Origin of the sequence: Methanosarcina mangrovi, from assembly GCF_052057765.1 — an archaeon.
GTDB lineage: Archaea > Halobacteriota > Methanosarcinia > Methanosarcinales > Methanosarcinaceae > Methanosarcina.
The window spans coordinates 57,672-516,784 of the sequence record NZ_CP195120.1 but is presented as its reverse complement, the minus strand read 5'-3'; the positions used below and the strand labels follow the sequence as shown (position 1 = coordinate 516,784).

The 459,113-nt window shown below is 43.1% G+C and carries 449 protein-coding genes, 5 tRNA genes, 1 other RNA gene and 1 riboswitch (2 of these 456 cut by a window edge); of the genes, 234 read left to right on the top strand and 221 right to left on the bottom strand.

The features are described from left to right. The 4 genes from pyk to ACSAZL_RS02480 all read left to right on the top strand — a co-directional run. On the top strand, positions 1-538 hold the 3' portion of the coding sequence (gene pyk, locus ACSAZL_RS02495; protein ID WP_440948763.1) for a pyruvate kinase. 896 nt of this gene lie to the left of the window's left edge; 538 of the gene's 1,434 nt are visible here — the last part of the coding sequence; its start codon lies beyond the left edge, outside the window; the stop codon is at positions 536-538. Between the two features lie 178 nt (positions 539-716). After that, positions 717-1,631: a hypothetical protein gene (locus ACSAZL_RS02490; protein WP_440947177.1), complete on the top strand. Its 915-nt coding sequence runs from the start codon at positions 717-719 to the stop codon at positions 1,629-1,631. Positions 1,632-1,997: 366 nt separating this feature from the next. After that, positions 1,998-2,321, top strand: a complete 324-nt coding sequence (locus ACSAZL_RS02485; RefSeq protein WP_440947176.1) for a tetratricopeptide repeat protein — start codon at positions 1,998-2,000, stop codon at positions 2,319-2,321. A 381-nt stretch (positions 2,322-2,702) separates the two neighbouring features. Further along, positions 2,703-3,101 (top strand): tetratricopeptide repeat protein, encoded by a 399-nt coding sequence (locus tag ACSAZL_RS02480; RefSeq protein WP_440947175.1) that lies wholly within the window; start codon positions 2,703-2,705, stop codon positions 3,099-3,101. A 100-nt stretch (positions 3,102-3,201) separates the two neighbouring features. On the opposite strand, the gene ACSAZL_RS02475 is transcribed toward ACSAZL_RS02480, so the two are convergent. Next, positions 3,202-4,392, bottom strand: a complete 1,191-nt coding sequence (locus ACSAZL_RS02475; RefSeq protein ID WP_440947174.1) for a geranylgeranyl reductase family protein — start codon at positions 4,390-4,392, stop codon at positions 3,202-3,204. 488 nt (positions 4,393-4,880) lie between these two features. Between ACSAZL_RS02475 and nifH the strand changes: the two genes are divergently transcribed. The 17 genes from nifH (at position 4,881) to ACSAZL_RS02390 (ending at position 22,833) form a co-directional block, all read left to right on the top strand. Beyond that, complete coding sequence (nifH, locus tag ACSAZL_RS02470) at positions 4,881-5,702, top strand: nitrogenase iron protein (RefSeq protein ID WP_440947173.1); 822 nt, start codon at positions 4,881-4,883, stop codon at positions 5,700-5,702. A gap of 28 nt (positions 5,703-5,730) precedes the next feature. Next, positions 5,731-6,048 (top strand): P-II family nitrogen regulator, encoded by a 318-nt coding sequence (locus ACSAZL_RS02465; protein ID WP_440947172.1) that lies wholly within the window; start codon positions 5,731-5,733, stop codon positions 6,046-6,048. Positions 6,049-6,074: 26 nt separating this feature from the next. After that, positions 6,075-6,452 (top strand): P-II family nitrogen regulator, encoded by a 378-nt coding sequence (locus ACSAZL_RS02460; protein WP_440947171.1) that lies wholly within the window; start codon positions 6,075-6,077, stop codon positions 6,450-6,452. Positions 6,453-6,454: 2 nt separating this feature from the next. Next, a complete protein-coding gene (gene nifD / locus ACSAZL_RS02455; protein WP_440947170.1) occupies positions 6,455-8,041 on the top strand; it encodes a nitrogenase molybdenum-iron protein alpha chain in 1,587 nt (528 codons plus the stop codon). A 27-nt stretch (positions 8,042-8,068) separates the two neighbouring features. Beyond that, positions 8,069-9,439: a nitrogenase molybdenum-iron protein subunit beta gene (nifK, locus tag ACSAZL_RS02450; RefSeq protein WP_440947169.1), complete on the top strand. Its 1,371-nt coding sequence runs from the start codon at positions 8,069-8,071 to the stop codon at positions 9,437-9,439. A 133-nt stretch (positions 9,440-9,572) separates the two neighbouring features. Further along, a complete protein-coding gene (nifE, locus tag ACSAZL_RS02445; protein WP_440947168.1) occupies positions 9,573-11,123 on the top strand; it encodes a nitrogenase iron-molybdenum cofactor biosynthesis protein NifE in 1,551 nt (516 codons plus the stop codon). A 12-nt stretch (positions 11,124-11,135) separates the two neighbouring features. Beyond that, complete coding sequence (locus ACSAZL_RS02440; RefSeq protein WP_440947167.1) at positions 11,136-12,563, top strand: nitrogenase component 1; 1,428 nt, start codon at positions 11,136-11,138, stop codon at positions 12,561-12,563. Between the two features lie 171 nt (positions 12,564-12,734). Beyond that, positions 12,735-13,400, top strand: a complete 666-nt coding sequence (gene modB / locus ACSAZL_RS02435) for a molybdate ABC transporter permease subunit (RefSeq protein ID WP_440947166.1) — start codon at positions 12,735-12,737, stop codon at positions 13,398-13,400. A gap of 19 nt (positions 13,401-13,419) precedes the next feature. Next, positions 13,420-14,550, top strand: a complete 1,131-nt coding sequence (locus ACSAZL_RS02430) for an ABC transporter ATP-binding protein (protein WP_440947165.1) — start codon at positions 13,420-13,422, stop codon at positions 14,548-14,550. Between the two features lie 812 nt (positions 14,551-15,362). Continuing rightward, the gene (locus tag ACSAZL_RS02425) at positions 15,363-15,584 is read left to right on the top strand and encodes a hypothetical protein (RefSeq protein WP_440947164.1); all 222 of its coding nucleotides are present in this window, start codon (positions 15,363-15,365) and stop codon (positions 15,582-15,584) included. 91 nt (positions 15,585-15,675) lie between these two features. After that, positions 15,676-16,431 carry a class I SAM-dependent methyltransferase gene (locus ACSAZL_RS02420; protein ID WP_011023800.1) on the top strand — a complete coding sequence of 252 codons (756 nt, stop codon included), beginning with the start codon at positions 15,676-15,678 and terminating at the stop codon, positions 16,429-16,431. A 2-nt stretch (positions 16,432-16,433) separates the two neighbouring features. After that, complete coding sequence (locus tag ACSAZL_RS02415; protein ID WP_440947163.1) at positions 16,434-18,020, top strand: ABC transporter substrate-binding protein; 1,587 nt, start codon at positions 16,434-16,436, stop codon at positions 18,018-18,020. An 11-nt stretch (positions 18,021-18,031) separates the two neighbouring features. Further along, positions 18,032-18,991 carry an ABC transporter permease gene (locus ACSAZL_RS02410; protein ID WP_440947162.1) on the top strand — a complete coding sequence of 320 codons (960 nt, stop codon included), beginning with the start codon at positions 18,032-18,034 and terminating at the stop codon, positions 18,989-18,991. 100 nt (positions 18,992-19,091) lie between these two features. Beyond that, complete coding sequence (gene nikC / locus ACSAZL_RS02405) at positions 19,092-19,883, top strand: nickel transporter permease (RefSeq protein WP_440947161.1); 792 nt, start codon at positions 19,092-19,094, stop codon at positions 19,881-19,883. 15 nt (positions 19,884-19,898) lie between these two features. Continuing rightward, the gene (locus tag ACSAZL_RS02400; protein WP_440947160.1) at positions 19,899-20,864 is read left to right on the top strand and encodes an ABC transporter ATP-binding protein; all 966 of its coding nucleotides are present in this window, start codon (positions 19,899-19,901) and stop codon (positions 20,862-20,864) included. Continuing rightward, positions 20,851-21,774 carry an oligopeptide/dipeptide ABC transporter ATP-binding protein gene (locus ACSAZL_RS02395; RefSeq protein WP_440947159.1) on the top strand — a complete coding sequence of 308 codons (924 nt, stop codon included), beginning with the start codon at positions 20,851-20,853 and terminating at the stop codon, positions 21,772-21,774. The genes ACSAZL_RS02400 and ACSAZL_RS02395 overlap by 14 nt, the downstream gene beginning before the upstream one ends. A 78-nt stretch (positions 21,775-21,852) precedes the next feature. Continuing rightward, complete coding sequence (locus tag ACSAZL_RS02390; protein WP_440947158.1) at positions 21,853-22,833, top strand: hypothetical protein; 981 nt, start codon at positions 21,853-21,855, stop codon at positions 22,831-22,833. Positions 22,834-23,278: 445 nt separating this feature from the next. Here the strand turns inward: ACSAZL_RS02390 and ACSAZL_RS02385 are convergent, their stop codons facing one another. The 3 genes from ACSAZL_RS02385 to ACSAZL_RS02375 form a co-directional block, all read right to left on the bottom strand. After that, positions 23,279-23,458 carry a cache domain-containing protein gene (locus tag ACSAZL_RS02385; RefSeq protein WP_440947157.1) on the bottom strand — a complete coding sequence of 60 codons (180 nt, stop codon included), beginning with the start codon at positions 23,456-23,458 and terminating at the stop codon, positions 23,279-23,281. 38 nt (positions 23,459-23,496) lie between these two features. Continuing rightward, the gene (locus ACSAZL_RS02380; protein WP_440947156.1) at positions 23,497-23,796 is read right to left on the bottom strand and encodes a hypothetical protein; all 300 of its coding nucleotides are present in this window, start codon (positions 23,794-23,796) and stop codon (positions 23,497-23,499) included. A gap of 1,097 nt (positions 23,797-24,893) precedes the next feature. Beyond that, the gene (locus tag ACSAZL_RS02375) at positions 24,894-25,775 is read right to left on the bottom strand and encodes a class I SAM-dependent methyltransferase (protein ID WP_440947155.1); all 882 of its coding nucleotides are present in this window, start codon (positions 25,773-25,775) and stop codon (positions 24,894-24,896) included. Positions 25,776-25,981: 206 nt separating this feature from the next. Here ACSAZL_RS02375 and ACSAZL_RS02370 point away from each other — a divergent pair, with 206 nt between their 5' ends. From ACSAZL_RS02370 to ACSAZL_RS02360, 3 genes are all read left to right on the top strand, one after another. Then, complete coding sequence (locus tag ACSAZL_RS02370; RefSeq protein ID WP_440948762.1) at positions 25,982-26,335, top strand: P-II family nitrogen regulator; 354 nt, start codon at positions 25,982-25,984, stop codon at positions 26,333-26,335. Positions 26,336-26,346: 11 nt separating this feature from the next. Next, positions 26,347-27,540, top strand: coding sequence for an ammonium transporter (locus ACSAZL_RS02365; protein WP_440947154.1), 1,194 nt, complete (start codon positions 26,347-26,349; stop codon positions 27,538-27,540). Between the two features lie 438 nt (positions 27,541-27,978). Beyond that, complete coding sequence (locus ACSAZL_RS02360; protein WP_440947153.1) at positions 27,979-29,193, top strand: ammonium transporter; 1,215 nt, start codon at positions 27,979-27,981, stop codon at positions 29,191-29,193. A gap of 223 nt (positions 29,194-29,416) precedes the next feature. Here the strand turns inward: ACSAZL_RS02360 and ACSAZL_RS02355 are convergent, their stop codons facing one another. From ACSAZL_RS02355 to ACSAZL_RS02340, 4 genes are all read right to left on the bottom strand, one after another. Then, a complete protein-coding gene (locus ACSAZL_RS02355; protein ID WP_440947152.1) occupies positions 29,417-30,181 on the bottom strand; it encodes an ABC transporter ATP-binding protein in 765 nt (254 codons plus the stop codon). 19 nt (positions 30,182-30,200) lie between these two features. After that, positions 30,201-31,178 (bottom strand): alpha/beta hydrolase family protein, encoded by a 978-nt coding sequence (locus ACSAZL_RS02350; protein WP_440947151.1) that lies wholly within the window; start codon positions 31,176-31,178, stop codon positions 30,201-30,203. Beyond that, complete coding sequence (locus ACSAZL_RS02345; protein ID WP_440947150.1) at positions 31,175-32,251, bottom strand: FecCD family ABC transporter permease; 1,077 nt, start codon at positions 32,249-32,251, stop codon at positions 31,175-31,177. Before ACSAZL_RS02345 ends, ACSAZL_RS02350 begins: the two co-directional genes overlap by 4 nt. Positions 32,252-32,334: 83 nt before the next feature. Continuing rightward, complete coding sequence (locus ACSAZL_RS02340) at positions 32,335-33,414, bottom strand: iron ABC transporter substrate-binding protein (protein WP_440947149.1); 1,080 nt, start codon at positions 33,412-33,414, stop codon at positions 32,335-32,337. A gap of 237 nt (positions 33,415-33,651) precedes the next feature. Here ACSAZL_RS02340 and ACSAZL_RS02335 point away from each other — a divergent pair, with 237 nt between their 5' ends. The 8 genes from ACSAZL_RS02335 to ACSAZL_RS02300 all read left to right on the top strand — a co-directional run bounded on the left by ACSAZL_RS02335 (position 33,652) and on the right by ACSAZL_RS02300 (position 38,029). Beyond that, on the top strand, positions 33,652-34,128 hold the full coding sequence (locus ACSAZL_RS02335; protein ID WP_440947148.1) for an AraC family ligand binding domain-containing protein: 477 nt from the start codon (positions 33,652-33,654) through the stop codon (positions 34,126-34,128). Between the two features lie 380 nt (positions 34,129-34,508). Then, positions 34,509-35,306: a (Fe-S)-binding protein gene (locus tag ACSAZL_RS02330; RefSeq protein ID WP_440947147.1), complete on the top strand. Its 798-nt coding sequence runs from the start codon at positions 34,509-34,511 to the stop codon at positions 35,304-35,306. Between the two features lie 57 nt (positions 35,307-35,363). Beyond that, complete coding sequence (locus ACSAZL_RS02325; protein WP_440947146.1) at positions 35,364-35,546, top strand: hypothetical protein; 183 nt, start codon at positions 35,364-35,366, stop codon at positions 35,544-35,546. Positions 35,547-35,606: 60 nt separating this feature from the next. Further along, positions 35,607-36,413 carry a (Fe-S)-binding protein gene (locus ACSAZL_RS02320; RefSeq protein ID WP_440947145.1) on the top strand — a complete coding sequence of 269 codons (807 nt, stop codon included), beginning with the start codon at positions 35,607-35,609 and terminating at the stop codon, positions 36,411-36,413. Between the two features lie 37 nt (positions 36,414-36,450). Next, on the top strand, positions 36,451-36,831 hold the full coding sequence (locus ACSAZL_RS02315) for a DsrE/DsrF/TusD sulfur relay family protein (RefSeq protein ID WP_440947144.1): 381 nt from the start codon (positions 36,451-36,453) through the stop codon (positions 36,829-36,831). A 39-nt stretch (positions 36,832-36,870) separates the two neighbouring features. Further along, positions 36,871-37,215, top strand: coding sequence for a DsrE family protein (locus tag ACSAZL_RS02310; protein ID WP_440947143.1), 345 nt, complete (start codon positions 36,871-36,873; stop codon positions 37,213-37,215). Between the two features lie 77 nt (positions 37,216-37,292). Then, complete coding sequence (gene tusB, locus ACSAZL_RS02305; RefSeq protein WP_440947142.1) at positions 37,293-37,592, top strand: sulfurtransferase complex subunit TusB; 300 nt, start codon at positions 37,293-37,295, stop codon at positions 37,590-37,592. Positions 37,593-37,744: 152 nt separating this feature from the next. After that, positions 37,745-38,029, top strand: coding sequence for a hypothetical protein (locus ACSAZL_RS02300; RefSeq protein ID WP_440947141.1), 285 nt, complete (start codon positions 37,745-37,747; stop codon positions 38,027-38,029). Between the two features lie 292 nt (positions 38,030-38,321). On the opposite strand, the gene ACSAZL_RS02295 is transcribed toward ACSAZL_RS02300, so the two are convergent. From ACSAZL_RS02295 to ACSAZL_RS02285, 3 genes are all read right to left on the bottom strand, one after another. After that, a complete protein-coding gene (locus tag ACSAZL_RS02295) occupies positions 38,322-38,477 on the bottom strand; it encodes a hypothetical protein (protein ID WP_440947140.1) in 156 nt (51 codons plus the stop codon). Between the two features lie 24 nt (positions 38,478-38,501). Beyond that, positions 38,502-38,732 (bottom strand): hypothetical protein, encoded by a 231-nt coding sequence (locus ACSAZL_RS02290; RefSeq protein ID WP_440947139.1) that lies wholly within the window; start codon positions 38,730-38,732, stop codon positions 38,502-38,504. Positions 38,733-38,992: 260 nt separating this feature from the next. After that, positions 38,993-39,274 carry a hypothetical protein gene (locus ACSAZL_RS02285; protein ID WP_440947138.1) on the bottom strand — a complete coding sequence of 94 codons (282 nt, stop codon included), beginning with the start codon at positions 39,272-39,274 and terminating at the stop codon, positions 38,993-38,995. Between the two features lie 40 nt (positions 39,275-39,314). On the opposite strand from ACSAZL_RS02285, the gene ACSAZL_RS02280 reads away from it, so the two are divergent. Then, on the top strand, positions 39,315-39,461 hold the full coding sequence (locus tag ACSAZL_RS02280) for a hypothetical protein (RefSeq protein ID WP_440947137.1): 147 nt from the start codon (positions 39,315-39,317) through the stop codon (positions 39,459-39,461). Positions 39,462-39,560: 99 nt separating this feature from the next. Here the strand turns inward: ACSAZL_RS02280 and ACSAZL_RS02275 are convergent, their stop codons facing one another. The 3 genes from ACSAZL_RS02275 to ACSAZL_RS02265 form a co-directional block, all read right to left on the bottom strand. After that, positions 39,561-40,403, bottom strand: coding sequence for a class I SAM-dependent methyltransferase (locus ACSAZL_RS02275; protein ID WP_440947136.1), 843 nt, complete (start codon positions 40,401-40,403; stop codon positions 39,561-39,563). A gap of 83 nt (positions 40,404-40,486) precedes the next feature. After that, complete coding sequence (locus tag ACSAZL_RS02270) at positions 40,487-40,660, bottom strand: hypothetical protein (RefSeq protein ID WP_440947135.1); 174 nt, start codon at positions 40,658-40,660, stop codon at positions 40,487-40,489. Next, positions 40,635-40,940 (bottom strand): hypothetical protein, encoded by a 306-nt coding sequence (locus ACSAZL_RS02265; RefSeq protein ID WP_440947134.1) that lies wholly within the window; start codon positions 40,938-40,940, stop codon positions 40,635-40,637. The genes ACSAZL_RS02270 and ACSAZL_RS02265 overlap by 26 nt, the downstream gene beginning before the upstream one ends. 470 nt (positions 40,941-41,410) lie before the next feature. After that, a riboswitch (Fluoride riboswitch) is annotated at positions 41,411-41,480 on the top strand. A 14-nt stretch (positions 41,481-41,494) separates the two neighbouring features. On the opposite strand from ACSAZL_RS02265, the gene crcB (ACSAZL_RS02260) reads away from it, so the two are divergent. Together crcB (ACSAZL_RS02260) and ACSAZL_RS02255 are read left to right on the top strand one after the other, a co-directional pair. Then, positions 41,495-41,890 carry a fluoride efflux transporter CrcB gene (crcB, locus tag ACSAZL_RS02260; protein WP_440947133.1) on the top strand — a complete coding sequence of 132 codons (396 nt, stop codon included), beginning with the start codon at positions 41,495-41,497 and terminating at the stop codon, positions 41,888-41,890. Continuing rightward, positions 41,887-42,216 (top strand): DUF190 domain-containing protein, encoded by a 330-nt coding sequence (locus ACSAZL_RS02255; RefSeq protein ID WP_440947132.1) that lies wholly within the window; start codon positions 41,887-41,889, stop codon positions 42,214-42,216. Before crcB (ACSAZL_RS02260) ends, ACSAZL_RS02255 begins: the two co-directional genes overlap by 4 nt. Before the next feature lie 58 nt (positions 42,217-42,274). Here ACSAZL_RS02255 and ACSAZL_RS02250 read toward each other — a convergent pair whose 3' ends face one another. Further along, a complete protein-coding gene (locus tag ACSAZL_RS02250) occupies positions 42,275-42,538 on the bottom strand; it encodes a YnfA family protein (RefSeq protein WP_440947131.1) in 264 nt (87 codons plus the stop codon). A gap of 483 nt (positions 42,539-43,021) precedes the next feature. Between ACSAZL_RS02250 and ACSAZL_RS02245 the strand changes: the two genes are divergently transcribed. From ACSAZL_RS02245 to ACSAZL_RS02230, 4 genes are all read left to right on the top strand, one after another. After that, positions 43,022-44,074 carry a permease gene (locus ACSAZL_RS02245; RefSeq protein WP_440947130.1) on the top strand — a complete coding sequence of 351 codons (1,053 nt, stop codon included), beginning with the start codon at positions 43,022-43,024 and terminating at the stop codon, positions 44,072-44,074. 374 nt (positions 44,075-44,448) lie between these two features. After that, positions 44,449-44,682, top strand: a complete 234-nt coding sequence (locus tag ACSAZL_RS02240; protein ID WP_440947129.1) for a thioredoxin family protein — start codon at positions 44,449-44,451, stop codon at positions 44,680-44,682. Positions 44,683-44,777: 95 nt separating this feature from the next. After that, positions 44,778-45,161, top strand: a complete 384-nt coding sequence (locus ACSAZL_RS02235; RefSeq protein WP_440948761.1) for a putative zinc-binding protein — start codon at positions 44,778-44,780, stop codon at positions 45,159-45,161. A 166-nt stretch (positions 45,162-45,327) separates the two neighbouring features. Further along, positions 45,328-45,588 (top strand): ArsR/SmtB family transcription factor, encoded by a 261-nt coding sequence (locus ACSAZL_RS02230; RefSeq protein WP_440947128.1) that lies wholly within the window; start codon positions 45,328-45,330, stop codon positions 45,586-45,588. Positions 45,589-45,827: 239 nt separating this feature from the next. Here ACSAZL_RS02230 and ACSAZL_RS02225 read toward each other — a convergent pair whose 3' ends face one another. Next, a complete protein-coding gene (locus ACSAZL_RS02225; protein WP_440947127.1) occupies positions 45,828-45,992 on the bottom strand; it encodes a hypothetical protein in 165 nt (54 codons plus the stop codon). Between the two features lie 268 nt (positions 45,993-46,260). Here ACSAZL_RS02225 and ACSAZL_RS02220 point away from each other — a divergent pair, with 268 nt between their 5' ends. The 6 genes from ACSAZL_RS02220 to arsB all read left to right on the top strand — a co-directional run bounded on the left by ACSAZL_RS02220 (position 46,261) and on the right by arsB (position 50,329). Continuing rightward, positions 46,261-47,232, top strand: coding sequence for a permease (locus ACSAZL_RS02220; protein ID WP_440947126.1), 972 nt, complete (start codon positions 46,261-46,263; stop codon positions 47,230-47,232). A 181-nt stretch (positions 47,233-47,413) separates the two neighbouring features. Beyond that, positions 47,414-47,644, top strand: coding sequence for a thioredoxin family protein (locus ACSAZL_RS02215; RefSeq protein ID WP_440947125.1), 231 nt, complete (start codon positions 47,414-47,416; stop codon positions 47,642-47,644). A gap of 126 nt (positions 47,645-47,770) precedes the next feature. Continuing rightward, the gene (locus tag ACSAZL_RS02210; protein ID WP_440947124.1) at positions 47,771-48,091 is read left to right on the top strand and encodes a DUF6951 family protein; all 321 of its coding nucleotides are present in this window, start codon (positions 47,771-47,773) and stop codon (positions 48,089-48,091) included. Further along, on the top strand, positions 48,081-48,347 hold the full coding sequence (locus ACSAZL_RS02205; protein ID WP_440947123.1) for a hypothetical protein: 267 nt from the start codon (positions 48,081-48,083) through the stop codon (positions 48,345-48,347). Before ACSAZL_RS02210 ends, ACSAZL_RS02205 begins: the two co-directional genes overlap by 11 nt. Before the next feature lie 49 nt (positions 48,348-48,396). Further along, the gene (locus tag ACSAZL_RS02200) at positions 48,397-49,284 is read left to right on the top strand and encodes a universal stress protein (protein WP_440947122.1); all 888 of its coding nucleotides are present in this window, start codon (positions 48,397-48,399) and stop codon (positions 49,282-49,284) included. Continuing rightward, positions 49,262-50,329: an ACR3 family arsenite efflux transporter gene (arsB, locus tag ACSAZL_RS02195; RefSeq protein WP_440947121.1), complete on the top strand. Its 1,068-nt coding sequence runs from the start codon at positions 49,262-49,264 to the stop codon at positions 50,327-50,329. The genes ACSAZL_RS02200 and arsB overlap by 23 nt, the downstream gene beginning before the upstream one ends. A 159-nt stretch (positions 50,330-50,488) precedes the next feature. On the opposite strand, the gene ACSAZL_RS02190 is transcribed toward arsB, so the two are convergent. Next, positions 50,489-50,854, bottom strand: a complete 366-nt coding sequence (locus ACSAZL_RS02190) for a carboxymuconolactone decarboxylase family protein (protein WP_440947120.1) — start codon at positions 50,852-50,854, stop codon at positions 50,489-50,491. A 371-nt stretch (positions 50,855-51,225) separates the two neighbouring features. On the opposite strand from ACSAZL_RS02190, the gene ACSAZL_RS02185 reads away from it, so the two are divergent. Together ACSAZL_RS02185 and ACSAZL_RS02180 are read left to right on the top strand one after the other, a co-directional pair. Then, on the top strand, positions 51,226-51,606 hold the full coding sequence (locus ACSAZL_RS02185; RefSeq protein ID WP_440947119.1) for a DUF302 domain-containing protein: 381 nt from the start codon (positions 51,226-51,228) through the stop codon (positions 51,604-51,606). Positions 51,607-52,275: 669 nt separating this feature from the next. Beyond that, positions 52,276-52,596, top strand: coding sequence for a DUF6951 family protein (locus tag ACSAZL_RS02180; protein ID WP_440947118.1), 321 nt, complete (start codon positions 52,276-52,278; stop codon positions 52,594-52,596). Positions 52,597-52,671: 75 nt separating this feature from the next. Here the strand turns inward: ACSAZL_RS02180 and ACSAZL_RS02175 are convergent, their stop codons facing one another. Both ACSAZL_RS02175 and ACSAZL_RS02170 read right to left on the bottom strand, forming a co-directional pair. Further along, on the bottom strand, positions 52,672-54,105 hold the full coding sequence (locus tag ACSAZL_RS02175) for a hypothetical protein (RefSeq protein WP_440947117.1): 1,434 nt from the start codon (positions 54,103-54,105) through the stop codon (positions 52,672-52,674). A gap of 421 nt (positions 54,106-54,526) precedes the next feature. Further along, a complete protein-coding gene (locus ACSAZL_RS02170; protein ID WP_440947116.1) occupies positions 54,527-55,231 on the bottom strand; it encodes a class I SAM-dependent methyltransferase in 705 nt (234 codons plus the stop codon). Positions 55,232-55,939: 708 nt separating this feature from the next. Here ACSAZL_RS02170 and ACSAZL_RS02165 point away from each other — a divergent pair. From ACSAZL_RS02165 to ACSAZL_RS02155, 3 genes are all read left to right on the top strand, one after another. Continuing rightward, the gene (locus ACSAZL_RS02165) at positions 55,940-56,245 is read left to right on the top strand and encodes a hypothetical protein (protein WP_440947115.1); all 306 of its coding nucleotides are present in this window, start codon (positions 55,940-55,942) and stop codon (positions 56,243-56,245) included. Positions 56,246-56,513: 268 nt separating this feature from the next. Then, entirely contained in the window at positions 56,514-56,903 is a 390-nt protein-coding gene (locus tag ACSAZL_RS02160; RefSeq protein WP_440947114.1) for an ArsR/SmtB family transcription factor, read from the top strand. A 169-nt stretch (positions 56,904-57,072) separates the two neighbouring features. Continuing rightward, a complete protein-coding gene (locus ACSAZL_RS02155; protein ID WP_440947113.1) occupies positions 57,073-57,972 on the top strand; it encodes a permease in 900 nt (299 codons plus the stop codon). Positions 57,973-58,087: 115 nt separating this feature from the next. Here the strand turns inward: ACSAZL_RS02155 and ACSAZL_RS02150 are convergent, their stop codons facing one another. Both ACSAZL_RS02150 and ACSAZL_RS02145 read right to left on the bottom strand, forming a co-directional pair. After that, the gene (locus ACSAZL_RS02150) at positions 58,088-58,732 is read right to left on the bottom strand and encodes a cytochrome c biogenesis CcdA family protein (RefSeq protein WP_440947112.1); all 645 of its coding nucleotides are present in this window, start codon (positions 58,730-58,732) and stop codon (positions 58,088-58,090) included. Between the two features lie 2 nt (positions 58,733-58,734). After that, complete coding sequence (locus ACSAZL_RS02145; protein ID WP_440947111.1) at positions 58,735-59,319, bottom strand: thioredoxin family protein; 585 nt, start codon at positions 59,317-59,319, stop codon at positions 58,735-58,737. Positions 59,320-59,733: 414 nt separating this feature from the next. Here ACSAZL_RS02145 and ACSAZL_RS02140 point away from each other — a divergent pair, with 414 nt between their 5' ends. Continuing rightward, positions 59,734-60,093 carry an ArsR/SmtB family transcription factor gene (locus ACSAZL_RS02140; protein ID WP_440947110.1) on the top strand — a complete coding sequence of 120 codons (360 nt, stop codon included), beginning with the start codon at positions 59,734-59,736 and terminating at the stop codon, positions 60,091-60,093. 135 nt (positions 60,094-60,228) lie between these two features. Here ACSAZL_RS02140 and ACSAZL_RS02135 read toward each other — a convergent pair whose 3' ends face one another. The 3 genes from ACSAZL_RS02135 to ACSAZL_RS02125 form a co-directional block, all read right to left on the bottom strand. Then, the gene (locus tag ACSAZL_RS02135) at positions 60,229-60,570 is read right to left on the bottom strand and encodes a carboxymuconolactone decarboxylase family protein (protein ID WP_440947109.1); all 342 of its coding nucleotides are present in this window, start codon (positions 60,568-60,570) and stop codon (positions 60,229-60,231) included. A gap of 180 nt (positions 60,571-60,750) precedes the next feature. Further along, the gene (locus tag ACSAZL_RS02130; RefSeq protein WP_440947108.1) at positions 60,751-60,924 is read right to left on the bottom strand and encodes a hypothetical protein; all 174 of its coding nucleotides are present in this window, start codon (positions 60,922-60,924) and stop codon (positions 60,751-60,753) included. Between the two features lie 180 nt (positions 60,925-61,104). Further along, positions 61,105-61,644, bottom strand: coding sequence for an N-acetyltransferase family protein (locus tag ACSAZL_RS02125; protein ID WP_440947107.1), 540 nt, complete (start codon positions 61,642-61,644; stop codon positions 61,105-61,107). A 167-nt stretch (positions 61,645-61,811) separates the two neighbouring features. Between ACSAZL_RS02125 and ACSAZL_RS02120 the strand changes: the two genes are divergently transcribed. Continuing rightward, positions 61,812-62,237 (top strand): hypothetical protein, encoded by a 426-nt coding sequence (locus tag ACSAZL_RS02120; RefSeq protein ID WP_440947106.1) that lies wholly within the window; start codon positions 61,812-61,814, stop codon positions 62,235-62,237. A gap of 504 nt (positions 62,238-62,741) precedes the next feature. Further along, positions 62,742-64,409 (top strand): DEAD/DEAH box helicase, encoded by a 1,668-nt coding sequence (locus ACSAZL_RS02115; RefSeq protein WP_440947105.1) that lies wholly within the window; start codon positions 62,742-62,744, stop codon positions 64,407-64,409. A gap of 1,567 nt (positions 64,410-65,976) precedes the next feature. Here the strand turns inward: ACSAZL_RS02115 and ACSAZL_RS02110 are convergent. After that, positions 65,977-66,165: a hypothetical protein gene (locus ACSAZL_RS02110; RefSeq protein WP_440947104.1), complete on the bottom strand. Its 189-nt coding sequence runs from the start codon at positions 66,163-66,165 to the stop codon at positions 65,977-65,979. Positions 66,166-67,623: 1,458 nt separating this feature from the next. On the opposite strand from ACSAZL_RS02110, the gene ACSAZL_RS02105 reads away from it, so the two are divergent. The 5 genes from ACSAZL_RS02105 to ACSAZL_RS02085 all read left to right on the top strand — a co-directional run bounded on the left by ACSAZL_RS02105 (position 67,624) and on the right by ACSAZL_RS02085 (position 73,587). Beyond that, positions 67,624-68,265, top strand: a complete 642-nt coding sequence (locus tag ACSAZL_RS02105; RefSeq protein WP_440947103.1) for an ABC transporter ATP-binding protein — start codon at positions 67,624-67,626, stop codon at positions 68,263-68,265. A gap of 12 nt (positions 68,266-68,277) precedes the next feature. Continuing rightward, positions 68,278-69,519 (top strand): COG1361 S-layer family protein, encoded by a 1,242-nt coding sequence (locus ACSAZL_RS02100; protein ID WP_440947102.1) that lies wholly within the window; start codon positions 68,278-68,280, stop codon positions 69,517-69,519. A gap of 43 nt (positions 69,520-69,562) precedes the next feature. Beyond that, complete coding sequence (locus ACSAZL_RS02095; protein WP_440947101.1) at positions 69,563-70,777, top strand: ABC transporter permease; 1,215 nt, start codon at positions 69,563-69,565, stop codon at positions 70,775-70,777. A 767-nt stretch (positions 70,778-71,544) separates the two neighbouring features. Then, complete coding sequence (locus ACSAZL_RS02090; RefSeq protein WP_440948760.1) at positions 71,545-72,171, top strand: ABC transporter ATP-binding protein; 627 nt, start codon at positions 71,545-71,547, stop codon at positions 72,169-72,171. Positions 72,172-72,330: 159 nt separating this feature from the next. After that, on the top strand, positions 72,331-73,587 hold the full coding sequence (locus ACSAZL_RS02085) for a COG1361 S-layer family protein (protein ID WP_440947100.1): 1,257 nt from the start codon (positions 72,331-72,333) through the stop codon (positions 73,585-73,587). 285 nt (positions 73,588-73,872) lie between these two features. Here the strand turns inward: ACSAZL_RS02085 and ACSAZL_RS02080 are convergent, their stop codons facing one another. Continuing rightward, the gene (locus ACSAZL_RS02080) at positions 73,873-75,249 is read right to left on the bottom strand and encodes an ATP-binding protein (protein ID WP_440947099.1); all 1,377 of its coding nucleotides are present in this window, start codon (positions 75,247-75,249) and stop codon (positions 73,873-73,875) included. A gap of 527 nt (positions 75,250-75,776) precedes the next feature. On the opposite strand from ACSAZL_RS02080, the gene ACSAZL_RS02075 reads away from it, so the two are divergent. From ACSAZL_RS02075 to ACSAZL_RS02065, 3 genes are all read left to right on the top strand, one after another. Continuing rightward, positions 75,777-76,991, top strand: coding sequence for an ABC transporter permease (locus ACSAZL_RS02075; protein ID WP_440947098.1), 1,215 nt, complete (start codon positions 75,777-75,779; stop codon positions 76,989-76,991). Between the two features lie 358 nt (positions 76,992-77,349). Further along, positions 77,350-77,955 (top strand): flavin reductase family protein, encoded by a 606-nt coding sequence (locus ACSAZL_RS02070; RefSeq protein WP_440947097.1) that lies wholly within the window; start codon positions 77,350-77,352, stop codon positions 77,953-77,955. Between the two features lie 118 nt (positions 77,956-78,073). Then, positions 78,074-78,811 (top strand): flavodoxin family protein, encoded by a 738-nt coding sequence (locus ACSAZL_RS02065; protein WP_440947096.1) that lies wholly within the window; start codon positions 78,074-78,076, stop codon positions 78,809-78,811. A gap of 60 nt (positions 78,812-78,871) precedes the next feature. Here the strand turns inward: ACSAZL_RS02065 and ACSAZL_RS02060 are convergent, their stop codons facing one another. The 4 genes from ACSAZL_RS02060 to ACSAZL_RS02045 form a co-directional block, all read right to left on the bottom strand. Beyond that, positions 78,872-80,608, bottom strand: a complete 1,737-nt coding sequence (locus ACSAZL_RS02060; protein ID WP_440947095.1) for an ATP-binding cassette domain-containing protein — start codon at positions 80,606-80,608, stop codon at positions 78,872-78,874. 468 nt (positions 80,609-81,076) lie between these two features. Beyond that, positions 81,077-81,316 carry an MTH865 family protein gene (locus ACSAZL_RS02055; RefSeq protein ID WP_440947094.1) on the bottom strand — a complete coding sequence of 80 codons (240 nt, stop codon included), beginning with the start codon at positions 81,314-81,316 and terminating at the stop codon, positions 81,077-81,079. A gap of 317 nt (positions 81,317-81,633) precedes the next feature. After that, complete coding sequence (locus ACSAZL_RS02050) at positions 81,634-82,377, bottom strand: geranylgeranylglyceryl/heptaprenylglyceryl phosphate synthase (RefSeq protein WP_440947093.1); 744 nt, start codon at positions 82,375-82,377, stop codon at positions 81,634-81,636. Between the two features lie 6 nt (positions 82,378-82,383). Further along, complete coding sequence (locus tag ACSAZL_RS02045) at positions 82,384-82,533, bottom strand: 50S ribosomal protein L40e (protein ID WP_048065861.1); 150 nt, start codon at positions 82,531-82,533, stop codon at positions 82,384-82,386. 559 nt (positions 82,534-83,092) lie between these two features. On the opposite strand from ACSAZL_RS02045, the gene purB reads away from it, so the two are divergent. After that, entirely contained in the window at positions 83,093-84,439 is a 1,347-nt protein-coding gene (purB, locus tag ACSAZL_RS02040) for an adenylosuccinate lyase (protein WP_440947092.1), read from the top strand. Positions 84,440-86,063: 1,624 nt separating this feature from the next. Here the strand turns inward: purB and ACSAZL_RS02035 are convergent. Then, entirely contained in the window at positions 86,064-87,689 is a 1,626-nt protein-coding gene (locus tag ACSAZL_RS02035; RefSeq protein ID WP_440947091.1) for a methylamine methyltransferase corrinoid protein reductive activase, read from the bottom strand. Positions 87,690-88,089: 400 nt separating this feature from the next. Between ACSAZL_RS02035 and ffs the strand changes: the two genes are divergently transcribed. The 6 genes from ffs (at position 88,090) to ACSAZL_RS02005 (ending at position 95,663) form a co-directional block, all read left to right on the top strand. Beyond that, positions 88,090-88,404, top strand: an RNA gene (ffs, locus tag ACSAZL_RS02030) — signal recognition particle sRNA. A gap of 150 nt (positions 88,405-88,554) precedes the next feature. Continuing rightward, positions 88,555-88,639: transfer RNA gene (locus ACSAZL_RS02025), tRNA-Ser, on the top strand. Between the two features lie 197 nt (positions 88,640-88,836). Next, positions 88,837-89,535 (top strand): ATPase domain-containing protein, encoded by a 699-nt coding sequence (locus ACSAZL_RS02020; protein WP_440947090.1) that lies wholly within the window; start codon positions 88,837-88,839, stop codon positions 89,533-89,535. 585 nt (positions 89,536-90,120) lie between these two features. Further along, positions 90,121-92,754 carry an ATPase, T2SS/T4P/T4SS family gene (locus ACSAZL_RS02015; protein WP_440947089.1) on the top strand — a complete coding sequence of 878 codons (2,634 nt, stop codon included), beginning with the start codon at positions 90,121-90,123 and terminating at the stop codon, positions 92,752-92,754. 11 nt (positions 92,755-92,765) lie between these two features. Beyond that, on the top strand, positions 92,766-94,715 hold the full coding sequence (locus ACSAZL_RS02010) for a type II secretion system F family protein (RefSeq protein ID WP_440947088.1): 1,950 nt from the start codon (positions 92,766-92,768) through the stop codon (positions 94,713-94,715). A 333-nt stretch (positions 94,716-95,048) separates the two neighbouring features. Continuing rightward, positions 95,049-95,663 (top strand): hypothetical protein, encoded by a 615-nt coding sequence (locus ACSAZL_RS02005; protein WP_440947087.1) that lies wholly within the window; start codon positions 95,049-95,051, stop codon positions 95,661-95,663. A 31-nt stretch (positions 95,664-95,694) separates the two neighbouring features. Here ACSAZL_RS02005 and ablB read toward each other — a convergent pair whose 3' ends face one another. The 3 genes from ablB to ACSAZL_RS01990 form a co-directional block, all read right to left on the bottom strand. Continuing rightward, entirely contained in the window at positions 95,695-96,684 is a 990-nt protein-coding gene (gene ablB, locus ACSAZL_RS02000; RefSeq protein WP_440947086.1) for a putative beta-lysine N-acetyltransferase, read from the bottom strand. A gap of 40 nt (positions 96,685-96,724) precedes the next feature. Then, on the bottom strand, positions 96,725-97,984 hold the full coding sequence (ablA, locus tag ACSAZL_RS01995; RefSeq protein WP_440947085.1) for a lysine 2,3-aminomutase: 1,260 nt from the start codon (positions 97,982-97,984) through the stop codon (positions 96,725-96,727). 250 nt (positions 97,985-98,234) lie between these two features. Beyond that, the gene (locus ACSAZL_RS01990) at positions 98,235-98,387 is read right to left on the bottom strand and encodes a hypothetical protein (protein ID WP_440947084.1); all 153 of its coding nucleotides are present in this window, start codon (positions 98,385-98,387) and stop codon (positions 98,235-98,237) included. A gap of 243 nt (positions 98,388-98,630) precedes the next feature. Between ACSAZL_RS01990 and ACSAZL_RS01985 the strand changes: the two genes are divergently transcribed. The 3 genes from ACSAZL_RS01985 to ACSAZL_RS01975 all read left to right on the top strand — a co-directional run bounded on the left by ACSAZL_RS01985 (position 98,631) and on the right by ACSAZL_RS01975 (position 103,485). Then, positions 98,631-100,610: a cation:proton antiporter domain-containing protein gene (locus ACSAZL_RS01985; RefSeq protein ID WP_440947083.1), complete on the top strand. Its 1,980-nt coding sequence runs from the start codon at positions 98,631-98,633 to the stop codon at positions 100,608-100,610. Positions 100,611-101,585: 975 nt separating this feature from the next. Beyond that, positions 101,586-102,383 (top strand): DUF7139 domain-containing protein, encoded by a 798-nt coding sequence (locus ACSAZL_RS01980; protein ID WP_440947082.1) that lies wholly within the window; start codon positions 101,586-101,588, stop codon positions 102,381-102,383. 1 nt (position 102,384) lies between these two features. Beyond that, entirely contained in the window at positions 102,385-103,485 is a 1,101-nt protein-coding gene (locus ACSAZL_RS01975; protein WP_440947081.1) for a hypothetical protein, read from the top strand. Positions 103,486-103,548: 63 nt separating this feature from the next. Here ACSAZL_RS01975 and ACSAZL_RS01970 read toward each other — a convergent pair whose 3' ends face one another. After that, positions 103,549-103,725: a hypothetical protein gene (locus ACSAZL_RS01970; RefSeq protein WP_440947080.1), complete on the bottom strand. Its 177-nt coding sequence runs from the start codon at positions 103,723-103,725 to the stop codon at positions 103,549-103,551. Between the two features lie 208 nt (positions 103,726-103,933). Between ACSAZL_RS01970 and ACSAZL_RS01965 the strand changes: the two genes are divergently transcribed. From ACSAZL_RS01965 to ACSAZL_RS01950, 4 genes are all read left to right on the top strand, one after another. Then, positions 103,934-104,317 (top strand): DUF2178 domain-containing protein, encoded by a 384-nt coding sequence (locus ACSAZL_RS01965; protein ID WP_440947079.1) that lies wholly within the window; start codon positions 103,934-103,936, stop codon positions 104,315-104,317. A gap of 1 nt (position 104,318) precedes the next feature. After that, the gene (locus ACSAZL_RS01960) at positions 104,319-104,522 is read left to right on the top strand and encodes a helix-turn-helix transcriptional regulator (RefSeq protein ID WP_440947078.1); all 204 of its coding nucleotides are present in this window, start codon (positions 104,319-104,321) and stop codon (positions 104,520-104,522) included. A 583-nt stretch (positions 104,523-105,105) separates the two neighbouring features. After that, on the top strand, positions 105,106-105,285 hold the full coding sequence (locus ACSAZL_RS01955; RefSeq protein WP_440947077.1) for an MM0924 family protein: 180 nt from the start codon (positions 105,106-105,108) through the stop codon (positions 105,283-105,285). Positions 105,286-105,549: 264 nt separating this feature from the next. Continuing rightward, entirely contained in the window at positions 105,550-105,756 is a 207-nt protein-coding gene (locus ACSAZL_RS01950; RefSeq protein WP_440947076.1) for an MM0924 family protein, read from the top strand. Between the two features lie 445 nt (positions 105,757-106,201). On the opposite strand, the gene speB is transcribed toward ACSAZL_RS01950, so the two are convergent. The 3 genes from speB to ACSAZL_RS01935 all read right to left on the bottom strand — a co-directional run bounded on the left by speB (position 106,202) and on the right by ACSAZL_RS01935 (position 109,778). Then, complete coding sequence (gene speB, locus ACSAZL_RS01945; protein WP_440947075.1) at positions 106,202-107,077, bottom strand: agmatinase; 876 nt, start codon at positions 107,075-107,077, stop codon at positions 106,202-106,204. A 79-nt stretch (positions 107,078-107,156) separates the two neighbouring features. Beyond that, complete coding sequence (locus tag ACSAZL_RS01940; protein ID WP_440947074.1) at positions 107,157-107,543, bottom strand: translation initiation factor IF-5A; 387 nt, start codon at positions 107,541-107,543, stop codon at positions 107,157-107,159. Between the two features lie 510 nt (positions 107,544-108,053). Further along, positions 108,054-109,778 (bottom strand): aldehyde ferredoxin oxidoreductase family protein, encoded by a 1,725-nt coding sequence (locus ACSAZL_RS01935; protein ID WP_440947073.1) that lies wholly within the window; start codon positions 109,776-109,778, stop codon positions 108,054-108,056. Between the two features lie 742 nt (positions 109,779-110,520). Between ACSAZL_RS01935 and ACSAZL_RS01930 the strand changes: the two genes are divergently transcribed. After that, positions 110,521-110,955 carry an NUDIX hydrolase gene (locus ACSAZL_RS01930; protein WP_440947072.1) on the top strand — a complete coding sequence of 145 codons (435 nt, stop codon included), beginning with the start codon at positions 110,521-110,523 and terminating at the stop codon, positions 110,953-110,955. 21 nt (positions 110,956-110,976) lie between these two features. Here the strand turns inward: ACSAZL_RS01930 and ACSAZL_RS01925 are convergent, their stop codons facing one another. The 11 genes from ACSAZL_RS01925 to ACSAZL_RS01875 form a co-directional block, all read right to left on the bottom strand. Further along, positions 110,977-111,624: a matrixin family metalloprotease gene (locus ACSAZL_RS01925; protein WP_440947071.1), complete on the bottom strand. Its 648-nt coding sequence runs from the start codon at positions 111,622-111,624 to the stop codon at positions 110,977-110,979. Positions 111,625-112,349: 725 nt separating this feature from the next. Then, a complete protein-coding gene (locus ACSAZL_RS01920; protein ID WP_440947070.1) occupies positions 112,350-112,826 on the bottom strand; it encodes a carboxymuconolactone decarboxylase family protein in 477 nt (158 codons plus the stop codon). A 139-nt stretch (positions 112,827-112,965) separates the two neighbouring features. Beyond that, positions 112,966-113,901 (bottom strand): methanogenesis marker 7 protein, encoded by a 936-nt coding sequence (locus ACSAZL_RS01915; RefSeq protein WP_440947069.1) that lies wholly within the window; start codon positions 113,899-113,901, stop codon positions 112,966-112,968. 1 nt (position 113,902) lies between these two features. Further along, entirely contained in the window at positions 113,903-114,502 is a 600-nt protein-coding gene (locus tag ACSAZL_RS01910) for a methanogenesis marker 17 protein (protein ID WP_440947068.1), read from the bottom strand. A gap of 6 nt (positions 114,503-114,508) precedes the next feature. Beyond that, positions 114,509-115,756 (bottom strand): methanogenesis marker 15 protein, encoded by a 1,248-nt coding sequence (locus tag ACSAZL_RS01905; RefSeq protein ID WP_440947067.1) that lies wholly within the window; start codon positions 115,754-115,756, stop codon positions 114,509-114,511. After that, complete coding sequence (locus tag ACSAZL_RS01900; RefSeq protein WP_440947066.1) at positions 115,753-116,256, bottom strand: methanogenesis marker 5 protein; 504 nt, start codon at positions 116,254-116,256, stop codon at positions 115,753-115,755. The genes ACSAZL_RS01905 and ACSAZL_RS01900 overlap by 4 nt, the downstream gene beginning before the upstream one ends. A gap of 5 nt (positions 116,257-116,261) precedes the next feature. After that, positions 116,262-116,705, bottom strand: coding sequence for a methanogenesis marker 6 protein (locus tag ACSAZL_RS01895; protein WP_440947065.1), 444 nt, complete (start codon positions 116,703-116,705; stop codon positions 116,262-116,264). 169 nt (positions 116,706-116,874) lie between these two features. Further along, positions 116,875-118,452 carry a methyl-coenzyme M reductase-associated protein Mmp3 gene (gene mmp3, locus ACSAZL_RS01890; protein WP_440947064.1) on the bottom strand — a complete coding sequence of 526 codons (1,578 nt, stop codon included), beginning with the start codon at positions 118,450-118,452 and terminating at the stop codon, positions 116,875-116,877. A gap of 40 nt (positions 118,453-118,492) precedes the next feature. Beyond that, a complete protein-coding gene (atwA, locus tag ACSAZL_RS01885) occupies positions 118,493-120,106 on the bottom strand; it encodes a methyl coenzyme M reductase system, component A2 (RefSeq protein WP_440947063.1) in 1,614 nt (537 codons plus the stop codon). 246 nt (positions 120,107-120,352) lie between these two features. Beyond that, a complete protein-coding gene (locus ACSAZL_RS01880; RefSeq protein ID WP_440947062.1) occupies positions 120,353-121,156 on the bottom strand; it encodes an HAD family hydrolase in 804 nt (267 codons plus the stop codon). Positions 121,157-121,276: 120 nt separating this feature from the next. Beyond that, positions 121,277-122,170 (bottom strand): presenilin family intramembrane aspartyl protease PSH, encoded by an 894-nt coding sequence (locus ACSAZL_RS01875; RefSeq protein ID WP_440947061.1) that lies wholly within the window; start codon positions 122,168-122,170, stop codon positions 121,277-121,279. A 577-nt stretch (positions 122,171-122,747) separates the two neighbouring features. On the opposite strand from ACSAZL_RS01875, the gene ACSAZL_RS01870 reads away from it, so the two are divergent. From ACSAZL_RS01870 to ACSAZL_RS01850, 5 genes are all read left to right on the top strand, one after another. Next, on the top strand, positions 122,748-123,083 hold the full coding sequence (locus ACSAZL_RS01870; RefSeq protein ID WP_440947060.1) for a hypothetical protein: 336 nt from the start codon (positions 122,748-122,750) through the stop codon (positions 123,081-123,083). Between the two features lie 1,082 nt (positions 123,084-124,165). Beyond that, positions 124,166-124,468 carry a hypothetical protein gene (locus ACSAZL_RS01865; protein ID WP_011032857.1) on the top strand — a complete coding sequence of 101 codons (303 nt, stop codon included), beginning with the start codon at positions 124,166-124,168 and terminating at the stop codon, positions 124,466-124,468. Between the two features lie 99 nt (positions 124,469-124,567). Further along, positions 124,568-126,493 carry a clostripain-related cysteine peptidase gene (locus ACSAZL_RS01860; RefSeq protein WP_440947059.1) on the top strand — a complete coding sequence of 642 codons (1,926 nt, stop codon included), beginning with the start codon at positions 124,568-124,570 and terminating at the stop codon, positions 126,491-126,493. A gap of 331 nt (positions 126,494-126,824) precedes the next feature. Continuing rightward, complete coding sequence (fen, locus tag ACSAZL_RS01855; RefSeq protein ID WP_440947058.1) at positions 126,825-127,841, top strand: flap endonuclease-1; 1,017 nt, start codon at positions 126,825-126,827, stop codon at positions 127,839-127,841. 24 nt (positions 127,842-127,865) lie between these two features. Continuing rightward, positions 127,866-128,873, top strand: a complete 1,008-nt coding sequence (locus ACSAZL_RS01850; RefSeq protein WP_440947057.1) for a cation diffusion facilitator family transporter — start codon at positions 127,866-127,868, stop codon at positions 128,871-128,873. Between the two features lie 112 nt (positions 128,874-128,985). Here the strand turns inward: ACSAZL_RS01850 and ACSAZL_RS01845 are convergent, their stop codons facing one another. Beyond that, positions 128,986-129,942, bottom strand: coding sequence for a beta-ribofuranosylaminobenzene 5'-phosphate synthase (locus ACSAZL_RS01845; RefSeq protein ID WP_440947056.1), 957 nt, complete (start codon positions 129,940-129,942; stop codon positions 128,986-128,988). A 386-nt stretch (positions 129,943-130,328) separates the two neighbouring features. Next, the gene (gpmI, locus tag ACSAZL_RS01840) at positions 130,329-131,876 is read right to left on the bottom strand and encodes a 2,3-bisphosphoglycerate-independent phosphoglycerate mutase (protein ID WP_440947055.1); all 1,548 of its coding nucleotides are present in this window, start codon (positions 131,874-131,876) and stop codon (positions 130,329-130,331) included. A gap of 270 nt (positions 131,877-132,146) precedes the next feature. Here gpmI and ACSAZL_RS01835 point away from each other — a divergent pair, with 270 nt between their 5' ends. From ACSAZL_RS01835 to ACSAZL_RS01825, 3 genes are all read left to right on the top strand, one after another. After that, positions 132,147-132,749 carry an acetate uptake transporter gene (locus ACSAZL_RS01835; RefSeq protein WP_440947054.1) on the top strand — a complete coding sequence of 201 codons (603 nt, stop codon included), beginning with the start codon at positions 132,147-132,149 and terminating at the stop codon, positions 132,747-132,749. Positions 132,750-133,142: 393 nt separating this feature from the next. After that, entirely contained in the window at positions 133,143-133,982 is an 840-nt protein-coding gene (locus ACSAZL_RS01830; protein WP_440947053.1) for a class I SAM-dependent methyltransferase, read from the top strand. A 724-nt stretch (positions 133,983-134,706) separates the two neighbouring features. Next, positions 134,707-135,630: a UbiA family prenyltransferase gene (locus ACSAZL_RS01825; protein ID WP_440947052.1), complete on the top strand. Its 924-nt coding sequence runs from the start codon at positions 134,707-134,709 to the stop codon at positions 135,628-135,630. Positions 135,631-135,872: 242 nt separating this feature from the next. Here ACSAZL_RS01825 and ACSAZL_RS01820 read toward each other — a convergent pair whose 3' ends face one another. Further along, a complete protein-coding gene (locus tag ACSAZL_RS01820; protein WP_440947051.1) occupies positions 135,873-136,658 on the bottom strand; it encodes a helix-turn-helix transcriptional regulator in 786 nt (261 codons plus the stop codon). A 723-nt stretch (positions 136,659-137,381) separates the two neighbouring features. Then, positions 137,382-138,998, bottom strand: coding sequence for a bifunctional phosphoribosylaminoimidazolecarboxamide formyltransferase/IMP cyclohydrolase (gene purH, locus ACSAZL_RS01815; RefSeq protein ID WP_440947050.1), 1,617 nt, complete (start codon positions 138,996-138,998; stop codon positions 137,382-137,384). A 396-nt stretch (positions 138,999-139,394) separates the two neighbouring features. Here purH and ACSAZL_RS01810 point away from each other — a divergent pair, with 396 nt between their 5' ends. Both ACSAZL_RS01810 and nth read left to right on the top strand, forming a co-directional pair. After that, positions 139,395-140,747, top strand: a complete 1,353-nt coding sequence (locus tag ACSAZL_RS01810) for a dihydrolipoyl dehydrogenase family protein (RefSeq protein ID WP_440947049.1) — start codon at positions 139,395-139,397, stop codon at positions 140,745-140,747. 169 nt (positions 140,748-140,916) lie between these two features. Beyond that, positions 140,917-141,621: an endonuclease III gene (gene nth / locus ACSAZL_RS01805; protein WP_440947048.1), complete on the top strand. Its 705-nt coding sequence runs from the start codon at positions 140,917-140,919 to the stop codon at positions 141,619-141,621. 207 nt (positions 141,622-141,828) lie between these two features. On the opposite strand, the gene ACSAZL_RS01800 is transcribed toward nth, so the two are convergent. Both ACSAZL_RS01800 and cbiM (ACSAZL_RS01795) read right to left on the bottom strand, forming a co-directional pair. Next, on the bottom strand, positions 141,829-142,137 hold the full coding sequence (locus ACSAZL_RS01800; RefSeq protein ID WP_440947047.1) for a PDGLE domain-containing protein: 309 nt from the start codon (positions 142,135-142,137) through the stop codon (positions 141,829-141,831). Next, complete coding sequence (gene cbiM, locus ACSAZL_RS01795; RefSeq protein WP_440947046.1) at positions 142,134-142,799, bottom strand: cobalt transporter CbiM; 666 nt, start codon at positions 142,797-142,799, stop codon at positions 142,134-142,136. Before cbiM (ACSAZL_RS01795) ends, ACSAZL_RS01800 begins: the two co-directional genes overlap by 4 nt. 748 nt (positions 142,800-143,547) lie before the next feature. Here cbiM (ACSAZL_RS01795) and ACSAZL_RS01790 point away from each other — a divergent pair. The 3 genes from ACSAZL_RS01790 (at position 143,548) to ACSAZL_RS01780 (ending at position 146,125) form a co-directional block, all read left to right on the top strand. Further along, the gene (locus ACSAZL_RS01790; protein ID WP_440947045.1) at positions 143,548-144,111 is read left to right on the top strand and encodes a class I SAM-dependent methyltransferase; all 564 of its coding nucleotides are present in this window, start codon (positions 143,548-143,550) and stop codon (positions 144,109-144,111) included. A 327-nt stretch (positions 144,112-144,438) separates the two neighbouring features. Next, entirely contained in the window at positions 144,439-145,311 is an 873-nt protein-coding gene (locus tag ACSAZL_RS01785; RefSeq protein ID WP_440947044.1) for a nicotianamine synthase family protein, read from the top strand. Positions 145,312-145,366: 55 nt separating this feature from the next. Beyond that, positions 145,367-146,125, top strand: a complete 759-nt coding sequence (locus ACSAZL_RS01780) for a nicotianamine synthase family protein (protein WP_440947043.1) — start codon at positions 145,367-145,369, stop codon at positions 146,123-146,125. Positions 146,126-146,259: 134 nt separating this feature from the next. On the opposite strand, the gene cbiQ (ACSAZL_RS01775) is transcribed toward ACSAZL_RS01780, so the two are convergent. Beyond that, a complete protein-coding gene (cbiQ, locus tag ACSAZL_RS01775) occupies positions 146,260-147,066 on the bottom strand; it encodes a cobalt ECF transporter T component CbiQ (protein ID WP_440947042.1) in 807 nt (268 codons plus the stop codon). 36 nt (positions 147,067-147,102) lie between these two features. After that, a complete protein-coding gene (locus tag ACSAZL_RS01770) occupies positions 147,103-148,086 on the bottom strand; it encodes an energy-coupling factor ABC transporter ATP-binding protein (RefSeq protein ID WP_440947041.1) in 984 nt (327 codons plus the stop codon). A 528-nt stretch (positions 148,087-148,614) separates the two neighbouring features. Between ACSAZL_RS01770 and ACSAZL_RS01765 the strand changes: the two genes are divergently transcribed. Both ACSAZL_RS01765 and ACSAZL_RS01760 read left to right on the top strand, forming a co-directional pair. Beyond that, positions 148,615-148,800 (top strand): nicotianamine synthase family protein, encoded by a 186-nt coding sequence (locus ACSAZL_RS01765; protein WP_440947040.1) that lies wholly within the window; start codon positions 148,615-148,617, stop codon positions 148,798-148,800. Positions 148,801-148,865: 65 nt separating this feature from the next. Next, a complete protein-coding gene (locus ACSAZL_RS01760) occupies positions 148,866-149,171 on the top strand; it encodes a hypothetical protein (RefSeq protein ID WP_440947039.1) in 306 nt (101 codons plus the stop codon). Between the two features lie 128 nt (positions 149,172-149,299). Here the strand turns inward: ACSAZL_RS01760 and ACSAZL_RS01755 are convergent, their stop codons facing one another. Genes ACSAZL_RS01755 through cbiM (ACSAZL_RS01745) form a run of 3 tightly spaced genes read right to left on the bottom strand, consistent with a single transcriptional unit; the run spans position 149,300 to position 152,099 of the window. After that, positions 149,300-150,130, bottom strand: a complete 831-nt coding sequence (locus tag ACSAZL_RS01755; protein ID WP_440947038.1) for an energy-coupling factor ABC transporter ATP-binding protein — start codon at positions 150,128-150,130, stop codon at positions 149,300-149,302. A 7-nt stretch (positions 150,131-150,137) separates the two neighbouring features. Further along, positions 150,138-151,073 (bottom strand): cobalt ECF transporter T component CbiQ, encoded by a 936-nt coding sequence (cbiQ, locus tag ACSAZL_RS01750; RefSeq protein WP_440947037.1) that lies wholly within the window; start codon positions 151,071-151,073, stop codon positions 150,138-150,140. Between the two features lie 36 nt (positions 151,074-151,109). After that, the gene (gene cbiM, locus ACSAZL_RS01745) at positions 151,110-152,099 is read right to left on the bottom strand and encodes a cobalt transporter CbiM (protein WP_440947036.1); all 990 of its coding nucleotides are present in this window, start codon (positions 152,097-152,099) and stop codon (positions 151,110-151,112) included. 1,501 nt (positions 152,100-153,600) lie between these two features. Here cbiM (ACSAZL_RS01745) and ACSAZL_RS01740 point away from each other — a divergent pair. The 3 genes from ACSAZL_RS01740 to ACSAZL_RS01730 all read left to right on the top strand — a co-directional run bounded on the left by ACSAZL_RS01740 (position 153,601) and on the right by ACSAZL_RS01730 (position 158,115). Then, the gene (locus tag ACSAZL_RS01740; protein ID WP_440947035.1) at positions 153,601-155,763 is read left to right on the top strand and encodes an MEDS domain-containing protein; all 2,163 of its coding nucleotides are present in this window, start codon (positions 153,601-153,603) and stop codon (positions 155,761-155,763) included. A gap of 489 nt (positions 155,764-156,252) precedes the next feature. Beyond that, positions 156,253-157,353, top strand: a complete 1,101-nt coding sequence (dinB, locus tag ACSAZL_RS01735; protein ID WP_440947034.1) for a DNA polymerase IV — start codon at positions 156,253-156,255, stop codon at positions 157,351-157,353. Between the two features lie 507 nt (positions 157,354-157,860). Then, a complete protein-coding gene (locus ACSAZL_RS01730) occupies positions 157,861-158,115 on the top strand; it encodes a protease inhibitor I42 family protein (RefSeq protein ID WP_440947033.1) in 255 nt (84 codons plus the stop codon). A 419-nt stretch (positions 158,116-158,534) separates the two neighbouring features. Here the strand turns inward: ACSAZL_RS01730 and ACSAZL_RS01725 are convergent, their stop codons facing one another. From ACSAZL_RS01725 to ACSAZL_RS01680, 10 genes are all read right to left on the bottom strand, one after another. Beyond that, the gene (locus ACSAZL_RS01725) at positions 158,535-160,439 is read right to left on the bottom strand and encodes a phosphoadenosine phosphosulfate reductase domain-containing protein (RefSeq protein ID WP_440947032.1); all 1,905 of its coding nucleotides are present in this window, start codon (positions 160,437-160,439) and stop codon (positions 158,535-158,537) included. Positions 160,440-161,101: 662 nt separating this feature from the next. After that, on the bottom strand, positions 161,102-161,293 hold the full coding sequence (locus ACSAZL_RS01720; protein WP_440947031.1) for a hypothetical protein: 192 nt from the start codon (positions 161,291-161,293) through the stop codon (positions 161,102-161,104). Positions 161,294-161,411: 118 nt separating this feature from the next. Then, positions 161,412-162,008 carry a UPF0228 family protein gene (locus ACSAZL_RS01715; protein ID WP_440947030.1) on the bottom strand — a complete coding sequence of 199 codons (597 nt, stop codon included), beginning with the start codon at positions 162,006-162,008 and terminating at the stop codon, positions 161,412-161,414. Between the two features lie 156 nt (positions 162,009-162,164). Then, a complete protein-coding gene (locus ACSAZL_RS01710; protein ID WP_440947029.1) occupies positions 162,165-163,592 on the bottom strand; it encodes a YncE family protein in 1,428 nt (475 codons plus the stop codon). Between the two features lie 198 nt (positions 163,593-163,790). After that, positions 163,791-166,073 (bottom strand): PKD domain-containing protein, encoded by a 2,283-nt coding sequence (locus ACSAZL_RS01705; RefSeq protein WP_440947028.1) that lies wholly within the window; start codon positions 166,071-166,073, stop codon positions 163,791-163,793. A gap of 1,090 nt (positions 166,074-167,163) precedes the next feature. Beyond that, complete coding sequence (locus tag ACSAZL_RS01700; protein WP_440947027.1) at positions 167,164-167,979, bottom strand: hypothetical protein; 816 nt, start codon at positions 167,977-167,979, stop codon at positions 167,164-167,166. A gap of 358 nt (positions 167,980-168,337) precedes the next feature. Beyond that, positions 168,338-169,165 carry an ABC transporter ATP-binding protein gene (locus ACSAZL_RS01695; protein WP_440947026.1) on the bottom strand — a complete coding sequence of 276 codons (828 nt, stop codon included), beginning with the start codon at positions 169,163-169,165 and terminating at the stop codon, positions 168,338-168,340. 104 nt (positions 169,166-169,269) lie between these two features. Beyond that, positions 169,270-169,782 carry an ABC transporter permease subunit gene (locus ACSAZL_RS01690; RefSeq protein ID WP_440948954.1) on the bottom strand — a complete coding sequence of 171 codons (513 nt, stop codon included), beginning with the start codon at positions 169,780-169,782 and terminating at the stop codon, positions 169,270-169,272. Positions 169,783-170,018: 236 nt separating this feature from the next. After that, entirely contained in the window at positions 170,019-170,396 is a 378-nt protein-coding gene (locus tag ACSAZL_RS01685) for a hypothetical protein (protein WP_440947025.1), read from the bottom strand. A gap of 469 nt (positions 170,397-170,865) precedes the next feature. Further along, positions 170,866-171,684, bottom strand: coding sequence for a CRISPR-associated protein Cas4 (locus ACSAZL_RS01680; RefSeq protein ID WP_440947024.1), 819 nt, complete (start codon positions 171,682-171,684; stop codon positions 170,866-170,868). A gap of 140 nt (positions 171,685-171,824) precedes the next feature. Between ACSAZL_RS01680 and ACSAZL_RS01675 the strand changes: the two genes are divergently transcribed. From ACSAZL_RS01675 to ACSAZL_RS01650, 6 genes are all read left to right on the top strand, one after another. Then, positions 171,825-172,565, top strand: a complete 741-nt coding sequence (locus ACSAZL_RS01675; protein ID WP_440947023.1) for a helix-turn-helix domain-containing protein — start codon at positions 171,825-171,827, stop codon at positions 172,563-172,565. A gap of 44 nt (positions 172,566-172,609) precedes the next feature. Beyond that, entirely contained in the window at positions 172,610-173,659 is a 1,050-nt protein-coding gene (locus tag ACSAZL_RS01670; RefSeq protein WP_440947022.1) for a hydroxymethylglutaryl-CoA synthase, read from the top strand. Between the two features lie 16 nt (positions 173,660-173,675). Then, positions 173,676-174,848: a thiolase domain-containing protein gene (locus ACSAZL_RS01665; protein ID WP_440947021.1), complete on the top strand. Its 1,173-nt coding sequence runs from the start codon at positions 173,676-173,678 to the stop codon at positions 174,846-174,848. Between the two features lie 6 nt (positions 174,849-174,854). Further along, a complete protein-coding gene (locus ACSAZL_RS01660) occupies positions 174,855-175,253 on the top strand; it encodes a Zn-ribbon domain-containing OB-fold protein (RefSeq protein ID WP_440947020.1) in 399 nt (132 codons plus the stop codon). An 86-nt stretch (positions 175,254-175,339) separates the two neighbouring features. Then, entirely contained in the window at positions 175,340-175,870 is a 531-nt protein-coding gene (gene cyaB, locus ACSAZL_RS01655) for a class IV adenylate cyclase (protein ID WP_440947019.1), read from the top strand. A 187-nt stretch (positions 175,871-176,057) separates the two neighbouring features. Continuing rightward, a complete protein-coding gene (locus ACSAZL_RS01650; RefSeq protein WP_440947018.1) occupies positions 176,058-176,522 on the top strand; it encodes a type IV pilin N-terminal domain-containing protein in 465 nt (154 codons plus the stop codon). 202 nt (positions 176,523-176,724) lie between these two features. On the opposite strand, the gene ACSAZL_RS01645 is transcribed toward ACSAZL_RS01650, so the two are convergent. Together ACSAZL_RS01645 and metG are read right to left on the bottom strand one after the other, a co-directional pair. Next, positions 176,725-177,510, bottom strand: coding sequence for a YoaP domain-containing protein (locus ACSAZL_RS01645; RefSeq protein ID WP_440947017.1), 786 nt, complete (start codon positions 177,508-177,510; stop codon positions 176,725-176,727). A gap of 276 nt (positions 177,511-177,786) precedes the next feature. Then, complete coding sequence (gene metG, locus ACSAZL_RS01640; RefSeq protein ID WP_440947016.1) at positions 177,787-179,922, bottom strand: methionine--tRNA ligase; 2,136 nt, start codon at positions 179,920-179,922, stop codon at positions 177,787-177,789. A 326-nt stretch (positions 179,923-180,248) separates the two neighbouring features. Here metG and sppA point away from each other — a divergent pair, with 326 nt between their 5' ends. Together sppA and serS are read left to right on the top strand one after the other, a co-directional pair. After that, positions 180,249-181,478 carry a signal peptide peptidase SppA gene (sppA, locus tag ACSAZL_RS01635; RefSeq protein ID WP_440947015.1) on the top strand — a complete coding sequence of 410 codons (1,230 nt, stop codon included), beginning with the start codon at positions 180,249-180,251 and terminating at the stop codon, positions 181,476-181,478. 134 nt (positions 181,479-181,612) lie between these two features. Next, complete coding sequence (gene serS, locus ACSAZL_RS01630) at positions 181,613-182,878, top strand: serine--tRNA ligase (protein WP_440947014.1); 1,266 nt, start codon at positions 181,613-181,615, stop codon at positions 182,876-182,878. A gap of 248 nt (positions 182,879-183,126) precedes the next feature. Here serS and ACSAZL_RS01625 read toward each other — a convergent pair whose 3' ends face one another. The 4 genes from ACSAZL_RS01625 to ACSAZL_RS01610 are packed head-to-tail and all read right to left on the bottom strand — an operon-like array spanning position 183,127 to position 188,274. After that, positions 183,127-185,103: a glycoside hydrolase family 15 protein gene (locus ACSAZL_RS01625; RefSeq protein ID WP_440947013.1), complete on the bottom strand. Its 1,977-nt coding sequence runs from the start codon at positions 185,101-185,103 to the stop codon at positions 183,127-183,129. Beyond that, on the bottom strand, positions 185,100-185,906 hold the full coding sequence (locus ACSAZL_RS01620) for a V4R domain-containing protein (RefSeq protein WP_440947012.1): 807 nt from the start codon (positions 185,904-185,906) through the stop codon (positions 185,100-185,102). Before ACSAZL_RS01620 ends, ACSAZL_RS01625 begins: the two co-directional genes overlap by 4 nt. A gap of 44 nt (positions 185,907-185,950) precedes the next feature. Next, a complete protein-coding gene (locus ACSAZL_RS01615) occupies positions 185,951-187,141 on the bottom strand; it encodes a glycoside hydrolase family 57 protein (RefSeq protein WP_440947011.1) in 1,191 nt (396 codons plus the stop codon). Beyond that, entirely contained in the window at positions 187,138-188,274 is a 1,137-nt protein-coding gene (locus ACSAZL_RS01610) for a glycoside hydrolase family 57 protein (RefSeq protein WP_440947010.1), read from the bottom strand. The genes ACSAZL_RS01615 and ACSAZL_RS01610 overlap by 4 nt, the downstream gene beginning before the upstream one ends. A 54-nt stretch (positions 188,275-188,328) precedes the next feature. Here ACSAZL_RS01610 and ACSAZL_RS01605 point away from each other — a divergent pair, with 54 nt between their 5' ends. Beyond that, positions 188,329-188,493, top strand: coding sequence for a hypothetical protein (locus tag ACSAZL_RS01605; RefSeq protein WP_440947009.1), 165 nt, complete (start codon positions 188,329-188,331; stop codon positions 188,491-188,493). A 237-nt stretch (positions 188,494-188,730) separates the two neighbouring features. On the opposite strand, the gene purL is transcribed toward ACSAZL_RS01605, so the two are convergent. Continuing rightward, positions 188,731-190,878: a phosphoribosylformylglycinamidine synthase subunit PurL gene (gene purL, locus ACSAZL_RS01600; RefSeq protein WP_440947008.1), complete on the bottom strand. Its 2,148-nt coding sequence runs from the start codon at positions 190,876-190,878 to the stop codon at positions 188,731-188,733. A 326-nt stretch (positions 190,879-191,204) separates the two neighbouring features. Here purL and ACSAZL_RS01595 point away from each other — a divergent pair, with 326 nt between their 5' ends. Next, entirely contained in the window at positions 191,205-191,399 is a 195-nt protein-coding gene (locus ACSAZL_RS01595; RefSeq protein ID WP_440947007.1) for a hypothetical protein, read from the top strand. Between the two features lie 87 nt (positions 191,400-191,486). On the opposite strand, the gene ACSAZL_RS01590 is transcribed toward ACSAZL_RS01595, so the two are convergent. Next, positions 191,487-191,726, bottom strand: a complete 240-nt coding sequence (locus ACSAZL_RS01590) for a winged helix-turn-helix domain-containing protein (protein WP_440947006.1) — start codon at positions 191,724-191,726, stop codon at positions 191,487-191,489. Positions 191,727-192,277: 551 nt separating this feature from the next. Here ACSAZL_RS01590 and yciH point away from each other — a divergent pair. The 3 genes from yciH to ACSAZL_RS01575 all read left to right on the top strand — a co-directional run bounded on the left by yciH (position 192,278) and on the right by ACSAZL_RS01575 (position 194,370). Then, complete coding sequence (yciH, locus tag ACSAZL_RS01585) at positions 192,278-192,586, top strand: stress response translation initiation inhibitor YciH (RefSeq protein WP_011032808.1); 309 nt, start codon at positions 192,278-192,280, stop codon at positions 192,584-192,586. Between the two features lie 195 nt (positions 192,587-192,781). After that, a complete protein-coding gene (locus ACSAZL_RS01580) occupies positions 192,782-193,141 on the top strand; it encodes a transcriptional regulator (protein ID WP_440947005.1) in 360 nt (119 codons plus the stop codon). Positions 193,142-193,143: 2 nt separating this feature from the next. Then, positions 193,144-194,370, top strand: a complete 1,227-nt coding sequence (locus tag ACSAZL_RS01575) for an Nre family DNA repair protein (protein ID WP_440947004.1) — start codon at positions 193,144-193,146, stop codon at positions 194,368-194,370. A 188-nt stretch (positions 194,371-194,558) separates the two neighbouring features. Here ACSAZL_RS01575 and purC read toward each other — a convergent pair whose 3' ends face one another. Then, positions 194,559-195,272 carry a phosphoribosylaminoimidazolesuccinocarboxamide synthase gene (gene purC, locus ACSAZL_RS01570; RefSeq protein ID WP_440947003.1) on the bottom strand — a complete coding sequence of 238 codons (714 nt, stop codon included), beginning with the start codon at positions 195,270-195,272 and terminating at the stop codon, positions 194,559-194,561. 492 nt (positions 195,273-195,764) lie between these two features. On the opposite strand from purC, the gene ACSAZL_RS01565 reads away from it, so the two are divergent. From ACSAZL_RS01565 to ACSAZL_RS01550, 4 genes are all read left to right on the top strand, one after another. After that, positions 195,765-197,051 carry an ATP-binding protein gene (locus ACSAZL_RS01565; protein ID WP_440947002.1) on the top strand — a complete coding sequence of 429 codons (1,287 nt, stop codon included), beginning with the start codon at positions 195,765-195,767 and terminating at the stop codon, positions 197,049-197,051. Then, positions 197,048-197,788 (top strand): MBL fold metallo-hydrolase, encoded by a 741-nt coding sequence (locus tag ACSAZL_RS01560; RefSeq protein WP_440947001.1) that lies wholly within the window; start codon positions 197,048-197,050, stop codon positions 197,786-197,788. The genes ACSAZL_RS01565 and ACSAZL_RS01560 overlap by 4 nt, the downstream gene beginning before the upstream one ends. A 212-nt stretch (positions 197,789-198,000) precedes the next feature. Continuing rightward, on the top strand, positions 198,001-199,389 hold the full coding sequence (gene phrB, locus ACSAZL_RS01555; RefSeq protein ID WP_440947000.1) for a deoxyribodipyrimidine photo-lyase: 1,389 nt from the start codon (positions 198,001-198,003) through the stop codon (positions 199,387-199,389). 968 nt (positions 199,390-200,357) lie between these two features. Next, positions 200,358-200,591 (top strand): DUF378 domain-containing protein, encoded by a 234-nt coding sequence (locus ACSAZL_RS01550; protein WP_440946999.1) that lies wholly within the window; start codon positions 200,358-200,360, stop codon positions 200,589-200,591. A 254-nt stretch (positions 200,592-200,845) separates the two neighbouring features. Here the strand turns inward: ACSAZL_RS01550 and ACSAZL_RS01545 are convergent, their stop codons facing one another. Together ACSAZL_RS01545 and ACSAZL_RS01540 are read right to left on the bottom strand one after the other, a co-directional pair. Next, the gene (locus tag ACSAZL_RS01545) at positions 200,846-201,328 is read right to left on the bottom strand and encodes a peroxiredoxin (protein ID WP_440946998.1); all 483 of its coding nucleotides are present in this window, start codon (positions 201,326-201,328) and stop codon (positions 200,846-200,848) included. A gap of 194 nt (positions 201,329-201,522) precedes the next feature. Further along, positions 201,523-202,494: a hypothetical protein gene (locus ACSAZL_RS01540; RefSeq protein WP_440946997.1), complete on the bottom strand. Its 972-nt coding sequence runs from the start codon at positions 202,492-202,494 to the stop codon at positions 201,523-201,525. Between the two features lie 196 nt (positions 202,495-202,690). On the opposite strand from ACSAZL_RS01540, the gene ACSAZL_RS01535 reads away from it, so the two are divergent. The 5 genes from ACSAZL_RS01535 (at position 202,691) to nikR (ending at position 207,069) form a co-directional block, all read left to right on the top strand. After that, on the top strand, positions 202,691-203,020 hold the full coding sequence (locus ACSAZL_RS01535) for a pyrimidine dimer DNA glycosylase/endonuclease V (protein ID WP_440946996.1): 330 nt from the start codon (positions 202,691-202,693) through the stop codon (positions 203,018-203,020). Between the two features lie 327 nt (positions 203,021-203,347). Then, positions 203,348-203,944, top strand: coding sequence for a hypothetical protein (locus tag ACSAZL_RS01530; protein ID WP_440948953.1), 597 nt, complete (start codon positions 203,348-203,350; stop codon positions 203,942-203,944). 49 nt (positions 203,945-203,993) lie between these two features. Next, positions 203,994-204,323: a carboxymuconolactone decarboxylase family protein gene (locus ACSAZL_RS01525; RefSeq protein ID WP_440946995.1), complete on the top strand. Its 330-nt coding sequence runs from the start codon at positions 203,994-203,996 to the stop codon at positions 204,321-204,323. A 663-nt stretch (positions 204,324-204,986) separates the two neighbouring features. Beyond that, positions 204,987-206,303 carry a coenzyme F390 synthetase gene (gene ftsA / locus ACSAZL_RS01520; RefSeq protein WP_440948952.1) on the top strand — a complete coding sequence of 439 codons (1,317 nt, stop codon included), beginning with the start codon at positions 204,987-204,989 and terminating at the stop codon, positions 206,301-206,303. A 343-nt stretch (positions 206,304-206,646) separates the two neighbouring features. Next, positions 206,647-207,069 carry a nickel-responsive transcriptional regulator NikR gene (nikR, locus tag ACSAZL_RS01515; RefSeq protein ID WP_440946994.1) on the top strand — a complete coding sequence of 141 codons (423 nt, stop codon included), beginning with the start codon at positions 206,647-206,649 and terminating at the stop codon, positions 207,067-207,069. Between the two features lie 94 nt (positions 207,070-207,163). Here the strand turns inward: nikR and ACSAZL_RS01510 are convergent, their stop codons facing one another. The 3 genes from ACSAZL_RS01510 to ACSAZL_RS01500 form a co-directional block, all read right to left on the bottom strand. Next, positions 207,164-207,520 carry an ArsR/SmtB family transcription factor gene (locus ACSAZL_RS01510; RefSeq protein ID WP_440946993.1) on the bottom strand — a complete coding sequence of 119 codons (357 nt, stop codon included), beginning with the start codon at positions 207,518-207,520 and terminating at the stop codon, positions 207,164-207,166. A gap of 257 nt (positions 207,521-207,777) precedes the next feature. Then, entirely contained in the window at positions 207,778-209,463 is a 1,686-nt protein-coding gene (locus ACSAZL_RS01505; protein WP_440948951.1) for a flippase-like domain-containing protein, read from the bottom strand. Positions 209,464-209,811: 348 nt separating this feature from the next. Next, on the bottom strand, positions 209,812-211,923 hold the full coding sequence (locus tag ACSAZL_RS01500) for a DUF2298 domain-containing protein (RefSeq protein WP_440946992.1): 2,112 nt from the start codon (positions 211,921-211,923) through the stop codon (positions 209,812-209,814). A 732-nt stretch (positions 211,924-212,655) separates the two neighbouring features. Between ACSAZL_RS01500 and ACSAZL_RS01495 the strand changes: the two genes are divergently transcribed. Beyond that, positions 212,656-214,086, top strand: a complete 1,431-nt coding sequence (locus ACSAZL_RS01495; RefSeq protein WP_440948950.1) for an aldehyde dehydrogenase family protein — start codon at positions 212,656-212,658, stop codon at positions 214,084-214,086. Between the two features lie 236 nt (positions 214,087-214,322). On the opposite strand, the gene ACSAZL_RS01490 is transcribed toward ACSAZL_RS01495, so the two are convergent. Continuing rightward, entirely contained in the window at positions 214,323-214,592 is a 270-nt protein-coding gene (locus tag ACSAZL_RS01490; protein WP_440946991.1) for a DUF3303 domain-containing protein, read from the bottom strand. A 613-nt stretch (positions 214,593-215,205) separates the two neighbouring features. Beyond that, the gene (locus ACSAZL_RS01485; protein ID WP_440946990.1) at positions 215,206-216,519 is read right to left on the bottom strand and encodes an NAD(P)/FAD-dependent oxidoreductase; all 1,314 of its coding nucleotides are present in this window, start codon (positions 216,517-216,519) and stop codon (positions 215,206-215,208) included. Between the two features lie 259 nt (positions 216,520-216,778). On the opposite strand from ACSAZL_RS01485, the gene ACSAZL_RS01480 reads away from it, so the two are divergent. Further along, positions 216,779-219,508 (top strand): cation-translocating P-type ATPase, encoded by a 2,730-nt coding sequence (locus ACSAZL_RS01480; RefSeq protein ID WP_440946989.1) that lies wholly within the window; start codon positions 216,779-216,781, stop codon positions 219,506-219,508. A 155-nt stretch (positions 219,509-219,663) separates the two neighbouring features. Here the strand turns inward: ACSAZL_RS01480 and ACSAZL_RS01475 are convergent, their stop codons facing one another. The 3 genes from ACSAZL_RS01475 to ACSAZL_RS01465 form a co-directional block, all read right to left on the bottom strand. Beyond that, a complete protein-coding gene (locus ACSAZL_RS01475; protein WP_440946988.1) occupies positions 219,664-220,848 on the bottom strand; it encodes a cation:proton antiporter in 1,185 nt (394 codons plus the stop codon). A gap of 129 nt (positions 220,849-220,977) precedes the next feature. Next, positions 220,978-221,646 (bottom strand): CBS domain-containing protein, encoded by a 669-nt coding sequence (locus ACSAZL_RS01470; RefSeq protein WP_440946987.1) that lies wholly within the window; start codon positions 221,644-221,646, stop codon positions 220,978-220,980. Positions 221,647-221,843: 197 nt separating this feature from the next. Further along, positions 221,844-223,484 carry a flippase activity-associated protein Agl23 gene (locus ACSAZL_RS01465; RefSeq protein ID WP_440946986.1) on the bottom strand — a complete coding sequence of 547 codons (1,641 nt, stop codon included), beginning with the start codon at positions 223,482-223,484 and terminating at the stop codon, positions 221,844-221,846. A gap of 82 nt (positions 223,485-223,566) precedes the next feature. Here ACSAZL_RS01465 and ACSAZL_RS01460 point away from each other — a divergent pair, with 82 nt between their 5' ends. From ACSAZL_RS01460 to crcB (ACSAZL_RS01445), 4 genes are all read left to right on the top strand, one after another. Then, a complete protein-coding gene (locus ACSAZL_RS01460) occupies positions 223,567-223,860 on the top strand; it encodes a ubiquitin-like small modifier protein 1 (RefSeq protein ID WP_440946985.1) in 294 nt (97 codons plus the stop codon). Between the two features lie 20 nt (positions 223,861-223,880). Next, positions 223,881-225,074 carry a molybdopterin molybdotransferase MoeA gene (locus ACSAZL_RS01455; protein ID WP_440946984.1) on the top strand — a complete coding sequence of 398 codons (1,194 nt, stop codon included), beginning with the start codon at positions 223,881-223,883 and terminating at the stop codon, positions 225,072-225,074. A gap of 151 nt (positions 225,075-225,225) precedes the next feature. Continuing rightward, complete coding sequence (gene crcB, locus ACSAZL_RS01450) at positions 225,226-225,606, top strand: fluoride efflux transporter CrcB (protein ID WP_440948949.1); 381 nt, start codon at positions 225,226-225,228, stop codon at positions 225,604-225,606. Positions 225,607-225,609: 3 nt separating this feature from the next. After that, positions 225,610-225,978, top strand: coding sequence for a fluoride efflux transporter CrcB (gene crcB / locus ACSAZL_RS01445; protein ID WP_440946983.1), 369 nt, complete (start codon positions 225,610-225,612; stop codon positions 225,976-225,978). A gap of 458 nt (positions 225,979-226,436) precedes the next feature. Here crcB (ACSAZL_RS01445) and ACSAZL_RS01440 read toward each other — a convergent pair whose 3' ends face one another. Next, on the bottom strand, positions 226,437-226,610 hold the full coding sequence (locus ACSAZL_RS01440; RefSeq protein WP_158024026.1) for a DUF5350 domain-containing protein: 174 nt from the start codon (positions 226,608-226,610) through the stop codon (positions 226,437-226,439). Positions 226,611-227,204: 594 nt separating this feature from the next. Between ACSAZL_RS01440 and ACSAZL_RS01435 the strand changes: the two genes are divergently transcribed. Then, positions 227,205-227,909 (top strand): YkgJ family cysteine cluster protein, encoded by a 705-nt coding sequence (locus ACSAZL_RS01435; RefSeq protein WP_440946982.1) that lies wholly within the window; start codon positions 227,205-227,207, stop codon positions 227,907-227,909. Positions 227,910-227,929: 20 nt separating this feature from the next. On the opposite strand, the gene ACSAZL_RS01430 is transcribed toward ACSAZL_RS01435, so the two are convergent. From ACSAZL_RS01430 to ACSAZL_RS01415, 4 genes are all read right to left on the bottom strand, one after another. Next, positions 227,930-228,616: a 2,5-diamino-6-(ribosylamino)-4(3H)-pyrimidinone 5'-phosphate reductase gene (locus ACSAZL_RS01430; protein WP_440946981.1), complete on the bottom strand. Its 687-nt coding sequence runs from the start codon at positions 228,614-228,616 to the stop codon at positions 227,930-227,932. 228 nt (positions 228,617-228,844) lie between these two features. Next, the gene (locus tag ACSAZL_RS01425) at positions 228,845-229,699 is read right to left on the bottom strand and encodes a CBS domain-containing protein (RefSeq protein WP_440946980.1); all 855 of its coding nucleotides are present in this window, start codon (positions 229,697-229,699) and stop codon (positions 228,845-228,847) included. An 86-nt stretch (positions 229,700-229,785) separates the two neighbouring features. Beyond that, positions 229,786-230,247, bottom strand: a complete 462-nt coding sequence (locus tag ACSAZL_RS01420; RefSeq protein WP_440946979.1) for a universal stress protein — start codon at positions 230,245-230,247, stop codon at positions 229,786-229,788. A 19-nt stretch (positions 230,248-230,266) separates the two neighbouring features. Beyond that, positions 230,267-231,376 (bottom strand): amidohydrolase family protein, encoded by a 1,110-nt coding sequence (locus tag ACSAZL_RS01415; protein WP_440948948.1) that lies wholly within the window; start codon positions 231,374-231,376, stop codon positions 230,267-230,269. A 663-nt stretch (positions 231,377-232,039) separates the two neighbouring features. Here ACSAZL_RS01415 and ACSAZL_RS01410 point away from each other — a divergent pair. Together ACSAZL_RS01410 and ACSAZL_RS01405 are read left to right on the top strand one after the other, a co-directional pair. After that, positions 232,040-232,357: a DUF167 domain-containing protein gene (locus ACSAZL_RS01410; RefSeq protein WP_440948947.1), complete on the top strand. Its 318-nt coding sequence runs from the start codon at positions 232,040-232,042 to the stop codon at positions 232,355-232,357. Between the two features lie 160 nt (positions 232,358-232,517). After that, positions 232,518-232,949 (top strand): toprim domain-containing protein, encoded by a 432-nt coding sequence (locus tag ACSAZL_RS01405; protein ID WP_440946978.1) that lies wholly within the window; start codon positions 232,518-232,520, stop codon positions 232,947-232,949. A gap of 289 nt (positions 232,950-233,238) precedes the next feature. Here the strand turns inward: ACSAZL_RS01405 and ACSAZL_RS01400 are convergent, their stop codons facing one another. Next, entirely contained in the window at positions 233,239-233,655 is a 417-nt protein-coding gene (locus ACSAZL_RS01400; RefSeq protein WP_011023991.1) for a DUF356 domain-containing protein, read from the bottom strand. 834 nt (positions 233,656-234,489) lie between these two features. Between ACSAZL_RS01400 and ACSAZL_RS01395 the strand changes: the two genes are divergently transcribed. From ACSAZL_RS01395 to proC, 3 genes are all read left to right on the top strand, one after another. Further along, positions 234,490-235,833 carry a glutamate-5-semialdehyde dehydrogenase gene (locus ACSAZL_RS01395; protein WP_440946977.1) on the top strand — a complete coding sequence of 448 codons (1,344 nt, stop codon included), beginning with the start codon at positions 234,490-234,492 and terminating at the stop codon, positions 235,831-235,833. A 138-nt stretch (positions 235,834-235,971) separates the two neighbouring features. Next, positions 235,972-237,129, top strand: a complete 1,158-nt coding sequence (gene proB, locus ACSAZL_RS01390) for a glutamate 5-kinase (protein WP_440946976.1) — start codon at positions 235,972-235,974, stop codon at positions 237,127-237,129. Between the two features lie 274 nt (positions 237,130-237,403). After that, complete coding sequence (proC, locus tag ACSAZL_RS01385; RefSeq protein WP_440946975.1) at positions 237,404-238,216, top strand: pyrroline-5-carboxylate reductase; 813 nt, start codon at positions 237,404-237,406, stop codon at positions 238,214-238,216. A 621-nt stretch (positions 238,217-238,837) separates the two neighbouring features. Here proC and ACSAZL_RS01380 read toward each other — a convergent pair. Beyond that, the gene (locus tag ACSAZL_RS01380) at positions 238,838-239,497 is read right to left on the bottom strand and encodes a peroxiredoxin (RefSeq protein ID WP_440946974.1); all 660 of its coding nucleotides are present in this window, start codon (positions 239,495-239,497) and stop codon (positions 238,838-238,840) included. Positions 239,498-239,824: 327 nt separating this feature from the next. Between ACSAZL_RS01380 and ACSAZL_RS01375 the strand changes: the two genes are divergently transcribed. From ACSAZL_RS01375 to ACSAZL_RS01365, 3 genes are all read left to right on the top strand, one after another. Further along, on the top strand, positions 239,825-240,805 hold the full coding sequence (locus ACSAZL_RS01375; RefSeq protein ID WP_440946973.1) for a YbgA family protein: 981 nt from the start codon (positions 239,825-239,827) through the stop codon (positions 240,803-240,805). A 33-nt stretch (positions 240,806-240,838) separates the two neighbouring features. Then, positions 240,839-241,930, top strand: a complete 1,092-nt coding sequence (locus ACSAZL_RS01370) for a hypothetical protein (protein WP_440946972.1) — start codon at positions 240,839-240,841, stop codon at positions 241,928-241,930. Positions 241,931-242,186: 256 nt separating this feature from the next. After that, positions 242,187-242,366, top strand: a complete 180-nt coding sequence (locus ACSAZL_RS01365) for a PspC domain-containing protein (protein ID WP_048173966.1) — start codon at positions 242,187-242,189, stop codon at positions 242,364-242,366. Positions 242,367-242,507: 141 nt separating this feature from the next. Here ACSAZL_RS01365 and ftsY read toward each other — a convergent pair whose 3' ends face one another. The 12 genes from ftsY to ACSAZL_RS01305 all read right to left on the bottom strand — a co-directional run bounded on the left by ftsY (position 242,508) and on the right by ACSAZL_RS01305 (position 250,103). Continuing rightward, positions 242,508-243,761: a signal recognition particle-docking protein FtsY gene (gene ftsY / locus ACSAZL_RS01360; RefSeq protein WP_440946971.1), complete on the bottom strand. Its 1,254-nt coding sequence runs from the start codon at positions 243,759-243,761 to the stop codon at positions 242,508-242,510. Positions 243,762-243,993: 232 nt separating this feature from the next. Continuing rightward, positions 243,994-244,422 (bottom strand): prefoldin subunit alpha, encoded by a 429-nt coding sequence (gene pfdA, locus ACSAZL_RS01355; RefSeq protein WP_440946970.1) that lies wholly within the window; start codon positions 244,420-244,422, stop codon positions 243,994-243,996. Positions 244,423-244,427: 5 nt separating this feature from the next. Then, positions 244,428-244,604 (bottom strand): 50S ribosomal protein L18Ae, encoded by a 177-nt coding sequence (gene rpl18a / locus ACSAZL_RS01350; RefSeq protein ID WP_440948946.1) that lies wholly within the window; start codon positions 244,602-244,604, stop codon positions 244,428-244,430. Between the two features lie 54 nt (positions 244,605-244,658). Then, positions 244,659-245,318: a translation initiation factor IF-6 gene (locus tag ACSAZL_RS01345; protein ID WP_440946969.1), complete on the bottom strand. Its 660-nt coding sequence runs from the start codon at positions 245,316-245,318 to the stop codon at positions 244,659-244,661. Between the two features lie 32 nt (positions 245,319-245,350). Then, positions 245,351-245,620 (bottom strand): 50S ribosomal protein L31e, encoded by a 270-nt coding sequence (locus ACSAZL_RS01340; RefSeq protein ID WP_440946968.1) that lies wholly within the window; start codon positions 245,618-245,620, stop codon positions 245,351-245,353. A gap of 19 nt (positions 245,621-245,639) precedes the next feature. After that, a complete protein-coding gene (locus tag ACSAZL_RS01335; protein ID WP_011024005.1) occupies positions 245,640-245,795 on the bottom strand; it encodes a 50S ribosomal protein L39e in 156 nt (51 codons plus the stop codon). A gap of 282 nt (positions 245,796-246,077) precedes the next feature. Further along, positions 246,078-246,680: a DUF7411 family protein gene (locus tag ACSAZL_RS01330; protein ID WP_440946967.1), complete on the bottom strand. Its 603-nt coding sequence runs from the start codon at positions 246,678-246,680 to the stop codon at positions 246,078-246,080. A 5-nt stretch (positions 246,681-246,685) separates the two neighbouring features. After that, entirely contained in the window at positions 246,686-247,054 is a 369-nt protein-coding gene (locus tag ACSAZL_RS01325) for a DNA-binding protein (RefSeq protein ID WP_440946966.1), read from the bottom strand. 86 nt (positions 247,055-247,140) lie between these two features. After that, a complete protein-coding gene (locus ACSAZL_RS01320; RefSeq protein ID WP_440946965.1) occupies positions 247,141-247,590 on the bottom strand; it encodes a 30S ribosomal protein S19e in 450 nt (149 codons plus the stop codon). Between the two features lie 294 nt (positions 247,591-247,884). Further along, positions 247,885-249,159 carry an adenylosuccinate synthase gene (locus ACSAZL_RS01315; RefSeq protein ID WP_440946964.1) on the bottom strand — a complete coding sequence of 425 codons (1,275 nt, stop codon included), beginning with the start codon at positions 249,157-249,159 and terminating at the stop codon, positions 247,885-247,887. A gap of 339 nt (positions 249,160-249,498) precedes the next feature. After that, positions 249,499-249,804, bottom strand: a complete 306-nt coding sequence (locus ACSAZL_RS01310) for a TIGR00304 family membrane protein (RefSeq protein ID WP_440946963.1) — start codon at positions 249,802-249,804, stop codon at positions 249,499-249,501. A 53-nt stretch (positions 249,805-249,857) separates the two neighbouring features. Beyond that, the gene (locus tag ACSAZL_RS01305; protein WP_440946962.1) at positions 249,858-250,103 is read right to left on the bottom strand and encodes a TIGR00304 family membrane protein; all 246 of its coding nucleotides are present in this window, start codon (positions 250,101-250,103) and stop codon (positions 249,858-249,860) included. Positions 250,104-251,089: 986 nt separating this feature from the next. Between ACSAZL_RS01305 and ACSAZL_RS01300 the strand changes: the two genes are divergently transcribed. Then, entirely contained in the window at positions 251,090-252,331 is a 1,242-nt protein-coding gene (locus ACSAZL_RS01300) for a proteasome-activating nucleotidase (RefSeq protein WP_440946961.1), read from the top strand. Between the two features lie 182 nt (positions 252,332-252,513). Next, positions 252,514-252,588, top strand: a tRNA-Glu gene (locus ACSAZL_RS01295). A 117-nt stretch (positions 252,589-252,705) separates the two neighbouring features. Here the strand turns inward: ACSAZL_RS01295 and ACSAZL_RS01290 are convergent. From ACSAZL_RS01290 to ACSAZL_RS01245, 10 genes are all read right to left on the bottom strand, one after another. Then, a complete protein-coding gene (locus tag ACSAZL_RS01290; protein ID WP_440946960.1) occupies positions 252,706-253,605 on the bottom strand; it encodes a tyrosine-type recombinase/integrase in 900 nt (299 codons plus the stop codon). Positions 253,606-253,777: 172 nt separating this feature from the next. Next, positions 253,778-254,005, bottom strand: a complete 228-nt coding sequence (locus ACSAZL_RS01285; protein ID WP_440946959.1) for a hypothetical protein — start codon at positions 254,003-254,005, stop codon at positions 253,778-253,780. A gap of 164 nt (positions 254,006-254,169) precedes the next feature. Continuing rightward, positions 254,170-254,550 (bottom strand): hypothetical protein, encoded by a 381-nt coding sequence (locus ACSAZL_RS01280; RefSeq protein WP_440946958.1) that lies wholly within the window; start codon positions 254,548-254,550, stop codon positions 254,170-254,172. Positions 254,551-254,560: 10 nt separating this feature from the next. After that, on the bottom strand, positions 254,561-257,761 hold the full coding sequence (locus ACSAZL_RS01275; protein ID WP_440946957.1) for a hypothetical protein: 3,201 nt from the start codon (positions 257,759-257,761) through the stop codon (positions 254,561-254,563). 16 nt (positions 257,762-257,777) lie between these two features. Next, positions 257,778-258,218 (bottom strand): hypothetical protein, encoded by a 441-nt coding sequence (locus ACSAZL_RS01270; RefSeq protein WP_440946956.1) that lies wholly within the window; start codon positions 258,216-258,218, stop codon positions 257,778-257,780. A gap of 101 nt (positions 258,219-258,319) precedes the next feature. After that, positions 258,320-260,539 carry a PKD domain-containing protein gene (locus ACSAZL_RS01265; protein WP_440946955.1) on the bottom strand — a complete coding sequence of 740 codons (2,220 nt, stop codon included), beginning with the start codon at positions 260,537-260,539 and terminating at the stop codon, positions 258,320-258,322. A 245-nt stretch (positions 260,540-260,784) separates the two neighbouring features. Further along, complete coding sequence (locus ACSAZL_RS01260; protein ID WP_440946954.1) at positions 260,785-261,075, bottom strand: hypothetical protein; 291 nt, start codon at positions 261,073-261,075, stop codon at positions 260,785-260,787. 9 nt (positions 261,076-261,084) lie between these two features. Further along, positions 261,085-261,939, bottom strand: a complete 855-nt coding sequence (locus ACSAZL_RS01255; RefSeq protein WP_440946953.1) for a hypothetical protein — start codon at positions 261,937-261,939, stop codon at positions 261,085-261,087. 1 nt (position 261,940) lies between these two features. Further along, the gene (locus tag ACSAZL_RS01250; protein ID WP_440946952.1) at positions 261,941-262,408 is read right to left on the bottom strand and encodes a hypothetical protein; all 468 of its coding nucleotides are present in this window, start codon (positions 262,406-262,408) and stop codon (positions 261,941-261,943) included. A 382-nt stretch (positions 262,409-262,790) separates the two neighbouring features. After that, positions 262,791-263,099, bottom strand: coding sequence for a hypothetical protein (locus ACSAZL_RS01245; protein WP_440946951.1), 309 nt, complete (start codon positions 263,097-263,099; stop codon positions 262,791-262,793). Positions 263,100-263,385: 286 nt separating this feature from the next. Here ACSAZL_RS01245 and ACSAZL_RS01240 point away from each other — a divergent pair, with 286 nt between their 5' ends. The 4 genes from ACSAZL_RS01240 (at position 263,386) to ACSAZL_RS01225 (ending at position 265,759) form a co-directional block, all read left to right on the top strand. Further along, positions 263,386-263,889 carry a hypothetical protein gene (locus ACSAZL_RS01240; protein ID WP_440946950.1) on the top strand — a complete coding sequence of 168 codons (504 nt, stop codon included), beginning with the start codon at positions 263,386-263,388 and terminating at the stop codon, positions 263,887-263,889. Next, positions 263,890-264,966, top strand: coding sequence for a hypothetical protein (locus tag ACSAZL_RS01235; protein ID WP_440946949.1), 1,077 nt, complete (start codon positions 263,890-263,892; stop codon positions 264,964-264,966). It abuts the gene before it with no gap. Between the two features lie 204 nt (positions 264,967-265,170). Then, on the top strand, positions 265,171-265,614 hold the full coding sequence (locus ACSAZL_RS01230) for a hypothetical protein (protein ID WP_440946948.1): 444 nt from the start codon (positions 265,171-265,173) through the stop codon (positions 265,612-265,614). Between the two features lie 13 nt (positions 265,615-265,627). Further along, on the top strand, positions 265,628-265,759 hold the full coding sequence (locus ACSAZL_RS01225) for a hypothetical protein (RefSeq protein WP_440946947.1): 132 nt from the start codon (positions 265,628-265,630) through the stop codon (positions 265,757-265,759). A gap of 444 nt (positions 265,760-266,203) precedes the next feature. Here ACSAZL_RS01225 and ACSAZL_RS01220 read toward each other — a convergent pair whose 3' ends face one another. The 8 genes from ACSAZL_RS01220 to ACSAZL_RS01185 form a co-directional block, all read right to left on the bottom strand. Further along, complete coding sequence (locus ACSAZL_RS01220) at positions 266,204-269,569, bottom strand: tetratricopeptide repeat protein (protein ID WP_440946946.1); 3,366 nt, start codon at positions 269,567-269,569, stop codon at positions 266,204-266,206. A 996-nt stretch (positions 269,570-270,565) separates the two neighbouring features. Next, the gene (locus ACSAZL_RS01215) at positions 270,566-271,024 is read right to left on the bottom strand and encodes a hypothetical protein (RefSeq protein ID WP_440946945.1); all 459 of its coding nucleotides are present in this window, start codon (positions 271,022-271,024) and stop codon (positions 270,566-270,568) included. Then, positions 271,021-271,239 carry a hypothetical protein gene (locus ACSAZL_RS01210; protein WP_440946944.1) on the bottom strand — a complete coding sequence of 73 codons (219 nt, stop codon included), beginning with the start codon at positions 271,237-271,239 and terminating at the stop codon, positions 271,021-271,023. Before ACSAZL_RS01210 ends, ACSAZL_RS01215 begins: the two co-directional genes overlap by 4 nt. Beyond that, a complete protein-coding gene (locus ACSAZL_RS01205; protein ID WP_440946943.1) occupies positions 271,236-275,432 on the bottom strand; it encodes a tetratricopeptide repeat protein in 4,197 nt (1,398 codons plus the stop codon). Before ACSAZL_RS01205 ends, ACSAZL_RS01210 begins: the two co-directional genes overlap by 4 nt. A 341-nt stretch (positions 275,433-275,773) precedes the next feature. After that, positions 275,774-276,778, bottom strand: a complete 1,005-nt coding sequence (locus ACSAZL_RS01200) for a hypothetical protein (protein WP_440946942.1) — start codon at positions 276,776-276,778, stop codon at positions 275,774-275,776. Beyond that, positions 276,775-277,008: a hypothetical protein gene (locus ACSAZL_RS01195; RefSeq protein WP_440946941.1), complete on the bottom strand. Its 234-nt coding sequence runs from the start codon at positions 277,006-277,008 to the stop codon at positions 276,775-276,777. Before ACSAZL_RS01195 ends, ACSAZL_RS01200 begins: the two co-directional genes overlap by 4 nt. Beyond that, positions 277,001-277,903: a TIGR04255 family protein gene (locus tag ACSAZL_RS01190; RefSeq protein ID WP_440946940.1), complete on the bottom strand. Its 903-nt coding sequence runs from the start codon at positions 277,901-277,903 to the stop codon at positions 277,001-277,003. The genes ACSAZL_RS01195 and ACSAZL_RS01190 overlap by 8 nt, the downstream gene beginning before the upstream one ends. Before the next feature lie 693 nt (positions 277,904-278,596). Next, positions 278,597-278,794 carry a hypothetical protein gene (locus tag ACSAZL_RS01185; protein WP_440946939.1) on the bottom strand — a complete coding sequence of 66 codons (198 nt, stop codon included), beginning with the start codon at positions 278,792-278,794 and terminating at the stop codon, positions 278,597-278,599. A 162-nt stretch (positions 278,795-278,956) separates the two neighbouring features. Between ACSAZL_RS01185 and ACSAZL_RS01180 the strand changes: the two genes are divergently transcribed. From ACSAZL_RS01180 to ACSAZL_RS01170, 3 genes are all read left to right on the top strand, one after another. Then, entirely contained in the window at positions 278,957-279,259 is a 303-nt protein-coding gene (locus tag ACSAZL_RS01180; RefSeq protein ID WP_440946938.1) for a hypothetical protein, read from the top strand. Next, positions 279,256-279,459: a hypothetical protein gene (locus ACSAZL_RS01175; protein WP_440946937.1), complete on the top strand. Its 204-nt coding sequence runs from the start codon at positions 279,256-279,258 to the stop codon at positions 279,457-279,459. The genes ACSAZL_RS01180 and ACSAZL_RS01175 overlap by 4 nt, the downstream gene beginning before the upstream one ends. 78 nt (positions 279,460-279,537) lie before the next feature. Continuing rightward, positions 279,538-280,212 (top strand): hypothetical protein, encoded by a 675-nt coding sequence (locus ACSAZL_RS01170; protein WP_440946936.1) that lies wholly within the window; start codon positions 279,538-279,540, stop codon positions 280,210-280,212. Here the strand turns inward: ACSAZL_RS01170 and ACSAZL_RS01165 are convergent. The 15 genes from ACSAZL_RS01165 to ACSAZL_RS01095 form a co-directional block, all read right to left on the bottom strand. Further along, positions 280,184-280,975 carry a hypothetical protein gene (locus tag ACSAZL_RS01165; RefSeq protein WP_440946935.1) on the bottom strand — a complete coding sequence of 264 codons (792 nt, stop codon included), beginning with the start codon at positions 280,973-280,975 and terminating at the stop codon, positions 280,184-280,186. The genes ACSAZL_RS01170 and ACSAZL_RS01165 overlap by 29 nt on opposite strands. A gap of 506 nt (positions 280,976-281,481) precedes the next feature. Next, entirely contained in the window at positions 281,482-282,234 is a 753-nt protein-coding gene (locus ACSAZL_RS01160) for a hypothetical protein (RefSeq protein ID WP_440946934.1), read from the bottom strand. Continuing rightward, positions 282,231-282,644, bottom strand: coding sequence for a hypothetical protein (locus ACSAZL_RS01155; RefSeq protein ID WP_440946933.1), 414 nt, complete (start codon positions 282,642-282,644; stop codon positions 282,231-282,233). The genes ACSAZL_RS01160 and ACSAZL_RS01155 overlap by 4 nt, the downstream gene beginning before the upstream one ends. Positions 282,645-282,756: 112 nt before the next feature. Next, positions 282,757-282,936, bottom strand: a complete 180-nt coding sequence (locus ACSAZL_RS01150; protein WP_440946932.1) for a hypothetical protein — start codon at positions 282,934-282,936, stop codon at positions 282,757-282,759. Further along, positions 282,933-284,585: a ParB/RepB/Spo0J family partition protein gene (locus tag ACSAZL_RS01145; protein ID WP_440946931.1), complete on the bottom strand. Its 1,653-nt coding sequence runs from the start codon at positions 284,583-284,585 to the stop codon at positions 282,933-282,935. Before ACSAZL_RS01145 ends, ACSAZL_RS01150 begins: the two co-directional genes overlap by 4 nt. After that, the gene (locus tag ACSAZL_RS01140; protein ID WP_440946930.1) at positions 284,585-284,821 is read right to left on the bottom strand and encodes a hypothetical protein; all 237 of its coding nucleotides are present in this window, start codon (positions 284,819-284,821) and stop codon (positions 284,585-284,587) included. The genes ACSAZL_RS01145 and ACSAZL_RS01140 overlap by 1 nt, the downstream gene beginning before the upstream one ends. After that, complete coding sequence (locus ACSAZL_RS01135) at positions 284,818-285,273, bottom strand: hypothetical protein (protein WP_440946929.1); 456 nt, start codon at positions 285,271-285,273, stop codon at positions 284,818-284,820. The genes ACSAZL_RS01140 and ACSAZL_RS01135 overlap by 4 nt, the downstream gene beginning before the upstream one ends. Next, entirely contained in the window at positions 285,273-285,419 is a 147-nt protein-coding gene (locus ACSAZL_RS01130; RefSeq protein WP_440946928.1) for a hypothetical protein, read from the bottom strand. The genes ACSAZL_RS01135 and ACSAZL_RS01130 overlap by 1 nt, the downstream gene beginning before the upstream one ends. Then, complete coding sequence (locus ACSAZL_RS01125) at positions 285,419-285,586, bottom strand: hypothetical protein (protein WP_440946927.1); 168 nt, start codon at positions 285,584-285,586, stop codon at positions 285,419-285,421. Before ACSAZL_RS01125 ends, ACSAZL_RS01130 begins: the two co-directional genes overlap by 1 nt. Then, entirely contained in the window at positions 285,583-285,726 is a 144-nt protein-coding gene (locus ACSAZL_RS01120; RefSeq protein ID WP_440946926.1) for a hypothetical protein, read from the bottom strand. The genes ACSAZL_RS01125 and ACSAZL_RS01120 overlap by 4 nt, the downstream gene beginning before the upstream one ends. Further along, entirely contained in the window at positions 285,723-286,211 is a 489-nt protein-coding gene (locus ACSAZL_RS01115; RefSeq protein ID WP_440946925.1) for a hypothetical protein, read from the bottom strand. The genes ACSAZL_RS01120 and ACSAZL_RS01115 overlap by 4 nt, the downstream gene beginning before the upstream one ends. A gap of 410 nt (positions 286,212-286,621) precedes the next feature. Beyond that, on the bottom strand, positions 286,622-286,747 hold the full coding sequence (locus ACSAZL_RS01110; protein ID WP_440946924.1) for a hypothetical protein: 126 nt from the start codon (positions 286,745-286,747) through the stop codon (positions 286,622-286,624). Continuing rightward, positions 286,744-286,938, bottom strand: coding sequence for a hypothetical protein (locus ACSAZL_RS01105; RefSeq protein ID WP_440946923.1), 195 nt, complete (start codon positions 286,936-286,938; stop codon positions 286,744-286,746). The genes ACSAZL_RS01110 and ACSAZL_RS01105 overlap by 4 nt, the downstream gene beginning before the upstream one ends. A 106-nt stretch (positions 286,939-287,044) precedes the next feature. Further along, positions 287,045-287,413, bottom strand: a complete 369-nt coding sequence (locus ACSAZL_RS01100) for a hypothetical protein (protein ID WP_440946922.1) — start codon at positions 287,411-287,413, stop codon at positions 287,045-287,047. After that, positions 287,410-287,658, bottom strand: coding sequence for a hypothetical protein (locus tag ACSAZL_RS01095; RefSeq protein ID WP_440946921.1), 249 nt, complete (start codon positions 287,656-287,658; stop codon positions 287,410-287,412). The genes ACSAZL_RS01100 and ACSAZL_RS01095 overlap by 4 nt, the downstream gene beginning before the upstream one ends. Here ACSAZL_RS01095 and ACSAZL_RS01090 point away from each other — a divergent pair. Then, complete coding sequence (locus tag ACSAZL_RS01090) at positions 287,657-287,785, top strand: hypothetical protein (RefSeq protein ID WP_440946920.1); 129 nt, start codon at positions 287,657-287,659, stop codon at positions 287,783-287,785. The two genes, ACSAZL_RS01095 and ACSAZL_RS01090, sit on opposite strands and share 2 nt — an antisense overlap. A 33-nt stretch (positions 287,786-287,818) precedes the next feature. On the opposite strand, the gene ACSAZL_RS01085 is transcribed toward ACSAZL_RS01090, so the two are convergent. The 5 genes from ACSAZL_RS01085 to ACSAZL_RS01065 all read right to left on the bottom strand — a co-directional run bounded on the left by ACSAZL_RS01085 (position 287,819) and on the right by ACSAZL_RS01065 (position 291,822). Further along, positions 287,819-287,968 carry a hypothetical protein gene (locus tag ACSAZL_RS01085; protein ID WP_440946919.1) on the bottom strand — a complete coding sequence of 50 codons (150 nt, stop codon included), beginning with the start codon at positions 287,966-287,968 and terminating at the stop codon, positions 287,819-287,821. Positions 287,969-288,406: 438 nt separating this feature from the next. Continuing rightward, positions 288,407-289,231 carry a winged helix-turn-helix transcriptional regulator gene (locus ACSAZL_RS01080; RefSeq protein ID WP_440946918.1) on the bottom strand — a complete coding sequence of 275 codons (825 nt, stop codon included), beginning with the start codon at positions 289,229-289,231 and terminating at the stop codon, positions 288,407-288,409. Positions 289,232-289,350: 119 nt separating this feature from the next. Further along, positions 289,351-289,494: a hypothetical protein gene (locus ACSAZL_RS01075; RefSeq protein ID WP_440946917.1), complete on the bottom strand. Its 144-nt coding sequence runs from the start codon at positions 289,492-289,494 to the stop codon at positions 289,351-289,353. Then, a complete protein-coding gene (locus ACSAZL_RS01070) occupies positions 289,491-289,646 on the bottom strand; it encodes a hypothetical protein (RefSeq protein WP_440946916.1) in 156 nt (51 codons plus the stop codon). Before ACSAZL_RS01070 ends, ACSAZL_RS01075 begins: the two co-directional genes overlap by 4 nt. Before the next feature lie 1,609 nt (positions 289,647-291,255). Then, on the bottom strand, positions 291,256-291,822 hold the full coding sequence (locus tag ACSAZL_RS01065; RefSeq protein WP_440946915.1) for a hypothetical protein: 567 nt from the start codon (positions 291,820-291,822) through the stop codon (positions 291,256-291,258). A 322-nt stretch (positions 291,823-292,144) separates the two neighbouring features. Between ACSAZL_RS01065 and ACSAZL_RS01060 the strand changes: the two genes are divergently transcribed. From ACSAZL_RS01060 to ACSAZL_RS01025, 8 genes are all read left to right on the top strand, one after another. Then, positions 292,145-294,289, top strand: coding sequence for a PatA/PatG family cyanobactin maturation protease (locus tag ACSAZL_RS01060; RefSeq protein ID WP_440946914.1), 2,145 nt, complete (start codon positions 292,145-292,147; stop codon positions 294,287-294,289). Between the two features lie 611 nt (positions 294,290-294,900). Continuing rightward, complete coding sequence (locus ACSAZL_RS01055) at positions 294,901-295,071, top strand: hypothetical protein (protein WP_440946913.1); 171 nt, start codon at positions 294,901-294,903, stop codon at positions 295,069-295,071. 773 nt (positions 295,072-295,844) lie between these two features. Then, positions 295,845-296,387, top strand: coding sequence for a hypothetical protein (locus ACSAZL_RS01050; RefSeq protein WP_440946912.1), 543 nt, complete (start codon positions 295,845-295,847; stop codon positions 296,385-296,387). A 441-nt stretch (positions 296,388-296,828) separates the two neighbouring features. Next, positions 296,829-298,013, top strand: a complete 1,185-nt coding sequence (locus ACSAZL_RS01045) for a DUF6765 family protein (protein ID WP_440946911.1) — start codon at positions 296,829-296,831, stop codon at positions 298,011-298,013. Between the two features lie 165 nt (positions 298,014-298,178). After that, positions 298,179-299,153 (top strand): ADP-ribosylglycohydrolase family protein, encoded by a 975-nt coding sequence (locus ACSAZL_RS01040; protein ID WP_440946910.1) that lies wholly within the window; start codon positions 298,179-298,181, stop codon positions 299,151-299,153. 26 nt (positions 299,154-299,179) lie between these two features. Continuing rightward, on the top strand, positions 299,180-299,632 hold the full coding sequence (locus ACSAZL_RS01035) for a GIY-YIG nuclease family protein (RefSeq protein ID WP_440946909.1): 453 nt from the start codon (positions 299,180-299,182) through the stop codon (positions 299,630-299,632). Positions 299,633-299,818: 186 nt separating this feature from the next. Continuing rightward, positions 299,819-301,372 (top strand): MBL fold metallo-hydrolase, encoded by a 1,554-nt coding sequence (locus ACSAZL_RS01030; RefSeq protein ID WP_440946908.1) that lies wholly within the window; start codon positions 299,819-299,821, stop codon positions 301,370-301,372. A 172-nt stretch (positions 301,373-301,544) separates the two neighbouring features. Beyond that, complete coding sequence (locus ACSAZL_RS01025) at positions 301,545-302,006, top strand: phosphatase PAP2 family protein (protein WP_440946907.1); 462 nt, start codon at positions 301,545-301,547, stop codon at positions 302,004-302,006. 266 nt (positions 302,007-302,272) lie between these two features. Here ACSAZL_RS01025 and ACSAZL_RS01020 read toward each other — a convergent pair. Then, positions 302,273-302,357, bottom strand: a tRNA-Leu gene (locus tag ACSAZL_RS01020). A 69-nt stretch (positions 302,358-302,426) separates the two neighbouring features. After that, a tRNA-Gly gene (locus ACSAZL_RS01015) sits at positions 302,427-302,498 on the bottom strand. Between the two features lie 1,057 nt (positions 302,499-303,555). Between ACSAZL_RS01015 and ACSAZL_RS01010 the strand changes: the two genes are divergently transcribed. From ACSAZL_RS01010 to ACSAZL_RS00935, 16 genes are all read left to right on the top strand, one after another. Then, entirely contained in the window at positions 303,556-303,660 is a 105-nt protein-coding gene (locus ACSAZL_RS01010) for a CcmD family protein (RefSeq protein ID WP_083755967.1), read from the top strand. Between the two features lie 25 nt (positions 303,661-303,685). After that, entirely contained in the window at positions 303,686-304,066 is a 381-nt protein-coding gene (locus ACSAZL_RS01005; RefSeq protein WP_440946906.1) for a cytochrome c maturation protein CcmE domain-containing protein, read from the top strand. Further along, positions 304,042-304,929: a geranylfarnesyl diphosphate synthase gene (locus ACSAZL_RS01000; RefSeq protein ID WP_440946905.1), complete on the top strand. Its 888-nt coding sequence runs from the start codon at positions 304,042-304,044 to the stop codon at positions 304,927-304,929. The genes ACSAZL_RS01005 and ACSAZL_RS01000 overlap by 25 nt, the downstream gene beginning before the upstream one ends. A 138-nt stretch (positions 304,930-305,067) precedes the next feature. Then, positions 305,068-306,249 (top strand): radical SAM protein, encoded by a 1,182-nt coding sequence (locus ACSAZL_RS00995; protein WP_440946904.1) that lies wholly within the window; start codon positions 305,068-305,070, stop codon positions 306,247-306,249. Between the two features lie 1,047 nt (positions 306,250-307,296). Beyond that, complete coding sequence (gene ahaH / locus ACSAZL_RS00990; RefSeq protein WP_440946903.1) at positions 307,297-307,626, top strand: ATP synthase archaeal subunit H; 330 nt, start codon at positions 307,297-307,299, stop codon at positions 307,624-307,626. Then, on the top strand, positions 307,619-309,565 hold the full coding sequence (locus tag ACSAZL_RS00985; RefSeq protein WP_440946902.1) for a V-type ATP synthase subunit I: 1,947 nt from the start codon (positions 307,619-307,621) through the stop codon (positions 309,563-309,565). Before ahaH ends, ACSAZL_RS00985 begins: the two co-directional genes overlap by 8 nt. 4 nt (positions 309,566-309,569) lie before the next feature. Continuing rightward, a complete protein-coding gene (locus ACSAZL_RS00980; protein ID WP_440946901.1) occupies positions 309,570-309,815 on the top strand; it encodes a V-type ATP synthase subunit K in 246 nt (81 codons plus the stop codon). A 200-nt stretch (positions 309,816-310,015) separates the two neighbouring features. Beyond that, positions 310,016-310,567 (top strand): V-type ATP synthase subunit E, encoded by a 552-nt coding sequence (locus ACSAZL_RS00975; protein ID WP_440946900.1) that lies wholly within the window; start codon positions 310,016-310,018, stop codon positions 310,565-310,567. A 6-nt stretch (positions 310,568-310,573) separates the two neighbouring features. Then, positions 310,574-311,656, top strand: a complete 1,083-nt coding sequence (locus ACSAZL_RS00970) for a V-type ATP synthase subunit C (RefSeq protein ID WP_440946899.1) — start codon at positions 310,574-310,576, stop codon at positions 311,654-311,656. Further along, positions 311,656-311,961 (top strand): V-type ATP synthase subunit F, encoded by a 306-nt coding sequence (locus ACSAZL_RS00965; protein ID WP_440946898.1) that lies wholly within the window; start codon positions 311,656-311,658, stop codon positions 311,959-311,961. The genes ACSAZL_RS00970 and ACSAZL_RS00965 overlap by 1 nt, the downstream gene beginning before the upstream one ends. Next, positions 311,952-313,688 carry an ATP synthase subunit A gene (locus ACSAZL_RS00960; RefSeq protein WP_440946897.1) on the top strand — a complete coding sequence of 579 codons (1,737 nt, stop codon included), beginning with the start codon at positions 311,952-311,954 and terminating at the stop codon, positions 313,686-313,688. Before ACSAZL_RS00965 ends, ACSAZL_RS00960 begins: the two co-directional genes overlap by 10 nt. Positions 313,689-313,690: 2 nt before the next feature. Beyond that, positions 313,691-315,073: an ATP synthase subunit B gene (locus ACSAZL_RS00955; RefSeq protein ID WP_440946896.1), complete on the top strand. Its 1,383-nt coding sequence runs from the start codon at positions 313,691-313,693 to the stop codon at positions 315,071-315,073. A gap of 5 nt (positions 315,074-315,078) precedes the next feature. After that, the gene (locus ACSAZL_RS00950) at positions 315,079-315,705 is read left to right on the top strand and encodes a V-type ATP synthase subunit D (protein ID WP_440948945.1); all 627 of its coding nucleotides are present in this window, start codon (positions 315,079-315,081) and stop codon (positions 315,703-315,705) included. Between the two features lie 19 nt (positions 315,706-315,724). Further along, positions 315,725-315,898, top strand: coding sequence for a hypothetical protein (locus ACSAZL_RS00945; RefSeq protein ID WP_440946895.1), 174 nt, complete (start codon positions 315,725-315,727; stop codon positions 315,896-315,898). Between the two features lie 268 nt (positions 315,899-316,166). Next, the gene (gene hypF, locus ACSAZL_RS00940) at positions 316,167-318,473 is read left to right on the top strand and encodes a carbamoyltransferase HypF (protein ID WP_440946894.1); all 2,307 of its coding nucleotides are present in this window, start codon (positions 316,167-316,169) and stop codon (positions 318,471-318,473) included. A gap of 157 nt (positions 318,474-318,630) precedes the next feature. Further along, positions 318,631-319,086: a DUF1699 family protein gene (locus ACSAZL_RS00935; RefSeq protein ID WP_440946893.1), complete on the top strand. Its 456-nt coding sequence runs from the start codon at positions 318,631-318,633 to the stop codon at positions 319,084-319,086. 42 nt (positions 319,087-319,128) lie between these two features. Here the strand turns inward: ACSAZL_RS00935 and ACSAZL_RS00930 are convergent, their stop codons facing one another. Further along, the gene (locus tag ACSAZL_RS00930; RefSeq protein ID WP_440946892.1) at positions 319,129-320,820 is read right to left on the bottom strand and encodes a chromosome segregation ATPase; all 1,692 of its coding nucleotides are present in this window, start codon (positions 320,818-320,820) and stop codon (positions 319,129-319,131) included. Positions 320,821-320,829: 9 nt separating this feature from the next. Beyond that, the gene (locus ACSAZL_RS00925; RefSeq protein ID WP_440946891.1) at positions 320,830-321,123 is read right to left on the bottom strand and encodes a hypothetical protein; all 294 of its coding nucleotides are present in this window, start codon (positions 321,121-321,123) and stop codon (positions 320,830-320,832) included. A gap of 768 nt (positions 321,124-321,891) precedes the next feature. Here ACSAZL_RS00925 and ACSAZL_RS00920 point away from each other — a divergent pair. From ACSAZL_RS00920 to ACSAZL_RS00900, 5 genes are all read left to right on the top strand, one after another. Then, the gene (locus ACSAZL_RS00920) at positions 321,892-322,686 is read left to right on the top strand and encodes a corrinoid protein (RefSeq protein ID WP_440946890.1); all 795 of its coding nucleotides are present in this window, start codon (positions 321,892-321,894) and stop codon (positions 322,684-322,686) included. A 70-nt stretch (positions 322,687-322,756) separates the two neighbouring features. Continuing rightward, complete coding sequence (locus tag ACSAZL_RS00915) at positions 322,757-323,791, top strand: uroporphyrinogen decarboxylase family protein (protein ID WP_440946889.1); 1,035 nt, start codon at positions 322,757-322,759, stop codon at positions 323,789-323,791. Positions 323,792-324,066: 275 nt separating this feature from the next. Further along, entirely contained in the window at positions 324,067-325,434 is a 1,368-nt protein-coding gene (locus ACSAZL_RS00910) for an MFS transporter (RefSeq protein ID WP_440946888.1), read from the top strand. 957 nt (positions 325,435-326,391) lie between these two features. Then, complete coding sequence (locus tag ACSAZL_RS00905) at positions 326,392-327,246, top strand: helix-turn-helix transcriptional regulator (protein ID WP_440946887.1); 855 nt, start codon at positions 326,392-326,394, stop codon at positions 327,244-327,246. 684 nt (positions 327,247-327,930) lie between these two features. Next, positions 327,931-328,119 (top strand): hypothetical protein, encoded by a 189-nt coding sequence (locus ACSAZL_RS00900; RefSeq protein WP_440946886.1) that lies wholly within the window; start codon positions 327,931-327,933, stop codon positions 328,117-328,119. A gap of 187 nt (positions 328,120-328,306) precedes the next feature. On the opposite strand, the gene ACSAZL_RS00895 is transcribed toward ACSAZL_RS00900, so the two are convergent. After that, positions 328,307-328,441 carry a hypothetical protein gene (locus ACSAZL_RS00895; protein ID WP_440946885.1) on the bottom strand — a complete coding sequence of 45 codons (135 nt, stop codon included), beginning with the start codon at positions 328,439-328,441 and terminating at the stop codon, positions 328,307-328,309. A gap of 1,080 nt (positions 328,442-329,521) precedes the next feature. On the opposite strand from ACSAZL_RS00895, the gene ACSAZL_RS00890 reads away from it, so the two are divergent. Continuing rightward, positions 329,522-329,929 (top strand): DUF1699 family protein, encoded by a 408-nt coding sequence (locus tag ACSAZL_RS00890; protein ID WP_440946884.1) that lies wholly within the window; start codon positions 329,522-329,524, stop codon positions 329,927-329,929. 582 nt (positions 329,930-330,511) lie between these two features. Further along, positions 330,512-330,784: a hypothetical protein gene (locus tag ACSAZL_RS00885; protein ID WP_440946883.1), complete on the top strand. Its 273-nt coding sequence runs from the start codon at positions 330,512-330,514 to the stop codon at positions 330,782-330,784. 231 nt (positions 330,785-331,015) lie between these two features. Here ACSAZL_RS00885 and ACSAZL_RS00880 read toward each other — a convergent pair whose 3' ends face one another. Together ACSAZL_RS00880 and ACSAZL_RS00875 are read right to left on the bottom strand one after the other, a co-directional pair. Continuing rightward, complete coding sequence (locus tag ACSAZL_RS00880) at positions 331,016-331,246, bottom strand: ChaB family protein (protein ID WP_440946882.1); 231 nt, start codon at positions 331,244-331,246, stop codon at positions 331,016-331,018. Positions 331,247-331,535: 289 nt separating this feature from the next. After that, positions 331,536-333,515 (bottom strand): PAS domain S-box protein, encoded by a 1,980-nt coding sequence (locus tag ACSAZL_RS00875; protein WP_440946881.1) that lies wholly within the window; start codon positions 333,513-333,515, stop codon positions 331,536-331,538. 199 nt (positions 333,516-333,714) lie between these two features. Here ACSAZL_RS00875 and ACSAZL_RS00870 point away from each other — a divergent pair, with 199 nt between their 5' ends. Then, on the top strand, positions 333,715-333,918 hold the full coding sequence (locus ACSAZL_RS00870; protein WP_440946880.1) for a hypothetical protein: 204 nt from the start codon (positions 333,715-333,717) through the stop codon (positions 333,916-333,918). A 28-nt stretch (positions 333,919-333,946) separates the two neighbouring features. On the opposite strand, the gene ACSAZL_RS00865 is transcribed toward ACSAZL_RS00870, so the two are convergent. The 3 genes from ACSAZL_RS00865 to ACSAZL_RS00855 form a co-directional block, all read right to left on the bottom strand. Next, positions 333,947-334,540 (bottom strand): pentapeptide repeat-containing protein, encoded by a 594-nt coding sequence (locus ACSAZL_RS00865; RefSeq protein ID WP_440946879.1) that lies wholly within the window; start codon positions 334,538-334,540, stop codon positions 333,947-333,949. Between the two features lie 458 nt (positions 334,541-334,998). Beyond that, a complete protein-coding gene (locus ACSAZL_RS00860) occupies positions 334,999-335,406 on the bottom strand; it encodes a DUF1699 family protein (protein ID WP_440946878.1) in 408 nt (135 codons plus the stop codon). A 403-nt stretch (positions 335,407-335,809) separates the two neighbouring features. Next, a complete protein-coding gene (locus tag ACSAZL_RS00855; RefSeq protein WP_440946877.1) occupies positions 335,810-336,709 on the bottom strand; it encodes a DHH family phosphoesterase in 900 nt (299 codons plus the stop codon). 310 nt (positions 336,710-337,019) lie between these two features. On the opposite strand from ACSAZL_RS00855, the gene ACSAZL_RS00850 reads away from it, so the two are divergent. Beyond that, positions 337,020-337,385: a hypothetical protein gene (locus tag ACSAZL_RS00850; RefSeq protein WP_440946876.1), complete on the top strand. Its 366-nt coding sequence runs from the start codon at positions 337,020-337,022 to the stop codon at positions 337,383-337,385. 1,227 nt (positions 337,386-338,612) lie between these two features. Next, the gene (locus ACSAZL_RS00845; protein ID WP_440946875.1) at positions 338,613-338,813 is read left to right on the top strand and encodes a hypothetical protein; all 201 of its coding nucleotides are present in this window, start codon (positions 338,613-338,615) and stop codon (positions 338,811-338,813) included. A gap of 268 nt (positions 338,814-339,081) precedes the next feature. Here ACSAZL_RS00845 and ACSAZL_RS00840 read toward each other — a convergent pair whose 3' ends face one another. From ACSAZL_RS00840 to ACSAZL_RS00830, 3 genes are all read right to left on the bottom strand, one after another. Continuing rightward, positions 339,082-339,342 carry a hypothetical protein gene (locus ACSAZL_RS00840; RefSeq protein ID WP_440946874.1) on the bottom strand — a complete coding sequence of 87 codons (261 nt, stop codon included), beginning with the start codon at positions 339,340-339,342 and terminating at the stop codon, positions 339,082-339,084. A gap of 118 nt (positions 339,343-339,460) precedes the next feature. Then, positions 339,461-339,931, bottom strand: coding sequence for a hypothetical protein (locus ACSAZL_RS00835; protein WP_440946873.1), 471 nt, complete (start codon positions 339,929-339,931; stop codon positions 339,461-339,463). 606 nt (positions 339,932-340,537) lie between these two features. Then, complete coding sequence (locus tag ACSAZL_RS00830; RefSeq protein ID WP_440946872.1) at positions 340,538-340,801, bottom strand: hypothetical protein; 264 nt, start codon at positions 340,799-340,801, stop codon at positions 340,538-340,540. A 1,089-nt stretch (positions 340,802-341,890) separates the two neighbouring features. Between ACSAZL_RS00830 and ACSAZL_RS00825 the strand changes: the two genes are divergently transcribed. From ACSAZL_RS00825 to ACSAZL_RS00805, 5 genes are read left to right on the top strand one after another with little or no spacing between them, the layout of a single operon-like run. Beyond that, positions 341,891-342,931 carry a 4Fe-4S binding protein gene (locus ACSAZL_RS00825; RefSeq protein ID WP_440946871.1) on the top strand — a complete coding sequence of 347 codons (1,041 nt, stop codon included), beginning with the start codon at positions 341,891-341,893 and terminating at the stop codon, positions 342,929-342,931. Continuing rightward, the gene (locus ACSAZL_RS00820) at positions 342,932-344,686 is read left to right on the top strand and encodes a formylmethanofuran dehydrogenase subunit A (RefSeq protein WP_440946870.1); all 1,755 of its coding nucleotides are present in this window, start codon (positions 342,932-342,934) and stop codon (positions 344,684-344,686) included. It abuts the gene before it with no gap. A gap of 4 nt (positions 344,687-344,690) precedes the next feature. Further along, positions 344,691-345,596, top strand: a complete 906-nt coding sequence (locus ACSAZL_RS00815; RefSeq protein ID WP_440946869.1) for a formylmethanofuran dehydrogenase subunit C — start codon at positions 344,691-344,693, stop codon at positions 345,594-345,596. A gap of 10 nt (positions 345,597-345,606) precedes the next feature. After that, the gene (locus tag ACSAZL_RS00810) at positions 345,607-345,993 is read left to right on the top strand and encodes a molybdopterin dinucleotide binding domain-containing protein (protein WP_440946868.1); all 387 of its coding nucleotides are present in this window, start codon (positions 345,607-345,609) and stop codon (positions 345,991-345,993) included. 5 nt (positions 345,994-345,998) lie between these two features. Further along, the gene (locus ACSAZL_RS00805; RefSeq protein ID WP_440946867.1) at positions 345,999-347,300 is read left to right on the top strand and encodes a formylmethanofuran dehydrogenase subunit B; all 1,302 of its coding nucleotides are present in this window, start codon (positions 345,999-346,001) and stop codon (positions 347,298-347,300) included. 1,020 nt (positions 347,301-348,320) lie between these two features. Here ACSAZL_RS00805 and ACSAZL_RS00800 read toward each other — a convergent pair. After that, positions 348,321-349,046 (bottom strand): class I SAM-dependent methyltransferase, encoded by a 726-nt coding sequence (locus ACSAZL_RS00800; RefSeq protein WP_440946866.1) that lies wholly within the window; start codon positions 349,044-349,046, stop codon positions 348,321-348,323. A gap of 911 nt (positions 349,047-349,957) precedes the next feature. On the opposite strand from ACSAZL_RS00800, the gene ACSAZL_RS00795 reads away from it, so the two are divergent. Then, a complete protein-coding gene (locus ACSAZL_RS00795) occupies positions 349,958-350,710 on the top strand; it encodes a class I SAM-dependent methyltransferase (protein ID WP_440946865.1) in 753 nt (250 codons plus the stop codon). A 614-nt stretch (positions 350,711-351,324) separates the two neighbouring features. Here ACSAZL_RS00795 and ACSAZL_RS00790 read toward each other — a convergent pair. From ACSAZL_RS00790 to ACSAZL_RS00765, 6 genes are all read right to left on the bottom strand, one after another. Continuing rightward, positions 351,325-351,942 carry a UPF0228 family protein gene (locus ACSAZL_RS00790; protein WP_440946864.1) on the bottom strand — a complete coding sequence of 206 codons (618 nt, stop codon included), beginning with the start codon at positions 351,940-351,942 and terminating at the stop codon, positions 351,325-351,327. 29 nt (positions 351,943-351,971) lie between these two features. Beyond that, positions 351,972-352,805: a C39 family peptidase gene (locus tag ACSAZL_RS00785; RefSeq protein ID WP_440946863.1), complete on the bottom strand. Its 834-nt coding sequence runs from the start codon at positions 352,803-352,805 to the stop codon at positions 351,972-351,974. A 60-nt stretch (positions 352,806-352,865) separates the two neighbouring features. Continuing rightward, positions 352,866-353,039, bottom strand: coding sequence for a hypothetical protein (locus tag ACSAZL_RS00780; protein WP_440946862.1), 174 nt, complete (start codon positions 353,037-353,039; stop codon positions 352,866-352,868). Further along, positions 353,036-353,179, bottom strand: coding sequence for a hypothetical protein (locus ACSAZL_RS00775; RefSeq protein WP_440946861.1), 144 nt, complete (start codon positions 353,177-353,179; stop codon positions 353,036-353,038). The genes ACSAZL_RS00780 and ACSAZL_RS00775 overlap by 4 nt, the downstream gene beginning before the upstream one ends. 566 nt (positions 353,180-353,745) lie before the next feature. Then, on the bottom strand, positions 353,746-356,124 hold the full coding sequence (locus ACSAZL_RS00770; protein ID WP_440946860.1) for a PGF-pre-PGF domain-containing protein: 2,379 nt from the start codon (positions 356,122-356,124) through the stop codon (positions 353,746-353,748). A gap of 15 nt (positions 356,125-356,139) precedes the next feature. After that, positions 356,140-356,490, bottom strand: a complete 351-nt coding sequence (locus ACSAZL_RS00765) for a hypothetical protein (protein WP_440946859.1) — start codon at positions 356,488-356,490, stop codon at positions 356,140-356,142. A gap of 1,328 nt (positions 356,491-357,818) precedes the next feature. On the opposite strand from ACSAZL_RS00765, the gene ACSAZL_RS00760 reads away from it, so the two are divergent. From ACSAZL_RS00760 to ACSAZL_RS00745, 4 genes are all read left to right on the top strand, one after another. Further along, positions 357,819-359,006 carry a tyrosine-type recombinase/integrase gene (locus ACSAZL_RS00760; RefSeq protein ID WP_440946858.1) on the top strand — a complete coding sequence of 396 codons (1,188 nt, stop codon included), beginning with the start codon at positions 357,819-357,821 and terminating at the stop codon, positions 359,004-359,006. Positions 359,007-359,158: 152 nt separating this feature from the next. Further along, entirely contained in the window at positions 359,159-359,317 is a 159-nt protein-coding gene (locus tag ACSAZL_RS00755) for a hypothetical protein (RefSeq protein WP_440946857.1), read from the top strand. Positions 359,318-359,455: 138 nt separating this feature from the next. Next, positions 359,456-359,776, top strand: a complete 321-nt coding sequence (locus ACSAZL_RS00750; RefSeq protein WP_440946856.1) for a hypothetical protein — start codon at positions 359,456-359,458, stop codon at positions 359,774-359,776. Position 359,777: 1 nt separating this feature from the next. Continuing rightward, entirely contained in the window at positions 359,778-362,024 is a 2,247-nt protein-coding gene (locus tag ACSAZL_RS00745) for a DUF927 domain-containing protein (RefSeq protein WP_440946855.1), read from the top strand. A gap of 578 nt (positions 362,025-362,602) precedes the next feature. On the opposite strand, the gene ACSAZL_RS00740 is transcribed toward ACSAZL_RS00745, so the two are convergent. Together ACSAZL_RS00740 and ACSAZL_RS00735 are read right to left on the bottom strand one after the other, a co-directional pair. Then, positions 362,603-363,160 carry a hypothetical protein gene (locus tag ACSAZL_RS00740; RefSeq protein ID WP_440946854.1) on the bottom strand — a complete coding sequence of 186 codons (558 nt, stop codon included), beginning with the start codon at positions 363,158-363,160 and terminating at the stop codon, positions 362,603-362,605. A 689-nt stretch (positions 363,161-363,849) separates the two neighbouring features. After that, complete coding sequence (locus ACSAZL_RS00735) at positions 363,850-364,038, bottom strand: hypothetical protein (RefSeq protein WP_440946853.1); 189 nt, start codon at positions 364,036-364,038, stop codon at positions 363,850-363,852. 939 nt (positions 364,039-364,977) lie between these two features. On the opposite strand from ACSAZL_RS00735, the gene ACSAZL_RS00730 reads away from it, so the two are divergent. Further along, a complete protein-coding gene (locus tag ACSAZL_RS00730; protein ID WP_440946852.1) occupies positions 364,978-367,122 on the top strand; it encodes a KAP family P-loop NTPase fold protein in 2,145 nt (714 codons plus the stop codon). 116 nt (positions 367,123-367,238) lie between these two features. Here ACSAZL_RS00730 and ACSAZL_RS00725 read toward each other — a convergent pair whose 3' ends face one another. Continuing rightward, positions 367,239-367,478, bottom strand: a complete 240-nt coding sequence (locus ACSAZL_RS00725; RefSeq protein ID WP_440946851.1) for a hypothetical protein — start codon at positions 367,476-367,478, stop codon at positions 367,239-367,241. A 296-nt stretch (positions 367,479-367,774) separates the two neighbouring features. Here ACSAZL_RS00725 and ACSAZL_RS00720 point away from each other — a divergent pair, with 296 nt between their 5' ends. Continuing rightward, a complete protein-coding gene (locus ACSAZL_RS00720; protein ID WP_440946850.1) occupies positions 367,775-368,083 on the top strand; it encodes a hypothetical protein in 309 nt (102 codons plus the stop codon). Between the two features lie 91 nt (positions 368,084-368,174). Here the strand turns inward: ACSAZL_RS00720 and ACSAZL_RS00715 are convergent. From ACSAZL_RS00715 to ACSAZL_RS00705, 3 genes are all read right to left on the bottom strand, one after another. Beyond that, positions 368,175-368,246, bottom strand: a tRNA-Thr gene (locus ACSAZL_RS00715). 187 nt (positions 368,247-368,433) lie between these two features. After that, positions 368,434-368,946: a chorismate--pyruvate lyase family protein gene (locus ACSAZL_RS00710; protein WP_440948944.1), complete on the bottom strand. Its 513-nt coding sequence runs from the start codon at positions 368,944-368,946 to the stop codon at positions 368,434-368,436. Positions 368,947-369,015: 69 nt separating this feature from the next. Beyond that, a complete protein-coding gene (locus tag ACSAZL_RS00705) occupies positions 369,016-369,330 on the bottom strand; it encodes a DUF5611 family protein (protein ID WP_440946849.1) in 315 nt (104 codons plus the stop codon). Between the two features lie 596 nt (positions 369,331-369,926). On the opposite strand from ACSAZL_RS00705, the gene ACSAZL_RS00700 reads away from it, so the two are divergent. Next, on the top strand, positions 369,927-370,328 hold the full coding sequence (locus tag ACSAZL_RS00700) for a pyridoxamine 5'-phosphate oxidase family protein (protein ID WP_440946848.1): 402 nt from the start codon (positions 369,927-369,929) through the stop codon (positions 370,326-370,328). 661 nt (positions 370,329-370,989) lie between these two features. After that, positions 370,990-371,292, top strand: a complete 303-nt coding sequence (locus ACSAZL_RS00695) for a hypothetical protein (RefSeq protein WP_440946847.1) — start codon at positions 370,990-370,992, stop codon at positions 371,290-371,292. Positions 371,293-371,412: 120 nt separating this feature from the next. Here the strand turns inward: ACSAZL_RS00695 and ACSAZL_RS00690 are convergent, their stop codons facing one another. Continuing rightward, on the bottom strand, positions 371,413-372,411 hold the full coding sequence (locus tag ACSAZL_RS00690; protein WP_440946846.1) for a methanogenesis marker 2 protein: 999 nt from the start codon (positions 372,409-372,411) through the stop codon (positions 371,413-371,415). Positions 372,412-372,887: 476 nt separating this feature from the next. Here ACSAZL_RS00690 and ACSAZL_RS00685 point away from each other — a divergent pair, with 476 nt between their 5' ends. Next, entirely contained in the window at positions 372,888-373,064 is a 177-nt protein-coding gene (locus ACSAZL_RS00685) for a 4Fe-4S binding protein (protein ID WP_011024079.1), read from the top strand. 98 nt (positions 373,065-373,162) lie between these two features. Here the strand turns inward: ACSAZL_RS00685 and nifB are convergent, their stop codons facing one another. The 5 genes from nifB to queC all read right to left on the bottom strand — a co-directional run bounded on the left by nifB (position 373,163) and on the right by queC (position 377,008). Next, complete coding sequence (nifB, locus tag ACSAZL_RS00680; protein ID WP_440946845.1) at positions 373,163-374,134, bottom strand: nitrogenase cofactor biosynthesis protein NifB; 972 nt, start codon at positions 374,132-374,134, stop codon at positions 373,163-373,165. A gap of 222 nt (positions 374,135-374,356) precedes the next feature. Next, a complete protein-coding gene (queD, locus tag ACSAZL_RS00675) occupies positions 374,357-374,710 on the bottom strand; it encodes a 6-carboxytetrahydropterin synthase QueD (protein ID WP_440946844.1) in 354 nt (117 codons plus the stop codon). Positions 374,711-374,863: 153 nt separating this feature from the next. After that, complete coding sequence (locus ACSAZL_RS00670) at positions 374,864-375,631, bottom strand: 7-carboxy-7-deazaguanine synthase QueE (protein WP_440946843.1); 768 nt, start codon at positions 375,629-375,631, stop codon at positions 374,864-374,866. Continuing rightward, positions 375,632-376,192, bottom strand: coding sequence for a DUF366 family protein (locus tag ACSAZL_RS00665; protein WP_440946842.1), 561 nt, complete (start codon positions 376,190-376,192; stop codon positions 375,632-375,634). Between the two features lie 120 nt (positions 376,193-376,312). Then, entirely contained in the window at positions 376,313-377,008 is a 696-nt protein-coding gene (queC, locus tag ACSAZL_RS00660) for a 7-cyano-7-deazaguanine synthase QueC (protein ID WP_440946841.1), read from the bottom strand. 210 nt (positions 377,009-377,218) lie between these two features. Here queC and ACSAZL_RS00655 point away from each other — a divergent pair, with 210 nt between their 5' ends. Together ACSAZL_RS00655 and ACSAZL_RS00650 are read left to right on the top strand one after the other, a co-directional pair. Beyond that, a complete protein-coding gene (locus ACSAZL_RS00655; RefSeq protein WP_440946840.1) occupies positions 377,219-377,719 on the top strand; it encodes a metallophosphoesterase in 501 nt (166 codons plus the stop codon). Between the two features lie 134 nt (positions 377,720-377,853). Then, positions 377,854-378,273, top strand: coding sequence for a putative zinc-binding protein (locus ACSAZL_RS00650; RefSeq protein WP_440946839.1), 420 nt, complete (start codon positions 377,854-377,856; stop codon positions 378,271-378,273). Positions 378,274-378,284: 11 nt separating this feature from the next. On the opposite strand, the gene ACSAZL_RS00645 is transcribed toward ACSAZL_RS00650, so the two are convergent. After that, entirely contained in the window at positions 378,285-378,986 is a 702-nt protein-coding gene (locus tag ACSAZL_RS00645; RefSeq protein WP_440946838.1) for a metallophosphoesterase family protein, read from the bottom strand. A gap of 217 nt (positions 378,987-379,203) precedes the next feature. After that, a complete protein-coding gene (locus ACSAZL_RS00640; protein ID WP_440946837.1) occupies positions 379,204-381,132 on the bottom strand; it encodes a hydantoinase/oxoprolinase family protein in 1,929 nt (642 codons plus the stop codon). A gap of 361 nt (positions 381,133-381,493) precedes the next feature. Here ACSAZL_RS00640 and ACSAZL_RS00635 point away from each other — a divergent pair, with 361 nt between their 5' ends. Continuing rightward, positions 381,494-382,195, top strand: a complete 702-nt coding sequence (locus ACSAZL_RS00635; protein WP_440946836.1) for a class I SAM-dependent methyltransferase — start codon at positions 381,494-381,496, stop codon at positions 382,193-382,195. Positions 382,196-382,471: 276 nt separating this feature from the next. On the opposite strand, the gene ACSAZL_RS00630 is transcribed toward ACSAZL_RS00635, so the two are convergent. Both ACSAZL_RS00630 and ACSAZL_RS00625 read right to left on the bottom strand, forming a co-directional pair. After that, entirely contained in the window at positions 382,472-383,305 is an 834-nt protein-coding gene (locus ACSAZL_RS00630) for an ABC transporter permease (protein WP_440946835.1), read from the bottom strand. Further along, positions 383,302-384,291: an ATP-binding cassette domain-containing protein gene (locus ACSAZL_RS00625; RefSeq protein WP_440946834.1), complete on the bottom strand. Its 990-nt coding sequence runs from the start codon at positions 384,289-384,291 to the stop codon at positions 383,302-383,304. The genes ACSAZL_RS00630 and ACSAZL_RS00625 overlap by 4 nt, the downstream gene beginning before the upstream one ends. Before the next feature lie 941 nt (positions 384,292-385,232). On the opposite strand from ACSAZL_RS00625, the gene ACSAZL_RS00620 reads away from it, so the two are divergent. From ACSAZL_RS00620 to ACSAZL_RS00595, 6 genes are all read left to right on the top strand, one after another. Continuing rightward, the gene (locus ACSAZL_RS00620) at positions 385,233-386,642 is read left to right on the top strand and encodes an ammonium transporter (protein ID WP_440946833.1); all 1,410 of its coding nucleotides are present in this window, start codon (positions 385,233-385,235) and stop codon (positions 386,640-386,642) included. Position 386,643: 1 nt separating this feature from the next. Beyond that, positions 386,644-386,991, top strand: a complete 348-nt coding sequence (locus ACSAZL_RS00615; protein ID WP_440946832.1) for a P-II family nitrogen regulator — start codon at positions 386,644-386,646, stop codon at positions 386,989-386,991. A gap of 81 nt (positions 386,992-387,072) precedes the next feature. Then, positions 387,073-387,501: a hypothetical protein gene (locus ACSAZL_RS00610; RefSeq protein ID WP_440946831.1), complete on the top strand. Its 429-nt coding sequence runs from the start codon at positions 387,073-387,075 to the stop codon at positions 387,499-387,501. Between the two features lie 383 nt (positions 387,502-387,884). Continuing rightward, positions 387,885-388,184: an Hsp20/alpha crystallin family protein gene (locus ACSAZL_RS00605; protein WP_440946830.1), complete on the top strand. Its 300-nt coding sequence runs from the start codon at positions 387,885-387,887 to the stop codon at positions 388,182-388,184. Positions 388,185-388,238: 54 nt separating this feature from the next. Then, a complete protein-coding gene (locus ACSAZL_RS00600; protein ID WP_440946829.1) occupies positions 388,239-388,547 on the top strand; it encodes an Hsp20/alpha crystallin family protein in 309 nt (102 codons plus the stop codon). 139 nt (positions 388,548-388,686) lie between these two features. Next, positions 388,687-388,911 (top strand): DUF1059 domain-containing protein, encoded by a 225-nt coding sequence (locus tag ACSAZL_RS00595; protein WP_440946828.1) that lies wholly within the window; start codon positions 388,687-388,689, stop codon positions 388,909-388,911. Here the strand turns inward: ACSAZL_RS00595 and ACSAZL_RS00590 are convergent. Both ACSAZL_RS00590 and ACSAZL_RS00585 read right to left on the bottom strand, forming a co-directional pair. Continuing rightward, entirely contained in the window at positions 388,908-389,015 is a 108-nt protein-coding gene (locus ACSAZL_RS00590; protein ID WP_440948943.1) for a hypothetical protein, read from the bottom strand. The two genes, ACSAZL_RS00595 and ACSAZL_RS00590, sit on opposite strands and share 4 nt — an antisense overlap. A gap of 233 nt (positions 389,016-389,248) precedes the next feature. Further along, a complete protein-coding gene (locus ACSAZL_RS00585) occupies positions 389,249-389,731 on the bottom strand; it encodes a TspO/MBR family protein (RefSeq protein WP_440946827.1) in 483 nt (160 codons plus the stop codon). A 346-nt stretch (positions 389,732-390,077) separates the two neighbouring features. Here ACSAZL_RS00585 and glnA point away from each other — a divergent pair, with 346 nt between their 5' ends. The 5 genes from glnA to ACSAZL_RS00560 all read left to right on the top strand — a co-directional run bounded on the left by glnA (position 390,078) and on the right by ACSAZL_RS00560 (position 396,581). Further along, positions 390,078-391,421 carry a type I glutamate--ammonia ligase gene (gene glnA / locus ACSAZL_RS00580; RefSeq protein ID WP_440946826.1) on the top strand — a complete coding sequence of 448 codons (1,344 nt, stop codon included), beginning with the start codon at positions 390,078-390,080 and terminating at the stop codon, positions 391,419-391,421. An 809-nt stretch (positions 391,422-392,230) separates the two neighbouring features. After that, positions 392,231-393,283: a class II glutamine amidotransferase gene (locus tag ACSAZL_RS00575; protein WP_440946825.1), complete on the top strand. Its 1,053-nt coding sequence runs from the start codon at positions 392,231-392,233 to the stop codon at positions 393,281-393,283. Next, positions 393,280-394,791, top strand: coding sequence for a glutamate synthase-related protein (locus tag ACSAZL_RS00570; RefSeq protein WP_440946824.1), 1,512 nt, complete (start codon positions 393,280-393,282; stop codon positions 394,789-394,791). Before ACSAZL_RS00575 ends, ACSAZL_RS00570 begins: the two co-directional genes overlap by 4 nt. A 2-nt stretch (positions 394,792-394,793) precedes the next feature. Next, on the top strand, positions 394,794-395,537 hold the full coding sequence (locus ACSAZL_RS00565) for a hypothetical protein (RefSeq protein WP_440946823.1): 744 nt from the start codon (positions 394,794-394,796) through the stop codon (positions 395,535-395,537). Between the two features lie 6 nt (positions 395,538-395,543). Beyond that, the gene (locus tag ACSAZL_RS00560) at positions 395,544-396,581 is read left to right on the top strand and encodes a Coenzyme F420 hydrogenase/dehydrogenase, beta subunit C-terminal domain (protein ID WP_440946822.1); all 1,038 of its coding nucleotides are present in this window, start codon (positions 395,544-395,546) and stop codon (positions 396,579-396,581) included. A gap of 82 nt (positions 396,582-396,663) precedes the next feature. Here the strand turns inward: ACSAZL_RS00560 and ACSAZL_RS00555 are convergent, their stop codons facing one another. Genes ACSAZL_RS00555 through ACSAZL_RS00540 form a run of 4 tightly spaced genes read right to left on the bottom strand, consistent with a single transcriptional unit; the run spans position 396,664 to position 398,307 of the window. Then, positions 396,664-396,867, bottom strand: a complete 204-nt coding sequence (locus ACSAZL_RS00555; protein ID WP_440946821.1) for a hypothetical protein — start codon at positions 396,865-396,867, stop codon at positions 396,664-396,666. Next, on the bottom strand, positions 396,864-397,136 hold the full coding sequence (locus tag ACSAZL_RS00550; RefSeq protein ID WP_440946820.1) for a hypothetical protein: 273 nt from the start codon (positions 397,134-397,136) through the stop codon (positions 396,864-396,866). Before ACSAZL_RS00550 ends, ACSAZL_RS00555 begins: the two co-directional genes overlap by 4 nt. Positions 397,137-397,190: 54 nt before the next feature. Next, positions 397,191-397,829, bottom strand: coding sequence for a NosD domain-containing protein (locus ACSAZL_RS00545; RefSeq protein ID WP_440946819.1), 639 nt, complete (start codon positions 397,827-397,829; stop codon positions 397,191-397,193). Positions 397,830-397,836: 7 nt separating this feature from the next. Beyond that, positions 397,837-398,307, bottom strand: a complete 471-nt coding sequence (locus tag ACSAZL_RS00540; RefSeq protein WP_440946818.1) for a right-handed parallel beta-helix repeat-containing protein — start codon at positions 398,305-398,307, stop codon at positions 397,837-397,839. Between the two features lie 381 nt (positions 398,308-398,688). Between ACSAZL_RS00540 and ACSAZL_RS00535 the strand changes: the two genes are divergently transcribed. The 3 genes from ACSAZL_RS00535 (at position 398,689) to ACSAZL_RS00525 (ending at position 401,396) form a co-directional block, all read left to right on the top strand. Next, a complete protein-coding gene (locus tag ACSAZL_RS00535; protein ID WP_440948942.1) occupies positions 398,689-399,225 on the top strand; it encodes a UPF0228 family protein in 537 nt (178 codons plus the stop codon). A gap of 278 nt (positions 399,226-399,503) precedes the next feature. Then, positions 399,504-400,577 carry a hypothetical protein gene (locus ACSAZL_RS00530; RefSeq protein WP_440946817.1) on the top strand — a complete coding sequence of 358 codons (1,074 nt, stop codon included), beginning with the start codon at positions 399,504-399,506 and terminating at the stop codon, positions 400,575-400,577. Positions 400,578-401,042: 465 nt separating this feature from the next. Then, complete coding sequence (locus tag ACSAZL_RS00525; RefSeq protein WP_440948941.1) at positions 401,043-401,396, top strand: winged helix-turn-helix transcriptional regulator; 354 nt, start codon at positions 401,043-401,045, stop codon at positions 401,394-401,396. 78 nt (positions 401,397-401,474) lie between these two features. On the opposite strand, the gene ACSAZL_RS00520 is transcribed toward ACSAZL_RS00525, so the two are convergent. After that, positions 401,475-402,677 carry a M24 family metallopeptidase gene (locus ACSAZL_RS00520; protein WP_440946816.1) on the bottom strand — a complete coding sequence of 401 codons (1,203 nt, stop codon included), beginning with the start codon at positions 402,675-402,677 and terminating at the stop codon, positions 401,475-401,477. Between the two features lie 277 nt (positions 402,678-402,954). Between ACSAZL_RS00520 and ACSAZL_RS00515 the strand changes: the two genes are divergently transcribed. Continuing rightward, a complete protein-coding gene (locus tag ACSAZL_RS00515) occupies positions 402,955-403,494 on the top strand; it encodes a DUF2284 domain-containing protein (RefSeq protein WP_440946815.1) in 540 nt (179 codons plus the stop codon). A gap of 154 nt (positions 403,495-403,648) precedes the next feature. Here ACSAZL_RS00515 and ACSAZL_RS00510 read toward each other — a convergent pair whose 3' ends face one another. Then, positions 403,649-405,457, bottom strand: a complete 1,809-nt coding sequence (locus tag ACSAZL_RS00510) for a S8 family peptidase (RefSeq protein WP_440946814.1) — start codon at positions 405,455-405,457, stop codon at positions 403,649-403,651. 371 nt (positions 405,458-405,828) lie between these two features. On the opposite strand from ACSAZL_RS00510, the gene npdG reads away from it, so the two are divergent. The 3 genes from npdG to hdrB all read left to right on the top strand — a co-directional run bounded on the left by npdG (position 405,829) and on the right by hdrB (position 408,763). Next, entirely contained in the window at positions 405,829-406,536 is a 708-nt protein-coding gene (gene npdG, locus ACSAZL_RS00505; RefSeq protein ID WP_440946813.1) for an NADPH-dependent F420 reductase, read from the top strand. An 823-nt stretch (positions 406,537-407,359) separates the two neighbouring features. Beyond that, positions 407,360-407,845: a CoB--CoM heterodisulfide reductase subunit C gene (gene hdrC, locus ACSAZL_RS00500; protein WP_440946812.1), complete on the top strand. Its 486-nt coding sequence runs from the start codon at positions 407,360-407,362 to the stop codon at positions 407,843-407,845. Positions 407,846-407,860: 15 nt separating this feature from the next. After that, positions 407,861-408,763, top strand: coding sequence for a CoB--CoM heterodisulfide reductase subunit B (gene hdrB / locus ACSAZL_RS00495; protein WP_440946811.1), 903 nt, complete (start codon positions 407,861-407,863; stop codon positions 408,761-408,763). 172 nt (positions 408,764-408,935) lie between these two features. On the opposite strand, the gene ACSAZL_RS00490 is transcribed toward hdrB, so the two are convergent. The 7 genes from ACSAZL_RS00490 to ACSAZL_RS00460 form a co-directional block, all read right to left on the bottom strand. Continuing rightward, positions 408,936-409,403, bottom strand: a complete 468-nt coding sequence (locus ACSAZL_RS00490) for a DUF1284 domain-containing protein (RefSeq protein WP_440946810.1) — start codon at positions 409,401-409,403, stop codon at positions 408,936-408,938. 48 nt (positions 409,404-409,451) lie between these two features. After that, positions 409,452-409,985, bottom strand: a complete 534-nt coding sequence (locus tag ACSAZL_RS00485) for a DUF1847 domain-containing protein (RefSeq protein WP_440946809.1) — start codon at positions 409,983-409,985, stop codon at positions 409,452-409,454. 248 nt (positions 409,986-410,233) lie between these two features. Next, positions 410,234-410,932: a DUF169 domain-containing protein gene (locus ACSAZL_RS00480; protein WP_440946808.1), complete on the bottom strand. Its 699-nt coding sequence runs from the start codon at positions 410,930-410,932 to the stop codon at positions 410,234-410,236. 157 nt (positions 410,933-411,089) lie between these two features. Beyond that, on the bottom strand, positions 411,090-412,022 hold the full coding sequence (locus tag ACSAZL_RS00475) for an ATP-binding protein (protein ID WP_440946807.1): 933 nt from the start codon (positions 412,020-412,022) through the stop codon (positions 411,090-411,092). Beyond that, on the bottom strand, positions 412,019-412,873 hold the full coding sequence (locus tag ACSAZL_RS00470) for an ATP-binding protein (protein WP_440946806.1): 855 nt from the start codon (positions 412,871-412,873) through the stop codon (positions 412,019-412,021). Before ACSAZL_RS00470 ends, ACSAZL_RS00475 begins: the two co-directional genes overlap by 4 nt. Positions 412,874-412,915: 42 nt before the next feature. Beyond that, on the bottom strand, positions 412,916-413,290 hold the full coding sequence (locus ACSAZL_RS00465) for a NifB/NifX family molybdenum-iron cluster-binding protein (protein ID WP_440946805.1): 375 nt from the start codon (positions 413,288-413,290) through the stop codon (positions 412,916-412,918). A gap of 95 nt (positions 413,291-413,385) precedes the next feature. Next, positions 413,386-413,757, bottom strand: a complete 372-nt coding sequence (locus tag ACSAZL_RS00460) for a NifB/NifX family molybdenum-iron cluster-binding protein (protein WP_440946804.1) — start codon at positions 413,755-413,757, stop codon at positions 413,386-413,388. A gap of 215 nt (positions 413,758-413,972) precedes the next feature. Here ACSAZL_RS00460 and ACSAZL_RS00455 point away from each other — a divergent pair, with 215 nt between their 5' ends. From ACSAZL_RS00455 to ACSAZL_RS00440, 4 genes are all read left to right on the top strand, one after another. Continuing rightward, complete coding sequence (locus tag ACSAZL_RS00455; protein ID WP_440946803.1) at positions 413,973-414,311, top strand: DUF134 domain-containing protein; 339 nt, start codon at positions 413,973-413,975, stop codon at positions 414,309-414,311. Between the two features lie 51 nt (positions 414,312-414,362). After that, positions 414,363-415,205: a P-loop NTPase gene (locus ACSAZL_RS00450; RefSeq protein WP_440946802.1), complete on the top strand. Its 843-nt coding sequence runs from the start codon at positions 414,363-414,365 to the stop codon at positions 415,203-415,205. Between the two features lie 377 nt (positions 415,206-415,582). Beyond that, the gene (locus tag ACSAZL_RS00445; protein ID WP_440946801.1) at positions 415,583-416,080 is read left to right on the top strand and encodes a thioredoxin family protein; all 498 of its coding nucleotides are present in this window, start codon (positions 415,583-415,585) and stop codon (positions 416,078-416,080) included. Positions 416,081-416,217: 137 nt separating this feature from the next. Next, positions 416,218-416,868, top strand: a complete 651-nt coding sequence (locus ACSAZL_RS00440) for a cytochrome c biogenesis CcdA family protein (protein ID WP_440946800.1) — start codon at positions 416,218-416,220, stop codon at positions 416,866-416,868. Positions 416,869-416,949: 81 nt separating this feature from the next. On the opposite strand, the gene ACSAZL_RS00435 is transcribed toward ACSAZL_RS00440, so the two are convergent. The 9 genes from ACSAZL_RS00435 to cbiT all read right to left on the bottom strand — a co-directional run bounded on the left by ACSAZL_RS00435 (position 416,950) and on the right by cbiT (position 423,501). After that, the gene (locus ACSAZL_RS00435) at positions 416,950-417,231 is read right to left on the bottom strand and encodes a hypothetical protein (protein WP_440946799.1); all 282 of its coding nucleotides are present in this window, start codon (positions 417,229-417,231) and stop codon (positions 416,950-416,952) included. 713 nt (positions 417,232-417,944) lie between these two features. Continuing rightward, positions 417,945-418,547, bottom strand: a complete 603-nt coding sequence (locus tag ACSAZL_RS00430; RefSeq protein ID WP_440946798.1) for a hypothetical protein — start codon at positions 418,545-418,547, stop codon at positions 417,945-417,947. Positions 418,548-419,044: 497 nt separating this feature from the next. Further along, complete coding sequence (locus ACSAZL_RS00425) at positions 419,045-419,776, bottom strand: precorrin-8X methylmutase (protein ID WP_440946797.1); 732 nt, start codon at positions 419,774-419,776, stop codon at positions 419,045-419,047. Further along, on the bottom strand, positions 419,766-420,566 hold the full coding sequence (cobJ, locus tag ACSAZL_RS00420; RefSeq protein ID WP_440946796.1) for a precorrin-3B C(17)-methyltransferase: 801 nt from the start codon (positions 420,564-420,566) through the stop codon (positions 419,766-419,768). The genes ACSAZL_RS00425 and cobJ overlap by 11 nt, the downstream gene beginning before the upstream one ends. Continuing rightward, positions 420,535-420,888, bottom strand: coding sequence for a cobalamin biosynthesis protein (locus tag ACSAZL_RS00415; protein WP_440946795.1), 354 nt, complete (start codon positions 420,886-420,888; stop codon positions 420,535-420,537). The genes cobJ and ACSAZL_RS00415 overlap by 32 nt, the downstream gene beginning before the upstream one ends. 74 nt (positions 420,889-420,962) lie before the next feature. Then, positions 420,963-421,421, bottom strand: coding sequence for a cobalamin biosynthesis protein CbiG (locus ACSAZL_RS00410; protein WP_440946794.1), 459 nt, complete (start codon positions 421,419-421,421; stop codon positions 420,963-420,965). 80 nt (positions 421,422-421,501) lie between these two features. Continuing rightward, a complete protein-coding gene (locus ACSAZL_RS00405; RefSeq protein ID WP_440946793.1) occupies positions 421,502-422,230 on the bottom strand; it encodes a cobalt-precorrin-4/precorrin-4 C(11)-methyltransferase in 729 nt (242 codons plus the stop codon). 17 nt (positions 422,231-422,247) lie between these two features. Continuing rightward, positions 422,248-422,856 carry a cobalt-factor II C(20)-methyltransferase gene (locus ACSAZL_RS00400; RefSeq protein WP_440946792.1) on the bottom strand — a complete coding sequence of 203 codons (609 nt, stop codon included), beginning with the start codon at positions 422,854-422,856 and terminating at the stop codon, positions 422,248-422,250. A gap of 90 nt (positions 422,857-422,946) precedes the next feature. Next, positions 422,947-423,501: a precorrin-6Y C5,15-methyltransferase (decarboxylating) subunit CbiT gene (gene cbiT / locus ACSAZL_RS00395; protein WP_440946791.1), complete on the bottom strand. Its 555-nt coding sequence runs from the start codon at positions 423,499-423,501 to the stop codon at positions 422,947-422,949. A gap of 781 nt (positions 423,502-424,282) precedes the next feature. On the opposite strand from cbiT, the gene ACSAZL_RS00390 reads away from it, so the two are divergent. Beyond that, complete coding sequence (locus ACSAZL_RS00390; RefSeq protein ID WP_440946790.1) at positions 424,283-425,614, top strand: homocitrate synthase/isopropylmalate synthase family protein; 1,332 nt, start codon at positions 424,283-424,285, stop codon at positions 425,612-425,614. A 227-nt stretch (positions 425,615-425,841) separates the two neighbouring features. On the opposite strand, the gene ACSAZL_RS00385 is transcribed toward ACSAZL_RS00390, so the two are convergent. Next, entirely contained in the window at positions 425,842-426,870 is a 1,029-nt protein-coding gene (locus ACSAZL_RS00385) for an isocitrate/isopropylmalate dehydrogenase family protein (RefSeq protein ID WP_440946789.1), read from the bottom strand. Positions 426,871-427,197: 327 nt separating this feature from the next. On the opposite strand from ACSAZL_RS00385, the gene ACSAZL_RS00380 reads away from it, so the two are divergent. Then, entirely contained in the window at positions 427,198-428,040 is an 843-nt protein-coding gene (locus tag ACSAZL_RS00380; RefSeq protein WP_440946788.1) for a TatD family hydrolase, read from the top strand. Between the two features lie 316 nt (positions 428,041-428,356). On the opposite strand, the gene ACSAZL_RS00375 is transcribed toward ACSAZL_RS00380, so the two are convergent. Beyond that, positions 428,357-428,842, bottom strand: a complete 486-nt coding sequence (locus ACSAZL_RS00375; RefSeq protein WP_440946787.1) for a multiprotein bridging factor aMBF1 — start codon at positions 428,840-428,842, stop codon at positions 428,357-428,359. A 30-nt stretch (positions 428,843-428,872) separates the two neighbouring features. On the opposite strand from ACSAZL_RS00375, the gene ACSAZL_RS00370 reads away from it, so the two are divergent. From ACSAZL_RS00370 to ACSAZL_RS00320, 11 genes are all read left to right on the top strand, one after another. Next, positions 428,873-430,198 (top strand): proteasome-activating nucleotidase, encoded by a 1,326-nt coding sequence (locus ACSAZL_RS00370; protein WP_440946786.1) that lies wholly within the window; start codon positions 428,873-428,875, stop codon positions 430,196-430,198. Positions 430,199-430,341: 143 nt separating this feature from the next. Further along, positions 430,342-430,932: an endonuclease dU gene (locus tag ACSAZL_RS00365; RefSeq protein WP_440946785.1), complete on the top strand. Its 591-nt coding sequence runs from the start codon at positions 430,342-430,344 to the stop codon at positions 430,930-430,932. A 492-nt stretch (positions 430,933-431,424) separates the two neighbouring features. Beyond that, entirely contained in the window at positions 431,425-432,549 is a 1,125-nt protein-coding gene (gene ftsZ, locus ACSAZL_RS00360) for a cell division protein FtsZ (RefSeq protein ID WP_440946784.1), read from the top strand. A 430-nt stretch (positions 432,550-432,979) separates the two neighbouring features. Further along, positions 432,980-433,195: a protein translocase SEC61 complex subunit gamma gene (locus ACSAZL_RS00355; RefSeq protein ID WP_048129861.1), complete on the top strand. Its 216-nt coding sequence runs from the start codon at positions 432,980-432,982 to the stop codon at positions 433,193-433,195. Further along, a complete protein-coding gene (locus ACSAZL_RS00350) occupies positions 433,192-433,650 on the top strand; it encodes a transcription elongation factor Spt5 (RefSeq protein ID WP_048065945.1) in 459 nt (152 codons plus the stop codon). The genes ACSAZL_RS00355 and ACSAZL_RS00350 overlap by 4 nt, the downstream gene beginning before the upstream one ends. 113 nt (positions 433,651-433,763) lie before the next feature. Beyond that, positions 433,764-434,249 carry a 50S ribosomal protein L11 gene (locus ACSAZL_RS00345; protein WP_440946783.1) on the top strand — a complete coding sequence of 162 codons (486 nt, stop codon included), beginning with the start codon at positions 433,764-433,766 and terminating at the stop codon, positions 434,247-434,249. Between the two features lie 232 nt (positions 434,250-434,481). Next, positions 434,482-435,123 carry a 50S ribosomal protein L1 gene (locus ACSAZL_RS00340; RefSeq protein WP_440946782.1) on the top strand — a complete coding sequence of 214 codons (642 nt, stop codon included), beginning with the start codon at positions 434,482-434,484 and terminating at the stop codon, positions 435,121-435,123. Then, positions 435,124-436,170 carry a 50S ribosomal protein L10 gene (locus ACSAZL_RS00335; protein WP_440946781.1) on the top strand — a complete coding sequence of 349 codons (1,047 nt, stop codon included), beginning with the start codon at positions 435,124-435,126 and terminating at the stop codon, positions 436,168-436,170. 43 nt (positions 436,171-436,213) lie between these two features. Beyond that, on the top strand, positions 436,214-436,528 hold the full coding sequence (gene rpl12p, locus ACSAZL_RS00330) for a 50S ribosomal protein P1 (protein ID WP_440946780.1): 315 nt from the start codon (positions 436,214-436,216) through the stop codon (positions 436,526-436,528). 324 nt (positions 436,529-436,852) lie between these two features. Beyond that, positions 436,853-437,845 (top strand): radical SAM/SPASM domain-containing protein, encoded by a 993-nt coding sequence (locus tag ACSAZL_RS00325; RefSeq protein WP_440946779.1) that lies wholly within the window; start codon positions 436,853-436,855, stop codon positions 437,843-437,845. Between the two features lie 574 nt (positions 437,846-438,419). Beyond that, the gene (locus ACSAZL_RS00320; protein WP_440946778.1) at positions 438,420-438,611 is read left to right on the top strand and encodes a YHS domain-containing protein; all 192 of its coding nucleotides are present in this window, start codon (positions 438,420-438,422) and stop codon (positions 438,609-438,611) included. A 360-nt stretch (positions 438,612-438,971) separates the two neighbouring features. Here the strand turns inward: ACSAZL_RS00320 and ACSAZL_RS00315 are convergent, their stop codons facing one another. Together ACSAZL_RS00315 and ACSAZL_RS00310 are read right to left on the bottom strand one after the other, a co-directional pair. Beyond that, on the bottom strand, positions 438,972-440,486 hold the full coding sequence (locus tag ACSAZL_RS00315) for a HEAT repeat domain-containing protein (protein WP_440946777.1): 1,515 nt from the start codon (positions 440,484-440,486) through the stop codon (positions 438,972-438,974). Positions 440,487-440,667: 181 nt separating this feature from the next. After that, positions 440,668-441,456, bottom strand: coding sequence for an SAM hydrolase/SAM-dependent halogenase family protein (locus ACSAZL_RS00310; RefSeq protein WP_440946776.1), 789 nt, complete (start codon positions 441,454-441,456; stop codon positions 440,668-440,670). A 112-nt stretch (positions 441,457-441,568) separates the two neighbouring features. Here ACSAZL_RS00310 and ACSAZL_RS00305 point away from each other — a divergent pair, with 112 nt between their 5' ends. After that, positions 441,569-442,090: a DUF1616 domain-containing protein gene (locus tag ACSAZL_RS00305; protein WP_440946775.1), complete on the top strand. Its 522-nt coding sequence runs from the start codon at positions 441,569-441,571 to the stop codon at positions 442,088-442,090. A 104-nt stretch (positions 442,091-442,194) separates the two neighbouring features. Here ACSAZL_RS00305 and ACSAZL_RS00300 read toward each other — a convergent pair whose 3' ends face one another. Next, positions 442,195-442,938: an epoxyqueuosine reductase gene (locus ACSAZL_RS00300; RefSeq protein ID WP_440946774.1), complete on the bottom strand. Its 744-nt coding sequence runs from the start codon at positions 442,936-442,938 to the stop codon at positions 442,195-442,197. 78 nt (positions 442,939-443,016) lie between these two features. Between ACSAZL_RS00300 and ACSAZL_RS00295 the strand changes: the two genes are divergently transcribed. After that, on the top strand, positions 443,017-443,202 hold the full coding sequence (locus ACSAZL_RS00295; protein WP_440946773.1) for a hypothetical protein: 186 nt from the start codon (positions 443,017-443,019) through the stop codon (positions 443,200-443,202). A 156-nt stretch (positions 443,203-443,358) separates the two neighbouring features. Here the strand turns inward: ACSAZL_RS00295 and ACSAZL_RS00290 are convergent, their stop codons facing one another. From ACSAZL_RS00290 to ACSAZL_RS00275, 4 genes are all read right to left on the bottom strand, one after another. After that, positions 443,359-444,402, bottom strand: coding sequence for an ABC transporter permease (locus tag ACSAZL_RS00290; protein ID WP_440946772.1), 1,044 nt, complete (start codon positions 444,400-444,402; stop codon positions 443,359-443,361). After that, entirely contained in the window at positions 444,392-445,192 is an 801-nt protein-coding gene (locus ACSAZL_RS00285) for an ABC transporter ATP-binding protein (protein ID WP_440946771.1), read from the bottom strand. Before ACSAZL_RS00285 ends, ACSAZL_RS00290 begins: the two co-directional genes overlap by 11 nt. A gap of 259 nt (positions 445,193-445,451) precedes the next feature. After that, a complete protein-coding gene (locus ACSAZL_RS00280; protein WP_440946770.1) occupies positions 445,452-445,922 on the bottom strand; it encodes a methylated-DNA--[protein]-cysteine S-methyltransferase in 471 nt (156 codons plus the stop codon). Between the two features lie 241 nt (positions 445,923-446,163). Continuing rightward, positions 446,164-448,212 (bottom strand): M3 family oligoendopeptidase, encoded by a 2,049-nt coding sequence (locus ACSAZL_RS00275; RefSeq protein WP_440946769.1) that lies wholly within the window; start codon positions 448,210-448,212, stop codon positions 446,164-446,166. A gap of 137 nt (positions 448,213-448,349) precedes the next feature. On the opposite strand from ACSAZL_RS00275, the gene ACSAZL_RS00270 reads away from it, so the two are divergent. From ACSAZL_RS00270 to ACSAZL_RS00255, 4 genes are all read left to right on the top strand, one after another. After that, a complete protein-coding gene (locus ACSAZL_RS00270; RefSeq protein WP_440946768.1) occupies positions 448,350-448,619 on the top strand; it encodes a hypothetical protein in 270 nt (89 codons plus the stop codon). Positions 448,620-449,174: 555 nt separating this feature from the next. Further along, the gene (locus tag ACSAZL_RS00265) at positions 449,175-450,281 is read left to right on the top strand and encodes an outer membrane lipoprotein-sorting protein (RefSeq protein ID WP_440946767.1); all 1,107 of its coding nucleotides are present in this window, start codon (positions 449,175-449,177) and stop codon (positions 450,279-450,281) included. Between the two features lie 44 nt (positions 450,282-450,325). Then, positions 450,326-451,420, top strand: coding sequence for a DUF4367 domain-containing protein (locus ACSAZL_RS00260; RefSeq protein ID WP_440946766.1), 1,095 nt, complete (start codon positions 450,326-450,328; stop codon positions 451,418-451,420). Between the two features lie 60 nt (positions 451,421-451,480). Beyond that, entirely contained in the window at positions 451,481-452,656 is a 1,176-nt protein-coding gene (locus ACSAZL_RS00255) for a DUF4367 domain-containing protein (protein ID WP_440946765.1), read from the top strand. Between the two features lie 200 nt (positions 452,657-452,856). Here ACSAZL_RS00255 and thiC read toward each other — a convergent pair whose 3' ends face one another. The 6 genes from thiC to smc all read right to left on the bottom strand — a co-directional run. Continuing rightward, positions 452,857-454,143, bottom strand: coding sequence for a phosphomethylpyrimidine synthase ThiC (gene thiC, locus ACSAZL_RS00250; RefSeq protein WP_440946764.1), 1,287 nt, complete (start codon positions 454,141-454,143; stop codon positions 452,857-452,859). Between the two features lie 653 nt (positions 454,144-454,796). Continuing rightward, complete coding sequence (gene aglJ / locus ACSAZL_RS00245; protein WP_440946763.1) at positions 454,797-455,714, bottom strand: S-layer glycoprotein N-glycosyltransferase AglJ; 918 nt, start codon at positions 455,712-455,714, stop codon at positions 454,797-454,799. A gap of 130 nt (positions 455,715-455,844) precedes the next feature. Further along, positions 455,845-456,396 carry a TATA-box-binding protein gene (locus ACSAZL_RS00240; protein WP_011024211.1) on the bottom strand — a complete coding sequence of 184 codons (552 nt, stop codon included), beginning with the start codon at positions 456,394-456,396 and terminating at the stop codon, positions 455,845-455,847. Between the two features lie 194 nt (positions 456,397-456,590). Beyond that, the gene (scpB, locus tag ACSAZL_RS00235; protein ID WP_440946762.1) at positions 456,591-457,706 is read right to left on the bottom strand and encodes an SMC-Scp complex subunit ScpB; all 1,116 of its coding nucleotides are present in this window, start codon (positions 457,704-457,706) and stop codon (positions 456,591-456,593) included. A 45-nt stretch (positions 457,707-457,751) separates the two neighbouring features. Next, a complete protein-coding gene (locus ACSAZL_RS00230; protein WP_440946761.1) occupies positions 457,752-458,825 on the bottom strand; it encodes a segregation/condensation protein A in 1,074 nt (357 codons plus the stop codon). Beyond that, positions 458,818-459,113, bottom strand: partial view of a chromosome segregation protein SMC gene (smc, locus tag ACSAZL_RS00225; RefSeq protein WP_440946760.1) — the end only. It continues 3,232 nt past the right edge of the window; the window shows 296 of its 3,528 coding nt (coding positions 3,233-3,528); the start codon falls outside the window, past its right edge; it ends in the stop codon at positions 458,818-458,820. The genes ACSAZL_RS00230 and smc overlap by 8 nt, the downstream gene beginning before the upstream one ends.

Below are 459,113 nucleotides of genomic sequence, written 5' to 3'. Positions count from 1 at the left end.
TGCCAATGCCATCCTTGACGGGACGGACGCAGTCATGCTCTCGGAAGAAACCGCAGTTGGAAACTATCCTGTGGAAACTGTGGAAATGATGGCAAAAATTGCAAAAACCACCGAAAACTGGCGCTCCCGGACGAAATGGGGGCTTGACACAATGCTCAAGGGAATTACGGCGCAGGAAATGTCAGTGGATGAGGTAATCGCCCTCCAGGTGCATGAAGCCTTGCAAAAGCTTCCTGTAACCGCTGTGCTCACCCCAACCCGGAGTGGAGCAACCCCGCGCAGGCTTTCCCGCTTTAAGCCTGAACCCTGGATCCTGGCGTTCACCCGTTTTCCGAAAACCTGTAGCTCTCTTGCCCTATCCTACGGGGTTTATCCGATAATAGTAAAAGAAGCCTTTGAAAACTGGGAAACGGAGACCACGGAAAAGGCAAAGGAACTGGGATTTGCAAAAAGCGGAGAGCTTGTAGTTTTCACCCAGGGCCCTGCTTCCGGAAAACCCGGAGGTACAAACATGCTCAAAATCCTGACTCTCGACTGAACTGAGATAGGCAGAAGCCATCAAAAAGAAGTTAAAACCTAAAAATTCCCAATTTTCCCCATAAATTTTTTCTTTTTTTAGAAACCGGATGCGAAAACTTTTTTATGACAATAGATTTAGATACCATGTGTGTTTTTTACATTCAGAATAATTTACCTTATGTTATGAGGTTTCATTTATGAAACGAAAGGATCCTGCAACAAAAAACCAGAAGTATCTGGCTATCTTCCTGGCCTTAACAATGTTTCTCTCAGCTTTTATGATATATTTCACGGCCATAGGTAATAATAATGATAATGATGTCCCTGCTTCGGAGACCGGAGAAAATTTTGTGACAGTCCCGTTTTCTCAGATCCAGGGCAAACATGTCCAGCATGATTTTAACTCCATTATCGACGGATTGGAAATGTCACCCGCAGGGGTAACGAATGCGAAGTATGTCGATCTTCAAAGAACCGAAGGAACCCCTCTGGAATCTGTCTTCGGAAACGGTCAAACCATGAATGTTTCCTTCTCTTACGGGGCTGACGTTACGAAGAGATACGGTGCAAGTTATGCCGATGAAAGCGGTTTTGAGCTGCATCAGATTCCTGAGCAGAAGATTAACATTCCCCTGGGCACACAGGCAATGCCATATGAAGGGTACAGTATCCTCGACCGGACAAACGGCACTTACAACATCTGGAACGTTGTCGGAAGCCCCTCAATCATAGGCCCCATCCAGAATGTGGCAAACGTCATCGGCGTCCTTGAAGGAAATTCAACTTCAAGTTCGGAATACGACCAGATATTGAGCCGGGCGGATCCGGAAGGAAGCATCTACCAGGAAGTGGTCACGAAAACAAATTCCACGGATATTCCTGCAGAACAGTATTACAAGGACCTCAAAAAGCTGGATGACGGAAGTTACGTGCAGACGACCATTTACCTTAACCCTGAACCCGAAGTAAATGAAAAGATCGCAGTTTACCAGGCAAACTCAAGCGAACGTGGAGTGGCATACAACGTAACTACCCTGGGTAACATCACAAAACTGGAAATAAGCTCAGACTTTGAAAGCCTTTACAATGAAAGTACCCTGCTTTCAATATAAGCAGGTACACTTTCATTTAAAACTTTTTTTGATTTCAATTTTTTACTTTCTTTCTCTGGAAGATATTCCTGAAAGCTATTCTCTGAAAGCCATTCTCTGAAAGTCATTCTCTGAAAGCCATTCTCTGAAAGCTATTTCAGGAATCTGTCCTTTGATAGCTTTTTTTGGGAATCTTTTCTCTGACAGCTTCTTTGGGAATCTTTCCGGAATCTACAGGTTTTTATTCTGCAGAGAGCTTAAAAAATCAGGAGAATCCGGTTTGAAAAAATATAAGAAGCCTTATACAGGAAGAATAAAAAACCAGATAGGTTGAATAAATATAGAAAGAGAACTAATTAAATAATAGTGAAAAAATGAGGTGAGGCTTTGGTACTTTCCAGTTCATTCGAAAGGATTTTCCTGAAAAAGATAGACGGTAAGAACTCCCATGACTGGTTTGAACTCGGGACAATGGAAAAAGACCCTGAGAAAAAGGTAGAGTATTTCAGAAACACAGTAGAGTTAAAACCGAGTTTCGTAGGTGGCTGGACCGTACTCGGAAATGCCTATGCCGAGAAGGGAGATTATGAGAAAGCCATGGAATGCTACAACAAGGCTCTTTCAATCTGCCCAAAGTATAAGGAAGCAAAGTATAACAGGAGAAATCTGGAGAAAAAGATGAAAGAAGCCAAATTAAGACCAGAAACATAAAAAAGCCTGAAATCCAGAACTTTGAAGAAAGAAACGAAACCCAGAAAAAATCAACCTCCGTGCGGAAGCGGTACAGGATGACCCAAAAAAATCACCTCCCTCCAAACTCACTCGCGGAGGAAATAAACATTTATCCGTAAACCCTGCCAGACAGCACCGATCTTACTCATACCTTTCCTGTCCCGGAGACGGCGGCAGGGCCGGATTAGCGTAAAAACGGATAGTGACAGGAAATCAAGCCCTGGCCTGCCCGGATTTTCCACAACGAATAGAAAGGGAAAACTCCCTTTTCAGCAGGATTGAATCTGTTTTTTAAAAAAAGGGAAAAAATAAGCATCACCAGTTATTTCTACCGACCCCGCATATATTCAATGGGAAGTGATGCTATTGGGATTTCTGGACAAACTGTTCAAAAAGAAACTCGAAGGAAAGACCGTGGAAGAATGGTACGGACTTGCTGTTGGTGAAACTGACCCTGAAAAGAAGATTGAATACTTCGATAAGGTTCTGGCCTTGAAGCCTGATTTTGCAGGAGCCTGGAACCTCAGAGGGCTTGAATTTGTGGTTCTTAAGCAGTATGAAGAAGCCATTGCCTCTTTTGACAAAGCACTTGAAATAAGACCTGGCTATCCTGAGGCAAGGTACAATAAAGAAGATGCTGAAACTGAATTAAGAAAGATCAGGGCAGCAGAAAGCCCGGCTGAAGAGGAGAAAGAAGGCCCATCGCAGACATATGAGGAGAAAGAAGAAAAAACGAAAGTTGAAGGGATAGAAAGTTAAAAATGAGATTGGCACGGGCAGGTATTGCCCGGCTCCCGATGCCGCAATTAGAAACCATAATTTGACATTATGATTTGAAATCACAAATTGAAACCATAATTTATTTTTTTCCGCGGCTCAGAGCCTGAAGCCCGAGTTTTACGGGTCCGGGAAGTTTCCCGCACTGCATGACTTTCATCTGTTCGGGAGAAATAAACTTGAAAGCTGCGTTTATGAGAGCATCAGATTTCATGATCCCGTCCATTATCTGTCTCGCCTGTACGGAGGTTTCGAGAGCTGAACCGAACTGAGCTCTCCAGCGCAGGTCATAAGTTTCGAGTTTGCATTTCCCTGCGGCAAATTCTGCTGCAGTTTCTCCCGCAATTTTTCCTGCAATCATTGCGGGAGGAATACCCCCTCCATTCGTTGCGATAATATGTCCGGCGGCGTCCCCTACGATAAGAGAGTCTGCTGTTGCAGTATTTGCAGGGGCTCCGTTTACGGGAATAATGCCTGCTACGACATTCATTATGACAGCATTTTTCAGCTTCGGGGCGGCAAGAGGGTGATCTCTCATAAAACGGTGAAGGTACTCTTTTGCAGAAACCCCTTTTTCAGCCATTTCGCTTCGGATTCCTATTCCTACATTTGCCCTTCCTTTACCTTCCGGGAAAATCCACGCATAACCACCAGGGACATAATCTTTTCCGAAATACATCTCAAGGGCTTCCGGGTCGATATCAACATTCCTGACCTGGTACTCGATGGCAACAGAGGTTTCCTTTGATTCGGATTTCATGGCAAGACATTTTGATTTTGCGACCAGAGAATTAGGACCGTCAGCTCCAATAATCGCTTTTGCTTTCAGGGTGTGTTTCCCGAAAACCCCTGAAGTTTTGACAGTTGTCCCCTCCACCTTTGTCACACGGGTCTTTACCATCAGTTCAGCCCCTGCCGCAGCAGCCTGCTCAGCCAGGAACTGGTCATAGCGGCGGCGATCGAGGACCGTACCCCGGACTGCAAACTCTTTTACACTGCCGTTTGGGGGGATGATCCGCTGGGTTTTGATATGCTGCAGAACACAGGAGTCAGGATAGTTTTTCAGCGTCTCCGGCAGGCTGGCCTCGGGCAGCAGAGCCCGGACTTCCGAGGCATCCGGAAGAAAACCGGCACACTGGATGGGGTTTCCAATTTCTCTTTTCTTATCAAGAAGCAGGACAGAGGCCCCATTCCTTGAGGCATGCAGGGCAGCGGTGGAACCTGCAGGGCCCGCGCCCACAACGATGACATCGTAAGAGGCTTTTGAAATCATGAAAAGGTCTCACTGTTGTTTATTTTTAGCCTCTGCAGTTTACTTAGGAATTGTTTATTAATCCTTTCCTGAAGCCAAAAAACGAATAGAGATGCTCGGGTAGTTTGGCTCCCACAACAAGGGATTGGAGCCCTCAAAATGAAGATTCAAAATTCTGTTTGCCAGGATATCAGGAATAAGAAAAAGATCGAGATGGTAGAAATGTTTATATATAACCACATAGTACAACGGTTACCGGCTTCCTATGAAGACAAAAAGAAGAAACAGGGAAGTAAAAACAGGGGATTTTTGGAAGTTCAAAAGAACTCCCGGATCCAGATTTAACGCGGCAATTCAGAAGAATTGTAAACTAATTATTTTTGAAAGGCAAGCAAAAAGTCAACAAATAAGTATCTTAAGTCAACAATAAACTATAAATAGAATAAGATAGTACAACGGTTACCGGCTTCCGGTAGCCGATACAAAGCAAATAAAGGAGCAAGGAAAAAATGAGACAAATAGCAATCTATGGAAAGGGCGGCATTGGAAAATCCACTACTACGCAGAATCTTACTGCAGCCCTTTCGACTATGGGAAACAATATTCTTCTTGTAGGGTGCGACCCGAAAGCAGACTCCACCAGAATGCTGCTCGGCGGCCTGAACCAGAAGACCGTACTTGACACTCTTAGAAGCGAAGGTGACGAAGGAATCGACCTTGATACTGTTCTACAGCCAGGCTTTGGCGGTATCAAATGTGTGGAATCCGGAGGTCCCGAACCTGGTGTAGGATGTGCAGGCCGAGGCATCATTACCTCCATTGGACTGCTCGAGAACCTGGGAGCTTACACTGACGATCTTGACTATGTATTCTACGACGTGCTTGGTGACGTCGTATGCGGTGGTTTTGCCATGCCTATCCGCGAAGGAAAAGCCAAGGAAATCTACATCGTGGCCAGTGGAGAACTGATGGCCATATACGCAGCAAACAACATCTGCAAAGGTCTTGCCAAATTCGCCAAAGGTGGAGCCCGTCTCGGAGGCATCATCTGTAACAGTAGAAAAGTAGATGGAGAACGTGAACTCCTTGAAGCATTCGCAAAGAAACTGGGAAGCCAGTTAATCCACTTCGTGCCCAGAGACAACATCGTCCAGAGGGCAGAAATCAACAGAAAGACCGTAATCGACTTTGACCCCGAATCCGACCAGGCAAAGGAATACCTCACCCTTGCAGAAAATGTCCAGAACAACAACAACCTCGTAGTTCCAACCCCACTCCCGATGGAAGAGTTAGAAGCCATGATGGTAGAATTCGGAATTGTTGAACTGTAACTGTTGAGACCCAGAGGAGATGAAAACGATGCAAATGATAAGAGCAGTCATAAGACCGGGAATGGAATCAAGGGTTGTCGAGAGCCTGGAAAAAGAAGGCTGTATTTCCCTTACAAAAATGGAAGTCTTCGGAAGAGGTAAGCAAAAAGGGATTCACATTGCAGATATCCACTATGACGAATTGCAGAAAACCATGCTTCTGATGGTAGTCGAAGACGAACACAAGGAAAAAGTTATTAAGACCATAATGGAAGCTGCAAGGACCGGGAAGTATGGGGACGGAAGGATCTTCGTAAACCCCGTGGAAGAAGCATACACCATAAGGACGGGAAAAGCCGGGCTTTAAAACCGGCTTTTCGGAGGGAAATCCCCATGAAAGAAATCACGGCAATAATCAGGATGAACAAGGTCCAGAAAACCAAGGATGCCCTGCTTGGATGTGGCTTTCCTTCTTTTACCGTAAGAAGGGTCATGGGCCGCGGGAAACAAAAAGGGCTCTGCTTTGAATTTAACCCGCCTCTTCCGGACCCGGAAAAGGAGGCAGAGACCTGCATTCGCTTCATTCCAAAACGCATGCTCACCGTCGTTGTGGATGATGAAAACGTAAGCGAAGTGGTTCAGAAAATCATAGAAGTTAACCAGACCGGAAATCCGGGTGATGGAAAGATTTTCGTGTCAAACATTACTGAAGCAATCCGCATAAGGACCGGAGAACGCGGAGAAGCTACCGTTAATAAGGAGTTGATGTAAGAATGGGAGCAGAAATTGAAGACAAACAGCTGATTGTTGACAACATTTTGAAAGTGCTCCCGGAAAAAGCTGCCAGGGACAGAAGAAAACACATAGTTGTCAGGGACTGTTCCGCCGAACAGCACATTGAAGCCGACGATAAAGTAATTCCCGGAATCCTCACAAACCGCGGCTGTGCCTTTGCAGGTACCAAGGGTGTGGTCTTCGGGCCTATAAAGGATATGGTCCACCTGGTCCACGGCCCCATAGGCTGTGCTTATTTCACCTGGGGCACCAGGCGAAACCTTGCCAGGGCAGAAGAAGGCGAAGACAACTATATGAATTACTCCGTATGCACGGATATGAAAGAAACCGATATCGTCTTTGGAGGAGAGAAAAAGCTCAAAAAAGCCATTGATGAGGTTGTAAAAATTTTCAATCCGGGAGCTATTACCATCTGTGCAACCTGCCCTGTGGGGCTTATCGGAGATGATATCGAATCTGTTGCAAGAGAAGCTGAAGAAGAGCACGGGATCAAGGTAATCCCCGCCCGCTGCGAAGGGTACAGGGGAGTCAGCCAGTCGGCAGGCCACCACATTGCAAGCAACTCCCTGATGGAACACCTGATAGGGACCGAGGATATCAAGGACCCCACTCCCTTTGACATAAACATCTTCGGAGAGTACAATATAGGAGGGGACCTCTGGGAAATCAAACCAATCCTCGAAAAAATAGGATACAGAATTATCTCAAGTTTAACCGGAGACGGATCATTCCACAAGATCTCACAAGCCCATCAGGCAAAACTCAGTATCCTGCTCTGCCATCGTTCTATCAACTACACTAACCGGATGATGGAAGAAAAATACGGAGTCCCCTGGCTGAAGGTAAATTACATCGGCACGAAAGGAACTGAAAAATCCCTGCGGAAAATGGCAGAGTTCTTTAACGACCCGGAACTTACCCGGAAAACCGAGGAAACCATTGCTGAAGAAAAAGCAAAATATGCGGATGAAATCGAAAGATACAGGAAAAAACTCCAGGGAAAAACCGCTTTTATCTATGCCGGAGGCTCCAGAAGTCACCACTATATAAACCTCTTTGAAGAGCTCGGCATGAAGGTTGTTGTTGCAGGCTACCAGTTCGCCCACAGAGACGACTATGAAGGTAGACAGATCATTCCACAAATAAAGGAAAAAGCCCTTGGGTCCATTCTTGAGGACGTACACTACGAAAGAGAAGAAAACGTCAAATCTTCCATTAGCGCTGAACGAATTGCAGAACTGAAAGAGAAAATCGGGCTCATGGACTACGAGGGACTTTTCCCCGAAATGAAGGATGGGACCATTGTCGTTGACGACCTTAACCATCACGAGACCGAATTCCTCGTAAAAACCCTCAAACCCGATGTCTTCTGTTCCGGGATTAAGGACAAGTACTGGGCTCAGAAATTAGGAGTCCCCTCAAGGCAGATACACTCCTATGATTACAGCGGACGTTACACCGGCTTTTCCGGAGTCCTGAATTTCGCACGGGATATTGACATGGCTATTCACAGCCCCACCTGGAGGTTCATAAACCCACCGTGGAAGGGCGAAGAAACGGAGTAAAAAACAAAAAATAAAGAGGTGTAAAAAATGCTTGATTATACCCCATGTGAAGAAGTGGAACGTTCAGCCGTTACCATCAACCCTGCAAAAATCTGTCAACCAATAGGAGCCGTTTATGCGGCTCTCGGCGTGCACAACTGCATGCCCCACAGCCACGGGTCCCAGGGCTGCCTTTCCTACCTGCGTATGTGCCTGAGCAGGCATTACAGGGAGGCTGCACTGGCAACTACCAGCAGTTTTTCCGAAGGGACAGCCGTTTTCGGAGGAGCTGCAAACCTGAAGGAAGCTCTGGTCAACCTTACAACTGTATACCAGCCTGAAGTAATCGCCATTCACACCACCTGTGTAGCAGAAACCATTGGAGACGATGTTGGAGTCATCTTAGAAGATGTGAGTGCTGAAGAGCTTATTGACCCGTCCATCAAAATCTGTGCAGCTTCCACTCCAAGTTATGTCGGTACCCACATAACCGGCTATGACAACATGGTAAAGTCTTTCGTAACCACCTTTGCCAGCAAAAGCAAGCCAAACGGGAAACTTAACATCATCCCCGGCTTTGTAGAACCTGCAGATATCAGGGAAATAAAACGCATACTCTCGATAATGGGAATTTCCAGTATTGTCTTCCCGGACACCACGGACGTCTTTGATGCACCCCTGACAAAAGAACATGCCTTCTACCCCAAGGGTGGTACCCCCATAGGAGACATCGAAGACTCAGCAAACTCCCTCGGGACGATTGCTCTCTGCAGGATGGCAGGAGGCTCTGCAGCAAAAATCCTGGAAAGCAAGTTTAAGGTTCCGGCAAAAATAGGGCCCACCCCCATAGGGATCAGAAACACTGACCGTTTCATCATGAATGCAGCAAAATTAGCCAACGTGGCTATTCCCCCCGAACTTGAAGACGAGAGGGGAAGGCTTGTTGACATGATGACTGACGCCCACCCTCACTACCACGGAAAGAAGGTAGCCATTTACGGTGACCCTGACATACTTTCAGGCCTCACGAGCCTTGTGCTGGAAATGGGCATGGAACCGAGTGTGGTGCTCACCGGCACGCAGAACTCTGAATTTGAAAAAGAAATCGAAGGACTCATAGGTTCCGAGTACCCGGACGCCGATATCATTTCGGGAGGGGACCTCTTCATGCTCCACCAGATCATAAAGCGAAAGCCCGTGGACCTCCTAATCGGCAACACATATGGGAAATTCATATCAAGGGCAGAGGATGTGCCCCTGGTCAGAGTAGGCTTCCCGATCATGGACCGGGCAAACCTGCACTACTTCCCAATCATGGGGTACGCCGGAGCTGCACGACTGGTGGAGCGCATAGGAAACACCCTGCTCGACAGGAAAGACAGAGATGCACCAGACTGGCTGCTTGAGACCATTCAGTAAAGAGTCGCCAGGATATAAAGATATTGATACGAACTTATCTCAGAGATGATAGCAGACTGATAAGTTAAAAATGGAAAAAAATGGAAAACCGCCGCTGCAATTCTGAAAACAGAAGCAGAGGGGAGTGAAAGAGATGAAAGAATTAACCGGGATAGTGGATACTCTCGAAGAAAGGCAGCCATACATCACCAAAAAGCAGGAAAAGGGGCAGATAGTTCCCCTTGCCTGCGACAACAACTCTCTTGCAGGAGCCATCAGCCAGCGGGCATGTGTATATTCGGGAGCAAGGGTTGTTTTAAACCCCGTAACCGACGCAGTCCACCTGGTCCACGGCCCTATAGGCTGTGCAGGCTATACCTGGGACATAAGAGGGGCAAAGTCCAGCGGGGTCGAAACGAACCGCAGCAGTTTCAGTACGGACATGAAGGAGATCGATGTTGTCTTCGGAGGAGAGAAAAAACTCTCAAATGCGATCGATGAGCTGGTAGGCATCTACCGTCCTCCTATCGTTTTCGTATATTCCACATGCATTGTGGGAATCATAGGAGACGACCTGGAATCGGTATGCAAGACAGCAAGCCAGAAGCATAATATCCCGGTAATCCCTGTGAAATCCGAAGGCTTCAAAGGCAACAAGTCTGACGGATACAAGGCTGCTTGCGATGCCTTAAAGCAGCTTATTAAAAGACCGGAAGTAAAGAAGCCCGAGAAAGGCCCTGAAGTCAACAGGCCGAAGATTAACATCCTGGGAGACTTCAATGTAGCCGGGGACGTCTGGCTCGTCAAACCCCTCTTTGAACGAATGGGAATCGAAGTCATAGTCTCCATGACCGGAGATTCGACTGCCGAATCCATCTCAAGGGCAGCGGAAGCAGACCTCAACCTTGTCCAGTGCAGCGGGTCAATGACCTACCTTGCAAAATGGATGCAGAAAGAGTACGGGATTCCATATCAAACCATAAGTTTCTTCGGAATCGAAGATATTTCCATTGCGCTTCGAAAGACTGCGGAATACTTTGGCTCAGAAGAAATGAAAAAGATAGCAGAAGAAATCCTGGAGACCGAAACGAACCGGATAATGCCTGAAATATCCCGGGTCAGAGAGAGAGTCAAAGGGAAAAAAGCCGCCATCTACATGGGCGGACCTGCAAAAGCCCTCACGCTTATCAAAGGTTTTGCGGAACTTGGCATGGAAGTAGTCATCATCGGGACCCAGACCGGGAAAAAGGAAGACTACGAGCAGATCAGTTATTCGGTCCGGGACGGGACAGTCATTGTAGACGATGCAAACCCCCTGGAACTTGCAGACCTGCTCGTGAAACAGAAAGCCGACCTGATGGTTGCAGGTGTTAAAGAAAGGTTTATCGCATACAAGCTGGGTGTTGCCTTCTGTGATTTCAACCACGACAGAGTGGTGGAGTTCGAAGGCTTTGACGGTTTTGTAAACTTCGCAAAGGAAGTAGATGCCTCAATCAACAGCCCTGTCTGGAAAGCTATCCGGCAGAGGACCCTTAAACCCGAATCCCTGGAGCCGGAAAAAGCCACGATAGAATCGGGACAGGAAAAAGCCGCAATAGAAGAAAAGATCCCCGCAAAACCGTGCACAAAGAAATGTAAAGGTGTAGCCCTGAAAAGGGAGTTTTTACACTCCAGGTCGGATGCTGCAGTTGAGAGCCAGGTATGAGGAGGCAATAAAATGACTAAAAGAAACTATGCAACTGTGAATCCCTGTGTTATGTGCCAGCCCATGGGAAGTGCCCTTGCCTTTAAAGGGATTGAAAATACCATGGTCCTCTACCACGGCTCCCAGGGCTGCAGCACCTATATGCGCCTGCACCTTGCCCATCACTTCAGAGAACCTGTAGATATTGCCTCAAGCTCTCTCAGTGAAAAAGGAGCGGTCTACGGGGGCAGGGAAAACCTGAAAAAGGGGCTCAGAAACGTCATCAACAGATATAAGCCGAAAGTAATAGGCGTTGCAACCACCTGCCTTGCCGAAACAATTGGCGATGATGTCCCTGCGATTATCAGGGAATTTAAAGAGGAAGAAGGGATCGGAGACGATCTCGAAAAAGATATCATAATCATTCCCGTCTCCACCCCCAGCTATGGGGAAAGCCACGTCAGCGGGTACATAAAAGCCCTTGATGCCGTTGTCAGGAAATTTGCGGAAACCCCGGGGGAGGAGAACGCTGCAAAAATCCCTAATGGGAAATTGAACCTCATCCCGACTGAAAGCCTCTCCCCCGCTGATGTGCGGGAACTCAAAGAGATTCTTGAGGTTATGGCCGGAGATTACATTTTCCTGCCGGACATCTGCGAAACCTTTGATGCCCCCCTGAGAGATGACCTCCCGAAAATTGCTTCCGGAGGCACTCCGCTTTCCGAGATTGCAGATATGCCTAACAGCCGGGCAAGCCTGGGTCTTGGCATAGTCAGCAAGAACCTGGCACTGAGGTACCTTGAAGAAGCCCACGAAGTGCCCGGGTTCGATGTCCCGATTCCTATAGGGCTTTCGAACACGGACAGTTTCTTTACGGAACTGGTCAACATCATCGGTTGCCCCATCCCCGAGAAATACCAGAAAGAAAGGGGAAGGCTCCTCGATGCCATGGTGGACGTGCATAAATACCTCTATGGGGTAAAGGCAGCAGTCTACGGAGACCCGGACACCGTATTTAGCCTGACGACTTTTATGCTGGAACTCGGGATGAACCCCGTGCTGGTAGCAACCGGAAGCAAAAGTCGGGACTTTGAAAAGAGAATAAAACAAATTTTCAAAGAGATCAGACCGGAACTGGAACCTGTGGTTCTGGACGGAATTGACTTTGACAGCCTCAATGACGCAGTCAGCGAATGCAGCCCCGAAATCCTGATAGGGAACTCAAACGGGAGATACATTGCCAAAGCACGCGACATTCCCCTTGTAAGGGTTGGCTTGCCAATCCACGACAGAGTAGGTGCACAGCGCATCCTCACTGTAGGATACAAGGGAGCAATGGAACTTCTGGACAGGATCACCAACACCATCCTTGAAGCAACCGATACTTTCACCGCACCGGTGCAGATAGAATCATATGCGGACCAGGGTGAAAAAGATGATTGCGTAGAGGGAGCGCAGTAAGCTGAACAAAAAGCTACTTCCAATCATGGCAAATACCGGCTTCAGCGCATAATACCTCCCGGAATTCAGAAACTCCTGATAGAGAATGAAAAACAGAAAATGTGAATGAGAAAAACGAAAGCGGTCTAAGGTTCTCAGAGCCGGGAAAACAATAAAAAAGGGAGGGATTTGATGGAAATCTTTCAAATAATCGCGACCCCACTTCTGTTAACCCTCAAGATTTCCGTCATTGCAACCCTCTTTGTAACGGTGCTTGGAATTTTAATTGCTTATATACTGGCAAAAAGGGAGTTTTCGGGGAAAAGGTTAGTTGACGTTATGGTTACCATGCCAATGGTGCTTCCCCCTACTGTAACCGGGTACATCCTTGTTATCCTGCTGGGAAAAAACGGAGTTATAGGAAGTATCTTCACCAAACTTACGGGGAGCGGAATCCTCTTTACCTGGCAGGCCGCAGCCATTGCAGCTTTTGTAGTCTCTTTGCCCTTGATGGTAAAGACCACCACCGCAGCCATCGGGGCAGTAGATAGGAATGTTGAGGAAGCATCTCGTATTCTCGGAAGGAATGAATTCGAAACTGCGCTCTTCATAACTCTGCCTCTTGCAAAGAAAGGCATTATTGCAGGGTGTGTCCTGAGTTTTGCAAGGGCTGTCGGAGAGTTCGGGGCAACCCTTATGGTTGCAGGAAATATCCCGGGAAAGACCAGCACCATGCCTCTTTCCATTTACGGAGCATACCAGACAGGAAATAATGAACTTGCGAACCTGCTTGTGCTTATCCTTGTTGTCATGTCATTCATAACGATTGCAGCCACCAGCAAACTGGGAGAACGATGAAAAAAGGTGAGAGTAGGTAATGACTGTTGAAGTTGACATTGAAAAGGAATTCTACGGAAGGAAAAACAGGAAAAAGAAAGGGGAAAACCCCAGCTTTTCAATGAACTGCAGCTTTGATGCCGATTCCGATTTTGTGGTCCTGTTCGGGTGTTCCGGTTCAGGTAAAACCACGGCTCTCCGCTGCATTGCGGGGCTTGAAAACCCGGATGCAGGGACTATAAAGATAAACGGTACCGTGTACTTTGACGGCAGGAAAAAAGTAAATCTTCCTCCCCAGAAGAGGAAAATCGGGTACATGTTCCAGGAAAATGCCCTCTTCCCGCATATGAACGTGCGTCAGAACATCGAGTTCGGATTAAAAGGCCTGAGCTCCATGGAAAAAACGGACAGGGTAAACGAGATGCTGGATCTTGTGGGGATAGAGGAACTTGAGTTTGCCTATCCGGACGAACTTTCAGGCGGCCAGAAACAGAAAGTTGCGCTTGCCAGAGCCCTTGCCCCAAGCCCCGAAGTCCTGCTCCTGGATGAACCCTTTTCAGCCCTGGACACCGTAGTCCGCCTGAAATTGAGAAAAGAATTGAGAGATATCCAGAAAAGACTCGGAATTCCCGTAATTTTCATCACCCATGACCCTGTCGAAGCTTTTACCATGGCAGACCGGATGGCAGTCTTTGAAGACGGCAGGGTACAGCAGATAGGTACCCCTGAGGATATATTCTATCATCCGAAAACTCGCTATGTGGCCGAACTTGTGGGCTTCTCAAACCTCTTTGATAATGCCGTGGTAGAAGGACACGGAAACGGAGCCGAGTGCACCTTCCTGTGGTCCCTCGGAACGGAAATTACCGCTCCCTATATCGAACGCAAAGCCGGAGACAGAGTCAGCTGGGGTATCAGGCCTGAGAATATAGAGCTTGTGGACAGGAAGAATATGCACGTTATCCGCCAGGGAGACAGGAAAAACCTCTTCGACGGAGTGATAATGAACGTTGTGAACAAAGGCACCAGCCGGATCATGTCCCTCATACTCAAAGATAGTGAGGACGTCCTGAAGGTAGAGGTCGCAAACCATGTTTTTGACTCATTAAAAATAGGGACTGGCGACGAATGCATGGTCAGGCTCAGAGCATCGGATATGATTGTTTTCTGACTCTCGAATTGCGACTCGCCCGGAATGGCGACTCGGGAGGTCGCAGTCCTTTTCGCTACGCTACGCTTCGCTCAAGAGGACAAATTTAGAATGGGAGAATAGAGTAGAGTTCTTCTTTGAATTTTGATTTGGGATCAAGGAAATCGAAATTTTCCGGCAGTTAGATATATTCACAAGAATCCACATCAATTTCGAGATTTGCGGCTCTGAAGTATGAGGTTCTTTTCGCTGAGCTCAAGAGAAATAATATAGGAGAGAAACCAGTAAGTTTCGCTCAAGAAGATTGATTCATAAGTTATAACAGTGAGTTACTCTGGAACAAAATTACAATTTCATAACCTGTACAAACCTATTCTGTATACATAGGTAGTTCTTGTTACTCCCGAAAAAGGAGAGCACCCTTTCCCGCAGAAAGATTGCCGATTCCTTTGCTTCTTTTGCATAGACGATATTGCAAAGCGTGTAAAACGTACTTTTGTGCCAAACAAAAGTTGGCACTTTAAGTCAATGTTTTTTTCGATATGAAATCTTTTTTTAGAGGATTATACATGAAATTGTCAACTTAGATTATTGATATCAAAATCTGACTAAATAAGCTTAATTAATAAATATAGATGCAAAAATAGTATTTAGTAACACAAAATCAATAGTAACTTATACTAAGAATACAATTAAGTCACTAACTTAGCAAATAGTAACATGAAAAGAACAATACATCGTACAATAAATGTGATGAAAATTAAAGACAGCTATATCGATCTGTAGCCTTAGATGAGAACATTATAAACTGATAGGCCGGGGAAGAAGCGAAGATGGAGTATATATGCCATCCGGAGATCGATTATAGAGACCGATATAACAACAGAAACCTGGAAGATGTCTGGATTGAGGTTCTTATCCTGGTAAGCCATTTTTCTCAGGGAAGACTCAGGGTAATCCACGTTTCTAATGCTCATCATGAGAGCATCACAACAGTCGAACCGGATGAACAAAAGAGAGGTTTAGCACAGGTTCCCAGAGCCCACGGATATTGAGTCATGGAGACTCTGAAAGGAGAATTAATGGGTATTATGGCCGGGGCCAGCTTGCAACTATAGCTACTTTTAACCTTCTGGAGGGTGACAGATGAACGAAGACAAAGAGATAATCAGAGATTTCTGGAATTATCGTTCTCAAACATTCGATAAATCTCCTGGCCATTATACCGCCAGCAAAGAGGAGGAAGAAGCATGGAAGGGGCTCCTCAGGTCAAAGCTGGATGATGCCGAAAAAATCCTTGATATTGGTTCAGGAACAGGTTTTCTCTCACTAATGCTTGCCGATATGGGGTATGAGGTTGTGGGAATCGATCTCTCCGAGGAGATGATTGCTCGTGCGTCTGCCAAGGCAAAAGAGAGAGGATTATCAATCGATTTTCATCAAGATGATGCCGAACAACTTGGTTTTGAAAACAACTCCTTCGATGCCATCGTCAACAGGGCGGTCCTCTGGACACTTCCGCATCCGGATATTGCAGTACGTGAATGGATGCGGGTATTGAGGCCCGGAGGAAAGCTCTGCTTTTTCCTTCACGTGCCTCGCAACGAGCGAGAAGATGCGCTCCAGAAACAGGTTTTGAACCTCTGGATACTCCTCTCAGAGAGAAGGAATCCGTGGCGCACTCTTGGAAGTAAGGGACAGGCTGTAAACCTTCCATATAACGGGGGTGTAAAACCCGGAGTCATTTTAGACCTTCTGAAATCTGTCGGATACTCTCATGTCTTCGCCGAGCCCATGCACGAGATTGAAACCCTGAAAAGCCGACGTATGCCCTACCCATATAGAATTTCACACGGGCACGGTCAGTTCTGCTACACAGCTGAGAAACCAAAAGAGGATTGAAGATGAAGAGAATAAGTTTTACACCCCTGAGATTCCTGGCATTCTGCTGCTTTGTCGGAGCGATGATTATCACTGCGGGATGTTTAGGACAGATTGCTCAGACAGAAGACAACGTTCAAGAGGACAACATTCAGACGCTCATCGTTGCCGGACCCGCTGATTTTGATTCAAGAGTAGAGATGAAGATGAATGTGTATGATGTCTTCCTCGACATCAATGCCAATGGAAAACCTATTCCCGGCCATCTTGTCAGTTCATGGAACGAGTCTGATGACGGATTAACCTATACTTTCCAACTCAATAAGGGAATAGAGTTCCACGATGGGACGCAATGGAACGCGAGTTCTGCTGCATGGTTCCTGACATGGTGCAGTCAGGGGCCAAGGAAGAACGATATCGCATTCTCAAAGATATCCGATGTGAGTGAGGTCGATGAACATACAATACAGGTTACTCTGAAAGAGCCATATGGAGCTTTCATCAAATCGCTCTCATCGGAGTCGACCAGCCATGTCATCGCACCAACATCGGTCGAACCTGCCTGGAGTAACGATGGAGAGATCGTATCCTTTATCGGGACAGGGAAGTTCGAGGTTGAGAACTATGTAAAGGCACAGAGTGCAGAATTTGTGAGGCATGATCCGGCCTCAGGTGAAGGAATGTTAATTGACCGGATATCTTATCGGGTAATTCCTGATAGCTATGCCAGTGTATCGGCGTTGCGTGCAGGTGATGTGGATATCATTGGAGTGGCGGACCACCATTCAACGGTCCCGTATGAGCAGATCCCCCAGATGATGAACGATCCGGATATCATCGTCGAAAAGCAGTCCTACGGAAGATATCAGGTTGTGGAACTGAACTGTAAAGAGGGGTCGCTTAGTGATATTCGTCTCCGGGAGGCGATCAACCTCGGGCTTGACCGGGATAAGATGGTTAAAGAACTCCTCGCCAGCGCTGCAGAACCTGCGTATTCGGTTGTATCCCCTGCGTACCCATGGGCCAGCAGCCTTGCAGGGACGGAATATACCTATGACCCGGAGAAAGCAAAGAACCTCCTTGACCAGGCAGGATGGGTAGTTGCCGGAGCCGATGGAATTAGGGAAAAAGACGGACAGAAACTGACACTTACCTATATCGTTCCGCAGGGTGAAGCAAACTCCGACTCGATTGCCGTCTATATCCAGAGTGAGCTGAAGAAGATCGGGGTCGAAGTGGATATCCTTGTGCTTGAAAGCGGTGCCGCAGGAGGAGAACGTCAAAAGGGCAACTATGACATGTATCTGCACCACAGCTGGGGAGTCCCCGGGCTGCCCGAAGGACCGCTTACCGGAAAGTATCACTCTGCCTGGGGGTCATGGCCGGTATCTTATCATGATGCTGAGCTCGACCAGCTGATCGAAACAGCCATCGCTACCGGTGCAGATGAAGATTATAGCGCCGCATACCTGTATATTCAGGAGAAGTATGCCTGTATGCCATTGTATGACATTGAGAAAATCGCTGCGTATAGAAAGTCTGTGAAAGGCTTCACGTTCTCTGCTTCGATCTACGGGCTCGACCTGAGTACGGTTAGTATCGAACCTTAAGAAGGTGTATTATGGCCGGAGATGTACCTATCCTATTAGCAAGAAGGATACCATGGGCCCTTCTAACTATCTTTCTTGCATCAATTCTCGCATTTTCGATAATGTACTTTGCACCGGGAAATCCGGCCGAGATCATTTTAACACAGGAGACCGGAAATGAGCCGACAAGAGAGGCTGTTTTACTTTTCATGAACGGCCACGGGCTTGAACAGCCTTTTCTAAAACAGTACGCTGCCTGGATGACAAACCTGTTTTCCGGAAGCCTTGGTATATCCCTCCGAACAGGTGATCCGGTTCTGGAAGAATTTACTACCCGTTTTCCGGCAACATTCATCCTCGCGGTGACGGCGATGGCACTTGCACTGGTAACGGGCACCAGCATTGGTGTGTTGTCAGCCATGAGGCCACATTCCCCGGTTGATCTATTTGGCAACTTCATCGCATCGATGGGAACCTCAATACCATCTTTCTGGCTTGCACTGCTGCTCATCCTCATATTCTCGATCCGTCTTGATATCCTCCCTTCATTCGGATATGGAGGGATACAACACCTTATCCTTCCAACAATGGCCCTCGGTTTTCTCCAGATATCAAGAATTCTGAGGATAACAAGAGAGAGCATGCTCGACGCCCTCTCCGAAGACTATGTCTTCGAAGCCTATGCAAAAGGCCTGAGGGAAAGAGAGGTTGTGGTGAAACATGCGTTTCGAAACGCTTCCGTCCCTGTTGTTACCCAGGCAGGACTCGACATCGGAACACTCCTTGGCGGCACTGTGATCATCGAACAAATTTTCGGGTGGCCAGGAATAGGGAACTTTCTTCTGACATCGGTAATGAGCAGAGACTATCCTGTCATTGCGGGATTTGTGCTCCTTATAGCTCTGATATTTGTGATCGTCAATATTCTCGTTGATATTCTGTATGTGTGCATCGATCCAAGGATGAAACCGGGAGGAAATATTCGTGGGTAACAGCTTGTATGGAAGAGGAGAGAGCAGTCACCGGGAACAGATCTGTCATTACCTACAGACCAAGTCCTCACGTATGAGTATAAAGGTGGTCATCAGCTGTATGGCTCTCCTTGCCTTTGCGGTAATGATTATCTTTCCAGGTGCATTAGCCCCCCATGACCCAAATGCTGTAGATCTTGACAACCGGCTTGCAAAACCAGGAGTGTCACACCCATTTGGAACAGACCATCACGGTCGGGATATTCTTAGCCGGGTGATCTATGGGGCACAGACCTCACTGGTAACTGCCCTCTCCGTAGTTGCCATCGGTGTCGTACTCGGTACCTTCATAGGCTTGGTTGCCGGATTTTTTGGAGGTGTTATTGATCAAACCATCATGCGTATTGTAGACCTCTTCCTGGCATTTCCAGGGACGATCCTTTCTATAGCTCTGGTCGGATTATTTGGGGCTTCACTCTTCAACATAGTAATCGCACTCTCGGTGATGTGGTGGGTGAGTTATGCACGAATTATACGGGGATCTGTCCTCCAGGTAAAAGAGAAGGATTTTATCAAAGGAGCTCGGCTCATGGGGGGAAATTCATACTACATCATCAGGCAACATGTGCTCCCGAATGTACTTTCCCCTGTATTTGCCCTCGCCACACTTGATGTGGGATCCGCAATTCTTCATATCACAGGCCTGAGCTTCCTCGGCCTCGGGGCCCAGCCCCCAACCCCGGAGTGGGGGGCGATGATTCAGGGAAGTATCGCTTTTATGGAGACCGCACCGCAGACGATGATCTTCCCGGGACTGTGCATCATTATTACAGTCCTCTCATTCAACTGCCTGGGTAACTGGCTGAAAGAGAGAATTGATCCGATGAGGGCGGAGAAAACTGATTTTCAATGAACGGGAACAGAGAACATGGATACCTTATCGTCTGAATTTACCAGTGAAACAGGCAAAGAGCCCATTCTACGTGTCAGAGATCTGAATACAATATTTCTCACGGCAAATGGTCCGGTACAGGCAGTTAACGGCCTTGATTTTGACCTGAAGGAAAGGGAAAGAATGGCCATTATAGGAGAATCCGGATGCGGCAAGTCTGTGCTTGCCCAGACCATACTAAAGCTCCTCCCATATAATGCAAGGGTATCCGGGGAGATAATCTTTCACAATCAAGATCTGCTAGGTGCAGGGCAGGACCAGATGGTTAAGATCAGAGGTGGAGATATCGGTTTGATCCCGCAACAGCTCTCTTCCCTTGACCCTCTTATGAAAATTAAGGGCCAGATTCGGAAAGCAATACGACCAAATGGAGGTTCCCGGGATAAAAAACAACTCTACCGGAAAGCTTTCGATCTCCTTAGCTCGGTTGGACTTGATCCGCAGGTATCGAACAGATACCCGCATCAACTCTCTGGAGGGATGAACAGGCGAGTTTTGGTCTCGATGGGCATTGCACAAAATCCAGACCTCCTCATCGCAGACGAGCCAACGACCGGGTTGGACACGATTCTCAGGAACAAAACCGTGAAGCTGATAGATCGCATTACTGCAGGGCGTTCTCTCCTGCTGATCACCCATGACATCGGCGCGGCACAGATCTGTGAAAATCTTGCGGTGATGTATGCAGGTGAAATAATTGAGAGAGGACCTGCACAGGACATACTCGATGACCCCAGGCATCCATATACACAGGGGTTGATGTCCTCGATGCCATCAAGGGGCATGTCCCCGATACCGGGTATGAGCCCGAGTTTAATACAACTCCCGGCAGGATGCCGTTTCCATTCCCGGTGTCCGTATGCAAAAGAGAAGTGTGCAACACATCATCCGGATATATGTGAAGAGAATAGGGGGGTTAGGTGTCACTATGCTCGTAGTTGAAAACCTTTCCAAAACCTACACCAGCGGTTTTTTAATACACAGGGCAGAAGTGCATGCTGTACGGGACGTGAGCTTTTCAATTAAGGGCGACGAAATTTTCGGGATTGTGGGAGAGAGCGGATGCGGAAAGACTACCCTGGGAAAGATGCTTGTACGCCTTCTGGATCCAACAGGAGGAAGAGTGACAATTGGCGATCTCGATATCACACGCCTCAGGGGATCAGAGTTGCAGAGATACTGGCCAAATCTCCAGATGATCTTTCAGGACCCGAGGTCCTCGCTTAACCCAAGGATGCAGATTGGAGATTCCCTTGTGGAAGGTTTGAAGCTCTCCGGGGAGAGAGATTTGATCGAAGATACCGTACAGGAAATCATTCAGAATATGAACATACGTGAAGAAATCCTGAATCGCTACCCTCATGAAGTAAGTGGTGGTGAAATTCAGAGGATAGTCATTGCCCGTGCAATCAGTCTCAACCCAAAACTGATCGTTGCAGACGAACCCACATCAAACCTTGATCTCTCTGTACAGGCACAAATTCTCATATTGATAAAGAAAGTACAGAAAGAACGTTCAATACCCTGTGTGCTCATCTCCCATGATATTGAAGTTGTAAAATGGATGTGTAACCGGATTGCGGTGATGCTCCGGGGCAGGATTGTAGAGGAGGGGCTGACAGATGACGTGATCCGGAACCCTCTGCACCCCTACACACAGGAACTCATTAATGCCTCATCTTTTTGTAGTGAAACAACAGAATATCAAAACCCTGAGGCATCTCAGCCCACGGATGAAGGGTGTCCGTATGCGGGGAGGTGCGCAGCAGCCAGACAGGAATGCCGGATTGGCGAGGTCCGGTTAAGAGGCGGTATCCATAAGGTTGCCTGCAGGTCGGTCAGTGAGGATTGAAACTTCCAGATTTCCATACATTCATTAAATTAAAACTGATTAAATTAAGAGTGCAATGCCCCGCTGGAGGAGCCTGATATGGATTATTCACTAGTTTTTTCCGAAGCTATGAAGTTATTCTCGATAATGCTCCCGATGATATTTATCGGCTTTTTTTTATCAAATCTCCTGAGGGCAACCCGGTATCTAGAATACACCAGCATCCCCATGGCGTCTATCACGGAAATGGCCCGCCTTCCAAAAACGTGCTCTTCTGTGCTCACTTTCTTTTTTTTAAACTCCTGGTCGGGAATGGGCATGCTCTCTTCCTTCTTTCATAAGCGGATTCTCGGAGAGCGGGATGTCATTGTTACAGTCCTGATCGCTCAGCTACCAAAAGGGCTTCATAGTGCAATATTTTTTCAAGCACCCGTTGCACTCGCAGTACTTGGCTATGAGATCGGATTGCCACTCCTCTTTTTAGAACTTCTGGTTTTCGCTGGCATTGCAGTTGCCGGAATATTCATAGGTAGAAAAATTCTTTTTAAAAATCCTTCGGAGCATGGAGATAATACCGAACTGTCCATTTCAGAGGAAAAGGAAAAAGAAACCGGGTGCATAGCCAGAGCAGGAGCTGTACTTCAAAAAAGTTTTCATGAGTTCGGAAAGGTTGCCCTTGTCCTGGTTCCAACGACATTTTTATTCATTATCATCCTTAACCTGGGCCTGGCAGAGTACTCGGCAGAGGCGCTTAAACCCCTTATGAACTCCCTTCGACTGCCGGATGCTGCAGTTATTGTGTTTGCAGCAAGCTTTTTGAGTCAGATTGCCGTTCTTTCGGCAGCTGGCACAATAGTCGTAATGGAACAAATAACCGTTCTTCAGTGTCTTGAGATGCTCTTCATTGCCCGGGTACTACACCTTGGAATTGGTTATGTTAAGACGTCTCTTCCGACAAATATCGCCCTATTCGGGAGAAAACTCGGTCTTCGAGTAACCTGCGTGGAGGGCTTCATGGTTGAAACAGGGCTGACATGTATCGTTTTACTCCTCATAATACTGCAAACATACCCTGGATAAAAAAACATCAAGAGAGATATCAGCTGGAAACAAGACAAATTCCAACAACACTAACAATGAAGATTGCTCAGGGTAAACAGAAGAATCTTCGGCCAGAAACGAAACTAATGATGAAAGTACTGATCGCAAAGGTTGTAAAGAGGAAACAGAGAAATCTCCAGCTGAAAACGACAATAATTGCAAAATACAAACAAAGAAGATTATGATTCCAACTGTTACAGTAAGGTATAAGTATGATGTTTATTTTCCAACGCAAGAAGAATAAAACTCTAAAAATTAGTTGAAAGATAGTGAAGCATGGAGTCATGTGCCGGACAGTCTTTCAATCCATTTTGGAGATTAACCCCTCAATCAAATTCTTTTTTTCTTTGATTGTATTCATATGCAAAGCATTATACACAAACGCGGCCGCTACACCCATTGTCATTTCCTGCTGGTTAACCAGTCAGGCGGCCTGGTTCAGATCCTCAATGTAAGTCTCGGCTCCAAGCCACCAGGTATCGTCAGCTTTCTGGACGTAGCTCATTTTTGGTTCAAGAGTCATATTGCGGGCAGGGTAGTAGTGGTAAAAGAGGAAACCTCCTCCCTGCCGTGCCAGGAAGATCTCGACCTTCGTATAATTCACCCCGTAAGGGTCCTGGAGTTCGGATAGATCCGTTCCGATCAGCTGGGCCTGATAGGGGAGGGGAGCGCCAGGGTCGTTCCGTTATAATCGAAGGCATAGTAGAGATCCTGAGTTTCTAATTGATACACGACCGTATAGGAATAATAGTTCCCGGTTAGCTCTTCGGTAAAGTACCTGCCTGTGCCCTCAGGACATGCCCATAAGTCGATGTCCCCGTTCTCAAGTCCGTCAATGATTGCAGATACGTTGTTTTCGGGCACGATCTGGCTCTGGTTTACTCCGATATCGAGCAGCTGCTGGGTCGCGATATCGTCGGCGATCACCCCGATCCTGTACACCCTTAGATCTTCAGGGCTCTTTATTGTGGTCCCCCGGTCTCGCTTGGCAAATAGAACGTATCTGTCAGAATAGATGGGCCCGGCCCATTTGAAGGATTGTTCCCGCTCGGGGGCTTACCATGCTGAAGAGAACAGTATTATTCCCGGTAAGAGCAGCCTGGTATCCCTTAGTCCAGGGGACCAAGTGTACCTCCTCCCGTGTTACCTTGTTCCCCATCTTCTCTGTAATCGCTTCAAGGAGATCAACGGAGAGACCTTGCAGCGTACCGTTCTCCATGTAGTTATGGGAGGTAGCTGTCTGTGTAGTACGTCAGGTTGACAGACATCGTGGTACCGCTCAGGCCTGCAGATGCAACTTCATGTTCCCCAAAGCATCCGGTGGCTGGAAGCAACGCCACAAGCAAAACTGCAACAAGGATGAAATTCGTGTACCTTAGGGATAGCGACATGAAAAAAGTCTGCTATCAACGTATAAACGTCGATGCTAAATACTGATATCTATCACCACTTACTAAAGGATGTCTGTTTTGAGAGATAGATGGCGAAGATCGGAGTGTACAATATCTAGATGTTCCTGCTCACATTTAGGGCAACCTTTTAGGGCTCGTGTCCCGCCTTCCCTGAAGAAAGTCTTATATAATGGACTATGGAGGGATACATAGGGAAGTGTATAAATATATTGTGAGTGTATAACTACATATGGGTTTTCTTAACACTGTATTAGGGAAAATTGATCTATTTGATGCCAAATGTGAATACATATCGGTATGCGCTATGTATAAAAAGGATTCATACATATGCACAGAAGAAGTGGATAAGTCTTACTGTGGAATATATAAACAGTTCTTACAAAATAACCTAAAATATTGTACACAGACATCTGAATAAAAATACAACATATCTACAGTAAAAAATGTAACTGATTCAAGAAGTCGCAAAACTTTAAATTCGGCCCTTCGCAGAGGAGCAGATACGTGTGAGGGGTCGGAGAAGTGTGAAAATGGATTGAAAGATCACAAGATCCAGATTCGTATACCGGAAAGCCTTCAGATCCATTTTTGAAATGGTTTTCTCCTAACCTATATTATTTTTCCTGATTATCCTCTTTTTACGGCTTTCAGAACAACTGCACCTTCCAGATTTTCACTTTCCGCGTTGAAACCCACATCCTCAAAAAGCTCTATCCATGCAGTTTCCGAGAGTTGGGGGCCGTGGTGGTGTTGATGTGCAAGCGGCTCGACCGCAGTTAACGACCCACCCTTTTTCAGCACGCGCTTAATTTCGAAAAGAGCGAATTTAATGTCATCAAGGTGGTGAAGCATGAAAAAGCAGGTAGCAGCATCTGCCGAGTCCCCTTCGAAAGGAAGGGCATAGGCACTTCCGGTTTTGAACTGCACATTGGGTATCCCGAGGACTTCCGCATTCATCCGGGCCTGTCCGGTGAGGGAATCGTGAATGTCGATCCCGTAAACCTGTGAATCGGAGTTGTTTTTTGCAAGCTCCATTGTGAGGCTTCCGAAACCACTGCCGATATCAAGGATGATTTCTCCTTTTATTCCGGGAAGCACGGCAGGAAGCACCTGTGCCCTCACACGGGCCATGCGGTCTTCAGGAAACTTCGCATTTTTTGCTTTGTCCGCATCTATCGATGTAAAAGGAAGGATAGCAAAGACCTTTGACCCGTTAACTGCCATCAGGCCCCTTACGTAAGCACTCCCTGTTTCGGCTACGACAAGCTCCACAACCGAAACTCCGACATCCTTACAAAAACGTAAATTCCACTCTTCTCTTTTTTCAGGGAACCGGAAATTCAGGGGAGTATGCACCACAATATAATGGGAATAGTCCTTGCTAAAATATGCTGATACGGATTCAGGCTCTTTAAGGCGGATTTCACTTATGCTTTCCCTGAAAAGGGAGAGAATTTGCAGGGAAGTTTCATCTGCCTCGTTTCTTACAATTCCAATTTCTCCGAACATACTTCTGGATTTGATTTAAGGGAATAAAAGTTCTCTGATGGAAGGGACTGAGAAAAGCGTTATCCAGGACACATAAAAACTGATGTCCGCTTGAAATGCGAAAAATTTCGTATGTTTAGAGAGTATAACACTCCAGACTATATAAATATCTAACACCAATTACGACATACTTAAATAGTATAGAATAGGATAGAGGATACCTGTTGGTGGTCGCGATGAAGTACATAATTGCAATGATAAGACCTGAAAGGCTTGATGCGGTCAAACGAGAACTTCAGAAGATTGAAGTTAACAGACTGACCGTATCTTCGGTTTCGGGTTATGGTGCGCAAAAAGGGCACCTGGAAATATATAGGGCAATGGAGTTTGAAGCTGACCTTCTTGAAAAAATCAAGATTGAAATTGCAGTAAACGATGAATTCCTGCACCCAACGATTGAAGCAATAAAGCAGGGAGCAAAGGGCAGTGAAGGGCATATCGGAAGCGGCAAGATATTCGTGCTCCCGCTTGAAGATGTTATAAGAATCCGCACGGACGAAAGCGGACCTGTTGCTATTTGAGGTGTATGAGAATGGCAATCGTAGCAGCAGATACCGTATGGGTGTTGATTTCATCTGCCCTCGTATTATTAATGCTTCCGGGGCTCGCACTATTTTACGGCGGACTGGTTCAGCGTAAGAATGTCCTGAGCAGCATGATGCATTCGTTTGTTGCAATGGGCGTCATGGCTCTCGAATGGGTGATAATAGGTTACTCGCTTGCTTTTGGGACCGGAAACGGATTCATAGGCAGCCTGGAACACATCTTCCTGCAAGGAATTGACCCCTACTCCGTAACGGGCACAATTCCCACATATGCATTTGTTGCATTTCAGGGAATGTTTGCAATAATCACGCCTGCCCTGATCTCAGGAGCCATTGTCGGACGTGTCAAGTTCAAATCATACATCGCATTCATCGCCCTCTGGGGGCTTATTGTCTATGCGCCGGTCTGCCACTGGGTATGGGGCGGCGGGTTCCTCACAGGAGAAGCCCTTGACTTTGCAGGCGGAACCGTAGTCCATGTAACCTCAGGCATATCCTCACTTGCAATTCTGATCTTCCTTGGCAAGAGGAGAGGATACGGCATAGATTCAATAAAACCGCATAACGTTACCCTCACCCTCCTGGGGACCGGGCTCCTCTGGTTCGGATGGTTCGGGTTCAATGCCGGTTCCTCTCTTGCTGCAAATGAAATTGCGGCCCTTGCATTCATTACAACCCTCGTAGCCCCCGCAGCCGCAGGTTTTGTCTGGATGACCCTGGAATGGGTCCACCTGGGTCGTCCTACTGCCCTCGGGTTTGCAACAGGAGTCCTGGCAGGGCTCGTTGCCATAACCCCGGCTGCAGGTTTTGTCACCCCCATGGCAGCAATTCCGATAGGTGCAATTACAAGCTTTATCTGCTACCAGGCCGTAATGCTCAAAGGAAGGTTCGGGTATGACGACTCCCTTGATGCTTTCGGAGTCCACGGCGTAGGTGGAATTACGGGAGCAATTCTGACGGGCGTATTTGCTAGCGTAGGATCTACAGGACTCCTGCTCGGCAACTCCGATCAGTTGATGCTTCAGGTAGAAGGAGTTGTTGTTACACTTATCTACGCAAGTGTTTGCACCCTCATTATCGGGTTTGTGCTCCACAAGACGATAGGGCTCAAGGTAAGCGAGAGCGAGGAAAATATCGGGCTTGACCGGACGCAGCACGGAGAAGCAGCATATAACATTTGAGTACAGGCAAACCCACCTGTACCTTTCTGATTTTTAATTCGGTTTCATGAATAGAAAAGAATCAACTTCATGAAACCAAAACATCTTCCCTGAAACTAATACGTTTTTATGGTCAATTTAATGCGTTTTCCTATAGTCAATTTATTTTTCATAGTCAATTTGATTTTTGCTAGTCAAGTTAACTTTCATATAGTCAAATTGGATTTCATAAAGTCAATTTGATGCGTTTTCCTAGAGTCAATTATCCCAGGCTTTTCCTGATCTTTTTCTGCCTTTTCGGCATTATTAGCATTTTTTGAACCACTTATAAGTTGAGAATTATTTTAATACTTTTATTTTTATCTGGAAAAGTAGAAAAAATTAAGTAGAATAAAGTAGGAAGGAGGTAAGGGATTTGAGGCTTCCTAGTTATCATATAAAAAAAGATGGGATGAAAAGATGTTAAATACTGGTTCAACAGGCTTTATGCTACTTGCGACAAGTCTTGTGATGCTCATGACCCCTGGTCTGGCATTCTTTTACGGAGGGCTTGCCTGTAAGAGAAACATTTTAGGAATAATGATGCAGAGTTTTGTTTCTCTCGGGCTGACGACTATTTTATGGTTTTTCGTAGGATATTCTCTGTGTTTCAGCGGAGGAGAAGGGGCAATCTTAGGAAACCTGGACAAAATGTTCTTGAATGGGATTGCCCCGACTGATATGTTTGGAGATGCCGGGTTCCCCGAACTCGTCTTCGTAGCTTACCAGATGATGTTTGCAATCATTACCCCGGCCCTGATTACGGGAGCATTTGCAAACAGGATTACTTTTAAGGCTTACATTATTTTCCTTGTCGTCTGGCAGCTCTTTGTTTACTATCCTTTTGTACACATGGTATGGGGAGGCGGCCTGCTCGCCGAAATGGGGGTCATCGACTTTGCCGGTGGAATCGTGGTTCATGCGACAGCCGGATTTGCAGCCCTTGCCTCAGTGTTTTATGTAGGCTCGAGGAAATATAAGGATTCAAAGCCAAATAATATCCCCTTAATGGCTATCGGAACTGCACTTCTCTGGTTTGGCTGGTACGGGTTTAACGCTGGCAGTGAACTCAATGTGGACGGGATTACAGCCCTTGCATTCCTGAACAGCGACATCGCAGCTTCTTTTGCAGCTATTACCTGGATGATAATAGAATGGTTAAGGGAAACAAAACCAAAATTCGTAGGGCTTATGACAGGAGCTGTTGCAGGGCTTGCAACCATTACTCCTGCAGCAGGCCTTGTCTCCATGCATGTGGCTGCATTAATGGGCATCCTCGGAGCTATTGCCTGCTACTTTGCGGTACATATTAAAAACAGGATGCAATGGGATGATGCCCTGGATGTATGGGGCGTTCACGGAATAGGGGGAGTGACAGGGACGATTCTCCTTGGAGTCTTTGCTTCGACTGTCATAAATCCGGTGGGAGCTGACGGATTACTTTACGGTGGCACTACGTTCTTTATTAAAGAACTCTCAGTTGTTTTAGGTGCTTCAATCTATGCATTTATATTTACCTACATTATGCTGATGCTCATAAATGTAATAACTCCGGTCAAAGTTTCGGATGAAGAAGAGCTGGCAGGGCTGGATATCTCAATGCATGGCGAATGTGCCTACGATGCGATTCACTGATAAAATCCCTTATAAACCTGCTTAAAATAAGGCTATCTCCATACATAATGAATGATGCCTGATAGGGAAATTCCTGAAGAAAAAGCCGTTTATAGCAGGTTTATTTCAGTTTAATACTCCCCACAGCTTATTGCGGGGATGAAAGCTTCTCACAGGCAGTGTATGGAGATTAGACTATTTTTTTATGTTTGCTCACTTATTGTGAGATTTCACAAAAATTAAATCATGAAATCGGAAGGACTGTAATTGACCCTGTTTTTTTGCTATAATTGATCTCGGCATCTACATTATAAACCGTTTTTATATTGGAGTATATAAGAATCTCTTCAGGTGTTCCCGTTGCGAAAACCTGTCCCGAATTGAGCAGAACGAGTCTGTCGCAGTATCTGCTTGCAAGATTAAGATCATGCAAAACAATCACAACTGCAAGGGATTTCTCTCGGGATAGATGTCGAATGACATCCATTATTTCAAGCTGATGTTTCACATCCAGATTACTTGTAGGCTCATCAAGTAGAAGGACTTTGGGTTCCTGAGCCAGAGCCCTTGCCAGGAGGATTTTTTGCTTTTCCCCACCACTCAACTCATTGAAGTTTCTCATGCTCAGATTGTCCAGATTTAATAAAGAAAAGATCTCTGAAACAAAATCAAGATCTCTATCCCTAACGTTCCATCTAATATACGGTCTTCTTCCAAGCAAAACGACATCAAAAACTTTTATCGGGAAGGAGGAAACTTGAATGCTCTGGGTCACATAACCTATTATCTTACTAATTTCTTTGAGGTTAAGGGTTTGAAGTTCTGCCCCTTCCAGAAGGATATGTCCTTTGGGCTTCAGGATAAGGTTCATGCACTTGAGAAGCGTGCTTTTTCCGCTTCCGTTAGGTCCTATGATGCCAACAACTTCCCCCGAGTTAACATACATATTGATGTTCTTCAGGGTTTTTTTCTCCTTATACCCAAAGGAAAGATTTTTCAGCTCCAGCATTGAAGTTCACACCCGGGCATTAAAGATACCTGCTAAGAAAACTCACAAGCGCCCTGAAATATTCCTCATCGTAAGGTCTCTTAAAACATTCAAGAGACATCCTTTCTTTGAGCCTTTCCTCTTTGTCTTCCGGTACTTTCTGAAAGCTATGATCAGCACCCGGAATTATAACAAGCTCAACAGGGGCACACCTGCCTCTAAGTTCACTTTCAATCATATATGCATCTTCAAGAGGGACATTAAGGTCGTGTTCTCCGTGAATCACAAGTGCAGGTTTTCTTATGTAATGAAATTGTTTCCGAGGAGCAAAATCAGGGTTCAAAAACAGTGTGTCTAGCGGTATTATCCATTTTTTCCCTTTGTATGCTACCGTATATTCTTTTTTTCCTGCTTTCATGGCTTCTTTCCTCAACGATAAATTCAGACCGAGAACCAGACCAAAAAGATCATTTTCTTCGACCCATTTCAGGTGTTCGGGACTTTTTCTGGCATATTCCGCAGGCCTTAGATAATTGAAGGCGATCATTTCACTACAGTCTCTGTAAAGTCCTCCGGATAGGATGTAGGCTTTTGGCCGAGTGTCATCTTTTGCAAGAAGACAGGTTGTATAAACTCCTGCACTCTGCCCAAAAACCGCAATTCGGTTTGCATCGATTAAATCCTGAGCACACAATACATCGAGAGCCGTTCTTGAATCTTTTACGAGAGATAAGCTATCCTTTGCTCCGTTCTCACTTTCCCCCACTCCCCTTTTATCCCATGAAAACGTTGCAATGCCCTCCCTGCAGAGGTGCCTGGACATTTCAAGGAAAAAATTTTTTCTGTGAACTTTCCTTCCATCCGGATGTGTGAGAGTATTGCCGTCCCGGTCCTGTTCCAGTGTACCGTGATTCAGCAATACAGCAGGAAAACATTCTCCCTCAAGCCCGGTCTCAGGATACCTTAAAACTCCCGCAAGCTTGACTTCGCCGTAAAATGAGATATTTTTTTCCTTCATTTCCAGAACTCCTCTTTTTCAGTTATCAGAAGGTATACGAACATAGGGACGCCTACAAAAGAAATCACAACTCCCAGTGGAAAGACTATCGGAGGAATAAGGCATCTTCCGGTAATGTCAGCCATAATCACCAGAATCGAACCTGCAATGCAGGTGCCGGGCAAAAGAAACCTGTGATCTCCTCCGAGAATAAAACGAGTTACATGGGGAGCCACAAGGCCTACAAAACCGATAATCCCGGTAAAAGATATTATCGTAGCCGTAATCAATGATGATATTATGAGAAGGGTTGTCCTGACCCGTGAAGCGTGAATTCCAAGACTTTTTGCAGTTCCGTCATCAACAAGCATTATGGTATTTAAGTCCCAGGAATACCTCATAAGAACCGGAAAAGTAAAAAGCATTGTGCATGAGATGATTGCAATCGAATCCCAATCTGAATTTGTGAGAGAACCAAAGCTCCAGTGAACCATTGCCATCAGTTTTTCTTCAGATGCAAAGAACTGAAGGACAGCTGCCAGAGCGCTGAACAGGTATGAAATTGCAATGCCTGCAAGTACCAGGGTTTCAGGCGAAGAACCTCTCAGATTTGCAAGCCCAAAAACCGAGAAAGCACAAACAAGAGCAAAAACAAAAGCATTTGCCACTACGAAAAGCTGCCCTCCGCTGGCAAGCCCGGACCCCAAAAATATCGCTAACGAGGCCCCAAAAGCTGCTGCTGAGGATATTCCGATTGTAAAAGGACTCACAAGAGGATTTCTTGTAATCCCCTGCATAACACAGCCTGACACTGCAAGTCCGGCTCCTGCAACAACTCCCAGGAGAAGGCGAGGGAGCCGCAGATGCCATACTACTCCATAAGTAAAGTCGCTGACATTCAGGGAAGTGAAACGGGCGATTATTGCAAAAAAAACATCCTTCATGCCGAGTTCAGCAGCCCCAACTGTAACTGCAAACGTAACTAATATCAAAAGAAACATGAAACTGGCAAGAAGGTATGAAGTTTTCCGTGCAATAAAGCCCGAATATTCTTCTTTTAGAGACGAGCTCTTATATTCTTCCTTCAGAGACATGGGTAGATGTGAAAATTTTAGAGACATGGTCAGATGTGAAAATCTTTGATGATCAGACACCAGGTTTAACTTTCGGAAACATTTTAAAGAACCGTATTTTCAGTTTCGTTCAGGCTGGCGTTCAGGCTGGGATAGAGATAAATCCCCTGATAATTTATCCCCTGATAATCTTCAAAATATTTTTGAGTGATAAGATCGGGGTCGTAATCTTCAAACATTTCAGGGTATAGGGCTTTTGCAAGATACATCGGGCCAAACTTTTTTCTTGAACCTGCTGCAACTTCCCAGCTTATAACAAATACATTACTGTTTTTTACAGCATTCGTATTCGCAAGTTCCGGCCTGCCTGCCACGTCCTGCTGAATTTCCGAAAACTCAGACGTGTTACTCAAATATCCAGAAGTAGTACCTTTCAGGATCACATCCGGGTTTCTCAGGGAAATTTCTTCCGGATCAACTTCAAAAGAATAAGCTGAAATTTCAGGGAAGAGGTCTATTCCTCCGGCAGCTCGGACCATTCCGGGAATCCCGCACCCGTAATCTGCACCACCGTAGGTCAAATACGGATCAAGCCCTTCAAAGTAAACTTTCTTTTTTTCTTCATCAGGGATGTCTTTTGTCCGCTCTTTTATCATTGCCCATTCGTCAGTGAAAAAACTTATGTATTCATCGGCTTTTTCATCTTCACCAAGCATGAATCCAAGGGTCCTGACCTCTCTTTCCCAGCTATCCACCATATAAAAATCCAGTCCGACTACAGCAATCCCAAAAGGCTCCAGTTTCTTCTGAACGTCATCTGGCAAAGGAGGATAACTCGATAGCATGATGACAACATCCGGATTGAGTTCCGCTATCTTCTCGTAGTCGGGTTCGTCCCAGGTTCCAACAACCGGCACATCTGCAAGTTCAGGGAAAAAACCACTGTCAACTTTTTTCTTTGTTTCCGCATCAATCCCCACTATCCTGTCAATTGCATCCAGAGAGCGTAGTTCTTCAGGCGGGTTATCCCATAAGACCACAATTTTCTCTACGGGATATGGGACTTCAACGTATCTTCCGGCAGAATCCTGAACCGTTACGGTATTTTTTTCCTCGCTAATTGAGGTTTCTTCAGGAGAGCTTTGAGAAATGCACCCACTGAAAACGACAGTTAATGCAAGCATAATTAGAAGAGTTAAACGGAAAGAGAACTTAACGTTCATAGTAGCAATTTCCTTTATTTTTTAACTAATAGTGCTATTAGTTAATTTAAAAAGATTACTATTTAATACCATTTCTAAAAATTTAACCACCAAAAAGAATGAAAAAGTAAAAATAAGTAATCTTTTTATCTAAATTTGTAATACTCTAAGCAGAAAAAATTAGAAAGGGATCCTAATTTTCAAAGAGGAGTGAAGAACATGAAAAAATTGACAGTTCTGGACTCGATAGAAAACTCTCCTGGTGTCGAGACGCTGGAGGGCAAAATTGGCCCTTTGATCTCCGGAAACAAAGGTTCGGCACATTACATTGTTATGTACCCGGATCAGTACTGTGAGCCTCATACACACCCCACTGAAAGCATTATATATACAGCAAAAGGAGAATGGGTACTTAATAGTGGAGGAAAACGTTACCATATGAAGGAAGGCTCTCTATTTTTCATGCCCCCTAACATAGAAACCGGCTATGAAGTGCCGTTTGCTAACCCGGCCACTCTTTTGATAATCAAATTTGAAGGAGAAAGCTACCCTGAAGAGTTCCTGAAATACCTTGAAGGTTTGAAATGTAGACTGAGTGAAAATGAACAAAAAGGTGAGATATTTAAAATATCAGCCCTGCCCATGAATCACCCGGCAAGGTTGTTTCCGGAAAAGGTAAAACTGATAGAAAAGTAGTTACTGAGTGGTTTAACAACCTTTCCAGGATTCTTTTGGGAAGGCTCATGCAACCAGATAGGATAAGCTGCATATAGACTTACATGAAAAGGAAAAAATAAAGGACAGGTAAATAAGCTGATCTCAACTTTCATATCAATTTTTTTTGATATCCGGCTTTCGGGTTTTTAAGAAGTGGATCCAATAATTAAATAGAAGAATTAGAGGACCTCAGAATCAATCGGAAGAATTTGAAGCTTCCATAATTGATTGGAAAAAATTGAGGGCTCCATACTGATTAGAAGAATTTGACTTTATTTTTGAGATTCACGATACCTGATAGCGCTGAGCATCAGGAAAAAATGCGGGAAAATTTTTCAGGATTCTTGCAGGTGGTAAAGATGCCGGGAAATCCGAACGAGATAAAGCTGGTAAATAATGCAATGTCCAACGCCACCCGAAGGAAGATAATGAACTTCCTGGAGGCTGGTGAGAAGAGTACGGAGGAAATCGGAGAGGAGATCGGGAAGACAATGCTCGATTTTCATCTCAAGGTTCTGCAGCAGGCGAGCCTGATAGAGATCAAAGAAGGAACCGTAAAGCTAAGTGAGTATGGCAGAAATTTCCTTAAAGGGAAGGAAGACAAAGGCGCGGAGAAAAATGCAGACCTCTCACAGGCAAAACCGGTCGAGATTGCTGAGGTCAGACAGCTTTTGCCCTGCATAGCTGACTCTTCAAAGTTCAGGGTAATCGCAAATATGGCTCCTCCTCTGGGAGGAAACCTGAAGGTTCTTGAGCCCCTCTTTCCCAGAGCCAGATATTCGGACAGAATAAGTGCTCTGATAACGCAAAAAGGAGAAATTATTACTACTATTTACGGCACCGGAAAAGTCACCATGACGATGATTAAAAACGAGAATGAAGCCAGAGAAGCCCTTGAGAACCTTAGGGGTATTATCAATGAAGCAATAGCAAAAGGTGTAGCCCCGGTTCCCAGAGAAAAAGTCAGGGTCGAACCCATGGAGATCTACAAATACCTGCCCCAGACCAACTGCGGGAAGTGCAGCGAACAGAGCTGTTACACCTTTGCCATAAAACTCATGAGCGGAGAAACAAACCTGGAGAAGTGCACGCCTCTCAAAGAACCAGGCTATGCAACCAACTTCGAACACCTGCAGGTTCTGAGTGCATATATTTGAGTTACAGGTACCTGAACTGCAGTTATTTGAAAAATACCACTTTAACCGGAGGAACCTTTGAAGACGCTGACCATAATACTCACTGATGGCCCTTATATTCCAAATACACTAAAATTGCCTGAAAATTTATTCTGTTTTATCGGGCAGGCAAATTTTATTCAGGGATTGTTATTCAGAGATTGTTATTCAGGAATTGTGGAGGCAGGGACTGTAACGAAGCTTGTGAATAGTATGCCATAATAAGAGGTTGCTAGCAGAAATAGCTTCATAAGAGGTTGCTGGCAGAAATAGCTTCAGCAGGTGTTAAAGGTGTCGGAAAACCCGAATGAGACAAAACTCGTAAATTTTGCTATGGCCAACGGTACCAGGAGGAAGATAATTAACTTCCTGGCGGACGGTTGTAGAAGTACCGGGGAAATAGGAGAGATAATCGGGAAGGAAACACTTGATTTTCACCTCAGGATTTTGCAACAGGCAGGCCTGATTGAATTAGAAGAAGAAACTGTGAAGCTAAGCGAATATGGCAAGAGTTTCCTTAAGAATAAAACAGAAAATGTTGAGGAGAAAACTGTAGACTTCTCTCAGGCAAAACCAATAGAGATTGCAAGGATCAGACAGCTTTCGCCCTGTATAGCCGATTCCTCAAGACTCAGAGTGAGTGCGAATATGACTCCACCGCTGGGTGGAATCTTGAAACTCTTTGAGCCCCTCTTTCCCAGAAGTAATTATTCGGATAGAAAAGATAGCCTGATAATTCAAAAGGGAGAAATTATCATAACTATTTACGGCAGTGGAAAGGTTTCTATCAGGATGATTAAAAAAGAGGATGAAGCTAAAGAAGAACTTGAAAGTCTGAAGAGCATTATCAATGAAGCTATTGCAAAAGGTGTAGCTCCAGCCCCCAGGGAAAAGATAAAGGTCGATCTCACTGAGGTGTACAAATACCTGCCCCAGACCAACTGTTGCAAATGCGGCGAACAGGGGTGTTACAGCTTTGCCATCAAGCTTATGGCCAGACAGGTAGCTCTGGACAGGTGTACACTCCTTAAAGAGCCGGAATACGCAGGAAATCAGGAGCGTCTACAGGTTTTGGCCGATTACATCTAAACCCTAATAATAAAATATTATTTATTTGGAGGGAATTTTGAAGACACTGACCATAGTGCTTACTGATGGCCCTTATATATCCGAATACGCTGAAATTGCCTTCAAACTTGCTGAAGAAGCGCTTAAACAATATCAGGTGAACATATTCCTATACCTGGACTCGGTGCACATCCCCAAAAAAGGCCAGAAGCCTTCCTTTTTTACTAATGCAAGCGAACTTTTCATCGGACTCGCAGAGAAAGGGGCTGTAATCAGAGCATGTGCCCGATGTGCCGCTGCAAGAAGCTATATTGCAGAAGAAGGTCTTGAGAACGAAAGTAACTGCAGAGACTACATTCCCGGAATAAAAATCTCCAGTCTTTATGAACTCTCTGAAATGCTGAGCAAGAGTGATAGAGTAATCTCACTGTCAAGATAAACTCACTGAAACGAGGTTTGAACAAACGAGGTTTAAACGATGGAATCAGTTTTCTATCTGCTGGATGCCGCCCCATACGGCAGTGAAAAAGCCTTTGGAGCATTGAATGCGGCTGCTGTGAGCCTTGACAGGATGGATGTGACTCTTGGCCTTTACGGAGACGGGGTTTATCTTGTAGCTGCTGGGCAGGATAGCACAAAACTTGGTTTGCCGAACCTTTCGGATATTCTCTATTCGTATGGAGAGTTAAAAGTACTTGTGCACGAACCCTCACTGGTTGAGAGGGGACTTTTTGAGGAAACCCTGATAGAGACCATCGAACTTGCCGATGAAGAGGACTTTCTCGAAGCAATGGAAAACTCGGACTGTGTGATCTTATTTTAAAGAAGTGACTCATTAAAAATCTACATCTATTGACAGGGAAAACAGGGGTTTGCTTAAGTATAGACGGGAGCAATAATATGAAACGAGAAGAACATGATGTATTCCTGCTGACAAAACCTCCTTTCAGTACACGATCGGAGCTGTGCCTCAAACTGGCTGCTCGCTCAGGAAATGCCAGGCTCTACCTTGCAGGAGACGGAGTATATCACCTTCTTTCAGGAATACAGGAGTTGCCAGGGTGCACAGTTTACGCCTGTCAGGAAGACCTCGAAGCCAGAGCAATAAAAGGGAGAAAAAAGGTTACAGTTCCGGATGACTTTTATGCGGCTTTTATCGAGGATCTGATGGAACACTGCAGGCAGGCATATACTTTTTAAATAATTGACACCATACATTTTAATATGTGCTGACTGGCACTACAATTTTTGAAATATTTAATGGGCTTTACAGTTTCTAACGTGTATTTTTACCTTAGCCCGGAAAATAAAAAGCTTCAATAATATAAGTTCACCGTACAGGACTGTTTTATATGGCTGAAAAACTCCCACGTGAGGTTATCGAGGAGTTGGAACGGGTGAGCCGTCTGCACGAGCAGGCAGTCTGCGACCACGAAAAATGCAGGGAATTTAGCGAAAACCTGTCCGACGTTCTGGTCAGGCTCGAAGATATGAAATTTTATAAGACCGCGGACAAACTGATGAGCGTCCTCATAAACTGCAAACCAAAAGAAGCGTCTCACTGCGAAAAAGCAACGATGGTCGGGGAAATGATTAAAAACGTGGCAAAAGAGGCTAAAAAAGATGCGGGGAAATAAAAAACACACTCATACACGGATGCCTTTATTGATATGAACAGCAGCGTCGAAGCAGGCAAGGTGCTGACCCCTGAAGAAATAAGAAAATGGGTAACGGAATAAAGTAGAGAAAAATGAAGTATTCTTTTCTCTATTTTCCTCCTCTACTTCCCATTCCTTAACTGCAGGCTAAATTTCCCAAAATTATTACCAGCCCGGAGTTCCCAACCTTGCTTTTCGAATCAATTTTCTGAACCTGATGATCCAGGTTTGATTTTCCGGACATTATTACCATCGTAATTCGGAAGCTGGGTCAGACAATCTCCAGATATTCAAGCATCAGAGCGTCCATGAGTTCATCCGTTTTGGTTTCGTTGGTGCCGTAAAGCTCAACGAAATAGTCCCTGATCCAGGGTTCGAGTTCCACGTCGGAAAAACGCTCGGGATAAACGGCTTTTGCCTCGATCATCAGGTTGATCGGAAATTCTAGCCTTTAGGATTTGCAGGGCGTGGCTGCGAGAGAGTAACCTTCCCCCTTCCCGGAGTGCCCGAAGTTCCTGGATGGTGCTGTACTGGGAATCTTCATAGAGCTGGCGCGGGGAGTGGTATCCGCTCCGGGTGCACAAAATGATCTTGTCCGGGTCAGGGAAAGTATCTGCTCAGCGGAAACCATGTTCATGCCGGGCTCGGTATACGCGCTGGGGGAATTGATAATTTCTTCCATCATAGCCACCTCGGTTGATCCTGAGCCGAAAGCGTAACCTGCCCCACTTTTGTCTTTGGCCTCTGTAGGACGAAGTACAGCACCCTTTTTTGCTCCTCCTCAGGGGATATCCGGCCGTCCAGCTGCGAATGAACTCCACACGCGAACTGACAGTCTCCACGATCTATTCTGCTTCGTCCTCTTTTCCAAAAACATCGTCCAGTAGCCTTATTTCTTCGTACATGGTTTCCACACTGGGTTCTTCGTAACAGGAAGGTACTTCAGCACCACAACAGAGATACCCATCGCCTCTCCATCGCCTCTATCTGGGAGATAAACTTCTCCGTGTTCTCGTCCTGATCCTCAAAGTACCGGAGAATGAGGAGATCAGGGTTGAGGGATGCAATTGTCTCCACGTTAGGAGGATCATAGGAACCGCCGAAACCTCCCACATTCGTAACGTTGTCAAGCCCCGGGTTGAGGATTTTACCTATCCGGGTGTTCACCGTATAATCGGTTCCGTTCCACATGTACTGGCCCATCTGAAGCGGTTTATCGTACACTCCCCTCCTCGATCCGGTTTTCTACCCGAAGATATACATTGTGGTATCAATTAACGACCTGCTAATGGCAACAACCCTTTACGGTTCTGAGGGGATAACGGTCCCCTTTCCCCGCATGCCGGTAACCGTGCGGTACTGCACCAGAGTGGATAACTCGGAGCCAGAGGAAGCGGAACTGGAGAGTTAGGAATCAGAGAGATCGGAACTTGAAGAAGTTTCCGCAGTGTCGACACATCCTGAAGCAAGAAGAGCTGCAAGGAGTACACCGACGAGGACAAAAAGGGCATTAAGCGCATTGGTCCACCTCCCACCAGAGTTTTACGCGCATTGAATTTTCGGAAAGAACGAATTCACCTCCTTCTTCCTTCAGGACGGAAGAGAGATATTCCCTGAGTATTTTTTCCTGGGCATCTGTCTCAACATTGTATTCCCGTTTGAAGTTCTCGACAGCCGCATCAAAGTCGGGGAATTTGCGGCTGTACAGCAACTGTAACGTCTCCATATTCGGGTAGATTCCCATGTCATAGAGGACATGGAAAAGCACGTCGGCCTTTGGCCCGGAACGGTATTCCTGACCGTGCAGGGCTGGCCAGAGGTCAATCATCCACTGTTCCCAGGGGGAACTTCCCAAAAACCAGTAGAGACAAACGCGCTTTGTTGCCAGTTTGCACATCTTTTCCACGGCTGCACGGATGTCCGGCATTCCCAGGGAGTATGAGGCAAATACGACGTCATAAGGGCCCGAAAGTTCTTCAGGGTCAACGTCTTCCCACCGCTTTGAAACGATCTCCAGGTTCTCAACCCCTTCTTTTTGGGCGAACTCCTTCATGACCTCAACCATGCCTGCAGCAGGTTCCACGGCAGTCACGTGGGCACAGCGGGAGGCAAGGGGCACTGCAAGGGTTCCAGGCCCGGCTCCGACATCAAGCACCCTGGAAGCAGGTCCTGCTCCCAGATCGGAAAAGATCTTGGCAACTCTTTGAGGGTTTTTGCTTGAACGCTCGAGAAATTCAAGGGCACTCTCCCGGGATTCCCATATTGATGCGCACTCTCCTTTCCCTCTTCTGGAAAGGTTCTGCTCATGGAGGTCTTTCCAGACCTCGTTCCAGTCAATCTCGTGAATATCCATTTCTTTTTTCTCCTTCCAGACTCTATATAACTTGGCTGCTGACCTTGAATTCGTGAGCAGCATATTGGATCATTGTCATTTTATCAGATCGTCGTCATTTTTTCCGAAGCACTGCAATCTCCGGCAGCAATGCAGAGGGGAATAACCATCTGAGTGTCAGCCATTGATCGGACAGTACAGGTATTTTCGTAAATTCTGCCCAGCCCCTCTTCTGTAATGACCTCCTTTGGCTTACCATTTGAGATGGACAGTGCCATCAGCCATGACCACTACACGGTCACAGAACCACGCGACATGGTTGGGATCGTGGCTGCAGGCTAGGATTGCTTTTCCCTCTTCTGCGATCTCACACATGATTTCCCAGATATGCATCTGGTTCTGAAAATCAAGGGCGGCGGGGGGTTCATCAAGAAACATCAGCGGTGTGTCCTGTGCAAGTGCCGCAATAATGAAGATTTTATGCAGCTCAGAAAAACCCTCAACTTCTTCCCACCCTTTCCTTTTGAAAATATTATTCAGTTTCGTATATTCAGTCATCTAACATACTGCTCCGGAAAATATGATACGCATCGGGGTCGCGGGCTAAGTTAGTACATAAGGCAAAAATATTCACATAAAATACCTTACTTTTCTAATTTAATTAATTGTAATACATATATATTTCGTTTTTATTAGCAAATAATCACAAGAATATGAAATTAAAAATTACCAGATGTGGAGAAGAAAGGGAGAGAAAAGGAAAGAAAGAAGAAATAATCCATGCTCCATTTTCGACCTGATTCAGAGTTATCATTCCGAAATCTATTGATTTGAATAGCTGAAGCATGTTTGATTCTTTCCGTCTTATTCGGTTTTTATGAAATAAATATCTCTACTCTATAAAAATGGAAAGCTACAAGCCTTAAGCACGACATAGTTAGAGGTAAATTTGCATAAGCAAAGAGAAAGAGTAAAGTTTTGTACAGACCATTATTTTTGCGCAAACTATTTCACCATCATTAAACCTCTGTAACAATGGTGATGAGGTCCACCCTGATAATTGTCAAAACCGCTTATGCTGATGACTTCTACACAACTATCATGGTGTTGACATGTATACAATTCTATTAATAGGCATAGGTGGTTTTATAGGCGCCGTCCTGAGATATTCCTTAAGTGGGTGGGTGCAGAACAGTTTTGTTAATTTTCCGTTAGGTACTTTGGTTGTAAACATCGTGGGGAGTTTCTTTTTAGGTTTGGTCATGTATCTTTCTGAATACCAAGGACTGTTTAGCGAAGAAACAAGAATATTCCTGACAATCGGTTTGCTAGGTGCCTTTACAACATTATCAACATTTAGTTATGAATCTTTCAGATTATTAGAAAGTTCAAAATTAATGCAATTAACAATGAATATAGTGGCAACGGTATTATTTTCCATATTTGCAGTATATTTAGGAAAGGTTTCAGCCTTGAATTTAGCCGCATACCTGAGGTGGATTAAATGAAAAGGGAGTCGTCAGCAATACTATTGAGGATATTCATAGGAGAGTCTGATAAACACAAAGGCAAGCCGCTATATATGCATATAGTTGAGATGCTTAAAGAGGAAGGGATAGCAGGAGCAACTGTTTTTAGAGGAATTACAGGTTTTGGGAAACAGAGCTACATTCATACAACCTCTATACTTCGCTTATCAACCGACCTGCCAATACTCATTGAAGTTGCTGATACAGAAGAAAACATTGCTAAGATCAGGCCGAAGTTAGACGAGATAATTACCCAGGGTTTGGTTACAGAAGAAAAGGTAAAAATTGTGTTTTATGGATCTTGACAAAAAGAAATCAGATATTCTTTGCCGGGGAGTTTAAAAATTACAGAAGCTGATGACACTATATCGACCTATAACGAGAGACATAAAACATAATGAAAACATCCACAAACGCTATCATTACCCCTATAATTTCATAAATGTCAGGTATCTTCTTATCGACAAAAAAGCCCCAGATCAGAGAGAAAACAATGAAAATCCCTCCGTGTGCAGCATAAATTCTGCCGAAATGTGCTGGCTGAGAGGTTGGAATGATTCCGCAGACAGCTAACATCAGCCCACCCAGGAGCCCGAATACTGCTCTCATATTACCCCTTAACCACAACCAGATCAGGTATCCGCCTCTTATTTCAAACAGGACGGCCAGGAAAAAAGGACAAAGGGAAATTCCCAGCTCAATAATGCAGCATCCTCCTTTCTTGGCCAGTAATAGATAATTGAGACTTCGGGAAGAATTATCAGGATGCCTATCAGATCATAAGCGTCAAGGGGACCGTTTTACAGAGAATCCAGTTCTGAAGAGAATAAACAACAACAGCCCTAAAAAGAATAAACAGCAGTTCTGAAGAGAATAAACAACAACAGCCCTAAAAAGAATAAACAGCAGTTCTGAAGAGAATAAACAGCAACATTAGCTCTTAAGCTCCAGAAGAATGTAAACTGGGTTTAAAGAGTTGAAAACCCGAGAGCAAATATAGACTGGACGGGAAGTTGTTTCAAATAAATTTGAAATAGGAAATTTTATATAGGTTCTTTCAAATAGATTTGAAATGACAGGATAAAACTGGAAAATCCCCCCGGTGGAAAAATGACTCTTGATTATCTCACTTATCTCATATCAGTAGGGCTTCAGTCCGTGCAGGAGTACCTGGCACTCCATGTGCTGATGTGCCTTGTGCCTGCCTTTTTCCTGGCTGGCGCTATTGCCTCCCTCTTTTCCAAGGAATCGGTGCTGAAGTTTTTCGGAGCAGACGCCCCAAAATATGTCTCTTATACGGTAGCTGCGGTTTCAGGCTGCCTGCTTGCGGTCTGCAGCTGCACGGTCCTTCCCCTTTTTGCAGGAATTTACAAGCGAGGAGCAGGCATAGGCCCTGCAACTACTTTTTTGTTTTCAGCCCCTGCAATCAACATCCTTGCAATTGTCTACACTGCAAAGATCCTGGGATATGACCTGGGAGCAGCCCGGGCTTTTGCAGCAGTGACCCTTTCCGTACTTGTGGGCATAATAATGTCTCTTGCCTATGAAAGGAAAGACACGGAAAGAAAGCCCATAAAAACCTTCGGAGAAGCAGAGCACAAACACAGCGTTCAACTTTTCGTCCTGCTCATAGTCGTCCTCGTAGCCCCCGAATTAATGTCCTCCTGGGGCTGGGAGTACACGCTTCAGATACTTGCCTGGGCTCCCCTGATCGGACTTACTGCATATCTCTCATACAGGTGGTTTTCAAAAGAGGAAATCAACAACTGGATGGGAGAAACCTGGTTCCTGGTAAAGCAGATTACTCCCCTGCTCCTACTGGGGGTCTTCTTTGCAGGGATTGCGGTTGTGGTGCTCCCAAAAGAGTATGTAGCAGCCTTTGTGGGCGGAAACTCCCTGACTTCAAATTTCATCTCTTCCGTAGCCGGAGCCCTGATGTATTTCTCAACCCTTACGGAAGTGCCAATCATCAAAGCCCTGACCCTGCTTGGAATGGGGGCAGGCCCTTCCCTTGCCATGCTCCTTGCAGGTCCTGCTCTCAGCCTTCCTAACATGATAGTAATCAACAGGATCATGGGCGTAAAAAAAGGCATGACCTACATCTGCCTTGTAGTTTTGATTGCAACCTTTTCAGGCTACGTTTTCGGGAGCATGTTCGCATAAAAGTTCGATTGAGTGAAATAAAATAGAGTCCTGAATGAGTCCTAGATGAGTCCTAAATGAGTCCTAAATGAGTCCTAAATGAGTCCTAAATGAGTCCTAAATGAGTCCTAAATGAGTCCTAAATGAGTCCTAAATGAGTCCTAAATGAGTCTCCTAAATGAGTCTCCTAAATGAGTCTCCTAAATGAGTCTCCTAAATGAGTCTCCTAAATGAGTCTCCTAAATGAGTCCTAAATGAGTCTCCTAAATGAGTCTCCTAAATGAGTCTCCTAAATGAGTCTCCTAAATGAGTCTCCTAAATGAGTCTCCTAAATGGGCCCTAAATAATTACATAAAGCTATCAAATTAACAGAATCAAGTAACAAGGTGAAACACATGAGAATAGAAGTACTGGGTTCAGGTTGTGCAAAGTGTAACAAGACCAAAGAACTGGCAGAAAAAGCCGTCAAGGAAGCAGGCGTGGATGCGGAAATTGTCAAGGTAGAAGATTTTGACAAAATCCTGGAATACGGGGTCATGGTCACCCCTGCCCTTGTGATTGACGGCGATGTTAAAGTCGCAGGTAAGGTCCCGAGTGTAGAAGATATCAAGAAATGGATTACAAAATAACGGGCATACAACGACCTGAAAAACCAATAGAAACCAAAATTGAAATCGAAAATTAAAATCGATAATTAAAACCAGATTAAGGAAGTGTGAAAAAAATGGCAGAAGAAACAAAATGTGCGTGTGGTTCGGCAAACGTGGCGATTTTCCCCTGTGTGGGAGCGGCAAATGTCGGCCAACTCTCAAATAAAATTGCAATCGAACTCGAAAAACAGGGAATAGGAAACCTGATGTGTACAGTAGGAATAGGAGCCCGAGCCCCCGGACTCATGAAGTCCGCCGAATCTTCCGACAGGATTATGACCATCGACGGCTGTCCGGTAAACTGCGCAACCAAAACCATGGAACTGGCAGGCTTCAAGGTTGACCGCCAGATAGTAATTTCCGACCTCGGAATTAAGAAAACAAAAGACAGAGACCTGAAGGACGAAGAAGTTGCTGAAGTCCTTGGGAAAGTTATGGAGATCCTGCAGTCCGAGTGATCTCAACCTTTTTTCTTTTTTCATCTTATTTTCTTTTTTCATCTTATTTTCGTTTTCATCTTGTTTTCATTTTCATCTTCATTTTCATCTTCTGCTAAAACTCACTAATTTTCCAGCAATCAAAATTCAGAAAACTATATATCCAAATATATCATCATTCATTGATATGAACGAAAAAGAAAACATACAGCTCTTCAAAGCCTTAAGTGAAGAAACGAGATACAAAATCATCAAGGTCCTGCTGGAAGGAGAGCGTTGCGCCTGTGAGATCCCTGACCTAATAGGAAAGACCCAGTCCAATACCTCGATGCACCTGGCAAAATTGCAGGACTGGGGCATCATCAAGGTGAGAAAAGACGGGAAGATGAGGCTTTATTCCATAGATAACGAAAAAATCCGGGAAATTTTGAAAATAGTGGAAGAATAAATTCTATTTCAGTTCATTAATCCTTTTTAGCTTTTTTAGTAATTTGGCCCTTTTTGTACTTCAGCCCTTTTCTATTTCTTTGACCCTTTTATGGTTCCTAACCATTTTTTAGTCTTTATTTCAGTTACGTTCCAATAATAAGGAAACTCCCATATCAAATCCCATCCCACATATCAAATCCCATCCCACATATTAAATCCCATACGAGCTCGCATGTGCCGGAAAAATCAAGATAGAGATTAATAACGGCAACCGTCACAGTCGCCACTGCACGAAGGAAGAAGGTTCTGGTTGCCCCTCTCCACTTCCCAGCATTCAAAGCAGAGCTTTATTGTGCCAAGTTCCCTATGCTTTACTTTCAGCAGCGAATACTCATCCTTCCCACAGATGGAATGTATAACCATTTTAGAACCTCAGTTAGAATTTTTATCCCGGCTTAATGTGAATATCTCTTTTCGTGCTCAGAAATTCCGGAATAAAATATAGAACTCAGCTTATTTTGAGATTTTGCTGTGATCGGAGATTCGGGTTCTGACTCAAGTATTTCTGTAAAAAGTTTCATCGAAGCGACAGGTTTATATCAAAGTAACAGCATATCAATGTATATTGATATAATAAGATGAAAATGAGTGTCCAAAATAAGCAAAAATAAACAGAAAGAAGGAACTCAAAATGGCTGATATCTTTTATCCCCTGCAATGGGTCGCAGACAAACTGACATACGAGGTTTTCGGGATTGAACCCGCTACACACTTTGCAGCCAGTGTAAACTTCATTATCTATGACGTGCTAAAAATCTTCGTCCTGCTTTCCGTGATGATTTTTGTGATCTCCTACTTCAGGACCTATATCACCCCGGAAAAAACCAGGAAGGTACTCGGAGGCAAGAAAGGGCTTCGCTACCACCTGATAGCTTCCCTTATAGGGACGGTCTCTCCGTTCTGTTCGTGCTCCTCAGTGCCCCTCTTTATCGGATTTGTAGAAGCCGGGGTTCCTCTTGGAGTAACTTTTTCCTTCCTGATTACCTCCCCTCTGGTAAACGAAGCTGCCGTGGCAGTTCTCTGGGCAACTCTTGGCTTAAAAGCAACTGCAATTTATGTATTCTCGGGGATTGTACTCGGCGTATTTGGTGGCTATATGATTGGCCTCCTGAAGCTGGAAAGGTACGTTGAAGAATTCGTCTACAAAATAAAAGTCGGAAAACAGGCATCCGAACAAGAGAAAATGACTGTGAAAGAGAGAGCCAAAACTGCTTTCGAAGGTGTTAAAGACATCGTAGGAAGGGTCTGGATCTACGTGATCATAGGAGTCAGCATAGGAGGCATCTTCCACGGGTATGCTCCTGAAGGTATCCTCGAAAAATACGCAGGGAAGGACAATTTGCTTGCAGTTCCGATAGCGGTTCTTGTGGGCGTACCCCTCTACTCAAATGTGATGGGTATGATACCCATTATGGAAAGCCTGATCGGGAAAGGACTTCCTATAGGGACCTCGCTGGCATTCCTCATGTCGGTAACAGCCGTATCTTTGCCCGAAATGGTCATCCTCAAGAAGGTGCTGAAAAAGGAGTTGATTGCAATCTTTGTTTCAATTGTGGCGCTTTCGATCATCTTCACGGGATACCTGTTTAACATACTACTGTAACACCAATGTTGGGTAAAGCTAACGTTGTTATGCCAGAAATACTGGATTTCATAATACTGGAATCAAAATTCTGAATTCTGACAATTAAAAACACTCAAAATGTTGGTTAAGAAAAAGAAATATTATCCGAAAAATTGAAAAAATCAGAAAGAAGAAAAGAAGATAGAAAAAGGTGAAAAATATGAAGATTGAGATCCTGGGTACAGGCTGTGCAAAATGTAAGAAAACAAAGGAAGCTATCGAGAAAGTCCTTGCTGAAACCGGAAAGAAAGCTGAAGTCGTAAAAGTTGAGGATATAGAAACGATCCTGAACTACGGCGTGATGGTAACTCCTGCGGTCGTGGTTGATGGAGAAGTTAAACTTGCAGGCAAAGTTCCTGATGAAAAAGAAATCCGGAAATGGATTGAATGAAGGTCCTGAGCCGGACAGACCCGAACTGGGGTTATTTTACCAGGAAGACTGGACTCTGGGGAAATATTGATCAATAGCTTTCCAGATATCTGAAAGTTGAATTCAAAAATGAGTTGAGGTACTTATATGGCTGAAATTACTGTCAACTCCGCAATATGCGACTTTACCCACAAGCTCCGTGGGAGCATGAAAGGAGGAAATATTGTTGTGGATATCGAAACTCCCTGTGAAAAAATAAAGAAAATCTCGCATCTTGAAGTTCCCATGATGGAAACCATGGACGTCAAAGACAACTATGTGATGGACAGGGCCAAAGAGGCGAAATGCTGTTCAAACTGCCTGGTTCCCTGCGGGGTGCTTAACCTCTGCAAGCTGGAAAGCGGTTTTCTGGCGAAGTCCCTGGCAAAAAAAGCAGGAAGCCTCAGTATCGATTTTGATGAAGTCTGAAGTTTTTCCGAGGATTAAGGGTCCGGCCCCGAACCCTTCAGATCTTGAAATTTTGGGCAGAACCTTATTCCCAGACATTTCTTCGCTTAAAAAAGTTCTTTATTTTACAGATGGTTCTCCTTTTAAACATCATTCTCCTTTTGGAAATGCCACCTCATTTAAAAACACCTCTTCTTTTTTCACTTCAGTGCATCAAGCTATTAGTGATAAAGACATAATTATAAACTGGAGTCAGCAGAAAGTTACAGGGTACTGAAAAGTAAGCCCTGAGAAGCGACCGAAACGGAAGGGGGCTTTGTCAGTAGATGATAAGCACAGTACTTGTTCCTGTGGATTTTACCATCGAAACGGAAGATTTGCTCGGCTGCATAGGGGAACTTAAAAACGCCGGCTTGAAGAAAGTTATCCTGCTGCATGTAGTGGACATACATAAAAGCCAGGGGCTTGCCCCTATGTTTGAACGGAATGCAGAAGACAGGATTGAGGATTATGCAAATTTTGCTAGGGAGCTCGGACTGGAAACCGAACCTCTGGTAGTGATTGGAGATGTGAAAAGTACAATTACGGAGATCGCAGACCGGGAAGAAGTTGATGCGATAATAATGGGAGCTACCACCGAAGGCTTCATAAAGGGGAAGCTTCTCGGGAGAACTACGGAATACATAGCCCGCAGTTCAAAGAAAATGCTGCTGGTTGAAAAGTATGGGGCTCTGAAAGAAGGAAAGGAAGTTTATGAGAAGGCTTGCAGGGCAACTTTCTCCAGGATTCTTGTACCTCTCGACTTTTCAAAAGAGGCTATGAAGGCAATAGAACAGCTTCAGGAATTAAAAGGGATCGTAAAGGAAGTTCTGTTCCTTCATGTAATAGATGACATAAAAGATATGGACCTGCTGGACGAACAGAGAGAAGAGGTAAAAGAAAGGCTCCGAAAAATAAAGGAGCGGCTTGAAGGCATAAGAAGCCAGTACCTTGTCGTTGAAGGCATCCCGTCCGATGAAATCGTCAAGTTTGCCGACATAGAAGATATTACCCTGATCATGCTGACTGCTCGCGGAAAAGGAGCTTTATTGGACCTCCTGCTCGGAAGCACGGCAGAAAACGTACTCCGGAAAACCACAAAGCCCGTGCTGATCGTCCCCGCAAGCAAAGAATTCGAGGAAGAAGGGTGGGATGAAGGAGAAGCTTATGCCTGAAGAGGAGGAAGAAAGGGAGCTTGATTTCTTCAGCAAATATCTCTCGGTCTGGGTTGCAGTCTGTATCATAGTCGGAACTGCAATCGGTTACCTGTTTCCGGGTTTTGCGGACGCCCTTGGCGGCATTGAGATTGCAAATGTCTCAATTCCGGTAGCTTTCGTACTTCTGGTTATGATGTATCCTATCATGCTTAAGATTAATTTTGAAGAAATCCTGAATGTTGAAGCAAATTTAAAGCCTCTCCTTCTAACCCTTATCGTAAACTGGGCAATCAAGCCTTTTACAATGGCTTTTGTGGCATGGCTCTTTATGCGCGTGATCTTTGAAGCCCTGATTCCTGCGGACCTTCAGGCGCAGTATATCGCAGGCATGATCCTTCTCGGGCTTGCTCCCTGCACTGCTATGGTCCTGGTCTGGACGTACCTTGCAAGAGCCAATATTAACTATGCTTTGATTCAGGTTTCGGTAAACGACCTTATTATTCTGGTCCTGTTCGCTCCGCTGGGAAAGTTTCTCCTCGGGGTCACAACCGATTTTCCGGTCCCTCTAATGACGATCTTCGTCTCGGTCCTGTTTTATGTGGCAATTCCTCTCGGCCTTGCCGTGCTGACAAGGCAGGTATTGATAAGGAAAAAAGGCATTACCTGGTTTGAGGACCGGCTGATCCGAAAAATCCAGTGGGTTACTCCTGCCGGCCTTTTAATAACTCTGGTCCTTATTTTCATATTCCAGGGAGATAACATTATAAATTACCCTCTGCACATTCTCCTGATCGCGATCCCTCTGGTACTGCAGACTTATCTGATCTTCGGGATCGGGTATGCAGGAGCAAAATACCTGAAAATTCCCTACAGGGAAGCCGCGCCTTCGACCTTCATCGGCGCCAGTAATTTCTTTGAACTGGCAGTGGCCGTGGCCTTAATCCTGTTCGGAATGGAATCGGGGGCAGCTCTTGCAACCGTTGTGGGAGTCCTTGTGGAAGTGCCTGTTATGCTTTCTCTTGTGAAAATCATGAACAGGAACAGGGAAAAATTCAGCTTCTGAAGAGGTTCTTATCAGAAAAAGAAGAAGAAAGGAAAAAACAAATGAAAAAACAGAAAGGAAAAAGCAGAAAAGGTAATAAAATAAATTGATAAGTCGTTAACTGAAGAATCCAAACTCAAAGTTTAAACTATTTTTCTCAGTCCTTTTTCAGTCCTTTCTTCAGTTCCCGCAGCAACACCCTTTCCCTTTTTCCAATTTCTCTTTTTCCGACTTATCAGGCTTTTTCTCTCCGAACACAAGGTCATAAACGCTTTCACCGTAAACGTTTGTCCAGCCGAGTTGAGAGCCTCCGGCTATAAACATGGCAACAGCAATGGCTTCGGCGATCTCCTTCTTGCTTGCCCCATGAGCAACAGCCCTCTGGGAATGTACATCAACACAGTACTGGCAGCGCATCAGGACCGAAGAGGCGATGGCTATAAGCTCCTTGGTCTTGCGGTCAAGTTCCCCACCTTCAAAGATAGAATCTCTCAGTTTTGCGAATGCTTCGGCAGTATCAGGCAGTATTTCGTTCATGAATGGCATTTTATTCCTCCACCTAACGTTACAATTTCAGGCTATAAAACACAGAAAGCCACATATCAATTTTCATTGATATTCAAAGTAAGAATCGAAAAAGGAAAAATAATAAAAGAGAAATAGAAAAGCCCTCTGTAAAGGTAATCCGGAAAAACTTAAAGGAAATCCCAAATTCCGGGAAAACTTCGAAAAAATCCTGGATACCCATATTTTAATGAAAACAGTCGTCAAAACACTTCAGTTAGTTATAGAGCCGATTTTAAAATCTATATACTACCTTATCCAATGACGTATGGGGCAAAATAAAGTTGATCCATTGCGAATCAAAATAAGTATGAGTAGCACGTCTCTGAATATATCTATGGGGAACGACCAGTATGTACGACATAACAACACGAACAAATTTGAGATACGATGAAGCGATTGCAAAGGTAAAGAAAGAGCTTGCAAAAGAGGGCTTTGGTGTTCTCACCGAAATCGATGTAAAAGAAACCTTGAAGAAAAAACTGGATTACGATTTCACTGATTATATAATCCTTGGTGCCTGTAACCCGCAATTTGCAAAAAATGCCCTTGAAGGTGAAATGAACATAGGTCTATTACTACCCTGTAATGTTATCGTGTATGCAGACGGTGATGAAACCGTTGTCTCAGCAATCAGGCCGAAGGAAATGTTCAGGCTTGTTGAAAATAAGGAATTAATTGGAATCGCAGATGAAATAGAAGAAAGTCTAGGGCGGGTCATAGCAAATATATGAGCAGATACATACCGAGAAATTTCATAGAATAGCAGTCGATTAAAGAGTTCAGGCTCTGCAAAAATCCGATTACCGGTTAATAACATAAAAGATGCTGAAATTATGATAAAACAGATTCATAGAATAACGGATCTCAAATGAGAATTTTGACTTAAAAACCGATTCTGTTTTGTCACTGACTCTGGGCTGCACCTATTTTTTTTCGATAGCCGCAACTTGAAATAATTAGGTATTTGTCGCTCTTAAGTCGTTTCTTCTTTAACAGGAGGAAGAAACCATCTGGCTATCCCTGGCATGAAAGTACTGTGATTTGAAAAAGTGCTTCTATTCCTTTGCGCCTGTTATTTGAAGAATTTCATGTTTTTTGATGAAAACGGCAGGATACAACTTCCTCCGGGTAGAAACTTTCATCATTTTATGAAGAAACCAGAACATATTCAGGGGATGTTTTTAAAGAAGCAATTATCAAATTAGATGGGAGATTTTTAAATTTAATTTGAGTCCTCTTCAACTTACTTACACTAGAAAAAACAGAGAAAAATAATAAAAAGTAAATAGAAAAACAAGAACATTAGAGAACAAAACAAGAACATAATAGAGAACATAAAAGCAACACCAAGAAAATTGCTTAGAAAAAACTCATAGAAAAAAACATCAGGAGATAAGCACTTGACAGAAATTACAGTAAACTCTACCATCTGCGGCTTTACCCACAAAATTATGGGGAGTATGAAAGGCGATAAGATTATTGTAGATATCGAAACCCCCTGTGAAAAAATAAAAAAGTTTTCGCATATGGAGATTCCCATGATGGAAACCCTGGACATCAAGAACAACTACGTGATCGATAGGGCACAGGAAGCGCAGTGTTCCTCAAACTGCCTGGTCCCATGCGCCGTGCTTAACCTCTGCAAGCTTGAAAGCGGGTTTATGGCAAGATCTCTTGCAAAAAAAGCTGGAAGTATTTGTATCGAATTCGATAAAATCTGAACTTGTAAGTGAGGGGATCAGGCAACAAAAAGCTGCCTGCAGACCCGACCTACAAAAAATATCGTGAAATCGCCATTAGTCTACAGGATAGTCTACAGAATAATCACACTCTTTATCATCGCTATCCAGATATACACTGTAAGTATGATTGTTTTTAACCCGGAAAGTAATCGATTTATCCTGCTCGAGCTTGTAACTGAAAAACTGTCCTAAGGTATTATCGCAGACCCTGGTGTTTTCTCCAGCATTTATATTTATATTTACCAGAGCATCAAAGCCTTTTGTATGGGCATTAAACACAAAAAAATTTTCTGTATATTTCAAAATGTCAAAATTGGCATCATACGTATTACGGCTTATCCGGTTGTATTCGTAAAACGATACTATAGTCATTTTATTTGAATTGTAATTATCCACCCAATTATGGAATTTTGAGCGGCTGATTGAGTATTTTATAGCGGGCTCCAGGTCGAGTTCGTGGGTGAAAGCCGGATAAACAATGCCTGCCTCAGATGCCGGCTCCCACCATGCCCAGGTATCATCATCCAGATTTCCAATATCTTTTTCCGCATGAATTCCCGAGTCTCCGTTTCTCCAGAACATCCCCAGATTTTCATATGCATAAATTGCGTGTGTAACATTGTCCCTGTTTCTCATGGAGCACCAGCTTGTCGGCTTCTTTCCTACTTTTTCATAAACATATGAGTATCCTTCATCCATCACTTTACAGGCCTGCTCATGAGAAAGGCTGTTTAATTCTTCAGAGTAGTGTACTCCTGTATCCCACGAATTATTAACAACCAGATTACGCAGGTATTCAAGGTCTGATTCACTGCACTGCTCAAGAAGCTCTATATCAAACCAGATTGTGCCTCTGTTATTTTTGCTGTTTAGGTAGCGTATACCCTTCTCGGTAGTATTTCTTACATGAGGCCCGTCAAGCCCGAAAGGAACAAGAGTGCTATCCCCTACTGCGGTTATGAATTTTCGATCTGCCCTCTGGCTTATGTGATATATATTGACATCGAGGTATCTTCCTTTTCCAGCGAGAAAAGATGTGAACTTGAGATACCCGTTAGAGAAATCAATATATGGAAGCCTTTGCTTCTCAAAATTATAAAAAGGAGTCGTGATATATTTTCCATCTTTTGCGAATATGGTGTTTGTCTTGCTGCATCCGTCAAACGTAATTTCGAAATCCAGCTTCTCGGCAGCATCTCCCAGAAATATGGTTTCAGACCCGATATCGTCGGAAGAGCTTTCAAAATAACTTTTTAAAATAATTCCGTTATTTGTCTCCTGAATTACCAGCTTCGAACCCGGGCTGTTAAGTTCAACAAAACTGTGAGGATTGTCCGTCTTGATATCCATCGAGATGTGATAGGTACATTTAACCATTGGTGTAAGCCTGCAGATGTAGAGCGACCCTGTTTGCCTTGGCTGTCCCTGGTAGTGAAGAGGCGAAAAAGAAGCGGCTTCACAGAACCTGTGGATATCTGGAGATTTCATTAAGTTTCCCGTGCACCTATTTATTCCAGAACCGAAAACAATATCTGCATCCGGAAGCAAACCGCAGGGAGATAAACCGGGGTTTTTCGTAGTTTTATACTTTAACCCTTTTGAAAAGCCGTTAAAAAGAACCTGCGCTTTCAGTATCCCGTAAATTGCTGAATATAGCCGGTCATAGGGCTTATTCACTTGAAGTCTGGCCATGAAAACGTTATTCGGAACACCTCCATTTTTAGAGTAATCCTGTGAAAACAGGGTGATACTACCTTGACTAATATTTTCAGGATTCTCAGGATCAACTGTGCCAGGGGAAATACCAGTTCCTCCAATACAGGACAGGTAATGAATAGGCTGGGAAGAAATCATTTTAACCAATCGAAATAACTATACTCGATAAATATTATTGAATAATAGCTTCTTATTACTCAAGCGACATTATTGCATGGTACTTGTACTCATAATACATGGACTGCACATACTCCATCTTAAACCCGTGTTTATTTGCAATACTTTCCATTGTACAGGGTTTATGAGTATATCCGAGAATATCTCTCGGACGATTTTTCAAGCTCGCGGATACAACGGTGAGAGCTTCAAAGCCTATTTTGTAAAAGATTTTCCGGCACCCAAAATTTCGTGAGAAGAAACCTATTTTCCATAATGGATATAGGCGAGGGTCCAGCAAATCAAAAAATATTATTTTACCCCCTTTCTTAAGATGCCCTGATGCATGGGAAATAAAAGTATCAACTTCTTCATCTGTGAGGTACTGGATCACCCCGGCTGCAGTTATCCGGTCAAAGGAGGAGTCAAGTTTCTCCCAGACTGTTTTATCGTCAGCAAGGATTAAAGCTATATTTTCACACCTTCTGGCCCTGATTCTCTTGCTTGCCTCATCAAGCATTGATGAGGAAAAATCGGCACCTACAAGCCTTTCGTATTCCTGTGCATAATAGACCAGAAGTTCCCCGGCTCCGCAACCAAAGTCAAGAAGTGTTTTACCCCCATCCAGATGGAAGAGTTTTTCCCTGGCTTCTCTGGAAATAAACTCCTCAGCCGAAGACCTGTGACCTCCGCTTCTCTTGCCTTCAAAGAACTCTTCCCAGACAGATTTTGGTTTTGACATTTTTTTTATACCCCCAAGTCCTGCTTTAATTATACCTTTTCTCCATACAATAAGAGCTTTGCATCGGATAATTTTTCATTTTTTAAGCTCAATGATTTGTGATTTCAAGAGGAGAAGAAACCTAATTTCACCCATATGTGCGCAAATACTTATACCTTTCGAATTGAAGGTTCTTTTTTTTAGATTGTTCGATTTCGGAGCCGTATTGCCTTTTTCTCAGGATTTCCGAAGAGATGAAAGTTATCTTAATTTAAGTATGTTTGAATCCATGTCTTTGGCCCTTGATCCAAAAAAACAGTTTTTAGGCCGCGAATTTTAATTCCATTACGAGAATTAATGTTATTGATTTTACAGAAAAAATACAAAACAATCCCGGCATTGCAACAGCTGAAGCCCGATTGATATGAGACTGATGAAACTGGAGAGAAGCACATGAAATATTCAATCATGTGGAGAAAACATGCAGAAGATACCGAATTCTTAAGGATTTATTCAGGATGAGGAAAATTTTTGATTATAAGTGACAGCACAAGAACGTGTTTCCGGGGATATATGCGAATCGACAAAATCCCGGAATTTGATCAACTATTTTTCTTACAATAAAGGTATTTGTAAAGAAACCCCTGTTTTAAACCAGGAATGTTTATATCTCATATCGACGTATCTAGATATGACCATATATAATAGGCGCAAATGAGGTGTACTCCATTGGGCAAGTTAGGAAAAAGTTTGCTTGGAAAACTGATTGGAACCGATAAAATCTGCTGTTGCTGCGGGCCTTCTATCGTAAGTGTCAAAAAGATAAAAATTGACGATAAAGATATGGAAATTGCTGGATTGGATGAGGAATTTGAGAAATTTCTTGCTGCAGGTAAGGCTCCGGAGAATGTAAACTACGAAGAACTTATACAAAACCTTGTAAAAATAAATGAAATTCCTGAAGAAGAACTGGAAAAACTCAAAATCGCAGTATTTAAAGAATACGGAATATATTGGCAGGAGAAAAGAACATAATTTAGATTGATGAATATAGATATGAAATAATGAAACATTTCCACATCCTGATGTGAATTTTGTCGCGAGGTCTCGAGGATGAACTTTAAATGCTAAATCTGCGGAAAAGAAGAAAACTCGTTACTCTGGGCTAATCACAAGAACCTGGGAGCCATAAAGCTGTGTGTGGGATGCTGGTCGAAAGAACAAGGCAAGAACAAGTTGCTTCCTTTAGAAGGCTAGGGAAACTGTTGCAGATAAACTCATGGAAACTGAAAGGAGATCAGGTGTGGATAAAAGAAGTAGTGAAGTGGAAATCGAGAGACTGAAGCGTTTTATTTTAGATAGGGATCAGTTAGAGGTAAGAACAGAGAGGCTCAGTTCTCTGGTAAGTGGGCTGGACGAAAAAAACTTAGATCTGGAAGCCAGGATTTTTAAAGCTCTTGCAGATGTTAATCGCCTCAAGATTTTAAAGTTATTGAAAGAAGGAGAACTCTGTGCCTGTGAAATAACGGTTGCCCTTTCCAATTCTCAATCGACTGTTTCTCACCATCTCTCGATGTTGAAAAATGCAGGTCTGATTAAAGAAAGGAAAGAAGGAAAATGGTCTTACTTTCGCCTTTCGGAGGGGGCAGTTATAGAAATACTTAACCAGGCAAAACTGCTTACTGAAAAGTGAACTTCCAGTAAAATACTCTATTTAAAAGTATACTAGGGGACAAAGCCGAACCCTTCAAAAACGGTTTGCCCTTCGAAAAAGTAAGAGATGAGAATTATGGTAATTTCAGGTTTCCAATAGCTGTAGCTTTCGTTATTTGAAGAGGAATGGGTTTTGAAGGAAGATAAAGATGTTCGGGAATAATTTATTTGTGGCGGCCAATTTCTTCATTGAAATCGCTGTAGAACTTACTGTTTTATTCATAGGAGTAACCTTTCTCGTAGGGTTAATTCAAGAGTATTTACCGGATGAAACCATAAAAAAGGCTATGGGTGGGCGGCACAAGGCAAGAGGAAGTATTCTTGGAGCGGGATTTGGGGCCCTCACCCCTTTCTGCTCTTGCTCAACCATACCGCTTCTACTGGGAATGCTCAAGGCTGGTGTGCCCTTTGCCGCAGCAATGACATTCCTGTTCTCATCGCCTTTGCTAAACCCGGTGGTAATATCCCTGTTCATCATTCTGATGGGATGGAGAACAGCTGCTCTCTACTTTGCTATCACCTTTGTGGCTACAATTGTTATTGGCCTCTTGCTTGATGGGCTAGGCTTCGCCAGCCAGGTTAAGCCGGCGGCTGTTATACAAAAGGGCTGTTGCTGTCAGCAGGCAACGGACACCAGATCGAGGATACAGAGGTCTGCAAAATTCTCACTCGACCTATTTCGTCAGCTGATGCCTTATCTCCTTCTCGGAGCAGGAATTGGAGCATTCATTCACGGATTCGTGCCCACGGAGATCATCACCCGCCTTGCCGGGCCAAAAAACTCTCTGGCAGTTCCTGTGGCTGCAATTATTGGTATTCCTATCTACATTCGGGCGGAGACCATGATCCCCATCGGGCTGGCACTTATTGAAAAGGGAATGAGCGTGGGAGCTGTCCTGGCATTAATAATCGGAGGCGCAGGAGCCAGCATACCCGAGTTGACGCTTCTTTCAGCTATATTCAAGAAGAAACTGCTGGCATCCTTCGTGCTGACCGTCTTCACCATAGCTGTGGTTGCAGGATATCTGGCCAATCTACTGACATTGTGAACGCCCTCAAAGAGGAATACATCCCCTGTTTTCGGAAAAAATCGGGATTTTCTGAATCGAGTTATAATTCAAAAAATGATCATGGCTTACTTTGATAAGCCAAACAGTTCAGGTCTCAGAAGCTACCAAAATGGTTCCGGTAAACCATAAAAAAGCCGACTCCCAGAATTATGAGGCCTGCAATTTTTTTTAACGGAAAACCGTATTTTGAAACTTTCTGGAGCCTTGCGGAAGAAAAACGTGCAGAGTAAGCAACAAGAAGCATTGGAATGGAAAAGCCGATGGAATAGATGAAGAGCATCAGCGCCCCGTAAGTAATTTCGCCTGAGACTGCGACCATTGTAAGAATAGAACCGAGTACGGAGCCCACACACGGAAGCCAGACAATCCCAAGAGAGAGACCAAGCAAAATGCCTCCGAAAAGACCCTCCTTCCTGGAATTTGCAAGTGAAGAAAAATTTCCAAAAACATTGAAAATATTGAGGTCTAAAAGCAGTGAAATACCCATCGTGATCAAAAGGGCTTCGGCAAAAATATAAAGGAGATCGAGATAAGCAGTCAGTGTTGCTCCGAATAGGGAAGTAACTATCCCCATGCTTGTAAAGGAAAGAGATAGCCCTGATACGATCGCAAGGGGTCTGAACTTTCCTTTTTCAGTTGAGTAAGCAAAAACTGCCGGAATTACGGGAAGAATGCACGGTGAGAGCACGCTGACGACTCCTGCAAAGAAAGCGGCAACCGGAAAAAAGCCGGAAAACATATTTATCCTCCTATATTTCGGGATGCAATAGCTTTCTCAAGAGTCTCTGAAAGGGTTTCTTTATCGGCAACACCAAGGAATCTTGCATTCGCTCTTTCCGAACTTTTGCTCCCGTCCTGCCGCATGTACGTATATTTGCCACCCTCGATGCCTGTAATAACACAGGTGTCCGGAATAACTCTTACCCCGAACGTTGTTGCAAACTCAGGGTACTCTTTAACATCAATAAGCATAATTGAAGCAGACCCCTTATACAGAGGAAGGAGCTCTGAAAGCACCTGTTCCTGCTCTTGACAGGGAATGCAGCTTTTAGACCCAAATTTCAGCACAACGGGGCCTTTTGTAAGGGCTTCGTCAATCTGGTTCAGATTCGTAACCTCGACCAGCCCCGCTTCATTACCGGAATTATTCACTTCCTCCGTAACTTCAACAAGCTTTGCTTCATTGCCGGAATAATCAACATCCGTGCAACCTGAGCTGAAGAGAAGAAAACAAAAAATCGCCAAAATAAAAAGCGGTTTTTTCAAAAAGAACGGAAGCGAAGAAGAAACTCGTTCTTTTCCCTGTATTTTATGCAGTCGTTTCATTATAATTCTCCAAAAGATGCAGGCCTTTTTATAAGAAACAATAAACGGCACATACTAGATCAAAATATTAATACAGTTAATGTTAACAGTGTTATAAATATATTCCCCGAATCACACTGATGCCAAATAATCGAAAAAGTATCACACTAATAAAACGACGTTGTGTTTAAAAGGTTATGCAAACATCAGGGAAATTCCGGCGGCATCATTTGTTCAAATCTATTCTGGTTCTACCGGTTGAGTTCAAGATTCACATTTATAAAAAACTGTAATGCAGATATCAAGAAATCTTGATATGAAATCAAACCGGGCCTCAAAATTCTGGAAAAAAATCAAATATAAATAATAACACGTTTGATATCAAACAAAATTGATATGAAAATCCTTATTTAGAAAGCTTAACTTCTTTTATTTATGAGCTATTGTTGCCCTGCAGACCCCGAGAAAAAGAAGGAATGGGAAGAGAAAATGCTCCAGGAAATTGATTTTCTGGATAATGACATTAAAAAAGCCAGCGAGGTATTCAACGCTCTCGGACATCCGATAAGACTGAAAATTGCTTATTTTCTGTCTCAGCGAGACCACTGTGTTTGCGAACTGATATTTAAATTAAACGAGAGGCAGAACCTGGTTTCCCATCACCTGGCAATTATGAAAAACTGCGGGATCGTCGAAGCTTACAACAGTTCAAAATGGCGGTTTTACAGGTTGAACCCTGAATTTGCAAGCATTTTGAAGCTTGTAAAACAAATTGAAGCTTGTAAAACAGATTGAACCTTGCAAAACAAATTGAACTTTGCAAAATGACTGCAGGAAAAAAAGGAATGCAGGAAAAAAGGAATGAAAAACATTCAAGAAATGGATCAAGCAAGAACTGCAAAAAAAATGCAGTTCGGGGAACAAAAGATTTCAATCCTCACAGCAACAGCAGCAGTCCTCTTCTTCTCCGTCTTTTTCAAAAATCTTATCGTATATGTTTTCACCGTATACGTTCGTCCATCCAATCTGCGAGCCTGCAGCAACAAACATGGCAACTGATATGGCTTCGGCGATCTCTTCTTTTGCAGCTCCCGCAGCAACAGCCCTCTGGGAATGTACATCGACACAGAACTGGCAGCGCATGAGCACCGAAGAGGCAATGGCGATCAGCTCCTTTGTTTTGAGGTCAAGGAAACCGTCTTTGAAGATGGAATTTCTCATCTGCCCGAAAGCTTCAGCAGTCTCAGGCAACATTTCATTTAAAAATGACAATTTAATTCCTCCGGGTTGAAGTGAAAATAGGATAAATAGGTTCGAAACAAATATCTTGGTGGTATATAAACAAAAGTTATACAACAGGCGTTAAGTACAGATATTACACAACAGAAGTTGCACGACAGTTGGGCCCGGACTCTTAGACTCAAAAATGGGTTAAGGCGACCCGTTGGGGGATCAACGTCCAGGTTTTCTGCACAAAGTAGTGTTCCAGCGCATTTCATTGCCGCGAGATTCGGGTTTATGCGTGTATAGAAGATCTTCATCATCTTCCTGTTTATCCTTTTCAGAACTTTCCTTCTCTTTTTTAGAAGGTCCCTTCTCTGGCAGAGTGTTCTTTTCGTCTTCCATAGTCCTGCCTCCTTAGCTCGATAAATTCTTAATTCGCAATTAATTCCTGCATATAAATATTGGATATCATGCCTTAAAACCCGTGGACGGGTATCAAAAATAATTGATGCAAAGAAATATCAGGAAAAGTGCAGGAGTAAAAATAGAGACAGCAGATTTATCTCATGTTTCCATATTCTTTCAAACCTGCTGCCTGCATGCAGGAAGGATCCAGCCCATCGGGATATCTGCCTCCAGTTTTCCGGTTTTGTTGCAAATCCTGTTTTCAAGCCGGCCTTCAACATTAAAACCGAGTTGCGTATAGAATTCAATAGCCCTTTTATTGCTTTCTCTTACGAGAAGTTCGACCCTCATTACCTCGGAGTGCTTTGATATCGTTTCCTGCAAAAGGGTTCCTAAGAGAAGTTTGCCTATCCCTTTTCCCTGATAATCAGGATGCACAGCAATTGTCAGGTCGCTGAAGATATGGGCAAAAACCTTTATTCCGGGCTTATAAGTATGGACCTCTGCAATGAGAGTTTCGGGATTTTTGGGGTCTTCAATTGTCAGGATAATACCTGATTCGAGACTTTTTTCAATGAAGCTTCTGACATAGGCTTCTGTAACTTCATCGGCTTCCCTTGCGATTCCACCGGAGCGGGATGCAACAGTCCTGTAAAGAGCTACAATTTTGTGCAGATCCGAAGTTTCGCCTTCCCTGACAACGTATTTTAGTTCCATTTTTTCCGCAACCTGTTCTAAGAAAAAAATCCATGTGCGAGTATTAAAATATATCCTTATTCCTGAGACATCGAAGAAGTAAGAGGTAGAACCCAGTTAGGCAAAGTAGAAAGGTTATTATTATCGGAGGCTGAAAATAAAGACATAATAGGAGATGAACCTGGCAGATGAATTCATTCTCTTTTAACTCCGGACCCGAAACGAACTATGACAAGCAGTGGGCTTTTGAGGTTGCGTATTTTATCCGGCAAACAGGCACAACTCTGCAGAACTTGGGAAATCTTCTGAACGCCAGGGACTATGTTGAAGCCCGAGTACTGGCTGCTGAAATGAAGCAGAGAGCGGAATACGAAAAAACCCTCCAGCCGGATTTCAGGACTTCGAATTATTTTGTACAGGCTCGCAGGCTGTTCAACAGCTTTCTGGACGAGTGCGTAAATTTTGCCGAACTCCTGAGAATTACGACCATTCAGGAAGAAACCGGATGTGAGGAACTGCTGGACAAGCCGGAACAGATCCGGAACTCAATTGACAGGCTGAACCTTTTGAAGGAAATGCTGACAGACGAGCTTCACCTTAAAGGCTGGTACTGAGAAAGCCCTGAGCTTTGGGAATTAATACATTCAAAAAGCAAGGTGTTTTCGGTTCTGGAATGAAAATCTCCAATTTCGAATTTTTCCCGGATTCTACGCTTATTCCGGGAGATCCTGCCTGAAAGGTAGCAAAGTGTTATATACAGGGAATGGGTGTAGTGAGTATCCACTGGAGTAAAAGACCATGGTCTGACTACTCATTTGCCTGTATCACGGGGAAAAATTCAAAATTGTCCGGAACTTATCCAAGAAAGCCATTTTTTGCTGTATAAGTTTATGCATATTAATTCGAAATTTCCCTGGTTTTTTAGGCAACTTGCGCATCCCGGGGAGATTAACCATTTGTACGGCGTGTTTACCTGTTTTTGACGGTATCATGTACCGGTTTTGATAAGTGGACTTTTCCATAAAGGAACTGCCGGGTATGCGGCAGATAGCATGTAGATAACAGGTTTGCAATCTGCAAAACCTGTAAAAAATAATTGTAAATTCTAGAGTGAGTACATGGAAAAATTAGCAAAATTTAAGGCGCTTGGGCTCTCGGACAGTACATTGAAAGCCCTCAAAAAGAAAGGTTTCGAAGAACCAACCCCGATTCAGGAAAAAGTCATCCCTCTTTTTTTGAAAGGAGAATCTGACATCATAGGGCAGGCTCAGACAGGGACAGGAAAAACAACAGCATTCGGAGCCCCCATTATAGAGAAAATCCCTGAAAAATCAGGACATGTTCAGGCAATAATCCTGGCCCCTACAAGGGAACTTGCAATCCAGGTTTCAGAAGAGCTCAACTCCATAAAAGGAGACAAAAAACTTCACATTGTGCCTATATACGGCGGACAGTCCATGACCCAGCAGCTCCGCGTACTGAAGAGCGGAGTGGACATTGTCGTAGGAACCCCCGGAAGGATCATCGACCACCTTGAAAGAAAGAGCCTCGACCTAGGAAATATCGCGTATTTCGTGCTCGACGAAGCTGACGAAATGCTGAACATGGGTTTCATTGACGATATTAAGGAGATCTTAAAGGCAACCGGCCCCGATAAAAGGATGCTTTTCTTTTCAGCCACAATGCCAAAGCCAATCCTCGGAATTGTCAAGAAGTATATGCGGACCTACGAGCATGTTACAATTGAGAAAGAGGAGCTTGCAGCAAACCTGACCGAACAGATCTATTTCGAGGTTCAGGAAAACGACAAGTTTGAAGCTCTCAGCAGAATCATCGATATCGAGGACGAATTCTACGGGCTCGTATTCTGCCGGACAAAGACCGACACCAGCCAGCTTGCCCAGAAACTCGGCGACAGAGGCTATGCAGCCGATGCCCTGCACGGAGACCTCTCCCAGCAGGAAAGGGAAAAAATCCTGAACAAGTTCAGGAAGCAGAAGATAAACATTCTTGTCGCAACCGATGTTGCAGCAAGAGGCATCGATATCATGGACCTGACCCATGTCATCAACTATTCCCTGCCCCAGGACCCTGAGTCCTATGTGCACAGGATAGGAAGGACTGGAAGGGCAGGCAAGCAGGGAACTGCTATCACCTTTGTTACATCCACCGAGTTCAGACGGCTCACTTACATAAAAAAGACCTCAAAGTCCGAAATGAAGAAGGGCCGCATCCCCGAGATAAAAGATGTAATTAAGGCCAAAAGGGCAAGAGTAAAAGCCGAACTCGAAGAGACCATAAAGACAGAAGAATACGGGGACTGCCTTGAAATGAGCGAAAGGCTCCTTGAGGAGTACCCCGCAGAGAAAATCCTGGCTGCCCTTTTGAAGTACACCTTCAAAGAAAAGTTCGATGAAAGCATGTATACGGAGATTTCCAGCGCCAGCTCCTATGTCGACAGGAAAGGAAAAACAAGACTCTTCATAGCCATGGGAAAAGCCGACGATATGACCCCGGAAAAACTGTCATATTTTATCCAGGAGGAACTTGGAGACAGCGAACTGAAAGTAAGGGATGCAGAGATTTTCCCGCACTTTTCCTTCGTAACCCTGCCCTTTGCCCAGGCTGAAGCCCTGCTCGAAATCTTCAAAAATAAAAGGAGAGGCAGAAAACCCTTTGTGGAACTTGCTCAGAAATCAAAGGGAAGGAGTATAAAAGGCTCGAATAATGTGAATAGAAACGGCAACTCCAGAAGTTCCAGCAGACCAAGAAATGTGAAAAAATAAATTTCCATTTCTAAACTTATTCTTTTTATTTGATATGAAAGGACTGATTTTGGGAAGCACTCGCATTCCTTTGTGCCTATTATTTGAAGAATAATGTACCTTATTTTGGAATTACCAATATTTTGGATAATATCAGCCTATTGTACCAGGAACAACATAAAGAAGCTTCCAAGAAAAACTATCTATTTTTCAGAAAAGTTATTTCACAAAAATTTAAAATAGACATCAATTTTTCTTTCTTCATAATTCAGAATTGATTTGTCAAAAACCTCAAAATTTTGACCCTTCAACCGGAATAGATCTCCAAGTTAAGTAAAATAAGCTCAGGAGGAAATTGCCCTTGAAGGATCTTTATTCCGGCTGAAGTTCTATGTTTATTCACTTCTTCTTCCGAACCATTAGTTTCATACGATCATTCCGGACAACCTTTTCCAATGGGACATCAGGAATATGCCTGCCCTTTTCATTAAGCAAACACTTTGAACCCATACTGCTCCATTATTCAAAGGCCGACCAGTAAACATCTAAACATGCAGCTTACCTGTCGAGGATTCCGTAGCCACTGAGATATATTATTCTTAACCTTTCTATCTCTAGATAGAAAGTAATCTTTAGATAGTTTAAATAGAAAAACATTATAATTCCCTCCACACCTGGAATGCTGTTCTTTCTTGTTTAAAGCCATTTCCCAAAGAGCTGATCTCAAACCTGTATTTTATTCTAATTATAAGGTTTTTCAGGGTTATTTTTCATCATCCGAAACTTGACTGGTTCTCCAAACTCCAAGATTTAAAGAGCAAATCGTGAGTTTTGAGATGAGCTCTTAAATTAACACTGACCCCAATTTTCAGTGATGTATCGGTTCTCTTCTCCAACCCCCCATTCCACTTTATACTCCCAAACACCTATTCCTGAACTATAGCAGACATCAAACAATTGCAGAGATATCTAGCTAGAAAGCTTAAGGGCTTTATGGAATTTATATTCCATAGCTAGAAACTTTGCATTTGACGCATGACTATATTTTCGATACTCTATTCTTTATTAAGCCTGGAAGCTATAATTTAAATTCCCAGGCGAGTATCAATATACAGGTAGATTAGGAATTTATATAAAATGTAAAGAACAACTACTTCTTACAAAAAGTAGTGTTTGAGTATTTAGAGACAGAGTGTATTAAGGCCGAACACAACTATACAGTCAATAGATTTGATTTTTCACATAAAATTACTTTGATTTTTTCCCACAAAATCCTCCAATAATTTACAATGTCCAAAAAGTATTACACAAATCCCTAAAATTGATGCTTTTTGATGCAATTCCAAATTTTGTGCAGGTCATATTTCATATATTTAATAAAGTAAATTAAAAACAGTAGAAGCCATTAGAGAAGGAAAAACGGCAGTTGAATATAGGAAATATTTAGGAAATATAGAAACAGTAAAAAAGAAATAGTTATAGAATTCTTTTGAAAAGATAAAGTTGCCTGAAAGGCAGGCAACTTCATACGATTTGTTTTTGGTTATTTTCATCAGTACTATTGCTAATTAGAAGCAGTAAATGAGTTTCAAGCAAGTTGCTTCGTAGCAGTATTTGACATTTGAATATATAAGACTGAAGAACATTTCAGTTCCCTCCACTCTTTTCCAGTATTTTGTTCATCCCCCGCTATACATGGTCTTCTGCAATCGGAATATAGGGAAATTGCTAATAACAATTTTCCAGATACTCCCGATAGCTCAGCAGGGCCGTCCAAGCAGGGCCCTCCTAATAGCCCGGCAGAGTCCTCTTTACAGCTCAGTTAGCACCAGCTGTAACAGATTTTCAGGAAAGTTGCCTCGTAGCAATATACGACATTTGAATATATAAGTTCGAAGAACATTTCAGTTCCCTCCACTCTTTTCCAGTATTTTGTTCATCCCCCGTTATACATGGCCTTCTGCAATCGGAATATAGGGAAATTGCTAATAAACAATTTTCCAGATACTCTCAATAGCCCGCCAGAGTCCTCCTTACAGCTCAGTTAGCACCAGCTGTAACAGAGTTTTAAGAAGGTTGCCTCGTAGCAATATACGACATTTGAATATACAAGACTGAGGAACATTTTCATTACCTCTTTTGTTTCTGTAATTATCCAGATTTCATCATCCGTACGATAGATTGAACTGAGAATTCAGTCTAGCAACTGCGATTAGAAGCAGAAGAGCAGACCGAGATCAAAGCCGAAAGCAAACGTAAAAAACGTGCCGAGATCAAATCCAAAAATCATGTTTATTCCCTCCGAATTTCATATTTTTACCAAACCGATACATGTGTACTTGCCTTTGAGCACACTTCCTTGAAACATTTGTTTATAATTCTTTTTATCAAGCCTCCAAAGCTTGATACGCTGTCAGCCACTTAGAGAGATTATTAAGGAGAATTTCCTTTCTCCTTGGGATCTACAGTTTCAATTTTCATCTTGCAGTGGCTATATTTAGCTATATATAACAAATTATATAAGTTGGATAGAATTACATATCCTTACGAATAATAGTTCTAAAAGATTTAGAGGGAAGTATATTCATAACATAGAATATATTTTTGGTACTGTTATGTGTTTGAATTTTTCGCTATAGTTTTGGCTCTGATCTAAATATTTGGATGTCTATCCGGATTCAAAGAGGAACTTTTTTGGAACTGATTGGTTCCGCGACTGTGGTTTTTCTACCAAATATATACAATCGGTGTATGAGAGAGCAGTTTAAAATAACAGAGATAGGTCTCAGGATGAGAACACAAATTTTCTGCAAATGCCTTATGCTTTCAGAAAAAAATCTCAAACTTCGATATTTAACCTTCAAAAACATGCTTATGTTTATACCACGAATTATAGCAAAAATCATATCTGAAATTCGATAGTCAACTCAAGAGTTCAAAAACAGTATATACAGTGCATATTATCAAACTTTACTTTTAAAAGCCCTAGTTGGCAACCAGAAATAGATAGCAATTGGACCTTAAGGAGTTTCTTTTGAAAAAAATTTGGAGAGCATAAGTTAAAATGGACTTTCTTACATAAGAATAGAAACAATTGAGATAATTCAAAGTGATTTTTCCTGATCATATCTCAGTAAAATTGGGGGGGGATGTGAAAATTAACAAAAATAGTTTATCTGAGGATAGGTTACCTGAGAGTAGGTTACCATTACCTATTGTCGAGGTTTCCAATGTCATGAAAAGTTATGTGCTTGGAGACCAGGAGGTTCCGGTACTCTCAGGCATTAACCTGAAAATCGGAAAGGGAGAATTCCTGGCCATTATGGGCCCTTCAGGTTCAGGAAAAAGTACCCTTATGAACCTGATAGGCTGCCTTGACCGACCTACAGAAGGGCAGATCCTTATAAGGGGAAGGGATCTGCACAGAATGTCAGATGAAGAACTCGCCCGAATCCGGGGGCTTGAGATAGGTTTCGTTTTTCAGACTTTCAACCTTGTTCCTCGCCTGACTGCTTTTGAGAATGTTTTGCTCCCAACTTTTGCCAATTCCAAGAGCATCGATCCACGAAAGCGTGCAAAGGAACTATTGCAACTTATGGGGTTACAGGACCGCATGCACCACAGGCCTGGAGAGCTTTCCGGGGGCCAATCTCAGAGAGTCTCAATTGCAAGGGCACTCATCAATAATCCTTCCATTCTCCTTGCGGATGAACCGACTGGAAATCTTGACTCGAAAACAGGTTCTGAGATCCTCCAAATATTCGTGGATTTGAACAATGAGGGAAGGACAGTAGTAATAGTCACACACGATCCTGAGATTGCAAAATATGCTGACAGGGTTGTCCTTGTAAAAGATGGGGAAATTCGATATAATTAAGGTGGGGAGTACATGAAATTGATTAAAGAGCGTATTATTGCAGCTTTTTTTTCTTTACTTGTAATAGCCTCCGTTTTTGCGGCTCCAGCTTCTGCAGCTGTAGGGAGTGCTAACCTGAAAGTAACGATCGTTGAAACAAATCCTTATCCTGCAAAGATAGGAGAATACCTGACCCTGACCGTGCAGGTAGAAAACGTCGGAGGGGACAAAGCCGACGACGTTGACATAGAAATAGTCCCTGAGTATCCTTTCACCCTGGATTCCACGGCAAACGCCATACAGAACATTGGAGCTCTCAATCCTGGCAGAACTGCCACAAAAGAGTTCTATCTTTATGTAGATAAAAACGCCCAGAAAGGAATTCGTTCAATTGATATTCGCGCCAGAACCGGAAAGGACAAACCCTGGAGTGAGAAAACCGTTGACATAAGAATAGGGACTGAGACCTTTAGAAGCAAAGGGACCGTTGAACTTGCAGAATTCGTTACTTCTCCCGAAGTCCTTATGCCGGGGGATAGGGGTACCGTTACAGTGACCCTTAAGAATACAGCCACCGCAACCACAGTTACTATCGATGACGAAGACTATGATACCAATGCAAGAATACAGGCTGCGACTTTGAAACCTTTATCTGACGGAATAACGATTCTGGAAGCTCCGTATTATGAAATGGGCCTTGTGGGCCCGGGAGACAGTATCCAATTGACCTTCAATGTTAGGGTTGAAGAGGATGCCGGTGAAGGAACTCACAACCTTGAACTTGCAATCGAGGGCAACTCTTATGACTACAGTAGTCGGAAGAACATTCCGCTTAAAGTTGACTCCTCAAATATAAAGGTCATTCCTTCAAAGCCACTCCAGATGGTGAACGGGAAAGCTACCGTAGAATTTGACGTAGCAAATACCCATCCCAATGAACTTAACTCTGTCAGCATAAAGCCTGAAGCTGAAGGTGTAAAGTTTTATCCTGCCGAATATTTCATCGGGCCCATGGATTCTGACGAGCTTTTCACAATAGAGTTTGACGCAACGATAGACGATTCCTCGGATGTCGATACTTCAGAACCCATAAACATGAATGTAACTGCAACCTATAACAATGGGGTTAACAGGCACGAAAATGTCGCAGGCAACCTGAAACTTGGATCTGATTCCATGCCTGCTGAAACAAACTCTACAGTTGCAATTGCAGGCGGAGTTATTGCAATCTTTATCCCTGCAGCCTTTCTACTATATAAAAAGAAAAAACAATAAGCGGATGAAGATTTGTTAAATATCATATTTGTGGGGGAAAAATATGATACAATTTGTACAGGCTGCTCGCATTGCTTCAGGGAGTATAAGCAGCTCCAAGCTTCGGTCTGCACTCACAACACTCGGAATTGTGATAGGGATTGCAGCAGTAATCATAAATGCATCCCTTGGAGCCAGCTTTAACCAATTTTTCACCGATGAAGTCACCTCTGTTGGCTCAAATTTTATAATTGCATATAGCGACCAGCCTAACATATTTTATGAAAGTGAGCTTGAAATGGTTAAAAATACTCCAGGAATTTCCGGAGTATCTCCCAGGAAAACAGTATCTGGAGAAATTAGCTATCTTTCGGATACTAAAAGCGTGAGTATCGTGGGAGTAAATGGGGACTTTCAGGAAATCCAGGGAATTAAGATGGAAGAAGGAAGTTTCCTGAATGATAAGGACATTTACTCTGCTGTTCTTGGGTATGACCTCGCAAAGGAAGAATTTGGCAGGAGTATCTCGCATCGAAGCACCGTTGATATTGCATTCCGACAGGAGGACGGCACTCTTATAAAACAAAGCTTCAAAGTTAAAGGGGTTCTGGAAAATTCAAAAGAAACTATTCTTAGTGGAGACGGCAGTACAGACATGATAGTCTATATTCCTATTTCAGTCATGAATGAAATGACCGGGGAAGAGGACTACGGGTCACTCTTTGCAATGGCCGAAAGCTCGGAAAACATCGGCAACGTCTCGGATGAAGTGGATAAAAGGCTTGCCCGGAACTTCGGAATCCCTCAAAGGGATATCGGAAATGACGACGCAAAGCCCTATGTCATAATCGACCAGGTAGATGTCCTTGAAGAGACCGGAGCATTAGGAGATGCCTTAAGTTCCTTCCTGCTTGTCCTTGCTTTAGTCTCACTGTTCGTGGGTTCAATAGGGATCATGAATATCATGCTCGTAACAGTAACCGAACGTACAAGAGAAATAGGGATTATGAAGTCCGTAGGTTACAGCAGTTCAAATATCCAATCCCTTTTTTTGCTTGAATCCGTGATGGTCAGCGTCTTCGGAGGAATGATGGGAACTGCAATAGGAGGGTTGGGAGCCTACATCCTTGAAGAAGCCCTCAAACTTCCGCCTGTGTTTCCTTTCAAGCTGATTGAAATTGGGATCCTGGTTTCGGTTCTTGTAGGTGTAAGTGCGGGGCTGTATCCCGCAAGGAAAGCTGCAAACATGAATCCTGTGGATGCTTTAAGGTATGAGTAAGGGTCTTCTAAGTTTGAAGAAATGACCCTTATATTTTCATATTTTCTTTTTTCAGCATCCTCGAATTTTTTCCTTATTCCAGTTCCTTTTCGGTGTTTCTATCCACTTCTGCTTTGTTATCCATAACTTCAAAATTGAGAGGCAATGGTAACTATTAAGTAACCTGTATTTCCATGTGTTTCGGAGTGTTCTTTAAATCAATCATTTTCCTAAATGATCGAAAACCCTGAAAATCGAATATGGAGAATTAATTGGATATGAAGAATTAATTGGATGTGGAGAATTAATTAGATAAGAAGAATCAATTGGATGTGGGGAATTAATTGGATGTGGAGAATTAATTAGATAAGAAGAATCAATTCTTTTGCAGACCTTAGATTATAAAAGTAGATGGATAACAAACATTTTAAAGTTTAAAACCAAAAGATATTGATATTGTGTAGCACTCAGTAAAATAATATATTTAAAGTTTGAACAACGGCGAAGTGGACATGAAAACTGAAATACTCGATCATGAAGTTCCTCCTTCCGGCGATTCGAACCCGGAAACAGACAGAAGTAGTGGAACTGGAGATAAGATGCCTCAGGAAGAAAGCCTGCTTACCTCTGATGAAACTCCAGATGGGAGGACTTCAGATGAAGAGCACTCTAAGTGTGAACCACCCCGCTCCAGTCGCCCGGACAGAGGTACCGGGGAGGGAAATCTCCATAAGGGAGCCCCGGTAATAGAGGTTATCAACGTAAAAAAGAGTTATACCCTGGGAGATATGGAAGTCCCTATTCTCCACGACATCAACCTGACAGTACGGGAAGGAGAGTTTCTTGCCATAATGGGCCCTTCGGGCTCAGGAAAAAGTACACTTATGAACCTGATAGGTTTTCTTGACAGACCTACGGAAGGGAAGATCATAATTAAAGGTCTTGACATCAATACATTATCTGATAAGGAGGTTGCCAGGCTCAGAGGACTTGAGATAGGCTTTGTATTCCAGACATTCAACCTGATCCCGAGGCTTACCGCTCTTGAAAATGTTGAGCTGCCTACATACGCTAACACAAAGGAGGGGGTGGATGCGCGTAAAAGGGCAAAAGACCTTCTTAAAATGGTCGGGCTTGAGGACCGAATGCACCACAAGCCGGGAGAACTTTCCGGAGGACAATCGCAAAGAGTAGCTATTGCCAGAGCCCTTATTAATAACCCGGCAATCCTCCTTGCGGATGAACCTACAGGAAACCTGGACTCAAAAACAGGCTGCGAAATCCTCAGCATGTTTACCAGACTTAATGAAGATGGCAGGACTGTTGTGATGATTACGCACGACCCTGAGATTGCAAAGTATGCTGATAGAATAGTCCTCGTAAAAGATGGAATAGTCCAGAATAATCCGGAATAAGCCAAAATGATTCAAAAAAACAGGAAATTATTCGAAGATAAGCTAAAATAACTTATAATTGTACATAATGCTCCGACAGGATACCCTGAATATTCCAGAGTAATCCAGAACACCCTGAACAATTAAGTTTCGAAATTTAGTCGATCAGGATGAATTAAAATGACCGGACGGAAAAATCCAATTACTTTTGTTGTTATATTTCTGCTTTTAATTTCATTTATTTTTGCAGCTCCAGCTTCTGCGGCGACTGCAAGTGCAAACCTGAAAGTTACAATAGTTGAAACAAACCCTTACCCCGCTAAAATAGGGGAGTACCTGGACCTGACAGTTCAGGTAGAAAACATAGGTAGAGACAGGGCAGATGATGTTGATATTGAAATAGTCCCTGAATATCCCTTTTCCCTTGATTCCCAGGCAAACGCAGTGCAGAATATCGGAGCTCTTGCTCCCGACAAATTTGCATCCAAAGAGTTTCACCTTTTCGTGGACAAAAATGCTCAGAAGGGGGTCAGGACAATTGACATCCGGACAAGGATCGATAAAACCAGCCCCTGGAGTGAGAAAACTTTTGATATAAGGATAGGGACTGAGACTTTTGACAGCAAAGGGACCGTTGAGCTTGCGGAAATCGTTTCGTCTCCCGAAGTCTTTATGCCTGGAGATAAGGGTACTGTCACAGTAACTCTTAAAAATACAGCCACCACGCCCACAGTTACTATCGATGGAAGCGACTACGACACCAATGCAAGAATCCAGGCTGCAGTTTTGAGGCCGCTGTCCGAAGAAGTAACTGTTCTTGATGCCCCCTACGGAGAGATGGGGATTCTTGGCCCTGGGGACAGCATCAAACTGACATTTAATGTTATGGCTTCCGAGGACGCAGGTGAGGGGACTCACAACCTTGAACTTGCAATCGAAGGAAACTCTTTTGACTACAACAGCCGGAAGAACATTCCACTTGAAGTTGACTCTTCGAATGTAAAAGTGATCCCTTCAAAACCTCTTAAACTGGTAAACGGCGAAGCCACCCTCGAGTTTGATGTGGCAAATACCCACCCCAATGAATTTAACTCTGTCAGCATAAAGCCCGAAGCTGAAGGCGTAAAGTTTTATCCTGTCGAATATTTCATCGGGCCCATGGATTCTGACGAGCTTTTCACAATAGAATTTAATGCCATAACAGACCCATCTTCTGAAAACATAGGGAAGACTTCCGAACCGATAAACCTTAGTCTTTCTGCAAGTTATAGTAACGGCATAAACAAACACGAAAATCTGGTAAGCAATCTTCGCATTCAGCAGGTTGAGGAAAACCAGGGGGGTAACTCAGGTCTGATTGTAACTGGTATCCTGCTTGTCGCCCTTGCGGCTACCGGCGTATTCATTTACAGAAGAAGGCAACAGAAAAGCAAATAAGCACGCTGGAAGGAGAGTCTGGAAGTACAGGCAGCGCCAAGACCGCACGCTGCCTTTACAACTATGGTTTGTTAGGGGTATTTTTTAATTTCAGTTTGTTCTTAAGTAGCCTGGATTCCAATTTTCAATTTGGTGCTCTAATTTTAATTTTGCTTCCCAATTTTCAACTTGATTTCCTAATATTCAATTCCCGGGTTCCGGGGATCGAGTCAGTTTTTTTCGATCCTTTCCCTTAGGAGAAGAGTTAGTCTTTTTCTTTTTACTCTCGGGAAGAAGAGCATTTTCCTATTCCATCGGGAGGGTGAAGGTAAACGTGCTTCCTTTCCCGACTTCTGAGTCAACCCAGACCTTCCCGCCGTGAAGATCTACAAAGTTCCGGACAATGTATAATCCCAGACCGGCACCACCGTACCCGCGGGCTGCAGAAGAATCGGCCTGTGTAAAGGGCATAAATATCTTTTCGTGGCTCTCCTTTGAAAGCCCTATTCCGGTATCCGAAACCTTGACTTCAAGAACCCCTTCTTTTTTGCAGGCACTGATGACAACCTTTCCTCTTGCTGGAGTGAACTTTATGGCGTTGCTGACCAGGTTGTACAGGATTTGTCTGAGCTTTGTAATATCAGCCCGAACATTTCCCACGGCAGGGTCTATCTTCAGTTCAACAGTTATCCTCTTGACCGAAGCAGGCGAGAGGAGGCTCATTCTCACTTCTCCTATGAGGCTTGCAATGTCCACTTCCTCATACTTGAGTGTCTTTTCCCCGGCTTCAAGCCTTGAGATATCAAGCAGGTTGTTAATAATTTCCAGCAGGTTTTTCCCGCTAATCAGGATATTGTTGACATACTTTGACTGCTTTGTATTCAGGGGCCCGAAAGCTCCTTCCAGCAGCAAGTCAGAAAAGCCTATCACCGAATTTAGAGGAGTCCGAAGCTCATGGCTCATATTCATTATGAAACTGTTTTTTGCCCTGTTTGTGGCTTCAGCATCTTTTTTTGCCTTGAGGAGAGTGATTTCCAGCTCTTTTTGCCCGTTTACATCGCATGTATTCACCAGATATTCCCATTTGCCTTTTCTATTAACGAGAACACCCTTTTCCTCCACCAGCTCAAGAAGTGAGCTGCCGGATAATCCTTCAAGCGGGAAAGTACAAAGAAACGTGAGATTTTCTCTATTACCCTGGCCGATATCTCCAAGAATATTACCTAACCCTTCGAGACAGGTTTTGAAGGAGCTCCCGACCCCCTTAACATCGAGATTTGTTCTGAATCCGGAAAAATCTTCAGAAAGAGATTTTCCACTCCCCTCCTCCATGTATTTTTTTACTACAGATTCGAGCAGGAGAGTACTTTCAGAAAGTGTACCGGCTGGAATAATCTCTAGATGAGACGAAGTAATGTATTTCTCTACATCCACTACTCCTGCCTTCTCAAGTTCATTTTTTGAACTTTCAACTGTCAACGAATCCGGGATTATCCAGAGGCAACGCTCTCCCCTTTCAATCCCTTGTTTGAAATAGGCAACAAGCAGTTCTGTCAGTTCGTCGATATCACTATATACGGCTGAGAGCTGAGCGCTCTGTGGAATGCTTGAAAAAAGTTCGGGGTATTTGTCAGTATTTTTTATCAGAATCTTTCCCCCTCCATGTGTTGTACAATAGTGCACATTTCAGTACACAGTCCTGATTTGAATGGGGCATCAAGCAGAGGCTTTAGAGTATAAATGCCAACTTTCAGCACTCTAAATCCGGTTTAAAGTGCTGGAAAATGTATCTAAAATTTTTAAAGTGAGATTTCATTTTGATCTTTGATTTCGTCTTAACTTTTAATATTTCATACATATGCTTATATTTTCTATCATATAACATTAGCATATATAAGAAATGTTCTAATTTTCAATGTTAGAAAGTTTACCAGGTTTTTAAACCCTCTGTTACATCAAAGTACCCTGGAGTAAAGTACCCCATTGGGACCTTCCTTTTTTCTAGCAATGAACTATTATATTTGTACATTGATATTTACTAGGGTATATTGGGGATTAATATCTTTCAGGATATATTTGTACACTAATCTCTACGGAATTTTTTGGAAATTAAGCCTCAATGGGAGATTGCCCAGAGGCTGGAGATCCTTGATCTCCGTCCTTCATGAAGTTTCATCCGGAAATTAAGTCAAATCTAAAATGGGGGGCTTATGCTGAAGGTGAGACAAGCTATAGGTATCTCCCTCGGGAGCATAGCAAGCGCAAAACTTCGCTCAGGTCTGACAACCCTTGGCATCGTTATAGGTATTGCAGCAGTAGTTGCAAACGTATCTCTTGGGGAAAGCTTCAATGTTTATTTTGAAGATGAGGTAAATGCCCAGGGTTCTAATTTTATTATTATTTACAGCCAGGAACCGAACCTTTTTTACAACAATGAACTTCAAATAATCAAAAAAACCCCCGGAATCAGCGGGGTATCCCCCATAAAACAGCAATCAGGAGCAGCAACTTATTTCTCCCAGAAGAAAAATATCGACATCGTAGGGGTTACCGGAGATTATGAGGACACCGCCAACATCATTATGGAAAATGGCAGTTTCATAAGAGACCAGGATGCTTTTTCCGCAGCTATCGGCTCCAAGGTTGCAAATGAAAAGTTTGACAGGAATATCTCTGCCCGCAGCTCAATAGACATTACCCTGCGTCTTGAAGGAGGAAAGACTGTGACCCGAAAGTTCAAGGTGAAAGGCATCATTAAAAGCCTGAACGCCTCGTTTGCCGGAGGGGGAATCGATCGGGACACGAGCATCTTCATTCCCGTTTCAACTATTAACCAGATGCTCGGAGAAGATGATTTCTCGTCCTTCTTTGCCATGTCCGACAGCCTTGGGGATGTGGATGTTGTCTCGGACGAGGTGAATAAGCGGCTTGCAAGGAACTTCGGGGTCTCTTCGCGGGATCTTGATGACGAGGATGCAAAACCCTACCGTATTTTTAATAAGGCAGATGTCCTTAAACAAACAAACCAGCTCGCTGATACCCTGAGAAATTTCCTTGTTTCAGTAGCTCTTATCTCTCTGCTTGTAGGCTCGATAGGGATAATGAACATAATGCTTGTTACGGTTACTGAACGTACAAGAGAAATAGGGATCATGAAAGCCCTTGGCTTTTCAAGTACGGACATCCTTATGCTCTTTCTTATCGAGTCGGTTATTCTCAGCCTTTTCGGAGGAATTCTGGGATTGGCGGTCGGAATTGGGGGAGCCTATATAATCACAACTGCCCTTAAACTGCCTTTCATGTATCCGGGATATGTCTTTGAGATAGGGGTTTTGGTTGCAATCGTAGTAGGAGTTGCTGCTGGAGTTTATCCGGCAAACAAAGCGGCAAAACTGGCTCCTGTGGATGCGCTGAGGCATGAGTGAAACCTGACCCTGAAAAGTTATTTTTTAGAAAGAATTAAAATTAAAGTCAGAATTCAGGGTTTACAGTTCAGGAGTTCCCTTTTTCAGCGTATTTAATTTCTCCTTCAATTTTGTTTTTTTCGAGGAATATATTGTTTTTACTCAAACGTTTTTATGACTTTGTCCGTAAAGGCATTTATATCCCGAATAATTATATCTTAATCAATATACTAGCATAAACCGGAATACTAATTACAGATCGGGAAAATACATATAGAAGAATACATTTCTTAATGTGGCCTTCCGCAGCTTCGTGAAAGAGCCAGGCTATGAAGCGGATTCAAATTTTTGTTTATGCAGCTTTGTGGAGGACGAAAGGGTGGAAACCGGAAAAAAAAAAGCCATTGGAGCCAGGAATTTCCTTTATCCTATGCCTACTACCCTCGTGGGGGCCGATGTGAACGGAAAACCAAACTACCTGACGGTTGCTTTTTGCGGGATTGTTCAGGCAAGTCCTCCAATGATCGCAGTTACCCTGGGAAAAATGCACTATACAAATGAAGGAATCAGGGAAAACAATTGCTTCAGCGTAAATATTCCTTCCAGATACATGGTTGAGGCTACGGATTACTGCGGCATAGTTTCCGGGAAAAAGGTGGACAAATCCGGTATCTTCAAAACTTTCTACGGAAAGCTTGAAAAAGCTCCAATGATTCTGGAATGTCCTGTAAACCTTGAATGCCGGCTCGTGGACACCCTGGACTTCGGCGGGACAAACGAGGTTTTCATCGGCGAGATTGTGGAGAGTTATGCAGAAGATCGGTATCTCTGTAACGGAATTCCTGACATAGAGAGAATTGAACCCATTGTTTTTTCCATGTACGACAACAATTACTGGGGAATTGGAGAGCACCTTGGCAGAGCATGGTGTGTGGGAAAAAAATTCGATGAAAACAATGAGGACAGAAACGAAAACGATCGTTAGAAAGAAGGCTCTCTTTGCAGGTGCTGACAAAGGTATTTGAGGATAATTTCGAATTCTGAGCCGGAGAAAAGACGGCTCACATGGTTTAGTTTTCCGGGGGTAACAGGGGGGTTGTTATATGAAAGTAACAGTGTTCAGCGGGAGCCATAAGGGCAGGGAAGGTAATACTCTCATTATGGTAGAGGAGTTTTTGAAAGGAGCAGAAGAAGCCGGGGCAGAAACGGAGAATATTATCCTTACCGAAAAGGATATCAAATACTGCAGGGGAAAATTTGAGTGCTGGCTCAAAACGCCCGGGAGGTGTACCATTCGAGATGACATGGACGATCTGCTTCCCAGATTTATGGCTTCGGACATCGTAGTCTTTGCATGCCCTGTGTATTTTGATAACGTTCCTTCCATAATGAAAAATTTCATCGATAGGCTTTCACCTGTTCTTCTGCCTCACTTTGAGGAAGATGAAAAGGGAGAATACAGGCATGCCAAACGTTATGAGCAGTATCCGAAATTCGTTGCGATTTCAAATGCAGGGCTGCCCGGGCAGACAAATTTCGAGGTCGAACGCCTCTTTTTCAGGCGGCTGGCAAGAGCTTTTCATACCGAACTGATTGCAGAAATCTACAGAGGAGAGGGGGAAATTTTCAGAGGCCAAAAAAACATTATGCTGAAACCTCTGCTAGGCAAATATAAAAAGCTGCTCAGATACGCCGGAAAAGAGATTGTCGAAACCCAGGCGCTTTCGGAACAAACAATTAAAGACCTTGAGAAACCAATCGTACCTCCGAGCCTGTACATAACATTCGGAAACGAGGAGTGGGAGCGACTTAGAAGTGAATATCAAAAGGAAGAAAAATAAACGAAATGAAAACAAAAAATGAAAATAAGAAATGAAAAGAGCCTGAGGCAGGCTCTCAAGTTACCGGATTTCCAGTTTGCCTTCAACAAGGTCTTCAAGGCTGTGTTCCATGTAAGGGGCATTGCTCCTGTTGATTAGCTCCTGGCAGACTTCAATCGGCTTTCCGTCCATCACAAGAGCCCCGTTTTCGATCAGTACCGCTCTGTGGGCAACTTCCCGGACAAAGTCCATGTGATGGCTAACGAGTACAATGGTCGTGCCGAAGAGTTCATTAATCCTTTTTAAGGAATTTGTTACATCCCTGAGAGTGACAGGATCGAGGTCCCCGAAAGGTTCGTCAAGCATAAGGTATTCGGGAGCTGTTGAAAGGCTCAGGGCAATAAAAGCCCTGACATGCTCTCCCCCGCTTATCTGGTAAGGAGTTTTATCAAGAACTTCCATTGGCAGATCAAGGGCTTCAAAGACCGGTCTCGCATAAGTATCGACATCTGTTACCGGAATAGCCGGGAAAAGTTCGAAGTAAACCGTGTCATTGAGATTCAGCTCTCTGAGTGCGGTAGTCTTTTCCTCTTCAGGCATGTCGGGCAGACGGTAGATAGTATCCAGGGTCTCATCCGAGAGCCCCATTTCCCGGGCTTTATTTCTCGCATATTCAATTGCACCCTGCTTTTTCATGCTCAGCCTGAAGCGGATCTGTTCCCGGACAGTGGAATTTACGGACATTGAGAATTCCTGGTTCATAACGCTCATAATCCGCCTGAGTTCCATGCGTTTCTTGCTGTACTCGGTAACATCCACCCAGTCCCCGTTGCATAAATACTCGACAGACCCGCTTTTTGGCTTCACCAGCCCTTCCATCAACTTCATAACGGTAGTCTTTCCGGCTCCGGAAGGACCGATAAATGCCAGAATCTCTCCCCTGCAAACATCCAGAGAGAAGTTTTTGATGTTGAGGACTTCCCCCATCCGGATAATGGAATAGCGTTTGGAGATATCCCTTACTTTAATGCAGGCTTCCTTATTTCCGGGTTCAGAAAGCTCTTTCTTTGGTTTCATGTCACGAAGGAAGTTTTTAAGAACCCAGGAAGGTTCTCCGTCGGCTGCGATTTTCCCGTTTTCGAGGAAGATAAGCCGGTCTGCGAGATAGGCATGGATTTCAGGGAGGTGGGAGACCACTATAATCGGAATATTCAGTTTTTCTTTCAGGCTCTTTATGACGTCAAGGACTTCCTGCTTGGTATCCGGTCCCGTCATTGTTACGGGCTCGTCCAGAAGAAGGACTTTCGGCTTTGCGGCAAGCTGTCTTGCCATTACAACTCTCTGCTTTTCTCCTCCGCTGAGAAGATTGGTCGAGTGGAGGGCTTTGTGTTCCAGGCCCACAAGCTTCATGTACTCCATCGCCTCGACAAAGAGATCGTCATACTCCTGATTCTCATTGTGAGGGAGGGCTTCGTGCCCTTTTCGGAGGTAATTCAGTTTCCTTATGATGTTTTCTATCGCAGGCCCGTTCCATAGCCCAAAATTTCGCTGGAGGTGTATTGCAGTTACGCTTTTCAGGAGGAGTTCTCCTTCCAGCCCCGATTCGGGGGTCACAATTTCTCCATCGATTTCTACAGTTCCTTTATCAAAGGGCTCAACCCCCCGGATAATACGGAGCAGGGTTGATTTCCCGCTTCCGCTTCGACCTGTGATTCCGAGAATCTCTCCGTCCTCCACCATGAGGTCGATATGGTCCAAAACCCTTCTTTTTTCGGAACGCACCTCATAATCTTTTACCAGATTGGAAATCCTGAGCATGATCATACCTCTTAGCGTTGCTTGCAAGTTGACGCCGGACCAGCGATAGGCTCTACAGGCCTCGATAGTCTTTTTTCCATTGAAAATTTGCCTTTCCCGAACCTTTGCATTTTTCAGATCCCTTCGCGTCAGTAGAATATGTTTGCGTTAGTAAAACATGATACTAAAATAGGAGCAAGTATTTCCTTTAAAACTATTTATTACAATCGGCTGCCTGTAAATTACCGATCGGACAGGTATTAAATCTTAAGTATAAAGATAGTTTCCAAAATAAAAAGTTTGGGAAAAAGAAAAGCCTATCGAAAAAAAGGCTGTTTGAGAGAAAAGCGTGATCTGGAGTAGGGAGGAGAAACGGAGTAGGACAAGGAACAGAATATCAGCCATTTAGTAGTAAACAATAGTAGACAACCATCTCTGGAGCCATAGAAAACTAGGAAAGAAAACAGGATAGAAAATAAAGATAGGGGTTTACAGCCCTGCTCTTTCAACCATTAAGTCTGCCACCTGTTTTGCATCTTTGAAAGGGAAGTCTTTGTCAGTAATCAGACTTTTCGCCTCGGCGGCAGTAACTTCAACATCTCCTATCATGCATGTGGTGTCCAGCCCCTCGGGTAAAGCGGCAATTAATTCCTCCAGCGTGTTGATTGGAAATTTTGCACCTTTGAGGATTTCAAGAATCTGTTCATGGACTTCTTCTCTGACTTCCATATTTTTCCTCCTATTTTGACCTGTTTCCTTTTTTCGATTATATGCTCTAAGGAATCATTATTCCATATATCTCTTATTGGCAGGCAATTATTAGATTCTTACCAGCAATGAAATGTCTTCTCAGACATTCTCTCAGGCATGAAATATCCTCTATTTTTTGTCCCGGATTCATGGAATAAGGTTCAGAACGGAGAGAGGGATTACGCTCTCAAAGACGGAATTTAAAAATAAATAGAAATTTAAAAAAGAACAGTTGAATTTAAGGAATTTCTCTTCATATCTCAGAAACGCAGGCAGCACACCTTGATTACAGGAGTTTAGCTTTTTATGGCTGATACGATCTCAGCCACTTTTGCCGTTACATCCTTTACTTCTTCAACAACCGTGCCGGTGACGATCATGTCCGCACCTGCAGAAGCACAGAGCTTTGCGGTTTTTGCATCTCTGATCCCGCCGCCAACAATCAGTTTGTTTTCTCCGAGTACGTGTTTGACAGCCCCTATCATTTCAGGGGGGATAGGCGCGTCGGCTCCGGATCCTGCTTCCAGGTAGGTATAGTGCATGCCGAGGTATTTGCCTGCAAGAGCGTAGACCGCAGCAATATCAGGTTTCTTCCGGGGGATCAATTTTGCGTCCCCTACCCACCCGACAGTACCTCCTGGCTCGACTACAAGGTATGCCATGGAAATCGGCTCTATCTGGCTTCTGTATACGAGCGGAGCTCCAAGCACCTGGTTTGTGATCACATACCCGAGATCTCTGGAATTCAGGAGGCTCATGAAAAATACGGCATCTGCATAACTGCTGAGCCCGGCTGAACTTCCAGGGAAAAGGATGGTAGGGACATTTACCTTTTCTTTAATCTTTATTACAGTCTCATCTAATAGGGTTCCCGACGCTCCGGTTGAGCCCCCTATCATAATGGCATCAGTGCCCCCTTCAACTGCTGCAAGAGCGATTTCGGCAGCTCTTTCAGGAGTCTGGGAGGCTGGGTCGATAAGGGTAAGATGAACTTTTCCGTCCTGCTCAATAATCTTCTGGAGGTGTGCTTCCACCTGCAAAAAAGATCATGCTCCCTTGGATTCCTTGGATTTCACGCGAAGAGTACCGTAGCCGCATTTTCTGCAGCGGGTTGCCCTTATAGCATTTCTGGCATTACACTTCATGCAGATTTTTTTGTTTAATAACCTTTCTTCAGCTTCTGGAAAACGAGCCATTTTTGTCACCTGCTATTATTTTTCATTATTGATACGGTATATAGCCCGCTTAAAGGATGTTAAGACATATAATGTTTTTCATCAAAAAATTGCGCCACCCGCTGAGTTTGCACCCTTTTCTGTTCTTCTTGTTCACACGTCCGGATTTTTTCATTCCTGCAGACTCAAAGTTTATTTATTGGTTCTGTTGTTTATTCCGTACCCTGAAGACTGAAAACTACGGCTGTGGAACAGTAGGCTGTGGGACAGTAATGAAACTGTACTTATTTACAGCAGTAATATTATAGTACTGGCAGTTCCGGAAGTGAACGAAATATCAGGCTACAATTATGGATTTTAGGCTTCTATTACAGGTTCGGAGGAGATTTGAGAACTTAAATTGAAACTCCATACTGCCAGGAATCATTTAAGGCTAAGGATAATTTAACCTAAAGGATAATTTAGGTTGAGGGTATTCAGGAAAAAACCTGAATTCAAACTATTAAAAAACTAAGGACAATTAAGGTTTAAGGTATACCCGGGATAAAATTTAACTCCCGATTCCAGTCAGGTGATTTATGTGGCTATTCATCCAATAGAATACCGGTACGGCACAGCAGAAATGAAATACGTATGGAGTCAGGAAAACAGACTTGCTAAGATCTTACAGACCGAGGCAGCCCTTGCCCGGGCAGAAGCGGATATGGGACTTATCCCGGCGGAAGCGGCTGAGATTATCTCCGAATGCGTTCCCTCCGTAAAGGCGGAAAGAGTTGACGAAATCGAAGCCGAGATCCACCACGACATGATGGCTGTTGTTGTTGCGATTTCTGAGAAATGCAGGGAAGATGCGGGCAAGTGGGTACATTTCGGCGCTACTTCAAACGACATCCTTGACACGGCGACCGCGCTCCAGATAAAGGACGCAATCGACCTCCTGGAAGATAAACTAAAAATCCTGCTCAGGGTGCTGGTAAACCAGGCAGAAGCCCATAAAAACACAGTTTGCTGCGGGAGGACACACGGGCAGATAGGCGTCCCCACAACATACGGGCTCCGCTTTGCAATCTGGGCTTCCGAGATTTCAAGGCACCTTGACCGCCTGTATGAGCTGACTCCGAGAGCTACTGTGGGGCAGATGACCGGGGCTGTCGGGACTCAGGCAGCTTTTGGGAAGTCCGGAATCCTGATCCAGAAACTTACGATGCAGCACCTCGGAATCGGGGCCGTGGATGTCTCAAACCAGATAATCCAGAGAGACAGGCATGCCGAATTTGTTATGTGGATGGCAAATACTGTCACGACTCTGGACAAGATCGGCATAGAAATCAGGACTCTTCAGCGCAGTGAAATCGCCGAGATTGAAGAAAGCTTCGGGAAAAAACAGGTAGGTTCATCTACCATGCCCCACAAGCGGAACCCGATTAGGTCCGAGCAGATCTGCGGGCTTGCAAGGATCGTCAGGGCAATGGTTGAGCCTGAACTTCTTAACAACACCCTCTGGGACGAGCGGGACCTTACAAATTCTTCCTGCGAGCGGGTTGTCTTCCCGGAAGCCTGCGTACTTACGGACCATATCCTTAAACTTGGGATCAGTGTGCTTGAGAATCTCAGGTTCTATCCCGAAAATATCCGCAGGAACCTGGATCTTCTACGAGGCCTGAACATGGGCGAAGCTGTAATGATCGAACTTGCAAAAAGAGGCGTAGGTAGACAAGAAGCCCATGAGCTTGTCAGGACTTCGGCAATGGAAGCCCATGATACGGGGAAGCACTTCAAACAGGTACTTCTGGATACTCCCTCTGTTTCAAGGTACCTGAGCGCAGGAGATATTGAGAACCTCGTAAACCCTGATAAGTATATAGGAACAGCTGTGGAACAGGTCGAAGTGCTCGTTGTAAAACTTCGTGAAGCTTATTCCCTCTGACCTCTTCCTCTCTTTTTCCTTTTCTTTCAAAGCAGAAGGAAGCGAAATTTGGAAGCATAGAAATGTAAATGATTTTGTAAAAGCCAGAAAAACTATTAATTACCCTGTATATTTATAATCAAGATAAAATATAAATATTTATATCTGAGGAATTCAATCTTTATTGGAAAACTTCATCAAAAGTTTCATCCAAATTGGGTGATTGAGGCATCTAAAAACAGGCGTTGCGTAACTAAAATCTATTTGGGCTAGATGTGGTAGATGATTTACGGTGTGAAAGTGGATTAGATGCCTCATTAACTCCTACGTAGAGGTTATTTATAAAATTTGTGCTAGTTTAGTTCCAGGTTCTTCAGAAAGAATTCATTCTCCCACCCCTTCTTTTTAGGATCTTCCTCATAGTTTTTATCCAGAGTGCCTGTAACTTAAAATCTCGACCTTTACAGCGTCATTCAAAGTACAGGTCAAACGTGAATTTTCCGCTTACTTCAGGACCATTCGTGGAGATTCTTTCCAGCAGGCTACTTCAGATTCATCCCTGGAGATTCTTTCCAGCAGGCTTACTTCACAGATTCATTTCCGGTCAGAATCTCCAGATTTCTGGATTTAGCAGACAGATGTACGGTAAGATCCTGCGGGCAATGTGCGGAGTCTTATCTTATGGGCAACGCTCATGTCTTATGGGCAATAATCCTATCTTATAAGTGATGCTCATATCTTATTGGCAACGCTCGTATCCTTGGACAATGCCCCTTGATGATAATCCTGATCACCACATATTCCTGATATATCCTATAACTCCTGATGCCCTGACCTGAATGTAACGGAATAGAGAGAGGAGAATTTTAGAAAAGGTATTAAAGTTTTTGAGTTTACAGGAGCTTTAATGCTTAACTAAGTGCAAAATTCACTTCTTCTGCGGAATGAGCTCACAAACTGGATTTTTATTTTAGAAAAGGAATGTAAAAATTTATATACAATGATTTTCTATGCCAGACAGTGTTGCTTTATGTGGTATTGAGGCATCTAAAAAACGGCGTTGCGTAACATAAAAATCTATTTGGGCTAGATGTGGTAGATGATTTTCGGTGTGAAAGTGGATTAGATGCCTCAATAATTCCATAGGATTAGGTTATTTATATAATTTGTGTTTATTCTGTGCACAACCGTCCAAAACTTCTTTTTTATTAAGAAGTTGTGGCTCACTTCTGCGTTAAATTTACAAACTGAGAATCCTTTCTCGTGTTTTTCCAGTTCTTTTTTTCGGTCCTGTTTGATTAGAATAGAGGTTATTCCGAGTTATTTACTGATTTGTTTATTGATTATCCCTTTATTTTTGTGTCGATCCGAAAATAAATCCTTATATACACTTTCACGGTCAGCCCTTCTCCCCTTCCCGAGCATCTTAAAGTTTTTTAATTTTTGCCGGCTATGAACGAATCTCGCTCAAGACAGTTTTTCCAATGTTTACAAATAACCAGAGTAATGCCGGATGTCACTTTTAAATACCAGCACATAAGTTCGCACATCGGCATTACTTTTTATAATGATGTTCCGGGAATTACAGAAGAACGTTTTTACATCATAAATTACCTGAAGGCAGGTTCATTGACATTCAGGTTACTTACTCCTGCTGCTCGGGTTTGAAGACCACCAGATTCGCCCAGTCAAATTTGTCAGGCGGACAGGCCCGGATACATTTCTGGCAGTGCGCACCTTCGCAGAGGTCGGTGCTTATCATAACCCTGCCTTCCTCGTCAATTGTAATTGCGTCATTAGGGCAGACTTTTATGCACTTCTCGCACTCAGGGCAATCAACAACCATGGTCATATAGGTCCCTACCCTTTCGAGCACATGCAGACCTTCTTCCCCAAGGACAGGAATATCCCTTTCCACACGCTTATCCACCACAGGGTTATCTATGGGATCTCCAAGCGACGGAAGCTCCTTCTTTTTGAGGTATTTTTTAAACATCTTAAAGGGCATTCCCTCTTCCCAGTACGCAAGTTCAAGGACATAAGCGTCCCGGAATTCCGGAGCAGTCGCAAACATTATGTGAGTGCCTATTATCTGGCTTGCAATATCCTGAAGTTCCCACAGCCTTCCTTCCGAAAGCAGGATTTCCCTTGCAACAGCAAGAGAGGTGTTCCCGAGCTGAGCAATGTTCCCTGTAGAGTAGGGGATCAGGCCGATTTTCTGGGCTTTTTTCGCATCCATATATGTGCCGGCAGCACCTGCCATATACGCTGTATCAATATCTGTCAGTTCTATGCCTGCAGTCGCACAGAGTGTAATATGCCCGGCCCGGATTGCACCAATGGCTTTCCCGGCTTCTTTCAGATCCCTTTCCGAGAAAGTTATTTTGTTCTGCAGGTGAATTAGTTCATCCGGAGTTTTGATTTTTGGAAGCACAACCAGACCGTGCTCCAGAGTTTTTTCGATCAGGGCAATAACTCCCGTACCTGTAATTCCTTTTGCTTTGATCTGCCCTGCTTCAAGAATTTCTCCGGTTTTAGGGTCTACGAGATCTCCGAGGTCGGGTCTCATCTCTTCGTTCAATACGTAATTTCTCAAAGCTCCGTCCTCGAATTCAAAATCCGAAATTGCAAAAGGGGAAGCAAGAGTCCCATGCCTTATCTGCTGCCCTTCAAGAGCAGGCCCTGCAGCTGCTGAACCGGTATATATAATGTCTTTTACCTTGAGCGCCATCTCGGCGTTTGTCCCGTAATCAGTTGCAATCGAGATCTTATCGCTGTCAAGCATACCCGATTTAATTATAAGAGCAAGGGCATCGGCTCCGACTTCATGTTTTATTGCAGGCGGGATTACAACTTCACAGTTAAATTCCTCAAGCCCGAAAATTTCGCTGCTGGGTACTATTCTCGCATTCCTTTTTTGTTCCTCTATATTGTACTTCTTTTTTTTCCGCTCCCCTGCATAAGCCAGGTCTTCAATGCTTATCCCCTGAAAAATGGACAACTGGATAGGGTTTCCGCATATTGAAAGCCTGTCAAGTTCTCCGCTTTGAACATCAAGAGTCTGGAGCAGGTTCTTTACCGCATTTACGGAAAGTTCGTGCGCAAGGCCCTGCCCGTAGTGAATTGCGAAGTCCATGTGATCCATCACATTCGCTCCGGGAAGGGGATTTCTCAATGTTATTACTGTCCGTTTAATTTCCTGGGTATTAAGGTCAACCTTCTGAGCCCTATACCCGCTTGTTCCCAGGTCAATTGCAACTCCATATCTCATACAAACTCCCCTCGCTAATTTATTCTACAGGGTGGTTTAACATACTGGAAGCCATTTGGAATTTTATGTACTTATTACTTTGAAAAACGACGTATAAATAAATAAGGTGTTTTATTCATTACCAGATATAAATTAAAGTCAGGCAGGCACTCCCACTAACTTTTGCTTATTTTTAAGAACTGTATTTAAAATGGTGTTTGAAAATAGTTTTTAAGATTCGATTTTAAAAACAAATCCCGTAAAAAACTTCAGTCCACTGTTTTTTCCCCCGAAGCAATTTTCCCAGTAAATGTGATATGATTTCTTCGTTTTTCAGGGGGTCACCGTGTGTTTATTACAGAGGATTTAAAATGCACATCGGGAGGGATAGTTTTATAAGTGAATAATCTCTTTGTATAGCTGATGAGCTAGTCCGGGTAGCCCGGCGTTACCTGTAACCCGAAATCGCCGATATGCGGGGGACGAAGCCAAAGGAAGATGCGTCAAAGGGATTCCAGCCTGTGGTCTCAACTGAGAAGCCCCGTCCTGCTTGGATGATGCAGGTATGCGGACTTGCTGGAAAACAGGTTCTCATACCCTAACCGCAGAAACCGGTCGAGGCCCGGAAGGGAGCAGACTCACTGTGGGCAACCGTCGCTTGCGGGGTCGCGGGGTGGAGAAGAGATTCCAGTCTACTGAAGTCTCCAAGATACAACGACCTGCGGTGTGCTCATCACTAAGCACATAAACTAATATTTTTCAAGAGCCTGGTTTTATAATAAAACTGTAATTTCTCTGAGAAAACAATTTATTTGGAAAACTTACCCCCGGAAAAGGTTAAATATATGAAATGCGTTTTAGGGGGCGCGTTTCTAAAGAGTGATATGACGAGATAGCCAAGCCCGGTATGGCGTGGGATTGCTAATCCCATGATGCCCTGCATCGCGGGGGTTCGAGTCCCCCTCTCGTCGCTTTCTTTTTTCAAAATTTCTATACTCTGCACATCATCTTCTGTTGTGGCCTGTATTTTTCTCATTAATCTGTATGTAAATTTTATATAAGACTTCACCTTATACCCTGTAAATAAAAGTTATTTTACACCCCCATCTCATCCCCTCATAATTCAGTGCTTTTAGTTTACTTTACAGAAATGGATTGAGTCAAAACAATGAAACGGATATCATCAGGAATACCTGAACTTGACGAAAGGATCGGCGGAGGATACCTGGAAGGCAGGGTTCTTCTTATCACCGGAGACACAGGGACTGGCAAGACTACTTTTACCATTCATTTTCTACACAGATCATGCCTTGATGGGAAGAAATGCGTCCTGGTTGCAACAGAAGAACTTCCGGAAGATATTCTTGATCTATCTGAAATGTTGGGACTCGGGCTTACTAAATATTATGAAAAAGGTCAGCTTACAATTGAGAGGTCCTTTCAGAGCCGTTCCGAAAAGGTCCAGACCTCCAAATTCGGGTTTACTCCCGAAGGTCTGGAAATAGAGCTACCCACGCTTTCGGATTATGTGCCCGAAGGAACTGATGTTGTGGTGATTGACAATATAGGTGTTTTTACCCTGAGGCTTTCTATTCAGGACTTCAGGGACCAGTTTGATGCCCTGAACTTCATTCTCAGTACCCGAGGAGACTGCACGGCAATGTTTGTCATGGACGATACAGCGTGCAAGATGACCCATAACCTTGCTGAGTACTCAGTAAGCGGTTCCCTCCGGCTCATGGTAGACGAAAATCCCTATACAGGGAATATTGAGCGCTACATAAGGATTCCTAAAATGCGAAGGACATGCCTCAGTCTGAATCCGATCAGGTTTGAAATAACCTCGTCAGGAATTAAACTCCTTTGAAGAGCTGCATTCCTATCAGTCTTCGGTTTTTCCTCCTCCCTTCTTCACCTATCACTTTCATTTCTTCGCCTCCCTACTTATCTACTTCTTCACTCAACAATTTCACTTCTTCACTTCCTAACTTACCAACCTCTTCACCTGAAGTTTTTCATTCCTACTTCCCACTAATCCACTTATCCGTTTCCGATTCTCGTTTTTTCCCGGATTCTTTTGATTTCCTTTTTAAACATCCATTTTTTGTGTTTTTCAAATCGCAACAGACACTATATTTATTTTTTTACATATATATCGAAAAACAGTAAAAAAATAATATAAAATACATAGAATTTTTTAATGAAAAGGTTAATACCATTGAAATACAGTTCTTATTTGATGGAGAAAATAAATTTTCAATAATCGATCTACAGATACCAAAAAAAGACAAAAAACACTTTTACAGATATATACAAAAAAATTAAATAATATAATTAATAATATTAAAAAAGCATCAATTCTTATTTAATAAATTTAGAATATAATTATTACATTATTTTGTACTGAGAAAAGAATTTTGTGAGGGGACGAGCCTTGGCGGGGCAAACTTCTATGGTTTCCAAAAATGAGAAATCTCCGGATGACTCAGAAAAACCAGACAATGATATGCATAAAGGGGGGGAAGAAGAGGTTCTGGCAGGAAAATCCAGTTTTCTACAGGTACCTGTCGAAAGGACTTCTTATGAAGATACTCCAAATGTAACTGACACTGATAACCTTCAGACTGAGAGCGACAAAAGGGATATGGGGGGTTTTCTTCAGGAAGTTTCCGGGACTCAGAGAACCCCACAGAAAAAGAACTATCCATATTGGATGAAGGATAGTGCAGGGAGCGAAGATACAGAAAAAGAAAATACTGACCTTCCTGACATGAAAATCAAGATTGAAACCCGAAAAACCAAACCTATACTCGAAACTGTTCAATTTACGAGTTATTCTCCGCAAACTGAGACTGAGGAAGAACCGACAAATAAATTCGTATTGGAAACTCCTTTGTTCGGAGAAGTGCCGGGAACTCAAAAAACCAAAGCTCTGGAGGAAAGTTCTGAGCCTGAAATAAAATCTTCCGGCTCTTCCGAAGTTGCCCTTGGAACGAAACCTTCCGATTCTTCTGAAGTTGCCCTTGAAACGAAACCTTCCGATTCTCCTGAAGTTACCCTTGAAACGAAACCTTCCGATTCTCCTGAAGTTACCCTTGAAACGAAACCTTCCGATTCTCCTGAAGTTGCCCTTGAGCCAAAACCTCCGGTTTCTCCAGAAACTGTTTCTGAAAAGAAAGTAGAACTTATTCCCGAAACCGAAAAGAAAGGGATTTTCCCTCCTGACATCGGGCCTCAAGACCAGAAAGGTACAGATCATGAAGGTGGAGTTGAGGAGTTAAAGGATACCCAGGATACAAAGGAAGAAAGAAAAGCCCGAAGCTCAGGTAAAATTAAAAAAGCTCCCCAGAAAGCGAAAATTAAGAAAAAGTCCGGATTCCTGGAGAATATGAAGGATCTTAGCCGTGACATGGCCGGGATCAAAGAAGGCGAAAAATTAAGTGACAAGCTTAAAGAGTTCTTTAATGAAGTAAAGACCCCTGAAGGAGCAAAAAAGAAGTTTGCAGAAATCATCAGGAGCCTGAAGGATGAGGATCTCAGGGTTCTTCCCCCATATGATCCTGAAACCTGCGGCCCGCTCCTTGAGTATGAAATTCCTGCAGGGCTTACCGAAATCGAACGCTACTGGGTAGAGGAGCCCTACGCCTTTATCAGCATAATTGAAAACCTGGAAATGAAATACTATTATGTTGTTGAACCCACTCTCAGCACCTATGAAAAAGCCGTTCTTGAGAGAGTCCGGGACAACCTGGAAGATGTGCTTACTCAGGACGATATGATATCCGGACAGGAGAAGGACGTCATTCTCATTAACAGAGGCATGAGGCTTCTGGACCAGTATTACAGCACCCTGGAAGTTTCCTCGATCCACAAGATAATGTATTTCCTCAGGAGAAATTTCATCGGGTACGAAAGGATAAATGCACTCATTAAGGACCCGAATATTGAAGATATTTCCTGTTCGGGGATTGAAATCCCTATCTATCTCTACCACAGAAAGCATAACAACATCGTGACCAATATCCTTTTTGGGGAAAAGGAACTTGATTCCTTAGTTGTCAAGCTTTGCCAGAGGAGTGGCAAGCATATCTCCATAGGAGAACCGATTGTAGATGCAACTCTTCCGGACGGTTCAAGGATCCAGGCAACCCTTGGAAAAGAAGTTACAACAAGGGGCAGTTCCTTCACTATCCGTAAATTCAAAGGAGACCCCATAACCCCGATAGACCTTATCAGGTATGGGACATGTAGCGTCGAGATGATGGCTTACTACTGGATCGCCATTGAAAACAACATCAGTGTACTTTTTGCAGGAGGTACCGCCTCGGGCAAGACCTCCCTTATGAATGCGATTTCTCTGTTTATCCCGAGGCTTTCAAAGGTAGTGTCCATTGAAGATACCAGGGAGATCATGCTCCATCATGAAAACTGGATCGCAGGCGCAACCAGAAAATCGTTTACGGTAGGCGGGACCGGAGAAGTTTCCATGTACGAACTCCTGAAAGCTGCCCTCAGGCAGCGCCCGGAATATATCCTTGTGGGCGAGGTCCGAGGTAAAGAGGCTCTGACCCTTTTCCAGGCAATGTCAACAGGGCACACCACCTATTCGACAATGCATGCAAGCGACGTACAGACCGTGGTTAACAGGCTTGAAAACGAACCCATCAATGTCCCGCACGTGATGATGCAGGCCCTTGGAGTCATCTGTATTCAGATGCAGACCTATGTCAATGAGACCAGGGTAAGGAGAACCAAAACAATTGTGGAGATCACAGGCCTTGATGCAAGGTCAGGAAGTCTCAGGATCAATGAACTTTACCGCTGGGAGCCGGTGCATGATAACTTCAAACGGGCCGGGGATTCCTATGTGCTCAATGAGATCATGAAAGCAAGGGGCTGGAACCCTGATAAGCTCTTCATTGAGTTTAAAAACAGAGAACAGATACTTGCCTACCTGACAGCAAAACAGATCCGTGATTACGTGAGCGTTTCCCTGATAGTGCATATGTATGCCACAAACCCGCAGCTTGTAATGGAAGCGGTCGGAAGCGATTCCTTGCGGGATATGGTACTGCACCACAGTTAATGGGGGCATCCATGAACGCTATAAATACCCTGGCATTCAGGATCTTCGGAGAAAAAATCCTTGAAAAAGAGGACAGGTATGCCCTATTCAGGATAAAGCTTCGCCAATCCCATATTCCTCTGCCTGTGGAACAGTATGTCTCAACCGCAATTTTATATTCCCTGTTTGCAGGAATATTCGGCGGGCTTACAGGTTTACTGATCGGAAAGCAGCTCTTCAGAGGCATCACCCCGGAAAGTATTGTTTCAACGTTTGGCATCTCAAACCGCGTAACAAGGGCAGTTGAAACTCCTGAATTTATTGAAGCTCATCTCCCCTTAATCCTTACAGTCGTAGGCGGACTCGTTTTCTTCTCGATGATTGCCGCCTTTACCTACGGGCTTATTATGGCATACCCCCCTATGAAAGCCGACAGCAGAAAGCGGGCTATCAATGCGACAATGCCCCATGCAACAGCTTTCCTCTATGTACTGCAGAGGGGCGGAGGTATGACTATCTTTGATATCATGAAGTCACTTTCGAAGCATTCTCACCTCTACGGGACTGCCTCGCACGAGTTCGGGAATATCATAAGAGATATCGAGTATTTCGGAAAAGATCTTCAGGACGCCCTCTGGGATTCAGCCGACAGGACGCCTTCCGAACAGTTCAAAGACCTTGTAGACGGCCTGATTTCAATAGTTTCCAGCGGAGGAGACATTACCCTTTACCTGAAAAATAAGACTGACCTTTACAAATCCAATGCCAATAAGGAACACAAGCGTTTCCTTGATACCCTCGGGCTCCTGGCAGAGGTTTATATTACGGTATTCGTTGTAGGTCCCCTGTTCCTTATGGTCATTCTCGTGGTCATGAACATGATTGACAACGGAGGAGCGACCAACCTCTATATCCTCGTATACGGAGCAATTCCCTTCGGGACAACGATCTTCCTGGTCTTCCTGGACATGCTTACAGGGGACGTGGAAAAGATGCCTGAGGAGAAAGTCTCCAGAATTAAGCCTGATTCTTTCAGCGATGTCAGAGTAAAGCCATGGACGGAAGAGGATGAGGAACTGCTCCAGAAGATGGCGTTTTATGAAAAGGTGAACAGGGTCAAAAATGTGATCTTGCACCCGATAAGGGCTATGCTTGACAGGCCGGTATACGCCTTTGTAATAAGCGCTCCAATCGCCCTCGGATACTTTGCTTCGGCGTTCCTGGAACACATGCCGTACGAGGGAGGGTTTGTTGAAACCACATCTACCCTTGATGACTATATCTTTGTGACCCTGCTTGTCCTTTTCATTCCTTACATCATCTTCCACGAATTCGAAGTTCGGAAAATCAGGCAGATTGAGGACCAGGTTCCTGAGTTCCTTAAAAGGCTTGCAAGTATCAACGGGACAGGAATTCTGCTTGCCGATGCCATTGCCATTACAGCCCAGTCAAATATGGGCAGGTTGAAATCCGAAATCAAATGCACGGTTGCGGATATCCGCTGGAACTCAAACCTCGTAGAAGCCCTGAAACGTTTTGAAGCCAGGATCCGGACCAACATGACCCGGCGCAGCCTGACCCTTATAGCCAAGGCAAGCGAATCAACAGGAGACATCCACCAGGTCATCAGCACGGTTGCGGATGACGCAGACATTGAGAAAAACCTCAAAAAGGAACGTTCTGCCGAGATGTTCATCTACGTCTTCATCATCTTTGTGACTTTCTGCGTCTTCCTGGTCATAGTATACGTGCTTGCAGCCTTCTTCCTGCCCGCCCTTGACGGTTCCAGCAACCCGGCAATGTCCATGGGAGGCTTTGACCTGACAGAGTATACCCTCCTCTTCTTCCACGCAGCTCTTCTCCAGGGTTTCGGTTCCGGGTTGGTTGCAGGAAAAATGGGCTCGGGAAGTATATCTTCCGGGCTCAAGCACTCCCTTGCAATGATGACAGTATCCTATGTGCTGTTCATCGTGTTTATCTGAATTCGGGATTTTGGGCACCCTTCAGGAGCTTCTGTCCTCCGGGTTTTTTAAACCCGGAATTCCCATTTTTCCATTGGAATGAAAGTACTTTGCCGTTCATTTTTTGTGCCTGCCATTCAGAGAATTTCAGTGTTTTTTAACAGTACTTTTCGCCTTAGCAGATTTCCCGAATTAACACAATTTCCCGAATTAACATAATTTTCTGCTTTTTATTTTCAGGGCCTTTTTTCCGATTTTCCGCATCCGATTTTGAAAATCCTGTTTCCCTGTTTAAACCAGGAATTTCCTTTGATCCACTTTCTTTTTAAAGATAAACACCCAATTTTGAGGAAGATGGAAAAAAACACAGCAACTAAGAAAATGCTCCTTTCCGGGCTCATCCTTGCAGTTATCCTTTCTTCCTTTTATGTTCTGGACTTCAAGGCGGCGCAGAGTGAGACACAGACAAATTCAAGGGTAAGTGCCTATTCCTCGGGAGACCCCGGGATTGATTTTCCGGACAGGATCTATCTCTATGTCGAAGGAGACAATTCTATCTCAAAATCCCTCAGGGAAAGCCTCGAAGCGGAATTGGAAAAAACAGGCATGGAGGTATCAGTAACCGATGCAGTCGAGGAAAAGTATGAATCTCAAGCTCTCCTTGTGAATGTAAGTAAAGACGGACTTTACACTCCTGTTTACGCCTCTTCGGACCTGAATATCCTGTTCTTCTATACCTCTACGGGAGAAGGCACAAAATATTTTGAACAATTCAAAGAAGGAAATGTAACGGTGGTCTTTGAAAACACAGGTTCCGGGGAAGGGGAAAAACTGATACGCGGGGATATGGAACTGCAGGATTTCACAAAAGGGATTGTATCTTTAAAAGCTTACAGGAAACACCTGGCTGAAGAAGCTGCAAGGAAAACAATAGAGCAGTTCCAACAGCAAATAAGCATTTCTCCTTAAGCCCTTTTTTTCAGGCAAGCTATAGATAATATCAGGGCGTTTGTTTCAGCAGTTTGCTCCAGATGTTCATATCCTCAAATCCCTTTCCAATCCTGCAGTTGTTCACAAGCCGGCCTGTGCAGGTATAGCCAAGAGAAGCAAAGGCGGAGTTTATGCCGGGAGAAGAAGCCCTGCAAAGGGTATAGGAGCTCAGGAAGTTTCTTTCTGAAAGTTCTTCTTCCAGAGCTTTGATAAGCTCTTTCATCAATCCCTTTCCCCTTTCGGAAGGAACCGTCAGGCAGTCAGTCATTTCGGCACTCGCGTTTTCGGGGTTCATTTCTGCCGAGGCAAGACTCACGATTTCCCCGCGCTTTTCCACAAGGAGGTAAAAGACATTGGAATCCATGGTTTCGAGCAGGTAGTTTTCCATGTGCAGGGGAGCCGGATATAATTGAAATCCCTGCCTGTAAAGGGCTGCCATTGCAGAAGCATCCGCCTGGACTGCGGGCCTGAGTATATACCCTTCCGGAAGGCAGATTTTTTCTTTCTGTTGCCTCCAGATTTCTATTTTTCGAGAACTTCCCTTTTTTTGCCGCTTTTTCCCGGTTTCTCGTTTCTTCCTCAGGCAATTTTTGAGGATCTGGTCTTCTTTTTCTTTCTGAAGGGAAATACCTCTGGAATTTTCCGGGTAATTTGAGAAAATATGGCAGTCCTTTCCGGAGTGATATCCCCTGATGATCCCTTCCTCTACATATCCGCAGGTACGGACCTCATTTCCTTTTTTCGGGGAGGTGTATACGATTATTTTTCCCATTTCCTCGGCTTCGGCAAGAACTTCAAGGTTTCCGGAGAGCGCTTCAAAAATCCCGGTAAACTCCACGACTTTTATTCTTTTATTATAGTAATCAATTACAAGTTCAGCCCCTGCCCCTGGAACCTTAAGCTCTGCTTTTTCCCAGTAACCCGGAAGTTCTTCATGAATCTCGAGCGTTAAGGGAACGTTTTTTTTCGTAGCGGTCCCCTCCTTAGTTTTTAAACACATTTTTTGCTTCCAGTACCTATTTTTCCGAAATCATTTCCTTTCAGAAACGCTGTTTTCTTTCAAGGCCTTCCGGTTCAAGGGCGATTATATCATTTTCTTCGTTGTAGAGTTTTGCAAGACCGGTATCACTTTTAAGCCCGGGGTACTTATCGCAAATGGAACATTTTTGCTGGCACGCTGCGGAGTACTCTGCAGGTTCAGGGTATACGCAGATAACCCCTTCGTAATTCCGGAGGGTGACTCCGGTGTCCGAACTTGAAATCAGGTAATTGGGCCCGACAGGGATTTTTCCTCCCCCACCGGGAGCGTCGACCACAAAAGTAGGGACAGCAAGCCCTGAGGTATGCCCCCTGAGCATCTCCATGATCTCTATGCCCCTTGCAACCGAGGTCCTGAAATGTTCCAGCCCGAAGGAAAGGTCGCATTGATAAAGATAGTAAGGCCTGGTCTTTATCCTCAGGAGTTCGTGACAGAGTTTTTTGATTATCACCGGGCAGTCGTTTACCCCCCTGAGGAGTACGGACTGATTGCCAAGGGGGATCCCTGCACGAGCAAGCATACCCATTGCCTTTTTAGCTTCGGGGGTAATCTCTTTTGGGTGGTTGAAGTGGGTGTTGAGCCAGACCGAAGGGTATTTTCCAAGGATTTCGCACAGTTCGGGAGTTATGCGCTGGGGCAAGGTGACAGGCGCCCTCGAGCCTATCCTTACGATTTCCACATGCGGGATATCAAAAAGTTCCCCCAGGAGCCAGTCCAGCCTCTCGTCGGAAACAAGCAGGGCATCTCCCCCCGAAAGCAGGACGTCCCTTATTTCAGGGTGTTCCCTGATGTACTCGATTCCCTCCCGGATTGTTTTTTCCGAATAATCATATTCCCTGTTGCCGACCCTGCGCTTGCGAGTGCAGTGTCTGCAGTACATCCCGCATCGGTTTGAAATAAGGAAAAGCACCCTGTCCGGATACCTGTGAGTTATGCAGCTCTCTTCCGATGGTGAATCAAGGTCTTCACAGAGAGGGTCTTCAAGTTCCCAAGGAGATTTTTGAAGTTCGGCTGAGAGAGGCACGGCCTGCATCCGGATGGGACAGTTCGGGTCTTCCGGATCAATAAGGGAAGCATAGTAAGGAGATATTGCCATTGGAAAAACCTCAAGCGCTTTCTTAATATCCGCCTTTTCTGCATCCGAAAGCGGGATCAGTTTTTCGAGTTCTTCAACAGTGGTGATTCTGTTTCTATACTGCCATTTCCAGTCTGAAAATTCTATTTCGCCTGCGTTAAAGCAGGTTTTAATCTTGGATTTCACGGTTAAACCTCAGTGAAAGCTGGAAGAAAAATCAAGGGACAGACGCCCGGAATAATTAAGGGACGGATGTCCAGAATATAGTACATGGAATCCTGTTCAGGAAATTAAATCCAGTCTTTTCCAGCTTATTTAAAGAAAATGCGTCTTTAATTGGTAAATGTTAAGATTTAATTAATCTATTAAATACTTTTTTGCCAAAAGAAGCTTCAATGGTTCTTATTTTCTGAAAATAATTCTTAAAAATCTCCCCTTATTCAAGAGAATTTTTAATTTTGTCCTTTCCTATCCTTTTATCTTCGGTTAAAACTGCAATTTTTCTGGCATTTCCTATTCTGCCCCCTCTGAAGGAGATAGGAACCTTTAAAAAGGAAGAAAAGCAATTGCTTCTTTTTTTAGCATTCATATGGAAATAAAAATGCTTTCTAAAGGAAATAAAGACGAGAATCCCATTTTAATTCCAAAATATGGAGTTTTTAAAGTTCCAGAAGATAAAAAAGGATTTTGATGCCCAAAAAATCCTTTTTTACCCTTATTTTTTGAATATGTCTCGAATGAATTCTGCCATTGCCGGGGATACCCCATTGCCGGAGTGCTTCCACTTTGCGCCAATGAAATTTATATTAATTGAGAAGTCAATCTACAATTGATGGAATCACTGCTTTTGAGGGAACTCCTGATTATTTTCGGGCTTTCTATCCCTGTGGTCTTTGCATTTTCCAGATTGAGGATTGCCCCGCTGGTGGGCTTTTTACTTGCGGGCATCCTTGCCGGACCTTTTGGTTTCGGGCTGATTCAGGAGAGCGGGGAGATCGAACTGCTGGCTGAGATAGGGGTCGTACTCCTGCTTTTTACCATAGGGATAGAGTTTTCCCTGCGCGACCTCCTGCAGCTCAGGCGAATCGTGCTACTTGGGGGCGGGCTTCAGCTTTCAATTACCACTCTTGCGGTTGCTTTTGTTTTCGTCCTGCTGGGGAGTTCCAGGGAAACTTCTATTTTCCTGGGAACGCTGGTGGCACTGAGCAGCACGGCAATTGTCCTCAAGATCCTGCAGGAAAAGGGAGAAATCTACAGTGCCCACGGGAGAACTTCACTGGGAATCCTGATCTTCCAGGACGTGGCTGCAGTGGTAATTATCCTCCTTACTCCAGTCCTGGCAGGCGTTTCAGGAGAAGAAAATGGCTTTTTCGAGCTTATCCTTCAGGCCCTGGGACTTGTCCTGCTCACCCTGCTCAGCGCCAGGTATGTTGTTCCTTTTATTATGTACCATGTGGCACGGACCCGCAACAGCGAACTTTTTCTCCTGAGCGTGGTGGTTATAGGACTCTCTGTTGCCTGGCTGACCTCAATGGCAGGGCTCTCCCTCGCTCTCGGAGCTTTCCTGGCAGGGCTGATTATTTCCGAGTCAGAGTATTCTACCCAGGCCCTTGGAAACGTGATCCCCTTCAGGGATATGTTCATGAGCATTTTTTTTATCTCCATAGGGATGCTGCTTGACCTGGACATCCTGAGGCAGCATCTATTCCTGATCCTGACCGCCACCGCTGCAGTGCTGCTTTTCAAGGCTTTTGTAAATGCCCTGAGCACTTTCCTTATCGGTTTCCCCCTTAATACGATGATCCTGGTGGGCTTCTCCCTTTCCCAGGTAGGAGAGTTCTCCCTGATCCTTGCCGGTGTCGGTTTTGCAAACGGACTCCTTTCCACAGAAATCTATCAGGAATTCCTGGACGTAGCGGTGCTTTCCATGGTACTTACCCCTTTCATCATGGGCATGGCCCCCCGAGCTGCGGCTTTCGCTCAGGAGCTTCCCTTCCCCCAGGTGCTGAAATCCGGCTGGTACAAAGGGTTTTTAGAGCACAAAAGGGAAGAAGAGCTTGAAAATCACCTGATCATAATAGGTTATGGAGTCAACGGGAGAAACGTTGCGACTGCTGCCCGGGAAGCTTTGATCCCCTACCACATAATCGACATCAATCCGGACACCGTAAGGAAGGAAAAATCAAAAGGAGAGCCTATTATGTACGGAGACGCAGCCCAGAAAGCCGTACTGGAACATGCAGGCATAAGGGCTGCAAAATCGGTTGTTATAACTGCGGGCGATCCTGTAAGCGCACAGAGGATTATTGATGCGGCAAGGAGGTTGAACCCGGAAATCCATATTATTGCAAGAACCCACTTCCTGAGCGAACTCGATAGATTCTACTCCCTCGGCGCGGATGAGGTCATCTCGGATGAGTTTGAAAGCTCCATAGAACTCTTTTCCAGGGTGCTCCACAGATACATGGTCCCTTTCAGCGAAATTGAAACTATGGGGGAGCAGCTTCGGGCAGACCACTACAGGATACTTCGCAGCCCTGAAATGCGCCGGAAAAGTCTCTGCGAACTTTCCCTTGACTTTTCCGAAGTAGACATCCGAAGTATAAGGGTAGGAAAACACTCAGGCGCTGCCGGCCAAACCCTCGGGAACCTTAATATCCGCAAGATGTATGGAGTTTCTATCCTTGCAATTTCCAGGAACCATAAGCTAATCTATGACCTGGGAGCCGAAACCGAACTTAAATCCGACGACATCCTGCTCGTAATAAGCCCTCCGGAAAGGCTTGAGAAACTTAGGGAACTTTTTGAGTAGGAGGAGTGAGAAGGTTCTTTTTCTTACAAATACGCTTTTTCGGGACCATATCCAGTAATCCGGTATAGATCCTGTACTCCTGAATAACAGAGCAAAAAATCAGGCTCTGTAGAAAAATCAATTGTTTTTTATAAAACTGAAGGAGTAAATCCGGAGATGTAAATCTATTTACTGTAACCTGTATGGGAATTTGTTTTAAACAGGCGTACCACTGCAGAAAATCAGAACAAGTACAATGACAGTAATACAAAATGCAATTTCAGTATATCTTAAAAATTTATCCTCCATAGTTTTAATAAGGAGCCAATCTTATATAAGTTATTTCCACAGTACCATTGGAATGAGAGTAACATTTTGAAACAGTATGCGGTCTACCAGGAACGGTGAAAAATCAAAAAAATAAGAGCTGATTTTGATCGGAAATACCCGGGAAAAATAGAAAATATATTGATGGACTGCTGAATGATTCAAATCTTCAAGTTCTTACCATTCGAACTTTAAATTTTTTTCAATATGACATCTCTCGCTCCAGAATCATGCTATATGCGAAACAAATTTTAAAATTTTTACATAATGTAAATATAACTATTCAGAACCAGGAGAAATATGCCGAAGTACAGAATAAGTTAAATTACCCAGTTTTCACTGTTTTTCGTGGTTACTTATTAAATATATTATCCAAAAAATTGAACATTGAGTCTCTAATTTCTTTTCAGGATACTGAATGCCCCAATTAATCATATATTACTTTTTCTATATATCCCCCTGAAAAAGTGCCAGATTTCGAGAGTATTAGAGTGTTTATACATGCAGAATCTGAGATTAAAATTGAAGAAAAATCTTTTCCCGGTGTTCACATCCAGACACCAATGATAGGTAAATCATAAAAATAGGGACCGTAACTATTTTTAAAATAATTAATAGTATCTTTGTAAAAAAAACAAAACATTTTTATATATCCCGGCTATCTTATTAATGGTGTCAATGAAATCCAAAATAAGCCACTATTTTGCATCGATGGCGCTGTTGTCCGGTTTTCTTTTGGCGCTAACAGGTATTGTTTATGCTCTTTCTGTACACCTTACAAGAAAATCTGATCCCGGAGAAATTGCCATCACATACGGTTTCATCGGTTTCGGTTTATCCCTGATTCTTACCGGCATCAATCTGATGATAAAGCAACCGAAAGAATATCATCTTCATATTGTGGGAACAGGGCTCATCCTAAACTGTATAGGGGTTATGGCTTTTCTTGCACTTTACCCTCAGGGTTATCCCGTTTGGGGATACCCGAATGTTACCTATGTGGCAGCCATATATGCCGCAGGCGTGTGTCTGCTCGCAGGAAATGCCTTTGCAAATACGGTTTTGAATCAGATTGAGGAGAGAGCAAGACAACTTTCTGAAGTAGAGTCTGAAAAGATAAAGAGCCACAGTGAAGAAGAAATCGAAAAAGAAGTCCAGAAAACACTCGAAAGGTCTCTTACACAGAAGGATGGCTTTTCGAGATTCAACATGGAATTGAGAGACTCTGAATATGATTTTATTCTCGGAAAAGGGCTTACGGAGTCACAGGAGAAAAAGGTCACAATTCAGGATGAAATTTTGGAAGTTGAGAACCTGAAGTTCACAAGTACCGGAAAGCTTGAAGTTCTCGATGATGGACTCGATTCGGCATCACTGCTACTTGCCCGGGCTACCAGCACAGCCTCTGGGGGCAAAGAACCCAAAGGGATATTCAACCGTAAAGCGAAACTTTTCAGGAGACATTGAAATGGCTAAAGGCCTTGACGTAGGAACCATGAATATTATATGCGCGACCAAAGGAAATGGTTCAATTTCCTTTTCCCAGCAGAGAAACGCATTCCTTGAAATGGAGTCAAACGACCTGACAAAACAGATGCTTGACAATGGAAAAGTACTGTACACGCATAAAGACAGCAACCTGAATGTGCTCGGAGAAGATGCCTTCAAATTTTCAAACGTGTTTAACAAGCACATCCGAAGACCCATGAAGCAGGGGATCATAAGCCCCGACGAAAAAGATTCCATTCCGATGATTAAAGTCATCATTGAGAGGGTACTCGGAGCCCCTGATAAGAAAGACGAAATCCTCTACGTTTCAGTTCCTGCAAATCCTATCGATAACCAGCTCAATGTACTCTATCACGGAAAAACCGTAGAAGCCCTTGCCAATAAACTCGGATATGTCACCCACCCGATCGATGAAGGGCTTGCAGTCGTATATTCCGAACTCAGCGACTCCAATTTTACAGGTATCGGGATCAGTGTAGGGGCTGGAATGACAAACGTAACTGTGGCATACATGGCAACTCCCATTGTTTCTTTCAGCATTGCCCGTGGAGGAGACTGGATTGATGAGCAGGTCGCAATTGCCACAGGCATGGCAAAGGAAAGAATCACCTCAATCAAAGAAACAGACTTCGCACTGGGTTCAGAGTACGAAATCGGAAGTGTCCAGGGCGCCCTTGCTGTTTACTACGATGCCCTCCTTACATATGTCCTGCAACACCTCAAGCGCAAGCTCTCGGAAACTGCCCCTCCTGATGCCGAATTCCAGGTAGCAATTGCCGGCGGAAGCACCAGAGCCAGAGGTTTTGTGGAAATGTTTGAGAAAAGATTAAAGGAAGCAAATCTGCCTATCAGAATTTCGAGCGTCAAGAAGAACAGGTTTGCAGGCCCCTCGGGAACGGACTCAAGAGACCCGATCTACGCAATTGCCAGGGGATGCCTGATTGCAGCTCTCTCCAAGGAGGCAAGCCTTGCCCCTGCTCCCTCGCCTTCCCCCGAAAGCCCGGTCTCTAAATTCTCAACTCAGAGGCCAGAACCTATCGTAGTCACTAACAAAAACTGAACCTGACCGAAACATCTGCAGGTACTCTTGAAGAAGGGTAAAACTGAGAGCAAAAACCCTTCTTCAAAGTTTTTTCAAATCTCTTTTATTCGAATCCTTTTCTTCATTCCTTTTTGTCAAACCATTTTTCAAACCATTTTTCAAACCATTTTTCAAACCATTTTTCAAACCATTTTTCAAACCATTTTTCAAACCATTTTTCAAACCATTTTTCAAACCATTTTTCAAACCATTTTTCAAACCATTTTTCGAACTATATTTTTGAGATGAGAATTTTTTTGTTTTTCTGGTATTCCGATACATATAAATAATGTATCAGTTATTCTACATAATGTAAAACAAACATTACATATTGTAGGGATAGATTTACACTATGTCGTTAAAATTTTACTTTGAGATCAGCAGAATCGAGAGATTATCACTGAAAAATGTATGAGGAGTTATTCGGATGAAACGAAAACAGTTTAGAATAATTTCTTTCCTGATCACGATGATCATGGGGGCTGTTGTAGGTTTTTCGGTTTCCATAGGAAATCCGGCGCTTGCAGTAGGTGTCGTACTTGCGGGTATGGCGGCTATGTACAATCTGAAAAGCAGGCTTGAAGGCGTGGTTGAAGATGAGAGAATCCACCAGATAAGCCAGAAGGCTTCGCGCATTACTCTCCAGATAGTGGCGCTGGGGCTTGCTCTTGGGGGCGCAGTCCTGATAGCTATGAGGAACACTTACCCCGGATACACGGACCTCGGTTTCTTCATGGCATACGCCAGTTGCGGGGTTCTTGTGCTTTACTCCCTGTTTTACAGATACTACAACAGGGAATACGGGGGCTGAGATGAAGAACAATATTAAAGTTTACAGGGCAATTCATGACCTTACCCAGGAAAGCCTTGCGGAAAAGGTGGGAGTGACAAGACAGACAATAAACGCTATAGAGAAAGGAAAGTATGATCCCTCGCTTGACCTTGCGTTCAAGCTTTCCAGACTTTTTAAAGCAAGCATTGAAGATATCTTCCTCTATGAGGGAAGCAAGAATTGAAAATTGCCCTGAAAAGGGTTTATTCCCGTATTCTTTTACCGCATAAAAGAATTCCATAATTCGGGGGAGAGCTTTACCTGAAGGAAAAGAGCTCTCGAGAGGAAAATGCGAGAATAAAGGCATATAAACCTTTTTTCGGGCATAGGAACGCAGGCTTCCGAGAGAAAGCAGTAAAAAGTATTTTCACAGGTATTGCTCGCATTTTCATCCTGTTTTTCTCAAAAGCAGACATTCAAATATTTTTTCCAGCTAAACTTAGCTTTCCCGGGTTCTTCCACGCAAATAAATCTGAAGTAAAAGACCATATAATCAGGATTTTATTTTTTGTAAAACCGCTTTCCGGCAAAGAACTGAGATTTCAGTGCGTAAGTTAATTTTCTTAACCGGGGTTTAAAGCCTACGCATCTGGAAAATCAAAATTAGTTTTTAAATAAATTTATAAGGAATGAACAGATAGTTAAATACAGATATCTGTTTCCAAGATCCCGGTTTGACAACCGATATATCTAAAGCAATGGCAGACAGATAATAGACAAGTAAAAACAGATACCAGAAATAAGAATATCAGCAGGAGTCAACAAATATGATGCAATCTTTTATAGTAGAGCACTACCTCGAAAGTGCCGTAGATGTTTACTGTGGTGGGCCGGATATTTTCAGGGGAACCGTAAAAGCCTGTGCAGACAATGTACTCACTCTCGAAAATGAAGGAAAACTGACACATATAGCCATTGACAAGATTATTGCCTTGTGGGCTCAGTAAGTTCAAAACCTTAAATTTCAAGAGCATACAAACTGGAGCAACCAGGGGAAGAGAAAGGACATTAATGGTCTTTTTCTGAACCCCGTTAAAGCTGAATGACTCTCGGGACCGATGAGTTAGCTTGGGCTTTTGCTCAGGTCAGGCTTTTGCTCAGGTCAGGCTTTTGCTCAGGTCAGGTATTTTCAGAATTCGTACCCTGGATGGGAACTGATCTGGATTCGGCAGAACCGAAATTTGATACATGAAATACATGAGGTACAAGGAATGCAGTCTTTTATAGTGGAACATCTTCTCGACGAAGTTGTGGATGTATACTGTGGGGAACCCGACATTTTTAACGGGAAGGTGAAAGCCTGCGCAGACAATGTGCTCACCCTTGAAAATAACGGAAAAGACACGCACATAGCAATTGATAAGGTCATAGCTATCTGGCGTGTATCTGACATTCCTCAGATACTCCCTGGAGAATAATATTTCTCGCCACCGTTTTTGGAGAATAACTCCAGAATCTGCAATTATTTTCTCAACCGAACCTCCATGAAATGGAAGCTGGAAGCTTTCTATGAAGGCACGAAATCGGAATGTGTGGAACATTTCAAAAATGCACGTTTGAATAATCAGGGCAGTTTTTAGAAAAAACGCTGTCGAATAAAATGCTGTCGAATAAAACGTATTGAATTGGAGGAGTCCCGAAGCGGGAAACTTCATCCATTTCCACCACATTTTTACAAAAAGCTGAGACTGTTTACCAACGGCAACCGTTTTACCAACAGTAGCTACTTTACCAACAGTAGCTACTTTACCAACAGTAGCCGCTTTACTAACAGCAGTCATTTTACTAACAACAGCCACTATAGAGTTTTGCAAAGCCAGATAATTTTCCAGGCTTATGCTTTAAACTCACATTCTACGCAGCTTATATTTTAGTGCAGCTTTTTGCATGGGAGGCGATGAACTCCCTCATGAGTTTTGCTCCGAGCATGGCTGTCTGTCCCGAATCGTATTCAGGAGCGATTTCAACAATGTCAAGAGCCATTGAGAAAGGAGCAAGAGTCCTTATTGCAGTCCTGACATCTCTGGCGCTGAGACCGAAAGGTTCAGGAGTCCCGAGCCCCGGGGCATAAGCTGGATCTATTGCATCCATATCAAGGGAAAGGTAGAGCTGGCTGCAGTCCAGCCATTCAATGGCTTCTTTAAGGACTTCGACCATGCCTATGGACTCAACATCGTCTGCCGTGTAGTATTTCAGGTTATTTTCCCTGGCAAAAACCCATTCTTCTTCCGGGCCGCTCCTTATGCCTATGGAAACAAGGTTCTTTGTGACCTGTTCGAGAATGTTCCGGGACACACATGCGTGGTTATGTTTGAATCCCCTGTACTCCTGCCTGAGGTCGAAGTGGGCATCAAGAATAAGGACTCCGAAATCATCTCCTGCGAACTCGGCACACGCCTTGACCGTAGAGTAGGTAAGGGAATGTTCGCCTCCGAGCATGATTGGAAGTTTCCCGTCGTTCAACAGGCTTTTTACATCTTCGTAAAGATCCCTTAAGGTCTCGTCGACCGAAGCTGAGGTTTCCAGGTTTCCGGCATCATAAATCGGAAGGTCCACAAGGTCGATGTCGAAAGTCGGGTTGTAACTTTCAAAATTTGCAGAAACCTGCCTCATCGCATCCGGAGCCCAGCGGCTGCCTGCGCGGTATGAGGAGGTATTATCAAAAGGTACGCCGAAAATAACATAGCGTGCAGAGTCATAGTCTGCGAGAGCATCTATAAAGGAATTGGGTAAAAACATACTCTGACCTGATGTAAATTATTTACTTAAAAAAAGAACTCAGGTTATTGACCTGAGTTTTTCACTGCTGTTAAAAGGCTTATGTCCTTATGTCGAGTTTGATCTTTCCGAGGGCTGTGATATATGAAACTTCTTCACCCTCTTTTACCTTGTCCTTGTATTCATCAGGGATTACGATTTCAAAGGTTGAGAAGTCTCCCATGTCCATAAGCTGGGCGATGTCTCCGGTAATTGAGATGATCTGCGCACTCTTTCTTTCCACAATCGGGACATAGATTTTGTTTGCAACGGATCCTATGTAGGAACGCTTCTGCCCGTCAAAGAGACCTATGGCTTCAACCCTTGCCTTTGCAGCGCCGTGCTTCCCGGGCTTGGACTTGGAGATGCTCTTTATAACACATGCTTCGTCGTCAATAATTACATATTTCCCTTCTTTAAGGTCCTTTACTTCTACCTGCTGTTTCATAGTGATTCTCCCATAGTTGAGATGTCTATATAAGCTGTAAACGTCATACCGGATTTGCTGAATTTTCAGGGTCAATTCCGGAGAAGTGGTATAAGAAGGCTGTTCTAATTTTTAAGCCTGTCTACCCGTTCATCCATACTTTGCTTAAATGCGCTGTATAGAAAAGCTCGAAAGTAGTTACTACCTGAATGCCTGTACAACCTCACAGGTCGAAAACTAATACGATTAATTATCCTAGAGTATATAACGCTTATGCGAGATTTTGATTTTCCGGGAGTAATTTCAGAGAGAATTTGCCGAAATAATGGAATATTCCCCTTAATTTGAGGAAAATTTTAGTTATTAAATATTTAGTCTGACGATTCAAATGAACCTTAAAGGAATCTTAAAGGAATCCTAAAGGAATCCTAAAGGAATCTTAAAGGAACTACAGAGGAACCTAATAAACCTTAAGGAAACCTCATTCCTGAGAGGTTTGCAGTACATTCAAAGTCCGAAACCTGCTTTTGGTTATTTTCGACAGCTGAGTCCAAGTTTCTTCAATTTTTCCGGAGAAGGCACCCCCTCCCTATCCCAGCCGCGATAACGGTTATACTCCTGAAGAGCAGCATCAAACTCCTGCACGGAAATTCCGTCATCTCTTTCTTCGCTGCCGGATTCAAACAGCCTTTCCGGAAGAGTATCATCTTTCCGTGTAAAACCTGCTTTCAAGTTATAAACTCGCTCAAGGTTCCAGATTCTTTCTCCTGCTTTAAGGAGTTCCGCTGGAGAGATTTCCAGGCCGGCCCCCGCCTGCAGGAGAGCTGAACAGAGCTCTTCATTGATGGCAAAAATCGAAAACGAGCAGAACACAAGGGAATCCAGCACGGCCGTCAGGTTTTCAAAAACCTGCAGAATTCCGGCTTTTCCCCGGAGACTGAAGCGGTCAAGGAGCAAAGGCTTTCCAAGCACTTCGGGGCCGACCATAAAGGCTGTGAGATAATCCCCTCCGTGACAGGAAGTTGCATAAGCAAGGGCCTGTCCTCTGATCCCCCTTGGGTCAAAACCCCCCAGTTCGAGCCCCTTTACATCCATACTGAGGTCTTCCCTCTTCCTGGACGATAGGTAGTTCCTGGCCCCTTTTCCCGGTTCACTTCCTTCCCCGAGTCCCGTAAGCAGGGTTTCAAGTTCCCCGGGTTCTATTTTCCCGAATTGAAGTTCTGCACAGGCACCGAGAACGGACCCGGCGGATACAGGGTCAAGCCCGTAATCCTTACAGATCCTGTCTGCCCGGAGCACCGAATCAAAGTCTGAGTTTTCAAGGTTAAACCCGAAAGCCCAGAGGGAATCATAGTCAGGAAGAAGCTGCCCGGTTTTCTTAATCCTCCGCTTACAGCCCAGGGGACAGGCAGGGCAACTTTCTTTTTCAAGCTCGAAACTGGCTTTGAGGTACTCTCCTGAGAACAGGTCCGCAAAAGGAGCGCCCTTTCCGGAAAAGTTTCTGCAGGGGATAAGCCCCATATAATCCAGAAGCTTCACAAGTACAGGCGTGCCATAGTTTGCAAGCCCTTTGGAGAGCACGGGATTTGCTTCAAAAAGTTTCACCATCTTTGTTTCAAGCTCTTTGAACTTTTCAGGCCTGGCTGGCAAAAGCTCTTTTTCTCCTTCTACAACCACGGCTTTCAGCAGCTTTGAGCCTGCAACCGCCCCCAGTCCCCCTCTTCCGCTGTGAACGGCATCAATAACAAAAGAAGAGATAAGAACTTCTTTTTCTCCTGCCCTGCCTATGCAGGCTACACTTCCTTTGCTTTTCAGGATTTCTGTGCATTCTTCAGTGTTTTTTTCCCAGAGCCGGTCTGCCTGCACAATTTTAATCTCATCTCCACTTAGCTCCACATAAGAAGGAATCTTTGCTTTTCCGGTAATTGCCAGGGCATCGATTCCGGCTTTTTTCAGTTCTCGCCCAAAGCCCCCGCCAGTGTTCCAGCTGAATACGGTGCCTGTGAGAGGGGATTTTGAAGTAAGGACTGCACCTGAAGCCATTGGGGCAAGACCTGTAAGCGGACCGGCAGTAAAAATAAGAGGGTTTTCAGGACTTAGAGGGTCAATCTCAGGATCCGTAAGTTTGGAAAGCAACTTTACTCCAAGTCCCCTGCCCCCCAGGTACATGCGGATTAATTTTTCATCGGTACCGGTGACGGTAACTGTTTCGGAGCTAAGGTCTATATATACTGTTTTTCCTGTCCAGCCAGCCATGTTGAGTCCTCTATTTTTTTCTCTGATCGGTCTTAAAATCCTTTTTTGTAGCGTTTTTTATTTCCATCTTATTAAATTGAATTCATTCTCTTCGGTACAGGAATGCTCCAAACAGACCAACAACATAATAAATAATTTCAAAACAAGGCACACCTGCGTTTCCTTCCCCGGCAAAATTTGTATTTTTTCCTTCGAAAGCCGTCGTTTAACATCTGTTGCCGTACTTTCATTTTCTTGTCCAGGCCCCCCGAATATCGAATTCCGGTTCAATTTCAGTGCCGGATGTGTTATTTTATTTTTATCGCTTTCCCCGACCAGGACCAGGGAATTGAACTTTGGCTCAAAATAATTTATCTATTCTTCGCTTTATCCCGACCTTCCATTTTAAGAGTTTCCACGATTTTCAACCTGTTGATATTATTAAAGAGCATTAATTCCAATTTTTATAGGACTCAGTTAAACTAATAATTGCGGATTTTGGAATGGTTCTCCAAAACCGACAACAATAGAAATACAATTTTTTTGAGAATATCCGCAGAAAGGCAGATGTTTTAAGTTAGATGTCTTAAGTCAGATATCTTTTTTCAAGCCGTCTTTCTAATTATCTCGGCCTATTTAATTTTTGAGACATACTATTTCCCCCTAAAAAGCGGGTTGAAAGAAGGGGACCACTTATTAAATATAATTCATAAGACCTTAAAAAAGCCAGACTTTAAGGCAGAGAAATCTTAGATAATATTACATGAATCTGGAGAAACCTTACATCATTTCTGTATACGCCCTTGTCCAGAATGAGAAAGGGGAGTTCCTGTTGCTCAGGCGTTCGGAAAACTCCCGCACCAATCCAGGGAAGTGGGACCTCCCGGGCGGAAAAGTAAACCTGAAGGAGACTCTTAAAGAAGCAGTCGTGCGCGAGGTAAGAGAGGAAACCGGAATTTCAATATTTCCAGGGGAAATTGCAGGAGAGGTAAACTTTGAACTTCCAAAAAAAAGGGTTATTGCTATCGTTTTTAATGGGGGGTATGTTATGTCCGAAGTTAAAATAAGTTCTGAGCATATCGAATACGCCTGGACTTCCCTGGAAAGTATTCTCGAGATGGAGGTCCTTCCTGCTTATTTCAGGGACTTTTTCAGAAGGTTTGCCCTCGAAAACAAAAAATCTTCCGATCCCGTTTGATCCACTATCCGGTTTCCGTTCTTATTTGAAGTACTTATCTTCAAGTTTTTTTCGTTTTCTCCGGCTGTACTGCCAGCTTACGCCAAGGAAGAGGAGAACTACAAGAGCTACGATACCTGCTACCCGCAGAAGGGGTCCATATTTGCTCAGCAGAATGGGGTTCACATTATCCCTGAGTTCGTATTCGGGATACATGATATCTCCCCGGCCACTGCTGTGTCCGAGGCCCAGGGCATGCCCGAGCTCGTGCTTTGCAATGGTGAACATGGTCGCGTCACTATACTGCCGCCAGCCCCTGCCCTGGTAGTTTCCAACCTCAAGGACTATATCCACTTCTTCAAAATGATCGCCGGAGATACTGGGTTTTGCATAGCCCGCCACACCCGAAGGGGCTCCTTCGACATTTTCCAGGTTTTCCACCCACCTTATTCTTATATCGGCGTCTTCGGAATCGATAACCTCAAAAACAGGGCTGTACTCGAGATTTCCGTTTCCCCCGTTTTCCCAGTATTCAAGAGCCTTTTCTATTTGTTCATAGTAGGTGGTGCTGTAATGAAGAGGGGTATTATTATCGTCGATATACACCGTAATAGGAGAATGATCCCATGGTCTGTCAAGAATCTTCTCCGGATCTGCCCCGGCTGCTAGCGAGGGCAAAAATAATGTCATCAGCAATAAGACAACGGAAAAAGTGATTACAGGAATATTTTTTCGATTAATGCAAAAGAACCTCCATTATAGGCAATTAATTTATTTTCAGTTATGATTTATTATTTTCAGCTATGATTTTTTATTTCCAGTTATGATTTATACCAGGTAAAACTGCTGTACGTGCATATTTTGGGAGTTATAAGCGAACCTCAATAAAAGCTTACAAATCTCCATAAAGGCTTATGAACCTCGATAAGACTTGCTAATCACGTTAAAGGCTTATGAATCACGTTTTTAAAGCTCGAAAAAATATCTGTCAAAAAATAAGCTTTAAGATTATAAGTACCTTAACTAAATTAATTTTAGTAAAAAGTTAAACCGGAGTTTGGCTGTAAACTGATTCTTAATTTAAAGCGAACTTTAAAAAATATATTTAAAAATTAAATTTAAAATTAAATATTAAGAAATGAGCCAAGACGTTGAAGCTCTGGCTTTTTGCTGCTGTTTACTTGAAGCTGTTTACTTGAAGCTGTTTACTTGAAGCTGTTTACTTGAAGCTGTTTACTTGAAGCTGTTTACTTGAAGCTGTTTACTTGAAGCTGTTTACCTGAAGCTGTTTACTTGAAGCTGTTTACTTGAAGCTGTTTACTTGAAGCTGTTTACCTGAAGCTGTTTACTTGAAGCTGTTTACTTGAAGCTGTTTACTTGAAGCTGTTTACCTGAAGCTGTTTACTTGAAGCTGTTTACTTGATGTTTGCTCCGGCGATATTGCATACTTCGCAATCAGGATCACAGCAATGGTCGTTTTCTTCACTTTCCTTTTCATCCCCGGGGAATTCGGATGCAAGAGCCCTTGTACTTTCCGCAAGTACTGCTGCATTGGACAGGGATGCTCCTATCATTATTGCAGAAAATATTTTTTCTTTCGGGATGCCTTTTCTTTTTGCGATTCTTATGTGCATTTTCAGGCAATGCTCGCAGCGGAGGGCAGAAGCTACACCTATGGAAATAAGTTCCACGGTTTCCTGATCAAGATTTTTGAACTCTCGCATGATGGAGTTATCATAAAGAGTTTTTGGAATGAAGATCTCAGGGAGATCTTTCATAAAGTTCATAATATAAGGGACTTCCCCATACTGTTTCCGGACATCCTCGAGGAGCGCCGGGATGACTTTTTCGGGGTCATTTTTTAAAACTTCCACAATATCCTCAAGTTCCATAAGAAACCACCACACATTAAAGTAGAAACCGAGTCAGACGCCGTTTTCCTGAAAGAGCTTTACAGTTTAAAGGATGAGTGAAAAGGCACAAACCCAGTAAAAATGTAAAGTGGCTGGATTTCAACTCAAAGAATCCGGGTCAAATTGCAAAACCAACGTCAGACTTAGATTTGATTTTTATCAATATATAATTTTTCATTTTTGATCTGGTAATATTTGCAAGCTCGGAAAGAACGACTCCTTCATCAAACTCCAGCTTTTCAATTTTTTCGTGAAACTCATCATATGGCAGTTTGACCCTGAGCCCGTTAAGCTGGAGGGTGAGAGGGGCAGGAGAGAGGACTCTGCGGATTTCAGGGACCTGGTTTTCAATCTCCTTCATAACCCGTGCGGGAAGCACCGCAAGAGGATCTTTTGCTTGCTGCTTGCGAATATCCGAAGCGATCTGTGAAACCCCTTCGTTGAGTTTCTCAAGGGCTTCAATCTCCTCAGTCCGCCTTAACCTGTGAGAGACCCTACCAATATTTCCAACGTAGAGATCTGCCCCCGGGACATCTTCGGTCTTCAATTCAGAGGGCCCTCCGGTAACCACTATAGGGATTTCGATGCCTTCAAAGAGTTTCGGCTTCTTTTTCGTAATGCAGTCACTGAAAGACCCGAAGGAGAAAACCGCAATGTCGTGTTCGTTGATGAGCTTTCTTTCGTAGTCCATGGACAGGGAAACCCTTCGTCCCATTCCCCTGGCAAGCCCTATCATATTGGTATTGGCTCCGGGGTGGCGGAGGTATTCTGCCACATCACAGGCCGAATGCGGGAGGTGGTGGGAAGCAAGAGTGGGAGATACAACTGCAATCTCCACTCCTGTAAGAGGGGCTTCTATCAGGACTCCAAGCAATTCGTTAGCGAGTTTTTTTACAACATCAAGGTCTTTTTCAGGAATAAGCATTATAAGATTGACTTCGGTCCCGGTAACTACTTTCTGAATTATGTAGCCTCCGAGGTCTTCCATCAGTTCCATCAAAAGCCCGTGCTTATGGACCCCGCCGGTATAAAGATAAGGTAGGAGTACAACCATCTTACTTTTTCCCTCCTTCCGTCAGTTCCTCGAGCATTGCTCCTGCTTCTTCGATCCATTCATGTTTCAAAGCTTCCTCGGATGCCACAAAAACAAACCTGTTGCCTTTATACAGATGATAGCGAACCCTGAAACCCTCGGGAGTGGCCCGGATCGCAAATTCCACAAGGTTTTCATGAAGCCTGTGCCTTGGGTCTGCAACCATCATCTCTTTAAGAAAAGCCGCCTCTTCTGCAGGTTTATCCGTGGTTACGGCTACGGTCCAGCGGTCCGGCTGGCTGATGTTCGCTTTTCCGTAGCGCTCCCAGAGTTTTACGAGGAGTTCGGGGATGTACTGTTCTTTTTTGATCGAAATGATTACTTCCCCGGCTACAGGTTTTGCTTCTACGTCAGCAATATCGATTGTCGTAACTCTGGTACCAACATCCCTGAGGATGATTGCCATCTGGAAGAGAGAATCTTCAGGTCTCAGCACTACCTTGATCCGGCCTATTGCAGGGGCAAGCTTGAGACTTGCAAGGTTGTCTTCGATAATCTTCCTGTAAAACTCCTGCTCCGACTCAATTGCTGAATCGACAACAAAGGTCTCAAGCGAATCCATTTTTCCTCACTCCTCCACGTAGCCGGATGCAAGAAGTGCTGCCCCTACTGCCCCTATCAGGTGGGAGTTTTTCGGCACGAGGACATCAATCTTGAGAAGATCTCCGAGGGCTTTTGGGACTCCTTCGATAAGAGAAGACCCGCCTACAAGGATCAGCGGCTCTTTTACGTCCACTTCCTGTAACTGCTGCTCGTAAATCTGTTCTACCACACTGTAGCAGGCTGCAGCTGCGACATCTTCAGGGGTAGCCCCCCGGGCAAGGGAGTTTACAAGAGATTGGATACCGAAGACTATGCAGTAACTGTTCATGCTTACATTTTCCTGCATACCCTTGATTGCAAGAGCCCCGAGTTCCGTAATATCCACGCCGAGCCGCTTTGAGATCATTTCAAAGAAACGCCCCGAAGCTCCGGCACAGATTCCTCCCATTGTGAACATGCCGGGGATTCCGTCTTCTACCGAGATTGCCTTGTTGTCCATACCTCCGATATCAATGACCGTTGCAGAGCCTTTTTGCTTGTCTGCGAGGTAGACAGCTCCTTTTGAGTTGACGGTAATTTCTTCCTGGACAAGCTGGGCATTGAAATGGTTTCCTATAAGGAAACGCCCGTAGCCTGTGGTACCCAGAGCCTGGATCTCTTCTCTGGAAACCCCGGCTTCTTCAAGGGCCATGGAATAGGCTTCTTCAGCACTTTCGAGGACTTTTGTTGTGGGTACCCAGCCTTTTCCTATGATCTTATTGTCTTTCATAACCACAGCTTTTGTGGTGGTCGACCCCGAATCAATTCCGGCAGTCAGCCCGGTCTGGACCTCCCTGGCAAGGAGATGCCTGCGCCTGGCAATTGTGGTAAGGGCTTCAAGCCGGGTGAGCAGGGTGCCTGCGCTTGTTCGTTCGGTAAAGGAATAGCTGATTACGGGGATATCGGAGTGTTTATGGATGTACCTTCGAACCTCGTTTCGAACAATAGCTCCCTCTGCACAGCGGAAACAGGTAGTAATAAAGACCCCGTCTACTTTTGTCAGGCCTTCGACAACGGCCTTTGCCCTTGCCATCATGAGCCTGAGGTCTCCGCTTGCAACTTCAAGCCCGAAATCCTTGCCGATGGTATCTACGGATGCAATGTCGATTTCAGGATAGACGAATTTTGCATTTACTCTGGCTGCGGCGGCTTCAAACTCGGGCTGAACCCCCGAATACTCAGATCCGCAGGATACCAGGGCAATCTTGACAATTCCGGTTTCGTCGGTACTCATTTTTCGCCCTCCCTTTCCGCCGGTTCTTTTTCTTCCACCTTTGTATCTTTTCCGGTATTTTCTGTGGGCAGGGACTTCAGAAACGCTGCGATTTTGTTTACGAAATCCCGGGCTTCTTCATCTGATTCCGGATACCTTACCTCCAAGATAGGGACCCCTTTCGAACGAACCAGATATTTCATCAGTTCGTTTGTGCGGTTACAGCCCACGCAGCCAAAGTTTGCAGGCGGGTTTTCAACTATGATTGCAGCTTCGGTTTCCTCTATAAGGGGACCCATGAGGGCCATCCTGCCTCTTACTCCGGGAGGGACTTCAACTGCAGCGTAGCGAAGCCCTATTTTGGGGTCTTCCGGAGTGATATTAATAGGGGGAGAATCAAGGCTGATGTTTGTAACTTTTTCTCGTACCTGGTTCATTATGGTAAGGGGTTTGTGCCCGAAACGCTCGACCAGGTCGGCAAGGATAAGACTGTTTACAGGATAAATGAAAACCTTTGTCAAAAAATTCACCTCGAAAGTTCCGCTTCGATAATTTTTTCCAGTTCCGAGACTTTAAGCCTGTGTTTCTCCCCATGCTTTTCTTTTAGGCACTCCTCGGCTTCCAGTTCATCAAGCGCAGCCCCTATGGCAGGGAGCATCCCCACTTCTTCTCTCAGGAAATGGAACCCGGGTCTCGGGCCTCCGCCCCGGCTTGCCCGGCAGCGTCTATCGTCCCCTGCAGGAAATCCCCTGTCTTTTACAAAAATATGGTTTTTATCGAGCTGCCGGATTTTTTCTACCACTGCAAGGACATCCTGTTCCGGGCCCGTTACAATAAGCCCGAAGCAGGTCTCCTTTACAGTGACCGGAAACTCTGATTCGTAAATCTTCATGGCTGCATCCGCAGGCAGCACTTTATCCGAACTGATTACAATGTACTTTGTAATCTCATTTTGTTTTATTTCTGTCATCTTCTGTCTCTCCTCAACTTCGGGAGACTTCACCTGCGATAAGTCCGAACATGTGAATCCGCTCAAGTATCTGGTACATTACTTAGCTTATGTAATAGTTTCTCATACATTATTCAAATAATTTATATCTCTTTTTATATAATTTGAAGTATTTTAAATATTCGGGTCCTCAGTTCTCCTGCTCATCAGTTTTCCTGCGCACGACCTCACTAACATATATCGCATCTCCTTCTTCGATGCCAATGAGTCTCTCAGGATCGATTATCCGCCCGATAATATTCGTTGAGGAAAACTTTTCTCCGGTCGGGCCGAAGAGGTCGTCGTCTACAAGTCTCACTCCTATGGTCCCCATCCTCTTTGCGGCCTGATTTGTGATCCCGATTTCCCCTGCAAGTACCCTACCGGTGGGCGTGTTTTCAGGGAGGACTTCTTTGTATTTCACAGCTTCTTTTTCTGCCTTGAAGAGATAAGTATTATCGTATATCATATGGACAGGCAGTTTTCCGACGGCTTTTGTCTTGAGTTCGAGAGAGTGGCGGAAAAAGTCCACGGATTTTGGGGCTCTCTCCGGGCAAAGCTCGACTTCAATGAGTTTTGTCCTGGAGACCCCGTAAGCAGTTACTTTCGCGTCTCCGAGAATTTCAAGAGTCGTTGGCGGGTCCTGCTTTACAATCACTGCATTTTCTCCGGTATACCCTTCCTTTATCAGTTCCACTCCTATGGTGGTAAGCACGGGTTCGACTTCTTCAAAGCTGTGACCCAGCAGGACTATCTGGGGAGGAAGACTTTCTACTGACAGCTTCTGTCCCTTTTCTGCGAGTTTGATAAGTTCGATACCTTTTGTTACCTGTCCTACAACCGAATGAACAAGGCTTGAAGGCCGTTCTTCTCTGGAGATGTATGTCCTGCCTGTCCCGTATCCGACAGTCCTGACAGAAATGGCACCTTCTCTTCTAGGCTCAAAGTTTTCGTAAGGAACAGGTTCTTCTCTCAGGGTATCATCCGAAATAAATGAGCTTGTAGTCACATCTACGGAAAGAGTTCCCTCACGGGTCAGGGCATAAAAGTGCTCAGCTCCTTTGGGAGAGTTTCTGGAAAGCTCTACCTCAAAATAAGTAAATACACTGTCTTCATCTTCAAGAATAGTCAAAAGGTCGGTAGTACAGGTCTTTTCTGCAAGTTGTTCCCACTCTATGATTGGCTCTATGCTCAGGATGGAGTCTTCTCTCGAAAGCCTGGAAATAAGATTTCTCCCGGTTACAACTGTTGCAAAAACGCCGTCTTCGGGAGTTCCATACTCAGCAACGTGCTTTTTTCTCGACAGGATCAGATGAGTATTATGGGGGTCAAATCCTCCTGCTCCGAACACAACATCAAATGCCTCAAAACTCCCTATCTCACGCAAAGGTTTTATGTCGGCTTCAAAAGGTCCGAAAGCCAGACCCTCCGGACTTGCCCAGTGGATACTTTTACCTTCGTACTCTTTATAATGTTCAGCCCATAGTTTTCCTGAGGAAGATTCCAGATCTTTGAGTTCTATCCTCAGTTCTCCTCTGGGTGTCTTGATAGCGTATTCGGTGATTTTCTCCGTTCTCTTCTCAGCGGCTTTTTTAAGAATTCCAACCGCAGTACCGGCTATGTAGGGGGCCCCGGAAACTTTAAGGGCGTTTCCAAGGGTAGAGCCTGCGGGCAGAGTATAACTTTGCCCATTCACCTCTACGCTGATCTCATTACTCGTAATCTGCACCTCATTTTAGTATTTTCCATACTAAGAGGTGGGAGCATATTTATATTTCTTCTGCAGCTTTGATCCTTTCTTCTTCTGTAAGCTGAGCAAGTACGACACCCGGTTTCCCTATTCCCACAATCTTTCCGTCGCGCATGAGGGCAACCCGGTCGCAGATCTCATTTACAAAATCCATATCATGAGAGACGACAACAAAGGTTTCTCCGATCTCTTCTCTGGCTTTGAGGATGGAGTTTGTCACTGAGACCTTGGTAATGGGGTCCATGGTCCCCGTAGGTTCGTCCATAATGACAATCCTTGGTTCTTTAATCAGAACCTGTGCAAGTGCTATTCTATGTCTCTCACCTTCACTCATTTCATCGGTCATTTTGGGCAAAACGGCTTTTGCCTTATTTTCTTCAAAACCTGCAGCCTTGAGAGTAATTATGGCTTTTCGGACCCCGAGTTCGAACGGGAGATCCAGACTGATGGATTCTGTAAGATTGTCTATTACGGAGCTGTGGGTATAAAGCCCGTATTCCTGGTGAAGGAATCCCATATATTTCGTTGCTCTGCCTTTGTTTTCGACCCCTAATTTTGTCATGTCCACCCATTCGTCTCCGATGCGGACTTCAACTTCTCCCGAAGTAGGGGGCAAAATTCCCATCAGGATTTTCGAGGTTGTGGTCTTGCCTGCTCCGCTTATCCCTACAAGCCCGAAAATCTCTCCTTCGTTCACGTCAAAAGAGATTTTGTCAACAGCTCTGACCACGCCACGATCTACTGAAATGTAGCGCTTTGAGAGGTCCCTTACGCGGATAATGGGTTCGCCTACCAGAGCGTTCTTTTCCTGCCTGACCATGGACACACTTTGCATAAAGATTGCAGAAACCTCAAGCGGGTCTCCTTCCTGAACGACTTCTCCGTTTTCAAGCAGGATTGCCTTATCTGCCAGTTTCTCGATTACTTCAGGCCAGTGGGAGGTCAGGACCATGCTCATGTTGTAGTTCTTAACAGCATTTATAATGGCTTCGTGAACAAGTTTTGCAGTCATAGGGTCAAGGGTACCCGTAGGCTCGTCAGCTAACAGAAGGAGAGGGCTTCTTACGAGCTGCCTTGCAAGCACGACCCTCTGTTTTTCTCCACCGGAAAGTTCCCTTGCCACATGCATCATACGGTGGCTCAGGTTTACCTCCTCAAGGAGTTCAACAGCCTTTTTCATGGCGTCTTCTCCCTTATACCCGATTTCATTCAGGGAGTTTATGACGTTTACCAGAACTCTTTCATCCCCATAAAGGGCAAAGGTTCTCTGGAGCATGATTGCAATACGCTTGGCAATATCCTTTCTTATCGGGTCGTAAAGTGAAAGTTTTATAAAATCAGCTTCGAATTCCTCAAGCGTCTCCCCGCAGACAGGACATTTCAGGCCTATTTTGCTTGGACGCTCTATATATCCACATTTCTCACAGCGGGCCAGGTGATAGATTACTTCGCCTGAGATATTCTCAAAAGATTCGGTCCCGCGCAACACATGCATCAGGATTGTTTTCCCTGATCCGCTTTTTCCCAGGATTCCAACGACTTCCCCTTCGTTGATCCTTAAGTTTACATTTTTCAGGGCTCTGAGACCGTCAAAGTCTACAGTCAGGTTTTTAATTTCGATAAATACTGGCATTTATTTTCCTCCGCAAATTATGAGCTGCAAATAAGTTCTGGTGGCTTTCTCCCGCCTGCCTGGGCGTATTCGCTCAAGAGTGAAAAGTAATTACTTTAAAGTGAGTACCGCATCAACATAAACAATAAATTTCACACATTTGGGCAACAACTAGATAAGAGTAAACATTACATAAACATAACGCATTATTTTGTCACTGTGAACATCCAGAATCAATATCAGTAGGGAAATTTGCTGGATATTTAATTATTGCAATCCTTTTACCACATCCACGACTTTTATTATATCTTTGAGCACCACATCCGCTGCGTCCCTTAGTTCTTCGGGCCTTTTATCTCCCTGCTGGACGGTCATAATCCCTATGTCTGCTGCCCTGAGCGCCAGGATATCGTTAATTCCATCCCCTACCATAACTACCTTCTCATACTTGCTTTTAAGTTCAAGCACCACTTTCTCCTTCATAAAAGGATCTGCAAAAGCAAAGACTCTTTCCAGAGGGATGTTTACGAATTCTGCAAGTTGCACAAGAGAAGACATTCTGTCCCCGGATGCTATGTACATATCCACCTCCATAGCATGAAGCAACTGGATGGTCTGCAGTGTCTTGCTGAAGACCTGCCCTCCAGTGCTGAGCACGTAGGGGATTCTTCTTGCCTTCGAATCCACTATCAAACCTGACGCGAGATAAATGCTGTCAGGGCAGCGGGATGTAACTGCCTCAAGCACATCATGCACGTCCCCCATCAGGAGAGAAGTCCCTCTTATAACTTCAAAGGCAACATCCGGAGTAAACTTTCCTTTTGAACAGCTTATACCGATTGAAACTCCATATTCCTTTATAAACTCAAATAAAAACATATCCCTTCTTGAGCGCAGGATTATTTCTTTCTCGGTATTGAGAGCTACAAGGCCACAACCGTTTTTCTTCGCGACAATGGCAGTGCTCTCTATGTTTTCAAGAATATTCCCAGTGCTTGATTCTTTAGCAACTCTGTACATGTGGAGAAGAGTGCCGGCACTGTCAAAGACCACTGCGATTCGTTTGGCCATGTCAATTGATTAATCTATAAAATAAAAAAATCTTTGTAAAAGCCCGGAAAAATAGACGGGAAACAGAGATTTATAAAAATAAATGAAGTAGGGAAATTAAACTTTGATTAACATTTCCCCTTAAAGGATTGAGGCTCCCGAGAGCAAGACTCCGGCAAAAAACCCGATAATTGCTCCGGAATTCAGGAAAGGAAGCCCTGCCTGGGGCTTCCCTCTCATTACCAGGACGGACAGGAACATGTGCCCTACAAGAGTTCCCAGCATTGCTCCAAGTACGGGGTATGATAATCCTCCGTTTTCGAGGAATACATTTGCGGAGACTACCAGCAGGGTGGGCATGACTGCGTCTCCGAGGCCCATGAAAAAAGCTTCACGTTTTTCCCCTTCTTTGAAACTTTCCGTGATGAATGAATAGTTAGAATGCTTTGGGATTATGAAAAGAATGGGCAGTTTGAGATCCATGACTCCTTCAGCCATAGTTATCATGTGCTTTGTCTTATACACCGAGATGGCATCATAAACCGCAAGCAAGATCAGAAGGACAATTACAGGAATAGTTGAAAGGGAAATTCCTATCAGGGCACTGACCCCGCCTGCTATGCAGACTCCCAGAATATCGATTACATACCATTCCGGATATTTGTAAAGCAGTACTGTCAGCCCTATAGAAAGCAGGAGGGAAGCTATGTTTTCAAGTCCTGCGAAGGAAGGGATCAGGGTAAACAGTGCGAAAAATACATAGTACAGAGTACTGACTATGGCGAGGTATATGAACAAGCTGATGACCCATTTCATGTTTTTCTTTATCGCTATCAGGACAAAAAGCGTAAAAACCAGGATCATCACGATATAATAAATCGAATTGGAAACCTGTGTCGGATCTTCAAAAGCCTGCATATCATTGATTTCCATCGGCATTGATAGAAGAAGGGCGAGAACCTGCACTATCAGGATTAAACCTGCCATGGAGAGAATCGGTAAATAGTCTTTAAGTGAATGTTCGCTGGAACTCAAGTAACGGACTCCCTATTTATTGACACTATGCTTTTTCTATTCCTTTATATATTTACTCTATCCTCTGTCCTCAAATTTTATATCCTTTTATATATAATCCACTTTGCCAATTGCCTGCCTTACTCATATTTTTTCTGCAATCTCGGTCTGGTCTTACAATTTTTCTTGATTTTCATTTTGAGAGAAGTCTCCACTACCTGTTAGTTTACCGGAAAGGAGTCACGGCAATTCTCGTCAGGATACTGTCCGGGAATTTGACGGATCAGGAGAAAAAATGAATCGAGATAAATGATACATAAATAGTTTATGCAAAAAATTATATAGAATCACTGTATAAAAAATAAGCAAAAATAAAAAGATAATAAATATGGAAATGTGATAAAAATAGAAAACAGTATAATAAGCAAAAATAAAAAGATAGTAGATTTGAAAATGCGGTAAAAATAAAAAGCAGTATAATACTTTAATGGAATTATCTCCATCTAATAATTTCCAGCTCGTTATTGAGGAATTTGTGGTTTTGCATGAAGTTTATAATTGCATCGGGAGAATTTCCATAAGTACGTAGAGGTATACAATGGAGACCAGAGATACAGTATTTCTTGTTGTGATGGTTCTGTCGTCTTTCCTTCTATCCTTCCAGTGGCTTAGAAGGTTTACATACAAGCCCACAAACCCTTTCATTGACCCCTTAATCATCATATCCATTATGATTCTGGCCGGAACATTATCTCTCATGCTCATCTCTATTAACAACAAGCTTCAGGATTTTGAAGACAGGATAGAAGCAAGGGACCGTTCCCTCAGGGTTAATATGGAAAGCTCGGAAACAAAGATCGAAGAAAGGATGAATGAGCTCTCAAGCAAAGTTGATAATGCAGTATACGAATTCAACCGCAGAAAATATCACTGATTTCTGCTCACAACATTACTTTTTTCCTGCAGGCGTAAATACGGGCAGGTTTCTTCCATGATCCAGATTTATCCGGAATCCATAGATCATCCAGAATTTGCGTTCACATTTATTCCTTCCGGTTGTGCCCTGACCTTTTAGTAAGTGAAATATTAAAGGAAATACCTGCTGTTCTGAGCACTTCTGACGACTCTGTGTGCTCAAAATTATTACTCATTTTTTTGTGTTTTTCCCTCCAGGCCTAACCTGTCTCCCACTGGTTTCCTATCCACCAACATAGTTAACATAAAATACATTAAGATTTCTTTATATGAGAAAATTTGACTTTTTGCAATAAAACTTTTCTTTTTAACCGAGGGGTTATACGAATATACAGGAATAGTTCTTTTTATCCAGATATTATCTCTTAATATGAGGGTTTTTCTTTTATTATTTTCTCTTCAATTTTCGCCTTTCTATCAAATGTTTTTTCTCTCTTATCCTGTGTTTTCTTTTCATAGTTTTATCTTTTCACAGTTTTTTCTTTGCCTTTGTATTCAGATCCTATTTTTTCTTTAGGCACCTTTCAAACGTATTTCTCTCCATTTCTCCCTCTTATTCACCAGGGCGGTTTTTAAACGGATTTTATCGTTAATCAACGATCATCAGGAAAACTTCCAAATGTTTTCATTTTGAAATATCTTTTCAGGCGGGCGATTTATTCAATTCGTGTGAATTAGTTGCCCTGCGGCGTAACCCTCGTACAAACAGACATAATTAGAAAGAAAAGTTAATATACAGGTTTTGTGAGAGAGGGCTGGACTTACATTTTAATTAAATTAAATTTGATAACACTTTCATATATATAAATAACAATTTATGTTATTAAACCATTAATAAAATGACACCCCATATTGACTTTTCGGGTTCAAGCTCCACGATTTAGGAAAGTTTATATATCGGATGTTCTGTAGTGAATGGGAAGATCTGAGACCTAAAAGTAGATAAATATATTAAAATTGATATAGTGAATCGTAAGTTATTATTACCCAGAGTTAGTATATTGATTACCTTGTGTAAACAGGTAAAGAAGGAAAGCTAATATGCACCTCAATCTTGAACCGATTGGCATTATCAAAAAGGTTGCAAATAAGTCGGAGATTTTGATTTATTCTGATTTTGAGCAGGTCATACGAAACATCGTGTCCAAAATAGGAGAAGGAGCTGAAATGGGCCAGAAGCTTCTGGTTATTCACAAAAATAATAGCAAAAAACAAATAGATGGCCACCAGGTCCAGGTCACAAAGGCAACACTTCTGGAAAGGAAGGGAAATCTGCTAACCATATCCAAAATAGAGGCAAATGAAGATTCTGTGATTGATGTCCGACTTGATCTTACTGCATGACATCCTCATACTTCGACATATGCCGACAAAAATTTGAGGTTCCTGGATGTTCTCCTTTTCTCCTGAATAGCTTGGACTGGGATTCATGGAGAGCTGAGTTTGGGATGGAAATTCCAGAAAGCAGGAGTTGCTGCAATTATTTTTATTATTGTTCTTTTTTTGCTGCTGAGCGGAGGCTGTCTGAAAGAGGAAACAGATTTTGGAAATCCCGGCGGCGGCGCTGAAATCGAAAGCAACCATTCTGCAGGACCGGAAATCGATTTTCCGAAACGCCAGTTATCTACGGTTGTCGCGGTCTATATGGTAGGAAGCGACCTTGAGTCTTCAAACGGATATGCCAGTAAGGATATCTTTGAGGCTATTGACGGAGCCTCCACTCTGAACAGGGATGAGACTGAAATTCTCATGGCTTACGGAGGGGCCGCTACTGAGGGGTGGGAAGGCATGACGATCGCAGAGCTTGAAGACCTCAGAAAGGACAGCGAGGATGGGGTCATAGGCAATGAGGAAATCCACAGGAAGGTATATCCCCATGCAAACATGGGAGATGCCGCAGGGCTTGAAACTTTTCTTTCATATATTCGGGAAAACTACGAGAGTGAGAGGACCCTGCTCATTTTCTGGGACCATGGAGACGCTTACAGGGGGCTCTGTTTTGATGAAAACAACGGGTATGACAGGCTGGAGCTGCCTGAACTGAGCTATGCCCTTGAAGCCTCAGGAATGCATTTTGACCTTATCGGTTTTGATGCCTGCCTCATGTCCACCCTTGAACTTGCAAGAGCAGTTGAACCTTCTGCCGATTACATGCTTGCCTCCGAATCAATCGAACCTACCCACGGCTGGGACTATGCTGCTTTCATCGGGTATATCTCAGGGTCTCCCGGAACCTCTACGGAAGAAATAGGGAGGGTTATCATTGACAGCTATCTGGATAACCCAACGCACGTGCCTCCCAGAACCCTTTCTCTCCTTAAACTTTCCAAAACCGAGGAGGTACTGCAGAATGTAGATTGGCTTGCAGAGGATATGGGGACAAGCTTTTCAAACTCAAAAGGGTATTGCGGGCTTGGGGCATCTATTACGAAAGCCCGGAAATTCGGGGTCGAGCCAAAGAAAGGCTCTGAAATTTCAATGGACCTGAAGAGTTTTGCCCTTAGAATCGGCGAGGAAATGCCGGAACTTGCAGGCAGGTCTGACTCGCTCATAAAATCGCTTGAAGATTTTGTTATTTACTCAAGGCAGGACGGCACAATGCCTGAAGCATACGGGATTGCCATATATTCTCCCCAGACTCAGGACAACTACTCCACGTATTACGGCAGGGTTTCCATTTCAGAAGCATGGTCGGAATTCCTTGACGGTTATTCCGTGAAAACCTGTGCGGACTTCACAGAACCCGGCATCTCAAAATCCGGAAATTCTTTTTTAGTAGAAGATGATTCCGGGCTGGCTTCGGTAGACCAGGTTTACTTTATAGCCTCTCCGGAAGGCCCGGTTCTTATAGGAAGGACGCCCCTTACCTGTTCAGGGGACACGAACTACAGCCTCCCCGCCTGGGGAGGGGAATGGATTTTCATTGAGAACTCCAAAACAGGGAAAAGCTCTCTTATTTATGCAGCCTGCGGAGGAGAAAGCGAGAACGGGGACAGAATACTTACTGCCGAACTGGGGCTTCAAAGAGACGGTGAGTTCAGATCCTGTCTTACCCAGCTTTACCTGGACACCCTCAACGGGACTGTCAGGGTTTACATGAATCCCTACGAAGTCCTTGACAATGGAAACGTCCTGTTCTCAAAAGAAGTGCTTGAACCGGAACCCGGAGATATCATCACTGCATACGCCCCTGTCTACGGAAAAGCCGGCATCAAAGACTGGACAACACTCGGAAGGCTTAAGATGGATGAAAATACAGCTTTTATCTATGACTCTCTGCCTGAGGGGACCTATTATACCGCACTCTATGCAGAAGATTACCGCCTTAACTTCAATATGAGCGAACCTGCAGAGATCATCCTGGAATAAATTTCCTGAAAATCCTCCCATGAAGAATTTCCTGAAAATTCCTCTCCTGAAATAATTTATTGAAAATGTCCTTTTTGATTTCCCTATATCTCAGAAGGCCGTTAATATGGCAACAAGCATAAAACTTCAGTACGCATAAAGCCTATTATCCAGAAAATGAAGATGCTGGAAGCGAGATGCCGGGAACGAGATGCCGGGAACAACAGATATCCCCGGACTAAAACTGCCTTAGGCTAGTAGCTGCCCGGAGGCAGTAAAAGGGTTGAAAGCAAAGAGTAAAAGTAAAGAAGCCTGAGGCTAAAAAAGAGTTTCATACACCAGAGGGAAAAATATGGGCACGGATATAGGAGATCTGCTTCAAAAAAGGAAAATAGAGCTTTCTGACCTCTCAAATCGGGTGGTTGCAGTTGATGCATTTAACACCCTTCACCAGTTTTTGAGCATTATCCGCCAGAGGGACGGGAGTCCCCTGGTTAATTCAAGCGGGAAAGTGACTTCCCACCTCTCCGGGCTGCTCTACAGGACAGCAAGCCTTGTCGAAGCTGGTATCAAACCTGTTTTCATCTTCGACGGCAAGCCCCCTGACCTTAAGTCCGAAACCCTGAGCAGAAGGAAAGAAGTAAGGGAGACTTCCCTGGAAAAATGGGAAAATGCAAAGGCTGAAGGGGACATCGAAGCTGCTTACAAGTATGCTCAGGCCTCTTCAAAGGTTGACCCGGATATTGTTGAAGATTCAAAATATCTCCTCAGCGTAATGGGTATTCCATGGACACAGGCGCCCTGTGAAGGAGAGGCACAGGCTGCACATATGGTTCTTAAAAAGGATGCCGATTATGTTGCTTCCCAGGACTACGATTCTTTCCTTTTCGGAGCCCCTAAAGTTGTCCGCAATATGGCTGTCACCGGAAAGCGCAAGCTCCCTGGAAAGAATGTATACGTTGATGTCGAACTTGAAGTGATCGAACTCGAGGAAACCCTCAGGGCCCTGGGAATCAACAGGGAGCAGCTTATCGATATTGCAATCTGCGTGGGTACGGATTATAACAAAGGACTGGAAAAAGTGGGCCCTAAAACCGCTCTCAAATTGATAAAAAAGCACGGAGATATCCATGCCGTGCTCCGGGAAAAAGGGGTGGAAATCGAAGGGCTGGACAGAATAAGGGAACTTTTTACCCATCCTGAGGTTACGGACGACTATGAAATAAAATGGGGAAAACCGGATTCCGAAAAACTCATCAAATTCCTTTGTGAGGAAAATGACTTCTCCGTAGACAGGGTCGAAAAAGCTTCAGAACGCCTTAAAGCAGCTTCAGGAGCCAGGCAGAAAACCCTTGACCAGTGGTTCTGAAGAGTTTTAAGAGCAGAGGGATTTATGAGCCTGACAGGATATGAACCGGAGCTTTCAGGAGAAGTACACTCATATTCCCATACCCACGGAGTTGTTGACCCCGAAATTCTTTCCACGGATAAAGGGCTGTATGCGGTCAAATGGTCCTTTGCAGGCCTGATGCTAACTGCGCTCTTTCAAATTCTTGTCGTCTGGGTTTCGGGCAGCGTAGCCCTTCTTGCCGATACGATTCACAACTTCGGGGATGCCGCAACTGCAATCCCTCTGGGTTTTGCCTTTCTGCTCTCCAGAAAAAAACCCAACAAAAGTTTTACTTACGGCTACGGCAGGGCAGAGGATCTCGCAGGGCTGTTTATTGTTTTTCTTATCTTTCTCAGTGCAGCAGTTGCAGCCTATGAATCGGTTCACAGGCTTCTTTCTCCCCAGCCTGTTGATTATCTATGGGCTGTAGCTGCAGCTTCGATCATTGGTTTTCTTGGGAATGAGCTGGTGGCAAAATTCAGGATAAGAGTCGGAAAAGAAATCGGAAGTGCTGCCCTTGTTGCTGACGGCTACCATGCGCGGGCAGACGGATTTACCAGCCTTGCCGTACTTTTCGGAGCCCTGGGGGCCTGGCTCGGGTACCCTCTTGCAGACCCGATAATCGGGCTTTTGATCACAGTTGCAATCCTCCGCATAGTCCGGGAGGCAGGCAAATCCGTTTTTTCCCGCATGCTGGACGGGGTTGACCCTCAAATTGTTGATGAAATCCGGCTGGTAGTAAACCAGGAAAAAGAAGTAAAGGATATTACGGAGGTAAGGGTTCGCTGGTTAGGGCACAGGCTTTATGCGGAAGTTAATATCGCGGTAGAATCCGGACTCTCGGTTAAGGAAGGGCATGAGATCGCGGTAAACGTGAGACACAGGATGCTCCACGGCCTGAATTACCTGTCAAATGCAGTTGTACACGTAGATCCCCTGGGGGCATCTGGAGAGACCTTTCATCGCCTTCCCGGGCACGACCCCGGGGCTCAGCCACCTGATTCGCAATGAACCTGCAAGCTTCCGGACTCTAAACGATTTCAAAATTATTTAACCCGGATCTTAGCTCGGGTTTTAGGTATCAGGCTTTAAATATCAGACTTTAAATATCAGGCTTTAAATATCAGACTTTAGAGATCTCTGCCCCGCTGTTCTTTGCCCGAGTCATCATTGTGATTCCACCGACTGATTCGTCAAGCATTTTCTGGACTTCGGCCTGGAGCTGCCTGCCTTCTTCCCTGTTATCCACAAAGGCATAAACTACAGGTCCAAATGAGCTTACTCCGGCGCCGTAACTCCGGCTGCGCATGAAAGAGGCAATGTTCTTAACGAAATCAGGCCAGATCAGACTTTCCATTTTGTTGAAACCCACGGTCTGGACATGGTTTACTGCAGCTCCGAAACTTTCGATATCTCCCTCGATAACTGCAGGCATCATCTTCATGAGTACCATGTGTGCAACCTCCCTGACCTCCTCTATCGGCAGAGGGCAGAATTCCTGAAATACATCGATCTCCTGCTGGTCGTGCATGCCCTTATCATTGGGAACTGCAATAACGACATCCCAATCCGGAAAATCCTCTCTGAAAAGTACAGGCCCCGGAGGCACCCTGCTTGCGGCTGATGGCATGAAAGCCCCTTTGTCTTTGAACCTGTGCCCCCCATCAACTATGAATCCGCCCTTTTCAAAAGCCGTTACTCCTATACCCGAGGTTCCACCTCTTTTTACGGCAAATGCAAGTTCTCGAACGCTTTTTTCAAGTCCGTACAGCTCATTCACAGCTGCTGCCGCAGCCAGGGCGGCCTGGGTACCTGATCCAAAGCCCACATGAGCGGGAATCAGAGATTCGACATCAATTCTGACCCCTTTTCCTTCAGGAAGCAAGACTTCGGCGGCCTTTCCCATACGGTCGGCAAATCCCTGCAGTCCTTCTATCCGTATTTCGTCAGCTTCTGCCGCAGTAACTTTTATGTTAGGAGAGGAAAGGGTAAGCCCTGCCCCTCCGTCAACTCTCCCGATCTCACCATTCATATCGATAAGGGTTATGTGAAGCCGGCTGGGAGTGGTTATTTTGATCATGCGTAGACAACCCCGAGACAAACACTTGAAATTTTTATAATAATATCGGAATCTTTACTTTCTATTGTAACTGCTGATATTTAATCTTTTTAAAAAAATCCTGCCTGGAAGACACGGAATATGCAGGATGAAAGCTGAAACGAAGAAAAGGAAATGGAAGGGAAGCTGAAATGAAGAAGAGGAAATGAAAGGGAAGCTGAAATAAAGAAGAGGAAATGAAAGGGAAGCTGAAATGAAGAAGGGGAAATGGAAGGGAAGCTGAAACGCAAAAAAACAGGGAGAAAAGAGAAAGGCAGTAAAAAGATAATTGAAAGAAGAATTAAAACGTTTCGAATCTTTCGTTAATGCTTCCTGCCCTTATTATTACTTTAACTTCCTCTTTACCGTTACTCTTTTACAATCAATGATTTACCTTTCATCTCTTCGGGTTTAGGGACCCCGAGAAGGTCCAGTAAGGTGGGAGCGAGGTCAGACAGTTTTCCGTTCTCAAGGGCTTTTACTTCACCGTTTCCTGCGTAAATGCACCTTACGAGATTTGAGGTATGGGCTGTGTGTGGCTCTCCCGTGTGCATGTTTTCCATCTGTTCGGCGTTTCCGTGGTCTGCAGTTATAAGGGCCACACCTCCTGCTTTTTTCAGAGCTGCCGTAATCCTGCCCACACAGGTATCCACAGCTTCTACCGCCTGTACAGCGGCTTCAAAAATACCGGTGTGCCCTACCATATCCATGTTTGCGAAATTTAGTACAATTACATCATACTTTCCGGACTGGATTCTCCGGATCACCTCGTCCGTTACTTCATACGCACTCATCTCGGGTTTGAGGTCATAGGTGGCAATTTTCGGAGAGGGGATCAGGCAACGGTCTTCTCCATCATAGCATTTTTCCTGCCCGCCGTTCAGGAAAAAGGTCACATGGGCGTATTTCTCGGTTTCGGCAATGCGAAGCTGGACAAGCCCCTGCTTACTGAGCACTTCCCCAAGCACATTTTCCAGATTTTCAGGCGGGAAGGCAATGGGCAAATCCAGGGTTTCATCATACTGCGCCATGCAAACATAGTGGACCTTCGGGCGCTTTTCCCTGGGGAAACCATCAAAGTCATCATTTACAAAAGCCCAGGTGAGCTGTCTTGCCCTATCAGGCCTGAAATTAAAGAAAATTATGGAATCATTGTCCTGCACTACTGCCTCAGGCTTTCCGTCAGGGCCTGTGACCACGGTGGGTTTTACGAACTCATCGGTTTCTCCCCTAGCATAGGCGTCAGAAACTGCAGTTTCGGCATCAGAGGTGGTATACGGGGCGACTCCGAGGGTCAGGGCATCATAGGCAAGCTTTGACCGTTCCCAGCGCTTATCCCTGTCCATTGCGTAGTAGCGCCCCTGCACCGTCGCAATCCTGGCACTCCCGTTTTCTTTACAAAAGGCATCAAGCTCCCTGATATCTGCAAGAGCAGCTTTAGGGGGCACGTCTCTTCCGTCCAGGAAAGCATGTATATATACCTTTTTTAGCCCATTGTCCCGTGCAAGTTTGAGAAGGGCATAAAGGTGAGTCATATAACTATGAACGCCTCCGTATGAGACAAGCCCCATGAGGTGCAGGCTTGAATCATTGAGCTTCACGTTTGAGATTGCGTCCAGAAAAACAGGGTTTTCGAAAAAGTCCCCGTTCCTGATTGAGAGGTTTATTCTTGTAAGGTCCTGGTAAACAACTCTTCCTGCCCCTATATTCAGGTGGCCGACTTCGGAGTTCCCCATCTGACCTTCCGGCAAGCCTACGGCTTCCCCTGAGCATTCCAAAAAACACCAGGGATATTCTTTCAGCAGGCTGTCGAGGTTTGGAGTTTCAGCTACCAGGATAGCGTTTCCTTCTGAGGCTTCCCTGTAACCCCAGCCGTCAAGGATCATGAGCATAAGAGGTCTTCTTGCCTGAGTCATATGAAGGGAATTCCACACCTGCTCATAAATAGCTTGTCATGAAACCCCAAAAATCCTGTATAAGATTCTCTGAAGATGTCTTATGAAATTACGTATTATATATTTATGATGTATTGAAAATATATTTACTGTCCGTAAATATAAGTATTAATAATTACATACTTCACCAAAAGGTAAAAAAGAGACAGCAAAAACGGCAGCATGTCTCTATGTATTTCTTATAGGAAGTTCAGGTAAAATCTCCGAATAACGGGAAGGAGGATTGGAATCGTGAGTCAAGACATTAAAGATGTTATGAGCATTCGTGATGTAAAAATAAAGGATTTATCCGCAAACCCTGCTCCACTGGGTTTGATGGGGTTCGGAATGACGACTGTACTGTTGAATATACACAATGCAGGCTTCTATCCGATGAATGCAATGATCCTTTCTATGGGCTTTTTCTACGGCGGAATAGCTCAGATTATTGCAGGAATAATGGAATGGAGGAAAGGGAATACTTTCGGGACAACAGCTTTTACCTCATACGGGCTTTTCTGGCTCACGCTTGTGGGAATTGTCATGCTTCCTAAAAATGAAATCTATGCAGGGTTTGCAACCGCATCGTTCCCCTTTGCTGCATACCTCTTTATGTGGGGACTTTTTACCCTTGTCATGTTCATAGGCACACTTAAAGGTTCAAAAGCCCTCTCTGTTGTTTTCCTGGCTCTTGCAATTCTATTTTTCTTGCTCGCAGTAGGAAACTACCCGGGAAACCCTGCAATACTCACAATAGCCGGTTATGAAGGGATCTTTACAGGACTTGCCGCAATATATACAGGTCTTGGTCAGGTACTGAACGAGGCATATGGGAAAAAGATAATTCCGCTCTGAAAAGGCACGTGAAGGTTCAGGGATGTTTTTTTTGGGCTATTAAGCCCATTTTTTTATTAACCTTTCAACCTACTTATTTTTTATTAGCTATTTTATCAGTTGTCTTTTGGCTATTCTTAGTTAGGTTGATTAGCTGCATATCGTTGATTTTTGTTAGCTATTTTTATCATTAATTTCATCAGCCACTTTCATCAGCCACTTTCATCAGCCACTTTTATCGCCTGTCTTTCAGATAATGTCCAAAGCTGTCGTTTAGTCCGAATCAGTCTTTAACGGGGCAGATTCATTTACACATTTTATATGATTTTTTAGTAAAATACTTATTTCTTGATACTTATCTGTTTTTTCGTATTACACAAATCGAGAACGGGAAAAAATAAATGAGGAAGCAGGATGGATCTCAAAATCGACTGGAACGAACTCTGGAAAGAAAGAATGGAATTACAGAGTAAAACACAAATGAATACCGATTGCACAAATATATGGAAAAGAAAAGAGAGTGCAAAAAGGTTCTGGGAGATGTCTCTGGAAAATAAGGATCGGGTTGAAAAAACCCTGAAAGGGATGGCTCTTACCCCGGAGTCCAGGGTCCTCGACATTGGAGCAGGGCCCGGAAGCCTGGCAGTTCCTCTTGCTGGGAGGGTTGAACATGTAACAGCAGTTGAACCTGCAGAGGGGATGATGGAGGTTCTGAAACAAAATATAGAGACTTATGAGATCGGGAATATCGACTGCGTCTATAAAGACTGGGAAGCTGTTGATATAGAGGCTGACCTCTGCCCTCCTTATGATGTCGTGTTTGCATCTTACTCTCTGGGCATGAAAGATATCCGGACCTCAATCCAGAAAATGATTGACGTATCTTCAGGATATGTTTACCTTTACTGGTTTGCAGGAGATACCCACTGGGACATACACTCTCAAAAGCTCTGGCCTATCCTGCATGGGTGTGAATACAGGCAGGGTCCAAAGACAGACATCCTTTACAATGTACTCTATGATATGGGGATCTATCCGGATGTGAAGGTCTTTTCCTTTGAGCACAAAAACCGCTTTGAAAACCTCGAAGCAGCCCTTGAACACTTTAAGCCCCAGTATGCGGCATTTTCACCTGAGCAGGAAGAAATCCTCAGGGCCTACCTCCAGGAAGTACTTGAGGAAGAAAATGGGGCTCTTGTGCAAAAGGGCAGGAGTACAAGGGTCAAAATGTGGTGGAAAGTTTCTGCCATTTGAAGAGAAATTTAACATCAAGTGACACTTCCACCATATTTTCGAGTACAATCTTTCGAACCACCATTCCTGCATGAAATACATGAGAAAATATTACTGATAGAAATAGTTTGCGAAACAGGTTTATATCATATTTTTACGTGCGCCCTCCGTGAAAAATTCCACATATCAGATCCGGGCAAGGTTGTTTGTCTTCAGTAAAAACTGAGAGGACAAAACAATTCATGCCCTCTCATCCTCGTGTTTTTGCCCTTTTTTGCCTTTGTTCTCCTTTAGAACTCTGGCGCCTGTTTAAAGACTGAAGAGACAGATAGCAACTATAAAGGCCTCGAGATCCATTTCCGTGCTACTTGGAATAAGAGGTTTCGCAAAAATTACGTATGTTACCAATATGATAGGTGTCAATCCCACAAAGAGATTATTTTTAGTCATCCATGGTCTCAAGAAGCGCAGTTTTTCATTATAAAGTTACCGTTGCTACTCGAGTAAAGATTTGATCCTGCAAAATATGTTTTTTTGTGGACTTTCAAGTTCTTAGAATAGCGGAGCCCGTGGCTTTTTAATAGGGACAGGACAGGATAATTTATCTGTATAAATATAATAGGTAGTTTATTAACATAGTTATTAGTTCAATGATATACAATTTGTTTATTATTACAGTCATTATACAGATCTGTCGATATTATATTGAAATAATAATATTAAAAAGTCTTACCGTATTAGTTTCATGAGCTCCAATGAATATTCTGGAAGTTTTGGACACATTTTCAAGCACCGCAGAACGATCAATTCGAGATATAGAGAAGAAAATGCTACCTTTGAACTCCTCAAAAGTTCTATTCTAGTTGCGTTCTCAGGAGCATTAAGAATACACCTAGCATTTCTACTACTCCACATACAATCAAGTATACTAACCTGTATTGCAGGTGGTCTAATTATTTATACTGTATATACCCTTGACAGAGCTCTGGAGTCTGAAGAAGATACTGTAAACAGGACGGAACTGAAGGGCTCGAATAAAAAAGTTGGACTCGCAGTTTCATTGCTGGCTTTTGTGGTCGGAACTTATATCCTGGCAAAAGAGGGAATACTCGCACTTGCGTTCGTACCTCTAATAACCGGCTATCTGTACAGTAAAGGCATAAAAATCGGCAAGTTCGCTTTGAAACTCAAAGGAGGACTTGGGATGAAGAATATTGTTGTGGGGCTTACATGGGGCATTTTTATTGCAGGACTTGCAGGCAGCGGGTGCGGAAACCTTGTTCCTATTGTTCTGGTTTTCACTTTCTTCGGAGTAAAACTCTTCATTAACTCTGCCATCTATGATTTCAAGGACATCAAAGGAGATACCCTTGCAGGCATCAAGACCCTCCCCGTAAGCCTCGGAACACAGAAAACCCGCAATCTTCTTTCTGCCATGCACCTGCTCTCCCACCTGGTACTTGGGATTGCCCTAATCCACGGAGTCCTTGCTTTCGAACCCCTTATAATTGTCTACAGTTTCATTTGCGGGCTGATCTGCATCCAGAGCTTTACAGGTTCTGAAGATGAGAAATTTTCTTCCAAAAAAATTGAACGGACCGTGCTTGTGGACGGAGAATCGGCTTCCATTCTTGGACTCAGGATGGTTGCAGGGGCTCTGATCGCATAAAGGCCTGAATGTGCAGAGAGTCAATCAAAAAACTCGGATAAAAGCCAAAACTGAGAATTCATCTGGAGCAAGTTTACGTAAAACATTTATAAAAAGAATGAAGACGGAAGGTAGAGAGCCTGGTTAAACAGACCAGACTGAAGATCAAGCCTCTTTAGCTAACCTTCAATTCTGTTTTTCAGCTTTTTCCTCTTCAGACCTCTCGAAGAGCTGCAACCGAAGGAAAGTTACAGCCTTCAGACTTACAGACTCTTTATCTCAACTGCGTTCTCTTTGTAATGCTTAAAAAGTTCTTCTCCCCACTTAATTGATGAAGAGTCAAAACCCACAAGGTCATGTCTCGGGTCAAAGGTTCCATTTTTGAAAAACAGTGAGAGTGACATAAACCTGTCTGTTACGACAAAAGCTACCTTTGCGCTGTCGTAGACATGGAAACTTGTGTGTTTGTGCTTGAGAAACTCTTCAATCTCAGCGTTATGCTCGCTTTTTATTTTGAAAAAGACATTGGGAGTAACAATTATCGAGATAGGGATGTTCCTGCGAGCCAGCTCAAGAAACATTGTTGGATAGCTGGGGAGAAAAATGGATGAAAAACCCATAAAACGACCGGAAGTCAGAACATTTTCCATGAACGCCTTATGAGAATCATAAATATGTTCATGCTCATCTTTTACAACTCTGCACTCCTTTAGCTCCTGAATTCGGTTTAACAACGGCTCCGGAATTGCTACAAGGTCATGGTCTCTCCAGAAGTCTTCATTTGCTTCTATAGCTGTTAGAGTGTCAAGGAAGGGCCTGTAATATACAGCTGAAACTTTTCCAAGAGAAGTCAACCGATACATTCCTTCCTGTCTTACAATTAAATTGGCGGTCTCCATTTCTTTCAGGCGAGGTAGAATCTCCGGGGATCTCACATCAAAGTAATCCTTGATCTCCGAAAGGGTTTTTGGGCTCTCCTGAAGTAAAAATAAGATATCTTTTCGTTTTTCAGAAAAGGTTAGGATGCTTAAAAGTCCAGTTGATTTCACACGTATCAGCCCATTATTTTTTATACTGTCTCAGGAGTTATTTGAGAGATTTATTGAAAGGCAAGTACTCCGTTTTTGATTTAAAGTGGCGGCATTTGATTTTTTTTAATTCTTTTCATCTTTTATATTGAATAGAGGTGGCACTTATATCAGGATGATATAATATTGCTAGAATGGTATACGAATTCAAGATATATTATCTTTTTCAAGAGTATACTTGATTCTTAATAATTTTTTCTGGTATATAGATATTCTATGTACCGGTCCTTCGAAAATGTGAAATATCCAGTTGAAAAAGACAGATTACTTTACAAATAATTTTCTTATAGCAATGAGATAAAATTATTCCACCAATATACAGATCAAAACTACAGATTCAGTATGCAGGCTGAAAATCAGGGATAAAAAATTGAGATTTAATACTGGCTATTTGAAGAATTATTAATGAAAGTATGCAGCTCCAGCAGGGAGATAAATGCCTGAATAATGTACGAAGAAATTAACAAAGTTTACAGTGAATTAAAACCGGCAACACAGCACTCTTAATCCGGGTGCATAAAAACCTCAACTCCGGAAAAACCCGTACTTCCCGGACCCTGCTGCCCTGAAAAATAAATCTGAATAAGAAAACCTGAATGAGAATGTAACCCCTGCCCTTGGCGCAGGGGCACTAGCGTTTTCGTTGAGCTCAGTATACCCTGAGTTTTCCGTTGTCTGTACGATTCAGTGCAGAAAATGCCGCATGCCTGTAAAAACCAGGGCAATTCCAAGCCGATTTGCAGTAGCAATAACCTCATTATCCCGAATAGATCCTCCGGGGGAGACAATATAACGGATGTTATTTTCTGCTGCATGAATTACACTGTCATCGAAGGGGAAGAAAGCATCCGATGCCATTACACATTCGGACAGAATCTTATGGCAATACTCTTCAAAGGGTACAGCAGGCTGCTCACGATCATAGATTACCTTTAGATTTTCAACTGCCTTTGTGGCTGCCAGTTTGCGGATCGAATCTACCCTGTTAGGTTGCCCTGCTCCCATACCCAGCACCATAAAGTATCCGGGCTCATATTCGTGGGCAAGGATCACAGCATTGGATTTTGTGGCTTTGCAAGCTTTAAGGCAGAACTCCGAAAGGGCACGTTTGCCTTCAGGATATGGAACTTCAGTAACAGATTCCCATTTATCGTAGATCCCTATATCCCGACTCTGCTTAAGCATGCCCCCGATCACGTATTTGTAGGTATATTCAGTCCCGAAAACCTCTCTAAGTTCCGGAAGTTTCAGAAGCCTCAGGTTTTCACTTTTATTTTTCAGGTATTCAAGGGCATCGGGCTTGAAGTCAGGAGCAAGAATGATTTCTACGAATTTCCCGTTCAGGAAAGTTGCAGCTTCGAGGTCGAAAATCTCGTTTGTACAGATTATGCTCCCATAAGCCGAAATAGGGTCTCCGTCCCAGGCTGCCTGCAGAGCCTGAAGGAGGGTGTCTCCCGTAGCAAGGCCGCAAGGGTTATTGTGTTTTACAATTGTTACTGCAGAAGCGGAGTTTCCCAGCTCTTTGACCGTCTGAAGGGCATTATCGGCGTCCACGTAGTTGTTGTAAGAGAGTTCTTTTCCATGTAGCTGGATTGCTTTTGCCAGAGTCGGACCTTCGATTTTGGGATCTTTGTAGAAATAGGCTTTCTGGTGCCAATTTTCTCCGTAGCGGAGTTTGACCCCATCGGTAAACTTCAGGCGCAGGACCTCTTCGCCAAGCAGGATCCTGCTCAGGTAGGTATCGATAGCTGCATCGTAGTCAGCGGTATGCCTGAAAGCTTTAACCGCGAGGCTAGCACGGGTTTTGTCAGAGATTATCCCACTTGAGCGCAGTTCCTTAAGGACATGCCCGTAGTCCGAAGGGTCAGATATCACTGTTACCGAACGATAGTTTTTGGCTGCCGAACGGAGAAGGGTCGGACCCCCGATGTCTATGTTTTCAATGGCTTCTTCAAGTTCCACACCCTCTTTGGAAACCGTTACTTCAAAGGGGTACAGGTTTACGGCCACCAGATCAATGAGGGAGATGTCTTCTTTTGCAGCTTCCTCCATCTGTTCTTTGCTGTCCCGCAGGCATAAGAGCCCACCATGAATTCTCGGGTGGAGAGTTTTGACTCTGCCGCCCATCATCTCCGGATAGCCTGTGACTTCCGAGACATCGGTAACCTCGATGCCGGCGTCGCGAAGGATTTTCGCAGTCCCGCCTGTTGAGATGATCTTCACGCCAAGTGCTTCAAGCCCGCGTGCAAATTCCGCAATTCCTGTCTTGTCTGAGACGCTGAGCAGTGCCCTTTTTACCAAAAAATCACCAATATACTTGGTTTAAAAATTATTAGCTATAAAACTTATGGTTTACACATTATTTTATTAGCAAAAAATTTTGTGATTGAAGAAAATCAGAGTTAAATCCCACAAATGCAACATTTCTGTTAACATTTGATCATGAACCTCATGGATTTCTAGTTCTTTAAGTTTTTGGTATATTACGACTATCTTTTTCGCCCCCTTTGAGATAAGGACCTTCTTTCTGAATAAAAGTTTAGGTGAAATTTTTATTGCCAGGGATAGAAAATAATAGGAGCACAGGAGTGGTATTCCTCAAAATTATTCTTTCAATCTGCTCCTGATTTTTAAATTCAATTTTAATTTTACTTTTAAACTCATTTTTTGAGAAACAGGAAAAAAGATGGGGAGCCGATGGAAAAGGAGTACGATATTATAATTCTCGGGACGGGGACTGCAGGCAGAACCCTTGCAGGCAGGGCAAAGTCCTCTGGATTGAAGTTTGCTATTATTGATTCGAGGGAGTACGGAGGTACCTGCCCTCTTAGAGGGTGCGATCCCAAAAAAGTTCTTGCAGGCGCATCGGAAGCTACGGACTGGAACAACAGGCTTATAGGCAAAGGTGCAGGGACAGAGAAACCTTTGGAAATCAACTGGCCCTCACTTATCGAATTCAAGAGAACATTTACCAGGGATTATCCCCGTGAAGCCGAGAAAATGTTCGCAGATATGGGAATTGATATGTATCACGGGAGAGCTAATTTTGAGAATAAGAATACCATACTTGTCGGAAAAGATAAACTTAAAGGAAAATATATTTTCCTTGCAACAGGCTCAAAACCGCGGAAACTGAACATCCCGGGGGAAGAGTACCTTACAACAAGTGAAGAATTCATGGAAATCGAGAAGCTCCCTGAAAAGATAATTTTTGTCGGGGGCGGGTATGTCTCCTTCGAGTTTGCACATATTGCCATGCGAGCAGGGGCTGAAGTTTTAATCCTGCACAGAAGCAAAAAGCCCCTGGGAGATTTTGATTCCGACATGGTGGATCTGCTTGTAAGGGCTTCCGAGAGTGCAGGCGTCAGGATTCTGACAGAAAGGCCGGTGGTAGCTGTCGAAAAAGAAGGGGACAGATTTCTGGTCAGAGTCGAGTACAAAACCGAAACCGGATCCGAAACTCAGACATTCAATGCAGACATGGTGGTAAACGGTGCGGGTAGAACTCCTGATATCGAAGACCTGCGGCTTGAAAATGCCGGGATTAAAGCCGAAAGAAAAGGGATTATAGTTGATAAGCACATGCAAACTTCAAATCCCCGCGTTTATGCCGGAGGAGACTGTACTGCCGAAGGTATGCAGCTTACTCCGGTAGCAACCCTGCAGGGAGAAATCGCAGCGGCCAATATCTTCGACGGAAATGGAGTCGAAGTCGATTACACAGGCATTCCGAGCGCAGTTTTTACCATTCCTGTCCTTGCTTCGGTCGGGATCAGCGAAGCAAAAGTTAATGATAGACACAGGGTAATTTTCCGTGACCGCAGTAAATGGAGCACTACCCGAAGAGCAGGACTTGAATTTGCAGCCTCAAAAGTAATTCTCGATAAAACAAATGACAGTATAGCAGGAGCCCATATTCTGGGACCGAATGCCGAAGAGACCATCAATATCTTTGCTATGGCAATGCAGCTTGGACTGAGGGCATCCAGCATAAAGAAAATGGTGTTCACCTATCCAACGACGTGTTCCGATATCCGTTATATGCTGTAAACTCAAGCCGCGTGGGAACAGGTCATTTAAGATTTATCTTGACTTATTACCTTTACCAGATCTCCGTCATCTTATCCGGAAAAAGTAAAATAAAAGGAGATACAGATGCCTTTAAAAAACCTGTGTTTAAGGCTGAAGCCGGAAAAAAACACGGACCGGAGTTTTTTCGATGCCCGAAAACAAACCGAAGAAATCAACTCCCAGTGAGCGCCTGCAGGAGTATGAGATCCCTGACAACAGGCATAATTTTGACAGGGTATGGGCACTTTTAAAGGCAGAGTACCCGGATGCAAAACCTTCTCTTAACTACAGCAACCCCCTGGAACTTCTTGTAGCAACTGTCCTTTCCGCCCAGTCAACGGATGTCCAGATCAACAGGGTAACTGAAAATTTGTTCAAAAAATACCGAACTGCCGAGGATTATGCCGGTGCAGACCTCAGGGAACTCGAAATCGACATTTATTCCACAGGCTTTTACAAAAACAAAGCAAAAAATATCAAAGCTGCGGCGCAAATGATAGTAGAACGTTTTGGAGGAGAAGTCCCGAAGACCATGGAAGAACTGGTAACCCTGCCCGGCGTTGGAAGGAAAACCGCGAATATAGTACTTGCAAGGGCTTTTGGGGTAATAGAGGGTATTGCCGTGGATACCCATGTAAAAAGAGTCTCGAGAAGGCTTGGCTTTACCAGGCACTCCGATCCGGAAAAAATTGAAAAGGACCTGATAGCTCTTGCCCGAAAAGAAGACCTTGATTCAATTTCCATGACCATGATCTATCACGGCAGGAAAGTTTGCCAGGCAAGAAAACCCAGATGCCGCGTTTGTGTTGTAAAAGAACTGTGCCCCTCCAGCATTATATTTATTGGAGAGTAAGCAGGGGAAGTTCTTAAGGGCCAAAAAATATCTTGATTGAAAAGAATCCGGAAAAAATAATATTTGAATCCGGAACTCATGGAAAGACTAATAAGAGACACAAAAAGAAGAGATACAAAGAGACTCATAAAAATCTAAGGAGAAGATACATGAGAAGCCGCATCCTTCCGGAAGAAGAGCGGCTTTTCAAAAAAGAAAACGAATTTTTTACTCGGGTTTTTTATTGAAAACTTTCCCGAACCCGAAACTGATTGCCAGTACTGCAATTGTTCCCACTGCAATCGCCAGGACTTCCCCGCTTTTTCCCATTCCTTCAATTGAATAGTCGGGCATCGGAGAACTTACTGCAGGTTCTATTTCTTCAAGTTCGGACATTTTCGATTCCTCAACCACCCCTCCGGCCGCACTTTCCAGCCCGTCAGGATCTGGAGATGCGAGGAATGGAGCAAGAGCCGAAAGCAAAAGCGCAATTGCAATTCCTGCGTAAAGGAATTTCATATTCGAGTTTCTGCTCATGCATGAGCCTCCTTCTTAGATTTCTCCGGTCTGACGGTGAAATTGTCCTCAAGAAGGTCAGGACGGGATTTTGCAATCGCAGCAATTACAACTGCAGTGATCAGTCCCTCGCCGATAAAACCAATTATCAGGTGATAGGTACCCATTGCAATAAGGCCCGGAACCAGGGGGAACGTACCTGCAATCCACATCTGGACCGCACAGACCATTGCCGAGATAAAGAGCCCGAGCCACGCGCCTCCGAAGGCTGCGATGCTTGTGCCTGTACTCTTGCGAAGGGCAACATAGGTATAATATCCGACAAACCCTGAAATGATACCCATGTTAAGGATATTTGCACCCATGGTGGTGATCCCGCCATCGCCAAAGGCAAAACCCTGTACAAGCAGCACGAGCGTGAGTACCAGAACTCCAGCCCAGGGGCTTCCGAAGACGATGGCAACAAGAGTTGCACCTACCATGTGCCCGCTTGTCCCCATCCCTATAGGAATATTCATGGCCTGGATTGCAAAGATCCCTGCTGCAAGGGCGGCAAGAACGGGCACTTTCATTTCGTCAAGCTCGTTTTTTGCCCATTTCATTGACATAAAAATAAACGGAATAGCAATTACCCAGTAGACTATTGCCTGGTTTAACGGTATAAAAGAATCAGGTATATGCATTTTTGTTTTCCTCTTTTTACACCTTATTTTTTATTTTCCCCGTTTTCACTGTTAACATTCCAGTTCCCTTATCTTCAGAATATTCATCGTATAAAGAATAAAAGACCCAAAAAGTCAAAATTTGTTGAGTGCAATCATGCGAATTAGTACTAATTAGAAACCTATTATGCCTGTTCCTAATCTGTATTTTTAAGGCATTTTCGGAAAATTTTTTGTATAATCCTAAATAATCCAGTATTACATATATACATTTTGGTATTATTTTTTTCGATAATTTATTTATGAAATCTCCTTCCGTGTCGGCATTTTTATTTTTTAGTCAGATAAAGTATCCCCGAAGATTCCATCAAGTCGAATAGATATTCATCCAGGAAAAGTTGGTGTTAATCCACATAAGCCCCATTTTTACCACCTTTTTGGGTTCTGATGGAATGCATTTATAATCATATAAGTAATATATACTCATCCGATTTTAATCTTTTGTAATATTTATTATGAAAAAATATCATATTTGTATACCGACATAGTTTCAGTATTGTAGGGAGGAGTATTTATCGACTGCAAGGAAGTAATTGCCAATTACTGGAATTTCAGGTCTTCCACTTACACAAACGGAGTAAATGGCTTTGATGAGGAAGAACGGACAGTCTGGAAACAAATCTTTGAAAAATCCCTGGCTCCCGGCAAGCGTTTAAAAGTACTGGATGTGGGAACAGGCACAGTTTTTCTCGCCCTTCTTTTTGCCTAGATGGGGCATGAGGTAACAGGTATAGACCTGTCTGAAGGCATGCTCGAGAAAGCAAAGCAGAGTGCGGATAATATGGGGTTTGAAATTGGATTATTCCATGGAGATGCGGAAAACCTGCCTTTCGAAGACTGTTCCTTTGACCTGGTTGTGAATAAATACCTGCTCTGGACCCTCCAGAAACCTTCCTGTGCTGTTTATGAATGGGGGCGAGTCCTTAAACCGGAAGGGAGGGTTTTTGCCATAGATGGCAACTGGTTTGACCCCCGTCCGGACAGGCACATCAAAAGAATGCTTTCCGAGCTGACAGAAAGGTTTGCGAAGAAAAACCAGTATAACCTGATCTTCAAGAATTCCTATGCTCCGATAAGAAATTCTCTTCCCCTCTATGAGAAAATAAGTCCGGAAAATATCTCATTTCTCTTTTCCGAAACCGGACTCGTGAACACTGAAATCAATCCCCTCCCGGAAGTGCAGAAGTTTCAAAGGAACAAAAACTCATTTTCACAAAAGCTCCTTAAGAATAACTCTATTTTTCTGATATCCGGGCAGAAAAAGCAAGAATAATCCTTACAACCTTATTCGGCATAACGTGTCGTTTTTTGTCCCGTCCTATTTTTATTTGGACTTTCCATGAAATGCCCTGACATTTTTATTTCTTCATCGTTAACAATTAGATATTATTTAGATTCATACGATCCTGACGATTTTTGTGGATTGGTTTTACATTTTTAATCTCATTTATTTTACTTAATGCAACGGAACTTTTTAACATACATATTTGTTTAAAATTGTCGAAAGCTTTTTATTCAAATTCAAAAAAACTAACTATAAATTATATATAAATTTATAATTTTATAAGAATAATAAAGAGATGACGGGGTATAAGATCTCATGAACAGCTTACTGAACGTTGAAGGCAGCTCCCTTTCAGCCCTTTTCCAGGAATATGAGCCGCAATTGTTTAACATAAGGTCACATATATTGCATTTTTACGACAATATTAAAGACCGCGATTTAAGCACAATTGCGGAGTCAAATCTGGAAGAGCTCTATGCAATATTTTCCGAGCTCGATGAGCTGGGGCATCTGGATGTTGACAGCACGATGTGTGAGTTTGTGCTTCAGGACCCGGCGATCAGGGCCTTACTTCCTGCAGTCCATTCCAGCTACAGCAGTTTTTTCAGCCTCCATGAGATCCGGCTTGCACAAAAAATCCTTGACTATGAAAACCCCTGGAAAATGCTTGAATCTTTTCCCCTGTATCCAAGATACGAAAATCTGATCAATGTCCATTTCCAGAATTCCTCCCGAGCTAAAGTCCTGGCTTTTATAGGCTGCGGCCCTCTTCCTATTACCCTGCTGCTGTTCAGTAAATTGTACGGCATTCGCTGCGTCGGCATAGACAGGGACCCTGAAGCAGTGGCTCTGGCAAAAAGCTGTGTAAAGCACTTTGGCCTTGAAAAAGAAATCAGTATTTTTGCAGGGGACGAGAACGTACTTTCGGAATTCGAATGGGATTCTGTACTCGTAGCTGCTCTTGCTGAACCGAAGCCGCGCATCTTCCAGAATCTCCATACCATAATAAAAAAGAAAAAATCTGATAATGGAAAGCCCATTTCCGTGTGCTACCGCAACTATACGGGCATGAGGCAGCTGTTCTACTGGCCTGTCCTTCCGGAGCATACCCGGGGTTTTCGGAAAATAAACGAAATACGCCCTTCCTGCGGAGTAAACAACACCCTGGTCTTCCTGGAGTGTGAATAACATTCAAAAAATCGAGACTGCTTCCTTAGTTTCCGAGCTCCGGCAGATTTCTGCTTTGGTAAAGGGCTCTGGAGAGAAGGAGATTCTGGGAAGTTCCTCGGGCGAACTGCATGCCCTATTTAAAAGGCTGGACGAACTCGCAGCCCTGGAAGTAGATGAAAAGGCTATTGATGCAACCTTTAAAAGCCCTGATTTTGATTCTCTGGTAGATTCAATTTCCCGTTTCCGGTTTCTATACAATCTGAAACTTGAAAACGAAAAAGCAAAAAGCCTTCTTGAAAGCTCGGATCCCTGGGAAACTCTCCGGAATTTTACACTTTATTCGAACTACCTGCAGCTTGCCAGGACCGAATATACAGGTTCGGGCCTTGAGCCCGGAGACTGTGTCCTTTTTCTTGGCAGCGGTCCCCTCCCCCTGAGCCTGATAGTGCTCTGCCGCGAAAACGGCCTTTTCGGAATCGGAATAGAGCAGGACAGAAAACGGGCAGACCTCTCCAGAGAGGTAATTGCCTGTCTCGGGCTTCCCGAAAGCATCAAAATAATAGAAGGAAACCACTTCAGTCTGCCACTTGAAACCGGATGCGACCTCTACATGATCGCTGCTCAGGCCGAACCCAAAAAGGAGGTTTTCGAACACCTGGAAAAAATTCTTCCCGGAGGAACTAAGGTCTCCTACCGCCTCTACGAAAAGGGCTTCCGAAGAATTCTGGACGGGAATTCCCTCTTTGAGCCGCCTTCAGGATTTGAAGAATATCTCAGGGTTCAGCCGGAGCCTCCGGTTAATAATACGGTCGTATTTCTGAAACGGAGATAAGAATCTCTGAGGACTGCAGAAAAGAGGCTTCAAACACAGAAATGAGTTATAAAACTCAGAAACGAGCTCCAAACTCATAATATTCAGTTTAGAAGCGTTCAGGCAGCAGACCTTTCAGAAATAAGGGCAGCCTTTCAGACGTAAAGATGGACATATATTATGAAGGCTGCACCCAGAAACAGAAAAAGGACATCCTGAGTTCTGATTTTAGTCCTGTAATACGATTTTTCGTGCCCGCTTCCGTAGCCCCTGCAAAGCATGCTGATATAGGTCCTTTCTCCCTGCTCATAGGAGCGTATGAAAATTGAGCTCATACTGTTTCCTACCTGCTCGATTATCCATTTCCGCGGAACATTTTTGTTCCAGATATCAAAGAGCCTGGTCTGCTGTGCGATCCTTATCCTTTTAAGGACAGCCCAGAAAAGGAAGAGGTAGCGTACCATCATGCTCAGGAGCAGAGTAAATTCCCTTGGGATACCTATTCTTTCTGCTGCTACAACCATATCTCTCAGCCGCGTGGTGGAAGAGAGCAGGACAATGGCTGTTATGCAGACCAGAAATTTTGCAAGCAGAGAGCTTCCAAAAGCAAGCCCTTCATAGGTTATGCTTAGCCCAAAAGGAAGGTCAAGGGGGTAAACCGTATAATTTTCTACGAAGGCGGGTCTCAGGAAAGGCTGGATAAGGGCAATTCCAAGCCCAAAAGGCAGAATTGCAAGAATACGGAGGAAAAAGTACCTTAAATCCAACCCGGCAATAAGCACAAGAACCAGCAGATAAACTTCTATGGCAAGAAGGCGAACCATATTTTTATCGTGAATCCTGGGCAGGCTAACCACGTAAATGATTATCGCAAGCGCAAAAAGCAATTTTACCCGGGGGTCAAGCCTGTGTATGGGGCTGTTTTTGTAGGATTCGCGTTCAATATCAGTGAGAGTTACCATTATACATTCTCCGGTAAGGAGCCTTCTTTTAGGTTTTCAATCAATCCCGCCGGTTTTCTGCCCCGAGCTTATGAGCCGCAGGATCTCATCTCTGGCTGTTTCGGCTGTAATCTGGATGTTTACGTCGAGCCCTTCCTGCCGGAGCATTTCAAATACTTCAGCCACTCTCGGAAGTCTGAGGTGAGCTTTCCTCAGGAGTCCGGGATCGTTGAAGATCTCGTCCGGGTTTCCGTCAGCTTCAAGTTTTCCATGGTGGAGCACGAAAACCCTTTCCGCAAAATAAGGAACAACATCCACATCATGGGTGGAAAGGAGCAGGGTAATTCCAAGCTCCCGGTTCATTTTCATAATCAACTCAAGGATGCGGGCAGAACTCAGAGGGTCAAGGCCTGCTGTCGGTTCGTCAAGCACGATAACTTCAGGGCGCATGGCAAGAATACCGGCAATTGCCACAAGTTTCTTCTGCCCCCCGCTCAGGTGGTGAGGGGCTCTCTCTTCAAAACCCGTAAGTCCCACCATTTCCAGGGCTTCCTTTACCCTCTTTTCAACCTCTGCTCTGGACAGCCCCATATTGATAGGCCCAAAAGCTATGTCTTCTTCAACACTCGGAGCAAGCACCTGGTCATCGGGGTCCTGAAAAACTATGCCCACGGTCTCCCTGCACATCCTTACATTCTTTTTAGTAATTGTTTCTCCTTTTACCAGGACCTCTCCGGAAAGAGGACGCAGAATCCCGTTGAGGTGCTTAAAAAGAGTCGATTTTCCTGCTCCGTTAGCCCCAAGCACTGCAACTCTTTCTCCTTTGTATACTTTCAGGTTTATGTTATCCAGGGCATTTGCTTCAAGGTGAGGGTATCTGTGGCAGAGATCTCTTACTTCAAGGAGAGGGGCATCGGTTCTCTCAGAGGCATTGCTTGCCTTCCCCGGATTTTTCCCGATTTCAGGGCTTTTCTGGTCTTTAACCTGCTCGGGGATAACTGCTGTCTCTCCGGGATTTCGTTGGGGGATTAATTTGCTCATAATTGAAAACGTCCTGTAAGGAGACCACTGCTTACTTTATTATATAACTTTTTTAAAAATAGTGTTACAACTAATGAAGTTATCTTTTTTATGCGTTATGGTTTGTACTTTATATTTTTTCCTTTTTCTGTTAATACTCCATGTTTTCAGTCTGTTGCTTGTCCTTTAGTCTGATAATGGAAATTTATGTCCCCTTTCAAAAAATATATCATTAATAGAGATGCAATAAGTAAGGCGATACAACTATGTAATAGTGTTTTGGTTTTGATGTCCACTGATTTTTGGTAGCCGAATAGTTACATTTCGATTTCTGTACACACGTTATTTTTTACTCTTAAGTAATACATTATTCTTTATTATTTAATCTTTGGTAATATTTATTATGATGATTTTATCGATTTGTGTGTCATCTGATTTTTTAGTTTTTGTAGATATTTGGATTGCGAGAAAGCTACTGCTAATTATTAGAATTTTCGGTCTTCTACTTACACAAAGAGGATTAACAACTTTGACTAAGACTTTCGGTTTTTGTATACTCTGAAACTTGAAATCGAAGAAGCAAAAAGCCTCTTTTCAAGCCAGAATCCGTGGGAAACTCTCCGGAATTTTACTTTTTATCCTAACTATCTCCAGCTTGCCAGGACTGAATATGCAGGTTCCGGCCAGAAATCCTGGATCGTGTGCTTTTTCTTGGAAGCGGCCCTCTCCCTCTGAGTCTGGTAATGCTATGTCATGAATATGATCTCTGGAATAGGAATCGAACAGGACAGAGAAAGAGCTTGCCTCTCTCGAAGGTAATTACTCATCTCGGACTTTCCGAAAGAATCCAGATAATAGAAGGAAACCACTTCATCCTGCCACTTGAATCCAGCTGTGAGCTTTACATGGTCACTGCCCAGGCAGAACCCAAAAAGAGAGACTTGAACACCTCGCAAAAGTCCTTCCCGTGGGAAGCAAAATTTCCTACCTTCTATACGAAAAAGGTCTTCGAAGACTACTGGATTGCAGTTCTCTCTTTGAACTGCCTGCGGGATTTGAAGAATGCCTCCGAGTTTAGCCAGAAACTCCGGTTAATAATACGGTAGTATTCTGAAAATAAAAGCCTGGTTAAAACAATTTCTTTTTCGTTTTAGGTATTAGCAAGCAAGATCCACTAAAACAAGGATTGAAAACCGGGTCTTAGACCTGGTTCTTGCCGGTCAGTTACAAAACCTTAAGTCTCATGCTCGTGCATGTGTTCCTTATCATGGGCGTGCAGGTGTTCATGCACAAGCTTGCCATGAACGTGCATGTGCTCATGGATCAGATTTGAGGCAAGAAGAAGTTCGAAGTTGCTAATAATTTCTCCCACATCTCCATCTGCTTTAATTCCATGGTCTTCGCCCATGACTATGGCTCTTTTGCTGATCTGTTCTACCAGTTCCAGATCATGAGTGGCAGTAATTATCGTCTTTCCAGCTCTCCCCAGTTCCTGTAACAGCTCCGTCAGCCATAACTGGGTTCTCGGGTCTAATCCGGCGGTAGGTTCATCAAGCAAAAGGATATCAGGATTAGTAGCCAGGACAGTTGCAATACAAACCTTTTTCTTTTCCCCTCCGCTCAGAGTGTGAGGCGACCGATCTTTGAGCTTGGTCAATTCCATCATTTCCAGGACTTCCATTACTCTGGTTTTGACGTCTTCCGGAGTCATATTAAGCTGCAGGGACCCAAATGCAATCTCCTCAAAGACCGTAGGCGAGAAGAGCTGCACATCTGAATTTTGAAAGACAAAGCCAACTCTTGTCCGGAAATAGGACCTGAATTCATTGTCCTTAATAGTATCGAAAACCTCTTCTATTATCATATTGTCAAAGGCGTAGAATTCTCCGGCTGTTGGATATATAAGTCCATCCAGAATAGCCAGCAGAGTCGATTTGCCACTGCCGTTTGAGCCAATTATGGATATCTGCTCGCCGGAATTAACCTTGAAGTTGATATCTTTTAAGGCATTTATCTTTCCCGTATAGGAATATGATACATTCCTTAAGTCAAAGATCGTCCCCATGTTCATGTCACCTGAAGATATTTTGGGAAGTCGCCACCAGGACTATGCTCAGGGCTATCGACGCTGCACCTGCGATATAATCTCGCTTACGCATTTTGAACTCTTCCATCGTCTTAACATCTCCGGTGAAACCTCTGGATAACATAGCCATATGAACTTTTTCGCTCATATCCAGAGACCTTATTAGTGTGTATCCTATGCGTCCTCCGACCCACTTCTGCTCCTCAAACATGCTTCGAGACCTTATTGTCCTGGCTCTCTTTGCAATGTACATCTCGCGAACAAGATCCGTTAATAAGAAAATGTACCTGTAAGCCATACCTAGCGTGAGAACATAGATCCTTGGAACGCCTACACTGCGTATAGCTTTAAAGAGCATTTGCTGAGGTGTAGTTAGGAAGAGCAGAACTATGGCAGAAACACATGTTGCAACACGCATGATAAATATACTTGCTGCGTAGACACCCTGTCTCGTAATATAAACGCTTCCCGGCAGTGAAAACGGCCCAAGGTGAGCCCCAGGTCCCAGATGTATCAATTGAATAAGTGGATCACCCGGAAAGAAGATGTTGAAAATCATGGGTAAGGCAATAAATGCCGAAAAAATGGGAATAAAGAGCCAGACCCGTTTGATAAAATAACTGACTTCAATCTTGCTGATGTATGCGGTTAGTACTAAAAAAACATAGACAGATGCCAGTATCTTCAGATTAGTTACCAGGACCGTTGCAAATATTATGGCCATAATGGAAATCAGCTTGACCCTCGGATCCAGGCTCTGAAGCAGGCCCTTACGCCTTGAGTAGCTTTCCGCAATAAAAGCAGCCTCTATGAATTCGAAAATTTCCTCAATTGTCCTGCCTATGAAGCTTTTCTTGCCGTGATACGCAGCATGGCATTCGCAAGGTTCTGCATTTACTTCTTTCATCCATTCCGGAATCATAAACCTCCAGAAAAAATAAAACGGGATATTGCTCAGTTAATCTTTAGCGATCTTCTTGCCCATGAAGTACAAGATGCCCATGCACAATATTACTCCTATCGCAGCTGCTAAAATGTATCCCAGAACCGGAGGGAGATTTGAAAAACCGTAATCCGGGATTGGGGCATGCCAGAGGTCTGAAAGCTTTTCCAGGCCCGGTGGCGTATAGCCGACCCTGGCTTTAAGCTCCTCCGGGGCCCATTCGCCATATGCAGTGCCTGCCGCAAGCAGGCCCAGAGGCGTTAGAATTATCAAAAACAACATACCAATAGCCAGGTCTCTTGTGCTTTTCTTAGATACTTCTCGAGGTGCAGCTTTCTCTGCATAGAATATGGATGTATCTGTTCTCTGAATATAGACAAATATCAATGCCGAAACCAGCGCTTCAACGATACTGAATGCAAATGCATGCTCCAAAAACATAGCTGGAACAGTTACACTTAGTGGATATGGCATATAGAGAGGTAAACCATTTGCACCTCTATATAAAATAGGCTGCAATCCGAGAATAAATCCTACGAACGTAGCTGCTACGGTGATGGATAACCAGGCCCCGATGGCTATAGCGATTACCCTTCGTGAGGATTTGATATCCGTATTTCCGCTAATAAACTTGTAAGTATAATAACCAATAAAAGGCATAATAACTGCTATGCTGAAACAGTTTGCCGCATAAGCGGTTAGCCCCCCATCCCCAAACATTAGCGCCTGTAGCGCCAGGGCTATAGATATGGCTATAACTGCAGCCCATGGTCCTATAACGACAGCAATTACAGCCCCGCCCACTGCATGGCCGCTGCTTCCGCCGGGCACGGGCAAATTGAACATCATAATAACAAAAGCGAATGCAGATGCTAGAGCAAGCAGTGGAACTCTTTTAGACCCGAGAGTTCCCATTTTCTTTCCTGCATAAATCCAAATCGGGATCATGATGATCCAGAATGCGATAAATGTACCTGGCCCTAAATAACCATCCGGAATATGCATAGTATCCCCACAGGACGTTAACAATTTATTTTATATATAATCATATCTTTTCATATAAAAATAATGTTTATACGTATTTTTTAACAATAATTTTTTTATAATTGTTATTAATGATTACATTGTCTGCTAATGATCAAATAGCCTGCAATCGTAACCTATAAAGTTACTTATAACTCAGAATAATCGCCTACCTGAACCTAAGAGAATATTGCCTATAATCTAAAAGTGGAGTTCAAATTGGTTTCGAATCCACCTGATTAAGATGGTTTCTCTTTGGGATTAACGAGTGAGATCCGCCAAAGCAAAGATTAAGATAGGGGAAAGACATCTCATTTTTCAGAAAATTTCTCAAACATGATAAGAATTATTTATCAATTAGTGTTATTTTATCTAATTTACTTCCAGGAAAGTATTTAATATCTCACAACTATGTGACTATAGACGAATGAAATAAAAGTTCTAATCGTTTGATTGAAAAGGATAGTGAAAGTTATGGAAGAAAAAGAAACGCATATACACATACACAAACCTGAGGAACAAAAGCCTGAGGAAGCACACGTACATATTCATTTACATGTACATGAATACAAACATACACATGAGCATGAACATGAAGGAGAGACTCACAAACACGAACATCTGCATAGAATCGAACACGAGCATGAGCATGAGCACAAAGAATAAGGAAAGATAATTATTTCATTCTGTCTTAAATCATGCATAGCTACTTGACTGGCCAATAACTACTTTTTTAAGGATTTCACAGTATGGGGGCTGCCTGAATAAGGCAACTAACCTTCTTATTTATTTCTTGGAGACCGAATTAAAGAAACTTTTTATGGGAAAAGAGATGAGCCCTAACTAAAAATGAGATCTTTTTTGCTTTCTTTCCTCGAGAAGAAACCTGATTTCATGGTTAAAAATATGAAATATCTTAAAAGAAAGCATGTAAGAACAATAAAATAACATGAATATACATATTTGTGTTACTTCATAGATATAAAAGAAGGTTCAAATTCTGTTTGTTAATTGAATTTGAATACTGTGTTGGGTTTGTGCAGTCAACTCACCGCAAACTTGACGTTATTTAAAATATGTTTATTGAATTGCAAATTGTAAAAATTGATGGAGTTATGCCTTTAAACCTGTCAAAATATAATTCCCTCAACTACGTAAATTTTCTTGTTGCTGTATTTGCCGTCTTTAGTTTTACAGAAGCTGATCGCTGCTATTCATTTGTAGCAAATACTGACCTCTGCTATTCATCTGTAGCAAATACTCCGTCTTATGATCTTTTGACTCATCTTCTTCAAAAGCAACATTCAGATATAGAATATTCAAGGAGAGAAGTAAACAAATCATAGTTCAAAAGTAGGACATAAATTTACATAGTTGCAGTAAAAGTATATATCGGCCAAGATACGACTTAAATTTATTGTAATACAAAAGATGTAAAAAAGATGCTATGGGTCTGTAACTACATGGGACCTAAGTTGGGGAGATGTGGATGGGAACGAAAATCAGGAGTTCTGGTATCAATATTATTGGAGATATACCTTGGGGAACCCACTTATGCCAGTTCTACCAAACCAAGGAAGATTTGATGGATATACTTGTTCCCTATTTTAAAGCAGGGCTGAAAGATCACGAATTCTGTATCTGGATTACCTCGCAACCTTCAGATGTAGAAGAGGCGAAAGAAGCTTTGAGAAAGTCCGTTCCTGATATTGATATTTATCTGGAAAAAGGGCAAATTGAAATTATTTCCTATACGCATTGGAATTCTAAAGGAAGCAAAGAAGTTATTTTTGATCCGGAGAGACTGATAAATAGGTGGATCGAAAAACTTAACAATGCTCTGGCCGACGGCTATGACGGTTTAAGGTTGACAGAAAATATTTCTTGGTTAGAAAAAGAAAACCGGAATGATTTCGTTAAGTTTGAGGAAAAACTTGATAGTGTCATAGGAAATCACCGGATAGCAGCTCTGTGCACTTATTCTCTTGACATATTCGACACAATCGAGATAATTGACATCATCGCAAATCATCGATTCTCTTTGATCAAAAGAGAGGGGGTATGGCAACAGATAGAAAGTCACAAACGCAAGAAAGTAGAAAATACAGCTATTCGATCTGTACAGGACCCAGAAGTTAAATCAAGGGAAGCATACGATCATCTCGAAGAATTGGTCAAAGAAAGAACAACGCAACTTGAAAAAGCTTGTGTACAGTTGAAAGAGAGTGAAAAAGATCTTGCCGAAGCTCAAAAAATGGCTCATATCGGAAGCTGGAAATGGGATATTGTAACTGATGAACTGTACTGGTCTGATGAAGTTTATCGCATCTTTGGATTTAATCCTCACGAGTTCAGGGAAACTTTTGATATATTTTTCGATCACATACACCCCGACGATCGAGACTTTGTAAATACTACAATTAGAAAAGCTTTGGAGGGGGGACCATTTGACAATAATTATAGAGTTATCTCGGCTGATGGGGAAGAACGTATAGTCCATGCACAAGGAGAAGTTATTTTTAATGAGAAAAATACTCCTATTCGAATGAGAGGAACACTCCAGGACATTACAGAGCGTATCAAAATCGAAGACTTGCTCATGTTAAGCGAGGAAAAATACCATTCCTTCATACAGAATTTTACAGGGATTGCTTTTCAGCAAGATAAGGATTTCAACCTTGAATTTGTAAAAGGGAGTGTAGAAGAGATCACCGGGTACAGCGAAGAAGAGTTAATGTCCAAAAAGCGGTGGAAAAAGCTTGTTGAGAAGGAAGACCTGCCTTTGTTCCTTAAAAAAGAAAGAGAGGTCAAAAATGCTCTCTCTCCGTATTATGGAAAACTCAGCTACAGAATAAGATGCAAGGACGGAAAAATAAAATGGGTGCATGAAGTATATCAAAAAATTCCGGACAAGAATGGAAAATTTGATAGTTACCAGAGCACAGTATCCGACGTTACTGAGAGAATAAAGGCAAAAGAAGCCCTGGTAAAAATTGAGGATGCCAGGAAAAAAGAAATTCATCACAGAATTAAAAATAACTTGCAGGTAATCTCTTCTCTTCTTGATCTTCAGGCCGAAAAGTTCAGTCATAGAGAAGCTGTTCCTACTCTGGAGATTCTCGAAGCTTTCAAGGAAAGCCAGAACCGAGTAATTTCAATGTCCCTCATCCATGAAGAACTTTATAAAGGAGAAGGAACTGATACACTGAATTTTTCTGTGTACCTCCGAAAGTTAGCTGAAAACCTTTTCCAGACTTACAGTCTTTGTAGCAAAAATATCCGACTGTATATGGATCTGGAAGAAAATACGTTCTTTAATATTGATGTTGCTGTCCCGTTAGGAATAATCGTTAACGAACTCGTTTCCAACTCTCTTAAGCATGCATTCGCTGAAAATAAGGAAGGGGAAATTCGAATCCTGCTTTGTAGGGAAGAAATGGATGATGAGATACATAGATCCCTTTTCAGTCTGACAATTTCGGATAATGGAAAAGGAATTCCTGAAAATGTAGAATTGAGGAGTGTTGAATCACTCGGACTGCAGCTGGTAAGCATTCTTGTTAACCAGGTGGATGGGAAAATCGAGCTTAAAAAAGCACGGGGAACGGAATTCAGAATTGTATTTAGCATAGCGGAAAGATCATAGGCCTGGACAAAAAGGTACCGGTGTCATCAAAAAACTCTGGAAGAGTAAACCCGGAATTCATGCCCAAAACCCAATAAAAAAATACCAGCTTTATCAAAAAATAATTGTTCTGAATGAGTGTTTAGCAAAGAAGACTAAATAAAGTCTGTCTATTATCGAATTTTTACAACTTAGAATAGAATAAAGCCAGGATTTTACAGATCGAGAGGAGCTCGAACATATTAAAGCCAAAATTTAACAGATTACATTAATTGATGAAATCGATTGATACAGTAATTTATCACAAACACACATTGTGTCGACAAAATGTATTTGGAAAGAACCCTAATTTAAACTTTACTTAGTGACTAAAGGGTAATACTCCAATTTTTCATTTTGTTGCTTAAGCTTGATGTTTTTGATATATTCTAAGTTTTACGTCATTGTCTGTACTTTTCCTGTTCCAGAGCTCAAGAGATAATTATACAAATCTTCCCCGCATCTTTTACTGTGATGCAGCGGGTCATCCTTCATATAGACATGGACTATTTTTATGCGGCCATCGAGGAGAGGGAAAAACCTGAACTCCGTGGAAAAGCCGTCGTGGTCTGTATGCTCTCCGGGCGAAGCGAACTCAGCGGATCGGTAAGCACATGCAATTACATTGCACGAGAATTTGGAATCAGGTCAGGGATGCCCTGTTCCAGGGCAAAAAAACTTAACCCTGAAGCTGTTTTCCTGCCTGTCAGGAAGGAGTTTTACACTTCGGTTTCAAACCGGATTATGGAAATTCTCCGCAGCTACGCAGACCCCGGAGAAAACGAAGATCCCTTTGAACAGATAAGTGTTGATGAGGCTTTCCTTGAAGTTACCGACAGGGCAGGAGGAGACTTTAACCTTGCTTTTGATATCGGGATTCAGATAAAGAGGGAAATAAAAGAAAAGGAAAAACTGACCTGCTCCATAGGCGTAGGCCCGAACAAGCTGATTGCCAAGATGGCTTCGTCCGCAAAAAAACCTGATGGGATTACGGTTGTGAGCCCGGAAAACCTGGAAGCTTTTCTCTGGCCGCTGAAGGTGTCCAAACTCTGGGGGATAGGGGACGTAACTGCAAAAAAATTGCAGGAAATGGGCATAGTTACGGTAAAGGACCTTGCGGAACACGATGTTATCGAACTTATTTCCACCTTTGGAAAATCCCGGGGCACATGGCTTAAGCAGGCTGCCTCAGGAATTGACGACTCCCCCCTTAAGGAAAGGGAAGGTTCGGAGCAGATAGGGAGGATTGCAACCCTGCCTGAGGATACTCTGGATCAGGGACTTATCCTTCCGCTGCTGGAGAGGCTGGCAGGAGACGTTATTGAAAAACTGAACTCAAGGGAACTCACCTTCAGGGTTGTAACCGTTACGGTCATAAACTCAAACTTCAGGACGTATACCAGGAGCCGCACCCTCAACCATCCGGTTTATTCAAAGGAAGCCCTGCTTGAAGCTGCCCGCGAAGTCCTCGGGGAATTTATTTCGGAAAGCAGGACTGACCTCCGGCGAGTGGGGGTCAGGGTAGGAGGGCTCCAGAAAAGAAAGGGGCAGAAAAGTCTTTTTGATTATTGAACCTGAATGCCATATTGTGCATATTTTGAGGATATGCCTGTGCCATATTTTGAGGATATGCCTGCCTCGCTACTCGTGTATACCTGGATTTTATGTTTTCCCAGGTCACCTGTAAAGGTTCAGGGAGTTACGTTTACTCTGCCAGACCTGTACAGGGTTCTATTGATCCACAGAATTTATATTATTACCCAGAATATAAATAACATTTGCCTCATTCAAAAATTTTAATTCGTTAAAACCCTCCTTTATTGTTAACCCTGGAGAGAATTATTTCATAAAATTTATCATACAAGAAATGTAATAATAATATGGGTAATATTCCGAAATTACTTCCAGAACCTGAATTTCGATCCCATTTTTTAAGCCAACTATTTTTAGTATAGATCAGCTCTGCATGCGGATTTCTTCAAAATGGCACTTTATCCGAAATTCGCTAAAAATGGCGAAAAAAAATAGGAAGTTGGGAATGAAAGAAGGCTGCATAAGGACGGTCAGGAGAGGGACAGTATGATTAAAAAACCGTTTACAATCCAGTTTCCGGAAAATCCGGTCAGCGGATTCAGCTGGGACATTGCAACCAGTAACGGGTTACAGATAATGAGGGACAGGTTTGTCCCCGAAGATGAGGAACAGAAAGGTAGCGGAGGATACCGTGTATGGGACATTCAGGTAACTTGTCAGGGTAGTCAAAAGATAACAGGTACATACCGGAGGGGTAATCAGATAGCAAGTTGCTTTGAGATCAATATTGATGCCGAATAACACATATACAGGCCACATAGCCTGGAGCCCGGGCAAGGTCACCTTCTCTGGTCAAGTCCATCCGCCCTGCCTTGCCGAGTGCTTACCTTACATTCTATCTGCTTTTTTCCCGAATTTCGATTAGGAGTCACAGGAAATCGGAGATTTTTCCGGTCCTCCATTCGTGTTTTCAAGAGATTGTCGCTTAATTGAGGCCAGTGAAAGAACTCCGAATTCGGTCTCTTTAAAAGCAGTGAAGGTTCGCAGAGTATCCTATATTCTCTAACGAGTGAGCCAACTACAGATCTGCACAATTCAGAAGAGAAAAACTGAAGCCAGCCGTACAGGCACGGAACGGAAAAAACGGAGCTGCAGGTCAGGCTGCCCGGAATAGTGTCAAACGATTTCCTGTGGACAAACTGACCATTTGCAGATAGTACTCAAATGAATTTCACAAGCGGGCAGACTTCTATACAGGCCCCGCAGTGAGTGCAGCTGTCCCTGATCCAGGCCCTCTTTTCCTTCATTTGAATTGCATTGTGCTCGCAGTGTCCTACGCAGACTCCGCATCCCTGGCAGAGAATGGCCCTTCTTACTGAGAACTCGACCATTCGCATGAGCTTTTTCAGAGTTTTTTCAGTTTCACTTCTTCCATTTACATTTCCTGATGCAAAGACCTGGGCTCTCGACTCCCCATGGGCAACAGAAGCGGCCCCTTCAATGAAGGAAACTTTTCCGACAGGGTTTAGCATCCCGCTTTCTTCCAGCGTTTCAAGATCAATCGCCTGTCCGAAGCTCCCGTCTGCAGAGATCCCGCCTGCTTTGCAGGGCCGGTAGCCTGTGGCAACTTCAAAGTGGAGCTCTCCGGGGGCTTCCTGGGAGGGGAGCAGGGAAATTCCCTTTTTATCCGCAAGTTCCTGAAGAATCTTAGGATAGCGCTTGAAGCGCCATAAACCGTATTTTACCCATTCAGGGGAAAGCCCCATTCGTTCAGCATAGGCCAGGAGGTGGGAGTCGAGTTTTTTTGCAAGCTCGGGGTGGCTTTCCTCAAGCTGGAAAAAGTCGGAAAGGGATGAAGAGGGGCAGAGCCAGCAGCCCATCCGGTCATACCCTTTTTCATAAGCCGGATTGTAGGGAGCTTTCGTCCTGAAGAGGTAGAGCCAGACGTGCAGAGCCGTCCATTCCTGTATAGGGGACGCTCCAACCTGATTGCCGACCCAGGGGTTTTTCCAGACCCGCTTACTGATGGAGCGTGCATGGGACTCGTACTGGCGCTGCCCTATAAAGCTCAGGCAGCCCCCTTCATAGTTTTCGTCAATTAACCGGGTAATCGGCCCGAGTTTGCAGATCTTGCAGCACCAGCGCGTATCCATTGTCGGAGGTCCGAAAATTCCTATGGACTCCCAGAAGGAATCCCCTGCACTTGCGGTCCTGAGGGGCTTTCCGTAATACTCCGCAACCTTTCGAACGTTTTCAAGGGTTTCCGGAAACTCAAGCCCGGTATCCGCAAACATCAACTCGTAATTGTCCAGAGTTTCGTCCACAAGCTGCAGCACTGCAAGGCTGTCCTTGCCCCCGGAATAGGAGACGCTGACTTTGAGGTCCATACTTCCTGAAACGTTTCTTATGAAGTCATGGGCATCCTCTATCATGGGGTTCAGGATTTTCTCATTGGCTTTTACGGCGTCGTCCCAGCTTTTTCCTGAGAAGAGGGTTTTTGCAGCTTTCGGTTCCGCACTCCATCGCGGCTTCACGGCATTTCCGCGCTTTTCCTCAATCATTTCTTTTCCTGCCATCCGGGCGCGGCCGCAGCAGACCACTTCTCCGGCAGGGTTCAGGACAACTACTTCATCCTCTTTTTTGATTTCAGGGTCTGCATCAAGGACTCCGGGAGCGAGAATACTTGCTCCTTTTTTCAGGATAAAAGGTAGAATTTCCTCTTCAATAACGACCCATTTTTTCAGGTCTCTTCTGTCCCTGCCCTGGAAAAGCCGCCTTGCCCCTTCGAGGCGGGGGAGAAGGACCCATTCACAGCTCTCAATTTCAAACCTGATGGATGCAAGGATTTCCCCATCCACTATGATTTCATCCATCCGGTCTTCATAAGGAGCTTTGTTAAGCACCACAAGATGCCCTTCGGGGATAAGAGGAGCATTGAATTGTTTTTCAGAAACGGAATTTATTCGTCTTATATCATAATCAAAAGCCGGGCGGATATCTCCGGGAGGAGTGACCTCAACTCGTTTTGTTCTTTTTCCGCACCCACACTGTTTTCCGAGCACAGGCACATTGCAGGCCTCGCACCAGTGCAGGAGCATTTTGCCAAGGTATGCTGGTCTGGACATGTCAAGCAGATTGAGAGAGGTTCCCCTTTAAAAGGCTTTGGCTTTTCTTAGAGCAGACCTTAAAATCTGATCGAATTTACAACAGGGATAAGACTTCAACACTATAACTGAAAAAAAGTAGAATTAAACCGTCAAGCGGCTAAAATGTGAACTTGGACCCTAATTATGGAAAAACATACTTTCCAATTTGAAAATTAATGCTGCCCTATATCCAATTGAAGGAATAGTTCAAATTTTAAGATAGCCACTTAACGATTTTGTTTTTTTGAATGTTCTGCAGCAAGTACTGAAAGCAAGACAAATACCAATACAAGATTTGACAGATAAGAATTATGTGATATGTCTAACCATTCAAGATATGCATTATATAGTGCTAGAGCAAGAGCTATCAGGGCTAATATACGTGATAACTTGCTAGCTGATTTTGTATCCATGTTAACTCCCTAACACATTAGTTTATTCTATGGTACATTAAAAATGCATATTTTAGCCTGGATAAATTCAGTTGTGGTGTGCAGTAATAATTAAATCTGAAAAATATAACATTCCCCTGAGTTTGAAAAATCACAGGGATGATCCTAACCTTACGGTTTTTCAGAAATCACCCTACAAATCACATTTATCCTTCACAAATTGCCTTCATATCTCGAGATATCATAGTATTATTTCTTGTACGCATATTTTAGCTCAGTCGAAATTACTCCCATGAGTGATCCAAGAAAAAGTCCAATCCAGAAAGTTACTGAAGCAAAACCCGCTTTGGCGTTTACCTCCCAAACATCTATCTTCCATGATACGGTAAAAATTACAATCCAGATAAGAACAACCAGTGGTTTCCAAATTATTTTATTCATAAATTTCCATCTCAAAATTGTCAGGATCGAATATGCATACGATTACCTGCATGCTGATTACCTGCATTGCTTTTGTATCCGAATAGTCTTCAAACATCTTCTCAAAAATGTGAATAAATTATTGATCATAAATGTAGCCAATATGTACAGAAAAAATACTTTCATTATTTTCAAGCCCGTTTTTTATTCTGATCGCATCTTCTTCTGGAATCCAATATCTGGTCCCGTCCGGCTTTTCAAAGCGAATATAGCACCAGACAGACTTTTTCAACCGAATATCATATTTCTCCAGGATCTCAAGAAAAGTTTCATCATTGATAGCCTGTTCAGATACCATAATTACGTAGAAATCTCCGTTCCGGACAACATGTGAAGGAGAAAACACCGTCCACTCTTTTTTCTCCTCCTTCATCCCTTCACTCAGTTCGCGCCTTACATCCCTTTCATCTTTGTCTAACATGATGTAGTAGTCGTCCGCCATATTCCTATTATTGTATTCGATGCTATAGTTCACAGTCATGTTGTAGTTTTCAAGAATAGTTTCAACTTCAGACTCGGAAGTTCCGTTTTCAAACTGGACATATATGCCGCATACCTTAAGCTCGTTGTTGACCGTTGGTTCCGTATCAACTGGTGTCTTAATAAATAGCCCCCAAAGAACTACAAGAATTAGAAACACAACAAAAATAGCGATTTCTTTATTGATTTTGCCCATACCAACACCGCAAAAAGATGAAAGGTTTTAATCCCTCACAGTATGCATGAAGCTTCAATCGTCAGGTTTCTATGCTTTTCATTTACCTGGGTTTGATATGAATGAATCGTCAGCCGCCAGCAATGCCAGCAATAAATGTTCAATCCGAAACTTGTATTACTTTTTCCTGAGTTTCCATCCGCCATACAGGCAGGTTAAGTTTCCCAACAATCCAAAGCCTGGAGCAGAGTTATTTTTGCTTGATTCATTTTCACCTGAACTACTACCGTTGTCAGATTCAGAGTTATTATTGTTAGTGTTGTTTGAATTGTTGGGTACAGTAATGTTTTTTTCGTCAGACGGCGAGAAGTTAGTTTCTTCAACTCCTATATCTTCAGTTGCATTAAAAATAGCCACTGTACCTTTGTCAGTTTCATTGGAACTTACAATCTTAATTTGATCAGTAATTTTAGAACCTTTAAGAGGTCCAATGACAACTCCAAAAGGACAGTTCATAGTATATTTCCCTGTATTTACAGTTGCTGTAACTTTGTTTGTGGCTGTGTCAATTACGGAGACATTATCTGTGTAGTCACTGGAGTGGATATCAGAGATCACTACATAGGCCTTTTTTCCATCTGGCGTGATTGCAACTCCCCTGGGAACAGTTCCTATAGACACTGTAGCTGTAACATTGTTTGTTGCTGTATTAATTACAGAAACAGTGCTACCCGGTTCATCACGAGAACCGGAGTTCGTCACATATATTTTAGTTCCATCAGGACTGACTGCAATATCACTGGGCCCGTCTCCTACAGGCACAGTTCCTGTAACGTTGTTTGTATTGGTGTTAATTACAGAAACATTGTTGCTGCCCGAATTAATCACGTACACCTTATTTCCATCAGGACTAACTGCGATATCAGTAGGATAGTCTCCTACAGGTATAGTGGCTATAACTTTGTTTGTAGCCGCATCAATCACGGAAGTAGTGTTATTGCGGCTGTTAGTAGCATAGATTTTTTCCCCATCCGGTGTAAATGCAACGTTATAAGTGCTCAGTCCCATATTAACCGGGTCCATTACAGTGTTTGTGGATTTGCCAATTACCGTGTTAATTACAGAGACAATGTTGCTATTATCCTCCACTCTACTGTAACGATTCGTCACATAAACCCTTGATCCTGCCGGATTGACTGCAACCGCCCGGGGATAAAACCCCACATCCACCACGGCGTCAACTGTATTTGTCGCCGTGTCAATTACAAAAACATTGGTGCTCAATCCTGATATGTCTGTCACATATACCTTTGTTCCTGCAGGGTTGATTGTGGCTTCTCCGGCCCAGCCTTCTACAGGCACCACGGCTGTGAGATTGTCAGTTGCTGTGTCGATTACAAAGACAGTGCCGGTGTCGATTCCTATACTCGTCACATATGCAAACGGAGCTGCGCCTGCTAAGCCCACCAGTGTTAGAATCACAAATACTGTTCCAAAAGCTCTTAAGAAGGTATGTCCTCTACGTGCTTTATTGGCCATTACCACAGATAGGAATGGAATCGAAAAAGTTGCAATTGGTATTGTTGAGATAGTTTTACTTTTCATCTTTTGTTTTCCAAGCAGTGTTTGTCCTTCATGCCAGTACTGTTATCAAGAAATCCGGATTTATGACATTTTTCTAAAATCTTCTTTAATTTAAGTCGATTTCCGGATAAAATCGAATCTAACAAGGTTTCAGGGTTATGAATGTATGAAAAAATTGAAAAGAATCTTGAGGCAAAATAATATCAGGATAAAGTTTTCTTACTTTTTATTGTTCTCCTTTATCCAGAATGCAGCTATCAGGCTTATCATCCCGTAAACTATTTCAACTCCGGGAGTTCTTTTGCTTTCTTTTGCAGGAATGCCTGTATCTGTTGTTAAGGTTGCCCCAGAACTACCGTTTCCTTCGCCGACTATTCCGTTTTCACCGGGACTTGTTGCATTCAGCACAAAGATCGCGGCCTCTTTTGAGGCTGTTCTGCCTTCATTGTTTACTGTCAGGTTAACAGTATAGGTTCCTGCTGAGGAGTAAGTATGGACCGGACTTTGATCTGTTGAATTAAATCCATCTCCAAAGTCCCAGTTCCATAAAGTTGCGTTCTGAGAGCGATCATTAAACTGGACCGAGAGAGGAGCGTAACCGGAGGTGATATTACTACTAAAGTCTGCAACAAAAAAGGTTGAATGTTCAGGATTTGCTTTAAGAATAACAAGACCATTAACACCATTAATCGCATAGATATAATTCCCGGAAACTTCAACACCACTGGCATGAACGGCATAAATCCCTTTTAATATCGGAGAAGAAGGATTGCTGACGTCAACAATCATAATACTATTATCAACGGCTACATAGGCGTAATTGCCTGAAATTGAAACACGGTCAGCGTATCCTGCAGTATCATATCTTCCTACCATAACCGGAGAAGAAGGATTGCTAATGTCGATAACCACAAGCCCATTTTTGCTATCGGCTACATAGGCATAATTTCCTGAAACTGCAATATCGTAAGCATACCCTGCAGTATCAAAACTTCCTTTCAAAATAGGAGAAGAAGGGTCACTGATATCAACAATCAAAAGACCGTCTCCTTCATCGGCTACATAGGCATAATTACCCGAAACCTCAACATTCCAGATACATGCAATATACGCATAATTTTCTATGACGGTTGGAGAAGTATCATAAATCCCCTTAAGAGTTGGAGAAGAAGGATTGCCAATGTCAACAATGAAAATACCGTTAGCATTGTCGGTTACATAGGCATAATTGCCGGAAACCGTAATATGTTGAGCCCATCCTCCAGTATTGAAAGTTCCTTTCAGAATTGGAGACGACGGATTGCTTATGTCAACAATCACAAGATCATTCCTATCGGCTATATAAGCATAATCGCCTGAAACTGCAACTTCTTGGGCAGATCCGGGAGTATTGCAACTTCCTTTGAGAGTAGGAGAAAAAGGATTGCTGATATCAACAATCATAAGACCGTTATCCCAATCGGCCACATAGGCATAATTGCCCGAAATAGAAATACTTTTACTCATTCCAATAGTATTGTAACTTTTCATAATACCAGGAGAAGAAGGATTACTGATATCAACAATTACAAAATCGTTTTTATCCGCTATACAGGCATAATTACCTGAAGCTGAAATATCTCTGGCATATCCCGGAGTATCACAGCTTCCTCTGAGAGTTGGAGAAGAAGGATTGCTAATATCAATTATCGCAAGACCGTTATCATTATCAGCCACGTAGGCGTATTTGCCCAAAACTGAAACATCACAAGCAATTCCGGCAGTATTGTAGCTTCCTTTGAGAGTAGGAGAAGATGTATTGCTGATATCAATAATCAAAAGACCGGCATTGCCATCGGCCACATAGGCGTAATTCCCGGAAATTGAGACACCGTAAATACCTCCTTCAGTATCGTAGCTCCCTTTAAAAACAGGTGAAGAAGGATTGCTGATATCAACAATCATAAGACCGTTATCCCAATCGGCTACGAAGGCGTAATTCCCGGAAACTGCAATATCGCCAGTAGAACCGGCATAACTCCCTTTGAGAATCGGATCGGAAGGATTACTTACATCAACAACCAAAAGGCCATCATCGTCAGTTACATAAGCGTAATTCCCGGAAACTGCAACACAATAAGTATATCCTGGAATATTGTAGCTTCCTTTCAGGGTAGGAGAAGCAGGATTGCTGATATCAATAATCAAAAGACCATTATCGTCATCGGCTACATAAGCATAACCTCCGGAAACTTTTACGTCCCTCACTAAACCTTCTGTCATAATCTTACTCACTAAAACAGGTGAAGAGGGATTATTTATATCCAATATCAAAAGGTCCTGCCCCTGTCCGACATAGGCATAATTGCCAGCGACATCAACAGCATCCATCGTCCCACCGAAATGTCCCACCGGTTTCATGTTGACTTCAGGATCAGCGGCAACTCCAGAAACCGACCCTGTGATCGTTACCAAAAAAACAACAAAGATAAGTGGGCAAATTATTTGTCTGTTTATTCCCATTATTTTACGTCCTATCCTTCAAAGCCTTACTCTCGTATTTTCAAAGATGCCAGATTCTTAACCACAGATACTTTTATGCTTTCACTCAAAGGAATCTAGGTTTTAAACTAATCTCAATAAGTGAGGAACGGGTTTGAATTAAACGGAAAGTAGTTAACTGACGACCCTATTGTTTTATTGAAACAAATCCCGGTTCTGCTTACTGTGCTAATATTTCTATATCATGAAAATTGAAAAAATGAAAAGTTCAGGTTACCTGGAATGTATCTTCAAACTCTAAAAATTCCTTTTACATAACTCCTTATAAGTTTTCTGACCATAGTCTCTAACAATCAGAACGAATGTCGGACTTATGATTACAGTTCTCTGAAATGTCACTTGATATGAAGAATTGTTTGAGACCCTGGTCAGAGAACTTATATACTCGTACCGGAGCAAGTGCATTATCAGGATTAAAAGTTGTAAATGTGCCGTGTTAAGGAAAAGACAAACTGCTCAATAGCATTTAAAAAAAATCCCTATAATTCGGCGCAGAACAACATGCTCAGTATTTATATATTCATTAATGCCTTTGGAGTTGATTCTGTAGAAATTCATAGTTCTGGACTTTTATAGAGCCTGCATAGTCTCATTACACACTCGACTAAAAGGCAGCGACTTAGTAAAATATTCTTTAGTTAAGACTCTCTGCTGTCATGATTTACTATGTGTATAATCAGAATTATAACCAAATAAGGAATTAGTGATTCCATAAATGCTGCAATAATTATTGCTATAAGAATTGACATATCCGGTTGACCAATCACATTCAGAAGATTCAAAATAAAAAAAAAGGCAAAACAAGCGAGAAACAATATTTCATAACTTGATCTTTTCATAATAAATTCACATCCATACAAAGAAATTAACTCGTTTCAATAATTGAGCTGATTCCAAACCCGGGTTTCTTCTTAAAACCAAAATTGTCAGAACCATTTTACATGATCAGAAGCTTGATTGAGAGTTGATAAGGGTTAATTGAGGCATTGATAAGGGTTAATTGAGGCATTGATAAGAGTTAATTGAGCATTGATAAGAGTTAATTGAGAGCTCAGAATTCAAGATTCAGGGAACCAATTTTGAGTTTTTGGTTAAGATCGGTTATAGAGTACTGAGTCCCATAATTTCCATTTCGATCACACGATAAATAAACCTTGATATAATAGTTTTGAACAGTTATGCTGCTACCCCTGTATTCAAAACCGTAATGGAAATTCCCCTGACCGTAAACTTCTGCAGTATTGTTAGAAGTTAGATGTTCACCATCTTCCCAGTTAGAAATCTGCCAGAGATTAAGAGGCATATTGTGTACGTACCATGAGTCTAGATGGTAAGGCTGTACGGATTGGTGATCATATCCAAAATACCCTTCTGTGGTAATTGTAAACAATTTCCAACCAAGGAAATTATACTCGCTTACGGAGTGCGTTAGAGTAGGAGTATAATCCGGATTCACCAGCGATTGGGAATCCATTTCACTTTTTTGATTATTTATCCGGATTGTATTTTTTTGGTTATTTAGCTGGACCGTATTATTGTTTGTTTCCTCTACTATCAGGTTATCAATAACAAAATACCCTTGATTTGTGAAAGTTATATTTGATCCGTCTTTCAGTTGATATGTCCTTGAATTGTTTTCATCTGAAGCAGCATTGAGCTTTGGCATTGAAATTTTATGTCTGTTTGCTTTACAATAATCCGCAATCACATCGTCTGTGGATAGGTTATCCGTATTTGAGTTCAGTGCATCAATTAACCCCTGCTCCCATTCGGAAGGCTCATCACCTGTTTTTAAATTTTCCTCTGCACTTGCCGCCGGCACAAGCACTATGCATACAAGTAACATTGCCAGAAACAATGCTCCCATGTCAGATTTATTCTGAAAGCACATTTGGACCCTACAGGTCCCTATTTGTTAACTCCTTATAAGTTTTCTGACCAAAGTCTCTAACAATTAAGAGAACGTTGGATTTACAATCCTTTTTTTCAGAAATATTACTTAAAGGACAAATTGTTTGAGACCTGGGTCGGAAAACATATACGCTCACACCTAACGCAAGGGCTCCCCCAAAATTAAAAACCGAAGGATGTTATTTAATGAAAACACAAAAATTTGGGATCTGAGTTCGGGTTTTGGGAACAGCTTATTGTATGATCCGACCTTCACAGACATGGGTAAAGCCATGCTTCCTTTTGAAGTGAAAACACGGCTTTCCTCCTGAAAGTTAAAGGTTTATTCCTGTGGCATTAAAAAACGCATCTTCCAGTGAGAGGGAATTTTCTATAAGTTTGAAAACACGGCCTCCGCTTTCAACAATTAACCTGTTGATTTCCGGTTTGACATCTGTCCCGGAATTTACGAAAACGTCCAGAGTATTTTCGGCTTTCAATTCGGTTTTTACAACAAACTCCAGACTCTCGATTAAAGAAATCATCTCAGAAGAGAGATTGTAGACCCCAATCGTAATAACTCCATTTGACTCAAGGTGGCGAATTTTCTCAATTGCACTTTCGGCAATAAGCTTGCCTTTATCCAGAATCCCGACATAGGTACAAATCTCCTGTATTTCGAGAAGGTTATGGGATGAAAGAAATATCGTAATCCCTCTGTTATTGCACTCGCGAAGAATTTGCCGGATTTGCCGGATACCAACAGGATCAAGACCGTTTGTCGGTTCGTCAAGAATCAGTATTTCCGGATTATTCAAAAGAGCCTGGGCAATTCCCAGCCGTGTTTTCATACCATGGGAAAAATAACCCACTTTTTTGAACATTTCATTGCCAAGCCCAACCCGGTCCAGTAAATCCCGAGATTGTTTCAGGCTCTCTTTTTTACTCAGGCCTTTCAGTCTGCCGTAATAGACCATGTGGCTTAAGGCTGTCCTCTCATCGTAAAAACCGGAATCCTGAGGGACCAGACCCAGAATCTGCTTCACTTCTTCTGATTTGGAAGACAGATCCATGCCATCAACAAAAATTTGCCCCTGTGTAGGCGTTGAAAGCCCTGACAATAATTTAATTGTTGTTGTTTTTCCGGCACCATTCCGACCCAAAAAACCGTAAATACTCCCCTTTTCTACATTAAGGGAGAGATCTTCCAGAACAAAGCGAGAGCCATATTTTTTGTACAGGCCTTTGGTAGAGATAGCTGCAGTAATTAGAAATCCCTCCTTTTAATGGCTACCAAACTCATGGACAAAAAAGCCAGCATGTACAGAAACATTGAAACTGGACTTTCAAAAACCTTGAGGTATCCACCTTCAACCGGGAAGCCCTTCATGAACTCCATATTTTTAATCCCATAATAGAAGGGGGTGATATACTTCAGATAATCATCATGCCCCTGTAAATAGAAAAATATCAAAATTCCAAGAAACACAGCAGACATTGTAAATGAAATTTTGTTATTTGCAGACAGTGTTGAGATGAATATAAAAATACTTATGAAGCACCCCAGATAAAGGCTTGAAGAAATCCAGAATAGAATAATACTTTCTAACTGAAAGACGTTTCCTGAGGAATACTGATATATCAGGCTTATAAGTGCAATTCCGGAGGAAACGAACGTAAATACCAGTAATAGAAAGAAAAATTTTCCTAAGACAAAAGATGACCTGTGGACCTTGGAGAGAATGTATCTTGCCGACCCGGTTTCAGTTTCACTGCTTATGATATCAAAAGATGTTATCATAGTCATAAAAGGTCCGATAAGCAATACCACCTGGTAAGAAATCAAAGTATACGGAATGCCGCCGGAATTTGAAAAGAAAAGGAACAGGTAACTGGTACTATAGTGCATTACCAGAAAACAAAGAAAGATAAAAACTCCGCCAAAAAGCCATATATATCTACTTTTTGAACCCCTGAATGTTTCATCTTCCCCAATAATCCGTATTTCAGAGAAATTCATAATCCTTCGTCCTGTTGATTACTGCTGAGGTTGGAGGCAACAAATGCCCCAAAGGACCCGATTATTGAATAGAAAAAGACCATAATGAGCGCAAAACCGATGAGAACAGACAAAGCTATACCCCCGTATTGTAACGCAAGCTTTCCATCGGAGGTAAACAAAAATACTAAAATCAAGCCAATCAGGTTATATGTAAATATTGAAAAAAAGGCATATTTCTCCGATCCTTTGCCTATGATTTTACCAATTAATGTACCTACAACAACAGCACCTATAATCCCTCCGTATGTCGGATCAAACCCTAAAAATTCAAAAAACCCGAATAACACAAGTCCGACCACTATTCCTATAAACAATAAATTTCCGACTTTCATGAGATCACATTCAAAAAATGGTGAGAACCACAGAAGTAAACAAAAGAAAAAAGGAAATAATTCCTCTCCTTTCTACTTCATAAATTCCTCGTTGTTAACTCCTTATAAGTCTTCTGACCAAAGAGTCTAACAATCCAAAAGGACGTATAAGTTATGATTAATTATTAAAAAGTACTGCATCGTAAGACAAATTGTTCGAGATTTCGGTCAGAAAAAGTATATACTCACGTCTAAAGTAAGTTAGCCATCAGGATGAAAAATGTATAATATTCGTATTAAAGAAGATACGAACTTTTCGACGAATTTGAAAAAATCCTTACAATTCATTACAGAGAAACAGGTTTCTTTCGTATCGTTTTTACCTATTTATTAATGCATTTTAGTGTTACCTTCTATTACTCTAACAGCTTACCTTCTTCTGGTTTTTGCCCTTTTTCATTGTAATGTAATTTTTTCGTCAATTTCCTGTTCAAAAAAACTTAGACATAAGCGATGAGTTTGAAACACAGTGCTCTGAAAAGGTGCATTCCGTACAGAATTTTTCTTCCGTTTTCTCGGGCATGAGTCCGGCTTTTATTTTCTCCACACGCCTGCAGATTTTCAATACCTCCCTGCGATCCGAACTTCGGATAACTACCTTTCGGAGCAGCCCGAAACTCACGTATTCGACAAAGGCGAAAGGGACTTCTTTTCCGGACTCGGCTTCAAGGAGGAGGGCAAGGGATGCAGCGTGCATTCTATCGGATGCCCATACTCCCTGAACAGGACAGTTTCCGGGCTTTATGATCGAAGGAACATTCATGCCCTCAAAACAGACTATTTTAGAGGGCACTCCTTTCAGGTTTAGTTTTTCCGAGGAAAGAAACGGCTCTGTTTTAACAGGGGTAAGTGCCGCAAGCATGGTGTCTTTCCCATATTCACCAAGTCCTTTGAGGAGGTTATCCACAATTTCCGGAATTTTAGCTCTTGCCCGCGCGCTCCCGTCTTCTAGGACTCCTCCTTCTATGCGGGAAAATTCTCCTGGAAACACTAGCGGAAGGTCTTCACAGGCCTGATTGAGGGCAGCTTCAAGTTCTTTGCACAGGGTATCGGCGTTTAACGAACACTTATTCACAATTTCAGGATAATTTAGAGAGAGCTCTTTCAGGAGCATTCTCTCGAGCCGTGAAGCGTTTATTTCCGGAAACAGTTCAAATCCGCGACTGACAAAGTACACACGCCGCGGGCAGCTGATATATAGGAGAAGGTCGGAGACGCTTATCTCCGGGTTCCGTGAATCTACAGGCATCACATTCTAATTTATCCTCCAGATGTTATAAATTTTTTGCAGAAGATATCCGGTCTCAAACAGTTCCCATTCTGCGACAATTGACGAACTCGCATTCGTTAGATATATATGGTAATGTTTCGTCTTAGTCTAAGTAAGTCATGACATCCAATGATTCCTCAGAAAATCTGCGCAACCGCCTGGCGGAAAAAATGGCTGGAGATATCACGCTCTCCGAAAAACCCGGAGAATCACTGAAAAAGTGGAGGTCAAACTTCGAGATATCCCAGACAGATATTGCAAATTACCTTAAGGTTTCCCCCTCCGTGATCAGTGATTATGAAAGCGGGAGGCGGAAGTCTCCAGGGACACTTATCATTCGGAAGATCGTGGAGTCCCTGCTTGAGATTGATATGGAGCGGGGAGGAAAGAAGATCCACGCTTACGAATCTATACTTAACGCTGAAAACAGTTCAAAATCCATCTACTCAACCTATGAGTATACTCTCCCGATACAGCTTGCGAAACTGGTTAACCTTATTGAAGGCGATATTGTCTACAAGGGAGTTGAGAAGCCTCTATATGGTTTTTCTGTTATCGACAGTCAAAGGGCGATCCTGGAACTATCCTCCCACGAATTCCAGAAGCTCTACGGCTGGAGTACGGACAGAGCCATGATCTTTACGAAGGTGAGTACCGGAAAATCCCCTATGGTAGCTATTCGGGTCACCAACCTGAAACCCGGAGCCGTTGTGCTCCACGGGCTCCGTAAAGAAGAGGTCGAACCTGTTGTAATCAAGATGGCGGAGGTAGACCGTATCCCTCTGGTCGCAACCACAATGGAACTCGATCAGATCGTGCAGTTACTGAAAAAATACAGTCAATATTATGCGAGGGAATGAAACCCTGAAACTGATGCCTTAAACACTCAAAAACAGGTGAACACATGACTATTGGAATTGTATCTTACGGTGCTTATGTCCCGAGATACCGTATAAAAATTGAAGAAATCGCCCGGCTCTGGGGTGATGACGCTGAGGCTCTCAAAAATGGCCTCATGGTGTACGAAAAGTCCGTGCCTGATGTCGACGAAGACGCAGCTACGATTGCAGTGGAAGCGGCAAGATATGCAATGGTAAGAAGCGGCGTCGATCCCTCCAGAATCGGGGCGGTGTACACAGGCTCAGAAAGTCATCCCTACGCTGTAAAACCTACAAGCACCATTGTCGCCCAGGCTATCGGCGCAACCCCTGAAATGACTGCAGCGGACTTTGAGTTTGCCTGTAAGGCAGGAACAGCTGCAGTTCAGGCCTGTATGGGTCTGGTTGGCTCAGGAATGATCGACCTCGGTATGGCCATAGGAGCAGATGTCTCCCAGGGAGCCCCAAGTGACGCCCTTGAATACACTGCAGCTGCAGGCGGAGTTGCTTGCCTCATCGGAAGGAAAGAATCCGAACTTGCCGCAATCATTGAGGATACATACTCTTTTACAACTGATACCCCTGACTTCTGGAGAAGGGAAGGAATGCCCTACCCCGAGCACGGAGGCAGGTTTACGGGAGAACCCGGATACTTCAAGCACGTGACAAACGGCGCAAAAGGCCTGCTTGAAAAACTCGGAGCAAAACCTGAAGATTATGATTATGCAGTCTTCCACCAGCCAAACGGGAAGTTCCCTAGCAAAGCTGCAAAGATGCTCGGGTTCACAAAAGCCCAGATTACTCCCGGACTTGTTGTCCCGAAAATAGGGAATACCTATTCTGGTTCCTGCCTGATGGGAATTGCTGCAACCCTTGACCAGGCAAAGCCTGGAGACCGGGTTTTTGCAACCGCCTTCGGGTCAGGAGCAGGGGCCGATGCATTCAGCATAACAGTTACCGACAGGATTGAGGAAATCCGAAACAGGGCTCCGACAGTTTCCGAACTTATCAAGGATCCCGTATACATCGACTACGCAAGGTATGCCAGGCATAAAGGCAAGATCCGCCTGGCCTGAAAACGGGGTGAATATAATGAGAGACGTAGCAATTATCGGAGTAAAGAACACAAAATTCGGGGAACTATGGGAACACTCCCTGAGAGATATAGTCGTAGAAGCAGGGATCGGAGCAATCCAGGACGCAGATGTAAGCGGAAAAGATATTGACGCGCTTTACATAGGAAACATGAGTGGAGGCCGCTTTGTTGAGCAGGAACACATCGGCGCCCTCATTGCGGACTATTCAGGGCTTTCAAGGAACCTCCACGTTCCGGCTACAAGAGTGGAGGCCGCCTGTGCATCAGGAGGGCTTGCCCTGCGCCAGGCTATAATGTCCGTGGCTTCGGGCTACAGCGACATCGTGGTTGCGGCAGGAGCAGAGAAAATGACAGATGTTGGCTCCGAAGAGGCATCTTCAGCTCTTGCGGCAGCTGCCGACAGGGAATGGGAAGGCATGGCAGGAGCAACTTTCCCCGGGCTTTATGCAATGATTGCAAAACTTCATATGCACAGATACGGTACCACAGGTGAACAGCTTGCAGAAGTAGCCGTAAAGAACCACAAAAACGGGTGCCTCAACCCGATTGCCCAGTATAAGAACCTGATTACCGTAGACGATGTACTGAACTCAATAATGGTAGCTGACCCGCTACATATCTTTGACTGTTCTCCCATAACAGACGGGGCATCTGCACTTGTCCTGGCACCTGCGGAGATTGCCCATAAATATACCGATACGCCTATTTACATCAAGGCAACAGCACAGGCAAGTGACACTATTGCCCTTCATGACAGAAGGGATATCACAACCTTGGACGCAACCGTGATGGCTGCAAAGAGGGCATATTCCATGGCAAAATTGAAGCCTGAAGATATCGACCTTGTCGAAGTGCACGACTGCTTTACCATTGCCGAGATCTGCGCAATTGAAGACCTCGGGTTTGCAGAGAAAGGAAAAGGCGGAATCGTCACCGCAAACGGAGAAACTGCAATCGGCGGAAGAATCCCTGTTAACACCTCCGGTGGGCTGAAGGCCTGCGGGCACCCCGTGGGGGCAACAGGCATAAAGCAGGCTGTGGAAATTGTAACCCAGCTGCGCGGAGATGCAGGCAAGCGCCAGGTAGCAGGAGCTGAGTACGGAATGACCCACAATGTAGGAGGGTCAGGAGCGACAGCAGTAGTACACATTTTCTCGAGGGAGAGGTGAGATTAGATGTCTTCTGTACCAAGATTCTGGAGAAACCTCGGCAGCAGGTATAACCTCGAAGGGACCCGTTGCAAGGAATGCGGGGAATACTTCTACCCCCCACGCAATTTTTGCGTAAACTGCAGGCGCATGGGTGAGCTCGAACCCTTCAAATTCAAAGGCACCGGCGAAATCGTAAGCTATACATTGATTCACACGGCTGCGGAGGGTTTTGAAAGCCAGTCCCCTTATACCCTTGCAATTATTAAACTGGATGAAGGCCCCCGTCTGACCTCTCAGGTGGTTGGAGATCCTGATAAAATCCAGATCGGAACACGGGTCAGGTCCGTGTTCAGAAAGCTAGGAGAAGACGGTGAACATGGTATGATCTACTACGGTACCAAGTTCGTCCCTGCAGATGATTGATAGAGCCAGAACTTTTCCTTCCCGGATAGAGTTATTTAATAAATTACGGATTGAACCCTGAACAGAACCGGAGATGTCTGGAAACTATGATTGAAGTGGAAGTCAAGGTAAGAGCGGATCACTCAAAGATCCGCCCTCTCCTTGAAAAAATCGGGGCAAATAAAATTGGGGTTGAAGAACAGTCGGATACCTATTTTGCAGCTCCGTACAGGGACTTTGCAAAAACCGATGAAGCCCTCAGGATCCGCTCTCTGGGTGGAAAGGCTGTTTTAACGTATAAAGGACCTAAACTCGATAAAGTCTCCAAAACCAGAGAAGAGCTTGAAACTCCTGTAGATGAGGCTATAACAGCAAAAATCTTCCGTGCCCTGGACTTCTCGGAAGCCGGAGCCGTCCGCAAAAAACGAGAAATTTTCAGGGCAGGAGAGATCACTGTTTGCCTTGATGCAGTCGAAGGGCTGGGAGAGTTCCTGGAAGTAGAAATTGATGTAGAGGAAGAGAAATATCTCGAAAGTTCCAGAGAGCAATTATTTAAATTTTTAGCCCAGTTTGGAGTTGATGAAAGAGACTCTATTCGAACATCTTACCTTGAAATGGTGCTCAAAAAGAAGAAATGAAAGTATTATATCCACATCAAGAGCCCATGAAATAAATTTCCCGATTAAATACTTTTTATTTTTGGATTTGATTTTTTCCTTCCTTACGCCACAAAACCGTCAAAATTTTAGAATATGAAACAGCCTCAAATATTATATACAGGCAGTTGTTAATATTCCATGTATAATTTTAGATGTGGAGGGGAAAATGAATGCGGCAGAGATATTAAGGAACAAAAAAGCTATCTCGCCTATTGTTGGGGTTGCTTTAATGACCCTCTTAACTATTATTTTTGCATATGTCATAAGTTCCAGCAGTATTACAGGAATTTTACAGTCTTATTCGACAGGCCTTAGTATGGGCGGCAGGCTCAACAGTGAGGGGCTTGAAGGAAACGCAATACAGCTTGAACATAACGGCGGAGAGCCCTTTACCTTCAGGAATGACACACAGGTCCTTGTCGAAGTAGAAGGGGATAGTTTCGAACTCAATATTTCCCATTTATACGGCACAACCATTACCACAGGAGATACCATAAGCCTTTACCTGACTCCCAGGTATCCGGAGGATGCCGGCAAACTGGATAACGTCACTGCAGGAGATAAAATCGTCTTAAAGGTAGTTGATGGACAGAAGAAAATTATGGTTTTAAGGCAGGAAGTAATGGTTTGATTACTTCCATGTCTATATTGTTCATATCCTCATACAAATGGAATGTCCAATATAGCCGATTACAGCGTTCAGAATCTTTTTCATTATCTTTTAATTCTTGAGGATTGCGACGACGATACTGCAAATACATATAGTCTTTTTAGCAAAATGGGATAAAGAGACATGGAACAACGATTATATTTTTCCTGTGACTGAAACCTCATTAGATTTTAGGGGGATACATTTTCTTCATAATATTTTCAAATCTTGTATTACTGATTGGATGATGACTGATGACTTTCCCATTATAAATAATACAAAATGTTCCGAAAGCACAGGGCATTTGTTGAGCTTCCTCCGAATCCTTAAGGTCGATCAGGTTAGCCTTTATTTTCAATTTGTTTCTGGCAGTTTCCAAAATAGCATCCACGTTTTTTACTGAGTAAGGACACTGGGCGGAGCGCATGATGGTCAGGCCTTCCTCATATTTCTCCATATTCGCTGAGATGTTTTTAAACTTCGGGTCCGGGGCTTTCGGGTTGAATTTTAAAACCATCAATTCAAAATCAGGTTTAGCCTCATCGACCGGAATAAATCCTTTTTTTGAGAAAATATCTTTCCTGGCCATAAATGGGCCATTTCTTGTAACAACCACAACGCCCTGCATGTTTGCTTCTTTTGCATCCTTAATGCACTCCTCGATTAAAGAAGACGCATATCCTTTCCCTTTAAACTCGTTTTTGAATCCGACAAAAATGCAATGGATAAACATATATCCTTCTGCATCTACCGGGCGGTGCGCATATTTTCCCGGGATATATTCAAGCATGCCCTGGTAACCGCCTTCTCTTGAGATGATTACTTTTATCCTGAGCCCTTTCGGATAGTATTCTTTAAACCAGTCAATTTTCCTTCTTAACTCAAGGTGCTTTTTTAAATCTTTGTATCCGCAAACACCATACTCAGCAATGTTTTCCGGAGTAAGATCCATTATTTCTATGTCAGTCATAGAGACTCAATCCCATAATTCATTTATTTCGGCTCTTCGCTGTTTCGGGTGGGTAACTTAGATTCGTCTCCTGATTGTCAACTATCCTGAATGTCAAAGTATCATATCTAAAATTTAGAAACATTTATGGTTGAAAATCACATTTAAGCGTGATGTTTCTCTTTTTTTGCCTGGATACTTTCTAACCGAACAATTATTTTCGGCCCGTATGAAGCAGCGAAGAGCCAAATAATTTTTTCAGCTTCCTGAAACTTTTACTTTTCCTGGATTCAATTCTTACCTAATTCTGGAACCCGGCTTAATTTCTTTGTCCGGCATAAGAGCTGCTACAATCGCCCCGCCGTCATCGGCTGCGAGCATCATGCCATTTGACTCAACACCACAGAGTTTGGCGGGTTTGAGGTTGGCAAGTACAACAACATATTTGCCTACGAGCTCTTCGGGAGTGTAATACGAAGCCATGCCTGCTACAAGCTGCCTTGGCTTTTCTTCTCCGATATCCACTTCAATCCTCAGGAGTTTTTTGGACTTCTTTACAGGTTCGACAAAGAGCACCTTCCCTACTCTGATGTCAAGTTTTGCAAAGTCTTCATACTCAATCTGGGGAAGAGTTTCAATCGGCACCTTTTCTTCAGCTTTTGCCGCCTCTTCGGCTTTTTCGGCTGCCTTTGTTTCTTCCGAAGGCCCCATCCCTTCGGACTTCGAAGGCTCTTTCTCGCCTCCCTTTGCTGCGGTTTTCTTTGCGTTTGCGGCTTTTACCCTCTGGTTTGCAATCTCTTCCATCTCTCCGATCCTGTCGTCTTCGAGTTTGGTAAAGAGAAGCTCAGGCTTTGCAAGTTTTGTGCCTGCCTTCAGGGGCACAAGGGCTTCTTCGTACTGTGCGGCATGGATATCGCTTTCCTGCCCGAGTCCTTTCCAGGCTGTTTCCATGGTCTGCGGGAGCACGGGTTCAAATATGAGGCTCAGGGCTTTTGCCAGGTGGAGGCAATTATAGATAACCTGCCCACATGCGGTTCTGTCTTCTTTTATTAGTTTCCAGGGCTCGTGGGACTGGAAGTAAGTGTTCCCGAAAGAAGCAAGAGTCATGGCAGAATCCACGGCTTTCTTAAACTCGTAATCAGCCATAGCCTCTTTTACTTCCTTCAGGGCTTTTTCGATTTCTGCGCTTACCTCAGGCTCGAGATTTCCTTCGGGGACTTCTCCGTAGTTCTTGAAAGCAAAGAGCATGGTCCTGTACAGGAAGTTGCCGAGTACGGCAACCAGTTCGGCGTTGATCTTTTCCTGAAGCACATGCCAGGAGAAGTTCAATTCCTTGGTATGGGAGGTGTAGCTTGCAAGGTAATATCTGAGGAGGTCGGGATGGAAGCCATGGTCAAGATAGTCTTCCCCAACCCAGACCACATAACCCCTGGTCTTGGAGAATTTCCTGTCTTCGATTTTGACCATGCCTGAGGCTACAACAGCCGTGGGCACGGAATAGTCTGCGCCTTTAAGCATGGAAGGCCAGAAGATGCAGTGGTGGTAGGTAATGTCCCCCCCGATGAAGTGGATGATTTCCCCGTCTCCTTTCCAGAACTTTTCCCAGGAATCACCTGCCTGTGCAGCCCATTCCTCGGTAAAGGCAATGTATCCTATAGGGGCGTCCACCCAGACGTAAACTACAAGGTCTTCATGCCCCGGGAATTTAACTCCCCATTCCAGGTTTCTTGTGATGCACCAGTCCGTAAGCCCCTGCTTTACCCAGCCAAGTGCGTAGTTTATGGCATTGGTGGTGCCTCCCAGGTCGTTTGAAAGGTAATCCATAAGGTAGTCGCTGAATTTGGAAAGTTTGAAAAAGAAGTGTTCCTGATGCCGGTACTCTGCAGGCCCTCCGCAGATAGTACATACAGGGTTCTGAAGTTCTCCGGGTTCAAGGTGTTTTCCGCACCCCTGGTCGCATTCATCGCCCCGGGCTGTTTCTCCGCAATAAGGGCAGACTCCTTCCACATAGCGATCAGGAAGGAAGCGGTTACATGCAGGGCAGTAGGCGATTTCTATAATTTTCGGGTATACATAGTCCTTTTCGATTAACCTGTTTACAATATCCAGGGTCCGGTTATGATTTTCAGGGTCATCGGTTGTCCCGAAAGCATCAAAGTAAACTCCGAGCTGCTTGAAAGTTTCGTCAAAGTGCTTATGATAGATCTCTACAAGTTCTTTAGGGGTGATCCCGAGCTCCTCGGCGTTCACGACAATTGGAGTGCCATGGGTATCCGAGCCGCAGACAAAGGTAACCTCCCTCCCCTCTTTTCGCAGGGAACGGGCAAAAATATCGGCGGGCACATAGGTCCGGAGATGCCCGATATGGGCCTTGCCGTTGGCATAGGGCAGGCCGCAGGTGACAAGTACGGGTTTACTGGATGAGTCTGACATTCTTATCTCCATAGATTTTTATGAGTGTATCCCCTCTGGACGACTGCAATTCTGAAAAATATTTCGCTTATTGTATTTGCAAGGAAACTTATTTGAGGGATAGTTGATACTCCTATATAAAGAAGAGTGGAATGTAGAGAAACATAAATAGTTGCTCTGACAATTCAGACCTGTTGAATTGATTCTTTTATTTGCGGGCTTTTTAATGGATTTCGGTAGTTTTCCGACCCGGAGAATTTGCCTGTCTCTTAACTTGAGCTTTCAGCAGTGAAAAGCATAGGCCGGGAATTAAAGAACAAAATCCAAGAAATACGGTCCTGTCAGATATGAATGATGAAAATGTAAACCCAGAAGGTACGGATTCAAAAAACGCGAGTCCGGAAGAAGCACCTGAAGAAGACCTTTCGATCAGTGGTGCTTACGATAAAAAAGAAACTATCATCCCTGAGGAGGGCATTTCGGAGAGTACCATCATGGAGAATTCTTCAGGTTCCGATTCTGCTCCCGAAAGACAGGAGGAGGCAAAAAAGGATGCTTCGGGACTTATTCCCCGGGAACCGGAGAAAAAAAGGATTGAAAGCGAAAGATTAAGCACGAATTCAGGCTCTTCTCCTTCCTTAAAGAAAAAGGAGCGCAACAATAGGTCCTATTTTGTGGTTTTATTGGCCCTTATTGCTGTTATCACAGTCAGTATGGCTGCCATCTTCTACGGGCTCGGTTTCGGAGGAGATTTCGGGACTTCCGAGAAGATTGCAGTAATTTATGTACAGGGTTCCATGCTCACCGGAAACGTTCCCTCGGGACTCGGCTATGCGACCTCAGAAGAAATATCAGAAAACATCCACTCCGCCGTAGCGGATGAAAACGTCAGGGCAATCGTACTCAGGATTAACAGCCCTGGTGGGTCTCCTGCAGCCGCCCAGGAGATTTCGGCAGAGATTGAGAAAGCTCAGGAACAGGGCATCCCCGTTATTGTTTCCATGGGAGACCTCGCGGCAAGTGCTGCATATTATATCTCTGCGCCTGCGGATTACATATATGCAAATCCCTCCACAAGTACGGGGTCCATAGGAGTTATCTGGACCTTTGAGAACATGTCTTCTTACTACGAAAAGGAAGGTGTAGAGTACTACATTTCGAAGTCCGGAGAGTTCAAAGATATGGGAGGATCCTGGAGAGGGCTTACGGATGAAGAAAAAGAATATGCTGATACCGTTGTAATGGAGAGTTATGAAGATTTTGTAACCCAGGTTGCAGAAGGGCGTAATATGAGCCACAGCGAAGTAAAAGAGCTTGCTGACGGGCGCATATATACCGGGATGAAAGCAAAGGAGATAGGGCTTGTGGACGACTTTGGAAACCTCTATGACGCAATTGATAAGGCTGCGGAACTGGGAGGTATTCAGGGGGAGCCAAGAGTTGTGTACATGAACAGGGTAAGCCTTTCAAGTCTGCTTCTCGGTTCGGATTCCGGGACTTCCGGTGGGGAAGCCAGTCAACTTGTCAATTACTTTGAGAAAAGCCCTTACGGTAAGATTCTTGCCTGTATGAACTAATTCCCGGACTTCCTCTCTTTCATTTTTCCGTAATGTTTTTTATTTATACAGTTATCTGTTTCTCAGGACAGGCTTTCTGCCTGAAAAATAGCAAAATATATATTAGCTAACATGCAGGATAATTCGGGCTTAACATGCTGGAACTCAAATTTGTACGAAATAACCCCGACATAGTTGGGCGTGCTCTTGTTAACAGGAATATGGGCACAGAGCTTATAGATAGTCTTCTTGAGTATGACGTGGCCTGGAGGGAATGCCTCACCGAGGGCGACAGCCTCAAGCACAAACGCAACGTGGTCACCCGCGAGATAGCGCAGCTCAAGAAGGAAAATAAGGATACCTTATCCAAGATAAATGAGATGCAGGGCATCAATAACCGTATTAAAGAAATCGATGATCAGATACGTGACTATAAATCAAAAATAAATGAAATAATGCTCAGTATCCCCAATATCCCATCTGAGACAACGCCCGTAGGCAAGGATGAGAACGATAATCCGGTTGTAAGGGTAGTTGGAGAGAAGAGAGAATTTACGTTTACTCCAAAGCCTCACTGGGAAATCGGAGAGGCGCTGGATATACTCGACTTTGAACGAGGAGCAAAGATAGCTGGGCAGGGCTTTACGGTTTATAAAGGCCTGGGCGCAAAGCTTGAAAGAGCCCTCATAAACTTCATGCTTGATGTACACACCAGGCAGGGATATCTTGAAGTTTTCCCGCCTGTGCTCATCAATGAAAAAGCCATGACCGGCACAGGGCAGCTGCCAAAGTTCAAGGATGATATGTACTTATGCTGCGCTGACAGCTATTATCTTGCCCCGACCGCAGAAGTCCCGGTGACCAACCTCTTCATGGACGAGTATATGGAAAACCTGCCGGTATTTCTTACAGCATATACCGCCTGCTTCAGGCGAGAGGCGGGAAAACACGGGCAGGATACGAGAGGCATTATCCGCCAGCACCAGTTCAATAAAGTTGAACTTGTCAAATTCGTGAAACCTGAAACTTCCTACGAAGAACTGGAAAAACTCACCCTCGACGCCGAAGAGATTCTCAAACTCCTCAAGCTGCCGTATCGCGTCGTAACCCTTTGCACTGGCGACCTGGGCTTCTCGGCAGCCAAGACCTACGACATTGAAGTATGGGTCCCCACACAGGAAAAGTACCGGGAGATCTCCTCGTGCTCGAATTTCGAGAACTTCCAGGCAAGGAGAGCAAATATCCGCTTCAGAACCCCTGAAGGCCCGCAGTTCATCCACACGCTTAACGGTTCAGGCCTTGCTGTAGGCAGGACCGTAGTTGCGATCCTGGAGAACTACCAGCGTGAGGACGGCAGTGTGGAGATCCCGGAGGTTCTCAGGCCGTACATGGGCGGAGCCGAAGAAATCAGAAAGGATTGAGCTTGCGGATCACTTCAAAAATGCCGTATCCCGAAACTCGATAAAAAAAGACAGCTCGTCAATTACTTTGAGGAAAGCCCTTACGGGCAAATCCTCACCCGCACAAAGTAATTAACGGGTTTCTTTACTTTCTTCGTATTCACTTTCTTCGAATCCACTTTCTTCGAATCCACTTTCTTCGTATTCACTTTCCTTTTTTCCAGGGATTATCTTTCATCCCTCAACCTTATCCCGTCCATTAGCCTTCCTTATTCACGGGCCCCTGTGTTTCTTCTGCAAATTTTATCAAGGAGAAGGATATTGTCAAGCATGAGAGAACTGCTCCAGCCGAGGGGAACTGCCCACGCCGGTTTTCCTGAAGACTTATCCACCTGTTCGGGGAGAAGTCCCGTGCTTGTTGATCCGGCCAGAGCCCATCTCAGGCATTTGATTCCTTCAATGGTCAGCTTTTTCACATCTTCGGCATACGGTCCTTCTTTTCCATTGGGGAGGTCAAGGATAAAGGCAAACATAGCCTCCGAAAGCCAGAGAGTTGTTACCACCCAGGGATTTCCATCGATATAACTGTCATTTTCATAACGTTTGATTCCATAGCCCCCGTTGATAGGAATTGAGAGCTTTTTCTGGATATTTTCTATAAGGAAAAGAATCATGTCCCTTTCCACAGAATCTTTCGGGGAGATCATCCCAAAGGGTATATAGGCTCCGAGGATGCTTGCATCAATCGTTTTGTCCAGTTTTTCATTGATGATTCCCTTTGCAAAGTAGCCCTCCTGAAGCCAGAAACGGTCAATTGTAGCCCGTTTGATGAACTCAGCCCTTTTCTTCCAGCGCCTTGCCATGCCGGACTCCCCGTTTTCTTCTGCAAGGTGGGACGCGCCCATGAGCCCTGCGTAGATCGAAGCATTGGTATAGGTAAAAACTCCGTAATAGGTCTCCCACAGATCCATACAGCTTTCATGCAGCCCGGACTTGGTCCTCTTCATCAGGTACTCGGCAGCCCTGAGCACGGAGACCCAGACTTCTTCCAGAAACTCAACCTTTTTGAGGCCTTCGAGAATCCTGTAATATATGTCCATGGCGTGAAGTGTGGCCCCGGTCTCGTCGATCTGGGTTGAATAGTCAAAATTTCCCCAGGAAGGAGCTATGTCTCCATTGAGCCAGTAACGCTGGAACCAAGAGCCGTCAGGGAGCTGGGTCTGGATACACCACCTGAAAAACCTGTCACAATATTCAGGATATCCGCAGAGCTTGAGGGCGAGAACTAACTCCGAGGTATCCCTGTTCCAGCAAAACCCGTATCCTCCACATTTCTCAAAATTGGAGTCAAACTCCGGAGCAGCCACAAAGGACCCGTATTCGCGGTCGTTCAGGAGATAAAGCATGAGAAGAGCCCGGTTATAGGCATTGAAGAGTTCCTGGCGCAGGTTATTATGCCCTTCAAGCCCCGGCATCTTGAGTACATGTTTTTTTGAGAGCCACATTACCCAGTGTTCTCGCGTCTTTTCAAAAATGTGTTCAAGAGGCAGTTTGGACAGTTCATGCATCCTCTTATAAAGGAGACTCCGGGAAGAGGCAGCCCCCATAAAGATAACAAACTCATTTGCCCCGTCAGCTTCCAGATCGAGATCCCAGCCGGCAGCGTTGTTGATATTTCCGATATCTTCCTTATTCCGCTGGAGCTTTCCGTCCTCCATATCGTATTTGGAGTTTGTCCACCAGATAGTGTCCATTGCCTTTCCGATCTGCCATTCCGTAAACTCCGGCAGGGCATAGATTCCTATATAGTAATTTTGCCAGTATTGTGCAAGCAGGCGAGCTTCGGTATCGCAAAATGCGGAGTTTTTCTTGGAAGTTTCTCCTACGTTAAAATTCGAATAGTAAAAAAATTTTCCTGACATTTTTTGCTGGGACTGCACCTTAAACCTGCGGATAAGGACAGGCACTTCAGGATGCACAAGGTCGAGAATAGAGATCCTTATCCCGGAGTCATGGTAAAGTTTCGTGGATACGATATTTGTATCCTCGATATAGTTCTGGATAGAGTGCCAATCATTATCGTTTGTCCAGAGAAGCCTTTCCCCTGTATGGATACAGGCAAGGGATTCCTCTACGTGCTGGGCATGGTCTCTGCGGGGATAAAATAAGCCTAAAATCTCTCCCTTTCGCCCCATTGTCACAAGCATTTCGTCATTTCCGAGAATGACATTCGGTTGTCGGATCACCGGGTGTCCCCTCTAAGCTGATATTCCTGATTTACGCGGGAAGGAGCTAGGGAGATTATATGCTCGCATACCTCCTTTCCTGTGGCTTTACAGCTGACTTCCCTCACACTTATGTTCTTCCCGAAATACTCGGTCAGATAACCCGCAAAGTAGCCGCTCATAAAGGCACAGACCGGCTGGTCCGAAGCCCCGTACACATCGGCTATAAACGAGTCTTTAACAATGATTCTTCCTTCGTAGGTTTCGGGGTCACATTCAATTTCCAGAATTCCCCAGCCAACAGCACGGTAAAGTTCCGCAAGCATGCTTGCGAAGTTGCTATTATCAATAGTCATTATACTCTTAAAATATTTTGCGGCATGAGTCCCTCCCCGCAGTCCGGACAGCGTCAGAAGTCCTTCCGCATGCGGCACACTCTGATTAAGAGTTTTGATGATATCAACAATTGTGAGCGCCCTTGCCATAACCCCTCTGACTCCTATGACATTCAGGGGAAAATCAACAGAGTATATCATCCCGAACTCCGAAATCCCAAATTCCACTGCATTTACAACTTCCAATTCTCCTATTTTTTTAGCAAGATTCTCCATATCCGCATCTATCTTAAGCTCTGTAAATACGGAGTATTCTCCGGTCGTCTGCGTAATATTATCAATATGTCCGAACTTAATGAAGGCATTCTCTTTTTCAAGAAAATCACTTATTACAGATAAAGAACCGGGCTCTTTCGAATAGGTAATCTTGAACCATACAATCTGCGAATCTTCGTTAAATCCTGCAAACATGCATAAGTCCCTAACCATGTGACTCAAACTCCCATGAATCTATATGCATACATTTCATTAAGTCATTGCGTTAAGCTCCTGAATACAAGAGCCTTGAAGTCCATGAGTACTGCCATAAAGTTTACCGCTGCCTCGAAGGGGGTGGAGTGAACGCTGAAATAAGAATGCACGTCTCCATCCCCGAGCCACTTGGTGCACATATAGTAATAGTGGTCCGAAGTCAACAGGTGCTTCCAGATACGCAGGATTTCGGGGTCTCCTGTTTTTTTCACAAAAGGCTCAAGCAATTTTATTTCTTCAAAACAACGCCTCTGCATGTCATTTCCAAGCCACGCACTGGTATCACGTTCCATATCAGCCCAGGAAATCGTGGAAAAGTCTCCGATATCGATCTCGGCTACAGGGGAATACTTTCGGGCAACCTCTACAGGGGTGCTGAATTCCATGTCTTTTTTGAGAACTTCTGCAGGCAATTTTTCCAGGAAGTCAAAAATTCCGGTTTCTTCCCACTGGTGTTCTCCGAAAGTCTCGTAGTCCATAAAAATATTGATGAAATCCTCCTTAACCCCTGAAGCCCATGAGGCCCATTTTTCCGCGGTAAGGGGATAACCTTCCCACCACCTTGCTGAGAACCGGTAACCAATATCATCACTCAGCTTGTAGTTTCTGAAGAGAATAGGAAGTCCCGAACCTTTTGCCCTGTAGAGCACGTTAGGAGACCTTCCGTCAAGCATGTGGTCTGCGCCTTCCGTAAGGATCGCACTGTACCCGAGCTCGGAAGCAATCTTTGCTATGGAGTTATTGTAAAGAAGTTCGGTGTTCCGGAAGACCTGAGGTTTGACTCCGATGAGGTCGGAAACAATTTTTCTGTGTTCCTTCACCTCTTCGACAAACTCTGTTTTGTCTTCAAAAAGGCTTGCAAGGGAGTGGTAAAAGGTCTCATCCAGAAATTCCACAGCCCCTGTTTCCGCAAGTTGACGGAAACTCTCCAGCACCTCCTTTCCCCATAGTTCGCATTGTTCAAGCAATGTACCTGTAATCGAGAGGGAAAACCTGAACTCTCCTTTATGCTCGTCAACGGAATCCAGAAGGGTTTTGTTTGCAGGGATGTAGCATTTACGGGCTACTCTTTCAAAGATCTCCCTGTTGCTCCTTTCATCAAAGTAACGGAAAAAACCAATCCTGTCATCAGGCCAGAACCTGCGCAGCCTGAAAGGCTGGTGCACCTGGAAGTACATGCAAACAGAGGTCATGCTCTCTCCTCCAGAACGGCTCTTCTAAAATCCGAGAGAATTGAATAGTAGTTCACAGCCCTTTCATACCCTTCACGGTTTTTTTCGGGACCCATTGAAAACAGGATTTCACTCTGCTGGAGGTAGCCGAAAACCTGCTTCAACTTCTGGTAGTTCGGCTTTTCTTTAATTTCTGCAAGTTCTTCCCCGATCCTTACCAGCTCCCTCAGATAGAGCTGCTGAGCATGGTTTCCGATAGCATTGTGCATTCCGTAACGGATGGTCTGTTCGGTCCCGAGGGTAGGAAGTTTCACAGGACTGAATCTGCTTACAGCTTCCGAAGGAGTAATCATTTCAATGCCCCGGTTCTTCAGAGTTTCCGGAAAAGCCCGTACGAAATCGGCTATCATGCTCTTGTTCCTGTGGTGAAGGCAGAGGCTCGTATAATTCAAATAAAGGGTAAGGACATCCCCTTCCATGCCTGCAATCCAGTCTGCGAACTTATCCGGAATCAGAGGGTAACCTTCCCAGCTTTTTTCCGAAAAACGCAGTTCAAGGTCTTCACTGAGATTTATATGCCTGAGAAGGGTAGGAAGACCATTTTCAAAAACTCGGACCGGATCATAGCCGTCCATAATGTTTTTCGATCCTTCGGCAATAAGGCACCTGAAACCCATATCTGTAAGTGTGCTTTCCACTCTTTCCGTGTAGAGAAGTTCGGTGTTCACGAAAGTCTCGGGGTTAACTCCCAGCAATTCCCCGAGCATTTCTCTGTAAACTGTTACTTCCTCTCTAAACCAGGAGAGATCAGGATAAAGGGCACTCAGGGAATGATAACAGCAGCTTCCCGTAAACTCTACCTTTTTACTCTCTGCAAGTTCCCTGAGGGATTCGAGAAGCTCAGGGTCCCACCTGCACTGTTCAAGGAAAGGTCCTGAAAGGTCAAAAGCATAGCTTCCCCCCCTTTCAATGGATTCCAGAAAAAGGTCATTAAGGCGCAGAAGTTCTCTGCCTGTATTTAAGAGCCTTGAAAAAATATGGTTCCGGTCAAAATACCGGTCCATTTCAGGAACTCCGGAAAAACCCTCTACGGGCCAGTACCACTTTGGACTGTAAGGGAGATGCACTCCCAAACACATGCACACGGCTTTCATAACAAAATATTGTTGTGCGGAAACCTACTAAAAACTATTGTTTCATTCAGCCTTTTGCCTAATAACGAATTATCGACCATACTCAAAGAAGCCGATTCCAGATCAATTGGAAATCCGATCCGAAACCCGGAGAAGAAATCTCTCAGTTTTCTCCCCCTGCGCCGCGCGGGTCTGATGCCCGCCTACCAGCCGGATAAAAGAACAACTTACAGGTCATAATCGCAATAAAGAGAGACAAGGAGATAATTACTGGAAATGTCTCAGGGATGAGAGAATACTTTCCTTAAGTCCGGGCCCCTATTCTATTCCGACAAAAACCATCAAGTAGTCCTCTTGAGCGAGCGAAGCGAGTGAAAAGGACGGCGGGCTGTTGCGATTATATCGCAACTCCCATGAAATCTCGATTTCATGGGATCCCGAATCGCAATTCGGGAAAGGAAAAGCGGGATGAAGTAATCATCCCATCATGAATCGTGTAAGGCTGCCGTAAGCCTCTGCAATTTCTTTTAAGGAAAGGGAAAGTTCGAAATTCTTACCTTTGATTTCAAGGATTTCGCCACCCACTTTACCGATTACGGCATGTGGCACGTCTTTAAGAATTTCCTGTACGGCTTCAGGCTCGGAAGTTGCAAGCAGGGCCCTTGCGGGAGTTTCTGAGAACAGGAATTCATCAGCCCGTGTTTCTCCTGCAACTTCGGTGAAGTCTACTTTTCCACCCAGATTTCTGCACATCCTTGCAAGCCCTGCCCCGATCCCTCCGAGGGAGAGATCATGTGCGGAACTCAGCTTTCCGCTTTTAACAGCTTTGATTATGGCTTTTATAATCTCGGGGGCGTTTTCCGGGACCGCAGGGACTTTTCCGACATTCTCAGACACCATGCAGGCATAGTATTCGGAGCCTCCCATTTCAGGGGTGGTCTCTCCTACAAGGAGAATGCTGTCTCCGGCTTTTGCAAAGAAGCCTGAAGGGAGAGGAGTTTCGAGATCCACTTTCCCGATCATTCCTATTGAGGGGGTGGGAGGGATTGCGGTCTTGAACTCATCGCTCTCGTTATAAAGGGAAACGTTTCCTCCGACGACAGGAACTGAAAGCTTTCTGGCTTCATCTCCAAGCCCGAGTACAGCGTTTTTGAACTGCCAGTATGTTTCAGGACGCTCCGGGTTTCCGAAGTTAAGGCAGTTTACGATTGCCAGGGGTTCTGCCCCTTTTACTGCAAGATTCGTGGCGTTTTCGATAATTGCAGTCTTTCCTCCGGTGTAAGGGTCAAGCAGGGTAGCTCTGGGCTGGCAGCCGCAGGTAAGTGCGATTCCTTTTGAATCGGTAATCCTGAGCACTCCGGAATCCTCTCCGGGTTTGACAACGGTCCTGAGCTGAACCTCGTGATCATACTGCCTGTAGATCCATTCCTTTGAGGCGATGTTGTAGGAGGACAGGACTTTCAGGAAAGCTGCTTTCAGGTCTTCCGGGACTTCCGGCTTTTTGCCCTCTTCCCTCCGGACAGGGGCTTCTGAGGGCTTCTCGCAGGTAGGGGCGCCTCCCGTCAGAAAGGCTATTGGGATGTCGGCGACGATTTCCTCTCTGAACTCAACGGTATATGTGGGTTCTTCTGTAAGGTATCCGACCACTGCCCCATTCAGGTCATACTTCTGGACCAGGGAAAGGACTGCATCGACATCTTCAGGAGCTACTTCAAAAAGCATGCGTTCCTGAGACTCGGCAAGCAGGATTTCATAGGCGTTCATGTTGGGTTCGCGCTGAGGGACCGCATCTGCAATAATGCGAGCTCCCAGTCCCCCTTTTGCAGCGAGTTCCGAGCTTGCTCCTCCAAGCCCTGCAGCCCCAAGGTCTTTGCAGGATTTTACATAGCCTTTCTCTATGGCTTCGAGGGTCATTTCCATGACGAGCTTTTCGGTATAGGGGTCTCCTACCTGGACGCTCGGACGGTCTTCGGCTTCAGCGGATTCGGACAGGTCTCTGGAAGCAAAGGATGCCCCTCCAAGCCCGTCTTTTCCGGTGCTTGAACCTGCAAGGATGAGCCTGTTTCCGGCTTTCTGCGAGCGGGAGGTGGTAACGTTTTCTTCTTTGCAGAGCCCGACTGCAACAACGTTTACCAGCGGGTTTCCGCTGTATCGCCGATCAAAAAAAGTCTCGCCATTTACCACGGGCACTCCTATGCAGTTCCCGTACCCTGCGATTCCTTTAATGATCTGCTCGAAAAGGAAGAGATTTTTCGGGGTGTCCAGGGGCCCGAAATAAAGAGGGTCCATAAGAGCTATCGGACGGGCTCCCATAGATATAATATCCCTCACAATCCCTCCAACCCCGGTAGCTGCCCCGTTGTAGGGGTCTACATATGAAGGGTGGTTGTGGCTTTCCATGCCTATGGCAAGCACATATCCGTCTTCGAATTTAATAATTGCAGCATCGTCTCCGGGACCGATAAGGACGTTTTCTCCAGTAGTTGTGAAAGTTTTAAGGAGAGGGGCGCTTGAGCGGTAGGAACAGTGTTCGCTCCACAGATTTAAAAAACAGCCCTGCTCTACCAGGGTAGGCTCTCTCCCAAGTTCTTTTTGAATAATCTTCAGGTCTTCTTCAGGTAACATTGCCTTGCCTCTGATTCTTAAGCCTCATTTAAATGCCGAAGCTCTAATTTCTTTTGTAACTTCCCTGAAATTTCAGGGTTTTCAATATAGCGATTTTTCAATATAACGAAAATAGACTATGCGCACATAAAGGGACAGGGATTAGATAAATATTTCTTTAAGCCAGAGAGAAAACATTCCTCTGGAACAAGCATCTGCAAACGTTTTACCTGCGGCTTTTCCGGATTCCCGAGAATAAAATTCGGAAAGGAGGTGAGGAGTGAGAAGAGATTTAAAAAAGAGAGTGAATTAAAAAATACGAAAAAATAGCAGGAGAAAGAAAGAATTTGGGAGAAAAGAGATATCAGAAGAAAGAATTTAGGAAAAAAGAGATCAGAAAAAAGAGATCAAAAAAAAGAGATCAGAAAAAAGAGATCAGAAAAAAGAATTTGGGAGAAAAGAATTTAGGAGAAAAGAGATCGGAAGAAAGAATTTTTAGAATTTTCAGAATATATGTTCTGAAAATTAACAGATATAATTAAGAAGAGTGCAGAAAATCTGAGAAGTGACTAAAAAATGAAATTAAACTAAAAAAGTAGAAATCAAATATATGGAATTAGAATTAGAAATTAGATTTGCTGAACCATTTTTTCTACCTTAACTCCGGTTTCGGTCAGGAAGTAGACCTCTTCTTTTTTTGCAATTAGCTCTTTTTCTTCCAGTTCCTCGAGAGTCTTTGCTATGGTAGGATATACCACCCGAAGAGTTTTGGAGATACGCTTTCCTTCCATTTCCCCTTTTGAGGAGAGCAGAGAGAGCACTTTTTGCCTTACGCTGTTTCCGTTCACAAAACCTATTAACTCGTTCATATGGTACCTCCCGATATGTTTGATCCCTGGATATTATATAGATATATTTATATATTTAAAGTGCATAAATATGTAACCATACAGGTTACATAAAAAGATGGGGTTCAAGATATATTTAGCTTTTTGCTGACCGAAAAATGCTTTTCCCGGCAAAAACACAATTTTCGGGGTTTTATTCTTCAGGGTACGAAGCCGGTTTTTCCGGAGCTTTTGTTTCTTGAAGCTACACGTGTCTTGATTTTCGGATTTTTTTCGCATACAAGCTCCATTTTTATGAAAGCCTGTTAATTCGATTGGTTCAGGACCGGGAGATTTCCTGTCTACCTGCGAGACCATTTACTACAAATACGAAAAACAAAAAAAATACAAAGCTCTGGTCGGCTTTTTATATTATTGAAAATTTTGGATTATAACTGAAATTCAATATAAAGTGCCTTAAAAATACCATTAGGCTTTAATACCATCATTGATAAGTACTTTATATCCATGTAGTTATTTTCGGATGTGAATTACATATACAATGATTACAAATTTGGAGGACATACTAACAAATGAGCAGCGGAATGTGCCCGGTATGCGGGCTTCCAAAAGAACTTTGCATTTGCGAAGAGGTTGCAAAAGAGCAACAGAGAATTACTGTGAAAGTAAACAGAAGAAGATATGGGAAAGAAGTCACTGTTGTAGAAGGTTTTGATGCAAGTGAAATTGACCTTCATGAACTTTCCACCTATCTTAAATCGAAATTCGCATGCGGCGGTACAGTAAAAGGAAACACTGTAGAACTTCAGGGCAACCACCTGACCCGCATGAAAGAAGTCCTCATGGAAAAGGGTTTCTCTGCTGAACAAATTAAAAATTAAACTCTGAATCCGTCCCTCATCAGGACAAATGAACCTGAGAACAGGAATTTAAGTTTACAGATTCGGAGTTGTACGTGTCTTTTTGCTAGTTTTTCGATAGCATGTGCCTTCTAACTGGAAAAATGAGTTCCTGCTCGGAAAACCATACAAAAAGTACATTGTTATATATTTTATCTGTGCAAGTGTTGGTCTCCAATGAAAACAACATGCGAAATTATGGTACAGAAAGTCTTGCCTGCAATCAGAGCTGAGCTTTCAAGGGCAATGATTTTCGAGCATGGATGCACGCAGCAGGATGTAGCGGATATCCTTGAGCTTTCAAGAGCTGCGGTATCCCAGTATGTGAGTGAAAAACGTGGGGCTGAAGTTGATTTCTCTGAAGAGACCCAGAATGAGATCCGAAAATTTGCAGCCGTGCTCTTGAAAGGCGGTTTATCCTCTCAGGAAAAGGTAAAAGGAATGTGCGGCATATGCTGTTTTGTCCAGAAGTCCGGCTGGCTGTACAAAAATGAACCTGAAGCTAAAGCCTGCATCATCTGTAAGGATATGAACTGAAAGTGAAAGACTCACTGTGTATAAAATGCAAGGGAAAAGGACTTTGCGGGCGCCCCCGCTGCCCGATTCTTGAAAAGTTCAAGTCCCTGCAATCAATTTCTCCTTCAATCTCAGGAGATTCCGTATTTGGGGCATCTCCCCCGGCTCTTTTTGTTGGAAGCTACGGTTACCCCAGGGTTTCGGCAGGGCCCCTGATCCCTCCTTTAGCGAAGGAAAACGAAGCTTCGATCCTCGAAAACCCTTCAGCCTGGGGAAACATGAGGATAGAAGACGTCATCTCCATGCGTTCCCGTATGGTCAGAGCAAACACTAGCCTGCATATAAAAGACGCACGGAGCAAAGATAATCCGCTTCTGGTAAAGGCTCAGGAACTGGCACTCTCCAGAAAGCCGGTGGACACTGAAGCCTGGTTTTTTAAAGCTCCCAAGCAGGAACTCAAGTTCGATGCAGTCCTTACACCTATGGGTCCTTCCGGGCTTGTGAAAAACTTTGAGCTTGCCGAAAACCCAGATGTCCCGAAAAAAGTGGATTACCTGGTATATGATACCGATGCCCTCGCAAAGGATGCTATTAACGAACTTTTAAAAAGCGACGTTTCTACGGAACACATCACCCGCCTTTTTTCCATAGGTCTGCTCGGGAAAGAACGTAAAATAGTGCCTACCCGCTGGTCTATCACAGCTGTGGACGATATGGCAGGAAAGGAACTTGCAGACCATGTAAAGGATTTCCCCTGGATTTCTGACATCAGGCTTTTCAGTGGGACGCATTTCGGAAACCATTTTGAAGTCCTCATCCTTCCGAGGGCTTATTCCTTTGAACTTATTGAGATCTGGCTTCCAAAAACAGTCTGGTCCGGGGAAGCAAGCTGGATAGGAGAGGACAGCGAAGGACTTGACGGAAAGAAAGGGTATTCCCCTCTGGCAGGGGGATATTATGCAGCAAGGCTTCCTGTACTTGAGTACCTGACAGAAATCAAAAGGCAGGCTTCAGTCTTTGTGCTGAGGGAAATTACTCCCGATTACTGGGCTCCGCTCGGCGTCTGGGTTGTCCGGGAGGGCATGAGAAATGCGCTTCAAAATCCACCCAGAACCTTCGAATCCCTGGAAGCAGCGGTTTCGGATCTTGCAGGCAGGGTAAAAACTCCAAAAATAGAGTGGATGCAGCAGGCAAAGATGCTCTCTGATTTCCGATTCCAGACAACGCTTGATTCTTTTTTCGAGGTTTAATTGCTAGAAATGAGAATTTAAGCCGCCAAGCCAAGCTGGTTTTCAGGAAGAAATTAGGAAATAAGGAAAAATTAAAACAGATCGGAAAAAACTAAAAAATATTGAGAAGTCAAAAAAGAAGGAAAAGTCAAGAAAGAAGGCCTTAAAGGCTTTTGCAGGCCTATTCGAACCTTCAATCATAATAAGGCTTATTCAAAGATCTCGGGTACAATGCGCCGGGCAACTTCTTCATAAGCTTTGGAAATGTCACCCTTGTCAAACCTGAAGACGTCTTTATCCATGGACTGCCCGGTTTTCTTGTCCCAGAAACGGCAGGTGTCACAGGAGATCTCATCGGCAAGGATTATTTCCCCGTCCCTCCTTCCGAACTCAAGCTTGAAGTCGGGAAGCAGGATTCCTTTTTCATCAAGGTAGGGCACAAGCAGCTCGTTGATCCTGAGTGCAAGTTTCCGAAGGGTAGCAAGTTCTTCGCGGGTTGCGACACCAAGCGCGACCGCTATGTCGTCGTTCAGCATGGGATCTCCGTACTCATCGCTTTTGAAATCAAAAACGAGAACCGGGGACTCGAAAATAGTACCTTCTTTCAGAGGGTATTTCTTTGTAATGGAACCCGCGGCAATGTTTCTGACAATAACCTCGATCTTTATGATTTCTACTTTCTTTACAAGCATATCGATGTCAGAAAGCATGCTGACAAAGTGTGTTTTTATCCCGCTGGCTTCCAGCATCTCAAATATTTTTTCCGAGATCTGGGCATTGTAATAACCCTTCTTTTCCATCTCGCCTTTCTTCTCCCCGTTGAACGCGGTCAGGCTGTTTCGGAATTCGGCGATAAGGGTGTCGGGATTATCTGTAGCATAGATGGTCTTTGCTTTCCCTGAATAGAGCTGTTCTCTTTTCATACAGTGGTCCTCTCTAGGGATAATTCTTGATTTCCTTAGATAGAGAGATTTTCCGGAAATATTATCCCGGAACAATAGTAAATTTAATATAGGAGTTCTCTAATAACGCCTTGGCATTTCAGAAGCGGATATGGAATATGTACCGGAACTGGATTGCGTTATGGGAGTGATCGAATCACTTCCAGAACTCACGAAGATACTCCCTGAAACTCGAGATGCTTGCAGATTTGTAGAGATTTTTTTCTGAAATTATACTCTCGATTTCATGAAGAGGCGGAGTAAATGATAAAGCCCTTCTGATAGATAAAGTTATCACCTCCTGCCGGTGTTCTGTCCCTCCATAGAGATCTGTCGCCTGCTTCGTAAATTATATCTTTGAAGAAAATCAATTAATATTTTTAGCAACTTAAACAAAGAATTAAGGAAATTACAGCACTTGATCGCCCACCACATAATAACGGGTCCATCTCAATACGTAACGGGTAAAAAAACATGCCAGGGATTATACTAGACATAGTAGAGCTGCTGCTGACCGCAGAGATCTATAACCGCTATCCAGAACTGGACGTAAACGACCTTCCCAAGAATATACGGAAAAGTTACTGGAGCAGCACAGAAAAAACGGTTCCCAAACCCATAATAGCTTCATTTATCAGGATCGAAAAACTATATGGGGTTAAAGATATCGAAAAGAGTGTAAGGAATGTGCCTTTCATAACCATTGACAGGGCTCACTTTGAACTCCGCCTTAGTGCATTTGAACTTGCCGCAGAATGGTTTGAAAAACAGGAAGGATCTCAGGAGAGAATCGAAAATAATCCTGTCCTTGCTTATTATTTCGGAGAAATCAGAAAGGTTGAGGCTGCAAACTATGCAGCTGCAAAAGCAAAGATCAGGCCGAAGGAAGTCGACAGGGAATGGATAGAATCCCTGATAGCTGAAATCAGGAAAGAGGACAAGAGCGAAGAGATGCTCAAGCTCGTTGTCATTATCGCTCCTGAAGATGTCAAACAGAAAGTCAGGGACCTTGTGCTCACCGAAGAGCAGCAGGACGAAATTGAAAAAATAATGAAAGCCATCCAGCACAGGGAATACCTGCGGGAAATCGGGCTGCATGATATAGGAAAACTCCTGTTTGTCGGGCCTCCGGGAACAGGAAAAACCTCAGTTGCCCGCGCCCTTTCCGAACAGCTCTCCATACCCTTTGTTGAGGTCAAGCTCTCAATGATTACGGACCAGTACCTCGGCGAGACCGCAAAAAACATAGACCGGGTTTTCCTGCTTGCAAAAAAACTGAATCCCTGCATCCTTTTCATAGATGAACTGGACTTTGTTGCAAAAGCCAGGACTTCAGACGAAAACGCCGCAATCAAGAGGGCGGTCAATACGCTCCTGAAAGCTATAGATGAGATCAGCCTTGTGGAACATGGAGTCCTTCTGATTGCTGCAACAAACCACCCCAGGATGCTTGACAGTGCGGCGTGGAGGCGTTTTGACGAAATCGTTCATTTCCCCCTGCCTGACCTTGAGATGCGTAAAAATATCCTGGACATTGTGACCCGGCATATAGAGGGAGACCTTGATACGAAAGAGATTGCTGAATTGACTGAAGGTTATTCGGGTTCCGACCTGCGCATGGTTATCAGGGAAGCTGTCCTGAGTGCCCTTCTGGAAGAACGCAAGATACTCACCCAGCAAGACCTGCTGGAAGCCGTAAAGTCTTTTGATGAAAGGGCAGACCTCAAATCCGACGAATACAGAGGGAAGAATTTTTCATGAGGCTAACGCTGCTCGGGACCGGGGACGCTGTTGGGACTCCGAAAATTGGCTGCAACTGCCCGGCATGTGCAGACGCCCGTAAAGGCGGAAAGAGCCAGCGTCTTCGTTTTTCGATCCTCGTGGAATCCGATCAGGGCAAAATTCTCATTGATACCAGTCCGGACCTCAGGCAGCAGTTCCTCAGGCAAAGACTTTCGGGCATAGACGGGGTAATCTGGACACATGGGCATTACGACCACTATGCAGGCTTCGGGGAGTTTTACAGGGTTCAGAATAAAGTTGATGTCTATGGAATTCAAGAAACCCTGGATTATATAGACCAGTACGTTTCTTTCCTGAAACCCAGGTACCACTACGTAAAACTCTACGAGCCCTTTGAATTGATCGGGCTTGAGTTTACTCTTTTCAAGGTTTCCCACCCCCCGGTAGAAACCCCTGCAGGCGTTGTTATCCGTGAAGGGGACACCAGGGTTGTGGTCACCGGTGATACGAACACGGAAATTCCTGAAAGAAGCCTGGAACTTATGAAGGACCCTGACCTTCTTATTGCAGATGCTATCGTTCCTCCGCGCATCCATATTAAAAAGCATATGAATTCGGAAGAAGCTATGGCACTTGCTCAAAAGCTCAACGCAAAAAAAGTAGTCCTGACCCACCTCAGCCACCTTTTTCGCCCGCACAACATCGAATCGATGTTTTTGCCTCTGGGATATGACGGGCAGGTCTTTGAGTTTTAAGCTCTCTAAGTTTTGGTTTCAATCTTTTTTGAACTGAATTTTAGTCATTCTAAGACAGTGCTAAACCTTTTGAGCTGGTTTGTCCCATTCAGGCACCGGTTACTTAATTCTAAAATAGAGCCTCTTTCCGGGCATGATTTCTATTTTCATATAATTTCTATTTTCGTTATTCTAATGTTAGTTCTATATACCCCGGAACTCAAAAACTGCTTATGAACCCTAAACGCATCCGGACTCTCAAACCGGGGGAACCAGGGGGCGGGCCTGTTGCTTACTGGGTGAGCCGCGACCAGAGGGTTGAGGACAATTGGGCCCTGCTCTTTGCGCGGGCAATAGCACAGGAGGCTGATGTGACTCTAGTCGTGGTTTTCTGTCTGACTGAAGGGTTTCTGGGAGCCGGGAGAAGACATTACGAATTTATGCTCAAAGGGCTGCAGGAACTTGAAGAAGCCCTTTCCCGAAAAAAGATTCCTTTTTTCTTTCTGCGAGGAGACCCGGGACAAAAAATCCCTGAGTTTGTAAAAGAGTATGAGGTCGGGACTCTTATTACTGATTTCAGCCCTCTTCGAATAAAGGCTGAATGGGTAGAAAAAATTATTCCTGAAATCGAAATTCCGTTTTTTGAGGTTGATGCCCACAATGTAGTGCCCTGCTGGGAAGCTTCACCAAAGCAGGAGTACGCTGCACATACTTTTCGCCCGAAACTCTATGGGCACCTCCCCGAGTTTCTGGAGGAATTTCCGGAACTTGAGCCAAACTCCGAATCTTTGAAAATCCGATCAGGCACCGGTATGCCGGGATTTTTATCCAGGAGACGGGAAACCGGAATCAAAGCCCTGTTTCCGAAGGGAATCGCCGGCAATAATAAGGATTTGCTCTTTGAGCCCGAGCATTTCGAACCCGGAGAAAAAGCTGCAAGGAAGGTAATGGAGAGTTTTCTTGCAGAGAGGCTTGATTCTTACAACACGTTGCGGAACGACCCGACAAAGAACGCCCTCTCAAACCTCTCTCCTTACCTCCATTTTGGGCAGATCTCGGCGCAGAGGGTCGTGCTTGAAGTGGAAAAAACAAAAAGTGACCCCGAATCAAAGAAAGCTTTTCTGGACGAGATCCTTGTATGGAAAGAGATTGCAGACAACTTCTGTTATTACAACCCCGAGTATGACAGCTTTGAGAGTTTTCCCGGCTGGGCAAAGAAGTCCCTGAATGCACACCGGGATGACCGGAGAAAGTGTATCTACATCCTTGAAGATTTCGAAGCCGGAAAGACACACGACCCCCTCTGGAACGCGAGCCAGCTGGAACTGCTCCGTACCGGAAAAATGCACAGCTATATGCGGATGTACTGGGCAAAAAAGATTCTTGAATGGAGCGAATCTCCCGAAAAAGCCCTTGAAATTGCAATCTGCCTGAACGATAGATACGAGCTGGATGGAAGGGATCCCAATGGTTATGCCGGAATTGCCTGGAGTATAGGAGGCGTTCATGATCGAGCCTGGAGGGAAAGAGAAGTGACAGGAAAAATCAGATATATGAGTTATGAGGGCTGCAAAAGGAAATTCGACGTCAAATTATATATTGCAAAATATTCAGCTCTGTAGAAACCCTCAATTTTATCCAGATAATTTCTGCCAGTTTTTTTACGTCGTATACTAAGATATTAACTTTTATCGATATGTATACGGGCTTATTAAAGCTTAAATTTGAGCTTTTCCCAGATAATTGAAGCGTTTCACCAGATACCAGAGACAGGAATTAAAATGGATCTATTTCTTTAGATGAACTGACCTTTGAATATACCAATCAGCAGGTAAACATAATTCGCATTGAAGCATTAAGTTAATATTTATCTTAATGTTTTTATTTTAATTAAAGGAATTTATACGGTGTACAAGCATGAATCGGAGTTACTTTTCTTTAGATAATTACTACAAGTATTTCATAGGTCTTGACGGCATTATACTTACTTTCTTAATAATAAAGAGTTATCCGGCCGTTGTTAATTTAGCAACAAAAGCTAGCTTTCTTATTATGTTAGTAGGAGCATTTTGTGTGTTAATTGATAATTGGAATCGGAAATCAATAGCTTACAGATTATACGTTGAGCTATATGAAAATGAATATCAAGCTAATTCTGACTATAAAGCTGGTAAAGTATTTGTGAACTTAATTTTTTATGTAGTTTCTATATATTTAGTATCCGGTGTGTTTGGTGCTCTCTGACACTCGCCCGTAGGCTTTCATGAAGGGATTATTTAACATGGGCAGGAGGTGAAAAACCCGCCCACCAGATTCGACGAGAGGATAAGTAAATCATTAATATTTTTTAGCAAAGTATTAAAATCCAACGCTGCTTTTATAATATCCGGTTAGAAGAGGGCTTTAAAAATAAAAAATCCCTGTTCCAAAATGACTAATTATTATTTTATTTTTTATTTTCTTCCCTAAAAGGCTCCAATTTTGAAATTAGTCACATATAAATACAAGTAAATCCAATTTTAATATTGGGATTTTTATATTTCTCCCATCATGGATTTACGGGAAATAAAGTAAAAGGGGAGTGATACTTATGGCAGTAAGGAATCCAGTAGACTTGATCGCCCTTATACTTGTTATAGTGGGCGGATTAAACTGGGGGCTTGTAGGACTCTTTGATTATAACCTTGTAGATGCTATTTTCGGGGTAGGAAGTACTCTTTCGAGAATTATCTACATACTTGTCGGGCTTGCAGCGCTTTATATGATCTATTTCACTGTAAGAGCCGAAACGTATCAGACTCATGAGACCGCAGTACGTCACTAAGCAAAAAAGATTAGGAAAGTTCCTTTCCAGTATAACACTGTGAAAGGACCTAAACCAGCTATAATTATTTTAAAAGGCTGGATGATATAAAATTAAGAGAAGGTTATTTTTTCTGTTTAAAAATTCTATTCTTATTTCTTTTATCTTCATTTTTAATCTAATTTTTCGATTATAACTAAATCTCAGGTTTTACATATAAACAAATTTTGATGCGTGTAATTTTACTGATATTTACTTTATAACTTATTCTTATTTCACTTCTCTTTTAATTTCTTCAGTTCAGAAAGCACCTTTTCGGCATGTCCTGTAGCTTTAACGTTGTTCCAGACCTTTACAATTTTTCCTTCCGGATTGATAAGGAAAGTTGTCCGGACAGCGCTTATAACATCCTTGCCCCTGAAGTGTTTTGGGTGCAGAACATCATATTTTCCGTGGACTTCCGCCTGCTCGTCAGAAAGCAGTTTTATTTTGAGTTCTTTCTTTTCTATAAATTTCCTGTGAGATTCCTCACTATCCCTGCTGACTCCCAGAATCACCGCATTTTCAGCTTCGAAATCTTTTTTCAGGCAGCTGAAGTTTTTGGCTTCCAGGCTGCAGCCCGGAGTGTTGTCCCTCGGATAAAAGTACAGGACTACCCATTTACCTCTGAGGTTTTCAAGGCATGTCCGATTCCCTTCCTGATCCGGAAGGCAAAAATCAGGTGCAAGTTGCCCTGATTCCAGCGATGTCTTTGCCATATTTTTTCCCCCTGGTAAGTCCATGCCGCTTATATGCGGTTACTAAATAAATCTTTAAAAATTATAGAAATTAATCTGATTACGGAAATTAATCTGATCATACAGGTTATATTTTCTATGTATTATTATTCGTACTTTAGTTATATTATAGCTTTTGTTGCCCCATTATAGCTTTTATTGCCCCTGCCTTCATTTCAGCTTTTTCTCCTCCAGGGCAGAACCGCCGCTTCAAACGCCAGAACAGGCCCCATAAACCAGCCTGCCCAGAGTAGAAGCCCTGCAAGTCCGAGCCCGAAAAAGTAAAACTGTTTTCGTGAGGATTTTGTGCCGTACCTTTCATCTTTCAGACTAAGAATAAGAGCCGCAAGTCCAAGCCCGACACCGGCAAGTGCCAGAAAGACCGTAATGATTACTTCGGGAGAATAAGAGCTTCTGCTCAGTGAAAAAAGCATCTGGAATATGGAGGATAGGCCTGTGCCCAGAAAGAAAAGTCCTGCAAAAAGGCCTGACCATCGCGCCGGATTAAACCCGGCTGCAGCTTCTTTTTTAATTGAAATTACCAGAATCCCGGCTGCAAGCGTTAATCCCAGAGGAAAGAAAATAAAAGGCAGGCTCTGTCCTTCCCAGAGGTAAGTCTTGATCTGGGTCAGAGGAATTAACAGCCACTCGAGAAGGGAAAACCTTTCTTTGTATCCCAGAATAACCCCATAGTTGCCTCCCCTCTCAATAGAACTCACTGCTACATAGTACGTGCTACTTTCCGGAGCCTGGAGGTCTGCCCTGGAAAGGGAGTAGAAGGCAGCCGGAGTGAAGCCTTCGTATGTTGCGCTTTCAGGCATCTCTCCCGAAAAGACCATTGCCCCGTATCCTTCAGGCAATTCTAAGGTCTCAGGTATTTCTCCATCATCAGCAAGTCCGGGACCCATAAGAATCATGGTAGGAGTAAAATCCCGGCTTTCCTCCCCGGCAGGAACGATCAGTCCAAGTACTATTCTTTCTCCTTTTTCTACCTCAAAACCGTAGTAATGAAGGTCTCCTCCTGAAAGCTGCCCATAAAGGACTCTGGACTTTGCAGGATTTTCGATTGGAGTTGCGGTTTCAAGACTTTTGCCTCCAACTCCAAAGGCAGGAACATGAGCGAACACAGGTGTTAGCAGAAAACACATTCCTGCCATTAGAATAAACAATAAGACAGAATATCTTAACACCCACCGTTTCATAGACTATATTTTACCTGTTGCAAGTAAATAGGTATCAGAATCTAGAATCAGAAATAGTCGCTCGGAATTAATAAGTTCAGGCTTAAAAAAATTAAAATTTTCCTGCCGAAAGACCTTTCTGAAATGTCTTCAAGTTCATCATATGAGAATCTGGGACATCCCTCCCGAGAATATGTGCAGGCAGCACCTTCTCGGAGAACACCGCGAATTGCACGCCCTTTGGTCCATAATAACCAATAACAAGAAAGCTTATGCCCACCATCCAGAGACCCTGCGCTGGAAAGGAAAATTAAAGGCTCTTTACCTGAGGCATGAGGCTCTTGTGGAAGAAATGGGAAGAAGAGGATATAATCACCATACCCCTCTTGACCCTGCCCTTGCTACAGGAAAAGCCGTGCAGGACGAGTTTGTTGACTCCTATGAAAAACAGATCCGGATCCTCAAAGAAAGAGGATGTGAATGCCGAGTCTGACTGTATGCTTCAGGAAACTTGTAGATCACTACCCATAAAACCGCAAATTCCGTATTTCTTCGAGAGACACCTCGACTTATTTGAGAACTTTTTTTATTTTTGTCAAATCACGGATTATTCAGGATATTATATATATAATTGTCGATAGTTTTTAATATAATGAAAGTAGAAATGTAGAGAGACAAAACGGATATGATTGGAAAAGCTGTTAATGAACTATAAAAGAAGTAAGAGAGTGGAAAGATAAGGTATCAAGACGGTGCATATTCAAAATATTACTCTGAACCGGATAAGAATCTAAGGTACTTCAAAGGGACTTCAATGTCAATGACTCTTGTACTGGATGAAGAAGAAATATGGGTTCTTGAATGCATAAAAGAAGCCCATATAGAAAAGGGATTTCATATTCGAGACGTTATAAAGAAAGCAAAAGCCGGATATGGGTTATCGAGGTCAACAGTTTACGAAATAGTAGGTTATCTGGAGTTTCATGGCCTTATAAAGACAAACAAAGCCGGGAACAGGGAACTTAATGAGTCCATAGTTTACTCAGTAAAGTGCCCGGCGTGCGGAAAGGAAATTCCGGGAAACGAATACATCAAAGAGAACGGAAGAGCAATCTGTGAGGACTGTTATCTGGAAGGGCACCAGAGAATAAAGTTTGCAGACCCTGTTGCAGTGCGTTCTAAAAAACTCTTCAGAAAACAGCACGGATTAGAAGGAACTGAGGGCTTGACCGAACTGCAAAAAGAAATATATGATTTTATCCAGGAGGAAGGAGGAGCTACCCCCGAAAAGATCTCGAAGCTTTTCAAGCTCACCTTGCAGGAAACCAGGAACCAGCTTGCAATACTTCGGCACTGTGAGCTTTTGAAGTGGAGAAAAATGGGAGAAGAAATGTACATGGTGCCTTTTGACTCTTAAATTTATGCATAGAATTTTTATGTAATCTGAAGCACTCAGAGGTGAGAGGTTGACAGATAAAACCGAGATGAACGAAAGGATGAAAGAAATGGCCGGGCAACTCCCGGGAGTGATGAATGCTTTAATGGGACTTCATTCTGAAGTCGTCAAAGATGGGGCTTTAAGCGCCAAGACAAAAGAGCTGATGATGGTAGGGATTGCAGTTGCCCTGCGGTGCGAACCCTGCCTCTGGAAGCATGTTCCTGAGGCTGTAAGCCTTGGAGCGAACCGCGAAGAGATTATGGAAGCTGCCAGCACTGCAATAGTGATGGCAGGAGGACCTGCTGTAGCTTACGGATCACTGGTTGTTCTCAAAATTCTGGACGAAATGAATGTTTGAAACTTCGGAGGAATAAAAGATTACAGAAGAAAAAAGCGAGTGTTCGGTCTGCGGATGCAAACTGGAAGGAGAAGACATTATCAAAGAAGAAGGTCAGGTTTTTTGTGAGGACTGCTATATAGAGAGCCACCACAAAATCCAGGCATGTAACCCCTGGGCTGTCCGTTCTAAAAAGATCTTCAGGGAAGAAGCCGGACTTGAGGGGACTGAAGGCCTGACCGAACTGCAAAAAGCCATTTATGAATTCATCGTCTCCAGCGGAGGAGTAAAAAAGGAAGCAATTGCCGAAAAATTCGGGATATCCTCCCGGGAAGCCGAAAACCAGTTTGCCCTCCTGAGGCATTGTGAGCTGGTAAAAGGCCAAAAAAGAGCCGATGGCGTATATCTTGTACCATTTGAGGCCTGATAGATTAAAAACGTGAATTCTTATTTTTTTCTTTCCGAATGAGCAGAACCTTTCACGGATTTTCCCCGAAGCTTAAGCCCTGCTCACAGCTGTGTACCTGCCCAAAACTGTTTCATAATTGAAGCCCAAATTCATATTTGAAACCAGAAATAACAGGTTATTACATGGTTTACAAATTTTTGCATGGTTAAAGACTACAGCCGGGGTGCTTTAAATTGGAAAACTCAAAACCTTACTTTAATCCGGAAATCGAGACCATGGACAGGGGAGAACTCGATGCCCTCATCGAGGAAAGGGTGCGTTATACAGTAAAATATGCGGCTGAAAATTCTCCTTTTTACAGAAAATGGTTTGAAAAACACAGGGTAAGCCCTGGAGATATCAAAGCCCATGAGGACCTCCTTGAACTACCAATCATCTCCGGAAAGACTATCCGGGAAAACCAGCCCCCTGAGATGAAGGAGTTTATGTTCAGGAGCGTGGGCTGGGAAGATGTTTTCACAATTCATGAAACCAGCGGCACAAGCGGGACCCCAAAGAGCTTTTTCCTTACCTGGGAGGACTGGGAACGCTACGCAGAAAAATACGCCCGGATTTTCAGGTCCCAGGGCTTCGGGCCCGGAGACAGGGTCGTTGTCTGTGCTTCCTACGGTATGAATGTGGGGGCAAACACCATGACCCTTGCTGCCAGGCAGCTGGGCATGAGCATCATCCCTGAGGGCAAGTGCACTTTTCCCCTGCGCGTTATTGAAGCTTACAGACCTACAAGCATAGTGGGAAGTGTATTCAAGCTCCTGAACCTTGCCCGCAGAATGCAGGCTGAGGGTATCGACCCAAAGCAGTCGGGTGTAAACAAACTGGTTGTCGGGGGCGAAGCCTTCGCTGAAGAATCAAGGAACCATCTCTCGGAAATCTGGGGCTGCCCTGTGTACAATACCTACGGGAGCACGGAAGGGACTATGTGCGGAGAATGTAGCGAAATCACAGGGCTGCATGTTCCCGAGGACTTTGTCCATCTCGATGTTTATGACCCGCAACTGGAGAATTTCGTGCCTGATGGAGACTGCGGAAGGGTTATCCTGAGCACGCTCCTGCCTGTCGGGGCAAAGGCAGGAAACCTGCTCTTAAACTACGATACTGATGACACGACTGTCGTACTTACGCGCAAAACATGCTCCTGTGGCAGGACCCACATGAAAATTCTCACTCCCCAGCGAGAGGCAGAAACCGTCTGGGTTGAAGGGACTCCTTTTAACCGCGTTGATGTGGAAAGGGGTGTCTTCCAGAGTGAAAACATGAACTACCTGACAGGGGAGTATGAAGCTTTTCTCTATGGGGGAGAAGATGAGGGAGAAAACGCACTCAGGATCAGTATGGAATGCGAAAACCCCGAGACCTGTGACCGTACTATTGTAAAGGAAAACTTCCTCCACTCTTTTTTTATGTACAAACCTCCCCTCGCCAGGGCTTATGAAGACGGCACTTTCAAGATCCTTTTCAACTTTACGGGGCCGGGAGGGCTTGAGCTGTACAAAATCAAGGGAAGGCCAAAGAGGCTTGTGGACAGGCGATAACCGGGGAAGGCGGACAGAGGAAAGGAGAATTCACATTTTATCCTTTTTCTCAGGACTTACAAAGTTTCTTTAAATTGTATTGTGTATTTATTTTTTGCGAATTCTTTTCCTTTTGTGTTTGTTTTTTATTTATTTTTGCCTCCTATATTTTTCTATGGACACCCTAACCCTTTCATATATGCTAAATTTTATCGTTCCCAAACATTAATATACTGAGGGATGAATTAACATATGAGCACAACTCTTTTATATTAATGATCAAGTGAATAAAACATATATAGTAATACTTACAATAACTTAATGTATTATCATTCGGATAAATTATAAATTACTTGGTGATACGATGGAAACAGAACTTATGAGGATAGGGGTCTCCCTGCCCGACACCCTTCTTGGTAAATTTGATGAGATTATTGAAAAAAGAGGTTACTCTTCCCGTTCGGAAGGCATAAGGGACGCCATCAGGAGTTACATTTCTTACTATGAGTGGATGGGTGACATTAAGGGTCATCGTGTAGGGACTGTTGCTGTTATATATGACCACACAAAGCGCGGGCTTTCAAATGCCCTTGCCGATATCCAGCACCACTACTCTCACCTGATAAAATCCTCGGTGCATATCCACCTCGACCACGACAACTGTTTTGAAGTAATCGTTCTTGATGGAGACGGCGAAGAGATTAAAGAGCTTGCTGAAGCTATAATGGCCCTTAAAGGAGTCAAATTCTCAAAACTCACCACTGTAGCTTCGAACGAAAAAATCTAATTTTATCCTGCCGGAATACAAATCCGCAGACAGGAATAATTACTCGGGAGTATTGAAGGACGCCAGGATAGCAAAAGTCCCCCAATATCTTCATTTAATTTTTTTCAAAGTGTTTTTCGATGTGCTTCAGGAGCAGGTTTCCGAATTCCGTAAGATCGTAGATCTGGAAACTGCGCTCCCTCCTTGAATCCACGAGCCCTGCTTCCTTTAAGAGCTTGAGGTGGTAAGAAAGTGCAGAGTGCTTCTGATCCGTAGCTTCGACAAGGACACAGACACAGAGGCTCTGGACTTCGAGGGCTTTGAGAATCCTCAGACGGGTCGGATCTGCAAGAACCTTGAATAGACCTACGATCTCTTCAACATCTTCATGCAGGGCCTTATGGACAGCCTCGAGCACATCTTCCGGCAGGGAATAAGCATCCCTAACTTCTATTATTTTTTTTTCGGACATTTCATCCACTCAGACTTTTTGCACTTAGCCATCGATTAAGGAAACGCGCAGTCTTTAATTTAAGTCTCGGATTAAAACTTCCAGTTGCTTCCTCCAATCTAAAATTACAGTATTTTTTCCAATCTTAAATTAACTTCTTTACATTTTTGAACTACCTTATATTTATTATAGCCCACGGTTTTCGACCGGAGTTTAACAACTAACCTTCGATCCGGGAGAATTTTTCCGCTTTTTTACTGTTTTTCCTATTCAGGGTTTCACATTCCTTTCAGTGTATCCGGGCTCGTTGAAAGAACCTCTCTCCACCGGAGTCCCAGCCCCGAGAGGGCAAGCCCGCCTCCAAGCAATGTGATCGAGTTCTTTATTATATGGTCAAGCACAGCGACCGTAAACCCTAGTTCCGGCCTGATCCCTCCAAGCCCGAAAACTGCAGTAAGGGCAACCTCATATGTCCCTATAGCCCCGGGAGTAACAGGGAAAGTTTTTGCAATGTTTCCGAGGGCTACTGCCAGAAAGACAAGGGAGATCGTAAACCCAGAAGACATGTCTACCCCGGCTGTCGGAAAGGCTTTCAGGACCAGAAAACAGGTGAGGATGTCCATACCCCATATAAAGAGAGAGGAAGCGACCACTGCGAGAAACGCTCCGGGACGGACAGCAACAATGCTCATCTGGTGGATAAAAACAGATGCAAACTCTTTTATTTTATGAAGAGGTTCGCCTGAAGAAACTGAAGAGGCCTTTCCCACTCCACTCGTTGTTATGCGGCCTTCCCTGAAAGACAATGAAAAAAGAGCCACAAAGAAAAGGAGAACCGCGAGCCCTGAAAACCTGATAAGGGACCCCATCCAGGAGGCAAGTTCAAACCTGGCAGCTACCCCTGAAGAAGCAAGTGCGGCAATGAAGGTAATTGCAATTATGTCAAAGACCCTCTCTACGGTCAGGGAGGAAAGGCTTGTCGTAAAGGCAAGATCTTTACTCTTTTTCAGGATATACATCCTGCTCAGGTCTCCTATTCGTGCAGGAAGGATGACGTTTGCAGACTGGCTGATGAAAATGCTTCCCGTAAGGAAGCCAAGCCCATAATGGTTTCCAAGCCTTTTAAGGATCTGCTGGAAACGGACTCCCCTGAGCGGCCAGGAAATGCAATAAACAAGAGAAGCAAGAACCAGGGTGCCCAGAGAAACCTGTTTTATATTATCCAGGACATCTGAAGCCCCCAGAAAGGTGGCGGCAAGGGCGAGAATCAGAATGGCAAGAGAAGCTGCCAAAAAAAGCTTTCCTTTCCCGGAAAAAAGCCCCGGGAAAAAAAGTTCCCACCAGAGGCGGAAAACCTCAGACCCCATTCCAAGAATATCCTTTACGAAATTGACCTTGCTTGACCCTCCGTGCCTCCAGTATACAGGAAACTCCAGGACCCTGTAACCCCGGTATTGGGCCCTGACCAGCAGTTCAGTATCCCAGAACCAGTGCTGGTTTTCAATTTCGTCGAGCAGATCAAAGAGAGCCTCTCTTCTAAAAGCCTTGAACCCGCACTGGTGGTCATAGAGTTTAGAGTGCAAAAAAAGCCGCACAAGGGAATTGTATCCTCTACTTGCAAACTCCCGCTTGAAAGGTCTTTTTGCATCGCTTTCGGGCATTATCCTCGAACCGGTGGCAAAGTCATAACCATCCGTACTTACAGCTCTGACCAGTTTTTCCAGATAGCTCATATCTGTTGCAAGATCCACATCAATGTAGCAGAGCACCTCTCCTGAGGCAGCCTTAAAAGCCCTGTTAAGGGCTCTTCCCCTACCCTGCCGCTCATCGGAATGCAGGTGTTTGACATAAGAGTACTGTTCCGACAGCCGGGAAGCTATCCGGTCCGTATCGTCCGTGCTCCCATCCTCTGCTATGATGATCTCAAAAGAATCAGTTATCTTTGAAAGAGTCTCTGCTGTTATCGAGACCGTATTTTCTATTCTGGCGGCTTCATTGTAAGCGGGCAGAACTACCGAGACGCTGGTTATACGAACAACCTCTTAACGTTTATGATAAATTAATAGGACTTTTATGCTGGCTTCGATTTCATATCCAATTCTAAATATTCGAATAAATTTTTATATTTATAAAATGCATTTACGAAATCCGTTTTGAAGCGTATTTATGAAAAGTATTTATGAAACAATGTTCAGATCATTAAATAAATGAGATATAGAGCTAAATTAAATAAATGAGATATCGGCGCTAAACCACGATTTTTATGCCTGAGCCAGATGTTCTCTGGAAACAGACAACTATAATATTCCTTTTTACGTGCCTTTCTTTAATTTATATATTGTGACTGTATCCCTGTAAACCGGTTCAAAATAGGTTTCATTCTCGAATTTATCCAGTTTTACGGAATACGTCTTTCGTTCAAGCTTACCGATATACACATAGCTGACGTTATATTTATCCATAAGCTCCATGGTTTTCTTTTCATCGCCAGTTGAATAAATTGAACGAACATCCTTTACCCTTTTTTCCACCTCTTTGTGATTTCGTCCCCAGAACCGCTCGTGCCTTGCCCAGCCGAGGACTGTAGGGAGCCCCGTATTTGCAGAGACCCTGGACATATAACTGTAACCGCCATCATCTTCAGCAGCTTCAAGAACTACAGGAGAGCCTGTAATATTTTCCTGCATCCACTTTATGGCATTGTAATCTCCCCTGTCCAGCTCCATCATATATTCCATTCCGTCAAGGGAAGGTTCGGCATTCATCTCGTTTATTCTTGTACAGGTTGATACTACAGGAAAAAAAGAACAGGAAACGACCAGCAGTACAAGTACAGCTGTCCATGCTTTTTTTACAGAAGTCCCCTTCAAAAGCCCTCTACTTCCGAACTCTCCTCTGGAAAAGGAACGAAGTTCATAATATGAATAGGAGGCTGCAATAGCAAGGAAAATCCATAAATGGATATAGAATTTGAAAACCGTGTTCATACGGGCATACTCGCCTGAAAGGGGGTCGTCAAGAAAAATAACTTCGCAAAGAATGGCAATGAAGGCTGCTGTTGCGATAAGAAGGTATACAAAGCCTGTCGAGTTTCTTTCCGGAAGATCCCCCAGGAATAAAAACAGAGACAGAGCAAGCATGGGTAAAAGTACCACAAGCAGAGGAATAGCCCATATCACAGAAAACAGGGCTGAGACTCCGACCAGAAGGATAAAAAATCCGATTTTTCTCCTGGAATCAAGGCGGGTTACAAGGAAAGAGAAGATCAAAAACAGGAAAAGCCCGAAAAGGATAAGGAATTTATCAATCGTTGTCCTTAATTCCGGCACGACGAAATCGAAGCCTTCTGCCGCCTGAGGACTGAAGGATAGGTAAAATGGTAAGTACGGCAGGAAGCTGAAGACAGAAACGAGAATGACTGCTCCGGAAAAACCTGCAATGGAACCGAAGAAATTTTTCTTCTGAATATAATGTCCGAAATAAAATGCAAAGATAACCGAAAGTGTCAGGCCGAAGTACACCGGGAAGTCCCAGGAATTGGACGGAAACAAGAAACCCAGAGCTATTGAAAAGGTAATAAATGCCAGGCTGTTTTCAAAGATTGAGTGCTCATTTTTCCTGAAATATATACTCAGGAGAAATACCAGTATGAGTAACTGAAATGGGATTGTAAGCATATGAGAATGCAGGTCTCCGTGTATGAAAGTAAAATATGGAAACTCGTTTATCGTGAAAGGGATAACCCTCGAACTGCTCCAGTAGTATCCTCTTGAAACCTGCTCCTTGAGGACATACATGGATACGAATTCTATAAGCCCCTGCAAATTTCCAAGCAGCATCCCGGACCCTGCCGTAAGGAGCCCATACCGGATTTTCCCATGAGTAAGGTTATACCCTATGCCGAAAAAGAGGTTGAAGGAAAGAGCAAAAGTGAGGGCAATCGCCAGGTTAAAAAGAAGGGCAGGTTTGACAGCACTGAGTTTTCCCAGAGCGCCCACGGAAAGATACCCGAAATAATAATAAAAGTCCAGAAACCCGCCTGCAAACCAAGGATCGACCGGTGGAAAAGAGGAAGTCCTGATTACTGCATTTAAAAAGGCAAAGTCCATAAACTTCTCGTGCATGTATATTTCCGGAAGGTGCACACGTACGAGTAAGAAAAAAAAGAACCCCGCAAGGAACACGAGTTCATTGATGAGCAGAACCCTTCTTTCGGGGAAAATCTTCTTTTTCCAATAAAGACCAGCTGACAGCAGGCAAAGAACAAGTACCGCGATTAGAATTGTAGCACGGTTGAAGCCCCAGATGTAAGAAAGGATCCAGGAGAAATAAGCGACAAGGATAATCCCCAGCGTTTTTGCTGCCGAAACGCCCCCGTCAGCCAGCCTGTTACCGGCATTTCCAGCAAGTGGAATAGAAAGCAAGCCTAGGAGCTCTATAAGAAAAAACCATAAAATTACTTGAAGATAATCTGACACTTTCCTCTGTACCTGCCTGTGAAATTCACTTTTTTAGCCGCCGAAAACATGAAGTTTGTAAAGCAAACTTCTAACTTAGATCCCGAGAAATAACATTCCTGATATACCTTAATCCACAGACAAAAGCACATCTGGAGTCCAGATTCTAGTCTCCGGAGGCACAGCCTTATCAGAGATTTTAAGTCTCTAAACCCCCCTGAGACGTTTAAAATCGGCACCTTACAAATCTTTTTTGCTTCTTCCGGTGATTTTGTATTGATACACTGTATTCTTATTGGTACATTGCCTTACGCATACATTGTATACTTACTGATACACTGTATTCTTATTGGTACATTGCCTTACGCATACATTGTATACTTACTGATACATTGTATTCTTATTGGTACATTGCCTTACGCATACATTGTATACTTACTGATACATTGTATTCTTATTGGTACATTGCCTTACGCATACATTGTATTCTTATTGGTACATTGCCTTACGCATACATTGTATTCTTATTGGTACCTTATATCCTGCGTAACCATGTAATTTGTAAATATACTTATATGCCTATCGAAAAGGAAGATATTTTTTTACTTCCATTATTTTTTACTTACCTTTAAGGCTATTAATCCAAAATTGTAAAACTCTTTGTTAGCTTAAAATAGGGCTTTGTAAATAGTGGTAGCTATGAAAATGCAGATCAACGGAAAAGCTGTAGAAGCAGGCGGGGGAGAAGTATTCTGGATTAAAAATCCTGCAACAGGAGAACTTATCGAACAGGTTCCCCGGGGCACGGAAGAGGATGTGGCTGCGGCGGTCGAAGCTGCTTCATCCGCTTTCGCAGGCTGGGCTTCCGCATCTCCACAGCAGAGGGGAGAAGTACTTTACAGGGCTGCGGGAATTGCCCGGCAGAGGAAGGACGAACTTGCTGCCCTGCTTACGCAGGAACAGGGAAAGCCTCTTGCAGAAGCCCGAAACGAAATCGAAGGCTTTGCCCATGTCCTTGAATATTACTGCGGGCTTGCAGGCAGCCTGCGAGGGGACTTTATTCAGGTTCCGGGAAACGGGTATGCTTTTACCGTAAAAAAACCTCTCGGGGTCTGTGCAGCCATAATTCCCTGGAATATGCCTGCCCTGATCATGGGCTGGAAAATCGCCCCGGTTCTGATTTCCGGAAATACTCTTGTGCTGAAGCCGGCAAGTAACACCCCCCTCACAAACCTGACCCTTGCTTCTATCCTTGGAGAAGCCGGGCTGCCTGCAGGTGTGCTGAATGTGGTAACAGGCCCGGGAGAGACCGTAGGAGAACGTCTTGTCAGCAGCCCCGATGTAAGAAGAATTTCTTTTACGGGAGAAGCCAGGACCGGAAAACGTGTAGCTGAACTTGCAGCCCGTGGGATGAAAAGGGTTACTCTCGAACTAGGAGGAAGCGACCCTATGCTTGTGTGTGACGATGCTGACCTCGAGAGCGCTGCTGCCGGAGCCCTGAGAGGGAGGTATTACAACTGCGGCCAGACATGTACTGCTGTCAAGAGGCTGTATGTTTTTGAATCCGTAGCAGAAGAATTCATAAAAAAGCTTGAAACAGGAATAAAGAGCTTAAGAATCGGAAACGGAATGGACAAAAATACCAGTATGGGTCCGCTCAATAACCGTTCCCAGTGGGAATATATGAAAGAACTCACAGCCGAAATTGAAGAAAAGGGTGCAGGAAGGATAATTACCGGAGGGAAAGTGCCTGAATTCAAGGATTCCGAGAAGGGATACTTCTTTGAACCCACCCTTGTTTCAGATGTACCCGGAGACTCCAGGTTTTTGAAAGAAGAGGTTTTTGGGCCTTTACTCCCCGTAGTGACGGTAAAGAATCTGGATGAGGCAATAGAAGAAGCAAATAGTACTCGTTACGGACTTGGGGCATCCATCTGGACAAAAAATATAGACAGGGCACGAAAGGGATGTGAACAGTTGAATGCAGGGATCATATGGATTAATCAGCATCTTAAAATAGCTCCCGAAGTTCCTTTCGGAGGCGTGAAGGAAAGCGGGTTTGGAAGAGAAAACGGACCCGAAGCCCTCTCTGAATATCTGGAAACAAAAACCATAATGTTAAAAACCTGAATGTCAAAAACCATAATGTTAAAAACCTGAATGTCAAAAACCATAATGTTAAAAACCTGAATGTCAAAAACCATAATATTAAAAACCTGAATGTCAAAAGCCTGAATGTTAAGGCAAGTGTAAAGTTGAGTGTTAACAGATCCGTGTTTGAAAATAGGAAATAAAGATCTTCAGTGAGCCTTCATCGACCAGCTCACCGAATTTCTTTAAGTAAACTGAAGTCCGATCATTTCAACTTACTTTTTGTACTTGGGCAGAAGCTGCATGAATTCAGAAGCTTCCATCACCGGGACACTGTCAATCACGCAGATGTCGGACCAGGGCAGGTTGAAGGCTCCGTAAGCCTCGGCACTTTCTGCTTCGTAAAGGATATAATAGCGGTTTCCTGAAAGGTCAACCCACTGGTTGATGACATCAATTCCGTCAGGAATTTCCAGTTTCTTGAAGTGTTCAAGGATCTTATCGCGATTCGAAGGGTCCCAGGTACTAACGTCCATGAATAACATCTTTTACCACTCCTTTTACTTTGTTATGCCGCCCATACCCCTCCCGGAAGCTCAGGCAGCCTCTATTCAGCATCCGGGTTCTTATTTGAGAGCCTCAAATGGAAAACATCCGTTCCCCTCTGCCATCCCTCACAGGCATGACCCGTGCCCCCAAAAAGCCGGTTTACGGCAGAAATTCAGAACATTTTTTAAGTTATCTTGTCTCCCCCTTATCGGTCACTCTCAAATCCCCATGAGTGACAAATCCGGCAAGACCGCGCCCATGCAGAAAGAAGTTCTGCAGGTATAGACAGTATAATATCATCCCTTAGGCTATATAATAGTTCGTCCGAAGGGATTGTTTTAAGTTAAATATTCTCATTAATGGATATAGCTTTATTTTTTAGATTTTATATTTATCCCTGAATATTCGAGACAATACTCGCATCAGATGGCGAATAAGGTTGAAAAGGTAAGAAATTCTCGTTCTTTTTCCTCACAACACCAATCATGCGAGGGCGGAAGACCAGACCTTCCCGGATAGAACCATAACTTCCGGCACGGAACCAAAACTTCCGGGGTAGAAATATATATCCTGCGCCTGTGGAATTTCTTAACTCATTTTTTCCTGAATTTAATTCCCTTTTTCTTTCGTCAGCAGTTCTGCGGACTCAAATCCGGCTTTTACCGAACCGTTCAGACTCCTTTCCGGATAATTGGGTGAGGAGAACATGCCTGCAAGGTAAAGCCCGGACGGACCTGCAGCAAAAGGAAGCACATTTTTGAGATAGCCCTGTTCGTATACAGGGGCGGTATCTATTCTGCGGTAGAGCTTCGTCCAGCGGACCCCTTCTCTTGAAAAGCCGGGAAACATTTTTTCGAGCCCTCCAAGATAAGAATCAATAATATCCTCTTCTTTTTGCATCCAGAGAACACTCTTTTCGTCCTGGAAGTAAGATGTCACATAGACCAGATGTTCCCCATAGTCTTCAAAAGGCATATAGTTGGTGTGTTCGATTACGGCTCCAAAAGGCACATCGGCTTTTATATTCAACCAGTAATTCCCATCTTCCATAAGCGTTCTGTCAAGCCCCATCAAAGCGCAAGCAGTCCCCTGATAACGGATATTTTTTAAAGAATCATGCAGGAGTTCCAGCTTGCCTCCGGTGATCGAATCCAGTACCGCGGGTTCCGCGGTTGAAATAACCGCATCGCAGGTTATAAAATCCCCGTTCACTACAACTCCCTGTACGGCATTGTCTTTGATAACAATTTCCGTTACTTCCTTATTTGTCCGAATCTCTCCCCCGTTTGCAGTTATTTCCCCAGCCAGGGCATTCAGAAGAGAATTAAAGCCTCCTCTCATGTACCCCAGTTTCTCTCCTTCTTTTCCCCTGTCCGACCTTATTTTCACCCGCCCTATTAGCCAGGCCGCAGAAACGTTTTCGGCATTGTCTCCGAATTTGCTTTTCAGAAGGGGGGCAAAAAAGTTTTCATACACCGACTTTCCTGCCGTACCCAGAACCCAGTCCTTTGCCTTTATCTGGTCATAGGGCACCGTATCTTTAATCAGTCTTATCCTGAGGACTAGAAAGCCAAGTTTTGCCAGATCAAGAATGGAAAGAGGACTAAAGTGTAAGATCTCAAGAGGAGTGTTCATGGGATAGTTCTTACCATCCACGAAATAGGCGTTTTTTGCTTCAAGCCACAGCATATGTTTCTCAAGCCCGAGTTCCCTTATGAGGGCGAGAAGTTCCGAATCGCTTCTGAATATATGGTGATAGTACCTTTCAATAAAGTATTTTTTTCCGGAGTGTTCAAGACAGTAGCTTGCTGCCATCCCTCCGACATCCGGGTCTTTTTCAAAAACGATTACTTCGTTAGATTTGCAGAGCCTGTAACCTGCTGACAAACCGGCAAGTCCGCTTCCGATTATTGCGATCTTCATAAATACTTTTTCCCTCAATTCATTAATTTTTAAGCCAATTTTTGGAATTGGGCTTTGCAGCCTGTAATTTCTATATGGAAAAACAGATAGATTCCAAATCTTTTTTTACAGGAAAAGGTCTTGTAGAACTATAAATTACAAAAAAACCCTTTGCATATCGATATGTTTAACCGCTATATATACATTAAACTCATTTATATTATAGCACAGTAAATACTGAGTGCAGAGTTATCGGGTTACAAAAAGATGAGGGTCAGGGTTGTACTACGATCAGGAAATTAGCTCGGTTTTTGAGGAGCTGAAGACATCAGAAAAAGGGATTAGCTCCGAAGAAGCTGAAAAAAGACTGGAAGAGTATGGGAAAAACGAACTTAAAGAAAAAGAAAAAGTATCGGTCTTGCGGCTCTTTCTCTCACAATTCAAAAGTATTTTAATTTTTATTCTGATAGTTGCTTCCATTGTTTCGGCTTTACTTGGAGAAGCTATTGATGCAGTGGTGATTTTGTTTACTGTTTTTCTTGCCGGAGTTCTTGGTTTTGTACAGGAGTACAGAGCTGAAAAAGCAATTGAACTCCTTAAATCCCTGACGTCTCCCGAAGCAGCCGCAATAAGAAACGGGACTGAAAAAAAGATCCCATCAACAGAACTGGTCCCGGGGGACATAATTCTGCTTCAGACCGGAGACCGCATCCCTGCCGATGCCAGGATAATTAAAGAATTCAACCTTAAAGTTGACGAGTCCTCGCTCACCGGGGAGTCCGTGCCTGTCCAGAAGATTACCGATGCTCTGCCTGCAGGCACTTCCGAAGCTGACAGGAAGAACATGGCTTATGCAGGGACTTCAGTTGCTTACGGAAGAGGTAGAGCTGTTGTCACGTCAACAGGCATGAAAACCGCTTTTGGAGAACTTGCCGGACTCCTCGGGACAATAGAACGGTCCAGAACCCCTCTGCAGGAAAGCCTTGATAAATTCGGCAGATGGATTGGCGGGGCAACTCTCGTAATTGTAGCTTTTGTTGCAGTGCTGGGGGTCTTTTCCGGCTTTCCCCCTCTGGACATGTTTCTCTGGGGCGTTGCACTGGCAGTTGCCGCTATTCCCGAAGCCCTTCCTGCGGTTGTGACAGTAGGGCTCGGGCTTGGAGTAAGGCGCATGGTCAAAAGACATGCCCTTGTGAGAAAACTTCCTTCGGTAGAAACGCTCGGAGCTACGGATGTAATCTGCTCTGACAAGACAGGCACGCTTACACAGAACAAAATGACAGTTGAGAAGATATATGTTAACGGACAGAACCTCAAAGTAACGGGAAACGGGTATAATCCCGAGGGAAAATTTCTAAAAGAAGATTCGGAGAAAGAAGATCCTGAGGTATCTGAGGACGATATGCATCTTCGGACTCTTTTGCTTGGGGCTGCCCTTTGCAACGATTCAAACCTTCATAAAGAAGAAGACTCATGGAAAATTACAGGAGACCCGACAGAAGCAGCTCTTGTGGTCGCTGCGGCAAAAGCCGGGCTTGAAAACTCCGAACTTGAGAGAAAATACCCGCGACTTGCAGAAATACCCTTTTCTTCCGAAAGTAAGAGAATGACCACCTTCAATAGACTGGAAGACGGTCCCGGCACCTTTCTTGATTCCGAACTTGTGGCTTTTTCTAAAGGAGCCCCGGAGGTAATCCTTACCTCCTGTACGAAGATTTTACTTGACGGTGAAATAAAAGCCCTAACCCGGGAACAGACACAGGAGATCTCCGAAAAGGTTAAAGAACTTGCTGATCAGGCCTTGAGGGTTATGGCTCTTTCTTTCCGCCCTCTTGAAGAGGGTTTCTCTCCCGAAAAAGTTTCTTCCGGGGAAATCCCTGCAGAAGAAATTGAAAAGGACATGGTCTTTTCGGGGCTAATGGGTATGAGAGATCCCCCGAGAGAAGAAGTGAAAATTGCAATCAAAACCTGTGAGGATGCAGGCATCAAGACTGTAATGATAACAGGGGATCATAAGGTCACAGCGGCTGCAATTGCAAGGGAACTCGGGATTTTAAAGGAAAACGACCTTACTCTTACAGGTTCGGAACTTGACGGCCTTGACGAGACCGAGTTTGAGGAAAGAGTTGAAAAGGTTTCGGTCTACGCGCGGGTCTACCCCACTCATAAACTGAGGGTGGTAGAAGCCCTCAAAAAGAAGGGCTATGTTGTAGCAATGACCGGGGACGGAGTTAACGATGCGCCTGCCCTGAAAGCTGCGGATATGGGCATAGCAATGGGCATTACAGGCACTGATGTCAGCAAAGAAGCTTCCAGCATGATCCTGACAGATGATAATTTTGCGTCCATTGTCTCGGCAGTTGAAGAAGGACGAAATATATTTAAAAACATCAAAAACTTCATCACCTACGGACTTACAGCCCATATAGGAGAAGTCCTGATCGTCCTCATAGCAATTCTGGGCTGGCAGATCCTGCCTTTGATTGCCGTACAGATCCTGTGGATCAACCTGATTACGGACGGACTCCCTCCTATGGCTCTTTCTGTTGAACCTCCTGACAGGGGGCTTATGAGGCAGAAACCAAGGGATGTTGAAGAAGGACTTATCACCCGCCGTGAAATCGTTGCCGGGCTCGGGCTTGGAGGGCTTATTGCCACTCAGGCACTGATAGTTTTAGTCTGGGCTCTGAACAGCGATTTTCCCATTTCGAAACTGCAGACCATGATCTTCACACTTGTGGTCTTTTCAGAGATGTTCAATGCCTTTAACTGGCGTTCTGATAGGTATTCGATTTTTTCTCTCGGGCTCTTTACAAACAAAGCTCTGGTCTATGCAATCCTGACCACAGTGATCCTGCAGTTGCTGGTGGTTTACACCCCCTTCCTTCAGTTTGCTTTCAGGACAGTCCCTCTTTCCCTTTCTGAGCTGGGAATCATAACGGCTTTAGCTTCCACCACCCTCATCTCAATGGAAATTGTAAAGTACCTGAATGCAAGAAGGGCACACTGACCAAAAGGTGATCCGGGTTCATCCGGTTTCTGCCCAGCCCTTGCTTTTTCTCTTTTTCGGATTAAAACGGTAATGACCTGTCCCATATTGTTCTTCATTCCGGATTCAAACCTTCACGTCTTTATTCTACATGTCCACAATTTAGATCCAAACTGTTATGCCCTTATACCGTTATCGGTTTTGTTTTTTCTTTCGGTTTGAATCGCAAACTTCAAAAGCGGAGGCGAAACCAGAATGGAGACAATTACCATAAAAACCATCGCTGAGAATATTTCCTGACCGATTATCCCCGCGCTCCTGCCGATGGTTAGCATCACAAGTTCTATCCCTGCTCTTGGCATGACTCCTATTCCGAAGATGAGGCTTTCATAAAAATCGAATCTTATGGCTTTTGACCCGATGAACCCCCCTATTAACTTACCGGATAGGGCTAAAAAGATAATAACCAGAGGAATAAGGATGCCTGCATTTACCAGAGCTTGCAGGTCAATTGAAAAGCCTATGAATGCGAAAAAAAGCGGGACCAATATCCCGTAAGCCAGACCTTCTACTTTGCTCTGCACGTCCTTGATCTTGGCAAGGGGAATTTCCGAGATTGAGATCCCCCCTATGAACGCTCCTATTGTTGCATGAAGTTCAAAAAACTCCGCAAGATAGGCGGAAAAAAGGGCTACCATAACCACAACTGAAAATACTGCTTCTCTTGTATGCATTTTCTGAGCATAAGCAAAAAGCCCGGGAAAAAGGTACTGCCCGAGGCCATACATAATTATCAGAAAGAGCAGGATTTTTCCTGCGCTCGTAAGAATGCCCGGGAATGAAGGCACACGGTCAAGACTGGCAAAAGTAATCACCACAGAGAGCAGAAATATCCCGATAATATCGTCCAGAACTGCCGAGGAAATCATTATTTTCCCGGGTCTGCTGGAATGGTAGTTCAGGTCTATAAGGGTACTGAGCATCGTTCCTATGCTTGTCGGGCTGAAAGCAACCGCCATAAAAAGACTCTGGAGAAAACTGAAATCAAAAAGTTCTCCGAGTCCGAAACCGAAAGCAAAGGCAAAAGCTATCTGAGAAAACGTAGGAACAAAGGCGACTAATGCTGCAGGTTTCAGGTCCCTTAAGCTAACTTCTTTATATCCTGCGGTAAAAAGCAGAAAAATGGCCCCCAGCTGGGCAAAGAAAGTGATTACCCCGGTTTCCACATCAAGAAAAAGCACTCCAAATAGAACACCAGCCAGGATTTCTCCTGTAACTGAGGGGATACCTGCTCTTTCTGCCACTTCGCCCAGAAATTTTACACCGATAATCAGAAACAATATCTGTAAAAGAGCACTCACCGCTGTTAGTCCCCCGCTTTCCTCTGCGTTTCTTAGCCCAAACTCCCTCTCTCTAAGAATTTATCTTTCTCAGAACTTATCCGAATTTTTTTACTTCAGTATTATCCCTTCTGCTTTCTTTTTTTCTCTTTATTCTTCGATTTCATCTCTGGTTTTTGCCCTTTCTTCTTTTCTTCTTTTACAAATCTCTTTTACGAGATCCTTCTTGGATACAATTCCTGCCAGTTTTCCGTTATCACTGATACAGACGCGGTCAAGCCTGTGCTTCATCATCAGATCCGAAGCATCTTTTAGTGTAGCGTCAAGAGGAATCGTTATCGGATGTGTGATCATTACATCTCCTGCTTTTCCGCCAAGAGACCTCATAGCCGTAAGAGTGGTATGTTTTTCTTTAGGAACAATGCATAAAAGCAGGATTTCAAGAATGATGTCAAGATCAATAACTCCCACAAGCTCGTTTTTCTCGTTCACTACCGGAAGAGTATGATAGGGAAGTCTCCCAAGAAGAGAAAAGACTTCTTCCAGAGGAGTGTCTTCCTGTACTGTTACCACATCTCTGGTCATGAGTTCTTTGATTGTTATCCAGAGACAGCTTCCAAAACCTTCATCTATCTGTTCGGACGGCGGCCTAGCTTCAGGAATCCCTTCAGGAATAGCAGGTAATCCGTCTTCCCTTTCAGGAGCTTTTTCCAGCTGTTCTTCTTTTCTTATTTCCTCTTCTTCCTTCTCTTCATTGCTGTTTCCTTGAGAGAAGTCTCTTCCTGCAAGATTATTTGTCAGAGCGAATATTTTGCTCATAACCCCAGCTCCCATTTAAGAATTCCCCCCTTTTTAAATATCATTTGTATCCTCTGTATTTTCGTTTCTGTTTTCCTACGTTCCTTTTTTGATTTCTTCTCTTTTTTCCTCTACTGTAAAATATGTGATTACTCGTTATAGAAAGTTTATTCGTACAGAGAGTTTATCCGTACAGAAAATTTATCCGTACAGAAAGTTTATCCGGTTTTTTCAAGTTTCTTCTTATAATAAAGGGTGAAATCCCTTCCCGGGCGCAGGGTAAAGTTATAAGAGGAATACTCTTCTGCAGAGATTTCCCTGTACATATCATAGGATGAAGGCACAATAATAGCCTCGTATTTACTGCTTGAGGGAGGCTTGGAAGTATACCCTACTTTTTCGTAGTCCCGCAGGTACCAGGGCAGAGGCCAGTACAGCTTATTCGGGTCAACAACGTAAAGCCTCAGGGTTTCAGGCCTTCGGTCAAAACTCTCTATATTTTCCATGAGCTCACGGATATCCGGAGAGGACTGTGTGTATGTCATCAGCTCTGCCGGCTCCATGCTCCTGTAGTAATTTACCGAGATGCACTGACCGAGGGAAATAAGCAGGGTAAGGGCCAGAATTCCTGCAGTTAAATTGAGAGCTTTTCTGGAGTATTCTTTCCGGGAAGATGTCAGACCTGTCAGAGAACTTCTATCTCCTTCCGGAAGCTCCTGTTCAGGCGGCACAGGTTCGGGCTTCCGGGAAAATATTTCTCCCAGATAAGCTCCTGCAAGGATCCCGAAGGGCAAGACGATATGTACAACGAGCCAGGGGACTTTTTCCTGAAGATAGGAATAGAGCAGCAGGCTGGTAAGGGCCCAGTAACAGAGGAAAAAGAAAAATGAAGCGTTCGGCCTTTTAATTTTCAGGAAATGGAAAAATCCTGCAGCCCCAAAGATTACAATCGGGACCTCATATAGTAGAAGAATAGGAATATAATAGTAAAAAGGACCTCCTATCCTCTCTATCCTGTGCATCGCCATCCAGTGGGTAAAAGCCCTATCTACGATTGAGAAAAGAGAAATATCGTTCCTGAAAAGGCTTGTATAAAAAAACATAATAATGAAAATGGAGAGTGCCCCCGAAAGAAGAATTTCAGGGAGAAAATGTAAAAGGACCGAAGCTTTGCGAAGGAGGGTCTTCTGCAAACTCAGGTTTTCCTTCTTCCAGCTGGAATAGATCCAGTACAGTAAGCCCATCCCGGCATAAGCTCCGAATATAAGTATGATTACATAGGCGTTTTCCTTTGCAGTTACGGCAAGGGCAAGGGATGAAGCTGTCAGGATAAGGTAAGGGTATCGCCTGAAGCTGTGAATGTTGTCGAGATAGCGGAAAGCACCTGCAACGGCCGCCAGGGTACAGAACACAATTATCATATCATTTCTGAAGAACCTGGAGAAGTAGACCATGCTCGGGGAAAATGCAAGCAGAAACATTGACCAGAGCACTCCGCTTTTTCCCAGTTCTTTTTTCAGCAAAAAGAGCGCCAGAATAGTTGCCACTCCGAAAAAGACCGGAACCAGGCGGGCGGTTGCATCGCTTATTCCCAGAAAGTGGAAGACGGCTGCAGTAGAATGAAAAAGAAAGGGGCCGTGATACGCGGGATTATAACTGTACTCCCCCTGCTCGAGCAGCTTGAGGGTAAAACTGCCGTGTACGCTTTCATCATGATGTAAAACCCTCTCGCCAAGTTCAAAAAGCCTTAGAGCCAGGGCAAATAAAACGATCAAAAGCCCGAGAAGCCTGTACTTTGTATCGGAGAGCTCCGATGAATTTGTAGAGTCATTCGAATCATTGTATGGACTTTTCTGCATTGTTTCCCAAACCTTCCGGTGATGGCTGCTCCTTTTATAAGGCATAGGTATATTTAAGGAGTAGGATGAAATAGTCTTCCTCATGGCTGAAGTAAAAGTGAAGTTATTTGCAAATCTACGTGAGGCAGCAGGCACCCCGGAACTCCTGCTTTCCGGAGAAAAGGTTATCGATGTCCTTTTATCCCTCACCGACAAATATCCCGCATTAAAAGACCTTATTTTTGAAAAAAACGATGAAAAATGTGAGAAAACGGTCCTTTGCGGCTCAATTAATATCCTGATTAACGGAAACAATGTCCGGCACCTGGAAGGACTTGAAACTCTCCTTAAGGACTCGGACGAAATCGGAATTCTACCTCCCGTCTCCGGAGGATGATTTTTCCAGGGGGCAGGAGAATGGGCAGAATATTCAAAGAACGTACTTCCGTTGATGAAGCTTTGCAGCTTTTTCTTGAAAACATCTCCCCTCTCAGGCATGCAGAAGAAGTGCCCCTTGAAGCCTGTACAGGCAGGGTACTTGCAGAAACCGTATTTTCCGGAAGAGATATACCTCATTACAGGCGGGCTGCAATGGACGGCTACGCTGTCAGGGCAGCCGATACCCCGGGTGCCTCTCCTGTAAACCCCGTGCTCTTACAGCTTTCGGACAGTATAGAGGAAGGGACCTCCATGTGGGTCCATACCGGAGCCGCCCTACCGGAAAGTGCCGATGCGGTCGTAATGGTGGAGGACACCGTTATGGCTGGAGATATGGTTGAAATCAGGGCTCAGGTCTATCCTGGAAGGAATGTGGGGCAGGTTGGAGAGGACATAAAAAGAGAAGAGCTGGTTTTTAAGGAGGGGCATCTCCTCCGCCCCTGTGATGCTGCCGTACTCGCTTCCCTGGGACTCGACAGAGTGAAGGTTTTCCGAAAACCTGTGGTTGCAGTTATTCCCACGGGGGACGAGCTGGTAAGCCGCAAAAAAGCCCGAGAGGTCCCCCCTCCGGGAATGGTGCTTGAGACCAACGGGCTTATGGCCGCCCTCTATGCGGAAAAATGGGGGGGAACTCCCCGATGTACGGAGATCGTGCCTGACCGCCCGGAGAGCTTGAAAGAAGCGCTGGAAGCAAACCTGGACGCTGATATGATCCTCCTCTCAGGCGGGACTTCAGTCGGGAAAAGAGACCATGCCCCGGAAGCTGTAGCGGCCCTGGGAGAACTGCTTGTGCACGGGATCGCGCTCAGTCCCGGGAAGCCTGCAGCCCTTGGAACCATAGGGAAAGTGCCTGTAGTTTGCCTTCCGGGCTATCCGGTTGCCGGGCTTGTTGCCCTGTATTTCTTTGTCCGCCCAGGGCTTCGAAAACTGGGTTCGATCCCTGAAATGCCGGAAATTGTCCTAAGAAAACGCCTGGCTGCAAAAATAAGCTCAAAAATAGGATATGTCAATTTCATCCGCGTTGTCTTTGAAGGAGACAGGGCACGCCCAATTATGGGAGCAGGAGCAGGAGTCCTGAGTTCGGTTGCGAAGGCTGACGGTTATGTGCTTGTGCCTGAGAACGTGGAAGGCTATGAGGAAGGGCAGGAAGTGGATGTTTTCCTGATCGAGTAAAATCGACATCCATAAACGAACACATAAACGGGAATGGCAGACATCTTCCATTACATTGCTATATGAAATGAATAAAATTTTATACTAACAGGAGGTAATGGGAAGGAAGTAACCGTCCTTTACTCCAATTTTCAGAGAATAAGTGAAGAAAATGCCCTCCCCAGATAAAGAAATGGATAAGATTTTTTTAATAGGAGCCGGCGGCTTTCTAGGAGCAGTTTGCCGATTTTTGCTCTGTGAGCTTGTGGAAGGGCAACTTGGAATTCTGTCCGTAAACGTAATCGGGAGTTTCATGCTGGGCATGATAATGTACGATACCGAGTACCTTGGCTTCATAGGTCCTAAAGGAAAGATTGCGTTCGGGACAGGTTTTATGGGAGCGTTTACGACCTTCTCCACTTTTGCAGTCCAGTCTTTCAGCCTGCCTTTCATTCCGGCTCTCGGGAATATCAGTGCAAATATCTTTCTTACCCTTACAGGCGTGTTCTTTGGCAGGAGCGTTATAAAAGCCTTTTCAAGCAGGGAGATCTGAGACATGTTCCCCGCTTCAGGCATGGGAGAACTTTTTTTAATAGGCACGGGCGGCTTCATAGGTGCATCCCTCCGTTATACGGTTTCAAGCCGCGTACCAAAAATCCAGAATATCCCTGCAGGAACCCTTACAGTAAACTTTCTTGGCAGCATGGTGCTTGCACTCTTAACTTTTTCCTCGGAACCGGAATCCATGGTATATCTGGTAAATATAGGAATCCTCGGCTCTTTTACAACCTTCTCCACCTTCGCCTATGAAACTTTCAGGCTGCTTGAGGACGGGCAAAACGTTTCATTTTTCCTCAATATCTTTCTAAATGTCATGCTCTGCCTCCTGGGAGTAAGCATCGCATATCTGGCCCTCATGCTTTGATTTTGAAGAAATCCCTTTGGGCAGGCACTCAGAGTAGATAAAAACATTTAATAGTTGTTCAGGCACCCTGTCGGCTCTGAAGTTATTTTTATTGAAGCGTCAGCCATAGCAGTTTCGGATTAATCTGGATCTATCCCGGACTTCATGAAGAATATTTTACTTTTCTCTTCCTGCGCCGCGCGGGAAGGAAGCCAACCTCGCAGCCGGAGAAAGGACTTCCTTAACTCCGGAAACCTCTTTTGAATTCAGGAAAAAAACACAAAAGCTTCCACCAGCCGGCCCAGTAGCCAGTCAAGAAGAAGTAAAGATTCGTGTGGTGCAAGTCTACCAAAAAAACAAAAATTCGATCAGGATAGGGATGCCTGGAGAGAAATTAATCCTTTGAGAATTAGTGTAAAAAAGACTCTATGTAGCTTAAAAAATAGAACTAAAAATGGTAAAATGGAAAAGCCCTGAGGTTATTTAACAAGGGCTTTTGCAGATCTTCTAATGAAACGCCTCTTGTGACCTGAAGAGGTGAAGCGCTGTGCAGGTCCGGGGTGTGCTTTCTGAGATTTCGATTTCTGGACCTTGATTACTCTGCCTTTTCTGCCTTTTACCTTTACCCAATCAATGCTGCCGGTTTTGCCCATTATCATTCCTCGTTAATTTTGATCTGAATTTAGTCTGTATTCGCTTTAACTTTTAAGTGACTTATTCACATACCATGTCTGCCTTATCGCCGACCACTGCTGTTTGCCGCGGATTTATCCTTCAGCAGCGATCCCGTAACAGAGGTATATTGATTCGATGATCTGTCAAATCGATAATCTTTCAATGATCTTAATTGGAATACTTGAGATTCCTTGAAGCCTGAAAGTAAGAGATATGAGTTTCATCAAGCCTTGAGTTTATCATAAAGAGAAATGCTAGTAATTAAATGTTACGGACATTGCCCTGGATCAGGGCACAAAAATGTGGAGGATATACGCAAGGTATAAATAATTCTTCCTCAGGAAGATGCGTGTAGATTCCCCTTGAAACTGTACAGGCACTCAGGTGACACGGTCCCCGGGTGATGCGGTACTCAAACGTTAAGGTATCCAGAATGATGCAGTATTCACATGATACTGTACTAAGATGATAAAGTACTCGGATGATGCCGGATACAGGATGAAAAGCGGGGTAGAGGAATAACAGGATAGGCTAATAGCAGGACAAATGTTCAATGATTCTTTCATTAAAAGGTGATTTCCGTAAAAAATAATCCAATCGAAACCAGGCTTGCCGAAGTACGAGAAGAAATCCGGGAATTAAAAAGCTTCCCTGAATCAGAATTTGTCGGCATAATCAAAGAACTGGGATTCAGGTGCGAACTCTGTGCCCGCTGCTGCACTAAAGAGTTTAACGACCATGTATTTCTGCTTGATCCGGACCTGGAAATAATAAAACGGATAGATTCGGATGCCGTCACTCCTGCCCCTTATTACGAGTTTTGCGACCAGAACGGCAGGTTCTATGTCTCCGGCTATTCCCTGAAAACAAAACCTGATGGCTCCTGCATTTTCCTGGAAAATAAGAGATGCCGGATCTACGAGAGCCGCCCTTCTATCTGCAGGGTGTACCCTCACATGCTGCACAGGGAAGCCGATGAAATGGGAAAAGTAGACTGGCGGCAGATAAGCGGCTTAAACGAGCATGGGAGCTATCATTCGGAACTCGAAGACTCGACATGCGAAGCAATTGCACAGGAGACCAGGGCTTATGAAGAAGCCTATCTGATGCAGATGATTGGTTTTCTTGAGGCTGTGGAAGCCCACTTCAGGAAGAACAACTTAAAACATGTCCAGAGGACCTATGACCGTAAAATGAGGGAATTCCTTAAAGGGGAGTGCGAACTTGAGATCTTTGTGTACTACAGAGGCGGGTTCGAAAGGCAAAAACTCAGGTAATAATAAAGGAAAAGAAGGTTTCAGCTCCTTTTCCCTTTGACCTTCCACTTAAGAAGTATCCCGTCCTCAATTTTTTCAGCCGAAAGCAGTTCGAGTCCGAGAAGTTCGGCTTCCGTGAACCCTTCCCCGTCCGTGAAGGTCGGGGCTGTTTTTCCTCCGATGATGAGGTTCCCAACGAAGGTATAGACCTCATCAACAAGGCCCGCGGAGAGCATGCCCCAGTTGAGGGTTGCCCCTCCCTCAACCATGAGGGTGTTTATGCCCGTTTCCTTTAATTTTGCCGCAAGTTCTATTAGGTCAACTTTAAGGTCTCCTGTTCTGATGACCCGGGCTTTTTCTTCCAGGCTTTTGATTTTCTCTACAGGGGCTGAATTTGAAACGGCAATTATCCTGAGCCCGTCACCTTTTCTGAATATATCGGCATCAAGAGGAGTTCTTGCGGCACTGTCCACAATAATCCGTACCGGATTTTCGCTTCTCCCGGCGGCTTTTCGGACAGCTTTCCTTTCAGGAGATTTTACCGTCAGGCTGGGGTCATCGGCAAGTACGGTGCCTATCCCTACCATGATTGCATCTGCCTGAGCTCGGAGTTCATCCATTCTCTCAAAATCAAGTTTTCCGGAGATCTTTACCTGCTTTCTCTCTTTTGTTGAGAGCTTACCGTCGGCAGACATCGCAGAGTTTATAAAAATAAAGGGCCTGTCCATGTTATGGTTCCTGAAAAAAGTATTAAATTAAAAGGCATATTTGTATAGAAGTCGTTGTTCTGCATTAGAATTCTGGAATAGACCGGACTTAAAGGAAAAGTTCTTCCGGTTTTTACATCTGTTTTTATTTTTAGACTGAAATAAGTTTGAGCTGGGGTTTGAACTATTTTTGTCCCGGCTCAAACTGTAATTCAAACCGCATTTAGCTTCGACCCGATTTAGCCTGGCTTATTCCGATTCGACCAGGGGCTTAAGGAGGTCGTGGTCTCTTAAGAGACCCTGAAGCTTGCGGTTTGAATTAATGATTGGTATCTGGTCGATCCTGTTACGTTTCATTTTTCTTGCGCAGTCGCTGACAGATGCAATGTAAGTAGCTGTGATCGGTTCCCGGATCATGATATCGCTTCCGATCAGGTTCGGGACCTTGATCCTTGACACGCTGTAGTAGATGCTCATGGTATCCCGCATGGATTCCCAGGTCCAGGCATCATCATCCTGCCCTGCGGACATATCCGACATCTCCACGCTGTCTTCAATAACGCTTGCGGAGATAACGTCCCGGTCCGAGATGATTCCTATGAGTTCAAGGGCGGCATCAAGTACAGGCACAGCCTTGACCCCGGCAAGTTCCATGATCCTGGCTACAACGGGCAAGGGGGTCTCGCTGTAGATTGCAACTACTTCCGTTTCCACATAGTCCTTGATAGGAATATCGATATTCATATCCGCAATTGTGCCCACCACGTCTGCAACCGTAACAAGCCCCACAAGTTTTCCGTCATCAACAACCGGAAGTCTTCTGATACCGTGCTGCAGAAGCAGGCGTGCAGCCGTCTGCAGGTCCGATCCAGGGGATATGGTTATCGGGTCTCGTGTCATAAGAAGGGCCAGCTGTTCCTCTTCAGGGTTCTGTAACAGGTTTGTCCGGGTCACGATTCCTACTACTTTGGAATCCTTGAGTACCGGGACTCCCGAGATATGTTTGTTCTTAAGAATTTTAAGAACCTCGTCCCTGGAACCTGGCAGGGTCGCGCATGCGACGTCCCTTACCATGATATCTTCTATGAAGATGTTTTTTGGCATACGATCTACACCTGTATTGTCCTCTGAATCCTGGATTTTTTTTGATTTATCGTTTCTCTTCAAAAGGCTTCCAGTTAATAGCAATATCAGCTTGTTTCTCCACTCCGGACGACCATTACCGGAACTGTTGAACTCCTGACTACCTTTTCTGCAACACTTCCCAGAAGGAATCTGTCAAGCCCGGTTTTTCCAAGTGTTCCCATGACTATCAGGTCAGCATTATTTTTCTCTGCGAACTCGAGAATCGCAGAACTCGGGTGCCCTTCCCAGACAATTTCTCTTATGTCTTCCACCCCTGCGGCCTTTCCCTGCTGCTTGACAGCGGAGACCGCGCTTTGGCCTTCCTTTCTCAGGATCTCGAACATTGCTTCCCAGCCGCCGTCCGAACTCATGGGTATCGACGAAAAAGAAGATGTGTCCACTACATAAAGTGCGTGAACTGTGGCCCCACTGAGTTTTGCAATCTCAATTCCGTAAGAAATTGCTCTCTGGGTATTCTCAGATCCGTCTGTTGCAATTACTATGTTCCGGTAAAATTCGCTCGTCATATCTCGTTCTCCATTTTCTTTACGAATGAAGCACCGCTAATATATCGTCGGGCCTTGCCCTCTTTGTGATTCCACTAATTGGGTCTTTTATTCCTGCCAGATTGTTGGAACTTCCATTCAGGATCATTAAATTAGCTTTATTCCCCTTTTTTATCGAACCCGTGGGATCTGGCCCCGTTACAAAAGAACCATTAAGTGTGCAAATTTTAAATACTTGCCTATCTTCGATCGAAAAGACTTTAGACATGAATTCCATTTCAGCAAACATATTTACAGAGTTCAGCATTACATTATCTGTTCCTGCTGCTACACAGATTCCAGCCTCAAGCATTTCAGCTATCGGCGCCATTCCTGATCCTGTCACGAAGTTCGACCTCGGGCAGACAACAACTGGAGCTCCTGTCTGGGCTACTTCCTCAATGTCTTTTTTTGTGGCGTGTGTTAGATGAATCAACAGGTCGGGCTCAAGGGACAGGGCTTTTTCAATGTCACTTCCGTTCTTTTCCCCTGCATGGATTGCAAAAAGTTTTTTTCGATCCAGAGTGCAGGTTTTAATCTCCCGCAAGAGTTCCATGTCGAGATCATTTGCTCCACTTATTCCAAGCCCGTCAGAGTGCAACAAAACCCTTCTTACTTCGGCAAGTACCACTCCCGGAGGGAGCTGGGGTTCTGTGGGTCTGCCGAATATAAGGGAATGCAGGTTCAGCCCTTCAAGGGCTTTATTAAGGGCCGCAAGCCCTACAACTCCTCCTTCTCTAAAATCCGCAAAAGCACAGGTTCCGGTCTCAATCATATCCAGGAGAGACTTTCTGATATACTGGATAAGTGTTTTATAAGAAGTTTCCCTGAGGATTCTGTGTTTCAATCCATCCGGCGGCTTTACCAGAGAGTCAAGGTCTTTCTGGACCCGAAAACCGGAGGCTTTTCCCAGGGGAGGGTCTTTGCAAACTGAATCTCCGAGATGGGTGTGGGCATTGACAAAACAGGGAGCTATTATATTCGCAGAATGTGTACGCTCTTCCCCAATTTCCGTGATAATCCCGTTTCTTACACAGATGTATCCCTCAATGGGATCCAGTTCAGGACCTGCAATAATTGTTCCGGAAATTACCTGTTCAGTGCCGTACAGATATACGCACCTCCGCTACTCATCAAACGCCTGTGCTCAGTTAATGGAAGACCAAACATATACATCATATATAACTTTTCCTTAAGCTCTTTTTATGCTGTCCGGAGATTTTTCTCTGTTCCAAGCGTGCCAGAATAGTTTTTCTTATGTTTTAATGGGATGCCCTAAATTAGAGATGCCCATGCTGAGGTTCGTTTTTACCGGCATATTTATAAGTTAGTAAATATATATAACCCCCTGTCGCATTGTATAGGTCCTTGCATGAGACAATGGAAAATCCTGACTGTGAATGTACAGACAACCCCAATGCGATACATCGATAGTGTGACACTGCCCGACACGAGGGTAACTGAAAGGGACTGCGGAAAACCAGAGGATGAACTTTCGGAGTTAGTGCGCTCGGGCCACAGCACTATTTTACACAAATCTGTTTTTATAACTTACTTCAAAAAAGTTTGCTAGTGGATCGATTCCAGGTTACATTCATAAACCTGACTTCAAAATCTATCTCATGGCCAACAAATCCATCTCCAAATAGTGGATTTATTTGGGAATCGAAGCACTGGATAATTTTCGAGCTACTTTTTAAAGATGAGATTATTCCTTAATTTGTCGGGATACCAGTTACTCATTTATATATTTACTTTCAAAATGATGACACATATGTCCTTCGAAGAGGCAATAAAAACTCTGGACTCCGGTATAATTATTGAAATTGAAGTTACCCCAGGCTCCAGGTCACTTTCCGTTCCCAGCGGCTATAATGAATGGCGAAAGAGGATCGAAGTAAAACTGACTAAAAACGCCCAGAAAGGAAAGGCAAATGAACAGCTTATTGAGAGCCTTGCCGAACTTTTCGGGATCAGCAGTTCTGAAATCCTGATAAACAGCGGAGCTACAAGCAGCAAGAAGTCTTTGCTGATAAAAGGAATCTCATATCAACAGGCAGTATCGTTTCTGGGAACCCGTTTAAAGGAATGAGAAAAGAATTGAAAGGCACGGTTTTGCATTAATCTCCCGTTTAACGAATCTCCTGTTTAACTAATCTCCTGTTTAACTAATCTCCTGTTTAACGAACCTCCTGTTTAACGAACCTCCTGTTTAACGAATCTCCTGTTTAACTAAAAGGTTGCAGAATAACGTGACTGATCTTGAAATATACAGAAAAAGGCTGGAAAGAATTGAAGAACTGCTCCTGGAACTTTCGGAATACTCCGACAGGGGGGCAGTGATTATCGTTGAAGGAAAAAGGGACATTATTTCCATGAAGCGGCTTGGCATTGATGGCAGCTTTGAGCTTGCAACCCGTCACTCTCTTTTTAATTTTTCAGAAAGGATCTCAAAACTCGGCTGCGAGGTGATCATACTCACGGACTGGGATCGGAGAGGAGACATACTTGCCACCAAACTTTCAGAATACTTTGAGAACTTCGGAATAAAGCCTGAACTCCAGATCCGGAATAAACTGAAGCTAATGACGCAAAAAGAAATTAAAGATGTTGAAAGCCTGTATACTTACGTTTCCAAGCTAAGAGCAAAGACAGGCGTATCTTTCGATCAGGAAGATGGATGAGGATCAGAAAAAAGGAATATAAGGCTCGAAACTAAATATCCGAAAGGCGCTTAAAAATCGGATGAAGCTTGCATAAATTTGGATTAAAACCGGGATAAAATTCTGCTAAAAATTCAGTTATTTAAGAAGCCTGTTATCTGAAAAGGTGAGCTACCTGAAAAGTCGTTATACAAGAGGTAAGCTATCCGAAAAAATCAATTATCTAAAAAGGAGAGTTCTCTTTTTCTCTACGTATTTCGGAAAAAGAGAAATAAAGGTAATTTTAACTTTCGCCTGAAAAGAGAAAGTATTACTCTTTATGCATCGGATTGGATGATTCCCCTTTCTCCTGAATCATATCCATACTTTGCGAACTTTTTTGATGGTTGAAGGTTCTATCGAATTCAGGATATTTCTGGAATTTGCCAGCCAGCTCTTCAAACATTTTATGCCTTGGACTGATAATAATTATATGCGCAGGTGGATGAATCTTCTTCAACCTGCTAATAGCCGCTCCAGCGTGGTTATTCAACTCAACAAGGGCTGCAGAGTTGCATTTTGACCTCAGTGATACGCCCATTACACTTACAAGAAGCTCATCAGCATAATTAGGTTCTATACATTTAGGAGTCGCTGAAAACTGAATATGCCCGTATCGTTCTAGATCATGTAATGCTATTTTTACTTTATCCGAGTCGTCTGCCCGGACTAACGCGAATGATTTCATTTTTTACACACCACCAATCTACAGAAGTTATCCCCATTTCGATATGGATTTACCCCTATAATAAACTTTGTGTATGAAACGGCTTAGTGGACGACCACGAATTCCCAGGCGAATGCGGCATCCTCATTATTATATAGAGAATGATAAAAATGACCATTTCCAGGGCCTTGATATTTTGTCCGCCTTTCGTTTTATGCAGAATATTCTCAAAAATTACAGGGGTATTTCACAAGCTCTTTTTTCAAGATTTAGTATGCGCCCCCATGAAATGAAGTCGCATATGCTATAGTTATATGCATCGTATATATATTCGTTTTGAAATAATATTTTACCAACAGGAAAACTTTACTTAAAATCCACCTTAGTTGAGTTTTTAAGAAATGATTTTTATTGATCAAATAATATAAATTTTTTTTGTTAGATTCGTAAACCTCATTTTTTAATTCCGGATTAAGTACAAATAGAGACCTTTCACCGGATTGTTCCCGAAATAAGGGGGCATCAAAGCTTTAAGGGGATATATATAATCATTTAAAATATCATTTTGCATTAAATAAAAATAGTACAATATAAACTTACTCATTTGATTCTGCCAGATTGGGCAAAAATAACTCCGTTAAATGGGATCTTTTATTTAGAACCTTGCCATATCATATACCCAGACAGTATACAAAAATATTTATCATAGAACTCTCTGTGTTCTTTTTTCATCTCCGTGAATGAAAAAAATAAAATATTCTATGGACTGAGTTCTTCCTCATGAATCTCAATCAATTACATCTTATTTATATCTTGTAATCTCAACTAGGGTCATTATATAAAGACGGTGAATATATGGCTGAAGATATTGAAACAAAAGTGATTAAGGCAAAAAAAGCATCAATTGAGCTTTCCAGTATAAGCGAAGAGGTAAAAAACAGGGCACTTGAGGCTATGGCAGAAGCCCTGGATAGAGAAAGAAAAGCTATCCTTGAAGCAAACTCAAAAGACCTTGAATACGCATCCGGACTAAAAAAAGCCGGGAAGCTTACCCAGGCCCTTGTGGACAGGCTCAAGGTCACGGACTCAAAGATCGATGGGATGATTGCAGGAATCAGGGATGTAATAAAGCTCAAAGACCCTGTTGGTGAGACTCTTTCCACACTAGAGCTGGACAATGACCTGATCCTCTATCAGATTAGCTGCCCTATAGGCCTGATAGGAGTAATTTTTGAATCCCGGCCTGATGTCGTGCCTCAGGTAATGTCCCTCTGTCTGAAGAGCGGAAATGCAACTATTTTCAAAGGCGGAAGTGAGGCCAGAGAGTCAAACCGCACAATTTTCGAAATTCTTGTCAAAGCCATAGAATCCACCGAGGGCATGCCGAAAGGAGCCTTCCAGCTAATGGAAACGAGAGAAGAGATTATGAGCCTTCTGAGCCTTGATGCTTATGTCGACCTCCTGATCCCCAGAGGCTCCAATGAGTTTGTCAAGTTCATTCAGGACAATACAAAAATCCCTGTCCTCGGGCACACAAGCGGGATCTGCCATATCTATGTGGATGAGTTTGCAGACCTGGACACCGCCTGGAAGGTCTGTTTCGATGCGAAGGTCCAGTACCCTGCAGTATGCAACGCTATTGAAACCCTGCTTGTAAACCGCAAAATTGCGGAAGCTTTCCTCCCGAAAATGGCAGAGATGTACATAAAGGCAGGAGCGGAACTGCGCTGTGACGAAGACAGTTATTCCCTGCTTGCGGAAAAGGGACTTTCTCCCCTCTCGAAGGCTACCGAAGAGGACTGGAGCCTCGAGTACAATGACCTTATCCTTTCAATAAAACTCGTAGATACCATAAAAGAGGCAATTGACCATATAAACACATTCGGTTCCCACCACACCGATGGAATAATCACGGAAAATGCTTCGCGGAGGAAAGAGTTCATAGGGCTTGTTGACTCTTCAAGCGTTATGGTAAATGCCTCAACACGGTTTGCGGACGGTTACCGCTATGGAAAAGGTGCCGAAGTAGGGATCAGTACGAACAAGATCCACTCCCGTGGACCTGTTGGCATGGAAGGGCTGTTGATTTACAAGTATATCCTTATGGGAAAAGGGCAGGTTGTTGCCGACTATGCAGGGGAAAACGCAAAACCCTATACCCACAGGAAACTTGACCTTAAGTTCGAGGATGTGAATTAATACGTCCTTGAATATTTATGATATGTTTATATATTTGAATTGAAATACCAGCGCAGGTTAAGTGCAAAAACTGGAAATCCTGACTGCAGTTGAGATAATCTGCAGCCTTCTTCCAAACAACCTTAAGAGGCACTTCCATTGACAGATAGAGAACAATTTTTCCGTGACGTTAATAAAATAGTTATTAAGATTGGAACTTCTTCGATCACCAGAAAGGGCTGCGACCATACTAAGGAAAACTGCAACATCGACCCGGCCTTCATGGAAAGCATCGCAGCTCAGGTCTCCGAGCTTCGAAAACAGGGAAAAGAAGTAATTCTTGTAAGTTCGGGAGCAATAGGCGTGGGGCTTAATGAGCTGGGCATAGCCCCAAAACCCCGAGAGATCCCTATAAGGCAGGCAGCTGCAGCTGTGGGGCAAAGCATACTGATGCAGGACTGGATCAGGGCTTTTTCCAGGTACGGAATGAAGGTAGCTCAGATCCTTCTTACCTATGAATTCTATTCCGATCGCGTAACCTACCTTAACCTGAGAAACAGCATCTCAACCCTTCTGGAGTATGGGGTCGTTCCGATTATAAACGAAAACGACTGTACCTGTACAAACGAGATTGAAGCAATCTTCGGGGACAATGACAAGCTCTCTGCAATGGTTGCAAGCAAAATTGACGCCGACCTTCTGATCATCCTCTCGGACATTGACGGGCTCTTTGACAGAAACCCAAAAACGCATAGTGATGCAAAACTGCTGACCCTTGTAAAAAAGATCACACCTGAAATAGAGAGCTACGGGGGAGATCCCACGAGCTTCAAAGGTGTGGGAGGAATGCGGACAAAGATAAAAGCTGCAAAAATCTGCAGCATGGCAGGCTGCTATGTCGTAATCGCAAACAGCGAAATCGAGGATGTGGTCCTGAAGGTCCTTTCCGGAGAAGAAATGGGGACGCTCTTCCTTGCAGAGAGGCATATTCAGAAAAACCGCGCCCGCTGGATTATTCTTGCCAGGGCCTCGGGTACTGTCCGCGTGGACGCGGGAGCTAAAGCTGCAGTGCTGGGAAAAAACAGCCTCCTTCCGGCAGGCATTGTGGATATTGAGGGAACTTTTGACAGGGGAGACGTCGTTAAGCTCGAGTGTGAAGGCAAAGTCTTTGCAAAAGGAATCACGGACTATACCTCCGAAGAACTTATCAAAATCAAAGGAGCCCAGACAAATCAGATCGAACATATTTTGGGTTATAATAATTATGACAATGTAATTAAGAAAGAAAATGTCGGCATACTGGAAGAGATAAACTAAATCCGTCGGACTCAGGAAGATTTTCCGGGTCTCATCCGACCCCGAAAAAAGTATCGGACCCGGGAGTCCAGATAGTGCCATTGAGTTTCCGAAACTTTAACAGGTAATATTGAGTTTCCAACTTAAACAGGTAATATGAGTTTCCGAAGCTTTAACAGGTAATCAACGCAGGTGTGCTTTGAAATGAACTTCCTGCAGGTGAGCTTCGAGAGCATTCATTTTCAAATTTACAGTTAATTTACAATTATTTTCTGGAAATAAGGAGATTTCATACATGAAAGATCAAAAAATAGGATTCATAGGGGCAGGAAAAATGGGTTCTGCTCTCATGCAGGGCATCATTAAAGCCGGAATCGTAAAGCCTGAAAATATCGGGGCAAGTGATGTATACGAGCCCTTTTTGAAAGAGCTGCAGGCAAAGCTGGGAATCCGAGTGTCAATCGACAACGCTGTTATCGTCCGGGAATCGGACATTCTTATCCTTGCAGTAAAGCCCCAGACTCTGAGCTCGGTGCTTGCAAACCTGAAGAGGGACATCACTTCAGAAAAACTCGTGATCTCAATTGCTGCAGGAGTGCCTCTCTCCACCTACGAGGACGCTCTCCTTGAAGGCACCAGGGTTGTCCGTGTGATGCCAAACATAGCAGCCACAGTTTCTGAAGCTGCTTCAGGGATTGCCCCCGGAAAGAATGCAACCCCCGACGATCTGAAAGCTGCCCTTGAGATCTTTTCTGCAGTCGGAACAGCAGTCCAGGTGCCGGAATCTCTGATGGATGCCGTTACAGGACTTTCGGGCAGCGGACCTGCATTCATTTTTCCGGTAATTGAAGCAATGGCTGACGGAGCTGTCCTTGAGGGAATGGACAGGAAGAGCGCCATAACGCTTGCAGCTCAGACAGTACTCGGAGCCGCAAAAATGGCACTTGAAACAGGCATGCACCCCGGAGAACTCAAAGATATGGTTACGTCTCCTGCCGGAACGACCATTCAGGGGATTCACGCCCTGGAAGAAGCCGGAATCAGGGCTGCCTTTATGAATGCAGTAATAAGGGCAAGTGAACGTTCAAAGGAACTCGGAAAGAAATAAAATCCGGTTCCTTCTCTTTATTTTCTATCATTCACTCTTCTTTTTTAATTCGGTATTTTATTCAGAAGATTTCAAAACGTAAATTTATTCAGATAAAATTTGGTTTCAAGGCTTCCTTTCTGCCTTTTGACCTAATTCCTATCTTTGACTTTATCCCGTCTTTGACCTTATTCCTGCTCACTGCATTCAATTTTTCAGAAAAGATAACGGATGTTAATGATAAATAAGAGTAAATATTATATATTTGTGTATTCAATATTATTTTGCTCTAATAATTAAGCCGAACATGTAAGATTGGAGTTAGTGGGGGGTCATACTTCATATCCCATGTCCGGCTTTCAGTCACGATAATATTCGAACTTAGATGTTTTATCCGTATTCTCCAGGGCTGCGAATTTTTCTATACGCAGTGACATTCGTCAATGAACTGAGAAAATCACGATGAACTTAAACCTGAGATGAGCAGGAGAAGATGGATAGAATCACAATAAATTATGGCGAAACGGGGTTCTGGAACTTTTCCGTTCGCCATGGGGGAATCTCTTATGGGGGTAGGAGATTCCTCTATAAATTCTTTTTATTAAAAAAGTGAAGTAAAGTAAAGTTTTTATTGTTTTATAATTATTTTTTGCTATCTTTTTTCAGGCAGAGGAACCAGTCAAGACAGCACTTTCCTTCCTCTTCCGTTCCAAGCCTTTCTTTTACGGCTTCCATTGAATTGGGAGGCGGAATGATAACGTCGTCGCCGGGCTGCCAGTTTGCCGGGGTTGCAACTTTTTCGGCTGAGTTCTTCTGCAGGGCGATTACGATTCTCTTGATTTCCTGCATATTCCTGCCAGTTGACTGCGGATAGTAGAGTATTGTCCTGATTTTGGCTTCGGGGTCTATGATGAATACGGCTCTTACAGCCTGTGTGGTCGAAGTTTTTGGCTGAAGCATGCCATATTTTTTTGCTACCTCCATTTTCAGGTCTTCTATCACAGGGAATTTGACCTCGATATTTTTCATTCCTTTGTATTCTATTTTCTCTTCGATCCGCCTAAGCCAGGCAATATGAGAAAATACGCTGTCTATGGAGAGTCCTATCAATTCGGTGTTCATTTCCCTGAACTCTTCCTGCATACTGGCAAAAGTCATGAATTCCGTAGTACATACGGGCGTGAAGTCTGCAGGGTGGCTGAACAGGATGACCCATTTTCCTTTATAATCCTCAGGGAAATTGATCATTCCCTGTGTGGTCACTGCGGTAAATGAAGGGGCATCATCTCCAATGAGAGGCATACGTATCTGTTCGGATTCTGTTTCTGTTATGTTCTCACCTCATATTCTAGGATACAACAATTTTCCGTTATCGGAAGCACGATTTCAGGTTAATGGTATTGAATCCTGAAAAGCACTACTCATTCCCTTTAATCGTCCCCAAAAACTATCTAATTATTCATTCCATTGTTATATATCTCTTGCTGATAACGGAGAAAATCCCCCCTTTTTGGAAATACTGCATTTATAACCCCTATTATAACCTAGCAACTCTTTTGAATACGTCTCATGCTCCTTTTCGCCTGAAAAGCAATTTATGTAAGTAATTCCTTTTTGTATGGGGGTTAAATGAGAAAATTTTCTCGGCCGAAGGTTGTTGTTAGCAGGTGCCTTGAGTTCGACCACTGCCGATATAATGGAGATATGATAAGGAGTCATGTAGTGGCAAAGCTTAAGGAATACGTTGATTTCCTGCCGGTCTGTCCAGAAGTAGAGATCGGGCTTGGAGTTCCAAGAAACCCGGTAAGAATAGTCCTGAAGAGAGGCGAACACAGGCTGATTCAGCCTTCGAGCGGGAGGGACATCACTGAGGATATGAAAACTTTCTGTACTCGTTTCCTTGACTCAATAGAAGACGTGGACGGCTTCATCCTGAAGTTCAGGTCTCCTTCTTGCGGGTTCAAGGACGTAAAGGTTTACCCGTCCGCAGATGGAAAAGGAACCGTTGGGAAAACTTCGGGATACTTTGGGGGTGCAGTTCTGGAAAGATACCCGTTCCTCCCTATTGAGGATGAAGGCAGGCTGCGGAATGCCCGGATAAAAGAGCATTTCCTGACAAAACTCTTTACATTTGCAGCTTTTCGAGAAGTAAAGGCTAAAGATAGTGTGAAGGATCTGATAAACTTCCACACAGAGAACAAACTTCTTCTTATGGCTTACAGCCAGGCAGAGCTCCGCAGATTAGGGGAAATTGCCGCAAACAGAGAAGGTAAGCCCTTCAAAGAGCTGGCTTCCGAATATGAGACACACCTGCAAAATGCTCTCTCCAGTGCCCCAAAATACACCTCAACCATCAATGTGTTGATGCATGCATTGGGACATTTTTCAGATAAACTTTCGAGCCCTGAAAAGGCCCTGTTTCTTGACTGGGTCCAGAAGTACAGGGAGGGAAAAGCTTCTCTCTGTCCTGCAATAAACACAATCAGGTCATGGATCGTACGGTTTGAAAATGACTACCTTATGCATCAGACCTTTTTCGAACCGTATCCCGAAGATCTGATAGAATTGAATCCGGTAGAGTCACACTTAAGAGAGGATCTCTGGAAATAAGGTTTTATTGAGGTATTTGGGTAGGCGTTGATCATGAAAGCTAGAATTAAACTTATTTTTCTTTTCTTACTCGTTTATCTGGTCGGAGTTTATTTTTTCTGGCCTTTTTCTGAGGGATTAGAGGATTCTGGCAACAAAGGAATACAGAATAACCTGCAGGGAGCAGAGAACGAGAATCTCGAGTCTTCCGGCAGCCTGGTCGCGGAGGAGTCCGTAGCGCCAGGGAAAGCTTCCCGAACTTACTCGTGGAACTACGAAGGCTACAGATGGAGTCTTACTTTACTGCTCGACGACAAGCTGTACGACGCGTATAAATCAAGGACACGCAAAAGGGAATACGACCTTTTTGCTTCGGACCCTTACGATGACTGGCTGATTAAAAATATTGCAGATACCCTTCTTTCTCTTTCAAAGGAGTACGGGCTTGAAGAAAACAAGGTACCCGGACTTTGTGTTTCTTTTATCCAGTCTCTGAACTACACCTCAGACTTTGCAAGTTCCGGGTATGACCAGTACCCCCGCTTCCCTTATGAGACCCTCTATGATAACGGAGGAGACTGCGAGGACACCTCCATCCTTTCCGTAGCAATCCTGCAGGAGATGGGCTACGATGTAGTCCTCCTCGAACTCCCGGAGCATATGGCGCTCGGAATAAAGTGTGATCCTGAAACGAAAGGCAGGAGTTTTGAATATAAAAACAACCATTACTATTATCTGGAAACTACGGGAAGCAACTGGCAGATAGGGGAGATGCCTGAGGAATATAAGGACGAGCCCGTCCAGGTCATCCCTGTGTACAGAAGACCTCTTGTTAATCTGGATTTCAGTGCTCAGTGCGAATACTCGAAAAAAGAAGGATGGGTGGACGTAAATGTCACCCTCAGAAATGTGGGTTCCGAAATGGCTGAAAATACCACTATTTATGTCGCCCTTCAGGCCGATGATGAAAGCGTAGTGTGGGACCAGGTAGAAAGTGATCCTGTAGATGTGGAACCGGAAGAGTCTTACCAGTTTACTGTAAAAGGACTCAGAGTTCCCGGAGGCAAAACTTTCAGGGTGTATGTGCGGGCTATCGGGGAAAACCTGTTCACGGAGGAAATAATGAGTGAATGGGTAAGCATCTGATACAAAAATCAGTCCGGAACAAAGATAGATAAATAAAAAACTCAGTCCTGATTCAGATATTAAGTTTAAAGCCTGGAATTTCAAGGAACTTCGGCAAACTCAGAAAAAAGAGAGCCACTTATTGGAGAGTCACTTATAAATCTTATATAAACAATTCATTATAAAGGGAAAACCAAGTTAAAACCCGGTACAATCAGAAAACTGGATATTTTTCAGGGAACTCAGCATGTTTTCCTGAAATAGAGGTGGTAGTCATATGAAGAAACTATACAGGTCAAAGAAAAACAGGATCATTGCCGGAGTATGTGGGGGCATAGGCGAATACCTTGATGTGGACCCTACGCTTATCAGGCTTTTATGGGTACTCCTTGCCCTGGAAGGGATTGGAGTAGTTGGCTATATTATCGCCTGGATTATAATTCCCGAAGAGCCTTAAAAATACCCGATTAGTCGAATTCCCGGAAAACATTCGGAGCTACAGGCATAAATGCGCTATTTCCGTAAGCGAGTTATTTCTGTTCTGCACTATTTCTTTTCCGGGAATTATTCAGATTACTGAGAACTTACTGTTTTACATTTACTGGTTGAAAAGCTGGTCCACAAACCATTCGGGATCGAATTTTTTCAGATCTTCATAGCCCTGCCCGACCCCGAAAAAGAGAATCGGTTTGCCTGTAATGTAAGCAATGGAGATGGCAGCTCCTCCTTTGGCATCGGCATCTATTTTTGTCAGGATGGACCCGTCAATAGGGACAGCGTCATTAAACTGGGCAGCCCTTTCTACTGCATCGTTTCCGGCTACGGCTTCGTCCACGAAGATTATGAGGTCCGGAGAGCTTACCCTGCAGATCTTCTCCATCTGGGCCATAAGGTTCATGTTTGTGTGCATGCGGCCGGCCGTATCGGAAAGCACAAAGTCGATCTTATGTGCTTTTGCATACTGGACGGCATCATAAATGACAGCCGCGGGGTCGGCTCCGGCCTGATGCTTTATCATCTTTACCCCGAGCCGGCTTGCATGAATTCCAAGCTGGTCAATAGCGCCTGCCCTGAAGGTATCTCCCGCAGCAAGGACTACGGAATACCCCGATTTAAGCAGCCTGTGGGTCATCTTTGAGATGGAAGTAGTTTTTCCGGTCCCGTTAATCCCTACAAAGACGATATGAACCGGTTTTTCCCTGTTTCTTACATATTCATCGAAATCAAAGGTATTGGCAGATACGACGTCAAGGATTGCTTTCTTCAGGGCAGCCTCAACTATCTCTCCGGTATTGCTTCCGATCCGCTTAGTAGTACCTGTGAGCTGGTTTTTCACGGACTCGACAATAGCCTCGGAAACCGAGAGAGCAAGGTCACTTTCCAGAAGGCCCATCTCGAGCTCCCAGAGAGGCTCTTCAAGATCTTTATTGTCCAGATATACTTCCCTGTTAAATACGAGGGCTTTGGCTTTCTGGGTAAATCCGATTTTCGGGACGACCTTTTCGAAAAAAGACTTTTTCTCCTCAGGAGGCTTTTCTTCCTCTACTTTTTTCTCTCCGGCCTTCTTTCGGTCTTCAAGCTTTTTCCTGTATTCGGCCTTCTTCAGATCCTCTATCGGAACATGGGCAATAGCCGGAGAAGCAGTCCCCGTTTCGGCTTCGTGACTTTCTGCTTCCAGGGCAGCCTCAAGGACCTCTTCCTCAATTATCGGCTCAATTTCCTCTTCGAGGCTTTCTTCGCTTTCAGGCACCTGCTCAACGACTACCGGTTCGACTTCTACTGCCTTTTCATCGATCGTTTTGCTGAGCGCCTTCTTAAAACTCCCAAGTTTCTCTTTAAATTTGTTGAACACAGGATCCATCCCGAAAAAATTCAGTAAAAAATAGGAATTAAAGTTTAATGAAGTAATTGAGATCAGTTAAATCAGTTAGGTAATTGAGTTGATGGAATAATATAAAGTTAATGATATTATTCGATTCCCAAGTATTCGATTCCCAAGTACGAATTTTGAGTCTCAAATACGTCTTCGAGTTTTAAAAATCATTGTTTCTCGAATAAGTTGTATGCCTGAGCCAGGGCTTTTTTCAGGCCTGGCCAGGTTGGAGTTTTGCAGCTTCTGCTTCAAGGGTCTGCATCCCCTGTGCAATTTTGGTCAGTGAAGCATTCATCTGTTCAAGGATTTTCGTAAGCTGCTCTTTGCGGCGGTTCAGAGTCGCGATAGCTTCCTCTGCAGTTTCCTCTGCACTGAAGCCTGCTCCAAGATTAACAATGATCTTATCCGTGTCCTTGACTTCAGCATAAACATAAGAGCCAAAACCTACCGGGACCATTGTTTCCGCAGGCTTGCCTGAATTCGAAGCTGCTTTCAGCTCATTTATTGTCACGATGGTCTGATCACAGCTGGAAATGGAAGCCTGTACCATACTCATCTCCTGCCTGAGCGCTTCAGCCTGCCTCTGTAATTCCTGATGCCTGGCTGCCAGATTCCTGATCTCTTCACTGACTTCTGCCATATCCTTCACTCCTCAGCAACGCTTTCGATCTGGACCTGGCTTCTTTTAACGCCGTGCTTACTTCCGAAGATCGAATATGTCTTGTCAGTTGCATTCTTTTCGTTCTGGCTTTCGACCTTCTTTGTGAAGTTTTCCCAGGTATGCCCTGCTTTAAATTTGCCTTTAACAATAAAACTCTTCATCATTACCACGCTCTTGCTGTAACTTAGTTCTGGAACAGATGGATGATATGATGCTTACTCCAGGAACCCAAGGGCCTCTTCAATTCTCCCGAGTTCAGGGCCTGTTGTTTCGGAGCCTGCTACAAAGTTCTTTGAGTTTGCAAGCAGACCCGAGCCAAGCATCTGAGTCCCGAAGTTAGTAGTCCCTATGTTTACCGGAAATCCGAAGATCTTTTCCAGAGCTTCTCTTTCTGAAGCTGTCACTCTAGGGTGTACCAGAAGTCCCTTGTTTGTAACGACTCCTGCCATCCCTACATTTTTAATTCCGGCAATCGTTCCCCTGTAAACGTCCACCTTAAGGGTCCCTGCAATGGCTTCCAGAGATTTATCTGATAGGTCGGGATGCACAAGGGCTGCGGAATCGTTTGCCAGCACAATGTTTCCGACTGCATTCAGCCTGTCCGGAAGGATGCCCGCGGGAATGTCGGTGAGCCTCTGTATCTCCTCAGCACTGGCTCCGTATGGAAGCAGAAGACCATTCGAGTTGCCTCTCGAAAGGGCTCCCACTACAATGCTTCCATTTATAAGGGTCTCGAGGACCCTTACATCCAGCACATCTTCGAGCAGGGTGCGGACCTCTGGCTTTGTCAGAGGGGGGACGAGAACAACATCTTCGGTACAGGTTGCAAATACCCCGATGATCGAGGTATCGTAGATATCCACTGTTCGAATCATATTCTTTGACTTTTCGCTTTCTCTGGTATATTTTACTGGGCAAGTTCTGCCTGTACTTCACCATCTGCGAATTTCACAGCCCGTACCCGGATTGAGAGAGGTGGCTTTTCACAGCCCTTTTCCCAGAGACGTTCATTGATGGATTTGTCCAGCTTAACCTGCGCGGATTCGGTTTTCATGTGCTTTACGAGAAAACCCCTTACTTCAGTAACTGCCCTGTTGGCTCTTTTCCATGCAGGGACTTTCCTTACCTCTCTGAGGGGAATAGTGTATATCTGTTCTTTGACCATGTCGTCTGCCATTTTTTCCCACCGTCCTCGCTTATTTCACATCCAGGCTTCTTCTTCTCCAGTGTCTGCGCCTGGGATGACTCACTACCTTCCGGTTAGTTTTCACAATAACCCACACTGGGACTCGCGTATTCTGTTTGTGCGCCTTTGCAAGACGCTTCTTCTGTCCTTTCATGTTATGACTCAAGTGGATCACACCTGTTGACCTGTAAGTAATCTAATTCTGTTAATTTACAGTTATATCCGGTAATTAGCTGATTGTGATTTCAACCCTTACGTAATTGCGGCTCTATTATGCCCTGATGAATCGGCAGGTCTGTAAAACCATATCCTGTAAATTCTATGATGGTCTGTAGTTAATCTGCAGCAGTATAGGGGTTGAATATAACTCGATTATTCTATAAATCTTTATTCCAGAATTTTCCCCTTCAGGGAAGCCTCCAGTTTTCAAGCGCACCTGCTTTCCTTTTTAAGGAAATTTCTTCCTGGAAAGCACATGGGACTGGAAATGAACAGGAAAAAGTTCCTTTATTGCAGCTTCTCCCTGTCTCTGCCGGATTAACTCCCTGAGTTCTGTTTCGTAATCTGCTTTCTGGGTACTTTCACTCGGCCCCTGTTCGATATTCAGGTAAGAACCGACGAGAGAATCCACAACTTTTTTGCCGTAGCCTTTGAGGGGGCAAAAATATTGTACTCCCAGCCGATCTTCAATGCTCCTCACCTGTGAGATCGAAAGCACCGGGACCCTGTCATCCCGCCTGGTTCCGTCGGCAATCAGTTTAACTGCCGGGTCCAGAGCAAGCGTTTCAACAGCTCTTTCATGGATGTAATTGATAGCTCCTCTCGGAAACCCTTCTTTTCGTACCAGCTCGTATGCCTTTTCCAGGATCTCTCGATCAAGAGAAATGACCCTGTGAGGAAAACGTAACTCTTCAGCAGTTTTTGCTGCGATTTCTCCTGTTGGGAGCAATCCGAAGTTACAGGTTACGAGTTCGACCTCAAAAAACGGTTCCAGCAAAAGGGCAGAGAGTGAACTGTCCTTTCCTCCACTAAAGAGGACCGAGACTTTCATTGTGCTTAAACCCGGGTTATGGACGTCTTGCGTTTCTTTGGCTGCATCCGCATCAGGAGTGTTTTCAGCTGCTCGTCATCTATCTGGGCCTGGAGCCTTCCACTCTGGGCAAGCGAAATCAGCTGCATTTCAAGCTGTTCCCCAAGGGCCGGCCTTGACATCTTAAGAGTTGTCAGGCGTTCCCTTGCTTCGGGGGTCAGGATCTGCCTCAGGATAGCCTGCTTCTGGGCTTCCATTTCAGCTTTTGCCTGCTCCTGCTGGTAAGCCGCCTGCACGTCAGAAGGCTGCTGCTGTGCCTGCTGCCTCTGGATTTCTGCAAGTCGTCTCTTTCGGATTTCTTCGAGTTCGTCATCCATATTAGACATGGCAATCACCGAAAAAACCGGTTTTCTGGAATATTATTAGTAATATATGAAAGGGGATCCGAATTCTCAGGTCCCTTTCCGAAGGATCTTCGTTCTCAGTATTTTGCAAGTTCCGGGATCTTTTCGAGCAGCTCAAGCTTAAGTTCATGGGCTGCGTTGTCCATCATGGAACGTCCTTTTGCAGATACTGTCCTTCCGTCCTTTACCTTCTGCAAGAAGCCTGCAGCTTCAAGCTGCTGTACGGTCTTTCTGGCAACAGAACCACTGCCCTTTGCCTTGTGGAAGGGCTTGGAACCGTTGTCCTTCTTACCTCCATATACGGAGCGAAGTCTCTCGATTCCGATTGGTCCGTCGGTATAGATCTTTCTCAGGACTGCTGCGCTCCTGACGTACCACCAGTCGTCATTGGTAGGGGGAAGTTCCTTGTGAACCCCGGTTTTTACGTTCCCTGCCCATTCGGGGGGGACGATCTTATCATTTTCTTTAAGAATACCTGCAAGCTTTTCGATCATTTCCGTTGCAGGGACATCAAATACTGTTGTCATGCTCTCCTCCTTATGCGAATTCCATTAGTTTTGCAGATTCGGGCGATAGTGCCGATTCTTCCCCCCGAATCTGTCAGGAATGTAACTCTTGTTCTCGAAAAGAGGTAACTCTTATGCTCTTTCGAGAAGTCCATTGCTGGTTTTAGCTGGCTACGGACTCTTAGGATTTGGGCCGGAAGGCCCGATAATGCCGGTTAATATGATTTTAGTCTAAACTGGAAAATGGGGTTGATAAATTTATTGGTTAATATATACATTTTTCGGTAATCTACCGGGCAGGCTTACTAAATGGTATTATTCTTTTTTAAAGGTTTGTTCCCTTCCCGGACCCACAGAGATATAGTTGATAGGGACTTTCATCAGCTCTTCAAGCCTTTTGATATAGTTTTGGGCATTTTCCGGAAGTTCATCATAGGCCTTTACTTCGGCAAGGTCGGTTTTCCAGCCCGGAAGGTCTTCATATACAGGACTGCATTCCCAGAGGTCTTCGGTAAGTTCCGGGGGATAGTCCAGATCTTTTCCCTTATATCTATATCCGACACAGATCCTGAGAGGGTCAAGCCCCGTTAGTACATCCAGCTTGGTAAGGGAAATTTCCGTATATCCGTTAAGAGCAATAGCCTTCTTAAGGAGCGGAAGGTCAAACCAGCCGCACCTCCTGCCTCTACCCGTGGTTGTCCCGAACTCTCCGCCGGCTTTCTGGATCTTTTCTCCCAGTTCCCCGGTAAGCTCTGTTGGAAGCGGCCCTTCCCCTACTCTCGTGATGTAGGCTTTTACTATGGCAATAACATTGTCCACCCTTGTAGGGCCCACTCCGAGGTTGGCACATGCAGAACCTGCAATTGTAGAAGAAGAAGTTACGAATTTCTGGGTCCCGTGTATCACATCAAGATGGGTGCCCTGAGCAGCTTCAGCCATGACATGCTTTCCTTCGTCAAGAGCCTGATTGATTTCCCTGGAAACATCCGTAACATAAGAAGAAAACTGTTCACCCAGTTCCAGGTATTTTTGAATGAGGGCCGGGTCTCTGACGATCTTCGGGTCTCCCCCCATTGCCTCGATTTCATTTTCCTTCTGGGGAGCAAGTTCTTCAAGCCTTTTCAGGAAACGTTCTTTGTCCACAAGCTCAGCCATGCGGATCTCGTCTCTTGCTACCTTATCAATATAGGCATAGCCGATTCCGCGCTTTGTGGTCCCTATTTTAGTTTCCCTTGCAGCTTCCCTGAGTCCGTCCATTTCTATGTGGTAGGGCATAATGATGCTTGTTTTTGCGTCTACCCCCAGTTTCCCCGCGTCTACCTTTATACCGTGCTTCTCAAACATTGCAGCTTCTTCGGCTAAAACTTCAGGGTTCAGGACAACCCCAGGCCCGATCAGGACCCTGGCATCAAGCAGGATGCCTGAGGGGATCAGGTGCAGTTTGTAGACCTCATCTCCTACCCTGACTGTATGGCCTGCGTTGTTCCCACCCTGGAAACGGGCAACGATGTCATAGTCTTTTGCAAGAAGGTCGACAATCTTGCCTTTTCCCTCGTCACCGAACTGCGCGCCTGTGATTATCGTAAACATAAGCCCTGAATCGGGCTTAACCTTAATAAGGTTTTGTCCGGTTTATTCGCCTCGGACCTGAGAAATTCTTTACTGGAAATCCTCCACACATTATTTTAAGTCCATAAATGGCTGGCAAGGGACAGCAACTGAGTTACATAGTTAGACAATAAGAAATAAAGACGATAAGAAAATTAAAGAATAAGAGAAAAGGACAGGAAATAAGATTCTGCGCCTTTGAAAACAGAGTAAACGAGTAACTGGAAATAAGCAACTGGAGATAAGCAACTGGAAATCAGTAACGTGAAACCAGTAACGTGAAACCAGTAACTGGATGTAACAGGCAAACTTAAAGTCTTTTTAGAAGATAATACCTCTGAAAATAAGCAGACTGAGAACCATAAGGATTATCGCAAGGATCATTGCTGTCTTTGCACTTTCCCCATCGCTTCCGAAGACGATTGGGATCGGGCCGAGCATAATTACTCCTCCACCCTTTATCCTTGCTTCAGCTTTTTCTGCATGAGTGGCTTTCTTATCGGGGCCTTCAAAACCGAAAGAATCTCCCACGTCAGTTTCGTTTCCGAACCGGTCCCTTCTATTCGAATATTTATTTCCAGGTTCGGAATTCGCTCGCATGCCTATGGCTGTTCCAATGATGAGCATTAAAAACCCGAAGAGTATTATGAAAATTCCAGTCAAAACAAGTAAGTTTCCGATCAACGTTTCGTCTTCCACAGGAATAGATAAAGAATCGATATTAATAACCCAAGCCCAAGCATGTTTGTTGTAATTTCAGGAGCAGAGCCGAATACTATAGGGATAGGACCGAGCATAATAAGACCGCCCATTTGAGTGCTTGCGGGATGCTGTAACATTGTGAGGACAATACCTAATAATACTACAATAAAGCCAACAAATGTGACTGTTGCGCCTACTCTTAGAAAATCTTCTGATGCACGCATGTGGAATGATATTATGCTTTTATTATTAAATCTATCCTTTGAATTTTTTAAGTAAGTAGACGAGTTTATACTTTAGATCTCCCACGTTGAGGAGATATAAAGAAAGTAGATGCAAATTATCTACAGAGTGATGAAGTTAAGGATTAATTTCAACTATTTTTGCAAATTTGTCTTTTTTAAGCCCGGAATTCTGCATCAGTATAGCGAAAGGTTATTATACTGCTTCCCCACCAGGGCAGAGAAATATAAAAATATGGAGATTTTCTGCCGCTACATCCCGAATTCAGGAGAAATCAGGGAGAAATGCGGGGACATCGAAAGTTGACGATTGTGTATAATCGATAGAAAGGAAAAAATAGAGGGCTGAAAGAACAAAAAAACTGATGTATATTAAGTGAGTTAAGTGAGTATTAGAAAGTAATTAAAAGGGGACATTAATGGGCTGCGTTATTGCAGGAACTTATATATATCCTTTTTATATTTATGTACACATAATTATTCCGGCATCTTATATCCGGCATCTTATATATACTGTGAACACGATAAGAACCTCTTCAATTGCATTTTAACTTCTGATATGTGTATCTTTAATACGTATACACTGTTTACAGGATCCTGTAAAAGGCATATGTATACGGCCCTGCACGGGATAGTATAAAGTTGCCCTCCAAAGGACAATAGTCATGAAAGTATCTTTCTGCCCCTTGTGCCCGTTTTCAGGCTTTTGCTTCTTATAAAAGCCCTGAAAGACGAGAAAGTTCCCTGAAGGAACTAAGAAAGATCCCTGAAGAACTATATATTAGAACAGAAATGCAGGGAATCTGCCAGAACCCTGCAGCTCAAACCACCATCTGAAAACCAATTTATCCGTAAATTTTTCATCTTCAAATCAACCAGATAATTAACCAGATAACACACGTTTAGAACCCAATTAGCCTGAAAACAGGATATCCAGATCAATTTTATCGACAAAACAGGTGTTTCAAATGCCAGACGACAGTACCATAAGGTCTTCCCTGGAAGATATTAAGTCCAGGGTAGAATTTCAACTTGAATGCGGGGAGATCAGTCCTGAAGATGTGAAATCTCTCTTAACCGAAATAGAGATACTTAAAGTCCAGAACGAAAATATGAAGGCACGGCTCCTTGAAGCCAGCGTAGCCACAGGCAGGCACCTTCAGGAGATCAATAAATTAAAAGCTCACCTGGAACAGCTTACCGAACCCCCGCTTTTCATTGCAACTATCCTTGAGGTAAACGGGGAAATTGCCCTAATCAGGCAGCACGGAAACAACCAGGAAGTCCTCACGCAGATCCCGGAAGAATGCATCGGAAAAATAGAGCCCGGAATGAGGGTTGCCGTAAACGGAGCTTACTCAATTATCTCCATAGTAAGTAGGGCTGCCGATGTGAGAGCCCAGGTCATGGAGCTTATCAATTCTCCCGGCGTGGACTACAGCATGATTGGCGGGTTGGATGACGTGCTTCAGGAAGTCCGGGAAAGCGTGGAACTCCCGCTTACCGAACCCGAGCTTTTCGAGGACCTGGGAATCGAACCTCCATCCGGTGTCCTGCTCCACGGCGCTCCGGGTACGGGAAAGACCCTGATTGCAAAAGCCATAGCCTCTCAGGCAAAAGCCACCTTCATCCGGATGTCAGGTTCCGACCTCGTCCAGAAGTTCGTAGGAGAAGGTTCAAGGCTCGTCAAGGACATCTTCCAGCTTGCGAGGGACAAGTCCCCAAGCATCCTCTTCATAGACGAAATCGATGCTGTGGGCAGCATGAGAACATATGACGGGACCAGCGGTTCAGCCGAAGTAAACAGGACAATGCTTCAGCTCCTTGCCGAGATGGACGGTTTTGACCCGAAAGGCAACGTAAAAGTGGTTGCGGCAACCAACAGGATTGACCTGCTTGACCCCGCCCTCCTCAGGCCCGGCAGGTTTGACAGGTCGATTGAAGTCCCACTCCCTGATGATAAGGGCAGGGTCGAGATCCTGAAGATCCACACCCGCAAGATGAAACTTGCCAATGATGTGGACTTTGAGAAACTTGCAAAAGTTCTGGTAGGAAAGAGCGGGGCAGAGATCAGCGTAATTGTCAAAGAAGCCGGGATCTTTGTCCTGCGCAGGCGCGGCAAGGAGATCACCATGGCAGACTTCATGAAGGCTTACGAAAAGGTCGTAAACGTGCAGGAACCCACCATTCCTCAAGCCATGTTCGTATAACCTGTTACCGGAAAAGTAAACAGATAACCTTATGCTGAAGGAAATCCCTTTCAGCTCTCTGCCGGGAAAGACGTATATCCTCCCGGCTGCTTCAATTTTTTTTGAAGATCAGTCGAAAGGTTTATATTTTATAAATCACTTGAACGTATGCTGTCTTAGGGACAGAATATAATTAACAGCGTGCTCCGATAGTGTAGCTCGGCCAATCATTCAGGACTCTCACTCCTGCGACTGGGGTTCAAATCCCCATCGGAGCATACGTACCTCTCTTTTCTCAAAAAGGATAATTCGACATACACTGAAAATTTCTTTTCTATATAAACTTAACTCTAGCAGCTGGCATCTCCAGGAACCAAATTTTTAACACAAAAAGGCTAAGGTTTAACTCCAAGTTGTGGAATACATTTTAAATAAGCTTCCTTCAATTCATCCAACTCAATGTGATTATAAATATCAACAGCTTCACTCATTGAATCACCACGTAACTTTTTTATAAAAGATATGTCCATCCCACGACGCCGCAACCAGGTAGTAAACCAATGTCTTGTACAATGAGTTGTAAACTTTTGATCCAGATGACCACCAGGAACATGAAGACCGTTTTTTTCAGCAGACCTGGTAATAACATCATAGATAACATTTCTATTAATTCTACAGCCGTTCTGGAGCCCTACAAAGAGAGCTTTTTCCGAATCAGACCTTTCACTAAGATAAGCTTCTAAAAAGGTCTTAGTCTCAAGATCAAAGAACACTGTCCTATTAGACCTTTTAGCCGTAGGCTTAAGGTAAACTGTCAATCCGTCAAGATCCAGATCATCACGATCCAGAGTAATAAGCTCATTTCTCCGGAGGCCAGTTTTAGCCAGGAAAAGAATAATGGCCCTATAAACAAGCTCATCAGGCTCATTAACAAGAATAGCCATTTCCTCAACAGAAATCAATTTTCTCGATTCGCTTTCACAAAACTTCTTATAAGTACGCATATAACGTTTTCGAAATGAGGGGACAAGATTTTTATCGATCCTGCCCTCGAAAACCAGATAATCATAAAACGTATTCAAGCTAGCAAAATAACCATTACATGTAGAAACACTATACTTTTTTTCATCCCTGATATGAACTAAAAACTTTTTCAGATCATCATAATCAGAATCAATAGAATTCAACTTCAAAAAATACCTGATACAACTAACATAATTATCTACGGTTCTGGAAGAAAACCCCCTACAACTACAATCTAAAGAGAAATTTGATATTATTGAATCAGTAGACATAATAAATTAAAAATAGTAAATCAAATATTTCAAACAACATGATATTAACTAAAATAAAAAACTATGATTAAAAAATAAAGTGAATATACAGTTAACTATACAGGTAAACATCAGATCTCTAAATATGCTCTCAGGAGATGTTTTTTAAAAAAGAAAAGGCAAAGGTAATAGATTAGCTAATTTTTACGGGCTTTATTTGAAGGTCAGTTTTAACTTTTTTATTTTTAGTCCTGTGATAAACTGCAGCTCCTGCAGCGGAAAGAATCGTAAGCACGAGGCCAGCATAAACTCCTTTATCCGATCCGGCTGATAGGTTCATCAGTACCAAACCCAAAAATGCAAAGGCTGTAAACAAAAGCATTGTTTTATCGCTTGCTTTAAATTCTTTAATTATGTTCAATTTTGGACTCTCCAAACGTTGTTTTTATAGCGTGTCTTATGGCTTCCGATCTGCTTTTAAACTCCTTGAATGGACCGATTTTATTATCAAGGATTCCAAGTGTTTTTGTATCAAGGTATACACTTGACATACTTCGTATATGTATTAGGTATAATATATATACTTTACATTTTCCATTGTGCAAAATCATATAAAACCACTGCATCTATAATGATTTGCAAAGGCATATAGATATAGCTCGGGAACCCTATTGCTGCAAAGACCATCCCGAAACCTGCAAAAACAAAAACAAGAAACGCAAGAACTATTTTTACAGCAAGAAAGATCACCAGGTAAAACGCTGATATGTACTCTATCACTCCAGGGTGGGTAATATTATAAACTAGGTCAGAAAGGTTTGTCGTCATGTCCTCCAAAAAATCCTGGGTGGAGATTCCTGCTATTGAAATCTGAAAAGGATAAATCCCGGTCATTCCAACAAACGCCAGGCTAACTTGGATCACTAACATAGTCAACGCATATGACCGAACAGAAGGAAGAGGCATGGAGACCACCTTACCTTATTTTTATTTTCTTGAATCCAACTTTATTCCCTGAAACTTTTTTAGCGAATCCTTCCAGGGAGCCGAACTGATTTCTCAGATATCCTTTTTTCATTGTACCGGAAATACCAGGAGTGACAAATTTTTTTGGTTTATATTCATCATTCAGGCTGCCTTTTCCGAATATGTCAGACCTGAACATAATATCTGGACCAGGCAGGGTTACATGGCTGTGAGACCTGATTGGTATTGGTACTGGTTTTATGCTGTCGGTAATATCGGTTTTCTCTATAATATCCGGGGTTGGTTGTTCCGGAACGGGGGTTATTTTTCCAGGGGAAATTACGGGTTTTGAAGGAGTTATACTCGATGAAACATCAATTATGTTTGTTGGAATCACAACCGGGCGTTTATTATCATCTGTTGGTTTTGTCTTTGGTTTTGAAATAATCGAATCTATTGTTATCTCTTTTGCCGGATTCGGTATATCCTGGACTGGACTGCTTATCGAAGGCCTAATTGATTTCGGGGTATCTCTAACATTTAAAATTTTATCAGAGCTTTGAACCTCTCCGAGAACGGAAATTAATATACCAGGCCGTGTTGCTTCTTGTGAGGTCCTCGGGTTTATAATTGCCTGGTGCTCTTCTCGGAGTCTCGGGAAAGCGTCGGTTTTTAATGTCAGTATGTTAACAGCTTTAATTCTCTCCAATTCACTCGTTTTTTCTTTTTGAATAGTTTTAACTTTTTCTAATTCTTTGGCTTCTGTAAGTTCTTTTGTGGTCTGTGGTGCTTCGAGTTTTTCTGATAATTTTACGTCTTCAAGTTCTTTCATTGTCCCGGTTTCTTTTAACAAATTTTTTTCTTTTAAGATTGCTGCTCTTTCTCTAAATTTTTCAGCTCTTTGTTTTTGAGCTAAAACGTCTTCTGTAATCGTTTTACCACGCTGTTCAATTTTGAGTTTTTTGTCCAGTGCGGTTTTATCCATTACACTGAGTACACTCTCCGATTTTTCAAATAAGGCTGGTTTGTTTTTTTGGCCTATAAAGTCAGCTAATCCATAATTCTGCTGATCAACCATGTATGCACCAGGTGAAGCTTTTGGTTTTTCGACTGTCTTTGCTGTTCCTGGTGAAACCTCTTTGAATTGATTTGAAAACTCAAATAACTGACTGGATTCTTTTGCTGGGTCGATTATCTTGGATAGATCAAACACAGGGACTTCTTTTTGTTCCGGTTTAGCCATTTCAGTTCTTAGTAACATTGACTGTTTACCAACCTGTGTTTCAACAACTCCGGGTTCCTTTATGGTAGCCCTGTTTATAATCTCCCTGCCTTTTGCTTGACTGGCTGTAAATTTATCTATTGGTAACGGTTTCTCTTCACGTTTTTTTACTTCCTGTAATACATTCTCTTCCGGTTTTTTGACTTCAACTGTTTTTTGTGGTTGCTTCACTTCTCTTAGCTCAAAACCACGTTCAGTTTCAACCAGTTCGAAAGCCGGTTCTCCGGATACCTTAGCTTTTTTACTCTTTTCGAGCGCGTCCCATCTATCAAGTGCTTTTTTTCCGAGACTGGACACTGCAGTTTCATCTACCATCATTCTTTCAGTGCCGGTAGCTAGGTTTTTGATACCTCTTATCTGAAGGTCTGCAGCAGTGTCTGATACCTTCATTACTGCGTTCCCGGCATCCTTTATGGTGTAGTTTGGGGCTTTGGTACCTGCGTATGCATCTATTGCAGCTATGCTCTTACTTTTCCCTGCCATTTTCGCGCCTGCTCCAAACCCTAACCCTCCAACAGCCAGGCTACCAACTTTCCCCCATCCTTCAGCATAGGATTCTGAGCTTGCTACATCCTGCACGATCTGAGCCCCGAGGACCGCATCCGCGACAGGCTGAACAGCTCTTGCACCGACTGTAAGGCCTTTAGCCCCGACTGTAAGGACCTTTCCTGCAGCATTTGCCCCTACCTTTCCTGCTCCCGCTGCCAGGACATCAGATCCAGCAACCAAACCGCCCCTAACGGCTGTAGTACCAACCTTAAAAGCGGCTCCTGTAACTGCACCGATAGCTACTTCTCCACCAATTTCAGTAAGGACATTAACAGGAGCCACAGCTACCTTTTTGTTATACCAATCTCCGTAAGCGTCAGTCAGTCCTTTTAATGCTCCACTGCCGAATTTCCCAGACTCCCCATAAGCTTTTATGTTCGGGTCTACGGTCCATTTATCCGGGAGGAAATAGGAAGCAGCTTTATTAATTCCTTCATCCCAGGTCAGACCGGTTCCAAAAATAGAGGCTTCCCTTTTAGTTTTTTGAATGTTAAATTCATTCTCAAGTGCTGTTTTTTTCTCATTGAACAGGTTTAGCTGAATCTCGTTTAATCTTGCTGCATATTTATCATAATTTGCCCCCTGGGCGTTTATGGTGAAAATTCCGTCCGCATAAGTTACCGGAATCCCTTCACCTTTAGCAATCCTGAGAGTGTCTGCAGATACATCTATTGTTGCATTAAGTTCCGGCTCTGGGATGTATTTTAGAGGAGATTTATTATATAGATCGTAAACAGCTGCCCTAGATTGATCGTAAAGGCCATAGTCCTGCAGGGTTGGTTTTAAAGTATTCTTTCCAAAGTTATGTCCAGCTTCATAAGAGTCCTGTAATACTCCCCATGCAGTAGCTTTAACCGAATTCAGGCTACTTTCCCCTGCTCCTTTTACCCATGTATAGCCTGTTAAAACATCACCGTAAATTGCAGTCGGATCTTTCCCCCATTTGGCGGCCCATGACCTCAGGAAGCTTGCACTTACACCCATCCTAGCGGCGTGTGCTTCGTAGGATTCGTGACCAATGACCTGACGCTCATAATTCGGAGTGAGTACATACCCCTGGCTTTCCAGTATAGATTTTTCTGCTGAAGTAACATTTTCCCCTTTTGCTATAAGATCATTTAAGCTAAATGATTGTGTTTTCTCTGGGTTAAGAAATTGCTCAACACCATTGACCACATAAGCGGCCCCTGAGCTGATAGCTGTACTTGCTTGTTCGAAAAAGCCATCTCCTTCTTCAGTTCCTTCTTCTTGAACGTAGTTCGCGTTTTCATACTGCTGAGGCTGCGGATATCCAGGAGAATTCCATTCAGTAGTTTGCGTAACTCTTGGAGGAGGAGCATTTGGCTGATTTTGACTTCCCACTTGTACAGTTTCGGACATCATAACCACCTTTTAATTATTTTTCAATTAGCCATGATAAGAAAGACCCTGCAAGACCCAGGCCGGCAAGGGCATACAGGATAGTCGAAACACTTGCTGGAATTGTATAGATCCCCACCAGATCCGGACCCACCGCAAGCGAAGAGAGCAGCATAATTGTGATGCTCATAGCTCCCAGGGACTCCGTTTTGGCATACATGAGCAAAGACAGATAGAATATTATTATAATATACAACCAGAACCCAAAAACCGGGACAAGTACCTCATTCACCGGGACCGCAACAGCTTGTGCAGACTGTGAGCTATTAGTTAGACTAATGCGAGTAAAATTCATTATGCTGGAATAGCTTGAATAATTCGTAGCAGGTATGCTAGCATTGCTTAAATTATTCAAACTCCTGAACGCTATGTTCGGGTCTATTGTCGGAGGCCATTCTCCCCAGGCTGTCAGGGTCATTGTTTCCTCTGAGTCGAGTTTTTATTTTTTCGATTATCTCTTTTCGATTTTTATACATTTTATACAGTGAAAGAATTATGAAAGTTTTTATTATCACGATGTCACCCCAATACTTTTTTCTTAGCGATATACTCCCCACCTGCAACAAGGGCAGATAAGAAAATTATTACAGGTGTTTGGATACTTTCGGGTAAATTCAAAAATCCCCAGATATAAGAAGCAGCAAGAACAGCAGTTCCGAGAATCATTCCAATTTCAATGTAAGCCTTCCCGAACATCATCATGCAGACAATTGCAGCGAATACCAGAATTCCGTTTATCAGCCCCTGTGGCATGTCCGGAGGGAAGATAGGATTACTTGACGGAAAACCTCGATAAAATAGAACAGGATAAGCTCCACTGTACCTGTTTCCTTCGCTGTTCATTACATCAAAACTAACCAGGTAATTATTTCCAGCAGATCCGGTATAACTGAAGGTTCCGGACTGAGTTGAAACGTTGGAACTGTAGACGGGTTCTGAATCATCATAAATAGTGCAGCTAGCATAATTTGTATTCCCCTGTGTAACCTCATAGTCTAACGTTATCGTTTTCGTATCGTCATCCGTTGTCAATTCAAAAGTTAACCAGTCTGAGGAGTAATTCGTAATATTTTCATCCTGTACCAGGTCCCCGGATTGAGTCAGATAAATGTCCTGCCGGAGAGTGGTTCCGTTGATAATGGTATTTGGCAGCGTCCCTGTTGTGTAACCACTTTTAGAAACAGTTAACTCGTAAACGCCATTATAAACCGGCCAAAAATAATAATACCCGTCAGAGTCGCTTAAAGTGGTTGCTGTAGCCGAAGAATTAGAAAGCTGACAATTTACACTAGAAATAGGTTGGCTTGTATCTGCATCGAAAATATACCCATAGATACCGCCATAATTAGCTGAGTAGACCTGGATGTAATTTGTTTTTGTTTCGGAATCTGTCCATCCAGGCCCTATAGCGGTGTGACTGATTGAGTATATACCTGCAGTATTGAACGTAACCGTCATGTCCTGAGTACTTGCTTGATATACACCATCAATGCCCCACATCCATGATGTTGCTGTTTCGTCAGATGTATCATTGAAGAGAACTGTCAACGGTGCCGTGCCATAAGTTCTATTGGCGGTGAAATCACACGTCGATGTTGTAGGGATCGTGGTCGTGACCGTGATATAGTCAGTTTTATTTTCCCAGTCTGAACCAGCGGAGTTTGTTGCCTTCATGCTAACATTGTATGTGCCCACGGTATTGTATGTGTGTGTTGGATTTTGAGTATCGCTTGCTATACCATCCCCAAAGTCCCAATACCACTCAGTAGGTGTGTTCGTGCTTGTGTCAGTGAAATGTACTGTTAATGGGTAATTGCCTGATGTTGTATCAGCCGTGAATCCCGCTACTGGTGTTACAACTGCCTGTAGCGCGGAAATGTCATCGAGTTTTACCCAGTAACCGTTTCCGGCTGTCCATGATGTTTGCCATTTCAATGTATAACTTCCGGAATAGGACACTGGGACACTATTGGATTCTACTGTAGTTCCTCCACCAGTATCCGAATATACAATGTCCGTTCCTGCATAAACTCTGAATGTTGCTGTTCCTGGCGTGGACAGTCGTTTCATTTTGAACGTAACTGCAGACACACCGGTCAAATCAATCGCCTGTGAAATATATGCAGGTGAGCCATCAGAAGCAGCACAGATGTTACAAGAATAAGTACCAGTAATGGCCCCGCTTGATAACACAACGGTCGGGGTTGAAGCTGATCCCGTTACGTGTGCCCAGCCTGTAAAATCACCAGTTTCAAAGCCACCATTTGTAATTAATTCGGTTGGGTCTATGGTCACTGGATAAACTGCGTTATTCAGTGTTTCAAGGTCACCTATTCTCAGGACATGGTTAGACTTGTCAAGTTGCCATGTAAGGGGATAATAAACACCATTGGCATCCGTAGCAAACGGTTTTGGAAGAACCACGGTTCCCGCACCATTGATATAAACTACCGCATTGCCCCACTGGTCAAGTGCAATGTCAACGGTTGAATCCTCGGCTAACTCTGTGTGATTATATGTCGTGTTTGTTTCAGTGTCAAACTCAGTTGTTGTCCAATCAGTGAGAGAAACATTATACGTGTACCCGATTTCATCTATTCCGGGTTCATAGAAAATCAAGTGTTCTTTTTTTACTGAGTCATAGAATGAACTTTTTAACCGTGCGTATCCAGAGTCATCTGTATACAATAGCTCATTATAACCGGAGCCCAGGTAATTCTCAATGTCAGTTACTTCCAAACCATTGACCACCGCATATGGTGTAGTAAACAGTTTCAGTCTGCCTATACTTGTTTCATGGGTACCACCGTCATGGATTTGAAAATAAAAGGTATCGGAAACATTGATTCTGGTGTGATTGGTTACGTGCACTGCTGAGCTTTCATTGAGTACGATATTGCCATACGGGTTTCCTGTCTCCGCAAGTGCGTTTGTGGATAGCAGAGACAGAACAAGAAGAAAGGATAACATCCACATCCGTGTTTTCATCTTTGCCCCCGCCTACCCCCATTGAATCCTCTTGACATTCTATAAGTTGAATTATCCTCTACCCCGAAAACTTCAAGAACTCCAACGACCACTGCAAGAATGACAAAAGTAAAAAGTACGAACTGTCTGTTTCCAACTGCAAAAGCGTAATTCTCCTCCGCATACCCTCCCATACCCTGAGCTACAGATTCCTGATAATCAAAAGCAGGTTGGGTATAGAGAAAAATAAGCCCTATACCAAAAATTGTAGCAAGGAATTTTACTGCAGCTCCGAGTGCTCCGACCATTTGACCACCTTACCTTGGTACAAACTGCGTACCCGCTGCAGCTGCTCCGGTTGCATCCCCGCTATTCAGGTAAAGTAAAGCCAGAAGGGTCGCAGCTGATATTATAATCACGATAAAGATTAGTTTTTTCAGATCCTGATTCGCGCTTGCTTCTGCTTTGCGTTTTATGTATATTTCATTTGCAGCGTAGGTCTCGGGGTTATGGCGATCTATGTAGTCTTCTACGTCATGAATCCGTATTACCTTAAAACCATTGAGAACCAGGCCACCGTCTTTAATGTCTCTGTACTTTGTGAGAAATTCCCGGGTTTCCTGGTCTATCTGCTTATCCCAGAACTCATCAAAAGAAATTTTAATAAATTCATTCTCTCCGGTCTGTTCGTTTTTCTTCCAATATCCCCCATCACTGGTGACATTTTTTAAAAGTTCAATAAGATAATTTGCTCGAAGAATAGCGTTTTCGAATTCTCTTTTTGTTTTCAATCCCATCTCGGTTTTCATATAGCTGATAAGTTCGTTAATCTCCGGTCTTACTGCCCTTGTATTGTCTTCGTTCACCATAATCGAGGGCCTGCCAAACATAATGAAAACGTCTTTTGGGTCTGATTCGAATTCGTGTGTTACCATTGCTTTTTTTCCGATCCCATCAAAGACTTTCCAGAGATTCGACTCCATTTTTGCCGGACGGATATCAAGTACGATATCATCACGGAGCATACACACAAAATTACGCCGTTTTACTATGGTCCAGAAAATCGGAAATGCATCCGGGAACTTTACGAAGAACAGGACCATAGCAACAGGGAACAATGCAAGTAGCTCAACAATTACAATTAAAAAATCAGGTACGTTCATCAAGGTCATTTTACATCATTCCCTCGTTGCTGTTTTCTTTTCTTCCGAATAGCATTTCTTTTAGACTTGTTCGGTTGTTCTGGGTTTCAGACTGCTGGATTATTCTGCTCTCGCTGGACCTGGTCATCAGGAAACCGCCCTGAGACAGGCTTTTTTCTCCGATATAGACCATAGCGAGATTATCAAAGGTCCTTTCATCGAAGTTTGAGAGCTCTTTCCTTGACAATTTAGAAAACGACTTTGCCCGGATGCTATCAAAATAGAAATCCAGATCTGCAAGGTCTCCAGGAACGAAATTACCCAAACTTATAATTTTAGAAGTCGGTCCCCAATGCTCTTCCGAGACTTCCTTTGGAGCATTGAATTGCGAAACGAATTTTAGAATTTCAACTCCTGAGCCTCCACCATATCCCATGTAAGGGTATTGCGCAGGATTGAAGGTATTCAAGTTAATTGGAGGGGCATTCGGCTGCTGCATTTTTCACACCTGTTCAAACTTTTCCTTTTGTGATTTTTTCCCAGATTTTTGAAAAATCGACCCTGGTATTTTCCTCTGCAAATATTGCCAGTTTTCCAAGTGTCATAAAAAAACATAATCCGGAGAGTAATTGATAGAGCCGAGCGAACACAATAGATCTCTGGGTAACTGTATAATCGACGGCTGTACTATTCGTAATTGTTACATATGTCCACGTAATTTCCGAGCTGCTGAAAGACAGGATTGTAAAAATTATTAAACTGACAAGTAAAAAAATGAAATTAATTCCGCCCGTATGCCAACCATAAAACATAAAGAAGAACGCTATTAGAGACAGAAAAATAAAAAAAGTAATATCCATATCGGATACTCCTTTAGAAACTTATCCTAACATTGTCAAAACCGACAATACTGCCACTACACCAAGAACCTGAGGAACGATTCCTATAGATTTTGTGGTAGCAATAGCCTGGTCAGACTGATCTGCCTGGAGAGCAATCCAGTCAGCATCACCTGTTGCGTTGACAGCTTCGAAGCTGGCACTATCCACAGGGGCAATCATACTCGGGATGTACATCTCAATCATGATAATCATAACAACACCGATGATAAGAGAGATGATTCCCATAGCCGCCTTTTCGTCTTCGGAAAGTGTGCGAGGAACCAGGAAACAAACTAAAGCTATTAACATACAGAGAATGTTATTCTTTTTCTGTGTCTCCTGTTCCCGGTTTACACCTCTGTGTTTTTCATGGAAATTCTTTGAGCTGGAAGATCTCGTATTTTCACCTCAATGGAAATTTTATTATATGTTCTATATAGTATATATAACATATATAATATACATGTTATAACTCCGTTTTTCTTTTCACAAAACATATATCTAAAAATAACTATATATATTTATGTAAATCTTTAGAAAAACACGTCTAAATATAAAAACAACTTTATAAAAAATATAACATAAAAGTGATAAAATGAGATCCAATACACCACATGAACACCAAGAACCTTTTGTTGTCAGGCCATTTGTTGCGTTTTTGGATGCAGTAACCGATGCGGAGACTGCAAACGATGCAATAGCGATAGGGAACCTTTCCGAATTTGGGTATACGTTGGGAACCCTTGTATTGAAAAAAGAAGAAGGAGAAGCTATTAGAGTCCTGAAAAAAGAAAAAATATCTGCACAGTTGAGAGTATTCCGGCATTATGAGAATTTGTTGAGGTCTGAAAAAATAGAAAATATGGATTTTAAGACAAGGAAGATGCAGGAGCGGGACTTCGTAAAATATGAAGTTTCAAAAATAATCGAGCGTTACATTATCAGAATCTGCGCGTATGCATTTAAGCGCGGTCCTTTGAAAATGGTATCAGTTGACAAAGATTTTGAAAGCAAGTTATTTTTTGAAAACGTAGATGCTGTTGCGGACGCAAAGGCAGAACTTGAGGACTTCATGAGATTGTACCAGGTAGGGATTTAATTGGTAGCAATCGGGGAAGCTCCTGATGATATAGAAACCTTCGGAGAGTTCGAAAAAACCCAAATTATTGACCCGGACGAGGTTTCCAGGAAATTCAACCAATACAATATTTTTATAAACACTGCAAAAATGAAAATTTCTCCTAGAATCGACGACTCAGCTTTTTTGGCTCTTATTGGCCCCCGTCGAACTGGAAAAAGTGAGCTATCCCTCGCTACCGCTTTTGCAATAGATCCAGACTTTCCCATTGATAACATTTGTTTTAGTTTCGATGAGCTTAAAGCATTATTAACCGATGACACGGTAAGGAAGCAACCGGTAGTATGGGAAGAAGCTTCGGTAACGGCATACAACAGGGAATTTATGGACGAAGTTAACATCCTACTTAATAAATATTTTCAGGTTTTCGGATTCCGGAACCTGGCGATCATTGCAAACTTCCAGCATATCAATCTGCTTGACTACCAGGTCAGGATGCAACTTGATGTGCTGTTGAGATGCAAGTCCTATTATGGCACAGATCCACATGGGAATACCTTTACTCGAAAAACAGTGTTTCCCTTCAAAGTCCTAAACGACGGAATCAATGACCCACTGATTGTAAAATATAAAGTGCCTGGTGATATGGGATATGATGTTATAGGGGAAATCCCGGTGCCACAGATTAACACCCTCCATGAAAAGTATGGAATTAAAAACTCATTCATCCAGCAATATAAGAAACGGAAAACTGAATTCTTTAAAAACCTCGAAGGCAAGGAAAAGAAAATTGATGAGAAGGAAGTTGCAATGTTGAAAAAGAAAGAGGAAGCCCTTGCCGCGCTTGCCAGAAGCCTGCAGGACCAGGGTTTAAGCCAGGATGATATAGGCGGACTAATGGGTATCAAGAGACAGACAGCGAGCAGCTGGAATATCTTCAAACCAAAAAAGGTAGATGCTGAAGCAGTCAAACAAGCAAAGAAGGCAAGGACAAAAATAACCAAGGTAAGTAAAGCAAACAAAAAAAATTCGCTCGCGACGGCAAACCCCCCGGCCCTTAATCAACCTAGGGCAAAGAAGAAGCCGACAACGATTTGAGAATACCAAATTGTCTTTAATTCTGGCAAGTTTTATATTATATATCAGGAAATCAGCATCAAGAGGATTCAGATTTATGCTTTTTTAAAATCGATATCGGATGAAAGCGTATATCAAAAGCAAACTTAAACATTTAATCTTTGTAAAATCAATATCAGTAGACCATACACAAAACATGTTCAAATAAAACACATGGGTGTACATATGTCAGCCGTTGCCGATGAGAAGAAAGGGATACATGCTAATATACCAGTTGATCTATGCGATGGGGTCCAAGAAAGGGGATATGGGATTACAGAAGCTATTATAAAAGGATTTAAATGGATAATTGCAGGAGGAGGAGAAGGAGAGGGAGAGGAAGAATCTGACTGCGAGCAGATAAAAAACGAATTAGAAAATAAAATATTAGCTGCAAATAGCAGGACAGAAGCAAAGGATAGGCAGATCTCGGAGCTCTCAAGCTGGATTGAGGAAAAGGATGGATTAATTTCTAGCCTGGATACCAGGATCCGGAAATTGACAGCTCCAAAACAAAAGACCTGGCCTCATTATATTGCAGGCATCAGTACTTTTCAGATCTGGTCTATTGGGTTCAGTTTTTTATTAGGCATGCTGTTTATGAGTGCATATTTTAATTATTACATATGACGGAGGAGGGGGAATGGCAATAAACTGGAAAAAAATAAACGTCCCTGGAGCTCAAGAGAACCCTTGTAATGACGAAAAAGAACGGATGAAGAAAAGTAAAGCCGGATATATCGGAGGGCATAAAAGGAGAACGAGGAGAGGATAAAATTAAGTGATAATAAGGAGATCTGCCTGTTTCTATCTACTCCCAACCAGAGCGGCCGCGATCAAAGCCGGTTTATTGTGACGATGGTTTATTGTGACGATGGTTTATTGTGACGATATATGTAGTACTCCTGATCCAGAAGGTCTGGAACTCCAGAGGGAAAAATAAGAGGGGATTTCTGTTCCCATTTACCGGAAGAACGGCATATCAGACTCCAAGCTTACTGTGAGCATGCCGGTATCCAGAAGGGTCTTTCCATGAATTAAGAGCGATATGAATAAAGTCCGTCCAAGCTTCAGGCTAGACCCGATGGAAGCTGCAAAGCTTACAGGTGATACTCTGTTATCCAGAAACATTACAGTATCCTTTCATCTGGAGAAATGCAGGAAGCTGCAAAAATGAAAACTATCCTTAACTAGACTGAAATTTAGGAATAAGATCTCATTATTTCTCTTTCTTCTCCATATCACTAATGAATTGTTTGAAATTATTTTTTACAATAATAGTGTTTGGATGGTTTGCTCCCATCACATTTTCAGCAATTTCAAGTGCCCGTTCATAAAGGGGTAGTGCCTTCTCGTAAGCACCCATATTATCATAGAGTCCTGCGAGATTGTTCAGGCTTGTTGCAACATCGGGGTGTTCTGGACCAAGAACTTTTTCACGAATTTCAAGTGCCCGTTCATAAAGGGGTAGTGCCTTCTCGTAAGCACCCATATTATCATAGAGTCCTGCGAGATTGTTCAGGCTTGTTGCAACAGAGGGGTGTTCTGGACCAAGAACTTTTTCACGAATTTCAAGTGCCCGTTCATAAAGGGGTAGTGCCTTCTCGTAAGCACCCATATTATCATAGAGTCCTGCGAGATTGTTCAGGCTTGTTGCAACAGAGGGGTGTTCTGGACCAAGAACCTTTTCACGAATTTCAAGTGCCCGTTCATAAAGGGGCAGTGCCTTCTCGTAAGCACCCATATGAAGATAGAGTAAGGCGAGATTGTTCAGGCTTGTTGCAACAGAGGGGTGTTGTGGACCAAGAACCTTTTCACGAATTTCAAGTGCCCGTTCATAAAGGGGCAATGCCTTCTCGTAAGCACCCACATTATCATAGAGTAAGGCGAGATTGTTTAGGCTTGTTGCAACATCGGGGTGTTGTGGACCAAGAACCTTTTCACGAATTTCAAATGCCCGTTCATAAAGGGGCAGTGCCTTCTCGTAAGCACCCATATTATCATAGAGTCCTGCGAGATTGTTCAGGCTTGTTGCAACAGAGGGGTGTTGTGGATCAAGAACCTTTTCACGAATTTCAAGTGCCCGTTCATAAAGGGGCAGTGCCTTCTCGTAAGCACCCATATGAAGATAGAGTAAGGCGAGATTGTTCAGGCTTGTTGCAACAGAGGGGTGTTGTGGACCAAGAACCTTTTCACGAATTTCAAGTGCCCGTTCATAAAGGGGCAGTCCCTTCTCGTAAGCACCCATATTATCATAGAGTCCTGCGAGATTGTTCAGGCTTGCTGCAACAGAGGGATGTTGTGGACCAAGAACCTTTTCACGAATTTCAAGTGCCCGTTCATAAAGGGGCAGTCCCTTCTCGTAAGCACCCATATGAAGATAGAGTAAGGCGAGATTGTTTAGGCTTGTTGCAACATCGGGGTGTTGTGGACCAAGAACCTTTTCACTAATTTCAAGTGCCCGTTCATAAAGGGGCAGTCCCTTCTCGTAAGCACCCATATTATCATAGAGTCCTGCGAGATTGTTCAGGCTTGCTGCAACAGAGGGGTGTTGTGGACCAAGAACCTTTTCACGAATTTCAAATGCCCGTTCATAAAGGGGCAGTCCCTTCTCGTAAGCACCCATATGAAGATAGAGTCCTGCGAGATTGTTTAGGCTTGTTGCAACATCGGGGTGTTGTGGACCAAGAACCTTTTCACGAATTTCAAGTGCCCGTTCATAAAGGGGCAGTCCCATCTCGTAAGCACCCATATGAAGATAGAGTCCTGCGAGATTGTTCAGGTTTGCTGCAACAGAGGGGTGTTGTGGACCAAGAACCTTTTCACTAATTTCAAGTGCCCGTTCATAAAGGGGCAGTCCCTTCTCGTAAGCACCCATATTATCATAGAGTCCTGCGAGATTGTTCAGGCTTGCTGCAACAGAGGGGTGTTGTGGACCAAGAACCTTTTCACTAATTTCAAGTGCCCGTTCATAAAGGGGCAGTCCCTTCTCGTAAGCACCCATATGAAGATAGAGTAAGGCGAGATTGTTTAGGCTTGTTGCAACATATGAGTTATCAGGTCCAAATTTTGCTTCCAGAGTTTGCAGCATTTCTTCATACATTGGGGTAATTAATTGCCAGAATGCGGCTCTGTAGAAGGGATCAGAGACAGAAATAAACCAATTGAGCAAATCTTCTGCTTCAAGTGCCTCTTTTGCGTGGTAGAAGGCTTCAGTTAAAGCGGTTTCGTGTTCTTTGGTTATGGATTTTATGTCGAGATCTTTTATCTGGTTGCCATAATAAGCACACATAAAGCCGTGGGCTTCTTTTTTCAAATCTTGAGCCTGGTAAACTTGCAAGCTCTTCCTCATGAGTGGATGCAATTGGAGTTTCCCTTCATTTTCCTGGACAAAGGAGAATCTGTTCAATTCCGAAAAAGCTGTGAGGGGATAACAAGTATTGAAATTATTGATTAATTCTCTGAAGATTTCTTTATTCCAGAAACGGGGAGTTGAAAGAACTTTCAGTGTTTCTTGTTCGGGGCTACTCAAGTATTTCATAAATCTGTCAAAAATTTCAATTTGAGTTGTGGCAAAATCACTCGATTTTGGAGGACTAGTCTTTGCAATTTCAGTATATGTATCAACAGCAAGTTCAAGGTAATAAGGAACACCTTCACTACCTTCAATTATTACCTTTTGAATTTCTTCTTCTTTAATTCCACAGCGAGTAAGAAAATCAAAAGCATCTTTCTCGGGGAGTTCTTTGAGTTCTTTTTGTTCAAGATAATTGTTCCAGTATCTTTTGCCTTCATTCCAGCGGATTTCCTCCCTTCCGCAGATTACCCACAGGGCTGATTTTGGAAGTTTTTCTATAAGTTGCCTTATCCATTCATCTCGAGAATTAAAACTTCCCTGCCCTCGTTCCTTTTCCCAGAGAGCTTCATAACTGTCTATGAAAATAACTGCTGATTTTGAAGTTCTTTGCAGGTAGTCAGCCAAGTCGTGTGCAAAGAATTCAGGAAGCATTTTTTCAATATCCAGAGCTTCCATATCTGGCAATCTTGCTATTTCCTTTTCCCTTTTTAAAGACCATTCCTTAAGACGATCAGGAGCCTTGCCCACAACTTTTTTGATGCTGCTGTAATTTATAGATACAAGCCCGCCAAATGAATCAAGGAGATCCGTTACAATGCTGTCCTCGAAGTAACCATCTCTTGAAAGAGGAATCTGAGGGTTTACTTTTCGCCAGTAGGTGGCATGTGCAATATCAAATAGGTGGAATTTGACACCGCATTTTTGATTCAATTCGTTTTTCAGGATTCCAAGAAATTTATCCATTTGCCTGTGGGACTCTATGCTGAAATCAACTGAAGCCCAAATAACGTCTGTATTTTGATAGGATTCATTATATTCTTCAAGCCGTTTTGGAAGTTCTTTTCGCAAACTTGTCTTGCCGATTCCGCCTATCCCATAGTAAACCAGAACGCTGTAATCTTTTTTCCCAATATTTTTGAAGGCTGTTTCAAATGCTTCGATGAATTCTTCTCTGTCAACAAATGGTCGTTCTTCGTTTCCAAATATAGGAGTGGGGCAAGCTGGCACTCAATTCCTCCAAAATTTAGTTCTTGATCAGCTTAAATTTTCAACCTACTGAAGCATTTTTAACTTGCCATATATAAATTTTTCAATCCCCAAAATCAGACAAATTGACTGAACGTTCACTACAGACATTCAAGGATCAAAAGTGATAGCAACTTTTTACAATAGAAGTCTTGGAGCTTGGGAAGGAAAATCCTGGAACATTATTTTCCGGGAAATAACTTATCAAAAAATACATGAAAAAACACTATCAACAAACACTCTCAAAACATGCCTATGTTTTTCTCATAATTTTTTTGCATTTACTCTCCTACCTGCAGGCCCAAACAAGTCCATTCTTATATAATATAGAACGATCATGTTTTCTGACACATAGGCAAAAAACAAGGACCTCTTATTGTATTATCCAATTTCTAAGGAATTAATGTTCCAAATGCTTACTAAGTATTACAAAAAAATAAATTTTTAAAATTTTTGAGTATAGAAAATAACTGTAAGTAATAGAATTCTTAGTTTGGACCTGAGCTGCCAAGAAGATTTTTCCTCCCTTGCCAGGAAGATTTTCCTCTGGACTCAGACACTTCCTGGAAGGGAAAGGATGTCCATTTTGGTAGGCTATTTCCCGGGAAATTATGCCGCAATTCTGTGAAGGTCTGCCCTGGGAGAGCAGCCTCCCTCAGGCTGCAGGGTCCTGGCGGATCCGGAGGGGGTATGCGAGTACAAACCTGTTCATTACAATAGGTATAAGGATATCTTGGTTTCTGCCTGCAGGTAGGAGGATAAATGCAAAGAAGCTATGAGAGTTACATAGACAATTTTTAGAATGCCGTCTATTAGCGATTTTAATGCTAGAAAAGTCGCAAGAAAAGAAAAATAAAAGCATTTTTGTAAAGTCAGAGGATTATTACTTTTCCGTTCTCAACTTCCAGTAAGTTTTGACCCAAAATTTCACTGCCATACTCAAAATGAAAAATTAAATTATTTTCTATGATTCCGAGATTAAACCATACTCAGATAACGTAAAAAGGCTATAATTAGCGCCGCGAAACTGAGAACCAAAAAAATTCCAGAGATCCATAAAAGTCTGTATTTCCCAGTTACAATTTTCTCGAAACATTTTTTGGAAATCTTACTTGAATTGATGTTTATGTTGTATTTGTTTCTGAATAGCACTAAAACTGCAAAGAAGAGGCTCAGAAACCATAGAACCAGTGGTGAAGCATAAATCAAAACCGAATGAAAAGATGTATTCTTCATGTCTGAAAAAGCTATCGCATGAAAATAAATCCCCTGAAGAACTCCATTTATTGTAACAAACTGTTTTGCAGTATCTTCAATGCTAGAAATAGATTCTCCTACTATTTTTTCGGCATTCTTCTTCCAAAATGGGTTGGGTTCTGAAGGAATGAATGGTGCTTCCTCTGCTTTAATCTCACTATTAATTTCACCTTCACTCATACTTTTACTTCCCATTCGAATTCTTTCTTACAATTGGGGCAAGTAAGGTCTATGTGCAGTTTTTTTGTATTTTCTCGCCTCAAAGTCTTTTTAATATCAGAAAAACCTAAACGAACGACAACAGTTTCTCCATCTTCAACAATTTTTTCTACATCTGTGCGGAATTTAAATCCACAGTGACGACACTTGATAAGTTCAGCAAGTTCAGAGGTCATTTATTCATCAGTCCTTCAATTTGTGCATTAAAATCTTCCTCTCCCATCTTATCTTTCAATAAGGCCAAGTAATTTTCAGCCAATTGAACATAAGGGGAATTGAGTAATTTAAAAATGAAGAAGGCAGTAAGGAAAGCACGAAGGGAAGATGAATACTCTTCCTTTTCTAAATATATTACTCCTAATTGTCCTAATGTTAGTGCAATTCCGCTTTTGACTCCCAGCTCTTCTGAAATTTTCAGGGACTGGTTATACTTTTGGACCGCTTCTTCGTAGTTGCCCTGCTGCTGATGAACCATTCCAAGCTGGTGCAGTGATTGTGCAATTCCGCTTTTGTCTCCCAGCTCTTCTGAAATTTTCAGGGACTGGTTATACTTTTGGACCGCTTCTTCGTAGTTGCCCTGCTGCTGATGAACCATTCCAAGCTGGTGCAGTGTACCTGCAATTCCTCTTTTGTCTCCCAGCTCTTCTTTCATTTTCAGGGACTGGTTATACTTTTGGACCGCTTCTTCGTAGTTGCCCTGCTGCTGATGAACCATTCCAAGCTGGTGCAGTGTACCTGCAATTCCGCTTTTGTCTCCCAGCTCTTCTGCAATTTTCAGGGACTGGTTATACTTTTGGACCGCTTCTTCGTAGTTGCCCTGCTGCTGATGAACCATTCCAAGCTGGTGCAGTGTACCTGCAATTCCGCTTTTGTCTCCCAGCTCTTCTTTCATTTTCAGGGACTGGTTATACTTTTGGACCGCTCCTTCATAGTTGCCCTGCTGCTGATGAACATTTCCAAGCTGGTGCAGTGATTGTGCAATTCCTCTTTTGTCTCCCAGCTCTTCTTTCATTTTCAGGGACTGGTTATACTTTTGGACCGCTTCTTCGTAGTTGCCCTGAAGATAATGAACATTTCCAAGCTGGTGCAGTGTACCTGCAATTCCGCTTTTGTCTCCCAGCTCTTCTGCAATTTTCAGGGACTGGTTATACTTTTGGACCGCTTCTTCGTAGTTGCCCTGGTCGTGATGAACCATTCCAAGCTGGTGCAGTGATTGTGCAATTCCGCTTTTGTCTCCCAGCTCTTCTTTCATTTTCAGGGACTGGTTATACTTTTGGACCGCTTCTTCGTAGTTGCCCTGAAGATAATGAACATTTCCAAGCTGGTGCAGTGATTGTGCAATTCCTCTTTTGTCTCCCAGCTCTTCTGCAATTTTCAGGGACTGGTTATACTTTTGGACCGCTTCTTCGTAGTTGCCCTGCTGCTGATGAACCATTCCAAGCTGGTGCAGTGTACCTGCAATTCCGCTTTTGTCTCCCAGCTCTTCTGCAATTTTCAGGGACTTGTTATACTTTTGGACCGCTTCTTCATAGTTGCCCTGAAGATAATGAACATTTCCAAGCTGGTGCAGTGTACCTGCAATTCCGCTTTTGTCTCCCAGCTCTTCTGCAATTTTCAGGGACTGGTTATACTTTTGGACCGCTTCTTCGTAGTTGCCCTGCTGCTGATGAACATTTCCAAGCTGGTGCAGTGTACCTGCAATTCCGCTTTTGTCTCCCAGCTCTTCTGCAATTTTCAGGGACTGGTTATACTTTTGGACCGCTTCTTCGTAGTTGCCCTGAAGATAATGAACATTTCCAAGCTGGTGCAGTGATTGTGCAACCCCCCTATTATTCCCCCTTTCCTCATATTTATATTTAACATCATTATATATGTTAAATGCGGTATTTATATCTCCTAAGTTTTTGTAGATTGTCGCAAGAGTGAACTCAGCATTTATTTTTGTAACTCCTGATGTCGTTTTGATGGATTCGTATAGCATATACATTGCAAGTTCGATGTATCCCCAGCAGATCAGGAGTTCTGAAGTATTTTCTACAATTTCGTTTGCTCTTTCCCAGTCTTCGGCTTGGAAGTAGTAATCTCGTGCCTTCAGGTAATCCCATATGCTTTTAGATTGAGATACTAGATTTTCATAGTATCTGCCAGCCCTGATGAGTAGATTTTTTTTGTTCAATCCAGTTTCTTCCAGTTTCTTCCGCGAAAAATCTTTTACGATCGTATGCAAAGAGTAAACAGTCCTGCCGTATTCATGTTCTTGAGAAATAAGACCCCACTGAAAAAGTTTTATAAGAGGTTCTCTAATAGATGGACATTCATCATTTTCGTTTCCGACAATCCAGGATAATGCTTCAATTTGAATGGCTTCTTCGAAGATTGAGGCGCAGACTAGAAGCTTTTTTGCATCTTGATTCAATTTAGAATAGGTTATATCCAACAGGGTGAACTCAATAAGCTTTTTTTGGAGAGGTTCAAGCTCCAATAGGAGGTCATCCACCCCCTGACTGGAGGCAAGTATAGCAAACTGGCCTATAGTCCAAGGATGTCCGCCTATGACATTATATATATCCTTTTTCTTTCGTATTCCCAGATCTGCCAGTTCCGTATAATTGTTCATGAGCCAGTTTGTTTGAGAGAAATGGAGCTCTGGAAGAGAAATATGTTCAATTCCCGAGGTAAGCCTGCCATCAAGGGGATCAAAGTCAAAGCGAGTTGTTATGAGGAATTTTGTCTTTCTAATTGTGTTGTTTAGGAGGTGACGGATGAATGCTTTAAGTTCGGGGTTTTCAATATCGTTTCTATCTTCGTTCAGACAGTCCTCAAAATTGTCGAAGATAACGAGGAATCTTATCTGATTTAATATTGTGACCAGCAAAGCAGTTTTAACTTCAAGAGGGACTTGCTGGTTCAGGAGCTGGTTCAGTTCGGGTCTCCCTTTCATAAGTAAAAAGCTGTTGAATTTCTCCAGAATATCTTCAGGCCTAGTGCTGGAAGTGAATTTTACTCCCAGAGTACCTTCAAAGTAATACCTCATCTTTAATGCAAATCGAGTTGCTAGTACGGTTTTCCCAATTCCTCCAAAACCATAGATGATTGCAGCTCGTTTTACATTGGATTTAAAGCCTTTCTCAAGTAGCCTGAGTTCTTTTCTCCTGGCAACAAATCCTTTATCCATGACCTGCAGATCAGGCATCATACTTGGTTTGAAAACAAGTTCGGAAGGTTCAGATTTTAAGTTTCCTACGTGAACACAATTGTGATCCAATAAATATAGTACTGGAGTTGCAAAGTCAAACCCATTACTTTTTTCTGTGTTTTTCATCACGAGCCTGGCTTCATTTAGAGCAATGTCAACAGATTTTCCGCTTGCAATCGTTTTATAAAAACTAAATGCAAATTTTGTTGCGATGTCATCAATTACAGAGTATTGCATTGCCACTACAGCAGGAATCCCTTTTTTGGAAAGCATACTGGCCAGGTCACTAAAAGCTTCTTTATTTGAACCTTTAGCTGATTCGCAAGAACTGAGCACTACAAGCCGGATGCCACGTTCGGAAAAAAGGTCAGAAAGGGTTCTGTTATCAATAAGCCTAGCTTTCTGGTCTTCGGTTTCAAATACAAGATGTCCTTTGCCATCTATGCTAATCCCATGTCCTGTGAAATGGACGATATGGTAATCTTGTTCGTTCAGGTAGCCTTCGACATTTTCAAAAGTTGCGTCTTCTGTAATGTCAACTTTTATTTTTTGCTCTCTAACAAGCTTGTCTACGGCTTCAAGAATGATTTCCTGTTCCCTTTCTGTGTTCAAAGGAGAAGTCCTGGGGTCTTCAGGACCGGAAATTATTACCAGTATTTTAAGTATTGAATCTATAGGTGCAAACTTTTTTTTCATCACACCTGCAGGCAGCCTTGAAATAAGGATGCTTTTTCTTACAATCAGAAAATCTTCATTGTCATGCAGGTATTCCCAAGGCAGAGATGCAATATCAGGAACTTCTTTATCAAACATGAGCGAAATTCTGAGTCTGTCGCCATTTTCCTGAATTTTGTTTATTTTTTCATTGAAATATTCGCCTAGTTCACCAGAAAATACTCTGTTGTATAACATTTTCCCAAATTTGACGTGTGACTCTTCTCTCTCCCTTTCTTTCTGTGCTTCCACTTTTTCCTTTTGCTTTTTTAATTCCTCTGGACTTTCAGTAACCTTTTCTTCGATATCCTTAAGCATCTCTTTAAGACTCAGATCGTTTCTAAGTTCGAAATCGTGGCTTACAACTACATTTCCATCCTCCAGAATAGAGGCACGGTAAATATACGGAGGTGCTTCGGGGGATCTGGCAACTTGAAAATCGAGAGAAGAATAGTCCAAAATAATCACCAACATTATTTAGATGTAATACTTAATAAATTTAAAGTGTATATTAAGAAAAAAATAATAAATAAGATTTAGAAATAGAAACCAAAAACGGAAGTTTGTTTTTAACTGTATTAATTATTCTTAAAAGTTGTGCTTTTTACTTATGATTGGATTCACTTACTTTATACGAAACTTCCGAACTTTATTTAGATAGAATGTTTTGTTTTTAAAATATTCTATATTGTATATGAATAAGGGAAATTTGGCAGATTACATGCAGGTGAATGCAAAAAAAGTGTAAGAAAAACACAGGTTTAGTTTTTTAGAGTCTACCGTTATTGAAAAAAAATGGTTTAATTTGAATCAACCAGATTTTCAAAAACTATATTTGCATTTCCATTAGTGAGATAATTATAATTTTCTCTTAAAAGATCATATGTGACTTGTATGTACCCATAATTACACTCTTCAGTTTTCCCTGTAGTTTCTCCGGTACATAAAAACTTATGAGAGTATTTTTTATATCTTTCAATTAACTTTTTATCAGGCAACTTATTCTTATTTTTTCTAAACACGGTTGAGCAAGCTAAAATAGTTTTATTTGATGTATCAAGTAAATCAAGCATGTGATCTGAATAAATTGATGTGTGATGTGGAATTTTTAATAAGTTAAAAGTTTTTGGAAAGAAAAAGGGAGAAACGTTTACTAATTCATCTATGTTATTATTTTCTATATCTCCCCCAAAAAACAGTTCAAGGCTACCAAACCTAACGTAAAGTGCAATAGAATAGTCGTTTTTCTGTAATACTTTTTGGCAGATTCTATTTCTTCTAATTAATTCAGAACACGGTGACACGGATATAACTTCAAACTCATATGTTTTTCTCTCCTTTACATACTCATACCATAATTTGGTTAAATTTTTAGAATCGCTTGCGGACTTAGCATGAAAAGAAGAATGATCACGGGATATTAAATTTTGATTAATTGTATCAAAAGTTTCTTTAACACGTCTATTATACGCATAAGTATCCCTATCACCTAAAGTCTCAGGTATCCAAACAGTAGTATTATTATTAGCATATTTAGATAATATTTTATCAATGCCCAATGAATGATCCATATCTGGATGTGTCCAGCAAACCATATCTAAATGATTAGCTTTAAGAGAATCTAAAATATCCATTGTTTTATTTATTCGTTTATACTCAAAACAATCAATTATGCAAGCGAAACTTATATTCTCATCCGATTTGATTATTAAGATTATACTTTCTCCTTGGTTTCTATATCCAATGATATATACATCAAGATTTAAAGAATCCTCAAAAAATTCAGGTGTGAATTTAGGAATCATCTTTTTACCATAACATTTTTCCAATTATTTTTATCTTTATTCGGTGTTACTTGATGTACAACACTATAGTCTTCAATATCAACCATTGTTTCAAACACAACATTTGGATCATCGGTTTCAATTGCATGATATTTTGGTTCATATTTTCGAGCTAAATCATCTAGTTCCCTTTCTAGTCTCGAAACATACTCGATATATTCGTTTTCGTATGGGCTTTCAAATTCATCCAAAATTGTTCCTCCGAACCCCTATTATATTCGAATCACTGAATTCTTCATCCGAAGTAAGTTTTTGAATAAATTCTAATGTTATCGCATTTTTATATAAATCAAAATTTAATTTATTAAAAGCAGTTAATGTTGCTTTTATTGAGCGATCATTAAGTACGTCTTGCAGATCTTCACTTAAATAACAATCTATGTCAAATAACAGACGTAGTGCGCTTTTTTTACTCTCCCTTATTCTTAATAACCCTTTCGAAATGTTCCTAGTTATATTGACAGATATATCGTCAAAGTTTAAAGTATCTACGGCATTATGTACTATTAATTCAGAAGGGGTGCCTATTTTACTTGAAATCTCAAAAGGAGCGGAAAAATATGGCGTTTCAAAATAATTGGAAATCATTTCTTTCTTAAGATCTGATTCTCTCCCGAATATAACTAAAGAATTTATTTTCCGCTGACCGATTCTTAATGGTTTAATAAAAGTATCTTTTGATGATAGAATTTTTTCAGAGATTCCAGCAAATAGATCTATGTAGTAATCAGATGATTTATAAGTACTGTAGTCAATTACTAAAGTAATAAAAAATTTAGTAATCTCAAAATAATTTTTATCGTTTGGGTTAAAAAATTTATAAGATTTGTTCCTTGTAAATTCTTCAGTAGAAATTGACTTCATAGTTTCAATCTTTATCGGATCAGAAAGTTTGATGGATAGTTCATTTATATTATATTCTGATTCTTCTGTATATCCTTTTTCGTGCAGATAACTTGATAATTCTTTAATAGTGTCTTTTATATCGATTATACCTACATAATCAAGTCTAATTATGCCTTTAGTCAAAAAATTATGATGAAAATCTTCACGTTTTATAACCGATTTATCTATAATTGAACCCATCGTATGATGCCCATCCGTCAAACTTGTATAAAAACTTTAGATACAAGCTTCTATTAAATCAATAAATGCTTAGAAGAAATAAGTAATTTACGGTACTGCTAACCGATATCTGATAACCTATTTGAAAATAGATAATTAAGTTTAGCAAACTAAACTTAGAAAATAATTTAAATAAAATTGTTGAATATAAAATAAAAATTTTAGATTGTTTTTACATTAAACTAACATTTTGGATAAGTATTATCCACTTATTTTCACCCTTCAGTTCTATTCCATAAACTTCAGCAGATGTCTTACCTTCAAATCCCTCATGTGGTCTAATAATATTGTGGTATATCTACATCCCTTGAAGAATTAGAGTTTCCTTAATTTTTAAACATCTCATTTTCTTTTCTCTATGAGCTGATCTCAAAACTCAGAATTACGCCCTTAAATCCTAGTCCTGATCTGCAGCTACAAGGAGTTTTCTCCTCGGGTTAGGAAGATCTTCCGGGAAATGGAGGTGAAACTCCCTAGGAAGGCCTTCTTGGAGGAACCCAGGAACTTGGCCAAGACCAAAATGCCGACTACCAGTTAAGGGTTTAATGATATGGTGGCAGAGCAAAAACGTTATCAGTAATCAAAAATCCAGTATCAAAAGCATACGTTAATAAAGACAATTGTGTTATTTTTGAATGAAGGACTTGATCGAAATTATCCAGGATATCCGCAGCTCTCAGCTGCAGCAGGCCTTCTTAATGACACATCTACGTCAATAAATTCCAGTGCGCCATCACCTTCGAAAATAACTACAACTTCATCAAACTTTTCTTTAATGTCCTGTACTGTACCTATCCATTTATGATTTTGGTACTTTACTTTCGGTCCGATTTTGATTTCAGTGATCTTCATTGTTGAGACCTCTTATTATGTTACTATTCTCTATAAATTTCATTTGTCGGACGATATCTAATAGGTGTTTAACATATAAATAATAAACATATAAATCGTACGAATTGTACGAGTTGCGGATAAGATTAAATATATTGACGTACGATAAATATATAGATAATAATGAAAAAATCCGCTAAGACTAAACAAATTGAAGAACATTATGAAGTGCCGAAAAAACTTGATTATTCAACTGTGCCAAAAGCGATAGAGGAAGCTATCAAACATAAGCCATATGAGATAGAAAAAGACGTGAATTTATCATGGGATGGTAAACAGTTTATGATACGCATCCCTTTAGACATCTCTACTGAGATGGGGATTACAAAAGAAAACAAAGGAGAATTTAAGGTAAGATTTAAACTCGTTAAAGGAAGCCCTAATTCGGATGAAATAACTAAAGTAACAATGGAATTGATGAAATGAGTGACTTAACTCCAGTAGAGAAAAGAATAGTAACGGTTTTATATCATGCTCAAAAACCATTATCGACTTCTGATATTGCAACTAGATCTGAATTATCATGGGCGACCACGAAAAAATATCTTGATTCACTTCATCGAAAAAAATTGTTAAGAAAAGGAAAACAAGGGAAGGCAATTTATTGGTGGATAAGAATTGATTGATCAATCACTTTCACATAGCTTACATCATATTATAATGTAAACACGATTAATTAGATAACAAGTGATACAATGTATAACATGACCGAATTATATAATTTATTTAGCTCACCTATTTTTGGGAATACTGTATCACTTCTTAGTTTGGGTATTGGTTTATTTTTTGGAGCTATAGGAATAATAGGAGAACATAGATGTAATATTGTGAATAGACTTTTAAAATTAAAATCTTACCTTCTTAACGAAGAAGCTCAAATAAAAATGAATGTTACATATAAACCAAAAAAAGAATTTAATTTAATCAAGGAAGATTTAAAACAATTTTTAATCAGTTATAACGACTATAATTTACTTAAAGAAAATATGATATCTTTAACTATTAAATTTGATATTTTTACTTTAAAAATAATTCACAATGAATGGGATGAAATTTTCATTGATGTATTAAAAACAGAATGTGGTGTGAGAGATTTAAATTCAAAAATTGAGAGATTTTCTAAAGTATTAAATGAAATTGATCGGACTAAAGGACTATTTGAAAAAGTTAAAGCATGTCAAGCAGTTATTTACTTACCTTATAGTTGGAACTATGTAAAAATATATACTCCAAAAGGATTTACACTTAACAATTACTCAATTAAAATTAAAGGCAATGATGAGATTTTTAAAACTGAAGTAGATATTAGTTTAAACTCGATTAGTGCCACAGGACACACGTTTGATGAAATTAAATCTCTTCTTCAAAAACTTCTATAGCATTATTTGCAATATTCGTAATTCCTAAACTGTTTTTTACCACATTGTACGTTTCAAATAACTCTGCGTTTGTTATTCTCTTTGATGTACTACTTAAACGGCAATCAATCATAATGAAGAAATTTACTATTGTTTCGCCGTCATACTCATAATTAACATTATATGAAGTTACATTATCCATATTTACTTCTTCATGTTCATGTACGTTAGTTCCAAAAAAAGCTTTTTTCTTGCATCTACCAGTACTATTTTCCCATAATCCCCAAATATCTGCTAAATCTGGAATATTTTTAATATTTCTCATATTAAAATATATTTTTTCAAAAGTTAGATATTTAGATTTCTTGAATCTTTTCATAAAAACGTTTGCAATTTTTTTATTAACAAATACGAATATCTCTTCAGATCCGAGATCTATCACAACATCAAATTCATCCATTGGCTGATACTGATTAACGGTGTGCATACCTCTTGGAATGTTTTGAATATCTGTATTAACTAACTCTGCAAAAACATCCTCAATATTATCCAAAAAAATTCTAATCGGTGCGTTTATCGTATCTGAATAATGAGTAGCAATATAATGAATTCGGTTGTTTACATCATCGTAGTGTCTAAACTTTAGTACTGATTTAGCATATCCTAATCCATCCGATAAGTTAAGGTCGGCAAAACTACATTGAGAACTTGAATTCAGTTCTTTTTTCATTAAATTTTCTTTATCTGGATTTATCAACTTGAAAACTGCTAAACTTCCGCCCATAAATACGTACGATTATTTAATAATTTAAAAACTAACCGATTTTATCATACTTTTGAGAATATATTTCTAAAAATTATATTATGTGGGAAGATTGAACTTTATTAATAAATCTATTAATTGAAAACAATTATAAAACTCCTAATATCTCTAAAAACTCCCAATTTTTGACAGCGTTTAAAATTAGCTCAACTCCCGTAGACTTGACAGAACCCATTTAAAATATTTATTTAGATAAGAAATCGTAACAGACCGTAACCAAGTTACGGACGTTTTCATAAAAAACCAGCCTCTTAAGGCAGATTTCTTCCCTTTCTAACCTATTTTCTCTACTATATCTAACACTAATCATGTTTAATTTTCTCTTTTTACTTCGGAACTTCGCGCCCCTTAATCAGTTGTTTTTCTTTTCATAGAAAAACATTTTTTTCATTTTGATAATTTCATAGGTTTCAACTCTTTTCTTTCATTCTTGTTTTCTATATTGTCCGTAACTTGGTTACGGTTGGTTACGGTCTGAATATAACCCTCACTTCCCTTCTTCCCGTCTTTTTCTTACTTAGAAAAATGTTATTAGGGAACATGATTAATGCTTTTTCCAGAACGTCTTTTTTCAGTTTTCTAACGTTTTGGTTTGTTTTTATAGTGTATTGTATGTTATATTCCTCAGGAACAATATTCTTGAAGAAGTTCATGAGTTCTGGGGAAGTAAGAAATATCTCTTCATTTCTGGGCTTTACTTTTGTTTTTAGATAATTGTGTAGATACATCGCGTACGCTGTACATTTACTAGCCTGGAAATGAATATCATTTTCTATGTTTGGTTTCTGACACGTCCCCAACTCTTCTAAATCATCAACTCTCTGAGAAAGAAGCTCAATCTGTTTGGGAACATTTATTTCATCGTCTTCATCAACAAAACTAGAAAGAGATAGCATTTTTTCAACTTCGGCAAGTCTTGTAATTATCTGTAGGTCAGAAGTAGCCAGAAAATCCCATGTTATATAATTAAGACATTCCTTAATCTCTGGATCATGTAATAATGTTTTAAACTGTTGTATTTTTTCCCCTGATCGCTTTTTTAAGATTGAATTTTCTTCATTTGTGTCGTTATCACTGAGGCTTTTCTGAACATCGGGATATGCTCCTAAGACATTGATTAAGAGCTTAGGTTCTTCCCGGAAGAGTTCCTTGAGGACTTCCTTGACAAGTTCCCTGCTCATTATGGAGGACCCAAAAAGTTCTGCAGCTGCAGAGTTCATTTGCAGTCCCTCTTCAAAACAACCCAGCTGGCGGTCATTTGAAACATTCTGTCATGAACTGCCAGACGTTTCCTTATCTCTTTTCGGGCTTGCCTCTGACACCTCCTTATTTCTCGGATCTGCTCAACTGCCTGGGTCCAGAGCTGCTCCTCATTTGATGGAGGTCTAGATCCCCATAACTCGCATTCCCATAAAAGAGAAATTAGAATATCCTTGTACGGTTCAAGGGCCTGCAATCTTGGAATCCAGTGCCAGTCTTGAGTTACAGGATATCCTCTTACACATCGAACTCCAGTTCCTACTACATTTTCAGGAGGAAAATCCTCATAGGTTATCAGGGCGCAGTATTCTCCTAAAGGGCTTTCCAGGTCGCTGCAGGCTGTGCAAATATAAAGAAAGGGAAATATCACTCGTCTCCCTCCGTTTTTTTCCTGGGCTCAATCAGGTCAATAAACTCCCAGATCCGGGCCCTGAGGGTTTCGTAATTCAATCCGGGAAACTCAGCAACAATTATGCCAGCCATTAGAACCCCTTCTCCCAGTGGATAGGTTGAAAACCAAGGACCTTTTCTGCACAGCAGCCAAAACACTGTCCTTTATCTTCACAGCTTTCACAGGAATCAGGACCGCAGCCGTCACAAGGATTGCAGACAAAAGAAGGACCATTTTCACAGCGCTGGCAGCATTCTCTTATCTTACTCATTTGGCTGCCTCCGGAGCTTTGTAGTAAGGTGCAGCTGCAGGAAGAATTTCTTTTAAAGTCTCAATATTAGGTCCGTTACTGGTCCCGCCACAGCTACCCTGGGTAAATCTCACAGCTACCATGAGCCGGATCATCACCTTATCTAGGTCCTTATCAGGGATGCTTGCCAGAAAGGCCTTATACTCATCCGTATATTGTGATGTCGGAACTTTTCCCCATCTATTCAGGCCTTTTCGGGCAGTTTCTCCCCAAATCGCAATCCCAAAAATCCGGACCATTGTCCGCAGTATTTCCTTATTCATTCCACTATCCGGGATGTTTTCTAAATCTGGGACCCTATCTAGAAACTCATCCACGGCGGCCCAGCAAACTGCAGCTTCATCTCTTATTTTCTGCTGCTTTTGTTTTTCTTTAGCATTATTTTTTTTCTTGAAGCACTTTGGATCCAGGCAAACTGCTTCCTTTTCAGTGGAAAATTGCTTGTTGTCGCAGTTGACGCAAGCTTTTGTGTCAAAATTTGCATATTTCAGTTTATTATACCGATCATAAGGAAGCTTTTTCAGGTCCACAGCAGTTTTTTTCTTTAGCCTTTCAAGTTCCTTTTCAAATGCATCATCCAGCTTCTTTTTTGCCTGGTTTACAAGCTTTTGCCAGCAGGCCTTATTCAGACAAAACCGATTCTTTTTCCCATATTTGTTTATAATAACAAAGTCACTGCATTTTGTGCAGTTTGTTAGGTCCAGATATGACTTCAGTTCTCTGTACTCATATGAAAGGTCCTCCAGGTCAAAAGTTTCCTTGCCGTACTCAATTTTGTTGTTTATTAAGGACTCAAGTGTTTTTACAGATACATTTCCGTCTCTTGCGGTCTTTTCTTTTAGTTCAGCATAGATTTCTTTGTATACGGGATACTTTGTGTACTTCAGTAGGAGAATTACATGTTTCGGGGTTATTTCCCGGGAAATAATCATTTCTTGAAGATCCATCGGAGCCTGCAGCAATCTCAAACGGTTTGCCAGCCAGGGCTGGGTTTTTCCCAATTTGCCAGCAAGCTCTGCCTGGGCGATATCTCCCTGGGAAAGCCTGTCTCTGATGGCCCAGGCCTCTTCCATAGGGCCCAGCTGGGACCTCTGGATGTTTTCAATCAGCATAATGTCCTGGACCTGCTGGTCATCGAGATCCAGGATTTCCACAGGTACCAATCCGAGCTGCAGGTTGCAGGCAGATCGGAAACGCCTTTCACCTGCAACCAGGTCAAACATGCCTTGAGCTGCAGGCCTGACTATCAGGGGCTCGAGGATCCCATACTCTTTGATGCTTGCCTGCAGTTCAGCTAGTTCTGTATCGTCAAAATGCTTCCTGGGATTCAGGCCTGTTAAGTTTATCTGATCGGTCCGGAGATATCTTCCATAGCATTTGTGACAAAGAGAAGATCCATCATGAAAATGCTTAAGTTGATTCTTACATTTCGGGCAGGTCCACCAATTTGATTTATCTTCTGAATTATCCTGGTTCGAATTATCCTCTTCTTCAGCTCCTTCCTGGACAATATTATCGGCTTCAACAGGGATAATAAATGCTGGAGGGTCAACAACCTTTTTTTTGCGGCTTCCTGACGCCGGCTTAGTTTTAGAGGCTGCCCTGGCCATCAAATCACCCCAACCTGCAGGAGCATTCCTGCAAATGCTATGATCCAGAACACGAAGAAGAGAAATGCCTGGGAATAGTCCCGGGTCCTGCAATTATGCCAGACTAGGAGAGGATTTGAAACGGACCAGATGAGATTTGCTGCCTGAGCATCTCCAGCTGCAACAAAAAGTGCTCCTATCAAGGAAGGTAGAATTACTGGCTGCAAGATCTGCCGGATAGATAAACAGGGGTTCATGCTATCCCTCTCACTCGTTTCCATTTTCTGCCCTTGGGGCTCCCGCTATACACTCTACTTAACGGCTCATTCCTCTTTATCGCCAGCTTTATGGCAGTTTTCTTTGCTTCTTCGATGTTACAGCATTCGGCAAATTCAATGCCGTAATCCCCAAACAAAAAAGCATACCTGACAGAACCGGCTCCTGCTGACTTCTTAGGCATGTGCTGTTTGATGAAATACACATCGCGGATGTCATAATACGTCAATGGACTTGTGCGGTCAAACTGTTTTTTGAGTTCTTCAGGAGCATGATTGACCATCGACTGATAATCAGCGTCATTTAACGTGTTTATCGGAATTTCCCCGATCAGGTTATGTTTTTGCTTTCGTTTTTTTACAGGATAGGGGAATCCCAATCGTTTTTCCTCCCGGATGGATTTCCGGTCTTTCGAGTCGATTAATGCACCCATCAGAAGCCCCCCGGAATTAGCTTTTTACATTCGCTTTTGCAGGCTTCACAATCATTGTGGCAACCATAGCAACCAACCCCATGATTTACAGAGTTGTGAGCATAACCTTTGCATTTCTTGCAGCATTCCCTAAATAATGCAGCCATCAGAAGGCCTCCTGAATGATCTGCAAAAGCCTTTCCGGAGGGAACGAGGCAGAAACTATTAATTTTTCACAAATAGGACAGTAAGAGAGCATTTCAGTTGTCTTGATTTCCCGGGTAGGTTTTCCATGGTAATCACAGTATGGGCAAATAACTGTCTTCTGGCTCACGATCTCGCCCCCAGGACAGCCATTTTCATTTCGTACAAGGTTGGTTCCGGCTGGATGTTCCGTGCAAGCTCCTTAGCCCTGCAGTATATCCTGGCTCTCCGGATCCGCTTGTATGTCTTCCTGCAGTTACGGAGGTTCATTGCTGTTCCTCCTTGGTTCTAAGCCAGAGCATCCCAGCAACTGCTCCAAGGTCCTCCAGTTTGGTCTGCAACCGATTCAATATCTCTGAAAAACCACTCTCGGCAAAAGCATCATCCACTAAAATATAATGTATTTCTCTGAATTCTTCGCGGAATTTTAGAATAAGGCCATATCTGTTCATTGTCGTTAAGGAATCGCCTTTTTCCTTCAGGACCTGCTCAATTGCAAGGGCAAAATAAAGGATTTCAGGCCTTAATTCCTGCAATGTTCCTATCTCTGGATAGTCCTCTTCTCTTTCAGTTGCAGGGGCTGTTATTACCTCCCCAAAGAAACAGCCGTTGTCAATGTAATATTGAGAATTGCATTCGGGACAATAGTATGTTTCGAAGCCTAAGCATGTGTATTTTTCAAATTCCCCTTCGAAACCACATACTTTTTTATGCAATTCCCAAAAACTGTTTTCGTCGTCTACGCTGAGAGTCACTGCTTCACCCCCAGCTCCAGGTCCGAGAATTGTTTTTTCCGTAAATGGTTTTTGTCTATCTTATCACAGACATAAAATATTAGCAGGTCACCAAATGCCACACCCATGCACATCATACGAGAAGGAGGGTACAACGAAAGAACCAGACTTGACATACAGCTCCCTAACGCCAAGTATCCAATTACGGAAGCGTTAGTTACTGTCTGTTCTCTATTCAGGAAGTTCATACTCTTCCTCCTGAAAGCAGATAAGCAGGCAGAGTCACAGCGGAACCGATTATAAGAACCGACAAAAAAATTGAAAAAATATAGGAATATCCTGCCGTTGATAACGAAATTCCAAATATCAGCCCTGAAAACAATACCAGGTCTAAAAATATTTTTATTTTTTTTGGGGTCCCCCATGGATTGTTAGCAGGCATGAGATCTCCCTCCCTTCAAAGCCCTCCTGGTATCGGGATTTGTTAGGCTTTTGATCCGGACCTGGGAATCAATTCCGGACCTGCAGATCCTGGGATAATGGATTTTTCTGCTCATGCCTGGACCTCCCCTTTATCAGGACATTTCTGCAGCCGTTTGGGATAGCCGCCGCATAACTGGCAATAAGTAATAACAGAATTTGCTCCACTTTTGCGAATGCTATCTCTGGATTTCAGGTGCGGGCATCTGATCTTTGCACAATTCTGAGCACTTGGCTTAAAATTCGGAGGCCTGTTCAGTTTGTTCATATCTCTGCCTCCGTTGAACCAAAGAACAGATACATTAACCCACATGCAAGGATTGCAAGGAGCATTCCAGTGATGCAGACAGGGGACAGGAGGACATCACGGGAGCTCATGCCTCTGCCTCCGGGATCTCGTAGCCATGCTTCCTAGCGGCCTTCACAATGCAGCTGATAATTTCCTGATATTCTTCCCGATCTTTTCTTGCCTGCGGGGAGGTGAACTTAATGTTCAGGCCTCCACAAAGTATCAGAGCGTCTACAAAGTTTCCAACAGGGACATTTCTATGTGAGTTCTCAGGACTGACCCTGCAGGCTTCTGCCATCGTCCTATCCATATCTAACAGATGCAAGGGACATTCTGTCATGTTTCCGGGGATCCTGTCAGAGACTGCGCAGATCTGCCGGCGCCGTCCTGCATGAGAAGTCCATATCAAGTTTCTGCAGCCTTTACAGGCCTCGACAGATGGCTTGAAAGTCATGCCTCTGCCCCCTCAGAGTTCATTTTCTGAGCAAATCTTTCCTTCAAAGCCTTCGGCAATTTTACAACATAGGTTGAAGGTTTTTTTCCAGGGTTTTTCCCGGACCAGCCGCAGCTTTCACAGGTCCATGTTTTTGCTTTTATCCTTCTATGCACGTTTGATTTTTTGCATTCCGGACAGCAGGGAACATCTCTTGTTATAGATCCTCCCATCTTTTTTAGGGAAATTACCAGGGGGGTACTCATGCCTGAACCTCCTGGTTCTGGGGGCTGTCCTGGTGCTTCGGGCATTTGCGGAGATACTGAAGCTGTTTCCCTGCAAGCTGACAAAAACCGTTTGTTCCTTGCCTTCGAAATAATCTGCATTTCCTGATAGAGTTGCAGCCCATTATTGAAGGGTTGAACATCAAGCATCCCTCCCTTCATCAGAAACGCAGTTCTGGTCCGGACGGGTTGAATAATAACGAGAGAGCATTGGCCTATAACAGGCATCAGGATCTTCGACTATACCATTCTGCTGAAAAGCAGAGCTAACGCTATTTGTTTTGTTTTCCATCTTAACTCGACCATTTACAACAGCTCTCTGAAATCTGCTAAATTTCAGATGCTTATTTTTCGGTATGTTAATAGGACTATATAAACTTTAAGGGCAGATAACTTTTTAAAGTAATATTGGTATATAGATTTATACCTCAGTAGAACGTGCTGCTAACACGTGAAACTGAGATTGAGAGCGGGAACTCTTTTAAAAGACTCGACCGACCCGCTCAATATCGACGTCATTCTATTGAGGTGCGTATGCAAAGAGGGGACGGGAGCCTTACTTCCCAATAGTAGGGTTCAAATCCCCATCGGAGCACTTTTCCTTTTTACACTCTTTTTTGATGTTACAATTTCTTCATGCTAAAATATCTTCTGGCTGAAAAAATCTAATTCACTGAATCATTCATAAAGCTGTATTTTCACCCATCAGGGAAAATTCCTGGACTACATTTTAAGTCATTACTGTTAGCTGTTGCAGCTCTGTTTTCTCCATTAAGGTATCTGTATATTTTTCAATAAGGAGTTTATATTCAGGAGTTATTCTGTAAATTATATTTTTTCCATCTTTTATTTCCATAACAAGGCCAATTTCTCTCAGGTTTTTAATATACCAGCTAACTGTTGGCCTGGAAACTCCAATTTCATGAGCAAGAGCTACATTTGTATTACACCTTTCATCCATTATTTCCTCAATTATTTTTTTATTCGTCTGGTTTTGAAGAGCAGAAAAAACTTTTTTCTCGTCCTCGTCATAAACCAAAAGATTTCCGAAATACCTCGTCTTTCCGCCGTCTTTATAGGCTTCAATTTTTTTCTTAGCTTTAAGGGTTTTAACGTGGTATTTTACTATTTCTCCGTCTAAACCAACGTGTTCTACAATTTCACTAATGTATGCTCCGGGTTTAGTCTGGATATAGCCATAAACTCTAAAGCGGCTAGAGTTTTCAAGTACATTCCCAGGGTTTACAATTCGATATCCTACTATTGTGAAAAATAACTTCTGAGGATAGAAAAGATCAATTGTAGCTAAGATATACATCGTACCCAGCCATAACAGAAACTGCCAGTAGGGTATTTCAATGATCTCAAGCTTCGTTACTTCTCCTCCATTAATTGGAACCCCTACTTGATCACTTGGAATGGGCTGTACTATATATTCATGAGCCTCAGATGTTGATATTAAAAGAACAAATGAAAAAAATAATAAGCAGAGGATAAGCTTTTTTTGAAGCTTAATGGTGCGCAAAGGCATTAAACGTGTAATCCTCTTTTTCAACGACAGATACTCCTTTTACCTCGAACTTCCAGACTCCCGACTCCAGACCATCTTTAGAGGATATTTTGAGGCTTATTTTACCGTCTATACCTTCTGGACCATCTTTTCAGAGTAAGTTTTCATCTTGTTTCCTTTTGGGTCATAGGGGGTAAGGGATAGTTTACTTTGTGTGTTTCACAGTTCAACTCCAAGGTTATGGCATTTGTTCCCTTTGGCACAGTCGCTTTGTGAGCTTTTTTCTGTCCCTGCTTTATGTATGTCATAATGGCACCTCTTCATCTTCCTCTACCAAAATAAGGGAAAGTAAGGTTTCAGAACGAGGAGAATTATTCTTCAAGCGTTCAACAACGTATTCTTTTCCTGTAGAAGTCAAAATAACTTCCTTACAAGAGTTTACTGAATTAGAGCCTGTCAACAAATCACCCCAAAAAAGTGAGAGAAAATTCCATATGAATCTTATGATCTAGGACACCATGAGTGTAGCTATTGAATTTTTTTATAAATAACAGATTATATATCTGACTTTCCGCAGATGCCTTCAAAAAAATAACATTTTTCCTGATATCGTTTTTGGAGAATTATTCGAAAATTTACAGTTATGATAGCAACTGAAGCTTAGGGAAATGACTACTGGAAATTTTCAATGAAGGCAAAAGGCCAAAAAGTTGGGAAAATTTCAAAAATACACGCTTGAGTAACCGGGGTGGTTTTCAGAAAAAACGATAACAGGAAAAATTGTGAAAATTGAAAGGACATCTGCGGAAAGTCGGATATATCTTGTGTGCTACCAAATATATGAAATTTAACCGCAATGTTGAGCGACTTGTTTTTTGAAATATGCAGATATTTTTGATTAATAAGGATGTCCGATAGATATATAAAGTATTATGAGACGGGATACTGATTTTTTAGTTCGCTTTTATACACAAATCTGCGGGGAAAAACTGTAAGTCCTAACTGGTATCGAAACAATTTCATTATAGAAATTCGTAGAATTCTCGGCAGCATTGTATTTTTACTGTCAATTCGAAGTTGAATTTTTCAGCCTTGTCTAAAATTGGATTTTTCTTTAAAGGCCTTATTTGGCAAAATAGTTATTTTCATCAACTGGAGGAGTCATATTATGGCTCGTTATAATTTTCTTTTGTGGTCTGGGAGACATTGTAATATTTGCATGTCAGTCCCCCAACTATTCTCAGTTTAAATCGATAATTGGAACAGGCTTTCTTAATGTTGGTGCTTTCTTTATATCTGGAATACTTATTGGCTTCATCTTTGGAATACCACGGTCATGTCTCAAGAATCACTTCAAATGGGATCAAGTAATATAGGAGGCACATCAACCAAAAAAAGGTCATTTAATGCCGGAATTTATGGAGAGAACTCAAATCTGGATTAGATCTCGGATTGGTTAGCTAATATTCTGGTTGCGATTGGACTGACCCAGATGACCCAGATACCAGACTGGGGCAGTATGCAGAAATCGTTAAACCAGCATTGGTGGTTTTTAAAACAGTGATATGTTTAGTATTGCAATACTAATTTTCTTTTCATTAGACGGTTTTCTTATTGGCTATCTCTGGACAAGGCGTTCAGCTACTGTAGAGTTTCATAAGAGTTCTGTTGAACTTCAAGATTCAACTGCTGCACAGGCATATTCCGATTATACGACCTAGTATCCTGTTATCAGGTCACAGAATTCGATGAATACGAATTTTGAAGTTTTCATTAGAGGGGGGTTTTCATTTGCCAAAAAAGGCTGTTCTAGCCTCAAAAAGTGCAGAACAACAAAATAAGAGGAAACTTTTGTTTTTTTACAATAGAATCCACATGCGATGGAAGACTTATTTTACATAACCTTGAGGCTATTTTGAGATTTGCCTTACCCCTAAATTATTTCCGGATAAAACACAGGGTCATAAGCACTTAAAAGGAAGAAAATATTTGATTCTGGCAGGAGAAGGCATTAGGAAATAAAATCATTGAATTAATTGTTCTAAGCCGCTGAAGTAAGGCTATGAGTACTAGCTTTTAAATATCTTTACAAAAATTGTCTTTGGAGAAAACGTGCTATCTGCCTTGACCCCATAAGTTTTAAACACGTTTTCAATTGACAGTGTAAGCATTTTTGAAAAAGTAGATCCAAGATCATGGGTTATTATCAGCTTATAATAGTAGCCGTTGTCGATGTAATCTGCAGTATCTATCCAGTTAGTTATTTTGAGATTAATAATTAGACCATCTATAACTTCATTTAGATTGCATTCTGCGAAAGGCTTCTGAAAGTAGAGCTCTATTGTATATTCTACGGTTTTATTCCGGATAAAAAGCTCACTTAGCAGCTCAATATCAGTGGTTTCTATTAGGAACTTAAAGGCAGTTTTTTCTATAATAACTAATGATTTTGCCCGTTTAAGGCGTATCCAATATTTCTCTTCTGAGGTTAATTCTGGACTTAGCTTCAGGATCTTTTCCAGATTTTCCAGTGCAAGTTCTAATGTTTTTTGCTGCGTTTCAAATTTTTCGGTGTGCTTTTTTAATAATTCCCAATGTTTCTGCGAAATTGTAGTAGAAATTCGATGTGTTTTCACAATAATTCACTCCGAATTTCAGACATTTTTTAAAATTTATAGGATTTCCGAAGTTAAACTGAGTAATAAGTATGCTTTAAAACCTTCAACGTTCTCAAGTACATTTAGTTACAGTGTCTAATGTACTTGATTTTTGATTCCAGGTGTATACAGTCCTAATTCACTTATTTTTCAATGCGCATATCAAACGAATTATGCGCATGCCATACGTACACTATCTGGGCAGCCTATTTCTACCTGCGTATTTTATTTTAGCTTTGTTCACAGAAAAAAAGATGCTGTGAAATTTGCACAGCAAATGTAATAATATTAGGTGTTTACCATGAAGGCAATAAAGCTTATAATGCAGATTGAAGGAGATGCCAATATTTGCATTGCAGTCCTCGATGGTCCGGTCGACCTTACACATCCGTGTTTCGGTAAAGCCAAAATAACCCAATTAGAATCTTTAGTTTCGGACGTTGCCAAGGATGGACCAGCTACGAAACATGGAACTCATGTTGCCAGCTTAATATTTGGCCAGCATGGCAGCCCTATCCGTGGAATTTCACCCGGCTGTCGTGGACTCATCATTCCTGTTTTTGCGGATGGGCCTGCTGATTCAATAGTGCCCTGTTCGCAGATTGATCTCGCTCACGCCATCACACAAGCAGTTGAACAAGGAGCCCATGTCATAAACATAAGTGGCGGTGAACTTGATTCCTCTGGTGAACCTCACCCACTACTTGACAAGGCTGTTCGCCTCTGCGCCGAAAACAATGTTTTAATCGTTGCAGCTGCGGGAAATGACGGGTGTCAATGCCTTCATGTGCCAGCTGCCATTTCCTCGATCCTTGCAGTAGGGGCAATGGATGCTAAGGGATCGCCTCTCAAGTTTAGTAATTGGGGAGAGACGTATCAAAATAACGGTATTCTTGCACTTGGCGAAAAATTGCGGGGTGCTGCACCTGGCGGTGGTGTTGCCACCAAAAGTGGCACCAGCTTTGCCACTCCGATAGTTTCTGGTATTGTTGCTTTGCTTTTGAGCATCCAGACACAAAGGGGGGACAAACCTAATCCCTATGCTGTGAGGGAAGCCATTCTACAGAGTGCTTATCGTTGTATTCCCTCCGAAGGTTTAGATTGTTCTCGCTATCTAAGGGGTCGTCTCAATGTTGGAGGGGCATATGATCTTGTCACGAAACAACAAGTTGTGACTAACAGTCACAATTCAATACAACAAATTCGGGAGAGTGCGGGCATAGAGATGGTGGAATCTTCAAAAAGCTTGCCTTTTCTTGGCGTGCAGAATTCGGAATTTACAACATTTAATCCAGAGATGGCAGCGTCTTCGATTCTGAGTTCTACCCTGGACGCAATGAAAGCTCTGGAAGATCCTGATTCTATTGAGCCAAAATCGATAGACACCAAAAACAAACGAACGAAAAAACAGACACAGGAGGATAATATGACTGAAAATATAGAAGGAAAATGTAGTTGTCCAAAAAAGAAGATGGAAGAAACGAACGAACTTAACGAGCAGACAAAAAATGTAACTACGTCCCAGATTCTTGCATCTGAAGTACAGGCAGCAGAATCAATTATGGCAAACCAGGAGGCGGCTATGCGGCCTGTCATGCCTGCGCAGACCCCTGTTACGAGAGCTGCGAGCAGGCAGTCCCTCGTATATACTCTTGGCACACCGGGTTATGACTTCGGGACCGAAGCACGAAAAGATGCTTTTATCCAGAGTGTAGAGTCAGATGAACCTGGAAAACCACCAATCCCATTTGAGAATAGGCTGCTGGACCTCTTGGAGACAAATCCCGAGTATGCTGAATCACTTATATGGACCCTCGATATTGAAGGTACCCCTGCTTATGCAATCCGCCCTACAGGCAGTTTTGCCTCGACGACATACAAGCGATTACTCGAATTTCTGCGGGATTATAAGGAAACAGACGAGGACAAAAATATTGAGAGGGTATCGATTCCAGGAGTCATTGAAGGAAATGTAAAACTCCTTTCGGGCCAGACAGTTCCGGTTATTATACCGGAATTGAGGGGGATGTACGGTTGGAATAAGGAAGAATTGATAAGCCAAGTCGTAAGGAGCCTGGAGTCCCAGGATATCGATAAGGAAGAAGTAGAGAAAGAAATTTCTGACTTCTTGGATCGGGTATATTACGAATGTATGAACATGGGTCGGGTTTCATCAGATAGGGCGATGAACTTTGCCGGGACAAACGCATACCAGGCATTGATCGTTTTTAGTGAGGTAATTCTGAATGACCAGGTGCTGGATAAAATTGAGACTGAACGAAGTCCTGTCTGCCGGCCGGATTCTGATTGTTGGGATGTAAAGCTGACGTTCTTCAACCCGAAAAAACGTGAAACAGAAGCCAGAAGGGTGTTTCGATATACCATCGATGTGAGTGACGTGGTACCTGTTACAGTTGGAGAGATACGGTCTTGGTATGTGTACTAAGATGGAGCTATTTGATTACTTGCCACCCTAGGATTTCGTCACCTAGGGTGGTATCCACTCTATAGTTGCAATCTTTGTCGTTGTGACGAGGACGGTGATAATAAGCAGGGACAATTTGTTTCAAATTGTCACTTGTGTGGTGACAGAATAGCTCCCATTAAGGGAAATGAACAAAAAGAGATCGGAGGAAGTTCTTATGAAATTACCAAAACAAGCAAAACCTGTTATGAGAAGTGTTAGCACGGCAAAAATCGAGGCAGGAATCAGTCAGTCTGGCCTTTGTGAAATGGGTTGTAACCTTATACCAAACGCTACAGGAAAGGCTATTTGCCTGGCTGCATGCTCCGGCTTAGGCAAAGTTCTCTAATGCCGGATTTTGCAGTACAGACGATTTGTGGTTTAACACCTATGTAGTCTGGGGCAGTTGTTCGTGTTTTTTAGCATGGATATCCGCCACTGATTATTTGGTATAGACAATGAAATTGACTGCTCAGAGGTGATAGATAGCTACGACCTGTCAGGTTGCGAGCTATCCAAACACTCATTTTTTGGGTATCCCAAAATTGAGTGACTCATAGTGGCCATATATCAGAACTAAGGAGGATGTTATTATGAAATTACCAAAACAAGCAAAACCTGTTATGAGAAGTGTTAGCACGGCAAAAATCGAGGCAGGAATCAGTCAGTCTGGCCTTTGTGAAATGGGTTGTAACCTTATACCAAACGCTACAGGAAAGGCTGTTTGCCTGGCTGCATGCTCCGGCTTAAGCAAAGTTCTCTAATGCCGGATTTTGCAGTACAGACGATTTGTGGTTTAACACCTATGTAGTCTGAGGCAGTTGTTCGTGCTTTTTAGCATGGATATCCGCCACTGATTATTTGGTATAGATAATGAAATTGACTGCTCAGAGGTGATGGATAGTTGTAACTGGGCGGTTACAGCTATCCAAACACTCATTTTTTGGGTAGCCCAAAATTGAGTGACTCAGTGGTCAGGAGTTAAAGCTAAGGAGGAAATTGCTATGAGACTACCAACGCAGGCAAAACCCGTTGTGAGAAATGTCAGCACTGCGAAAATCGAGGCAGGAATCAGTCAGTCTGAGAATTGCCAAGATAATTGCAAAAAACTGCGAGGAGCTGCAAGGGATTTATGCTCGAAGATGTGTGAAGTTTACACGGTTGAACTATAAGATCAACATACTTTCGACCTTCAACTATAAAAAAACATCCTTTCAATTACAAAGTCTACGATGCTTGATTTTTGTGCTTCAAGTGTGTAAGTTCCAGATTTATTAAGTGTACATAGCGACCACCTAACCGCTTGCATGTTGGATCAGCTAAAAGGATTTCTCAGAGTATGACTGCACTTTCGGCTGATCCTAATGCGAGCAGAGTGAGCGGTAGAGGTTCGTTCTTTTTAGCACGGATATCCGCCGCTGATTATCTGTTAGATAGGATGAAATTGGCTGACAAGAGGTGATGGATAGCTACGATCTGTCCGATTGCAAGCTATCCGAACACTCATTTTTTGGGTAACCCAAAAAAGGTGAGGAAAATGGAAAGTATCAATGTTTGTGCCATTTATATGATAGGCATTCTTGCATGGATCTCACTCTGGATTTACAGCGGAGCAATGAAATCGCAGAAAGTGATTAAAACATTATGCATACCGTTTTGTTTATGCATCCTGTTTATGCTGGCAAATGGACTTATTATAGGGTGTAATCTTTCTGTGGGAAACGTGGAATTGGAGGAGAGTCTTTTCAACTTTTTAGAAGACCGTTCCCAGTTAACACTGGAGGTATCTGCCAGCGTATTAGTAGTGGCCACAATTATATATGGGGCAAGTCGGGAAAAATTTCCTGCTCTATTCATTCGTTTAGAGACACTGTCCTTTGTGTGCCTGATCGGCTTCATGGCACCGATAACGTGGATACCTATCAATCAACCTTATTGGTTAATGATATTGAGGCATGCTCAAACAGTGCCGTATTTGATGGGAATTTTTTTGTGTGTGTCAGGAATTATGGTTCTCCTCAATGACCTTTCCGAAACAGCTGAAAATGCAGATTTTTCCAACCAGAAAGATAGAGGGTAAAACCCGACAGTAGGCAAGTTGCTACGTAGAAGCATATGAAAAAAATGATTAAGGCTTCAGGGCAGCAACGTGTTCAGAGCCAGAGCAGGGCTTTAAATCAAAAAAGATAGATCCAGATTTCAAGAAGCAACAGGTCTTTGAGATCTAATCAGGAATTACTTACGTACTTAAGTACGAAATCAAGCAAGATAGACTCTGTGATTAAATATATGATTCAGACACTGATGATATTGATTTCTAAGTTCAACTGCGTAAGTCACTGCTATTATGTCATGAAGAGCCAGGTTACATTTTTTGCTTTTCATATATAAAATTACAGTCATTATTGAGACTTTAGAAACACATTCCACTTTATTGTAATATGCAATGTTTTAACTTTATAAATATAGTTACACTGTTTGGCAGATATTAATACAGGATAATATTGGAGGAAGATAACAAATGGATAAAGATTTTCATTACTATGGAACCTATGTAGCTGCCTGCTATGCAGGGTATTCTGCTAGAGAAGCTCAGACAATAGCTCATGCGGCACAGTATGTCGATGACTCTGTCCACAGACTATTGATCAATCAGGGAGATTACGGTATTGATTTCCAACCCATCCCAACATGCCATACCACAGGTGAGCTTGGATGGACTACGGTTGGATCAGGACCATCTCTTTCAGAATTGCATCAAGTTTGGATTCTCTTTCACTTCCTGCCCGGAAACTATGAATCTCAGACACTTTCGGACCCCAATGCTTCATCGAGGATGAGGGAATATACAGGCCCCCAGCATGATTCATTTCCTTCTGTTTTTCCTGTCAAGAGTTGGGACTATAATGATAAGGCCAAGTTGGAGTTCAGGCTTCTATGTCTGCCCGAGAGTCCAATGGCTATGGCAATGATCAATGATATCATAAATAAACATGTGGGGCAGCCATATGAGACCCATCTTATCGGTCTCAGAATGCATGTTCTTGCAGATACGGCAGCTCATGCATATTACGCAGGAACTCCAGCGTGGCATGTAAACGATGCGGGTGCCAAGGTCTACGATCTTACATCAAATCCAAAGAAAGAAGTTCCATGGCTACCAATCTCAGGTGGAGAACAATCCACACCATCCACAACAATCTATTATGATTCGATATTCTACCTAGGTCATGGCCGCATGGGGTCAGTTCCTGATTATCCTTGGATTAGGTATGAATACTCTCCGAAATGGTCTTCAACGTCGATAATAAAGGATAACCCAGTTGAGTACCTCAAGATATTCAAACAGATGGTTACAGCTCTTAAATGCATCAAAGAGAGAAAAAGATTTGACATCTCTAATATCGAACTTATAGACCAGAAATATATCTCTGCTATTGATAATATATTGAGAACAAAGCATGATTTTGGTTTAGGTGACAAGGCTTCCGAAATGCGATGCAATTTGTGGAAAAAAGCAATAACTGATGGATCTCTTGGTTCTGTAGTCATGCCTGAAGAATATAATAAGGATCTCTGGCTCAATGTTGTCAAAAAAACGGGATCCAGTACAGGAACAGATTATTACAAATTCAATAAAGCAGCAATTGAACATCTGGATTTCGTGAAATCATCTCTCTCTAAAAATAAAATACCGTTAGATTAGATAAAATAAGTTCAGATTAATTTGATCCAGTTATAAAAAGTACTGCGATTACGAAATTGGTTCATAAAACTTGACATTTGAATATAGTCGCCGATCACGGATTTTTCCAATAAATAATGAATTTATTTTGGAATCGAAGCTAGTTTGAATTATGGAACTGAAACCATGAGTACAGGAAACACACAACCCACTCCTGATCTTGAAAGTAAGCTTCGAGGCTACCTCTTCGGCGTAGCCTGTGCTGATGCTCTCGGCCGCCCCGTAGAACACCTGACCCTTGAACAGATTAAAGAGAAATACGGAGAAAAGGGAATTCTTGAGCTTACCCCGGAATCCCCCTGGACTGATGATACCCAGTTGATGCTTGTGCTTGCCCGTGGGCTCCTGCATGGAGCAGAACTTGAACTTCCCGGACTTATGGATAAGATTGCAGAGGAACTGATCCTGTGGCTGGATGAACCCGACCTTGGTGCAGGAGCGACAACCAGAGGTGCAGCCCTTAATCTCAGGGACGGGATTTCCTGGAGCAGGTCGGGAATCAACTCAAAAACATGCGGAAGCCTCATGAGGGTTGGAATTCTTGGTTTCATTTTCCGAAATGATCCTGAAAAATTGATTATAGCTGCCTCAATTTCCGGCAGAATCACCCATTCCCACCCGACTGCAGATGCTGCATCCGTTGCAGGGGCATACGCCGTGAAACTGGCTCTTGATGGGGTAGCTCCGGAAGATATGTTTTTACCCCTTCTCAAGGTAACGGAAGGAATTTCTGACGAGTTTACGGAAGCCCTCAAAGGCTCTTATGATATTGCTCACAGTAATTTAAGCGACGAAGAGGCTCTCCAGAAAATCGGCCAGGGCTGGTATGCAGATGAAACCTTTGCACTTTCCTATTTCTGCATCCTGAGATATCCTGATGATTACAAAAAAGCCGTTCAAACTGCAGTGAACATAACAGGAGACTCGGATTCTGTGGGCAGTGTTGCAGGCGGAATTATCGGGGCAAGACTTGGAATCGAAGCAGTTCCGACCTCCTGGATTGAAGCCCTTAAGGAGAAAGAGAAACTGGAAGGAATGGTTACGCCTCTGCTTGAGAAGCATTTTCAGGTTTCCGGGATGAATTATTTCAGGATGAATTGAGGGCTTAAACCCGGAGGTCTTTGAAAATGGATTTTTCAAAAATGGACTTTTCCGAAAAAGGAGTTTACTGCCTTGTGTTCGAGAACAGGGATTGCGTGATAGAAGTAGGGAAAAAGGGCACTTTTTCATTTTCGGAAGGTTTTCATATCTATACAGGTTCGGCCCTCGGACCCGGAGGTATGAAGCGAGTCAGAAGGCATATTGACCTTTCTTCGAAAAAGGATAAAAATCCCAGATGGCATGTGGATTATCTCCATCTTAACTCTTCGTTCAAACTGGCATGGGCAGTTTGTGCTAGTACTTCTGACCGACTTGAATGTGAACTTGCCCGCGGGATCGGAGGAGATTCGGTTCCGGGATTCGGGTGTACGGACTGTGCCTGCAAATCCCATCTTTTTTACAGAAAAGAAAATCCTCTTTCGGAAATCAAAGGAATCTTTGAGGCACTTGGGCTCCGGGCTGTTGTGCTTGAGTGCTGAACTATTATTGAATGGCTTTATTATTATTGAGCATTGAACTATTATTGAATGATGAATTATTATTGAGTAACGAATTATTATTTTCTTTAATCCTTCTTTCTTACAGATACAGGAAAGTTTAAAGTAAGGCAGGATTTTATCTAAATTAACCAGAAAAACGGTTTTTACCTGATCAGGGGATGTTTCATGGAACAATTCTCTTTTATCGCCTGCATGCCGGATAAGCCAGGAGCCCTGCACAGAGCAGCCGAGATTATCACGCGGTATGAAGGAAACATCAACCGGATCCAGTATGACCGGAGGATCGACAGGAACACCGTCTTTTTCGAGGTGACGGCGGCTCCGAAGGCTTATCAGAAAATCCTTGAGGAGCTGGAAAGAATAGGGTACCTCCAGACCTCCCTGCAGCCTGTGGCTTTTTTGAAATTCAATGTATACCTTCCGAACTGCCCCGGAGCTTTATTCGATTTCCTGAACCACACCACTTCTTCAGGGGCAAATATCACATTCCTTGATTTTGATGATCGGGGGCAGCACCCCGAAAGGCTTGTCGTGAGCCTGAACATCGAAGATGCCAGCCTTATAGATGCACTCCTGAACCAGCTCAAATCAAAGTACAGGCTTGAGATTGTCGAGTATGACACAACAGGAGAAAAGCTCGATGATACGGTTTTTTACCTCCGGCTTGCCCAGAAACTGAGGAGCTATGTCGGAAACGCAGAAGATGCCTTTTTAATGAAATTTTTGCATGATATCAATCACATCGCTCAGGAGCTTTCAAACCTGCGGAAAGATCCTGTTGAGGTCTTTGAGAACATCCTCAAAGTCGGGGAAACCCTCAGCCGGACATCAGGAGAAGGCTTTTATGCGGATGTGCAGAGGGTCAGGGTAAAGGACGGAATCGAACTTTTCTGCTTTCAGCTCCCCTGCGGAGGAAACGTCTATCTTTTCGATACACCCGACGAAAGGGTCATGATTGATACGGGGTACGGGATATACCAGCCTGATGTAGTCAATATGCTCCAGCACTACGGGCTTGGGGACCTGAGCCTCCTTAAAAGAATCTACGTTACCCATGCAGACGCGGACCACTGCGGGGCTGCAGGCTATTTTTCTGCTCCCTCTTACCTCAATGAGGAAACCCTGAAAATTACGCGGGAAACCAGCCGAGCCTATGGGTCCAGCAACCAGGGTTGCATCCTTGAAGAGGTCTATACAAAAATGATTAATCTCTTTTCAAGGTTTACCCCTCCTTCAAATGTGATCCTTTTCCCTGAGATCTCAGCACAGGCTGAAGAAGCCGAGAAAAGGGGAGCTTTTCCGCTTATTGCCCGCTTCAGGATAGGAAGTCTTGAGTTTGAAGCCCTTCAGGGACTGGGTGGGCACATGCATGGGGAAATCTTCTACCTGTGTCCGGAAGAAGGGCTTGTCTTCCCCCAGGATGCGGTGATCAACTTCAGGAGCCTGAGTAAGGAGAGGACGGAGTACAATGTCCTGGCAGACTATCTCATGACATCGGTAAATGTGGACAGCACCCTCGCAAGGGAAGAACGAAACGCTCTCATGTCCCTGATACTGGAACTTGATAACAGGCTCTTGAAAAAGGGAAAGAAATGCCTCATCTGCTGCGGACATGGTTCGGTATCAATACTTGAAGACGGAAAGCTTGTAGAGCATCCCGGTTCAGAGAGATACCTTGCAAGAAAAATTCCGCAAGAGAAAAGCATGTGCAGGAAATAGGCGTTAAAAAATAGATAATTTGAAATCCGAAAATAAACAAATTGATTAAAGAAAATCGGTTTTAGCCCTGGTATTCGGCAAAGCTAAGAAGTGATCCTGCTTGTCAATGTTTTCTCAGTTCGATTATTATGTTCTGGCGTTTCTGAACTCTTTTTCCTTTCTGGACCCTTTCATGTTATTTGTAAGCCTCGAATTCGATTATTTTCTGTTTCTGATTATTGCTGCTCTCTATTATTACAGAAGCAGACAGGAAACGATCCTTTTCCTTGCCTTACTCATATCGGCATGGTCTTTAGCCCTGGCTCTAAAACCTGTTTTTGAAGTTCCAAGACCTGAAGACGTCCGTTTTGTGACCTGTACTACAGGATACTCGATGCCAAGCGGACACTCTCTCATATCCTTTGCTCTGGCTACCTTTTTGCATCCGAGGGCAGGGAAGTACAAACTTTTAGTCTGGGCTTTTGCCATTACCGTAAGTTTGAGCCGGATATTTATAGGAGTCCATTACCCTTCGGATGTGATTGTAGGCGCATTTATAGGCTGCCTGGTCGGATTTTTCTGGCTTTATGTTGAAAAGATGCTGATAAAATACGGACTTTTCGGAAATTCTCCGGAACCCCCGGCCGAAAAGTGAAGACGAGCTTTTTGATCAAACGCTTCAGCGGCCTTGATATTGTCTGATAATCCGAAAAATATTCGGCCATGGTCCGAGGAAATGGAAAAAGATCAGCGTGAAGGAAAAAAATCCGTAAAGAAATTTAATTAAAATGCTACACCCTGTTAAAAAAATCCTGTAAAAAAGAACTCCGTAAAAAGAATCTTGCAAAAAGAACCCTGTAAAAAGAATCCTGTAAAAAGAATTCTGCAAAAAACTTGTAAAAAAATCATGTAAAAGGAAAATGCGAGGGGTGCGATTCGAACGCACGAATTCCTACGAAAATGGGTCCTAAGCCCATCGCCTTTGACCTGGCTGGGCAACCCTCGCACTACGACATCTTTGTTTGTGATAAAATAAGAAAAAAGAAAATTTAAAACTATTCGGAAAAAGGTTAAATGCGCCGACCGGGATTCGAACCCGGGTTTTGGGCTTGGAAGGCCCAAGTCATAGCCGCTAGACCATCAACGCAAACTGCAACACCTTTAGAGGTATTTGTTAAATATAATGTTTTCGCTTGACATCCCGTATTTTTCTCAAACTCCGACATTAATGCAGCAGATATCCCTTTTCATTTACTATAATTTTTCCAACTTTTATGAAATTCTTTGGACTAGCTCTTACTTATTCTCTTCCTTGATTCTCGACAGACCCTATTGATCAGTTAATAAATATCATTCACAATACCTGAAAATGACTTTTCGGATTATTTCCCTGGGCTGAGCCGGGACATGACCTGCCTGTCGCCAGTAAGGAAAAGTTCTCGACTTATACTTGGTTCTGAAAACTATCTGAAACCATCTTTCAATCCAAAGGTCAGCATGTACCCCCACAATCTCGTCAGACTATCTTTCCGGAAAAAATAAATGGACATATAAAGGTGGACTACCTGAAAATCCAGTGGGCAAGAAAGACTACGAGACTGAATCAGATCAATGGCATTGATCGTGCGAAAGAAAACGTTTAGAAAACAATTAAAACAATTGAAAGCACCGGTTAAGTTATCATATTAACGTCATGAGTAATGTCATGAGTAGTAAATAATTAAATTTTATACGAGAGATGATATTTTATTGTTAACCCTGCTGACCTGAAAATGGAATTTTAACATGAATATTATAGAGTAAAATCCTTAAAATACCGGATTAACAATTGAACATTTTTAGTTAGGATTTGGACGAACTTCCCTGCTAAATTCGTTGTTTTTTGCTACTTTTTGAAAGAAAAACACCTCTCCCCCAGGCATCTTCTTTGTAAAATTTCTAAATTTACAAATATAGAAGATATAATATAATACAGTAAAAATAATATGCCGCACTTAAGATAAAAATTACTATTATTATTTTTACTGTTGAGAATAAAAATGAGATTTCTCATGCTTTACCCCCAGGAATCTTATTTCTCTGAGAAGGAATATATACTCTTATATAGAGCTAGACACAAGTTTTCAAAACCAGCTTTCTTCCTTTACCCCGCCCTGGCTTCAAAACCGGGCTGAAGAAACTGATAACGCAGAGATGTGATACAAATGGAACCCTTTATTCTGGCTTTTGCAATCAGCTGGATACTCATATTTGCCTACCTCCTTTCATTACTCAAGACGTACGCGGAGTTCAACAAAAGGTTAATGTAATGATCGAGCCATACGGGGTTTTAAAATGAATAAAAAAAAGAAATCACTGCTTGCAGTTGCTTTTATTGCTGGTGTGTTCCTTATAGGGTTATACGGAGTCGACTCTTCGGAAGGGTACCTGGCAGTATCCGAGCTGCTTTCCGACCCTCAGGGCTATGCCGGGCAGAATGTAAATGCCGTAGGAATCGTAGAAGCTGGAAGCCTTGAAAAGGCTCCTGGCGTGACATCATTTGAACTGAAAGACGAAAATGATGAAAACCTTAAGATACATGTGAACTATGTAGGAGACCTCCCTTCCAATCTTGCCGAAGGAAAACAGGTAACCGTTAGCGGAACAATGATTTCCGAATCTACGTTTGAGGCAAATAAGATCATTACCGGATGCCCGTCAAAGTATACGGAGTAATATTGATGAATATTGAAGAGTGGGAAGAATACAGATATGTTGAAACCGGGATCGAGGACTCAATCGCCCGGATAGAGAACTCCAGCTTAAAAAAAATGGTCGAACATGTCTGTCATTCCGGTGGAAAACGAATTAGGCCAATTATCCTGCTTCTGGCCAGTGAGATCTGCTCGGGCTCGTATTCCCGGAGCCTTGATGCTGCCCTTGCTGTTGAAATGATGCACTCGGCTTCTTTAATTCATGATGACCTGCTTGATCAGGGACTTATCCGGAGGAACATGCCCTCTGCCCCCGAAAAATTCGGGCCTTCCAGAGCCCTGCTCTGTGGGGACTATCTCATTGCAAAATCAATTACTTTCATATCTCCTTATGGGGAAAAGGTCGTCCAAAATTTTGGAAAAGCCGGAATGGATATGGCGGAAGGAGAAGTCCTTGACCTGAGGCTTGACGACGATAACTTCGGAGAAGACGATTATTTTAAATGCATATATAAAAAGACGGCTTCTCTATTCGCAATCAGTGCATCCATCGGGGCATATACGGGAGGAGCTGATGAGGCTCTTGCGGAGCGTTTTAGCTTCTTTGGAAATTCCCTGGGAACTGCATATCAGATTGTTGATGACATCCTTGAATTTTTGGAAGTTGTCGAGGGCAAGGAATCCAAATTCACGTCTGAAACCCTGCCGCACATTTACATGAGAAATATGCCAAAGGAAGAAGCCCTGGAGAAATCCATAAATTCCGTACGGAAGCACGTTAGTGCCGCAAAAGAAACCCTGGGAACATTCAGAGCATGTTCGGCAAGGGATAAGCTTTTCCAGATAACGGATTATATAACCGTAGACATGCTTGAAAATATCTGATTTAGCCCCGCTCATCCTGAAAAATGAATTAACTCTGTCAAATTTCTGGATCTAAAATGCCACAAATGATACCATTTAGTTGCTTACTTAAACCCTTAAAGTTTTCAGCTTTTGACACTAACTTTATCAGGTGTATCCATGCGAGTATATGATAGCCCGGTGATTAAGGTAAACGCCAGCACGGAAAATGAAAAGATGGTGCTCGATGCAGAGGGCCCTCTTTCCCACCTTGCAAAACCCTTTCTGAAACGTATAAATAACATCTTTGCGGAAGAAAAACCCATTTCAATAAGTGAAGAAGAGATTATATTTTCTACCTGGATTCCCCCCATCCCGGGCCCTGTTTTCAGCCGGGTTATAAGTGCCGAAATTGCCTCCATAAGAAAGAAACGTGTTCCAGATCAATTTTCAATAGGGATAACCGCCCGCTGTCCGAACAGGTGTATTCATTGCGGGGCAGCCGACATAAAACCTGAAAAGGAACTGACCCTGGACGAGATCTGTTCCGCTGTTGACCAGAGCCTTGATCTTGGCGCCTATCTGATCTCCTTTGACGGCGGAGAGACAATGCTCAGAAACGATCTCGTTGAGATGGTAGCCAGGGTAGATAAGACAAAGGCAATTGCTACATGTTTTACTTCAGGCTTCAAACTCTCCGAAGAGAGAGCAAAAGCCCTAAAAGCTGCAGGCCTGTACGCTTCAAGGATCAGCCTTGACAGTCCTTTCGAAGCTGAACACGACCGCATCAGAGGCCGAACCGGCGCATACAAAGATGCAGTTGACGGGATAAGGAATGCAGGTGCCGCAGGAATCCTCACTGACATGTTTGTTGTCGTATCCCCGCATAACATCGATGACCTTGAGGAGTTTTATTCCCTTGCAGCCGATATGGAAATGAAGGAGATGTCAATCTATGAGATCATTGCGGTAGGACGCTGGCTTGAGCACGAGGACGAGGTAATAAGCGAAAAGGACGTCTCAAGGCTTCAGAGTTTCCAGAAAGCCATGAATAGCAAACCTGAAGGTCCGAGGGTTACGGCTTTCCCCTATTTTATGGGACCTGAACTTTTCGGATGCTTTGCCGGCAGGCGCTGGATGCACGTGGCTTCGGACGGGGAAGTAATGCCCTGTGCGTATACCCCACTATCTTTTGGCAATGTCTCCGAAGAGCCCCTGGAGATTATCTGGAAACGCATGGGAAAGCACAATGCTTACAAAAAGGATAATGCAGCCTATTGCATGATGAGAAACCCGGAATTCCGGAAGGAGTACATACACACTATCCCCCAGGGAGCCAGAATTCCTTACCGGCTTAAATAATTCCCTTTTAATGCCCTAAAAGGGTATTTACTTATTTTTGACTTTTTTACATTTTCCAGATTTTTTTAGCTTTTTTTTACATTTTTCAGGTTTTTTTAGCTTTTATACCATTATTAAGGGTCCATTAGTTCGTTTTCCCATCTTCTCGGATTTTACCGGCTTTTCTACCTTTCCCTGACAATCTTCAGTTTCATCTCTTATACTCTTCACATTTTCCTTCAATATTTTTCCAAGTTTTGAGTATAAGGAGAATTTTTCACCCTTATTTTCCCCAATTACTGTATTAATTTTTAAATAAGAGCCAAAGTCTTATTCTGTATCACCATCCCGATTTACTTTCCAGTTAAATAGGATCCTGCACGGGAATTTTCATTCCTTTAGTTTTGCGCACATATTTAGGATCAGAATATTTATTAAAAAAGACCTGAATCTCTCAAAAATAAATAATTCATTGTTGGAGAAAAGATCTACATTATCTGAAAAATACTGTATATATTTTAAAAAATAGTTCTATATCTAACTCTTAATAAATTCATTTTTTTCTTATTTAAAATCACTTTAAATTTCTTAACTGTAAAAAAGGAGGATGTGTGCGTTTTAAGGCTAAATAACCATATGGAATTAATTTTACGAAGTTTTAAGCCCAGGCCGTAAATTCATACTTATTTTTGACTGAACTTAAAATCCTCTATTAAAACATTAATTTAAAAAAGTTTTTTCATGGCTTTACGTTTCTTTTATGCGGGCAGGATTCAGCATTTTTTGTCAATTAATTATATTCAACTGTTTCTATTTAATTATTTTTTACTGTTCTATTTAATCTTTTGGATTTTAACCATATATTTTGATATTTATATTTTTAAAATTCTTAAAAATTTCCTGCAAATTTAGTATATAATGATTGATCGTTATAATTATTCATGTCCTCTTCGATAAAACCGAAGCTGTTATATAGTTCTTTCGCGAAGGATTTGTTAACTACCTCCATTGGAGTAGGGATTTTTAATTATTAATTTATATATTAAATTTTGAGAGACGGAGATTCACATGGCTAAAAATGAAATCTTATCCGAAATAAAAAAGGCGGAAGAGAGCGCTAAATCAATGGTTGACGAAGCCGTTGATTCCAAAAACAAGCGCATCTCCGATGCTCGGGCCGAAGCCAGGGAAATCCTGCGACAGGCCGAAATCGATGCACATAAAGCTGCACAAGACTCTTTTAAAGTAGGTGAAGAAAAGATCCTGGAGGAAAGAGATAAGATCATAAACGATGGTGAAAAAAACGCATTAGCCATGTCCCAAAAAGCTCAAGCTAATATCGACAAATCCGTCAATTACCTTGTACAGGAGTTTGAGAGGGCGGTCCTTAATGAGTAGACCTAAAGAGATGACAAGGGCCGTTATTGTCGGGCATAAAAGCATATTGAAACAAACCATCGATTCATTACATGATACGAATCTCTTTCATATAGAAGATTTTGTCGAAGACGAGTCTGGTTTTAAGATCAGCAAGCCACTGAAAAACGCAGAAGAAGTCTCGAAAAAGCTTGTGAAGATCCGTTCTATCGCCAATTATTTGGGGATTGTACAAAAAGAACCGGTAGTTCAGAAAACTGACTCTGTTCTGCGCGACCTTGATTCAAAGCTGGATGAACTGGACAGGGCGATTGCGACCAAAACCGAAGCAATTGCCCAGCTTGAAAATGAGCTGAAAGACCTGGATTCCCAGAAAAGGGAACTCATGCCCTATCTGGCCATCAATCTGGACTTTGATGACTACCGTGGTTACGAGAGCCTTAAGGTTTTCGCAGGCACAGTAAAAGGAAACCTGGATGGAAGTCAGATTTCAAGCATCACCAAAGCTTACGAGCTGTACTTTGACCCTCAATCAAAGGCTGTTGTACTGTTTGTAGCCAAAAGCGATGCCGACAAAGTCTACGAATTACTTCAGGGTTTTGGATTCAGAGAACTCAGAGTTCCGGAAAGAGGTGGTGTCCCAAGCGAACTGTTAAGATTTATCGAACAGAAAGAAGCCGAAGTCACCAGGAAGATCGAGTCCTTAAGAAATGAAATCGAATCCTTGAAAACCAAGTATGCCGATTTCATCCTCGCCAGCGACGAGATCTTGAGCATCGAGAGTCAGAAGGCAGAACTGCCTCTGAGAATAGCTACATCTGCAAACGCATTCATAATAGAAGGCTGGACCCCCACCGAGAATTATGATAAAGTTGTCAGTGCGGTCAACAGTGCCACCAACGGCAAGGCATATGTCTCAAGCCTCGAAGTAGAAGAGGAAGAAGAAGAGCATGTCCCTGTTGAGTACAACAACTCAAAAATTGCAGCGCCGATGCAGCAGATTATGGACCTGTACTCCAGGCCCAAGTATACTGAACTCGATCCATCCTCAGTGATCTTAATCACTTTCCCACTGATGTATGGGCTGATTCTCGGAGACATCGGATATGCACTGATACTGGGAGCAATTGCACTGGCTGTCAAAAAAGCAATAAAGTCAGATGCAGTTGGCGATCTCATGAATATTCTGATCTATTGTCAGATATCAACATTTATATTCGGAATTATTTATGGCGAGTTCTTGGGATTCTCCCTGGCGAGTTTACATACGGCGCATGGATCGGTTCCGGGCCTGATTCCGGGCTGGGAAACTATTGTTCTGTTTGAAGGGCTCGGAGGCGAGGAATTTACATTCCCGATTCACAGAACTCACATGGTAATGACTATGATTGCAGTAACTGTCCTGATAGGACTGCTTCAACTGAATCTCGGGTTCCTGCTAGGATTTGCAAACATCTCCAGGCACCACGGAGTAAAGCATGCGGTTCTTGAAAAAGGCAGTTGGCTTGTTATTGAACTCGGTGTACTTCTTGCAGCCATCGGCTACCTTGGCGGCACAGGACTGGCTTATGTCGGTGCTGTAGTTCTTGTTCTCGGAGTTGTGATGCTCACCATGGGTGAAGGTATCAAAGGTCCGATTGAATTACCATCTCTTATGGGTAACGCGTTGTCGTATGCCCGTATTATCGCAGTTGGTCTGTCTTCGATTTACATCGCTTCAACGGTCAATGATATTGCTTTTGAAATGATCTGGGCTGATCACTCCAAGATCGGTTTCGTAGCAATAGCTGCAATACTTGTGTTTATACTCGGACACGCACTTAACACTGTCCTGAGTATCATCGCTCCCGGGCTGCACGCACTCAGGTTGCAGTATGTAGAATTCTTCGGAAAATTCTACGAAGGCGGGGGCAGAAAATACAACCCATTCGGATATATAAGAAAATACACGGAGGAATAAAAACATGGTAGGAGAAGCAATTGGTGGACCTTTCTTGGACGCAGACGGAATGAAAGCACTCGGTGCAGCACTCGCAATCACAGTAACTGGGCTTGCATCTGCATGGGCTGAGAAGGAAATCGGTACCGCAGCAATCGGCGCTATGGCAGAAAACGAAGGGTTATTCGGTAAGGGCCTTATCCTTACTGTCATTCCTGAAACCATCGTTATCTTCGGTCTTGTCGTTGCATTGCTTATCAATTCTGCTTAAATTTAAGAGCGTACCCCGCTCTTAAATTTCTTAGAGCATTACTCTTAGCTTCTCTGGGTGTTTTTTCCCTTACCAGGCGGAGTTGGAGTGTTTATATGCTCTAAGTTTCCCCTTAGGTATCGTTGCACTCTAAGCAGCTTAGAGTTTTGCTCTAAGCTTTAGAGCACTTTTTTGCTCTAAATTTATTTGGAGGTGTAAGCATGGGACTAGAGATCGTTATAAAAGACATCCAGGAGGGTGCGAGAGCCGAGGTTTCCCGTATAAAAGCCGAAGGCGATGCAAAGGCCTCCGAGATCACAAATGAGGCTAAAGAAGTACAGAAGAAGATGCTCGGGGACAGCCTTGCCAAGGTGGAAGAGGACCTCCAAAAGCTGCACCAGCAGGTTATATCAAGTGCAAACCTGGAAGTAAAAAGAATTACGCTGAACAAGCGCAAGGAACTTCTAGATAATGTTTATAGCCAGACAGTTGAGTCCATCAAGTCAATGCCGGCGTCCAAAAAAGAAGCATTATTGAAGCATCTTATCAACGAGTATGAAGCTAGCGGTGCTAGAATTTATTCTTCTAAGGCTTCAGAAGAGACCGTCAGGAAATTATCCTCATTAACTTATGCTGGTAATATTGACTGTATCGGCGGCGTTGTTCTGGAAAACGAAGACGGGACAGTCAGGTTAGATTACACATATGATTCAATCCTGAAAAACGTGTATGAGCGTTCATTGAAGCAGATATCTGATATATTATACGGGTGATGTTCGATGCGGCTTTTGGAGAGACTCTGGGGGAAAAAACCCTCACGAAAATCCGATAAGAAGAAAAAAGGCACTTCTAACTATGCTTATGCCGTAACCCGTGTCCGTGCGATGAAGAGTAAGCTGCTTCCAAAAGAAACGTATCCGCGGCTTCTCAACATGGGGATTGATGAAATTACCCGCTTTATCCAAGAGTCTGAATACAAAAACGACGTTGACGAACTGGCAATGAAATACAGCGGTGGCGATCTGGCAGAACATGCATTAAACAGGAATCTTGCGCTCACCTATGACAAGTTGCTCAGGATCACCTCAGGAGAATTGAACTACCTGATCGCGGCATATCTTTTAAGATATGACATCTGGAATGTAAAAACGCTTCTCCGCGGTAAACTTTACAATGCATCCGTTGAGGACATCCTCGAGTCTCTTATTGCTGCCGGGGAGTTTACCTATACCTTCCTGTCAGAACTTGCAGCCAAGGCCACATATCAGGAAATCATCGATGCCCTGAAAGAGACCGATTATTATCCCCTGCTGCAAGAGTTTGACGGAAATAACCTGGCATACATAGAAAACGAGCTTGACAAGATGTACTATTCAAGCCTGTTTGCCGCAATCGGAAAACCGAGGTCCAAGGACCGTAAGCTCTTTGCTAGGTTCATCAAACTCGAAGTCGATGTCAAGAACCTGGGTACCCTCTTCAGGCTGAAAAAAGCAGGAGTTGAGAAGTCTGATGAGATCATGCCCCTTATGATTGAAGGTGGCCTGGAGCTGAAACCCGAGAAACTGGCACCGATTCCTTATGAACAGTTTATCGATGAGCTTCGGAAAACCGACTATTGGGATGCAATTTCAGGTGTTGCGGGTCTGGAAACGGCTTCTCTGACTATCGTTGAAAGCAGGCTCATAAGGTACTATCTTGAATCTGCAACCACTTATTCGCATGTATCTCCGATCTCAATTGTACCTATTATGGACTATGTTATCCATAAAAATAATGAGGTCAACAACCTCCGGATTATTTTCAGAGGTAAGGAGGCTGGCCTCAGTGATACACTAATTAAAGACCAGTTGGTGGTTATCTAATGGAGTTGGCAGTGATCGGAAAGAGCGAGTTTGTCACGGGGTTCAGGCTGGCGGGTATCAGAAAAGTTTATGAAATCGTTGATGTCCCAACCAGCGAGTCCGCGGTAAAATCGGTGCTTGAAGATAAGAGTATCGGGATTCTTGTAATGCATAATGATGACATTAGTAATCTGCCGGAAATTTTAAGGAGAAACTTGAACGAGTCTGTCCAGCCCACAGTGGTAGCCCTCGGAGGATCTGGAGAAGGCTCAATGAGTTTAAGAGATAAAATAAAACAAGCGGTAGGTGTTGATCTGTGGAAGTAAAAGGTGAAATTTATCGTGTGGCTGGGCCTGTCGTCACCGCTATCGGCTTGGATGCAAAGATGTACGACCTTTGCAAAGTCGGTAACGAAGGGCTGATGGGCGAAGTCATCCAGATAGTAGGTGGCAAGACCATCATCCAGGTTTACGAAGAGACGGGAGGCGTCAGACCAGGGGAGCCCTGTATAACTACAGGTATGTCTCTGGCAGTAGAGCTCGGCCCAGGTCTTCTTTCCAGTATTTATGATGGAGTTCAGAGGCCACTTCATGTCCTGCTTGAAAAGACGGGTGGGTTCATCAAGAGAGGTGTCACTGCAGATGGGCTTGACCACAAAAAACTGTGGGAATTTAAACCTGTTGCTAAAAAGGGAGATTTCGTAAAAGGCGGTGAAGTGCTTGGTGTTGTTCAGGAAACAGTAAACCTCGAACACAAGATCATGATGCCCCCTGACAAGTCGGGCACAGTCGCCGATATAAAGAGCGGAAACTTCACTGTTTTAGATACCGTCTGTACCTTAACCGACGGAACCGAACTGCAGATGATGCACAGATGGCCAGTCAGAAGACCAAGACCGGTGAGGAGAAAGCTTACTCCTGAAAAGCCTCTGGTCACAGGGCAGAGAATCCTTGACGGACTTTTCCCTGTAGCAAAGGGAGGAACTGCTGCAATTCCAGGACCTTTCGGGTCGGGAAAAACCGTTACCCAGCAGCAGCTTTCAAAGTGGAGTGACACCGAGATTGTGGTCTATGTAGGTTGTGGAGAGCGCGGAAACGAGATGGCAGATGTTCTGTGGGATTTCCCGGAACTTGAAGACCCGCAGACCGGAAGGCCACTCATGGAACGTACCATCCTTGTCGCTAACACTTCAAATATGCCTGTGGCTGCAAGAGAAGCATCTGTGTACACAGGAATGACACTTGCGGAATACTTCCGTGACATGGGGTATAACGTCTCCCTGATGGCGGACTCCACCTCCAGGTGGGCAGAAGCCATGAGAGAAATCTCCTCCCGTCTTGAAGAAATGCCTGGTGAAGAAGGTTACCCTGCATACCTGTCTGCAAGGCTGGCAGAATTCTACGAGCGTGCGGGGGTTGCCGAGACTCTCTGTGGTGAGAAAGGCTCAATTACTGCTATTGGTGCAGTATCCCCTCCAGGCGGCGACTTCTCCGAACCTGTTACTCAGAACACTCTGCGTATCGTGAAGGTATTCTGGGCTCTGGATGCAAAGTTATCCCAGAGGCGTCACTTCCCGGCAATCAACTGGCTGAACAGTTACAGTCTGTACAAGGAAGATCTTAACGACTGGTTTACTGAGAACGTGGCCCCCGACTACGTTGCTATGAGGGAAAAGGCAATGGATATGCTGCAGACAGAATCCGAACTGCAGGAAATCGTGCAGCTTGTCGGTTCTGATGCTCTGCCGGAAGAACAGCAGCTTCTGCTTGAAATTACCCGTATGATAAGGGAAATCTTCCTGCAACAGAACGCATTCCACCCGATAGACACCTACAGCCCGTTCGAAAAACAGTACAGGATCATGCAGTCCATCATGAAGTACGGAGACGCTGCAATGGACGCCCTTAAATCAGGTGTACCGGCTTCGGAAATAATCAAGATGGAATCAAAGGACGAGCTTCCCAAAGTCAAGTTTGAAGAGGACTTTGACGGTTCTTTGAACGCTGTCCTTGCAAAAATGGATAAGGAGTTTGCAGCCCTGGGAGGTAGGTAACAATGGTAAAAGAGTATAAGACAATCACTCAGATTGCAGGGCCTCTTATCTTTGTCGAGAAAACAGAGCCTGTAGGTTATAATGAAATCGTTAACATTAAAATGACTGATGGGACAGTCCGCAGAGGTCAGGTGCTGGACTCTTCCGCTGACATTGTGGTTGTCCAGGTTTTCGAAGGTACCGGTGGGCTTGACAAGGACTGCGGTGTGATTTTCACAGGGGAAACCCTGAAGCTTCCCGCATCCATCGACCTTCTCGGCAGGATCCTATCCGGTTCGGGAGACCCAAGGGATGGCGGGCCAAGGATTGTGCCCGACCAGCTACTGGACATAAACGGGGCAGCAATGAACCCGTACGCCAGACTGCCTCCAAAAGACTTTATCCAGACAGGCATCTCCACTATCGACGGGACAAACACCCTTGTTCGTGGGCAGAAACTGCCTATCTTCTCAGCGTCAGGTCTCCCGCACAACGAAATTGCCCTGCAGATCGCAAGGCAGGCTTCTGTGCCCGGGTCCGAATCTGCTTTCGCAGTAGTTTTCGCAGCAATGGGTATCACCAATGAAGAAGCCCAGTATTTCATGAGTGACTTTGAAAAGACTGGTGCTCTCGAAAGGGCAGTTGTGTTCCTGAACCTTGCAGATGACCCTGCTGTCGAACGTATAGTCACCCCGCGTATGGCTCTTACAGCAGCCGAGTACCTGGCATATGAGCACGGCATGCACGTTCTTGTTATTCTGACTGACATTACCAACTATGCAGAAGCTCTCCGTCAGATGGGTGCCGCCCGTAACGAAGTGCCAGGTCGCCGTGGTTACCCCGGTTACATGTACACTGACCTTGCAACCCTCTACGAGCGTGCAGGTATTGTCAAGGGTGCCAAGGGATCCGTTACTCAGATTCCTATCCTCTCAATGCCCGGTGACGACATAACCCACCCGATTCCTGACCTGTCCGGCTATATTACCGAAGGCCAGATCGTGGTTGCCAGAGAACTGCACAGGAAGGGTATTTACCCGCCAATTAATGTGCTGCCGTCCCTGTCAAGGCTGATGAACTCCGGTATCGGACCCGGCAAGACCAGGGAAGACCACAAGGCGGTTTCTGACCAGATGTATGCAGGTTATGCAGAAGGGCGTGACCTGAGAGGTCTCGTGGCAATCGTCGGTAAGGAAGCTCTGTCCGAAAGAGATACCAAGTTCCTCGAGTTTGCCGACCTCTTTGAGGACAAGTTTGTCCGTCAGGGCAGAAACGAGAACAGAACAATCGAGGATACTCTGGAGATCGGATGGCAGATTCTCACTCACCTTCCTGAAAACCAGTTGGGTAGGATTGACAACAAATATATCCAGAAATATCACCCGGCGCACAGAAAGGCTAAGTGATCGCCATGGCTCAGCAGGACGTAAAACCAACTCGTTCGGAGTTAATTAACCTCAAGAAAAAGATCAAGCTATCTGAAAGTGGGCACAAGCTCCTGAAGATGAAAAGAGATGGTCTGATCCTTGAGTTCTTCAAGATCCTTAACGAAGCAAGAAACGTCAGAACCGAGCTGGATGCTGCCTACGAAAGAAGCACGGAAAAAATCAATTTAGCCTCAGCTGTGAACGGAATGGTTGCAGTCAAATCAACTGCCTTTACAGCGAAGGAGTACCCTGAGATTCAACTCTCAGGGCACAATATCATGGGTGTAGTAGTGCCAAAGATCAGTTCTACTGGAGTCCGCAAACCCCTCTACGAGAGAGGTTACGGTATTATCGGGACAAACGCATACATTGACGAGACTGCCGATGCTTACGAGGACCTTGTAGAAAAGATCATTGCTGCTGCAGAGCTGGAAACAACAATGAAAAGGCTCCTTGATGAAATCGAGAAGACCAAAAGGCGTGTTAACGCTCTTGAATTCAAGGTCATTCCCGAACTCATTGCGACCATGAAGTACATCCGTTTCATGCTTGAAGAAATGGAAAGGGAAAACACCTTCAGGCTAAAGAGAGTCAAGGCAAGAATGAAATGAAAGATTAAGCTTGATTTGAATGGCAGCGTGTGAGGATCGACCGAATCTGGTTGAAAGAGCAGTACGTAAGTTAGGTGAACCCGAAAACCAGGCCCGCCTGTTGCAGGCAGCCTGGCGGATCTCCCTTTTAATGATGGTCTTTGGGTTCATTATTATCTTAAAAACGATCTTTCCGAATTTTACCGTGACCTGAACTTCAGGATGATTACTTTTTCTGAGTAAGGCACAAGTATTGTTTTTTTTCTGATTAACGATAGATTGTTTTCCCGGTTATTTGGCATCTTTCTCCACTGGTTTTATAAGAAGCTATCTACTGCACATCTTTCTTCAGTCCAGCTTTATTTGAAGTTGTTTATTCAGGTATCTTTTCAGTCTGAGCTTTGTTACGCTGAGGTGTAAGAAAGTCAGTCTGGTCATGTTAGAAAGCTATTTTAACGACAAATATCAATCCTAATTTCCTTATGCAAAACGAAGCCAGACTTCTTCATGTGACCGGCACGGTGCAGGGTGTAGGCTTTCGCCCTTTCATCTATCGGCTTGCAAAATCCCACAGGCTTTCAGGGTACGTGAAAAATCTTGGAAACCACGTGGAGATCCTTATCGAGGGCAAAAGGGCAAACCTTGAAAGTTTCATTACCGACCTGCCTGAAAAAAAACCTCCGCTTGCAAGAATAAAGGAAATCAAAATAGATACTGTCTCTTTTTCCGACTTGCCGGAGTTCATTATCATTCAGAGTGAACTCGGAACGTTTGAGGACTCCATAATTCCCCCGGATACGGCTATCTGTGAGGAATGCCTGATGGAAATCTTTGACCCCTCTTCCAGATACTACCATTATCCTTTTACTGTCTGTACGAACTGCGGCCCCCGCTACACGACTGTCCGCACCCTTCCCTATGACCGGGAAAATACTTCAATGGCAGATTTTCCCCTCTGCGGGGAATGCGAAGTGGAATATACCGACCCTTTCAACCGGAGGCACCATGCCCAGCCGGTCTGCTGCCCGGAATGCGGACCCGAGCTCTGGCTTTCGGATTCTCAGGGAAATGTACTGGCAAAGGACTATGAAGCAATTGTAAAAGCTTCTGACCTCCTCCAGCAGGGGTTGATTCTTTCGGTCAAGGGCTTCGGAGGGTTTCATATAGCCTGCAATGCCCGAAAGGAAGAGCCCGTACAGGAGCTGCGAAGAAGGCTTGGGCGCCCGGAGCAGCCTTTTGCGGTCATGGCAAAAGACACGGCAGTTGTAGAGTCCTTTGCAGAACCGGGAGATAAGGATCTGAAATGCCTCACCTCTACCCGCCGCCCCATAACCGTACTTCCCAAATCAAAAACCTCCGAGCTGGCAGGATCGGTTTCTCCTAACCTGCACAACATAGGGGTTATGCTTCCCTACACAGGTACCCAAAACCTGCTTTTCGACCTCGTGCCGGATTCGGTATATGTTATGACCTCGGCAAACCTGCCGGGAAGACCTATGGTCGTTGAAAATGAAGAGGCTCTCGAAAAACTCAAGGGAATTGCAGACTTTCATCTGCTGCATAACAGGGTTATTGCAAACAGGAACGATGATACGGTTATCCGGGTTGTTAACGGACAAAAGGAGTTTATCCGCCGTTCCAGAGGGCTTGTACCCGAACCTGTAGAACTGCCTTTCAAAGTCGGAGCGGTGGCAGGGGTAGGGGCTGAAATGAACTCAACAGTAACCCTGGCAAAAGGAAAACTGGCTTACATTTCCCAGTATATAGGAAATACCGGCCATATGGAAACCCTGAGGTATCACGCTGAGGTTTTCCAGCATCTGGTCAAACTTACGGGTATAGAGCCGCGCAACTGGGGCTGCGACCTGCACCCGGCCTTTAATACGACCCATTTTGCAGTTAGCAGGGGCGGAGAAAAAACCCTCAGGGTCCAGCACCACTATGCCCATACCCTTGCTCTGATGGCGGATAATTCTCTGCCGGAAGAATCCCGGATTCTGGGAATTGCCCTTGACGGAGTCGGGTATGGAGAGGACGGCACAGTCTGGGGGGGAGAATTGCTGGGTGCTTCGTATTCCGGCTACGAGCGCCTGGGATACCTGCTGCCCCAACCAATGCCGGGAGGAGACCTTGCAGTAAAAATTCCTGCCCGCATGGTTCTTGGGATGCTTTTCGGGAAGCTTGGAGAAGCAGAACTGGAAAAACTGCCTCTTTACTACCCCAGGGACAAACAGGAGTTTTCTGCAGTTCTCCAGCAGCTCCAGAGAAAAATAAATGTTACCATGAGCAGCAGCGCGGGGAGAGTGCTGGATGCGGCGGCAGCGCTTCTGGGAATATGCCAGGTAAGGACTTACGAAGGTGAGCCTGCAATGAAGCTTGAGTCCGCAGCAAAAAAAAGCCTTCATGGGCCGGACCTCCCTCTGGTATTCAGAAAAGAAGGAGAAGCCGGAGTTCCGGTACTTGATACGACCGAGCTCCTTCTGGGAGTTTATGAACATTCCGGTGGAAAATATTCCCCTGAAGATCTTGCATTTGCCGTGGAAGAGAACCTGGCAAAAGGAATAGCGGAAATTGCCACCTCCCTTGCTGCGAAAAAGGATTTTGAGAAGATCGGGCTGAGTGGAGGGGTCGCCTACAATGACCACATTACCTCCTGCATTGCAAGGACTGTAAAGGAAGCAGGCTTCGAATTTCTCACGCACCGCCGTGTTCCCTGCGGAGACGGTTGCATTTCCTTCGGGCAGGCCATAGCAGCCGGTCTCGGAAAGGATTCAGAAGGAATTAAATGATGTCGGAAGCGGTTAATTCCACAGATAAGAGATTTACTGTCACCGCTTCTGAGGGTTCTGCCTCCCGCTTGCTCATCCGACATACTGAAATTTGATCCGAAAAACTGAAATACAAAATTAAATAAATGATCCATGCTTACATAGGATGGGAGCATAAATGGGGTTAGGTAGTATACGTATTAGAGTGGTAACCAGCAGGGATGAAATCCTTAGCCTGGAACATGAAGAAAAGGCAGTACATCTTGCTTTCAGGCCCTCGGATAGGGACCTCTTCAGCCTGGTCAAGACTTGCCCTGGAATTGAGATACTTCAGCTTCCCGCCTCTTCCTATGAGGGACTATCTAAGTTTATTAAGATGTATCTCGCATCTTCAGGAATCCACCTGGTAAAGGGCGATGTCAGCGGGCACTGGCATGACCTGAATAATTATTTTGTAATACCTTCTTATGTGCTTGAAAAAATAAAAGAGCTGGAGGTTCAGGGCAGAACCGAAGAAGAAATAATCGGGGAGATAACAAATCTCAGGAAAATCAGCCCTGATATGGTCCTTCACCTGCTTCACAGTTCTTTTCTTACTACATGCCCCGAAAGGCCCAGAATAAACGAGATTTAAACCGATTTTTTAAACGAATGCGATATAAAGTAAGCCGGGGGCTTACAGGCGTTTCCACCATTTCTTTGAGGCTTTCTGTTCTTCGATCTGTCTTAAGCCTTCAGCTGCAAGTTTTTGCTGCTTCCTGTACTTCCTACTTTCTTCATTTAGCCTGGAAACTTCTTCTTCCTTGCTCACAAGTGTGCCCTTGATCTGTTTTATCAGCTCGTCTTTTTCCCGGAGCTGCTCCACCAGTTTTTCTTCTCCTGCATATCCAGAGAGTTGTTTTTCAAGCTTTCTGGCTTTTTCTTCACTTGCGGCAAGCCTGGCTTCTACTGTGTTTATCTTTCTCTCTTTTGCGGTGAGCTTCTCTTCGAATCTCTTTACTTCCCCACTCTTTGCAATAACCTCTTCGGCAAGGGTCTTAAGGTCTCTATCCTTTATCGAGATGCTTTCTTCAAGTTTTTCCATAGCCCTTTCTTTTGCCAGGAACTTTTCATTAAGTACCCTTATTTCCTCAATTTTTGCCTTGAGAGCCTTACCAAGGCTATTCCTCTCTTTTTCGTATCCGTCAAGCTCGGACTTAAGTTTTCCAATTTCTTCATCCTTATCGGCAATCTTCTCAAGGAATCCCTGAAGCTTTGAGTCTTTTTCCCGAATCTCTGCCTTAAAAACGCTTATAGCCTCTTCTTTCTCTTTCAGGCTGGTTTTAAGCCCCCCAATAATGCTGTCGTTTTGAGTAATCAGGGCTTCGAGCCTTTTTATTGTTTCATTTCTTTGAACAAGTTGGGTCTCCAGATCCTTTACAGCCTTATCTCTCTGAACAAGCTGATTCTCCAGATCCCCCACAGCTTCGTCTCTCTTAAAAAGCTGATTCTCCAGACCTTTTATAGCTCCGTCTTTTGTAGTAAGGGTACTCTCGAAAATTCCAATTTTTTCGTTCTTTTCAACAATTTCCTTCTCAAGTTCCCCAAGTTTACCTTCCTTTTCGGAGGTAAGTTTTTCAAGCTCATTGAGTTCGACTGCTTTTTCGGCGAGCTTTTCTTCAAGGTCTTTAATATTTACTTCCGAGTCCGAGAGGGACTTTTGAAGGGCAGCTATTTTTCCGGCCCCTGTTTCAAGCTCTTCCCGAAGGCCGCTGATTTCCCTTTCCTGGCCTGCAAACCGACCCTCAAACTCTTTTATTCTCTGCAGGCTTTCTGCAAGTTTTATTTCCAGGCTTTTTAACTCTGCATCCCTGTTTGCGAGCTGGGAATTTAAAGAATCCGCTTCGGCTTTATCTTCACTTTCTTCCGCTTCGGGCTCAAGGGGAATTGCTTTTTCGGACTCAAATGCAGGTTCACTTTTTACCAAGAGCAGGCATATCTGCCCTCTTGCGTTTTCACAGATTTCAGCCCAAGCAAGAATTGACGCTATCGGCGTTATCCTCTTAAATACGCTGTCTCCGGTCTTGCAGCCGTAGACTTTACTGGCAATATAACCTTCCAAAGTATTAAGATCAAGGTTGGGGTCTCCCAGCCTGGAGTTTGTTGCATTTCCTTTCTTTGCCCGCCCTCCGCTCTCCTGCAGGAAATTAACGGCTTCGGAAAATATTTTCCAGGGGAGAAGGGGCTGATTTTTCAGATTATCAACGTGAATTCCGTCTTCTTCAGCTCGGGCTTCGAAAAACTGCTTCCCGCTCATGAGGGGAATCTTTGCCGGATTTCCTTTTTTATCGAACTGATTTTTTATTCTTGCAACAACAGGGTCTTCCATGCATGGGCCTCAAACAGTCTTAGTTTCTGGAATATAATAAGGATAACATTTAATAAAAGTTATGTTATATTCCAAAAATTTATGGAGCAGATAGGGAAGGAAAGCAAATGATTTGGGAACATCAGATCTATTTCCCAGCAACCCGGTTAACTCCTTGCAAAGGAATTTTAGCCTGGGAACCACCTGCACTGCTGAAGGCTCAGGAGTATAATAAAAGGTTTTCGAAGTGGGTAGTCTCTGATTAATTGCTTGATCTATTCCGGAATCCGGGAGAGAATCTACAGTTTTTTCCCTGCGCCGCATGGGGACAGGGCCAGCCTGACAGCCAGATAAAAATTAACCTGCAACAGCCCTCAACGAAGAGATATGCTGAAGAAATTCGCTCTGACCGGGAGTTAATAGATTCCTTAACTTCGGAAACGGTTTTCCAATTAAGAGAAATACAAGCGCTTCCGCCAGCTTGACCATCTGCTCATCAAACAGAAGTAAGTACCGGATTTTCAAAGGTGGAGAAAACGGCATAAAACAGTAGGAAGCGACTGGATTCTTCTTTTTTCTCGACAATTATATATACGTTGTAACTATTGAGGAGGTCATTTGCGGGATATGGGTCTAAAAAAATCTGAAATTAAGATTCTTAGCCAATCCGGAATTCGATATCAGCCCGGAAAATCAACGCCATACCGGAAATCAACGTCGTTGATATTATAAACAAGGCTACAAAACCATCAAAACCTGAAGGTTTTACGGGGAGATACTCAGGAATTAACATGTTTATTTTTCAGATGGCCCTGTTTTTTAAAAGAGTGTTTATTATAGTGATTGAATATAATTTTTAATATACACTATGATTTTTAATAAGGAACATCTTTCCATTAAAGTTATGAGTTTTTCCGATAACGGTTAGTATATCTATTTTTGAAACCCATGTTTAATTGCTTTCTGTTAGAAGAAGGAAAAGATCCGGACCTTTACCCTGTACCTCTTCAGATGCAATATGGTGTATCAATATGTGGAGTATTGATGAGTAGTTGTGGATTATTATGAGCAAATCGAACCAGAGGTATCAAAATGGATGATCTACCGGAAGAAGTCCAGGAATTAATCGAAGAACTGGATGAGGCAGCAGAAGATGAAGACGAGGATGCGATTAAAGAGCTGACCCAAAAGCTTCTGGACACCGGGGCTGATGTGGGAGCAATTACCCTCAAAAAACTCGCACTCCTGGTAATGGACGGCGAGGAGGAAATGACCCGGGGATGGACAGAAGTAGCAATCCAGATCGGAATGGACCCTTTCAAGACTCTTATAGAGGGTCTCGCAGCAGGCATGAGCCTGATAGGGAAAAAATACGAAAAGGGGGAAGCTTTTGTGCCCCAGCTCCTGATCGCTTCATCTGCGATGTACGGCGGAATGGACCTGCTCTCCCCATATATGAAACAGGATGAGAGCAATGGCTCAAAACAAGAAACTGTAATCATAGGCACGGTTGAAGGCGATGTTCACGATATAGGGAAGAACCTTGTAAAGACCATGCTCAGTGCAAACGGTTTCAACTGTGTGGACCTTGGAAACGATGTACCTGCTTCAAAGTTTATCGAGGCTGCAAAAGAGTACAGAGCAACTGCCGTTTCCATGAGTACCCTTATGACCACCACAATGGCTGAAATGCCCAGAGTCGTTAAGATGCTTGCGGATGAGGGCATCAGGGACAAAGTACTAGTAATGGTGGGGGGAGCCCCGATAACAGGCGGCTACGCAGCCCAGATAGGGGCAGATGCGTCCCCCCATGATGCAGCCAGTGCAGCAAACTGGCTGACAGAAGCAATTTTTGACTTCCCGTCTGAAAGTGCAAGATGGGGCTGAACTTTAACAGGTGCTTTTACGGACTGACCTGACTAAAAAACATAAACGGAGTAAAAAAGGAGAAAAAAACATGGTATCTGAGATGACCTCAAAAGAAAGGGTCCTTGCAATGCTTAATAGAAAACCGGTTGATAGGGTCCCGGTGATCACAGGCTCTGCTATGGTCAAGGAGTATATAGAGAAGAGTGGGAGTTCCTGGCCGGACTATCACTGCAATGCAGAGATGATGGTCAATACCGTAAGCCTGATGCATACCGATGCAGGGCTTGACAATATTGTAATGCCCTTTGGCATGTTCATAGAATCCATGGCTCTTGGCCTGGAAGTGAAGATGGGAAGAATTGACATTCAGCCTTCGGTAAGGAGCTTTTTCAACAAGCCCGAAGAGGTAAAATATGACGGCTTTCTTGAAGACAAATATGTAAAAACCACACTTGATGCTATCAAACTCGCAAAGGAAAAGTATCCCGATGCAGCAGTTACGGCTTTTCTCGTAGCTCCCATAACCCTTACAGGAGACTTCATGGGTGCTGAAAACCTGTCCATGCTCAGCATCAAGTGCCTCCAGAAAGAAAAACAAATGCAAAAAATGCAGGACTGGCTCTCGACAGCCCTAGAGATAAACAGGATCTATGCAGAAGCCTGTGTCGAAGCCGGAGCTGACATCCTGTACTATTCGGATGCATCCGCATCGCCCAACCTGGTAATGCCTGAGTTCTACTACCAGGTAGCCGTCCCTGCTGAAAAAGAGATCGGGGACTTCGTACACCACCTGGGATGCCCCTGGGAACTTCATATCTGCGGAGATACCGTGCCGATTATTGAAGGAATGGCTTCTACAGGTGCAGACTGCCTGAGTGTGGAACAGGCTGTCAATATGAGTGAAGCAACAAAGATCGCAGGAGATGTGCCTATTGTAGGGAATGTGACCCCTCTCCTGATGGTCGAAGGCACGGAAGAGCAGATTATTGCAGAAACAAGAAAAGGGCTCGACGGCGGAGCTAAAGCCAGCATGCTCGGATGCGGAACCCCACCCCTGAGCAGTCCGGACAGGCTCAAAACCTGGGTAAAAGCTGCAGCGGACTGGTCTGCAGACAAACTTTGATCAGAAAGACCTTGATAAGAAAGACCTTGATAAGAAAAGCTTTGAAAAGTACATTGAAAAAAGTACGAATTAACTGTTTGAAGAAGAAAGCTGTCCCGGGAAGAGAGCTACCTAAAAAACGAAATTTTCCGTATATTTCCGTTCAAGATCTTCCCGAGGGCAGAAACGGAGGAATCGGACTTCAGGCGTATACTTAAAAGGATGTGCTGATTCCGGTACCCCGGTTACATCTGTATTATCTGTATTCTGAATTATTGTCATTTGGAGCGATAGCTATGGAAATTAGTCAGGAAAAAATGAGTAAAGTAATGAAATATCGCTGGGTGGTGTTTGTTATTCTTGCCTTCGCATATTTCTTTGTGTATTTCCACCGCGTGTCTACCGCAGTAGTTGCGGCTGACATTATGAATTCATTCGGAGTGGGGGCAGCTTCCATAGGACTGCTAGGGTCCGCCTACTTCTATGCCTACACAGCAATGCAACTTCCAAGTGGGCTTTTAAGTGACAGCTGGGGTGTAAAAAAGACTGCCGGAGCCTTCACCCTACTTGCCGCATTCGGAGCTGTTCTTACCGGTGTTGCATCCAACTTCACGATGGTTCTCATAGGAAGGGTGCTAATAGGGATAGGGGTGGCAATGGTCTACATCCCTGTGATGAAGATGCTTTCCATCTGGTTCAAAAAGAATGAATTTGCTTCAATGTCAGGACTCCTGCTCGCAATCGGAAATGTAGGAGCACTGAGCGCTGCAGGTCCCCTTGCTATAATGGCAGCAATCTTAGGAGACTGGCAGAAAGTCTTCCTGATGCTGGGCCTTTTCTCCGTACTGCTTGCAGTAGCAATCTTTGTGCTTGTTAAGGACAAGCCCGAAGATATGGGCTGTCCGACTATTCCGGAAATCGAAGCCTACGAAAAAGGTGAAAGATACATTCCCCCGAAAGCCGTTGAAAAGATTCCGATGGGGGAAGCCCTCAGGCAGACTTTCAGCTCAGGGATGAAGTTCTGGCCCCTGTCCATCTGGTTCTTCTTCATGTACGGAAGCCTTATGGTCTATCAGGGCCTGTGGGGAGGTCCCTTTTTCAGAGACGTTCTCGGCTGGGACCAGGGAACCTATGCAGGTATCCTCTCCTTCATAGCAATAGGTATGATCTTCGGCTGCCCTATTGCAGGCTACCTCTCGGACAAAGTGCTCAAGTCCAGAAAAAAAGTCCTTATTGCAGGCACAGCCGTATATATAGTGCTCTGGGGAGTCATCTGGTCTCAGGCAGGAAACATTACCAGCACCACTGCATACACCTTCATACACTTCCTCTTCGGGTTCTTCGGAGGTTTCTTCATCGTATCCTACGCACAGATAAAGGAATGGTTCCCCGCATCGATCGTGGGAACCGCGACTGGTGCGTATAATATCTTCCCCTTCCTCGGAGGAGCCATTTTCATGACACTGACCGGAAAGATGATGGAAGTCTCGGACGGAACTGTTGCTTCCGTAGCCCAGTACAAATCCGTCTGGCTCCTGATGTTCGCATGCATGGTCTTTGCCTTCCTCTGCCTTCTGGTTTCCAAAGAAAAAGGCGCAGAAAATACCGGAGCTCCCGTAAAAGTTACAGAAGCCGGGGAAATGCCGGTCGGGTCTCAAAGATAAGAAAAAAAGAAGGTGTAGAACAGAGAATAAGGGAAGGTAGAACAGAAAATAAGGAAGGTATAGGACAGAAATAAGGGAAGGTATAGGACAGAAATAAGGAAGATAAGGAAAGCATTGGGAGAAGAACAGTATCGTAGAAAGGGCTGGCCGGAAAACAATAATTTTTCGTGTTTTCAGGTCAGCCTTCGGGGAATATGACTGGCTTTATTCTCCGAACCTTACTCCTTCGATCTTTAACAATGGATTCAAAAGTCTACCCATGTTTGGATTTGACTTAAGAAGTGTAAAAAACCTCCGGAATAAAAAAATGAACGCAACGGCCTGAAGACAGAGAAAGAGTTTTCAGAACACCTGAAAAACCTCAGTCTTCCGGAAAACACCGAATTCATTCAGAAATCAAGGTAAATGGTTCTTCGTGCATTTTGTGAGAGCAATTCTTTCCAGAAGTGTGCATAAGAATTTTAGAAAAACAGAGTGGTTCCAGAAACTTAAATGCTTCCGGTGAGTTCGCAGTAAAAACCCGCAAAAGCGAAGAGCTTCATTTACACACCACCTAGCAGGAGCCCACAAGGCTCCTGTAAAGTTTTTCACCCCGATGGCAGTGTAATTAGCTTCTCCTGAAGACTGCCATCGTATCCCCGAAGCAGGAAGCAAACCTTCAGCACTCTCTCTGCGCAGGCACATATTTGCCATTTTGATGTGTTTGCGCAGACTTTTTTACGGCTGATCTCAATATGAAGAATGAAATATCCTGAGAATATGAAACCCGGGGTTGGCTATTTAATAACTTTTTGATGCATTAAAAATAATAACTTTTTAATATCAAATACCCCTATATTAGGTTGCTTATAAATTTCAATGAATGTTTCCCTATTCTCTTCTGCTAATATTCAATGGCGTTGATCCTGTCACGCTGTCGTTTTACCCTGAAGGGTTATAAGTCCCTGGTGATTGAGATTGGACCCATCGTGCCTGATAAAAACAATCTTCTTATCTGAAAAAAGAAAAAATGTACTGGTTCTTCTTCTGAAAGAAGGGCCAAAGAGCATCGATGAGATAAAAGAGGCTCTTGATGTCAATTCAAGCGCCCTTATGCCCCAGATTAAGAAACTTCTTAAATGGGACCTCGTGACTTACGACCCCGTTGAAGACATGTATAAGTTATCGGACATGGGAGTCCTTATTGTTGAAAAAATCGAGGAATTTCTGAATATTATCAACATTTATGTAGAAAACCATGAGTACTGGGAAACCCGCGACCTCAGTGAGATCCCGTATCATATGAGAAAAAGGATAGGGAGCCTGAAACATTGCGAGCTTCTGGAAGCAGACAGAGACTGCCTTTTTGAATTCCATCCGACCTTTGTCGAAAATGTCCTTACCTCAAAATATGTTATGATGGCAAGCTCCACCTTTCAGCCTCAGACGGTCAGCATCTTTTCAAAACTTCTCCAGAAGGACGCAAAGGTCTCTTTCGTACTTACGGAGCAGGTTTTCGACAAGTTCTTTGACGATTTCCCGGACCAATTTAAGTGTTTCCTCTCCCGTGAAAACATGAGTGTTTCCATGCGCAGCGGACATATCGGCCCTCTTACGCTTGTTGTAACGAACACCTTTATGGCACTCTGGCTCTTCGACAAGAACGGGCGGTTTGACGGAACCACGCTTATAAGTTACGAGGAGAGCGCCCTCAAATGGGGTAGAGAACTCTTCACTTATTACTCCAGCATCTCAAATATGGTCTATATAGACCCCGATTCAGGAAAAATGGAGTTCACGGGCTATAATATCACAAAAGCCAGTAAATTCTGAATTGTTTCGGAATTTTTTCGTCTTTATCTCTAGCTTTCTCTCGATCTCTATTTCAAACTTCTAAAATTTCGATGCTTTTCCAGCAACTTTTTATAATGAATATTCGTTATGTACATAATTGTTTCTTTGACATAATCGAAGCTGTTATATAGTTGCTTCACAAAGAATAACTAATCTAGCTACATCCATCTATGCAGGATTTTTTTGACAGATGATTTATAATAAATTCCTCATAGATAGAGAACAGGATAAGCTCCCGCCTAAGATAAAAATAACACGGTTCAGAGGAAATTATTTTAATTTATCAATAAAAACGCTTATTTACCTGAACGTAATTCCACTCAAGTCATGCTTTAACGGCCTTTACTGCCTCTGTGCTATTGATAATGCCGCCGATTGGCTGAAATACCTTTAATTCTTATCAGCCTTTGCTTGCGAGAGGAAGTTCTTAGACGCTTACAGGACAATTAAATCGGAGGAAAAATAATTTGGGAAAGTTCAGGGTAAAAGCCTGGGTCGTAGATCTGGTTTTTATGCACATTTTATTCATTGCGATCCTGTATATAGTCTATGTTTTTATCGTGCCAGTAATAGTTCCGAGTTGATTGCAGAGGAAATGAATATCAGGCTAGAGGGCTGTTTATACCCAAAAATGATTGTAAAATGGATTAAAGGTGGTCTCAAGTGACGGAAGGGATGAAATCTCAGATAGGCGATAATAACAAAAAAAGAAAGCAAGATCTGGTTAATGAGGGGGACAGGCCAAAAGGACTGAAGTCCAAAAGCTACTATCTTGACGTGATCTTCATTCAGCTTTTGCTTCTGTTACTTCTGTATGGAGTTGCAAAATTTGTTGTGCCCATGCTGTCTTGAAATTTTTAATTAAACTGAAAAATATTCCGGTTTCCTTCGGAAAGTGTTTCGACCTCTTCCCGAAGCAGTACCACACTATTTTAGGCGTATTTCCTGAAATTAAGGCTCGTTGATTGACTATTTTAGCTCAGGTTTCTTCCAGGTCTGCGGTCTATTTTTCTCAATTCGCCTCTGCAGGATACTCTTTTCAGATCACTCTCCGGCTCCTGGTCTTTTCTTGATTCTTCAGGCCCTGCATCTCTTTTGAAACTGTATATTTCCGACTCCTCACGGCTTTTTCTGAAACCAGAGCTTTTTCTGGCGCTGCAGTTCCTTCTGACACCGCACCTCATTCTGGCACCATGCTATTTTTATCAAGGGATACAGTTCTGATGCTGCAACACATATGGATAATTGAACAAAATAGGCAACTTTATTACAGATTATTTTATTTATAACAGATAGCCTCGGACCCAGGATCAGATCCCGGGAAAAAAGAGATCGTTTAGGAGATTTTCCGCTCTCTTAGATCCTCCTACTTACATGGAAAAGGAGTATCCAATTGAATAAAGAAAAATTGGGTTCTGAAAAATATCCAGAGACTACAAGTTGCTGAAGAGACTAAAAGTTCGCTGAAGTTCCAGCCAGAAGTTAACACATTTTAGAAACTTAATGAACTTAATCGGGACATTTGAACACATAGGATCCAGAGAAATTTACAATCAAATTGCGTGCGGCCACCCCACCCTAAAGGATGGGGTATGCTTCGGGCCGCACGCCCGGTTACTCAGAAAGATTTACAGTGTTCTTTAACAAGGTTTCCTTGATCCAAGTTATTGAAACTCTGCTATAGAGACCCTGTTCGATTTCCGATCATTTCACAAAGAAGCAACGATGAAGATATTTAAATCGAAAACAAAAAGAGGCGAGGGTTCACTTCATCCCCGACCTGAAGGGCGGGGTATTCGTGACCCTCCGCGCTCCCTTTGTAATAAAATATGAAAGGTGAATAAGTACAATTTTGGAGGGTAAGGGTATTCCTGAGGACTTCAGCGCGGGAGAAATCCAAAGAAAGTTTCATAAAATCCCGGGACTTATCGGAACTTTTATCGAGATACATAACAAAATATTGAAAATGCCCTGACCTGCGACAAAACAAATATTGTTTTGATAATATTCTGATTTTTTGTTGATTTTGTTCCTCATGCTTTTCAGAAGGTTAGACTTAATATTCATTAAAATATGAAATAAAAAGATGCTACGTATGTCGATTTTTATTATAGAAACATAAAAGATGTGAGAATAAAAGAAAGAATGTAAATACTAGTTATTTCTAAATAAATCATGTAGTTATAGAAAAATATTTAATGAAGAATTTTTTAGTATCAAATGAAAAAAAATCAATAGATCGGGAGGACAAACTTTGAAAATAAGGGTTGTGAGTTCTAGAGAAGAAATCTTTACATTGAACCCCAACGAAAGAATAGTTCACCTGGCATTCAGGCCTTCAAACAAGGATATTTTTTCCCTGGTCGAGAACTGCCCGAAGATTGAGGTAATACAGCTTCCGAAATCATACAGGCGCACGGTCTCAAAGTCCATAGAAATGTTCCTTGAAATGCAGCGCATTCAGCTCATAGAGGGAGATGTCTGGGGACACAGAAAGGACATAAACGAATACTACCGCATTCCTTCCTCTATAATTGAGGAGATAAAGGAACTGAAAATCGAAGGCAAGTCCACTGAGGCTATCGAAGAAAAAGTCTCAAGGGAAAGCAAACTTAACCCTGAAATGGTTGCATACATCCTCAAAAAGGATGTTACTGCATGAGCCTCTGAAATAAATTTTCAGGCTCTCCCCATTTTATTTTCTTTCAATTTTTATTGCTTTGTAATTTTAATTATTGTTTTATTTGTATTACGTTTTAAATGAAGGATCTTACAGTTTTATTACTTTTCAAGTTTAGTTACTATTTTATTTTTATTACCTCTTATTTTTAATTACTGTTTTATTTTTCACTGCTTTGTAACTTTATATTAGGACGCGTTTTTAAATCCTGTTTTCCATTAAAACTTCTTTCAAAACGCAATCCTATGACACTTCTGTTTCTAAATTTGCCGCTATATTAGTGTACAAGTTTTTCGAAGCTGATGCCGTAAACTTTTTCCCATAGAAAAAGAAAATAAAGAAGCTTAAAAGAAGTATTTTCAGGGATGTTTTTCGGAATGTAGATATATTTAAGAGCTCTCATACTTTTTTCGAGAAGATGCTTGCATCCCAAATACACAAGGGCAACTTGTATTTTTCAGCTCTTTCTTCCCCGCCCTTATAAATGAACCTGCTATCAGTACGACAGGATGAGGATAACCAGATATTTATGGGAAAGCAGTTAAATGGACATGGGGAATAGAATTGACTTCATCTAAACTTTCTGCTGAACTGACCTCAATAGTCAGAGATAAACTTGAAATGGGATCCAAAGAGCCCATCAACGTCAAAGTCCTTCTGGAAAAAGAAGCTGTTCTTGAAAAAGTAACACTCGAACTGGAAGCAAAAGGGCTTAGAATTAATAATGTAGAAGAAGGGCCGAATGTGGTAATTACAGGTGCGCTTGAGGTACAAAATGTTCCTGCAATTAATAGTGTTTCCGAGGTAGATAAAATCGAGTACGATAGGAGTTATTAAACTAGAAACACAACACATATAAACGATATGAATAAAACGATATAAATACAAATTTTACTTTTACTTTTACTTATAAACTTTTATCAAAATGTTTTAACCACGAACTAAAAGAAGCTGAAGGAAAAGAAGCTGAAGGAAAAAATTGAAAGAAAAAAACTGAAAGAAAGAAATTGAAAGAAAAAACTGAAAGAAAAAGAAACTAAAAAAGATAGGACTCTAAGAACCAAAAGTTCAACTTTTCTCCACCCAGTTCCCTCCAGAATCTTTCTCGTACTCCTTTTTGACAGCATTCCAGGCAACTTTATGAGCAGTTTCTTCCCTTGAAGCACCCCCTCTTCTTTCGGAGGGGTCTTTATATTCCTCCCAGGCGCTATTGAAGGCTTTTCTGTAAATCTCCTGAGCATGCTCAGGCAGGTTTTCCTTAACCGTCTCCGGTAGTTCGGAATTGTTTTGATATGGCATTTCTTTCCCCCGGTTTAGATATAGGAAGGTTATTTTAAAAACATTATGTGTAACCTTTTAATTGCTGCAATTCTGCGTACCTGTATTCTCCAGAATGCTTTATGCGGAACGGATAAAATTTACACAAATCACTCAGAGTATGAGAAAGATTCTGGAGTCAGAATGGATAAACCATCTTCGGTAATCGAATACCTTTTTTCTTTCAAAACGGTCAAAAGTAACATGAGTAAAAACAGGAGCAAATATCTTGTCTACCTTTAATCCCGTTTGATTTTAATCCCATCTACCTTTAATCCCGGTCAGTGGCGAGGGCTTTCGGATGAAATGGAATCACGAATGTGAAAACACTACCTTCCCCAACTTTGCTTTTAACTCTGATTTTGCCCCCGTGCATTTCAATGAACTTCTTGACAAGAGCGAGCCCCAGTCCGGTACCTTCATACTCGCGATTGAAGTATGGATTCAGCTGTTTAAATGGCTGGAAGAGTTTATCCATATCATTCTTTGAAATCCCTATACCTGTGTCTATTACACTGAACTGAATAAAACTACCAAAACGCCGGGCTTCAATTGTCACATTCCCTTTTTCCGGAGTGAACTTGATGGCATTACTTGTAAGGTTGTAAAGGATCTGTTTGAATCGGATTTTATCGGCACGGATCATCCCAAGCTGTGGCTCGACTTTGACATCCAGGGAAATGTTCTTCTTTATTGCAAGAGGAGTTATTGCCGTTTTAATTTCATCGACAGCAAGAGAAACACAGAACTGTTCATATTCAAGATCCATCTTACCGGCTTCAATCTTTGAGAGGTCGAGAATATCATTAATGAGATTAAGCAGATGTTTGCCGCCCTTTGAAATATTATTTACATAGGCTGTCTGTTTTTTATTCAGGCTGCCAAACATTTCTTCGAGCAGTATGTCCGAAAAACCTATGATGGAGTTCAGAGGAGTCCTCAGCTCATGGCTCATGGTGGCCAGGAATTCGTCTTTACTTTTGCTGGCAGCCTCGGCAGCCAGTTTGGCATTTAGCAGTTCCTCTTCAGCCTGTTTACGCCCGGTAATATCCCTGCAAACGCAGAAACTCAGTTTCCTCTCTCCAAATATGGCTGCATTTGCATTGATTTCCACATCGATGAGAGTGCCGTCCTTGCGGCGCTGGCGGGTTTCGTGAAGGATCCCTTTACTGTCAGCAAGCCGAAGCATTTCCAGCAATTGCTCACGTGTATAGTGAATATCCCAGTCCCACATGTACAGGTTCTGTATTTCCTCATGGGAATACCCAAGCATTTCAGCGTATCGAGGGTTCGCCTCGAAAACTTTTCCATTCTGGTCGATGATAACTATCCCGTCCCTGGACTCCTCCATGAGGATGCGACGCCAGATTGCCTCTTCTGTCAGTGCTTCTTCGGATTTTTTATATTCGGTAACGTCCTGAATCATTCCTATAACTACATTTCTTTCAGCATAGTATTCAGCCACTGAATGTATAACACGGATATCACCGTCAGTTTGTCTGACTATCCTGAACTGAACATCATAAGGCAAGTTTCTTCCCACGAGCTCATTCATGGCTTTGTCAAGCACCGGATGGTATTCAGGCAGGGGTATATTTCGTATCCTCCCAATGGTAAGTTGTTCATCTTCAAGTCCGTATATCCGCCTCGCTTCTTCGGAAGCATCCACTTTTCCGGAGTGCAGGTCAATCTCCCAGCTTCCGACATGTCCGATTTTCTGCGCAGTTCGAAGCTGCATTTCTTTCCTTCGCAATTCATCTTCTGCCAGCTTGCGCTCGGTAATGTCGTGCACTATGAAATAGAGCAAATTTCGAGAGTTGAGTACTATTGAACCGCTGTAAACTTCGACATCTCGTATCTGACCATTTGCAAGACGGTGCTTGAAGAAAAAGTAATTCCTACTTTCGTCCGCAGCTCTTTGCACTTCAGCTTTAATCTCTTCAGCTGACAAAGCGTTTATATGGTAAACTTGCTTGCCAGTAATCTCTTCGAGTGTCCAGCCATAATAATTACATGCTGCAGTGTTTGCATCAACAATATCGAAGTTTTCAGGATTGACAAGAAGGATGACTGCATTATTTTCCTTAAAAAAGGATCTGTACATGCCCTCATCTGCCGAAAAGGCAGCTTTTGCCCGGACATTCTTGACAACCACTTCAAGCTCATGAGAAGGGGCGAGAAAAGAACCGTCGTCTCCGAAAGAGAGTGAACCGGTTTCATCGGATCCGAGCTGAAGTTGTTTTTTTCGCATGATAGATCTCCGATCCTGATTTTATTCAGGAATTCCAGATAACTCACATTGGGATCTTAGGGATCTTAACATGTAAATAGGGCATCCTGAAACGCTACAGCACACGCAACGTAAGTCAAGGATCAGGGATATCCTCAGACATCCCTACAGTTTCTATATTACTATTAGAATCACTTATTATATATATAAAGTGTTTTCGTTGACCGGGTCTGACATAATTGGTAACTGTATAGTAGACCGAATAATTTCAGAATTTAATAAACTAAAAATGGAAATTCCATACAGGGTTCAGAAAAAACTTCCTGAAATATACCTGTGCCGTGGAATTCAATTCTCAAGAAAATATTTTTTACCACCTTTCCAGAGATACCCTTTCGCCAGATCCTCTGCAGAACCAGGCTAAATGTTCTGGCAATACCCGATAATGCACTTTAATCAGGTTTTTCAAAAAGGTAAGGGTACTTCTGTTTTAACTTTACGAGAAGCTTTTCGTCTAATTTTGCGTTATAAAGCGTTTTCACTTTAGAAAGCCTGTCAGGCGACAAACCATAAGCTTCTCCAAGGAAAACCGCTTCAAAGCTTGCTCCGTCAAGGTGAGCCCCTTCAAGATTCGCTCCTTCAAGATTCGCTCCCTTAAGGTTAGCTTTTTCAAGGTTGACTCCTTTGAGATTAGCCTTTATGAGGTTAGCTCCCTCAAGATCAGCCTCTTTAAGATCAGCTCTTTCAAAATTAGCCCCTTCAAGTTTAGTCCCTTCAAGATGAGCCTTTTCAAGGTAAGCTGCTTCAAAGTTAGCCCATCTGAGGTCTGCCCATATAAGTTGAGCCCCTTCAAGATGAGTTTCTTTAAGGTTGGCTTCAAAAAGGTCAGCTCCTTTAAGGTTAGTGCCTTTGAGGTTAGCTTCACTGAGATTAGCTCCTATAAGGTTAGATTTTTCAAGATTAGCCTCTTGTAAGTCAGCTCCTCGAAGGTCAGCCCCTTTAAGATCGACTTCTCGAAGGTCTTTCCTCCCCGCAATATCCACCATATACGATTAATCGGTTTTGAATTAAAATAAACGTTACTATGGCGGGTAGAAAGTTTTTGCTGCTCTTATTTGGTTTTTAGAATTGTATTGGCTTATAGTCTGAGTGTATCAGGCTCTACCACATTCAGATGCGTACCATTCATCCGAAACTGTCTTTGAAAAGAAGAGCTTCAGAACCTATCATGCATCCGTAATGATAAACTGCTGGTATTGTCTCAACAATAAATATGTTCATAAGTCATGTTATAGTAAATGGTTTGAATAAGTATTCTGGAAAGTAGTCGATCAAAAAAAGCCATAAAAGAATGAAAAGTCTCAAGATTTAAGCCGGAGATTAGATAATGAAAATCAGATAACGAAAGATGCAACCCGTTTCTACCCTACCGTTTCTACCTTGTCGTTTCTGCCAATCTAATCTCCAGTAAAACACCCACAAATATATTCAAATCCGTTCAAATTCAGGTAGGAATTTCTTTTGTCAGGATATAAGTGACCATTCCAGGGTTCAGCTTGCTTTCTCTTGCAACCTTTTTCTCAATCTCCTCAGTTGTCCTACCCTCGATTTTCAGTTCCCTGATCCTTTCAATCACTGAGGATGGGACTGCGTAATATTCGTTTATGTCCTTTCTGTGTCCCCAGACATCTCCTTCAAGAATCTGGACTTTCTGAATCTGAAGGAACATTTCTATGGACTTTGAGACAGTAGCCATATAAGATTTAGGCAGTTGAATTACCTCAATCTTCGGGCACGTTTCAACAAGTCCGAAAATATCCTTGTTTGAAGGTCTGAAAGCCAAGTGGACAAGACGCTCATTCGGATTAAGTGTAAAGATTTCTTCTCTGGAACTAACCACTCTTATTCTCATATTTTTTCCCCCACTGTTGAGTTCTCTTTGGATTGTACTCTAATATAAAGTACATATACTTATTATAAATAGTTATCTCATTAAGCTAATGTTATTTAGATAGTATTTCGGAGATCGAGTTTATATCAAATTTACTAAATAGGTCTAAAAAAGCCAAAAAAGAAATAAAAATGGTTTTAATAAATTATTTTTTCTATCTTCACTTCAATTCCTATTCTTCCTCATAATATAATTTTTTCTTGTTACTGATTTACTAATTTTAACCATTAATTTCATTTAGCTTCGACTTTAATGAAAAATTTCCTGTTCATCCGGGTAAAGGAAAATTGGTAGTAGGATCAGATACTGAAAATAGAAAAGATAAAGAAGTTAAATTCTGAGATGATGAACTTATTTCACATTTTTAGTTTTGACAAAAAAGCAGACGTGGAAAATCCATATTCTTTTTCTGGAATCCAGCAGCGTTCCTGTGTCCGCCGCCGCCATATTGCTGGGCAATTTCGGCACAGTCAGGGGAGGAAGGATTTCCCGAATCGGACCTCAGGCTGAATACTACCATATCCTCCACAGCCTGCCACATAATAGCAATATCATACTCAGGCTTCCTGTAGATAAATTCCCCAAGCTCGGAGATATTCCCGGTAGTGTTCACGAGTCTGGCTTTCCATCTGTGGAAAATGCAATCTACCCCACGTTCGAATGCTTTCTGAAGTTTGTAATTTTGAGATTCCAGGAGTAATTCACCGATAGATATCATTTTATTTACAGTATTCTCACATTCGGAACTGGAACTAAGGAGTACGTCCCATGCGGAATTATCAGGGGTTTTCACCATCAGACTAAAGCCAGCACCAAAAGCTCTGGTCTCGTCGTATTCAAACCTCCACATATCTTTATCCCCAATATAGGCAACAGCTGCAGGTAGCGAAATATTATCGGGATGCGTGTATTCCCATGTAAGTACACAGGCTGCCTTTTCAATGGATCTGATCCCCGGAATATTACCCGAATTCCACAGGTCCGGAAATTTCTCCATAGCGGTCTTATGATGATCTATCCATATCAGTTTGGACCCGCAAACCTTTACGAATTCATCCATTTTATCACTTGTAAAATCAAGAAGCCATACTTTTTCAGCTGCCTTTATTTCTTCCCCATTCCACGACTCTTTGCCGTAATTTATAGCAATAAACTTTATGGCAAATTCATTCAGGTCATAGTAATTCCCAGCGACAGCGGCTGCACAGCATCCGTCATTATCGTCATGGTAATAAATAAAAATCGTACGTTTATCATCTGTCATTTACTGTCCTCCCTTACTCTATATGACCTCCTGTGAATTATACCAGTCGTCCAAAAAGGCCTTCGAGAAGAAAAGTTTCAAAAGCTTATCCTAAGATTCAGGAAATAGGGGAAAAGGAGACAGGATATGGAAAATACTGAATCAAGTGACAACAGATTAAAATAACAATATTTTTAAATATCTAAGTTCATATAAATAAAACAAGAGCCGAAAAGGGGAATAAAACGGAGTGAAAAACGGGGAAACACTAAAACCTCTTTCAGACTTGATACCAGATTTTATGAAAATTCTCTGGAATAGAGGTAACATAATGAAGGGAAACGACAAAAAAAAGGAATTTTGTAATATCTGTGGGCGGGAATTGCTGGAAGATGTGCTGGTCGTCGATACCAGCCAGGATATGAAACCAATAAAATTCAAGGACGTTCACGGGGATAAGTCCGACCTGATATGCATTGAATGTGCAGCTGATTCGATTGAGAATCCACCCTTCTTATGTTCGAGATGTGGGCAGCCAGTCGAATTCGGGGAGCACTTCTATATATTAAAGGTAGGAACCATAAAACCCGGGGGTCCGAAGGTGGACTCTGAAGAAACATGCCCTGAAGATAAATACATCTGCATCACATGTTATGATGAGTTTATGAACCTTGAAGAGGAAAAAGAAAGAGACTAAATGGAAAATCATGTCTCCAAACCTTGTTTTCTTCTCTGCCTTTGATCAATCCCCTGGCAGAAATCAGGACAGGAGTCTGAGATAACCTATATATCGAAAAAACAGAACTGATTTTTCAGTTCTATTCATAATTTTTCTCTTATTTTCTAGCTCTTTTCTTTTCTCTATACAGAACTTCTCCAATTTTTTTATTGGTCAGAATCTTTAACGATATTTAGAGCCTTTCTTAAATTTGGAACTGGGATTGTGAATATTCTCTCTACTTGGTCAAAGTATACATAAAAATATGTTTAGACTTGAAACCGCCTTTCAAAAAATAGTTTTAAAAACTTGTATTCAGGGTTTCGAAGAGGGAAGGAAAGGAAGAAAAGGAGGAAGGTGTCGGGAAAAGTGAAGGGTGAGAAAAAGGGGAAAGAGGATAAGAGACGGAAAATTTGAGAGATTCTTCTGGATCGCTCCGGATGAAAAATGTCTGTTTTCCTGGTTCAAAGGGTTTGTTTACAAAGTTATGGGGAAGGGTCGGGATTGAGAGGAAAGGATTTCCCCTCACACCTTGAAGGTTGTTGGAAAATGGGAGGTACCTTATCCGACCCTCATGCTCTCATGTTGTCAAGTTATTTACACTTGATATTTATTGTAACACTTCCATACTATTTATAATTTAGGAGGAGGTGTAGGAGGTTGTTAATGATTAATATAACATATCCGGTCAAACACCTTTATAATATATAAACTTCGTGAATAAAAATGTACTCCAATTTTTCTATTTTTAGAGAGACATCCCGATTAAAAAAAGGCATATATACATAAAAAATTAATATTTACATGGGGAGAACTGATTATAAAATTTAATTTTCAGACCCTTCGTTTCTCCTGTTTGTGACTGAAAACTGCATTGAATCCAGTTCTCCCTTTATATTTAACATCGGACACATATGTACAAAATGTGTATTCATTCCCTTCAAAAAAATTGATAAGTAAGCTGTCCTATTCTACAGAACAGTTTCAAAACTGAATACTATCTGCCTTCTTAAAATATCCACGGTCTTCGTTTTTGGTGAAGCTGATCTTATTCCGGATATCTCTTAACTACTTTCAACCAGGCCGACTACTTCTTACATATTCAGGATGGTTTTACTTTTCGAAATATGTGGGGCTGAAAACATAAAAAACAATATTGTCCAGTTTGTGATACTGATGTTCATCATAACATGAGATTTCACGTTCTTGAGTATCAGAATTTTGAAGGCGAGAGGGAGTTTGCTGTATACGGTTGAAAGTGTTGAGGAAACTGACACTCTCACAGAGAAGGATCCGGTGAGGGATATTTTACAGGGGCGGCACAGGATCATTCATGATGGGATTGAGGTAGGAGTCCTGACCAGGATTCTTAAGGAGAATCACGGGATTAAAGGGGGCTTGCTGTAAGGAGCTCATTGAAAGGATTCAGTTTGAGTTTGATATGTACTGCCCGGTAGGAAGAGGCTTTATTTGTGGACCCTGAAGACGGGGAAAAAGAAGCTTTTGTTAAAAAAGCATTTTACTTTTTTTGAAAAGAGAATAGTGAAGGAAATAAGAGATTTTTAGAAAAAAGAGTAATTTTTTACCAGTTAATGCCTTACTTAATTGTAAGGCATTGTACTGATAGAGTTCAGCCTCGGAAGGAATTTTTGGCGCGTTGCTTAATCTTTCTTTTCTACCTTTTCCCTGGGCTGGTCCCTGGCTGGACCATCGGGTTCCAAAGTCGATCCGCTTCAAGCCTGTACTCCTCGGTGATTGGGTCTGCATCCTCAAATATAAGACCTTCAGCACCGCACCGGAAGCGGTTCTTCTCGCTCAGGTACTTGCCGGTGGGCCGGATCGTATGATAGTTCTTGTCATTCTTATCTATATGATTGAAAAAATTACATATGTTCTCGTTGATCGGCTCCATGGTCGTGTAGTTCTCAAGGATCAAGGACGGGTACTGGCCATATCTGTCCTCCTCAAGTCTGAACGAGCTTGTTTCACCTCGCCCTTTAACCTCTTACTTATTAAACTGATTGTTCCTGTTAAAACCTGAAAACATACCCTGCTCATTCTTTAGCTTCCGGAGCTTTTGCATCATGAATCTTCAGATCTACCAATGCGGGACTATCATCTTTGCCGAAGCCGCTGTTTGCAAAGACGGTCAATATCATTGCTATGCCATATATGAATATACCATACCAGAATATTGCATCCAGTGGGTTTTTCAGTACATATTCAAGTGTAGATGCCAAATCATTTGTTATACATATGGCATCGAATGCCAATATCGCGTAAATATAGTTTGTTTTACATTGCTGCTTGCTATCCGATAACCACAAGGGTGAAAAGTGAGTAAACAATAGCAGCCACCACATGCTTCTACGTTTTATCTTTAGGACTGCAATTGAGACTGGTAAAATAACCATCATTGTTGCGATTATACTTATCATTATAATTATTGGTTCAAACACCGGATCATCGAAATTTGTATCGACGGGCATCAATAGTACAAGTAATATACCCATCATAAACGCCATTATAACTGCACCAAAACATGATGCTATATACAAACGATTTGGATTTGCTATACCCCATGCTTTGAAACTTTCAAAGTTCGTAGTTTACCACTCCTCTTGTTCAAGATCTTCCCACTTGTTCTAAACTTAAAAAATAGTATTTGTAATACGTGGAAGTAAGATATAAATAGATGAGTTTGACCATATTAATTATAACATGAGTATATGATTAAAAGTAATATATTTGACTATAACAAGGAGATTAAATTTATTACAAGCTTGTGTATTTTTCTCGAATGGCTGGATTTATAGAACTTCCAAGAGTGCCCTGCCAGATCTTTTCGAAGACTTTTTAAGAATTACTGAGAAGTAAATTGGGTGTTAATTTACTAAAATCTCATACGAGAAAGCTGTAGAAGTACTCGGTAAAACAGCACAATTACAGGTCTTGGTCCACTTGTTTAACTGCATAGATGAGGAGGACTATCTTTCAGGAATAGAGAAAGAAACAAAATTGTCCTGTTTGAGTGTGGTTTCATATTTAATCCATCTTACAATTGATCTCTCTTCACCACAATTCAACCATCTGTAAAACTTTTTCAACACTGCCTTATAGTTATGTTTGGTCTATTGGCTGAGGTCGGACCTTTCAAGGCTCGAGACATATCGCCTTATATCCCTCCCGGTTGCCTCCTCAAAATCAGTTTGAAGGGACAACGAGTTGTATTTCAAAGTTGCTATGTATTTGAGAATTCTGCATTCTCCCAAGCCTTCAGAAAAACAGTAATCGATGAAATCTACAATCAGTTCTTTATTCTTTTCAGAAATAGAAAAATCTTCAACGGATTCCAAACGTGAAGAAACATTTAGTTTATAAATACCTACTGTCATCCAGACACCTTTTAGCGAAAGTAGGCTTTGAACACGTCTAATATAGGAGAATTTAAAAAAGAATCTGTCAAATTGAATCATAAAAAATGGGCAAAAATTTGTTGAAATAATATTACTTATTATTCCAACGGATATGAAAACAATCTTTCAACATAAAAATCAAACTGTCAAACTCAGGTTTTAACGTTCAAAGCTTTTTTCGTTTATTTGTTATATTTATTTCTTATTATAATAACCGTGGGAAAACCATCTCAGCCAAGTACGGAGGCTCTGTGCGAGTTGAAGAGTGTACTCATATAGCCTCTGGCCTTTTATTGAATAAACCCTCTTTTCTCGAAACAAACTATCCTCAATTGAATTTTTTAACCTTTTATATGAGCTCATCACAAAAACAATTTATTTTCATATCATTAGCAGTTTCATAATTATTTTCATAATCGGAAATGCAATTAGTCATCTGGATTCTATAATTCAAAGGCGCAATTTTGAGTTTTGTGATCAGCTCATGTAATATCTGTTTTTAGATTAGACGGTTGTCAGGGAGTGGTTTTTAAAATTATTTTACAGGATAATTTTATCAACAACGGATAAAGAATTAACTTATACTATGGGGCTTTAAGGGGCTTGCCTGAGAGCATTTTATGTCAATTACTTTGGACAAAGGATCAGATAAATAAAGATTTAATGGGAGTATTGGTGCCTGCTTTGAAACAGGGTTGAGAAGCTGTTTTTAAGTAATGTTGGGGAGGTATGACTGTTTTTAACCTTACGGATGGAATGAACTAAAAATCCAGATGCGAAAACCGGTCGCTGAATCGGAAAAAGCCAATCAAGATTTGCGTGCCGAAAATATGACACTAAACCTTGCCGGAATTAAGAACCTATCCGAAAGTTGTTGCCTGCTGTAACTTTTACAATATGCAATATGCAAAACCTAAACGGATACCCTGATACTATAGACCTATCGTAACTTTTCAACATGCACTCTGACTTTTCGGATAGGCTCTAAGTGCAAAATGACCGAAGGGGAGCTGCTGTGCGGCGGACTGTGCGGCGGATGCACAGTATAACGTAAAGGGGGTAAGCAAAATGCAAGATGATATGCGATTGCCTGTCTTTGCAGAAAAAAAAGACAGGCAGCTGATCTATAAGCCTGAAAGGTGCATTGGCTGCGGAACCTGTGTGCAGGCATGCCCTAAAAGTATCCTGGCAGTGGGGGCTGTGGGAGCCGTAGTAAGAGGACTATTGGATGCGAATTTTCTGGAAATGAAGGAACGTGAAGAATGCATTGCCTGTGGTATTTGTGCGAGAGTCTGTCCCACCGGGGCTCTTGAGTTGAGACAGGAAGGAAAAACTCTCAATGACAGATCCTATATTTTTGAAGCCATGAAACCAACAACAGTAAACGAAAGATGCGTTCACTGCGGGCTTTGCGAAGATATCTGCCCTCAGGGCTGTATTGAGGTAACCAGGGAGATTTCACCCGACGGAAAGCTGAAGCTTGTCGGAAAAACCGATATCGATACAGAGTGCTGTGTCCACTGCGGCTGGTGTGCTGCTGTCTGTCCTGTTAATGCCATTGTTGTGGAAAAGCCCTTTGAAGGACGCTGGATCGGGAGCGAGGATACCTGCCAGACCTGCCACACCTGTGTGGAAGCTTGTCCTACAAATGCCATTTTCAATAAAAAAGCCAAACCCGGAGAAAAAGTCGAAAAGATCAGTCACCGTCCTGACGCATGTATTTACTGTGGAGCCTGTGCGGTTTCCTGTCCTGTAAATGCTATTGATGTCAGAAAAACTGCAATTCTGCCGGATGTAGAGAAAAAGAGTGTTCTTGAGAAAAAGCTGCTTGAAGTCCCTGTTCCTGAGGCTCTGCTCCGCACTCGCCTTGAAACGGATGAGTATGCGTGCCTGGGCTGTGGGAATTGTGTGATTGTCTGCCCTGTAAATGCCCTCTATAGCCGTGAACTTGCTTCCGGGTACCTGAACGATATGGACGAAAAAGCTCTTCTTGAGGTTAAGAACGGCATAATTTCGGTCGTAAACCAGGATGTGTGCGGAGCAGACGGAGCCTGCGCCATGATCTGTCCTGTTAATGCTATCTGGCTTGTGAAAAGAAAGGTGAAATAAATGGCAGGAACAATTACAATCCAGAACGGATACGTTTTTGACCCTCTCAATGAAATTAATGGGGAAATTATGGATATTTTCATCAGAGACGGAAAAGTTGTAAAAGAGCTTTCTGCAGCCGAAATTAAAGAATCAAAGATCATTGATGCTTCCGGTATGACGGTAATGCCTGGAGGCGTTGATTCTCACTCTCATGTTGCAGGCCCAAAGGTCAATACCGGGAGGATGATGCGCCCTGAAGATCACTATAAAGCAAATCTTAAGAAAACTTCACTAACTCATTCAGGTTCGGGTTACACTGTTCCTTCGGTCTACAAACAGGGGTACGATTATGCAGCAATGGGTTACACAACAGTATTTGAACCTGCAATTCCTCCTCTTGAAGCTCGCCACGCCCATGAAGAGATGCGTGCAACTCCACTCCTTGACATGGGAGGATATCTGGTACTGGGAAACAACTTCTTTTTGATGCGCTATCTCAGGGACGGAGATCTTGAAAGAGCTGCTGCATATGTCGCCTGGATGATGAAGACCCATAAGACATATGGTATCAAATGCGTCAACCCTGCAGGAGTCGAAAACTGGGCATGGGGTAAAAACGTGAGTTCTCTTGATGAAGCTAATATCCATTTTGAAATTACTCCAGGAGAGGTTATAAAAGGACTTGCTGAGATCAACGAACTCCTCGGTATGCCAGTACCTCTCCATCTACATGCAAACAACCTGGGCCACCCCGGCTGCTATACAATTACGAAAGATTCTCTCAAAATTCCCGATGGCGTAAAGACCAGACAGAACATGGACGTGGAATGGGCAGAAACCAAAATGGATCCCTCAAGGGGCTGTTCCGTATATCTTGCTCACCTGATGTTTAACGGTTTCACAGGTACTACCTGGGCAGACTGTGAATCCGGTGTTGAGGACATTGCAAACTACATCAACAACAAAGACCACGTAGTAATTGACAGTGGCTGCACTCCTTTCGGAGAAGCAACGGTTATGACCGGAGACGGGCCTGCTATTCACGATCTTTACACCCTTACAGGGCACAAGTGGTCGAATACTGACGTTGAGATGGAGTGCGGCTCGGGTGTCATTCCCTTTACCTATCTCAAGTCCAACCCGGTACACAGCCTGCAGTGGGCAATGGGGCTTGAATGTCTCCTGCTTATCAACGACCCCTGGAAGACAATAATGACCACGGACAGTCCGAACGGTGGACCATTTACAAAATATCCTGAAGTTATGACCTGGCTCATGTCCGAGGCTTTCAGGAAACAGACCTTCAGTGAGTGCCACAGGTGGGCAAATGACAGGAGCGCACTCGGAGGAGTAAACCGGGAACTTTCCCTTTATGATCTTGCGATCCTTACCAGAGCCAATCCTGCTAAGACAATTGGAATGGTACACAGAAAAGGTTCTCTTGGAGTGGGCGCTGATGGAGATGTTACCGTTTACAACATAAATCCACAGCAACTTGACTCAAACAACTACGAAGCTCTACTTCGCACTTTCAGGAAGGCAGAATACACCATCAAAAATGGTGAAATTGTGGTTGTAAAAGGAGAAGTCGTTTCCCTTCCTGAGAAGCGGACTTACTATTCCGAGGTGCATGTAGAAGACGAGCAAGAAAAGGAGATGCTGGCAGACGTGAAGAAATGGTTCAGGTACTATACACTGGGTTTTGCTAACTACCCGACCCCGGAAAAGTACCTGGAAAACCCGACTCCCATACAGATCAATAGTGAGAGGTGAAGGCATGACAGAGGGAGTACTTATTCACAATAAAACAACTGATGGTAAACTTGAGGCAGTTATAAAACCCGACTCATCTGCAGGTAAAATTACCGGACAAATGGAAGAAGTAATGCTTATTCCTAAAAAAGAGATTGACATAAAACTGGAAGCGGATGTTATAACTCCTGACTCCTTTGCAGGCAAAAGTGCCGGAGAAATAGGGATGCTTTCCGTCTGGCAGGGGCCAAAGACCTATCCCCTTTCCGATTTCTTTGAAGTGACAGGCAATGCGGGCAGTTCTGCTGCCGGGACCATGATCCGCATAAAAGGCGACGCAATGAGGATCAAAAGGATCGGGGAAGGCATGAGTGCAGGAAAAATTGAAATTGAGGGCTCCGCAGGCATGCATGTCGGGACCGGAATGAAAGGAGGCGAGATTCTCGTTTACGGAGATGCCGATTCCTGGGCTGGCATGGAAATGCTTGGCGGGCTCCTGCACATCAAGGGCAATGCCGGGGACCATGTTGGCTGCGCTTACAGAGGCAAGTGGCACGGCATGAAAGGCGGCCGCATCGTTATCGAAGGCTCGGCAAGGCACCAGCTCGGAGGCGGCATGGACGGCGGAGAAATTCTGGTAGAAGGCAATGTTGAAGGCTTCTGCGGGATTCGCCAGAACGGCGGTCTCATCGTTGTAAAAGGCGGAGCTCTCCGCACAGTGGGCGTGGAAATGGCAGGCGGAACCATAGTTATAGGAGGCAAAATACAGCGCTTCTCCCCGGGTTTCGAATTCGTATCCATGGAAAACAAGGTCACTTCGGGTGAAGTCGAGTTAATAGGCGAATTCAAGAAATTCACAGGGGATTATGCGATTAGCAAGAGGGCAAAGGGAGCTCTCTATGTGTCTGCAGATGCAAACCCGGAGCTCTGAGGTGAGAGGTATGGAAGTATTACTCATTACCGGAAGTACTATTGATGAAGGCAGGCTTGCCAAAGGCGGGGACAAGTTCACGGACGATTACACTATGGAGTGTGCATCCTGCTGGATTTCTCCTGCGGATTTCGTCTTGCTCTGCTCCCCTGAGAAGGTGAAAGTAACAAGCAGGGACGGAAAACATTCGATTGTCGTTTATACGAAATGTACCGACTCGGTCCTTCCAGGGCAGATATTCATGCTAAGGGCAATCTGGTCGAACGTTGTCATCGATCCCGATACCTTTTCTACGGGGTCTCCCCTCTATAAGGGTGCCCCTGTAACAATCGAGCCCACTGAAGAAGAGGTTCTCAGCGCCGAAGATGTGGTGTTGAAAGTTTATGTCGGAGGGTAATAAACATGATTTACAAAGATATAATCTGTCCGGTTTGCGGGGCAGCCTGTGATGATATCCAGGTTGAATTAGGGGACGGAAAGATTAAAGCTAAAAATGCATGTAAAATGGGAAATGCCAAATTTCAGGAAATTTTTAGTTCCCACAGGCTCAAACAGCCTCTTGTAAAAGTTGGGGGAAAACTGACACCTGCTGCCTGGGATGAAGCTATGGAAAAGGCTGCAGATATCCTTGATTCGGCAAAGCGTCCTCTGCTTTTCATGGGCAGTGAAACCTCTTGCGAAGCCCATGAAGTAGGACTCAAGATAGGAGAATACCTTGGTGCGCTTGTCGACTCCAATTCAACTGTCTGTCACGGGCCAACAGCTATGGGAATTCAGGAAGCGGGAAAAGTCGGTGCAACCGAAGGTCAGAAGAAAAACAGGGGAGACCTGATAGTTTACTGGGGCACAAACCCCCTTGAATCCATGCCAAGACAAATGTCCAGATATGCCGTTTTTCCCAGGGGTTACTGGACCAAACGCGGACGTTTTGACAGGACAGTTATCACTGTAGACCCAAGAAGAACTCCAACTGCCGTAGCTTCCGACCTGCATGTGCAGATTAAACCGAACTCTGATTATGAACTGATAAGTGCACTTCTCACCCTGCTTCACGGAAAAACCCCTCATCCCTCAGTAGAAGAGATTACTGGGGTGCCTATTCCTGTTATAGAAGAGATGCTTGATATGATGAAGGACTGCAACTTCGGGTCTATTACAGTAGGCCTCGGGCTTGCATCTTCAATGGGGAAGTACAGGAACTCCGAAATTGCCATGAACCTCGTAAAGGAACTGAACAATTATGCCAAATTTACTCTTGGAGCTATTCGCGGCCACTGTAACGTTGCAGGCTTTAACCAGATTGCCTCGTACATGTATGGCTACCCCTTCGGGCTTGACTTTATGCGCGGGCACCCGCGTTACAATCCTGGAGAATATACGACCGTGGATGTACTCCGAGAAAAGGATGTGGATGCAGCCCTTGTGGTGGGTGCTGACCTTGTAAGCCATATCCCTGCTGACTGTGCAGCTTACCTTGGAAAAATACCTATTGTCTGCCTGGATATTGCTCCCTGTCCGATGACAGTTGTTTCAGATGTAGTGCTTCCAGGTGTTATCGATGCCATGGAATGTGACGGAACCTTCTACAGGCTTGATGATGTGCCAGTGCACGTTGAACCCTTCACGAGTTCGCCCTTTGAATTTACGAAGAGCAATGAAGACACCTTAAAACAGCTCTTTGAGAAGATTAAAGCAAGGAAGTAGTCATTTACAGGTTATTTCTTTCCGCAATAAAGAAGTTGAAAAAAACAATAACTCGAAATTTCCCGGACCTTTGGTAAATGAAAATTAGCACGTAATAACAAGGATTTACGCAGTTGAAATTGGAATGTGGTAGGGAATTTCGATAAACACCCTATTCCATTCTATTTTTTACATATTTTTCATGTGTAATTGTCAAATTCTTAGGTTTCTCTAAGAGACTGTCTTAAAATTCAAACAATTTCTACATTTGGATAGTGATCGTTGTTGGTTTTAATTTAGACTTAAATTCATTATTAGCTCATCCCAAAACCAATTTTATTCCCGCATCAAGATCCCAAATTAGAGATTAAAAGAACCAATTTCAAGTTTTGGGATCGGCTCTATATTAGGCTTACTCTCTCGATGTATGAAATCAAATACACTAAACATCATAGCTAAAATTTATACTTTAGATATATTAACGGTTTAATACTACGTTTTTTCAGTACAAGTGAGCAGTTACTATCACTATTGCAGAATCAGTTTAATTTCAAGACACATTCTTAGAGACTCTCTTCTCCAAAAACTCATTTCTGAACAAATCCGAATCGATTAGTAACTACCAAAAACTACCAATTCTTACCAAATTGGTAGTAATCCATTTTAAAATCATAATATGTTCAGAAATAACTAAACGTAAACTACTCCGGCAGATTCCAGCTTCCCGATCGAAAAGATGATCTTTTATAAATGAGACGACGTTAACCATTGACTCACCATCCTGTTTTTTTTGGTGAAATAAAAAGGACACGGAGTAATTATATTTTGCAGAACTTTCGGTACGCTACCTTGATGAGTTTTCAAATTAAGCGATTTCAGTTTATTAAATAGCTTGGAGACTTGTACAAAAGGCTCATAATAATTGGACGCCTCTAACGAGAATTCAAATTTGCTCAATTGAATGGCTCTATTATAGCTGAGTTTTTTATAAAATCCAACTTTGTTTATCCGAATTTTTCATATATATATCTCACAATCTCTTCATTTGGTTGCAGCCATTATGGCAAGGTTGCGGGACTTCCATAAGCAATCAACATATCTAAACCCTGCTGCCTTCATATCATGGAATGTCTCCCATAACGTTCCGGGCTTATCGCCCATTTTTTGGGCATTTTCCAGCCGATTAAGCTTCAGCTCGTCAAAAGTCCATTCCTGTCCAAGTTTTTCTTTAAGGCGTATAACCAGAGAAGATATGCTGTTATTAAACTCCCACTGATCAATAATAAGAGAATCTTCCCTAAAGAGATCCCCGTTTATGAATAAACCCTGGTCTTTCAGAATTTTATGGATATCGGAGTACAACCTGATTCTGTTTTCAAACTCCACGTGATGTATAGAAAAACAGGACACAACAGCATCAAATCCCCTATCTTCGGTTATGCCTAAAATCCCTTGATTTAAATCTTGCTTAACTACAGTTATGTTTCTATTATCCCCGAACCTTTCACTACTCCGCCTTATCATTTCATCAGAAAAATCAAGCATAAGAACATTTGCATCAGGCTTTAACTTCACAATTTCAGCGGTCACATCGCCTAAGCCGCATCCCAGATCAATCATCTTAGGGTTGACAGCTCCCAATTCTGTTGCAAGCCTTGAAATAATTGACAGCATTTCTCTCCTTTCAGGTATGATTATATCAGCCATCAGAGCATAATTTTCGGCAGCTTCTGGATTAGTCCATCCTATCTTAATCTCTTTTTCCATATCTAACGACATTTCTTCTATCGATTATAAACCTCTCTTGAAGATTGACTACTTTCATCAGTTTAAACCCTAAAACCATATAGCAATCTCGTCACAAGGTTTGAAACCATATCTTGAGTATTTGAATCAGACTTCAGCCCGTAATATCATGAAATTAAGAAGTTTTTAAAAATAATGAGATCCCAACAAAGAACTGTATTGAAATATGTAACGCATATTACCAAAAAACAGTAATAGAAGACCCTGCAATCCCTTATTATATCCGAGCTTTAGATACTGTTTATAGCTGGCACTTAAGGAATAAGAAATTTTTTGAGTACGGCAGGGAAATTGATCCGGATGGAAAGTACAGTATTAAAGGAGCTGTAGAGCTTAAAGGGTGGATTAGTTCTAATGCGATATATTACGACCCCGACCAGCTTCAAGACTACCTAACAGAAAAGGGATTTAATTTTGAAAGAGTGATAAGTGATTGGAAGGAGAAAAAATCCTGGAACTACCCGATCTAAAGACCAAAAACGGGAGAATATAGGTATAAATCATGGAAAGCAACCACCATAATAAACGACCAAAGGATAAAAGACGTAAAGATTCCATTTGAGCAGCTGAGAACCGTATTAAGTTTAAGAGATGAAGACCTTCAAGACATGAAAAATAGTAATGAAAACGAAGGAATAGAAACGTTACATGTACCTCTTATAGAATCCTGTGAGTTGTTTCTGCGTGAAAATCTGGAGTTTAAAACGTGGCATATACATCAAAAGAAGTTGCAGAGAATTTTATAGGACCAAAAAACCGGAAAGAACTTTTGATTTACGGGATGGAGGATATTATAAAGGCTTTTGAGCTATAAACGCAATCATTATCGTGATACCACAAACGATTTAAGCAATTATCTTTGTGATAGTTTTATGGTAGAATCACCAATTTTTGAGATATTTGACGGATTGCCCAGACAGGGTCCAGGTAATAACAAGTGTACTGAAAAAGCCTTTAATTTGCTTTCTTCCCTTCCTGCAGGCACTAAGATCCTTGACATTGGTTGCGGTGTGGGTATGCAGACAATACATCTTGCGAAGATCTGCAACGACTGTCACATCACTGCAACTGACATTTACCAGCCTTTTCTGGATAAACTGATGGAAAATGCAGTTAAAGAAGGATTTGATGACAGGATTACCACGGTTTGTGCTTCCATGGATGACCTGCCTTTTGAAGCAGGAGAATTCGACATCATCTGGTCAGAGGGCTCTATCTTTGTCATTGGTTTTGAAAAAGGACTTAGCTACTGGAAACAGTTTCTGAAAGATGAGGGGTATATAGCACTGACAGAAAGCACATGGTTCACGGATGAACCTTCTTCGGAAGTGCTTCAATTCTGGCAGGGCTGTTATCCTGATATAAAGAGCATACCTGACACTGAAAAAGTTATCATGGCAGCAGGATATGATCTCATTGACCGCTTTAAACTGCCAGCTTCTACCTGGTACGATTTTTACTCCCATCTGGAAAAAAGAGTTGATGACATCAGTGATAACTATAAAGGAAACACCGATGCAGAAACGATACTTAGTTTTAACAGAAAAGAGATAAAGATCTTCAGAGAATACCCAGATGAATATGGTTATACGTTCTTCATTTTACAGAAGAACACAAATAAATGATCTGTTACTGATGAACAATTAAATGATCCAGAAACTCAAAAAGAAATCAAAGCAGCAATCAAAGAAGAATAATATCTGATATCGTATATGGGTGACTTGCTGATTTGCATTAAGCAGTCTCAGGGAAATCAGAATAATGAACAATGCCATTATCCTGATAGAATGCTTCCATTTTTTTCATATTTTATTTTGCAAGGAGTCGAAGCCTCGATAAGACCACATTCCTGCTTACAAAACCTATTCTCACCGACTCAATTGCTTGAATTATAAGTAAAATAGAAACTATGAAGCCTTCCTCAAAACTATGTAATTAAATATCTAGTTTTGGGTGGTCTATCTGACTTTACGCAGATGTTCCGGAAAATAAAACAATTTTACTGTTATCGATTGTGGAGAACTTCACAAAAATCTCTGGTTATCATCTCAACCGATGCTTTGGAAAATCGAGTTGAAAGTTTTCATTGAAGGTAAAAATGCCGAAAATTGCAGGGCACTTTAAAAAATATTTATATAGATATCATGTACAATTTTCAGAAAAAAGATAGCAAGAATAATTGTGAGAATTGTAAGGACATATACGGAAAAATGAGTCACATTGTAATAATCCGTATATTTCACTCTTCAATGTAGTCAGGGCTTACGAGCATAACCTTTTCATTCATTTCAAGTTCATTTTTTATTCTGATTGCATCCCTTTCCGGGATCCAATTCTTTGGTTCATTCCAGTTTTGAGATCCGTCTCCAAAAAGAATATAACACACTACAGATTTTTTCATCTGAAGACTATGTTTTTCCATTACCTTAAGAAAACTTTCATTCTGAAAACTTTCATTATCAAAATATCCTTGAGACACAATTATGTAAGAATAGTTTCCCTTTTTGATTTCAGGGAATCTGGGCTCGGGGATTTCAGGGTATACAGGGTCATTCCAATTCCCCTCTTTATCCAATTTATCTCTCATATCTTCATCTACTTTTACGTAATATAATTCCCCCATGTAATCAACATTGTACTTTATGATCCAGTCCCTGGGCATGTCATAGTTTTCAAGGATAGCTTTAACCTCTGGCTCAGTAGTCCCTTCTTCAAATTTAATGATTAAGCCACCTACCTTTATCTCTTGAACCGGATTTTGTGCATTAACCGGCGCTTTCATGAACATCCACAAAGGAACGAGGAGAGCTAAAAATAGAATAAGTAAGATAATTAAGTACCTATTGATTTTGCTCATCCCAACCGCCTCCTTAAAAATGAGGAGCTTTAGCTCCTCAAATATATACGGTTAATTTCTGAACCAAATGGTTCCATAACAGCTCCTCTACCTACCCCTACAGGGGACGGATTATGGATTATCAAATTATAGTCCCCAGTCGTATAATAGTATCCAATACAGGCTCGAGCATGATCTGTAACTCCACTTTTGAAGGGTGTACCATGATCGATTTCATTCTGTGCAGCACTAAAAGAAAGCGGCGTAGTTACACTTATCGAATGAGTTTTCCCTAAGCCTTCAGATGACTGATAATAGGTTAATTGTTGAGACGGAGAGGCTCCAGAAGGAGCTGTCGTACCCATAATTCCATAAATGTAATCTTGGGTTTGCGTCTTTCCATAATAATTGGCAATCATTTGAGCGGTTGCGGGGGCACAGTAATAATTATTTTCTTGTGCACAGAGGTCGATATCGAGTGTCTTAGTTACTGCGGTTGCTTTTATCGTTTCATCGCCACTTAATTTCTCCATCTGTTCTTCTGCGATTGGCGCAGTTATGTTGATCTTCATACTATTTGCTTTTTGTTTTATAGATGTAGTAAGGTCGTTACTTTCCTGCCAGACTTTTAAATTCTCGTCGATTCCATTCTTCAATCTTTGTTCGTATATTGACCAAATTCCACGCTTGGTTTCAGTGGCAGGTTCATCTGGTACTACTTCAAGGGTATATACATCGACAAATATTCGATGTTCTTCTTCTGTTTTTTTGTCCTTTACTATAATCATCGCTCCAATCTCAGAATAGGAATACACAACCATCTTAGTTGATTTAATTTCTCCCTCTGGATATTTACTTTTGGCAATTTCTATTGACTTTTTCATGGCTTCAACGGCATCAAACGGTTTTGGATCAAACTCGACAAGTTGGACAGTTTGCCCTAATCATTTATCTGCACCAATATCGATTATACCTATTAGTTTATTATCTTTATATACAGAAAATTGATAATACAACTTTTGACCAGTCGGATCGTAAAGCTCCAGTGGTTTGGAATCAATAGATGCTCCTGTCCAGTTTTCAAAGTATGGTGCGTCTGTTGCTATGTAATTAATCATGTGTCATTAGCATGCTTAAAAGCTTCCTCAGCAGTTACACTATAATTTTTCTCTTCCTGTGCACTTACTGCCGGCGTTAACGCCATACCAACCAGCATTGCCAAAAGAAGTATGCTTATCGTAATTTTGTTCTTAATCATTCGTCTAACTCCTAAGTTGTTTTTCCCTTAGGAGGCAGGATCAGGCAAGCTTAAATACAGACAAAGCTAACATAATCACTGCCTTTTAGGGTGTATTTTATGGAGTTGGGGTTACCTGGAAAGTACTTCCGAACTCCATAAATTCCTCATATCCAACTCCTTATAAGTTTTCTGGCCATACCATCTAACAATTCGATTTTCGACTAATTTGGAGCTTAGATGTTACTTCTTAGTCTTCGGTTGTTAAAGGATTTGGAGAGAAAACATATATCTGAGCATACTGCCGTAACTAAAAATCTAAACTATTATATCAAAAAAAAGACCTTTCTTCCAAATTGTCATATGAATTAATTCATATTAATAGTTCACTACTTATGCTGAAGGTAGGAGATCCTTATAAATCGTGCATAATAATAGGAGCGTTACACTTCAAGAAAACTCACATAAAATTCAACAAATAAGAAATGCAAAAAATGAAAGTAATAGAAGGCAGTTTCATGCTATAAATTAGTACAATGAAAATATATTCGCATTGTTTGGCCAGACTTGACCAATGCCTTCACTGATTAAATTGTTTTATTTTTTCTGTACAAGAACATACAGAATAGATAAATAACTCCACTGATTAAACCAAACCCAGGAGCCTTTGCATCCTCTGCAGATTCAGGAGCACCAGCGCTTTCACTGTCATTTACAACACTGCCTTTAAATGTAGCAGTAGGTTCTGTGGACAGTGGGCTTTCTTCTTTTTCTCCCGTAATTACAAACGAATAATATCCAGGAGTTTCAGCTGTGAAATACAGGTAGTCACCATCTTCGCCTGTTAAAGTCACAGGGAGCTCTATCCATTTTTTGCTTTCGTCATCGTACTTGTACAGCACAATAGAAGACTGATTGATGTCATTCTCCTGAATCCAAGCATTATTTACCTTGAAATTTATGGATGCATTCAGGATGTTATCAGAATCGCCATATCCTGAGTTTCCGACCCACACGTTAAAGGACTTATAGACTTCACCCTCTGGAATATTCGAAACAAGAGTGGACTTAGCCTTAAGTTCCTCGACAATAGTTGTGGTCTTTCCTGCTGTCTTCTTTGCTTCAAACGTTATGTACTCAACACATGTTGCATTCTTTGGGAAATTGAATACTACAGGCTTTCCGTTCGTGATGAAAACCTGAGAGATTTCTTTTGAGGCTACATTCTTTGCAGGTTCTGGAGATCCACCAGCTCCACCACCAGAACTGCTACTGTGACTGCTGCCTGAACTGTGGGATGAATCTGAAGACTTAGTGGAATCATCAGAAACACTGTCATTATTGCTGGTGTCACTATTGTTGCTCTCGTTATTATCCTCAGAGCTACTTACTTCCAGTACAGTTATGGTATCTGTTTCTGAGGAGGTGCCATTTGCATTGATCGCAGTTAGTTTAGCTTCGTAAGTCCCTCTTGAAGTGTATGTATAAGCAAAACTTGCCCCATTAGAGTCCTCTACTCCGTCATTGTTTACATCCCAGCTTCTTGAGGTTGCATTCTGTGAAGTGTCAGTAAAGAGGACTGTAAGGGGATAATAGCCGCTGGTGACATTCGTACTGAAGGCTACTACGGGAAGAATTTTAGTTTCATTTTCAGTTTCATTTCCTTCGCTTTCTTCCTCTTTTTTCAGCACGGATATAACAGCAGTTTTCCAATCCGTACCGTTTTCATTCCTTACTGTCAGGTTAGTCGTATAATTTCCTGCTACTGAATAGATGTGTGCTGTATTCCGATTAGTTGAACTGTTCCCGTCTCCAAAGTCCCAATTCAATTCGGTTGCATTTTGAGAGGTATCTGTAAACAGAACTGAAAGAGGAGCGTATCCGCTTCTAACGTTGGTACTGAAGTTTGCAACAGGATGCGATGGCTTCGTACTATCTTTGGAAAGATTACACATATAAATATCCCTATTTCCATTGCGCAAATCCTCCCATACTATTATATCATCGTAAATAGCAGGACTAAACTGATCTGATTCATTAGTAGTTATCTGAGTTTCTTGAGAGGTAGAGATATCGTACATGTAGATATCCCAGTTTCCGTTACGCCTATCCATCCACACTATTCTATCAGCGTAGATATTAGGAGATGATATACCTGAAAGTCCCATGGAGGAGGTTATCCTATTTATTTCAGAAGTGGATAGATTATACATGACAATATCACTACTTTCCAAAACTATTCTATCACCGTAAATAGCAGGATTGCGTCCGTAGGTGGTAAATTGACTTTCAGAAGTAGAAATATTGTATACAAAGCTACTTCCGTTTGAGAAATCCGACCAGACTATGTTATCACTATAGATATCACATCTATCGTAGTTAGATGATGTACCACCAGTAATCTGAGAATATGTAGAGTTAGAAAGGTCATACATGCATATATTCCAATTATCGAGGTCCGGAGTCTCAGCCCATACTATTCGATTACCATAAATTTTTAAAGGCTCTTTAACTGACCAGTATGTAGTAGGGATAGGGATTAGAGTTTCAGTGGATGTAGAAAGATCGTACGTGTAGATATTATCGTTTCCATCCTTCCATACTATCCAATCACCGTAGATATCAGGTCTCAGCTGGTATGACTCATTGGTAGTAATCTGAGTTTCTTGAGAGGTAGAGATATCGTACATATAGATATTCGATCTTCCATTGCGCTCATCCTCCCATATTATCCGATTGCCATAAACTGCAGGAAAATAGTGATTTGATCCATCGGTGGTTATCCGAGTTTCAGTAATCTCGGGAGAAGCAATTTCTGCAGTAGCTGTAGATGCAGTAAACGAAATGAGCATTAAAAACAAAATTAAGGTCGCTGATGCGAGGGGTAATATATGGAACTTCCTTTTACTTTTCATATTTTTCTCACCTTTTATTACCAATTCAGAAACTTCAATTTTTATATTCAAATTCGTCAACTCACCTTAAGCTTTTTCCTTTAAAATGGCACTGTAATTACCCTGAAGTGTAAATCCATCAAAAATTGTACCTAAATTTGTATTCATGAAACCTATACCAAAATGACCTGTAAATTTTGTGTAATCTGGATTTCCGGATTTAGATTTTATTATCAAATCTTGTGTATCTACAGTAATATCCTCGTGATAAGTCCCAGGCTCAACAATTATTGTATCGCCTTCGGTTGCATTATTAATTGCAGCCTGTATCGATTCACCACTATGCACTATAATTTCAGCTGCAGAACCTATTCCAGAACCTGCCATTAATATAAAAATGGCAAGCAGTAAAGTTATAAATATATTTAATTCCCACACAGAAAAACACCCAAACAATTATTTCTCGATGATTTCATCTCAAACAACAATCAAAGGAAGGAGGCTTAAGTTTCCATCTGATTGATCCGAGATTTGAATCAATTGAGCAGTCAAGAACTAATTTAAAAGTCTTGAATTAAATACAAAGATCAGTTATTAAAATGGACAATATTATTTAATTTTATCGAACAATTATAATTATATTCTTAGGCTTATATAGTAAAGAAATGACTTGAATATCTTAATGGGCCTTAACATGTGTGGATCGCGATGTTTGAACCTTAGTTAAATCACATACTCTTGATTTAAAACAATATTACTTGTTTTATTCTCTTGACATTATTATGCTCTAATGTTCTGTATCATGCATGCCAAATGATAGCCCTCTTTGGAACTTTTAAGGAAAAAATCTGTATCAGGGTATCCTGGAAAGTTCGTGTGGAAAAACGTTTGTGGCAGGGCTTAACGAGGATGCAGTGGTGTATGTGATGCCAGTTTTAGGATATCTTGTCAGAGTGATATAAGTATCAGGGTATAATTGAAATGAGTAAACAATATATGGAAAAACACAGAGAGTTTTTTTCTCCTGTGTCTTCTAATATTAATCTCCCTTTTTCAACCCCGAGTCACCTATATTTCACCCACATATAAAAATAAGAAACCAATGCCAGTAGACACTGATAAGTTAATGAATCTCCCAATCGTCCAAAATTTAAGAAAATTAGAGACAAAATAAACATGTTAAAAAAGAGAGAAGAGAAAAGAAATCTAACAATTATACTTTTTAATTTATTACACTTAGAATGAGAGATTGGGCGAAAATTTACAAAAACAGTACCAAGTGACGCTGCGCTTGTGAGAATTAAGGGCGATTCATGGTGAATGCATGGGAGAATTACGAGGTTAGTCCTTTGAATAAACAAAGATATCATCGATATTTTTCAAGCAATAGTGTTTTCGGATTGAATTTATACAGTGATATTTATACAGCTGATATATTTTTGTAAACGATGATTTTCAGGACTGAAATATATTTCAAAATAAGATGTTGACCCAGTCTTTCAGTAAAACAGTTATCAACAAAATCTAAAATCAGTTTCTTATTTTTGTCTGATATAGGTGCGCTTTGTAGCGATTCTAACCTCTTCTGAAGGCTGTAATTATAAATACCCACATCCAGTGCATCACTTCCTAAAATGGAAAAGTGGGCTTTAAACAAAAAAAGAAAAAAGCCTCGGGCGGGAGCCCGGTTATCAGTCTAATGCCTTTTTACTTTCACAGAACTTGGATTATGCCTATTTATATGAGGCATAATGGGGTAAGGCATTATGAGCATATATGATCATGAAAAGAACTTAAAGGCTGCGGAAGATCGAATAGAAAAAGCAGGTTATTCTAATGAAAATAAAGCCTTAATATTGAGATTTGAAAATTCTCTTTTTGCAGAAGGCCTGAAATCTGTCAGAGTCAAAAAATACCTTACGCAGCTAAATATTTTAGCTCAAAATAGTAACAAAAACTTTTCAGAAATGAATTTAGATGATGTTCAGGCCTTAGTTGCCCGTATAGAGAGATCTAAGCGGAGTGACTGGACAAAACATGATTATAAGATAACAATTCGTAGGTTTTTTCAGTGGATGGGAAAAGAGGATCTTGTATCATGGATAAAAGTAAACATGAAACAAGGCTCTCACAAGCTCCCTGAAGAACTTCTTTCCGAATCTGAAATTAAGAAAATGATAGAGGTCGCAGAACACCCAAGAGACAAGGCCATAATAGCCGCATTATATGATTCAGGCTGTAGGATTGGGGAACTGGGTGGCCTCAAGATCAAACACTTAAACTTTGATCAGTATGGAGCTATTTTAACCGTCAATGGCAAAACCGGAATGAGAAGAGTAAGGGTAATTTTTTCAGTTCCCTACCTGGCTTCCTGGCTGGATATTCACCCACAAAAAGATAATCCGGATGCTTATCTATGGATTCTGATTAGAGGAAAGGGTAACGGCAAACCTATGCAGTACTCTGCTTTCCGAAAGCTCATAGGTACACTTACGGAAAAAGCTGGAATTAAAAAGAGAGTCTATAATCATCTCTTCCGGCATTCCAGAAGTACAGAACTTGCCCAACATTTGACTGAATCTCAAATGGAAGCTCATTTAGGATGGGTTCACGGTTCAGATATGCCCAGTGTCTATGTTCATCTTTCCGGGAAACAGGTAGATGATGCTATGCTCCGGATCTATGGCATGAAGAAAAAAGAAGACATGATCCCGGAGCTTACCAGCAAGGCCTGCCCGGTATGTGAAAAGATCAACAGTCCTACATCTAAATTTTGCTCAAGGTGCGGACATATTCTTGATTTATCTGTAGCTCTTGAACTTGAGGAAATAGAAGATAAGATACCTGAGCTTATGGAAGTAGTCTTGAGATGCCCTGAGGCGGTAGGAATGATGCAAAAAATGTATGCGAAGATGGTCATAGAAAAAAAGAATAATGGCAAGGCTTTGAACTGAGAGTAAAACGCCCTTTACACGGCATATTACTACCGGTTTAAAGCTCTATTACTGCTTTATTTCCAAAATAAAGCCCTTATATCCCTTATTTCTCCAAAGAGTTATATATTAGGCGAGACATAGAGATGTACACTTAATTAAGGAGGTAATTTATGCGAGACGGAATGTTAAGACCTGAAATTAAGAGAAGCACTCACAATGAAATTGCAGATTATGCACAACAGAACGGTTTGCAGATTTGGAAAGCATATGATGAAGCTGTAAAGGCTCTAAAAGAAAAAGAAGAAGTTAACAAGAAAGTGGCCTGTTAAGCGGCAATTCCGAGAAAAGCGGCTTAACAGAACTACTTAACCAGACATTAAGTAATGTAACGTTTATTTTTATATACGTTTTCATTAAGCCACTTTTCTTTTTAATTGCTGTTTTTGGCCTTCATTCGAGGCAGAAATATGTTAAGAAATATCTCCAATACCGGTAGGTCTTTTTCAGAGTGGGCAAAGAGAACTAACAGGCAGGTAAGAGGCAGCATTGAAACCACGTATAAAAGTTATGATCTTTACGAAAATGCTATAGCTTCAATAATAACGAAAGCTGCGGGATGTGGTTCTAACGGAAAGAATAAAATAAAAAAATGTGTTGCGGCTGCCACTCCGCAAGCACAGAATCGAGGTATAAAAGAAGTGGGTTGCAAACCGTTAAAGAGTAATTATACCTCAAACTTTAAAAATTTTTCTAGAAAGATTATTCCCGGAAAAGCTAAGGGGGTTTAAAATGGCTACATTAAAGGATCAGTTGTTGAGTTGGTATAACAAAATACCATATGATTCTGATGTAGATTCTTCGAATTTGAATTATGAATTAGTAGACATCATGCTCCTATCTGAAGAATTGAGAGAATTGATGTCCTGGGCTGGGAACTGGGGAGCTAAAGAGTTTGAAAAAGTAGCAGATATACTAAGAGGTTTTGGTGTAGAGAGCTGGGAAGCTTTCAAAGTATTTGAGACATACTCACCTGAGTTCTGGGACTCTAATGAGAAGGAACTGAAAGAGAAAATAACCCAGATAATGGAATATTCTGTAGACCTTGCTATTGATGTTTTTCAGGTAGATTATGATTTATACCCTTATCGAGTCTCGAAAAACGGAATTGAGATTATTGATAAATCTTCAGATCAAGAGCAATACAATACAATTACAGAAACCCCTATTGTAATAACAGCTACCGGGACTAACCTGGACGATGATTCTTTTCTTTACCAGTGTACTTATCAGAATGTCATAGGTGTCCGCCAAACAAAATGGGTAACTCCTACCCAATTACTTACAACTGATTTAAAAGAACTAATCAATATGGGCTTGCATTTAACAGATTTAGATTCAAAGCATATGAGGACTTACTTCAAAAAGATGGTAAAGCATGCTCCTAAAATGCCCCGAGAATATACAGCTAAAAAGACAGGCTGGAAAAAAGAAGATTCCATCTTTATAATTGGAGAAAACTTGTTTTCTGCTAAGGGAAAGACCAAAATTATTTCTTTAGATGATTCTGTTACCAATGCATATGGAGTTAAAGGAGATCTGGATTATTGGATTAAAACCATGACTCCTATGCTAGAGTATGACCTAACTAGAATCAAGTGTTATGCTGTAGTTTGTGCAATGCTTCTGAAAATAATTGATGCTCCTTCTTTCATAATTCATAATTACTATGAAAGTTCAGGTTCAAAAACAATAACAATGGACATTGCAATATCATTAATAGGAAATCCTGGGAATCTACGAAGGGACGCTTCTATTTCAGAGGTGGGGCTGGAAAAAGCTGCAGCACTTAATACAGATACTGCTTTGTTTGTTGATGAAACGACAAAAACCCCAGATTTCAGTAAAATGGTATATACTCTAGTAAATGGAAGAGGAAAAACGAGAGGGACTGTATCCAATAATGAAGTAGGCCTTGCAAAAATGGATACCTGGAGAAATGTGACTTTAACAACCGGAGAGTATACTTTAACGCAGTATTTGAGCACAGCAACCGGGATCAGCACAAGAGTAATAGAGATTTACGAAGGAATCCAGAAAATGGACGACCTATACATTAGAGAGGTTGAAGAAACAGTAATTAATCATCATGGGTTCTTTTTAGACGATATAATGGATACCATATTCAAATCAAAATCAGTATTAAAAACCCGTTATCAAAAAATTAGAGGTTCATTTGAGAAATCCTCCACTACATTTGCAGCCAGGAAGAAAAACTATTTTGCTGCACTTGCATTAGCAGGACAGATATTAGAAAGCGTATTTAAAAATTATAATATCCCAAATAAAAACCCTCTAGAAATATGTGAAAATTATTATATTTCGACCTCAGTAAAAGATTCTACGATACCCTATTATGAAAAAGCCTTGGAGACAGTATATAGCTGGCATCTGAGAAATAGGAGATCCTTTGAATACAGTTCAGATATGGATCCTGAAGATACTTATTCTCCTAAAGGAAATGTCGAAATTAAAGGATGGGTCACGCCATCGGGTATAATATATGATCCGGATATGCTTAGGAAATATCTGGAAAGCAAGGGGCTCAATTTTGATAGAGCCATAAAGGATTGGTCAGACAAAGAGATCCTTACAAGAAGAACAGACGGAAAAACCTGGAAATTTGACTCAACTATAAAAGGCAAGAAAATACGAGGGGTTTATATCACATACGAGAAGTTCCAGGAAGTTTTGAAAATCCGGGATTCTGAAGTGAGATCAAACATTCTAACTACTTCTGACGAGAAAACAAAAGATGGATCAGAAATAATTCTGAATTCAGGTAGTCAGACCCGGGTAGAGCTGCGGAAAAAATGTGAAGGCTTTTTGAGAGAGTTCCCCGAGATGAAAACCATTGAATACACTGCAGAAGATGCTGCAAAAGAGTTTGTGAAAACGGAAGAAGGAAGCGAGATTTTGTTAAATTATGGATTTCCAGATATAGAGCTAATGTTTAAAAAACTAAAACAAAGAGTATAAAAAATAGAGATAATTAATATTTATTTTTTATTAAAAACACTTTTATTTCATTTTTTTCTTAAATTGGAAGCCATTATTTTTAGTTTAAAATTATTTTTTATAAAAAATACAAACTAACTGATAAAAGGAAGGTAGCAGATATTTTTTTGAAAAAATTGAGAAAAAGGATGGAAAAATTACCCGATGGCGAATTTGGTGGGATTAAGGTGGGAGGTAAGTAAGATTAGGGTGGGGATAAGGTAAGATTAGGTAAGATTATAAGATATATAGAAATAATAAATAATATAGATAGATAGAATATAATATACATATACGATTCTTTTATTGTTTTTTTCAATCCCACTAATCCCACTTTAATCCCACATATGATTCGTTATCGGGAGACTCAAATCCCACTAATCCCACTAAATTAGAAAATGGTCTGGAGAAATAACTCAAAAAATAAGAAACTATTCGAAATTAAACTACTAGTTTGTGTTAAAATTACCTTTCTATTTGATATGTCTTTTAGTTAACTTGTTTTAGATAGGTCTTTTTCCCAAAAATATTTTAGTTCTACATTTCAAATTACTAAAAAATTACTTTTGTTGTTCTCTTTTATCAGGCAGTTTTTCAGGAATCTCTTCAGCAAGTGCTTTTTGGAATCTCTTCATCGTATTCTGGTAATCTTCTTCAGTTTCAATTAAAATATTTCCATATACAGGAATGAAGGTATATCCTCTTTCATCGTTTCCTTTAGTGCAAAAGAAATAGGTTTCACTTGGCTGTAGGAGTTCATCTCCCTCTGTAAGAAGTAGAAATGTTTCATCGTTGATGGTTTGGAAGCCACCTCTTTGATTTACAATAACTTTTCCTGAAACATCACCTTTTATCGTTTCTAAGACCTCAACGCTGAAATGTGTACGGACATACGGCTCGGTGGAGTTACCAACTTGCTCAATGACTTTACCAATGAATACATCAGTTGCAGCACCAATTAGTTCTCGGTCATCAGAAACATTGTATGCATAGAGAGCAGCACTATAGGCGATTTGTATATCATCATCTGTTTCATTTGGTTGAGCGATATAAATAATGGTGCTTAGGATGGCTACAAGTATGAAGACTGCGAATAGCTTATTAAATTTATTTTCCATTATTTTCACTCCTGTACAATTAATATAGACAATTAAAAGAGTTTACATCGTCTACTCCAAGTGTGATTCTACTTGTTGGATAGTCACGCATCATATTGTTTGGATTACTGTGGTTAAGTCCCAATGCATGCCCTAGTATTACCAAACTCCAGCAGAATTTCTTGTAATAAAACAATTTTAATTGTAAATTATAGTCCCTCCAGAAGTATATGACCCTGAAATGAGGTAATATATGATAGCAATAATGGCCAGTATTACAATAAGAAATATCAACAAAGTACTTTTGCTAGAAAATTTCATAGTATATTCGCTCCGTCCTAATAATAAAAAATCTAACTGATCACAACATGAGGAAATTATTTTAGTTCCATTATCTCCTATTAGTTATTTTCTTATACCTTTTATGGCCAAAGTCTCTAACAATTATTATTTCTTACTCTTTTCCATTCATTCATGTTTCATCGATGCACAGATTTTAAATTAAAACCTGTGCAATTTTGCCTATTTTTTTGCTCCTTCTAGTTTATTCCTCCCTCAAATCTTCTAAAATACACATGTTTTAACATAACCCATGTATTTATTGTGATAAGCCGGGTTTCTGCTGAAGCTACAACGACGACGAATATTTTTGAATCTCATTAACACAACCCAAAAAAACAACCTTTCGCCGGACTAAAGCCCGGACAGCTTCATATTTTTTTGATGTTATTTTGCCCTGCACTTCTTTGATGATCTCCCAGGAACCAAGCTTTAAGTTCCCTGCAGGATCCACCAAGAAGGCCTTCTCCCGGATTCAGGCTAAAAAAAGCTTCTTCATTTTTACCGCTATCGATTTCCACTAAGGAAAATTTTTTTATCTTGTATGTTAGTACATACAAATCATATTTGCAAAAGTTCTAATTTTTTTAATTAAAAACGAATTTTCCACTTTTAGGCAGTTTAGTCATAATAGAAGTGTTAAAACTAAAACTAGATTATTTTTAGACAAAAACGATTTTCTTCTTTCTCAACTTATTTAACGATCTCCCAGGAAGTTTCCTTCCTTATTGATGCTGGCTTTCTCCCTCAAGTAACCCATGAAAAGCTCAGAGAAAGGAGATATCAGTCATCGGAAGGGAAACTAAGCATCTTATCTTAAAATCGGCGTATACGCGAAATCTGAAGGTCTGGTTTATGCATTTTATAGAAAATATAAATAAAAGATATAAATTGGGTCTTTTTGGACTATTAGGTTAATAGTCCCAAATATTCAGGAAAAGATTAGTATGTTACTAACAAACAAAAGGCAAGAAAAAAGGTTATTTTTATTTTACTGCTACTGCTTTCTTTTTTTGCCGGGAGCTGCTTATGTATGTATGTAACATACTAATGTTATCTCGGAAATTTAAGTAATTTTTACTTATTAATTTATAATGTTGGATCTTATTTTTTTATGGAAAATCCATGAGATTTAGGAAAATAAGTAGTTAGTTACTAACAAACAAGAACTTGAAGATGCAAGCAAGAAAATAGATCAAAAGACTTGACTATATCCAATCATACCAAAATGAGAAGATACACAAATATTTTTTTGGGAAAAGAAGTAGTATATATTCTTTTCTTATATTGACTCGTGTCCTAAAGTTGTTTAATAGTTTTTCCAATTATGGTACAGACAAGTCTATTTTTTAGACAGGAAGAATTTATTTTTCATAGAGTATGCAAATATCAATGTATTTCTTTTCATTAATATGAACCGTTTAATAAAATTCATATGTGAATAATGAGAACAAAATTTTACTCCTTTTTTCAATATTTAGATTACCGAGGGTAGATTGATGTTTAAACCAGACAAACCAATACAATTTTTATATGAAGATTCTTTAAATAGACGAGAGTTTGCGAAGTCTGTAGGTGAAGCAGTATTAAATATCCAAACGGAAGATAGCCTTGTAATTGGTCTTGTAGGAAAGTGGGGCTCTGGTAAAACATCGCTTATTAATATGACAGTAGATCATATTAAAAGTTGTTCAGAATCTTTTGAACTTGAAAAACAGCCTATTGTAGTATATTTTAATCCCTGGAATTTTTCAGACCAAAATCAACTAATTAGCCAGTTTTTTAATAAATTATCCTTAGTTTTAGAAAGACATGATTATTCAAGTGATATGAATAATGTAAGTAAACTTTTTAAAACAATCTCAAAACTCGCCACACCTCTCAAATTTGTTCCTACTCTTAGTGTACCATCTTCTGCATTCTCTGAAGTGGTATGTTTATTGGCAGAAGCTGCTGAAAGTGCAGGGGAATTACTTGATAAAGATTTAGATGAAACCAAAAAACAAATTTCTGACATTTTGCGAAACCAAGATAGGAAGATAATCATCGTAATTGATGATATAGATCGTTTAAATAACAAAGAAATAAGGCAAACTTTTCAACTTGTAAAGTCATTAGCCAATTTTCCAAACACAATATATTTACTCACTTTTGATAAAAATGTAGTAGTGGAAGCACTTGAAAAAGACCAGCCAAGACATGGGTCTGAGTATTTAGAAAAAATAATCCAAGTTCCTCTTGATATCCCATTAATCTCAAAAAGAGAACTCGAAAAACTATTGACAGACGAACTTTGTATCTTACTGGATGGTGTTACTGAAAGTGAGTACGGCCAGGTTCATTGGGGAAATGTATATCAAAGTGGATTTAAACATTTTTTTGAAAATATAAGAGATGTTACTCGATATACCAATGTTCTAAGGTTTAACTATGAATTAGTAAAAGATGAAGTAAATGCAATTGATTTTATTGCGATAACTGCAATACAAGTTTTTATTCCAGAAGTTTACCAGAGAATTAGAGATAATAAAGAAATGTTTACAGGAATGTCTCCCATACTTGAAAACACGAAATTAGAGTATCAACAAATTTGTGATGAAATGGTTAATTCTACTGATACAAAAATCCAAAAATTTTTGCTTAATTATCTTGAAATATTATTTCCAACTATTGCCAGATTTTATGGAAACATTTCTCATCATCCAAGCTTTGCGAAATCCTGGAGAATAAATCGTCACGTCTGCAGTGAAGATGTTTTCGATGTCTATTTTAAATTATCCATCCCAAATGAGGAAATTTCACAAAAAGAAATAAAATCAATAATAGCATTGGGATCTGACAAGCAAGAGTTTTCAACTAAACTTATCCAGTTGATCGAAACTAAAAAAATTTTAAGTTTCCTGTATAAATTCTCAGATTATGCAGATAATATTGAAGAAAAGAATATAGGTAATATTATTTCATCTTTTTTGGATATTGGAGATCAACTTCCAAATGATGAGTCTTTCTTGTATGGAACACCAGGGAGAATTCACATAATTACTAGTTCGCTTCTCAACAGATTTAGTACCCAAGCTGAAAGATTCAATATTTTAAAAAACAGTATAGCATGTAGTACTCATAGTCTATATTCTTTTGTTGAGGAAATCAACATCCAAGATGAATTATATGGTAAATACCATAATAAAGAAGCAAAAACATCCAATGAGAATTTAACTTTAAGCGCAGAACATCTTGATTCCTTGGAAAAGCTTGCCTGTAATAAAATAAAAAAATGGGCTGAGGACGGAAAGTTAGAACGTCATCCAAAAATTAGACCCATTCTTAAGAGGTGGAAACAATGGGGCGGGGACAAAACAAGTATTGGAGAGGTAATTGAAAAAGTAATTGAAGATGATAGTAACTTAGTTAATTTTATCTCCAATTGTGTTTATCGAAATTGTAGTCATTCTACTGAGGATTACGTTGGAATAACTACCTGGTCAATCAATTTTAGACTTTTAGAAGAGTTCATCGACTTAAGTGTTATAGAATCTCGATTGAATGAAATGAAAACTCTAAATAAGTTTGAGACTATGGATGATATGGGAAAATTAGCTGTAAAACTATTTTTTGATAATGTAGATAATTATAAATTAAATTAGAGTCAAAAAGTCCAACCTTATATCGACTAACTTACGTTGAATATATTATAAACGACAAGCACTGAGCTTCTTTAAATCACATTCTATTTTTTAAAAGCAGGAAGTAAAAAATCAGTTTATTTTTTGGGTTTGAAACCCCATGTTCTCCCTTTCATTTTCTTCTCAATTTTCCCATTTTCTGAGAGCTCAATTAACCTATTTTTTGCATACCTTGGATTACAGCCCAACTTTTCTGCAACCTCTGAAGCTGTGCATGTGGCTTCTTCCATACATGCTTGAACAGCTTTTATGAAATCTTCATTAGTGAACTCTTTCTCAAATCTTCCGCTATTTTGCGCTCTTGGTTTTTCTTTCATTAAAATCACATATAGAGATATTTTTCTATATATTTAACCTTTTACAGGATAAGGTACAAGGTTTAAATATTATTAGATCCTATTACCTTATGTCATTATAAACATATGGTAATAGGTAATTAAACATTCTCAAAGCAATGAAATGAAAGACAGCAAAACACAAAGCAACAAAAGAGCAAGGTAATGAAATACCCCGAAGCGGTTAAACTCCAGGATACCTCATAGATATTAGCACTATACTAGTGGGCTGTTCTGATTTTTAACACTTTGCCTTCGGGGAGAAGGAGGAAAGAAAAATGTACATAAAAACCGTTAGTCCTGACTCTGGACAAGTCCTGTATCTGAACGTAGAAGTAGAATTAAACGATTATATGCGTTTCAATGGAAGATCTGAAGTTCACAGGTATGTTGTAACAAACATAAAAGTTACAGAAACCTTAACTTTAAAGGCACTCGCTAAGGACATAAAAAGAATATTATTATCTGCGGGCAGGTTGCCAGAAAATCTCGAACAGGTCTTAATGGACTCTTTTGGGATCTCGAAGGATGCAATACCCGAATTAATTGAATATATGTTTCCTTCAAGAGTAAAAAGTCGATTATAAAATACGAAATGGGGGTAATTGACTTTTAATAAGGATACCCTTATAAGCCAATAAACCCTAAAAAAAGTAGGGCATTGTACTGATAGAATTAAGCCTCGGGCGGGATTTGAACCCGCGACCTCGTCCTTACCAAGGACGCGCTATACCCCTAAGCCACCAAGGCACTGTTGCTGTAAGAGCATCTCCAAAATATCATACTACAGATATAAAGGTTTCGACTGAGAAAGGATAGAAACAGGAAAAAGCCCTTTACTGTAGGAGAATATGTTGGAATATGCGCAAAAAAGAGAGGGATTTAAAGGGGAAATTGCAGGTCTCCTTAAAAAATATATTATTGTAGAGCCCTGATTTCAGAGTTTCCAGCGGTCATCTATGGGGAAGCGCTCGTTGATCCACATGAGGACGTGGTTGTTGTGGACGATTTTGTAGGTACGGGAGAGGATGGGGATTCCATTGAAGGTTGGTTCGCCTTCAAGGATTTCGAGTTCTACCATGTCTCGCCTGGTTTCGAGGTTGTGGCTACGCAGGATGCGGCCAATGGGGATGTCTGCCCGCATGAGCTGATCCCGCATGGTCTGAGGCATGCGCTCCAGAGGAGAGAGGGACCTTGCATGGACCAGAACTGTGTCTCCGGCATAGAGCCGGACTGTCCTGTCGTTTACCTCGCTGCCTTCTTCTACCCCGAGGAGAGCAGCCAGTTCCTTATCGGCTTTGACTACGTATTGAGACTCGGTTTTCACGCTGACCGGTTTTCGGGTCATGATTTCAAGGAGAAAAGTCACTGAGCCGTCGGTCCCACAGCAGACCCGGAGGCAGGTGGGAATTTCGAGGCTTTTCAATTTATCAAGGAAATCTACTTCCAGAACAATACCTCCAGGTAAGGGCTGCCGGATATTATTGATAATGTGAAATAAGAATGAGCAGTCAGGAAATTATGCTTCTCCGACTTCCTTTTTCGCCATTTTCAGACGTTCTTTTGCCGTATACCCGGTAGCCTTGAAGAGAAAATCCCGGTAGGCTTTGTTGGTCTGCAGGATCGTTTCATCGTTCTTTACAGTTACATCGGAAACCGTGTCAACACAGAGCATTTTATTTTCTATCCAGACCGTTATCTTTGACATTGCCCCATAGGATGTCTCGAAGCGGTCCCCGTCCCGGGAGATTTCCACGGGAAAACATTCCTGCATTACCTGATAGATTCTGTCAGGCTCAGGCTTAAAACCTCTTTTTAACTTATATTTCTGCATTGCTATCCTCCAATAAGATATTTTCATCTCAGATAAAGTTTGCTCAGAGCCGTTTTGCCTGGAACATGCAGAGATAATCCGAAGCAGCCGGAAATATCTAATCCCGAAAGGCGACTTTTTCTCCAGGGATCGGGCTCCATGCATTTTCACTTAAGGCATATCCGCAAATTCTCGGTTTATCAGCGCTGATTTTTCTGCTATCAACACTAATATTTCTGATTACTGCAATTGGTTCCAGAGCAGATAAACACTTACTATTTATTTGGATATTAGAGTTAATCAGTATTAAATTAATTATAAATATGTATTTGCCCTACTCTATAATACTTTATTTAAATACGGCGGTAAGTTACTAAAACGAGGCTGCAATTAGCCAGATGCAGCTTTCATGAGGATTGCAGAATTTATAAGGATTTAGGCCTGGGAACAGGATCTCCGGTTCAAAAACGGAGGTATTTAGAGCAAAAACGAGGGGCCGGATTTAAAAATAAAAGTCAGGCTTGAATCCCCGGTTAAAAATATATGTGCCTTATCTAGAATTGTTGGGTATTACTGATTTCGAAAAGATTGAGCTGAAATTAAAGGAGAAACTGGACATGGTAAAACTTCCTGCAGATGTAAAAGAAGCACTTGCAAACCAGCAGGTTGCCTCCCTGGTAACCGCAGACAAAAACGGCGTTCCAAACGTATGCCTGATGGGCTTTGTGCAAGCAAGAGATGATGAAACTATTATCATGGCAAATGTTTTCTGGAAAAAGACCGAGGCAAACCTGAAAGAAAACCCAAAAGCTGCCCTCAGTGCCTACATGCCTCCGATGAAAGCCTACCAGATAAAAGGAAGTGTGGAACTGATCAGTGAAGGACCTCTCATGAATGAGGTTATCGATTGGGTCGCCTCGAAGATGACAAACCTGAAACCCAAAGGAGCTGCTCTTCTCCATGTGGAAGAGATCTACAGTGTAAGTCCGGGCCCTACTGCAGGGGAAAGAATCGCATAAGAGATTTTCAAACAAAGATCTCAAAGCTTCAGGGATCTCAAACTTTAAATCAAACTTTAAATCAAACTTTATTTTTTTCATGCTTCCTGAAAAGAAGTTTCTTTTCATTTTTCAGGGGATATAGGGTTGTTTTATAGTTTCTAATCATGAAAAAAAGTTATCGTATAGATTTTAAAGCTCTGCTACCGTAACTTTTTTCCTCATTTTTACAATTTACTCATATTTAAGAATCTTACCTTCGTACCTGATCTTTACTACTGCGGACACAGTCATAAGAAGCAACCATAAATAGGATTATACTTATCATGGTTCATGCAAAAAGAGATATGATTGGAAAGCTCTTATCCGGATCACACAAAAGAGATATGATAAATTTGGAATCATTCTGTATACATGATCAATTGCTTTTCTATCAATTGCTTTAATCTATCAATTGCTTTAATCTATCAATTGCTTTGATCTATCAATTGCTTTGATCGAGCAACTACTTTAAGCGGTTAATTGCTTTAATAAATCAATTACCTTAATCAACTAATTGCTTTAAAAAAGAGATAAGAATTAAGTCGCTTTAACCCTATTTGAATTAACTTACTATCTTGGAATTTACTATCTGGGAAATAAGATCTAAGAATTGTAATCAGTAAAGGAAGGTGACCCCTGGATGCACAGAACACTCAATCTTGATGATTTAATCGCCAAAAAGAAGAAAGATAATGTTGAGAAAGACTCCGAAATGGAATATGAAGAGCTCTACGACCTGATCATCCCCCCCGGAACGGTTGTGTCCATAATCTACGATATCGTGGAAGAATTTGGGCTTGAACCCATAACTCGGAAGATGCCTATCAGTATTGCAAACAGTGAAGAAAGGGAAATTCTTGTCCTCCGCGGACCTCTTGAGAAGGTTCAGGCTGCAGAAGAATTCCTTTATAAGGAAATGAAAGCCTGGATTGAAAGTCAGTAACCACAAAGCCGGACAAATGGAAATAAAATAAATAAGAACGTGCTGGAGAATTGAGATAAAACTTTTCAGCAAACAAATATTTTTTCTTTGGAAGAAGTACAAAACATACAGGAGGTCCGATTATTCGGAACCTATACCTGTTTTGGAAACTATACCTGTAATACTATCCTTTGAAAAGTCAAAAACGGTTACTCTGCCTGTTTTATCGTACATATCAAGTTTTGAGCCCTCTTCGATTATTCCTATAACTGCAGCCGTGAGCCCTGCCTTTTCAAACACACCCACGCACTCTTCTGCGTATTTCGGGTCCGCAGTAAAGACATAACCTGTTCCTGGGTGCACTTTCAGCCACTGCTCAAAGTTCACATCTGCCGGCCTTGGAACTTTATCCAGATCTACGGAAGCTCCCACCCTGCTCGTCTCGCAAAGCATTCCGAGCGTGCCTATCAACCCAGGATTGCTTATATCCTTGCCAGCGGTTGCAAGCTTTCTCTTTGCTATTTCCTGGGTTACAAGATAGTTTGCCCTTAACACCGAAGGCTCCTTAAAAGAAGTAGTATCCCAGCTGTAAGGAGAGTTTGGACCTATTTTCCCGTCCATATCATAAGCTGCAATTACAAGGTCTCCTGGGTTTGCAGTATCACTCCTGATTACACAGTCTTTCTTGACAATCCCTATGATAGCAACGGAAAGGGAATTGTATTGTGTATCGGGATGGACATGCCCTCCTACCACAGGGACTCCGAACTTTCTTACTCCTTCAGCCAGCCCTTCCATCAGTTCCCTGCAGGCCTGAGGAGAATTTGCAGAGGCAATATCCACCATTGCAAGGGGCTTCCCGCCCATGGCTGCGATGTCGTTTATATTAACGACCACAGCCCCGTATCCCGCCCACCAGGGGCTTGCATCCAGCAGTCGCCCCCAGATGCCGTCCGCTGCAAAGAGGATAACGTCATCTCCTCCAATATCGATCACTGCAGCGTCGTCCCCGAAATCAACAATAGCGTCCCCATATTCCGGGCGGACAGCTTCGAAGATGGAAACTATATCCTCAATCTGTTTTTTGCGGGTAACCCCTTCAAAACTCTTTATCCTTTCTGCTAGCTCTTCCAGATTCAATCAAAGGCTTCCTGTTTGTTTTTTAACTGTATCAACGTTAGTTAACGGAAATTCATAATAAGATAACAATAAACTGATTATAAGCTAATGGCAAGTTTGTGATAAACCACGGAAATTAAATCATAGAAATTGATGGGGAAGGTAATGAAATTAATGACGAATTGAAAGTAAGTTAATTGTAAGGCACCGATAAAAATGTGAGGCACCGAGAAGTTAGTCCGGATCTGTGATCAATGCCACACTTATAAGCTTGACCTCTCCATTATAAGCTTGACTTCTCCATCTTTACTTGATACCCGGACAATGCAGGGTATTATGGTCAGTACGTAATTCAGGTTATCCTTTATCCTTTTTGTTCTTTGATCCGGGGGAGGGAAGCGACAGCTTTTTATTAAATTATTATATCCTAATATGTCTACCTAATATAATTTCGGCTCTATAAAAGTCCTAAATTGCTGAAATAAGGAGTGAAAAACATGGTAGCAAAAATCGATGCAGACGCCTGCACAGGCTGTGGAAGCTGTATAGATGAATGCCCTGCAGCTGCAATCTCCCTCAGTGACGATGATATTGCAGTTGTAGACGAAGATGAATGCCTTGACTGCGGTGCATGTGAAGATGCCTGCCCGAATGGGGCAATCACCCTCGAGTAACGCTTTTAAAATAAGTCAGAGAAGCGGAGTTCTCAAACTCCGCCTTTTTGGCTCCGGCTTCCAAAGTTTTAACCCGGAACTTAATATTCTCGAGTTTTTCAGGCTTCCTTTTTCCCATTTTTCTCAAGAACTGCCCTTGCTTTTTCCATGTCTTCTTTTGTCTGGATTTTGATAACCTTTCTGCGCTCTTCACTCATCTGCGACATGTCCTGGGCAAGGAGCCCGTAAGCATCGGCTCTGCACTGCCTGCAGTGGCGCATCTGCATAACATAAGGTTCGCAGGCTTCCTGAACAGCTTTCCGTTCTTCGGAGGTGGGGGGTTCAATATCTGCAAAGGCTCCCTGATTGATCAGGGGCATAACATTCATAATGTAAACCCCGAGTTCATTGAGCTTTTTGGCGATCTCGACCACGTGTTTGTCATTGATGCCCGGGATAAGCACGGTATTGACCTTGACAACAATTCCTGCATCAACAGCTGCTTTTATTCCCTCAAGCTGGTTTTTAATCTGGATCTCGGCAGCTTCAACCCCTTTGTAGACCTTACCGTGGTAGACGATATGATCCACGATCTTTGCCTGGATTTCGGGGTCGATTGCGTTTACCGTAACCGTTAATGTGGAAACTCCCGTACGCAGCATTTCCTGCAGTTTTTCCGGGAGCAGGAGCCCGTTTGTGCTCATACAGAGGGTTATTTCAGGAAACTCTTTCATTATAAGTTCAAACGTCTCAAAGGTTGCATCATTAAACAGAGGGTCTCCGGGCCCCGCAATTGCAACGACCTTGATAAACGGATAGTCTGCCAGGATCTGCCTTGTCTTTTCAAGGGCTTCCTCCGGAGTCAGGACTTTACTCGTAACCCCGGGCCTGCTTTCGTTTACGCAGTCGAATTCCCGGACACAGAAGTTGCACTGGATATTGCATTTCGGGGCAACAGCCAGGTGAATTCTCCCGTATTTATGCTGGGCTTTCTTGTCGTAACAGGGGTGCTCGGCAATTTTTCTCAGGAGCTCCTCCCCGAGTATGGGGCCGTTATTTTTCTCTTCGATAGGTTGGTTCTCTTCTGGCAAATTATTCGCCTCCGTTCGGAATTTTTAAAAGTGAAGTGGAATTTTAGTAAAGGGGGTTTTAGGATGTCTAAAGCACCTATTGATACACCCCTTGATATACATTGTGGAATATTGTGAGATCAGTGCAGAATCATTTTGGAAAAAGATTCGAAACTTTTTTTGTAAATTCTTTAAAACTATTTCAGAACTATTGCAGAATCCTGTATGATTTATTCCACCTTTTCAATTTGAAAAGTTGTCCATTTCGCACCATTTGCCTTCCCCTTCCCAGACCCTTACAAGAAGCGGAAAGCCGAACCTATTCAGAAGGCGGGCATGAATATGCTGGCAGAGATATTCGGAGCTGGGAAACTCTATAAGTTCATTTAGCAGAGTATGGTCATATTCCTGAAGGATTTCCTTGATGCCTTTTTTCAGGTCATAAAAATCAATTACCATCCCGTTTTCCCGGACTTCTCCTTCTACCACTACCTCGATTTTATATGTATGCCCGTGTACTCTTCCGCATTTCCCGTGCCCTGGAAGATAATGGGCGCTGTCGATATAATCAATTACTCCCAATCTCATCTTTGTCATTTTATTCATCCCTTTTTGGACTAACTGCTCCTGCCATTTAATCACTTGTAGCTTATCGATTCTATATCACTTGTAGCTTATCGATTCTTATTTTTCATTTAGACTGAAATTCTATACTTTTATACCGTAACTCTCTGCCGTATCCGAGCCTGGTTATAAGCAGCCCCACATTCTGTGGGTCTGGGGAATGATACGCGTGTCGGCAAGCTCAAGCAGGGCTTTCTGCAGTTTTATAATAGTCTGCACGGATCCCTGTGTAAACCGCGGGGTCCTTACCGCACTGCCAACCGGCGTTTCAGGCTGGAGTATTATGCAGGACACGTAGGAAGCTATTGCCTCAGCAGCCAGAATTACGGTTTCGGGCTTTGTATCCCTGCCTACAACGATCTTGCAAAAGCAGTCTCTTGAACTGTTTTTTCTCAGGAGCCTGAAGCACTCAATCGTATTTTCCACATGCACATCCCGGGCTTCAGGGCGAATTTCCCTGAGAGCTTCCGGGAGTTTAAAGTCCCCTGCGACATATGCGATGTTTTCTCGCAGCTTCCTTGCCTGCTCCGGCAGGGTCATATTGGACTCAAGGTAAAGGGGAACGGGGAGCTTCAGTTTTTCGATGAAATCTGCGTGCAGGAGAGGCTCTCCTCCCGTGAGGGATACCGAATGGAGTTTTTTGAACGGCTGCAGCAGGGATTCCAGCTTTTCTATGCTTACAGGATTTGGGATCTTTTCGAAAATGCCGCTTCCTTCGACTTTTTCATAGTCACAGGTCCCGGGGTTTTCAAAGTTCGTATCACAGTAATTGCAATTAAGGTTACAGCCTGAAAACCGGACAAAAGCCTGCCTCATGCCAACATAAGGGCCTTCTCCCTGCACAGAGCAGAAGATCTCTCTTACGGGCGTGGCTTCATAGCTTGAAGATGGCACTTATACCGCCCCGAGAGGGCGGGATTTCCTGAGGTCTTTTTCTATGTCCTCGAATTCCCTTACGTAAGCTTCCCCGATTTCCTGCATAAAACGCACAATGCTTTCATCGTCGCCTATTCCGGCTTCTCTCAGGTTTCCGTATATCTCGTGGGAAACATTGATCCCGAAATGGATCTTCTGGGAAACCGCCGAGGTGCTGGCAATTGATACGGTCAGCTTTTTTCCTTTGAAGAAAAGGTCGTCTCCTTCCCTTGCGGTGTGGACTCCCAACCCTCCAAGGTGTTCCTTTACAATTGCAGTAAAAAGGCGCTGCCGAGCATAGACCAGTTTCAGGTCGGCAGAATCGAAATGCTCTATGATAAAACTCACCATGTCTTCGGACCGGATAGACTCGTTTGCCCTCCGGTCTTCGAGGTCAATCATGTGTTCGATTTTTACGTCACATGCCCCTCTGAAAACAATTATCGAGTCTTCCTGCACCCCAAAGCTATTGTATGCCCAGAGGGAAGAAATCTGGCTCCCGTCATAATCAAATTTTTCAGGTAGAATGATACACTTCATGTAACTCTCTCATAAACTCGGTAACTCTCGGTAATTCTCTCAAATTCTCATAACTCTCTATACCGCATTCAATTCAGAGTCTTACTCTACAAGCCCTCTGCTCTGGATGATTTTTCAGATTTAGATTCCAAGCCTTTCCAGAAGCGGATCTTTTGAACCTGTATTTTTGAATGCTCTGGCTCTTCGCACACAACTTTCACACTCCCCGCAGGGAGTTTCTCCCCCGTGGTAGCAGCTCCAGCTGTATTCCAGGGGAGCCTTTACTTCAAGAGCCTTTTTAACGATCTCCGTTTTTCCGAGTTCGATCAGAGGAGCCAGTACCCGTACCCCATTCTGGGTGGAATAAGAAAAAGCATTGTCCATTGCCTCTACATAAGCCATGGAATTATCAGGGAAGGTCCCGGCCTCTTCTCCATTGAAACCTACCACAAGATAATCACAGCCTCTGCTTTCGGCAAAGCTTCCTGCAATATTCAACATGACCCCATTCCTGTTCGGGACCCAGACAGCCTTTGCGGAAGCTTCGGTAATTGCAGCGGGAGCTGTTTCATCAATGTCTTCAAAGGACAGAGCAGGCACGTCCTCACTCCTGTTTACGAGGGATGTGTGTGTTACTCCTGCAAGCCAGTCCAGCTTGATTACTTTGTGTTCGATTCCATAATGTTCGCAGACTTTTCGGGAGTACTCGATCTCCCGCTGCCCGGCTCGCTGCCCGTAATCAAAGGTAATTGCCATCTCAATTTCCAGGCTCTCGGCTGCAATCGCAAGCGATGCAACTGAATCAAGCCCGCTGCTCAGGAGGGTTATAGCTTTCATTCCTAGCTCACTAACTCTAATTTTACGGATAATTTCCCCGTACTTGATGCTCTTACAGGGTTCTTTCAGTATTCTTCAGAGAATATTTTGATAATACCAATAACTTATATTTAAAATAGCTGCTCCCAGGTTGGAAAATTACCCCTTTGGATAAAACCGGGGCATGTATTAAATATTCAGGGCGTCTAATATTAAAGGAGGTGGGATTACTTGATAGGAATTGTTTCAGACTCGCATGACAACCTGACAGCTATCCGAAAAGCTGTGGAATTCTTCAACAAAAAACAGGTAAAAGCAGTGCTACACGCAGGGGACATCATTTCTCCGTTCACGGTAAGAGCTTTTAAAGAACTGAACCCAAAACTCTATTTTGTATTCGGGAACAATGACGGAGACAGGGTAACCCTTACAAAGTGGTTTGAGGAAATAGGGGCCGTTTCCTGCGGAGACTTCGGAGACCTGACGATTCAAGGGATGCATATCGCCCTCCTGCACGGGACAAACGAAGCCCTTGTCAAAGCCCTTGCCGGGTCAGGGGATTTTGATGTGGTAGTCAGGGGCCACACTCACGACCCGGGCGTCAGAATGATCGACGGAACCCCGGTGATAAATCCGGGAGAATGTTCGGGGGTACTGTCAGGGAAAGCTACGGTTGCGATCCTTGAAATTGCAAACCTGAACGTTGAGATTACCGAACTTGAGATTGACTGAGCACATCCTTGCTCCTTTAACATTTTCTACCTCTTTTTGTTAGAACTCAAAAACACTAACCATATAAAGGAGCCGGCCTATTTTTTATTTCAATAGTTTTTGAAACAATTTCCCCGTTAAAGGTTGTAATAACAATGGAAATGGAATCGAAAGAAAAGGAGCAAAAAGAACTCCTGCAAAGCAGGATTACTGAAACGAAAAATCCTTCGGGAAAAAGGAAAAGTACCCTCATTTTTGCCTGCTCGGGCTTATCAAATACAGGAAAACTTACCATGCAGGCAGCATCAGCTCTCGCCTTCAGGAGGCCGGATATGTACCGGGCTGCTGCTGCTCACAAAGGGGCCGGGGCAGCAGAGGATGCAGCCTCCGAAGGCTTCCGAATTCTTGCCCTTGACGGCTGCACGGACCGCTGTGCTACGAAAAAACTCGATGAAGCCGGAATGCAGGCCGAGGTTTACCTTATGGTTACGGAGCTCGGGATTGAAAAAACCAGACCATCGGACGTGAAGCCCGAATACGTGGAAAAAATAATACGTGCGATAAGGGATGCCTGAATTTTTAATTTTCAGTATCCTCTCTTAAGAATCCCTACCAGTTCATCTGCATGAGGCATTCTTTCTTCTATTTTTGCACAGACAGCATCAATATCGTAGTCAAGGCGTAGGAATTCGGCTCCTCCTGTTTCCGTGTCAAAGACCGCACAACCTGCCCTTGTGTCCCCGTCTCTTGGCTGCCCCACTGAACCCGGGTTTATGATTGTCAGGGTCCCGAGTTCCCTGTTCATGGGGATGTGAGAGTGCCCGACTACGAGGAATTCGGCATCAACAGGTTCCATCGGGTCTGCAAGCATCGCCATGATGGCTTCATCCGTGGTCTCGGGCTTTATATACTCGAATATGGAACGGGGGCTCGCATGGGTTAAAAAGAGTTTCTTTCCGTCAATCTCTTCCCTGATAACAAGAGGGAGCTTCTGCAGGTACTCCATCTGTGACTGATCGAGAATTTCCCACGTGTATTCTCGCGTTGCAATCGAGAGATGTTTGTACTTGTATCCGCACTGGCAGTCTACTTTGAAAGCAACGGCATTGTCGTGGTTGCCCCTGATAGTCGGGATGTTCTTTTTTTGCAGGAGCTCTATGCATTTGTCCGGGTCAGGTCCGTAGTCCACTATGTCCCCCAGGCAGATTGCCCTGTCATACGGGACTTCAAGGATTGTCCGGAGGGCTTCAAGGTTTGCGTGGATATCGGCTATCAGCAGGATTTTCATGTTTTTCCCCTTTTTACCAATAGATTGTGTGTTCTATTTGGTTAAGGTGCCACTACGATATATTTCCATAGCTCTGAGGTTTAAAAATTGAAATATCCCGGCCCCGGAAAATGTTCGAATTTACCGAATAGTTATCTGCTTAATCTGGCCTTCCGATCTTCGAAAAAGAAAGAAAAAAGCCTGAAATTTGAAAAACCTGAAACCTGAAGGCTTTGTTTCAGGCAGACAGCCCCCGCATTCCCACTCCCATTACCAGCAAGTTTGTTTCCATAGGAGGGTGGTTCCAGCCATCGGGAGAAACAGTCTTTTTCTCGATAGAAACTTTGACCTGGTTTCCGCTGAGGCCACAGTCTTTCATATAGTCCTCAATAATCTTTTTTCCGAGCTCCGTTGCTGCGTTCAGGGCTTCTGCATAAACATCGAACCTCAGCCTGCTTCCTGGAGCAAAGATCAGGAAATCCCTATCAGGAGACATTAGGCTTGAAGGCCTTATCAGAATTTCTACCCTTTTGATGCCTTTTCCTGCAAGGGCTCCTACTGCATTTCCTACTTCGGCATGTTCGGGGACCAGAATTTCAGCATCTATGAATTCCTTGAGTTCTTTCCGGTATGCCCGAACAGGCCCTCCGAGCAGGACAACAGGGATCCCAAGCTTGAACTTTGCGGGATAGTTTCCGTTCATAATTTTTTCAACAGCCGTGTATGGAACTCCCTGCAGGATATATGAGAGGAGGTGAAGCGACATGTTCCTTGCAACCCTCTTTTTTACGGCAGTACAGAATTCCCCCGGCGGCATGCGCATGAGCCTTGCAAGCCTTTCAGCCCCTATTCGGGAGGCTTCTTCGTTCCAGGCAGTATAGTCTCCGAGCACGTGCAAAGCGTCAGTTGGTGTAAAGCCAATTGCCTGGACAAGGCGCTTTTTAATAAGGGAATCAAGGGTCTGAGGGTGAAGGTCTTTTCTGATGAGGGCTTTGATCTCAGGCACGGAAATCGGTTCGTCTCCGATTGCTCTCAGCACTTCTGCTTCGGCTTTGCTCAGTTCGCCTGCCAGGTAACCAGACCTTACAAAAAACTTTGTAGATTGGATATTTTCGCAGAGGTCTTCTCTGGCAGGCATGGGAGTCCTTTTGAGGGAATTCAGGAAACCGGGGTACTGGACTGCAGCTACTGCGAGGGGGATGACTCTTCTTGGCCCGAGGAAAAGCTCCCTGTTCACAATCCAGATATGGCTGTCTCCCCCTGTAGCGGTGGTTTCCATCCGGATTGCCCGGACCCGCGTCTTCCAGCCGCCCACGACTGCCCCTTCATCGCTCAGGTCAGGAACTCCCATACAGATCGAGGAGATATCGGTACTTGTCCCACCTACATCCACAACCGCACAGGTCTTTAACCCTGAAAGGTAAGATGCGCCCACAAGGCTTGCTGCAGGGCCTGAAAAGATAGTTTCTATAGGTTTTTGCAGGGCATCTTTTATCCCGACAACCGAGCCGTCACATTTGAGCATAAGAAGCTGGGCATTGATTCCCCTTTTTCTGATATCTGCAATAATGGACTGTACAAACTGCCGGGTTATGGGGATCAGCTGGGCATTCAGGAAAGCTGTGACTGCCCTTTCGTAGGCTCCGAGTTCCTGCGAGAGTTCGTGCCCGCAAACCGCAGGCAGCCCTGTAAGCTTAAGTATGGAGTCCCTCGCTTTAAGCTCGTGTTCAGGGTTTCGGGTGCTGAAATAAGAAGAGACGGCAAAAGCTGATACTTTGTCCCTTACACGCAGGGCAAATTTTTCAATTGCTTCCAGGTCAAGAGGAGATACCTCTTCTCCGTTGTGGTTATGCCCCCCGCTGGCAAGGAGCACGTGCCCTGTGGGCAGTTCTTTCTCAAGGGGATGGTCCCCTATAAGGATCAGGGCTACGGGAAAACCTGTCCCTTCAAGGATGGTATTGGTGGAGAGGGTCGTTGAGACCGACACCAGTTTTACGTTTTCAAGATACTCCGGATTAAGGCCGTCAATTACGTTTTTGATGCCGGAAAGAGGATCGGGATAGGTAGTCAGGGCTTTATTTGAGTCCACAATTTCTCCATCCGAATCCCTTACGAGTACTGCATCGGTATAAGTGCCTCCAGCATCAATCCCAAGGCTGTAATGCATAATGAAAATGACTCCTTTTTCTGTTTATTTTTGTTTTTGGGTTATTGCAATCTGAGATTTCAGTACAATAAAGTACAATAAACCTGATACGTCAAAACTGATTATGGGTGTTAGGTATACTGAACATCAGATAAAAGGAATTGCTTATCACTGTGAACATTAAATTCAGAGATCGAAAGCGATTTTTTTAGTTCTACCCTGTAAATACAGAAAAAATCCGGGTTTGAAACTGGATTCCAGATAAAATTGATTTAGCTGAAAAATTGGATATACCCTTAAAGGAAAAACATTAATTACCTTCATTTCTGAAAGGAAAAAGACTTTTCAGTAATGATACTAAGACAAAGAGGGATTTACTGCTATGACTCCTGCAAAACCTGCCAAGAACGCTACCCCCCATCTCCCGGGGGATTACGATGCCCGGATATCCGGTGTGCTCCCATACTATTCTTCTTTTCATCAGGAGACTATCAATTTCATCAAATCCTTTCCTTCCAGCCCGAAAGTGTGGATGGATACCGGATGCGGGACAGGGACTCTGGTTAATAAGGCAATTGAAGAATTCCCCGATACAAAATTCCTATTACTTGACCCTTCGGAAGGCATGCTGAACCAGGCAAGGGGAAAACTATCTTCCTGCCCTGCCGGGAGACTGGAATTTCTGAGGGCTTCCCCTACCCAGGAATTCTCTCAAAAATTAGAAGAAAAACCGGACGTTATAACTGCTATACAGTGCCACCACTCCCTTAGCCGCAAAGCCAGGACAAAAGCCACAAAAGTGTGTTATGATCTGCTTAAGGAAGGTGGAGTTTACATAACATTTGAGAACATCAGGCCGCTAACAGAAGAGGGTATAAAAATAGGAAAAAGATACTGGGGCAACTTTCAGTTAACTCACGGCAGGAATGAGGAAGAAATAGAGGCTCATCTCAAACGTTTCGATACTGAATATTTTCCCATAACTGTTGAAGAACACCTGGAATTGTTGAGAAAAACAGGGTTCGAGACCGTTGAGTTGTTCTGGTACTCTTACATGCAGGCCGGGTTTTACTGCATTAAATAATATTTACCGCATTAAATAATCATTGCTACGCAGACTTACAGCCATTTGTATGCGGAATACAAATCGACCCATACTAAAGGAAAGCTACTATTAATAATGCAGCTAATGAAGCTTGAATTGCAACAATGCCGCAATCCAGAAAGAAAAGCAGAGGAAAAATAGAAAAAACGCACATGAAATTCTTCAAATAACAGGCACGACGAAATGAAAATACTTTTCAAATCACGGTACATTCATGCCGAAATAAAATAAAAAAAGAATTTTGGGGTAGTTTATTTACACATCAACCTTATTGAACCTCCAGAGGGACGTGGCTAACATTGCGAAGGCAAAGAGCAACAGGCCCAGGAAAGACATGATGAGATCTGCTGGTGTATATATGAAGTGCATACCCATTACGGTGAAGTTATCTCCCAGAGCAAAATATCGGATTCCGTTTGACAGGAGTGTCAGCGGATTAAACATTGAGAGGAACCTGAGGAAAGCTGGGAAGCCATCAATGGGATATAATGCATTGCTTACAAAGAACAGGGGCATACTGAGCAGAGTAAGAATCGACTGCATTCCTTCAGGGTTCTCAAGGGTGATGGCAATAGAACCTGAGAGGAAAAGAAAACCCAGAGTGAAAATTCCCACAAGGAAAAAGATGCCTATGATTGAGATAAACGTTTCAGTAGGCGTATATCCATTAAAGAAATCCATTCCTATCAGTCTTCCGAACCCTATTATCATAGCAGTTTGAATAAATGCTTTTGTCACGCCGGAAAGCCCGACACCCAGTATGATATGGGATCTGGGGACCGGACTCGCAAGAGTTTCCCTTAGCAAGCTATATTTTTTATCAAACATAAGGGAAGTGCCCCCAAAAAGGCTGCTGAACAGCACATCCATGGCAATTATTCCGGCACCCATATAGGAAAGGTAATCAACATTCGGGACTCCTTCAATGGGAGGGACAAGAGAAGTCAGCTGGTCAAAACTATCTGACATTGCAATCCCAAAAAATGCCAGCCACATCACAGGCTGGACCAATGAACTGATCAGCATCGATTTGAACCTAAAGAACTTCAACATATCCCGCCAGTATATGGCACGAAATTCGAAATTCATGCTGAAACCTCCACAGATTCGGATACTTCAGAATTCTCCTGCGGTTCTCCTTCCCTCAAGCCATGGCCGGTGTAGTGAACAAAAACGTCATCCATAGAAGGCTTTTTGATGTTTATGGTTGTAATTTCTATTCCTGCCTGCCTGATCCGATCTATAATTAGAGGTAGAACGTGAGTAACATCTTCTCCGATCATGACTCTCAGAGATTTTGTATCTTCCGTAACGGTTTTTACCGATTCGATTGACTTTAAAATCTCTACAACAATTTTATTATCACTGGTTTCCAGATAAATCAGGTCTTTACCAAGTTTATTCTTTAATTCGTCTGCAGTTCCGGTTACGATTATTTTTCCATGGTCAATTATACTGATCCTGTCACTGAGCTGATCGGCTTCTTCCATATAATGGGTGGTCAGGAATATCGTGGTGCCTTCCCTCTTGATTTCTCGCAAATACTCCCACATCCTCATTCTTGTCTGGATATCAAAACCTATTGTCGGCTCATCCAGGAAAAGGACTGCAGGTTTTGTCATCAAACCCCTTGCAAGCTCCAGTCTCCTCTTCATACCCCCGCTCAGATCTTTTGCAAGGGTGTCTCTTTTGTTCTCCAGCTCCGTCAGTTTTAAGAGCTCGTCAATACGCTTTTTTCGTTCCTTTTTTGGCATCGAATATATTTTACCGTGGTATTCAAGATTTTCACGTACGGTCATTTCGTGGTCCAGGCAAAGCATTTGAAAAACAATACCTATTGACTGTCTTACATGTTTTGAGTCTTTTGCCACATCATACCCGTTTACTTTAGCTTCCCCTTTCTGGATCTTCCGAAGCGTCGTAAGAATATTAATCACAGTACTCTTTCCCGCACCGTTTGGACCAAGAAATGAGAATATTTCACCCTCTTTTACATCAAAACTGATGTTGTCAACGGCCTTTACAGATCCGTACGAATGCTCAAGCCCATTGACCTCTATGACATTTGCGGTCACCTATAATCAACCCCCTTCCCACTCCGTGTTAACTTACTCTTAGACTTACTCTATCACTCAGACTAAACCCCAATTAGGAGTGATAAGAGCTTCAGGATATTATTGAAACAATTAAGTTCGGATAAATATCGAGATAGTTTTACACAAGTAGTTGTATCTCAGATGGCTTATATAATTAGGAAATAAAGATTCTAAACTAAATTCCTATAAGCTCTTTGTTTTCTGTTTTTCGCTTACCGGCAGATATTTAAAATCCTGCTAATCTTTCTTTTTTAGGGAATTGAAGGCCAAACAACTTTCCCGAGTTTGTTTTTTAAAAATAATTATTCTCAGAACAATTTTGATTCAATAAGGATCACAAATAAGTAGGAGATATCTTTATATAAAGGAGCTTTACTCGAAGCAATTTGAATTGTTGCAAAACAAAAGATTCTCTTTTGGAGATGGAAAAAAGACGAAAGGGATTAAGGACAAATTAAGAACAAAGTATTAAGGACAAATTAAGAACAAAGTATTAAGGACAAAGTTATGAGTTTTCCTGGAATTTACAAGCCCGCTACTTTAGTGGCGGTAGTTGAAGAAATTCCAGAAAAAGTCGAGACGGAAATTCCACCGAATTTTTTATCGACAAAATCAAGACTGAACATTGTACCCTATATATTAATCTACTTTTTTTGAATACATATTTCTTGTAATCACTTCAGCACTTACAACAACATGAGGAACGGAGTCTAGAGTGGAATAATCAAGTTAGGCCTCATTAACAATATATTACAGGCCTTAAACCAGACATCATTATATTTTTCAATATTAAGATAGGGTAACCTGTATTAGCGGAACAGAATAATTAAATTTTAAGATTTTTACAGAAATCTATAAATAGAATGAAGTAGACAACCACTTACCGGTTGCCGATAGAAAAAAGGAGGCAAAAGAACAGTATGTTGAAAAATGTACAAAAAATAGGAAAATTCTTGATAATTATCTGTATGATACTTATAGCGCTGTCCTCGCCGGCATTTGCCGCAACGGCAGAGGAAAACGCAGTAGCTATCGAAGGAGTGCAGACTGCACTGACTTTCGTATGGCTGCTTCTGGCAAGTGGGCTGGTATTCTTCATGCATGCGGGCTTCTCCCTTGTGGAAACGGGACTTACGAGGAGCAAAAACACTGCCAATATCCTGATGAAAAACTTCATGACGGTTGTCCTCGGCATCCTTGTCTACTGGGCTGTGGGCTGGGGTGTAATGTATGGAGCCGATGCAGCTGGACTTATAGGAACTGACCAGTTCTTCCTTTCAGGTGCCGACAATGCACTCTGGAACGGCTGGTTCTTCCAGATGGTCTTCGCTGCCACTGGAGCAACAATCGTTTCTGGAGCAATGGCCGAGAGGACTAACTTCAAAGCATACCTGATATACTGTGTCATGATGGTAGCGGTAATCTACCCTGTGTACGGACACTGGGTCTGGAGCGGAGCTGACATGGCCCTCCTTACCGGAGCCGACAGCCCGATTGTAAAAGCAATCGGAGTCGCAAGTCATGACTTCGCAGGTTCTGGAGTCGTGCACTCTATAGGAGGATATTCCGCTCTTGCAGGCGTGCTCCTTGTGGGCGCAAGGATAGGAAAGTTCAAAGACGGAAAAGCCGTGCCAATCCCGGGTCACAACCTGACCATCGCCTTCCTGGGAACCCTGATCCTTGCCCTCGGATGGATAGGGTTCAATGGTGGGAGTACCCTTGACGGAAACGACCCCTACATGAACCTGGTCATAGTCAACACTTTCCTGGCAGGAGCTGCCGGAGCTGTTGTGACTATGTTAATTACCTGGATGAAAACCGGGAAACCTGATCCCTCCCTTACCGCAAACGGGCTTCTTGGCGGGCTTGTTGCAATCACCGCCCCTTGTGGCTCGGTTAACAACTGGTCAGCCATTATCATCGGGGCAATTGCCGGGATAATCATCTATGCCGGAGTCATGTTCAATGAAAACAAGCTGAAACTGGACGACCCTGTAGGTGCAATTGCTGTGCACGGTTACTGCGGAAGCTGGGGCCTGATCTCTGTCGGGCTTTTCTCGATAGGAATTGGAAATGGGATCCTTGCAGATGCCGCATATGCCGCTGAAGTACCAGGACTCTTCTACGGAGGAGGAATCAGCCTGCTGCTGATCCAGTTGATATCAGTACTGTGTACCATTGTCTGGGCATTTGGAATCTCATTCATAATCTTCAAAATCCTTGATGCTGTAGTAGGGCTCAGGGTCTCTGAAGAAGAAGAAATCATGGGTCTGGATATTTGCGAACACGGAATCAGAGCATACCCCGAGTACCTGATGAGGGAGGAATAACATGACTAAAATGTGCAAAGTAGAAGCAATCATAAAACCCCTGAAACTGCATCAGGTAAAGGATGCCCTGGAAGAAGCCGGATTTCCAAGCCTGACAGTTACCGATGTTAAAGGTCGTGGCCAGCAAAAAGGAATTGTGCAGCAATGGAGAGGTAAAAAATACTGTGTGGATCTCCTTCCAAAAACCAAAGTAGAAGTGGTCATACCTGAAGAGAAGGTCGAAGATATAATACAGGTTATCCAGAGCACGGCCTTTACTGGAGAAATAGGAGACGGAAAAATCTTCGTTATCCCAATTGAAACCGTAGTAAGGATCAGAACCGGAGAAAGGAATGGAGATGCCCTTTAACAAGGCACCTCTTTTCTTCCTCTTTCACTTACTTAATTAGCAAATACGGAAAAGAATCAAGGAATAAGGCAAGATACCATGATGACTAAAACAAAATCAGAAACTCCAACCTTAGAGATTCCCCGCGGATACGGAATGCCAGTAATCAACCTGTATTTCTGGGTAGGGCTGGTTTCTGCAATCCTGCTTAGGGGCATAATTATAGCGGATCACTACAGTGTGTTCTGGGGAAAGGCAATATGGTATCTTGGAGTCACAGGTTACCTCTGGTTCTTCACACACAGATATCACATTGCAAAGCGAAGGTTCAGTGTAGTAAAGGACCTGAATCTGCTTGAAAAGGTGAGAACCAGACAGAAACTTTCAGAAAAAGACCTTGAAGGAATGGAATATCTGCTCTGGAGCCTTTCCGTATCAAAAGAGCGTGCAAATTATCTTGTAATCTCAGTATTCTCAGTAATAGCAGTTTCCCTGTCTCTCTGCCTTGACCTGGGAATCCTGAAACTCTAAAAAAATACTTCATTGTAAAGAAGCTCCTTATCAGGAGCCTTTTATATTTTTCTTCTTAAGTTCGTTTTTACGGGTTGTTTCTTTCAGTTTTTTACAGGTTGTTTCTTACAATTTCTTACAATTTGTTTCTTACAGTTTCTTACAATTTGTTTCTTACAGTTTCTTACAATTTGTTTCTTACAGTTTCTTACAATTTGTTTCTTACAGTTTGTTTTTACGTAGAGATGAATTTCTTTGATTTAATCCTGGGTAAAAATCAAAAACAATACCATTTTCCGTAAAAATGTTGTTTATGATTTGGAAGAAAGTGAAAGATATAGTAAAAAATAAATAAATAGATACATATAAATATCTTAATTGGCGATTTTATTTGGGGTGAATATATGGCGGAAACTTTGAGATTATCACCAGCTATTTGTGCATATCCAGACGACACATACGAAAATCTGAAGATAGAAGTGGTTCTTCCTGGAGTAGAAAAAGAGAATATTTCTTTCAAGATTGTAGAAGACGGTTTTTACATAAGAGCCACTAAAGAAGGGGTTGAGTATGCGGACAGCTATGCAGTATGCTGCCCTGTAAGCCCGGAAAAAGCTACTGCAACCTATTCTAACGGAGTCCTGAAAGTTACCGTACCTTATCAGCAGCCTTTCGAAAAAGCAATGGACGTAAAAATTGAGTGAACCTATGTTTAAGGCATTTAACTTGCGAAACTTTTCTTAGAGGAGGAGCATTTAATGGAGAATCCCGTGCCCAGGATAATAAAAACTCCTATTATTGCCATGTATCACGATGATAAACATGAAAACCTTACTATAGAAATTGAACTTCCGGATGTCATGGACGAACATATAACTCTTGTGATGCATGAAAACAGTTTTTACATTAAAGCCTACAGCGAAACTGTTGAATACCTGGGATCTTTTTTTCTGGACGGGCCCGTAGACCCGGAAAAGGCTTTTGCGGTGAACAATAAAGGGATGCTCACCATTAAAGTTCCATATAAAGGGGGATTTGCTTGCGCCAGATATGTTCCTATAGACTAAAAACTTGAAGACAGAAAAAAGCGCCGTACAGGGAAAAAATCCTGAAAAGACTTAATTTTATATCCAATCAATTTTTATTATATTTAACCTGAATAGAAGAAGACTATTTTGATCAGTTTTTACTGCAAGAGGAGATACCATGAAAATTGTTAAGTGCGGCGATCTGGGGTTCAAATGTAACTTTATGGCTGCGGGTAATGAGCTTGAAGAAGTCGAAAAAGCCATGTTTGACCATATAGAAAAAGAGCATAAAGAAGAACTCGATAAAATGTCCGAAGACGACATCAATCATCTGAAGCATCGTGTGTCAACCCTTCTGGGAAGAAGCTGCGGTTGCGGTGCTCTCCACACTGATGACTTTTAACTTATATCTACCCGGGTTTTCCCGGTACAGACTTTTTTCAGAACTTTTTTTGTGAATATGGTTTTTGTGAATATGGTTTTTGTGAATATGGTTTTTGTGAATATGGTTTTTGTGAATATGGTTTTTGTGAATATGGTTTTTGTGAATATGGTTTTTGTGAGTATAGTTTTTGGAGATACGGTTTTTGGAAATACGGTTTTTGGAAATACGGTTCAGCAAAGAACATAGCTCAAGCTGAGCCTGCTCTCATACTAACAGATTCTCAACCCTTATCTAAAACATTACTCATGAGAACAATATTACTCATGAGAACAATATTACTCATGAGAACATGTACTCATGAATTAAGAACCCATATCTGGTAATTAAGCAACGCTGCAAAACTGACCCAGAGAAGATAAGGGATAAGAAGATAGGAAGCTGTTTTCGAAATCTTCCAGAATTGTATAACTGTCAACAGGATTGCAAGCCAGAGCAGGAGAATCTCAAGAAAGGCAAGATAAGGAGATTGCAGTCCAAAGAACAGGAGAGACCAGAGTATATTGAGGCCCAGCTGTAACCCGAAAAGAAAGACTCCCACCTTGACTTCCTTTTTCTGCAGCCCATTTTCCCACACAAGGTAAAGAGAGATTCCCATAAGCGTATAAAGAGTTGTCCAGACAGGGAAAAAGACCCGGGAAGGAGGATTAAATGCGGGTTTTTCAAGCAAAAGGTACCAGCTTTCAAAAGAAGAAGATGCGAATATAGAGCCAATCGCTCCCGCTAACAGGCAGATTATTATAGAGACCAGAAACCTGGAGACATTTACTTTCTGAAACATATTCCCCTGGGAAATATCATGCTTCAACACTAATTAATATTGAGGTTGAGAAAAAAAACTTCAATTTCCTTTTCCTGTATATCAGGATTTTCTGGAAAAAATCACCGGAAAGAAGAGGCAAAATTAAAACCCTGTTGAGAAATTCGTCTCTTCTGGAATGAGATTTATATACAGGATAATAGAAATATACATAACGAAGTCGGGGATGAACCACATAAATATTTTAAGAGCTTGTTTAGTCCTATCTGGAGCTTTGAGCGTGCCCTATTTCATACAAAATATAGAAAGGTATATATAAGAACAAATAGGTAAATGGTTACCTAATGCCTAGTGAGGATGAAATCAAATGGTGCAGATGAAAAAGTGTACAACTAAAGAAGATGTATTAGAGGCTGTGAAAGAACGAGACGTAAAGTTTATCCGGACTCAGTTTACGGATACACTTGGCATCATCAAAAGCTGGGCAATTCCTGCAGAACAACTGGAAGAAGCTTTTGAAAACGGTGTAATGTTTGATGGATCTTCGATTCAGGGCTTTACAAGGATCGAAGAATCCGATATGAAACTCGTGCTTGACCCTTCAACATTCAGGATCCTGCCCTGGAGACCTGCAACAGGTGCAGTCGCCAGAATTCTCGGAGACGTATACCTTCCCGACGGAAACCCCTTCCAGGGAGACCCGAGGTACGTCCTGAAGAGCGCAATCAAAGAAGCCGAGAAAATGGGCTTCTCAATGAACGTAGGACCAGAACTTGAATTTTTCCTTTTCAAGCTTGACGCAAATGGTAACCCTACAACCGAACTTACCGACCAGGGCGGGTACTTCGACTTCGCTCCCCTTGACCGTGCACAGGACGTACGCAGAGACATTGACTATGCCCTGGAGCACATGGGATTCCAGATCGAAGCCTCCCATCATGAAGTCGCACCTTCTCAGCATGAAATTGACTTCAGATTCAGTGATGTACTTAGCACGGCCGATAACGTCGTGACCTTCAAATATGTAGTAAAGTCAATTGCCTATCACAAGGGATACTATGCAACCTTTATGCCAAAGCCCCTCTTTGGTGTAAATGGCTCAGGCATGCACAGCAACCAGTCCCTTTTCAAGGACGGAAAGAACGCTTTCTATGACCCTGATACTCCGGATCAGCTTTCCCAGGACGCAAAGTACTACATCGGCGGACTGCTTAAACACATTAAGGAATTTGCAGCTGTTACAAACCCTGTAGTAAACTCCTACAAGAGGATAGTTCCGGGATACGAAGCTCCGGTTTACATCACCTGGTCTGCAAAGAACAGAAGTTCACTGATCAGGATCCCGGCCACCCGTGGCAACGGAACAAGAGTCGAACTCAGATGTCCGGACCCGTCCTGCAACCCCTACCTTGCCTTTGCTCTCATGCTCAGAGCCGGTCTTGACGGGATTAAAAACAAGATCGACCCCGGAGAGGCCACCAACGTGAACATTTTCCACCTTACGGAAAAAGAACGCGAAGAGAAAGGTATCCTCTCCCTGCCTGCAGACCTCAAGGAAGCAATCGATGAAATGAAAGGCAGTCCATTCGTAAAAGAAGCACTTGGAGAACATGTCTTCAGCCACTATCTCTGTGCAAAAGAGATGGAATGGAATGAATACAAAGCAATGGTTCACCCCTGGGAACTTGAAAGATACCTCTCCATGCTTTAAGAACGATCATCCTTGATGAGAAAGTAGCCGGACAAATCCCTTAATGAGAACTAAAAAAAAGTTCAATAAGAATCGGAAACGCACACCTTATCCGGCAGGTGTGCTCCACCTTTCCAAAAACCATCTTCCGGTTGAAAAATGGAATGTTCCTCTAAAAAAAGAGGATTCTTTTATTGGGATAAAGTGTTTTCTATTTTTTTCAGAAAAACTGAACCGAAAAAGGATTTCAGTATAAAAATGCTTTCCTCAAGAAATCCTGCAATTTCAGTTCAAGCTTTTCAAGTTTGTCTCATTACTTTTTTGGCAGGCAGTAGTATCAAAAATTAATATGATGTAAAAGAGGCTGGCAGCTCCGAGCATGACAAACATTGTAAACTGCTGATTTGTCAAGAAATACGGGCAATTTTACGTGGAAAGAAAGAAAAATTAAGCGGTTAAAACGTCATGCTTTGCAGTGTTACTGTGAGCAATTCTGTTTCTGAAAAAAGAAACATATATATATTGTCAAATAGGTACTAAATTACTTACTTCCCTTAGCGGCGACCCTCTCAATTTCTTTGAAAGAGCTAAAAGCAGAGGCAGGAAAGCTGTCACGAATTCAGATCATATATATAATAAAAATTAAATTAATTTAAGTGAAGATGTTCCCTTACTTACGAGAACTTATAGAATATCCCCTGAAACCCAGTTTATCCAGCTGGCAAATTTTTTGACTATTTCTCAAAAATGAGCCGCAGAAATCTTAGGAGAAATTACTGGCAAAAGTACTTACATCACGTTCATTTCTATTCATTTCTAGAGTGATCAAAATGTGTGGAATAATAGGCTTTATAGATCGAACAAAGTCCAGAATGGACGGGTCGAGCATAAAAGCCGCCCTCAGTCTCATGAATGAAAGAGGCAGTGGAGACGGGGCAGGCTATGCTGCATACGGGATTTATCCCGAACATGCAGATTGTTATGCTCTTCATGTTTTCTTTGACAACCTGGGAGAGCCAAAAACGAAGGTTGACGAGATCCTCAAGCTCTGGGGAGAAATCGTTCACCAGGAAGAGATCCCTACAAACCCCCAGCCAGGCTTAAAAAAAGTCCATATCCCCTGGAGATATTTCTTCAAGCCCTCAAAAGACATGATGGCAGGAAGAATGGATTCCGAAAAGGACGTTGTCACGTACATCGTCATGGAAGTGAACGCAAACATAAAAGGCGCCACAATTTTCTCCTCGGGTAAAAATATGGGAGTCTTTAAGGCTTCCGGCTGGCCGGAAGATGTAGCAAACTTCTACATGATAGAGAATTACGAAGGCTATATCTGGCTTGCCCACAACCGCTACCCAACAAATTCTCCGGGTTGGTGGGGAGGAGCTCATCCCTTTAATCTGCTTGACTGGTCAGTAGTGCATAACGGCGAAATTACCTCATACGGTACGAACCAGCGCTACGTGGAAGGGTATGGCTATAAATGCACCCTCTTTACCGACACCGAGGTTGTAGCCTATCTCTTTGACCTGCTCGGAAGACAGCATGAACTTTCCCATGAGATGGTTGTCCGGGCTCTTGCCCCACCATTCTGGGACGACATCGACCGCATGCCGGCAAAGGAAGCCGAATTGAACAAAGCAATCCGCCTTACCTATGGGTCTGCCCTTATGAACGGGCCTTTTGCTATTGTAGTCGGGACAGATAATGGAATTGTAGGCTTCACTGACAGAATTAAACTTCGACCCCTTGTAGTTGGAGAAAACGGAAGCAAACTATACATCTCCAGCGAAGAAGCCGCAATAAGGACCCTTGACCCCGAAGTAAAGAACGTATACACTCCCAGGGCAGGAGAACCCATTATAGGGAGGTTTATCGAATGACGCTCGGAAGTGTACCCCCAAAGTATAAAGTCAGCATTGACCGCGACCAGTGCATGGACTGCGGACGCTGCATTGAAAACTGTTCCTACGGAGTGTACAGAAGAGAAGGCGACAGGATCCTGATCGAGTCCAGAAAATGTACTGCCTGCCTCCGCTGTGTTGCAATGTGCCCGAGGGACGCAATCACCCTTACGGAAAAGCCTGTAGACTACCGTTCCCACCCCCTCTGGACCCGGGAAGCCAGGGAAGATATCATCAACCAGGCCCGCAGCGGAAAGATCATCCTTTCAGGGATGGGAAATGCCAGGGACCTTCCGATTATTTATGACCGCCTTCTCCTTGATGCCTGCCAGGTCACAAACCCGAGCATCGACCCCCTGAGAGAGCCCATGGAACTCAGGACTTATATAGGAAAGAAGCCGGCCAGACTCAAATTCAGAAAAAACGAAAGTGGAGACGTTGAGCTTGAAACAAAACTGGCTCCCAACCTGAAACTCGATACCCCGGTCATGATAGGGCACATGAGTTTCGGAGCCATCAGCCTTAACTCCCAGCTCAGTATGGCAAAAGCCGTAGCCGAAACCGGGACTTACATGGGGACCGGAGAAGGAGGGCTGCATAAAGAGCTCTACCCCTACCAGGACCACATGATCGTGCAGGTCGCCTCAGGCCGTTTCGGGGTTAACATTGACTACCTGGAAAGAGGTGCTGCCATTGAGATCAAGATAGGACAGGGAGCAAAGCCGGGCATAGGAGGACACCTCCCAGGAGAAAAGGTAAACGAAGAGGTCTCCAGAACCCGTATGATCCCTCTGGGCAGTGACGCCATTAGTCCAGCTCCTCACCATGATATTTACAGCATAGAAGACCTTGTTCAGCTTGTCAGAAGCCTGAAAGAAGCAACCGAATGGAAGAAACCGGTCTTTGTGAAGATTGCAGCCGTGCACAATGTGGCACCCATCGCTGCAGGCATTGCCCGTTCCTCTGCAGACGCAGTGGTCATTGACGGGTTCCGCGGAGGAACAGGGGCCGCCCCGAAGGTCTTCAGAGACCATGTGGGAATTCCCATCGAAGCTGCAATCGCCAGCGTTGACCAGAAACTCAGGGACCAGGGTGTCAGAAATGAGATTTCTATCATTGCAAGCGGAGGGATAAGAAACAGTGCCGACCTTGCCAAGTCAATTGCACTCGGTGCGGATGCGGTATACATAGGAACTGCTGCCCTTGTCGCTCTGGGATGCAGAGTCTGCGGAAACTGTTACAGAAACCTCTGCCCCTGGGGCATTGCTACCCAGCGCCCGGACCTTGTGAGCAGGCTTGACCCCGAAGCCGGAGCAGCACAGGTTTCAAACCTGATACACGGCTGGACCCTGGAACTCAGCGAACTTATGGGCGCAGCAGGCATCAACAGTATAGAGAGCCTGCGCGGGAACAGGGACCGCCTGCGTGGATACATGCTGGATGAAGGAATGCTTAAAATCCTGGACGTACTGCCAGCGGGGGCCTGAATATGAAGACGGTAAGAATTGATGCCAAAGGCATGCATTACACCCCCTTAAACCAGAAAATCAGGGCCGCAGTTGCGGACGGGGCAGAAGAGATTATAATCGACAACGTGCTCGGACAGCGCTTTATCGGAGACGGAGTTAGAGGTGATGTCCGCATCATAATCAACGGGGTTCCCGGAGGAGACCTGGGAATGTTCATGAGCGGACCTACCTGCATAGTCAACGGAAACGCCGAACATGCCCCCGGTAACACAATGAACAGTGGCATGCTTGTGATCCACGGAAGTGCAGGAGATGCGGTCGCTCACAGTATGAGGGGAGGCAAGGTCTTTATAAAGAACAACATCGGATACCGCGGCGGTATCCACATGAAACAGTATGAAGTGGAAGCCAGACCCATACTTGTCGTCGGGGGCACAGCCCATTCCTTCCTTGGAGAATATATGGCAGGAGGCCTTGTGCTTGTGCTCGGGATAGGCAAGGAAAAAGCCATGACTGACAGGGGCATCGGAAGCGGGATCCACGGTGGAGAGATTGTCATCCGCGGGGAAGTGGATGACTACCTGCTCGGGGTCGGAGCCAAGAAATTCGAGTTTACGGAAACTGACCTGGAACGTATAGCCCCTATTATAAAGAGCTTCTGCGAGCAGTTCGGGTACGACCCCGCAGAGTTCCTGGACACCAATTACACAAGGATCGGACCTGCAAGCAGCCGACCTTTTGCAAGCAAATACGTCTGGGAGTGATCAGAGATGGCAGAAAAGAAACCAATCAGTAAGAGTTACCTTGACCTGAAATCAAAAGTCTGGGACACCGGCCTCTGCTCAGGCTGCGGGGCCTGCGTTGCAGTCTGCCCTGCTGACGCCCTGTACTTCGAAACAGGCGGTGATTCCACACACCCGAAGAGCAACAACTACTGCAAAGCCGCTGTTGACGACGTGCCCTGCGGAGCCTGCTATGAGGTTTGCCCGAGACTGGACGAACAGTCTTCAAGCCTGCTGGGGGACTACCTGGAAATCACCACCGGAAAAGCAGAATTAGACGTCCCGAGAAAGCAGAGTGGAGGAGCCGTAACTGCAATCCTTGCAAACGCCCTCGACACCGGCCTTGTGGATGCCGTGGTCACCGTCACCGAAGACCCCTGGACCCTCAAGCCGCGTTCCATGGTAATCACCTCAAGTGAAGTCCTCGTAGGACAGGCAGGAAGCCGCTACAACTGGTGGGTTCCCCTTGTCTCTTCCCTCAAGGAAGCCGTCGTAAAGCGGAAGTACAGGAACATTGCAGTTGTGGGAGTCCCATGTGTGGTCCAGGCAGTCCGCAAGATGCTTGAATCCGACCACCAGCTGGTCAGCCCCTATAAGAAGTCCATCCGTTTCGTGATCGGGCTCTTCTGTACCGAAAGCTTCGACTACGAAAAACTCATTGCAGGTAAGCTGAAAAGCGAGTACGCCCTCGAGCCCATGAAAGTCTGCCGCATTGACGTCAAAGGCAAGCTCGAAATAACCCTTAACGACGGGACCCAGTACGTTATCCCCCTCGCCGAACTTGAGGACACCGTCCGCCCAGGCTGCGGAGTCTGCACGGACTTTACCGCCCTCAAAGCTGACATCTCCGCCGGAGCAGTGGGAAGCCCCAACGGCTACACAACCCTTATAGTCCGCACCCTTGTGGGACAGCACCTCCTGGAAAGCGCAGTTGCCAACGGGAAACTGAGCGTAGGCGGCGGCGAGCTTAACATGGGAATCGTCGAGAAACTCGCCACAAAGAAGCTGGCAAGAAAAACGGAGTAAAATTACTTCAAAAATGGTTTTAGATGGAGCAATCTCCATCTTTTTTACGTTCTTTTTTTGTAAACCTGGATTATATTTAGAATTATTCCCCAGGAAATTTGCTACTTGAGGTAATTTCCGTAACCGTTTCAACTACTATCCCTTCTTCTTCGTCAACCAGGAAATCTACTGTCCTGTTTTCTGACTGTATCCTCAAAGCCGGAGCACACCCGGGACCGGCGTAACCTTCAGGAGTTGGATGACAGGAATAAACCACGCCTACAATCGTTGCTCCTTCCCGGATCATTTGTTTAGCACGGCGTCATTAAGTGCGATTTGAGCCACATGAGATGCATTTGTTTTGAGCCATTCCGATTCAGATTCATTGTACGGGGGAAGAACGGGTATGGCAGAGAAATTAATACTCAAATTACCTGCATCTTCACTTACAGATGCATCTGTGCTGTCATTTGATGTTTTTGAAGAATTTCCGGTTGATTCTTGACCAATACATCCAACGAAACTGCCAACAATCAAAAAAAAGATCAACGAAATAATTTTTAATTTGACTTTCAACACAAAACCCCTGGAAGTTAGTTTATTCTTATAACAAATACGCCTCTATAACTATTATTTCCCACGCACTTTTCTGCCAAAAACCAGATATGTGAACAGGACTGCAGCACCTGCCAGCTCAGAACCCGGAAAAGGAGCTTCCTCTCTCGGCCCGGTTATTGTGTTGTTTTCAGGATCATTAAAAATAAGATCTTCTTTGCCGTTTAAATTTGCAATGTTATTCTTCAGAATGTTGTTCCTGCTGGAATTGTTGATGTTTATCCCATACCCCGTGTTATTCGAAGCATAATTGCTATCCAGTATATTGCCAGAAGAATCTATCAAAAATATCCCATTGATATTATTGGAATTTGCGACATTGTTTAACAGACTGTTATTGTTACTGCTTTGGAGATTTATACCACTCCAATCGTTTGAGCTGGCGGAGTTATTTATAAGATGTCCATAGCCGGATTCGAGCAAGAAAATGCCAATACGGTTATTTGACGCGGTATTATTAACAAGCGTGTTATTGTAAGAAAAAGACAGCCAAATTCCAAATCCTGCATAGGTCCAATTTGCAGTATTATTGCTCAGTTCATTGTTACTGCTGAATTCATAAAGAAGTATGCCATTATGATCATTCAGGTTTAAAATATTATTATTCAACCTGTTGTTGCTGGAGTTCCATAGCAAAACACCGATCTGGCTCATGGACACACTAATTGGCAAGAGTATTGTTAGAAGAATCGAGAAGAGAAACACCAAAACTGTTTGATGAAATATTATTGCCGCTTATAAGAGCCTTACTGACATTTTCTAAATAGATCCCGGCTTTATCATCCCCGTATTCATCTGTTTTGGCACCTGTTATCTGGAGTCCATTGATGGTTACATTATTTGCAGTCACATAGAAAATGTCGTCTTTCGAGCTGGCAGCCCGGATAATCGTTTCATCGGAATTTCCGGAATAAGACTTGATTGCCAGTTCTTTATTCACATTCACGTTTTCCTCATACGTGCCGGGATAGACGAGAATCGTATCTCCTGAAGTCGCGTTATCGATAGCTTCCTGTATAGAGGTATAATCTGCTCCTTCGCTGTCATCTACCGAAATTGTGTCTGCAGCCCCTGTACCGGCAAAGATTAACAAAAAGATGAAGGTTATCAGATAACAGAATTTTATTTTCATATACAACCTCTTGAAATTAAAAACCGGGACTTTCTTACCTTTGACATGTGGAGTTCAAATCTACTCTAGAAAGTTCGTTTGAACTCTACCAAATATCTTTTTAAATGTTCATTTTTTCCATGAACTTACTTTTATAATTAATTTGTGGCCAAGTCATCCAACTGACAGGATATATAAATTAAAATCCGAGTTTTTTTGAGATTTATAGAGGAATTAGATTGATAGTTAGATGATTTGGCCATAAAACATTAAAAGAACTAGTAAAAATGAGTTTATGGAGTTTGGAAGTATTTCCGTATACCTTATTGGGAAGCATTCGGTTCTGAAATTAAACGTATATATGTGAGGAGTTAAAACTCCTCATTTTTTTCGGTGATTGATGTGAATAAAATTAGCAAAGTAGTAGTTGTTTTTATTGCTCTTCTAACCTTCTTAGCACTGATGATGCAATCTCAAGAAGTTAAAACACCTGGTTTACTTATTCAATTTGAAAATGAAACTAGTGAGGCGGAAGTTAAAGCCATTCTTGAAAATTACGACATACCCGTGAATTATACCATAGACTATAATTCTAATATTGGGCGAGGAATGTACTACATAGAAGTTGATGAAGATAAAATATATGAATTAAGGAAAGATGAAAACTGGACTTCTGTAGTTGAAATCAAAAAAGGAAATTATAACATAATTATGTTATCTGAAGAATTTGTTCCAGATGAAAATGTTCTCGCAATGCTGGAAAAAAATAACCTTCAGTTGAAAAAGGCTGTTATGTGTTATATCCAGTTTGGAGATGGATCAGCGCCCTGGGTTGTTGGAGAGAATCGTATTCTGGAGAGGGATGCAATCAGGATAAAAAATGAACTCGAAACAAATGAGAAAGTTTTGATTGTAGGTCTGGATGATATTGTAGGGTAAAAACCCTGTACTGAATTAGAACTATAGAAATAATGAGACAGTGCAACGATAGTTCTATAAATGCCGGTTTAATCCCCTTTTTCTTTGCTATTCAAAGTGGAGTATTCATTTTTGAAGATACATATGTAATCCACCATTACACGGTTGATGTTTTTCATGATTAATTTCTAGTGCCACAAATGCTTAAGTTTTCGTGCATCGAAGTAGGAATTATACATTATAAAATGTTGGGATTAGTTTGTCTTTCTTTAGTTAATCAAGCATGGAGCAGTCGTATGATGAGAAAATCTGAAACTTTATTGATAACGTTACTGCTATTTTTTTGGATCTTAATATTTCCTGCATCTGCTGATGATTTAGTGCAACTTTCGCCGGAAAGTAATAATTCTGAAAATTCAGAAATAAGTAATGTAGATTTTGACTATTATACTTACTTTTTTGGTCTGTACTCACAAGGAAATAATGTAATTGCAAGATACGGAAAACTTCCTGTACTGGAAACTGAGGATCAAAAGGAAAACTGGAACTCTACTCATGAAGAACTTAGTAATGAGATAAAAGACACTGTTGTCTCCAAATACATGTATCCTCATGGAGAGGTAATGACATGTGGGGCTAATGCTAAGGGATACTTTGTAATTTTGTTTAAGTATGGCAATGTTGACGAGCAGTTAATGGATGAGATCTACTCTCTAATAGATAATTCCGCAGAAGAAATGGGTATACAGGATATTCCAGTAGAATTCGGATACGGAACTTATAGGGAAGTAATTTACCTGGAAGGCATTAATCGCTGGTACTGGTTTGGGGAAAGTACAGATAATCTTTCTGAAGCTGACATATATACACTTGAAGAAGTTATGAAGCAAAAAACGGTCATGCCAGTGTATAAAACCATTGCAGCTTATGGGAATATTCCTCTGTTAAAAGATAAGAATGAGACAATTTCTTGGGTGAATCAGCTATCTGAGATTGCTAATGCTACCGAGGAAAAAATCACCCCAAATATGGAACAAGGTCATGTAATCAGATACGCAGCAGGAATTAGATTGGAAGTAGAGATCAACGAAACTTTGTCTCCTGAAGAAAAAACTTTTCTTGCTGAAGAAATCTACCAGATCATTGATCAAGAGGCAAGAAAACAAAATGTGACTAATGTTCCAGTTATTTTTATGTCGACACCTGAAGAAGATATAAAAGGATCTGATAATTCAAAAAATAATAATTCCGAATCTGGTAGCGGGAGTAGCTCAGGTAGAAATGAATCGAGCAAAAATAACTCTATTCCAGGCTTCGGATTGTTGGGAAGTCTGGCCTGCCTGTGTGGTGGATGGAGGCTCAAGAAAAGATAATGCAGTTTGAAAATTCCAAGTCACTGGAGATTGGTAACCTATTGCCTTTCGAGTCTCAACTAAATGTTAGGTGATTAAAAAACGCCAGGATTTCTTTTTTGATGAAAAAAAAGTTTTACATCAATCACTGAACAAACAACCGTCCAAAATGAAAGTAATTTCCTTCTACAATCGTGGCGAATAAAAATGAAATTGCAGGATCCCAATAAATATTCCAAAGAATCCTTAGTAAACAATTGCAGAGTTTATCCCAAAACTCAAAATCGCGTCTCAGAATCATAGTTCTAACAATTATCGATTTTCTGATCAGGAAAAATGTTCTAAAAACTTACTGATTTGAGAAAATATTAGTTTTGGGATAAGCTCAAATATAAAAATAGAGAGAAAATTATTAATTACGTAATGAATACGCCGGGGTGTACGCCATCTGAAATTTCAAAAGACCTTAATATTAGTCGGGGGTCTGTGAGATATCAGCTGAAGGCTCTCAAAGATGAAAAGAAATTGACTTTAATGAGTGGAGGAAAGTTCACAAGAGCCTTTCAAAATTCCCATGTTTTAACAAACAACGATAAAACAATGATAGCACATCTTAAAGGCGATACAAGAAAACAAATACTTCTTAATATTCTGGAAAATCCTGAGATTACAAATCAGGAGATTTCAGAAAAGTTGAGTTTGAACAAAAGCACTACCTACTGGCATATTGAAAAGTTGAGGGAAGACAATATTGTATTTTCCAAAGCAGATGGGAAGTTTACAAAATATCTTATAAACCCTGCTGTAGAACCAGATCTGCTAAAATGGTTTAAAACATAAGGCATGAGACAGTTTTTCTCCTTATTTAAAAAAGGAAAATAAGATAGCTGCAACTTGATAAAGCAACTATCAAAGCAATTAATATACAGGAATCAAGCCCGGATTGCCCCCTGTAATGCACTCTCCGCCTTTTGCAGTTACTATAAAGGTATTTTCAATTCCGACCATACCGATGTTTTCAATTCCCCTCTTGGGTTCCAGGGCAAATACCATTCCTTCCCTCAGGGGCTCATCAAACCCTTCTGCAATTACGGGAGTTTCATCGATCAATAAACCAACCCCGTGCCCGAGGAATTTCACTTTACGGTTACCAAAACCCATGAAGTTTTGTAGGAATTCCTTATCGAGCCCGTTCATTATTGTAGTATAGATTTCAGAGGGGGCAATCCCGGGTTTCAACATCGCTGCAGCTTCGTTCTGTATATCCACACATTTATTGTGGAGATCTACAGCATACTGCGGGAGGGGTGAACCGAACATGTATGTCGTGGTTTTATCCGTATGATAGCCGTCAACCCCGCACCCGACATCAACAAAGACCAGGTCGCCTTTCCTTAATCTCCGGTTCCGACTCCCGAGCACGGGTGCTGCAGGGCTCAATCCTAGCTTTCCGCCGGGTCCGTTAAAGTAAGTCGGATAGATGGAGCTTTCCCCGAAACAGACATTTCCGAGAATCATTTCCGTATCAAACATGCCAAAACGGCATGCTCCGTGGTGCCCTTCGTCTACCAGAACAGAAAACAGTTCGGTTGACAGGTCAGCCTCGCTCATCCCTTCGCGCAGCATGCCGGGCACGAGGTCTTCAAGCACATGCTGATGGATCCGGCCTGCTTCTCGCAGCAGGGATAGTTCGTATTCGCTTTTTACTGCTCTAATGGCACAGACCTGGGCATCGACGGATTTAACGTTCTTAAAGGGGAAATACTTTTGAAATCTCTGATATAAAGCCAGCGGGACTACTTCGGTTTCAAGATATACCGCATCAGGAAGCTTACCTACATTACTCATGCTCCCTGCAGCGTCACGAAAACTGTTCATTGGCTCTATACTGGAAAATAACGATTCGTCCAGAGCCCTTTCATAGCTGCGGCGGACCCAGAGTGTTGCTTCTCCGTTCTTCGGGATAATCAACATCCCATCCTGCATCGTACCGGTAAAGTAATAGATGTTTATTTTACTGAAGATTACGACGGTCTCCCATTGAGGGTTTGAGACATCCATCTGTTTTCTGAAGCAGCTCATACGGTTTTTTAATTCGGTCAATGGCACTTTTTTAATCATGGGAATCCCTGTACTAGCTTTATCTACTCACAATTATAGAAGTGTAACCCGTCAGAAGAATCAAATAGAAACTAAGGAACAAAAGTATAAAGATGTACAAAGTTGTTGCTATTTATTCATAGTAATAATACTAGAAGATAAAAACAAACATGCATATAACGCATACCCTATTTTTTTAAAAGAGAAAAAATAATTAGCAAAAAAACAAATTAAAAGGAAAGAAAAAGTGAAACAAAAAGGAATGAAATAAAAATAGAGCTTATGAAGAGGGGTTACCATGCTTGGGAAATATGAGGACCTTGTCGAAAAGGCATCGGAGATGGGGCTGAAAGCTTATTTTCTGAAGGCAGGAGACATTCCGGTTGAAAACAGGATTGCCCTGAAGTGCGCTTACGGGTGCAGAGGCTATGGAAAAAGGTTGAGCTGCCCGCCTCATGTAATGTCAGTCGAAGAGTTCAGGAAAGTTATAGGAGAGTACAGCAGTGCACTTCTTCTCGTGGAAGAATACGATACTTCAGGAGTTAAGGACGTCCTTGAAGTCTGGTCAGGGCTTCGGAAGGGTTCGTTCCACAAGATGTTCGAGCTGGAACAGGAAGCTTTCAGGGAAGGCTTTACCTTTGCACATCTCCTGAGGCCCGGCTCCTGCAACGAATGTGAGGTCTGCAACCTTGAAAAATGTGTAAAGCCGGAAGTGAGGCGCTTTGCCCCCGAAGCCGTAGGAATTAATGTCCAGAAGGCAATGGCAGAAGCAGGGCTTGTACTTGAGTTCTGCGAGCCGGAAAAAACGGCATGTATAGGGATTTTACTGCTGGAGTGAAAAATTTGGGATATCCTGAGCAGGTTTAAATTAAGGTTTAAGTTAATAGAGTTCAGGTTATAGACCAGAATGAAAAACCCACAGCCCATAAATAGAACCCTGAAGCCATTTCCTGCCTCTTTTCCATCAAAAAAGCCCTCACTGCTAAAAACTCTTACTGCTGCTTTGGGAGGTAGTTAGATAGAGAATAGAGCTTTTCAAGCGGCATGGAAAGTTTCAGCATAAAGATCCCATTTGATTCCACAGCCGAAGCTCTAAATTTTTCAGAGGACAGACTGCTGCCGGGAGAGAGGCTTTCAAGGAGGTGGACTGTGCTTCCGTTAACTGAACCGTACCCGAAGGTAGTGTCGTAACCAGGTTCGCCGAGATCCTCGGCTGAGGAACACAGGATATCGCGGATTTCACTGCCTGTTTTTTCGGGATACATGCTCCAGATAAGAGCTCCGATCCCTGCAACGGAAGGGGCAGAAGCGCTTGTACCCATAAAGAAGCTGCCAGTTCCTGTAGCGCCTGAAACTTTCACTCTGCCGGGTCCGCTGAGGTCAGTCTTGTTCCTGAGTTCGTATCCCGGATAGTAGATGCTTACAGGCCCGCGGGAAGAATATGGAGCTATACTGTCACTTTCCTGTTTTCCGGAATCAACAGCCCCAACACAGATAACACCCGAAACCGCAGGATGCCCGAAGACCGAGTCTTCAGCAACCAGGTTGTCAGGATGAATCTTTACAGAGGAGTCAGGGTAAATGTAAACCTCCAGTACCCTATCTTCTCCGGAATATTTCTTGACAGCTATACTCAGTGTTTGTGTGCTATCTTCCTCGTTGACGTATTTGATAAATTCAAGAGGAGTGCCTGTGTTACCCTGGGTTTTTTCACTTGTAGCAATTTCTTTTCCGCTGCAGCAATCGTAGAGGTAGAGGTCGTAGTCGTTTTCGGAACCGTTCCAGGGGTCATTCCACTGGAGCACCACAGTCACTTTCTCACCTGACGGGACATCCATGTAAATATTTCTGAAATCACTGGTTCCTGAACTGAAGTCGTGCCAACCGGATCCGTTGTCAAAAAACATGCCCTGATAATGGCGGCCTGCATCATTTCCTGCTGCGCTCACATAAAGAATTCCCTGGCTTTCGATTACCTCCTTAACGTGGGAAGCTACAACCCCATCTTCAAAGAAGGGTTCATCAGGCCAGCCCACATCATCGCAGATAATCTGGCAGCCTTCGGCAATCAGGGCATCAACAGCTTTGTTAAACTCAAGCTTGTTGCTGCCTGCACTATGGAAATACAGTTCCGAGCCGGGAGAGGTCTCATGGACTATTTCGAGCATTACAGTCCCTTCTTTTCCTTTTCCGGGAGAAAGGACGTGTATATTCTCAGGGAGAGCTCCCGATTCGATGGCTTCAGATATGTCTTCTACTCCATCGGAAATTATCCCTATTTTAATTCCGGCTCCTGTTACACCTTCCGGTCTCCAGAATTCTTCTGAGGAAAAAGAAAAAGTTGTTTTTTCTTCCCGATCTACCTTTCTTATAACAGGAGAAATGACCGGCTGGACTGAAGATACTCCATTAAGAGCGGAGAGTTCTTCAAACGATTCCGGATTAACGCAGACTGCAGCAATGCCTGAGTCTTCATCCCATTCTTCAACCCTGCCACAGGAGTCCAGTACTCCGGAATTCGTACCCGGGAAAAGCCGGACATATGCGGTAAAATTCTCTTCTGCCTCTTCTCTGCAAGTCTCTGACGAACCCCTTTTCAGCGGTTCCGAAAGTGTTGAAGAGGAGCACAACAACCCTGGATCTGGTGAAATCGGTTCTGAAGAGAATAAAAAGGGAGATATTAGCCCGGAAGTTACCTGTTCAGATTCGAAAGTTCCAGCTCCCCCACATACTAGAAAACTGAAATGAGAAAATATGCCTGTAAACACTAATATTAACATCAACAGGTTTAATACTCTCATGATGTAACTCCCAAGGTACAATATCCCCCGATATTGCTTGTATAGTAAGTCAGGGATGCAAACAGAATACAGGTATGTTCAAAGTAATTCCTGCAGCGATACCCGAACAGAATTAATTTATTTTAAGATATACCGAGATACATTATAAATATTTCCATTAATTTTTATTGGAAGATTGAAAACAAAATAAAATATAAACACGATCAATAGAAGGATATTTGAGAAAAGTCGCAGTTAAAAACCAGCATTACAGTATAAGCTAATTTACCAATAACATTAAGTATTATAATTGAGTGATCAAAGACAGAAGATATATTAACTTCTGGGCATATGTTATGGGAAGTCATAGCAAACTGGAGGTCTTGTTCAAATTGAATTCTGAAAAGCTGAAAATAGCTGTTCTTGGAGGAACCGGCAACATAGGAGAAGGAATGGTCCTGAGGCTTGCCCTCCAAAACCTTATGCCTGACGGTGTGAAGAATGAGGTAATTATCGGGTCCAGGTCTCTGGAAACTGCAGATGAAGCTGCAAAGAAAGATTTATCAGAGCTTGAAAACTGCGGATTTGACACATCAAAGATGACAATTACCGGCATGGACAACCTTGCTGCAGCACAGGCAGCCGAAGTGATAATACTTACAATCCGCTTTGACTACGTTTTGCTCTTGCTTGAAGAGATTCGAGAGGCAATTGAAAATAAGATCCTTGTTACCCCTGTGGTCCCGATGGTAAAAGAAGAAGGCCTTATGGTATACAAACCACCGAAAGAAGGTTCGGCAGCCCTTGCAATCCAGAAAAATGTCCCTGAGTCCACCAGAGTTGTTGCAGCTTTCCACAACATCCCTGCGGGAAAACTCAAAGATGTCGTCAAATGTAAAGCCGTACACGATGCGCTTGTATGCAGCGACGACGCCGAAGCAAAGAAACTTGTGATGGAGATTACAAGGCACATGGGATGCCTCAAACCCCTGGATGGAGGTCCTCTTAAGCAGGCAAGTACTATGGAATCTCTGACACCTTTACTGATCAATCTCGCAAAACTGAACGGGCTTAAAGACCTTGGAATAAACTTCTCCTGAGAAATAAAATCGGAAAAAAGCCTGAAGAACATCAGAGTAAAGGCCTTACGGAAAGAATAACACCGGAAAGAAGAGAAACATGTTTGGGGCGTGGGACCCGCTGCAAATAACTTGATTTTTATATAAGTACAGACATATAACAAAGTAACAAAGGTTTTACAGGGCAGAGAAAAAATATAGCCTTTGCCCGTGGACATGCCAGATATTAAGAGTGAGATTCAAAAAATAAGGCTACAAACACCTGAAAAGTGAGATTCAAAAAATAAGGTTACAACCACCAGAATAGTGAGATTAGAAAAATAAGGTTACAGCCACCTGAGTAGTGAGATTAGAAAATAAGGTTACAGCTAACTCCTGGAAGAGAGCTATTATTTCTGTTTTCAACAAAGCCTCCGGGAGGTATTCAGAACCTATTCAGAACCTTCAGTTCATCTCTCGATCCCGGATTTTAACCCTGGATAGATTTAGTTTATGTTAAATAACATGAGAGTAATACGAAATATAGAGGGAATTTACCGGAAGAGAATCAGCGAAAGAGGAGCTTGTCGGAAAAATCTGATGACAATGCCTGCTGGAAAATTAAACTGCTGAAACTCTCTGCTAAAAAGGGACCTGAAAAAACGAATTTACCGGAAAAATCCCCGAAAATAGCCGATGGACAGGTTTATTCATCCTTAAAATAAGAAATTCTGCCCTGAGTTCAGGGTTTTGCTCAGATTTTTTTCTTTCGGTTATGTTTGCTTTTCTAAAACAGAAGGACCAGTATAAAACCAGACTCAAAATAAGACTCAAAATAAAACTCAAAACCAGACAGTGAACCTGTATGAGTGAAGAACTGCTAAAACTGCTAAAGGCCGAAGGGCTTGACCTGCTTTCCTGCATGCACTGCGGCACATGCACAGGAAGTTGCCCTTCGGGACGGCATACCGGGCTCAATACCCGAAGAATAATTCGAGATGCACGCAAGAACAGAGCTGCTGTTCTTTCTGATGAGGCCCTGTGGCTCTGTACGACCTGCTATACGTGCCAGGAGCGCTGCCCACGCGGGATTCCAATTACGGATGCTATTCTTGAGCTAAGGAGACTTGCAGTAAGAGAAGGCTTGATGCTTCCCGAACACCGCTTTGTTTCGGAAATGGTGCTGGAATGCGGGCATGCAGTCCCCCTCGATGAGGAAACAAAGAAAAAAAGGGAAGAACTCGGGCTGGACCCAATACCTGAAACCGTCCAGAAATATCCGGAAGCTCTTGAAGAGCTGAAAACCCTGCTCAAAACCTGCAAATTCGACGAGCTGGTGGCTGAAAAATAAGGAGGCAGAAAAACAATGGCAAAATTATCGCTGTTTCTTGGCTGTATCGTACCCAACCGCTACCCCGGAATTGAGAAAGCAACAAAGCTCTGCCTTCAGAAACTTGAAGTTGACGCAGCCGACCTGTCGGGTGCCTCCTGCTGCCCTGCCCCCGGAGTGTTCAAGTCTTTTGACAAAGCAACCTGGCTTGCCCTTGCCAGCCGGAACATCGTCCTCTCGGAAAGGATGGGAAGGGATATCCTGACCGTTTGCAACGGCTGTTATGGGTCCCTGGCAGACGCGAATATAGAACTGAAGAAAGACCCTGAGATGAGAGCCTGTACAAACACCTGCCTGAAACAAATAGGCATGGAGTATAAGGGAACAGCTGAGGTAAGGCACATAATCGAGTTTCTGTACAGGGAACTGGGACCTGAAAAGCTCAAAAGCTTCATTACAACCCCCCTTGATCTGAAAGTAGCCCTTCATTACGGGTGCCACCTTATCAAGCCCTCAAAGGAGAGAAACCTTGGAGAGACGGAAGCCCCGGTCTTCTTCGACGAACTGGTTGAAGCCACCGGTGCAAAAAGTGTGGACTATACCGACAAAATGATGTGCTGCGGAGCAGGCGGAGGAGTCCGTTCAGGGCACACTGCCGAGTCCCTGGAAATGCTTGAACATAAGCTTGCCTGCATCCGGAATGCAGGTGTGGACTGTATTGTTAATGCATGCCCCTTCTGCCACCTTCAGTTTGATAGGGGGCAGCTCGCAGTCAATGAGAAGTTCGGAACCGACTACTCCATTCCCGTTCTCCATTATTCCCAGCTTCTTGGCCTTGCTCTCGGCTTTTCTCCGGACGAACTGGGGATAGAACAGAATGCAGTCCAGAACATTGAATTTCTTGCAAAAATCTATGAAATCAGTGCAGGTTTAAGGTAAATAACCAGAAATAAGGCAGAGAAAGTAAAGAGCCGGGAAAATAAAGCAGAACGAAGGCAAATGGCTGGAAATAAGGCAGAATGCCTGAAAAAGAGGTTCAGGGCAGACAGGCTAAGAAAGTTTTTTGAGCCGGAAACTCAGCCCTGCCTCATGGCGGCATTTCCTCAAGGCCTTATTCCGGACCTTTTTGTCTTCCTGCCTGCACATACCAGAGGCATTTTTGCCTCCACTTGCAGGTTCCGCATACCTCTTCGACATCCGAAGCTTTGTTAAGTTTTGAATTTATAAGTCTGAAGGCTTCATCCGCATTCAGAACAGTTCCATCATCCAACCTCAATTTTTCCAGGACAACGAGGTCCATCTGCCTGATTCTCCTGGAAAGGACTGATTCCTGAATGGTGCATTCCCTTTTGCTGGGGCAGGAAACGCAGATTGCGTCACACACCGTTACAAGCTTGAGAGGCCTGGAAGGAAGAGCCTCAAGCTCCGAAATCACAGCCCGCATATTTGCAACAAAAGCCGGACTGTACCCATACCCCTGAAATCCCTGTATACAGCAGAGGTGATGAGCCCTTATTTTCAGGAGTTCTGAGTCGGATTTTGAGTCAATTTCAGATTTGCATCTGGATTTCTCGGACATGCATTTCTCCGGGACTTAAAATCACAAAAATTAAAAAAATATTTTAATTCATTCTATAAAATCAATTTCCGAATCTCCGAGATAGGGAAGTTCCACCAGAGGAAGTGTTATCGTAGGAGCTTCAGAATATTTTGCAAAGAGAATATCATAGCCCGTTTTAAGCCCGAGCATGATATTCAGGTCGGTGCCGTCATTGTTCAGGAGGAGAGCCTGCCCTATAGGGTTGCATGTAGCTTCAAACTCCAGATTCCCGGTTTTTTTGATCCCGAGACTTTCTTTTTCAAGGCTGCAAACCTTGCAGCAAACCGAAAACACCTCAAAATATCTTGAAAGAATATCATAGACCAGTCTTGCTTCCCTCTCATGCTCAATACAGAAAGCAATTCCTATTTTCCTGTACCCGAGCCTCTTTGAGTAAATCGCAATTTCTTCCAGCTTTGTCCTTTTTGCAGGATCTGACTCAAGCCAGGCGGAAATCCGGATAGATTTAAGATTGTCACCGTTATACTCAAGTCCCGATTTGATAACAGAACAGTTTTTGCCTACAAGACATTCCTTATTCCTGCATAATGCGCACTGCACACTTTTTCTCCCGGGGTTTTTAAGACGAATAGGTATTATAAACATAATAAACTTTGCAGGTATAAATATTTACATGGAAGAAATAAATGTACTGAAGGGATTCATAATAAAGAAAATAAATAAAAAAATTCGATGAGAAAAGAAAATACATTAAAAAAGCCGATAAAAAAAGAAAATAGATGAAAAAAACAATGAAAAAGAAAAAAAATTTAATTTAAGAATCGGAAGAAATAAAAATCCTAAAAGGGTTATTTCTGCCTCGCTTTCGGCAGAGGGCCTTCATAAAGTTTTTCAAGGGCATTAACTATTTCTTCAAGCTTGTTGAAAGGAATCCCGATAAGCATTTCATCATTTTCGATATCAGTCGCTTTTCTGCATCCGAAACAGCCTAAAGAAACATTTATTTCTCCTGTCAGGCTTGGCAGGATGGTCGTGTCGGCGCAGGTTGCCTGAAAAGCTGCACTGCTAAAGTTTACCCTTCCGCCTTTATGGTAAGTACTTGCCGGGATTATCCAGTAAACGGTTTCCGGCCTGTCCACAAGAATAACTACGTCGGGCTCGACCTTTGCGTCCTTCAGAGGGCCAACGACGGTCGCAATTCTGCTTTCGGGCTCAAAAGCCGGGCGTTTTGCAATCATGCAGGCTGCTGCCTCCACACTATCAAACATCCCCAGGTTGTGGTGGAATTCCCCTGAAGCCACCTTTTCAGGCGTAGGAATAATCCCGAGGCTTGAAGCTCCTACCACGCAGGCATGTTTACCTGCAGGAATTATAAAAGATTCCCCTTTTCTGGCTTTCATGATGGACTGACAGTGCCTGAGATTTTTCTCGGGCTCATGATACCCTTCGGGGACAGGTTCTCCCTTTTTGATAACTTTCACTGCCACCGGTTCATATTTAAGGTCAAGAAACTTGACCAGTTTCTCTGCAAGCTGCGTATAATCCATTGAACTCACTCACCAACTATTTATTGAATTCACTAACGAGTTACTAAAAAATTCATCAACTATTTAGGAATAAAATTAAAAGAACAGACTGCTATATTAATAACAGCTGCTATATTATTTAACTTTTTAACATTTCAGTTGAGACTATTTATTTAAGTTAAGATTCCCTCATAGGAAGAGCTTTTGAGCATATTTCTTCATCACAAGGCTCTGAAAGCCTCATTTTGAGATCTGCCCAGAGCTTACGAATAATATTTGCAAACTCTACAGCTCCGGTCTCCCGGGAATGAGTGGCATATTCGATCACTGTTTCTTCCTTCATCATCGCCTCTGTGGTTATGTCCGTATAAGGCAAACGAGCAAGAAGAGGAATGTCGGCTCCCCTGCAAAAAGCCTCAATTTCGAGGCTCTTTTTCTCGTTAATATCATACCTGTTAATGCAGGCAACAGCCGGAATTCTGAAATGTTCGGTCAGTTCGATTGCCCGTTTCAGGTCGTGAAGGCCGGAAACAGTGGGTTCGCTAAGTACAAGGACAAGGTCTGTCCCGGTAATTGCTGCCATAACCGGACAGCCGGTACCTGGAGGGCCATCAATAAGAACAAGTTTGCAGGAATATTGATCTGCAAGTTCTGTGGCCTTTTTTCGGACCAGGTTCACAAGTTTTCCACTTGCTTCCTCTCCAGTGCCCAGATTTGCATGAGCCATGGGCCCGAAACGGGTTATGGAGGAAACCGCCTGCCCGGAAACTTTCGGTATAAGGGACACCGCTTTTTCAGGACAGGCGACAGTACAGACTGCACATCCTTCGCAGCTATACGGATTTATCGTGAAGTTTTCAAGGACTGCTCCGAACCTGCAGATTTCCCGGCAGATTCCGCAGCCAGTACAGAGTTCCAAGTCAACGGAAGCAAGTCCCAGTCCCAGACAATCCTCTGTATTGAGTACCCGGGGCTTAAGGATAAGAGGCAGATCGGATGCATCAACGTCGCAATCCGCAAGTACGGCATTTCCCGAAAGAGAAGAAAAGGCAGCTGTAAGAGTGGTCTTTCCACATCCACCTTTCCCGCTAATTATAGCCAGCTGCCTCATGATACCCCCTTACTTTTGCAAGCCAGCGCTCTTATCGTTTCGAACATCTCTTCGAACTTTTCCTTCCACCCGGGCATTTCCTTAACAAAGGGGATGCCTTCTGAATAGAGCCTGGCAATCATTCTATCATTAGGAATGCGGAGCAAGATTGGAATTCCTCTGACCCTGCAAAAATCTTCTACCCTTGAATCCCCAAGCCCGTCCCGGTTGAGAACAACTCCTACAGGGACCTGAACTGTCCTTGCAGCTTCGAGGGCGAGAAGAAAATCATGGAAACCGAAAGGAGTTGACTCTGTCACAAGCACGCAGTAGTCTGCACACCCCAGGACTGCAAGGACGGGACATGCGGTTCCTGGAGGAGAGTCGATAATTGCAGGTCTGCTTTCATCGATATGCCGCTGGAGCGACCTGATGACAGGCGTTGCCATAGCTTCCCCTATGTTCAGAGTCCCGCGGAGAAATGAGAAAGAGGTTTCAGAGAAAGCTTTTTCGATCAGCCCTATAGGCCTGGGTTTCTCTTCTATGGCCCCTGCCGGACAGATAAGGCTGCAGCCGCCACAGCCGTGGCAGAGGGAAGGAAATGACATAATTTTTTGAGGAAGAGCAGCCAGGGCATTATATTTGCAGAAGCTGGCACAGTTGCCGCAAAGAGTACACCTCTCACGGTCGATCTCCGGAACCGGACAGGTTACCACTTCTACAGGCTCCAGTTCAAAACCCAGAAACAGGTTGCAATTAGGTTCTTCCACATCACAGTCAAATAGCTGCACCCCTTCAAGAGCAAGGGCAAGGTTTACTGCAACTGTAGTTTTCCCGGTACCGCCTTTGCCGCTTGCAATTGCAATTTTCATGAGCTGCGCCTTCTAATATGCACAAAGATAGGAGCCAGTTCTTCAGTGATGGTGGTCGTGATGGTCATGTTCTGCACAGGTATTTTCTGCACTGGCATTATGGAGCTGCCCTGCTTTCCAGGCTTCTATCGCATCCTGAACCTTGCCTCCCGCCCCCACAAAAACATCGATTCCACAAGACTCAAACATCTTGACAGCTTTGTACCCCAGTCCTCCACAGAGCATGATTTCCACCCCGTTTTTACGGAGTAACTCAGGCGGCAGGTCTACTCCCCCCATATGGTCGCTGGTATTGGGGATAACGAAAACTTCTCCACTGTCCGTATCAAGGATTGTATAAGTGGGAGCCTTTCCAAAGTGCTGTTCTACAGCTCCTTCCATGCCATTGTTATCTCTTGTTGGTATACATACTTTCATACAGATCACCTTTTAAATTTTTAGATGTTTCATAAAATATTGTTACAAAATTTTTCGGATTATTTGAGGTTTTGTTCCTGATCCGGACCATTCACTCAATTATTCTTCATACCGCTATGAATAGAAGCATTCGGACGCTCAAGGATGGCAAGATTTCCGGATTGATACTCGCGCAGAGCAAAGGATACCTTGCCTCTGACTCCATAGCGGATTTCAACGCCTGCTTCGGAGAGTATGGAAAAAGAATTAGGTCCCACACTACCCGTTAAGAGAATGGCTATCCCCGCCCCCGCGACTGCCTCTGCTGCCCGGATTCCTGCACCACCAGGAGCTTCCGAACCGGGATTTTTGATCGATGTCACTGACCCAGTCTCCTGATCAATAATCACGAAGTAATTACATCTTCCGAATTGAGGATCCACTTCAGAATCAAGATTTCTTCCACAGGCACTTATGCAGATTTTCATATTTTATGCTCCAATATAAAATCCGCTGACTCTCAGACGATACATTTCTCTGTAAATGTTTCAGATAACGTAGAAGCACATCAGTCCTTCACAAACGCAGAGAAGTCAGAGATACAGAAAGTACAATTTCACTCATTTGTACATAAATATTTATAGTTTTCTATTCGAAAAGAGAAATTGTTATATATTTATTCTGCAATGTGCATAAGTAAGCTATGAAAAAATGCAGAGGAAGGCCAAAATGTCCGAGGCGCGTTGAGCTAACCCCTGATATCACATATTTCAAGCCCCGAGGGGTCCCGCTATCAGACCTTGAAGTGGTATCCCTCACAATAGAAGAGCTTGAAGCCCTCAGACTTGTGGACATTGAGGGGCTTAGGCAGGAAGACGCAGCCAGCAGGGTAGGAATATCAAGGAGAGCTTTCTGGGAGGATCTGAAATCTGCCAGAATGAAAGTAGCTCTTGCCCTGAGTACAGGAAAAGCCATAGAAATAAAAGGCGGTAACTATATCAGAACAGAGAGCGCTGACATTAATGAAGATGCTGACGCGTAACAGAGGATACGAAAAGGGGAAAAAACCGGAAATTTTACACAGGCGATAAAAATGACAGATAAGGTTCAACCACTGGAAAGCTTATCAAAAAAGCCCGAGGAGCCAAAAATAGTAGTCAACCTCCGGCGCATCAAACGCAAGATCATGGTAATGAGCGGAAAAGGCGGAGTAGGGAAAAGTACGGTTGCCGCGAACCTCGCTGTCGGACTTGCCCTCCGCGGACACAGGGTAGGGCTGCTGGACTGTGATATCCACGGTCCGACTATTCCTACTATCTTCGGACTGGAGTCCGCAAGACCTGAGGTAAACGAAGAAGGAATTCTCCCGATTCAGGTGCTTCCCAACCTCTCGATGATGTCTGTCGGTTTTCTGCTAGAAAACAAAGACTCACCCGTAATCTGGAGGGGCCCTGCCAAAATGGGAGCAATCAAACAGTTCCTGGAAGAAGTCTACTGGGGGGCACTTGACTTTCTTATAATCGATCTGCCCCCGGGAACTGGAGATGAACCCCTTAGTGTGGCCCAGCTTATCCCCAACTGTGACGGGTCCGTACTTGTTACAACCCCTCAGGATGTAGCCCTGATCAGTGTCCGAAAATCAATCACATTCTCGGAAAAACTGAATGTACCTGTAATAGGACTTGTGGACAATATGCACGGGCTTATCTGCCCCCACTGCGATAAACCTATAGATGTATTCGGAAGTGGAGGCGTTGAAAAAGCTGCAGAAGACTTTAACATTCCCATCCTCGCCAGACTTCCCATAGAGCCAAAAGTCGCAGAAATGGAAGACAAAGGTACGATCATTCAGGACCAGCTTAAGCACGGCACGGAGTGGCAGAAGAACTTTGATAATGTCGTGAACGTCGTTGAAAAAATCCTTGAAGAAAAGTAAGGTAGAATGAAAAGGGAAAAGGTTTACGGAAATAACAATTGCTTAAGCTTCTTTATTTGAATTACATTTTAATATCGGAAAAGATTTGTTATATATTCCTTTTCCTTTTTTCTTATTTCTTTCTCATATTTCTTTTTCACTCATGCCTCACAGGTCTCTAATATAGTTATTGTTTTTTTTTCGATCGAATTCCTTAAATCGGGAAGTTAAGAGATAGTTATGAGCTTTGTTTACGGTAAATTATTTGTGTGTGATGGATAATTTTATTGCAGAATCAGGCTTTCAGAATCAGTGGAAACAAAATTATTTGAAATAAGAGAGAATTACTAATACAGAAAGCCTAAAGAACTACAAAATGAACAGGCAATGTTGAGAACATGAATAAATTAATTATATTACTAATCCTGCTCGCATCTGTAATCTTCACGGCAGGCTGTACTGAAGATCCGGAAAACGCCACAAGTGCCCAGGGGATCCAGGAAATAAGTGTTGTTGAAAATATGACCGACCTGGAACAGATAAACACATCCCTCCAGGAAGGCCCGGTCCTTTTGAAAATCGGAGCTGAATGGTGCGGACCGTGCCAGCAAATGAAACCCATCCTGAGCGACCTGGCAGCAGAATATACCGGAAAAGTCACGGTTATGTCTGCAGATATAGATCAGAGTCCAAAAATTGCAGCGTATTTCGGAATAGCCTATATTCCTGATTCCTTTGTGGTCGTGGGCTTCGAAAACGGAGAATATGTTTATATGCAGGAAGACGGAAACGTCACCGCAGACAGATTCCAGGCAAGAGTTCTGGGAGTCAGGGAAAAACAGGTGTATGAAGAGCTTCTGGACAGAGCCGTTCTTTACTATGAGAATACAGAATAAAAAATGGCCTGCCCGGAAAACTGAACTTCCTGTAAAGGCTGAAGGACTCAGCTTTCCGACTTAGTTTAGACTGGAAGCAGTTTCCGGATCAAAAACGGCACCATAAGAAACTAAACTGAAAAACAGCGGACCAGACCATGTCTTATGAAGCTATTACCCCCGTGGCTGCATTTGGTGCAGGAGTTCTCAGTGTCCTGTCCCCGTGCATCCTCCCCCTTCTTCCTGCAGTCCTTGCAAGTTCAACAGGAAAAGGAAAGTTAAGACCCCTTGCTATAGTGCTTGGAGTATCGATATCCTTTACCCTCATGGGAGTTGTGACTTCCGCCTTCGGAGCAGCTTTTCAGGCATACCTGGGACAGTTGAAAATCCTGGCAGAACTTCTGATCATTACGATGGGGCTTGCAATACTCTTTGATATAAGCCTGTTTAATGCCTTTGCAAGGTTTCCCATGCTTGCAGGAATGAACGAGAAAGGCCCGATTTCAGGCCTTTTATTGGGGCTTTCCCTCGGAGTGCTCTGGATTCCCTGCGTGGGACCTATCCTTGCTTCAATCCTGACTATGGTAGCCCTGGAAGGGAGCACTGCTAACGGCGCGCTGACCCTCCTCATATATTCTGCGGGATTTGCGGTGCCCATGCTCCTGCTTGCATATTCGGCTCACCTTTCTACTTCAAAAATAAAGCTCATATCAAGATATGATGCAGCCTTCAAAAAGGGAGCAGGAATAGTGCTTATCCTCGTAGGGCTCTGGATGGCTTACCAGAACCACCTCAGATGGCTCATTTAATGTTTCAAAACAGCAGCGTATTTTAAACACATTTTGGAGCATAAATTTGGGAAGGAAACAGTAGATAAAACCTGTTTCCTCTCATGCCATTTCTGCAATTTCCATGAAAATAGGGAAAATTTCTCCGGACTCATAGTCCCTACCGTACAACCATATATCAACCAAGGAATGGCTATTAGGAATTTCTATCTTAACCGTGCTTGTAATCTGTTTATCCATGGTTACCTTAAAAATATACTCTCTTTTCTCGTGGCTGAACCGAAGGCTTAAAGGACGAACCTGTGAAAAATCACCTTCGGATTCGAGACTGTAGGTTTCGTTTATTATTGATTTGTTCTGCTGATCGAATACTTCAACTGCCACTTCATGATCCTTAACGTCATGATTGTGTATTACGAAAAAAGGGACAGCAGATCCCATAGAAATGAAGGGAAGAAAGAGATAGAGAACTAAAAAGAATACCAGAATAGTGATACCTGAAATAACCAGTTTCTTGGTATTATTGCCCAATCAGATCCACCCCTATTGCCCAATTAGATCCACCCCTGGAAATTACAAAAAAGAATACACATATCACTTTCAATAATTTTCTATTAATCATGATGAAAGTATGTAGAGTAACAGATATAAATTTATGGAAAAGGAAAATAATACTATCTGTATGAAAGAATATAGAAAATATGTGCTGTGTGGCAGATAACTTATAGATTTTTTATTGCTATCTGTAACAAGCTCCCCTTAGACTTTATTCCTTTTTACTCAAGTAAATCTTATCCTTTTCCAGCTTTATTTGCCGTAAAGCTCTCGGTCTGCATTTTGGCATATTAGTCTTTTTGAGATATCAGTCGGTTCTTTGAGAACAGAACTCCATAATATTAAAATTCAAAGTACTGGCACACTTTCATTAATGGGTACAATGTCAGCGAAATTACTTAATTCGTTTTATCTGAAAAAAGAATAAAAGAATGAAAAGGGTTTTAAGACTCTTAATCTGGATCAACGGAACATAAAGTCCTGCACACAATTGGGAATCTCGTCAGAGGCTTTTCAAAATCCCTTAAAACGGGAAGATGGAATTATTTTTCCATACTCATATACGCAGTTTTGAACCTGGACATGCTGGCAAAAGACTGTGTTCCAGGATCATTTCCATCTATTAAACCTGTGACTGTAGCCTCTCTGGAAAGTGAATTATCAGTACTCCTGAATACGTAGTCTCCATCCCTTGAGACATACCTGGAGCTGCCCCTGGAAATATCCCCGATGCCGGTCCAGTCAGCCTCAACGGTCACAGTACCGGTTTCATAAACATATTCTCCCGTGTTATAGTCCAGAAACCACTTTTCGACTCCAATGTCAACTGCGGACAGGCTTGCAGAGTCTAGCTTCTTATCTATGCTGAAAATGTCATCCTCTGTAAACATGTATCCGTAAGCATCGTACGATTCACCTGTCATCCCGTTATATTCCCACATTGAGACATAAATATCAGTCCCATCATCGGTCTCAGTTACAGAGAGATAGGTACAGGTAGTTACATCACCATTTGTTTCAGCCCAGTCTGCAAATGCATACGCACCATTATTGCGTTCTATTGCTTTAGATTCCAGTGCATCTACACCCATAGCCGTAAAAAGCAAGACTACGAGGGCAAATATTATTGTGTATGATTTCCTCATTTTATTCCTCAATATATCTCAAATTTTAGTTGATAGATATACAAATATATTTTTTGAAACATTTATCCGTAGATATATGATCCAATCTGTCTTTATTGGATCAGTTCTAGATAAATTTCCAAGTATTTAAAACTGTGTAATAATATTTAGGAATTGAAAATATAAGTTAGAAGATAAGTCAATAAAAATAAAAAAAGAGTAGAGATCATATTGATAAAATACTGAATCGGGAGCACCATTTGAAGCTAAAAGATCCTGCCCTGAGATAAAAATGCTTGGTTTCTATAGATCTGGAGATAAAGATATGGGGTACAAATCTGGTAGTGAAAATCGGGAAAAACATAGAATAAGAGATACAAATTTGGAAACATAAATCAGGATATTGAATGTAGAATAGCAGAAAAAGAAAAAATAGGCTGAGATAAAAGAAAAAAATTAAAAAAGAAAGCAGAAAAAAGAAAAAAAATTAAAAAAATCAAAAAAGAAAGCAGAAAGTGTTATTCTTCACTTTCCCTTGCGATCGCTACGAGCTCGTTTACGCAGGCAACAGCCATCGGAGTCCCACCCCTTGTCCCGACACAGCTGATAGAGGGGATGGGGATTTTCAGGTTCCGGACCATTTCCTTGGATTCGGCTGCGTTTACAAAACCAACGGGAAGCCCGATTATAAGAGCAGGCCTTACACCTTTTTCAATCAGCTTGCAGACCATGATGAGAGCGGAAGGCGCATTTCCGATTGCAATGATGCTGCCGTCAAGCCTGTCTCTGGCTGCCAGAAAACCTGCCGAAGTTCTGGTTATCCCGTACTTGTTGGCAATTGCAGCATCCGGGTCTTCATCAAGCACGCAGATGATTTCGGATTTGTGCCCTGCTTTCGTGATCCCGGCTTTTACCATATTGATATCAACAAAGATAGGAGCGCCTTTCTTAATTGCTTCAACCCCTGCAGGTATGGGGTCGTGCATAAAACGCATGATATCGGCAACCGAGAGGTCCCCGGTCGCAATTACGCAGCGCTGGCGGAAACGGTCTTCAGGTGTGGAATTCCCGACAATTTCCCGGATCATTGTCCGGCTTTTCATGTAGATGGCTTTTGCCTCTTCGGTTCTTGCCCCCGAGTCGTTGCAGATCTTCACAAGTTCGGGGTCGACTTCCACCGTAAGCTCGGTAAACTCTTCGAGATTTTCGAGATTCTCTGAATTTTCATTCGCACTTTTTTCAGTAGTCATATTTCTTATGATACCCCCTGGGTGTTATGATAATATCCTTTTTCGGAGACTTCCAGATCCGAGAATCCCCGTTGCCTATGAGAATGGCGGTGCTCATATCCACCCAGTCCTCATATTCCATGACTTCTCCGAGAGTTGTCACGATCTGGTCCTCTTCCTCGCCCCTCATGGCGTTCTTGACAAGCCCAACAGGCACGGAATCGGCCTTGTACTTGCGGATTATTTCGATTGCCCTTGCAAAGTTTGACTTTCTCTTGCGGCTCTTTGGGTTGTAGAGCCCTATCACGAAATCAGCATCTGCAGCCATGTTAAGCCGCTTTTCGATTACCTCCCAGGGGGTTAAGAGATCGCTTAAACTGATCACTGCAAAGTCCGTCACCACGGGTGCACCGAGAATACTTGCTCCGGCAAGGACTGCTGTGACCCCTGGCAGGATTTCGATGTCCACGTCAAGGTTCTCGTGTTCAGCGACCTCCAGCACGATACCTGCCATGCCGTAGACGTTGGTGTCGCCCCCGCTGATCATGACCACGTTTGCGTTTTTTGCAAGTTCCACGGCTTTCCGGGCTCTTTCAACCTCTTTTCCCATAAAACTCCGGATTACCTCCTGGGTGCCGAGAAGACTTTCCATTTGGTCCAGGTAAGTACTGTTCCCGAGAACATAATCGGCATTGAGGATTACGTCCCGGGCCTTGAGGGTTAACTGTTCCACGGAGCCCGGCCCTATCCCTACAACGTAGAGTTTTCCGCCGGATGCCTTATCTTGCGATTGCGATTGTGACTCTGCCATAGACTTTCTTCCTGCAAATCAATTCGTGTTTTTCCGAGAGGGCCAGTGCAGCAGGCTCTGCAACCCCTTTTAACCCGAAGCGAGAAGCCTGGGAGGATGAAGGAGGATTGTAGCTGTTCAGCACTTCATCCGGCAAAAAGTTCACCGGAATGCCAAGCATTTCACCTGCTTCCAGCAGACCCCGCTCATTTTCCTTGAGTTTCGCAGAGGCAAATGCCGTAATCTCCTGGAGACTCAGGCCGCACTCATCAAGCGCCTGTTTTACGGCATCAAGGACTTCTTCTTTTGTAATGCCCCTGCGGGTTCCGATTCCGAGAATCATCAGTAATCTTTTATCCACTGCTTTATTATGCAGTTTCGTAATTAATTGGCATATTAGCTGTCGATTGGTGTTTATTATTGGCTGTTTCCGGCACTATCATCCTTTAATTCAGCCTGTTTTTTCCTGACAAGTACGGAAACATCCTCGTCCACAATAACAATTCTGGGCCCCTTAACCTCAAGGACCTCTACCTGCTGGTCAAGGAGGGCACAGTTTACAGCAATCGTGGATTCTTTATTGAAGACCTCGCAGCCAAACCTGTCAGCAATCCCCTCAACAGAGGGCTTGCCGTGAACCTCGGTAGCTGTGGTGAGCACGGGGACTGCCCCCAATTCCGCAAGCTTTCGGGAAATCTCATTTGCCCCGTGATGCCCTCCAAGGAGAGGAATTGCGAAATTCAGGTTTGAGTCCACAACGACCACTGCAGGGTCCGACCACTTATTATCGAGAAGAGGGGCAATATCCCTTACCACAATGCCTGTAGCAAAGACTGCAACGATTGCCCCGTAGTTTTCAAAAGCTTTCCTGAACACACCTTTTTCATAGAGAAGAAGGTCGGCTTCGAGATGCTCCGCTATTCTTGATGCAATTTCCCTGTTCCTTTCAAAGGTAATTACAGCGGTTCCTGGGCCACTCCGTATAGGTAGGACCTCCTGTAGTTTTTAGGGTCAACAACCCCACCGATAATTATCATTGCCGAACGCGTGATCCCTGCATCTTTCACTTTGTCTGCGATATCTTCGACTGTCCCTGTGATGATTTCTTCATCTTCCCAGGAAGCGTGGAAGACAACTGCAACCGGAGTATCTTTCGGGCACTGGACTTTTTCCATAATTTCCCTGATCTTCTGGGTGCCAAGGAAAATTGCCATGGTGGTATTGTAGGCAGAAAGCTCGGGAATAAGGTCTTTTTCCAGGGTTTTTCCCGCAGGGCGGGTGATAATAAGGGTATCGGAAACACCGTTAAGAGTAAGCTGGGTACCCAGAGCTGCTGCGCTTGCAAAAACCGAGGAGACGCCGGCTACCCTTTCTACTTCGATATCGTATTTTTTCAACTCTTCCATCTGCTCTATAACGGACCCGTAAAGCGAAGGGTCTCCGCTGTGGAGGCGCACCACGAATTTCCCTGCATCCACGGCATCGGCAATTATTTTCGTGGTCTCATCAAGGGTAAGCCCGTAACTGTCAACTGTCTCACCCTTTGTGTAGTTGAGAACTTCGAGGTTTACAAGGGAGCCCGCATACATAACAAGGTCCGCTTTTTCAAGCATCTCACGCCCGAGGACGGTAATCAGTTTGGGGTTTCCGGGACCTGCCCCTACAAAGTATACTTTTCTTTCCATCTGACCATTCCCTTTGCTTATTTTTTACCGTAAATGATGCTGAAATAGTTCCCTTTTTCCGGGATATCTTCTTTCTTACTGATAATCAGTTCATTGTCCGAAAAGAGCCTCTCTGCGAAAATAAACTCCCTGTATCCTTCGGTTTCGAGCTGTTCCATAATCTTTCTCGGCTGTGTGGCTTTGAGGTGGATCTTATACCCGATCTCGGAGCCGTCACTTACCTCAAAGGAGCTCTCGACCGCCACATCAGTCCTTGCAGCAAAAGACGTGATGGAACTTATCCCCGGCACTGTTGAAGTCTCGACATCCGGATAGTGTCTGTTCATAACCTTTTTCAGGTGAGTGAAAGTGGAGAAAAAGTTAGGGTCGCCTATAAGCCCGAAAGCCACAGTCCCTTTTCTTGCCTCATCTGCAATACGGTCCGCATTTTCTTTCCAGAGGGTGTTCAGGACTTCAATGTCCCTTATCATGGGGAACTCAAGGATTTCGGCGTCCGAATAAGGGGCTACAAGGTCTTTTGCCAGGCGTCCTGGGACGTACACCTTATCGCTGTTTTTCAAAATATTCACTGCTTTCAGGGTCAGAAGTTCAGGGTCTCCGGGACCAAGTCCTACTCCTATTAACATATTATCGCTCCATAAATTTACAGGTAGATATTAAGCATAATTTGATTAACTTGATGGTGATTTAACCTGATAGCGATTAAAGGATAATTTTCAGGTTTGCTTTTTTCCGACGACTATGTATACCGGGTTTTCAGGTTTGAACATAGTCTCTCCGGCAATCGGAGCACTTCTCGAGACTGCAACGTGGACTACCTCGTTAAAAATTCCCAGCCTCTTCATAACCTCGATCGTTCGGACAACCGTTTCGATACGGACTGCGTTTACCACAATGCTGCGAGCTTTTTTTTCTACAAGCTTCTCAAGTATGGCGTCAATGTTTTTTGTACCGCCAACAAAAGCGCAGTCAATTGAATCAATAGGCCCTCCGGAGCCAAGGAGTTCCGAGGCTTCGCCGGCCAGGACCCTGGCATTTTCGATCCCGAAACTCTTGAAGTTTGCTTCCGTAGCAAAGAGAGCTTCTTCACGGGCATCGATTGCGTAGATAGTCAGGTTCCGGGCAATCCGGGCTGCTTCAATTGAGACCGAACCCGTACCGCAGCCTACGTCTGCAAACCGGTCCCCATCCTGCAGTCCGAGTTTGGAAAGGGACACTGCAATTATTTCCGGTTTAGTCGGACCGCCGCTAACACTTACTATTTCGGACATTTTTTACCTCGGGAAAAGTAAATATGCATAATTAAATATGTGGCGATATAATTTGGAAAATATATTAAATCCGGATGTACAGTTAAGCCGGCAATATATGATTTTTTTCAGGTGCAAACCATATGCAGATGCATATAGAGAGACATAAATAAATTGGATATTTCAGATTTACCCGATTATAAATATAACTTGCTGTAGATATACCTTATTATCAGCACGAAGGGCAATAAAGGAAAGTAAACTTTAATGAAACCCCCTGGGAATCGGAAAAGACATGTAGAAAAGTTTGTATTGGTTTTTAGCCGTGCCTTAAAATATGAACCTTCTAGAGACGAACAAGCATTGATCAAAAATTAGAAGAGTTTCCTCCACAAATGGGCATCTTCAAAGAACAGCGGAGAAAGGTTTTAAAAAAGTGGAAGTCCTGAATTTCCTGTCATTCAGGGTAGAACACACAAAACATTTTTATGAAATGAATTTAAGATTACCTATAGTAGTTTTAAAAGAAAGAGATTTTAACTATAACAGCGTATGGGATTTAAGTTTCCGGCACTTCCGACACAGTGCCTCTTTCAGAAAAAGTTAAAACGCCCTTTTAAGAAAAAAAACGAAAGATATTCCCCATATAAATGTTTTTTAAACAGGAAGCGGAACGTCTTCGGTTTAACAGCTGATTTTTTAATCTGCACACGTAACAGCATTTTTTGACAGGAAGTTACTCCAGCAGTGTAAGCCCGCCCTCTCGATGCAGGGCTCTGCCACCAAAAAAGGAGGATACCAGATGAAAGTTTACGAATCATATGAAGATCTGCCCAAGCTAAAGCTGCCTTATGGAAACGAGATATTCATAAGTGACAGCACCATTCGCGATGGCTCCCAGATGCCCGGGATAGTCCTGAGCAGAGAACACAAAGTCCAAATCTATGAATACCTGCACGAGATAGGGATTGAGAAACTTGAAGCCTTTGTATTCAATAAAAGAGACAGAGACGCTGTTGAACTTATGTTCGACAGGGGATACGAGTGCCCGGAAATCACAGGCTGGGCAAGGGCTTCAAGGGCTGACATAGACAAAATTCTGGAAGTTGACGGCCTTGAAGAGACCGGGATCTTGATGTCGGTCTCGGATACGCACATTCATTCAAAGATGAGGCTTTCAGGAAGGGAAGAAGCTGAAGAGAAATATCTTGACGCCCTCCAATATGCCGTGGATCACGGGCTTCGTACAAGGGCTCACCTGGAAGATATGACGAGGGCTGACAACTACGGCTTTGTTTTTCCCCTGGTGAAAAGGATTATGGAAATCGATCCGGAATGCATCATAAGAGTCTGTGATACCGTCGGGTACGGGATGCCGTTCATGAATATTGACGAACCGTACGGAATTCCGAAAATCGTCCAGCACCTCAAAAAAGAAATAGGGGTTAAAAATATAGAAACCCACATCCATGACGATTACGGTTTCGGGGCAGCAAGTTCGATCGCAGGCTTCTGGCACGGGGCCAACTGGACAAGTGTAACCTTCCTGGGCATAGGAGAACGTGCAGGAAACAGTGAAATGGAAAAAATCCTGCTCTTCCTGGCGGACAGGGTTGAAGGTTTTAGCAAGTATAACCTCGAACCCGTTACTCGTTTTGCAAAGTTTATGGAAAAAGAACTCGGGCTCAGAGTCCCGAGAAACAAGGCTGTTGTCGGGAAAAACATCTTTGCCCACGAATCAGGAATCCATGCTGCAGGCGTCCTGAAAAACCCCTTCAATTATGAACCTTATCCCCCCGAACTTGTAGGAAGTACCAGGCTTCTGCTCATAGGCGACTCTTCGGGCCTTGAGGTGATACGTTACAAGATTCAGGAAACCTTAAACGACCTCCTTGATGTTGAAACCACAATCGAAAAAGATGACCGGAGACTGCTTAAGATCCAGAAAGAAATCCAGCAGCTCTACGATAAAGAAGAAAGGGTCTCCTGTATCTCAGATGAAGAGCTCCTTGCTTACGTTGAGAAATATTTCCTCTACCAGCCAATCTGTGACCCTGCACATACGGGCGGAGGAAAATTAAAAAACAAAGGGAAAATCCAGGAACCGGTAGAAGAGGTAGAAGAGAAGGATTAAAAGCCCCGAAAGAGAGCAGAAGAGACGAATAGAAGGGAAAAAACCTACAGCCCAGGGACAAAGAAACAGTAAGAATAAAGAATCAATAAAGAACAAAGAACCGGCAAGGAAAAAATCGATAAAGAGCAAAAAACCAGTAATAGCAAAAAACCAGGAAAGAACAAAAAAGAAAGCAAACGAAGAACTCGGTTGCTTTCAGGTCCTCGTTTTTCGGATACTCAAAATCTTTATTTCAGGATTTCTGCGGTGTATTTTGCAATCTCGCCTGCCATCTGGCTGAGTTTTGCGCTGCCTCCGAGGTCATAGGTCACATACTTGCCTTCGGAGATTACGCGCTCTGTGGCTTTGAAGATGGCTTCGGATTCTTCCTTTTCACCAAGATAGTCCAGCATCCAGGCTCCTGCAAGCACGGTTGCGACAGGGTTTACTTTATCCAGCCCGGCATACTTCGGGGCTGAGCCGTGAGCCGGTTCGAACATTGCAAAATTGTCCCCTAGATTTGCAGAGTAAATGAGCCCGATACTGCCAACAAGAGCTGAACACTCTTCGCTGATAACGTCCATAAAGAGGTTGGTGGAAAGGAGAACCTTTTTGTTGAAGATCTGGGGGTTCTTGATAAGCTGCTGGGCAATGTTGTCAATATGATAGGGCCAGACCTCAATGTTCGGGTAGTCCTGTGCAACCTTTTCGACTTCTTCTAAGAAAGAGCCGCAGGTCAGTTTCAGGATATTGCTTTTATGGATGGGCACAACCGTGTCGTAACCTCTCCTTCTGGCTTCTTCAAAGGCATAGCGGGCAATCTTACTTGATGCCGTGCGGGTAATCTTTCGGATTGCAATCGAAACATCGTCTGTAAGCTGGATTTCCTCGCCGATGTAAAGCCCTTCAGTTCCTTCACGCACACAGACCATCTCGACATCCCCGAGAGGTGCGTTTGAGTTCGGGAAGGTCTTTATCGGCCTGACGTTTGCATAGAGGTCGTACTTTCTCCTGATGGATACAGCCACACTTCTCGGGGAGCCTATTCCACCCGGAGTTGTGGTTGGGCCCTTGAAACAGGCATCGGAGCTGTCAAGGATCTGCCAGGTCTCGTCAGGGACAAGGGAATTGCCGCCATGCTCTTCCCACCAGCCGGCTCCTGCTTCACACATTACGAATTCGATATCAGTGCCAGCGGCGTTTGCAACTTTAAGCATTGCGTCTACAAGTTCGGGGCCAACCCCGTCACCTTTGATTACTGCTGCGGTTTTAGTCATGTTATCACCGGATCTATAAGGTTCGTGTTAAAAGAACCGTAGCGATTGAAAAGCTAAAAAAGGGGAACTTTTCGAAGAATTTGGTAAGAATAATTGAATCTTGCCGCGTACTCAACGTAAGGCTCATATTTCAACTTTTGGGTAATTATATTATAGAATATACCCAGAAAATAGATACGGGTCCACAGAATATAATTCTGTCCTCGTGCCCTGCAAAGACAGGTACGGTTTTCAAATTAAATCGTTAATAGCTTCAATTTGAATATAAGTATTTGAATATAAGTAAAAGGTAGTAAAAGGTTTTCAGGAAATTTCCGAGGAATAAACATGCCTGCAAAAATTCCGATTACCGACAACCATATGCATATAGACCCTAGAGCCCGAGGGCTTGAAGCCGTTAAAGAGTTTCAGAAATCGGGAGGGACGCACATTATCCTGGTTACCAAACCCAGCTGGTCCCTTGGAATTGCGGTCAAAAAACCTGAGGATTACCTTGCGGTCTTTGACGAAACCGTGGAAATCGCATCAAAAATCCGCGAAACCGGAGTCGGGGCTTTTCCGGTTCTCGGGGTTCACCCGGCTGAGATTTCAAAGCTTACGGAATACATGGAACTCTCGGAAGCTACCGAAACCATGAAAAAAGGCCTTGAGCTTGCCGCCGGATACGTAGAAAGAGGCTTTGCCGTGGGAATAAAATCGGGACGCCCGCACTATCCCGTATCCGAAGAAGTATGGGCAGCCTCAAATGAGATAATGGAACATGCTTTTTCCCTCGGGAAAGAACAGGACTGTGCAGTCCAGCTTCATACAGAAAGTGTGGGAGAGCCCGAACTTCAGGACATAGCGGAAAGGGCAAAAAAAACGGGAATAAAAATGTACAGGGTAGTCAAGCATTACTCTCCCCCTCTTGTAAAAACCTGTGAGGAACTCGGGATTTTTCCGGGAGTAATATCCGTTAAAGGGGCAATCGAGCAGGCGCTTGAAGAGGGAACACGCTTCATGATGGAGACCGATTATATTGATGACCCTGACAGGCCGGGTGCGGTCCTTGGCCCTAAGACAATCCCGAAAAGGACCATGAAACTCATTGAAACATACGGGGAAGAACCCTTCTGGACAATTCACAAGGAGAATCCTGAAAAGGTTTATGATATAGAGATAGAGCTGTAACACAATGCCGAAAGAGCTGTGCTCGAAAAAGCCGGATTAAAAAGTAGAGGGCAAAAGAAGTAGAAGATAAAACAAGCAGAAAGTAAAATAAGCAGAAAGTAAAATAAGCAGAAAGTAAAATAAGCAGAAAGTAAAATAAGCAGAAAGTAAAATAAGCAGAAGGCAAAACCAAAGTTCACCAATGTTTTAAAGGCAAACCTATCAGGGTAAACACCCTCTCCATCAGAGTTGTTTCCGGAAGGAAAAACCTGCCGGAAACAGTTTTCGATGCTGGGACAGAACCTTGATTTAAAGCTTTACAGTCAAAACTCACAGCTTATTTGCGCTTTATTTTTACGATGTCACCGAGAGTTGTGTCTTTCTTCATATGAGAGACTTCCTGCCCCGCTTCATCCACGCGCTCAGTGAGCTTGATGTTGAGGGTGTGTTCCAGCTTCTTTCTAACGGAATCTTCGGGCACAATTTCACTGCGCTCTATCTTTTTGATCAGAGATGCCTTTTCCTTGATGTTTTCAGCAAGATCCTCCTGAGACCAGCCTCTGGCCTCCCTTGCGTCCCGGATAATCTGATCGTAGTTGTCCAGAAGTTCGTCTTTTAAAATATCGAAGAAATCCTTCTTTGGCCTCCTTTCAGTTCGTGGGACCGTACGAACTACCGGAGAGATCTTCCTTGATACGGGAGTCCGTTTGTCGACGGGCGTACCATAAGGTGCACATTTCTGGCAGACCTGAAGCTCGCTGTTATCAATTTTAACACATATGGGCTTTCCGCGGATCTCTGCACCACATATTTCGCACTGCATGTTGATCACTTCGAAAACGCTATATACGGTATGAACTTAAATATTATTCGGAGCTCCATGACGGAAATTACCAAAAGTAAGGATGAAAGCATGCGCAGTCACCTTGTGAAGCCCGGATCTGTGTATGACGGAATCGAGCCTGGAGAGCTGGGGGAGTCAACTGAAAGCGTCCAGGACCGAGTGAGGCAACTTGAAAGCCGCAACAGTTTTCTGGAAGAGCAGTGTAGCCAGATAGAGTCCGAAAAACGCTATTTGGAGAACCAGAAGATCAAGTATGAGAGAGAAATACGAAAGCTTCAGTCAGAGCTCGATCGCATGAAGACCTCTCCGCTGATCATTGGTACGGTTATAGATGTGATCAAGAATGATCGTATAATTGTCCGTAGCAGTAATGGGCCTCAGTTTCTGGTTAACGTCTCACAATATATTGACGAAAAAAAACTGCTGCCAGGGGCAAAGGTTGCCTTGAACCAGCATACACTCGCCATTGCAGAGGTCATTCCTTCCACAGAAGAGCCTTTTGTTGCTGCAATGGAAGTAATCGAAAGTATTGAAGTTGATTATGACCAGATCGGCGGTCTCGATGAGCAGATACAGGAACTTCAGGAAGCAGTGGAACTTCCGCTAATTGAACCTGAGCGCTTTTCCCGTATAGGAATTGAACCCCCCAAGGGAGTATTACTCTATGGACTTCCGGGAACAGGTAAAACCCTGCTCGCAAAAGCCGTAGCCCACAGGACCAATGCGACATTTATCAGAGTTGTTGGTTCCGAACTTGTACAGAAATACATAGGGGACGGCTCCAAACTGGTAAGGGAAATCTTCGAGATGGCAAGGAAAAAAGCCCCCAGTATCATATTTATCGATGAACTGGATTCGATAGCTGCAAGGCGCTTAAACGAGACGACTGGCGCAGATAGAGAAGTTCAGAGAACTTTGATGCAGCTTCTTGCAGAAATGGATGGCTTTGACAAGAGGAAAAACATTCGGATCATTGCAGCCACAAACAGACCGGACGTCCTTGACCCTGCAATTCTCAGGCCGGGCCGTTTTGACAGGCTTGTCCATGTTCCGATGCCCGGAATCGAAGCCAGAGGAAAAATCCTCAAAATCCATTGTGAAAGGATGACTCTTGCGGGAGACATCGACTTTAAAAAGCTTGCAAAAGCTACCGAAGGGATGAGCGGAGCAGACCTGAAGGCAATTGCCACAGAAGCAGGCATGTTCGCGGTCAGAAAAGACAAGGCACTTGTTGAAATGGAAGACTTCCTCGAAGCAGTGGAGAAGGTATCTATGGCTGCAGATACGCAGAAGATGATGCCTGGCAACCTTCCAGAGACAACAATGTTCGTGTAAAAAAATCCGGTAATTTGCATAAAAGCCCTTTTAAGGGCACCTATTTTTACCGGAAAAAATTCCTGTTTCCCATTGAGTTCTGCTGGAAAAGGCTTCATGGGAAACCGGCAAACTATTTTTGGAATTCCTGCATAAAGATACCTGTGAATTCAGATTTTCATATCAAACCCGAGATCCGAGTTATGGGCATAGACGACTCTGCGCTTCTTAATGAGAAGGTAATGATAGTGGGAACTGTTTTCAGAGGAGGAGACTGGATGGACGGAGTCCTGCGCTCGGAGATCACCAGAGACGGGCTTGATGCAACCGAAGTGATAGTAACGATGATAAAGAATAGCAAGCATTACGGCCAGCTCAGGGTTATCATGCTTGACGGAGTCACTTACGGAGGCTTTAATGTAGTCGACATAGAGGAACTTTACAGGGAGACGGGACTTCCTGTTATTGTGGTCATGCGGGCCTACCCGGATTTCGAAAAGATCCGATCTGCCCTCAAGCATTTCTCCGATGGGGAGCTGCGCTGGGAGATAATAAAAAAAGCCGGCAAAATAGAAAAGCTGGTCACGGAAAAAAACGGCACTCCGATTTATATCCAGAAAGCCGGGATCGGGATAAAAAGCGCAGAAAAGATAGTCCGCCTCACTTCGATAAGAAGTAATATTCCGGAGCCTCTCAGGGTTGCCCATCTGATTGCAACAGGCATTATCTTCGGGGAGTCAAGAGGAAAAGCATAACTGAAAACATAACCGGTTTTTACAGTACTTCGGGAGAAGACCAGGAAGAAGACTCCCGCAGCGAGCCAGCAGAATCAAGTACAAGAGCCATGAGCATATCGAAGCTCCGGGATGAATGTGAAATCAAGAGGAAACGTGGAAAAAATCAGGAAAAAAGGGAAAGATAAAAATACAGGAACCAGCCTCAAAAAAATATAAAAAATAAAAAAATATACATTTGAGGCAAAGAAATTAAAGAAGATAGCGTAAAAATTAGAAATAGACCAGGTAGTCCCCCTGAGAGCAAAGAATATAATACATCAACAGGGAAATAGAGTAACATTAATAAAATTATTAAACATATACAGTGTAAATTCAAAAACTGGAAAAGGAAAACTATTAAATTGGTAACTGTATATGTGATGATTAAAATAATTTGTTCCTTGTTACAGTAATTATTTCCAATACAATCCGTTAAATGATCACCCCAGCAGAATGGAGGAAAACAGTAGCATGAGATCCATTGTGGAAGAAGCCCTTGCTCGATCTGCCCTGGAAGGACGTGCCGGGCAGGGAGAGTACTCAAACTCAGATTACTCTAATGAAAACTTAGAAGTGGATGCTGAACTTGAAGAAATACTGCGGAGCCTTAAAACAACTATCAAAGTAGTAGGTTGCGGAGGCGGCGGTTCGAACAGCATCCAGCGTATGATGGGCGAAGGTATCCAGGGAGCAGACCTTGTTGCTCTGAACACTGATGCCCAGCACCTTCTTCATATACGCTCCGGCAAAAAAATTCTCATCGGGAAAAAGAAAACCCGGGGACTTGGAGCCGGTAGCCTCCCCCAGATAGGAGAAGATGCTGCAATCGAGAGTATCGATGAAATTAACAAGATCGTCCAGGGCTCGGATATGGTCTTTATCACCGCAGGCCTTGGAGGAGGAACCGGAACCGGATCTGCCCCCATAGTTGCCGAGGCAGCCAGGGATGCAGGAGCCCTTACGATTGCAGTCGTAACCCTTCCGTTTAGTGTGGAAGGGCACGTAAGGAGGACAAACGCCGAAGCCGGGCTCGAACGTCTGAGAGATGTTGCTGACACTGTTATCGTTGTTCCCAATGACAAGCTGATTGAAGTTGTCCCAAGGCTTCCGCTTCAGGCTGCCTTTAAAGTCTCGGACGAAGTTCTTATGAGAGCTGTAAAGGGCATAACCGAACTGATTACAAAGCCCGGACTTGTCAACCTTGACTTTGCCGATATAAGAACTGTCATGCAAAATGGAGGCGTTGCTATGATAGGGCTTGGAGAATCCGATGGTGAGAACAAAGCTGTCGAATCCGTCCAGAAAGCTCTGCGCAGCCCGCTCCTTGACGTGGACATTTCCGGTGCGACCTCTGCACTTGTTAATGTGGTCGGAGGCCCTGACATGACCATTTCGGAAGCCGAGTGTGTGGTACAGGAAGTCTACAGCCGCATAGACAGCAATGCCCGCCTGATCTGGGGAGCCCAGATTGACCCTGAACTCGAACAGACCGTACGTACCATGATCGTGGTCACAGGAGTTACCTCTGCCCAAATTTACGGCCACGGAAGCGACAAGAACATTACATATAAGTACGGAATTGACTTCGTAGAGTGATCAAATAAGGAATGAAACAGTAAAAAATGGGCAAAAACGTTCGGTTGGAGAAAAATACTGTTTTCCTCTTCTTAAAGGAAAAAGAAGGAACGTAGGAATATAAATCCAATCGAAAACTATTTTTATGGTAAATGCAGTATGATGCCGATACAATTCGGCACCAAAAATGAAAAACTTTTACTGACACGATTAAGGTTTTTATGCGAGCAAGAATCCTGCGTCTAAATTTTTGGATGTGTTAAAGACCGTGCCAGTGATATCTTCATATAATAGGAATTAATAATATAATCCGCCCGTCCTTCCTGAGCAGTGAATCCGATATTCTGCGATCGAGAAGCAAATTTCGGAGATACAGCATACAAAGGAAGAGCCGCGCGCAAAACTCCAGATAAAAATAAAGATGTATATAATAAACCTGGATGTGAATTAATTGGTAGAATCCACATTTGAACCGAATATAACCACAAAAAGCGTTGGTCAGGCAATCCGAGCACACCTGAGGGTCCTGAAACTTACGAAAAAACCGTCCAGGGAAGAGTTCTTGACCATTGCCAAAGTTGCAGGTGCCGGCATCCTGGCTGTGGGAGCAATTGGATTTATTATTTACGTACTGCTGACAATGTTGCCCCAGTGGGTGGCCCAATGAGTGAGGATTCCCAGATATTCGTAATCAAAACCACGGCAAACCAGGAAAGGTCAGTTGCAATGGCCCTTGCCAGGATCGCAAAGAAGGAGAAACTGGACATAAGGGCAATCCTGGCTCCAGACGAGCTTAAAGGATACGTCCTTGTCGAGGCCCCCAAATCCGGAATCGTGGAGCTGGCAATTCAGACAATTCCACACGCAAGAGCCCTTGTAAAGGGGAGTTCTTCAATCGCTGAAATCGAACACTTCCTTAAACCCAAGCCAATAGTGACCGGCATAAAGGAAGGGGCTATAATTGAGGTCACCTCTGGACCCTTTAAGGGAGAAAAAGCCAGGGTTAAAAGGGTTGACGAAGGGCATGAGGAAATTACGGTGGAACTCTTCGATGCTGTGGTTCCGATCCCCATTACGATCCGTGGCGATACCGTAAGGATACTCAAAAAAGAGAACGAATAAGCCAGAAATCAATGGGTAAATTCCAGCTTATTAATAAACAAAAATCACCAGTACTCAGAGTGGATTGAAACAAATCTGCAAAACTTACACTTATTAAAACCGGTGAGACTCAGATGACAAGTATTGTTGAAGCACTTGTCCCCGGAGGCAAAGCGAATCCCGGACCACCGTTAGGTCCGGCACTTGGTCCGCTCGGGGTCAACATAAAAGAAGTGGTCGAAAAGATCAACGAAAAAACAAGGGACTACAATGGAATGCAGGTCCCTGTGAAAGTAATTGTTGACGACAAGAAAAATGTCGAGATCGAAGTAGGTACCCCTCCTACTGCATCTCTGGTCATGAAAGAGCTGGGGATCCAGAAAGGGTCAGGAAATGCAGGAAGCGAGGTTGTTGGAAACCTCACGATCCCGCAGGTTGCAAGAATCGCCCGTATGAAAAAGGAAGATGTGCTTTCTTATGACCTCAAAGCTACAATGAAAGAGGTAATGGGCACCTGTGTCCCGATGGGCGTGAACATAGAGGGAATGAAGGCTAAGGAATGCCAGAAGGCACTCGACGAAGGCAAATTTGACGATTTGCTTGCCGGCGAGGAGTGGTAAAAGCCTTCTTCTCCCGTTCCTTTCAATCCGGGATCTGTTTACACACCAATAGTTTTAAATTGGATACCACTAATAGCACAAGAGCCTTGAACAGTGTTCTACTGGAATAGCTCAAGTTATTGGTGGCTTACTGTTAGAAGCAACAGACCCCGGAGGGGAGCCCCTACGACCACCGTAGTAAGCCGGAAAGGCTGTCTGGACATTAAGTTCAAACACTACGGGGAGGAACAAGATGGTAGAAAAGACTATACTGGAAGCTGTCAAGAAAGTCGTTGAGGAGTCGCCAAAGCGCAATTTCTCGGAAAGCGTGGATCTGGCGATTAACTTAAAGAACCTTGACATGAACCAACCAAAGAACAGAGTCGATGAAGAAGTAATTCTTCCGCACGGGCTCGGAAAAGAGCTGAAGATCGGCGTTTTTGCAAAAGGTGACGTTGGCCTGAAGGCAAAGGCTGCCGGTGCTGCGTATGTTATTTCTGACGTTGAGCTTGAAGAGCTGGCAGCTGATAAGAACAAAGCCAGAGTTCTTGCAAACGAATGTGACCTTTTTATTGCAGAGACTCAGTTCATGCCGATCATCGGTAAGAACCTTGGTATTGTGCTGGGACCCAGAGGCAAGATGCCAATCCCGCTCATGCCGAACAAGGACGTCGGTGAACTGATCCAGAGCAAACAAAATGCAGTCAAGCTCAGGTCAAAAGACAGACTTACCTTCCACGTGGCTGTCGGCAGAAGGGACATGAACCCTGAAGACCTTGCCGAGAATATTGAAACTATTATGGCCAGGCTTGAGCGTGTCCTTGACAAGGGAAAGCACAACCTCAGAACGGTCTATGTCACGACAACCATGGGAAAATCAGAGAGGGTGGTGTAAATGGCAGAAGAAAGGCATCACACCGAGCACATCCCGCAGTGGAAAAAGGATGAAATCGAAAACATAAAGGAGCTCATCCAGTCCCACAAAGTTTTCGGGATGGTCGGGATCGAAGGCATCCTCGCAACCAAGATCCAGAAGATCCGCCGGGACCTTAAGGACGTTGCGGTGCTCAAAGTCTCCAGGAACACCCTCACAGAGCGTGCTTTAAACCAGCTCGGGGAAACAATTCCCGATATGAACAAATATCTGGACAAGCAGACTGCTCTGGTATTTACCAATGAAAGTCCCTTCAAGCTTTACAAACTTCTCGAGCAGACAAAAACACCTTCTCCTATCAGGGGAGGCGCAATAGCTCCTGCGGACATAATGGTCCAGAAGGGGCCCACCAGTTTCCCGCCTGGCCCGATTCTGGGTGAATTCCAAAGCGCAGGGATTCCAGCCTCAATAGAAGCCGGAAAGGTAGCAATAAAGGAAACTAAGGTTGTCTGTAAAGCAGGCGAGGCAGTCCCGCAGAAGCTCGCTACCATGCTTGCAAAGCTGGAAATATACCCACTCATTATAGGGCTTGACCTTAGAGCTGTCTATGATGACGGGACAATTTACGAGCCGGAAATCCTTGCAGTTGACGAAAGCAAGTACTTCTCTGACATTATCAGGGCAGCTCAGAATGCTTTCAACCTCTCGGTCAACACCGCATACCCGACAGGCGCAACAATCGGCACCCTGCTGGCAAAAGCCTACGCAGAATCAAAGAACCTTGGTGTCAATGCTGTTATCCTTGAACCTGGTGTCATGGATGCCCTGCTGGCAAAAGCCCATGTCCAGATGACATCTGTTGCATCCGAAGCCGCAGACAAGGACGCAAATGCCGTTGATGATGACCTGAGAGAAGTTCTTGGGGCAGCCGCAAGCGCAGCCGCAGCAGCCGCAGCAGCAACTCCTGCAGCAGCAGAAGAAGAAAAGAAGGAAGAAGAACCTGAAGAGGAAGAAGAGGACCATGCCGAAGAAGACGGAATGGCCGGCCTCGGTGCCCTTTTCGGATAAACAGATTTACAATTTACGCTAATACAAAGTTAGGTGATTAACAATGGAATACATATATGCAGCTCTCTTATTGCACAACGCTGGTAAAGCAATTACCGAAGAAGCAATCACTGCCGTTCTTCAGGCAGCCGGTATCGAAGTGAACGAAGCCAGGGCAAAAGCCCTTGTCGCAGCCCTCGAAGGCGTGGACATCGAAGACGCGATCGCAAAGGCAGCATTCGCAGCCCCTGCCGCAGCAGCAGCACCCGCAGCAGCAGCAGCCGCAGAAGCAGAAGCTCCTGCCGAAGAACCCGAAGAGGAAGAAGAAGACACCTCCGAAGAAGACGGAATGGCCGGCCTCGGCGCCCTTTTCGGATAAATACATACAAACTATACGTGCAGTTCGCCTCAGGGCGGGCTGTCTTTTTTTTGGATATAGAAACTTAATAATAATTTTAAGTAACTATTAAAAGATCTATTTGAAAACCTGAATTTTCATTTCTAATTTTAGAGATTATTTTCTTCTGTATCTGAAACTTTAAAGGTTGTTTTCTTCTGTATCTGAAAACCACTTATCCTCTTATCTCCAATGCAATCAGGGCCCTCTTACAAAAAAGATATAATAAAAAAGCTCATGATAGAACGGATAAGTCCTGACTAAAAGAGTCAGAGCCCTGTTTGTAAAAAACAAAATGCGATTGCCATGTCCCGATTTGACCCCGTCTTTGCTTCAAAAGCCCTCTGGCAGATAAGAATCAAGAAGCGCCCCTTTGTCCTTTCTCACGGCGTAAATGCTAACTGCAATATGCGCTGCAAGTTCTGCGAATACTGGAAAGAAACCGGAAAAGAACCCTCAAGAGAAGACATATTCAGGCTACTCGATGATGCAAAAAAATTCGGGATCGGCGTATATAACGCCTGGACGACCGAACCCCTTCTCAGAAAAGATCTGCCTCTGATAATGGCCCACGCAAAAGACCTCGGGCTTGTCACCTCCATGGTCACGAACGGAAAGCTGCTCGACGAAAGGGTAGAAGAGCTTGAGGACGTGGACTTCCTGTCGGTTTCCGTGGACGGAGTTGAGAGCTACAAGGAAATCCGGCGGATGGACTTTGCAACCCTGCTAAAAGGCCTGAAAAAAGCTATCGAGGTCAGAAAACTCCAGAAACAGAAAAACCCGATCCTGATGAACTGCGTCCTCACAGGAAAAAACCTGGATGACATTGAAACTCTTATTTTGCTTGCGAAAAAGCTGGGCGTAAAAATTTCATTCGAACCTGTCCACGAATTTACGGGCATCGACGAGGAGATCTGGAACGAGATCGGAATCCGTGACAAAGAAAAATTCCGCAGGGTCGTTGACAGGATAATCGAGCTTAAAAAAGAAGGCTACCCTATCATCAACTCAAAGACCTACCTCGGCATGGTCAGGGAGGGAAACATGGACTACAAATGCCGGGCAAGCAGCGTAATCATCAACGTAACCCACGACGGCACAGCCGAGACCTGCCGGGTGCAGCACGAACCGCTCGGAAATGTCATGAAGGACGGGTTTGAGAAGGTGTGGAAAGATTCTGTATCCCGGCGGGAAGAAATAGTGCAGAATTGCAAAGGATGCCTCTTTTTCGGGTATACGGAAAACAGCTTGATGCAGGGGTTTAACCCGGAAGTTTTGATGCATTACGAGTGGATGTGAAAATCGAGTTCCGCTTCGGGATCACAGAAAATCGGAGATTTTCTGGGAGTTGCGATGTAATCGCAACAGCACGGTGTCCTTTTCGCTCGCTTCGCTCCCTCAAGAGGACTGACTAAAAATAATAGCAAAGATTGTGGGCGGTAATCGTTACCGAAGAGATCTTAAAGAGTTCGCTGTTTTCGGAAATACATAGGTAAGACCTTAAAACTGCCACGAACACTAACTGAGAAAATTAGCGGATGGGAAAAAACAGAAAGAACCTAAGCAACTGAATAAAAAAGAGTTGTATAAGAATTGCTAAATATTATAAAAATAATCAATTATTTGGGTTTTTACTGCATTTATCGGGGGAAGTGCAGTTCTGGGAGAATGGGAAGTTATCGACAACCTTCGATTTTTAAAAGCCTGCGAAAGATAGCTTCGCAGTTATTAAATGAAAAAAAATCTTCATTTCCACCATTGTATACTAGTTATAACCTTCTTCCTCCCTGCCACAATTTCCCGATTTGCAAACTGAACCCGTAATCGTAATCAGAGTAAAAGTTGGTACTTTGAAAATTGGAGGAGGAAAATTATGCAGATGAAAGGATCCGGGACACGAAAAGATCCCGTATGCGATATGGACGTTGTTGAAAGGGATGTAGAATACAAAAGTGATTACAGGGGCAGGACTTATTATTTCTGCTCGTATGACTGCATGAAAAGATTTCAGGATGATCCGGAAAAGTACCTTAGCTTCCGTAGTCAGGAAGCACAACAGAAATGAGATAGTGGTTTCAGATCCGATATTCCTGCCGGGAGAGGCCCTTAGAAAGAAATTCATAGAATCAAGCTGGAAGCTTTTGAAAAAGAGCCTCTCCAGCGGATAATCCGCTGATAGAACTGGGAAACATTGTACTTACACCGCATATCGCTTTCCTCTCGGAAGAATCCCTGGGAATGTACATAAGTTTGCATGGAAAAAATGTGGAAAAAATTCATAGTCGGAAAGCCCGGAAGATAGGAAATCCCGAAGCAATTACCAGTTTCAGGCTGCCCTGAAGTCTGAAATAAGTCTCGCAAATGAAAAATTCAGGAAAATTTTCTTCCAGGCATAATGGAGGGCTTTAAAAACATTTTTTCCGGTTCAGAGATTCCCATCGGGCTCTTTCCTTAAGTTCCGTTTATCCAGCATTCTCAAAGCTTCGGCTGCAGCCCACCTTACATTCGAGTCAGGGTCATCCAGATTTTTAACAAGGGGATCTGTTGCTTTTATATCCCCTATTTTTCCGAGGGCTTCGGCGGCACATTTTCTTACCCAGGGGTTGTCGTCGTCAAGCATATTGATAAGCGGGCTTATCGCCTGCGGAGCTCGGAGGTTTCCGAGCGCGTATACGGCAGTGATCCTGAGTTCCGGGTCGGGCTCTTCAAGCATCCCGAGGAGAGGAAAAACCGCCTGCTTGTCCCCAAGGTTTCCAAGGGCATATGCGGAAGCGTTTCTGACCTCAGGGCTGATATCAGCCAGTTTTTTGACCAGATGAGGAACCGCCTTTTCATCCCTCAGGTTTCCAAGGGCTTCAGCGGCATTCTTTCGGATGTCCGGGTAGGGAGAGTCCAATCTGGAGAGGATGGCGGCCAGGGCTTTTTCATCCCCGATTTTCCCAAGAGCGGTCAGGACCTGCATTTGAAGTTCTGTGGGAGCGCTTTCTATCTGAGTTTCCTCCAGTTTTTTGAGAAGGGCATCCACAGAATCCCGGCTTCTCAGGTTTCCGAGAGCTTCGGCTGCAGCGGCCTGGACTTCTTGGGCTTTGTCCTCCAACTTTTTGACGAGAGGATCGATTGCCCTTTCATCTCCAAGTCTGGAAAGGGCGCGGACTGCCTGCAGCCTGAGCCCCTTATTTTTGTCCTCCAGGCATCCGATAAGTTCAGCTACAATATTTTCGTCCCCTACCCGGCCGAGAGCTTCAACTGCAGTTTCCCTGACCCGTGGATTTTTGTCGGCCAGTTTTCGCAGGAGGGCATCTACTGCCTGTTCATCTCCCAGCCAGCCGAGAAGCTGGGCTGCAGCTATCCTGACCTCAGGTTTTTCGTCATCAAGGCCCTGGATGCAGAGCTCCACATCTCCAGAGCTGAGCTCCATTTGCCCTGAAGAGCTCCAACCCTCAAGCTCCCGGAGAAGGTTCGAAAGGTAGGTAAATTTCTCGGAGGAGGTTTTCAGCCCGGAAACATCACTTAACATCTCCATAGACAGATAAACGATGGCGATGAGGGAAGCTACTAACGAAAGCAGAGAAGTAAAAAGCATGAGCTCTATCTTCAATTCCGAGGGAGAATGCAGACTGAAAATGATCAGCATCAGCCCGTTGAGATATATGCTCCCGACAGCCGTGTAAGAAACGATTTTCAGAGGAGGCTTTAGCCGGTTTGCAATCGAATGTATGCTGTCAAGGTTCCTCTGAAGGGACAGCGCAAAAATTGCGATAAACACGGCATAGACTGCAGCTATAGACTGCATCACCGTAGAGGGCACCCAGAAGTAGTTATTCATACTTTCGGTTCCGGTCCCGGCATCATTTCCGGAAAAAAGAGCATAGCTCAGAACAACCAGGATAGAAAAGAAAAATAATTCCAGTTTGTATGTTTTGACATCAGCGAACTTCATATGAACAGGCAACTTGTATTCAAATTGTTATATAAAATATTCGTCCGCCTGATAAATTCGGATAATTAAGTCCGAATAATAATAACACTGCCAGTTATAAGACTGCCAGTAAGACTACCAGTAAGACTACCAGTAAGACTACCAGTAAGACTACCAGTAAGACTACCAGTAAGACTGCCGGTTATAGAACTTTAATCGCTACCTGGTCTCCACCTTTCAGCCCGAACTGCGACTCAGCGCTTCCCCGGTTTACCGCAATTTCCAGAAAGCCATGGCTACCTATGAGTACAAGTGCCTTTTCCTGCCCGGCAAAGCCGTAGGTCCGAACAAAAGAAACTTTTCGGCCGTTTACCTCGACCTTCGAACCAAAAGTACAGAATTTCAGGACCGCCTCTTCCGGGATATTCGTAATCACGTTTCCGAAACTGTCCGCAAAAACGACTTCTCCTATAAGAAATGGCCCGTCAACTCCGAAATTTCCGAAATCAAGGTCTACAAAATCCGAGATTCTATGCCCTACAAGCTCGATAGGCATACTTTTTGAGAGCCTTGCTCCTACGGGTGCGAAAATATCCCTGCCGTGAAAGGTCGCGGAAATTCCTGATTTAAGCATCAATTCCTTATTTGTGATCTCGTACACTTCCATATCCCCAAGCCTGCGGGCCGCAGGGATCAGGAGCCCGTTATCAGGACCCACGAAAAATTGTTCTTCTCCCTTACTACCGGCTTTTACGGCAAGAGCCCTGCGAGAAGTTCCGACACCGGGATCGACAACTCCCACATGCACGCTTTTAGCCGGGAAATACGGAACAAGGGAATAGAGAGCAAAAGCACCTTCCCTGATTCCGGCCTGCCGGATAGAATGAGTTATATCAACTACCTGTACTTCGGGATTAATTCCAAGAATCACGGCTTTCATGGCTGCAGGATACAGGTCTCCAAAATCAGTGGTCAGAGAAATTACGGACATGAATATTATTCGGCTTTTTTGCTATTTCAGAGTATGTCAAATTGGAAAAGAATATTAAAATGTTGGGAGATACAGCCCAACATTGAAAAATATAGAAGAAAATAGAAGAAGCATGGAGAAATTGAAACATACAAAAATATTATTCATACTGATGCTCATAAGTCTGGCCCTTCTTGTATCCGGATGCGAGGAAAAAAAGAATGCCGAAATGATGGCGAAGTCCACACAGGAACCTTTTACCGAATTCTATATCCTCGGGCCTGAAGGTACGGCTGAGAACTATCCCACAGAATACGTACTCGGGGAGAGTGGTACTGTAATAGTGAGGATTACAAACCACGAACAGAAGCCCGTGAATTATACAATGGAAATCAGGCTCGAAGACACGCCTCTACCTTTACTCCCCTATCAGCAGCATATAAGTCTCGAGGACAACGAGACCTGGGAAAAAGCAGTTACCATAATCCCTCCCTTTGAGGGAACGAATATGATGCTTGGATTTTCTCTCTGCAACGAGGACGAAAAAGAAGTAATTGAAGGGGATATCTGCCTGCCTTATAGAGACCTTCATCTATGGATAAATGTATCGCAGAATCTCTCGGAAAATATTTCAACTCCGTTAACGGCAATATAAATAACTGAGCTGAGATTTAGAACTGAACCCCCCGTCTTTCTCAAAAAAGCCGAAGTAATTAAATCGCGAAGTCGATATATGAAAAATGGAAAAGTTACCCTGCTTCAGCGAGATTTCAACGCGCAGGGTCCGGTTGCACATTTCCCACAGGCAAACTGATTAAGTTCGGGAAAAGCCCTGGCATTTTCCTTAAGCTGCCTGTAGCATTTTTCTTTATCAAGCCCTCTTACACTGAGAGCTCCGGCCGGGCACCTGTCCACACAGACAAGGCATTTTTCTCCTTTTTTGTAGCGGCAGAACTCTTCTGTCGGACGTGGAGTGGGAGGGATTTCGGCAGAGATCAGAAGAGTCCCGAAACGGCCCGCACACCCGGCTTTCGTGATAAGCATGTGGTGAACCCCGAAAGTGCCCAGGCCCGCGGCATAAGCGGCGCTCTTGTGGGACCAGGTAACGTCAAAGCCTTTACTCTTATAATCAAAAACAATTCCGGGAGCAACTGCCTCTATACCCTCCCCTGCCAGCTCAGTCTTCAGTTTTTCATTGATTTCCCCTATCAGACGGTCAGTTTCGCTTTTTGCCAGAATCCATTCCTTTATCGGGTCAGGAGACCGCCAGTTCAGTTTTACAAGTTCTTTTTCAAAAGGCAGGAAAAAGGACACCACGGTTTTTGCCCCCGGGAAAATTTCTTTCGGGTGCAGGTGGTGAGGACCTATGATTTCTTTCATTTCATCGAATATCGGGTCGTCAGCTGAAGCATAGCCGACAAGAGGTTCACGATACTGGGTTTCGGTACCCGGATTTGAGGCCGCTGTTTTAATAATGCTCTCAATCTTGTTTTTGAGCTCCATACTGGTTTCTCCTTGAGATTAACATTTTTACAAAGTAATAAATAGAATTAAAATCATAGTAAAGTGAGAGGATTTGGAATGATAGTAGGAGTTACTGAAGTAATAATGGTCACTCTTGTGGTAATATTTTATCTTATAATACCATTGCTGTTTTTGAAAATGGTATATAAATTGAGGAAAATTGACAGCATTCAAAAAGAGCAATTGGAAAAAATTGACAGCATTCAAAGAGAACTAAACAGGCTTTCCAGAGAACTGAGATAGAAGCTTTGTGATTTTCTTATTTCAAATTGTTTTCTTCAAGTTTTCTACAATGATAACGACTCTTTTCTTTTAAAGATTATATAAATTAAAAAAGCTGACAAAGCCGGCATTTCAAGCAGGCGCTACAAAAAACTTTCTACAAAACCTGACTGAAAATTATATATGCCTCTTCTTTTTGAGAGCATGAGATGCCAGCGCGTACACTACCAGATTAAATATAAAAAGAACTCCGAGCTCAGGATACAGATCAGAGATTCCAGAATCATTAAACATAGCATCTTTTATGCCGTTAAGCACATAGGTGCTCGGTACGAGATACGAAGCATACCTCATTTCTCTGGATAAATCGGCCAGCAAGGCCGGTAAAATCAGAGGCGCCATGCAAATAGTGGAAAGAAGAGAAGCCGAAGAATAATTATCGGCATAGCTGGCAATCAGAAGCCCGAGGCCTGTGAACGCTGTAGAACCAAGGACTATGAAAAACAGGACTGCCGGGAAGTTACCGACGAAAACCCCATTAATAAAAATTATAACCAGAGATATGAATATTGTCAGGAATAACCCAAAAAAGGACTTGCCGTAAATCACATCTTTTACTGAAGCCGGGGATACAAGTATTGCATCAAGGGTTTTTTTCTCTTTCTCGATAGTCAGCGTATTGGGCAAAACCATCATTCCAACAAATATTACAGTAAACATAACCCATATCGGGATGCTAAACCGGGACTGCAAGTCCGATGGGAGCGTATTTAAAGAAACATGCACCGGATACTCCTGTCCTGCAAAGTCCATGATTATGTCTTTGTAAGTTTGCAAAAATACAGCTGATTTTGCATCATAAGGATTGACTGTGATATTCAAAGAAGGAGTGACCCCATTTTCAATATCAGCGCTGAAGCCTTCCGGAACAAACACAATAGCTGCAACTTTTTCAGTGTAAAGCAATTCTTCGGATTTATCGGCAGAACCTGTAATGATTATGTCATAGCTGCCTGTAGAGCTGAGATACTCAACAAAATCGGTGCTGGAACCTCCATCATACACGGCAATGGGGACTACGATGTTATCAGTCATGGAGACCGTAGAGTTAAAAATGATTGACAAAAAGATCGGAGTTAGTAATATTATCAATATGTTTTTACTTTTAACCGAGGATATTAAGTCCTTTCTGAAAATAGCCAGAATAACATTAAGATTCATCAGTCAACCTCTCCCCGGTTAGTTTTATAAAAACGTCTTCGATAGTAGCCTCTTTTGAATGCACAAGAAATATTTGACTATCATCCGAGAGTTTTTTGAACATGTCGCTACTGGCTTTCGTATTCAGCGGTGATTCGTAAATATCCCCCGTTACGGTCTCGATCCTGAGAACATCTTCCCCATACTTCTTTTTCAGGTTTCCGGGCGTATCCATAGCTATTATGGAGCCTTTATGTATAATAGCCAGACAGTCGCATAAAAAGTCTGCTTCCTCCATGTTATGTGTTGTTATGAGGATTGTTTTTCCCCGGCCTTTAAGCTCCAGAATCATTTGCCTGATTTCCCTTGCCGAATGCGGGTCCAATCCGCTTCCGGGCTCATCCAGAAACAAAATATCCGGATCGTTGATTAAGGCCCTGGCAATCATTATCTTCTGCTTCATCCCTTTTGAAAGAGTCTTTATTTTGTCTTTCTGATTCTCTTTCATGCCCACAACTCCCAGCACCTCAGTAATTTTTTCCGTTGGGGCGCCGTATAATTGACGAAAAAAATTAAGGTTTTCAAAGACGGACAGCTCTTCATAAAGGTTCTGGGACTCAAAAACAACGCCTATTCTCGTTTTTATCTCTGCTGCATCTACCGCGGTGTTGAATCCCCCGATGTATGCAACACCTGAAGTGGGAGGAGACTGACAGGTGAGGACCTTAATGGTAGTGGATTTTCCCGCCCCGTTCGGGCCCAGAAGTCCGAATATTGTCCCTTTTTTGACACTGAACGAGATGTTTTTCACAGCCTCGAAGCTGCCATATTTTTTAGACAAATTTTCAATAACTATAGCTTTGTCCAGGGTATCACCGACCGTTTCATAGCATTAGCCGGTAGTCGCATAGTATTAGCCGGCTGCCTTATAGAATTGGATACATATCCTCGTTCTGCGTCAACTAATCATTAGGGAAATCAGTTAGTAAAAATCCCTTAATCATTTTTGTTGTTGATATTAATTTGTTTCTTTCTGGTATTATTTTGTAATATTAAAAATAAGTCATTTCTCAACAAACGCCTTCAAGTTTTAATAAAAACTCTTTTATATCCAGCCCGCTTGCATAGCCGGTAAGTTTCCCATTTGCCCCGATGACCCTGTGACAGGGCACGATTATTGCAATCGGATTCCGGTTATTTGCAAGCCCCACAGCCCGGGAAGCCTTCGGGTTTCCAATGTTTTTTGCAATCTCCCCGTAAGTCCTGGTCTCTCCATAGGGAATTTCGCATAAAGCTTTCCATACGGATTTCTGGAATTTCGTGCCTTCGGGAACCAGCTTTATATCAAAAGATTTGAGCTGCCCTGCAAAATAAGCTTCAAGCTGTCCGGAAATTTCCCTGAAAAACTCCTCATTTTCTATCCAGCTATCCGGAACTTCGATTTTCTTTTTGCCTTTCATGAAGTTTACATATTTCAACCCTTCTTCGTCTCCTGCAAGGAGTAGGGGACCTATTGGGGATTCAACTATATGGTAATACATTTTTGTATCTCCTGCCGGTTACAGACATCTTTATCGCTTATGGTAGAAATCGTTATTCAATATTCCTTCAACAGGCAGGCGGCACGAGCTGTAAGAGCATGGAGTATTACAGAGAGTAAAAAAAAGCTATTCACGGATGCAAAATAAGCGAAAAAGAAAAAAGAGGAGGCAGAGGGCAATTAGATATTCTGAAAGCCCTCAAAAGTTCCTAATTTTTCAGTTCATTGAGCCTTCCAGTTAATCACTTCAGCAACGGCATAACCCAGAAAGACCCTGAGTAAATATTCAGGCTTTGTGTAGCAGACTCGCATTTAGGTTGGTTTTCTTCGCTGTCCAGTTCCTCAAGCTGCCGGATCCTCAGCTCAACGACGTCCATGGCGTCCTCAAATAACTGCCTGTTGATTTCGATCCCGAAGTACTTTTTGAGCTTTTCTTCAGGAGGGATTGTAGAACCTGCCGAGAGGTACGCAATGTAGTTTTTGTTAAAGGTTTCCGGATCCTCCTTATACTGTTTAAAAAGAGCGAGGGATATTGCCTTTGAAACTGCATAATTGAACGTATAGTAGTTGTTTGTAAAGTAAATATGGTTGATATAGGCCCATTCTGCAGAATCTTCACCGGACTCTTCGAGGTAATATTCAACCGAGTCACTCCTGTATTCTTTAGATACGTTTGTCCAGATAGCATTGAGGTCATCTCCGCTAACTGTTCCGTTTTCGGCACATAACTGGTGCGCTTTATATTCGAACTCCGTAATCATGGGCTGCCTGGTAAAGTAATTCTGGTAATCCACTATCTGGTCAGAGAGTACCATAATTGCGGTGTCTCTATCAGAATTTTCTACCACTTGATCAACAAAGAGTTCTTCATTGAAAGTTGAAGGAACCTCCGCTTCGTATATCTGATACGAGCAGTAGAGATAATCCACAGAGTTGCCCATCAGGTAAGAATAAATTCCATGACCCAGTTCATGAGTGATGGTTTTCTGATCTCTTATAAGACCATTGTAATTGAGGAAGATCAGAGCCGGAGATTTCACGGCACAAAGTTCAAAACAGTAACCACCTGGTTGTTTTCCATGCTCAGGGTCAGGATATACATCTATAAAATTGCCAGTTACTGTCTCTAAAAAGATCTCATTGAAAATAGGGTCCATTCTGGAATAGGATTTCTGGATCTCCTGCAAAGATTCGATATAAGTATAGTTTTTGTCAGATTGATCTGCAAGCTGCAGCATCAGGTCGTACGGTCTGAGCTTTTCAACTCCGAGTTTGTTTTTCCTGAACTCGTTATAATCTTCAAACACACCTTTTCTTTCTTTGAAAACAGTATTCATCTCATCAATCTGAGTACTGTTGAGATAGGCACTGCAGAGAGCGTATTCATAGAAATCTGTGTAGTTCAGTTCCCTTGCAGCAATATCGTCAAGCCGGGTTTTTTCTGAATAGATAGATGCCATGGAATCGGATTCATTTTTCAGATGGTAGAACCTCTTCTCATAACATTTTTTTCTGTTTTCCCGAACAGGATCTTTTGTAAGTAGGGTAAAATAGGACTGAGAATTAACCTGAAATTCCTCTCCGTTTTCAAGTGTTATATTTCCTGCCATTGTGACATTGTTCGTAATTTCCGAAAGCGCCTCTGTCTCCAGTTTCATGCGCTGATTCTCGAGATCGGCAAGGTACGCAGCCTGGGACTCACTCATTACCCTGTGTCCTGCAAATCTCATATATCTGGCTTCAAGATAAGGTCTGTATACCTCAAGCCCGGGTTCTTCAGAAAAGAGTCTATCCCACTCCTCTTTACTGAGAGAGGTCAACTTTACGGTTGTAAATGAGTTGGCTTTCGAATATGCAGTAATAAGATCCTGAGAATCGGCAAGAAGAGCCGCAAAGGATTGATCATTCACATTTTTACTGAGCTGAGTATATGCATAAATATACAGAATTGCGAAAGATTTAGAAAACTCCTTTTCAGTCTCAATGTAATCCAGTAAAACGGGTCCCGTCAGATTTTCAAATTCCGGACGGAAGGTTTCGTTTATTTCTTCGGATCTCTTTTTTAAAGATTCAAGTTCTTTTAAGGCATCTTCCCTGCCGCTGAATAAATACGTATCATTCCATTCCGTTGTAACCTCATCGGGATTAAGTTCTTCAAATTCATGTCCCCCTGCCGCACTTTGAGAGGAAAGCGCTACCTCGGCTTCAACCAAAGCCCCGTATCCCGGAGAAACAAAAAATAGCAAAGGTATCCATAAAACCGCAACCCATGTAAAAACTTCCCTATTCATAAAACCTCAACCTCGATTTGTATATGAGCAGGCTCAATCCCGTTTCCGGGAAAAACAGGTCCCAACGTTCCAGGAAACAGGATAAAAGTCAGATAGAGATTTAAGATACATCATAAAAAACTGCCGATTTTGAATGATTGAAAAATTTAAAAAAAACAGAGTTTGGATGCCAGAACACACCGTTGGGAAATAAGGGAAAAAATATCAGAAAGAAAAAAGAAGCTCAAAAAGGTAAACAGGACAGGCTGGAGGAATTTTTCTACGAAGGATTTTGGGACCTAGTCATTGGAGAGATTTTGCGCCAGTTTTCGGGAGTCTTCCGAAAGAAACAGGCCTTCAATGTTTTTTTGAATTGGTTTCTGTCTTCGTATCAAGCTTTCATTCAATTTCCAGATTCTATTATTTAACATCCTGATATAAGATTTATTATTATAATAGATAATCAATACTCTTATTTGAAGGAATTTTAACCATTACATATATCTTTTATGGCCAGATCATCGAACAATTCCTGAGAAAACTCCAGAATTCTCCCAATATACTAAAAAAGTTCTTAAAGAAGCTCCAAAAAAATTCAGGGAAGAGAAAGATATAAGTAGTCAACATTTAGATGTTTACTTATATTCCTTCCGTCAGGTGGAAGTTTTAACAAAACATTGAATGCAGGTCTGTAAGAACAAGAAGGAGAATGAGGATATTTCGAGAGGAAAAGGGAATGAATCGGACTCCTCCGGGACTTCGCAGAAAAAATGAAACTTAATCATGGAACATATACGGCAAAGGAGAGCCCTATCGAAGATTACTCATGTACAATACACTTGAACTCGTTTCATTTGAACTTTTTGTACATTTAAATTTATTATTTGGAGATAACATCCCGGAAAGAGAATTCAGATCCCTGAAAGTGTAACGATAGAAACCGGAGAATTCGGAAAAAATCCGGGAAATAGAGCGGTGAAAAAATGACAAACAGGAAAACACTTACAGCACTTACATTACTGGTCCTGCTGGTTCCGGTCCTTTTTATATCGGGATGTACCGAGGAACTCAGTGCGGAAGAAATCGCAGAACAGATGCAGGAAAAAGAAGCCAGTATTCAGGATTATTCCTATACGATGCAAATTACCTCATACATTGGGAATCAGACACAGGAAAGCGAGATCCAGGTCCTGCAAAAGAAACCGAACAAATCAAAAACCATTTCAATAGAACCTGAAGAAGAAGCAGGCACCACTGTGGTTTCGGATGGAGAATTTATGTGGACCTATGACCCGAAAACAAATACGGTCATTAAAATGGAAATGCCGGATACTCCGATATTGGGGGAGATGGATTACGCCGAAGTTATTGACGAATTCCTGAACGAAACGGATGTTTCCCTGCTTGGTGTGAAGGAAATAGACGGAAGGCCCACATACCTGCTTGAGACCAGCCCGAAAGGGGAGGAAGAAGGATTCAAGCTTGCAGACGGGATGAGAATCTGGGTGGACAAAGAAACCTGGATGCCTCTCAGGTATGAAATGTATGACAGCGATGGAGACCTGGTGATAGAGCTCGAGATCCGCGACCTGGAAATTAATACAGGGATCCCGGACTCCGAGTTTGTATTCGAGGTGCCGGAAGGGGCAACCGTAAAGACCGTGGACCTCGACGCGTTCGAACTTCCAGAAGAAATGACCCTTGAAGAAGCTAGAGAAGCTGCAGGATTTGAAATTCTGGTTCCGGAATACCTCCCAGAAGGGTATGCCTTCAACTATTCGATGGTCTCCAACAACAGCTGGATAGCCCCCGAAGGGGAGGCATTCGAGACGGTTTCCCTAACATACGAAAACGAGGAGGGAGATACCATTTACCTTTCAGAAACCGTATATGAAGGCCAGGCCCCGGATGCTGCAATCATGGACTCTGCAGAAGACGTTGACATTCAAGGGAAAGAAGGGAAGTACTTTGCCTTCGGGGACATGAAGATCCTGAGATGGGAGATAGGGGATATTAACCTGAGCCTTACCTCTTCCCTGGAGCAAGATGAAATGCTGAGAATTGCGGAGTCCGTACGGGAGAATACCTGAAAAACCCGTTTAATAGCAGTTAAAGCCGGAAAAAGGTGAGGAATATGGCAACAAAGAAAGTGCTATTCCTGCTGGCCCTCGTAATTCTGGCCCTTTTCGCATCGGGCTGCACGGAAGAAGAACCGGATGCCGAAGAGATTGCAGCCCGGATGCTGGAGAAGCAGAACAGCATTGAAGATTATTCGTACACAATGCACATGACCTATTACATCGGGGAGAATGTTGTGGAAAACGAATTTAAGACAATATACAAAAAACCACACATGATAAAAAACTTCATAGAAGAGCCCGGAGGGAAAGAAGAGACGCTCACGCTCTCGGATGGAGAATTCAGGTGGACCTATGCCCCAGGGACAAACACGGTCATGAAGACAAAGATCCCCGAAACCCCGGAGTTAACCGATGATGACTATCTCTCCATTATAGGAATTACTCTTAACGATACGAACGTATCCCTGCTGGGAACAGAAGAAATTGAAGGAAGAGAAACCTACCTTCTGGAAGCTACTCCGAAAAGGACGGGAGAGGAGACCTCTGAATACAACATGAAAGTCCGGATAGACAAAGAAACCTGGATGCTTCTAGGGTACGAGATGTACGACAGCAACGAGACCCTGATTTCAAAAGTAGAAATCCGGGACCTAAAAGTAAACACAGGGATTCCGGATTCCGAGTTTGAGTTCAAAATCCCGGATGGTGCAACCGTAAAGACCATGGACGCCGGAGAGATTGAACTCCCTGAAGAATTAAGCCTCGAAGAAACTGAGGAGCGTGTCGGGTTTGAAATCCTGGTCCCGGAGTACCTGCCGGAAGGTTATGAGTTCAGCCACGCTACGGCCTACAACACCAGCGAAACAGCCCCTGAAGGGCAGGCTTCCGAAACGGTCATCCTGAATTACGAAAAGGGAGACGAAGGCGTAATTATTACGGAAACCGTATATGAAAACCAGGCCCCGGAAGCTGCAATAATGAATACTGCAGAAAACATTACCATTAACGGAGAGGATGGAAAATACCTTTCCTTCGGGGACATGAAAACCCTGCGATGGGAGATAGGGAATACTGACCTGAGTCTTACCGCTTCCCTGGAAAAAGCCGAATTGTTGAAAATTGCGGAGTCAATACGGGAAAATGCCTGAAAAACGCCCTGAAAAATAAGAAAGTTAGGAAAAAATCATGAAAATCAGGTGATGAAGAAAATGACAGGCAAAAAATCACTGGTCGTAACACTTCTCATAACTCTGACTCTTTTAGTTTCCGGATGCCAGGAACAGGAACTCGATGTAGAAGATATCGCGGAACAGATGCAGGAGAAAGATGCTGGTATTGAAGATTATTCGTATACCATGTACATCACATCCTGCGCCGGAGCAGAGATATGGGAAGACCAGTGGGAAGGCCAAATAGAAATTATGTATAAAAAGCCGGGGATGATGAAAACCCATTCGAAGAATATTGGAGGGGGAAACAGTGAGCAGCTTACGGTTTCGGACGGGGAATTCAGCTGGAGCTACACATCCGGGACAAACACAGTTTCAAAAATAAAACTCCCGGAGTATGAGGAACAGACGAAATCCGACTACATAAATGGCATAGAGTATTTCCTAAATCAGACAGAGGTCACGCTGCTGGGAGAAGAGGAAGTTTCCGGGAGGCCTGCTTACCTGCTTGAGGCAGTCCCGAAATTGGGAGATGGAGACGCAACTGAAGATGAAAATGATGATAAGAATGAAGATGAAGGGTTATCCCCCGGCCCGACAAAAATCTGGGTAGATAAAGAATTATGGATGCCTCTAAAGTATGAAACATATAACAGTAAAGGAAACCTTGTTCGGAAAACCGAAATCCTCGACCTGAAAATCAATACCGGGATTCCTGACTCCGAATTTGAATTTGAGGTTCCCGAAGGGGCAGAAGTAATGACCGTGGAATCAGCCCCGAGAACACCCACAGGAGATTTTGAAAAACCGGGGGAAGTTCCCATAGAAGAAATCGAAGAGCATGCCGGCTTTGAGCCCCTTGTCCCGGAATATCTGCCCGAAGGCTATGCCTTCAGCCATTCAATGTCAAGGAATAAGGGAGAGGCAGCTTCAGACGGGCAGGTTTACGAAATTGTCACCCTGACATATGTTAATATGGAAGAAGAAAAACCTCTGGTACTTACGGAAACCGTGAACAAAGGAGAATTAAGGGAATCCCTTCCGGAAGAGGCCGAGGAAATCACTATCAACGGGAAAGAAGGGAGATATTTTGAAGAGCCGGGAGATCCTGAGAGGGGGACGAAGCGGTTAAGCTGGAAAATAGGGGACATTGAACTGAACATTTTGGCCTACATCGAAAAAGACGAATTGCTGAAAATTGCGGAATCGATTTGAGAAGTATAAATCTGCATGTGTTAAGTGTGCAAATTAGCGGAAAAAACATAGGAAAAGCCACAGGAAAAAGCACAGAATAAAAACAAAATAGAAACAAAAAACAGAATAAAAACAGAAAAACAGAATAAAAACAGAAGACGTGAAGATGAAAGAAAAGGTGAGAAAGTAAAGCCCTATGGCCTTACTTTACTTTTTTAAGTTTATTTTGCAAGGTTGTAGTTCTGGTTGACGATTTTCAGAGCGCAGAAGTTTCCGCACATTGTGCATGCGTCGGTGTCTTCGGGTGCCCTGCTGTTCCTGACTTCTCTTGCATGTTCGGGGTCGATTGCAAGGGAGTACATCTTTTCCCAGTCGAGTTCTCTCCTGGCCCTTCCCATGTCAAGGTCCCACTGTCTTGCTCTTTCGGGGTACTTTATCATGTCGCCGACGTGAGCTGCAATTCTGGAGGTCTTGACCCCGGTGATGACGTCTTCGAGGTTCGGGAGGGCGAGGTGCTCTGCGGGTGTTACGTAGCAGAGGAAGTCACAGCCGTAGGAAGCAGAAACGGATGCACCGATTGCGGTTACGATGTGGTCGTAGCCAGGAGCAATGTCGGTTACGAGAGGACCGAGCATGTAGAAGGGCTTGTGGCCGCTCATTTCCTTCATGAGCTTCACGTTGGTTGCAATCTGGTCGAGTGGGACGTGGCCCGGACCTTCGACAATAACCTGCAGGCCCTGCTTGTGTGCCCTGTCAGCTATTTCAGAGTTGATGATCAATTCCTGGATCTGGGCGCGGTCTGTTGCGTCGTGGACTGCACCTGCACGCATTCCGTTTCCTGTGGAAAGGACGACTTCGTGTTCCTTGAGGATTTCAGCCAGGTAGTCGAAGTTTGCATAAAGCGGGTTTTCCTTTTCGTTGTGGAGCATCCAGGAGCTCATGAAAGCGCCACCGCGGGAGCAAAGTCCGCCGTACCTGCCATGAGCTTTAAGCCTGTCAAGGGTGATGTTGTTGATCCCGGTGTGGATTGCCATGAAGTTGGTTCCGAGCTTTGCCTGGGCTTCGGTTGCGTTGAAGAGCTCGTCTTCTGTCATGTGCACGATTGAACCGTACTTTCTGGCAGCTTCGATGAAAGCCTGGTAAAGAGGCACCGAACCGACTGAAAGGGAGATGCTGTCAATGACTTTTTTCCTGATCCCGAGGAAGTCTCCGCCGGTCCCGAGCTCCATGAGAGTGTCAGCACCTGCTTTTTCAGCAGCAATTGCTTTCTGGACTTCCATATCTGGATCAACGATGTCCGAGGATACACCGATAGAAGCATTGACCTTGGTCCTGAGCCCTTCTCCGATACCGCAGATCTTTACCTGTCTGTAGGGGGAAGTTGGAATAACAATTCTGCCGGCTGCAATACCACGGCGGACGAATTCAGGGTCAAGTCCTTCGTCCTTTGCAACGATCTTCATCTCTTCGGTGATAATTCCTTTTTGTGCATCTTCCACGATTGTCATCTTTATTACCTCAAGCTTTCAATTTGTCCGTAAGATTATCATGCAGGATTCATATGTAAGTAAAGGGATGATGAGTTAGAACATAGAAGGAAAGTAATTATATATAACACTATTTAAAAAACAAACTTTAACCATAATCAATTTTACTTTACTTAAGGGCTTAGAGATACTGAAAATATACGATGAATGATTAAAATAAGTTTTTTATAAAAAGTGCTTAAAATTTGATTGAGAAAAAGACAAGTAAAGTTGATTTAAGAGGGATTATTTCAGGAAAAATTAAGAGAAATGGACGAAAAATAAAATGAAGAATAAAAAGAAGAATAAGATGAAAGAAATTAAGAATTAGGTGAAGAATAAGATGAAGAATAAGATGAAGAATAAGATGAAGAATAAGATGAAGAATAAGATGAAGAATAAGATGAAGAATAAGATGGAATAAGATGGAATAAGATAAAAGAGATTAAGAATTAGTTGAAGAGCGGGATCAAAAAGTAATCCAGAGAAAAAAATGAGACCACAGAAATAAACCTGACATAATGCTTACTGAAATATTGCTTACGAATACAATTCTCACTGAAATTATGTTACTGCATAATCCTTAAAAAAATGTACAGTGACCGAAAAAAGGAGATTTTTTTAGAGATTTTTTATTATTTATTCTGCCTATTTTTCTCCTGGATCAAGCTTACGGTTTGCCTGTGGAGAGTTACTATAAGGTCGCTAAGCATCCCGAAGATAAACATCTGAAGTCCGAATATAATAAACAGGGTCGTGAGAACCGAAAGGAGAACATGGGTGATATCATTGAACCACTCGACTACCACATAGGTTCCCGTAAACAGACCTGCCAGAATAAAGACGAAACCTATGATCCCGAAGTAAAACATCGGGTTATGCACTTTTGCAAGTCTGTAAATAGTAGATCCTATTTTTATCCCGTCTTTCAAAGGGTTTAGCTTGGTTGCGCCCTGTTTGCTTCGGGGGAGATAAGTAATAGGAACCTCTTCAACTCTCTGTTTTTTAAGGACGCATTCCACAGAGATCTCGGTCTCAATTTCAAAGCCTGTTTTGTTGAGTTCCAGTTCCCTTATGCTCTCAAGAGTGAATGCCCGGTAGCCTGAGAGAATGTCCCTTAACTGTACACTATAAGCGATGTCAAAAAGCATATTTATAAGGCGGTTGCCCACAAGGTTGAGCTTTGTGAAAGCTCCGGGAGAATACTTTTCCAGTCGGTTACCTATAACATGGTCAGCTCTACCTTCCAGAACAGGTTCAAGAAGAGAAAGAGCTTCTCTGGCAAGATACGTCCCGTCGCCATCGACCATTATTACATAGGGGCTCTCGATAAGCTCGAAAGCCTGGATCATTGCCTGTCCTTTGCCTCTTCCGGTCTGCAGGACAACCCGTGCGCCTTCTGCCTCTGCAATCTGCGCTGTCCTATCCCTGCTGTTTCCATCGATAACGAAAATGTTGGAAAAGCCTTCTTTTTTGAAATCTTTAATGAGCTCCCCTATCGTTGCAGCTTCGTTAAGTGTGGGAATAAGGATACAAACATCTGCGCTGTTCACGTTTCACACATACCCTTTGTCTGAGCCTCTACGCATATCGCAGAATCCGTTTTTCTTTACAGTACTATCCGTGTTCCTTTCGCAGGAGACAGATCACAAGTGAGATAATAGATCGAAAAATTGAGGGTTCTTATAAAAGCCCCATGTTATCGAGCTGCTGGCGGACTACTTCTACGCCCCTCTCACAGTCTTCGGGGGATTTTCCGCCTGTAACTACCAGTTTTCCGGAACTGAAAATAAGGACAACTACCTTGGGCTCATCGATCCTGTATACAAGCCCCGGGAACTGCTCGGGTTCGTATTCGATATTCTCAAGCCCAAGCCCGATTGCAATTGCGTTGAGGTTAAGGATAGTGTGCAGGTCTGCTGAGGCAACTATATTCTGGACAGTAATCTGCGGGTTTTCCATTGTCTTGATCCCGATGCTGTTCAGCTTTTTCGCCATGTTGCCGATAACTGTGTGTACGTCAGCAACGTTTTTTGCCCCCGTGCAGACAACCTTTCCGGAAGTAAAGACCAGAAAAGCAGCTTTGGGGTCCGAAACTCTGTAGACGAGCCCCGGGAACTTCTGCTTGTTGTACTCGGCGCCTTCGAACTCGGATTCAATCACAGTTAAATCAAACTCTTCAGCGAGTTTGGTGGATGCGACCACGTTTTCAATTTTAATGCTAGATTCGCTCATTCGTCAACCCTCAGTATATAAAGCAAGAGTAATATCCTCTAACCAGTATATAAAGCTATAGTTAAATGCCTTGCATACTATATAAATACTATATATAAAGAATATAAATACAACAGAAAAGCTTAAATTATGGGCGCCAGTAAATTCAAAAAATTTAAGATAGAATCAAGCCTTCGCATCGGCTTTGAGGCGCCTCATTCTTCAAAGTTTTTCAAACCATCAAGGATGGAATCATATTTTTTGCAGACCCTTCCGAGAAGGTCTCCCTCAACAGTGCGGTGAGTGGGAACCAGGATTTTTGCCCCTTTACCTATGCTTACCCCTTCCCCCGAAGTCCCGTAATCAGGGGCGACAAGGACACCGTCCGCAGAAATCCTTATATTGAGGTCGTTTACGATCCTTGAGACCATCTCAGTTGCAGGCTTTACCTTTTTCTCTATGAGTAAAGCCGAGGACACATACTTTTCCCGAGTTTCCCTGATTTTTAGGAGAGTTGATTCCACGGTTTTTGGGTCTACTTCATCTGAAAGTTCCTCAGCGAGAAGAGAAACAGCCTCAATAAGATCATCAAAGGTCGTTGAACGCACCTCAAGTATTTCACCGTCACAGTGCTGTTTCACGGTATCAAGATAACCGGCAGTCACCACAAGCACATCCGCCTCAAGCAGGCGGGAAATTTCCTCTTTGGACGGGCAGTAGGCATTTGCAACAAAATAGTCCTTAATCCCGCACATGTCCATAAGGGACTCATACATTGGGGTCACAGCAATGGTCTTTCTCCCGACCCAGAGGTTGATCTCACTCTGCCCTCCCTGCGACTTTAAGAGCTCGATTATTTTCTCTTTTATGGCTTTAGGGTCATTCCTTTTGAGCCCGAAATAATCTGCAAACAGCGGGGTTGTGGAAAGCTTCCTGCTCCTCCCGCAGGGCACGGAATCGACAAAACCCCTCTCGATCAGGTCTTTTATATGATCATAGGCTCCACTGCCCCTCATTTCGATCAGGTCGGACTGGAGCAGAGGCTGATGATAGGCAATCATGGAAAGGGTCCGGAGTTTGGGAGCAGAGAGTTCTTTTGGGGCAACCTCCCGCATGAGTTCGGAGTACTCCGGCTTGACCTGCATAACGTAACGCTCGCCAAGGTCCAGGATTTCGATGCCTGAACCCCGGGAAGAGTAAGCTTCCATCAGCTCCTGAACTGCCAGAGAGACATTCTTTTTTGGCTTTCCGGTAATTTTCATAAGTTTTTCAAGGCTTACTGCCCTGCCCGCAGCAAAAAGAGCCGCTTCGATAATTTCAAGCTCACTCATAAGTTTCACGACCAGAAAAGAGGATAAGATTATAATTCGGTTGAGTTAACGTGCTTCTTCAGGAGAGTCTACAGGAGAATTTATATCTATATGTTCCGGTTCAAAGGAAAGAATCTCAGGATACCCGGCTTCCTCAGGCCCTCCGCCCGTACTCTCAACCTGAGCTTTACTGCCTGCAAACTTTTCCCCTCGGGAAAGTTCAGGCGCGGAAACATCTGCTATTAAGCCCTGTTTCATCTGATGGAAGGGGGGCGGGTTACCTTCGGTGGAAAAACCGGACTCTTCTCCGGGATAAATGTACAGCTCTCCGAACATCTCATTCTGGAAGAGCCAGATCTTTCTGCTCGAAGCAAGAAAGAGGAGGGAGAGGTAATCCATGATCCGGTCTTCACTGAGTTGGAGGAGTGTGGAAAACTCCACAACGGGCTGCTTCATAAATAGTTCAACAAGCCTTGCCCAGATAAGGGCCAGCCTGGAGCTTATAGCTTCATCGTGGGCAATTCCGAGCACATCTCCGGTAGCTAGGGGGGCATCAGGGATATCAGGTTCTTCTGTAGCCAGCCGGGCCTTTTTTTCTTTTTTCCGTGAGAGCGTCCTTTCGGCTTTTTTGAGCTCCAGAATAAGTTCATTCAGGGTGACAGGCCTTGTGGAAAGGCGGCGGACAGGCAGCTTCGGGATAGGGAACTCGTCAGGTTCGGGAAGATCTTCATCAAAAAAGCCAGGGTCGAAATCCTCCTCTTCCTCTTCTTCCACCCCGAGGATTACTGAAGACTTCATGCGGAGAAGGATAGCAGAATAAAGGAGGGTTCGGGAAGAAATCCTCAGATCCATTCTCTGGAGCTCTTCTACCCTCTGAAGAAAACTGTCGGTTAGCTGCACAACGTCGATATCCCAGGGGTCAATCTTCCCGTCTTTTGCAAGTTCGACCAGAATACCCAGGGGTTCATAGGTATTAAACTCCGAAAGGTCGAGTAGAGCCCAATCAACGCCGAGGTATGAGAGAGTTGTCGGAAGCCCGAAAACGTCGGGGTCTGAAAAAAGAGAATCCTTTTCCCCGGATTCGCGTGGGGAGGGAAGGCCGGAAATGTTGAGTGCCGAATTATCTATAAGTTCAGCCATTAAGCTTCACTCCGGTAATACTAGTGATATTATTTTCCTGCATTGTAACCCCGATCGTCCGGCTTGCAGCCTGGATCATGGGTTTTCTTAAGGAAACAACGATGAACTGGACTTTTGAGCCTGAGGTTTTAACCCGCCTTGAGACCCTCTCCACATTCCAGCCGTCAAGGAACATATCTATTTCGTCAAAGGCATAAAAAGGAGCAGGACGGTATTGCTGGATTGAAAAGATGAAAGCAAGTGCCGTAAGACTCTTTTCTCCTCCGGACATGGCTTCTATACGCTGGA

What these genes read in the sequence shown, in the direction of transcription:
- ACSAZL_RS02490 (WP_440947177.1), top strand. Translation starts at nt 717, where the DNA reads ATGAAACGAAAGGATCCTGCAACAAAAAACCAGAAGTATCTGGCTATC.
- ACSAZL_RS02480 (WP_440947175.1), top strand. Translation starts at nt 2,703, where the DNA reads ATGCTATTGGGATTTCTGGACAAACTGTTCAAAAAGAAACTCGAAGGA.
- ACSAZL_RS02475 (WP_440947174.1), bottom strand. Translation starts at nt 4,392, where the DNA reads ATGATTTCAAAAGCCTCTTACGATGTCATCGTTGTGGGCGCGGGCCCT.
- nifH (WP_440947173.1), top strand. Translation starts at nt 4,881, where the DNA reads ATGAGACAAATAGCAATCTATGGAAAGGGCGGCATTGGAAAATCCACT.
- ACSAZL_RS02465 (WP_440947172.1), top strand. Translation starts at nt 5,731, where the DNA reads ATGCAAATGATAAGAGCAGTCATAAGACCGGGAATGGAATCAAGGGTT.
- ACSAZL_RS02460 (WP_440947171.1), top strand. Translation starts at nt 6,075, where the DNA reads ATGAAAGAAATCACGGCAATAATCAGGATGAACAAGGTCCAGAAAACC.
- nifD (WP_440947170.1), top strand. Translation starts at nt 6,455, where the DNA reads ATGGGAGCAGAAATTGAAGACAAACAGCTGATTGTTGACAACATTTTG.
- nifK (WP_440947169.1), top strand. Translation starts at nt 8,069, where the DNA reads ATGCTTGATTATACCCCATGTGAAGAAGTGGAACGTTCAGCCGTTACC.
- nifE (WP_440947168.1), top strand. Translation starts at nt 9,573, where the DNA reads ATGAAAGAATTAACCGGGATAGTGGATACTCTCGAAGAAAGGCAGCCA.
- ACSAZL_RS02440 (WP_440947167.1), top strand. Translation starts at nt 11,136, where the DNA reads ATGACTAAAAGAAACTATGCAACTGTGAATCCCTGTGTTATGTGCCAG.
- modB (WP_440947166.1), top strand. Translation starts at nt 12,735, where the DNA reads ATGGAAATCTTTCAAATAATCGCGACCCCACTTCTGTTAACCCTCAAG.
- ACSAZL_RS02430 (WP_440947165.1), top strand. Translation starts at nt 13,420, where the DNA reads ATGACTGTTGAAGTTGACATTGAAAAGGAATTCTACGGAAGGAAAAAC.
- ACSAZL_RS02425 (WP_440947164.1), top strand. Translation starts at nt 15,363, where the DNA reads ATGGAGTATATATGCCATCCGGAGATCGATTATAGAGACCGATATAAC.
- ACSAZL_RS02420 (WP_011023800.1), top strand. Translation starts at nt 15,676, where the DNA reads ATGAACGAAGACAAAGAGATAATCAGAGATTTCTGGAATTATCGTTCT.
- ACSAZL_RS02415 (WP_440947163.1), top strand. Translation starts at nt 16,434, where the DNA reads ATGAAGAGAATAAGTTTTACACCCCTGAGATTCCTGGCATTCTGCTGC.
- ACSAZL_RS02410 (WP_440947162.1), top strand. Translation starts at nt 18,032, where the DNA reads ATGGCCGGAGATGTACCTATCCTATTAGCAAGAAGGATACCATGGGCC.
- nikC (WP_440947161.1), top strand. Translation starts at nt 19,092, where the DNA reads ATGGCTCTCCTTGCCTTTGCGGTAATGATTATCTTTCCAGGTGCATTA.
- ACSAZL_RS02400 (WP_440947160.1), top strand. Translation starts at nt 19,899, where the DNA reads ATGGATACCTTATCGTCTGAATTTACCAGTGAAACAGGCAAAGAGCCC.
- ACSAZL_RS02395 (WP_440947159.1), top strand. Translation starts at nt 20,851, where the DNA reads ATGCTCGTAGTTGAAAACCTTTCCAAAACCTACACCAGCGGTTTTTTA.
- ACSAZL_RS02390 (WP_440947158.1), top strand. Translation starts at nt 21,853, where the DNA reads ATGGATTATTCACTAGTTTTTTCCGAAGCTATGAAGTTATTCTCGATA.
- ACSAZL_RS02375 (WP_440947155.1), bottom strand. Translation starts at nt 25,775, where the DNA reads ATGTTCGGAGAAATTGGAATTGTAAGAAACGAGGCAGATGAAACTTCC.
- ACSAZL_RS02365 (WP_440947154.1), top strand. Translation starts at nt 26,347, where the DNA reads ATGGCAATCGTAGCAGCAGATACCGTATGGGTGTTGATTTCATCTGCC.
- ACSAZL_RS02360 (WP_440947153.1), top strand. Translation starts at nt 27,979, where the DNA reads ATGTTAAATACTGGTTCAACAGGCTTTATGCTACTTGCGACAAGTCTT.
- ACSAZL_RS02355 (WP_440947152.1), bottom strand. Translation starts at nt 30,181, where the DNA reads ATGCTGGAGCTGAAAAATCTTTCCTTTGGGTATAAGGAGAAAAAAACC.
- ACSAZL_RS02350 (WP_440947151.1), bottom strand. Translation starts at nt 31,178, where the DNA reads ATGAAGGAAAAAAATATCTCATTTTACGGCGAAGTCAAGCTTGCGGGA.
- ACSAZL_RS02345 (WP_440947150.1), bottom strand. Translation starts at nt 32,251, where the DNA reads ATGTCTCTGAAGGAAGAATATAAGAGCTCGTCTCTAAAAGAAGAATAT.
- ACSAZL_RS02340 (WP_440947149.1), bottom strand. Translation starts at nt 33,414, where the DNA reads ATGCTTGCATTAACTGTCGTTTTCAGTGGGTGCATTTCTCAAAGCTCT.
- ACSAZL_RS02335 (WP_440947148.1), top strand. Translation starts at nt 33,652, where the DNA reads ATGAAAAAATTGACAGTTCTGGACTCGATAGAAAACTCTCCTGGTGTC.
- ACSAZL_RS02330 (WP_440947147.1), top strand. Translation starts at nt 34,509, where the DNA reads ATGCCGGGAAATCCGAACGAGATAAAGCTGGTAAATAATGCAATGTCC.
- ACSAZL_RS02310 (WP_440947143.1), top strand. Translation starts at nt 36,871, where the DNA reads ATGGAATCAGTTTTCTATCTGCTGGATGCCGCCCCATACGGCAGTGAA.
- tusB (WP_440947142.1), top strand. Translation starts at nt 37,293, where the DNA reads ATGAAACGAGAAGAACATGATGTATTCCTGCTGACAAAACCTCCTTTC.
- ACSAZL_RS02300 (WP_440947141.1), top strand. Translation starts at nt 37,745, where the DNA reads ATGGCTGAAAAACTCCCACGTGAGGTTATCGAGGAGTTGGAACGGGTG.
- ACSAZL_RS02295 (WP_440947140.1), bottom strand. Translation starts at nt 38,477, where the DNA reads ATGATCGAGGCAAAAGCCGTTTATCCCGAGCGTTTTTCCGACGTGGAA.
- ACSAZL_RS02290 (WP_440947139.1), bottom strand. Translation starts at nt 38,732, where the DNA reads ATGGAAGAAATTATCAATTCCCCCAGCGCGTATACCGAGCCCGGCATG.
- ACSAZL_RS02275 (WP_440947136.1), bottom strand. Translation starts at nt 40,403, where the DNA reads ATGGATATTCACGAGATTGACTGGAACGAGGTCTGGAAAGACCTCCAT.
- ACSAZL_RS02270 (WP_440947135.1), bottom strand. Translation starts at nt 40,660, where the DNA reads ATGGCACTGTCCATCTCAAATGGTAAGCCAAAGGAGGTCATTACAGAA.
- ACSAZL_RS02265 (WP_440947134.1), bottom strand. Translation starts at nt 40,940, where the DNA reads ATGACTGAATATACGAAACTGAATAATATTTTCAAAAGGAAAGGGTGG.
- crcB (WP_440947133.1), top strand. Translation starts at nt 41,495, where the DNA reads ATGTATACAATTCTATTAATAGGCATAGGTGGTTTTATAGGCGCCGTC.
- ACSAZL_RS02255 (WP_440947132.1), top strand. Translation starts at nt 41,887, where the DNA reads ATGAAAAGGGAGTCGTCAGCAATACTATTGAGGATATTCATAGGAGAG.
- ACSAZL_RS02245 (WP_440947130.1), top strand. Translation starts at nt 43,022, where the DNA reads ATGACTCTTGATTATCTCACTTATCTCATATCAGTAGGGCTTCAGTCC.
- ACSAZL_RS02240 (WP_440947129.1), top strand. Translation starts at nt 44,449, where the DNA reads ATGAGAATAGAAGTACTGGGTTCAGGTTGTGCAAAGTGTAACAAGACC.
- ACSAZL_RS02235 (WP_440948761.1), top strand. Translation starts at nt 44,778, where the DNA reads ATGGCAGAAGAAACAAAATGTGCGTGTGGTTCGGCAAACGTGGCGATT.
- ACSAZL_RS02230 (WP_440947128.1), top strand. Translation starts at nt 45,328, where the DNA reads ATGAACGAAAAAGAAAACATACAGCTCTTCAAAGCCTTAAGTGAAGAA.
- ACSAZL_RS02225 (WP_440947127.1), bottom strand. Translation starts at nt 45,992, where the DNA reads ATGGTTATACATTCCATCTGTGGGAAGGATGAGTATTCGCTGCTGAAA.
- ACSAZL_RS02220 (WP_440947126.1), top strand. Translation starts at nt 46,261, where the DNA reads ATGGCTGATATCTTTTATCCCCTGCAATGGGTCGCAGACAAACTGACA.
- ACSAZL_RS02215 (WP_440947125.1), top strand. Translation starts at nt 47,414, where the DNA reads ATGAAGATTGAGATCCTGGGTACAGGCTGTGCAAAATGTAAGAAAACA.
- ACSAZL_RS02210 (WP_440947124.1), top strand. Translation starts at nt 47,771, where the DNA reads ATGGCTGAAATTACTGTCAACTCCGCAATATGCGACTTTACCCACAAG.
- ACSAZL_RS02205 (WP_440947123.1), top strand. Translation starts at nt 48,081, where the DNA reads ATGAAGTCTGAAGTTTTTCCGAGGATTAAGGGTCCGGCCCCGAACCCT.
- ACSAZL_RS02200 (WP_440947122.1), top strand. Translation starts at nt 48,397, where the DNA reads ATGATAAGCACAGTACTTGTTCCTGTGGATTTTACCATCGAAACGGAA.
- arsB (WP_440947121.1), top strand. Translation starts at nt 49,262, where the DNA reads ATGAAGGAGAAGCTTATGCCTGAAGAGGAGGAAGAAAGGGAGCTTGAT.
- ACSAZL_RS02190 (WP_440947120.1), bottom strand. Translation starts at nt 50,854, where the DNA reads ATGCCATTCATGAACGAAATACTGCCTGATACTGCCGAAGCATTCGCA.
- ACSAZL_RS02185 (WP_440947119.1), top strand. Translation starts at nt 51,226, where the DNA reads ATGTACGACATAACAACACGAACAAATTTGAGATACGATGAAGCGATT.
- ACSAZL_RS02175 (WP_440947117.1), bottom strand. Translation starts at nt 54,105, where the DNA reads ATGAAATCTCCAGATATCCACAGGTTCTGTGAAGCCGCTTCTTTTTCG.
- ACSAZL_RS02170 (WP_440947116.1), bottom strand. Translation starts at nt 55,231, where the DNA reads ATGTCAAAACCAAAATCTGTCTGGGAAGAGTTCTTTGAAGGCAAGAGA.
- ACSAZL_RS02155 (WP_440947113.1), top strand. Translation starts at nt 57,073, where the DNA reads ATGTTCGGGAATAATTTATTTGTGGCGGCCAATTTCTTCATTGAAATC.
- ACSAZL_RS02150 (WP_440947112.1), bottom strand. Translation starts at nt 58,732, where the DNA reads ATGTTTTCCGGCTTTTTTCCGGTTGCCGCTTTCTTTGCAGGAGTCGTC.
- ACSAZL_RS02145 (WP_440947111.1), bottom strand. Translation starts at nt 59,319, where the DNA reads ATGAAACGACTGCATAAAATACAGGGAAAAGAACGAGTTTCTTCTTCG.
- ACSAZL_RS02140 (WP_440947110.1), top strand. Translation starts at nt 59,734, where the DNA reads ATGAGCTATTGTTGCCCTGCAGACCCCGAGAAAAAGAAGGAATGGGAA.
- ACSAZL_RS02130 (WP_440947108.1), bottom strand. Translation starts at nt 60,924, where the DNA reads ATGGAAGACGAAAAGAACACTCTGCCAGAGAAGGGACCTTCTAAAAAA.
- ACSAZL_RS02125 (WP_440947107.1), bottom strand. Translation starts at nt 61,644, where the DNA reads ATGGAACTAAAATACGTTGTCAGGGAAGGCGAAACTTCGGATCTGCAC.
- ACSAZL_RS02120 (WP_440947106.1), top strand. Translation starts at nt 61,812, where the DNA reads ATGAATTCATTCTCTTTTAACTCCGGACCCGAAACGAACTATGACAAG.
- ACSAZL_RS02115 (WP_440947105.1), top strand. Translation starts at nt 62,742, where the DNA reads ATGGAAAAATTAGCAAAATTTAAGGCGCTTGGGCTCTCGGACAGTACA.
- ACSAZL_RS02105 (WP_440947103.1), top strand. Translation starts at nt 67,624, where the DNA reads ATGAAAAGTTATGTGCTTGGAGACCAGGAGGTTCCGGTACTCTCAGGC.
- ACSAZL_RS02100 (WP_440947102.1), top strand. Translation starts at nt 68,278, where the DNA reads ATGAAATTGATTAAAGAGCGTATTATTGCAGCTTTTTTTTCTTTACTT.
- ACSAZL_RS02095 (WP_440947101.1), top strand. Translation starts at nt 69,563, where the DNA reads ATGATACAATTTGTACAGGCTGCTCGCATTGCTTCAGGGAGTATAAGC.
- ACSAZL_RS02090 (WP_440948760.1), top strand. Translation starts at nt 71,545, where the DNA reads ATGGAAGTCCCTATTCTCCACGACATCAACCTGACAGTACGGGAAGGA.
- ACSAZL_RS02085 (WP_440947100.1), top strand. Translation starts at nt 72,331, where the DNA reads ATGACCGGACGGAAAAATCCAATTACTTTTGTTGTTATATTTCTGCTT.
- ACSAZL_RS02075 (WP_440947098.1), top strand. Translation starts at nt 75,777, where the DNA reads ATGCTGAAGGTGAGACAAGCTATAGGTATCTCCCTCGGGAGCATAGCA.
- ACSAZL_RS02065 (WP_440947096.1), top strand. Translation starts at nt 78,074, where the DNA reads ATGAAAGTAACAGTGTTCAGCGGGAGCCATAAGGGCAGGGAAGGTAAT.
- ACSAZL_RS02060 (WP_440947095.1), bottom strand. Translation starts at nt 80,608, where the DNA reads ATGCTCAGGATTTCCAATCTGGTAAAAGATTATGAGGTGCGTTCCGAA.
- ACSAZL_RS02055 (WP_440947094.1), bottom strand. Translation starts at nt 81,316, where the DNA reads ATGGAAGTCAGAGAAGAAGTCCATGAACAGATTCTTGAAATCCTCAAA.
- ACSAZL_RS02045 (WP_048065861.1), bottom strand. Translation starts at nt 82,533, where the DNA reads ATGGCTCGTTTTCCAGAAGCTGAAGAAAGGTTATTAAACAAAAAAATC.
- ACSAZL_RS02035 (WP_440947091.1), bottom strand. Translation starts at nt 87,689, where the DNA reads ATGAGATATGGAGTTGCAATTGACCTGGGAACAAGCGGGTATAGGGCT.
- ACSAZL_RS02020 (WP_440947090.1), top strand. Translation starts at nt 88,837, where the DNA reads ATGAAACGGATATCATCAGGAATACCTGAACTTGACGAAAGGATCGGC.
- ACSAZL_RS02015 (WP_440947089.1), top strand. Translation starts at nt 90,121, where the DNA reads ATGGTTTCCAAAAATGAGAAATCTCCGGATGACTCAGAAAAACCAGAC.
- ACSAZL_RS02010 (WP_440947088.1), top strand. Translation starts at nt 92,766, where the DNA reads ATGAACGCTATAAATACCCTGGCATTCAGGATCTTCGGAGAAAAAATC.
- ACSAZL_RS02005 (WP_440947087.1), top strand. Translation starts at nt 95,049, where the DNA reads ATGGAAAAAAACACAGCAACTAAGAAAATGCTCCTTTCCGGGCTCATC.
- ablB (WP_440947086.1), bottom strand. Translation starts at nt 96,684, where the DNA reads ATGTGTTTAAAAACTAAGGAGGGGACCGCTACGAAAAAAAACGTTCCC.
- ACSAZL_RS01990 (WP_440947084.1), bottom strand. Translation starts at nt 98,387, where the DNA reads ATGAATGCTAAAAAAAGAAGCAATTGCTTTTCTTCCTTTTTAAAGGTT.
- ACSAZL_RS01985 (WP_440947083.1), top strand. Translation starts at nt 98,631, where the DNA reads ATGGAATCACTGCTTTTGAGGGAACTCCTGATTATTTTCGGGCTTTCT.
- ACSAZL_RS01980 (WP_440947082.1), top strand. Translation starts at nt 101,586, where the DNA reads ATGGTGTCAATGAAATCCAAAATAAGCCACTATTTTGCATCGATGGCG.
- ACSAZL_RS01975 (WP_440947081.1), top strand. Translation starts at nt 102,385, where the DNA reads ATGGCTAAAGGCCTTGACGTAGGAACCATGAATATTATATGCGCGACC.
- ACSAZL_RS01965 (WP_440947079.1), top strand. Translation starts at nt 103,934, where the DNA reads ATGAAACGAAAACAGTTTAGAATAATTTCTTTCCTGATCACGATGATC.
- ACSAZL_RS01960 (WP_440947078.1), top strand. Translation starts at nt 104,319, where the DNA reads ATGAAGAACAATATTAAAGTTTACAGGGCAATTCATGACCTTACCCAG.
- ACSAZL_RS01955 (WP_440947077.1), top strand. Translation starts at nt 105,106, where the DNA reads ATGATGCAATCTTTTATAGTAGAGCACTACCTCGAAAGTGCCGTAGAT.
- ACSAZL_RS01950 (WP_440947076.1), top strand. Translation starts at nt 105,550, where the DNA reads ATGCAGTCTTTTATAGTGGAACATCTTCTCGACGAAGTTGTGGATGTA.
- speB (WP_440947075.1), bottom strand. Translation starts at nt 107,077, where the DNA reads ATGTTTTTACCCAATTCCTTTATAGATGCTCTCGCAGACTATGACTCT.
- ACSAZL_RS01940 (WP_440947074.1), bottom strand. Translation starts at nt 107,543, where the DNA reads ATGAAACAGCAGGTAGAAGTAAAGGACCTTAAAGAAGGGAAATATGTA.
- ACSAZL_RS01935 (WP_440947073.1), bottom strand. Translation starts at nt 109,778, where the DNA reads ATGGCTGGCTGGACAGGAAAAACAGTATATATAGACCTTAGCTCCGAA.
- ACSAZL_RS01930 (WP_440947072.1), top strand. Translation starts at nt 110,521, where the DNA reads ATGAATCTGGAGAAACCTTACATCATTTCTGTATACGCCCTTGTCCAG.
- ACSAZL_RS01925 (WP_440947071.1), bottom strand. Translation starts at nt 111,624, where the DNA reads ATGACATTATTTTTGCCCTCGCTAGCAGCCGGGGCAGATCCGGAGAAG.
- ACSAZL_RS01920 (WP_440947070.1), bottom strand. Translation starts at nt 112,826, where the DNA reads ATGGAACTTGAGGATATTGTGGAAGTTTTAAAAAATGACCCCGAAAAA.
- ACSAZL_RS01915 (WP_440947069.1), bottom strand. Translation starts at nt 113,901, where the DNA reads ATGGTTGTACTCCTACCTTATCTTTATACCGGCGGGGTCCATAAGCAC.
- ACSAZL_RS01910 (WP_440947068.1), bottom strand. Translation starts at nt 114,502, where the DNA reads ATGGATTCGCTTGAGACCTTTGTTGTCGATTCAGCAATTGAGTCGGAG.
- ACSAZL_RS01905 (WP_440947067.1), bottom strand. Translation starts at nt 115,756, where the DNA reads ATGAGTACCGACGAAACCGGAATTGTCAAGATTGCCCTGGTATCCTGC.
- ACSAZL_RS01895 (WP_440947065.1), bottom strand. Translation starts at nt 116,705, where the DNA reads ATGACAGAAATAAAACAAAATGAGATTACAAAGTACATTGTAATCAGT.
- atwA (WP_440947063.1), bottom strand. Translation starts at nt 120,106, where the DNA reads ATGCCAGTATTTATCGAAATTAAAAACCTGACTGTAGACTTTGACGGT.
- ACSAZL_RS01880 (WP_440947062.1), bottom strand. Translation starts at nt 121,156, where the DNA reads ATGGCCAAACGAATCGCAGTGGTCTTTGACAGTGCCGGCACTCTTCTC.
- ACSAZL_RS01870 (WP_440947060.1), top strand. Translation starts at nt 122,748, where the DNA reads ATGGAGACCAGAGATACAGTATTTCTTGTTGTGATGGTTCTGTCGTCT.
- ACSAZL_RS01865 (WP_011032857.1), top strand. Translation starts at nt 124,166, where the DNA reads ATGCACCTCAATCTTGAACCGATTGGCATTATCAAAAAGGTTGCAAAT.
- fen (WP_440947058.1), top strand. Translation starts at nt 126,825, where the DNA reads ATGGGCACGGATATAGGAGATCTGCTTCAAAAAAGGAAAATAGAGCTT.
- ACSAZL_RS01850 (WP_440947057.1), top strand. Translation starts at nt 127,866, where the DNA reads ATGAGCCTGACAGGATATGAACCGGAGCTTTCAGGAGAAGTACACTCA.
- ACSAZL_RS01845 (WP_440947056.1), bottom strand. Translation starts at nt 129,942, where the DNA reads ATGATCAAAATAACCACTCCCAGCCGGCTTCACATAACCCTTATCGAT.
- gpmI (WP_440947055.1), bottom strand. Translation starts at nt 131,876, where the DNA reads ATGACTCAGGCAAGAAGACCTCTTATGCTCATGATCCTTGACGGCTGG.
- ACSAZL_RS01830 (WP_440947053.1), top strand. Translation starts at nt 133,143, where the DNA reads ATGGATCTCAAAATCGACTGGAACGAACTCTGGAAAGAAAGAATGGAA.
- ACSAZL_RS01825 (WP_440947052.1), top strand. Translation starts at nt 134,707, where the DNA reads ATGAGCTCCAATGAATATTCTGGAAGTTTTGGACACATTTTCAAGCAC.
- ACSAZL_RS01810 (WP_440947049.1), top strand. Translation starts at nt 139,395, where the DNA reads ATGGAAAAGGAGTACGATATTATAATTCTCGGGACGGGGACTGCAGGC.
- nth (WP_440947048.1), top strand. Translation starts at nt 140,917, where the DNA reads ATGCCCGAAAACAAACCGAAGAAATCAACTCCCAGTGAGCGCCTGCAG.
- ACSAZL_RS01800 (WP_440947047.1), bottom strand. Translation starts at nt 142,137, where the DNA reads ATGAGCAGAAACTCGAATATGAAATTCCTTTACGCAGGAATTGCAATT.
- cbiM (WP_440947046.1), bottom strand. Translation starts at nt 142,799, where the DNA reads ATGCATATACCTGATTCTTTTATACCGTTAAACCAGGCAATAGTCTAC.
- ACSAZL_RS01790 (WP_440947045.1), top strand. Translation starts at nt 143,548, where the DNA reads ATGGGGCATGAGGTAACAGGTATAGACCTGTCTGAAGGCATGCTCGAG.
- ACSAZL_RS01785 (WP_440947044.1), top strand. Translation starts at nt 144,439, where the DNA reads ATGAACAGCTTACTGAACGTTGAAGGCAGCTCCCTTTCAGCCCTTTTC.
- cbiQ (WP_440947042.1), bottom strand. Translation starts at nt 147,066, where the DNA reads ATGGTAACTCTCACTGATATTGAACGCGAATCCTACAAAAACAGCCCC.
- ACSAZL_RS01770 (WP_440947041.1), bottom strand. Translation starts at nt 148,086, where the DNA reads ATGAGCAAATTAATCCCCCAACGAAATCCCGGAGAGACAGCAGTTATC.
- ACSAZL_RS01755 (WP_440947038.1), bottom strand. Translation starts at nt 150,130, where the DNA reads ATGGGGACGATCTTTGACTTAAGGAATGTATCATATTCCTATACGGGA.
- cbiQ (WP_440947037.1), bottom strand. Translation starts at nt 151,073, where the DNA reads ATGATTCCGGAATGGATGAAAGAAGTAAATGCAGAACCTTGCGAATGC.
- cbiM (WP_440947036.1), bottom strand. Translation starts at nt 152,099, where the DNA reads ATGCATATTCCGGATGGTTATTTAGGGCCAGGTACATTTATCGCATTC.
- ACSAZL_RS01740 (WP_440947035.1), top strand. Translation starts at nt 153,601, where the DNA reads ATGTGGATGGGAACGAAAATCAGGAGTTCTGGTATCAATATTATTGGA.
- ACSAZL_RS01730 (WP_440947033.1), top strand. Translation starts at nt 157,861, where the DNA reads ATGATTAAAAAACCGTTTACAATCCAGTTTCCGGAAAATCCGGTCAGC.
- ACSAZL_RS01725 (WP_440947032.1), bottom strand. Translation starts at nt 160,439, where the DNA reads ATGTCCAGACCAGCATACCTTGGCAAAATGCTCCTGCACTGGTGCGAG.
- ACSAZL_RS01720 (WP_440947031.1), bottom strand. Translation starts at nt 161,293, where the DNA reads ATGAATAAAATAATTTGGAAACCACTGGTTGTTCTTATCTGGATTGTA.
- ACSAZL_RS01715 (WP_440947030.1), bottom strand. Translation starts at nt 162,008, where the DNA reads ATGGGCAAAATCAATAAAGAAATCGCTATTTTTGTTGTGTTTCTAATT.
- ACSAZL_RS01710 (WP_440947029.1), bottom strand. Translation starts at nt 163,592, where the DNA reads ATGAAAAGTAAAACTATCTCAACAATACCAATTGCAACTTTTTCGATT.
- ACSAZL_RS01705 (WP_440947028.1), bottom strand. Translation starts at nt 166,073, where the DNA reads ATGGGAATAAACAGACAAATAATTTGCCCACTTATCTTTGTTGTTTTT.
- ACSAZL_RS01700 (WP_440947027.1), bottom strand. Translation starts at nt 167,979, where the DNA reads ATGGGAGCATTGTTTCTGGCAATGTTACTTGTATGCATAGTGCTTGTG.
- ACSAZL_RS01685 (WP_440947025.1), bottom strand. Translation starts at nt 170,396, where the DNA reads ATGAAAGTCGGAAATTTATTGTTTATAGGAATAGTGGTCGGACTTGTG.
- ACSAZL_RS01680 (WP_440947024.1), bottom strand. Translation starts at nt 171,684, where the DNA reads ATGCCTGTAGATTCACGGAACCCGGAGATAAGCGTCTCCGACCTTCTC.
- ACSAZL_RS01675 (WP_440947023.1), top strand. Translation starts at nt 171,825, where the DNA reads ATGACATCCAATGATTCCTCAGAAAATCTGCGCAACCGCCTGGCGGAA.
- ACSAZL_RS01670 (WP_440947022.1), top strand. Translation starts at nt 172,610, where the DNA reads ATGACTATTGGAATTGTATCTTACGGTGCTTATGTCCCGAGATACCGT.
- ACSAZL_RS01665 (WP_440947021.1), top strand. Translation starts at nt 173,676, where the DNA reads ATGAGAGACGTAGCAATTATCGGAGTAAAGAACACAAAATTCGGGGAA.
- ACSAZL_RS01660 (WP_440947020.1), top strand. Translation starts at nt 174,855, where the DNA reads ATGTCTTCTGTACCAAGATTCTGGAGAAACCTCGGCAGCAGGTATAAC.
- cyaB (WP_440947019.1), top strand. Translation starts at nt 175,340, where the DNA reads ATGATTGAAGTGGAAGTCAAGGTAAGAGCGGATCACTCAAAGATCCGC.
- ACSAZL_RS01650 (WP_440947018.1), top strand. Translation starts at nt 176,058, where the DNA reads ATGAATGCGGCAGAGATATTAAGGAACAAAAAAGCTATCTCGCCTATT.
- ACSAZL_RS01645 (WP_440947017.1), bottom strand. Translation starts at nt 177,510, where the DNA reads ATGACTGACATAGAAATAATGGATCTTACTCCGGAAAACATTGCTGAG.
- metG (WP_440947016.1), bottom strand. Translation starts at nt 179,922, where the DNA reads ATGTCAGACTCATCCAGTAAACCCGTACTTGTCACCTGCGGCCTGCCC.
- sppA (WP_440947015.1), top strand. Translation starts at nt 180,249, where the DNA reads ATGAATGATGAAAATGTAAACCCAGAAGGTACGGATTCAAAAAACGCG.
- serS (WP_440947014.1), top strand. Translation starts at nt 181,613, where the DNA reads ATGCTGGAACTCAAATTTGTACGAAATAACCCCGACATAGTTGGGCGT.
- ACSAZL_RS01620 (WP_440947012.1), bottom strand. Translation starts at nt 185,906, where the DNA reads ATGGTTAGGGACTTATGCATGTTTGCAGGATTTAACGAAGATTCGCAG.
- ACSAZL_RS01615 (WP_440947011.1), bottom strand. Translation starts at nt 187,141, where the DNA reads ATGACCTCTGTTTGCATGTACTTCCAGGTGCACCAGCCTTTCAGGCTG.
- ACSAZL_RS01610 (WP_440947010.1), bottom strand. Translation starts at nt 188,274, where the DNA reads ATGAAAGCCGTGTGCATGTGTTTGGGAGTGCATCTCCCTTACAGTCCA.
- purL (WP_440947008.1), bottom strand. Translation starts at nt 190,878, where the DNA reads ATGTTACCTGAAGAAGACCTGAAGATTATTCAAAAAGAACTTGGGAGA.
- ACSAZL_RS01590 (WP_440947006.1), bottom strand. Translation starts at nt 191,726, where the DNA reads ATGAACGAGTTAATAGGTTTTGTGAACGGAAACAGCGTAAGGCAAAAA.
- yciH (WP_011032808.1), top strand. Translation starts at nt 192,278, where the DNA reads ATGAGCAGCGGAATGTGCCCGGTATGCGGGCTTCCAAAAGAACTTTGC.
- ACSAZL_RS01580 (WP_440947005.1), top strand. Translation starts at nt 192,782, where the DNA reads ATGAAAACAACATGCGAAATTATGGTACAGAAAGTCTTGCCTGCAATC.
- purC (WP_440947003.1), bottom strand. Translation starts at nt 195,272, where the DNA reads ATGAAAAGAGAACAGCTCTATTCAGGGAAAGCAAAGACCATCTATGCT.
- ACSAZL_RS01565 (WP_440947002.1), top strand. Translation starts at nt 195,765, where the DNA reads ATGCCAGGGATTATACTAGACATAGTAGAGCTGCTGCTGACCGCAGAG.
- ACSAZL_RS01560 (WP_440947001.1), top strand. Translation starts at nt 197,048, where the DNA reads ATGAGGCTAACGCTGCTCGGGACCGGGGACGCTGTTGGGACTCCGAAA.
- phrB (WP_440947000.1), top strand. Translation starts at nt 198,001, where the DNA reads ATGAACCCTAAACGCATCCGGACTCTCAAACCGGGGGAACCAGGGGGC.
- ACSAZL_RS01550 (WP_440946999.1), top strand. Translation starts at nt 200,358, where the DNA reads ATGGCAGTAAGGAATCCAGTAGACTTGATCGCCCTTATACTTGTTATA.
- ACSAZL_RS01545 (WP_440946998.1), bottom strand. Translation starts at nt 201,328, where the DNA reads ATGGCAAAGACATCGCTGGAATCAGGGCAACTTGCACCTGATTTTTGC.
- ACSAZL_RS01540 (WP_440946997.1), bottom strand. Translation starts at nt 202,494, where the DNA reads ATGTGTTTTCTGCTAACACCTGTGTTCGCTCATGTTCCTGCCTTTGGA.
- ACSAZL_RS01535 (WP_440946996.1), top strand. Translation starts at nt 202,691, where the DNA reads ATGAGAATCTGGGACATCCCTCCCGAGAATATGTGCAGGCAGCACCTT.
- ACSAZL_RS01530 (WP_440948953.1), top strand. Translation starts at nt 203,348, where the DNA reads ATGACTCTTGTACTGGATGAAGAAGAAATATGGGTTCTTGAATGCATA.
- ftsA (WP_440948952.1), top strand. Translation starts at nt 204,987, where the DNA reads ATGGACAGGGGAGAACTCGATGCCCTCATCGAGGAAAGGGTGCGTTAT.
- nikR (WP_440946994.1), top strand. Translation starts at nt 206,647, where the DNA reads ATGGAAACAGAACTTATGAGGATAGGGGTCTCCCTGCCCGACACCCTT.
- ACSAZL_RS01510 (WP_440946993.1), bottom strand. Translation starts at nt 207,520, where the DNA reads ATGTCCGAAAAAAAAATAATAGAAGTTAGGGATGCTTATTCCCTGCCG.
- ACSAZL_RS01495 (WP_440948950.1), top strand. Translation starts at nt 212,656, where the DNA reads ATGAAAATGCAGATCAACGGAAAAGCTGTAGAAGCAGGCGGGGGAGAA.
- ACSAZL_RS01490 (WP_440946991.1), bottom strand. Translation starts at nt 214,592, where the DNA reads ATGTTATTCATGGACGTTAGTACCTGGGACCCTTCGAATCGCGATAAG.
- ACSAZL_RS01485 (WP_440946990.1), bottom strand. Translation starts at nt 216,519, where the DNA reads ATGAAGATCGCAATAATCGGAAGCGGACTTGCCGGTTTGTCAGCAGGT.
- ACSAZL_RS01470 (WP_440946987.1), bottom strand. Translation starts at nt 221,646, where the DNA reads ATGAGCAAAATATTCGCTCTGACAAATAATCTTGCAGGAAGAGACTTC.
- ACSAZL_RS01465 (WP_440946986.1), bottom strand. Translation starts at nt 223,484, where the DNA reads ATGCAGAAAAGTCCATACAATGATTCGAATGACTCTACAAATTCATCG.
- ACSAZL_RS01460 (WP_440946985.1), top strand. Translation starts at nt 223,567, where the DNA reads ATGGCTGAAGTAAAAGTGAAGTTATTTGCAAATCTACGTGAGGCAGCA.
- ACSAZL_RS01455 (WP_440946984.1), top strand. Translation starts at nt 223,881, where the DNA reads ATGGGCAGAATATTCAAAGAACGTACTTCCGTTGATGAAGCTTTGCAG.
- crcB (WP_440948949.1), top strand. Translation starts at nt 225,226, where the DNA reads ATGCCCTCCCCAGATAAAGAAATGGATAAGATTTTTTTAATAGGAGCC.
- crcB (WP_440946983.1), top strand. Translation starts at nt 225,610, where the DNA reads ATGTTCCCCGCTTCAGGCATGGGAGAACTTTTTTTAATAGGCACGGGC.
- ACSAZL_RS01440 (WP_158024026.1), bottom strand. Translation starts at nt 226,610, where the DNA reads ATGGGCAAAACCGGCAGCATTGATTGGGTAAAGGTAAAAGGCAGAAAA.
- ACSAZL_RS01430 (WP_440946981.1), bottom strand. Translation starts at nt 228,616, where the DNA reads ATGGACAGGCCCTTTATTTTTATAAACTCTGCGATGTCTGCCGACGGT.
- ACSAZL_RS01425 (WP_440946980.1), bottom strand. Translation starts at nt 229,699, where the DNA reads ATGCCAAAAAACATCTTCATAGAAGATATCATGGTAAGGGACGTCGCA.
- ACSAZL_RS01420 (WP_440946979.1), bottom strand. Translation starts at nt 230,247, where the DNA reads ATGACGAGCGAATTTTACCGGAACATAGTAATTGCAACAGACGGATCT.
- ACSAZL_RS01410 (WP_440948947.1), top strand. Translation starts at nt 232,040, where the DNA reads ATGTCCTTCGAAGAGGCAATAAAAACTCTGGACTCCGGTATAATTATT.
- ACSAZL_RS01400 (WP_011023991.1), bottom strand. Translation starts at nt 233,655, where the DNA reads ATGAAATCATTCGCGTTAGTCCGGGCAGACGACTCGGATAAAGTAAAA.
- ACSAZL_RS01395 (WP_440946977.1), top strand. Translation starts at nt 234,490, where the DNA reads ATGGCTGAAGATATTGAAACAAAAGTGATTAAGGCAAAAAAAGCATCA.
- proC (WP_440946975.1), top strand. Translation starts at nt 237,404, where the DNA reads ATGAAAGATCAAAAAATAGGATTCATAGGGGCAGGAAAAATGGGTTCT.
- ACSAZL_RS01380 (WP_440946974.1), bottom strand. Translation starts at nt 239,497, where the DNA reads ATGCCTCTCATTGGAGATGATGCCCCTTCATTTACCGCAGTGACCACA.
- ACSAZL_RS01375 (WP_440946973.1), top strand. Translation starts at nt 239,825, where the DNA reads ATGAGAAAATTTTCTCGGCCGAAGGTTGTTGTTAGCAGGTGCCTTGAG.
- ACSAZL_RS01370 (WP_440946972.1), top strand. Translation starts at nt 240,839, where the DNA reads ATGAAAGCTAGAATTAAACTTATTTTTCTTTTCTTACTCGTTTATCTG.
- ACSAZL_RS01365 (WP_048173966.1), top strand. Translation starts at nt 242,187, where the DNA reads ATGAAGAAACTATACAGGTCAAAGAAAAACAGGATCATTGCCGGAGTA.
- pfdA (WP_440946970.1), bottom strand. Translation starts at nt 244,422, where the DNA reads ATGGCAGAAGTCAGTGAAGAGATCAGGAATCTGGCAGCCAGGCATCAG.
- rpl18a (WP_440948946.1), bottom strand. Translation starts at nt 244,604, where the DNA reads ATGAAGAGTTTTATTGTTAAAGGCAAATTTAAAGCAGGGCATACCTGG.
- ACSAZL_RS01345 (WP_440946969.1), bottom strand. Translation starts at nt 245,318, where the DNA reads ATGATTCGAACAGTGGATATCTACGATACCTCGATCATCGGGGTATTT.
- ACSAZL_RS01340 (WP_440946968.1), bottom strand. Translation starts at nt 245,620, where the DNA reads ATGGCAGACGACATGGTCAAAGAACAGATATACACTATTCCCCTCAGA.
- ACSAZL_RS01330 (WP_440946967.1), bottom strand. Translation starts at nt 246,680, where the DNA reads ATGAAAGTCTCGGTCCTCTTTAGTGGAGGAAAGGACAGTTCACTCTCT.
- ACSAZL_RS01320 (WP_440946965.1), bottom strand. Translation starts at nt 247,590, where the DNA reads ATGACAACAGTATTTGATGTCCCTGCAACGGAAATGATCGAAAAGCTT.
- ACSAZL_RS01315 (WP_440946964.1), bottom strand. Translation starts at nt 249,159, where the DNA reads ATGTTTACGATAATCACAGGCGCGCAGTTCGGTGACGAGGGAAAAGGC.
- ACSAZL_RS01310 (WP_440946963.1), bottom strand. Translation starts at nt 249,804, where the DNA reads ATGCTCATCATTGGAACAGCCATAGGCATGCGAGCGAATTCCGAACCT.
- ACSAZL_RS01305 (WP_440946962.1), bottom strand. Translation starts at nt 250,103, where the DNA reads ATGCGTGCATCAGAAGATTTTCTAAGAGTAGGCGCAACAGTCACATTT.
- ACSAZL_RS01300 (WP_440946961.1), top strand. Translation starts at nt 251,090, where the DNA reads ATGCCAGACGACAGTACCATAAGGTCTTCCCTGGAAGATATTAAGTCC.
- ACSAZL_RS01290 (WP_440946960.1), bottom strand. Translation starts at nt 253,605, where the DNA reads ATGTCTACTGATTCAATAATATCAAATTTCTCTTTAGATTGTAGTTGT.
- ACSAZL_RS01280 (WP_440946958.1), bottom strand. Translation starts at nt 254,550, where the DNA reads ATGCCTCTTCCTTCTGTTCGGTCATATGCGTTGACTATGTTAGTGATC.
- ACSAZL_RS01275 (WP_440946957.1), bottom strand. Translation starts at nt 257,761, where the DNA reads ATGTCCGAAACTGTACAAGTGGGAAGTCAAAATCAGCCAAATGCTCCT.
- ACSAZL_RS01270 (WP_440946956.1), bottom strand. Translation starts at nt 258,218, where the DNA reads ATGACCCTGACAGCCTGGGGAGAATGGCCTCCGACAATAGACCCGAAC.
- ACSAZL_RS01260 (WP_440946954.1), bottom strand. Translation starts at nt 261,075, where the DNA reads ATGGTCGGAGCACTCGGAGCTGCAGTAAAATTCCTTGCTACAATTTTT.
- ACSAZL_RS01255 (WP_440946953.1), bottom strand. Translation starts at nt 261,939, where the DNA reads ATGACCTTGATGAACGTACCTGATTTTTTAATTGTAATTGTTGAGCTA.
- ACSAZL_RS01250 (WP_440946952.1), bottom strand. Translation starts at nt 262,408, where the DNA reads ATGCAGCAGCCGAATGCCCCTCCAATTAACTTGAATACCTTCAATCCT.
- ACSAZL_RS01245 (WP_440946951.1), bottom strand. Translation starts at nt 263,099, where the DNA reads ATGTTAATAGCTTTAGTTTGTTTCCTGGTTCCTCGCACACTTTCCGAA.
- ACSAZL_RS01240 (WP_440946950.1), top strand. Translation starts at nt 263,386, where the DNA reads ATGAGATCCAATACACCACATGAACACCAAGAACCTTTTGTTGTCAGG.
- ACSAZL_RS01230 (WP_440946948.1), top strand. Translation starts at nt 265,171, where the DNA reads ATGTCAGCCGTTGCCGATGAGAAGAAAGGGATACATGCTAATATACCA.
- ACSAZL_RS01225 (WP_440946947.1), top strand. Translation starts at nt 265,628, where the DNA reads ATGGCAATAAACTGGAAAAAAATAAACGTCCCTGGAGCTCAAGAGAAC.
- ACSAZL_RS01215 (WP_440946945.1), bottom strand. Translation starts at nt 271,024, where the DNA reads ATGAGTGAAGGTGAAATTAATAGTGAGATTAAAGCAGAGGAAGCACCA.
- ACSAZL_RS01210 (WP_440946944.1), bottom strand. Translation starts at nt 271,239, where the DNA reads ATGACCTCTGAACTTGCTGAACTTATCAAGTGTCGTCACTGTGGATTT.
- ACSAZL_RS01200 (WP_440946942.1), bottom strand. Translation starts at nt 276,778, where the DNA reads ATGATTCCTAAATTCACACCTGAATTTTTTGAGGATTCTTTAAATCTT.
- ACSAZL_RS01190 (WP_440946940.1), bottom strand. Translation starts at nt 277,903, where the DNA reads ATGGGTTCAATTATAGATAAATCGGTTATAAAACGTGAAGATTTTCAT.
- ACSAZL_RS01185 (WP_440946939.1), bottom strand. Translation starts at nt 278,794, where the DNA reads ATGAAGATCACTGAAATCAAAATCGGACCGAAAGTAAAGTACCAAAAT.
- ACSAZL_RS01180 (WP_440946938.1), top strand. Translation starts at nt 278,957, where the DNA reads ATGAAAAAATCCGCTAAGACTAAACAAATTGAAGAACATTATGAAGTG.
- ACSAZL_RS01175 (WP_440946937.1), top strand. Translation starts at nt 279,256, where the DNA reads ATGAGTGACTTAACTCCAGTAGAGAAAAGAATAGTAACGGTTTTATAT.
- ACSAZL_RS01170 (WP_440946936.1), top strand. Translation starts at nt 279,538, where the DNA reads ATGACCGAATTATATAATTTATTTAGCTCACCTATTTTTGGGAATACT.
- ACSAZL_RS01165 (WP_440946935.1), bottom strand. Translation starts at nt 280,975, where the DNA reads ATGGGCGGAAGTTTAGCAGTTTTCAAGTTGATAAATCCAGATAAAGAA.
- ACSAZL_RS01160 (WP_440946934.1), bottom strand. Translation starts at nt 282,234, where the DNA reads ATGAACTCTGCAGCTGCAGAACTTTTTGGGTCCTCCATAATGAGCAGG.
- ACSAZL_RS01150 (WP_440946932.1), bottom strand. Translation starts at nt 282,936, where the DNA reads ATGAGTAAGATAAGAGAATGCTGCCAGCGCTGTGAAAATGGTCCTTCT.
- ACSAZL_RS01145 (WP_440946931.1), bottom strand. Translation starts at nt 284,585, where the DNA reads ATGGCCAGGGCAGCCTCTAAAACTAAGCCGGCGTCAGGAAGCCGCAAA.
- ACSAZL_RS01140 (WP_440946930.1), bottom strand. Translation starts at nt 284,821, where the DNA reads ATGAACCCCTGTTTATCTATCCGGCAGATCTTGCAGCCAGTAATTCTA.
- ACSAZL_RS01135 (WP_440946929.1), bottom strand. Translation starts at nt 285,273, where the DNA reads ATGGGTGCATTAATCGACTCGAAAGACCGGAAATCCATCCGGGAGGAA.
- ACSAZL_RS01130 (WP_440946928.1), bottom strand. Translation starts at nt 285,419, where the DNA reads ATGGCTGCATTATTTAGGGAATGCTGCAAGAAATGCAAAGGTTATGCT.
- ACSAZL_RS01120 (WP_440946926.1), bottom strand. Translation starts at nt 285,726, where the DNA reads ATGAACCTCCGTAACTGCAGGAAGACATACAAGCGGATCCGGAGAGCC.
- ACSAZL_RS01110 (WP_440946924.1), bottom strand. Translation starts at nt 286,747, where the DNA reads ATGAGCAGAAAAATCCATTATCCCAGGATCTGCAGGTCCGGAATTGAT.
- ACSAZL_RS01105 (WP_440946923.1), bottom strand. Translation starts at nt 286,938, where the DNA reads ATGAACAAACTGAACAGGCCTCCGAATTTTAAGCCAAGTGCTCAGAAT.
- ACSAZL_RS01100 (WP_440946922.1), bottom strand. Translation starts at nt 287,413, where the DNA reads ATGACTTTCAAGCCATCTGTCGAGGCCTGTAAAGGCTGCAGAAACTTG.
- ACSAZL_RS01090 (WP_440946920.1), top strand. Translation starts at nt 287,657, where the DNA reads ATGCCTGAACCTCCTGGTTCTGGGGGCTGTCCTGGTGCTTCGGGCATT.
- ACSAZL_RS01095 (WP_440946921.1), bottom strand. Translation starts at nt 287,658, where the DNA reads ATGAGTACCCCCCTGGTAATTTCCCTAAAAAAGATGGGAGGATCTATA.
- ACSAZL_RS01085 (WP_440946919.1), bottom strand. Translation starts at nt 287,968, where the DNA reads ATGGAAAACAAAACAAATAGCGTTAGCTCTGCTTTTCAGCAGAATGGT.
- ACSAZL_RS01075 (WP_440946917.1), bottom strand. Translation starts at nt 289,494, where the DNA reads ATGACATACATAAAGCAGGGACAGAAAAAAGCTCACAAAGCGACTGTG.
- ACSAZL_RS01060 (WP_440946914.1), top strand. Translation starts at nt 292,145, where the DNA reads ATGAAGGCAATAAAGCTTATAATGCAGATTGAAGGAGATGCCAATATT.
- ACSAZL_RS01055 (WP_440946913.1), top strand. Translation starts at nt 294,901, where the DNA reads ATGAAATTACCAAAACAAGCAAAACCTGTTATGAGAAGTGTTAGCACG.
- ACSAZL_RS01050 (WP_440946912.1), top strand. Translation starts at nt 295,845, where the DNA reads ATGGAAAGTATCAATGTTTGTGCCATTTATATGATAGGCATTCTTGCA.
- ACSAZL_RS01045 (WP_440946911.1), top strand. Translation starts at nt 296,829, where the DNA reads ATGGATAAAGATTTTCATTACTATGGAACCTATGTAGCTGCCTGCTAT.
- ACSAZL_RS01040 (WP_440946910.1), top strand. Translation starts at nt 298,179, where the DNA reads ATGAGTACAGGAAACACACAACCCACTCCTGATCTTGAAAGTAAGCTT.
- ACSAZL_RS01035 (WP_440946909.1), top strand. Translation starts at nt 299,180, where the DNA reads ATGGATTTTTCAAAAATGGACTTTTCCGAAAAAGGAGTTTACTGCCTT.
- ACSAZL_RS01030 (WP_440946908.1), top strand. Translation starts at nt 299,819, where the DNA reads ATGGAACAATTCTCTTTTATCGCCTGCATGCCGGATAAGCCAGGAGCC.
- ACSAZL_RS01025 (WP_440946907.1), top strand. Translation starts at nt 301,545, where the DNA reads ATGTTATTTGTAAGCCTCGAATTCGATTATTTTCTGTTTCTGATTATT.
- ACSAZL_RS01010 (WP_083755967.1), top strand. Translation starts at nt 303,556, where the DNA reads ATGGAACCCTTTATTCTGGCTTTTGCAATCAGCTGGATACTCATATTT.
- ACSAZL_RS01005 (WP_440946906.1), top strand. Translation starts at nt 303,686, where the DNA reads ATGAATAAAAAAAAGAAATCACTGCTTGCAGTTGCTTTTATTGCTGGT.
- ACSAZL_RS01000 (WP_440946905.1), top strand. Translation starts at nt 304,042, where the DNA reads ATGCCCGTCAAAGTATACGGAGTAATATTGATGAATATTGAAGAGTGG.
- ACSAZL_RS00995 (WP_440946904.1), top strand. Translation starts at nt 305,068, where the DNA reads ATGCGAGTATATGATAGCCCGGTGATTAAGGTAAACGCCAGCACGGAA.
- ahaH (WP_440946903.1), top strand. Translation starts at nt 307,297, where the DNA reads ATGGCTAAAAATGAAATCTTATCCGAAATAAAAAAGGCGGAAGAGAGC.
- ACSAZL_RS00985 (WP_440946902.1), top strand. Translation starts at nt 307,619, where the DNA reads ATGAGTAGACCTAAAGAGATGACAAGGGCCGTTATTGTCGGGCATAAA.
- ACSAZL_RS00980 (WP_440946901.1), top strand. Translation starts at nt 309,570, where the DNA reads ATGGTAGGAGAAGCAATTGGTGGACCTTTCTTGGACGCAGACGGAATG.
- ACSAZL_RS00975 (WP_440946900.1), top strand. Translation starts at nt 310,016, where the DNA reads ATGGGACTAGAGATCGTTATAAAAGACATCCAGGAGGGTGCGAGAGCC.
- ACSAZL_RS00970 (WP_440946899.1), top strand. Translation starts at nt 310,574, where the DNA reads ATGCGGCTTTTGGAGAGACTCTGGGGGAAAAAACCCTCACGAAAATCC.
- ACSAZL_RS00965 (WP_440946898.1), top strand. Translation starts at nt 311,656, where the DNA reads ATGGAGTTGGCAGTGATCGGAAAGAGCGAGTTTGTCACGGGGTTCAGG.
- ACSAZL_RS00955 (WP_440946896.1), top strand. Translation starts at nt 313,691, where the DNA reads ATGGTAAAAGAGTATAAGACAATCACTCAGATTGCAGGGCCTCTTATC.
- ACSAZL_RS00950 (WP_440948945.1), top strand. Translation starts at nt 315,079, where the DNA reads ATGGCTCAGCAGGACGTAAAACCAACTCGTTCGGAGTTAATTAACCTC.
- ACSAZL_RS00945 (WP_440946895.1), top strand. Translation starts at nt 315,725, where the DNA reads ATGGCAGCGTGTGAGGATCGACCGAATCTGGTTGAAAGAGCAGTACGT.
- hypF (WP_440946894.1), top strand. Translation starts at nt 316,167, where the DNA reads ATGCAAAACGAAGCCAGACTTCTTCATGTGACCGGCACGGTGCAGGGT.
- ACSAZL_RS00935 (WP_440946893.1), top strand. Translation starts at nt 318,631, where the DNA reads ATGGGGTTAGGTAGTATACGTATTAGAGTGGTAACCAGCAGGGATGAA.
- ACSAZL_RS00930 (WP_440946892.1), bottom strand. Translation starts at nt 320,820, where the DNA reads ATGGAAGACCCTGTTGTTGCAAGAATAAAAAATCAGTTCGATAAAAAA.
- ACSAZL_RS00925 (WP_440946891.1), bottom strand. Translation starts at nt 321,123, where the DNA reads ATGCGGCGCAGGGAAAAAACTGTAGATTCTCTCCCGGATTCCGGAATA.
- ACSAZL_RS00920 (WP_440946890.1), top strand. Translation starts at nt 321,892, where the DNA reads ATGGATGATCTACCGGAAGAAGTCCAGGAATTAATCGAAGAACTGGAT.
- ACSAZL_RS00915 (WP_440946889.1), top strand. Translation starts at nt 322,757, where the DNA reads ATGGTATCTGAGATGACCTCAAAAGAAAGGGTCCTTGCAATGCTTAAT.
- ACSAZL_RS00910 (WP_440946888.1), top strand. Translation starts at nt 324,067, where the DNA reads ATGGAAATTAGTCAGGAAAAAATGAGTAAAGTAATGAAATATCGCTGG.
- ACSAZL_RS00880 (WP_440946882.1), bottom strand. Translation starts at nt 331,246, where the DNA reads ATGCCATATCAAAACAATTCCGAACTACCGGAGACGGTTAAGGAAAAC.
- ACSAZL_RS00875 (WP_440946881.1), bottom strand. Translation starts at nt 333,515, where the DNA reads ATGCGAAAAAAACAACTTCAGCTCGGATCCGATGAAACCGGTTCACTC.
- ACSAZL_RS00865 (WP_440946879.1), bottom strand. Translation starts at nt 334,540, where the DNA reads ATGGTGGATATTGCGGGGAGGAAAGACCTTCGAGAAGTCGATCTTAAA.
- ACSAZL_RS00860 (WP_440946878.1), bottom strand. Translation starts at nt 335,406, where the DNA reads ATGAGAATAAGAGTGGTTAGTTCCAGAGAAGAAATCTTTACACTTAAT.
- ACSAZL_RS00855 (WP_440946877.1), bottom strand. Translation starts at nt 336,709, where the DNA reads ATGACAGATGATAAACGTACGATTTTTATTTATTACCATGACGATAAT.
- ACSAZL_RS00850 (WP_440946876.1), top strand. Translation starts at nt 337,020, where the DNA reads ATGAAGGGAAACGACAAAAAAAAGGAATTTTGTAATATCTGTGGGCGG.
- ACSAZL_RS00835 (WP_440946873.1), bottom strand. Translation starts at nt 339,931, where the DNA reads ATGGCGTTTATGATGGGTATATTACTTGTACTATTGATGCCCGTCGAT.
- ACSAZL_RS00830 (WP_440946872.1), bottom strand. Translation starts at nt 340,801, where the DNA reads ATGACAGTAGGTATTTATAAACTAAATGTTTCTTCACGTTTGGAATCC.
- ACSAZL_RS00825 (WP_440946871.1), top strand. Translation starts at nt 341,891, where the DNA reads ATGCAAGATGATATGCGATTGCCTGTCTTTGCAGAAAAAAAAGACAGG.
- ACSAZL_RS00820 (WP_440946870.1), top strand. Translation starts at nt 342,932, where the DNA reads ATGGCAGGAACAATTACAATCCAGAACGGATACGTTTTTGACCCTCTC.
- ACSAZL_RS00815 (WP_440946869.1), top strand. Translation starts at nt 344,691, where the DNA reads ATGACAGAGGGAGTACTTATTCACAATAAAACAACTGATGGTAAACTT.
- ACSAZL_RS00810 (WP_440946868.1), top strand. Translation starts at nt 345,607, where the DNA reads ATGGAAGTATTACTCATTACCGGAAGTACTATTGATGAAGGCAGGCTT.
- ACSAZL_RS00805 (WP_440946867.1), top strand. Translation starts at nt 345,999, where the DNA reads ATGATTTACAAAGATATAATCTGTCCGGTTTGCGGGGCAGCCTGTGAT.
- ACSAZL_RS00800 (WP_440946866.1), bottom strand. Translation starts at nt 349,046, where the DNA reads ATGGAAAAAGAGATTAAGATAGGATGGACTAATCCAGAAGCTGCCGAA.
- ACSAZL_RS00795 (WP_440946865.1), top strand. Translation starts at nt 349,958, where the DNA reads ATGGTAGAATCACCAATTTTTGAGATATTTGACGGATTGCCCAGACAG.
- ACSAZL_RS00790 (WP_440946864.1), bottom strand. Translation starts at nt 351,942, where the DNA reads ATGAGCAAAATCAATAGGTACTTAATTATCTTACTTATTCTATTTTTA.
- ACSAZL_RS00785 (WP_440946863.1), bottom strand. Translation starts at nt 352,805, where the DNA reads ATGAAAAAGTCAATAGAAATTGCCAAAAGTAAATATCCAGAGGGAGAA.
- ACSAZL_RS00780 (WP_440946862.1), bottom strand. Translation starts at nt 353,039, where the DNA reads ATGATTAATTACATAGCAACAGACGCACCATACTTTGAAAACTGGACA.
- ACSAZL_RS00775 (WP_440946861.1), bottom strand. Translation starts at nt 353,179, where the DNA reads ATGATTAAGAACAAAATTACGATAAGCATACTTCTTTTGGCAATGCTG.
- ACSAZL_RS00760 (WP_440946858.1), top strand. Translation starts at nt 357,819, where the DNA reads ATGAGCATATATGATCATGAAAAGAACTTAAAGGCTGCGGAAGATCGA.
- ACSAZL_RS00755 (WP_440946857.1), top strand. Translation starts at nt 359,159, where the DNA reads ATGCGAGACGGAATGTTAAGACCTGAAATTAAGAGAAGCACTCACAAT.
- ACSAZL_RS00750 (WP_440946856.1), top strand. Translation starts at nt 359,456, where the DNA reads ATGTTAAGAAATATCTCCAATACCGGTAGGTCTTTTTCAGAGTGGGCA.
- ACSAZL_RS00745 (WP_440946855.1), top strand. Translation starts at nt 359,778, where the DNA reads ATGGCTACATTAAAGGATCAGTTGTTGAGTTGGTATAACAAAATACCA.
- ACSAZL_RS00740 (WP_440946854.1), bottom strand. Translation starts at nt 363,160, where the DNA reads ATGGAAAATAAATTTAATAAGCTATTCGCAGTCTTCATACTTGTAGCC.
- ACSAZL_RS00730 (WP_440946852.1), top strand. Translation starts at nt 364,978, where the DNA reads ATGTTTAAACCAGACAAACCAATACAATTTTTATATGAAGATTCTTTA.
- ACSAZL_RS00725 (WP_440946851.1), bottom strand. Translation starts at nt 367,478, where the DNA reads ATGAAAGAAAAACCAAGAGCGCAAAATAGCGGAAGATTTGAGAAAGAG.
- ACSAZL_RS00720 (WP_440946850.1), top strand. Translation starts at nt 367,775, where the DNA reads ATGTACATAAAAACCGTTAGTCCTGACTCTGGACAAGTCCTGTATCTG.
- ACSAZL_RS00705 (WP_440946849.1), bottom strand. Translation starts at nt 369,330, where the DNA reads ATGCAGAAATATAAGTTAAAAAGAGGTTTTAAGCCTGAGCCTGACAGA.
- ACSAZL_RS00700 (WP_440946848.1), top strand. Translation starts at nt 369,927, where the DNA reads ATGGTAAAACTTCCTGCAGATGTAAAAGAAGCACTTGCAAACCAGCAG.
- ACSAZL_RS00695 (WP_440946847.1), top strand. Translation starts at nt 370,990, where the DNA reads ATGCACAGAACACTCAATCTTGATGATTTAATCGCCAAAAAGAAGAAA.
- ACSAZL_RS00685 (WP_011024079.1), top strand. Translation starts at nt 372,888, where the DNA reads ATGGTAGCAAAAATCGATGCAGACGCCTGCACAGGCTGTGGAAGCTGT.
- queD (WP_440946844.1), bottom strand. Translation starts at nt 374,710, where the DNA reads ATGACAAAGATGAGATTGGGAGTAATTGATTATATCGACAGCGCCCAT.
- ACSAZL_RS00665 (WP_440946842.1), bottom strand. Translation starts at nt 376,192, where the DNA reads ATGAAGTGTATCATTCTACCTGAAAAATTTGATTATGACGGGAGCCAG.
- queC (WP_440946841.1), bottom strand. Translation starts at nt 377,008, where the DNA reads ATGAAAGCTATAACCCTCCTGAGCAGCGGGCTTGATTCAGTTGCATCG.
- ACSAZL_RS00650 (WP_440946839.1), top strand. Translation starts at nt 377,854, where the DNA reads ATGGAAATGGAATCGAAAGAAAAGGAGCAAAAAGAACTCCTGCAAAGC.
- ACSAZL_RS00645 (WP_440946838.1), bottom strand. Translation starts at nt 378,986, where the DNA reads ATGAAAATCCTGCTGATAGCCGATATCCACGCAAACCTTGAAGCCCTC.
- ACSAZL_RS00640 (WP_440946837.1), bottom strand. Translation starts at nt 381,132, where the DNA reads ATGCATTACAGCCTTGGGATTGATGCTGGAGGCACTTATACCGATGCA.
- ACSAZL_RS00635 (WP_440946836.1), top strand. Translation starts at nt 381,494, where the DNA reads ATGACTCCTGCAAAACCTGCCAAGAACGCTACCCCCCATCTCCCGGGG.
- ACSAZL_RS00630 (WP_440946835.1), bottom strand. Translation starts at nt 383,305, where the DNA reads ATGAATTTCGAATTTCGTGCCATATACTGGCGGGATATGTTGAAGTTC.
- ACSAZL_RS00620 (WP_440946833.1), top strand. Translation starts at nt 385,233, where the DNA reads ATGTTGAAAAATGTACAAAAAATAGGAAAATTCTTGATAATTATCTGT.
- ACSAZL_RS00615 (WP_440946832.1), top strand. Translation starts at nt 386,644, where the DNA reads ATGACTAAAATGTGCAAAGTAGAAGCAATCATAAAACCCCTGAAACTG.
- ACSAZL_RS00610 (WP_440946831.1), top strand. Translation starts at nt 387,073, where the DNA reads ATGACTAAAACAAAATCAGAAACTCCAACCTTAGAGATTCCCCGCGGA.
- ACSAZL_RS00605 (WP_440946830.1), top strand. Translation starts at nt 387,885, where the DNA reads ATGGCGGAAACTTTGAGATTATCACCAGCTATTTGTGCATATCCAGAC.
- ACSAZL_RS00600 (WP_440946829.1), top strand. Translation starts at nt 388,239, where the DNA reads ATGGAGAATCCCGTGCCCAGGATAATAAAAACTCCTATTATTGCCATG.
- ACSAZL_RS00595 (WP_440946828.1), top strand. Translation starts at nt 388,687, where the DNA reads ATGAAAATTGTTAAGTGCGGCGATCTGGGGTTCAAATGTAACTTTATG.
- ACSAZL_RS00585 (WP_440946827.1), bottom strand. Translation starts at nt 389,731, where the DNA reads ATGTTTCAGAAAGTAAATGTCTCCAGGTTTCTGGTCTCTATAATAATC.
- glnA (WP_440946826.1), top strand. Translation starts at nt 390,078, where the DNA reads ATGGTGCAGATGAAAAAGTGTACAACTAAAGAAGATGTATTAGAGGCT.
- ACSAZL_RS00575 (WP_440946825.1), top strand. Translation starts at nt 392,231, where the DNA reads ATGTGTGGAATAATAGGCTTTATAGATCGAACAAAGTCCAGAATGGAC.
- ACSAZL_RS00570 (WP_440946824.1), top strand. Translation starts at nt 393,280, where the DNA reads ATGACGCTCGGAAGTGTACCCCCAAAGTATAAAGTCAGCATTGACCGC.
- ACSAZL_RS00565 (WP_440946823.1), top strand. Translation starts at nt 394,794, where the DNA reads ATGAAGACGGTAAGAATTGATGCCAAAGGCATGCATTACACCCCCTTA.
- ACSAZL_RS00560 (WP_440946822.1), top strand. Translation starts at nt 395,544, where the DNA reads ATGGCAGAAAAGAAACCAATCAGTAAGAGTTACCTTGACCTGAAATCA.
- ACSAZL_RS00555 (WP_440946821.1), bottom strand. Translation starts at nt 396,867, where the DNA reads ATGATCCGGGAAGGAGCAACGATTGTAGGCGTGGTTTATTCCTGTCAT.
- ACSAZL_RS00545 (WP_440946819.1), bottom strand. Translation starts at nt 397,829, where the DNA reads ATGAGCCAGATCGGTGTTTTGCTATGGAACTCCAGCAACAACAGGTTG.
- ACSAZL_RS00540 (WP_440946818.1), bottom strand. Translation starts at nt 398,307, where the DNA reads ATGAAAATAAAATTCTGTTATCTGATAACCTTCATCTTTTTGTTAATC.
- ACSAZL_RS00530 (WP_440946817.1), top strand. Translation starts at nt 399,504, where the DNA reads ATGAGAAAATCTGAAACTTTATTGATAACGTTACTGCTATTTTTTTGG.
- ACSAZL_RS00520 (WP_440946816.1), bottom strand. Translation starts at nt 402,677, where the DNA reads ATGATTAAAAAAGTGCCATTGACCGAATTAAAAAACCGTATGAGCTGC.
- ACSAZL_RS00515 (WP_440946815.1), top strand. Translation starts at nt 402,955, where the DNA reads ATGCTTGGGAAATATGAGGACCTTGTCGAAAAGGCATCGGAGATGGGG.
- ACSAZL_RS00510 (WP_440946814.1), bottom strand. Translation starts at nt 405,457, where the DNA reads ATGAGAGTATTAAACCTGTTGATGTTAATATTAGTGTTTACAGGCATA.
- hdrC (WP_440946812.1), top strand. Translation starts at nt 407,360, where the DNA reads ATGAGTGAAGAACTGCTAAAACTGCTAAAGGCCGAAGGGCTTGACCTG.
- hdrB (WP_440946811.1), top strand. Translation starts at nt 407,861, where the DNA reads ATGGCAAAATTATCGCTGTTTCTTGGCTGTATCGTACCCAACCGCTAC.
- ACSAZL_RS00490 (WP_440946810.1), bottom strand. Translation starts at nt 409,403, where the DNA reads ATGTCCGAGAAATCCAGATGCAAATCTGAAATTGACTCAAAATCCGAC.
- ACSAZL_RS00480 (WP_440946808.1), bottom strand. Translation starts at nt 410,932, where the DNA reads ATGGATTATACGCAGCTTGCAGAGAAACTGGTCAAGTTTCTTGACCTT.
- ACSAZL_RS00475 (WP_440946807.1), bottom strand. Translation starts at nt 412,022, where the DNA reads ATGAGGCAGCTGGCTATAATTAGCGGGAAAGGTGGATGTGGAAAGACC.
- ACSAZL_RS00470 (WP_440946806.1), bottom strand. Translation starts at nt 412,873, where the DNA reads ATGAAAATTGCAATTGCAAGCGGCAAAGGCGGTACCGGGAAAACTACA.
- ACSAZL_RS00465 (WP_440946805.1), bottom strand. Translation starts at nt 413,290, where the DNA reads ATGAAAGTATGTATACCAACAAGAGATAACAATGGCATGGAAGGAGCT.
- ACSAZL_RS00460 (WP_440946804.1), bottom strand. Translation starts at nt 413,757, where the DNA reads ATGAAAATCTGCATAAGTGCCTGTGGAAGAAATCTTGATTCTGAAGTG.
- ACSAZL_RS00455 (WP_440946803.1), top strand. Translation starts at nt 413,973, where the DNA reads ATGAAAAAATGCAGAGGAAGGCCAAAATGTCCGAGGCGCGTTGAGCTA.
- ACSAZL_RS00450 (WP_440946802.1), top strand. Translation starts at nt 414,363, where the DNA reads ATGACAGATAAGGTTCAACCACTGGAAAGCTTATCAAAAAAGCCCGAG.
- ACSAZL_RS00445 (WP_440946801.1), top strand. Translation starts at nt 415,583, where the DNA reads ATGAATAAATTAATTATATTACTAATCCTGCTCGCATCTGTAATCTTC.
- ACSAZL_RS00440 (WP_440946800.1), top strand. Translation starts at nt 416,218, where the DNA reads ATGTCTTATGAAGCTATTACCCCCGTGGCTGCATTTGGTGCAGGAGTT.
- ACSAZL_RS00430 (WP_440946798.1), bottom strand. Translation starts at nt 418,547, where the DNA reads ATGAGGAAATCATACACAATAATATTTGCCCTCGTAGTCTTGCTTTTT.
- ACSAZL_RS00425 (WP_440946797.1), bottom strand. Translation starts at nt 419,776, where the DNA reads ATGACTACTGAAAAAAGTGCGAATGAAAATTCAGAGAATCTCGAAAAT.
- cobJ (WP_440946796.1), bottom strand. Translation starts at nt 420,566, where the DNA reads ATGGCAGAGTCACAATCGCAATCGCAAGATAAGGCATCCGGCGGAAAA.
- ACSAZL_RS00415 (WP_440946795.1), bottom strand. Translation starts at nt 420,888, where the DNA reads ATGATTCTCGGAATCGGAACCCGCAGGGGCATTACAAAAGAAGAAGTC.
- ACSAZL_RS00405 (WP_440946793.1), bottom strand. Translation starts at nt 422,230, where the DNA reads ATGGAAAGAAAAGTATACTTTGTAGGGGCAGGTCCCGGAAACCCCAAA.
- ACSAZL_RS00400 (WP_440946792.1), bottom strand. Translation starts at nt 422,856, where the DNA reads ATGTTAATAGGAGTAGGACTTGGTCCCGGAGACCCTGAACTTCTGACC.
- cbiT (WP_440946791.1), bottom strand. Translation starts at nt 423,501, where the DNA reads ATGTCCGAAATAGTAAGTGTTAGCGGCGGTCCGACTAAACCGGAAATA.
- ACSAZL_RS00390 (WP_440946790.1), top strand. Translation starts at nt 424,283, where the DNA reads ATGAAAGTTTACGAATCATATGAAGATCTGCCCAAGCTAAAGCTGCCT.
- ACSAZL_RS00385 (WP_440946789.1), bottom strand. Translation starts at nt 426,870, where the DNA reads ATGACTAAAACCGCAGCAGTAATCAAAGGTGACGGGGTTGGCCCCGAA.
- ACSAZL_RS00380 (WP_440946788.1), top strand. Translation starts at nt 427,198, where the DNA reads ATGCCTGCAAAAATTCCGATTACCGACAACCATATGCATATAGACCCT.
- ACSAZL_RS00375 (WP_440946787.1), bottom strand. Translation starts at nt 428,842, where the DNA reads ATGCAGTGCGAAATATGTGGTGCAGAGATCCGCGGAAAGCCCATATGT.
- ACSAZL_RS00370 (WP_440946786.1), top strand. Translation starts at nt 428,873, where the DNA reads ATGAACTTAAATATTATTCGGAGCTCCATGACGGAAATTACCAAAAGT.
- ftsZ (WP_440946784.1), top strand. Translation starts at nt 431,425, where the DNA reads ATGAGATCCATTGTGGAAGAAGCCCTTGCTCGATCTGCCCTGGAAGGA.
- ACSAZL_RS00350 (WP_048065945.1), top strand. Translation starts at nt 433,192, where the DNA reads ATGAGTGAGGATTCCCAGATATTCGTAATCAAAACCACGGCAAACCAG.
- ACSAZL_RS00345 (WP_440946783.1), top strand. Translation starts at nt 433,764, where the DNA reads ATGACAAGTATTGTTGAAGCACTTGTCCCCGGAGGCAAAGCGAATCCC.
- ACSAZL_RS00340 (WP_440946782.1), top strand. Translation starts at nt 434,482, where the DNA reads ATGGTAGAAAAGACTATACTGGAAGCTGTCAAGAAAGTCGTTGAGGAG.
- ACSAZL_RS00335 (WP_440946781.1), top strand. Translation starts at nt 435,124, where the DNA reads ATGGCAGAAGAAAGGCATCACACCGAGCACATCCCGCAGTGGAAAAAG.
- rpl12p (WP_440946780.1), top strand. Translation starts at nt 436,214, where the DNA reads ATGGAATACATATATGCAGCTCTCTTATTGCACAACGCTGGTAAAGCA.
- ACSAZL_RS00325 (WP_440946779.1), top strand. Translation starts at nt 436,853, where the DNA reads ATGTCCCGATTTGACCCCGTCTTTGCTTCAAAAGCCCTCTGGCAGATA.
- ACSAZL_RS00320 (WP_440946778.1), top strand. Translation starts at nt 438,420, where the DNA reads ATGCAGATGAAAGGATCCGGGACACGAAAAGATCCCGTATGCGATATG.
- ACSAZL_RS00315 (WP_440946777.1), bottom strand. Translation starts at nt 440,486, where the DNA reads ATGAAGTTCGCTGATGTCAAAACATACAAACTGGAATTATTTTTCTTT.
- ACSAZL_RS00310 (WP_440946776.1), bottom strand. Translation starts at nt 441,456, where the DNA reads ATGTCCGTAATTTCTCTGACCACTGATTTTGGAGACCTGTATCCTGCA.
- ACSAZL_RS00305 (WP_440946775.1), top strand. Translation starts at nt 441,569, where the DNA reads ATGGAGAAATTGAAACATACAAAAATATTATTCATACTGATGCTCATA.
- ACSAZL_RS00300 (WP_440946774.1), bottom strand. Translation starts at nt 442,938, where the DNA reads ATGGAGCTCAAAAACAAGATTGAGAGCATTATTAAAACAGCGGCCTCA.
- ACSAZL_RS00295 (WP_440946773.1), top strand. Translation starts at nt 443,017, where the DNA reads ATGATAGTAGGAGTTACTGAAGTAATAATGGTCACTCTTGTGGTAATA.
- ACSAZL_RS00290 (WP_440946772.1), bottom strand. Translation starts at nt 444,402, where the DNA reads ATGAATCTTAATGTTATTCTGGCTATTTTCAGAAAGGACTTAATATCC.
- ACSAZL_RS00280 (WP_440946770.1), bottom strand. Translation starts at nt 445,922, where the DNA reads ATGTATTACCATATAGTTGAATCCCCAATAGGTCCCCTACTCCTTGCA.
- ACSAZL_RS00275 (WP_440946769.1), bottom strand. Translation starts at nt 448,212, where the DNA reads ATGAATAGGGAAGTTTTTACATGGGTTGCGGTTTTATGGATACCTTTG.
- ACSAZL_RS00265 (WP_440946767.1), top strand. Translation starts at nt 449,175, where the DNA reads ATGACAAACAGGAAAACACTTACAGCACTTACATTACTGGTCCTGCTG.
- ACSAZL_RS00260 (WP_440946766.1), top strand. Translation starts at nt 450,326, where the DNA reads ATGGCAACAAAGAAAGTGCTATTCCTGCTGGCCCTCGTAATTCTGGCC.
- ACSAZL_RS00255 (WP_440946765.1), top strand. Translation starts at nt 451,481, where the DNA reads ATGACAGGCAAAAAATCACTGGTCGTAACACTTCTCATAACTCTGACT.
- thiC (WP_440946764.1), bottom strand. Translation starts at nt 454,143, where the DNA reads ATGACAATCGTGGAAGATGCACAAAAAGGAATTATCACCGAAGAGATG.
- ACSAZL_RS00240 (WP_011024211.1), bottom strand. Translation starts at nt 456,396, where the DNA reads ATGAGCGAATCTAGCATTAAAATTGAAAACGTGGTCGCATCCACCAAA.
- scpB (WP_440946762.1), bottom strand. Translation starts at nt 457,706, where the DNA reads ATGAGTGAGCTTGAAATTATCGAAGCGGCTCTTTTTGCTGCGGGCAGG.
- ACSAZL_RS00230 (WP_440946761.1), bottom strand. Translation starts at nt 458,825, where the DNA reads ATGGCTGAACTTATAGATAATTCGGCACTCAACATTTCCGGCCTTCCC.